Source organism: Paenibacillus sp. M-152 (assembly GCF_003856555.1).
Lineage (GTDB): Bacteria > Bacillota > Bacilli > Paenibacillales > Paenibacillaceae > Paenibacillus > Paenibacillus polymyxa_C.
Map to the genome: position 1 here is coordinate 3793257 of NZ_CP034141.1, position 461373 is coordinate 4254629.

Genomic DNA, 461373 nt, shown 5'->3' on the forward strand with positions numbered 1-461373 from the left:
GTTGAACCATAATTGGCTGTGTCATTAATGTCAAATAATTCGCTTTTTGAAATCCAATTCTGCGTACTAAAAAGGGCAGAACACAAGCAGGGAAAAGCCCAAATAACAATTCCGATAGACTAAACTGTGCTGTCTGATCTGCTATCACAATGTCGCTGGCAGCAATAAATCCGATACCGCCAGCGTTTGCCTTTCCTCGCACATGAGAAATCGTGATATAGGGCCCCGTCGCCAGTTTTAACCACAGATCATACAGAGGTTCGGGATTCTGTGCATGCTCATGTTCATTTACCATGTTTTCGTACATTCCTTGAAAATCCGCTCCAAGACAGAACACCTCCGGCAGACCTTCCAAAACGACGATCGTAACCGATTCCTCACACAGTGCAAGCACGTGCATGCATTCCTCAATGAGGATGTTATTAATCGTGTTATTTGCCTCCGGTCGGTAAAACCGTAAATAACAAATCGAATCTTGGAACCGAACCTGAATCGTTTGATAATTCATGATTCCCACCGATATTTGCGGTGGAATTCATAAATTTCTTCCAGATATAACCGCTGTCTCCCTTTCCCGGAATCAATCACTCCCGAAACCAATTGAAAATCCAGTTTGGTGTTGCGGGTTCCAAAGCGTACAGCACCGCTGCCTTTCAGCAAGGATTCATATTCATCCATGGATAATTGATAGCGATCATCCAAATTACGCTCGATCTCAAAACGACGCAGATACTCCTGGCCTTGCGGCATGACCACACCGCTATAAAATTCTGAGCAGCAGCCTGATCCATAGGAAAAGCAGCCAATCCGCTTTGGAGAATCAAATGTGCCCTTATCAATCGTACCTGCCAAGGACAAGTACAAGGTCGCACCCATAATATTGCCAACTCGTTGGCAATACTCCAATCCTGGCTTGACACGTTGTAAATAATCCGCCTCAATCTCATTCGGTTTGGCCTGAGTCATCCTTCGCATCATTGTTCGATGCGCTCCTTTTACCATTCCACCGAATGGGGTATGGAAGGAAAGATACTGGAAGGTATCTTTATAATCCACCCCTTTTACCCGTTTCTTGTATTCCAGAAATGCTTGCTCGCAACAGTCCAGATAGGACATTAAAGACAAGTCCGCATCTCCGGCCTCGCTATCTGGTATCGGCCGGCAAGTATCCATCACCTCATAGCCATAATATCCATTAGCACCCGCATCGACTTGGAATATATGAGGATTTTCACTAATGAGCATGGCCACAGCTCCTGCTCCTCCGCTTGGTTCAGCGTAAGACCAATCCTCACTCAAAACATCCCCGCCTTCAGCGGCAATAAATCGTGAGATATCAGTGGCAATGACAAGCGCTTTGGCCCCTGGAGAAACCTGGGATAAAATAAAATTCACCGCCATTTGGAATCCGGCAGTCCCCGAATAACAGGCTTGCTTGAGTTCAAATAGCCTGCAATTCCGATTCAGTCCCAAATAGTGGTGAATATATGTACTGATTGATTTGCCAAAATCAATGCCTGATTCTGTACAGGTTATAAGCATTTCGATGCGGTTTTTTTCCGCTTCAGAGAGGGCGTCCACCAGCGGTTTTGCCGCATTGACTCCGAAGGTAACCGGATCTTCATAGGGCAGAGCAACAGCCTTTTCTTTCATTAATAAATTTTCAAATCTCGCAGGGTCCAACTGTCTGTGCTGCGCTAATTGCATGACATCCAGATAGGCTGAGCCCCCAAAAACGTTCATCGCCTCTATTCCTACCAATACCATAACGCTCCCCCTTTCTTAAATACCCGACTCACACTTTTGCATACAAATGGCAGTATTGATTCCGCCAAACCCCATGCTTAGGTTCATAGTATTATGAATAACTGCTGGAATGGGCTCATTTTTCACCCAGTTGCAATCCACTCCGATAGGCTTCTCCAAATTACGCGTAGGATGAAGTTTCGACTCCTTCATTTGTAAAAGAGTAGCAATAATTTCAACCGTTCCAGCCGCGCTCAGGCCATGACCGATAATGGATTTGGTTGCATTGATGTAAGCGTGCGATAAATTGCAATCCTGTATTGCCTTTATTTCGATCTCGTCCCCAACGACTGAGCCTGTCCCGTGGGGATTAATATAATCAATCTTTTCCGGCTGCAGCTTCGCTTTCTTCAAGGCCCGTTTAATCACCTGAACCTCGCCTTCATAAGAGGGATTGGGATTTCGATTCCGATCCATCCCCATGTCCCAGCCTGTAAGCTTTGCATAGGATTTCCCCTGACGCTTCATTGCAAAATCTGACCGCTCAATGACGATAACTCCGCAAGATTCCCCATATATGAACCCGTCGCGCATCTGATCAAAGGGTCGACAAGCCTTTGCCGGTTCATTAGCGTATCGGTCGCTTCCCATGGCCCCCAAGGATCGCAACGCCTGGCATTCCAAATACGAAATATCCATCAACGCCCCCATCGCAATGCACACATCAACCCGATTTGCTTGAATTGCCTCAATCGCTTGAATGATGGCGACTTGTCCGCTTGCGGAAGCCCCTCCGACAGTATACGCTAACCCTTGAATGCCGAATTGCTCGGTACATAGTCCGCATAAATCAGTATCCATAAAGGAAAGCCCATAGGTTGGAGGTACAAAGTGCATTTTTTCCCGATAAGCCTCATAGGTCTGAAATAATTCCCGTTGCTGAAAATTAGATCCTCCAATCACGAGCCCAATGCGGCTAGGGTCGACGTGATCCAGTTTAGCATCATCCCAGGCTTCTTGAAGGGTAACCATTGCCACCTGTCCTGAAAATGATGCGGTTCGTAACATTCGTTTGGATATGGACTCCGGATAAGATAGAGATGGCAGCTCCGCACCTATAAATGAAGCTTCTCCTTCTCTGCCGGGACGTTGCATAACTCCAAATGCATGTTGCCCTTTGAATAATGCCGAAGCAAAGGCCGTCTTCCCCTGACCAATCGCCGAAGTAACACCAATGCCCGTAATAACTAACTCAGGCTGTTTATAATTTGGCATAGAGCGCATCTGCCAATTCTCCTATATTTTTCACGCCAGATAACTCAACGCGCGGGATATTAAGAGATAATGCTTCCATAGTCTTCATTACAATTTCGGCTCGATCTACCGAATCCGCACCCAAATCTACCAAGCGATCGTCATACTGGAACTGGTGATCATTTAATTCCGGGAGCACTTCACAAATACAACCTTTAACGAGTTCAAACACTTCTTCTTTACGCATGTGTACCCTCCTAAAATTGGATTATCTACAAACAGCTTGGATGAAAAATCGAATTAAATTGCTCATACAATCGAGACATATTCATACTCCATTCCGTCTTCCTTGGCGCTACAATAGTAAAGATGTAGTTACCCAACCGATACGACTGGGCAGCATATTGTGGAAAGTGCGAAAATGTACTCTGAAAGCATCCACTTTTAAATCTGATCTCGTTAATTTCAAGCACTTGCAATGATGCTGCAAAACCGGTGCGCAATATTTTCGAAATCGCCTCCTTTACCGTCCAAGAAACCGTCAATAAAACAGAGTACTCCTCTACTCCCCGAACGGCTACGATTCTTTCCCTTTCTTCCATCGTCAACTGGCTTTCCATGGTCTTATTTCGGTTAGGACTTATCCTCTCAATATCAACCCCCATAGGATGCGCTTCTGGAAAAACAACAGCGGTCCCAATATCATCACAGTGGGCGATGCTCACTTGGTATCCAGGGGCGCCGGTAGTTCGAAGCAAGGGCTGGCCGAAAACACCTGTCTCCACGCTTATGTTGCTCAAGTTCGACTCACTCAACAGCAACGATGCTGCTTGTTTAGCACTTAGCCTGCCGAGCAGAAAGTTGGATTTTCGGCGCTGGAATAGCAGGCTCTCAAAGTAGCTACATTCATCTGAATGAAAAATCTCTGGATCGAGAGAAGCACCGGCATGACAAACTGCATGTACAAAACTTACAGCCGCCTTCATCACAGTATCTTCCCGCGTCAATATGAGCTGTTCCGTATACAAGACCACATGCATATCCCCCTATGAACAGGCAAGCCCAAACCAAAAAAAACCTTCAAATCCCTTAAGGGCTCTGAAAGCTTCCACATGGAGAAAAATATTCTCACAATTGTTCTATTTAAACTTTACTAATAATTTCTAAAGCTACGTTCACTAGTCTGATATCACCCATAAATTCTAACTGAATAACCGCCTGTCTTTTATGCCTGTCTATCTTCTTAACTATGCTGCTTCTTCCTTTAAGTGGTCCTTCTATGATACGTATATTGTCTCCTTCAATAATTCCAGTTGAGCATTCTATACAATATCTATCATTGCATAAACTCTCTAAAACTTGTCTCTCGCAATCTCGCATGGAGGCTTCTAACTTCGAATATCTCAATAAACGAATGATATCACTGGAAGTATAAATCATTGAATTTGTACTTGTTACGAACTGCAAGTCAGGTAAGTTGGACTCAATAAATACATAACTGGGGAACAAAGGTGCTAATTCTTTCTTGACTGTTCCTGCTACTTTAAAAAGTCTCTCTTGGATCGGTATAAATGGTTTGTAAACTTCAGAATCAAACCACTTATTAAAAAGTTGTTTAACCCTTTCTTCCCTACCCGTTCGCACAAAAAGCACATACCAATTCACTCCGCTCATCTCCTAACAAAACATACTGCCAAAATCAACTCCTATAATGTCCGCTGCCAGTATATGCATAGCTTCGCCCTTTCACTTATCCTGATTGATAAGCTACAATCTCTCACGATATGTCCCTCATCAGTGGTTAACGTGACCCGCCAGCGATTAACCGCAAACAAGTTCCTTTATTTTTCATATAATCATATAAATGGAATAGTATAATTCCATTATAATCCTCTGCCCAAACAGTGTCAATTGCCATTTTGGCAACACCCCAGTCTATCTTTAGGGGGGTGGATGCCCTATCCCCCTTTAGAACTCACCCTTTTTACCAACTCATTTGAAATTGAATAGACCTTTTTGGTTGGGACGCATTCTGAAATTAATAAACGGTTTCATACTCGTAAATTGAAAATAAATATTTTCATCCATAAGGTGACTGAGTGGGAAACCAGGTGCTTTACCATATGAATGAGCAGGATAAATTTGAATGGAGCTATCAACCTCTCGCTTTATTTTTTGAACGCTATGATATAAGTCTTTCGGATCTCCTCCATTCGGATCACAAAATCCACAACCTTCAATGAAAATGGTATCCCCCGTAAATAAGTGATTGGATAAAAGATAGCACACACTTCCCATGGTATGCCCAGGGGTCAGAAGACTTATAATTTCTGTTTCTCCAAGTTTGATAAAGTCCCCATCTTTAATAGGATGTAAATTTTTACATCTAAAATGGTAATAATCGATTTCTTGTATTGACATGAATACGTGCGGTCTATACTTTTCCAGGAGCGGATTTACCAAATTAACATGATCTAAATGTGAATGGGTTAATAAAATGGCTCTTAGATTACCATTCAACTGTCGAAGATATGACTCTATTTTTAATATATCCCATGACGGATCGACAATGGCAATGTCTCCTGTTTTTTTATCCATTACAATATATACATAGTTAATAAAATTCATAAAACGGACTCTTAACTGTTCCATATGGTATGTCAGACTCATATCAGCTTTACTGAACCCACCTTCCATGGCCAAATCAAAATTTGTGCGTAAAATTCACTGTTCAAATGCGGCTGAATTGATCTGCATCACTACGCGTTTCCTATGCTGCAATCTTTGCTAAGAGTCCCTGAATAACAAGCATTCCTGCGCTTTTCGGGATCATTCTTGTCTCCGATGGTCTCTCTGTAAAAAGTTGCTGTACCAACGATTATAGCAACTTATGCAATAGAAGGGCTTTGACTCTCTGTTACAAGATTTTGCACTTTAAAGTCGAAAAAGCTGCACTGAAAAGGTCGTAAGGCCCAGTATTACGTAACCAAAAAAATACCGCCCTACGACGGTATTTTTGGTTTCTCTTAATATGAACACTATTATTCACACTTTCATAAACTACTAATACAAAATACATTTTTTACAGAAAGAGAGTTGTTTAAATGAAACCTAAAAAAGCTGGAAAAAGTACAACTACTGTCCGTAGAGGGATGAATAGATCCCCTATACAACCTCACACATTGAAGAAGAAAAAAATTTTGCCTACCCAGGCTGTTGTTAGAAACGGTGGCTTTGAAGATCAGGATTTGACACCTTGGATTGCAAACGTCAGCAACGTGACAGGTCAAATCTTTATTACCAGAACCAACCCGCACAGTGGCAATCAAGCCGTCAGAATCTCAGCTAACCCGGGGCACAGCGTCTCGCTTAGACAAACGATTTCCGATCTGAGTAGAGGAAGAAGATACCGTGTGACCTTCTGGGTACGTAATTTGATCAGGCCTTTCGGCGGTCGGCTTCAAATTAGTCTAGGAGAGCAAACCTACACAATTCAGCTAAACTCGCTACCTTCATCACAATATGAGAGAGTCTCCCGTACCTTCTCAATCTCAGGGAATTCGGGGACAGTCTCTAGAGATTTAGTGTTCCGTGTTACAGCGCAGGATGCTTTTGCCACCATTCTTTTGGATGATGTATCAATATCCAGATTAAGATAACAAATCACTTGGTGGCATAATTATCCTTACAAAACACAAAACTAAACTGGATTTTTATAGCATGTAATTTACCAAAATAACAACGCCTCCTCCGCATACTAACGGTAAGGCGCTTCGTTGGTCCAGTGTACCTGCGGATTGCTCCATTACAGCTACACAGGACCTAGCGTTATTTTCATCTGATTAACACTGATGAGATCGAGATAAAACATGAAATGCCGAGGACCAGGATTGAACCGGTACGGTAATCACCTATCGCAGGATTTTAAGTTATGAGTTTTTAATACACTGTAGTGGCACACAGTTCCACAAGCCAGTGTTCTCAAGGCTTTTATGTGTTCGTATATGTTCTCATTTGGACTGTAATCTATACAAAACACTAGAGTCTGTCCCCAATAAAAAGAGCAGAAGGATTAATTCCTTACTGCTCTTTTTGCCTTCTATTAAATACAAAATCCTGGGGAAAAGCCAGTTTATTATGAACCGTGATAATTATTCTGAAATTAAAAAATGATACACCGTATACATTCTTAATGACTCTCTTGGTTCTGAATAAACTTGGTCTATTTTTTTATGAATAGCACCTTAGGCTTAAACTGTTCCATCCGTTCCTGCTCCTCACTATGAATTAACAGGACATGGTTATGAAGAAAAATTCGTGATAATATGTATGTCACAGTAAGTAGATATGAATTAATTGTTTGGAGGGATAATTTTGACTAAAATTCATCAAAAGTTGACAGAGTTAATTGGAAATACTCCTTTGTTAGCACTGTTAAACTACAGCCAAATCCAAAATATTGAGGCAAATGTGGTAGCAAAGTTGGAATATCTCAATCCGGCTGGTAGCGTTAAGGACCGCATTGGATATGCTATGATTAAAGACGCTGAGGAGAAAGGCTTAATCAATAAAGACTCCATTATTATCGAGCCGACAAGTGGCAATACTGGAATCGGACTTGCATTTGCGGCTGCGGCTCTTGGATACAAACTTATAATTACACTTCCTGAAACATTTAGTATCGAACGTCGCAAGCTTTTGACTGCGTTCGGTGCTGAGCTTGTGTTAACACCGGGAACCGAGGGGATGAGAGGCGCTATCAAGCGTGCTGAGCTCTTGGCTGCCGAAACACCAAACTCTTTCATACCACAGCAGTTTAGCAACCCTGCCAATCCAGAAATTCATCGCAAAACTACAGCTGTGGAAATCTGGGATGATACGGACGGCGGTGTAGATATTTTTATCGCGGGCGTAGGTACAGGTGGAACTATTTCGGGCGTTGGACAGGCATTGAAGGAACGAAAACCTTCTGTAAAAGTGATAGCCGTCGAACCGTTCGATTCACCAGTGCTGTCTGGCGGTACTCCAGGTTCACATCAACTACAAGGACTCGGTGCTGGTTTCATTCCAAATAACTTTAATGAAGAATATGTAGATGAGGTTTTCAAAGTTAAAAACGAAGATGCGTTTGAAACTGCTCGCCTGCTTGCCAAAACAGAAGGGCTGCTTGTTGGTATTTCTTCTGGGGCTGCGGTTTATGCAGCAACACAAATTGCGAAACTTCCAGAAAACAAAGGCAAGATGATCGTGGTCATATTACCTGATACAGGTGAGCGTTATTTGTCCACTCCGCTTTTCTCAGACGTAGAATTATAAAACTCCGAAGGCAGGGATCCCCCTGCCTCTTTTGTTAACTTTCCAGCCACATATAGGATTTTTCTTTTTTAGTTAATTAGCTAAAACACTAGCATCAAATGCTCCTAGAAAGACTTCAATTTGAATTTTCGTAGGTAAGGCGGATAAAAACATTTCTTGTTTGTTGGATAACGTCAGTAGAATATTTACTCACCTTAGGTTTTTGCTAGATACTTGCTGAAATGATATCCTCCAACTTAATCCAACTATAATCATCCTCACCACGAAATAGTTTTACTTCTCTGCGAGCAGTATTTATAGACGTGATTACACCTGTGAGTTCTTCGTCATCGAACGGGCTAAAAACCACCAATGTTATAGGTTGACATGTGTTGTAGGACTCTATAAGCGCTTGCTCGATCAACTGGGCTTCCTGATCGTCAAGTTCCGGTTTGCCTCCCCGCTGACGGTCTTTCATGAGTTTTAAGTACGCTTCCTTGTGTTCTGGTATGATAATCCGGCTGCTTTCCCATAATCCGTTACCTTCTAATTTTTTCGACATGTATGTAGTCTCCTGATGTGTTATGTAAAAATTATGTTCTGACCATCCTCCCTTGCAATGGATATAATTTACATCTAATAGAATATAAACCTCAGATTATCCGAGGCTTATATTCTATATAGAATCTGTTTACAGTTTCAGGCGGCGTTGGCTTTGTGGAAATCTTCGGATCCCTAGCCCAGACCTCTATAATTACGATATGATTCGTACCCGTTTTGTTAGCCCATACAAGTATAGTTGTCCTTCTCCAAGGTCAACAGACCCCGACTTTATATCCGTTACACTCCTACCTGTCTTTATCTCCAGTTCATTCATAATTGGCATTCGTCCATTCTGTGCAGAAAAGTTGTACAGAATACTCAGTAACTTACGCTCAATGTCTGGTAACAAAGCGATCAACTCCTTTGTCAGCATTATATACAAACATGAGTTCTGCAACCAAGTCAAGAAAAGGCTCTACTAACATAAAAATAGCAGAGCCATGATAACGTGATTTTCTATACGTGGAAAAATAAACTTACAGTTTCAAAATAACGAAACCTGAGCTCGTCTTCCTGCTCTTCAACATCCATTTCTTTAAACCACTCTTCTTTTGTATCTTCCTCATTAAATATTCTTGAACGCCATAATGACAACCCTAACTCTGGAAAAGAGTACGTCCAACCAATCTCAGGGTGATTTCGGTCGTAAGGAGATATTTTATCGATTAACTTGACTAGTTCATCTGCTTTTGTATTAAATAAATCAATTTCTTTAAACAAACAATTAAACTGCTCTTTTGCATGAGAGGCGACTTCAATAAAATTAACTTTCCCTAAAGAATCGTATTCAATCGTAAAAACGTAATGAAAATAGTTGGGGTCTTTGTCCAATTTATCATATTGATTGCTGTATGAGCGAATACAGTGCTCCACCTCACTTTTACTCATACCCAGCTTAATCATACCAATGCCTATTTTTGGTTCGATAATTAAGTTATCCACAAACGTTACTCTCCTGTCACAATTTATGTTTGATCTTCTATACCAAAATATTTCTCGCTTAACAAAAGCACTGTTACTAGAGAATCATAATATTTTTCCTGTAGGTTCTTATAATCTCCTTCTGAATCTGCCGCTTCTTTTAGTCCACTAACCTCGAAACGTAATAACTCCTTAAATTCTTTTTTCTTAAGAAATTCTTGTTCTTTACTCCTAAACTCCAATGATGAAGCTCTAGATCCCCAAGACGGTGTATTTAAATGATCTCTGTAAAGCATTCTCACTGCTGGTGCTACTTTCGCATTAAATCCTTCACTTGTTAATGCCTTGTCAGATACAAAATGATGCCTTTCTCCACCTAGTGCCTTCAAAATATTATACTTATTAGCATCAAAATAATATCTTTTATAGTTAAGTTTATCATGGTTGTCATATTTAAAAGTAGATCCGTTGTCACTGACTACTATATCATACTCAAAATAATCTGAAACTGCGTTCCTGCTATTATTCCAAGAAAAAACCTTACCTGTATTCACTAAAGTTTTATTGAATTTTTTTGTTGCAACTACTCTCCAATTATCTTTATTCTTGTTGTACTTTTTTAAAGTCCCAGAAATTACATCCAAAGGGTCATCACCAATATTAATTGCCATGATTGTGAATCCATAGTTCGTGCATATATAATTTATATACCATATATTCATAATACTATTGTTTATTTTATTCCGTTGCACTAGAATATGTTGATTAAACTCTTTAATATGCGTCTCTGGTTTAACTAATCCATATTCTTTGGCAATTTCAGCTTCTTTTTCACTGGTGACTTTGGGTGTCTCTCCATACGTATCATCTAAAACGCTATTTGAATTCATTCCTAATTCAGACTCATCTGGCGTAGTATCGCTTGCCATCGTTTCTAGATTATATAAATTTATTATTTCCTCATCCAACTGGTCCTTCGACTTTAAATATTTTTCAAATCCCTTCTGATATATATATTCTTTAACATCCTGATGCTCTTGGATTTTTTCAGACTGAAAGAATTCATAGTTATATTGATTAGACTGTTCAGCATAACTATATGCAGGCATAACAGCCCACAGTAATAATGAGATGGAAATAAGCAAGTTTCCAATTAGTTTTTTCATATTTGGATGTCCTTTCTCTTATTATTTGTATAATAATCCAAATAATAACATCATGAATGATTAAGAAAAAAAGCCCTCAATTAGAGGGCAACACTAATTAAAGAGATCTTACTTTTATTGAAAATCCGTGGCCGCCAGTTCCATCATCTGAAACAATAGCAACCCGATAATCACCATTCACTCTTGGTCTAAATGTTTTTGTAACTTTGTATTTATTTGTTTTTGTGGTGTGTCCTGAGGCTGCAACGACTTGTTTATTGTTTGGATCATAAACTTTAAACGTTATACCAACCTGGTCTTTATCAACAAATTCTATTCTGACTTGGTTTCCCTCGCTAAGATCGTAAGGGAACGAAAAGTCATTAAATTCCCCATGCTCATCCAATATTCCATTATCAATACCATCGATATAAGCTTGGGGAATAATAACATGACTAAAAACAGCATCTGATGTTTCTAAATCGTTTGATTGGGCTGACACGCTCAAAGGTACAGCAGAAAAAATAGCAAATGACAAACCAAAAACTAACCACTTTTTGTTAAAATTCATAATCACACTCTCCCATTGTTTATTGTTGTAGGGATATTGTGTATTTCTATCCTTAATATATCACAACAAATAGCCTAATCAATATATTTATCATTATTTGTAACTTTACCTAAAAAAACAAACATTCATCTCATAAATTGCTGACTTATTCTTATAGTATTTATTAAGAATAGGCTAGAATATATATAAAATTAATTTTTTTCGTGATTAATTAGAAAAAAGACTCGCCAGTTAATAACAGAGCCTTTCACATCTACTCTAAAAAATTGATCAACGAAAAAACTCTCCCGACCAATTAAGGGGATTACTTCACTTGCTGGCTTGAACAAACACGTAGTTAACCTTCCTCATCAAATGGCCAGAAGGACAAGTTGTAGTCCTAGGGTAATTTAGAGGTTTCCAGGCTGTGAATCAGCTACTCCCATGTTTCTCCGTCAACTTTATAATCACTACCTCTCCACTGAAGTATGTAGTCTCCAGAACGCAAACCGTCGCTGAAACCTTGGTCAGTAGATTTCCAAGTCACTGTATCATGAGGAGCAATTACTAATGCTTCAATATATAGTTTGTTTGAACCGCTGTGAGTTAAACTTACTCTTACTGGATGATCAGGGTGATTCTTCATACAAAGTTTAACATGACCCCATCCTTTAGGGACACTAAAGGCTTCTTTTACAGTTGCGCTTCCGCCCGATCTTTGAGAAATTATGTTGTTTCCACTAGTTTTACTGGATGAAGCTGCACCTACCGTAGTTGCTATAGATAAAGATAAAATCAAGAACAGAAATATTTTTTTCTTCATCATTTTCCCCTCCTATTTTTTGATATGTTCTACCTTAAAGTGACACCATCTACAATCCGGTAGCTCCTTTCACTTCTACTCTAAATTCGAACTTTAATGAAAGAAGTAAGATCCATTAATCTTAACCGACTCCGGTGTAATCTTCTTCACTACGCCACCGTAGTCCACAATATCTATCAAACCCTCTCCCAATGGCTGTAACATATACTCTTACTGTCTTAATGCAGCTGCAAATAGTTCTATATCCGACTTTAACACTTTATATGTATGTTTCATGCTGATCACCTCAGAATAGTTATTCTGCCGTATTTGTGGTAATTCCTGCAATGAAAAAGGTCCCGCTAATCTAAATTGGATGCACTCTAAGTTGGTAATCTGTTATAATTTTTCAAACACTTCGTAACTCAACTCAAAATCAATAATTTTGAGTTGTTCTTCAAAGTTTTTAGTGATTTTTGGACATCGAGGTTACTTTGATCAGGATGCAATCGTATGTTATATAACATACAAAGATTCGTGATAAAATGTTAACTTCGTGACTAAGCTCTTTTTCTGCACACTGCTTATCATATGGTGACAATTCATCTTCTGCTAAACACAACAATACAGATTTCCATTCAAGCAAAATTTTTATACGTTTCTCAAGCTGGGTTATGTTGAGGTTTTCCATAATGCACCTCTCGTTTTCAAATCATTAAATTGTAACTTTGGCTACCGTAATAAATCAACCACTCAACAACCATCTCTACTCCTTCTGCGATTCCTGGTTTTAGTATTCTGTAAAATATCTAAGATTAAGCTATAGAATTGTTTCCGGTTATCTTTTAGGGTCCCCTTTGTTTCAGAATGAATACTATTTCTCAAAAGCGGTAGATAAGAATAATAGCGCGTGTCTGAAAGATGCAGTCGAGGTAATTGATAAGTTACTTTATACAGACTCGAAATGGAAACTCTTTTTCTTAAGAGCGATAATGGGAGGATTCCGACGCGGTGAGTTAATTGCTTTAGACGAAGACGATTGCGATTTTGAAAACAGCAGATTGAGGATTGACGAGAGCATTTCAAGTACCAAAAATGGCCAGGCGGACATTACAGATACTAAGAATAAAGCACCTAACGATTATGTAGATATGCCTTAATGGTATATGGAGGAACTGGTCGTCCATGTTAAAAACATGCGTAAACTAAGGTTTGAGGCAAAGGCAAATGGGATATGAAGAAGGCGGGGATCGGAACTTTATTTTTCACTCAGGTACAGGGAAACCTATTACCATAAAACGCCATCCCAGCAGTGGAAAAACAAGTGTGAGGGGCACGACTTCCGTAATGCATCACTTCATGGTCTCCACCATACAAATGCAACGTATTTGCTGGGTCAGGGAACATCCATCAAGGAGCTTCAACATCGATCGCAACATTCCACTCCACATCTCAGGTGACTTCAGATAACTATGCTCACGTCACCAAGAAGCTCCGTCGTAAAACGACAGCACACCTTGACGTCTTCGATCCAAAAGTTCGTCCCCAATCCGTCCCCAAAAGCGAAAAGGCGCTCGCTCCCTGTGATATGAGTGTTATGGTCTCAATTACTAAAAAAGCAAAAAACCCTTGAATATCAAGGGTTTCATGCAACAAAACTGATATGCCGAGGACCGGGATCGAACCGGTACGGTAGTCACCTACCGCAGGATTTTAAGTCCTGTGCGTCTGCCAATTCCGCCACCCCGGCAAGTATTTAGGAACGCTATTTTACACTTACTTGTTCTTGTCTTACAAGTATCTGAGAAGCTTACTTATTAAGAAGTGTTCTCGCTATGTAAATATCGTTCAACCGGGCACCAACTTATAATACGACAATTTTATCAAATTGTAAAGTGTTTTTTAAAAAAAATAATAAAAAATCTCTTTTTGTATAACTTGTGCACATTTGAACTACACTAATAAATGTCTTTCCAAACCACCAGAAGGGGTGTTACGAATGCGTGAAGGTATGATTCCAACTGTTCTTGGGACGGTAGTATCGGCTTCAGGCGCTGTGTTGCTGAGCAGTAAGTACAAACTTGCAGCTACAGGCATTCTCGGTTTCGGACTGGCTCATGTTGTTCTGGGAGCGATTGATTTGATTGAGCATCGCTAGTTGTTTGGAAAGTACCGGGCGGGATTTATCCTTCCCGGTTTATTTTATAAGCGTTTAATATGGAGCATAAGCGTTTATGTAAAGTGTAGAACTGAATCATGCCTAAGAAGGAGCGTGTAATGTGCTATGAAAAAACATAACTCCGAAAAAAAGAATCTTACTGACGATCAAATCGAATATAAACAATCTCTGGATAAGCGTGAACCAGGATTTGATCGGATTCCTGACCCTGATGCCGATTCACCTGCAGCTACCGATATGATTGATGAAGCCGTGGGCCGTGGAATAGATAAGCTACGTAATGACTTTACCAAATAAAGCATGAATTATAGGTCACAGGTTATTAAGTATCACTTGAAGATAAGCATGATCCAGCCAATAATCGAGATCCACAATACAATGCTGATGAAGAATCCACACAAGAGACCAAAAGAGAAATTACCTTCACTCTTCGGCATAACACTGCCAAATTTCAATCTAAGCTTCATTTGATTCCAGTTCATAGAACCCCCTCCTTAAGTTCTATTTCGGAATATGAAGCTTATTTTTGTAGACCTATAGTCATGTTTTTGAAAATAAAAAAGGGGTTTTTGTCCTATCACCCTGAGCGCGGCAACAGAATTACAGCTATACCTACCAAACAAATCAATCCACCAATGAAATCGTACAAGTCAGGTGTCTTTTTATCAATCCACCAGCCCCATGCAATGGAAAGAACAATAAAGACACCCCCGTATGCTGCATATACACGCCCAAAGGAAGAGAAAACCTGAAAGGTAGCAATGACTCCATAGACAGCCAAAATCACTCCGCCGCAAAGTCCGACATACCATGTCTTGCCTTCTCGCAGCCATTGCCAGATCAGATATCCACCTCCGATTTCAGCGATGCCTGCCAAAATAAAAAGTAAAGCTGCCTTTAACAACGTATCACGTCCTAATCTTTCTTACTTTTCAGTCATCTCATTATAATAATCGACCTATAATAATAATTAATGCAATTACGCCAACCAGAATAAGCAGATTACTGACCTGACGCCACAGGCTTGAAGCTCCCTCGGAGTGAAGCTTCCGCTGATTGGCATCAAAGTTTGCTTTGGTTCCCTCAGCATCTACCGGACTAGAAAATGGTCTGTGTTCTTCATTCATATGAAGGCCTCCTTTTGCAATCCACTTTAATCATACCAAACTTTTCCGTCGATTTCGCGTTGCAATTATGCCTATAATTCAATGCAACTTCCGAATGAAGCTTCATATGTATGAGTATACAAACCAACATGTCGATATTTCACTGAATATAAAGTATGATGACGAATTAAGGAAGAGTGGGTATTTAGACGCCTTTCATTGCAGGACGGTAGTTATGGTATAATTTAGTCAACTTGTTCAGGATCGTATCAGGGCGCAACTGGTTACTCCATTTATAATGAAACTTACATCCAAGAATCCACATCCGCTTAAAACCTGCATATTCTGTTTGTAGATCTAGGAGGAGGATACGGATGTCCCCTATTTTTATAGCTAGTTTAATGATAATGGGTATATTTTTATTTCAGGCAGCCCTTATTCTAGGCATCATACATTGGGTTTCTAAACGTACCAAGCGTCCAGCACAAACCAAAATGTACCTTACAGTGGGTTTGCTTGTCTTTATATCAGGCTTCCTTGTGTGGGACAACTGGATACACTTGCAGGAACTCAACGGGTGGACCATGATTAGTCTAGTAGTGATCATGATTAGTGCCTACATACAACTAAGAAAACAAAAAGAAAAATACTAACCCCATTACCAGCATCAAAGGAGGAGCGCCATGAAATCTCACTCAACACGCTTTTGGTTACAGAGGGTGCTACTGCTAATGCTTGTTTTACTCTTTAGCGGCTCTCAACAATCGTTCATTGTTGCTGATGCCGCCCCGCCAATTAATGCTCATGCCTCTGCCAAAGCCAGGCAATTACTTGCCTACCTAACTAATGTGCCGGATGATATGCTAATTTCCGGACAGCATGATTACTTAGAGGCACCGGATGAACAAAATAACAAGCTGCAACAAATCAGCGGACAATACGCGGGACTTCACGGCTATGAGTTTGGAGGGTTGGCTAATCAATCCCGTACTGCCTTACGAGAGCAACGTCAGCGTGTTGTGAATAGCGCTATTCAATGGAGTCGGGACGGCGGAATCGTAGCTATCACCTTTCATCAGGCGTTACCGGGCAAACCAAAAACGTGGAAAAACGTACAAGCAAAAATTACTGAAGCTGAATTTAATCGTTACGTCACGCCGGGTACCCCACAATACAAGCAACTCATCGCTGATTTGGACGAGGCGGCTCTGTCCCTTAAGACCTTACGGGATGCGGATGTGCCAGTTTTATGGAGACCCTATCATGAAATGAATGGTAACTGGTTTTGGTGGGGGAACAAACAAAATTACGCTAAGCTGTGGGATCTAATGTATGATCGGTTCGTACATGTCCATCATTTAGATAACCTGTTGTGGGTCTGGAGTCCCAATGCCCCGAACGCTTATAGCACTCCCTATAGTCTGTCCTTTCCAGGCATTAACCGGGTAGATGTGCTTGCAGCCGATATCTATAATAATGATTACAGGTCCTCCTACTACACTGAATTGCTAAAGCTTGCGCAGGGCAAGCCTATGGGAATCGGAGAAAGTGATATTCTGCCGAGTGCGAAGGTGCTACAGAATCAGCCAGCCTGGGCCTATGCCATGACATGGGGAAAGGAACTGTCGGCAACCAATTCGCAGGCAGCCATCAGACATTTTATGAACCAAAATAATATTATCACACGCGATCTTCTCCATGAGTCCCTCCGCTGAAAGAAAAAAGCTTGCACTTTGCTCCTAGAGCGAAGTGCAAGCTTTTTTATACCCAATCCAAATGAAGCTCCCTAACTATTTCTAATTACCTCTTCAAGATCAAGATCGGCATATGCCTCTTCACCAAGATGTACAGATACAATGGTGTAGATCCGCTTGGTTAATCTAGACATCAGCCGATCACCTGGTGCTACGGAATATTCTTCCCGAAAATCCCCGATCTTGTGAAAACCGCTGGACATATGGATGTACAAGTTGCCCCTACGCGTTTTACCATGTACCAACATCAAATCTCCTCCTGCTGTGTGACCAACCTATTTTCTCCCTGTTACATCTATATCGGTCAGAACAAGATAGGATATAAGTCCCTGATCCCCTTCTTTTCTTTCACAAGATCGTGCACGTAAACGAAACGGGTCTGTCAGTGATATGACAGACCCGTCTTTGTAAATCCATTTTTCTAGCTAGAAAGAAACTATTCTTGATAGGATTCTGCAATCGCATTTGCTGCGATGATTGCGTTATACACATCATCAGGACTAACTGGGAACGGCATGTTGACCATTGTATCATTTGCTGCACAAGCATCTTCAGCCACCTGACGCCATTCAGCCTCAACAAATTCCTCTACACCCAGATCACGAAGCGTTAATGGAAGACCTACATCCTTAACCAGCTTAATCACGGTCTCTAGCTCTTCTTTTGGTGCGTTTTCCAGCACCAGCTGAGTTAACAAGCCGAATGTAACTTTCTCACCATGCTGTGCTTTGTGAAGTGAAGGAACGGCCGTCATGCCATTATGAATAGCATGTGCTGCTGCCAATCCGCCTGATTCTGCTCCGACACCGCTCAGATAAATGGTCGCTTCAATCGTATCCTCAACTGCACGAGTATATACTTTACGATCCACTGCACGCTTTGCCTTCACGGCATTTTCCAGCAATGTATCATAACAAAGGCGAGCAAGTCCCAGACCTGTAGTGGAAGGCTTGTTCAGCACCAGATTGTCCCCATTGGCCTGATAGCAGGCACGAGCTTCAAAATAAGTTGCCAGTGCATCACCAATACCAGCTGCAAAGAAACGTGCAGGCGCCGCTGCCAAAATACCTGTATCTGCAAGTACTACATCTGGATTCGTAGGCAGGAACAAATATTCATCAAAGGAGCCATCCTTCTTGTAAATAACCGCAAGCGCGGTACAAGGAGCATCTGTAGAAGCAATGGTTGGAAAAATAGCGACAGGCAGCTTTTCATAATAGGCTGTTGCCTTGGCGGTATCCAGCGTTTTTCCCCCGCCAATCCCTATAATGATGTTCGAACCATGTTTGCGTACTAATTCACGGTTACGATCAATCTCTTCTTTTGTACATTCATATTGGAATTTCTCGAAGACCACCTGGTTACCAGCTGCTTCAATCGAAGCACCTGCCTCCTTTTGGGCTCTTTCAAGGATAAACTCATCGCAAATAACATAGGCCTTATCGCCATAATCCTTAATGTAGTCATTTAACGACGAGAGCAGATTTTGTCCAGAAATAAATTTCTTGGGTGAAGTAACGGACCTTACAACGTTTGCCATGTAAATTCCTCCTCAGCTTTGACTCATACTCAAATTAATAATGATTTGGGCATGTGACCCCTTAACTATAAACCTCTTTTCACATTATTAAAAGGCTTATTATGGAATATATTATGAACAAATTGTGTATCTATTACATTTAAAGAGACGAGCTCCATTCAGAGTACAGAATGCCCATCATGATGCGATCATAGCTGTTGCCATCACGGAGAACAGCGGAACGAACTCTCCCCTCAAGCTGGAACCCTGCCTTCTCATAGGTACGGATCGCTTGTGTATTGTACTCAATCACATCCAAGCCGACCCGATTTAAATTCAGCTCATAAAACGCATAACGAAGAATGAGACGTATAGCTTCCGCTCCAAAACCTTTGCCACGGTAGTCCGTATTACCTATACCTACTGCCAGCTGCCCGCAGCGATTATTCCACTCAATCCCATGAATAGCAACAAATCCAATCAGGACATCGTCTGCCAATGTTCTTAAGCGAAAATAGACCTCGTTAGAGCTAGGAGATCCTTCTGATTCCATCTGTTTCAACGTGTAGGGGAGTGCCAAATCCGTATCTACATTGCGCAAATACTTCGCATCCTCACCCCATTTGAACATCAGTTCAGCATCTTCTTCCCTAACAGCGGCCAGTTTTATTCGTTCCCCGTAAAATAAATTTTCGATTTTAATGACTCTTCAGCTCCTATTATGAATTGTGTACGATGTTTTCGTCATCATTGTCATGTTATCCAACGTCCGCAATATAAGCTCTCCCTAATGAATTCATTGTTTAAATTTTACAAAATAATCATACCTAACACAACCAAATCATTACAAATATCATGGTGGGATATACAAAAAGACCTTGCAGCTGCAAGGTCTTCGTATTCCTAATATTTAAACAACATAGCAACCAGTTGATATCCAGCTCCAATCGTCCAAAATAGCACATAATCGCCGCGCCGGATACGACCCGATTCGATACCTTCATATAGAGCAATGAACGGGCTGCTGGTACCTGTATAACCATAACGATCACCCACATAAATCATTTGGTCATCCTCTAGCTCCATATGATCCTGGATCTTCAACACATTGGCCAAGGAAAACTGCGACAGACAATAAGCCCGTACATCCTGAGGTGTAAGCCCATTCTTTTTTATAATACGTTCAAGCAGTTCAAATGTTGGAGGCAAGGCCATATTGGCGTCGAACGGAAGCCACTGAATAAATTTGCCGGGTGCGTTCCTTTGGAGTGTCGCCGCTAACCCCTGGGCCGGGTACAATATTTTATCTATATTGATGGGGTCCGTATAATACAGGGAATCTATAAATCCAGTGTCCTCTTCTGTACGCTCCAAAATAGCTGCACATGCAGCATCGCCATAGTTCGCATACGTAATCTCATCCGCGGGATCGGAAATGAGCGAATTATAATCTGAGCCGATAATAAGCGCTGTCCGCACCTCGGGATTAGACAACATCGACCGACTGGCTTGATCGACAGCTACTGTCATCCCTGCGCAATTTGCATTGGAATCCATCACTGCCACATCATGTCTGGCCCCAATCGCCTGGTGTACAAACAAGGCATTCATCGGAAACAGCGACTCAGGAACTTGAGTGGAGAACACGATCATATCCACATCACGACCTGTCATACCGGCTTGCTCCAGAGCTTTTTGCGCAGCTGCTATTCCCATGGTTAGACCGTTTTCGTTCGGATCATCAATGATATAACGCTGTTTTCTACCCATATGCTCCATGAAGCGTCGAATATCTTTTCCCCGCTCGTCAAAATGGCGAACATAATATTCGTTATCCAACGAATGGGACGGATGGTGCACTCCCAGTGCTTTTATTCTGATATGGCTCATCAGGTTTCCCCCTTACACATACGTCAACGCATTATTGTACTACAATATCTACGTTGTTTAATCCTGCTTCACGTGCTACACGACCAAGCTGCATTTTAATAATCGTTTGCTGGAGGCTGATGACAAAAATTATTTTGGCAAATCCAGTTTCTTTATAACGTGCAAAAGAACCCTTCAGTTTCTCTACTTCACCTGGTCCCAAAAGTGCCATTTGGGTGCAATCTACCCTGAGTGTAAAGTTCGATGCCTGAATAGTTGAAGTTTTGGCTATATAATCCTTTACAAATCTGTCATACTCCTCTTGGCTAAAAACTCCATTCACTGCCATATGTACCGTTTTAATGACTTGATCCACTTCGATGGTATAAGGATGTTGACTCATTTTAGAAAGACTCCTTTGATTTCATTTTTTGTCTATTAAGAGTATCGGAATAATAGGTAGAATTTTTAATATGAAACGAGATACATCATCCCTAACATATTACAAGTTTGTGAATACACAAAAAACCGTCACCGCTTCTAGAAGAAGCTACTGACGGATGGAAAAAATTACAAATGCCCATATGGAATTAATTCGTAAATGTATGACGACCAAGCGAAATGACAGCCGGACGGCTTTTACTCCATTTGGCTGTGGCAATGGCTGGGTTGTAATAAAACAAAGACCCATTGGTCGGGTCAGCACCATTAAGTGCCTGTCTGGCTGCTCGGTACGCAGTCTTGTTGGGTTTCAAGCGGTATTGACCATCCTGTACAGCGGTGAATTGACCCGGCTGTAAAATAACGTCTGGAATCGAGCTTGGAAACTCGCCGGACTGTACACGGTTTAATACGACAGCGCCGACAGCTACTTGTCCTTCAAACGATTCTCCGCGCGCCTCGGAATAAATGATCCGTGCCAGTTGATCCAATGCGGTTACGCGAACCTTTCCGAACGAATTGAGTTTGGCCTGTGTTGCCGCTCCGGCAATACCGTCAGGCGCCAGACCGTGATCCCTCTGAAAACGAGCCACCGCTTTGCTGGTCAAAGAGCCATAGTATCCCGTAAAACCAGCTTTGAAGTAACCGAGTGAATGAAGCTGCTGTTGAAGCTCCAGCACTCGTTCGCTTTGAATCCCTTTCTTTAAAGCTGACGATTGTGCCTGTGCTTGTCCTGGTGCGACTGATAATACAGTACCTAACATGCATGCGCAGGACAGGATTAAAATAGATAATTTTTTCATATTCCAGACAACCTCCTCTTTCATGTTCTGTCCGGTGCAACCATTCCGGCCTGTACAACTCAGGGACGTTTATCCGATGATGCTTCTTGTGCCATAACTTATGACTAGCTGCGGAAATGACGCGTGGCTACATATGGAATCGGACATTGATGCGTTCACACGTCCGTTGCAGTATACCACAAGCCGCATTTACGTATCATCCGGCTCTGGTCCTAAGAATACCCAAATCAATAAAACACTATCCAGCAAGGGATGACGTGTATGAGAAGCAATAGATCACATTTTGACTACACTTGAATACGTGACTTTTTTCGCTATTTTTCGATTCAATCTACCCAGGACCTGAACCTGACATCTGCTTTTTTAAACCACATTTTTGTGCACATATATATGGGCGAATGCATAGAGTAGCGTACAATCATTCATTTCGAGTAACAGAAAGGCAGGAAAGAACACGTGAATTCATATATGGATTACACCTCTCCCACTGTACAGTTCACCTATGATTTAAGCGACAATATTTTGTTTCAGAAAGATGCTCAGAACTCAATCAACGAGCTGTCGATCCAGCAGCTGAATACATTAGCAAATGTATCGCTACTGGATATCCGTCTCAGCACTGCTAATGTTGTAGAGCCTCACTACCATCAAAATGCCACAGAACTAATATACTGTATCTCTGGAGCAGTGACCGTGTCACTGATTAATCCTTTTACCCGCGAGTTACGACATTTTCCGATTACACCTGGCCAGGTGGCTAACGTCCCTCAGGGATGGTGGCACTATCTAGTCGCCACGGTGGACAACACTCACTTGTTGGCGATTTTTAACGCTCCAGTCCCTGAATTCATTTTGGGCTCCGATGTTTTGCGGCTCACGCCAAGTAACATTATGGCTCATACTTACTGTCTGGATGAGAAAAAGGTCCAGGAAGCGCTCGCCCCTATAAAAAAACCTATCATCATCGGTCCTTCCAATGACTGTAAACAACAGCCACCTCGAAAACCAGGGATTCACGTAAGGCTAACCGATACTTCATCACATCGTCAGGTCGCCCCCCAAAGAGGTTACACCTATACCCATGGATATCCTGGCTTTTCCTTTAATCCCTATCAAGAGCAAGATTAACCCTAGTCAGACCTTAAGTACGACGGAATCCCCCTTCCCTGTATGTTCGCCGTTACCATAAGGCTTTCTCTCTCATAAAATGCCAATGTGTATAAGAGGGGGTGATTGAATGGACGCTTACTACAACTGTTTAAACTGTATGAATAAAAGGGTGCGTATTCTCACCATTGATGGAAAACAGTACGAAGGAACCATTACAGATGTGGATCGAAATAATGTGTACTTAAAAACTGAAGGGAATGGACGTGTACAAACGTCTGCCTTTTATCCTTACGGGTACAGTAATCAAATCTTAACTTTAAGCCTGTTCACCCTGTTGGCGATTGCTTTAATTTAGTCCTCAATCCATTGCCCGTTCCTGTCTATAGATGCCAAAGCACCTCATGTGACAGCTGCCCAGCCCGGCACAGTTTGTGTAGGGCCTGTACGCTGTTATTTGGGGTGTTTTATCATACGATCCATTCTCTAAAACACTTAACCCCCCATCGGTTATATCCCAATGGGGGGTTAAGCTAACTCAATTCAATTTAGACCCACAAAGACTTTGTAATGATAACGAGCAGAATGAACAGCACCAGAATAGCTCCTGTCGATGTCCAAACGCCTGGGTAGCCCCCTACTGAACCGCCACCGCAACCTCTTTCACATTCACTCATGGATCATTGCCTCCTTCAATTCAAGGTACAACATAGCTTATGTATTGAGCTTTCCTATGGACCGGGCTTTTTGGCAATGTTATGAATATTCTCGCTGATGGGCATTAGCCTACACCTTTTCTAGGCAGGAGCATAGGATATCACAACTAATCCTGAAGGAGTGAAGCAATTGAATTCAAATCAAATGTTCAATTATAACGTTAACCAACCTTTTCCTCACCATCCTACCTCCCACCATGTCGTGGTACACCCCGTAGATCCGTATGTCGTAGAGACATTAAAATCGATGATCGGCAAGTACGTTGTACTTGAAACAACACGTGGCAGAATTGATGGATGTGTAGTAGATAGTAAGCCTGACCATGTCATCTTGGATGTATACGGTAAAAAATTCTTTGTTCGAATCAGCGAAATCGTATGGATCATGCCTGGCTAACCAAATCAGACATTAAAAATCCTCGCAGATCCTAATTCGGATTCGCGAGGATTAATCATGACATGAACCTGCTAATCAAGCGAGCCTGCCAATGAAGCACGAAGTTCATCTATCGTTCCATTGTACTCATCTAGATCGACTTGGCCGCTAATACCTGGAACACTGCCTGTACTACTGTACTGCCAAGCCCACCAGCTATTCCAAGCTGGAACTGCGGTCGGCTTTTGCGTAGTGCTGTATCGCGCTACCCACAATTTATACATAGAAAACGTAGGATCAAACTTGGAAGCAAAGACGTTTCCCGTGTATACGATCGGCTCACGCCCGGTAAGCTTCTCCATTTCATCCAAAAATGCATGAGCCACTTCACTGATCTGTGCGGAAGTAAGACCTTTGGGATTATTTTCATAATCCATCACAGGGGGCAGATCTAGCCTTCCTCCTGCTGAATCTATAGCCCTAGCAAAATTAGCTGCTTCCTGACGAGCTCCATCCACGGTAGTTGCGTTCAAAAAGTGGTAAGCGCCAACCAGGATGTTAGCATCTCTGGCCCCCTGAACATTTGCTAAAAATTGATTATCTTGATACTTGGTGCCCTCTGTAGCTTTAATAAAAGCAAATGTCTTGCCTGCCGCCGCCACTTGCTGCCAATCAATATTGCCATTATGGTGCGAGACGTCAATCCCCTGCGCATGTCCGTCAGAAGAAATCGTAGGCTCAACAGGTATAGTAGATATAACAGTATCGGTAGATGCTGACTCCTCCGTTGCCTGATCCAACGCTACGATCACTTTACCATCATCTGCATTAATAAGATGAAAGGGTGTGCTGTGATCAAGATCAACTACAATACGTACCGAGGCTGGGTTTGTACTAAACATGGAGTATCTTACCTTGGAAACATCTAGATCTTCTGTGACTGGAAAGCTTCCTTGTCCACCATTGTTAAATGATTGTGAGGCTGGAAATTCCTCACCAAACTTCGAATCAGGTATATCTACAACAATACGATCTGGTTGAGTTAACTTGGTGACTTTGGGGCTTACTTTTCCATCCACCGTTATCGTCAATTGGTGATTGTTGAAGCGAATTTGGTTTACAGCCGTACGCTCACTCTCTATAGCATCGCTTGCAGCTTGAGTAGCAGAGTGATCACGGGTGGTCACGCTATTTCCGCTTGAAGCAGGCGGAGTCGTCAAGAATACGGTTTTAAGTTCGTTGTTCCAGACCACTTCCACTCCTGTCTGTTCAGATACAAAGCGAAGCGGAACATAAGTCGTTCCCCCGTTAAGCAAAGGAGCTACAGCCAACCCCATCGGTTGATCATTGACCGAGGCAATGGGATTGTTGACCTGAAGGCTCAGGTTAAGATTTTCTTTATGTATAGTTATAGTCCCTGTCTTGGACTCCCAATTCACACTATAACCCAATTCTTCTACAATAAGACGAAGTGGAACCAGCACATTGCCCTTTACTTCCTGGATCTGCACCCCTTTGCTGACACTTATATCTTTACCATCCAGCTGAATATGTGAGTTTGAAGACGCAGCAGCGTGACTTTCTCTTGGAAATGCTAATAGAAACAGAAACAAAAAAGCAAATAAACAAATTTTCTTCATATGTACCCTACCAATCTCTAATTTTTCACTATGTAAATTTTACATTCTATGCCCCTCTAAAGCCTCCATTTTGATAGACGCGACTCCTATGTAAAAAGTTACGATTCATTCATTATATATTTCAGCCTTATAATACGAAAGCACTAAAAAGCTCTGCCAGCTATACGCAAGCAGAGCTTATTCCAGTTATTCATACGGTTAAAAATGTTAGTCCTACAAGAATAATCGAAGTAACAGATAGTACCAGTAAGGGCAGCATTGCTTTCTCTCGCAAAGTCTTAAAGCTCACATTTAGCCCCATGCCTACCATAGCCATCGTTAACATAAAGGTAGTAAGCTGAGAAAGTTCGTTCATTAGACTAGGTGAAACTACAATATATTTTCCAAAAACATAACTTCCCAAAATACTTGCCGCAATAAAGCCCATGAGGAACCAGGGGAACTCTACTTTAGTACCTGTACGAATCTTTCCGGTTCGTTTCATCCAATACATTAAAATAAAGCTAAGCGGTATGAGTAAGAAGACACGCCCCAATTTGGCTAATAAACCCATGGCAAGAGCATCCTGTCCAGCAGGTGCTGCCGCTAAGGCCACATGTGCAATTTCATGTAAACTGATGCCTGACCAGATTCCATACTGTATATCTGTCAGAGGAAGCCAAGGTCGAAGCACTGTAAACAAAATAGCAAATACCGTTCCAACCAAGGCAATAAGTCCAACTCCTATGGCTGTGTCCTCATCGTCGGACTTCAACAAGGGAGAAACAGCTGCAATGGCTGCTGCACCGCAAACTCCTGTTCCAATCCCAAGAAGAAGCGAAAGCGAAGCATCTGCCTTGAATCGTTTGGCGAGCCAAACCGTAAACAAAATGGCAAATACCACAGTGCCTACATCGCGCATAAGCAAACCCAGCCCATGATGAATAACATCATCCATATTTAGCTTCAATCCATATAATACAATAGCTCCGCGCAGTATTTTCTTGGCTGAAAATTCAATTCCTGAGCGTACAGCTTCAGGGTACCCCCACAACTGTCGGTATAGTATAGCGAGAAACATTGCACATGCCAATGGACCTACATAATGAAAGCCCGGCACTTCGTTCAGGACGTATCCTGCCAGTGCAAAGATCATCGTTAGCACAATGCCAAATAAAAACTGAAATAATCGACCCCTGTTCAATAAAAATTTGACGTGTTGAATATGACTCTTCATGCTGATTCCCTCCAATTCTACATGCATACAGCTTAATATGTATTTTGTCATAAGAAAAATAAATCATTATAATAATGATGATAAGTAAATATGCATGATAAATTTGGAGGAATAGACTTTGGATCAATCTTTAATCGTCTTTGTTAGGGTTGCGGAGAAACAAAACTTCACACGAGCTGCTGAGGCACTACATATGACCCAGCCTGCGGTAAGTCAATATATTCAAACACTGGAACGCAGTGTAGGAACCCGGCTCCTGGAGCGAAGTAATAAATATGTGCGCTTAACTAAAGCAGGTGAAATTGTGTATCATCATGCCCAGGAGATTATCCGACTCCATACACGTATGCAGTACTTGGTGGACGAACTAATGCATACGGCAAAGGGTAACCTGTCTATTGGTGCAAGCTACACGTATGGTGAATATGTACTACCCCATGTAATTGCGCAAATGAGAATCCAGTACCCGCTCATTCAGCCCTCTATTACCATCGGCAATACATTGGAAATTGAAAAGCTCGTAATTCATAATCAACTGGATGTGGGCATTATCGAAGGAGAATTTCAGCATGACCATTTACACATTGAATCCTTCGCCGATGATGAAATGGTTATTGTCGTTCCGCAAAATCATCGTTTGGCCGGTACATCTCAAGTGGATATAAATGAGCTGCATGATGACATCTGGATTCTGCGGGAAGAAGGCTCTGGAACCCGGGAGGCGGCTGAAAAGATGTTTGCACAGCTTCGATTTTATCCTTCTCATATGATGAATTTTGGCAGTACACAGATCATCAAAGAGTCTGTAGAAGCAGGCTTGGGGATTTCTTTGCTGTCCCAATGGGTAATTCAAAAGGAACTTGCTTTAGGAACATTAGAAGTATTGGATATTCTCAATCTCCCGTTCATTCGGAAATTCTCCTTTCTGACCCCTTCTGCGGTATTTGAGACGAAAGCAACCACTGCTTTTTTGGAGATTTTGCGAGATTATAATGTAAAAAGGTAACCTGTAAAAGAAAAAAGCACCGATTAAGGTGCTTGCAATATAGTCAGTATTATATTTTTTATGAGGAGAGGTGGTCCTTACCATAGTATAAGAAATGGGAAAAGTCAGCGTAGCTCCCTTGGAATTGTTGCATATCATGAGCAGCAATACCTACAAAATTCCCTGTAAATCCTCCCGACAAAAAGCTGATATCCTGTATTTCAAAAAGTCGCTTCCAGGAAGGCTCATCTCCGACTCCATAATAAAATTGTGCATAGGAGGCATGGACCTCTACAGCCAAATGTACAGGAAGATCATTCTGAAGTGCAATCACTTGCGGAACTAACGTAAATGAATTAGCTTCACAGCGCATCATGCGCAGCACTTTTCCCACTCCCTCTTCATAGCTGACATACGTATACAAATAGTCCTCTTCATTGAGATACAGCAAAAGTCCCGCCATTTGCAAATAGCTTGTTGGCTGATACTCCAGTGCTGTTTCTACCCGAAAATGATGATCCGTTTGCCGAATGGCAAGCATGTGGTGCTTGAATAGACTTTGTATGGATTCTCCAGCATGAATTCGAAGGTAGCCTGGGCGCTGACTTAATGAACACCAGCTATCGTCCGCCAGGATACGCAATGTGTTCCACGATTTATCAATTGTGGGGCCCTCGAAAAAGTCTTCGAAAATATACTCCTGCTGCTCTTGCTTAATCGAAACTGTCCCTTGAGGCGCAGGCACCTCCAATTGAGGTGTATGGCCCCCGGCGGTTAATCGCAGCCAGCCTTCATCATTCCAATAGACTTGTTGCAACGCTGTCTCGCGCCCTAAAATGGCGTATTTCCCCTCCACTGGACGTGTGCATAAATGGGCCATATACCATTCTCCGTCAGGTGTTTGCACAAGACTGCCATGTCCTGCGCATTGTAACGGGAAATTCAGCTGATCACGAGATGTAAGCATCGGATTATGCGGGTCCACTTCATACGGGCCGGATATTTGCTTGGAGCGTGCTACGGTAACTGCATGCCCCGTACCTGTTCCACCTTCCGCTGTAATAAGATAGTAATAACCGTTCTGCCTGTAGATGTGGGGCGCTTCTGTCTTCTTCAATGGAGTGCAATCAAAAATTTTAACAGGCTCGCCAACAAGCCGCTGTTGACTGCTGTCATACTCCTGCATGACGATACCTGAAGACTTATTGCTTTCCAACATGCGGTAATCCCATAAGGCGTTCAATAGCCATTTGCGTCCATCCTCATCATGAAATAAAGACGGATCAAATCCACTACTATTCAGATAAACGGGTTCCGACCACGGCCCGTGAATCGTAGGCGCTGTTATCACAAAATTATGAACGTCCTTGAACGGACGCTTGGTGCTTTTCACATCCGTATAGAGTAGATAAAATAGGTTATCCGCGTAGCTCAATTGCGGTGCCCAAATGCTGCAATTTTTTGGGTTCCCCCTCAAGTCAACCTGGTCAGTCAAAATATCCGTGCAGTGCTCCCAATGAGCCAAATCTTTGGACTGGTACACCCGTACTCCAGGCAGCCACTCAAACGATGACACTACAATATAGTAAGTATCCTCGACTCGCGTAATACACGGATCGGGATTAAAGCCTTTTAATATAGGGTTTTGGATCATCATGAGACATCACTTCTCCTTGCTTTCCAAAATGCGACTCCCTCAAAAACCTGTTCCTTGCTCCATGCTTCTGTCCTCGCTTCAAAACAATCCGCCCACGGAACACGCTGCTGACGTAATGAAGCTATTTCATCAGATCCGCCATATTCCTGATAGCATACGGTTTTCTCGTTCGCTACAGTGTCCCAATTGTCCCAGCCACGCGGATCGATATGGTCGCCCATTTTACAATTGACAAATACGGTTTTGGCATATTCCCGCCATGGACGACCCAAAAAAACAGGGGTAATATCAGGCTCTGCGGTTAAATAGCAATGATCAAATACATAGCCGTACGTTTGTCCTTGCGGTGTAGAGGCGGCTGTAACGTAGCTTGTATGGTTCTTATGATGACGCAAACTACGAATCTCGCAATCTTCAAAGTAAGCGGTAGCCCCGCCAAAAATGAAGTCTATCGTACCCTCGATGTAACAATGCTGATAAAGCTGGCGATAGTATGCGTGATGTTCTTTCAAAGGAATTCCACCAAACTTTAATCGTTCTTTGGGTGCAGGAGGCAGAGGGCCTGTAAATAACGTGTCCTGGTACCCTTTAAAGGTGCAGTTTCTAAAGATGGTTTGATCACAATGAGCGTATACCGCAACGGCCTGCCCAATGTGTTCTCCCTGTCCGGCCGTGTTGGAAATGATGAGATTTTCCAAGATCAAATGGCTGCCGCCTACAAATAAAGTGGGTGTTGCAAAGGTTCCTATTTCCTCACCTGCTTCATTCCGCTCCCTGGCGTACCGATTCATTCGAATTTCTACCTGTCCGATGCCTATGATATGTAGATTTGAACGGTAAATCCGCACCTCTTCCTCATAGGTACCCGATAAAATAGTTAGCGTTTCCATTTCGTTGGAAGGCGATTGCTCCAATACATTAATCGCCTCCTGAATGGTGTGGAAATCACAAAAGGATTCTTTTCCGACTAGCATGGTTACCCCAATCCTTTCATTTGATTTACAAGTGTTCAGCTAAAAATGACTGCCAAGCCGTTCGCATTTCCAATGTCTCCATATGACCACCGCTCGCAATCACAGGCTGCCAATGCTCAGGGTGACCTGCTTTCTGATAAGCTTCCAACAACCCGTTTGCCAAATGCTCGACTCCTTCTATAGGACACATGCGATCATTTTGACCTGTTATACTCATCCGTGGGCGAGGTACGATCCGCTTTTGAATATCCAACGTGGTGAAATGCTTCAACAAGCCGGGAACATAGGAATAGAACCCATGATGATCCAATCCCCTTTTGGCGATCAGCGTATGGGCATCTACCTGTCCGCAGATATCAACCGTGACCTGTATTCGTTCATCTAAAGCAGCCATCCACCATGCCATAAGTCCACCCATCGACATGCCGATCGATGCGATGCGGGAAGCATCAATGTCCTCACGCTGGCACATATAATCTACCAAACGACGGTTATCATGCAGCATCATGCCCCACAGCACCTGGCCCTGCCAGAGCATTTCTTTTACCAGCTCGCTCTCGGTTTTGCCTCCACGTTCATTGAAGCCCCACATGTCGATACAGCACACGCAATATCCCATGTCTGTCAGAACTGTAGCAAACGAGGGCTGCTGTAGGTAAGGACTGCTATGGAGCAACTCCTTACGTCCATTCGTATAGTTGCCCCCGTGCGAATGGTTAAAAACGACCAATGGGAACGGGCCGTTCCCTTGTAAGGGTGTAGCTACATAAGCGGGCACAGACTCGATTCCGTTCAAGTCCAGTAGGAGACACTCCAGTCGATATCCCTCCCGCTCTTCTTGATTCAGCAGAGTTGCCGTTATAGGGCGATCTGCCGGAAGGTCGCCCAGCAATGCTTGCAACTTATCCACGTTTTATTCTCCTTTCATCCCTCCTAGTTCAGCACATTCTGTTCAGAAGGTTGTACCGTTACTTGTTCTATCAGCTTTTCAGGCTGAGCTGTATTCTTCGAATGGCAACGATTGATTTCAACGTTTTCCCCATTTTCAATATAAAAGGCAGGACCTTCATGATTCTCAATCGTAACCTGTTGAAAACGAATATCCTTCGCGTTACCCAGATAAAAACCACGGTTATTCATATCTTCAATCCCTGTCATCATGGCCGGACGACCGGGAATCGCATTTTTAGCCATAGAAATATCAATATTGGAAAATGTGATTTCAGCGATATATTGCTCTGCAAGTCCGTACAAGAAGCCAGCCGCCGCATGAACCTGTCTTGCCGTAATATTAGAAAAATGGATTCTTCTAAAGCACGGAGTTTCATCAGTAATCGGATAGGGATTTTTATCCCAAACATATTTGTCTTTGCCCCGAGGTCCGCAGAAATAATACAGGTTTAGAATAAATGGACAAATGACCTCCTCCATCACAATGTTGCTGATGCGAATATCCTCGATGACTCCACCGCGTCCCCGTCTTGATTTCAGACGTATACCCCGATCCGTTTGCTTGAACACGCAATTGCTAATCGTAACATTACGAATATCTCCGCTCATTTCGCTTCCCAGCACGACAGCACCATGACCATGTACCATTGTACAGTTGGTAATCGTAATATTTTCACAAGGAATCCGTTCTTGCGTATCTTCGGTTCCTGCTTTGATCGCAATACAATCATCGCCTACATCTATATTGCAGTTGCTAATACGAACATTGGAACAGGATTCGGGATTAATACCATCCGTATTGGGAGAGTCCGCCGGGTTAAGAATGGACAAATTATCAATCGTAACGTTATAGCAAGCAATGGGGTTTACAGTCCAACTGGGGGAATTTTTTAACATAACATCTTTAATGGTAACCCGCTGACAACGGTCAAAGCTGATTAATTTGGGTCTCGGATACTGTAACTCCTCTGGATGATTCCGATGCTTTTCCCACCACGGCTGACCATTTCCATCCAGCGTTCCGCTGCCTGTAATCGAAATATTCTCAAGGTTCTCTCCATAAATACACGATGCATGTACTTCCCGCTGAACGCCCTCCCATCTGGATTCTACTACAGGGTAATCAGCCAGTTCCGTACTGAAGGAAAGAATGGCGCCAGGGCTTACATGCAGCTCAATGTTGCTTTTCAGAAAAATAGCGCCCGTTAGGTACGTTCCAGCCGGAACAAAAACGGTGCCTCCACCAGCATTACTTGCCGCTTCAATAGCAGCCGCAATCGCCTCTGTTGCCATCGTCGTACCATCCTGAACTGCTCCATAATCTACAATGTTGTACAATTGCATTTCGTTCTCTCCTGTCTTTATTTTTTGTGAATGATAATGATTTATAGACTGGGCTGGAAAACACACTGGAAAACGGAGTAGGCGGAATGGTGCTGGACAAGTGTCAGCAATGATAAGCACCATCCGCCTGCGTAGTGACAATTCATGTACACTAATATTCAACCTATATCTTTATTTTTTCGATTTCTTATACGCTTCTTCATACTCAGTGGTAATTCGTGCTCCGCCTGACTTTTTCCAATTTTCTACAGCTGCCTTAAATCCGGCTTCATCAATTTCACCCATAATAAATTTGAAGGAGGCGTCGGTAATGATTTTCTCCAGCTCTGTCCCTTGTTCATTAGCGGTAGCTGAATCCAGTGGCACTGTCGGGTCTAGAACAGCAAATTTATTATTTTCTCGCACTAATTCGTTAGCCAGTTCCTTTTCCGGATTGGCATCCTTTAAGTTATAAGTCACTTCACTTGGTCTAGAGCTTGAAAACGGCTGAACATCTGCTTGCCACAAATCTGTATTCGTAATTTTGAAGGAACCATCCTTTTCAATTTTATAATGAGTACCTTCAAGACCACCGGTCATATACATGTATACATCTTTGTCAATTAAGTCATCTACAAATTGCAGCAGTCTCTTCAACTCAGCTTCTGTCTTTACTTCAGATTTCGGAAATGCCAGCAAGCCTCCTACCCCGCTTCCCTCAGACCATACGTGGTATTGTCCATCTCCATTCGAAATCTTGTTGACAGGTACCAGCTTTAGCCCTTTTTGTAAGCCTTGAGACAAGGTTCTGAGGTTAGAAATATCGATCATGCCTGTATAAATCCCTGCTTTACCTTGTGCAAATTGTTGTTGCTGGTCCGTTTTGGCGGTTACAGCAAAGTCTTTGGAGAGATACCCGTTTTTGTATAATTTATTGGAATACTTTAAGGTCTCCAAATATTGAGGAGTATCAAATTCCGGCGTAAACTTTCCGTTTTCATCTACTTTCCAGCCATTAGGTGTACCAAAATAGGAACTTAACGTTTTGAAACTGCTGTAGCGCAGATCCGATCTGTCAACAAACCCAGTCGTATCATTTTTTCCATTGCCATCCGGATCATCTTCTGTAAACGCTCTCGCAACTTCATACAACTCATCCAGTGTGGTCGGCACCTTCAGTCCTAAGCGATCGAGCCAATCCTGACGAATGACCAAACCCGCCCGAGCCAGATTCTTCTGGAACGGAACACCATATAGCACCCCTTCAATAGAAGCGGCTTCTCGCACTTCAGGTGGGATCTTTTTCAAATTTTCGTAATCATCCAAGTATTTGCCTACATCCCAGAATAGTCCTGATTTCAATGAACTACGTACTGAGGAATTTGTCATCATCGTCAAAGTCACCATATCTGCCAATTCACCAGAAGCCAGTGCGGTGGTAATTCTCTCTTCCTTGGAAGCATCCGGTACCCAGTTAAACGTAATTTTGGAATTGGTGTATTCTTCGATTTTACTTTTAATCGTTTCTGTAGGCGGAGAGGCTGTATGCAATACGTTTAGCCAGGTAAATTCCAGTTTGGATTTAGGATCATAGGTTTGACTGCCTTGATCTTCAGTTCCCTTGTCACCACAAGCAGCTAGAAAAACACTCATGACCATAAGTGCGGCAAGAAGACCTGACACTCCCTTTTTCATCTTGATTCCTTTTTTCATCGTGTTTGCTCCTTTTTGGTTTGTATATTCATACCATATCTTCCTCTTTCACCAGAACCTCTCGCTCTATTTTGCTGAATACCTGATGCGTCATCCACATCACGAGATAACCGATGATGCTCGCTCCGGCAAAAGTTAGAATTCCTGGGTACAAGCCTAGAATCAATGCATAAAGCACGACAATGGCTACAAAAAGAACAAGTGTATATTGTAAATACGAAAAACCAATCACGATCGACATCTTGATCTTCAGCTTGATGCCTTTCCAATCATAGTGAGCCAGCAACGGAAAAATGTATGCCAAAGAGATAAGATACAAAAAGGCACCCATCAGCGTCACCACACGAATATACCAGGATGAGACGTTGACGATATCCACGTAGAGCACGTAACCCACAAGGCTGTAAAGCCCACCAATGATGGCTGCTTCTTTAAAGCTTTCTTTAAAGTAACGTACAAACGTCGAGAAAATGGCGACTTCCTCATTGCCCCGAATCCACTGCCTTAAAATGCTAAGCATAGCAACGGTTGCAGGCCCAACACCTATAAAACCCAAGCCCAGGATCGTCGCAATGGTCCACAGCAAGTTAAGGTAGACCAGGCGTAGCAGGCGCATGCACCATTTGTTCATGTTTTCTACAAACCGTACCATTTTGCATCCTTCCCGTCGTCATTAGTAAACGCCGTCTTCACCAAATTTCTTAGCGAGTCGATTGGAGAGCATAATCAGAATTAAACCTACTACACCTTTAAAAAGTCCTACTGTCGTACTGAAACTTAATTGTCCATTCTTTAAACCCGCAGTATAAATATAGGTGTCAAAGATTTCAGCAACCTCGCGGTTTAATGAATTCAATAGCAGATACATATGCTCAAAGCCCAAATCCAGCGTGCTACCAATTTTCAAAATTAACAATGTAATAATAACCGGGCGGATCGCTGGCAACGTCACGTGCCATGTCTTTCGCAAACGTCCAGCGCCGTCCATTTCTGCTGCCTCATACAATTGCGTATCCACCACTGTAATTGCAGATAAATAAATGATGGTAGACCAGCCGAGTTCCTTCCAAATCACTTGCCCGATATATACCGTTCGCAGCCACTGCGGAGATGTTAAGAAGCTGATCTTCTCACCGCCCAGCGCGGCAATCATTTCATTCAGTACACCGCCGTCCACTGTCAGGAAAACATAAGAAATCGAAACAATGATAACCCATGACATAAAGTGCGGAATGTAGATAATGGTTTGAATAATGTTTTTGAAAAACATCTTCCTAACCTCATTCAGCATGAGCGCCAATATGATGGGCAACGGAAAAAAGATTACAATATTCAGTGCAAATAAAATCAGCGTATTGCGAAGCAGCATAAAAAACGTAGGCTCAGTAAACAAACGAATAAAATGCTTCATTCCTACCCATGGACTGCCTGTGATTCCCTGAAATGCTTGATAATCCTGAAATGCAATTACCAATCCCCCCATAGGGAAGTACTTGAAGATAATGAAGTACACCAATCCGGGTAAAACCATCAGATAGAGCAGCTTGTGTTTCTGCATTCGTAAAAGGCTTTCCGTCGTTCTTTTGTTCTTCTTCATTTTCATCTTCATGTTTGGTGCGGGGACACTTGAAACTTTCATTAGTTCGACCTCCTTCAAACGTTCCTGTATACGCTTTCAAGAGTACGTTATTTTCGGCATTCCGCATATAATCATCAAATGATAGCGTTTACAAAAGTAGGCCAACAGCCTACTTTATAGCCTCTTCACCTTAGCTAATGATTACTACACAACTTAATGATCATCCTCTTTATTCCACGCTTAGAGAACACCTCAAGATTTGATTATATACGGAATTCTTTCCTCTTGATAAGGTTTACATGTAAACGATTACAAGGAGGTCAACCACATTGGAACAACCATTACTCAAACCAAAATTACGAAAAAAAGAATCACTGGGCAGTCGTATTTTCAACATTGTAAACAGTACACTTTTGATTCTCATTGCCCTCACTTGTCTCTTGCCTTTTTTGAATATCATCGCCAGCTCATTTGCCTCAACTGAGGAAGTAGTGGCCAAGAAGTTTATTTTATTCCCTGTTACTTTTTCTCTGGATGCTTATCGCTATATCCTATCCACTCCAACGATTTTTAGAGGACTTGGGGTTTCGGTCGGAGTAACGATCGTGGGTACAGTTGTAAGTATGATTTTTACCGCTTTTATGGCTTATGGATTATCCCGGAAATATCTGCTTGGCCGCAATACGATTAACTTCATTGTCGTGTTCTCTATGTTGTTTAGCGGGGGGATGATTCCGACATTCCTCGTTGTCAAAAGCATGGGGCTGATCAATTCGTATTGGTCCTTGATTTTGCCCGTAGCCATTAATGCATTTAACCTGATTATCATGCGTAACTTTTTTCAGGCGTTGCCGGATGATTTGGAGGAATCGGCCAAGATGGACGGGTGCAACGATTTTGGTATCTTCTTTAAAATTATGTTGCCATTAGCCCTGCCTTCTATTGCAACTATTTCTTTATTCTACGCTGTTGCCTACTGGAATACGTATATGCACGCTATTCTCTATATCAATGACTCTGCCAAATGGCCAATTCAAGTCTTACTTCGCCAAATTGTTATCGTCTCCAGTGGTATGCAGGCAGAAGGAACCGCGGTAGATGTCATCCCGCCTGCGCAGACGATTAAGATGGCGGTCATTGTTATAGCGACCGTTCCAATGTTAATCGTGTATCCATTTGTGCAAAAGCACTTTGTCAAAGGAGCTTTGCTGGGGGCGGTTAAAGGTTAATTGGCTTGCTTCATCTTTCGATAAGCCCCTGGTGTAACCTGTTCTTTTTTCCGAAAAGAGCGGATGAAGTTTTGCGAATTATGATATTGCAGTCGCTCGGCGATTTCTTTAATCGTCATATCTGTCTCAACGAGCCACTTCTTGCTCATTTGCAGGCGATAGCCCATCAGATATTCGCTAAACGTTGTACCGTATTCTTTTTTGAAAATACTGCTTAAATAATTCGGATTGTAATGCAGTCGATCTCCAATGAGTTCTAATGATAATTCCTGGTCATATTCAGCACGGATAATCGCGGCAATTTTCTCTGAGAGACAGCGGAATTGCTGGTTGGTCTTCTCCTTCATGCTTTTTACCATGGGGAAAATAACCTGTTCTAACAGCATGCGTTCTATCTCCTCCGGGTTACGGATATCCAGCAAACGGTGATACAAGGCATGATTGTCTTGCGTCAGTAGCACTTCAATCCCTAATAGCTGCTCTAATTGGATGAGGTTATTTACAAATCGTACCAATAGCACTTCGAAGTTCATGGAATGATTGTTCTTTGTCATCATTTCTGCCAATAAAGAGTGCACGGTATGATATACCTGCTCTTCATCCCCTATGCGAATGGCATCAAACAGTTTCGATTCCAACTCCGCAGGATAATGAAGCAGTACCGGACCTGAAATGACCATGGAAATATCCTCATAAAAAATAATCGACTCTTTACCTAGATTTAAACGGTGATGTAATGCTTGCTTGCTCATCTCACAAGCTTCTTTGCTTTCTAACAAGTTATCATACGCTGTGCTAATACCGATGCTGATGGATACATTCAAATACTCTTTTACATGCTGAATCAAAAGGGTCGCATGATCCAGCACTTGCTTTCTCATTTCCTGTGCACTCTTACCTGCCAAAATTAAAATGGTAGCCTGAGTGTTATCGTTCAAAATGATCGGAAGCATACGCAGCTGCTCTGGAATCGTTTCTTCTACGATTTTGTTAATAGCCAGCAGTAAAATATCTTTATCCGAAGGTTCTCGATCTCCCAGATTATCCAGTTGAACTAACAAGGTAATATACATTTGATTCTCGATCTGCGGGTAGCCCAGACGTGGCATTTTTCGTGCCAATTCCTCTGCGGAAACACGTTTGCGAAACAGGTTGAGAATCAATTGCGTTTCCAACTGTGGCATTTCGGACTGAATGAGACTTTCCAAGCTTTCCTTCTCAGTTACAATGTTGTCGATGGAATTAATAATCCACTCAATTTCATTTTTAGAAGGTTCATTTTTGAATGCGAAATTAGGATTTTTCGGCAAGCTGCGTTTTATTTGCTGAAATGGCTTGGTAAAGTAAATGGCAATGATGTAGGCCACCACCACTATTAAAAGCGTTAATACAAGGCCCATCATGATAATCCCAAATTTGGTCGTTTGAAACGCGTTTGCAATCTCTTTTTTATCTAATACCGTTAAGTAAGTCCAATTGTTGTAAGCAGATTTAGCATAAATGATTTGCCGTGCTGGCTGATGCTCCGTTTTCTCCAACGTTAGCATGCCTGTGTTGTCTGATTTAGCAGTTACTTCTGAAATGTGCTGAAGCTGCTGAGTAGACAATAAGGGAGTAGCAGGCTCCGTTTCGTACATTAAGTCGCCTTTGTTATTCAAAATAATCACAGGCATATGATCCTCTGTTTGAATGGTACGACTTAACGTCTGCGACGAAATATCAGACAGCGCAATGGCCTGCTTCTTTTTGGAAAACACAGGCAAGGTATTCACAAAACGGATTCCTTTATCTGTTTTAATCCAGAATAGTCCCTTATCCTGGTGGTCTATATAGGTGCTAATCAGCTGTTCTCGTTCCGTTTTCGTCAAATAAGACAGGCTTCCATTGGAGATTCTCCAATTCTGATTTAGGCTGATCAGTGAATACTCGGTTCCTTCTAATCCCATCGTAGCAATATAATTGAGCTGGGTATTCACATTCCGATATGCTACAAAATCTTTTTCTGTAATGGGATTTTTGACAACTTCATTAAAGGAACTGGTCGTGCTATACGTATTAAAAGCGTATTCAATCGTTTGAATTTTCTGCTCCAGGCTATTTCTAATCTGCGCCATGTAGCTTTGCTTGGTATTGGAAACTCTCTCCACAACGGAGCTAATTGTTGTAAAATAGATGTAGCTGCCGAAGCTGGCCACCAATCCTATTCCCAAAACCAGAATCGTAATAAAAATAGTGTAGAACATTCTTCCTTTTTTCATTGCGCTCCCCCTTTGGTTCTTGGTATCACACCAAATTATAGCGCTTTCATAACAAGGTTTAAATCATTTTTTTCACGTGTGCATTATTTTTTACATCCGTATCATTCCAATTTAAGTTGATTTAGTTTGGTTTGCGGCAGATAAAAAGAAATTTGGAGGTCTCTTATGTTACATGTCGTTAGTTCTAAAGAACAGATTGTAAAAGAAGAATTTCCGTTAGACACTTCCTTTCTCTCCCTCTATCCTGTAGCGGTCCGTGAAGCTCGTCCTTTTGTATTGGTGTTACCTGGCGGTGGCTACGAGCATTTGGCTTCACATGAAGGAGAGCCGATCGCCCGATGGTTAAATGATTTAGGTATTCACGCGGGTGTGCTGGAGTATCAGGTCGGCGATTTCGAGGTTACCTCCTTGCTGGAAGATGTAGAACATGCGTTGCAATGGATTCGCCAAACATCGCATGACTGGCAAGTGATCCCTGATCAAGTGGGTCTCATCGGTTTCTCAGCAGGCGGTCACCTGGCCTCCATTGTGTCCACGATTGGAGCGGAAAAACCAAATCTTCTGATGTTGGGATACCCTGTAATATCATTCCATGAGCCTTATACGCATTTGGGAAGCCGTACGCACTTTTTAGGCGAACAGCCGAACTCGGAGCAGCTTCAAGCCTTTTCATCCGATCGGCAAGTGACTGCACAGACACCCCCAACTTTTATGTGGACAACGGCCAATGATGGAGCTGTACCGGTAGAAAATAGCCTGTTGTTCGCTTTCTCATTATCCAGAGAGCGTATTCCGTTTGAACTGCATGTATTTGAAGAAGGGCGGCACGGATTGGGACTGTCTGAGGACAACCGTGAATGCCGACAATGGCTCGACCTGGCGGAAAAATGGCTTCAAAAACATGGATATGCGCAGACAAGACAGCGGATGACAACTCGACTGTTTATCGCAGGAGACTCTACCGCAGCCCAAAAAGGAGCAACCGAAAAACCGATGACAGGCTGGGGCGAACATTTGCAAGCTCATTTGGACTCTACTGTTCATGTGGACAATCGTGCCGTCAATGGGCGAAGCACCAAATCCTTTATAGTAGAAGGGCGATTAGCTGATATTGAAAAAGATATTCAAGCTGGCGATTATCTGTTTATCCAATTTGGACATAACGATGAGAAAAAAGAAGACCCCACGCGCTACACCGATCCTGAGGGAGAGTACCGTCTAAACTTAATTCAATTCATTCAGTCCGCTCGGGAACGTGGCGGAATTCCTGTGCTATTGACCTCTGTAAGCCGCCGCCGTTTTACCGCGGACGGTGAACCTGATCCGCTGGCCGTAGGAGCTTATCCCGATGCCATGCGAAAAGTAGCCGAGGAAACCCAAACACCGTTGCTCGATATTTTCGAAGCATCACAGCAGCTTTATCGTTCCATGGGTGAAAAAGAGTCCCAACTTCTATTTATGCATTTGCCTGAAAAAATGCACCCTAATTACCCAGCCGGGGTAGCAGATAATACCCATTTTTCTGACGAAGGAGCAAGGAAAATTGCCCAACTTGTAGCAGAAGCGATTTGTCAAAGTACGGAGCTATCTGCATTAAAGCAATGCATGATCGATAGAAATCTAAATATCAGTGAGACGGTTGCACACCAACTTGTCAACTGATATCAAGTGCCAGGTATGTTAATACGAAAACGGACTTCGAGCGTATCACGCTGATGTCCGTTTTTTATTCCTTTTTAGCAAAGATAGCCAATCTATAGGGAATAGTTCAAAAATACAGTACACATAATAAATTTCTTTAATTGTTATATTTTAATTATTTTGTATCTAATAGGACTTTAGGGTCATTTCATTGTATTGTTTTGACAACATTTGTCGAATGAAGTGAAATCAACAATTTTACATGGTATATTTTAGGAGCTCATATCATACATAAGGAGGATTTTTTAATGAATACTAAGAAAATATTATTATCAACAGCTATGTCTTTGGGACTCCTTGGAAGTATTATCGTTCCTAGTGCGTCCGCATCAGTAGGCCCTTCTCCAGTAATTACACCTATTGTAGAAGTTAATGGAGTATACTACAGAACGGCTACGTTGCCACGTAATTATTCCTATGCGCTGTCAAATTACCCAGGGGATACTTATAAAGTGGCGAGCGGAAATGTCACCGTTTCCGCTTCCGGCGTGGTAACTACCACCACTGCAACGAATGCAAGAGTTGAGATTTACGCCGGTAACGGTAAATTGAGAATGGTGTATACCGTTAAGGTAAACTAGGAAAAAGCCTTAAAAAAGCACTGTTCGTTTATTCGAGCAGTGCTTTCTTTGTTGGACCTATATTCCTACTAGCTATAGCGACGTTATCATGAGAGGCTTCAAAATTAATATACTCGGAAATTATTAAAAATGAATGGGCTGAGTCACCCCTCTCTTTGCTACCCAATGTCTTGTTCTCTGACCTTTAAAGATCATATTTGGACCGAATCCAATAAAAACAAGGCCTAGCTTTATCAATAACAGTTTGTACTCTTTGAGACATTAACTAGTTCCTTACATAATAAGATTTTGGCAAACCAAACCACAAAAACAACTACATAAAAAATCCCAGAAGCATAAATTGCAGACTTGAATTGTAGTCCGCATAATAAATTGCGGTATAAATATTAGAAAAAATAGTGAAATTAGTTATTCTTTAAATGTACTTACAGTATCATCAAGTAAAGATCATTCATTACTATCAAAAGAAGAATTTGAACAAATGTATGTAAATGCTGATCAGTTTGAAGATCGCTCTATTAATTTTTATGGACAAATCACCTATGGTCCTAAGGAAAATAGAAATGGAATTTATGTTCAAGTGAATGCTGATCCGAAAAATAATGAAAAAAACACTTTTGTTTACGGCGATAGTTTTTCCAGCTTCTCTAATGTAAAAGAGAATGATTTTATCCACGTAACTGGTACTGTCATAGAAAAATATCGTTATAGAACGACCCACGGCAATTACACCTCAGCTCCTGCCATCGCAGCAAATAAAATAGAAAAATCTATGTTTATTGATCCTACATTGAGCACTATAGAAGTAAATAAGTCAGTAAAACAAAAGGGCTATATCATGACTCTTCAAAAAGTCGAGTTTGCTGAAGAGGAAACTCGGATTTATATGGCAATCGAAAACAGATCTACAAGCACTATAAATTATTATGACTTTTATACTAAATTGGTTCAAGGAAACAAACAATACGAACCAACGTTTGATCGCGTAAGCTATACTTACCCTGAATTACAGTCCGAAATACTACCTGGTGTGAAGACAGAAGGAATCCTTACATTCTCAAAAATAGACTCTTCTAAGGATTTAACCTTAATTGCAAAAGGTTCTTCAGAGGAACTTGAATATAATCCATTCAAGTTTAAGATTTCAAAAAAATAGTCTTTTCGGAGCTCCTTCTAGCGAATTGCATCCCCTAGAATAGATACTGCCCCCTTCGGGTAATGCAATATATTCTACGGGATGCATTCTTGATGGCAATAAAAGATCAAAAAATAAATCGAATTCATAAAAAGTAAAAAAGAGAAGATTCGTTAGCAACTTAGAATTCCCTCCTCAAATTGCGATTTTACTTCCGCCCTCTGTAAACAACAAAAAAACCCTTGCTTAGCAAGGGTTTTTGAGGAAATGGGCCCTGAGGGACTCGAACCCCCGACCAATCGGTTATGAGCCGACCGCTCTAACCAACTGAGCTAAGGGCCCTCAAAAAAACATGTATATTCACGTTACATATTCGTAACAGCAACGTTAATTAATATACAACATTTTCTTGTGTTTCGTCAATAGTTTTTAGAAATTTTCTTTTTAAAAATTATTTTTGTAAACCTATGGAATAAATCGGACACCATAACGACCTTTGCGCGAGCGGTACACCTCCACTGCGCGGGGATCATTGTAGCCGTACATCCATCCGTCATGCTCCAGCCTTTTTGCTAAACATCCTGCCTGAAATTTAGTCGTGTACAGTCTGCCGTAGTAAACCCAATACATCCGAACTCCCTCTTTTCACATGATAGTAGGAGTTAGTGTAACCGGATCGAATTCGATTTACACAGCTTGATTTCTAACAGTCTGGACTGGATCACAATGAGTCTGTGACGCACTACTTATTAGCTCCGTTGTCTCTAATACTCAGTCTTATTTGCCGAAGGAAGCCGGGTCCTGACGCCAGGAACGTAGCAGTTCCATCTCTTCCTCCTGGATGGTTCCTTCACGCAAGGCAACCTCCATCAAGGCAGTGTAATTGGACAAGGTCTGCAGCTTCACTCCTGCTTCTTCAAAAGCTTGAGTGGCTTTGTCCAGCTGATAGCTGAAAATAGCCAGTACAGCTAACGGCTGAGCGCCTGCTTGCTCTACTGCCTGTGCTGCTTTAATGGAGCTTCCCCCGGTAGAGATGAGGTCTTCGATAACCATAACCTTTTGTCCAGCGCTGATGCGGCCTTCGATTTGATTCTCTTTCCCGTGTCCTTTGGCTTTATCTCTGACATAAGCCATCGGCAGATTTAGCTTTTGCGCCACCCAGGCGGCATGAGGAATCCCTGCTGTGGCTGTGCCGGCAATAACCTCGGTTTCAGGGTATTGTTCGCGGATGATAGCCGCAAAAGAGTCTGCGATTAGTTCACGCACCTCCGGGTAGGACATGGTCAAGCGATTGTCACAGTAGATAGGGGATTTAATGCCTGATGTCCATGTAAAAGGCTGCTGTGGACGCAGTGCTACTGCCTGAATGCGTAACAGATGGGATGCAATTTGCTCTGGTATATTGTGTAGTGTAGTCATACTTGTATCATCTCCTCAATAATATGTTTCGCTGCGGCGCGTGGGTCTGATGCTGCCGTGATCGGCCGTCCAACGACAATGTAGCTGCTGCCCTGGGCAATGGCTTGTCCAGGTGTTAGCACACGCGACTGATCACCTGTAGCGCTGCCAGCCGGGCGTATGCCAGGGGTTATGGTTTTAAAGTCAGATCCGCATACCGCACGAATCGCAGGCACTTCCAATGGGGATGCGACCACACCGTCCAATCCAGCCTCACGCGTCAATTGTGCATAACGAACAACAGCATCCTGTACTGTGCCAGGAATGCCTAACTCCGTATTCATGGTCGTCTGATCCGTGCTGGTCAGCTGTGTGACTGCAATAATTAGCGGCATGGTAAGTGAGCTGTCTGCGGAAATCGCTGCTTCGGCCCCGGCTCTGGCTGCCGACATCATACTGCGGCCTCCAGCAGCGTGTACGTTAAACATATCCACCCCTAGACGGGTAATGCTCTCTGCCCCTCCCCGTACCGTGTTAGGGATATCATGCATTTTCAAATCCAGAAATACGGAGTATCCTCTTGATTTTAATTGTTTTACAAAAGCTGGCCCTGCGCTATAAAACAGCTGCATACCCACTTTTATATAACAAGGAATTCCCTCCAGCTGCCGAATTAACTGCTCTGCCTGTTGTGCATCCGGGTAATCTAGCGCAACCATCAGCCGTCCTGCCATCTGCTGAAATGCTTCGTTCACCGTTCTACCGCCCCTTCTCACATCAATTCGGGTATATTTGCCCGTGATAAAGGACATCCGTCAGCAAAAGCTGATGAATGTCCTTCCCATTACCACTTATTTTTCTCATCTATTCATAACTTGTTAGTTGCTCAGAACTGGCATCGATTCGGATGTGAAGTTAATCGTCTCTAGCATTTTTAACAGAGCGCGCACTGTATCCAGCGAGGTCATGCAGACAATACCGTTCTCAACTGCTTCACGGCGGATGCGGAATCCGTCACGCTCTGGTGTTTTGCCTTTGGTCAGCGTGTTGAAGACGAAGTTGGCTTCACCTGTGCGGATCATATCCAAAATATTCGGATTGCCCTCACTTAGCTTGTTAACAGTGTTCACTGGAATGTTGGCCTGTTCCAAGGCTGCTGCCGTTCCACCTGTAGCAATAATTTTGTAGCCTAATCTGTAAAAGCCCTGCATCAGCTCGACAGCTTCTTCTTTATCCTTATCCGCCACTGTGATGATGATCGCCCCAGTAGATGGAATTTTCATACCTGCACCTACGAGTCCTTTGTATAATGCTTTGGCGTACTGGATATCGCGTCCCATAACTTCACCTGTAGATTTCATTTCAGGCCCCAGTGTCGGCTCTACACGACGCAGCTTGGCAAAGGAGAATACAGGAACCTTAACCGAGACATAATTACTTTCAGGCCATAGTCCATCTGTATAGCCTGCATCTTTGAGCTTACCGCCCAAAATGGCCTGTGTCGCCAGGTTCGCCATCGGAATATTCGTTACTTTACTCAAGAAAGGAACTGTCCGTGAGGAACGAGGGTTAACCTCAATGACATAGACTTCATCTTGATGAATGACGAACTGAATGTTTACCAGACCAATCGTTTTCAATTCCTTGGCGATGCTGATCGTAATGTCCACGACTTTTTGCTTCAGCTCGTCAGACAAGTGTTGTGGCGGATATACTGCGATCGAGTCACCTGAGTGAACCCCTGCCCGTTCCACATGTTCCATAATCCCTGGTACCAGGACCGTTTCACCGTCACAGATGGCGTCAACCTCAACTTCTTTGCCCAACATATAACGGTCGATGAGCACAGGATGTTCCGGATTGATTTTAACCGCTTCTTCCATGTACCGCAGCAATTCCGTATCTGAGTACACAATTTCCATAGCACGCCCGCCCAGGACGTAGGATGGACGTACCAGAACCGGATACCCCAATGCTTGGGCAGTTCCTACCGCTTCATCTACCGACGTGACCGTGTTGCCTTTAGGCTGGGCGATAGCAAGGCGAGACAGCAGCTGTTCGAACTTTTTCCGGTCTTCTGCTTCATCGATACTTTCCAGACTCGTACCCAGAATATTCACGCCTGCCGCACTAAGTGGAGCTGCAAGGTTAATCGCCGTTTGACCGCCGAACTGGACGATGACACCAATCGGTTTTTCCTGCTCAATGACATTCATTACATCTTCGAAGAAAAGTGGTTCAAAGTAGAGACGGTCCGACGTGTTGAAGTCTGTAGAGACGGTCTCCGGATTGTTATTAATAATTACCGCTTCGTAACCTGCTTTTTGAATAGCCCATACCGCGTGTACGGTGGAGTAGTCAAATTCAATCCCTTGACCGATCCGAATAGGTCCTGAACCGAGTACGATAACTTTCTCTTTGTTGGATGGAATCACTTCGTTTTCCACCTCATAAGAGGAGTAGTAGTACGGAGTTGTGGCTTCAAACTCGGCTGCGCACGTATCTACCATTTTGTAGACGGGACGCAGGTTTTGATTTAGACGGAATTCACGAACCTCAGACTCGGTTGTCATACTCTTCTGTTGACCCATACTGCGAATCTCGGCAATGGAGCGGTCGGTAAAACCTTTTCGTTTGGCCTGATAAAGTGTTTCCGAGGACAGCTCAGACTCTCCAGCGATAATGGATTCGAACTTAACAATTCCTTCTACCTTATCGAGGAACCACCAATCAATTTTGGTTACATCCTGAATGTCTTGTTGTTTCCAGCCACGACGGAACGCCTCGGCTACCAGGAACAAGCGCTCATCATCTGCTTTAGCCAGACGCTCTTTGAGTACCTCATCAGATAGTTGATCGGCGCCCTTTAGATGCAGGCGATGTACCCCAATTTCCAGAGAACGAACCGCTTTATGGATAGACTCTTCAAATGTACGTCCGATGGCCATGACTTCACCGGTTGCTTTCATTTGTGTGCCAAGCTTGCGGTTGGCAGAAATGAACTTGTCAAATGGCCAGCGTGGTATTTTACTCACGATGTAATCCAATGTCGGCTCAAAGCAAGCATACGTTTGTCCCGTTACTGGATTCACAATTTCATCCAGTGTGTAGCCTAGTGCAATTTTGGCCGCCATTTTGGCAATCGGATATCCTGTCGCCTTGGAAGCCAGTGCCGAGGAACGACTCACCCGTGGGTTGACCTCAATCACGTAGTATTGATAGCTGTGCGGATCCAGCGCAAACTGTACATTACAGCCGCCTTCGATATTGAGGGCGCGAATAATTTTCAGAGAAGCCGAGCGCAACATTTGGTACTCACGATCTGACAGTGTCTGGCTCGGTGCTACGACGATACTGTCGCCAGTGTGCACGCCGACCGGATCGAAGTTCTCCATATTACAGACAACGATGCAGTTGTCATTGCCGTCACGCATGACTTCATATTCGACTTCCTTCATACCTGCGATACTTTTTTCCACTAAGCATTGTCCGATTGGACTGTAACGCAAGCCAGAGCTGACTGTTTCACGTAATTCTTCTTCTGTGGCGCAAATCCCACCGCCTGTACCTCCCAGCGTATAAGCCGGACGAACGATAATGGGGTAACCGATTTCGTTAGCAAATTCCAATGACTCTTCCAGTGTTGTTACAATTACGCTCTCCGGTACTGGCTGTTCCAACTCACGCATCAAGTCGCGGAACAAGTCCCGATCTTCAGCTTTTTCAATTGAATTCAGTTGAGTTCCCAGCAGTTTAACATTTTCGCGTTCCAACACTCCAGCGCGAGCCAGTTCCACTGCCATATTTAAACCTGTCTGTCCTCCCAGCGTAGGAAGGAGACCATCCGGACGCTCCTGGCGGATAATCTGTGTTACAAAATCAAGTGTAATCGGCTCGATGTATACTTTATCTGCCATATTGGTGTCTGTCATGATGGTTGCCGGGTTACTGTTGATCAGTACTACCTCGACGCCTTCTTCTTTGAGCGCTTGACAAGCTTGTGTACCAGCGTAATCGAATTCTGCTGCCTGACCAATGACGATAGGACCGGAACCGATCACGAGTATTTTTTTAAGTTCTGTATTTTTCGGCATATTAGCGCTCTCCTCTCACTGCGGCGGCGATAGTAGCCTGACGCGGTTGCTTTGGTTGATTTCTTTTGTGTTCACGGATCATTTCCAGGAAGCGGTCAAACAGGTAGCCATTATCGTAAGGACCAGGCGCAGCCTCTGGATGGTATTGCACCGAAAACGCTGGATACTTAGTATGTTTAAGACCCTCAATCGTTTTATCGTTGTTGTTAATATGCGTCACTTCAAGTTCTGTTCCTTGGATCGATTCCTCATTCACTGTGTAGCCATGATTTTGTGATGTGATGAAGCAGCGTCCGCTCTCCAGTTCTTTCACCGGGTGGTTACCACCGCGATGTCCGAATTTCAGCTTTTCCGTATCTGCTCCCGAAGCCAAGGCGAACAACTGGTGTCCCAAGCAAATTCCGAAAATCGGGTATTCCCCTAGCAATTCAGCCACCGTACGTACAGCATGCGGTACGTCTTTTGGATCTCCAGGACCGTTGGACAGCTGAATACCGTCCGGATCCAAGCGTCGAATTTCCTCGGCCGTCGTATCATGTGGAACGACAACCACATCACAGTCTCGTTTATTCAGTTCGCGCAGGATGCCGCTTTTAGCACCATAGTCAATCAATACAATCCGTTCTCCGTTGCCAGGGCTGCTGTACGGATGAGGAGTAGAAGTCAAAGGAACCTGATTACGCAGTTCTTCTATGGTCATGTCGGACATCATTTCTTTTAGTTCTTCCAACGGCTGGGAACCAGTCGTCAAAATGCCCTTCATTGTGCCGTGATGGCGAATAATCCGGGTGAGCATGCGGGTGTCGATGTCGCTAATACCAATGATGCCATATTCCTTCAGCAAATCGCCCACGCTGTATTGAGCACGCCAGTTACTTGGCGCCGGCTCGTAATGTCGAACAGCAAAGCCGTGTACATAAGGCCGTACTGATTCAAAATCATCACGAGTAATTCCGTAATTTCCAATTAGCGGGTAAGTCATGGTTACGATTTGTCCGCAATAAGAGGGATCCGTCAGCACCTCTTGATAGCCTGTAATCCCTGTGTTGAAAACGACTTCGCCTGTTTTTTCACCTTCCGCACCAAATGATGTGCCTGTAAACAGCGTGCCGTCCTGAAGTAACAATCTTGCCTGCATCCCGTCTCACTCCTCTATTTTGTTTCCTGCTATAAGGTTCTATTTTTTTAATTAGTTGTGTATTATTTTGCTTCGTCAGCAGACCATACCAGTTTGCCGTCTACCCAAGTTTTCACCGGCCAGCCTTTGAGCTTCCAGTCTGTAAAAGGAGTGTTGCGTCCTTTGCTGGCAAACGTTTGTGGATCAACTGTCTGCTCCTGCTCCAGATCAATCATGGTCAGGTCAGCGGGTGCTCCCTCTTCCAGACGTCCCGTATCAAGGCGGAAGACACGTGCTGGGTCAGCCGTCATACGGCGCACCAGAAAGTCCAGCGTCCATTGCCCGGTAGCTACGAATTTGGTGTACAGCAGCGGAAAGGCTGTTTCAAATCCAACGATTCCAAATGGCGCCAGCTCCATCCCTTTTGCCTTCTCTTCCTCGCTGTGTGCTGCATGGTCCGTTACGATGATATCAATCGTTCCGTCCTCCAGCCCCTCGATGCATGCCTGTACATCACGCGGGGAGCGTAGTGGAGGATTCATTTTCCAGTTGGCATCCAGCCCAGGAATGTCCTCATCGGACAATACCAAGTGATGCGGGCATACCTCTGCAGTAACCTTGATGCCAAAAGATTTGGCATGGCGAATCAATCGCACCGATTGCTCTGTGCTGACATGGCATACATGATAATGTGCCCCAGTTGCTTCGGATAGCAGAATATCACGTCCAACATGGATAGCCTCAGATTCGTTGGGTATGCCTTTGAGCCCGTGACGCTTGGCAAATTCACCGTCTGTCACTGCTGCTCCTACAACCAGCGTGTTATCTTCACAGTGTGCAATGACCGGCATATCCAGCGCTTTGGCTCGTGACATGGCATCCTTCATCATTTGTGCACTTTGCACTCCGACTCCGTCATCAGTAAAGCCGATGGCACCTGCTTCTTTGAGCGCTTCAAAATCTGTCAGCTCACGTCCCAGTTCGTTTTTCGTGATGGCTGCGTAAGGAAGTACTTTGGCCAGCCCAGCTTCCTGACCCTTTTTCAGCACTAGCTGAACCGTGTCTACATTGTCTGTCACTGGACGTGTGTTTGGCATGCAGGCAATCGTGGTAAATCCACCTTTCACCGCAGCGCGGCTGCCTGTTTCAATTGTTTCTTTATATTCAAAGCCAGGTTCTCTCAGATGCACATGCATGTCGATTAGACCGGGAATGACCAGCTTTCCCTGGGCGTCGATTTTTTCGACTTCGAGCTCTTGTCCAGATGCCCCTTCTTCCATAATGAGGCTAACTCCGGCTTCCGCATTTGCGATAGCCAAAATTTTTCCGTCAGCGATGAGAATGGATTTTAATTCCGTCTCGCCCTGCTCGTTCAATACGCTTGCATTCATAATTAATTGTTTCATCTGAAATATTCCTCCGCTCAGGTTTTTTGCAACTTTTTCCTACGATCCTACTGACAGCTGCTACAGCTTCATTGCCCGTTCCATAACCGCCATGCGGATCGGAACCCCGTTGGCCATTTGCGGAAAAATTCGTGATTGCTCGCTTTCCACAACTGCACTGTCGATCTCCACATTCCGATTCACTGGAGCCGGGTGCATGATAATTGTTCCGGACTTAAGGCTCGCTGCTCTTTCTTCTGTCAGACCGTACTGCTCTCGGTACTCATCCGCTGAGCGCAACATTCCTTCAGCATGCCGTTCAAGCTGGACTCGCAGCATCATGACCACGTCTGCCTGCAAAGCTTCTTGCATCGGCACATAAGGCGCGTACGTTGCAAGCTCAGGTGCCTGCATATTGTCCGGTGCACAGAAGCTAACCTTGGCTCCGAATTTTTGCAAGGCCCACAGATTCGAGCGAGCTACACGGCTGTGCAAAATGTCTCCTATGATGGATACTCTCAAGCCTTTAAGCTCACCGAAAGTTTTGCGCATGGTGTAGAGGTCCAGTAAAGCCTGCGTTGGATGCTCATTGTTGCCGTCTCCCGCATTAACCAGCGGAACACTGACCTTCTCAGCAAGCTCTTGCAGCACTCCGGCTGGCTTTAACCGGATGACTCCAGCATCAATGCCCATGGATTCGAGCGTACGTACAGTATCGTAAATGGACTCCCCTTTTTCCACACTGGAAGCCGCAGCGGAAAAGTTCAAAACCTGAGCGCCGAGCCGCTTCTCCGCCATTTCAAAAGAAAAGCGTGTGCGTGTACTATTTTCAAAAAACATGTTGGCCGCGAAGCGTGACTGTAGGACTGGAATCAGCTTTTGCGGCTGTGTTTCCCAATAATGAGCACGATCCAGAATCGACTCAATTTCATTTCGGCTAAGTTCTTTTAATCCGAGCAGGCTACGTTCTCTAAGTTGACTGGCTGTTGTGATCATACCTATTCCCCCCGGTTCTGAATGATCGTCACTTCGTCCTTACCGTCCGTCTCCTGAAGTGCAACTACGATTTCCTCAGATTTGGAGGTCGGGATGTTCTTGCCGATGTAATCCGGACGAATCGGAAGCTCACGGTGTCCGCGATCTGCTAGCACAGCCAGCTGGATCATTTGCGGTCGTCCGCAGTCCATCAATGCATCCATCGCCGCTCGAATGGTGCGGCCTGTGTACAGCACATCGTCAAAGAGAATGACTTTCTTATCATGAACCGATACGTCAGCAGGATTCATCAAAAGCTCTTTTCCATTTCCTTTAGCCTCGGCAACGCTGCTCCGGTCATCCCGGTAGGCTGTAACATCCAGCTCTCCCCATGGAATCGGTGCGCCTTCAATCTCAGCAATTTTTTCAGCCAAGCGCTGCGCCAGATGAACTCCGCGTGTTCGAATACCTACTAGCACGCAATCGTCGATACCCTTGTTTTTCTCCAAAATTTCATGTGCAATCCGCGTTAATGCCCGACGAATCGCAATTTCATCCATCAGTACATGTGTTTCATTACTCATGCTTCCAGCCTCCTCAGGTGATGTTCCCTTCAGACCTGGTCCCGTGTCGGATACAAAAAAGACTCCTTGCCCAAGTTTGGCAAGGAGTCTCGTATGAACAGTCTCCCACTGTTCTCCGATCTGTCGGACACACTGAAGACATACCGCCGCAGCGGATGCACTGATCAGTGATCCATTCACGTTACCTTGCCAGCCTCACGGGACTGATTTAAAGGTGCTATTCAGGATTTCCTTTGTCCTGCTTCTTATAGTGCGAGATGGCTAACCATCTCTTGGACAAAGTTCATCGCAACTACAAGAAGTATGACAGATTGAAAATCTCGTGTCAACACCCGTTCAACCGGAACCACCGGAAGCACTTTAATAAATATACATCATATCTGTATAATTATCCATAGTTGTTTTTACCCATTCCTTGTCTCACAATAAAAAAACCGCCATTTAGGCGGTCTAAATTAATGATTTATTCAAGTTTTTGAATAGAAAAGCAGTTCATCGCTGTTTTAGCGACTACGCAAGGACGTTAATACGTCCTCCATATCAGGAGGGATCGGTCTGCTAAATTCCAAGTATTCTCCTGTGGTTGGATGCTTAAATCCCAATACCGCTGCATGCAGGGCTTGGCCCTCCATACGAACCCCTTTACTGCGTCCATACATAGGGTCGCCAACCAATGGATGCCCCATGAATTTCATGTGAACACGAATTTGATGTGTGCGCCCTGTCTCCAATTGAAGTTCAAGCAAGGTATAATCCCCCAACCGTTCAATAACGAGAAAATGGGTAACTGCATGCTTGCTGTTGCGTTCCGTCACCGTGAACATTTTACGATCACCTGAATCACGACCGATCGGAGCATCTACGGTTCCCTGATCGTGGCTCAAATGACCGTGGACCAATGCAATATATTTCCGAGTCACGCTATGATCCTTAAGCTGTGCTGCAAGTGATGCGTGGGCCTGATCATTTTTAGCCGCCATCAGCAGTCCTGATGTATCCTTATCAATACGGTGAACAATACCGGGACGTAATTCCCCGTTAATGCCGGAAAGGTCATGGCAGTGGTACATCAGTGCGTTGACCAGTGTTCCCGAGGAGTGTCCTGGTGCAGGATGCACCACTAGACCACGTTGCTTGTTAATGACAATAACGTCCGAATCCTCGTATACAACATCTAGCGGAATATTTTCCGGCATAATATCTACACTTTCTGGCTCAGGTACCGATAATACAATATGATCTCCTTCAGCCAGCTTGTAGTTCGCTTTGACCGCCGTACCGTTCACCAGTACGCGACCATTCCCGATCCACAGCTGAATTTGAGAACGAGATACTTCCTTCATTTCTTCGGCGATGTATTTGTCTATACGTGTTTTGACATTCCCTGAATCTGCCGTCCATTCCAGAGATTCACCCTCCAGTTCGTCCTCATAAGACAGACCTATGGCTTCGCCATTTTCATTCACTTCGTTCATGCTATGACTTCCCTTCAACGCTATCATTGCCATTCCCTTTTTCCCGACGCGATTCCAGCAATGTATCCAAAATAATCAGTGCAACACCGATGACAATTGCCGAATCTGCCACATTAAAAATCGGGAATGTGTAGCTTCCAAAATTGAACTGTGCAAAATCAACCACTTCTCCAGAAATAGCCCGATCCAAAAAATTACCAACCGCTCCCCCAAGCACCAAACTTAGCGCAACAGGAAGTAGTTTTTGCCCAGCTCTGACTGTTTTTCTTAGGTACCATACGATACCGATCACTACTACAATTGTGATCACGATAAAAAGCCAGCGTTGCCCTTCCAAAATCCCAAAAGCGGCTCCGCGATTACGATGGGAGGTAATTAAAAAGAAATTGCCGATGACTGGTATTTGCTCGTACAATTCCATCCGCGTAGCCACCAAATATTTGACTCCCTGATCAATCAAAAAAATAATTAGCGCAATACCAAAATAAATCACAGTCCTTCGTCACTCCGATCCGCTTATATCCGTTGTCGAACCCATTTATTGTAGCATAAGCCTTCTCAGATCGTCCACGAGTCCTGCAGGCTTTCGAGCACAGTCCTTGAATGGAATGAACTCGATCACATTTGATTAGAATTTCCTATGTAAAAGAGGTCTTCCCGGTGCACACTACAAGGAGCATACCTGACACAACGCATGCACGTAAATCTAGAACAAGGAGAGGATTGCATGTCCCCATTGACGGAGCAACAATTACAAGGCTTGCGTAACGAACTGCTGGAACGCAAAAAGGAAATTGAGCATCGGTTGCAAAGCAACGACCATTATGGACTCGGCGATTCTCAACGTGATCAAACCGGTGAGCTTTCTCCCATTGATAACCATCCAGGCGATCTGGCTACCGAAACCTATGAGCGAGCTAAAGATATTTCCTTGCTGGAGCATGACGAGTTTCAATTGGAACGTATCAAATCAGCCTTGATGGCTATGGACAAGGGGACCTATGGCATTTGCGCCGCCAGCGGTAAGCCCATTCCCTATGAACGCCTGCTGGCTGTTCCCTATACCATTTATTGCAAAGAATACAGTCCTGAAACAGAAGTATCCAACAACCGTCCGGTGGAGGAAGAATTTCTCGCTCCCGCGTTCGGTAGAACAAGCCTGGATGAGCGTGAAGAACAAAACGGCTTTGACGGTGAAGATGCTTGGCAGATCGTTGAAAATTGGGGGACCTCTAACACTCCGGCCATGGCGGAAAGTGGAGAAATCCATCGCTATGATGATATGGAAATCGAAGCCGGCGATGATAATATGGGCTTCGTAGAGCCATATGAAAGCTTTGTCGCTACTGACATTTATGGCAGAAATGTATCCATTGTCCGTAGTTCTATTTATCAGCGTTATATAGAAGATGGCGAGGGTGAAGGTCTGCTGGAGCCAGATTTGCACGAGGACGAATCGTAAGCTTTAAAGTGAAACGCCTAGTAGGTAGTAAGCTCTAATTGTCGCTGTACGATCCGTACAATATCAGCGATATAATCACCGATAATCGGCAAATTCAACGCTCCGAGCACTTGCAGCACATAAATAATGGTAGCAGCAAAAAAAGTAAACCCTAGCGCAATGCCGATTCCTCGGGAAACACCTGATATTAGGTTTAGCCAAAGCAACCGCCAAGGTTTATTCAGCAGCAAAGCGTAATCCGCAATACGTGTTCGTTCCATCTGCTCTGACACAGCTTGCACCAGCTTTTCCACACGACTTAGTTTCTCTGCCTGTTTACCTGCTATTCCCTTTTCTGAGGCTATGGCGGCCCCTTCTCCGTTCATCCCTCGGAGACTCCTTCCCTGTCTGCGCCTTGACCGTGCTGTCATATGCACAATCCCCCTTTTCCCATAGCTGCCCCGAAAGCAGCAAACGAGCCGAAGCACGTAACGGAGGAAACCCGTTTCCGATGCTTAGGCTCGTTTTTATATGCTGCCTGTTATTGTATTATGGGACAGGGGGCTTGTAATTATTCCCCAATATGAACGCCGATGGTTTTGCCGTTTACTTCTACATGTTCCGCTGGTTCAGCTTGACCAAATGTCACCGTGGTTACCAATACGTTCTCACGCAACACAGAGTCGAAGCTTTCGATCGCCTGACGCAAGTCGCTGTCTACATCCAACGTCAATGCTACATACTTTTCAATCGGCAGATCCAGCTTTTTGCGGTAGTCTTGTACCGCGCGAACCACTTCACGTACCCAGCCCTCTTGCTCAAGCTCCGGTGTAATATCTGTGTTCAGCGCTACCGTTAAGCCATAGCCAGAAGCAGAAGCGAAGCCTTCTTTTGCTTTTTTCTCCACCAGCAATTCTTCGGCTGTAACTTGCAACTCTTCACCTTCTGGAGAAGCCACGTTCAGCACTCCTTTTTCTACAACAGAACGAGTATCCTCAGCAGACATTCCTTTGAAAAGGTTTTGTAGGAATCCGACATTTTTGCCGTATTTCTTGCCTGCTACTTTCAAATTCAGCTTCAATGTAAAATCAACAAATCCGCTATCATCCGTCTCAACATGAATATGCTTCACATTGATCTCATCTTTAATGATTTCTTCATAGCCGCTCAGGTCAAAATCCTGATCCATAGACAGAATCAATTCAGACAACGGTTGACGTGTTTTCAAACCCGTTTCGTTACGGACATTACGTGCTAATTCAACGACGCGACGTGCTGTTTCCATATCTCGTTCCAGTTCCAGATCAATTAAGGATTCATTGGCAGACGGATAGTCATCCAAATGAACACTTTCCCCATTGCTCAGGTTGAGGTAAATATCCTCAGCAAGCAGCGGTGTGAACGGTGCCAGCAGCTTCGCCGTCGTTAACAACACCTCAGTCAATGTTCGATACGCATCCAGCTTATCTTCTGTAAGCCCGTTACCCCAGAAACGATCACGTGAACGACGGATATACCAGTTACTCAGCTCATCCACAAACGACTCAATCGCTTTGGAGGAGTTCAGGAAGTCATTTACAGACAATGCTTTATCCACAACCAAGATTAGGCTGTTTAGACGGGATAAAATCCAGCGATCCAACTTGTGTGCCGATGGCTTGAATGGATGCTGTGCCGGATCAAATCCGTCAATATCCGCATACAGAGTCAGAAATGCGTGTGTATTGACAAGCGTATCTACCAGTTTCGATTTAGCCTCGCCTACAATGCCTTTGGAAAAACGTTTGCTATTCCATGGTGCACTATCGGACAGTAATGCCCAGCGGAAAGCATCTGTTCCGTACTCATCAATCACTTCCCACGGATCAATAACATTACCCTTCGATTTGGACATTTTCTGCCCCTGCTCATCCAGTACATGGCCTGTTGCCATGACAGCTTTGTAAGGAGCTTTGCCAGTCAACATCGTCGAAACCGCAAGCAAGCTATAGAACCAGCCACGAGTCTGGTCAATCCCTTCACAGATCATATCTGCCGGAAATTGCTGCTCAAACGTTTCATTATTCTCAAAAGGATAGTGATGCTGTGCAAACGGCATAGAGCCGCTATCGAACCATACATCGATGACTTCCGGTGTGCGAGTCATTTCGTATTTACCGCATTGGCTACGAACCTTGATATCATCTACATAAGGTTTGTGTAGCTCGATATTCGCCGGTACATCCCCAATTGCACGTTCTCTCAATTCAGCAATACTATGAGGTGCGAACTGTTCTCCAGTTTCCTCACAAACCCAGATATTGAGCGGTGTACCCCAATAGCGATCGCGACTGATGTTCCAATCCACCAGTTCCTCCAAAAACTTACCGAAGCGTCCTTCGCGTACATGGCCCGGGTACCATTCAACTTCGCTGTTGTTGGCAATCAGTTGATCCTTGATCGCAGTTGTTTTGATAAACCAGCTGTCCATCGCATAGTACAATAATGGAGTATCGCAGCGCCAGCAGAACGGATAGCTATGCTCGTATTTTTCCTTGCTGTACAGCAACCCTTTTTCGGACAGCATTTTCACAATATCTACATCGCAATCTTTCACAAAACGGCCTGCAAAATCAGTGATTTCAGCTACATAGTTACCTTGGAGATCCACTACGTTGATAAACCCAACGCCATTTTCACGACATACGCGATAGTCATCCTCACCATGTGCCGGGGCCATATGAACGATACCTGTACCGCTGGAATCTGTTACGAACTTGGCACCCAGAATTTGGTTACCTTTCTCCACCTGAAAATAAGTAAATGGCGGGGTATAGGTTTGGCCTACCAGTTCTGAACCCGATAGCGTGCCAATCACTTCATGATCACCTTTAATTACGGTCTCAACAAGATTTTTAGCAACGATGTATACCCCATCTTCCTGCTTCACACGTGCGTATTCCAGCTCAGGGTTGACGGCGAGCGCCACGTGACTCGGCAAGGTCCAAGGTGTTGTCGTCCAGGCCAATACATATTCACCACTGCTATGCAGCTTGAATTTGGCCGTGGCACTCAGATCCTTTACATCTTTGTAGCCCTGTGCTACTTCATGGGAACTTAGTGTTGTCTGACAATCCGGGCAGTACGGACTCACACGATGACCACGATACAGCAGATCTTTCTCATGAATCGTCGCCAAAATGTTCCATACACTCTCGATATAGTTATTGTCCAAGGTAATGTATGGGTGATCGAGGTCTGTCCAGTATCCGATCGCTTCGGTTAAATCGCGCCACTGCTGCTCGTATTCAAACACGCTCGCTTTACATTTTTTAATAAATTTCTCAACACCGTATTCTTCAATTTCAGGCTTGTGAGAGATCCCCAATTGCTTTTGCACACCCAGTTCTACCGGCAGGCCATGCGTATCCCAACCCGCCTTACGTACAACGCGGTATCCCTTCATGGTCTGATAGCGGCCGACGAAATCCTTAATTACGCGACCCAGCACATGACCGATGTGTGGTTTGCCGTTAGCTGTTGGTGGGCCCTCATAAAACACAAAATTAGGCTTTCCTTCACGATTGGTAATGGATCTACGGAACGTGTCCTCCTGTTTCCATTTGCTCAGGATGCGTAGGTCACGTGACCGTGCTTTTTCTTTAACATCCACTCTGTTCATAACGTCATACTTCCTCTCTGCTTATCATTAATTGTTCTAGCGCACTTAAAAAAAGCAACAAAAAAAGCCCCATCCCTGTAAAAGGGACGAGACTGTGCTCGCGTTACCACCCTGATTCCGTAATTAGACCAGTCTAAAGAAGACGATCTTGTCACGACTCTCTGAGCCCTACTCAACTTCAGCAGGGCGCCATTATAACGCATGGCAAACGGTGATTGCTTACACACGCCATAAATTTAAGCGCTTCAGCTCACTTCTCCGGGAGGATCTTCAGTCATGTTCTGAACGTTGGCTTGCACCGGTTGGCCAACTCTCTGAGGGACAAATCATGACGTACTCGTTCCCATCAACGAATTAAACATGTTAAATTCATCGAAATCTTAAACCAGCAACATCGTTGCCTTGAATAACAACCATCAACCAATAGACGGATAATCGTTGAATTCAGTATAGTATTTACAGTTATAGCCTGTTTAAAGATAAAAGTCAACCCTAACAAGACCTAATGAAAAGCTTGTCAGAAATCAAAATCAGTAAATTTCTTTCATTTCACGCTCGCGCTCCAGCACTTCGCGTTCCCGGTTTTCAAGTGCTTCCCAGCCATCTTGGCTTAACAAGTCAAGCTGTGCTTCCACCAATGTACGAAACCGTGCTCGGTAAATTGAAGCCTGTTTCTTCAGTTCTTCAACCTCCAACGCGATTTTGCGGGATTTGGACAATGCTTCGTTCACAATACGATCCGCATTTTTTTCCGCTTCCTTCACGATCAGTTGAGATTCTTTCTTGGCGTTGTTGCGAACTTCATCAGCTGCTTCCTGCGCGACAATAATTGTCTTACTCAGTGTATCCTCAATCGTCGCAAAATGATCGAGCTTCTCCTGTACGTTCAGCAACTGGGTGCTCAGTTCTTTATTTTCACGAATAACGCCCTCGTAATCCTTGATCACCTGATCCAAAAATTCATTAACCTGATCCTCATCATAACCGCGAAGCCGGCGGGCAAATTCCTTATTATGTATATCCAATGGCGTTAATGGCATGCCGTCCACCTCCTATAAGATTGACAAAAAATTCATTTTCCGCGTCACGACGCTCATTATCATCTATCGGTCATCATACCCCGTTTTGTGAATACTGTACAGAGCAAAATCGTTCCAGTTCTTCGCTATAGGTTAATTCTTTCGACAGAAACCTCATGAATCCTGCCTACAGCTATACAAACTTACCAATTTTGACACGGAATCTACCCTTTTTTGTCATCCCGTCTGTTTCAAGCACTTTGAAACGCCCAAATCCCTGCATGGAAATAACGTCCCCAACCTTAAGTGAAGTAGATGGATTCTCCTCCACCTTCCAGTTTACCCGACATCGTCCCGCTCGAATCGGTGTTAATATTTTACTGCGACTCAATTTGTAGACGTCACTGGCAACCCCGTCCAGACGCAAAGAAGCGACCGTCAGATCCATCGCCTCTAATGCAACTTCCTTCGTTCGGAGACTTGCTACTGGCAACAGTTCTGTCCAAACATGAACACGATGTACCTGCTGCAAATGCATGGTTATAAAATCTCCGATCTCTGATGCCACCAACACATGACACCCATCATCCAGCACGTGAATGTCCCCGATTTTTCCACGCTTGATTCCAAGCCCCAAAATGGCACCTAGATAATCGCCGTGCTCAAGGGTATTGATTTTATGATCATCAGAAGAGATGGAAAGGACCTGAATTCCCATTTCCTCATCGTCCAAATACGAATAATCGGGCGCAATCAGCGCCCGCTTTCGTTCCGAAGCCGTATATCCGCCATCTACCCTAATCGTGACCTTCTCTTCCTTCGAAGCAAGTGTCTCCAATATGTACTGTTGTCGCGGATCCAAAAAATCAGTCAGCTTCTGCTCATGATAAGCTCCCGCATGACTGATCCATTCGGAAGCACGATCCACATAATCCCGTTCATCCGGGTGAAAATGCTCATAAATCTCAGTTCGCATAAATCCTCCTAGACGAAATTGCCAATTAAAGAAATCAAACCGTACGATGCAAAACGCAAAGCAATCAGCGCTACGATAGGTGAAATATCAATCATCCCGAAGATTGGCGGTATAAACCTGCGAAAAGGAGACAAATACGGCTCCACAAACCTGGCAAGTAGATCACCGATCACACTCTCTCTGGCATTAGGAAGCCATGACAGCAGAACATATGCAATGATCATGTACGAATAAATCTGAAATAACCAGTAAATTACCTCGATCAAGAAAAGCTCACCTCATTCTGTTAAGTTCTTGTTCAGTGTCAGCCAGTATCTCCGTAATGGAGCCTTGAATTTCAACCGTATCCGGTGTGCACAGAAAAATATTGTTACCGACCTTCGAAATGCCGCCACTCAGTGCATACACAGTACCACTCAAAAAATCAATGATACGTAACGCCTGATCCTTGCGAATTCGTTGCAAGTTAACCACGACGGTGCGATGTGAACGGATATGGTCAGCGATTTCCTGTGCTTCATCGTAAGAACGCGGCTCATACAGAACAACTTTCACATTTTTCTGTGAATGGATGCTGACAACATTCGTGCCCTTCTGGTTCTTACGTTTATCAAAGCTTGGGGTTTCAATTTCTTGATCTTCCGGCGTATTCATAACCTCTCGCTCTATAACTTCCTCTTCTTCCTGAAGCCCCAGAAAGTTCATGAACTTATTCATTACGCCCACTGAAAATCCTCCTCTCGTCCGACCAGTACGGAACCAAGCCGCAACCAGGTCGCTCCTTCTTCAACCGCCACTTCAAAATCATTGGACATCCCCATAGACAAGTGAACGATAGGTTCTCTAGTCAAGGCTTGTCCATTTAACCGATCACGCAGTTCACGCAATCCTCGAAACACAGGTCGAGTATGTTCTGGGTCTTCCTCATGAGGAGCCATGGTCATCAAGCCGATTACGTCCACATGTTCCAACTCGCGAATTTGTTCCAAGAAAGGGGCGACCGCCTCGGGGGATAAGCCGTATTTTGAAATTTCCCCAGAAATATTGACTTGTACAAAAGCTTTGACTCGCAGTCCCAAAGCGGCTGCCTTCTTATCCAATTCCTGAGCGAGCGATAAGCGATCAAGCGAATGTATAAATTTAAATTTTCCAATTACATCTTTAACCTTATTCGTTTGGAGATGACCAATAAAATGCCACGTTCCCCGGTCACCCAACTTGCTCCATTTATCTGCAGCATCCTGCCAGCGATTTTCGCCCACATGCTCCAAGTCGTTATCCAATACGGATGCCATTGCCGCCGCCGAAACATATTTCGTGACAGCGATCACATTTACTTCATCACGCGAACGTCCGCTACGGGCACATGCCGCTTCGATACGGGCGTTAACTTCTTTAATTCGTTCCTCCAAAGACACGGGAGGACTCACCTCTCTTCCAGACCAATCCAACTCGCCATTCTTCCTGTAACGCCGCCTTCCTTACGATATGAAAAGAACAAATCGCTACGGCTACTCGTGCACAAGGTAGTACATTCGATATGGCTCGGCAATATTCCTGCTTTCATCATAATGTGTCGATTGCATTGTTTCAAGTCAAGTAGTGTTTTTCCGCCCGTTAAGGGGAAATAAACAGAACCTTCCCATTTATCATTACCCGGGCAATCATGCTCTAAAACCCGAATTTGGCTCATCACATGCTCATCTACCTCATAGGATTCAGGACCAATGGAAGGACCAATAGCTGCTAGTATATCGGACGGCTGAGATCCATATTCAGTTTGCATGGTCTGTACCATTTTCAACGCAATCTCCGCCACTGTTCCCTTCCAGCCTGCATGCGCCAACCCAATCACACGATGCACGGGATCACAAAAATATAGGGGTACACAGTCCGCATAAAAGGACGTCAGCAAAATGCCTGGTATATTCGTCAAAAGTCCATCTGTGTCCTGAAAAGCTGATGCACGATCCATAAAGCCTCGCCCACGATCAGCAGCCTGGACAACAGCAACATGATTACCGTGGACCTGCTCGCCGCACGTCCACGCTTCAGCAGCAAAACCAAGCTGCTCAGCAATTAATCGGCGGTTGCGAATGACTTTCTCGGGGTCATCCCCTACATGAAACGCACAGTTCAGACTATCGTATGGCGCTTCGCTGACACCGCCATGACGTCCTGTAAAACCCACTGTTAATCCCTGAACCTGCCGCTCCCAAGATTGAATATATAACAGCTCTGGCACGGGACGTCTGCCATCTTGCATGGGCGTAGTCCCTTTAGCCTCGGTATTCACTATAAACGGTTCCATTTTGTTCTCACCTCTACTGCCCAGTGTACCAAAAAGCCGCCGCTGTGTCTTCACAACATACTAAATTACGTGTCCCTCCTGTTCAAAAGACCCGTCGGTCATTCCGCTCCTGACGTTCGATATACAGCTTTTCCTCCCTTTCATCCGGTGGCTCATGCAATCCCTCCAGTCGAACAAGCACAACATCCGAACCAATTTTCACAATGTTGCGCCACGGAATAACCAATTCGCTTCCCCCTCCAAACCAGCCCATGAATCGACTGCTGCCCGGAACCACAATAGCTTCAATTTTCCCTTGTCGTACGTCAATCTCCAGATCACTGATTTGTCCCAGACGTCGTCCATCTACAATGTTAATGACATCCTTGGTTTGAAACTCGGAAATTTTCATGGCTCTTACTGACGTTTCCGGTGCATTCACACGCATCACATCCTTTATTTCACTATATGAGTGGAAGAGCCCAAAAAATGTCCTACAAACGCAAAAACGATCCGCACGGGATCGTTTTTGTCACTGAATCATTCAAACATTTTGTTCATTTCATTAGGACTTTACATGTTTTTGCATTTGCTGTATAGCCGACTTCTCTAATCTCGAAACCTGGGCTTGAGAGATACCGATTTCGTCGGCAACCTCCATTTGCGTCTTTCCTTCATAAAAACGCATAGACAATATCATCTTTTCACGCTGGCCCAGGCGATGCATCGCTTCCCGGAGAGCGATTTCCTCAATCCATGAGACGTCTTTATTTCTGTCATCACTGATCTGATCCATCACATAGATTGGGTCGCCCCCGTCGTGATATATCGGCTCGAACAGCGAAACTGGATCCTGAATCGCATCCAATGCGAACACAACATCTTCTTTAGGCACATTTAGCACTTCTGATATTTCAAAAATCGTTGGTTCCCGCGAGTTCAGATTTGTCAGACTGTCCCGCACCTGAAGCGCCTTATATGCAATATCCCGCAACGAACGGGACACACGGATCGGGTTGTTATCCCGCAAATAACGGCGGATCTCTCCGATGATCATCGGCACCGCATAAGTGGAGAACTTTACGTTTTGCGAAAGGTCAAAATTATCAATCGCCTTCATCAGGCCGATGCATCCTACCTGGAACAAATCGTCCACAAACTCCCCCCGATTGTTAAAACGCTGAATCACACTCAGGACGAGCCGGAGATTGCCGTTGACCAATTTTTCTCTGGCTGATCGTTCATTATTTTGCTGAAGTGATGTGAACAGCTCGCGCATTTCTGCATTGGTTAATACCGGCAGTTTAGCGGTATCCACACCGCAAATTTCCACTTTGTTTCGGGTCATCGTGTCTTACCTCCCAAGGAGCAACATTAATGTACATTATCTCCTGAGGTCATTTTTTTATTCGCCGTTTCCATCGCTTCCGGATATCTCCAAGCATTATACCATTTTATTAAATTCCTTTCGTAAGCGCTTTATAATTCGTTTTTCCAGACGCGAAATATACGATTGCGATATACCCAACAGGTCAGCAACATCCTTCTGTGTCTTCTCTTCTCCGTCTTGTAAACCGAAGCGAAGTTCCATAATCAAACGCTCTCGATCCGTCAGCTTATCCAGTGCCTTATGCAATAATTTACGGTCTACTTGCTCCTCAATATTACGATAAATGGTATCATTTTCCGTTCCCATCACATCGGAAAGCAACAACTCATTACCATCCCAATCGATATTCAGAGGCTCATCAAAAGAAACCTCCGTTCTCGTTTTGCTATTGCGACGCAAATACATTAAAATCTCATTCTCAATGCATCGGGATGCATAGGTGGCAAGTTTGATTTTCTTCTCCGGATCAAAAGTGTTCACCGCTTTGATCAGCCCAATAGCACCGATGGATACGAGATCCTCAATGTTGATGCCCGTATTCTCAAATTTACGGGCAATATACACAACTAACCGCAAATTTCTCTCGATTAGCATCGACCGTACTGCTGCATCTCCAGAAGAAAGCTTTCCAAGCAAATACTCTTCCTCGTCTCTTGTCAATGGAGGGGGGAGCGCCTCGCTACCGCCAATATAATAAATTTCTTCACTTTTCAGCCCGAATAAAAATAAAATACGATAATATTGCAGTTGCCATGCTAGCCTAAATTTCATTTTTAAATTCATTTGTTCCCTCATATCATTCTCCCCCTTTTGAAAATAGTACAAGTTAAGTCTTACTGAGCTCCGTCTATTCCAGCATTGAATGTTTCTCCTCGTCTTTAAACCTTGTCCTGTGCTCTTCTCCATTATCTTGATTCTGTAAAATGATCTCTAGCATATGCTTCTCGTTTTAGGTTTGTATCAGCCTCCCCCTCTTCGTGTGCCGTCACTTCTGGGTGGATGATGGCACGATATTTGCCCTCTGATGACAACTTCCCCCCGTCTAAGCCAATCAGCACTCGATGATGTACAAAATGAACCCCATTCATCACCACCTCTACTCGATCTGGTTTGAGTGCGAGCATAAAGGAATGACTTCGGTTAATTCCACGATAAGGGACGAGACGAACACGATCCTGCCAGCTGAACGATTCCTCCCCCAGATCCATCACTAGTTGATCAGCATTACCCTCAGAACATTTTTGGAGCCAAGAGGCGGGTAAATACGATTCCCACAAAGCCGCCTCCATCACCATTACTGGGGTTCGGGTCAAAGGATCATGCAGTTGGTTACCTGTATCCAACAAGCCTGTACACTCAATATGATCCTGCCCAATCCACACCTGTACTTGCCCCAAAAAGCCACTCATCCTTTCTGTACGCTGCTTTGAGGACTGCACAATACGAAAGAAGAGCATCACTCCGCCAAATGCGCATAAAATAAACCAGAATGCGATTTTTAATTCAAAAGACATTCCACCTGATGCGGTATACCAGATGCCATTAAGCAATTCTCCCGTATTCTGGAGAAAATAATGCATCCCCAAAATGCCACCTGCTGCTACAAAATTGATCATGTAAAAGGCACCCATTGTACGAAGATACTTTTGCATGCTGCCAAAACCAAAGGCCACTAGCAGCATAATGACCGATAAGACCAGCTTGATTAGAAACGTAAACAAAAATGACAGCTCCGGCACAAACATCATGACCACGTACATTGCGCCAATTCCAGCTGAAGTCATTAATCGCCACCACACGGGTCGGATCTTTCTCATCCAGGCGGTGACCATTAGCAACACAGCATCAATAAACAAATTGACCAAGAAAATCAAATCGATATAAACAACCAAGGATTCACCCGCCCAGCATTTTGCAGGATAGGCTTAAGTATAGTAGTCATACGCTTCAAAGTCTGTCTAACGGTGGGGACGGTGTCCGACTAATTTTGTCGGAAAGAGGAGAAGCACTGGCCGTGTGGAATGCGGGAGAAAACAGAAAGAAGCCCGCATCTCCAAGGAGAATGCGGGCTTTCTAAATTCAAACTAGTTATCGTTATTATTATTGCGTGAACGGTTACGTAAGAATGTCGGAATATCCAATTGGTCACTGCTTTGAGTGTTACCGAATGGACGCAAGTTAGGAGAGGACTTTTCCGTTGCTTCGGAAGCCGCTGGGTTAGCTGCTGGTCTACGTCCCGGTGCTGGCTGGCTCGGCTTACCTTCAAAACCAGTGGCGATCACGGTAACCTTAATCTCTTCTTTCAAGTCTTCATCAATGATGGCACCGAAAATCATGTTCACTTCCGGATCGGAAGCTGATGTTACAATTTCAGCCGCCTCATTGACCTCGTATAGAGACAAATTGGTGCCGCCAGTGATGTTCATAATGACACCACGCGCACCTTCTATGGATGTCTCCAGCAACGGACTCATGATAGCCTTACGCGCTGCTTCAGCCGCACGATTTTCACCCGTTGCTTCGCCAATCCCCATCAACGCGGAGCCACGCTCCGTCATGATCGTTTTTACGTCAGCGAAGTCAAGGTTGATCAGACCCGGTACAGCGATCAAATCCGAAATACCTTGTACGGCCTGACGCAGAACATTATCCGCTTCACGGAATGCTTCCAGCATTGGGGTTTTCTTGTCCACAATTTCAAGCAAGCGATCATTCGGGATTACAATCAAGGTGTCTACTTTTTCTTTCAATCCCTCAATGCCAAGTTCAGCTTGATTGGAGCGTTTACGCCCTTCAAATGTGAATGGTCGGGTTACCACGCCTACAGTCAGCGCACCGCATTCCTTAGCAATTTCAGCAATGACAGGGGCCGCTCCGGTTCCTGTACCGCCACCCATTCCGGCAGTTACGAATACCATATCCGCGCCTTTGAGCGTATTCATAATAAGCTCACGCGACTCTTCAGCCGCTTTTTTACCCACATCAGGGTTAGCCCCGGCACCCAGACCGCGAGTGAGCTTATCGCCAATTTGAAGCTTGTGCTCAGACTTCGCCAAGTGAAGCGCCTGGGCATCTGTATTGACTGTAATGAACTCTACACCCTGAACTCCATTTTCGATCATTCGGTTAACTGCATTGCTGCCGCCGCCTCCGACGCCGATCACTTTAATTTGAGCCAAGCTCTCCATTTCAAAATCAAATTCCAACATACTATTCCATCTCCCCCTCAATGTGCATGGATGGCCCGTCCATGATTGGCATAATTAGCAATGAACGTTATATAAATTCACTGAACATATTTTTTAAGCGTTCAATCAACCCCTGCTTTTGCTCGCCTTCCGCAACGGGACTGCTGCTCTTGGTTCGGCTAGTCGGCTTCTTGGTACTACCGCCACTGTTGCTAACACTAGTCGATCTCCCGCGATAGTAACGGATAGCATTATGCAAAATACCAACTCCGCTCGTATATCCCGGATCCCTTACACCGATAAAATCAGGTACAGCGATCCTTACGGAAGCGGCCAGTTCGCTTTGTGCCACCTGAAGTACACCAGGCATGGAGACGGTGCCTCCGGTAAGTATATAACCCCCCGGAAGCTCTGTGTAACCCAAGCGCTTAACTTCCGCCTGAATGAGTTGAAAAATTTCCTGTACTCTCGGCTCAATAATAGCAGCCAAATCCTGTTGGGTGAACTCCTTATCTACATTACTGCCGATACGGGTCACTTTAAAGACGACATCGGCTGCTGCATCATCATACCAAGCGCAGCCGTATTTGAGTTTTACTTTTTCAGCTTGATCGGTAAGGGTTCTCAGTCCGTAGGCAATATCATTGGTTACAAATTCTCCGCCGATGGGGAGTGTTGATGTAGCAACAATCGTTCCTTCCTGGAAAATGGCCACATTCGTAGAACCTGCACCAATATCCACCAGCACGGAACCCATCACCTTTTCATCCTTCGAAAGAGACAACTGTCCAGCTCCAAGAGGCAACAAGACGAGATCTTTAATCCTCAGGCCGGCTTTCTCAACGCAGCGCAACAGATTATGTATTGGGGTCTTGCCTCCAGTAACAATCGTAGCCTCTACTTCGAGACGAACACCGATCATACCACGAGGGTCCTGAATTCCTTCAAGGCCATCTACGACATACTGCTTGGCTACCACGTCAATAATTTCTCTCTCCGGTGGTACGGCAATTACTTCTGCTGCCTTCAGTACACGTTCAATGTCCTCCTCGCCGATTTCACGGTCCTCGTTGGACACGGCTACTACGCCATGACTATTTTGCAGACCAATATGGTTGCCTGAAATCCCCACATACACTTCTGTTATTTGAATACCAACCATGCGTTCTGCGTGATCCACGGCGTTACGGATTGATTGCACGGTTTGATCAATGTCTACAATTGCACCTTTGCGAATCCCTTCCGAGTCGGCAGATCCAACTCCAATAATATTAAAGGTTCCATTATTCATTTCCCCAATAATAGCCCGAACTTTGGATGTACCGATGTCCAAACTAACAATGATGTCATTGTTGCTCAAGTCTGTGGCACCTCCTGACTCCAAAATGAATTTCGTTCTTCAAACACACTCTGTACATATTCAACATACTCCATGCTTTCCCTCTTTTTTCTACAAATTTTTTAGAAGCCAATTTATGGTTGCAGTCACATAAAAATTTGAAGAAAAAAGAAGGAGGCAAGTCTATTACCCATAAAATCAATTCTAGCATTTTTTCACATCACTGAGTAGTATCTTTTTCTTGGCCCTCTTCGCTCGTATCGGGTTTGAATGGAACGTAGGAATCCGCCTCCAGCATTGTGATCACACCAGGATCTTCTGTTTCTAGCACCTGGTTCAAATAGCTGATTTTAGAGTTCAACAATGAAACGGTTGTAATAACCTCAAATTGGGAACGCGTGTACATTTTTATACGGTCTGGAAAAGAAGGAATCGGTGCGGGAATGATTTCCGAAATATCAGCTGTCCATTCTCCCGGAATGCGTGATAAAGCATCACACAGCTTCGCTTTGTAGGGATCATCTGATTTCCATTTAGTCAAAATAGGCTTTTCAACCGCTATCCCACTGCTTCCTACGCCCACGCTTGTCCCATTTGCTAGAATAGCACGCAGGCTACCGTCGCTTTGCAACTCGTAAGCTACCGTAGCAAACTCTTTAATGTGAATCGTAATGATACCCGGAAACTGCTTGTCCACTGTGACTTGCTGAATTGACTGAATTTCCCGCAGCTTCTCAGAGACGTCGGATGAACTGACTCCGAAATATTGATCTCCGACAGCGAGACCACTTCGATTAAGAAGTTGCTCCCGGGTCGAAAATACATTACCATCAAAACGAATTTCAGAAACCTGACTCAACGAAGAACGGAAAAAGAGAACAGCGAGTAGTACAATAAACAACAAAATGAGAAGAATAGCAATCTTCCGGCTTGTTCTTTTTTTCGTTCTGTTCTTTTTAAGAACAGGTATTTGAGCATTTGGCATAGCTTCTCTCCACAAAAGCCTTTTGTCCCCCCGTTAAAGGAGGGACATTACAGGCATTAATTTACGAAATCCAGTTGCTCGGGCACCGGAGACTGACGGCTCATTCGGGCACCCAATCCCTGGAAAAGACGTTCGATCCGGTCATACCCTCTGTCAATGTGGTGAACCTGCTCGACAATGGTACGTCCTTGAGCGGCTAGACCGGCTATAACCAGTGCAGCCCCTGCCCGCAGATCGGTAGCCTCTACTGTAGCCCCGTACAAACGAGAAACCCCTCTTATAAAAGCAGCATTCGCATCGACCGTAATATCAGCACCCATTACATTCAGTTCATCTACATGCTTAAATCGGCTTTCAAAGACAGTCTCTTTCATGACACTGAAGCCGTCCGCCAAAGAAAGCAAAACCATGACCTGAGATTGCAAGTCCGTTGGAAATGACGGATAAGGTGAGGTAACGATCCTCTCCACTGCTTTAGGACGGCTCATACAACTTACGGTCATTATATCATTCAAGATGCCGATTTGAACACCAGCCCGCCTGAGGACGTGAATCAGCGCAGACAAGTGGGAAGGATTGCAGTGTGTCAATGACACACTACCTCGTGTAGCTGCCGCTGCAATCATAACTGTTCCAGCTACTATGCGGTCAGGAATGACCTCATACGTACATGGATTGAGTTGACTGACCCCCGTAATTGTAATTGTGTCTGTTCCTGCACCAATAATATGAGCTCCCATGGCATTCAGAAAGTTTTGAAGATCCTGAATCTCTGGTTCCCTCGCTGCATTGGTAATCGTTGTTCGTCCTTCGGCCAGCGCGGCAGCCATCATAATATTTTCTGTTGCCCCTACGCTCGGAAAATCCATGTGGATGTCCGAGCCGATCAGCTTGCGGGCTCGAAACGTAATTTGCTCGTCTTTCTCCTCGATCTCTGCGCCAAGGGCTTTTAAGCCCTCCAGGTGAAGATCTATTTTGCGCTCGCCTATGGCGCAGCCTCCGGGCTGGTAAATGGAAACTTCTCCGTATCTGGCGAGCAGCGGTCCCATTAGAAAGATAGATGACCGCATTTGCTTCATCAAATCCTCAGGAATTTGGAACGTTCGGACGGACGATGTATCCACATATACCGTTTCCTCTTCATGTCGGCATGTGCAACCAAGTCTTTCTAGGATATGCAGCATGACCTTAATGTCTAAAAGATGGGGGACATTCCGAATTTCCACCTTACCTTGTGCAAGCAAGCTTGCTGCAAGAATAGGTAGTGCCGCATTTTTCGCCCCATGGATACGTATGGTGCCTGACAGGGGACGGCCTCCCTCAATCACCAATTTGTCCAATGTATCACCTCCGAGTTTACCGCTCACCCACTACGAAAACCTCCGGAACTAGCTTGATGCCGGTTTGAGATGATATTGTACTTTGAATATGCTTCATTAGGGTAAGCACGTCCTCTGCTGTCGCTTGACCGGTATTTACAATGAAATTAGCATGTTGTACAGATACCTCAGCGCCTCCCGCTTTCAAACCTTTAAGACCTGCGCTTTCAATAAGCCGGGCAGCATAGTCTCCTGGTGGATTACGGAACACGCTTCCTGCACAAGCTAACTGTAGCGGCTGGGTCAGCCTACGGCGGTCTTTAAAAGCCGCAAGCGCTGCTGAGATTTCCTCTCGGTCCCCCCGCTTCATCTGGAACACTGCCTCTGTCACCATTCCACGTTGCTCATGCAGCACGGAGTGACGATAGCTAAAATGCATATCCTCGGCATTGTACACAGCCAATTCCCCTGTATCCAGCACAATCTCAGCGGACTGGAATATTTGTGACACATCAGACCCGTGGGCACCGGCGTTCATATAGACAGCCCCACCGACCGATCCTGGAATACCCCCAGCAAACTCAAGGCCTGACAGACCCTGCTTGCTAGCCATAACACATAGTTTGACCAGTGAAACGCCTCCACCAGCAACGATCTGTTCATCCTCAAAACGAACATAATCAAATCCTGGTCCCAGCTTGATCACCAGTCCCCGAATCCCTTTGTCAGAGACGAGCATGTTGGAGCCCCGCCCCAACTGCATCCAGGGAATTCCGTGCTCGCTAGCCAGCTTCAAAATCTTTGCCAACTGCTCTTTGGTATCCGGGATCACAAGAGCATCCGCAGGGCCTCCGATCTTCCAGGTCGTATACTTGGACAGCGGTTCATGCTCCAGCACTTTTCCGATATCATGCTCCGCTAATAATGGCATCCATTGCTGCATTGTACTGAAACCTCCTTGTTGCTTGCCCCGCATCGTTATAAGGCTCTCACCTAACAACCGGCAGCCTGGGTGATGGTCACAATCTATAGGGTATCCTATGTAAATACCGTCCGGTGTGTGACAACCGCCCAAATCTGCGCTGCGGACTACCTTTTATGGGCAAGACGCTCCATTTCTTTTACTAAAATATCTGCTGAGTCAGGCTTGCCAAGCGCAGATGCCAACTCCGCCATCCGGCTCCGCCTTGCCTCATCCTTCATAATTTCCGCTATAGATTGAAACAGAGCCGGGCCACTCAATTCCTTTTCTGTGATCATGACAGAAGCCCCTGCCTTTTCAAGTGTACGAGCATTAGCCTCCTGGTGGTTATTCGTCACATTGGGTGATGGAATCAGAATGGACGGAATGCCGAGCGATGTAATCTCTGCCAAGAAGGACGCACCTGCGCGATTAACAATTAAAGAGGTACAAGCCAGTACCTCAGGCATATTGTGAATATAGGGAAGCACGTGTAGATGATTGGGCAATGAGCCGATCTGATTTCGTATGCTGTCCAGCGTTTGCTCATAGTAAGATTCGCCAGTCACATATACAAAATGGACGTCTTTCAGTTGCGAAAGTTGCGGAACCATTGCAATCATGGCATCATTAATGGCCTTCGCTCCTCTGCTGCCGCCAACCACCAGGACAACTGAGCTGTTCATCGGAACCCCTATTGTAGCAAATCCCCGATCCCGGTTAGCCAAACGAACTGTTGTAGCACGGGGGTTCCCAGTGTATAGTACATTTTTAGCTTTAGGAAAAGCTCCTTCCGAGCCTTCAAAGCTAACAGCCACTGTATCCACATAGCGACTCAGAAATGCATTGGTCAACCCAGGAATTGCATTTTGTTCATGAATAATGCTGGGTATTCCCAACTTGGAAGCTGCATAAACGACAGGGCCGCATACATATCCCCCGGTGCCAATAACGATATCTGGCTTAAATTTCTTTAATAATGCTTTGGACCTGCGAACTCCTTTGAAAAAGCGCATGATTGTTTTTATATTTTCTACAGACAAGCTGCGACGAAATCCTGTGATATCAATAGCCTCAAATGGAATTTTTTCCTGAGGAACTAATTTACTTTCGAGCCCTCGTTGACCGCCAATGTATAAAAATTCAGCGTCCGGATCTATTTCTTCGCACTGTCTGGCTACGGCCAGCGCTGGATAAATATGCCCTCCAGTACCGCCGCCGCTCAACACGACGCGCATAAACGTTCACCTCGCATAACGTGATAAATTTAATAAAATGCCCAGAGCAGTTAGCATTAAGGTCAATGAAGAACCTCCATAGCTGATTAAGGGCAGTGTTATTCCTGTCACCGGCATTAGACCGATAACAACACCAATATTAATAACGACCTGTACCGCCACCATTCCGACAATACCTACCGCAAGCAAACTGCCATAGGTGTCCGGGATGGTAATAGCGACACGCATCCCTCTCCAAACAAGGACCAAAAAAAGCCCCAGCACCGTCATTCCACCGATAAAACCAAGCTCCTCCGCCAGTATGGAAAAGATAAAGTCCGTCTGTGGCTCAGGAACGTAGCTATATTTTTGCCGACTCATGCCGAGCCCCAAGCCTGCCAATCCGCCAGGACCAATAGCATATAGCGATTGAATAATTTGATAACCCGCGCCAAGTGGATCAGACCAAGGGTCCAGAAATGCGGTAATACGCTGGAGTCGATAAGGGGCAGCTGCAATAAGTGCAGCAAACCCCGCTGCCCCCGACAAGGCCAGTAGACCAAGATGCTTCATACGCGCGCCTGCCGTAAATACGATCAGCATGGATGCTCCCATCATTACCGTGCCTGTGCCCAAATCAGGCTGGAGCATGATGAGCCCAAAGGCCAGTCCCATGAGCCCAAGCGGAGGCAACAGCCCGCGCGTAAAAGAGCTAATATCATAGTCAGGACGACTGAGCCATTGAGAGAGAAAAAGAATCATACCCAGCTTCATAAACTCGGAAGGCTGAATGCCAAAAGAGCTAATACCGAGCCAGCTTCGTGCTCCGCCTCTTACTACACCAATGCCAGGGATTAAAACGGCAACCAGTAGAGCCAGACAGATCAACAATACGACCTTGGCATATTTCTGCCAAATCCGATAGTCCGTTCTGGCAGTAAAGTACATGGCTACAAGGCCGAGCCCCGCAAACAGCAATTGTCGTTTAACAAAATAGTAGGAGTCCCCGTACTCGTGAAAAGCGAGGACGGCGCCCGCGCTGTATACCATAACCATGCCGATGGCTAACAAGCTTACAATACAGACGAAAAGCCATATATCTGGCGCCGGACGAGATTGCTTCATCAGGAGGCCACCCCTTGCATAAAAGTAGGGGCTTATCCAACCCCCCTACTTACAATTTATGCGCCGCCTCTTTAAAAATACGTCCACGCTCTTCATAGGATTGGAACATATCCCAACTTGCACAAGCGGGTGAGAGTAATACCACATCTCCCGTCTCAGCAAATTGAGCTGCCTTGTTTACAGCCTCCACGAGCGTAGCGGCGGCATCCTCCCCATTATCGACGACCTTGACATGCTCTATTCCAGCCTGACGAGCCCGATCTGCCAGCTTATGCCGTGTCTCACCCAAGAGTACAACAGCTTTCACACCTTCCTGCAAGGATGGTACAAGCTCCGCATAATCAGAGCCACGATCCAATCCTCCGGCAATGAGTACGATGGGTTGCTTAAAGGAAGATAAGGCCATCATTGTCGCTTTCGAATTGGTTGCTTTGGAATTGTTGTAATAAGCTACTCCACCGTGTTCTAAAACATATTCAAGCCGATGTTCTACACCGCGAAAAGCGCTTAATGGTTCCGCTAATTTTGCTGGTTCTGCTCCTGCGGCAATGGCGATTGCACAAGCAGCTAGAGCATTTTCTACGTTAAAACGACCCGGAAGCCCAATATCGGTCACGCCTATAATGGGATGCAGTACCCCATTTCCATCACGGTATACGATGTTTCTTTCAATATCATCCGTCACATCCGGTATGTATGGCGGGTCAGCGAACACCCCTTCCTGCAAACGTTCCGTCATTGAGAAAGGAAGCAGCTTCGCTTGAATATAGGGCACAAGCTCCCGGCAGACGGGATCATCCCAGTTCACCACCGCGGTATCCGACGCTGTTTGATTGGCAAATAGACGTGCCTTTGATGCAACGTAGTCCTCCATGCCTCCGTGGTAGTCCAAATGGGTCTCAGCTACATTGAGCAAACAGGCTACAGCGGGCTTGAAATCCTTTGTTCCTTTTAACTGAAAGCTGCTCAGCTCCACAACCATCCACTCGTCCGACTTGGCGTCCACAGCCGCCTCGCATAATGGCGTACCGATATTACCAGCCACGATCGGATTCATGCCGGATGCCTCCAACAACTTGCCCACCCAAGTGGTCGTGGTCGTCTTTCCGTTGGAGCCAGTAATTCCGATAATCGGAGCTTTGCATAGATGGTAGGCGACCTCAACCTCGGTCACGACCTCAATGCCGAGCTCGACAGCTTTCTGTACGGGAGGGGCCGTGTAAGGAATTCCTGGATTTTTGACAACTAGTTTCACTCCAGGATGAATCAGCCCTTCCGGGTGACCCCCGCATAAAACGGAAATTCCCAAAGCCTCTAATTCAGAAGCTTCGGGACATTGTTCCCTATCTTTTTTATCATTGACTGTGAGCTTGGCCCCGGCCTGATGTAGCACCTTGGCAACTTGTACGCCGCTTTTGGCCAGACCGATAATGACAACTTCCTGATCTCGGTATGCGTCTGGATGATTCATTTGTCTACAACCCCTTGTTGAGATAAAGTCCAAGTCCTGCCAACAGCAGTCCTACAGCCCAGAATGTAATAACTACGCGCCATTCGGACCAGCCGGACAGCTCGAAATGATGATGAATCGGGCTCATTTTGAAAATACGCTTGCCACGGGTTTTAAAGGAAGCTACCTGCAAGACCACGGACAGCATTTCAATCACGAATACACCACCGATGATGAGGAACAAAATTTCGCTTTTCGTAACAATGGCAATGGCACCAATGGCTCCGCCGATTCCCAGCGAGCCTGTGTCACCCATAAATACCTTGGCAGGATGAGCATTATATACGAGAAAACCAAGTACAGCGCCAATCATGGCCGCTGCGCAAACTGCAGCTGGAAGCGAGGTTGCTTGAATCGCCACAATGGCATAAGCAGCAAATGCAATCGCACTTGTACCAGACAGCAGCCCGTCCAGCCCATCTGTAAAATTGACAGCGTTGCTGATCGCCAGCATCATGATAATAATGAACGGATAATAGAACCAACCGCCCCAATCAAATGACCATGAGGTGCCCGGGATGCCAATTGCCGTGCTGTGATCATTGCTAATCAGAAGCCAGCACATAATCGCGCCAAACAATAACTGCCCGAACAGCTTTTGACGCGCTGTCAGACCGAGCGAGCGTTTGAATACGATTTTAATATAGTCGTCCAAAAAGCCGATCAGCCCAAAACCGAGCGTAGCAACCAGCAGAACGTAAAAGTCCGTATTTTTAATAGCTGAAAACTTTAGAAAGGTCAGCGTAAAAGCCAGCAAGATTACGATACCGCCCATTGTAGGCGTACCTATCTTTTTAAGATGGCTTTGTGGCCCGTCATCCCGGACCTGCTGGCCGAATTTCATTCGCCGCAGCAGCGGAATGAGCAGTGGAGCGGCAATGACCGCCAGTATAAACGATACGACGATCGTCAGCAGTAATAATTGAATATCCATGGGAGTCTCCCTCTCGTCAACATCAGTTCTGTAGCGGACCGTTTTTCAGCGCATCCACAATTTCTTCTAATCGCATCCCTCTGGATGCCTTAACCAGCACAATATCATCGGCATGGAGATAAGATCGCAAATGCTGGATCAGCTTTTGCTTATCTGTATAAGCATGTACGTTAGCAGTTGGCATTGTCCCTTGCGCACCCTGCGCAATCGAAGCGCCTAATGCACCATAGGTAAACAGTGCCTCTATGTTATGCTTTGCAGCAAAACGCCCAATTTCTTCATGAAATTGCTTTTCCTCAGCGCCCAGCTCCAGCATGTCACCAAGCACGGCAATTTTACGTCCACCCGTTTTATATGCAGACAACGTCTGAATTGCAGCCTTCATTGAAGCAGGACTGGCATTGTAAGCGTCATTTAGCACCGTAAGTCCATCCGAACACTTCACGACCTCAATGCGCATGCCCGTCAGCTTTAAAGACGACAACCCTTTACGTATATGGTCTACATCCACATTGAAATGACGTGCTACCGCCAGCGCTGCCAATCCGTTTACAACATTGTGCTGTCCGAGCAAGGGAAGCCGGAAAGCCTCTTGGCCGGATTGGGCTGTTATGAATAAGCTACCTTCTCCATCCGAAGTGATTTCAGTCGGATAATCATCATTGTCCGCAGCTAACCCGAACGTGAATAATTTTAATCCTTCAGGCTTGACCGTTTCAGGCTCCGCCAACACTTGTGGAAGTAGTGGTTCATCCCCATTATAGATAAGCAATCCACCGGGTTTAATCCCACTTGCGATTTCCAGCTTTGCACGAGCAATTTCAGTGCGAGAACCAAGCTGAAGTAAATGCGATTCGCCAATGTTAGTTATGACAGCTACATCTGGTTGGGCAATATTAGCCAGCAGACGGATTTCCCCGCGTCCACTCATGCCCATCTCCAGAATCAGGATATCTGTATCCTGCGGCATGGACAGTACTGTTAAAGGCAACCCGATATGATTGTTATAATTCCCTTCGGTTTTGTGTACTTTAAAAGTCGTGCCTAATAGAGCATTTACAATATCTTTTGTCGTCGTCTTGCCGTTGCTTCCCGTGATTCCAACGACAGAAACGCCAGTTTCGCGCAAGTATGCAGCTGCTAGATGCTGAAGGGCTTCTAACGTATCCTCGACCTCAATAGCATTGACGGTCGGGGATGCTCCATGATCCTTTTGCCATAGATATGCTGTTGCCCCTCTCTCGCTGACGATCTGCTGAACATAATGATGTCCATCAAATCGTTCACCCACGAGTGGAACGAACAGTCCCAGGCTCTGCGGCCTGCGTGAGTCTGTAAAAACGCCCTCAACCATCCGTTCGGCGTCCGCCTCTGCGTGAAGTGTTCCTCCACACATGGATGCAATCTGACCGATTGTTCTTTTCATCACTTGGATAAACCCCTTATCGCTTCTTTGGCTACGATGCGATCATCGAATTCATGCACCGTTTTTCCGATCAACTGGTAAGTCTCATGACCTTTTCCCGCAATCAATACTACATCGTCAGGGCTTGCCATTTCAACAGCTTTATGAATTGCAGTTCTGCGATCCACGATCAGTTCATAACGTTCGGCAGGTACACCTTCATCAATCAACCCTTGTTCGATATCTTTCAAAATCACTATCGGGTCTTCTGTTCGCGGATTGTCGGAAGTAATAAACGAATGATCGCTGTATCGTGCAGCAATTTTTCCCATCAACGGACGTTTTGTACGATCTCGATCTCCGCCGCAACCAAACACACACCATACTTTACCAGTCGCAAATTCCTTTACGGTGCGAAGGACATTTTCCAATCCGTCTGGCGTATGGGCATAATCAACAATTACAGCAAAGGGTTGACCCGCATCAACAGGCTCTACGCGCCCATCCACGCCTGCGATAGATTCCAGGCTCCGCTTGATATCTACCAGTGAGATTCCTTCCAGCAAAGCAGCTGAAATGGCTGCTAGTGCGTTGTACACATTAAACTTGCCTACCATTCGAAGCTCAATGTCAGTTTCTCCTTTAAAAGTGGATACATGGAAGGAGGTTCCCTTGGCACTTATAGTGATACGAGACGCTTGTACATCCGAATCCTTTTCCACGCCGTAGGTAATCACTTGAGCCGCAGTTTGAGCCTGCAAATAGGAAGAGGCTGGATCGTCTGCATTCAGAACAGCATATTTACTATAGGATGTATCACGCGAGAAGGCATTTCCCAGTCTGGAAAACAAAAGTCCCTTGGCAGCGCGGTACTCCTCCATCGTGTTGTGATAGTCTAGATGGTCCTGCGTCAGGTTTGTAAATATAGCGGTACGAAAATCTGTTCCTTTGACACGGCCCTGCTCCAAAGCATGTGAGGATACCTCCATGACACAGCATTGAACCCCTTGCTCTGCCATATTCCCGAGATAACGTTGCAGTTCTACTGCTTCAGGCGTAGTGCCGGACATCGGATAAGACTGGCCGTTGTAACGCATTTGAATGGTACCAATCAGCCCGGTGTTCACCCCAGCATCCTGCATGATCTTTTCAATCAGGTATGTTATCGTTGTTTTTCCGTTTGTTCCGGTTATACCGATCATACGCATGCGTCGGCTTGGTGAATCAAACATATAATCCGCCAAAACCGCCATGGCATGTCGCGCATCCTTAACAACGAGCTGCGGAACAGGCACATCCAGTTCTCTCTCTACGACCAAAGCCGCCGCTCCTGACGCAACGGCCTGCCCAGCATAGTCATGTCCGTCTACTGTAAAACCGGGCAAGCACAGAAATAAGTCTCCCGGCTGGACACGACGTGAATCCGCCCCGATTCCTCGGCAATCCACTGTACCGTCACCCACCACTCGGGAGACGGCCAGCAGTGAAGCCAATTGTTGAAGCTGCATCTTACATTCCTCCATTGCTCTCTCGTTATTCATAGTATGGTATAAAAAGAACCTATCAATCCCCCATATATATACGGATCGTTGATCCTCGTTCCAATCGAGAGCCTGGCTTCGGTGCCTGACTTATGACCGTCTTGCCTGACCCAGATTTCACGAGCATAAAGTTCATATTCATATCTTCGTATAAATCAGCTGCAGTGGCACCTACTAGATCAGGTACCGTTTCGATCGGTTTTTCCCCATACTTGTACTCTTTGGCAATTTGATTGGTACGAGGCGGTATTTTCAAGGCAATCAGTGCATCCTTTAAAATATTTTGCACGATTGGCGCAGCAACCACACCGCCGAATTGAATTCCTTTCGGGTTATCGACAGCAGTATAGACGACGATTTGCGGATCATCCGCCGGAGCAAAACCAATAAAGGATACAATATGCTCCGAGGAAGAATAACGTCCGTTAATTACTTTTTGTGCTGTACCCGTTTTACCTCCAACCCGGTAACCCTCAATAAAGGCAGGACGACCTGTACCTTTAGCTACAACACTTTCCAGCGCTTCCCTTACCTGTCGAGAAGTGTCCTCTGAAACAACTCTACGCACCAATTCCGGCTCCACTTTTTCTAGAACCTTGCCGGTTTCGGGCTGAATCCAGCCTTTTGTGATGTGAGGCTTATAAAGATTGCCACCATTGATTGCTGCCGACACAGCCGTAACCTGCTGAATTGGAGTGACAGATACCCCTTGACCAAATGCCGTAGTAGCTAGCTCTACAGGTCCGACCTGAGGTAGCTTGAACAAAATGCCATTGCCCTCACCAATCATGTCAATTCCTGTTTTGCTGCCGAAGCCGAAATTGCGAATGTACTTGAACAGTGTTTCTTTGCCCAGACGTTGCCCCAACGTTACAAAACCGGGATTGCATGAATTCTCCACCACTTGAAGAAAGGTTTGGCTGCCATGCCCGCCTTTTTTCCAACAACGCAGGCGTGCTCCACCGACTTCAATATATCCCGGATCAAAGAAACGGTCATTTTTAAGATTAACCTTCTTTTCTTCCAAGGCAGCGGCCAGTGTAATAATTTTAAAAGTAGAACCAGGTTCATATGTCATCCAAATTGGCAGATTTCGATTATAAATTTCAGGCGCATATTGCTTGTAAAGCGCTGGCTCATAGCTTGGTCGTCCAGCCATGCCTAATATTTCACCCGTCTTGGGGTTCATCGCAATAGACAGCGCGGATTTCGCCTGAAATTTGACCATGGCTTGGTCAAGCTCCCGTTCCATAATGGATTGCACCGATTTATCAATGGTTAATTGTAAATTCAGTCCATCCTTCGGTTCAATGTACTTTTCAGAAGAACCAGGCATCAGGCGGCCACCTGCGTCTGATAAATACGCGATGCTTCCATCGATTCCTCGAAGCTTGCTGTTTTGCTGCTTCTCTACACCTGTCAGCCCTTGATTATCAATTCCGGTAAATCCAAGAATATGAGCCGCTAGATCACCATAAGGATAATAACGTTTGTTGTCTTCAGCAACAACGATACCCGGCAGCTTCAAATCACGAATTTTCTGGGCTTTCTCCATCGTAATTTTTCGTCCGCCGGGCTGAAGTTTTTGGCTTGCTGTTCGTTTGGTAATCAGCTTGAGCACTTTATCCTCACTCATATCTAGCAAGGGCGCCAGCCTGCGTGCCGTTTCTTCCGGCTCCTTAATCTGTACTGGTATCGCCATGACAGTCGGCGAACTGACATTATAGGTCAGCGCAGTACCCTGCCGATCCAAAATTTCGCCACGCTTGGCGGCAAAAGGAATATTGCGGCGCCACGAATCCTCAGCCTTGGCTGAGAGCTCGCCTCCTTTACCCAATTGAACATAGGCGAGCCGGATCGACAAGGCCGCAAACAATACAAACAATCCCAGTAGCCCCCATACCAGCCTACGCCGCATGGTCACGTTAGATTTTTTCAAACGCGCCCCCTCCGTTCCTCAAATACTCATGACATGTCTTACCTCATGAATATTCAAAAGAACGGACATTAGAACAAGCTATCAGTTATCTTGGCCTTTAATCGCGGCAGCACTTTTTTCATCTGCTACAGCAGATATCCCTCCCTTAGGAGTTCCCGCATTTGTTTCAGTATCCGCAGTAGTATCGGTTTTGGTTTTAGTATCAGCCTCCGTTTTCGTTGCATTACCAGTCTCGTTAACTGCAACTCCAGTGGTCGAATCCTGTGTTTCCTCCGGCTTCACTCCGGTCACTGTTTCTTTGGCCGGCTGAAGCGTAACACTGACGACCCGCTTGCCATTTACCATTTGTGCCTTTTGAGAGACAACATACCCTTCACCGCTTACCTGAACACCAACCTTCATAAGCGTCAGAACTTGAAGTGTGTCACGCAACGAGACACCTGTAAAATCGGGAATCGTCATGTTGGCACTATCCTCAGTCAGCAAATAAATGCGCTGTCCTGGTTTCATTTTGACGCCTGCTTCAGGATACTGACGAACAATTTTGGAGCCTTTACCTACCGTTTCGTAAGCAATCCCCTGTTTGAGCAATGCATTTTGCGCATCCTTCTTCACTTGGCCTGTTAATTGTGGTATCGTTGGCAAATTCACCGTTTTTACTGCAGATTCACCTGATTTATTCGTTTTGGTTCCTGTTTTGGGAACCCCCATATATTGCAGCGATTGGGACACGATTTTTTTAAACACAGGTGCTGCTGCTGTACCGCCGCCTACCGATTTGTTAGGTTCATCCATAACAACCAAGACAGCTATTTTCGGATCATTTACTGGTGCAAAACCAATAAAAGACACGACATCCTTCGAATGATCGTAAACTTTTCCGACGACTTTCGTCGCCGTCCCTGTTTTACCAGCAACACGGTACCCGTCGATATAAGCAAGACGTCCCGTACCAATTTCTTGGTCAGACACGACCTGCTCCAGATAGCTGCTTGTCTGAGCTGCAGATTCCTGAGTAATCACTCGGCGGACTTCCTTCGGTTGAATCGTCTGCACTTCGCCTGTATCTGGGTTTATAATTTCCTTCACCAGATGAGGCTGCATCAACTTCCCACCGTTAGCAATTGCCGAGATCGCTGCCACTTGCTGAATTGGCGTTACCTGAACACGTCCGTGTCCATATGCAGCCGTCGCGACTTCGGATTTGTACTGGGTATGGAATGTAATAGCTCCGGTAGACTCACTTGGAAGATCGATGCCTGTTTTCACACCGAATCCAAAGCTATTGATATATTTCTTCAGCCTTTCGCCACCCAACTTATTCAGCCCCAGATGGACGAAACCCACGTTACTTGAACGCTTGACCCCTTGCAGATAGGTTAACGTTCCCCAGTTACGGCTTACGTCACGAATATCCCAGCCTCCGACGCGAATCATACCAGATTGGTAGGTCTCATTCGGATTAAATACCTTTTCTTGGACCGCAGCAGCCAAGGTTACTATCTTAAACGTGGAGCCCGGTTCGTAGATAGACTGAGTAGCATTATTACGGAAATTTTCCAAAGGGGTACTCCCATATGTATTGGGATTAAAATTCGGATAAGTCGCCATCCCGAGAACATCCATTGTTTTAGGATCGGCCGCTACCACAGTCATCGTTTTGGGATTATATTTTGCAATAGCTTCTTGCATGGCATCCTCTATATAATACTGAATCGTATCGTCAACCGTCAGCTTTAAATTTTTACCATTTTGTGCCGGCTCGTAGACACTTTCCGATCCCTGAAGAGGAACTCCCTTTCGATCCCGCTGATACAGAAGCTTTCCAGCCGTGCCAGAGAGCTCTTTATTGTAATAAGCTTCCAATCCCATACCTGCAGTACCATCTTTTCGTTGATAGCCAAGGATATGAGAAGCCAGCTTATTTTCCGGATAATAGCGTTTGGATTCCTGAACAGTGTCCACAGCTCCAACTACCTCATACTTATCCTTCAAATACTCTTTGAACGTATCGACCTGTGTTTTCACCTCAGGGTCTACCTTCCAGCCTCCATTACGAATCTCACGGTTTTTTAAATAGTTACCCTCTTTATCCTTTGCAGATAGATGTCTTCTCAGCTCATCTTCAGGCGTTTTGAGTAGCTGATGCAGCTTGGCTACAACCTCATTCTCCAGATCATACTCCTGAATGATGCTAGGATTGACAACCACTGTGTAAGCCGGTGCATCCGTAGCTAGTACATTCCCTTTACGGTCCATTATGGTTCCACGCTTGGGCTGAATCACCTGGTCTCTTTCTATCTGTTTAACCACCTGATTATGCCAATATTCCCCGCTCACGACTTGAATCCAAAATACCTTAAGTAGCAGAACAAGAAAAAAGAGGGTAATACATCCCCCTATCAGCAGTGTGCGAAGCTTTATTCTTTTGACCATAGCTCAAACCTCTCTGCAAAAAAATATACGTCAGAGCATAGCTTGATGCTATGCTCTGAACTAATTGGCAGCCTGCTTTTCCACACGAATGGGCTCTCTTGTTGGTTCGATATATCCCTGTTCCTTCGCAGTCGGCACAATCTGATTCTCCAGACGTTCCTTCTGAATCTTCAATTGGGCGATATTGGTCTGTAATTTGGAAATGTCCTTGCTGGCTGTATTAATCGCATAATTAATTTGATAAATGTGAGCATATCTGCCAATCAACGTCCCCGCAATGACAATGCATGCTACAAGTGTCAAGAGATACAGCAGCTTTTCTCGAATCGGCAGCTCTCTGCGGCGTGTAACGACTTTGGTGGTCTCACGATACCGTTGTTGCTGAACCTGTTCCTGACGGGCTCTTTCTTTTACAGCCAAATTACCGCGTGTATAAGCCATGTCGCCTCTCCTTCTCCATTAAATTTACAATTTTTCGGCAACTCTCAGCTTGGCTGACCGGGATCGTGGATTAAGCTCCAATTCCTGTTCTGATGCCACAATCGGCTTACGATTAACCAGCTTTAGATCGCCTACCATTTTGTCATCCAGAATCGGCAAATCAGATGGATAGATGCTTTTCGCCAAATACTCCTTGAAAATATGCTTGCATATCCGATCCTCCAAGGAATGAAACGTAATAACCGAAATTCTGCCCCCTGGAGCCAGACATCTTACTGCCTGATGCAAAGTATCTTCCAGTGCACCCAGCTCATCATTCACAGCAATCCGTAAAGCCTGAAAACTGCGTTTAGCCGGATGTCCCCCGGTTCTGCGTGCCGCAGCCGGAATTCCTTCTTTGATAATATCGACAAGTTCCCCCGTTGTGTGAATAGGCTTGTTCATTCTACGTTCAACCATGATCTTCGCGATCCGCCTGGAGAACTTCTCTTCTCCATATTGAAACAGGATCCGCGCGATCTCAGCTTCCGGCCATTCATTAACAATTTCGTATGCCGTAAGCGAACTGCTCTGATCCATCCGCATATCAAGCGGCGCATCATGATTGTAACTGAATCCCCGCTCCCCCTCATCGAACTGGGGCGAGGATACACCCAGGTCGAACAAAATACCCTGGACCTGCGGGACGCCGTCTTTTTCGGGCAATCCCAGTTCGGCCAGCTTGTCCTGCAAGTGGCGGAAGTTGGATTTCACTAATGAAATCTTCCCTTCATAGGCTGACAGCTTCTCTCGTGCATTGTTCAATGCCCAGTCGTCCTGATCAAAGGCAATGAGCCTCCCTTCAGGGCCAAGCTGTGACGCAATGACGGAACTGTGTCCTGCCCCTCCCAACGTGCAGTCCACATAAATCCCGTCCTGCCTGATGTTTAGTGCCTGTGTTGCTTCTTCCTTGAGTACGGTAATGTGGTGAAACAAACGGCTGACCTCCTAAATTACAATTCAAAGTTGAAATCAACCAATTTCTCAGCAATGTCGTTAAATGCTTCTTCTGATTGGTTGAAATATTGCTCCCAAGTGTGCTTGCTCCAAATCTCTACCCGGGTGGACACTCCCAATACGACGCACTCTTTTGTAAGCTTGGCGTATTCGCACAAATTCCCCGGTAAATTTACCCTGCCCTGTTTGTCCAATTCGCATTCAGTCGCCCCCGAGAAAAAAAACCGGGTAAACGCCCGCGCATCAGCCTTCATCAAAGGCAGTGCTTTAAGTTTTTTCTCCATAACAGCCCACTCATCCATGGGATACACGAAGAGGCATTGATCCAGCCCGCGGGTAACCACGAACGAGGCACCAAGAAGTTCACGAAACTTGGCCGGGACAGTAAGCCGTCCCTTATCATCAATGCTATGTTGGAACTCCCCCATAAACATTGGTTTCGTCACCCCTTACCCCATTCTCCCACTTTGGCCCACTTTCCACCACCTAAGCATAATAGATTCGCTTTAAAAAATCAAAGACCTCTTTTTCATGACGAAAAAGTGATAATTTCTAGATACATGGCACGATGTCTGTTATTGTAGCCCTGCGTCATAAGATGCCAAAAAGCCCCTTATCCCATGAAGTCGAACCCCGACAATATGCATCAGGTTTCGAAACAACATGGAATAAAGGGCTTATTCTCTATCCATTGTGTCAACCTATACAAGCACTTGCATTAAAAATGCACCACTTCTGCAGGAGACACCGTGACCAAAAATAGATTACGCGTTCCAGCTGTCCAGATAGACCTTTTGGTCTTCTGTTAATGTATCAATCTTGATTCCCAGACTATCAAGCTTGAATCGAGCCACTTGCTCATCAATTTCATAAGGAACATTAATCACGGCTTTGCCCAGCTCGTTGTAACGATCATTCACATATTTCAAGCCGAGTGCCTGAAGCGCAAATGTGGTATCCATAATTTCTGCAGGATGACCGTCAGCGGCAGCCAGATTCACAAGGCGCCCTTCTGCGAGCAAATACATTTTACGTCCATCTTTAAAGCGGTATTCCTCGATATTGCGACGTACCGTGCGAATGGATTCGGAGCGTTTGGCAAGCTCAGGCTTACTAACCTCCACATCAAAATGCCCTGCGTTACACAGCACAGCTCCATCCTTCATAACATCAAAGTGCTCCCCTGTAATTACAGCTTTATTTCCAGTTACTGTAATGAAGAAGTCACCCAGTTTGGCAGCTTCCACCATTGGCAATACATGAAAACCATCCATATGGGCTTCTACAGCCTTGATTGGATCAACTTCAGTTACAACAACGTTGGCTCCCAGCCCTTTTGCACGCATTGCAACTCCTTTGCCACACCATCCATAACCCACCACAACCACTGTACTTCCTGCCACAACCAGATTAGTCGTACGAATAATACCGTCGAAAGCTGACTGACCCGTACCATAGCGGTTGTCGAACAAATATTTACAGTAAGCATCATTTACAGCCACCATCGGAAAGTGAAGCTGCCCTTCTTTTTCCAAAGCCTTCAAACGAATAATCCCTGTAGTGGTCTCCTCTGCTCCTCCACGGATCGTAGAAATCAGATCAGGCCGTTCAGATTGCAACAGAGTAACCAGGTCGCCACCGTCATCTATAATGAGATCTGGCTTAGTTTCCAGTGCCTTGATTTGCAAATTCTTGAATTCCTCTGGATCTGGGTTGTATTTAGCCAATACCGTAACGCCATCTTCAACTAATGCGGCGCAAACATCATCTTGTGTTGACAAAGGGTTACTACCCGTAATGGTGACCTGTGCTCCACCTGCTTGTACCACTTTAGCCAGATAAGCCGTTTTGGCCTCCAGATGTAAACAAATCGTTACCTTCAGACCGGCAAAAGGCTGCTCTTGCTCGAATTGTTGACGTATGCGGTTCAATACCGGCATATGGGCTTCTACCCAATCAATTTTCAAATGCCCTTCAGGGGCCAATTTAAGATCGTGAATAATGCTATTTTGCAGAGAATGGGAAGTCATACGTTATTTCCTCCTATATATTAGTTAAATTCATTTATAATCATTATACATAAATCACACGATGCGTCCCCGACAAATCCAAAGGTACGTTCATAATCATATCCATCAGGTCGAGACCGTAACGGTTCAGAAAATGATAGATGGTATACGCACGCTCCTGCGGCTGTCCAAATGGGAAAAGCGACCATTCGATATGATCCCAATGGCGAAGTGCTGTTCCATTTTGCCGAAGCAGCGCTTCCTGCACCTTTGCCTCCAGATAGTCAATCTGCCCCAGAATTTTCTCGCAGTTGGTTTCTCCGAGCTGTAGCAAACCTTTCTCTATCATTCCTGTCTGCTGTATAAGCGGTTTATACATACGGATAAAAGCATCCTTAGCCTCGGAAAACTGATCCTGCATTCCAAGCTGATCTTGAGTGGCAATCCATTGCTTTTTCCGTTCCTCAAGCCCGTCTCTAACTTGACCAAAAGTTAGTTCGTACTTAAGCATATGCTTCTCCACGCCTGGCTCCATCAATGTAAAAGACATACGGGGCAGCAGTATCGGCATCTGCATCCCGAGCACTCCGAAAGCGTCCCGTGTAATCGCCCAGTAGGCAATTTCTCCTAGACCCAGTACAGATGCCAGTACCGGAAACAGTGAATCCTGCATGAGCGGACGGGTTAGTACATTGTTACTAAAACGTTCGGGGTGTCTATCTATCTCTTCAAGCAGTTCATCTGCTGTAAATGTCACCGAACCACGTCGATCTGTGAATAATCCAGCTTTTTTGAAAAGCAGCAGGCGTTCCTCTTCATGAATGTAAAAAAGGTTCGCACCACCTTCATGCACATCCGCTTGTAAATGATAACCATAGTCTACGATCCGCGTAGCGGTTGTCTTATACGCTGTCTCCAACTCATCATTGTGCTGAACCAACTGTCTAAAAACGGATGCCTCCAGCTTGCGCAGTAAAGGATCTGCAGAATCCATGAGCACCAATCCATAGGCACCAAACAAACGGCCCAACAGCCTGGCAAAGGCCTCACTTAGTCCATATGACTCTGTCAAACCTTGCCCAATCATGCGCATAATATCGGTCTTATGTTCTGAATCTGGCAAGCTTTGCTCTATATCCGCCATCACTTGCTTCCACTCAACCGTATCAACTTTAATGGCACTAACTGAAGAACGGTGTTCAGGCAGCTTATTCAGCTTGATTTTAACTGCTTGCGGGTCTTTCGCCATTACGTATGTATGATTGACCTCGTCCCAGTCATGATCTTCACCAGCAATCCAGAAAATCGGAATAACCGGACGTCCAAGCCGTTCCTCAGCTTCTCTAGCTGCTTTAATAATCGTAGCAGCTTTGTAAATGACCAGCATCGGACCTGTGAATAGTCCACTTTGCTGTCCGCCAACGACTACTAAAGCATCTGGACTTTCCAAACGGTCCAATGAAGCATGAACCGCCTCATGCGAGTTGTGTTGCTCATTGTATATACGAAGACATGCTACGACATCCTTACGGTTTAATCGCAGATGCTCCGTCTTATCCAGCCACTTCGCCCGTTGGGCATAAGCATCGGCGTGCAGAATATCATATTCATACAAATCGCTTGCGCGTCCTGTACCCTGTATGTAGTCTTCTGCCAAAGCCGACCCTCCGCGAAGCGTTTCCGGAACTATTTTCATGGGTCTGCCTCCTGTCTCCACCAAAACCTTACTGCTTGATTGTACCGAAAGCCCATGTCCACGTCAAAGCTTCCTATAAAAAAAACCGCCGAATAACTCGGCGGTTGGTATATAGAACAAGATCAAGCGTAAGGTTCAGCTACAAAATGTCCTTTAGACACTTCGATAAGCGTGGCATTTTCCAGGTTATAAGCCCCTGCCTTATTATCGGACGCGTTATGAATCGGTCCGCCTTGATCGTCAGGCATAATAATTCGTTTTTTGTTGGCTTCGACTTCCGGGTCAGGAAGTGGAATCGCCGACAAAAGCATTTTCGTATATGGATGAATCGGATTGGCATATAATTCAGAGCTTTCAGCAAGCTCCACCATTCTGCCTCTATACATTACAGCTACCCGATCACTAATGTGCTTGACCATCGACAGATCATGCGCAATGAACAGGTACGTCAGGCCCAGACGTTCTTGAAGCTCTTTTAACAGGTTGACAACTTGAGCCTGAATGGATACGTCAAGCGCTGAAATCGGCTCATCACAAATGATGAACTTAGGATTAACAGCCAATGCACGGGCAATACCGATCCGTTGACGTTGGCCACCAGAAAACTCATGCGGATAGCGTGTTGCATGGTCAGGGTTCAAACCAACCAGATCAAGTAACTCCTCAATCCGTTTTTTACGTTCTGCACGGCTACCTGCCATATTGTGAATATCCAGTGCCTCACCAATAATATCAGACACGGTAAAACGCGGGTTCAATGACGCATACGGATCTTGAAAGATCATCTGCATATCACGACGCATTGCTTTCATTTTACCCGGTGATAATTTGTAAATATCTGTGCCGTTAAAACGTACGCTACCTGCTGTAGGTTCATACAAGCGCAAAATAGTACGACCCGCTGTAGATTTACCACAACCGGATTCGCCAACCATACCCAGCGTTTCACCCTCACGAATATAGAAATTCAGGTTGTCCACCGCTTTGAGCACACGGTTTTTGCCAACATTAAAATACTTTTTAAGACCTTCAACCTCAATTAAATTGTTGCTACTCACCATGATCTCACCTCCTATTTCTTCAACTTCGGATCAAGCGCATCACGCAAGCCGTCGCCAAAAAGGTTGAACGCAAGCATAATCAAACTGATCAAACCTGCTGGGAAAAGCATCCGCCACGGATAATACATCCACCCGGTCAGAGCTGATTCAATCATTGAACCCAGCGATGCCTCTGGATTCGGTACCCCTAAACCGAGGAAGCTCAGGAAAGCTTCGGAAAAAATAGCGGTCGGAACGCTCAACGTCAATGTAACGATGATCGGACCTACTGCATTAGGCAAGAGGTGACGGAAAAGCAAACGACCTGCTCCAGCACCCATTGAACGGGAAGCAAGTACGAATTCTCGGTTTTTAAGTTGCAGCATTTCACCACGTACAATCCACGACATGTTAATCCACCCCGTTACACAGAGCGCAATAATAATTGTAGTGATACTTGGCTCCAGTACAACCAGCAACAGGATCGTAACAAGCAAGTAAGGAATGGAGTACAAGATTTCAGAAAATTTATTCATGATTTCATCAACGCGGCCACCAAAGTAACCCATAATTCCACCATAAATAACACCAATCAGCAAATCAATCAAAGCTGCAGCCAGGCCTATCGTCAAGGAAATCCGTGCTCCCATCCATGTACGGACAAACATATCACGTCCAAGATCATCCGTACCGAACCAATGCTCCGCAGAAGGTGGCAGATTCGTGCTCAGTAAATCATTAGAGTAATAATTATAGGGTGACAATATCGGACCTATTAAAGAAAAAAGCACAATCAGAACTAAAACAATCAAGCTAGTCATTGCAACCTTGTTTTTACGAAGTCGTTCCCAGGCATCGCGCCAAGCAGATAAGCTTTCTCGCTGAATAACTTCAGACTGCTTTTCATCGACCCCTATTTTTTGGAAATCTTCCGGTTTCACCTGAAGTTTATCCAAATTCACAGCATTGTCTTTCACAGACATAAAGTTACCCCTCCTTCCCGCCGGACAGCTTAATCCGAGGATCAATAAACCCATACGCGACATCTGTAATAAAACGCGCTAACATAAGCAAAACACCGTAAAAAATCGTTATGCCCATAATCATGGTGTAATCACGGCTTGTGATACTTTCCACAAACACTTTACCAATACCGCCAATCCCGAAAATCCGTTCAATAACCACAGATCCTGTAATAATATTCGCTGTCATTGGACCTACGTAGGTAACAACTGGCAAAATAGCATTCCGCACAACGTGTTTGAACATGATCGTAATGGATTTCAAGCCTTTAGCTTTGGCCGTCTTGATATAATCTGCATGCAGTACTTCTATCATACTGGAACGCGTCAATCGTGCAATAAATGCAATTGGTTGAGCAGACAAAGCCGCAACAGGCAGAACGTAGTCCATTGGGCCCTCGAAGCCCATAACGTTAAACAATTCCAACTTTTGAGCAAAAAAGAACTGAATTAATGATGCCAGAACGAAGCTGGGAACGGCAATACCCAGAATTGCCAATATCATCGCCACGGTATCAATGAGTCTACGATGGTACAAAGCCGCCAGCATACCTAGTAAAATACCGACAATAATGGAAACAATAATTGCGACTAGACCTAACTTTAGTGATACCATGAAGGTCTGTCCAATAATGTCGCTCACATTTTGATTCAATTTTTTCATAGAAATACCAAAATCACCCGTAACAATATCACCTAAGTATTTAAAATATTGTACATATACAGGCTTATCCAACCCATACTGTTCCATTAATCGGGCTTGAATCTCAGGAGACGTCGCTCTTTCGCTCATGAAAGGGTTACCTGGAATTGCCTTCATCAGAAAGAACGTCGCAGAGATCAGAATGAGCAAAGAAATAAGCATAAATATAAATTTACTGATCAAATAACGCGCCATCGCCCGTTTACACCTCCCATATTTTTCGACACCATTCGATTCTATAGAAATAGAGTTGGGTTATCCAATCTACTTGTATGCATGGTTAGTTTAATCATATTAAGAAGAACCCTCACACACAAAAAAAACGGGATATATATGGCAGTACCCACATATATATCCCGAAGTAACTCCTCAACTTCAGAATCAAGTATTAGCTACTTACTGTGTTATATAAGCTCTTGTAAAATCAATTGCACCACTAAAATCCAAAGCAACGCCTTTTACATTTGGTTTCGTCAAAGAAGTATTAGAGTAGTAATAAATCGGCAGTAAAACCATATCATCCTGAACAAGAAGCTTCTCTGCTTTCGCAAATATTTCCATGCGTTTTCCTGGATCAGTTTCTGTTTTAGCCGCTTTAATCAAACCATCATATTCAGGATTAGAATATCCAGAATTATTGTTGCCATTACCAGTTGTCCAGATATCCAGGAAAGTCATCGGATCATTAAAGTCAGCAGACCATCCACCACGTGCAATTTGGAAATTCAACTTGTTACGTGTTTGGATAAATACGCCCCACTCCTGGTTTTGCGTTTTCACGTCGATTCCCAGGCTTTTCTTCCACATATCTGCAACTGCCAAAGCAATTTTTTGGTGTCCTTCAGTAGAATTGTAGAGTAGAGTGATTGGAGGGAGTGAAGTTACTCCTTCTTCCTTCATACCTTCTTGAAGCAATTTCTTCGCTTCAGCTACATCTTCTTTGAAATAATCATCTTTATGTTCATTACGGTATTCCTGAGATAAGCCTTTAATTCCCGGAGGTACAAAGCCGTAGGCAGGAATCTCTCCACCCATCGTTACTCTATCAACAATCGGCTGACGTTGAATCGACATTGCAAATGCTTTACGAATTTTAAGATTATTGAACGGTTTTTCGGTGACGTTAAACAAATAGTAATAGGTGCTTGCTATACCTTTAGCCTGGAATTCGTTAGGCATTTCATTTTTCACAGCCATCATTTGGTCTGCAGGAATTTCGCCATTAGGTTTACCTGCATAATCAAGTTGTCCACTTCTGTAAGAAGCGAGTTCTGTTGCACCGCTGTTTACAAGGGACATTGTAATTTTCTTCAGTTTAATTTCGTCCTTACCCCAATAATTCTCGCTTTTGGAAACCTCGATCTTTTGACCTGTCTCCCAAGTCGACAATGTGAAAGGCCCGTTAGTGATCATGCTTTCTTTTTTAGTCGCCCATTTATCATTTCCTTCAACAGACGGATGCACCGGATAATAGGTGTAGAAAGAAGTCAATCCCAGGAAGTAAGGTGTTGCATGTTCCAGTTCTACCTGCAATGTATGATCGTCAACTGCTTTGACACCTACATCTTTGAAGTCCGTAACTTTAGTACCTTTAAAAGATTTGGAAGTGCTTAGGTTGTAACCCTCAGCATTTTTGATATAGTACAATTGGTAAGCATATGGAGGTGCAGGAGCCGTGGAAGGATCCAATACCCGTTGCCAAGCAAATACGAAGTCACTTGCTTTGACTGGGTCGCCATTACTCCATTTTGCAGTATCGCGAAGCTTGAACGTATAGGTTTTGCCGTCATCGGAAATTTTCCAAGATTCAGCTACGCCAGGAATTTCTTTACCATCAGGGCCCATGCGAACAAGACCTTCATACATTGTTTTCAAAACAGTGTTTGCTTGGGTATCTTGAGCCTGTGCCGGATCGAACGTTGGCGGCTCGGATGCAAGGTTAATGCGCAAAATTTGCTTGTCGGCCGGGGCCGGCGTAGTCGAGGTGTTTTCTTGTGCGCCCTTACCATTGGTATCATTCTTGCCGCCGCAACCTGCGAGCAGTGCGCCAACTGCAAGAACGAGTGTCAAAAGGACTAAAAAGCTTTTCCTTTTCATCTAGCGTTTTCCCCCTAGTTCTAAAGTGGTATATGTTTATAGATTATACAACCAGCGGTCAAAAAAATCTACATTACATTTCTTCAAATTGAGCTTTTTTTTCAAAAAAACATGATTAATTCATATTTTTTCATCATTTCATGTCACATTTCATCACATAGAGTTGAATATATTTTTAAATATACCAACAACAGTCAACAAAGTATACGCCAATGTCATCGCCATAAAAGTTAATCTCCAGACTGCTCTACATAATCTTTTACCATCAACCTTTCCCTTTATTCGGTTTTGAGCTCCTCCAATTAAACCCAATGCCAGTAACAAGAGCAGTAGAATCAAATAAAAACCGAATCGGGATGTAAACATGACATTAAAGAGTGCTGCAACGGAAAATATCAGAAAAAAAGTGGTAATATCCATAGAAGTAAGCAATGATTTCTTCTTTTCCATTTTAAGAATGTAGCGACAAACCGCAAACACGATCAAAAACGGAAAAAAGGGAAGAATACTGAAAGTGATAATAGTACCTTGTATAAGACTCAACTGATCACCCCTCTTTTAGCCGCATTCCTTCAATTAATTGCCACAATACCTCATGAGTTGGTGCACTAATCCCAGCTCGCTTTGCCATCTGCACCAGTTGCCCGTTAATGGAAGCAACTTCGGTCATGGACTGTGCAAGTACATCAGCTAGCATAGATGAGTGATTCTCTGCCGTTGCCCGGCAAACATCCATAATTTGATCCCACCATGAACTTTCCCAGCGGATACCATGAGCTTCATACACTTGAATGCCTTCATCATATAGTTTACGCATCATATGTATTCGAACAGGCTCCGATAGCAGCTCGCCATTTCGAACTCGCCATACGGCTGTCAGTGGATTGATCACAGCGTTAATCAACAACTTGCGATAAATCCCTTTCTCGATTTCTTTCGACAAGCAAACGTCAAATCCTGCTGCAAGCAGCCAATTTAGCACACATTGTTTGAATTGATTGTTGTGCTCCCCCTCTCCTTCCTCCGAAAATCCAATTTCAGTCACGCCCGATCCTGCATGCACAATGGATGCTGCCCCCTGTTTCTTGGCTCCTTCGGTTGTCACAGCAGGGTATACTACAGCTTTAGGCCACGCCTGCCTGATGCGTTCTATATGACCTATTCCATTCTGCAAACAAATAATCCCTGGATCTGTTTCCGTTTGAGCCACAGGCTGGATCTGTTCCAGTACTTCTCCTATCGCCCCCTGTTTGGTCAAAAACATAATCCATCGTGCCGGAGCCTGTGAATTTAACCGTTGCCAATCTGCCATTGGCGCTACCTTTAATTGGTCCCCCGTCACATGAACAACCACCTGCCCCTCATTATCAAGCACAGTAATCCCTTCACGAGCAATGATGTGTGCCTGTTCAAGTGTTCGTGTCCACAGCCTTACTGTAGCACCCGTGGCCGATAATCTCCCGGCAAACAGCAATCCCAGCGAACCCGCTCCAATAATATCAATCACTTTGTATCGTCTCGCTTCCATCTTTTTTTCTACTATATCATATGCACTCCAATGAAATAACAAAAAACGCCAACTACGGCCAAGCGATAGTTGACGTTTTATTTAGATAGCTATTGTAATCTTGCTACTCAATGCGCTCCAGATTCCCATTAGCATCCATTTTGAACCTGGATTTAAGCTCTTCCTCATCTTCAGTGATTAAAGCCAATCGCCGGGCACGGTCCATAATCTGAATCAGAGCTTTATAATCATCATTTACAACACGATAGTCAGTCTGCACATCATTCACTTCTTTGGACAGCCGGTCATTAATGGAGCGAAGCTGATTTAATTCTTCTTCCTTTTCCCGCAAATCTTTCTCCAGCATCTTAATCTGCCGATTCGTCTCCTGCATAGATCCCTTCCATTGACGCAAGAAGCGAATTACTGCATCAATAGATAACGTATCTTCACTCGTTCCATCTGTTCTGTATCCCCCTTCGACTGGATCGAGCGTGGCAAAGGCCGCCACCTGCGATACACCTACCGGACTCTGCTTACGAATATAACTGCGCTTCTGGCGCTGTGCTTTGGCAATGCCAATCGCTTCATCGTAACGTTTGCGCACGCAGCTATTCCAACGAAAGCCGCATGCTGCAGAGGTTCTACCTATTTTTTGTCCAACCTCCTCAAACGCAGCGAGCTGTGTTCCACCTTCCCGGATATGCCGCAATGTCACCTCCGCCAATATCAAGTCATCTTCCGCACTCCATGCATCTTGTCTTATTGCAGTCATGCCTCTAGCCCTCCTAACAACATCCTGAAATAACCGTCTTCATGAACCGATCTTGCCGGTATTTGAATAGGGTATAAAAGCTGTTTATTCATTCCTATGCCTCTCGTAGAGTTCATAGAATCTATTTGATACTAAATTGTATTTCCATTTCTGCCAGAACTCATACGTGAAGTAAACAGTTTCGGGTTTCAAGCATGCTCTGACTGCTGTACAATAAAATGAATGGTTAAAGAATAAAAAAGGATCATATACATTACCATTAGTCTTTTTCTGGAATACATAAAAGGGGAAACTAAATGAATAAACGAATAAAAATCGCGATCTGTACCCTGCTGGCCCTCATTATGATGCTGACTACCATATATGTATGTCCTACTTTGGCCGCTCCCACTCCTGAAGAAAATCAGATTTTACAAGATAGTCTGTCTATCGTGGAGATCGACCATGAAATCGAGCGAATTAGTCAGGAGCAGCAGGCTCTTTTACAGCGTCAGCAGGAACTGCGTAGTAGTCTAGCTGATCAACAGAAGCAAATGGACCTACAACGTGAGCGTGCAGGTTCTGTGCTGCGATCTTACTATATGGGAGAAAGGGACAAGCTGCTGAGTGTAGTGCTAGGGGCTAAAAGTATAAAGCAACTTCTCTCTTTGTACGATTATTACTTATTATTGATTAGTCACGATCAGGATGTGCTTCAGGAATACGAATCCAATTATCAAATTATGCGAAAAACAGAGCAGCAAGTCGCCCAAGCAACGACGGAACTGGAGACGGTTAAAACAAACCTACTGGCACAACGTAAACGGATTCTCCAACTCCAGTCGCGTGTAGATGACGGCGTTAACGCCAGTGATAACCCTGAAACCCTACGCAAGCTAATTGGTGAAATGACAGCTTATTGGGAGAATGTAGGGGTATACGAGGTAAACAAACACTTTAAAGCATTAGCTCAAGCGATGCAGGATCTGCCCCAATTCATTCAACAACAGCAAGGAGCCATGGTTACAAATGGAAAAATCATTACGATAAGCATTCGTGAAGAGGAATTTAACCGTTTTTTAAAGTCTGAGAATGAATTGTTTAATCACTTCAACTTCTCCTTTGTGCAGGATCGGATTGTGGTAGAAGGTCAACAAGGAACGATGAAATTAAGGGTAGAAGGTCACTATACGGTAGAGAATGAACCGAAAAATGCAATTCTATTTCATGTAGATCGACTGATATTTAACGGGCTGGAACTGCCGGACACGACTCGCAACAAGCTGGAAGAAGATTTTGATCTCGGCTTCTACCCACAGCAGCTTATTTCATATGTCAAAGCCACAGAAGTACATGCTTTAAAAGGCATTCTTGAAGTTAAGCTCGAATTAAGCTTTAAGTAAAAACAAAAGACCTCGGGATGTTCCCGAGGTCTTAATTATTTGTAATAACGATCAAAAGTTATAACAGATCAGCTGCCAACTGCGCGAGTTTGGAGCGTTCTCCTTTTTCCAGCATAATATGCCCGCTAATCCCTTCTTGCTTAAAACGCTCCACCACATAGGTCAAGCCATTACTGGCTGCATCCAGGTAAGGGTGATCAATCTGCTCCGGATCTCCCATCAGAATGATTTTACTCCCCTCACCTACCCGAGACACAATTGTTTTGATCTCATGTCGGGATAAGTTTTGCGCCTCATCGACAATAATAAATTGCCCAGGTATCGAACGTCCGCGAATATAAGTGAGCGCCTCCACCTGAATACTGCCCAAGCCCATCAAAATTTTGTCGATATCGCCTGATTTTTTGGCATCAAACAGATACTCTAGATTGTCGTAGATTGGTTGCATCCAGGGGCGAAGCTTTTCATCTTTTTCTCCCGGTAAATAACCGATATCCTTGCCCATAGGAACAACAGGTCGAGCAATTAACAGTTTCTTAAATCGATGCTCATCCTCTACTTTAAGCAACCCCGCCGCTAGCGCCAGCAGCGTTTTGCCTGTACCTGCTTTTCCAGTAATGGTCACAAGTGGGATATCGTCATTAAGCAAAAGCTCCAATGCCATTCGCTGCTGAGCATTACGCGCGCTGATTCCCCACACCGATTCGTTACTTAAGTACAAAGGTTCTAATCGCTCTGCCTCCTGATTTACTTTCAACAGTGCTGATTTTCCAGTGCCCATTTCATCTTTCAAAATAACAAATTCATGTGGATACAGCGTATAAGGTAGCTTCAGTGGTTTGATTGGCAAAAAACGGTTAGAGTAAAATTCATCTATGATGGACGGATGCACCTGTATCGCCGAGTATCCAGGGTACAACTCACTTGGATCGCCTGTTCTATCGGATAGGTAGTCTTCAGTCAGTAGCCCCAATACATCTGCCTTGATTCTGACCAATACGTCTTTACTAACCAACACCACTGAACGCGGTTCAGACTGCTCCTGTTCTTCCAAGTGATAATTTAAGGCGACTGCCAAAATCCGGTTATCGTTCGAAACCTCCCCGAACATCTCCTGAACTTTCAAAAAACTCCGGTGGTTTAACTCAACCTTAAGCCTTCCCCCTTGGGGAAGTGGAACGCCACTGTGAAGATGCCCCACTTCTCTCAACCCGTCCAACAATCGCGATACATTACGGGCATTCCGTCCAATCTCATCCGCGTTGCGTTTTTTGGAGTCGATTTCTTCCAGAACAACAGCTGGAATAACAACTTCATGTTCTTTGAAGGTAAAAATGGCTTTCGGATCATGCAGCAGCACATTCGTATCCAGCACAAAAATTTTCTTCATTAAATCCCCTCCAAAGCGGCGTGGACAATCTCATGTTTCATACCTATACCTATTCACCGGCTACCCAATACTTGCTGATTCCCTGAAAAAAGAACCCCAAAGCAGCATAATGCAACGAAAAGTGTAGCTGAAGATAGCCTCAGAGCCTGTACATTTTTAAAATTAGACACAAAAGGCCCAGTGATTGCTCACTGGACCTAGACTGGGTTCACTTTACATTTAGACATACCTCAACCCCCTTATGCTATATAAGAGCTTTACTCGCTGCGAGTATAACATAAGTGGGCAAAAAGATACATACTCAGGAATTGGAAGAAGCTTCAGTGCTGTCGCTTGCTTTTTTGGCTAATTCCTCTTGTAGCGCTTGTTTGGCTAAATCGAGCTGTTGCTCATCAATGTACACATAAGGACTACGCCATGTTCCTGCTACAGGATTGTATTTTACATTTTGCTTGGAAATATTCCAATAGGTTTGTACGATATTTTTCATTTGTTGTGACTCAATATCAGTCATCATATTTTTATCAACCGATTTAATAATTGCACTAAACTTGGTCAAAGCGTTAAAGGTTTGCATTTGGTCAATTAGGGAATGAAGCACCTGATTTTGTCGACGATTGCGATCAAAGTCGTCAGATTCAGCTGTTCTCGGACGACAATTCGACTTGCGGTAGCGAACAAAATCAAGAGCTTGGTCACCATTCAAATGCTTGGCCCCAGCTGTCAGGTTAATATCGGTGCCATCAGCACGGTCTCGGTAACACATATTTTTATCAACCGTAACATCTACGCCACCTAGATTATCTACAACATCTCTAAAGCCCTGGAAGTTAATAACCGTTACATAATCAATATTAATATTTAGATATTTGCCGATCATCTTCTTCATTTGCTCTTCAGCAACTTCGCCAGACTCTTTCTCTCTAGCCTTAAACACCGGATAATACTCATTCAGCTTGCGTGGCTTATACCCATCCATTTCTAGACGCGTATCACGAGGCAAAGACACAATGGTAGACGATTTTGTATTAGGGTTCAATGTAGCTACCATAATAACGTCTGACAAATAAGTCGGATGGTCAGGGCGATAGTCGGTTCCAAGCAATAAAATAGTCAAAGGCTTAGCCTCAGCCAATTGCGTTTTGGGCACTTCCTTGTTGATTCCAGTATCCAAAACTTCCTCTACCTGATTGTAAATATAGTAGGTATAACCACCTGCTGCCAAGATACCTATAATGAGTAGAAATAAGACAAACTTCATAAACGATCTGAAAAAGCTTTTTTTCTTTTTCGTTTTTTTCGGTTTGGCGGATTTTTTCCCGCTTTGTGTCCGGGGAGGCAATCCATTCGAAAGATTACTCATGCTTCAACACCTTTTCCTGCGTTTTGAGAAATATAGCTTTCTCCAAGTTTACAATCCTAAAACACATACAGCGGCGCATCCCGTTTCCGGGCGTCGCCGCTGTGGCCGAAGACCAATCCTATGAATTACATATTTGCTTGTGCTGTTTTACGTTGTTTCTCCGCACGCTCGCGCTCACCTTTGTTCAAGATCTTTTTACGCAAACGAATGGATTTAGGAGTGATTTCACAATACTCATCATCATTCAGGTATTCAAGCGCCTGCTCCAGAGAGAAGATAACAGGTGTTTTCAATTTAACCGTATCATCTTTTGTTGCGGAGCGAACGTTCGTCAATTGTTTTTCCTTACAGATGTTAACGACAATGTCGTTATCACGTGTGTGCTCACCAACGATCATACCCTCATAAATTTCAGTCCCTGGCTCCAAGAACAAAATACCGCGATCTTCTACGCCCAGCATACCATAAAATGTAGAGGTGCCGTTTTCCGTGGACACGAGTACACCTTGATGACGTCCACCCACTTGACCGCCAACAAATGGTCCATAGCTGTCAAATGCATGGTTCATTACACCGTAGCCACGAGTCAAAGTCAGGAAGTTTGTAGTGTAACCGATCAAACCACGTGCAGGGATCAGGAATTCCAAGCGAACCTGTCCAGTACCGTTATTAATCATGTTGACCATTTCGGCTTTACGGGAGCCCAGACTTTCCATCACTGCGCCCATGCTTTCTTCCGGAATATCGATGAGAAGACGTTCGATTGGCTCCATTTTTTTACCGTCAATTTCCTTAACGATAACTTCCGGTTTGGACACTTGCAGTTCGTAACCTTCACGACGCATGTTTTCAATCAGGATTCCCAAATGCAATTCACCACGTCCAGATACAATAAAGGCATCCGGGCTATCCGTTTCATCAACACGCAAGCTGACATCTGTTTCGAGTTCTTTCAGAAGACGCTCACGCAATTTACGGGATGTTACCCACTTACCATCGCGACCTGCGAATGGACTGTTGTTAACCAAGAAGGTCATTTGCAGTGTAGGCTCATCAATTTTCAGTACAGGCAATGCTTCAGGATGATTTGGATCGGCAATGGTTTCACCAATGTTGATGTCCTTAATCCCCGCAATCGCCACAATGTCACCCGCGCCTGCTTGATCGGTTTCAATCCGTTTCAGTCCTTGGAAGCCGAACAACTTCTCAATACGCGCTGATTTACTGCTGCCATCACGTTGGATAACTGTGACCGCTTGTCCCTGCTTGATGATACCGCGGTTCACCCGACCTACTGCAATTCGGCCCAGGTATTCGTTATAGTCCATCAGTGTTACGAGGAATTGAAGAGGCTCATCTACTTTCTCAGTTGGAGCTGGAATATGCTCTACCACTGTTTCATACAATGCTTGCATGTTGTCATCTTGCTTTTCAGCATCCATGCTGGAAGTTCCGTTCAGTGCTGAAGCGTACACAACAGGGAATTCTAATTGCTCATCATTTGCACCCAGCTCGATGAACAGATCCAGTACTTCGTCAATGACTTCTGCCGGACGAGCTGCCGGACGGTCAATTTTATTTACTACAACGATAGGCGTCAAATTTTGTTCCAGCGCTTTACGCAGTACGAATTTCGTTTGCGGCATGCAGCCTTCGTAAGCATCAACGACCAGCAAAACGCCGTCAACCATTTTCATAATCCGTTCCACTTCACCACCAAAGTCGGCGTGTCCCGGTGTATCTACAATGTTAATCAGGTAATCTTTGTAAGTGATAGCTGTATTTTTAGCCAAAATCGTAATACCGCGTTCACGTTCCAGATCGTTGGAGTCCATGGCGCGCTCCTGAACAGCCTCGTGTTCTCTAAATGTTCCGGACTGTTGAAGCAACTTATCGACAAGTGTCGTTTTTCCGTGGTCGACGTGGGCAATAATCGCAATATTGCGAATGTTCTCTCTTGCATGCATGGTTTGTATCCATATCCTTTCCGTATATCAAAATAGTGTCTCTATCCTGAAGCAATGCTCATTCAAGGCTAACAATCGTTCTTTAGGCCCACTCCCTGCCAGCCTTCTATATGTTTCAGGCTTTATACAGACAGCTTCTCTCTCCGATTCGCGTGAAAACCTTAAAATAAGCGTCAGAAATCATTCCGACGCTCTTTTCATATCCATTATATTATAGTAGAAATATGTCATAAAGCAAGACATTATTGCCCGTTCCGTAATTTACCGCCATGAAATCTGCACAGCTTGTCGGTTTACCAGTTGCGTTTGCTACGGTTGTTTATGACCAACCAGATTCCAGCTCCGATCAGTAAAACGGCAATAATATACATGATGCCTGTACTTAGCAAGGTAATAATCAATAATAGCACCGATATCAAGCCTAATAGTACGCTCCCTGTATATACATTACGAGAAAGCGAAATATCATTAATGGCATACTCCCATAATCCAATCGCCACACCTAGAAGAAACAAAGGCCATAAGTAGCCCATTAAATGCCATCCCCAAGTATTGCAGAGAAAAAAGAGGAAGCCATATACCGACAAAATCCCTGCCGGCAGCAACATAAAGGGTGATACTTTACGCATCATATACATTGCATGTAGCACGATTCCAGGTATTAAAATCAGCAAGGGCCAAAGGTTGCGTCCCAAGAAGGAGAACATCCCCAATTTCCCCAACAAAATAATCAGTCCTACGGCAACAATGCCTACTCCGATCATACGCTCTTTTCCGGAATTCATCGTGGTCTCCTTTGTTTGCTGGATTTGTTTTTGAGTCATTAAATGTAGTTGTTTTCAAGTACACTTTTATGAATATAGAATTTTTACAAAAACCGAGTTGAATCCTCGGCATCTGCAAAACCCTATGTCTAGTTTAGCCGATGTTTTCCAAAAAAACCACGTTCAAATATGACGGGGCCGTAGCTGCCGATATATTCCTGCAATGACAACTGCTGCTGCCAACAAGACCGGTAACCATGCATGTATAACCTCACCCAAGTCTGCTAACCATATGCCCAATTTGGGATCACGCAGTAGCATTTCTCCCGCCGTAAAGGCCAGGATGGCAGATCCCAGCAGAACAAGGATCGGGAACCGATGAAGCCAGATTGCTATCACGTTGCTGCCCCAGACGACAATCGGAATACTAATTGCAATACCAATGACTATAATAGCAATGTCCCCATTGGCTAGAGCTGCAATAGCTAATACGTTATCTAGACTCATCACAAAGTCTGCTAATAGTATCACTTGTATTGCTTTCCATATGGTTGTTTCCGCTCTTACTCCCACATGATCATCATTCTCATACAGCAGCTTAAATGCAATCCATAACAGAAGTAAACCGCCCGCCGCCTGAATAAAGGGTATGCCCAGCAAAATGACAGCTACAAAAGTCAACACACAGCGCAGCAGGACCGCGCCGACAGCCCCCCACCATATCGCTTGACTTCTTTGCCTTGCAGGCAAGTTTTTGCTCGCCATGGCTATAACAACTGCATTATCACCGCTTAGCACCAAATTAATCATTAATATTTTCAATAGCAAAATGACATGCTCCATATGTACAAACACCCCCATCCTACATGTATGCGAAATTGGACGAGGCTATGCTTGCAAGCTTTTCGAATAAGTCATAATTTAGTAATAACTAATGGCAATTTGATTGAGTATAAACCTTGAATTCAATAACAAACAGCAATATAATGAATCGTATTTCCGAAAAACGGGTATTAACATGAACAACATGCAATGTTTTGAGGATGTTTAATCAGGGAGATGAGAACGATTGACATATCCGTACTTCAGTTCTTTTGGCTACTGCTTAATGTGATATTTATTGACCTTCTGCTCGCAGGAGATAATGCGATTGTCATTGGGCTTGCCGCCAGAAAGCTGCCTCCTGCAACGCAAAAAAAAGCGATACTATACGGCACCGGGGGTGCCCTGCTCATCCGCATAGCAGCCACTATTGTGGTCCTCTGGTTACTTCAAGTACCGTGGTTGTTACTCATCGGGGGTGTGATGCTAGTCTGGATCGCGTATAAGTTGCTCGTGGACCAAGAGGATCATGCCGAAGTTAAAGCAGGAACAACTCTATGGGGGGCTATCCGCACCATTATTGTCGCCGATGCAGCAATGGGTCTGGACAACGTTATTGCTGTTGCTGGCGCGGCCCAGCAGCATTTGCTACTTGTAGTGCTGGGCCTGTTAATCAGTGTGCCGATCGTTGTATGGGGAAGCACTCTTTTTATCAAGCTGATCAATAAATCCCCCTGGATTATCTATTTAGGATCGGCGGTGCTTGGTTATACGGCCTCTAATATGATCACTGAAGAACGTAAGCTGGCATCATACTTTACGGAGCATCCGGCGCTGCGTATCTTGTTTATTGCCACCGTTATGGCTGGCATTTTGCTCACAGGATATCTTCAAAATCGCAGAGCAGTATCCCGTCGAGAAAAAGCTGTCTAAAAGAGGTTTCAAAAGGACCCCACCCAAATAAAAAGGCAGACCCCAACATTGTTGCGGGTCTGCCTTTTTTATTAAAACCAATCTTCCTGTATAACTTCCTCTTTACGCCCCTCTACAGCTCCACCTGCCTCAAGGACAACCGTCTCCGTTGTAGCTACAGCCTGATCGATCAAAGCATTTAAATCCCGAATAGAAGCTTCAATCTTCTGAACTACCCACAAATTCGGATTGGTCGTGGGAGATTTGGGAACAAACAATGTACAACAATCCTCATACGGGAGAATGGATAAATCGTAGGTGCCAATTTGCTTAGCGATTTCTGTAATCTCCTGCTTATCCATCATAACGAGAGGTCGCAGCAAGGGGAGTTCCGTTGAGCGACCAATCACATTCATGCTGGATAGCGTTTGACTAGCAACTTGACCCAGACTGTCGCCCGTCACGAGTGCCAGCGCTCCTTCACGCTCTGCCAGCATCGTTGCAATTCGCAGCATGGACCGTCTCATTAGCGTGATAATTAAATTATCCTGCCCAGTGCGTGTAAAAGCCGTCTGCACCTCTGTAAACGGTACGAGGTGGATTTTGATTCGGCCTGCATAGCCTGCTAATACTTTTGCCAAATCAATAACCTTTTCTTTCGCACGCTCACTTGTAAACGGATAGCTATAAAAATGTACACATTCGATTTCCAAGCCTCTGCGCATGGATGACCATCCTGCTACCGGACTGTCAATTCCACCGGACAGCAGCAGCATAGCTTTGCCGTTGGTTCCTAACGGAAAGCCCCCTACAGCCATAATAACATCACTAAAAATATATGCCGCCTGCTCTCTTACCTCCACACGTAGCTCAATATCAGGTTGACGCACGTCGACCTTCAATGCCTGAAACGTCCGCAAAATAGGAGAACCAATTAAATGATTCAACTCTTGTGAAGAATGGGGGAATTCCTTCCATACCCTGCGGGCATTTACCTTGAATGTCGTTCCCTCGTCTACGTTCAGCTCATGCATTAAAGCTACAGCCGTCTCAATGATAGCATCCAGCTCAACAGGAGCCATTTTGACAGGACTAATCGTCGTGATGCCAAACACCTTTTGCAACACTTGAATGATCTGTTCATAAGGCTCTCCTCCGAGAACTACATAAATCCGTCCAAATTCCTTGCGCAACGAAGCACCTGGAAAAGGCTTAAGCAGCAGCTTTACGTGTTTTAGTACAGCCTTCTCAAAACGAGCGCGATTCTTCCCTTTTAATGTAAATTCGCCGAAGCGAAGTAAAAGCATATCATAGTGCATTTTAACGTTTCCACCTTTCAAGGGATTCCAGCTTGGCTACAGCCTGTCGAAGCGCAAGTATGAGCTCGTCGATATCCTGTTCCGTATGTTCATCACCAAAGCTGATACGTATGCCGCCGGCTGCTTCTGCCTCATTGCGGCCCATCGCCAACAGTACCCGGCTGGGCTCGGCTAATTTTGAAGAGCAAGCCGATTTGGTGGACACTGCCACACCCAATTGCTCCAGCGTATGCAGCAGTACCTCGGCCTTCATGCCCGGATACGAAAAGTGGACAATATGCGGCGCTTCTTTCCCACTGTTCAGCCGCAGTTGTGGGATTGTTTTCACTTCTGCGGCCACCCGTTCTCTCCACTCGATCATGCGCCGTGCAGTCTCTGCTTGTCGTTCGCCCGCCAGCCGTATCGCCTTGGACATACCGACAAGCAGTGGTACATTTTCGGTACCCGCACGAACCCCTTGCTCCTGAGAGCCACCACTAAGCAATGGGAAAAGCTCTACGCCTTCCCGAACGAATAGCAATCCAGCACCTTTGGGTCCACGCAGCTTATGCGCCGAAAGGCTGTACAGATCAGCCTGCCAGCCCCGGAGATCAACGGGCAACTTTCCAAATCCCTGTACCCCGTCAATATGAAATAGAACACGGGGGAAGCGCTTTTTCAGCGCAACTCCGATATCTTGCAACGGTTGCACCCTTCCCGTCTCATTATTGACATGCATGATACTGACTAAAATCGTATCTTTACGAACAGCTGCGCAAACCTGTTCGGCACTCACATGACCTTCCTCATCCACAGGTAAAAAAGTAACTTCAAAACCCAAATTTGTCAGCTGTTTGCAAGCTTCGTACACAGACGGGTGCTCTGTCGACACAGTCACGATATGCTTGCCTCTGGTCTGATAGTGCAAAGCCGCCCCCTTAACGGCAAGATTGTTGCTTTCCGTTGCCCCGGATGTGAAGACAATCTCCGCAGGAGATACTCCCAAAGCTGCAGCGCATACTTCGCGCGAGCGCTTGATCAACTTATCCGCATCCTCTCCATACCGATGCATGGAAGACGGATTGCCATAATGTCGTCTCATTACCTCGGCAACGGTTGTAATCACCTCTTCAAAAGGCGGAGTTGTCGCGGCATAATCAAAATATTTCATTAAACTCCCCTTTCTGCCCCACAACTGTTACAACAAAAAAAGACCAAAACAGAGAAAGGCCGCTTCATTACAGCGACACCCTTTCCCCATATTGATCCTGTCTGCGGACCTAATCGAATTGAAATTACGCACTTTTATGCTATAAGCTATAGGGCTTAGATGGTATATTTTTCACGTGCATTCTGAATTTTGGAAATATATCTTTGCGTTTCTACCGGAAGCTTGTCCAGTACAGACATCAACTGCTCATCACTACTTACGCCAAGCCGCTGTACCCGTCCGGGACCTGCATTGTATGCAGCCAGCGCCATATTTTCCTGTCCGTTAAAACGTTTAATCTGGTAAGACAAATAGCGTACGCCAGCATCAATATTTTGTGCAGGATCATAGGGGTCACTAACTCCCAGACCTTGAGCTGTAGCGTCCATCAACTGCATAAGTCCTTTGGCTCCAGCCGAAGAAGTAACCGACGGATTAAACGAAGATTCCGTATCAATAACTGCTTTAATCAAAGCTACCGGAACGCCGTATTTCTGACTTGCCTCATTAATCAAACTATCGTACGCTGTAGCTTTTGTAGGTCCATCCGTTGCCATATTGGAAGAAGCAGAATAGACTGCCAATGACGAAGTCGTTCCCCTCGATGGTCCCAGTTGAAGCCAGAGCAAGCCGTTTTCATCTCTGGTAACATCGCCTGAATTTTCTCGAGTGACAGCATTATCTGTTTCCAGCTGACCTACTTGTTCCAGCAATCCAGAAAAAGCATCCGCTGTACCCGTCTGGGTCGTAGCACTCATATTATTTAACAGCTGCATGTCTAACATGGATTTGGACACGCGCGGATCAATTTGCATGTGGTGTTCCCAACTTTCTATAGTTGTTATATCCCAAATAGCTTGTCGTTATTGCTATGATACAACTTTTTACTATGTACTTCCATACTTTTTAATGAAAAAAAGCTCCGTTTCTGTCGAAAAGACAGCGGAGCTAAGATACCGGAACCTTTAACCAACAGGGTTAGCGCACAAATGGGATAAAAGCAAAATAACTCAATGTTGCTAGTGCGCCAAGACCAATCGACCAAATACCGGTTGTTTTACTGCCATTTACATAAGCAAAAAATCCTAAAACTGCTGCAATGGGTCCCAGCACAATAGACCACATAAACAATGATGCGATACCTGCAGCCAGCCCAATATAGCCGGAAATACGACCACTATTGTTAATAACCTGCTCTTCACCCTTGTTCTCATGTCTGGTCACAACTGGCGAGCCAGGAGCAACCTCTGCTGCATATTCCTCACGATGATGGCGGCGCTTGGCAGAGCGTTCCTGAACATGACGAGGATAATCTACACGTTCACGGCTAACATGCTCTTCATTCTTAGGCTTATCGTTTTCATGATCTTCCATAATAACTGCACCTCCAAATGGAAATGAATCGTGTTATACATTTACAGAGACTTCGGCTTAAAGGTGTGGCAACAGGTTGCGGCAGACGTTGCAGCCTTATCACGTTCATCTGAACTAAAGCTTTCCCCCGCATATTCTTCTTTAAATTTTTTCCCGGCATGACCATCTACTTCAATCATGATCAAATCTGCCTTGCAAAAGTTGTTTTCTCCCCAATAATGGCAATTGGCTACGCTGCACTTTACGATTGGCTTGGCCTCTTGGCTCATGATCATCACCTCGGATTCATTGTCCCCCCGCTCCCCTGCACCTATGCGTTCATGGCATATGGCAGTTGGTGACATACGAAAAAAGCCGCTTCCCCTCGCCTCCTCCAAACTGGCAGGAACAAGTGAAAGCGGCTTGCTTGTCTTGTTTTAGTTTTTGATTAGAAATGAATTTCTTGGATTGAATGCTTTAGGCATGAGTACGACGAGTCTGCATCCGGCGCTGTGTCAAATAATCACTTTCATAATAAGTCAGATCATCACGCAATTCTTCAAAGTTTTTCGTAATGTCCATGATCACTTCGCGGGCGGCTGGCACTGGCGTTTTACGGAAGCGGATAGCATCTTGTCCCGTATAAGCATAGCGTCCGTCCTCTGCGTAAGATTCATTTTTGGGATAAAAAAAGCTGTTCACGCAGTCATGGTATACGTTATACAATGCCTTTTCCGCAAAATCGACGTCAAAGTTGGCACGGCGCAAAGCCACACCCAGCTTTTCATAGGATACTTCGGAAAAAACAAGGACATGGCGGAGATCCGACAAAAAACCTTTGTAAAAAAGTACGGACTCCTCATTACCATCCACAGCCAGTTGCGGCAGAGCATGCTCATTGAGGAATGTTTCCACACGTTTCACGGCAGTTTTCAGTCTTTCCTGCGCCGACTCACATAATTTTTGTACGTTGACTGCTGACATCAAGGCAGCTCCCCCTTATTTGTTGCTTGTTCATCAATTTGGTTACCCGAAAATAGTCCCTTCTAACCGAAAGAGCTGTAATTTTCAGTATTTATCCTACCACAAATAAGCATTGAAAGGTATAAAAACATGCCAATCTCCTCACGCTAAACCATAAATTTATGAATACTCAAGGAGGACGGTTTCATGTCTCGGCCAAAATGGTTAAAACCCCTGCTCGGAGCAGCTGCCGGGGTGCTTCTGATCACACTGATGCTACCTTCACACGATCACCGCCAAACACCACAGCCCGAATATACGACCAAGATGGTACCACAGCAGGAGAAGCAGCTTAAAAAAGGGATGTTGGCTTTGGACCTGTCCGCTACGGATACCCTCACACGGATGGACGCAAGACAAGATATTCAATACGTAATGCGGGAGCTGAATGGTAAAACTGCCAATCAGAAAAGACAGTTCACCCACACATTGCAGCAATCACACAGTCATCTTCATACGCTCCAGTGGATTCACATTAGGGACGGAAAGACTAACACCTACACAGGCAACAAAGCACAGACAAGTCTGCTGAACCACCCTCAAATTCAAAGCAGCTTGGCTGCGGCTCGTCGTTCCGTCATGCAAAATAAATCCTATGAATCGGCTGCTTTTCAAGTTGAGGGCGGTAAATATTTCATCATGGCTGAACCATCGGCTGATGGAACATGCGGCGTTGCCGCCCTGGTCAGTCAGCAAGTATTGCGTGACGTGGAGAAGCATCAGCGCAAAAATTTGCGTTTAATTCCCTATCCAAAAGAAGGTAGCTACAAAATCGAATCCGTACATCCCGACACATTGCACGATATCACGGTCAAAACGGGTCACGACAACGAAAATGCAAGCCATTATTTTGAAAACGAAATTGTCGTTCGCTTCCGTCACAATCCTGATTCACGACAATTGAAGGAAATTGCAGAAGATTTGCACTGTGAACCAGGCCGTAAGCTTGGTTATACTTATGTATTTCATTCGGATAAGATGAACTTTAAAGAGCTAAAGCAATATTTTTCACAAAAGTGGAACCCGCTTTATGCTGAGCCTCACTATATGTATCTGACTAATGAGAAAGCACCTATCAATGCCGACAGCTCTGTTCCCAATGATCTGCTCTTTTCTCGCTATCAATGGAACCTGCCTGCTACCGAAACCAACAGAGGTTGGAAACTAAGCAAAGGCAGCAAGGATGTAATTGTCGCGGTTGTAGATACGGGAGTGGATTTGGATCACCCTGATCTAAAAGGCCAAATTCTTTCTGGGCATAACGTGGTAAACCCGTCTGAAAAGCCTTATGATGACGTCGGTCACGGAACGCATGTCGCGGGCATCATTTCTGCGCTCGTTAATAATGGTGAGGGAGTCGCCGGTATGACGTGGTACAACAAGATCATGCCGATCAAGGTACTTGACCAATCTGGCTCCGGTACAACTTACTCGGTTGCAGAAGGTATTATATGGGCAGCTGATCACGGGGCCAAGGTCATCAATTTGAGTCTCGGCAACTATGCACAAGCTTCATTTTTACATGATGCGATCAAATATGCCTATGACAAAGATGTTGTATTAGTTGCAGCCACAGGCAATGATAATACGGAGCGACCTGGTTATCCAGCAGCGTACCCTGAAGTATTTGCCGTTTCCGCTACAGACTCTTCTATGCACCGCGCATCCTTTTCTAACTACGGCGATTATGTGGACGTCATGGCTCCAGGTGCAAGTATTGCCAGTACGTATCCTGGGAATCAATATGCTGCACTATCGGGTACTTCAATGGCCAGTCCACATGTATCAGCGTTAGCTGCCCTGATTCGATCCGTTAACCCTGATCTAACCAATAAAGAGGTAATGGATTTAATGAGAGACAGCGTAATTGATTTGGGCACACCAGGGCATGACAAATATTTTGGGTATGGTCAAATCGACGTGTATAAAGCATTGAAAGCAGCACAGCGTCCCTATGTTCCCCTGCAATTCTATCCACAGCATTTCAGTGACAAGTTGAAATCCATATTAAAGAAACTGGAAGCCTAGGATACCCCTTTTGGAAAAAGCAGCCATGTTGCTCCATGGCTGCTTTTTTAGGCTTTCTTAACGCTTGGAACTGGTACGGACAGGTCGCTTTCCATGACTGCGTGTATGACAGCATGGGTCACCAGGATCCTTGACAACCACCGGAAATACGTGGTGGGGCACAGGTATAACATGCGCCTGATTGATGATCTCAATCGGATGAACAACAGGTACCACCTGTGGGTAAAATTGATGATTTACAAATTGGATCGGCGGGCACACGACCGGGTCGTAATGACAATGACTCATAATGTGCAACTCCTTTCGGTGAATTAGTACAGCATATTAAGGAGGCATATGCTGTGCTTGGATGTTTAACCCCTAATACAGTTATCCCTTATAAAATAGGCTTTCGTTCCACAATGACCGAATGATCAAGAATATCGCCCAACAAATTACATAGCTTGCGCAGACCTGATTTAAGTGTTTCCTTGTCCGTATACGAAAAAGAAATACGGATGTGATTACTATCCATACCACCTGCATAGCACACCGCACCAGGCAAAAAGGAAATGCCTTCACGGTCAGCTACCCGCTCCAATTCTGGAATATCCACCATAGAGGGAAGTTTAATCCATACATTGAGACCACCTTCAGGAGCATACCAGGTAACTTCTGGCGGAGCATAGCGCTGGAGTGTATTCAATGCGACAGTTAGACGATCTCGAATTTGTTCTCGCAATGAAACAAAATGCTGGTCAAGTCGGTTCCTGAGAAAAGGTAGCAGTGTTTTTTGCGTTAATAGAGGACTTCCCAAATCCGTAGTTGACTTAGCAGCCACCAAACGATCCATTACACTCCCAGTTGCCGCTACACAAGCTATGCGGCAACCAGGAGCAACGGTTTTGCTGAAACTTTTGATATAGACAACATGCCCGGACTGATCATGCGCCTTGATAGAGAGTGGGGGTTTAGTTTTGTAATACAGATCGGAAAATGGATCATCCTCAACAATGAGACAGTGATAACTTTGAGCCAGATCCAGTAATTGCGTGCGTCTGGCCATCGTCAAAGTTACGCCGGTAGGATTATGAAAGGTAGGTATGGTATAGATCAATTTTGGGGGATGGGTATCACAGAGACGTGTCAAAATATCAATCCGCATACCCTCCTCGTCCATCGGAATCATAATTACTTTGGCACCACGACTAGTGAACACATCAATGGCCCCAGTATAGGTAGGAGCTTCCATGTAGACCACATCTCCCGGGCCAACAAACGTACGCGCCACCAGGTCAATCCCCTGTTGAGCTCCGCTGGTCACAAGCAGTTGCTCTGCCACTATAGGTATACCGCGTTCACTCAAGTGGTCTGCGAACACTTCTCTTAGTTCTAAATCACCTTCAAAAGTTCCATATGCAGCCATTACATCGGAATTTTCAGAGGATAAACGGTGAGTATCTGCGATGATTTCGCGTGTGGGAAGAAGCTCCGGCTGTATTGCCGCTATATGAAAAGAATAGGTAGCCTTTCGGCTATGGTTAAAGTTTCTCCATAACTGTGCACGCGGCAAATAATCGATCAACGACATCTGCCAAGACAAATCCTGCGTCCCCTCATGATAAATCGGTACTGAAGCTTCCGTCACGTAGCAACCTTTTCCCTGTGTACACGTAACCAAATTCATGGACTCTAGCTCGGCATACGCCTTACTTACAGTTACAGGACTCACCGCAAGCAGGCTGGACAGATGACGGATAGAGGGAAGCTTGGTACCCTGAGGTAGTAGCCCTGACTGAATGCGGTCCGCTAATGTTTTGGTAATCTGTAAATATAACTTGACACTGCTGTTGCGGCTGAGATCAATATGCATCGGAACCCTTCCCTCCAAAAATCAACTGTTACATTTAGACGTTTACTGTTATACTTCATTATCGATATAATACAACAAATTTCTTAGCACAGTATAGAACACAGGAGATGATTGGATTGGAATACAAATTTTCGGGTATGGCTCGTACTCAGGGCTCGTCCATGGTAAGGGACATTTTGAAGCTGACACAGGGAACAGATGTTTTATCTCTCGCGGGTGGCCTTCCGGCCGATGCCTTCTTTCCCGTCGAAGCGGTTGCTAAAGCCTATGAGCGGGTATTCCGCCTCGGCGGTACTACCGCACTTCAATACGGCCTAACCGAGGGATACATTCCTCTACGGGAACGTCTGGCAGCAATCATGTCATCCCAAGGCATCTCCGTCACCAGAGATAACATCCTCATGACAACAGGCTCGCAGCAGACCATTGATCTAGTTTCACGTGTGTTGCTTGATCCGCAGGATACAGTATTGGTGGAGTCCCCTACTTATTTGGCAGCTCTTCAGGTATTCAATTCCTATGGCGCTAACATTGTAAGTGTAAATACAGACGCTAACGGTATGCAATTAGATGATCTTGAGGCCAAGATCAAACAGCATCAGCCAAAATTCGTGTATGTCATCCCTACCTTCTCCAACCCAGCAGGAAGTGTATGGAGTATGGAACGCAGAACAGGCGTTGTTGAGCTATGCCGTAAATACGGAACTTTGATTTTTGAAGACGATCCTTACGGACGGCTCAAATTTGATGAAAACCTTAACTTCCCATCCCTATTTTCTATTGATCAACAGCTAGGTGGCGACGGTCATGTAATGTACACTTCTACATTTTCTAAAACTGTCGCTCCAGGTGTTCGCTCTGGATGGTTGGTAGCCGATCAAGCCATCGTCGTTAAGACCGCAAATGCCAAACAATCTGCCGATCTGCACTCCAGCAGTATTGACCAGCGTGCTTTGAATGAGCTATTGGACTTCTTTGATTTGGAGGGACATATACGTACCGTGTCCGCTGAGTATCACACTCGGATGTTGCGTCTTACATCGTTAATGAGAGAACGTCAATGGGAAGGAATCACTTGGAATGATGCACTTGGTGGCATGTTTATGTGGGTTACCTTACCTGAAGGCTTCCGTTCTGATCAGTTACTGCAACTCGCGATTCAGGAAGGAGTTGCATTTGTACCTGGACAAGTTTTTTATGCTGACTTAAGCGGGAGCAACCATATGCGAATCAACTTCACGCATACCGATCCTGCCTTGCTTCCAAAAGCAGTTGACCGATTGGACCGGGCACTGAAGCTGTATATGGAGAAAAATGTGGTAAAAAGCGTACGTTAATTCCAGCTTCAAAAGCACGCTACACTGACTACATGCCTCGTCCTCGCACGTTTTTGCGTTAGGAGAGTGTAAATACAATGAAGCCCCCATTGACTATGTTGGGGGCTTCATTCCATAGATATAGCGGACTGCGTAATCCTGCTGCAAATTAAAAAGGGTGCTTCATAATTCCCACAGGAATATGAAGCACCCTTTTTAATGTAATAAATACATTTGGATTAAAGGTTTCTCATGCAAACAGGTCATTAACAAAAAATAAATTCATACATTTTAAGGTGTTGCAGTGGGGAAAGTTTTCCGTAAGCCGGGTTCTGTGCTATTCGTGGTACAGACGGGAACTACCCTCCCACTAAAAGCGACAATCATCTATCTAGGCCGAACATTGCTATCCAGCTCCAGCGACCAACCTAGACACGCCTCGGGCTAAGGCTGCTTCGCGAAGAAGCTGTGTCCCTTTAGGTCTTGCTCCAGATGGGGTTTACCAGGAACGAAGTCACCAGCGTTCCTCGGGGTCTCTTACACCTCGGTTCCATCCTTGCCTGTGCCGCAAGCGGCCATCGGCGGTCCATTTCTGTGGCACTATCCTTCAACTCGCGCTGACTGGACGTTATCCAGCATCCTGCCCTATGGAGCCCGGACTTTCCTCTCGTGGCTTATGCCACCAGCGATTGTCTGTCAAACTTTCCGAACAACATTACATAGTATACAGGGAACGCGTGCATGATACAACCCTGAAAATATTGTAAATTATAGAGATCTCTCTTTACTTGTTCAAATAAAACGGATGTACCTTTCTCTGTAATGAATCATCTGCCACGTAATAAGCGGACCTTCCCACGTATAACGGAATTGAAAGCTTACTAAAATCAGGAACGTCCTCATCTAGGAATAGTTCATCATCCCGGTAGGTCTGCTGTATTTCACCGACGATCCAATCATGATCTCCATAGGTATGAATATCCACTACTTTACACTCATAAGCGAGATAAGCTTCCAGCAATATAGGCACATCCACTGAAATTCCGTCCTCATATGCAATCCCAAACTGCTGAAATTTATCTACATCTTTACCACTAAAGGTACCTACAGCCTGAATCCATTCCGATCTGTGCGCAGGCAAAAACTGAACACCAAAGCCTCCACTTTTCTTAATCAGTCCGTAAGAATACGTTTCCTTCCTCAATGAAATGCCATACATGCCCGGTGATGATCCGATATATGTATGCCAGCCTGAGGCCATGACATTATTTACTCCCTCATAGCGGGAAGTAACAACTGCAACCATCCCTGGATAGGCATGAATCACAGAATCGGCTATCAACTTTCGCATACAACCTCTCCCTACGAAAAAATGTAATAGTTCTCCTTTATTTTCTCATAGATGTGAAGGTTTTACAAAAATTGAAAAGGCTCGGTGTTCACTTCAGATACATATACTTCCGTTGAGTATCGATCTTCGGCCAAGCGTCTACGCATCCAATCTGCGGTTTTAGGCTTCATAATCTTTTCTGCGTTATGTCCAGGGTCAATAATAGCAATGCCTGCCATCAGGGCATCGTGAGCCGTGTGATAGTCGATATCCCCCGTCACTAATACGTCAGCGCCTTTAAAAAGCGACTTATTCACATAACGGCTGCCAGAGCCCCCAAGCACGGCTGCTTTTTTGATCATACGGTCCAAGTCACCCACCACACGTACATACTCAACGTTGAGACCTTTTTTCACAACATCTACAAACTCTCGTAACGTGCGGGCTTCCTTGAGCTTGCCTACTCGTCCCAAACCAAAGGTACGGCCTTTCAAATCCATAGGGTACAGGTCATAAGCCACCTCTTCATAAGGATGAGCCTTCAGCATCGCTTGGACAACTTTATTGCGTACACCCTGCGGTACAATGGTCTCAATACGAACCTCTTCACTACGTTCCATTTTACCTGGCTCACCCAAAAACGGCTGTGTGCCTTCACCTGGTACAAAAGTTCCATAACCATCAATGTTAAAGCTGCAATGGCTGTAGTTGCCGATATGTCCAGCTCCCGCATTCAGTATGGCATCCAGTACACGTTGATGATGTGTTTTGGGTACGAAAACGACAAGCTTGAATAATTGCTCGGTGTGAACATCCTCCAGCGTACCTTCACTTTGAATCCCCAGTGCTTCTGCCATCCAATCATTCATGCCGTCCTCAGCCGTATCCAGATTCGTATGACTGATGTAGACAGCAATATCATTCTTGATCAGCTTTTCATACAATCTGCCTGCAGGCTGGTCCGTGTTCAAAGCTTTTAGTGGGCGGAATATAATCGCATGATGCGCAATAATGAGATCAGCTTTTATGCGGATCGCTTCTTCAACAACCTCATCATTGACATCCAGGGCTACTAAAATGCTTTTTATTTCCTTTTGCAGACTACCCAGTTGAAGCCCAATTCTATCGTCTGGAACTGCCAAGTATTTCGGAGCCAGTTGCTCCATGTAGCTAATTACTGTCTGTCCTTTGGCAAACATGCAAGTACCTCCTCCAGCTGTTCAATTTGCTTGCGCAATTGCTCCTGCTTATGCTGCGCAGATTCCTGATCTGACCGAGCCACTTGTGCCCGCACATCCTGAAGCTTGCGAATCTCCAATTGCCATTTCGAAAAAAAGATTTCATTTGGTGCTTTGACCAATAACGGTCCAAGTTGTATCAGCAAATCCTCTGTCAGTACCAGCGAACTACCAGAAAGTTCCCATGGCCGATACAGGTCATCCTGTTTCAGCGAACTTTCCGAAGCAGGTACTGCCGTCAGAACTTCATATATTTTACCATCTTCTTCCATGATATGTTCATTTGTTAATACCCATTGATGCTTGATTAGCCAGCGCCGTAAAATATCCTCGCCCACGTTGGGCTGTAAAACAAGCTGTTTCACTGAAACAAGCTTGTCTTTTCCTTGCTCCAAAATAGAAGCGATCAAGGCTCCGCCCATACCCGCTATCGTAATAACATCTACCTCATTGGCCTTGATTACAGCCAAGCCGTCCCCTTTTCTAACCGCAATGCGATCTGTAAGACCTGCTTCAGCCACCTGCTTTTGAGCCGCACGCAATGGTCCATCGTTGACCTCACCCGCTACAGCTTGCGATACTCTGCCGGAGCGCACTGCAGCCACAGGGAGTAGTCCGTGATCAGAGCCAATATCAGCCAGTCTGCTACCGGCAGGAATTTGTTCCAAAATATATTGTAATCGCTGAGAAAGTTTCATGACGTCACCCACGTAATCCATTTTTTTCGAGTCCAAAATAAAATTCCTACAACAAAAGCCAACTTCAATATGCTTAAAAAAATCACTTCCCCTGCTGCTTGATGGCGCAGGACGATCGTGTCTGCTTCCGCCATAAACACTAGGGTCAAGCCTATAGCAAAATAAACCAACGCGAAACGTGGAAAGCGGCGATGTACCCACCAGCTTAACCCAATCAACAATACTGCGTGTAAAATCCAAAATACCTCAAGCATCGCTAAAGTAGCTGTAGGCCAATAGCGGCCTATAAGGACCGCATACACTAAAAGCAGCCCAGCAAGACCACAGTAATGAAGCAAGCTGATGCGCAAAGTTAATCCCACAAGACACCATATCAAACCGCATAGACCCACCAGCACTAAAAACCAAACCTTAGCTTCACCTTGGTGAAGCTGAATGATCCAGACACCTGAACCCAGCATAATTGCACTGCCTAAAGTGCTCAACATTGCACTCATACTCTTTTCGGAAGACCGCCAAACCGCGGCCATCCCATAGCAAATCGCAGTAACTGCACTTGCCGAGCATATTTGCATTGCCAACGGAAAAGCGGTAAAATAAAAACCGATCAAACAAATGCAGGAAATAATGACAAAACCAAGAATCCAGGCGATCCCATGCCCATGTCGAAGATATGTAAGCAGCCCGGTGTTGTTACGGTTCTGGCTTTGTGCCGGATTTTCATCTTCCCGATACAGGTTGGACAGAAAATCGCAATATTGCTCAGGGAGCAGCCGACTTTGCCGCCAATGCTCAATTTCATGTAACAGTATTGTCCGTTTTTTCTCCTGGTCCAAGCTTCTTCCCCTCCACCAAGGCTGCCATGAGATAAAAAAAGACCTTCTGCGCGCTTCAAGCCGCAGAAGGTCCGCAATGTTACGCTTCTATTCGAGGAAATCCTTCAGTCGCTTACTGCGGCTTGGATGGCGCAACTTACGCAGCGCTTTGGCCTCAATCTGACGAATACGTTCACGTGTAACACCGAACACTTTACCCACTTCTTCAAGAGTTCTGGTTCTTCCGTCGTCCAAACCAAAACGGAGACGCAAAACATTCTCTTCCCGTTCGGTCAACGTATCCAGGACATCCTCGAGTTGTTCCTTCAGAAGCTCATAGGCAGCTGCATCTGCAGGCGCCAATGCTTCCTGATCCTCAATGAAATCCCCTAGATGTGAGTCATCCTCTTCACCAATTGGTGTTTCCAATGAAACCGGTTCTTGGGCAATTTTCATAATTTCCCGTACTTTTTCCACGCTTAGCTCCATCTCGGCAGCCACTTCTTCCGGCGTAGGTTCACGCCCCAGCTCTTGCAACAGTTGACGCGATACGCGAATCAGCTTGTTGATCGTTTCCACCATATGCACTGGAATACGGATCGTTCTCGCCTGATCGGCAATTGCGCGCGTAATCGCCTGACGAATCCACCAGGTTGCGTACGTACTGAATTTAAAGCCTTTTTCGTAATCAAATTTTTCTACTGCCTTAATCAAACCCATATTACCTTCTTGAATTAGATCCAGGAAAAGCATGCCGCGACCAACATAACGTTTGGCAATACTTACAACCAGACGCAAGTTTGCTTCAGCCAACCGACGCTTAGCTTCTTCATCGCCGTTATTGATCCGTTTGGCAAGCTCCACCTCATCATCTGCAGAAAGCAGCGGTACACGACCAATTTCCTTCAAGTACATCCGGACCGGGTCATTAATTTTAATACCGGGAGGCAGGCTCAGATCGTCATCGAAATTAAAATCATCCCCGTCATTGTTTTCCGGGTCGTCATTTTGACGCAATCTGGTAACTTCTTCGTCGTTATCATTCACAACCTCAATCCCCAAGTCACCCAGCTGCTCATAAAACTCATCCATTTGCTCGGGGTCCTGATCAAACGGCGACAGTTTTTCCATGATATCTTTGTAGTTCAGAGAGGAACTTTTTTTACCCAACTCAATCAGTTGATCTTTAACCTGATCCAGTGTTAATTCCGTCTCCAGTTCAGTATGCTGATCATTCGCCATCTTTCGACTCCCTCCTCCTAGAAACATCCGACCTCTGTGTGTTCATTGTCTCTCTAGGGCTATAATCTCGCTTGCAATTTGTGCTGCACGCAAAAAATCACCTGAGCGCTCAGCGGTTCTCATTTCTTCCCTCTTCAAATCCAGTTGCTCCTGCAATGGAAATTTTCGCACTTGACGAATATAATCATCCAAAATGTGCGGTGCCCATACGCCTGGAGCATCCATCATCATGATCGAACTTACGTTCTTCTCCAGTCGGTCGTCTTGCAAAGATGAAATAAAACGGCTTGTATCCGGTAACTTCCCTTGCGCGTAATAGGCATATAGATAAGCAGCAATTGCTGCATGATCCTCAATATTAAAGGCGTCCCCCAGATGCTTTTCTACATACTCTGCAGCTTCTAAATCCTGCATCATCCAGTGAAGCAGCCTGCGTTCAGCCACATGGTAAGCCGGCAACAGATTGGGCGTAGAGACCTGCCCTTTTTTATGCCTACCATTATTCCACCCATTTTCGTTATTATCCCCAAAGTTCTGTTTTTTTTGCAGGGATTGACGGAGTAAATTGCATTCTTGCTTTAAGGTTTCAAAATCCACCTTGACTTCGGCAGATACTTCGCGCAGATACACTTCCCGCTCAGTCGGGGATGACAGAGGTGCAATGACATTTAATGCTTCGCGGGAATACGCAATTCTTCCTTCTTCCTCTTGCAGTATATGGTTTTTTTTCAGATATATAAGCTTAAATTTCACCGTTGAAACAGCACTTTCGATAATTTGGCGCTGGAAACGTTCAGCGCCGTATTGCCGGATAAAATCATCCGGGTCCATACCATCGCTGACCAACGCTACTTTTACGTGAAGTCCCGCATTTTCCAACAGCGGAAAATTTTTAAGCGCTGCCGCTTGTCCTGCCCGGTCACCATCATAACAAATAATAACCTCGTCGCACAGTCCCTTTAACATCGTAGCATGATGCTCCGTTAGAGCAGTCCCCATGGCAGCCACTCCATTTTGTACGCCAGCTTCCCATGCCGAGATGACATCGCCATAGCCTTCAAAAAGAACACTTTGACGAAGCTTGCGAATTGAGGTCTTAGCATGATGGAGATTGTACAGCGTTCGGCTTTTGTTAAATAGCTTGGTCTCCGGCGAGTTCAAATACTTCGGCTGCCCCTCGCCAAGTATACGGCCTGCAAAGGCAATAACTTTTCCGTTTCGATTCCAAATGGGAAACATGATACGATCTCTGAATCGATCTACATATCCATCACCCTCATGTCGGGGAGAAATGAGTCCTCCCTTTTCCATCTCGACAGGATCAAAAGAACGCTTCTCTAGAAACTGAACGATCGTATCCCATCGGTTGGGTGCATAGCCAATTTGGAATTGGTCAATGATCTTGTCACTGAATCCCCGTGAACGCAAATATTCCATGGCTGGTTTGCCGTGCTCCGTATTTTTAAGCAAAAAATGGTACATCTTAGAAGTTAGTTCATACGCTTGCAACAGCCTGTCCAACTCAGGATGCTGATGCGATGAATCACGTCCCTGCCATTCGCCGAGCGGAATATGACTTTCTTCTGCCATTGTCCTGACAGCTTCGGGAAAGGATAGTCCTTCGATTTCCATCATAAACTTGATGGCATTGCCTCCCGCGCCGCAGCCGTAGCAGTAAAAAATCTGACGATCCGGTGTCACGGTGAATGAAGGGGTTTTTTCGGAATGAAAAGGACAGAGGCCTTTCATATATTTCCCCTGCTTGGTCAAATGCACGTACTTGCTTACCGTATCTACAATATCATGATGTTGTAAAACTGACTCGATGATATCGTCCGGTATGTTACCTTGTCCGGCACTCATATTAACCACCTTCATCTCTTTAGCACGTAAATATAATTCGATACCGTTACTCATTCTCCTGCAAGCGAAGTAAAAGTTTTGTCAGTTTATGTTGAAAAACTTCACGATCCTCTAATGTAAACGGTTTAGGACCTTTTCCATAACGTCCTTTTTTCCGTTCTTTGGCAGAAGTGTGGCGTCGGTCCAGCATGAAGTCTATCGAATCGTTTCGATAAATCGTTCCGCGAAAAGACATCACTTCACAACCTTTTGCCAAGGCGAGTGCAGCAAGACCATAATCGTTGGTTGTTACAATATCTCCGCGGCGGATATGATTGGCAATATAGAGATCGGCACTCTGGTCGCTTCGGTCTACTTTAACAACGCTTACGCCTTTGCTGCCCTGAATGAGATGATCATACGAAGATACCATAATAACGTCAATATGAAAACGGGAAGCTGTCTCTGCAATTTCACTTTTAACAGGACAAGCGTCCCCGTCAACAACGATCCGTACATCCGGGAAATTTCCGGACCCTCCCATGAGCATCCCCCATCTCGTATCCGCATTCGAGTAAAATACGGAACGGCTGCAAGATCACTCTTACACCGTTCCGTATATTTATACCCATTTTTTCAAGTTGTTCATACTACCACAACCGACGTTTAAACTACAAGCTTGGAAAAATCAGCAAAACGCTTCAATTCTGAGTCAATAGCAGCCAGCAATGCCAAACGATTATTACGTACAGCATCATCCTCAGCCATAACCATAACGGAGTCAAAGAACGCCGTCACCGCAGGAGTAATGGATGAAGCAAGCGCCAATGCTTGTGTCGCATCACCTTCCTGTAAGGCTGTACAATAAGACTCATAGGCGCCATACCATGCTTCGTATAGGTTTTTCTCGCCCTGTTCCGTAAATTCACCCGTATTCACTGACTTGTGAACTGCTTTAGCAGCCAAATTACCTACGCGATTAAAAGACTCCACTGTTGCCTTGAAGACATCACCCGTTTGTACAGCAGTCATTAATGCAGCCCCGCGGTTAACCACAGAAGCAACATCGTCATATCCAGCTGAAAGCACAGCATCTACAACGTCATAACGAAGTGTCTCGGACAATAGTTTCTTCACGCGTAATCCGAAAAACTCATGTAATTCTTTACGTATTTCATCTGCGGAACGTTTCATATTTCCAAAGTTGCTGTGCACATCAAGCGCGATATTGAACACATCAGACAACGTAGCCGAAAGCTTACGATCCAACAGAATCTGCACGATACCTGCTGCCTGGCGACGAAGCGCGTAAGGGTCCTGTGAACCTGTCGGAATAATACCGATGGAGAAGCAGCCTGTAATGGTATCTATCTTGTCTGCGATACTTACAATCGCTCCAGCGTTCGTTGAAGGAACCGTTTCTCCTGCGAATCGCGGCTGGTAATGCTCAAACACCGCTCTTGCCACTTCTTCCTTCTCTCCAGCCTTACGGGCATAATCCTCGCCCATAACCCCTTGCAATTCCGGAAACTCATAGACCATTTGTGTTACAAGGTCAAATTTACAAATATCTGCTGCTCGGCTAACCGATTCCTGTGTATCTGGGGAAACACGTAGCTTCTCTGCCAGAGCATCAGCAATGCGGCGAATTCGACGCACTTTGTCTCCAACTGTTCCCAGCTCTTCGTGGAAAACGATACTTTCCAGCTTGGAGAGTGCATCCTTAATTTCCAGCTTCTGATCTTCTTCATAGAAGAATTTGGCATCAGACAACCGCGCGCGCAATACTTTTTCGTTTCCTTTTGCAATGACTTCCAGCGATTGACTGCCACCATTACGTACCGTAACAAAGTATGGCAGCAGCTTTCCTGTGCGATCCAGCACTGGGAAATAGCGTTGGTGTTCACGCATGGAAGTAATCAGTACATCCTTCGGAATGTTCAAGAATGCAGGGTCAAAGCCACCGAACAGTACTGTTGGAGTTTCCACCAAATACAGCACTTCTTCCAGCAAATCATCCTTGACCGCAATCGTCCAATCTTTTTCGGCTGCAAGTGCTTCAATCTGCTTCACAATAAGCGACTGACGTTCTTCAATGTCCACAATAACATGCTGCTTGCGAAGTACTTCAACATAGTCCGCTGGACTTTCTACAACGGCCTCCTGTCCAAGGAAGCGATGTCCTCTTGTCACATTCCCTGACTGTACGCCAGCAATCTCCAAATTAACAATATCGCTACCAAACAAGGCTACCAACCAGCGGATTGGACGAACAAATTTAAAATCATAACTTGCCCAGCGCATAAATTTAGGGAATGTCATGGCATGTAAAATGTGTAGTAAACCTTCGGACAGCACATCTGCCGTTGGTACACCTATGCTGCTCTTGGTCGCGTAAATATATTCCACGCCTCCAAGTTCTTTGAACGTGAACTGTTCAGGATCAACACCTTGGCTACGGGCAAAGCCTAGAGCAGCCTTACTCCAGTTACCGGCTTCATCAAGTGCGATTTTGCGGGAAGGTCCTTTAACTTCTTCGTTAATATCTTCCTGCTTCTCCGCTACTTCCTTAACAAGTACCGCCAAACGACGAGGTGTAGCATAAGCCTCTACAGCACTGTAAGCAATACGCGAGCTGTCCAGCCACGCCGTCATACGTTCCTTCAACTGCTGAATCGCATTCGGGATAAAACGTGCAGGCACTTCTTCCAGCCCGATCTCAAACAATAGATCCTTAGACATTTGCCGCACCTCCTTTCTTCAACAGCGGGAAGCCCAGCTTCTCGCGCTCCTCCAGATAGGTCGCAGCGACCTGGCGCGCCAAATTACGCACTCGTATAATAAAACCTGTCCGTTCCGTTACACTGATGGCTCCGCGAGCGTCCAGCAAGTTGAACGTGTGAGAGCATTTCAGCACATAATCATAGGCTGGAAATACAAGATGCTGCGCCATCGCTTTATTCGCCTCTTCTTCATACATGTTAAAAAGAGTAAATAGCATTTTGACATCAGATACTTCGAACGTATATTTGGAATGCTCAAATTCTGGTTGGTGGAAAACATCACCGTACGAGATTCCATTAACCCATTCCAAATCAAACACATTTTCTTTGTCCTGGATGTAGGAAGCAAGACGCTCCATACCGTACGTAATTTCAACCGCAACCGGACTGGCATCAATACCGCCCACTTGCTGGAAGTACGTGAATTGGGTAATTTCCATACCGTCCAGCCATACTTCCCAACCTAATCCCCAGGCTCCCAGCGTCGGAGCTTCCCAGTTGTCTTCAACAAAACGAATATCATGCTCCAGTGGGTTAATGCCCAAACGGCTCAAACTCTCCAGATACAACTCCTGAATGTTATCAGGTGAAGGCTTCAAAACCACTTGAAACTGATGATGCTGATACAGGCGATTCGGGTTCTCACCATAACGTCCGTCAGACGGACGGCGAGAAGGCTCAACGTAAGCTACGTTCCACGGCTCAGGTCCAATTGAACGTAAATACGTCATCGGGTTCATCGTGCCTGCCCCTTTTTCCGTATCATAAGGCTGTACAATAATACAGTTGTGTTCAGACCAAAATTGTTGCAGCGTTAAAATCATCTGCTGAAAATTCATGGGCACACGCTTCCTTTCCAATTCCCTAAAATGTTGGTGATTTCTAATCCTTAAACTCATATGTACAGGGCTAATTTATTCCATAAGCCTTGCTAGAGACAGCAAAAAGCCCCCGCCTCTACGCCTGTACAGACGTAGGGACGAGAGCTAACTCCCGCGGTTCCACCCTACTTGATTGCGACCCTACATCACCAGTCAGATCGTAATCCTCTTTTCCGTGTCCATTCAGACGCTCCCGAGTGCCATGTTCACGAACAATTCCCGCCGGGCTTACACCATCCCCAACTCGCTAACTACAGAGAATACGTCTCGTTACTTTCTCGTTCAATGCATCTGCTCCCAAAGGAGATATATAGTAGGATATTACACGTTTTCAGTGATACAGTCAAGAGAACACCACATTTCACATGTCGTACTTGTCAAGCTGATCCAGGAAATTACGGGATTTCAGCTTGACCTCCAACTGCATATCCATGAACTGACGCATGACATGTTTGATCTCCAGCTTGGTGGAGTCCTTCACGTCGATATTGCCGAGTCGATTCAAATCTATTTGGGCGAACAAGCGCAGCAACTTCAATGTACGCGGAGCAACACTTAACGCAGCCGGATCAAAATGCTTGTAACCCCGACACAAAACCCCACCTAACCTCGGACTGATAAACATATCCTCATCAGCACATCGTTGACCGCTTGAAATACAAGCATCAAGCTGAGGTGCATATCCGGCCGCCTGCAATATTTTAAATTCATAAATACTCATGACGATCAGCGGATCTTTGCCACTCTCCAGTGCCTCCAAGCAGGCTTTAAGCTGCTTAAACCAAAATGCACCTGTTTCCTCATCCTGTAACACCCGATCGAGCAATTCACAAGCATAGGAAGCGTAAGCAGCCTTTGTAATATCCTCGCGCAGTGTATGGTGGGATTGGATAATTTCACCGGCATTCAACGTGCCTAAGCCAGTGTTGCGAAAAAAAACAAATTCACCGTACGTAAACGGCTGCGTTAAAGCGGCATGACGGCTTTTGGATTTTTTCGCGCCTCTGACTAGCACACCTACTTTGCCTCCGCTTTCGGTGCAAAGCGTAATAATTTTGTTCCCCTCACCGTAATCCATGCTGCGGATGACGATTCCTTCCATCCTGTAAAGCATGCTTCTTCCCCCAAACATTCGCGAAGAAGCCAGTGGTTCGTATTATTCACGGGCTTCTTCATGCTCGTCCGACTCTCCTTCATCCGTGTCTTGCTCCCTTGTCACGGCGCTCTCCCTGTATAACAGATACGCACCGACATCTCCAGTCATCGCAAAATACTTCCACGAAAAATCTCGCAATCGTATTCATCCTTTCTTCGGAAATGACGTCTGCATCTCAAAAATAGGATGATGCGAAGAGAGGGGAAGTATGCGATGAAATAAATGGATTACGTTGAAAAAGGCTACTGTGTACGGTCTGGACACCGCTTCGCAAATGATTTGATCTTACGATCGCTGTTACCCCTGAATTTATTTTATCCAATGAGAAAAGGAGTAAATTCAGGGGTAAAGGCGAACGCTGACGCTTCTTCAGATTCAAATTCTTCGCTTCGCTACAACGTGCATACAGTTACAATAAAATAACTCTTTTAAAAAGCACTCCTTATTTCATCACTGGAAGAAAAGGGAAGGAATAGCGAGAAGTTAAGCGCCGCACAAGAGCGGCGCTTGGAATGACTGAAAGACTTAATCCATACGTCAGTGGTAGAGTCGGACGGCTTTTTTTATGATACATACAACTACTATACATATTGATTGATATCAATTTTAGTCTGTATAATTCTTTGGACCAAAGTGATCGTAGATATGATATCTACTTTTAGGCGTCGCGATGGAAGCCCAAGTCACGAAGGACACGTTCCTGGTTACGCCAGTCTTTTTTGACCTTAACCCAAAGTTCCAGGAAAATTTTGGAGCCTAGCAAGTTTTGGATATCTTGACGGGCTTGTTTGCCTACCTCTTTGAGCATGGCTCCCTGTTTGCCGATAATGATTCCCTTCTGGGAATCACGCTCTACAAAAATAACCGCCATAATATGCACTACACCATTCTCCTGCACTTTCATGTCTTCAATCATAACCGCAATAGAATGGGGTACTTCCTCACGTGTCATGTGCAAAATCTTTTCCCGTACCAGCTCAGCAATGACAAACTGCTCTGGATGGTCGGTAATTTGGTCATCAGGGTAATATTGCGGACCTTCTGGCAAGTATTTTTGAACCTGATCCAATAGGGTGTTTACATTATTGCCCATTTTGGCCGAGATCGGTACAATTTCCGCAAAGTCATACAACTTGCGATACTGCTCAATCAGGGGCAACAATGCCTCTGGCTCGATGCGGTCAATTTTATTCAATACCAATATAACTGGTGTTTTTACTTGTTTAAGCTGTTCCGCAATAAAACGGTCGCCTCCGCCTAAACCTTCAGCAGCATCAATAAGAAAAAGTACCGTCTCTACTTCACCCAACGTATTAAAAGCGGTCTGATTCATATAATCGCCCAGCTTTGACTGGCGCTTGTGAATTCCTGGTGTATCCAAAAATACAATTTGTGTGTCCTCTGTGGTATATACGCCGTGAATTTTATTCCGTGTCGTTTGGGGCTTGTCTGACATGATGGCAATCTTCTGCCCAATGACATGGTTCATCAATGTTGATTTTCCGACATTGGGTCTGCCAACAATTGCGACAAAGCCAGATTTAAAGTGTTTCTTAGCCATTTTATTTCCTCCAGCGCGATTAAGCACCTAATTTTTATTTTTTCATTAAAGCAGCTGACTCATTAACGTCAACAAAGGTCTATAAAATACAAATATGCCAATAATTACAGCAAAAACCGCTGCCAGGAGCACGGCTCCGGCGGCGGTGTCTTTAGCCGCTTTGGCCAGCGGATGAATATCAGGTGAGATTAGATCCACCGCTGCTTCAACAGCGGTGTTGATCAGTTCGGCTACAATGACTATGGCAATGGCCAAGCACACGAATAACCAGTCGAGCCGGGAGATGCGCAGAGTTAGACCTGCTACAATGACAAGAAGCGCCACAACCACATGTATCCGCATATTTACTTGCGTACGCAGGGCGTATATCACGCCTTCTGCAGCATAGCGAAAGGTCATTCTCCAAGGCTGACGTCTCATTACCGTGTCAACCCCACTTGAGCCAGCACAGCTTCCTGCTTACCCATCATTTCAGCCTCACTTGCATCGTCCTGATGATCATAACCTAACAGATGCAGAAAACCGTGGACAAACAAAAACCCGATTTCACGCTCAATTGAATGTCCATACTCTTCGCTTTGAGCTTGCGCTGTCTGTACAGAGATAATAATATCCCCCAGAACATCGGGTACATCATTTAATGGATTATCTTCCGTCGGTTCGTAGATAATTTCAAGCTCTTCATCCAGTGTTTCCTTCATAGCAAAAGACAACACATCAGTGGGACGATCAATACCGCGATAATCCCTGTTCAACTCATGAATTTGATCATCATTCACGAAAGTAAGGGCAACCTCACCGTCTGTAACCCCTTCCGCTTTGCCAGCCTGCTCTAATAAGGTGTTCAGCAGCGTGATCAACGATTCGTTAATTACCATATCGTTTTGTTCATTATTCCAAGCTAATTGAAGGCCCATGCCAACCGCTCCTTTTAATTCTAATGCTTTAGCTGTGCTTCATGCACAAGTAATACTAAGCTTTTCCACTTTCGGGCTTAGGTCTTTCCTCTGGATATTCAATACGGGAATGAAAAATCCCCATTACTGTTTCCTTGAGAGTTTGGGCCACGATATCAAGCTCCCTCATGGTCAGCTCACAGTCGTTAAACTGGTGATCATCAAGACGGCTCTTAATAATTTTCTCAATCATAGATTCTACCTGCTCCACCGTAGGTTTTCGCAAGGAACGAACTGCCGCTTCCACGCTATCAGCAATTCCTACTACAGCAGCCTCTTTCGACTGAGCCTTCGGTCCCGGATAACGGAAATCATCCTCCGTGAAGTCAGGCTCCACTCCCCGCTCTTCCGCCTCACGCAATGCCTTGTGGTAAAAATAGTGCAGGAATGTCGTTCCGTGGTGTTGTTCGGCTATATCACGAATCGGCTTGGGTAGCTTGTAATCCAATTGCATTTCCACACCGTCACGAGCATGGGCTATAATGATGGATTTACTCAGCTTGGGCTCTATTGTATCATGCGGATTTTCCATCCCATTTTGATTTTCAATGAAGTACGAAGGCCTTTTGGTTTTACCAATATCATGATAATACGAACCAACCCGGCACAACAACCCATTTGCTCCTATAGCCTCCGCTGCAGCCTCCGACAGATTACCTACCATAACGCTATGATGATATGTGCCAGGAGTCTCGGTAAGCAGCTTGCGGAGCAATGGGTGATTGGGATTTGACAATTCAACAAGCTTCAGTGCAGACAAGATGCCAAAGGTGGATTCAAAAAATGGCATTAGCCCTATAACGAGGATCGCTGTAACCAGACCGCCTGCAAATGCAAAGGCTACCCCATAGAGTGTCGTTGTTTGAGTCCAGTTCCCTTGGTCAATCAGAGCCAGAGAAAAAACACCCAGAGCCCCAAACAGGCATACCATGATAGCTCCCTTGAACAGCGTTGAACGCTGGCTGGCCCGGTGGGTGGAAAAAATCGACGCCAAACAGACCACAAGGGCAAAAAACCCAAAATTAAAATCAAAAATCTGGCCTTGACGGACATTCAAAATAACACTTGCCAATATACTGAATATAACGGCACATACGAATGCCAGCGACATGTCAAGCAACAGCGTTACAAGCATAGCTCCAAGCGCGATAGGCGCCAGATAGCCGAGATAGGATCGTTCACTAGTCTGCAGTATAGAAATTAACAGCATCGCCCCCACTGTAATCACAAAGATTAACACCAGCATGAGCAACTGTGCATTATTATACTTGAAGTTTCGTGTTCGTGATTGAAATTGACGAATATACATAAACAGACCCAATGCCAGCATCATAGACAACATCAGCAGGCCGAATTGTGGCCAATAGTTGATTTTATCCTTGAGCAGCTCGTTCTCATCAAGCAGTGTATAGATTTCCTGGGTAATAATCTCACCCTTTTTAACGAGCACTTCACCCTGTTTAATGTAAACTGTCGGTGTATCTTCACGAGCCTGTACTTTAGCGTCCTTCGTAGCTGTATCATCATAAAACTTGTTGGCTGTAATCACAAGCCGTGCAAGTTCCTGAACAACCTCCCGGGAGGTACGTTTGGTAAGCGAGCTTGTACTCACGCGCTCAGCTACCTTGGCTCGGGCAGTCTGGGCATCCGTAATTTGATCATTCATCAACCCTGTAACAATCTCACGGGCTACGGGCCGCATTTCGGCAATATCCTCAGATGTAAGTCGCGGAATTTTGATGTATGTCTCCTCTGGGATTCGGTACGTTTGCTCTTTCGTTTTTTCCAGTACCTCATCCAGCAACTTATCTGGATAGGCATCCGCATTACGGCTGTTGTTCACAAAATTTTGCACGAATTCCCGTGCACGTTGAGGAATCTCATCCTTATAAATCGAAATCTTGTCCGCTCTGGAGACCTGATCATCCTGATTTAGCCGTTCAATTCGATCCAAAATACCGGTAATCAGGTTATCGTTGCGGATCGGTACAATGGTATACATAGGCTGCACGCGCTCAGCAGATTCCTCTTGGGCCTTCAAAGTCGCCTTACTGTTAGGAAGCTGCATTGGAGCGACAATTTCCTTTTCACTCGGTTGATTCACCCGGATGTCGTAGCGTTCGGGAAGCAGCTTGGATGCAAAACCCACATAAAAAAGAACCACCAAAAATAAAAACAGAAGATAGCGTGTCGCCACGCTATACTTCCATCCATTCATTCTATGCTGGAACGTTTTTCCTTTAGATAATTCCTTCGAGGTCATCTAAAACAATCCCTCTCCATCATCTTTTTCAAGGCAGCTATGCTGCTCATTGTATTCGTTTTCTGATCATACACACTATACTCGTGCTTAAGAGCTTAGGCTTGATTTTCAGCAACACGGTCATAAGCGACGATGATTTTTTGAACCAGGGAATGACGAACAACATCCTCTTCCGCAAACTGGACAAAGCCTATTTCGTCAATCCCTTTTAAAATCGCATTTGCTTCAATCAAACCGGATTTCTTGCCACGAGGTAAATCAATTTGCGTAACATCGCCGGTAATAACCATTTTGGAACCAAAGCCAAGTCGAGTCAAAAACATTTTCATTTGCTCCGGTGTAGTGTTTTGGGCTTCATCCAAAATAATAAATGAGTCATCCAGCGTACGACCCCGCATATAAGCCAGTGGCGCAATTTCTATCAACCCGCGCTCCAGCGCTTTCGCCGTCTGTTCTGGCCCCATCACATCGTATAGGGCATCATAAAGCGGGCGTAAATATGGATCAACCTTTTCCTGTAAATCCCCAGGCAAAAAGCCCAAGTTCTCACCAGCTTCCACCGCAGGGCGAGTCAGTACAATACGCTTGACTGAACCCTCCTTCAGAGCAGCTACGGCCAGCACTACAGCCAGATAGGTTTTACCAGTACCCGCTGGGCCAATCCCAAATACAATATCGCGTTTCTTAATCGTGGTTACATAGTGCTTCTGTCCAATTGTTTTGACACGAATCGGTTTGCCCCGAAACGTCGTCGTAATTTCTCCCTTGAACAAATCAAGCAACTGATCAGCGCGCAGATCTTTTGCCAGCTCAATCGCATAATGGACATCCCTTTCGGTCAGTATATACCCATTACGAATTAACTGGAGCAAAACATCGAACAATTGTTCGAGCACTTCTACTTCGTGAGCATCACCAAAAACATTAATTTCCGCCTCACGAGATGCTATTTTTGCAGGAATAGCTGCTTCGATCAATTTTAAAAAGGAATCCTGCGGGCCGAATAACGCCTGACCTTCTCCCGCACTGTTCAATGCAATTTGTATGCTGCGTTGTTGTTCTGCCAAATAGCCTCATTCTCCTTGGTTATGAACTAACGGAAGTTCTTCCGCAATATCCTGTTCCACTTCAAAAAGTACTTTCATATAAACTTTACCATTCTCTCTCTTCTCATGCAAAATTTTTTGGCTCATTATTTTCGTTCCTTTGCCGTATTTAGCTAAAATATCCGCGCGTGCGCCTTCTATTCCTGACATTTTGGCTTCTGTTTCCGTTAACTTCTGCTCTTGTATCTTTGTCTCCCTCACACTTTCATTCATCCAACCCATCGGAAGTTTGTAAGAACGCCATGTTAGCGGATCATGCTCAACGGTTGTTTTATGTGTAGAATAAGGTATTTTTCCATATCCCCACAATTGTATCGCACGGTTGCCTATCACCAGATACAAGCGATCGTGACTATTACCCGTATATGTGCTGCTGCGTCGTACCATGGGACTACTAATTTCATATTCATGCCACACAAGCCCCTTAATCTCTCCTTTGGCTACGACCTGTTGCTGATTCTCCTCATCGCCAAGCGTTCCTGAAATGAGAATTGCTCCTTTTTTGACCCGCGTATTTTTATGCACAACAGGACGACCTTGTTCGGCAAAAATTTCAGTGACCACCGCGTCCGCCTTGCTGATAAGATGACGTGGACTGTAGAGCGACGGGGGAGTAGGCTGTGAAGCTTCAACAACCTGAATTGTCACCAAGGTCCCCTGCCTTTCCACACCGATCCAGGATGCCTCCGGAAGCTTCTGCATGAGTGCGCGCGAAAGCTTGTCCTGGCTGGAAAGACGAAAGCTCCATTGAAACGGATAAAGCCCCTCCTGTCGGGCTGCTTTCAGAATGGATTCCGTTGGGAGCTTATCATTCCCTTTCACTTCAATGTCCCAGATGAGCGATGACATCAGCAGGAGGCCTATCCAGAACAAGGCCAGTCCTGTGAGAAAAAATTTGCGTTTGGCGAGTCGTACTGCAGTGAAGGGAAGTCCTTGACGCTTGAGAACATGCATTTTGCAGCCTGTCCTTCTCAAAAGCGGACGCAGCAGGAAGACGTGCGGCAGCAGAAGGTTCATTTCTGCATGTCTAGTACCCATTGGCCGCACGTTCCAAACAGGTATATGATGATCAGTGAGTAAATTAATGAATGCTTCCACACTTTCGCCCTCGACAGCTAGGGTAACCGTGCCACGCAGCTTTGCTAAAGCGGGATGTTTCACGAGCCTTCCTCCGTTCCTTCCATTTGAATATCCGTAATATGTCCCTCTACACTTACCTGGTCTGGCAGGATAGACGTAATGATTAGATTATGGCCTGACACCCTTAGCCTGCCTTGCGCAAGTGCAAGTACGAGTTGATCTGGCGTGAAATCCACCACACCCCGGTGATTCTCTACATAAAGCTGGCGGCTGCCGATGAGGGTTAACCGCGGCAGATCAAATAGAATGTCCTGCGGAAGCTCCAACGTCTCGCTGGCCCACTTTCGCAGTTTGCGGCTCATCCGGCTCATACGGCGAAATCTCCTTTCCTGTCATCAAAATAACTGTTATCCAACGGCAAATAATTATTTTGACGGCAGCTATGCTGCTTTTTTAATCGCTTGTTATTACCATTCGGTTTCATCCTATGTCTCAACCGTCACTAGACGCTGTTACACCAGCGTCACAGATATCTGTACTGTACATTTTATGATCTAGTCATCGCATTTATGAGGCTAAACTTACAATTCGTAGCAACTGCAATATTAAAGAGGAAAAAGACCGTACTTTCTAAAATTCACATAAAAAAAAGACAACCTCCTTTTCATATCAAAACAAGGCTGTCTTTTTAACTTCATAGTATGAAATGGTTAGTTTTCAGAATCCTGATTCAAAAGCGAGTTTTTTCTGGAGTATAAAAAGTAAACGGCAATACCAATAACAAGCCAAATGATAAAACGAATAAACGTTTGACCATTCAGATTAAGAATAAGCACCCCACATGAAATGATAGCCAGAATTGGAATAAATGGAACCCCAGGACATCGGAAAGCTCTTGGCAAATCGGGTTGTGTTTTTCTCATCACTATGACAGCGACCGAAATGAGAATAAATGCTGATAAGGTTCCAATGTTCACCAAGCTTGCTAACTCATCCAGCGGGATCAACCCACCCATTAATGCAGAAAAAGTACCAAAAAACAAGGTGTTAATATAGGGCGTTTTATATTTGGAATGAACCTTTGACAATACTTTAGGAACTAAGCCGTCACGTGACATCGCAAACATAATACGGGTTTGACCATATAGCATTACCAGCATGACCGTTGTCATCCCCAAGATGGCTCCGATATCCACAATACCCGCCACCCAGTTCTGACCGGCAACCTGCAAAACCAATGACACAGGATGGGAGATACCTTCAAATTGCATATACGGCACAATACCTGTCATAATCGCGCTAACGATCACGTACAAAAGCGTACAAATAGCAAGTGAGAAAATAATGCCACGCGGTAAATCACGAGCTGGATTTTTGGTTTCTTCAGCGGCTGATGAAACGGCATCAAAGCCAATGAAAGCAAAAAACACAAGGGCTGCGGCTCCAAACACCCCACTGAACCCAAATGGCATAAACGGTGTCCAGTTGTCTGGCTTTACATATTTAATAGCCACAATGATAAACAATAAAACGACAACAATTTTAACAATAACCATGATATTGTTAATTCGTTTGGATTCTTTTATCCCAAAATAAAGCAAGAACGTGATAGCCATCAAAATTAAAAAAGCTGGAAGATTAAAATAAGTAGTTTGGTCTTTTAAAGCTCCTGGCGCAGCAGTGAATTCAATCGGGATATGAAGACCAATTCCTTTCAAAAAGGATACAAAATAACCCGACCAACCTGCAGAAACAGCGCTGGCGGCCAACATATATTCCAAAATTAAATCCCATCCGATAATAAAAGCCAATAGCTCTCCCATCGTAGCATATGTAAAAGTGTAAACAGAACCGGATACTGGAACAGTGGAAGCAAACTCGGCATAAGCCAGTGCTGCGAATAAACAAGCGAGCCCCGCGATCACAAAAGACAATACCAAGCCCGGTCCAGCCGTAACTGCTCCCGTACCTGTCAAAACAAAAATCCCCGTTCCAATAATGGCTCCAATCCCAAGCATTGTTAAATCGAACGCACCCAATTCCCTTTTAAGCGCCTTTTCTCCCCGTGTAGCGGCGATCAGCTGATCAATGTTCTTCTTTCTGAACAAGCTATTCCCCATCCATCCCATCCTCCTAAACATAAATTTTTACTTTTTGTATAACCCTGTAATATCACCTCGATATAAATCAAATTTTAGCTAAATATGGGGTAAATTTTCATAAGTTCTATCGTTGTGAACATTATATATAAAAAAGAAAAAATGAAAACGACTTTTGGTAAGCTTCGTTCACATTGTTACATTTGATCATTTTTCACGAATATATTTTCACAAATCAGATCCCAAACTAGACAAAATGCCGTCTTTTTAGATGACAGTAAATGTGAGAAAAATGTAGCATATATGAGATCTTCACATTCGCTGTCAGGTAATTAGAGCATTTGCCGTTAAGTCTTTTTTTATTCCAGCATGTTTATGTATCGCTAAAAACATCGTAAAAAAAGATCCGCCACAGCCAAAGCCGTGACAGATCTACGATTATTTTAGCGTCTTCCTCCACCCATGTAACGCTTGGAACGCGGAGGCCCTAATATCTCTGCCCAAATTACACCTCTGCGTAGGTCATCTGCATTCACTGTACCACTCTCTTGTGAAGTTTGCTCTAGCCCATCTGTAATTTCCTCCGAATCTCTCGCATTGGATATACGATCGAGACGGGCTAAAACCATCCTTCGCTCTTCTTCCATAATACGAATTCGATCCTCTAAAGTCGTACCGTTATCTAATGAATCTTGGTCCATCCGTTCTTCCTTTTCCAGCCCGTCTCCTACTTCTTCTATACGACGAGCTTCGATCACCGCACGTCGCTCATTAGGAAATTGACGTTGCAATTCTCCAGTAACATCTTGCTGACGTCGCTCTTGCTCAGGTTCCGTTGTGAAAGGTCTGGGCGACGTCGAGGACCCGCGCGAACCATGATCACCACCAAAAGTAGGCATACCTTGCCGCCGGGAAGATTTCCGATCTCCGCCTTGAATGCTTTTCCCCAAGAAGGACACCAGCGCAAAGCCAATCACGAGCAAGATATACAAATGGTCAAAGATCCAGCTGATAAAGTTCATCACTCACCGCCTAACTGCCTAATTCATAGGCTACGTCCCGTTAGTTAATCCCGGCTTTTGTTATCATTCCCCGAGTTCTCATTCGGTTTGCCTAAGGAACTACGCATTTGCGTATCTGCCTCAATATTTTTTAAATTCATATAGTCCATGACGCCAAGTTTACCGCTACGTAGCGCTTCAGCCATTGCCAGAGGCACTTCGGATTCGGATTCCACCACGCGTGCTCTCATTTCTACGACACGTGCCTTCATTTCCTGTTCCTGTGCTACAGCCATCGCACGCCGCTCTTCGGCTTTTGCCTGCGCAATACGTTTGTCAGCTTCCGCCTGCTCTGTTTGCAGGAAGGCACCGATATTTTTACCTACATCAACGTCTGCAATATCAATCGATAGAATCTCAAATGCTGTCCCTGCATCCAAACCTTTGGACAATACGGTTCTCGAAATGGAATCTGGATTTTCCAGCACGTCTTTATGCGAGTTACTGGAACCAACCGTTGTTACGATACCTTCACCAACCCGAGCAATAATCGTTTCTTCTCCGGCACCGCCGACGAGCCGATCAATGTTGGCACGCACCGTAACACGAGCTTTAACTTTCACTTCGATACCATCCTTGGCGACCGCAGCAACAATAGGCGTCTCAATAACACGCGGATTAACGCTCATTTGGACCGCTTGCAGAACATCCCGTCCCGCAAGATCAATCGCAGCCGCACGTTCAAATTCAAGCGGAATATTAGCCCGCTGCGCGGCAATCAACGCATTGATCACTCGGTCAACATTCCCCCCTGCGAGAAAATGACTTTCCAGCTGATTGATATTCAAGCCTAGACCAGCTTTGGTAGCCTTAATGAGGGGATTGACAATTCGGCTTGGCGTGACACGCCGCAACCGCATAGCTACCAGCGTAATGATACCGATCCGAACACCCGAAGCCAACGCCGAAATCCACAGCATCACCGGGAAGAAACTAAAAAACACGCTCAATACAATAATCGCTACTACGGCAATCAGCAAAATGCTGACAATACCCGATTCGAACACTCGCATCATCCTCCATTAATCTAATTCTTCGTTGTTAGCTTGCTTAGACACTTGCGTCTGCCTTGACCACAATTCGCCCGCCTTCTACTTTGGATACGATAATCGGCATATCCGGGGCGATAAACTCTCCATTCGTTACAACATCCACTCGCTCATCAGCGATTAGCACCGTTCCAGCTGGACGTAATGGGGTCAGACTGACACCCCTCTGACCTAGTAACGTTTCCCGATTCACAACCGAAGAAAACCCTTGGTCAGCCGTTAAACGTTCCTGAAGTATAAAACGGTTCCATATCCCTCGGTCCTTAAAGACAACTGCGATGATCGCCACCACGGCAACAGCCCCTGCAAAAGCAATCCCCAAAGATATAAACGCATGCTGCATGTTGTATGCTGCACGGACTACACCCGCGACAAGGCTGATGGAACCCAAAATACCCAGAATGCCAAAGCTTGGTATGAACATTTCAAGGATAAGCAGTGCCAGACCGATAATGAACAACAGCCACGTCTCCGAACCTGCAAAGCCAGCAATATAATTACCAAAGAAATACAAACCAAATCCAAGTACGCCCAAAATTCCCGGCACACCAAAGCCAGGTACAAGCAGCTCAATAACTACACCCGCGATACCAATAAATAAAAGCAAGGTCTGCACGATCGGATTGGTCAATATCTCGGCTGCTTTTTCAGCCCATGTGCGCTCCACATGGATTACATCATCTGTACTGTAGCCCATCCACTGTATAACTTCTTGTTCCGAAGATGCAATGTGATCCGCATACCCCAATTTCAGCGCTTCCTCACTGGTTAAAGAAATGATCTGGCCATTTTCCTTATTAAAGTTCATCTCCGGGATAGATACAGTCGTTTTGGAGTCGACCATGCCTCTAGCGATATCAGGATTGCGTCCGCCAGCTTCTGCGGCAGATGCCATGCTACTCTTCCACCAAGCTATCGTTTTGGGGTCTGTAATAGCATTCCCCCTGCCGTCTACTAACGCCGCTGCTCCGATAATACTCCCCGGTTTCATAGCAATCTTGTTAGCACTCAACGCAATATAGCTACCCGCTGAGGCCGCTTCACCTCTTATATAGGCTACGGTCGGAATAGGACTGTCTTTAATCAGTTTGCCCAGCTTCTCCGCTGTATCTACCCGTCCGCCAGGTGTGTTAATATCCAGTAAAATCAGACCTGCTTTAGAATCAACTGCTTCTGCAAATCCACGCTCCATAAATTTGCCCAGACCCTGTTCAATTTCCTGATCAACTGGTATAACAAACACAGCTCCACCCTTTGTTTGAGCCGCCGCTGATCCAGAATAAACTAAGGGTAACAACAGAACGGATATCATAATCCACAACGTTAAAAAGATCAATTTGCGGCTGGAGTGGTGATGTTCTCTATGCATTTCTTTCCCCCCTTTCAATCTCTCCTTGTTACAGCATACCAAACTTTGTTAGACAAACTATACAGTTTTCAGGATTTAATGTGAAATTATTGGGTATATTGCTAATCCTGACGCCTGTCAAATACTTTACGCCCCTAACAGACATCACGTTTCACACAATCATAGAAAACGCTTTCACAAAGACGTCTTCCACCATTCTATTTTGGCAGGCATCACACATATAGAAATAACACCCTCTGTGAACAGAGGGTGTTGTGTTTTCCTGTTTGTCGCAGGTTTATTGCAGAAATTGCTGAACCGCTTGGTTCACGAGCTTACCGTCAGCACGACCTTTTACCTTAGGCATCAAGGCCGTCATTACTTTCCCCATCTCGGCTTTCGAAGAAGCACCGGTTTCCTGGATGGTCTGCTGTACAATAACTTTAATTTCTTCTTCAGAAAGTTGTTCAGGAAGGTACTGAGCGATGATCTCTATTTCTGCTTTAGTGCTTGTCGCAAGTTCATCACGACCGGCTTTTTCAAACTCATGGAGGGCATCTTTTCGCTGTTTGATCTCACGACTCAGAATATCAAGCACTTCGTTGTCGTCCAAATTCCGTTTCAAATCTATTTCAAGATTTTTAATCGTAGAACGAACCATTCGAATGGTGGAGAGTTTGAACTTGTCCTTACTCTTCATTGCTTGCTTCATATCTTCGTTCAATCGTTCGCTCAAATTCATGATTACTTAGATCCTCCTAGAACTTTCTCTTACGAGCAGCCTCGGACTTTTTCTTGCGCTTTACGCTTGGCTTTTCATAATGCTTGCGTTTCTTCACCTCAGCCAATACGCCATCCTTAGCAATGGAACGTTTAAAGCGACGAAGTGCAGCATCAATTGTCTCGTTTTTGCGAACTTTAGTTTCAGACACCAGTTTTCCCTCCCTCCGACCAGACCGTCCAAGAGCAATAACACGGTTCATCAAATTTTATTATAGGTGAAACAGAAACCAGGTGTCAACCTATAAGAAAAAATGAGTACATAGAAGGAACCTTTTTTCCCGTCAGTTCCGCATTACTGAAAAGGCTAGCTCTGTCATTTTTAAGAATGCGAGTCCGAAATACCTGTCAAGGCACCTAATTTGGCGCCCCCTAGCAAGTGATAATGCAGATGCCCTACTGCTTGTCCACTATCCGGGCCACAGTTGTTAATCAACCGATAACCAGACTCAGCAATTCCTAACTTTTTCGCAACCTCAACCGCAACACGATGGATCTCCGCGATAAGAGGAAGATCCTCCTCCGTTACAGCATTCATTGAAGGGATGTATTTTTTTGGAATAATGAGCACGTGTACTGGCGCCGCAGGCTGGATGTCATGAAATGCGAGCACATTGTCGGTTTCCAACACCTTTTTGCTGGGGATGCTTCCATCTACAATTTTCAAAAACAAATCGTCCATTCAAAACCCTCCTTTGGCAGTGAGCCGATCATCAGCAATTATACACAAGCAGTCCTTGCTGTCGGCATTCAAAGTTATGTATTTTCCACACCAAACAGAAACATAACCAATCATAATTGGTTATGCCTGTGTTTCTATATGTATCATAACGGAAAATGGGGCTTAATACCAGTTTCCCTTACTAACTTCCTCTATTATAGATTTAACCCCTTGATCAATTTGGTCTGGCTGTGCACGCGAGATACTTATGCGCAAAAATTTTTCTTGTTCCCTGTAGCTTGATAAATAAAAGCCTTTGCCAGCTACAACCTGGATGTTTCTGGCGTTAAGGCTGTGTACCAAACGTTCCAAATTCACCGTCCTCGGCAGCTTAAACTGCGTATAAACGCCCGAGGTTGCAGCTGGAGTTTGGATGTACCCGGTCTGATTGTATCGCTCCACCGCCTTGTTCAGAATACGAACGCGCTCTGAATATAGTTTGGATATGGTGTGTTTATGGCGTTCATACATTCCATTTTTAATATAGATATCAAGTGCTGCCTGAGACAAAATCGATGTGTCAACATATCGTTTATAGCTACTGAACGCCTTTAATAGGCTTTCTGGCAGTACCGCAACCCCTAATCGCAAGCCAGGGAAAATGATTTTGGAGAAGCTTTTCAAGTAAATAGTGTGCTCTGTCTGATCGTATGCATAAATGGGATCAACGAGATGATCAACTCCCAAATCAGCCATATAGTCATCTTCTACGATGTACACATCATATTTGGCGGCCAAGGCAGCTATCGTTTTTCGTTCCTCCGTGTTATATGAGATACCTAGAGGATTATGATGCCTTGACATCGTATAAAAAAATTTGATGTTCTCCTGCTTAAATTGATTCTCCAACTCATGAAAATCCAGACCTTCCGCTGTCCGTGCAATCGTATTGACGGGTATGCTCTCTTCCTCCAAAAAACGCAAATAAATATCGTAGCTGGGCTGCTCGACCAAAATCTTTTCTTTGCCATTGGGAAACGACATTTTTGCGAGTATCTCTAATGCCTGTTGAACACCTGAAGTAACGATAATCCGATCTGTTTTTGCAAATACCTGAGTATCAGCCAAATGGGAGACGAGCGTATGTCGTAATGTTTCCAATCCTTGCGAATCCCCGTAAGTGAACAGATGATATTTGTAGGTATCAATAGCCTGATTTAGACAATGCTGAAAATCCAGATAGGGAAAAACATTTAAATCGGGGGATGCTGAAGCAAAATCAACGCAGTCTGAAATATCGCTATGGTGTACGTCGCTGGGATTTTCCACTACATAGTATCCGCTTTGCGGTATGGAATAAATGGCATGCTTCCTTTCAAGTTCAGCATAAGCTCGCAGAATTGTACTTTTGCTGCACTTGTATAGCTCCGAAGCATCACGGACCGATGGTAGCTTGTAACCAGATCTATATTGTCCCTCGCGAATTTTAAGCTCTATATCTAATAAAATCGAAACATATTTTTTCACGATATCCTCCTGCCTGTTCTGTACATCCTTTTACATGCTTAATTCCTTCTTATGTTTCTGTACATGCTTGATGTTAACATGGTTTATAGATAAACAGGATACCTCTTTTCATTAAACTGTACCCATACAGTTGTCATCCATAAATCATTGTAACCTCGCCAAAGGCTGTAACCTTATAGCTCATTTGCATATTGAGACGGTAGATGTGAAAAAGAGGCTGTTTCTTCATACTGGAAGAAACAGCCTTACTTAGTGATGATGTATGGATACGCCTATCTAGCCACTTGTACTGTACAAGAGCTGTAGGCGGGAGAGAGTAAACGATGGTTAGGCAACGAAGGAGATCGGATTAGTAGTAAGGCAGTAAGCTAATCGCTGTCAACGCAGCAAGCGGCAGAATCAAACGATTAAAGCGGCGACGTCCATATGGGAATCCGTACGCATAGGCGGGTACTGGGACCGGGTAAGGGTACGGATAAGGATACGGAGGATAAGATGCATAGCCGCCATAAGCACGAGAGCCGCATCCACAATTGTTAGGCGGATAGGGGAGATTAACATTTTCCATTTCTTCTCCACCCATAGGAACAGCTAAGTATATCTTTTCATCATCCACATGCTCTACAATTCCGTCATACATTGTCCCGTCCTTTACCCATACGCATACATAACGATGCATATGCTGTTGACATAGTGTTTTAGCATCCATTTGTTGCGATGCTGTAACATTTTCGGTTGTCATGCTTTTTTCCATGGTTGTTTCCTCCTAGGCTCTTACATGTATACCGTATGTTATTCAAAAACGGGCTATGTGCTACATCAAATTGGGCGAATTCCGGCTTACAAAAAAAAGAAGCACCCCGGGAGCTCTTGGCAGAGCCCCTCTGAACGGACGTATGACGGGAAGATTTCTTCCGCAGCATACGTCCGCCGGGGTGCTGTATGATTAACTTGTCGGCTTAGCTGTATTATAACAACAGTTTGAAACTGTATCTGTGATCCGTATCACATTGCTTCAAAATGTTTCCATAACCACACGAGAGCCTCCACCAGCCTGCTCTGCGGGAAGAACAACTAGCTTGCGTGGGAGCCGGGCCCGCAATTCAGGCACATGACTAATCACACCAACAGATAATTGATCGTGATGCAGCTTTTCTAGCGAGGTAATCACTGTGTCAAGCAGTTCAGGGTCCAACGTTCCAAAGCCTTCATCCAGAAAGAAAAATTGAAGAGGGTATTGGCCTCGCAATTGAATTTGAGCTGACAGCGCAAGCGCAAGCGACAAAGAGGTCAGGAACGTTTCGCCGCCGGACAAGGTCGATACCGGACGTTTGACTCCACCGTTGGCATCATCACTAATAACAAAACCACCGCTGGAATCTACTTCTAGCGCATAGCGCTGCTTAGTCAGAAAACGCAGGCGGCGTGAAGCAGATTGGCTGACCTGCATGAGCTGCTCTTCGGCAATATATTCAACGAAGGCATTACCTCGAAAAACAGACTGGAGCTTGGACATTTTTTCCGCCTCACTACGCAGATGCAAACGATTGGACTCCAGCTCCATCCAGCGGACGTGCCGACGCTGCAAGTCCTCTAAATCACGCTCAGCCTTGGCGCGATTCTGAAGCGCCTCTTCGTCGCGTGCACGGCAATCACGCAGCCTCGCAGTGGTCGTTTCCCACTGTTCCTCTGTTACTGTTGCTCCATTCAACTGCTCTTCGACATGCTTTAAGCGGGAAGACAGCTCCTTCTCCCGTTCTCGGTGCAAACTCACTTCACGCTCATAGCGTGTGGCTTCTTCCGGTCCCAAGCAGCATTCCATGACCTCTGCTTCCGTAGCAAAAGAGGAAGCTTCCAGACGGATACCCCAACGGGATTCTGCCGTCTGCCGTCTTTCTTCTGCCGAGTCGGAGGCCTGTCGCGCTATCAGTGAAGCATGAACGGCCTGCTGCTTACGTTCTTCCGCTTCGGTACGGCGGCGTGCAGCGGCTTCGGCTCCGTTTTTCAGTCCCAACAAGCGTGAGGTCGCTTCTTCCAGCAATGAGGCTGCTTGGCCTTCTCCAACCCACTTCCGTAGCTGTTCTAGCTTTTCACGCAGCAAATCATCTTTACTTTGGAGCCCTGTACGACGGGCAATAATGATTTTGTCTTCCTCGATAATGCTTTGCTGTATCTGCTGTACACGCGCTGCCTTTTCTTCGAGGAAGGTCACGCTTGTCTCCAGCCGGGATCGTAACTCCTCCGCACGCCGGTCGCGCTCCTGCATAGCGCGATAACGCTCCGCAGCTTGGTCGGGGCCGACATCCGGCAGCTGCGTCGCCCATTCGGCGCGTAGCCCCTCGCTGCGGGTGGTGCATGCCTCACGCTTGCTGCGCGCCTGCGCCAGTGCTGCAACCGCCGCCTCCTGCTCGGCGGCTGCACGGATACGCCGCTGCTGTCCGGCGGCGTCCGCCTCACGCAGTGCCTGTGCCTCGGCAGGCAGCGTATGCGCACGAGCTGCCAGCTCAGCCGCAGCACGCTCCAGCGCTGTACAGCGCTCCGCCCATACGGCGACACCGCGAGGCATAGCAGCCGCAGGCGTAAAAGGCTCGCCTGTGGCGGCAGCACCGCTGTCTGCGGCGGCGGGCTGCGCCAGCAGGCTGCGCTGCTCGTGCAACTGCTGGCGCAGCGTGAGGCGCAGCTCCTGTAGGCCGAGCCGCAGGCGATGCAGCTCATCCGGCGCAGAGGAATCCGCGCCATGGGCCGCAACAGTGGCAGGCGCGGGGTGATGCAGAGAGCCACACACTGCGCATGGCTCTCCTTCACGCAGCTCGGCAGCGAGGTGCTGCGCGAGACGTCCGAGCTCCTCGGCACGGAGCTCGTGACGCAGCTGCTCCTCCTCGGCAGCCAGTGCCGACACGTCGGCTGTAATTTCCGCCTCCAGCGCCAGCAACGCCTCAATGCCTTCAGCCACTTGTGCAGCAAGAATAGAACGCCGTGCCTCCGTCTCCTGTGTCTCCTGCTCCATTAGCTTTAAACGTTCGTCTGCTAGCGCAAGCCGTTTCTCCTGAGTGGAATACTCCTGTTCAGCTTCACGCCATTGCTCATTCGCTGTCTCCAGCTGTTGCAGCCGCTGCACAGCCTCTTGCAGCATACGCCGCTCATCTGCCCGCACTTCATTTTGCTTCAACTCCTGTTGAAGCTCCTGCTGCCGCTTCAAACCTCGTGTCTGTAACTCTTGTTCCTTTACGAGACCTGCGGCATGCTCAGCAAGGGTTTGTTCGCTATGCGCCAGCTCGACCGCCAAACGTTCCCGTTCAGTCCGCAGCACTTCCGTATCACGTTCCAGTTGAAGTGCCTGCTCCAGTTGGTCGATCCGAAGCAACAGCTTTGGTTCTTCCGCACTGAGTGCTTGCCGAGCCTGCTCGTCTGCTTGCACAGATACAAGCGCCGCCTCCGCTGCGGAGGCAGCCAGGACTGCCATTTGTTCAGCATTCTTCTGTCGTTTTTCTGCTTCGACAACGGCTTCTTTCCAATCCGTCAGTGCAGGCAGCAACGCCTCCGCTGCAGATGCTTGTCGCAGCTTACGCTCCAGCAAAGCAATGCCTGGTTCCTGTCTTGCCATCTCCTCCAGCTCGTTCACTCTTTGGCGAAGCTCGATGACCAGTTCCCGTGTTTTGTTCAGCGCCTCCGCTTCCCGTGAAACACGCTCTAGCTCGCGGCGCGAAGCCTCTGCATGGTCAATCGCTTCTTTAAGACGCAGCTTTACAAGCTCAAGCGCTTCAGCACTCGCATCCCCCAGCCCTTGCTGCTCCGCTTCCAACGATTTCAGGGCAATGTCGTTGTCCTTCACACGGCGGCTCAGCTTCTGTGCAAGTTGATCTCCGTACTTCTCCAGATGGAACAAACGCTGCAGCATCTGTCTGCGTTCACTGCCCTTTAAGGATAAAAACTCCGCAAACTTCCCCTGCGGTAATACGACAGCGCGCGTAAAATCGTCCATTTTCAGACCGATATACTCCTCCACACAGCGTGTCACATCCTGTACCTTGTCGGCAAGCACTTCCTCGCCGTCTTCTGTATACGCAATAAAACGGCTAAGCGTATTATTAACCGATACGCCTCCTGCACGTTTGAAACGTCGTTCTACACGGTAACGGCGAGGTCCTTGAGCTGACATTAATTCAAACGTAAATGCTACAGACAACGTATCCTCGGCATGATTCATAATGCCTTGTGTACCATTCACCGCCCGCTCCACTTTACCGTACATAGCCAACGTAATGGCATCCAGCAACGTTGATTTACCACTACCCGTTGGACCAAAAATTCCGAACAGTCCCGTTTCGGTCAAATCGTCAAAGCGAATTTCCTGCGACTCCCGGTAGCTTTGCAATCCTGCCAGTTTCAGAAGGATCGGCTTCATACCTCATCCTCCTCAGCTTGGTCTCTTGCATCATCCTGTTCTACCAATTCCAGAAACAACTGTACTAATCCGTCATCCGGCTGTGCTCCGCCCGTCTGTCGTTGGTAAAACGCCCGGAACAGCTCATGAACCGGCAGTTCTGAACGTTGCTGTTCCAACTGTGCCGCAGCCATTTCTGGGTACACGGGGCGAATATGAATGATGCCTTCACGGCTTTTGCGCAACCGTTGAATATCTCCCATTGACATCGCTTCATCCAGCGTAATTTCCAGGTCAATAAAGGCATCAGCATCCAGTCCTTCATCCAGCCAGCGATATACCTCTTCCAGACCTCCCCGTGCTCGCCACCTCACTAATGGTCGTCCACTGGTAATATACAATTCCTCAACCTGTGCTGGCTTGCCGGCAATCACGTCAATTAACGTAACCGATTTGGCTTGTCCAGCTTCGGAAAAGCTATAAGCCAGCGGAGAGCCACTATAACGCATCAGCCCATCGCCCTTCACATATTGGGGACGATGCAAATGACCCAGAGCCGTATACTGCGCTCCAATGCTCAAAGCAGACGGATCTACGGTATAAGCTCCCCCGACCTGAATCGGGCGTTCCGAATCCGACTCCAGCCCGCCAAGCACATAAATATGGCTCATCGACAAATTAACAGTATCGGGCTGAAACGCTGTACCTAGCTGCGACATCAGCATTCCTACACGGCGGCTATATGCCTCGCGTAATATGGTTTCATCCCCGTCTTCAGACAATAGCTCATTCAGACGAGACTCGGAGGGATAAGGCAAGGCTGCAATACATGCCATTTCGCCCGTTCGCGGTGTACGAACGTGTACTGCTTCCCCATGAGGCAGTCCCAGCAATGTAATTCCACGCCCGCTCACCAGCGGGGTGACCGAGGCTACCCTTTCCGGCTGATCATGATTGCCGGCAATGACGACTAGCGGTCTTCCTCCAGCCGTAAGACGCGCAGATGCTTCATAAAACAATTGCTCTGCGGCGGCCGAAGGATTGACTGAGTCGTACACATCTCCAGCCATCATAATCAAATCAGCCTGCTGGTCGTCAGCCATTTTCACCAATTCTTCCAAAAACGCCTCCTGCTCCTTCAGGCGGCTTCGCCCTTCCAACGTGCGACCCAAATGCCAATCACCTGTATGCAAAATCCGCATGCTATTCCCCCTCTCCCTATCTATATATAACTACAACCGCACACTCTCTTCAGCTTCTATAAAATACAACCATTTCTCAGCAACCTTATTGCCTGTAATCTCTTCAATCACACGGGCATACAGCTCCAATTGAAAACCATATTGGTCCGTTAAATGTGACAGCGTACGATATTCGGAGACCCGGTCTGTTTTATAATCCAGCAGCACCAGTCCTTCGGGAGTTTCGAACAGACAATCAATGATCCCGTTCATCAGCACTTTATCGTCCTGCCCGCCTTCCGTAACTGTCTTCTGTTCTGGCAGCATCACAGGTAAACTGTGATTCCAGTAATCGGTTGCCCGCATGGTATAAGTAAACGGAAGCTCACGCTGAATACGGGATGAACGCAACATTCTGCTCCCCAGCTCACTTGAGAAAAATCTTAATATTTTATCCGTATCCAGCGCCTCTGCATGAACATCCAGTAAAATGCGTTGATTCAGCAAACGAGCCTTTGTTTCCTCAATAATTTCAGCGCTCATTACTCCATCTAAGGGCAGATGCAGCATCAACGTATGATAGACCGTCCCTCGTTCCGTAGGAGTCAGTCGCTGATTTCCCATAAACTTAGGTCTGCGCAAGTGTAATTGACTGCCCCCAGTGTCAGAATTTTCACAATCTTCTGGTAAGTCTGCTTGTTGGGAGATAGAAGATAGATTCAGCCAATCGTCCGATCCAATTTCCTGCATCTCCAGCCATCTTTTCATCTCTGTGACCGATGTATTGGCTGCTGTCTTGCCCGCCCGTTCATACGGGTAGGTCCAGGAAAGAGCCGAAGCAACATCCGTCTCACTCTCTTCGTTCAATTCGATTAGCTCGACATTTCTCAGTGCTTCTGTTTTCTTTTGGCGCTCTTCGGCCGATACCTCTTCTTCTTGATCCGAGTTCACACGAGAGCCAGAAAGTGTTTCTGAGGCTACGATTTTAAATGACCAGTCTGTCCCCGGCATATGTTCCAGTCTGTGATAATACTCATCCTGATCACCTGCCGCTTCCCTCAGCGAAATCGCAGAAGGATGCCGAATCAATGCAGGACCTACCCAGTCCAGATAGCTGCGACCTGCCGCCAGTATATAGTCTGGTAATACTGTTTCCGTATGCTCCTTGGCACGTGCCCAACCCGCTGCGCGGGAAGCGAGATCCTTCACGGTTCCGGTCATAATCAGCTTTTCACGCGGACGCGTAAGCGCTACGTATAGCACACGCATTTCTTCAGCCAACAGCTCCAGCTGTGAGCGTCGACGGATCGCTAAATTAGGCAGCGTAGGGTAGCTGACACGGTTTTGTTCCTCCACATATTTAGGACCAAATCCCAACTCCTTGTGCATAAGAAACGGCGCATTCAGATCCTGCTGATTAAACATTTTTGCCGTCCCCGCAATAAACACGACAGGAAATTCAAGTCCTTTACTTTTATGAATGGTCATAATGCGGACAGCCTGATCGGGTTCAGTCCCCCCACTGATCGATCCTAAGTCACCGCCCCGCTCCCGCAGACGGGAAATAAAGGTCAGGAATCGGAACAAGCCACGGTTGGACGTAGAAGTCTCATACTGTCTCGCTCGGTCATATAAGGCCCGTAGGTTGCTTTGACGCTGTGAGCCGCCAGGCAATCCACCCACCCAATCTAGATATCCTGTTTCCTCCAGCACATTCCAAATCAATGCACTTAAGCTGCCTTGTCTGGCTTCCTGCCGCCATGCGTCCAAATTACGCAAAAATGAGCGTAGTCGGGCAGACAACGTATTGCCGTCGTCCCTATGGACAGAGTGGGGTGGAGATAGCGAGTCCTCAGTGAAAAGATCCATCTCCAATACGTCAGCAGAGGTCCCTTTTACGCTCTGATCGACTTGTTCAGTCTCTGCTGCCGCCAGCAATGCATCATAAAATAATCCATCCGGCTTCTCTAGCCGAATTTGTGCCAGTTCATCTTCGGTCAAGCCGACAATTGGCGAACGAAGCACGGATGCAAGCGGGATGTCCTGCTGCGGATTATCAATAATGTGCAGGAGGGACAACATCACTTCAACTTCCGTTGCCTTAAAAAAGCCTGTCGTCTGCTCTCCAGAGGCTGGAATGCCCTCAAGCCGCAGTTCCTCGACAATTAAGGGAGCCCATACGCTTGCTGAACGAAGCAAAATGACAATATCACCGTAGACTGCTGGACGCATCGCTTTTAATCCCCTATCGTAAATCAACAGTGGTTGTCCAGTATCTCCAGTCAGCTCCTTAATCCGTTGCGCGATCGCACGAGCCTCCAACTGTGCCGTTTCGAGCTCCGCAAGCTCGGCCAGCTCACTTTCCTGTAAAGCCGATTCGTCCCCCATTTCAGGTAGCTCCAAAGTCTCGGAAAGACCACGTCCACCTTTATCAACTAACAGCAGCTCAGGTGCGTATGCAGACGCAGCTTCCTGCTCTGTCTTCTCGGGATAGGACGCGCCGTGCACCAGCCATGCTCGTTCATCGTATTCAATTTCCGCTACATCCACACTCATAATCTGGCGGAACACCAAATTAACCGCATCGACAACTTCCTCCCGACTGCGAAAATTACGCGCCAGATCAATCAAAAAGCCATCTTCCTGCTCCTGCATACCGTACCGTTGATACTTATTCAAAAACAGCCCTGGCTCGGCCAGTCGAAACCGATAAATACTCTGTTTCACGTCTCCCACCATAAAACGGTTACCCGGTTCCTCGCGTGATACCAGTCTAACGATATCTTCCTGTACGGTATTCGTATCTTGATACTCATCCAGCAACACCTCGTCGAACTGTGCCTTGTATTCAAGTGCAGCATCGGAAGGGAGCATCTTGTACGGAGTGGAGTCGGGATGTCTTAATATTTTGAGACAATAATGCTCCAAATCCCCGAAATCCACCAGTCCTTTTGACTGCTTGTGCTGTTGAAATCGTTCCCCGAAAGCAATCACGGTCTCCACCAGTTCGTCCATCAGAGGAGCCGTCGCATGCAGTTCCTCCAAATAAGCTTCTGCTCTCCTACCGAACAGGGAAGCCTTCATATCTGTAATCATTTTCTTAGCAGCCTCGCGTAGCGTCTTAACCCGTTCCTGCAATGCAGGCTCGGTTTGATCTTTTTTGACTGGCTTGAGCTTACCAAAGGACGCTACCTGAAAATGATCATACAAGGATGCCCACGGCTGTGTCTCCAGCTCCTGCAGCAATTCCTTCACCATCGCCGCATCTTCTTGCAGCGTCATGGCATAGGGTGCAGGACCGCCAGGCTGTATAGCTGTTTCATGCGCCTGTTCCAGCAAACTCGCGGCTCCGCGCAACGAAAGTGCAGCATCCGCCAAAATACTGCGAACCCAGGGAGTCTCCCCCAACGCAGCTACATCCTGTACACGAAATGCTGCTGCCGTCTCCCGCAGCCAATGCTCCGGCCAAGGATGACTTTGCGAAAAATCATACAACCGCTGAACAAGCACATACATGGCATCATCGGTGCGTTCTCCACTAAACCAGTCGACCAGTCTGCGGAATGTGCTGCCTTCATCATGGGCCTCATATTTCTCCTCAAACAGTTCTTCTAATAGCTCTTGGCGCAGCAATTCTGTTTCATGCTCATTCATAATCCGAAAGCCGGGATCAAGAGGAATGGCCTGATAATGCCTGCGGATGACCTCCATACAAAAAGAGTGAAGTGTCGTAATCGAGGCCCGATTCAACAACGATAGCTGTCGGCGCACATGTTCACTTTCCGGTTCCTGTTCCAGCACACGTTCCAGGGCTTCGCGTATCCGTTGACGCATTTCAGCGGCTGCAGCCTTCGTAAAGGTCGCCACCAGTAACCGATCCACACTGAAGCCGAGCTGGTGATCGACAATTTTGCGAATAATACGCTCTACCAGCACTGCTGTTTTACCAGAACCCGCCGCTGCCGCGACCAGCATGTTGTTACCAGACTCCGAAATGGCACGCCACTGATCATCACTCCACATACTTCCTTCCGGCTTCGGCAAGCCTTTAGCGTTTGACGTGCCTATCATTGCTTCATTCCTCCTTTCCCTTCCTGTGTATGACCGAGCAAATCCCAGACCTGATCCTTACCCGGTTTCCCCCATTGGTTGTAATCACTGCCTTCCAGACTGTCATCAAATTGACAAACAGGCTTAAAAGAACAGAAGGTACATGCCGTTTCTTGCTGGATGCGATAAGGTTCAATGGCCACATCGCCCTCGGTCATCCGTGTACCAATCGTCCGAATGTTATTGCGCACCGAAGCTAACAGGCTATCCCACTGTTCAGGCGAAGCAACGGAAGCACTGCTATAAAAACTGCCGTCTGCTTTCACCGCAACAGGTAAAATAGAGGAATAGCCCTTGTCCAATGCTGTATCCATTTGCCCAACTACATCCCGATCCGCGAGCAACAATCCCTTCATCTTAAAGCGTTTCAAAAGCTCCTGACGAGCCTGTTCTGCGCTAAGGCCATTAGGTGATTGCAGCATCGGATTGTGGACGTGAAAATACAGTGTACCCGCCGGATAAGCAGTCTCGCCCAACCATTCCTCCGCCGCATTCAACAGCACATCCAGGTACGTGAGCATTTGCAGGGACAAGCCGTAATACACCTCGTGCAGCTTAAGATCCTTTTGGCTAGACTTGTAATCAATGACACGCAAAAGTAATCCTTTTTCTCCTTCTGCCACATCCACACGGTCAATCCGTCCGACAATTTCCATCACAACGCCGTTATCTAGTCGGAAGCTTAACGGAGGAAGCGGCTGACCTGGTCCGAAGTCCAACTCCAGCCCAATCGGCTCAAAGCTACCTCTCCGTGCATGTTCACCCAAAATTAGCGAAGCACGGCTCACGATGTCTTTTAACTTGCGCAAAATATAGCCATACCGCTTGGAGCTCATTAAAATCTCGCCTTGCAGACGAGGTGCCAAACGCTCCACCGTACTTTCCGCCTCTTGGCGACATTCCTCGGTGCTGAGACTTCCCCAGCTGACATTGCGTTCACGCAGATTGATCGCCATCTCACCAAGCGCTGCGTGGAATAATTGTCCGATATCCGGAGCCTTCAGACGATACATTTGACGTTCCTTCAAACGAAGACCGTGAGAGGCAAAGTGAGAAAATGGACATGCGACAAAACGTTCCATACGAGATACGCTGGTGCGCAGCTTGCTGCCATATAGACGGCGACTCGTTTCCTTCTGCATTTCGGCATGATTTTCGTAAAAAAGTGAGGTCAACAGCTGACGCAGCTTGTCCTTCTCACGCCCCTGCTGGCTGGCATACCAGTTATACACCTCCCACCAGGGAGATAAAATATCACCGCCACGCCGCCAATGCCGTAATTGCGCAATGAGCTGCGGCAATGCCTCGGACGGATGGGAAGCATACTCCCATTGCGTCGTCCAAGCGTCTCCAGGCAAAGGGTATCCGGCCAGTGGACGTTCATCCAGACCAGGAAGCAGTTGCCGCACATGTCGCACTAACTCTGACGGCAGCAATGGCTTGCCTTCTTCATCAGTCACCGCATAGCTCATCCATAGGCTTTTACCGGCTGAGGTAAGGGCCGTATAAGCGAGAAAGCGTTCGTCCAACAGACGTCTTGTCATATCTGGTGCCAGGTCTACGCCTTGTTCGTTCAATGCCGTACGTTCCTGCTCATTCAGCACACCATCCTCATGGAACACAGCCGGCATTACTCCTTCGTTCATCCCTAGCACAAAGGCATGTTGAATACCGGACACACGTGTACGGTCCGTATTTCCGATCAGTACCTGATCCAGAGCCGGTGGAACAAGCCCCATACGGAACTCAGCCAATCCCGTTTCCAGCACACCCGCAAACAAAGCAGTATCCAGTCTCTCATCACCCATCATTTCGACGATTTGATCCAGCAATTCAAGCACCGCATCCCATACTTGGCGGTGCTCCTTCGCCTGCTCAGGATTTCCTGATTCCTCTGCCTGATGAATGAAGGCGTCCAGCTTGTGACCAATTTCTGCATCCTCCAGCAACAGATACACGGCTTCACACTTCTCAAGCGCCGTTCGTGCCTTACCCATACGCTTCTCAAAAGCATGTAAAGGCGTCACAATCACATCTCGGCACAACTCCATCAAATCCAGCGTTTCATCCCGTTGACGGTTCCGTTCCTGTTCCTCCAGCTCCAGCGACAAACTGGGTACAGCCTGCCATGCCCGGCCATCTGTCCAACGGCTGCCTTGTATTCCACAGGCCAGCACATAGTTTTCCAGACGGTCCATCTGCTCGCGGCTCACTCGACCGTCCAGCGGCAATAGAAGGTCTGTTTTGACCGCACGAAATACATCCTCATATCGCCAGCGTCGCTGCACGATATCCAGTGAAGCCCGAATCAATTCCACTAAGGGATGATGAAGTATACTTCTCCGCTGATCCAAAAATACCGGGATCTGATATTGCTTGAATATCGGTTCCACCCATGGCTCATAATCTTCAATATGACGCACAAACAAGGCCATCTCCCGATAACGCGCGCCCTCTTCACGGGCCAAGCGGCGCATTTCGCGTACGGCTCCTTCCAGCTCGGCACGGCGATTTGCCGCAGCATACAGCTTTATGCCCTCCGGTTGTGTATCTGCCCATTGCTCTCGTAGCTGCTGTAGCCGCATCCGCTGTTCCTGATTCCGCAGCCCTGTACGATGTTCGAAATTAGCCTCCAAATACGCCAACGCTGGACGCTCCTTAAATCTCGGCATCGGATCGGGACGTAATAACTGTGTCTGCGTTTCAATCATCAGTTCATCTGCCATTCCTTTAAGCTTGACGTAGGTAGCCGCCGAAGGATGAAACAAATCCAGCTCATGCGGAAGCTGGCCGCTTTCGTAGCTGCGGTTACAGGTCAACGCCACCGTCAGCGAGGAGGCGTGCAGCATAAGCTGCTCCACCACCTTATATTCATGCGGTGTAAACCTTCGGTAGCCATCCATCCAAATGTCTGCTCCGCGCATAAGTGAAGACTGTGCAATCTGTTCTGTTAGCATGCGAAGCGTATCTTCACCATCGATATATTTAAGCGTCAGCTCCCGTTCAAAATCCTCATAGATTAGGCTGATATCCTTCAGCTTGCCTCTTAATATCGGGGCGGACTCCCCCGCAGCATGCATTCTCTCCAGTTGTTCCGGTACAGACCGAGCATCATTTCCGTACTGCTTTAACTCTGTAAACAACGTATTCAACCGATCCACAAAACCGAGTTGATCTCCCGAATCCTTAAACAAACTCAGTTCATCCTTGCGACGACGAATAATTTTATATAAAAGCATCTTCTTGCCTTCTTCTGTTACAGGCACCAGGGCTGAACCCCCTGTTTCCTGCATGACTAAATAGGCAAGACGATGGAATCCCATCACCTGGGCGCGCACCGACCCCTGAATACCGTTTCCGGCTTCTGTAAGCAACGCATGCTCTGAAGCAAATGACGATTGCTCGGGCACAAGTAACAGCATAGGTTTACCTAGCGGCTCCTCGCGTAACATAGACGTCATTTCATTGCGGATTAACGTGCTTTTACCACTACCAGAGCGGCCAATCAATAAGCGGACCGACATGATGCGGCCTCCTTTCCAACCAAAAACATTCTATTAAACAGTATAGCATATCAGGCAAAGGAGAAAAGAACGTACGTTTGCCATGTTGTAGCAATTGATCCCTTCTCAAAAACAAACAGTCCCGCAGGATAGCTTGGTGCAAGCCTTCTCTACAGGACTGATTTATACTAAAAATGAGTTTGTTTCACCTAGTTATCTTTATCGCCTAAAAATAGATTAACTTTGACAAGGGTATGAAGTCTACAGCCGTGTCCGGCTACGCACTTCAAAGATGGCAAATTTCAAATAATGACCTTCCTCCACACCTAAAATTTGAGGATGGTCCTTCCCTGCCGCTCTCCAATCTACCAGTCGGAGGATTTTGCCGGCATCTGCCGCCGCTTCCTTAATCGTGTCCAAAAACAACTCTGGCCGCATATGGAACGAACAACTCGCCGTTACCAAATAACCGCCCTCATTGACAAGCTTCATCCCATGAAGGTTGATATCTTTATATCCACGTGTAGCTCCTTTGACAGCACTCTTCGTTTTGGCAAAAGCTGGCGGATCCAGAATAACTACGTCAAAGGTGCGCCCGCCACCCGCAGTCAGCGGCTTGGATGTATCTCCTTTGCCCCCTGCTCGCGCGGTGCGTTCCTCTACACCTTTCACCTGATTACGTAAATATTGAAAAGCATCGTCGACGACAAACTCGACGCGATCCTCAAAACCGTTCAGCTTCACATTATCCCGAGCACTTTCAATCGCATGTTCAGAAATATCCAGACAAGTTACTTTTTTCGCACCATGTTTACACGCATTGAGCGTAAAGCTACCTGTATGTGAAAAACATTCCAATACAGTTGCACCGTCCCAGAATGGGAATTCAACCACCTTACCACTTTTATTCACAGGCTTCATGACCGTTGTGGCGTCATCACCTGGGGTTGCAGCTACTTCTTGTAACGTAATTCCGCTACGCGCTCCCCAACCTGTCATCAACGGCGCGATGGCTGCACGATTTTCACGCTGGTCAAAGAAATAGCCAGTCTTTTGGCCCTCTTCGATATCGACCTTGATTTGTAAGCCATTTTCCGTCACCACCACATGGCGCGGGCAATCGCCGTACAAAGGACCCTTCGTCTGTTCCAACCCTTCCAGCTCGCGGATGGATACATCACTACGCTCATATATACCAACTGGCCCCATGACTTCAACAAGCGCATCTCTGATTTCTTCCCTGCGCCGATCCATGCCAAGCGTTAACAGCTGAACGACCAACACATCACCAAAACGGTCTACAATCAGCCCAGGCAAAAAATCAGCCTCGCCGTACACCAAACGGTAAGCGTTCCCCCCAGTCACAAAGCGTTCACGATGCTCCAAGCAATTGCGGAAACGTTGGGCGAAGAAGCTTTGGTCCATCACTTCCAGCGGCTCATAGGACATCACACGCACTGTAATTTGCGAAGCAGGATTATAGTAACCTGTCGCCAAATAACGTCCTTGATGGTTAAGGATGTTGACCAAATCACCTGCTTCTGGATCACCCTCAATCTTGGCTATTTCATTTTTAAACACCCAAGGGTGTGCTTGCTCCAGCCTTTTTTTGCGGCTACGTTCTAATATTACTGAAGGCAAAATCCTTCACTCCTATTCTTGGATTACTTAAAGTCCTTAAAAGTGTGGTGTTCGATGGGACGCAGCTCCGCGGTTCATTTGTTCTTACGATCACTGGCGCTTCTCTAGATTCAAACGAACCGCTTTGCTACTGCCCGCCTGTATATCGATGTCACGCTTTTAAAGCTTGTGAAGATACTTCAAAATTATTGTTCCGTAAAAAACTGCTCACCCATGCTTGTCATGGCTGTCCTTGACAGATCATAGGCTGTTACATAAGTATTTTCACCTAGAAAAGGGGGCTATGGCCGTGTTTATACATGTTATACTCCCACTGTGCGGTGGGCTGCTTATTTTTTTAGGCGGAATGAAGCTGATGGAAGCTGCCCTCCGGCATTTGGCTGGCCCCTTCCTTACCCGCTGGCTAAACCGGGCTACGGTTTCCCCTTGGCGGGGAATGCTGTTCAGCTCAGGCATTACCGCCCTACTGCAAAGCAGCACCGCTGTAACGGTGCTGACGATCGGACTGGTCAACGCCGGGCTGTTGACCTACGGCCGCACGCTCGGCATCATTCTCGGCACCAATATTGGCACCTGCCTGACGACCGAGCTGATGGGGCTTCAGCTTGGCAAGCTGGCTGTTCCGTTGCTATGCGGTTCACTGCTCTGCTGGGGCACTGCCGTTCTGTGGGGAGAAACGGTCGCTGGCCGCCAGTATGCAGCTGCCGGAGCTTCACCCAGCTCTAATGGGCTCAGCCGCCCACAGGCTGTACAATTTATCAGCCTCGTCTTTGCCGGATTTTCGCTGATTCTGGCAGGTATCCGTGTGATGCAAGCCGTCGGCCCCTGGATTGAACAGGCCGGACTATTCCGCTGGTTTCTTGATCATGCTGCAGCCAACATGTGGTGGGCCTTCGCTGCTGGAGCCTGCCTGACCGCACTGGTTCACAGCAGCGCAGCCGTCATCGGTATGGCAATCAGCCTGGCTGCTGCGGGTGCCTTACCAGTCGATGTAGGGATCGCCATCGTCATTGGCTCCAATGTAGGCACCTGCGTGACTGCCCTGATTGCCGCTGTTGGCGGCAGCGTGTCTGGAAAATTTGTGGCCTGGTCCCATGTGCTGTTGAACGTAGGCGGGGTATTGCTCTTTATGCCGTTGATCCCTGGACTGGATATGGTCGCCACCTGGATATCTACCGAGCCCGGTGCCAAGGTAGCGCATGCCCAAACCCTGTTTAACGTCATCAGCTCTCTGCTTGCCTTGCCCCTCTGTTATTTACCTATATGGACACGTATAGAGGAGCGTATGTCCCTCCATAGAACTAAACGTTAATTCCTAACATGGACAGCGCCTTGCTTAGAATGACATCATTGTTGTCATATCCACCCTGGCGCTGAAGACGCCAAGCTTCTTCGGGCGTATGCCATGCGACGCCTTTGATTTCTTCAATCTGTGCCTGTAAATTCCCATCCAGTGCCTCTACGAGATAATAATGAACTTCCTTGTCCACTTCCCCATATTCAGGGTGCTGATACGTATAAGCAATCATATCCACATGCTGAATAATTCGCCCGTTCAGCCCTGTTTCCTCACGAATTTCACGTAGAGCTGTTTGTTCGATTGTTTCACCTGGTTCCATTTTGCCTTTAGCCAAAGATATCTTGCCATATCGGTCAGTAATCAGCTGAATTTCAAGTTGCTCCTCCTGTTTGCGGAACACTACGCCACCTGCAGAAATTTCCTTTTTTGCTGCCATCCTGTAATCTCCTTTCCTTGCGCAACAAGGATTCCGTCCTCTCTGTAAGGAAAGGCGAAATCCTTGTTGGCCATCGCTATTGCCTGTTCAGGCTCTTTTTGTTTTACAAAGCTGTTTGCAGCCCATTCTCCAATACGCGGACCAATTGGCCTTCACTTTCATTAACGCCTGCCTTCGTCAGCTTCACGCGGCACACCTTACCAACCAGATCCTTATTACCTTCAAACACCAGTTGAATGTAATTGTCACTATAACCGTAGAGTATGCCGCTATCTTCTGTCCCTTTAGGAGCTACTTCAGGAATAACCTCCAGCACCTGACCAACAAACTTCTCAGCATATGCCAGCTGCATTTGCTCAGACAGTTCAATCAGCTCACGCACACGCGCATTTTTCACGTCCTCGTCAACCTGATCCTCCATACGCGCCGCAGGCGTTCCAGTACGCTTGGAATACGGGAACACGTGCATTTCCGAGAAACCGATTTTTTTCATCAGCTCATAGCCATTGCGGAACATTTCGTCCGTTTCTCCAGGGAAGCCGACAATTATATCTGTTGTAATCGCTACATCTGGCATTGCTTTTCGAATCATAAGCATTTTGTTATAAAACTCTTCTGTCGTGTACTTGCGGCGCATCCTTTTCAGCACGGTATCGTCCCCTGCTTGAAGCGGTATGTGGAAATGGCGAACCAGCTTATTGGAGCGTTTCAGCACGTCCAGCATTTTTTCATCAATCTGGCTGGCTTCAATCGAGCTGATACGAATACGTTCCAGCCCTTCCACTTTCTCCAGGTCCCACAGCAGATCGGATAGGTCATAATTATCCATATCGTCGCCATAACCACCCGTATGGATACCCGTGAGTACGATTTCCTTGTAGCCTGCGTGCACCAGTTGACGCGCTTGTGTGATAATGCTCGCCGCATCACGGCTGCGGGATAAGCCCCGCGACCACGGGATAATACAGAAGGTGCAGAAGTTATTGCAGCCATCCTGAATTTTTAGAAACGCGCGGGTATGATGAGCAAAATCAGGTACATCCATTTCCTCAAACACACGGGTCTTCATTATATTACGCACCGCGTTTACGGGTTGACGCGACTCTTGGATCTCCTTTACAAACGGAATAATCTTATCTCGGTCCTGCGTACCAATAACAAGATCAACACCTGGAATATCCATAATTTCAGCTGGAGAAGTTTGAGCGTAACAGCCCGTCACTGCCACAATGGCATCTGGATTTCGGCGAATCGCGCGACGAATGATCTGACGGCTTTTTTTATCACCGGTGTTCGTAACCGTACATGTATTAATTAAATAGACATCAGCGGTCTGCTCGTCAAAATCCACCTGCTCATAACCTTCTTTTTTGAACAGCTGCCAGATCGCTTCTGTATCATAAAAGTTTACCTTACAACCTAATGTGTAAAATGCCACTGATGGCATATTAAACCCCTCCCATTTCTCCTGTCTCATATAAAATGCATGCCAATGCAACCATACCTGCGGTCTCCGCACGCAAAATACGTCTTCCCAGTCCTGTAGACTGTGCCCCGGCCTGCTCGGCCTCTAGGCTTTCCGCTTCAGTAAAGCCGCCTTCCGGGCCCACAACTACGAGCACACGCGGCTTGTCTGTGGACGCCCATTGTCCTGCGAAAGGCTGGATTACATCCCGTAGCTGCCGCCCCTGCTCTTTTTCATAACAATAACATATCAAATCATACCCAGCAAAAGAAGCCAGAAGTTCTTTCCACGTCAGGGGTGCGCTAATTTCCGGAATCCGATTGCGATGGCTTTGCTCAGCCGCTTCCTTCACAATTTTGCGCCAACGCTCCAGTCGCTTGCCTTCCTTTTTGGCATCATACTGTACGACCGTACGCTCGGATAAAAACGGTACGAAACCGGTGGCTCCGATTTCCGTACATTTTTGCATCACCGTCTCCATCTTGTCCCCTTTAGGAAGACTCTGCGCGATGGTGATCTGAACATACGGTTCAGAGGTCATCTCCAGCAGCTCGATGATCGTCGCTTTTACATGGTCCTGCTCAATCGTATCCAATGCAGCCAGCGCTTCCCTGGATACCCCGTCACTGACTATAATTTTGTCACCACTACGGCCTCGCATGACTTTGGCGATATGTCGCGCGTCCTCACCCGTAACAATTACGTGATCTTCTAGAAATTGCTCTGCCGGAATAAAATAACGCTGCATTCTCTCACACCTATTCTAAAATAACTATTATCCACTAACGTTCCGTACAAATTCCGATAAAATCACCAAGCACCATCATATCATCTTTTGCGCCTGTATGACCAGTCTGTTCCCTCTTCTGTTTATGTTATACCGATTTTCGTAAAAAAAAGGGAGCCCTTAGGCTCCGAACAGTCCGGTAATGTAAAAAGAGAACTGCAAAAACTGTATATAAATCATCTGAGACAGCGTGTAAAGAGGTTCAATCGTTACAGCTCGTACCTGCGGAATTATCAGTATAAGCAGAAAAATAAAGATCGACCATTGCTCAAACTGCTGAAGCTTGCGGCGCACAGGAGTGGGAGCCACATCCTCCACAATCCGGTAGCCATCGAGTGGAGGCAGTGGAATTAAATTAAAGATAAACAAAAACAGATTCAAATTGATCAGTGCATTGATAAATAAATAGATTGCCTGTGCCACCCGCTGGTTCTCCATTCCCGGCAATACTTGAAAATGAAGCAGCACAGCATAGATCAGCGTAGTCACAAATGCAAGCAGCAGATTGCTCAGCGGACCAGCAGCCGATACAATAATGCCCATGAGGCGCGGGCGGCTAAAATTGTCACGATTGACCGGGACTGGCTTGGCCCAGCCAAAGCCTCCGATCAACAGTAACAGCGTACCCAGCAGATCAATATGCACTGCCGGATTTAAAGTCACGCGCCCAAGTAGCTTGGCCGTAGGATCGCCAAATTTATTGGCATAATACGCATGAGCAAACTCATGCACCGTAAACGATATGATCACAGCCAGCAAGTAAAATGGAAGGACATTTAAATTTACCCGAAAAATACTTTGTAAAAAATCCATGCTTACCTCTTTCTCGCCACAAACGCCAGCCAATCTTCATCTCGGCTGATTTCGGCAATCTCAAAGCCAGCTGCCTTCAACGCAGATTCGACAACCTCTTCTTTGTTCTTCCAAATCCCTGAAGCAATATAAATGCCACCTGGCTCCAAGGCTTTATATACATCATCAATGAACAGCAAAATGATCTCAGCTAAAATATTAGCTACGACCAGCTTGACTGGCAGCTGGATCCCCAGCGTTGGATCGCTTGCATTAAGCACAGAGAGCAAATCGCTTTCTTTAATGGTGATATGTTCCTCTAGTCCGTTCAAACGCGTATTTTCATGCGCACTCGATACCGCCACCGGGTCGAGATCCAAGGCAAGTACATGCTTTGCTCCCAGCTTTATCGCTCCAATGGCTAAGATACCGGAGCCTGTACCAACATCAATGACTTCTTCTCCACCCTGAATCACGGATTCCAGCGTTCTCAGGCAAAGGGATGTCGTCGGATGTGTACCAGTGCCGAAGGCCATACCCGGATCGAGCTCAATGATTTTTTCATCTTCACTCGCAGGCTCATACTCTTCCCAAGTCGGTTTGATGGTCAAATGATCCGATACACGTAAAGGCTTGAAATATTGCTTCCAGGCATTAGCCCAGTCATCCTCGTTGACCGTTTTCAGCTCATACCGAACCTCGCCAGGGTCAATATCAAATGTTCTCAATTGTTCAACCCGCGGCTCAATTTGTGCACGCACGCTGTCCATGTCTATTTCTTCAGCAAAATAGCCCTTGATGATCGCTTGTCCTTCAGGAATATCGTTCAAAGGGCGATCGTACCACTGTCCATAAGACGTATCCCGAGGCTTGTTGAGCGAACCGGATTCTTCAATGGAAACCCCTCCCGCACCTGCTTCGTGCAGAAAATTCGAAATCATTTCGATAGCTTCCTCGCTTGTATGTATTGTAATTTCATTCCACAACATGGTTTACATTTCCTCCTCATTTCACATGCATACATTACATTGTACTATATACTCGCATAGGAGTTCAAAAAAGCAGATGGACTCATTATTGAAAATCAAACACCTGCGACTACTGCCTTTATCTTTAGCCCTCTAGTTTTTAGCGCAACAGCATGTAGCGGATAATGAATAGAACAAGGGGAAAACACAAATAAGACGGGCTATCCCGCAAATCACCTTTTTAGATGGGATACCCGCCTTATTGTATTCTACTCGTTGTCGTTTATGATACGTTGCTGACGGCGGTCAGCTACTTCACTACGCCGGATCGCTTCCAGATCCTCAGCATCTGCCTGCTCTGCCGAGAACTCAACATCTTCGTTTTTGGCAGATTGCATGCGTTTGATTTTCTCGGTTTTGGTCAGCACTTTATCGAACCGTTTGTTTTTAGACATCGGTCACTGCTCCTTCCAAACTTGTCACAGCATTCCACCCGCTTGTTCCACAATAGACATCGCCTGATGATGAATGGATTCATCCACCACCGCAGTCAACAAAATATCGCGGCCGGTCGGTCCACCTTGTCCTCCATCACTCATGCCACTGGCAGCAGGATCAGCCGCAGCCAGTATTGCAGGAGACGCATCTGTAAAATCCACGCCCTGTGTGAGTGAGGACAAGCTGCTAATCTGTCCCGAGAACACAGGCAGTCCGGCGTTGCCCGTAGACTGCCGCGGATACCGGCTAAAACGATCTATCGACATATCCGTTACCCGGAGAGCCTCCAATTTTCTCGCGGCTCCCTGTGCTTCCTCAGGACTTTTGAAATACGCCAAAATATTTTTTTCGCCCATCCCAAAATCTCCCTGTGTAGTATTGAGCGTAACCTTGGTTGAGAACATAGACCGTTACGCTTTGTTATATCCTGCTCATTGGCAAGACTTTATATTCTCCACGAAGGGCTAAACAGATACAGACATTATCAAGAACAGCAGGCCAAGACCATGAACTAAAGTTCGTGAAGACCATAACTTTTACGGATGTAAAGTAGCGGCCGGAGCTTCTCCTGACATGGCTACTCCTGTCTCCCAGGCTGCGCGAATAACAGCATCCCGTACCTTCTGAACCACCTTCGCATTAAAAACATTCGGTATGATATAAGTTTCACTTAGCTCCTCAGGGCAAATGGCATCAGCAATGGCAAGACCGGCTGCCAGTTTCATCTCCTCGTTAATCGTCTTGGCATGGCAATCCAGAGCGCCCCGAAAAATTCCCGGGAAGCACAGCACGTTATTAATCTGGTTAGGAAAATCGGAGCGGCCGGTAGCAAGCACACGCACATAAGGTAAGGCTACAGCCGGATCAATTTCTGGCTTCGGATTCGCCATAGCAAACACGATAGGATCAGTTGCCATGCTCTGTATGTCTTCCACAGTCAGTATATCTGGACCAGATACACCGATGAAAACATCAGCTCCCACAATTACCTCAGATAAGCTTCCACTTAAATTATGCGGGTTAGTCATGTTCGCATATTCTGTCCAATGCGGGTTACTGTATTCTACACCACGGTGAATGGCTCCTTGCCGATCCACGCCAATCAGATTGCGTACCCCTGCCTTGAGCAGCATACGGGAGCAGGCCATACCTGCCGCACCGATCCCGGCAAATACTACTTTGACATCTTCCATTTTTTTGCCGCATACCTTTAGTGCATTGACCAAACCTGCTAATACAACAACTGCCGTACCATGCTGATCATCATGAAATACTGGGATGTCGAGTTCCTGCTTCAACCGTCTTTCAATCTCAAAACAGCGTGGCGAAGATATATCTTCCAAGTTAATGCCGCCAAAGGCAGGAGCGATCATTTTGACAATTTGAACAATCTCATCAGGGTCCTTCGTATTGAGACAGATGGGGAATGCATCGACACCTGCAAATTGTTTGAACAGTACTGCTTTACCCTCCATCACAGGCATAGCAGCCTCTGGCCCGATATCTCCCAATCCAAGTACCGCGGTTCCATCTGATACGACCGCTACTGTATTTTTTTTGATCGTTAATTGATATGCTTTGGCTGGGTCATTGGCGATTTCCATGCAAATTTCAGCTACACCTGGCGTATAAACTTTGGATAACCCCTCCATCGTTTCAATTGGCTTCTTGGGTAAGGTCTCCATTTTGCCACCTGCATGTAATTCTCTAATTTCATCTATTAAACTGCTCATATTTTTTCTCCGTCCTTTCATGCCTCTATTTGGATATGAAACTCAGTCCTGTGTATAAATCTCATCAGCTCCATAATTGGAGTAACAAGGTGGCTAAAATGACCGTGCCCGCCCCGCCAATCCGTGTAGCAATTTGGGCAAAAGGCATCAGTTCCATCCGATTGGATGCAGACAGAATGGCTACATCGCCCGTGCCCCCTAATCCGCCGCGACAACTGGTCACCAAAGCAGCTTCTACGGGATACATGTGAATCCATTTTCCTGTGAAGTATCCAGTAACAATCAATGCAACCACTACAGATGCACAGGTAATCGCATAAGGAACCGTTAGAATCCCAACTACACTATCTAATGGCACATACAAAATACCTAACCCCACCATCAAGGGCCACGTCAGACTAGCGGTTATACATTTGTACAAATGAAAAGCTCCCTGCTCCAATGTGTTCGGCATGATCTGAACACATTTAATTAATGCCGCCGCCAAAATCATGAGAATCGGCCCTGGAATATGGAGATACGGCTCCAGCAGCTTACCCACAATAAAGAAAGTACAGGCCAACAACAGACCACCACCCATTAATGGAAAAGAAACGGATTGTCCCAAGTTTACCGGAGATAACTCACCTTTGTCTTTTTCGAGTTTTAACAACCTTCCGTTACCAGAAGTTTCTGGTTTTTTCTCCGCTAATCTCTTCAAGACGCCTGCCCCTATAATTGCAACAATGTTACCGATAATTGCAGCCGGGATAAACTGGGATACGAATACTGCAGAATCCTTGCCCAGTACCATTCCATACGAAATGGACAACGGTAAAATGCCTTCTCCAATCCCGCCGGAAATAATCGGAATGATGATGAAAAAAAATGTATGATAAGCACTATAGCCAAAAGTCATACCCACTACCATACCGACGGCAACAGCAGCAATAGATCCTATGATAATGGGGGCAAAAATTTTGACAATTCCATTCATTAGCATTTTGCGATCCATACCAAGAATACTGCCGGTTACTAGACATGCGATGTAAAAATAAAGAAAATTCGAGGTTTTCATAAGCGTGTGCACAGCCCCCATCGCAGATGGACTGAACATATTCCAAAATACCATTAACGATGGAACCATAAGGGATAAAATGGCTGGCCCGCCTATATGTTTAAGCAGCGGAAGTTTGGCTCCCAGATCACTGAGCAATATACCTAAAATCATGATGACGGCAAACCCGCCTAATAGATCGTTCGGAAGTCTTTCTGTAATTGCAGCCGCATAAACAATTAGCGCGATCACGGCATATAGCGGAAGAGGAATCACTCCCACCTTTATCCTCCCCAGCATCCTAAACCCATCTACAGTATTTCTTTGCCCCTTTTGAATGACAGGCTGGTTCGTAGCATTTTCCATAAATCTCCCTCCATAAAGTGAAGAATGATGATCATGTTCCCATTCTACACCTTGGAAAACGCTTTATTTGGTTTTAAAACTAAGAACTAACTTTTGTAACTAAAGTAATCAGAAATAGGGCTAAATATAACTATTGATGATTCCTTCTGCCTGCGGCAAAACCTGATATTGGTAAACAGGGCGTCCAATGGTACCATATATAGTTTCCATAGAAAGCACTTCAATCTCTGTCATAAAAGCCAAATACTTGCGCATAGACACCCTGGAGATCCCTGCACTCTCCGCAATATCCTCCGTGGAAAATAGAACCTTATGATGCTGCTGGATACAATTCCATATCATAGCCAGCGTGGATTTCGTTATCCCCTTGGGCAACCGTGCCAAGTCTTTAGTCAAGCTTTTATGATAAATCAGTCGATCCAGCTCCTCCTGCGATAGTAGACTGCGCTCACGTACAATACTAATGTGCTCTCGATACCCGGTAAGTGCCTCTAGAAAACGGTTAAAGTGGAAAGGCTTGATCAAATAATCCACAGCGCCAAAATTCATCGCCTTTTTGACACTGCTCATGTCACTTGCAGCTGAGATGACAATAACATCCACATTCACTCCAGCCTCCCGTATGAATGACAGTAAATCGAGGCCATTACTTTCTTGCATATACACATCCAGCAATATTAGATCAATGGCTTGTTCAGCTAAATATTTCTTAGCCTCTTCCACCGAAGAAGCCCAACCGCCACATTGGAAACCCTCTACCTGCTCCATATATTTGCGGTTAAATTCTGCAACCATCGGATCATCTTCTACAATCAGGACATTAATCATGTTCATCATTCCCCGCTATAATGTATGGAATCTTAATCTGAAAACAGCACCCCTGCTCGACTGGGATCAACTTTACACTACCTTGTAGCCTCTTCACGCTTTGCGCCACTAGATAAAGTCCCATCCCTCGTGACTCTCCCTTGGTCGAAAAACCTTTTTCAAAAATAGCCTTCACAAGGTCCTCCGGTATACCCGGACCATTGTCGCACATGATACAGGTCAGACAGCCATGCTTCTGGTTTTCCTCATAATAAAGTGAAAGGGTAATCCGCTTGTGCTCCAGAGATTCCATCGCCTCCACCGCATTATCAAACAGATTGCCAAGAATAGTAATCAGTTCGTGAGTCGTTTGAGTTTGACTGGATTCAGGCAAGTGACTACCCGGAGTCAGTTCAAAACTTACCCCTGCCTCTCTGGCCCGGCTTAATTTTCCTAACACAAACCCCGCCATAACTGGGTCCTTAAGCTGCCGAGTAATGGAACCTATCTCTACTTGATGATGCTCGACGGCATCCATAATATAGTGCTCCAGTTTATCATACATTCGCAAGTGCACCATCCCCATAATGACATGCAGCTTGTTCATAAATTCATGAGCCTGTGCGCGTAGTGCTTCCGTGTACAAGGAAACTCCTGTCAACCGTTCCGCAAGCTGGTTCATCTCCGTCTTATCCCGAAAGGTTACAATGGCTCCGACAATTTTTCCTTTGACCCGTATCGGAACACTGGTGGTCAGCAAGGTGATCCCACCCAACTCCATCTCCTCATCCATCAGTGGAGTGCTTACTTCCAAGACCTCTTGTAATCGGAAAGCAGATAAATAAACAGTAATTTCCTGTCCAGAGAATGAGAAGTCTTCAATCCCCGCTTGCCTCAGTAGACGGATCGCTTCTGCATTCATCAGCATGATACGACCGCATTCATCTACCGCAATGACTCCTTCCTTGATGGACTGCAACATCGCGCTGCGTTCCTCCAGCAAACGTGCGATTTCCGGCGGTTCCAGACCGACCAGCATATTTTTGATTTTACGAGCCAGCACAACCGCTCCTCCTGTGCCAATCAACATTCCGATACCAATGGCGATAGCAATAAGACGGGTGTTGCCTTCCTGGGCCCGCTGTATATCTTGCATGGATATACCAACAACAATTGCCCCTACCTGCTTTCCCGTCACACTGAACACGGGGGAAAAGGCTCGCATGGACATGCCTAATGTCCCCTTTGCAACGGACACGCTCTCCTGACCATGAAGTGCAGTATACTCGTCTCCTCCGACAAAGGCTTTGCCAATCCTCCTAGCATCGGGGTGCGTTTTACGAATTCCCTTCATATCCATAACCACGACAAATTGGATATGATTCGCTGTTGAGACCTTCTTCACATACTCCTGCATGGAAGGAGAAGAACCCGTCTGTTGCAATTGCTCGATAATAAGTGGTGTATGGGCGAGTGTACGGGCAATGGACATTGCCTTTTCCTCAAGCCCCTTCTCCGTTTCAAGCTCAACTCTCTCCGCAAATAACAGTGTTACTGGCAGGAGCACAAGTGCCATAACCAGACATACGAGCAGCGTTATTAGACCTCTGAGCTTTAAAAGCGGCTTACCCCGACGCAGACTTGTCCGTATTTTTTCGATGGAACTCACCCCTTTCTAGTTGATAGAAGCTCAATAGTTAACTTTGGTTATACAAAAATGGCTATGTATGTGTTTACGTGAATATAAAAAAAGGGACTATCCCGCAATTGCGGAATAGTCCCCTCGGATTCATGATTGAAGCTCCGCGATTTAGACTTTGGCTTAGTCGCCTCGGAAAGCCCGCTTCACACGATCAAAAAAGGACTGCTCATTCTCATGTGTCTGCTCTCCACTAAGCGAAGAGAACTGACGCAGCAAATCCTTCTGTTCCTCACTCAGCTTGCTAGGCGTTACCACAACTACCTTAATATGCTGGTCACCTTGACCTACGCCGCGCAGTTTTGGCACACCCTTTCCTTTAAGACGGAAATAAGTGCCTGTTTGTGTGCCTGCTGGAACTTTCAGCTTCACTTTCTCGGTCAACGTTGGGATCTCCACCTCATCTCCCAATGCTGCCTGTGAAAACGTCAGCGGAATTTCACAGTAGATATCGTCTCCCTCACGCTCAAAGAAGTCGTGCGACTTCACACGGAATACGACGTACAAGTCACCAGCCGGTCCTCCGTTGACACCGCCTTCGCCTTCCCCGTTGATACGCATTTGTGCGCCGTCATCCACACCCGCCGGAATGCGAATATGAATTTTACGTTTCTTGCGGACACGGCCTGATCCGCTACAAGTCGTACATTTTTCCTTGATAATTTTTCCGGAACCGCCGCAATTGGAACAAGCGCGTCGATTAACCATGCGGCCAAACGGTGTATTCTGTACCACTTCTTCTTGTCCACTGCCATGGCAGACGGAACAGGTCTGTGGTTGAGTGCCCGCCTTGGCTCCTGTACCATGACACGTATCGCATGTTTCCGTGCGTTCAATTTGAATGTCGGTTTCTTTACCAAACACCGCTTCTTTGAATTCAATCGTCATCGTATATTGAAGATCGTTCCCTCGTTGCGGTGCATTCGGATCACGCCGACCGTTGCCGCCACCAAAGAACATATCAAAAATATCACCAAACCCGCCACCGAAGTCGGCACCACCAAAGCCGCCTCCCATGCCCTGATTTGGGTCTACATGACCGTATTGGTCGTATCTTGCCCGCTTCTGACCATCGCTGAGAACATCGTAAGCTTCTTTTACTTCTTTAAATTTAGCTTCTGCGTCCGCAGCCTTGTTCACGTCCGGATGATACTGACGCGCAAGCTTGCGGTAAGCCTTTTTGACTTCTTCATCCGAAGCGCCTTTTGCGACACCTAGCACCTCATAATAATCACGCTTATCAGCCAATGTTCCACCCCCATGCCTACAACGTGTCTGCACTACATATAAAAGGAAAGCCAAAGGCGCGGGATGACCCGGCTCTGACCTTCCCATCATTTCAAGGCAGTACAACCCGTAATATGCTTATTTATCTTGGAAATAACGGTTACCCTTAGGCTAATTGTTATTTATCAAGGCAGCTACGCTGCAATTACTGTTCAGTATATCATAACGTACCGGTATACCGTAAAGTTACACTACCCGATCCGTTGCTTAGTCTTTCTTCTGATCTTCGTCAACAACTTCATAGTCCGCATCAACAACATTGTCACGGCCTTTGCTGTCTGCTGCTCCGTCTTGAGCTTGTGCTGCTTGAGCAGCTTGCTCATACAATTTCACAGACAATTGCTGAACGATTTCAGTCAGTTCTTCAGTAGCTTTTTTGATGTCTTCCAGGTTGTCGGATTCCAGCGTTTTTTGCAGATTTTCTTTAGCTGCATTTGCTTTTTCGACTTCACCTGCATCCGCTTTTTCGCCCAGATCTTTAATCGTTTTGTCTACGGAGTAGATCAGTTGGTCCGCAGCGTTTTTCGCTTCTACCAACTCTTTGCGTTTCTTATCTTCTTCCGCATGCAACTCGGCATCCTTCATCATACGTTCTACTTCTTCGTCACTCAAGCCGCTAGAAGATGTGATCGTAATTTTTTGGCTTTTACCTGTGCCTTTATCTGTAGCAGATACGTTCACAATACCGTTCGCATCGAGGTCGAAAGTAACTTCGATTTGCGGTACACCACGTGGTGCTGGAGGGATATCTCCCAATTGGAAACGGCCCAGTGTTTTGTTGCCTGCTGCCATTTCGCGTTCACCTTGCAGCACGTGAATTTCTACGCTAGGCTGATTGTCGGCATACGTCGAGAATACCTGCGATTTGCTCGTAGGGATTGTCGTGTTACGATCAATCATTTTGGTGAATACGCCACCTGCGGTTTCAATACCGAGGGACAGTGGAGTTACGTCAAGGAGAACGACGTCCTTAACATCACCTGTCAATACACCTGCTTGAACTGCTGCGCCCAAAGCTACTACTTCATCAGGGTTTACGCCTTTATGAGGCTCTTTACCTGTCAGCTTTTTGATTGCTTCTTGTACAGCTGGAATACGTGTAGAGCCGCCGACCAAAACGATTTTATCGATGTCGCTAGCACTCATCCCTGCATCTTTCATCGCTTGACGAGTAGGTCCCAAAGTACGTTCAACCAGACCTGCAGACAATTCTTCAAACTTCGCACGAGTCAGGTTCAACTCCAAATGCTGTGGAACGCCATCAGCTACTGTGATAAACGGCAAGGAAATTGTCGTTGTCAGCACGCCGGACAGTTCTTTTTTCGCTTTTTCTGCTGCGTCTTTCAGACGTTGTACAGCTGCTTTATCTTTGCTCAGGTCAATACCTTGATCTTTCTTGAACTCATTTACGAGGTAATCAATAATCACTTGGTCAAAGTCATCGCCACCCAGCTTGTTATCGCCGCTTGTTGCTTTAACTTCGAAGAAACCATCGCCCAGTTCCAAAATGGATACGTCGAATGTACCGCCGCCCAAGTCATATACGAGGATCGTTTGGTCTTCGGATTTTTCCATACCATATGCCAATGCAGCTGCTGTTGGCTCATTGACAATCCGCAGAACTTCCAGACCGGCAATTTTACCTGCGTCCTTAGTTGCTTGACGTTGACCATCATTGAAGTAAGCTGGAACAGTGATAACCGCTTGAGAAACCGTTTGGCCCAGGTAAGCTTCAGCATCAGCTTTCAGCTTTTGCAAAATCATAGCGGAAATTTCCTGTGCGGAATATTCCTTACCATCGATGTTTTCTTTATGATTTGTACCCATGTGGCGCTTGATGGACATGATTGTACGATCCGGGTTCGTAATTGCTTGGCGTTTTGCCGTTTCCCCTACAGTACGCTCCCCATCTTTTTTGAAACCGACAACGGAAGGGGTTGTGCGCGCGCCTTCCGGATTTGGAATAACGACGGCTTCGCCGCCCTCCATAACAGCCACACAAGAGTTGGTTGTACCTAAGTCAATACCGATTACTTTGCTCATCGGACAATTCCTCCTTCTGTATATACGAGGCCCTCAGGCCAGAATGGTTGAATCAAAATGATGTAATTCTAATGTATATAGAAAAAGTTACATGCTAACTTTTACCATCGCTGGACGAAGCACCTTGTCCTTCAGCATGTATCCTTTTTGTACCTCTTCAACGACGATGCCTTCATCATGCTCTTCGCTCTCTACCTGCATAATAGCCTGGTGGAAATCAGGATTAAACGGTTGTCCCACTGCATTCATGGCCGTCACTCCCTCTGCCTGAAGCACACTCTCAAACTGGCGGAAAATCATTTCCACGCCTTTGGTGAATGACTCAGACTCCGCTCCTTGCGATGCTGTTGCCAGCGCTCGCTCGAAGTTATCCAGAACAGGCACCAACTCGGTAACAAGCTTCATAGACGCATATTTAGCAAGGTCTTCCTTTTCTTTCAGTGTACGGCGGCGAAAATTATCAAAATCCGCCTGTGCGCGCAAAAACCGCTGCTGATGCTCCTCAGCCTCTGCACGAAGTTTTGCCACCTCTGTGTTTTCTTCCTCGGCTTCCAGTGATGCCGCTTCATTCACCGGCTCTTCCTGCTGGCTCGTTTCGGCAGCTTCCTCTGTGCTTACATTTTGTTGTTTTTCATCTTGGAACGCTTGTTCTTCCTTCAAAATGTTTCACCTCCTTCAAGTCATAACTACCCATACAAAAGCACGCAACAATGCACCCGCGCAGGATACAAGCCGTATCCCGGCGCGGAACATGTAGGACCGCAACCTGTGCGATCTTGTTCTATTTAAACCGTTGCGTTAGCATTGCGGTCAAATCCTTAGACAGGATACCCAAAATATTAATAACTCTCGCATACTCCATCCGCGTCGGACCCAATATACCTATCGTACCCAACGCTTCTCCGTCTACTGCATATGTAGCAGTAATCAGGCTGCAATTGGCAAATGCTTCATGATCATTTTCTGTACCGATGCGGACTTGAATTTCAGGGGCTCCGGCTACAGGAGTCATCAGTTTAAGCAGCGTTGGTGTTTCCTCCAGCAGATCGAGAATATGTTTAACCTTTTCTACATCTTTAAATTCAGGTTGATTCAGCATGTTCGTCGCACCGCTCAAATACAAGCGCTGATCCGATTCATTATCGAGTGCTTTATCCAGCACCTTCATAGCGTCCTCAAAATGAGACACATGCTTCTCCATTTCCTGACCAAGCGCGGTGTAAAGGCGTGATTTAAGCTGATAAATCGGCACACCGACCAGCTTGCTGTTCAGTAAATTCACAACCTTTTCCATCTCGGAAATTGAAATTCCAGGTGGAATATCCACCGTTTTATTCTCCACCTGACCGGTATTGGTCACGATAATCGCCACAGCCGTCGTTTCGTTGAGCGGCAACAGCTGAAAATGACGCAACGAAGTATGAAACACCTCCGGCCCAAGCAAGATGGAAGTATAATTGGTCATATGGGACAAAATGCCTGATGCATGCTGAATCACTTGCTCCATTACATTCAGCTTTTCGGCGTAAAAGGCTTTTAGTTCCCGCATTTCCATAGGCTTCAGTGTATTTAGTGGCACCAAATGGTCCACATAATAACGATAACCTTTATGAGACGGGATGCGTCCCGCAGAAGTATGGGGTTGCTCCAGATAGCCCTGTTCCTCCAAATCCGACATTTCATTACGAATTGTGGCTGGGCTGAATCCGACATCCTGCCTTTTGGATATGCTGCGGGAACCCACTGGCTCAGCCGAACGAATGTAGTCATCAATAATCGCATTCAAAATGAGTCTCTGACGTTCGGTTAACAAGCGAATCCCCCCTTATCGTTTATCCATAATAGCATGATTGTTAAATGGAATCATTAGCACTCGTTCGAGATGAGTGCTAACTGATAATACAAAAATACCAAACCGACCTGATCATTGTCAAGTCAGATCAGTATTTTCAATAAACGAGATTTATTACATCCATTTTGATTATTGATATGGAAACAGAGCGTTTACACTTTTTCACATAAACCCTCATTTTTCATCATATCCAAACCGTATTTATGTATAGGGATACAGAATGCAAAAAATTGAGACTGTGTCTCCAAACTGTTATAACTTTATTGTCTTTGAGGAGGAATAGGATCTGAGAAGCCAGCGCCGCAACCTTTTATACGCATTAATCGCTCTTTCACCTACAATTTGTATGTTTTACATTTTAATCGAATTGTTTCCGTACACAGGTCTAGGAAGAATCCTTGCTTTGCCACTAGTTTTTATTCTGAACGCTGCCCTTATGATTTCAGTGATCCATTTAATTCGTAAATTAAGACCCTTGTGGTGTGCCTTAATCTTGATCCCTACAATACTGTTAAGCATATGGAATACCATTTTATTTTACCCACAAGAATTCAGTCCAAGCATTCCCAAGCAAATAAAATATAGTGTCACTGCTATATTACATTATGATGATTTAACACCAGCTGATTGGGAAGAGTACACATATCGTCCAAGCCGAACTGGAGAGTCTGAAAAATATATTGTCGCCTTGTATAAATACAAAGGTCAAGTCCCGTTAGATGGCACTACATACTTTTATAATGATACGGATTACCATAAGGACCATCCCATAAGAAGCCTGAGTGATATACCTTCGGAACTGGAGCCTCATCATCAATTTATTTGGTGGTTACTCCAAACATTTGAGAAACGAACAGGGGCACAATAATGTAAGCTGTAACACATACGCAAGGCTGCGTCCTGATAAAAAAACAATGAACTGACCTCATTATTGACAGGTCAGTTCAGTACTTTCAACACTGCGATTTCATCACAATTGTTTTGTTTACTGCAATGAATGCAGTCAGTCCATACCTTTTCAGGGAAAATCTCTTTGCTAACTACATCAAAACCGTTTTTTATAAAAAAGGATACCTCGTAGGTCAGTGCCATAATTTTAGGGATATGTTGCCGCCGTGCTTCTCTAATAAGGCCTTCCACAAGCTTGGAGCCGATTCCCATTCCTTTATGCCCCTCAGAGATACCAAGGGAGCGAATCTCTACCAAATCAGCCCCCAATTTGCATAAAGAACCACAACCAACGACTTCGCCGTCCACCTCTGCAACAATAAACAGCTCCAGTTGGCGCGTAAGCACTTCCCTTGAACGTGGCAGCATAATCCCCCGCTCTGCATAGCCGCTAATCATTTGATATAAAGGCTCCACATCTTCAGGAACCGCACTTCTGCACAATACATCTTTACACACTGAAGCCATTTTGCTCTCCTCCTGCCGCTTGCCGCATATAATGAATAAATATACAACATTACGCATAGAATCGCAATACTCCATTTACCCTGCTGTGGCAGAATGGTGTAATAAAATGATGGCCCAGCTTACGAAGTTAAAATGTACTGTATTGAAGCTTGCAACTTATGAATTTACCGTGATCGAACCGATGAACTCTGCAAATACGTCATTTCCGAATAAAATACCGCGTTCGCTCAAACGATACCCATCCTCGATTGATTCGATTAATCCTGCATTCAGCATTTTTCTAAGAGGAACTGTAAACGTGTCTTCCAATGTCTGACCGAATTGAGCTTCAAAGCGGGATTTGGACACACCCTCCAGCATTCTCAAACCGACCATGAGGAAGTCCTCCATAGCTTCCGCCGTCGGCACCTCAAAGCTGTCCAAACGCGGTAGGCCATTCCGAGTAGCCTCCACATAAGGGTTAATGCCCTTAATGTTCATATGACGCTCTCTGCCAACATAACCATGTGCCCCAGCGCCAAGACCATAATAATCCTCATTCCGCCAATAAGTCATATTGTGCTTACTACCCAAACCTGGTTTAGCGAAATTGCTAATTTCGTACTGTTCATAACCCGCTTCTTTCATGCGACGCATAAGGAGCAAATACATTTCCAGTTCGTCATCTTCATGTGGAAGTGGCAGCTGATTTTTCTGGTATAACGTGTGGAAGAGCGTGTTCTCTTCAACCTTCAAACTGTAGATAGAGTAATGAGGAAGATCCAGCTCCAGCGCTCTACTGACGCTTTCATCCAGCATCTCGACCGTTTGGTTCGGCAAACCGAACATCAGGTCAATCGACAGATTGTCCAAGCCGGCCTTACGTGCGTTTTCCAAACTACGATAGACGTCATCTGTACTATGAATACGACCTATGCCTGTAAGCAAATCATTCTGGAAAGCCTGCACACCAAAACTGAGTCGATTGACGCCGCCCTCTTTCATCACAGAAAGTTTTTCAAAATCAGTTGTGCCAGGATTGGCTTCCATGGAAAACTCAATATCTTCCGCCCAGTTTGGAAAATAGGTACGAACGCTCTTCAGGAAATATTCCATTTCCTTCGGATTGAGGGTTGTTGGTGTTCCTCCCCCGACAAAAATGGTCTTTATCTCTCCTGGCGGGTGAAGTTTGACCGTATGTTCCATCTCCCGTTCTAAGGCATACAGATATTCCATAACAGGCTGATCCTTGAGCACATAAGAGTTGAAGTCACAGTAAAAGCATTTATTCGTGCAAAAAGGTATATGCAGATAAACCGCTTGAGGCGCGGATGAATATTCATGTTTTTGTATGGATGCGGTCATACCGATCCTCCTTGTCGATTCAGGGTATAGTGAGAAAATGAGCCGAGGTCGAGACCAACCGCTTCGTGTTCCATTTGATCTTCTGATCGCTGTTACTCCCCAATTTTCCATTATATAAGCACTCTTAGGGATAAAATTGGGGAGTAAAGGCGAACGCTACGCTTCTCCAGATTCAAATGGCCCACTCCGCTGCTGCCCACCACGAATCGGTCATTTTTTGTGGTGTAGGTGTTGCAGTAAACGAAAAACATTTTAGACATACTCTAAAGATTTAAATATAGTTGCCATATTACTCTAAATCAGAACTTGAACGAGCTCTCTGTCCTGAATAGCTTGCTCAAATAAAGAACGTCCATTCTTCATGCATGGCAAATGCCTCATGAAAGAATGGACGAATACTTCAAACTGCTTTACTCATCTATCTTCAGTACCGCCATAAATGCTTCCTGTGGTACTTCTACGTTACCGACCTGCTTCATACGCTTCTTGCCCTCTTTTTGCTTCTCAAGCAGCTTCCGTTTACGGGAAATATCGCCGCCATAACATTTGGCCAAGACGTTTTTACGCATAGCCTTAACGGTTTCACGCGCAACAACCTTTGTTCCTACAGATGCCTGGATTGGCACCTCGAACATTTGCCGTGGAATCAACTCGCGCAGCTTCTCACAAATGATACGTCCGCGGTGGTAAGCTCGATCTCTATGCACGATGAATGACAATGCATCGACCTGCTCACCATTCAACAGAATATCCATCTTCACCAGATTAGATTGGCGATAGCCTGAAATCTCATAGTCAAAGGAAGCATAACCTTTGGTGCTGGATTTAAGCTGATCAAAGAAATCATATACGATTTCAGACAAAGGAATCTGGTACGTAATCGTTACCCGTGTTGTATCCAGGTACTCCATGTTCACGTATTCACCACGCTTGCTCTGACAAAGCTCCATAACCGTACCTACATAATCATTGGGCACGATGATGCCTGCCTTAACATATGGCTCTTCTACATGTTCAATACGTCCTACTTCCGGGTAGTTGGATGGGTTATCAATTTCAATCGTTTCCCCGTTAGTCAATTGTACACGGTAAATTACGCTTGGTGCCGTTGTAATCAGCGGAATATTGAATTCACGTTCAATACGTTCCTGAATAACGTCCATATGAAGCAGACCAAGGAAACCGCAACGGAAGCCGAAGCCCAACGCACTGGATGTTTCCGGTTCAAAGCTGAGCGAAGCATCGTTCAGTTGCAGCTTTTCAAGCGCCTCACGCAAATCGTTATATTCCGATGTTTCAATTGGGTACAGACCGCAATACACCATTGGATTAATTTTCCGATAGCCTGGCATCGGTTCTGGTGTTGGATTTTTGGCATCCGTTACCGTATCCCCGACACGAGTGTCGCCCACATGCTTGATTCCGGCAACGATAAAACCAACATCACCGATATTTAGCTCATCCACGATCGTCATACGTGGCATGAAAGCTCCAACCTCGATAACCTCAAACGTTTTGTCAGTGGCCATCATCTTAATTTTCGAACCCGCACGGATACTGCCATCTACAACACGTACATATACGATAACGCCTTTATAAGGATCATAATGCGAATCGAAAATAAGCGCCTTGAGCGGATTATCCGGATTTCCTTGCGGAGCAGGCACACTTCTGACCACCTGTTCCAAAATTTCCTTGATACCGATTCCAGCTTTGGCTGAAGCATGTACGGTTTCGCTCGTGTCCAAACCGATAACATCCTCGATTTCCTGCTTTACCCGTTCAGGATCAGCACTTGGCAAATCAATCTTGTTAAGCACTGGCAAAATCTCCAGATTGTTGTCCAACGCCAAATAAACGTTAGCCAATGTCTGCGCCTCAATCCCCTGCGCTGCGTCTACTACCAGCAAAGCACCTTCGCAGGCTGCCAAACTACGAGATACCTCATAGGTAAAATCGACGTGTCCCGGTGTATCAATCAAGTTCAAAATGTACTCTTCGCCGTCATCGGCCTTATAAGTGAGTCGCACTGCCTGGAGCTTAATCGTAATCCCGCGCTCCCGCTCCAGTTCCATCTGGTCAAGCACTTGCTCCTGCATTTCGCGGGAAGTGAGTGCACCGGTGTACTCCAAGATCCGGTCAGCCAGCGTAGATTTACCATGGTCTATATGTGCAATGATACTAAAGTTCCGAATTTTACGTTGTCTTGCCAAAATGTCAGTCATGCCTTACCCCCACACAATGCCTAGTATCAATCAGCTTATTATAGCAGTTGTAAGGGGGGTCAGCAATATTTCTATTCTGTTACCCCGTCAAATACAGATACAACCCAGCGAATGCCCTGTCTTGACAGGTTTTGAAGCAGTCCAGCCGTTTTGTCAGCCATGGTATCCACCGAAGCCTGCTGCGCCTTTACGGCTAGTAGCTCACGAGGAGTCTCTAGGCCCTGCCGAGTATTGTCATCTTGTGCAGCCTTCATATCCCATTCATGTGTCCAGCGCGCGGTCTGTTCCTCACTTCGTTCGTTTGTATTCCCTTCGTTCGTGTTCGTTTGTGGCTCAAACTCGACCTTTCTATTTGTATTATACGTACGATTATGCACTTGGGCATCAGCTGCCGGGGTATCCTCAATCACCGTCTGCTCATATTCAACTTTCTGTTGATTTACTGATGAAACTGGATTCTCGTCCCATTCCGGGCCATAGACTGAGCGCAGACCAGAACCTGCCAGCTGCATGCCAAGTAACACGCCCGCTCCGATCAGAAGCACAAATCCAAGCGCTTTTTTACGAAAATGTCCGGTCATTCTATCCCCCCTAACTGCTACCTTATTTAATTGCCGCTATTGCTCTTTTTGGTGTCAGATACGTTGGTGCCCGCCTTCTGGGCTTTCTGATCCTCCCAATACACTTCACTGATCATATCCGCCAAAACGTCAGAAGTTCGTTTTAACTCCTCCTCCGTGTTGTCAATCCCTCCGATTTCGATCAAAATGCTATGCGAAGACAAGCTTTGATTATATTCACCGTTGTTTCCTTTGCCGCCATCTTTTCCCCATACACCTCGTGATACGCCGTGATAGGATTTTTCCAGCTTTTCATGAATACGAGCAGCAAAAGCTTCATTTTTACGCCAATTTTTGTTGTCATGTCCGATGATAAAATACACTTTGGCATAAGAAAGTCCATTAATGGTGGCTGTTGTTTTTCCATGACGTTGGGAATCACGATGAATATCAAGTAGATAAGTTAAACCTTTATTTTGAGCCAAAACCTCCTTGACTGTTGCGCGTGAATATTTATAGGAGTAGTTCCAATTGTAATTTTGAACTGTGGTGGCATAATCCTTGTTTACATGCAGTGTAGATATCCCTTGCTTTTCCAGTCTCTTCTTTACGAAGTCACCTACCCTTGATACATTAGCTGACTTAGAACCTGAATTGGGGTTAGAACTGGTTTTGCTCAGTAATGGATTATATGCTTCTCTGGGATGAGAATGGTAGATTAATATACGCTTCTCCCCTTTGGCGGCATCACCTGGATCATCCTCACGTGCAGGGTCTGTTTCCGGTGTTGTCGGAATACCCGGCGTAGTAGACGGCGGGTTCTCAGCTGCGTCTGAACCCCCAGGGGTATCTGTCGTTCCCTGATCAGGTTGATAATCCGTAGGACCCTCTACCTTGTCGTTCCCCGAACCCTTGCGCAGCAAGACAGGCGCACCAGCAGACATGCCAGGAATTTCACGAGAAATGAGACTTTTGGGATCCTGCGGATTAATACCTGTAAGCATCTGAAAAACAAATGGCGACCATTGTTCACCCGACAACGAAGAATGCTGCTTCTTTTGTGCCAAATGAGGTACCTCCATACCTAGCATATCCGCGAAAAAACCGCTGGACACCGAGCCTGCCAATCCTTTCATCGAAGAAACAGGAGAGGTTTGCAAACGATTTTCTGCCAACCCTCCTAGTCCCAAAACGACAAATAAAAGCGCCGAGCCCATGATAAGCAGCACAAGCGTATGTCCCATTGCCAAAATTTCGATACCTTTTCTTCTCCATCTTCCGACGTTCCAGGTCTGAATTTTTTTCATGTGAGCCTTGTCCTCCTTCGTCCCGTCGAAACCCGCTTATTACATTCAGAACACAGGGTTCCTATCTGTTGCGGAAATCTCTTATACTTCAACTCTATGAACGGAGAACAATTACTAGAACACAAAAATCTCTATCACAGGTCCAGCCCACCCCTTTTCGAAAGAGATAAGCTACCTGTTAAATAGAGATTTTTTGTCGTGTCTTAGAAAGATGGTTTTGCTAGCCCTTCATTAATGCGTATAAGCGGCGACATTGTCGGGATCAACAGCCTCATGTAGAGCAGCGTTCAATCCGGTCGCAATGATATTCGCGATATCTTCAATGAATTCATCAATCTCTTTTGGAGTCACAATCAAATCATGCCCTAGTGGTTGGAGCACCTCTTTCACTAGCCCAAGTCTCTCAGGTTCTGATATTTCATCCAACATTCCGAGAATTACTTTGGTAGAAGCTTTTTCTTTGGTAAAATGCGTTTTCATCAGTTCGATTACATTGTTGACGATGGTCGAAGCATAGCATACCGTTGGAACTCCAATAGCGATACATGGAACCCCCATAATATCCTTGGTGATACCACGCCGCTTGTTGCCAATACCTGAACCTGGATGTATTCCGATATCCGCCACTTGGATAGTCGTATTGACACGCTCCAGTGAACGTGACGCCAAAGCATCAATAGCAATAATCAGTTCTGGTTTTGTGCGATCCACAATGCCTTGAACGATCTCACTGGATTCGATTCCCGTGATACCAAGAACACCCGGCGCAATTGCACTCACATCCCGATATCCAGGGTTGATCTGATCAGGTGTCAGTTCAAAATATTGACGGGTGACCATTAAATTTTCAACGACAAGCGGACCCAGAGAATCAGGAGTAACATTCCAATTTCCCAGCCCTACCACCAGCACTCTTGCCACCTTAGAAATCCCTATTTTTTGTATAAAATGCTCCATTTCTTTGGCAAAGGCAATAGCTACCCGTTGCTGAAGTCCAGTGTCGCCTTCACGCAAGCCAGGTACTTCGAGCGTAACGTAATGCCCTTGTACCCGACCAATACGGTTAGCTCCTTCTTCATTTAATACATCCAGCCGCGTAATTTTAATACCGTTATCTTCCTCCACATTCTCATTTATACCCGCCAGTGGTACAGGCTGATTCCGTTCTGCCAGCTCTCTTGCCTCTAATGCCAAATCCGTGCGTACCGCATACTTCTGCAAATCCAAATCCATCTTTTAAACCTCCTTGTATACCATCTCTGGCTATAGTGTGCGAGACACCCAGCAGGTTTATGCACATCCATTTTCATCCTGTAATTTGCATCGTCTTAGAATGTTTTCTTATTGCAATTTGAGGTGTGGCGTGCTAAAATATTTTAAGTTGTGAAACGTTTGTGTTCATAAGTAATGCCTTTACAGGAGGTGAATGTAATGCCAAACATCAAATCCGCTATCAAACGCGTTAAAACTAGCGACAAACGCCGTGCGTTGAACGCTTCCCAAAAATCCGCGCTTCGTACAGCAGTAAAAGCTGCCGATACAGCGTTGGTAGGTAACGAAGCTGAAGCTGCTGCTGCTGCTTTCAAAGTGGCTTCCCAAAAGCTGGACAAGGCTGTAACTAAAGGTCTGATCCACAAAAATGCAGCTGCTCGCAAGAAATCCCGCTTGGCGAAAAAACTTAACGCTCTTACAGCTCAAGCGTAAGCAAGAGCTACTTTTATACGTTAATGAAAAAATCCTGACCAGCCTTGGCTGATCAGGATTTTTTAGTTTATAACTTTATGAGATTAGATTGAAGCACCTGCTCCCATTTTCATCAAAAATAGTTCGAGTCCCAGCACCTTGTCAACAACACCTGTTTTCATATGATAGTCCAGCTCGCCCAGTTCATAGAGAAGCTGGCGCAGCTGCTCAGGACGGAAGCGTCGCGCTTGATCCCCTGCAACTTTCACCCCATAAGGATGCAAGCTGAGCTGACTCGCAATTTGTTGCTGAGAATAGCTTTGACCTGCCAGCTCTTTGACCTGCAACATAATACGAAACTGCCGTGTGATCAAAGCTGCAATCTTGATTGGTTCCTCTTTTTGCTTAAGCAATTCATAAAAAATACTGAGCGCCTTATCCAGCCGCAAATTAGCCAGATCCTCAACCATCGCAAATACGTTTTGCTCTGTATTACGAGGCACAAGGGATTCAATGTCAGCGGATGAAATCGTTCCCTGCGCTCCTGCGTATAAGCACAGCTTATCTATCTCGGCAGCCAAGGATTGAAGCCCGGTACCCGTGTATTGAATGAGTCTCTCAGCCGCTCCTGCTGCCAACTGCACTTCTCTTTCTGCTGCACGCTTATGGACCCAAGCTACAAGATCATCTCCACCCATAGGGGCGAAAGCAATAACTGAGGCATCACTTTTCAGTTTCTTGACGATCTTTTTCCGTTCGTCCAGCTTTTCAGCCTGAACCGTAAAAACGATGACGCTATAGTCAGTCGGGTTATCCATATAAGTCAACAGAGTCTCAAGACGGTGCTCTATTTTGCCATTATCTTTGCCTGCTGCAAATACACTGGTATCCCGTACAATAATTAGCTTTTTCGGCACCAGAAAAGGCGCTGTCTCCGCATCCTCCACAACCACCTCAATTGGCGTCTCGGTTAAATCATAAGAAATAATGGCGAAGTCACGATGCTCCTCCTCCACCACCTTCTCTTTTAGCATATCAACAAACTGCTTCATTTGATATTTTTCACTGCCATATAGCAGATACACTGGCGAAATATCACCTTTGCGAATAGCCTTAGAGGCTGTTTTTACATCCATTTTCCGTTCCCCCCACCCACTGATCGTACCTGACATCCGACCGGAAGGCAAGTCATGACACAAACAAAGGGACCCCACCTTTAGGCAGAATCCCTTCACCACCATCTATATCAACACGGCAGCAGAAAGCTCTAGAAACTTTCAACCGTCGGGATACGACGTCGGTTCATATAGTTTATTCTCTGTTTCTAAAAGTGTACCAACTTACGGAAACTATTTTCCAGTGCTACGCGGGACGGTGTACGTATATTTACTTGCAGTCCCATCCTGCTCCGTCTCATACATAAAGGTCTGGCTGTCATCTGACCAGCTTCCTTTGACCCAAGCACCCTTCAGAGTACGGACTTCCAGTGTTGTTCGGTCTACACCGTTATCGGAAAGTTTATACACTTTCAGCTTTTTGCCTTCAATAGCCACTGCATAGCTACCATCAGGCGAGTTGAACTGATCTGTAGAGGCGGACTGGGTACCATAGGTGGAAGCATTATTGCTGTCCGGAGAGACCAGCGAATTAGATACAAAACCTTCTCTACGAACCGGGTCTTGTGACACGGATGATTGCTCATCATTAGAAGCTGCATTGCTGCTATCCGCTCCTAAGGAGTTGCCCGCATCCTTGGTGACACTTTTGGATGTCGTATCTTTCGACGTTTCATTTGAAGCAATTCGACTCTGTACCTTCAATTCCTGACTAAGCGACGAAGATGCATCATTTGTACTTGTATCATCGCTATTATCCTCCTGAGCGGTACCCGTATCTGCTAATGGTGCCTTTTCCATTTTCGGATCCAGCTGTTCATCAGGAGCAATCGTAGGTTGATCAGATTTTTTCTGTTTTAACTGTTTGTCATCGGATTGAGGAGCATCTGCAGATGAGTCATCCTTTGAGGCCTGACGATCGACGTTTGGCTGTCCCTGCTTTTCATCCTGACGGGAAGAATGTTTAGTCGGTGCAGACTTTGTTAAAGGTTCCTCGCCAGCTTGCTGATCATCCATCTTCCCAGCATCCGGTTTGGAAGGATACTTTTTGTCATCTGAACTGTTTATTCCCTGGTCGCCCAAGTCAGGTTCCTTATCTGCAGGTGTCAGAGAGGAATCGGCTCCTTGTCCCTGTTCAGATGGCGGCTTGGTCGATTCCGCTCCAATGGTTGCATCACGTCCTCCACTCCCATTGGTCGTACCTGGGATTTCCGTCTGATTCTGCTGACTTGTCACCTCGGGCGACTGGGATGTAAGTATGCCTTCCGCATCCTGCACTGTTTTAGGCTCGAAGTTGAATACTACAATCCCCAGTACAACGGCAGCGGCAGCCACGCCCATGGCAGCACGCCCTCCCACCCGGTTCCACCAAGGCACAGGCTGAGTACGTTGTCCAAGCCCTGTTCCAGGCTCAGGATCAGCAGCTACAGGCTGCATTTCCTGAAGCGCGCTTCCCTGCTCTTCACGTGCGCGGTCAATGGCATCAAGCTGAGGCATGATGGAATCCACCAGGCTGAACGCCGGGGAAACCGCAGGCAATTCCTCCAGCTCGCGAGAGAGTGTCTGAAGAATATGAAATTTTTCCGCACAGTCCGGGCAAGTCGCAATATGGTTCATTAATTGGGACGTCTCTTCTTCACCCAGTTCATGATCCACATAACGCTGCATCCAATCCATCACCTCTTCTCCACACTTCATCCTGATACACCACCTTTCTGATACTCCTGAAGTAGCCCTTGCAATTGTTGTCTTGCACGATACAAGTATGACTTGACCGTATTTAGCGGCAAATCCAGAGAATCGGCAATCTCGTTATAAGAGAAATCCTGCAAATATCTCAGGACAATTACCGTCCGGTGGTGTTCCGGGAGCTGTTGTATAGCCTCACGAACATCCTGTGCCATGTAAGAGGTTAACACCTCGACCTCCACGTTTTGGGGGTCGTTAAATATCATGTCATGCTCGTCAATGGAAACCGAAGGCTTCGTTCTTCTGAATTTGTCGATGCATATGTTCGTTACAATGCGTTGGACCCAGGTTTTAAACTGCGCTTTTTCCTCATAAGAGTTAATTTTGGAATATATTCGTATGAGGGCTTCTTGTGAAGCGTCCATGGCGTCCTGCTCATTATTTAGAATGTAATATGCCGTACGGTACACATGCTGTTCTATCTCTCTTAATAGGGTAATGAGAGCGTCGCGATCGCCCGATTGAGCGGCTCGGATGAGTCCCTGCTCTACCACAAAGGATCCCCCTCTCCCTGCAATATTACAGACGTATCCCTTTTGCAAATTGTTGCAGGATAGACGTCTGACGCTAATTTTATTTTTTTAATAAAAAAAATTATAACAAAATGCCCAGAATCCCCATTGTATCCTCCCTTAGAATAACAGAAAAAGGGAAGGTAGTCACCTTCCCTCAGCCCCTACATATATCTAGATACTGAACCTATTGAATTGCATGAAACGTTTTGTGATTTATTGGAAATCAGAAAATCAGATATAAGTTCTAATTGATAAGACAGAGCAATCGGATCTTGAAAATAAAAATCGTCGATTGAGTATTGGTATCCCTTATCTGATATAACGGCAGGCAAATTATTGGCTGTTATAAGCCTGTTTTTTGTATAATCAAAATCATTTTGTATCTATTTGTTCACGTTTGCGTTGATACCGCACACTCAGCTTCCCTTGCTGCGCACGAATCTGTACCTCTCCCATTGTGTCTGTTCGATATATGGCAGAACCAACTTCCGCCAAACGTTCCAATACCGCTTTATTCGGATGTCCATATGTGTTGCTTGCACCAACTGAAATGACGGATACTTTCGGCTGCCAGTAGGACAACCACTCTTCCGAGGTGGAATACTTACTTCCGTGATGTGCCACTTTCATAACGTCGACAGCTTTCCTTGCATCTCCTATTCCCTCCTGAGCTTTCACACGAGATGGAGAACGGGTTAATTCAGAAAGCAACAGCGACTCTGCAGCATCATCCATATCTCCTGTGAATAAAAACGAGGCCCCCTCCATCTCTAAAATCATGGCAACAGAATAATGATTCTGTTCCTTCATAACAGGCAACTGCCCAGATTCGTTCTCCTCCAGCTTAAACGGATAGAGAAAGCGAATTTTCGTATCCCGGTCCGGTCCCCACTCCATGCTATGATGTGCACCGTACAGCTTGATCTGCTTGTCCAAAGCCTTGTTTAACAACTTCCGGAATGGGGCTTTGTCTGTTAGGGTACCGTTAAAAAATAAGGTGGATACGGGAATTTGGTCAAATACAGCCTGTAGACCTCCGGCATGATCATGATCTCCATGCGTCAAAATGACAGCGTCCAGCCGGTGCACCCCACGTTGCTTTAGCAAGGGCACAATCGTATCCGCGCCTACCTCGTAGGGATCTGTACGCTTGCGCCAAGCGTTTTTTCCTGTTGCAAAGTCCATTGTACCCCCGCCATCCACCAAAATATGTTTCCCTCCCGGCGTTGTAATTAAAATGCTATCACCTTGGCCCACATCCAGATACTGAACAACTCCCGTGTTTCTTTCACTAGGAGATTGGTACCCTATACATAGTATGCCAAGCCAGGCAATACCACTTAAAGCCAGTGCCACATGACGATATCCATTCCACTGTCGACGCGCAAATTTCCCTGCACCCTCGGGTTCATGAGCCGTTTGCAAAATAGCAGCCCACTCAGCAGCAGCCTCTAATCCTGTATACATAGGTGATGTTATGGTAGTAGAATTCACAACGGAAATGTCGCCCGTTTTCCTTCGGGATGTCAACCACGTTTTGAGCCAGTACAAAACACTGTACAAAGCTGCATAATACGCCAGAACCCACAGAATAGAAGAAGACGGCCAAATACTCACATAAGCATCATCTACATTCAGCCATTTCACAAGCCAAAAGGTCAGATCGTTCAATTGCTCTGCCGGCCACGCAAGGATACGAGCACCATCCCCCCATAAAAAGGCCATTCCCATGGCTACCGTACCCAGTGGAAGCACGATATATGTAATTAGGGGGACAAGTACAAAATTAGCCGCAAATGATAATAACGAAAATTGATTAAAGTAGAATACCGTCATTGGAAACGAAACAAGCTGTGCCGTGACTGTAATCGCAACTTCACCACCGATCAGGAGGGGCCATTTGGCGAAAAACGGCTTCATAAGCGGCATATATATGAGCAACCCACCTGTTACCAAAAAGGACAGCTGAAAGCTGACGCTAAGCAGGTAGTATGGATTCCATAGCAGCATAAGCAACGCAGATATACTTAAAATATTAAGTCCGTCTTTGAGCAGCCCTCGTCGGGCTGCAAACAAGCCAATCATCGCCATAATTCCCGCTCTTACAACAGAGGGAGAAGCACCTGTCAGCAGGACATAAGCCGGAATCAGTACCATCACAATCGTAAGAGAGGTTTCACGGCTAACTCGTAATAACTTGAGTAAATATAATAATGTGGCCGCATATACCGCCACATGCATACCTGATATCGCCAAAATATGCGTTAAACCAAGCTGCGTAAATTCATTATACGTTGCTGGGTCCAGCTCATCTGTAACCCCAAGTACTAGGCCTTTCATATACCCTGTCTGAAGAAGTGATGTAAAAGCAGATTCCATTTTTTGACCTAGCTGCTCTCTAAGCTGATCATTCCATCTGAATAATATGTAGCGGTTCCACAGTGAAGCCTCCTGCCTCTGTAACGAGGCGGCTCCAGCCCCCTTGAAAAGCCAGTGAATTTTCTGCGTGTGCAGATATTTACTGTAATCAAAGCTACCAAAATTACCCGCTTTTGCTGGTGCCTTTAAGTTGCCACGCAGCAGGATTGCATCCCCACGCTGCCATGCTGCCGCAAGTTGCTGTTCCTGCTTTGCAGCCAACTTGATATGAACAATGACCTGTTCAGAAATAGATCCTCGATGTTCAACCTTATTGGATTGACTTGCAAAGTGATGGATTGAAGTAACTCTCATCTCAAACTGCGCACGATCCCCATCAATCTCAACTTCTGAAGCAATAAACCCTGCTGCTTGAACAGGCATGTCTTCTATGACAGAAGACGATACATGAAGAGCACCAGGAATACTGCTTACATTATGTGTATCATGCCAAAACCAATGAAATCCACCACTACTTAATGCAATCCATAGTAATACCATATGTCGGATGGGAATTTTCATCAGTAAAGCTATAAGTGGGGAAATCAGGGTAACTCCCGCCCACAGTAATAAAAGTATCCGTTCCGAATACAGACACGCTCCTGCACTTCCTATAATCCAACAAACAGTGAGCCTTAATATAGGCCTAGTAAACACAAGTTGGGCTTGAATACAATCACCTTCCATTCACAAAAACATTGCTTTCTGTCCAACTCACAAAACAAAAAAAGAACCCCTGACAAAATAGCATTGTCAGAGGTTCTTCCTCGTTTATTGATTAATCTTTAACATCCATCAGCGTTTCCTGTGGTGGATGATATGTCTCCAGCATACGAAAGGCGATTCCCTTTTCCTCCATCATAGCACGAACCTTGTCGGCATCTTTTGGATAAGGTCGGTGATATACAATCTCCACAATACCGCTGTTCGCCAACATATTGGCACACGTCCAGCACGGCTGGTCGGTGACATATACGGAGGAGCCTTCACGGTCAATCCGGTCAGTAAACAGCAACAGGTTCTGCTCCGCATGAATAGTGCGAATACAACGCTGCTTCTTAACCATTTCCTCCCGTCCATCACGGTGAACGACCTCATATTCCTCCGAGATCATACAGCCTGCCTCAGAACAGTCAGGCACCCCGGATGGTGCGCCATTATAGGCCGTCCCCAATAGCTTCTTACCTTGTACAAGTACGGCTCCAACATGACGCCGCGCGCAGCGCGAACGGGTGGATACCATATAAGCGATATCCATGAAGTAGGTGTCCCAGTCCTTGCGTACATCTGCACTCATTTCCATCTCTCCCGTATAAACAAGTTAAACGTAAAACATATCCGTAACAGCCACTCTCAAAGCCTATACCGTAAACTTAAATAAGTTATAAGCTGACATACGGCTTCATTTTCGCTAACATTTTAGCTCCGATTCCTTTTACACGATCCAAATCGTTCACACGTTTGAACAGCCCGTGCTGATTACGATAGTTCAAAATAGCCTCGGCCTTTTTAGCCCCAACCCCCGGAAGTTCCATTAACTCGGCAGCAGTCGCTGTGTTAATGTTTACCTTTTTTTCACCGGAAACGGATGGAATAACCGAATCATTCACCGTATTTGTCCTACTCGTCGTTGCAGCATCCGAACTGGCAACAGCTGTGTCTGATCTCGAATCCGCAACATCTGACTGCTTTACGGTACTTGAATTCCCCGCCATGGAGTTTTCACTCATAGCAGCAGATACACCAGTAGAACTCTGCTTAGTATTATGCTTCACATTGTCAACAGCTTCGACATTCGCTCTGCGTTCAGCTTGGTCTGAAGCCTCTTTTACAGCATGCTTTCCTTGGGCATAGTCACTGCTTCGCTGCAACTCAATTGACTCCGACTCTATCGCCAAAGCCTGCTCCACCTTATGGTTAAGCAAACTCCATTCTTCTTGTGGCTCAGAGTGCTGCCCTCCGGCAAACAAAATAAGTCCACTCCCGATTACAGCAAGCGTTATTGCCATTCCTGTCCATACGCGTTTCATTTTTCGTATCGTCCCCTACTCCACATGGATTTCGGAATTGAAGCGACTGAAGACCAGCGTCTCAATCTAACAGAGCAAATCTGTCCAATTTCCGTCAAACCGGAGGTTTGTAAACACCTCCATACGGTCTCGCTGTGAGCATTTATACAAAGAGTGGTGCGGCCCCAAGCATGATCTAATGTGTTCAGACATAAAATTCGTCATGTCGGCCAAGACCAAGTGCATACACTAAGAAGAATGACAGCACAGCGTCTATACCGCAAAGTATGAAAGGAGGACGTTGAACAATGAAAGTTGGATTTATCGGGACTGGCAGCATGGGAAGTCTGCTAATTGAATCTTTTATTCATTCGGACGCACTCAAACCGCAGCAAATATTAGCAAGCAACCGAACGTATTCCAAGGTAGCCGAGCTAGCCCGTCGTTATCCAGGTTTGCATGCAGCTCAAAGCAACCGTGAGACGGCAGCGGAAAGCGATATTCTATTTATCTGCGTGAAGCCGCTGGAATCAAAAACCGTAACGGATGAAATACGCAACGTCATTACAGAAGAGCAGATCGTCGTTTCTATCACAAGTCCAGTACAGATCCGTATTTTGGAGCATGCACTGAAAGCCAAAGTGTCCAAAATTATTCCGAGTATCACTCACCAGATTGGAAGCGGAGCCTCACTATGCATCCATGGAAACCGGATTACAGAGGAGGATCGCTCCCTTCTGGAAGAGCTTATGTCCCACATCAGCAGACCAATTCGGGTTAAAGAGTCTCATACACGGATCACATCGGATTTTTCGAGTTGCGGCCCTGCTTTCTTGGCCTTTTTTATGGACCAGTGGATTCAAGCCGCAGTTCAAGCTACGGGTATAGACCGTACGGAACTATGCGCATTGGCCGGTGAAATGATCATCGGTACTGGAAAGCTGCTCACGGAAGGCGGGATGACACCAGCCGAGTTACAAGCAAGAGTAGCGGTTCCCGGAGGGATCACCGCCGAAGCTCTCGCATTGTTGGAAATCAGCCTGCATAGTGTCTTCCCTGAGCTAATACGGGCCACGCACAACAAGTATGAAGAAGACATGCAAAAGATAGATGTCTCCTTCGGCCTAAAGCCGATTAACCGGCAACAATATTAACCAGCTTACCAGGAACAGCAATTACCTTGCGAACCGTTTTACCAGCCAGTGCTTCCTGAACGCTGTCCAGCGACAAAGCAAAGGCTTCCATCGCTTTGGCATCAAGATCTTTGGCAATCGTTGCACGCTGTACAATTTTACCATTCATCTGGATGACAATTTCCACTTCAGCGTCCACCGTCCATGCTTCATCATAGGCAGGCCAAGCCGCGTACGTAATGCTCTCGTTGTGTCCCAGCAGCTGCCACAGTTCCTCGGCCAGATGCGGTGCAAGCGGAGACAGCATTTGCACGAAGTTTTCCATCGCTGCACGCGGCAGAAGGTCTGCTTTGTATGCATCATTGGTGAAGATCATCAGCTGGCTGATTGCTGTATTGAAACGCAATGCGTCCAGGTCCTCAGTTACCTTTTTCAGTGTTTTATGCCAGGTGCGTTTGAACTCGTCACTACCGCCGTCATTTTTAATTTTTTCGTTCAGGCTACCATCCTCGGAAACAAACAGGCGCCATACGCGGGACAGAAAACGATGCGCTCCCTCAACGCCATTCTCATTCCATGGCTTGGTTGCTTCCAGCGGTCCCATAAACATCTCATAAATACGCAGCGTATCGGCGCCAAACGTATTTACAATATCGTCAGGATTGATGACATTACCGCGTGATTTACTCATTTTTTCATTGTTGTTGCCCAAAATCATACCCTGGTTGACCAGCTTATAGAAAGGCTCTTTAGTTTCCACTACGCCGATATCATACAGTACTTTGTGCCAGAAACGGGCATACAGCAAGTGAAGAACCGCATGTTCCGCTCCGCCAATATACAGATCAACAGGCATCCATTCGCGCTGTTTCTCTTTGGATACAAGCTCTTTATCATTTTTCGGATCAATAAAGCGCAGGTAGTACCAGCAGCTTCCTGCCCATTGCGGCATCGTATTTGTCTCACGACGTGCTTTCATACCTGTCTCAGGATCAACGATTTCTACCCAATCTGTCGCATTCGCCAGCGGGGATTCACCTGTACCTGAAGGCTTAATATTGTCCATCTCTGGCAGTACGAGCGGCAGTTGATCCTCAGGAACCGTTTTGATCGTTCCATCTTCTAGATGAATTACTGGAATCGGCTCGCCCCAATAGCGTTGGCGGCTGAACAGCCAGTCACGCAGACGATAGGTAACTTTGCCCTGTCCTTTACCCTCAGCTTCTAGCCATTCGATCATTTTCGGAATAGCTTCCTCATTGGTGAGTCCATTCAGCAAGCCTGAATTGACATGCGGGCCATCCTCGGTGTATGGCTCTTTGTCCACGTCTCCACCTTGAACGACCTCAGTAATTTTCAATCCGAACTTCTTAGCAAATTCCCAGTCACGTGTATCATGACCCGGCACTGCCATAATTGCACCTGTTCCGTAGCCTGCTAGTACATAGTCCGCAATCCAGATTGGCAGCTTTTCGCCGTTCACCGGATTCACTGCATAAGCTCCTGTGAATACGCCTGTTTTATCTTTGGCAAGATCCGTGCGCTCCAAGTCGCTTTTCCGAGCAGCTTGTTCACGATACTGTTGTACAGCGTCCTTTTGCTCAGGTGTAGTAATCATATCCACCAATTCCTGCTCAGGGGCCAGCACACAGTAGCTTGCGCCGAACAGCGTATCTGGACGGGTTGTAAATACTGTGAGTTGCTCGTCATAGCCTTCAATTGGGAAATGAACCTCTGCACCGGTAGACTTACCAATCCAGTTCCGCTGCATATCCTTAATACTCTCGGACCAGTCCAGCTCCTCCAAATCATCCAGCAAACGATCCGCGTATTCCGTAATTTTCAGCATCCATTGACGCATTGGTTTGCGGATAACCGGATGGCCGCCACGCTCGCTCTTACCGTCAATTACTTCTTCATTCGCCAGTACTGTTCCCAGTGCTGGACACCAGTTAACAGGCACTTCAGCTACATAAGCGAGACCGCGCTTATACAGCTGGATGAAGATCCACTGTGTCCATTTGTAATAATCAGGATCAGTTGTACTGATTTCACGATCCCAGTCGTATGAAAAGCCAAGTGATTTGATTTGACGGCGGAAGTTGTTTACGTTCTTTACCGTAATTTCGCGTGGGTGCTCACCTGTATCCAGCGCATGCTGCTCGGCAGGCAGACCAAAGGCGTCCCAACCCATCGGATGCAGCACGTTGTAGCCACGCATTCTTTTATAACGTGAAACAATATCTGTAGCTGTGTATCCCTCCGGATGGCCTACATGCAGACCAGCTCCAGACGGGTACGGAAACATATCCAAAGCATAAAACTTCGGTTTGCCCGGCTCTTCCCCAGTGCGGAACGTCTTGTTCTCATCCCAATATTTTTGCCATTTTGGTTCAATACTTTGCGGCTGATAGCCGTGCTTCGGCTGTGTGTCTGTCATTGTCTTTTCCTCCTCAAACGGTATGCAACAAAAAAACCTCTGCATCCCGTAGCGTGTCAGCGCTAGGGACGAGAGGTTATATTCCCGTGGTACCACCCTAGTTAGCAGAAAGCGTTCTTCGCATTCTACTCCCTTTACACCTGATAACGGAGGTGATCCGATGCGTGTTAATAACAGGATGCTAACACCGATATAGTGCTTTCCTGCGTTGGACGCATATCTCCGAGGTGAGTTCGCTTTGCACTGTCAACCGGCTTGCACCACCCGCCGGCTCTCTACATGTCCAGTCAAAACTACTATTCCTCATCAGCGATTGTTTAACCGTTAATAATGGCACTATTATATTGAAAACCGCGAAAAAAGTCAAATAAAGACTACATTTGATACTAAACCCCATCTTCATACTAGTTGTCCATGACACATGAATACGAATGTTTTATAATAACTCCAAGTTCCAATAATTCAAGTTGAGATGAGATAAGAAAGGTGAGCTGAGACATGGCACAGATTAAAATTTTCGGGATCAAAGAAAAGCTAAATCCGATCAAAAAGCAACTTTCAGAGGTAATTCACTCTGCCGTGGTGGATGCGTTCAACTATCCTCCAAACAAAAGGTTTCATCGTTTCTTCCCTATGAATCATGAAGACTTTATATACGCCGATGGTCGCTCCGAGGCGTACACCATTATTGAGATCAGTATCTTTGAAGGCAGAACGATAGAAGCTAAGAAGCAACTCATCAACCTATTATTTCAAAGAATTAACGAACTTTTGGGGATTTCTCCACAGGATCTTGAGATTACTATATTTGAAACCCCGAAACATAATTGGGGAATTCGGGGTTTACCAGGTGATGAACTTCAGCTGAACTATAAAGTGAATATATGAGTGCAAAAAGACGCCCTTCATGACTTCATGAAAAGCGTCTTTCTTTTTCTATATTAGGCCAATGATTCCTGGCTATTTTACAGCGACATAGAAAAGTCTCGCCGCGTCATCTTCTGCTTCTACCCATTCAAAATCTGCATATACCTTCACATCACGAAAACCCGCTTTGGACAATTCTGCCTTCATCCAGTCTGGATCATAAGCACGCTGTACATGAATTTCCTCAAAACGCTGGTACAGATCGCGTCCTTCATGTTCTGCTCTCGCAAAGATACTGAGATGATGCTCAATTTCACAACGTGGAGTGTCCAATGCGCATGTCCAGATATACGAGATAGAGCGTTCATCCAGTACGAATGGTTGTTCTTCATCATAACGCAAAAAAGTCTGGGGGTGATGTACATCAAATAGAAAGGTTCCACCAGGCTTCAGACCAGCATACGTTCTGCGGAAAGTAGAAATGATATCTTCTTCCTCAAGTAAATAATTCAGGCAATCGCAAAAAGAAATGACAGAATCCACGGGCTCCGGTAAAATCCATTCTCGCATATCCTGCTGTATCCAGCGAACGCTTCCCTCACGAAACAATCGCTGTCCTTGAGGAGTGGTTTCCATTTTGCGACGGGCTACTGCCAGCATGTCAGAGGATAAATCGATGCCAGCCACCTCGAAGCCCGAGTTAACCAGTGGAATCGTAATTGAGCCCGTTCCGCAGCCCAGCTCTGCCACTGTATGTGGCATACCGTATCGATCCCAAGCCTGCCGTGCAAAGCGCAACCAGTCCGGGTACGGCATGTCCTGCATTAGCTCATCATACACATAGGCAAACTTGCGGTAAGAAACCATCTTTTATTCCCCATTCCCGTCCTTCGGTTTAGGCATTGTCTCCACCAGGTAGGTCCAGTTTTCTTTTTGTGTAACCAGTCCTTCCTTCATCAGCTTGCCCATCGCACGCTTGAAGGCGGATTTACTGATACCAAACCGTTGTTTGATAATATCCGGCGGCGTTGCGTCAGAATATGGCATGCCGCCACCCGGACGTTCCTTCAGAAATGCAATTAACCGATCCGCATCCTCATCACGGCCTACTTCCTTGCGTGGCGACATCGCCAGATTGACCCGACCATCTTCGCGAACAAGCGTGACCCGTACCTTAACCTCCTCGCCCAAGCGAAGCATGCGGTTACGTTCCGAGGAATGAATCATCCCTATTGCACCAAAACCAAGCACACCCCCGTCCACCAGGACGAATGTGCCCATCTGAAGCGGCTTGTACACCGTCGCCTGCACCCATGTATTAAGCCACGAACTAGGAGCATGGAAGCACAATGGAGCCAGTTCCTGCTCCCCTGCCAGCTTAGCTCGCAGTCTGCCTTGTTTGTCATGCTCCATAATGGCATACACGTAGTCACCCACACGAGGATGCAGATCCCGGTTTTCTGGCAACTCACGAATCGGCAGCAAAAGTTGACGACCCAGTCCCATCTCCAGGAAACATCCCAAACGCGGATGCACATCGGCCACCTCGAGCTTTGCCATTTCTCCCAAAGACAAGAACGGTTTTTTCATAGTTGCAGCCAAACGGTCCTCTGTATCGTGGAAGATAAATACCTCCAGCCGTTCACCCACCTCGATTTCACGAGTCAGCTCCGTATAATGCAGCAACACATCCTGCTCGCCGACGGTAAGGAAGTAGCCGAAAGGCGATACTTCACGATCCACCATAATGGTGACATAAGTACCAGCGATCAAACTCATACCTTCTCCACAACCTTAGCATCCGACCAGAGTCGTTCAATGTTGTAATATTCGCGTTCGTCGCGATGGAAGACATGCACTACAACATCTCCCAAATCCATTAGAACCCAGCGAGCGGAATCCATTCCTTCGATTCCTTTGATGGCTACACCTTCATCATGAGCGCGTTTGCGAATTTCGGTTACAATCGCCTGTACTTGTGTATCCGAATTACCGTGGCAGATTACAAAATAATCCGCGACTAGCGATACTCCACGCAAATCCAATGCGACAATATTCATTGCCTTTTTATCATTAGCGGCCTCAACCGCCGTTTGCATTAATTTCTCATTCGTTAGGGTCATTCATGAACCTCCGTTTTTTTCTGTTTTAGCTGTTGAATCAAGTCATTGCGCGACAAGACCGTCAGCGGAAAAATAACCTTTTGCTTTTCCAGCAACAATGAAATTGTAGAGTCAAATCCAGCAATAAGGCCCTGCTCCAAACTTTTCTTTGCCTGTTTGCGGATATGTTCAACCCCGGGGAAATCCCGCCCTGGTTCGATGTAATCAGCCAAACACACGACTTTGTCCAGCAGGCTCATACCTACACGTCCTGATGTATGCCAGCGGATTGCGTTCCTTATTTCCGGATCATCCACTCCGTAATCTCTTGCTGCAACGCAGTACCCTACCTCTGAATGCCAGAGCTGCTTGTCATGCTCCAATAGCTCCTGATCACATTCAGGATAGTTACGAATCACTTCTTCCATCTGTTGAACAGGCCAATATTTCGCCACATCATGCAAAATAGCCGCCAGTTCCGCCTTATCCGGGTCTGCTCCATAACGTTTTGCAAGCTCCACAGAGGTATGCATAACACCCAGCGTGTGTTTCCAGCGTTTTTCAGGCATCTGACCAGATACGGCTTCCATTAGCTGCTCACGGCTGTACTTCATACAAACCGCCCCTTGTAATATAGTCATGTACACGATCAGGCACAAGATAACGAATGGTACGGCCTTCTGCAGCACGCTCCCGTATATCCGTCGAAGAAATGTCCACCACTGGCATATCTGCCAGCAGTACCTTGTCCTGCAAATAATGTGGCAACTCATCCAACGCAAGCTGGAAGCCTGGTCGCCGCACCCCAATAAAACAAATCCGCTGCGCCAATTCCTCAATTCCCTGCCAATGAGGCAAGTAGTTCACCATATCCGCACCAATAATAAAATAAAAATCTACAGCAGGATGCAGCTCCTGAAGCTTCTTGATCGTGTCAATGGTATAGGATACCCCCCCGCGAAGCACTTCAATATCCAGCACTTCAAAAGCAGGATGACCCGCCACCGCTTCACTTGTCATCTCCAGACGCTCCTTGCCGCTTGCCCCCGCTTGATGCTTGTGCGGAGGAATATGAGAAGGCATAAACCATACTTGATCCAGCTCATAGGCATCTCTTGCCGCTTCTCCAGCCAGCAGATGTCCAATATGAATCGGGTCAAATGTACCACCCATAATACCGATTTTCATAATTTTCTCCCCGCGTATTATCCTCTAGGCAACTCGATTTGCTTATGATCACGAGATTCCTTGTACAAAATAATGGTGCTTCCAATAAGCTGTACAAGCTCGGAACCCGTCTCTGCTGCCAGTTCTTCCGCAATTTCATGTTTATCGTCCAAACAGTTGTTCAAAATTTGTACTTTCATCAGCTCACGCTTTTCAATCGCATCATTGATGTGACGCATAAGATGCTCATTCGTACCGTTTTTACCTACTTGAAAAACCGGGTCCAAATGATGCGCCATAGAGCGCAGATATCTTTTTTGTTTACCTGTTAACATGTATATTTAACCCCTTCGTCGCCACATATGCAATGCGGCATTTCCATAATTTTAATGTATAATCCGACTTACGACAGGCTTCTCAGCACAGCCGCTCTCATTTGGTCTACTGCAGGGGCCACCCCCGTAAAATACTCAAAAGCCACTGCCCCTTGGTACACAAACATGCCCAAACCTCCATGTACAGTGCAGCCGCGCTGTTTACGGCTTTCGCGTAAAAGTCTCGTTTCCAGCGGGTTATAGATCAAATCACTCACAATGATTCCTTCCGGAATCAGACTCGTTTCCACTGGAAGCTCATCAGATAAAGGAGACATTCCCACCGAGGTTGTATTAATCAACACATCCACTGTCGTGAGCACATTCCTAGCTTCCTCGTTGGAATAGCCCATTACTGGAATTGCTTCTGTCGTCCACTCCAATGCCAGTTGTTCAGCTTTGTCACGTGTTCGGTTCAGAATAATGACCGATTCAGGTTGCTCCTCCAACAGGGCATGAATCACGCCCCGAGCAGCCCCACCGGCTCCTAAAACAGCAATTCTTGCACCCTTTAACTCGACAGAAGTCTCTTCTTTGAGGGAACGCACGTAGCCAATTCCGTCCGTATTATAGCCCTTGAGCCGCCCATTGTCATTCACTATCGTATTGACAGCGCCAATGAGCCTGGCCCCTTCATCAATCTCATCCAGATATTTCATAATCTCAACCTTATGGGGAATCGTCACATTGACTCCGCGGAAATGCAAAGCACGAATCCCCTTCACGGCATCCTCCAGCTGATCCGGTGTGACATGAAGAGGTACAAAATCTCCATCAACCCCCGCTGCCTCTAAAGCTATTTTATGCATAAGGGGCGATTTGGAGTGCTTGATCGGATCACCCAATACGCCCAATAGTACAAGATCTCGTTCGATCGCTCCAGACTCCCCGCTGCTCATCGTTGTTCTCCCCCATATTACAAAATATTAGGCCGCTCAAATACATGAATGGCGGCAGGAACCAGGTTGTGTTCCTTGCCGCCCTATCACTTGGTTACAGCATTGTTAAATCAACGCAGGCCGCAAAAGCACACGGACTCCCCGAGGAGCATGAACCGCTACCAGAGCTCCGTTCTCGCTATTTACCCTAATCCATCCCAAACCGGATATATAGATGTCCGATGGAGATTTGCGTGGAACACGGAACTCATGTCTGGTCCATTCCGGCATCTCTGCCAATTGATCGCGTGTTGGCGGAGACAATAACTCCCCGGCATGATCAGCGAACAACTGATCAGCTCGCTCCAGCTTCGTACGATGTATTTTAAGACCACCGTTAATGTAGCAGGTAAATGATTGGTGCTGACCATCTACAAAATCAAATCGGGCCATACCGCCGAAAAACAATGTTTGTCCGGCATCAAGCTGATATGCAGCAGGCTTCAGCGGCTTGTCCGGCATAATTGCGCTCAAGTCCTGGCGGGAGACGATTTCACTGAACCGCCAAGGGTACACAATACCCGGAGTATCAATAATGTGCTTGCCGTCGTCGAGCGGAATATTCACCATATCGAGTGTAGTTCCTGGGTAACGGGATGTTGTGAGTTCCTGCTCCATATCGCTGTAATCACGGATCAAGCGGTTAATGAGCGTGGATTTACCCACATTTGTGGCTCCGACCACATATACATCGCGGTTACCACGCAGTTCAGATACCACATCCAGCAGACGGTCAAAGCCCTGATTTTTTTTAGCAGAGCACAGTACGATTTCTTCCGTGCGTAGCCCTTGCTCCTTCGCTTGCTTTTGTACCCAGTTACGTACCTTGTTCCAGTTTGTCACCTTAGGCAACAAATCGGTCTTATTAACTGCCAGTACAACCGGATTCGAGCCTACAAAACGCTGTAGACCGGAAATCAAGCTGCCTTCAAAGTCAAAAATATCTACAATGTGGATGACGAGCGCATCCTTGTCCCCAATCTGACTAAGTAGCTTCAAAAATTCATCTTGATCTACCGTCACCGAAGACGTTTCATTATAGTTTTTGATCCGGAAGCAACGCTGACAGATGACTGGTTCGCGAGTTAATAATTTTTCCGGAATATATCCCGGAAGGTCCGGGCCAGTGGTCTGCATGACGATACCGCAACCACTACATTTGACGGCAGTTCCGCCGTCAGGTCTTTCAGTCATTCTTCTTTTCCTCCTCAAGCCATAAGCCTTTCTTACGTAACCTTGTGAGCGCGATTCGCTCCAACCGTCGATTAAATCGGGTCATGACTCCTTCATCATGAATGGATATCGGTAGTACCAGAACGGTATGCAATCCCATTCGGTTGCCTCCCAACACGTCCGTCAACATTTGATCCCCGACCATAATAGTCTCTTCCGGAGTAAGCCCCATCATACGAATGGCTCTACGAAAGGACGAGTTGGATGGCTTCCGGGCGGCATGTATAAATTCAATGTCCAAAGGCGTAGCAAACACGGATACACGGTCCATATTGTTATTAGACACGATGACAAGCTTAAAACCCGCCTGTTTGACCTTTTCAAACCAGGCCACCAGCTCGGGAGTTGCGTTCGGCGCTTTTGCACCAACCAGCGTGTTATCCAGATCCGTAATAATGCCGCGATATCCTTGAGCATACAAGCCTTCAAGATCAATATCAAAGACGGTATTCACCCGTAATTTGGGCATCAGCATTTCAAACAACGTCGGTCACCTCAGTTTCATACGACAAACTATACCATATTACTATGGCTTAGTAAAAAGCTATCCGCAACAAACGGACAGCTTTTACTAAACATATCGATTAAGATTAAAAATTGCGGCATCAAACCCAGTAAAAACAGACTAGCCTTCATCCTTCTGATCAGGCTTTGCTCTTCGTCCAGCCCATCGTTTCATCCAGGGTCCCTTCTGCAATAGGGAGGCTTGCTGGCGAACACTACGCCAATCCTCCGCGGTTACCGACGAAGGACTATAACGCGCTTGTTCAAAGCGTCCTAGCAACTGATGTAAAATCGCAGCGCGTTCCGGTGCTTCTTGTGACCATCTGTCGACTGATTCCCTCAGTGTCTCATGGCTGGCACGGACAAAGCCTTTCCTTCGCATGTACCGTAACCAGTGTTCAGTTTCGACGACCACCTTTTCATCCGGGGTCAGCGGCTTACCTGTCCGTAAACGCAACAGGTAAAAGTGAATGTCTGCCCGATTACGCCAGATGATATAAGCTACCCACAGCAGAAGAATGGCAACAGCAGAGCCTATGATTACAGGATGAATCTTAAATCCTTCCCCTGGAGCCATCTGCGGGGTCTGCTCAGGCTGCTCTGGTTCTGGCTGATCTTTGACCTCTGAGGCGTCTGGAGTCTTTGTATCCTCCTGCTCTGTGAGTAACGGCATATCAAAGCCGGGCGTAGCTTCTACCGGAACCCAGCCATATTCGCCTAAATATACTTCTGCCCAGGAGTGAGCATCCGCATTTGTCACAGAGTAAGAGGACATACTTTCGTCACCATCGCCCGTTGTTGCATCATCCGAAAATGTCTGCTGGCCAGGTGCATACCCTTTGACCCAACGAGCTGGAACCCCAACGGAGCGAGCCATCATGACTAATGAAGTGGAATAATAATCGCAGTAGCCCTCCCGAATCTCAAACAGAAAGGCATCCACGAAATCCCTGCTTCTTTTCCGAGAAAGATCCGGATTATTCGTATAGGCATAATTTTGCTGTAAATACTGCTGTATCAATCCGACTTTTTCATACGGCGTTTTGGCCGTTGACGTTACGTTCCGAGCCAAATCACGAACCCGCTGCGGCAATTCGTCTGGAATTTGCAAATAGGCTTCCTGTTTGCTTTTTCCGTACAACTCATTAAAACTTTTTGTACGCAGTTCTTTCTCAGGGATTACAGGAACGTGAGATACCAAGGTATACGTTTTAGGATAAGCAGTTCTTCGTGAGGATGGATTCCAAAGAAGTTCTGCCTGTTGCGGATTCCAACGCAACCCGTTTGCACGTGAATCTCTATCCACCGATTGGACACGATGCACCGAATAGGCGCCAAACAGAACGGGATAGCTCTGATCATTTTGCATTGTAACGGTCTGTACGACTTGTTCAGTAGAATGCCGCGTTTCTTGTGTGTTTTCAAGTTCAGCGGTCATCGGCACCTCATTTGGCGTTAGATCATCGTTCCCACCGTCACTCCAGCCTGTACCGGAATAGATTCGTTTTGTTTCTCCCCGCCAATAGCTTCGCTGATTAGTTGTGATGGTCATGACGGGCGAATAATCAAAATTAAAACCTCCACCCAACCGATTATCCTGGCGACTATAACCCGATGCAGTGTTCATGCGCTGATTCAGCGCCCCAGATCCATTGGTGGTTCCGGCGGTGGTTGAGCTGATACGCTGGGTCCACGCTGTATAGGGGTCCGTCAAAGCAGGCTGTACCTCGGGCATATTCACACCTGCCATAATAATTAGCGCAAAAATGACAGCAATATTGGCCGCAATTTTATACGGATAACGCCGAATATGCTTCCATCCTTGAGGATAATGCTGACGAAAATACTGCAAATGCTGTGTCACTAGCCATCCCATACCAGCAAAGACGATCCAGGCAACCTCCTCCCACAGCACAGTTGGTGTGAAGGAATCAAGCACCGCCAGAGCTGCGATATTGATGCCCACAAAAACTAGAATCCGCTGCTTCGTTGTAACGATGAGCGGCACCATTTCAATGACTAGCCAAGCAATGAGGGAGAACCAAACATAAGGAGACATGTTAGATATAAATTGATCCAGACGATTGGCTACCCCACCGAAGGGGATAATAATGGAGTAAGACACTAATGTCCGATACAAAATAAAAAACAGCGTTACCGCCTTAACGATAAATTCAATCCATGGACGGAATGGTAGTAAAATCTTCACTAGCGCCAGCATTGTAATGGTCGTCAGTACAAGTGCTCTTGTCTCTTCCAGCCATAATTCGGAAGCAAAAGACACCCATTGCATGGCAATAATAATAATCCACAAGAAAGTAAAGGCGAGGGCCCAGGAGCTCTTTAACGATTGTAACCAGGTTTTCATTGTGTCCCTCCCCCCATTACAGCCGGGAGCTCTTCGAGGCTCTCAACATCGTAGCCCTTAATTCCCCTTGCACGAAGCATGCTCATCCACTTTTCAGCTTCTCCCTCGGCAGAACCTTCCCCGATATAGACGTGACACGGGGTCATCCCCCGCGTATCAGCCCAACGGAGAAGCTCTAGCGCCTGATGATCCTTCAGTGGACTAATCAGTATAAAATAGCAACCTTGCGGAAACTGGCGCACACAGCTCTCTACAGCGGTCATCAAGCTACCTTGCGAAGTAGTGTGAATGTCTACCAAGTGATGCATCATTCGTTGTCGTTCCATCGTCTGCTCACTTGGCTGAAAAACAGTCCCCTTCTCTCCAGCTGTACACAGTCCGACCCCCATCCGCTCCCGTCCACCATATTCCAGCAATGAAGCGGTAGAAGATACAGCTAGCTCAAACTGATCGGCGTTTACATAATGCTTTGTTTGTACGTCGAGCACAAGCATCGTTTTGGGAACCGTCTCATGCTCAAATTCCTTGGATTTCCAACTACCTGTACGAGCCGTCGCATTCCAGTGGATGCGTGAAAACCGATCTCCATATACATAATCCCGCACACCGTTGATTTGTGTCGTTTCACGACGCGTTCGAGTTTGAACAGTCTGCGGTCCAGACATCCTTGAACGGCGATCATTGATCTGCCAGTAGGGGATAAATACCGTTCGGGGGAGCACCCGAAATTCACCACGTGCATTCAACCTGCCCTTGTGCTCCAACAGGCCAAAGATGTCCTCACTCACACATTCGGTTTCCTCAAAATAGTAGCTTCCTCGTTCTAAAGCAGGGGTTTGAAATGTAAGTTGGCCGCCCCCTTTCATACTGGGGATGACACTGTCTTCAAACGACCAGGATTCCCCCGTATGCCGCTTGAGCACCTCGCGAACAATGACATAGGGTAACGGAAGAAAGCCCGGAATGCTCAGACTGAGCTTTACGTGTACCTGATCTCCCGCATGCAGTAGTTCCCCGAACTCCGAGCCTTGCGAAAGCTGCCGATGGCCCTGTACGCGACGAACTCCACTCAGACCAACCATCCACAGATAAACGATTAACAGCGTAACCATTGACAACAGCATGACCGATGTTTTGCCACCCTGAAACAACAAATAAAGCAGGCACACCACCCATATAAGCAACATAAGCCAGATGCGACCTGATAGCCGGGGAAGCCTGCGCTTCCTTTTGACCATGTTCATTCCCTAAGAACGCTCCATTCGTACGGGTATATGAACCTGTCGGAGAACGGACTGCAGCACGGACTGGGCGTTGGAGCTATCGAGGCGTGCTTCGGGACGAAGCAGCAAACGGTGCGTCAGCACATAAGGTGCCAGTGCCTTCACATCATCAGGCAGCACATAGTCACGGTTATCCTGAAAAGCGTATGCCTTGGCAGCCATGACAAAAGCAAGTGCGGCGCGTGGACTAGCTCCGAGCAACACGGATGGATGTTCCCTCGTCGCACGCACAATATCGAGTAAATAGGACGTCACCGCTTCATCCATATAGATATCTCTGATTTCCTGCTGGATGTCAGCAATCTGTTCCATATGCGCTACAGCCTCCAGACGGTCTGCTGGCTGGCCCGTCTGATGATGAAGCAGCATGTTTCGCTCCGTCTCCAAATCAGGATAGCCCAAGCTGATTTTGAGCATAAAACGATCTAATTGTGCTTCCGGCAGCATATAAGTACCTTCAAAATCAATTGGATTTTGAGTGGCACACAGCATAAAAGGATGAGGCAACATATGAGTGTCCCCATCCACCGTCACACTTCGTTCTTCCATAACCTCCAGCAGAGCTGACTGGGTTTTCGTCGTCGCCCGGTTAATTTCGTCTGCCAGTAAAATGTTAGTCATAACTGGACCCGGACGGAAATAAAAACGCTCGTCCCGTGGATGAAATATAGATACTCCTGTAATATCGCTCGGTAGAATATCAGGATTACATTGAACGCGGCGATAATCACCACGCATGGATTTAGCAAGAGCCTTGATCATTTGCGTTTTCCCCGTACCCGGAACGTCCTCGATCAGAATGTGTCCACCCGCCAGCATAGCCGTAAGCAGTAATTTTATTTCAAAGGATTTCCCTAATATGCATGATTCCAGATTAGAACGTATTGCAGATACAATCTGCACAGATTCTTGACGCACGGGCATAACTCTGTAAACCTCCTAGATAGCAACATGTTTCCTATTATTGTACATGAAGGTGGACATAGAGTACACTTAACTCCCTGCCCATATTATTCAAGCTCCATCTTCTCTTGCACGTACATGTTTTTTGGAACAGTCAAAAACCCTTCGGCTATCAAATCCGAAGGGTTGATTGTATACAGTTTATTTTACTTTTGTCCTATTGTAGCACCCTGCTTTTATATGCTTCCTTTTGGACGAACAAACAAACATGCCAGAAAAGAGAAAATAATCGCCGAGGAAATCCCTGCACTGGTCAGACTAAAGATCCCTGTAATGACACCAAGCCATCCGTCCTTTTCCAATTCGGTTAATGCACCGTGTACGAGTGAGTTACCAAAGCTGGTAATTGGAATCGTCGCACCCGCTCCGGCAAATTTGATAAGCGGATCATATATTCCGACAGCGTCCGCAATTGCACCTGCTACCACCAACGTACTCATTGTGTGTGCCGGAGTCATTTTGATAACATCCATCATCAACTGACCCACGACACAAATGGCACCGCCTACTAAAAAAGCCCATAGAAATATCATACTTTTCCTCCCGCTTCAAAAGCTACAGCATGTGCAACACAAGGAATGCTTTCACCCTGCTGTGTAGTCAAAGGAGATAATAACGCCCCGGTCGCCACGACCAGCACCTTTTGTAGTTCTCCCTTTTCGATCCGCTTTAACAGATGCCCATAGGTTACAACAGCCGAGCATCCACAACCACTTCCACCTGCAATGACCTTCTTTTGCTTATTGATGTCGTAAATCAGTAAACCGCAATCATTAAATTCCGTTTGATTCATATCGAATCCATCTTTTTTGAGCAGCTCTTTGGCAATCGGCAGCCCTACAGAGGCTAAATCCCCTGTTACAATAAGATCATAGTAGCCTGGGTCCCTGCCTGTATCTCGAAAATGAGACAAAAGCGTGTCCGCCGCCGCTGGAGCCATGGCTCCGCCCATATTAAAGGGATCTTTAATGCCCATATCCATTACACGCCCAATGGTAGCACAATCCACCACCGTCCCTGACTTCGCATGTCCCACAATGGCCGCACCGGAACCGGTAACCGTATACTGGGCTGTGGGGGGCTTCTGTGCTCCATATTCATTAGGATAGCGGAATTGCTTTTCCACGGTACAGTTATGGCTGGTTGTACCCGCCATCACGTAGTCGCCCGCCTCTGAATCCACAATAAGTGCTGCTAAAGCCAAGCTTTCCATCGACGTTGAGCAGGCTCCAAAAACGCCTAAATAGGGAATAGCCAGCTTGCTAGCCGAAAATGAGCTACTGACAATCTGATTCATCAGATCACCACTGATGAAAAATTGCACTTCCTCTTTGTTTAAATTGGAATTAATTAACGCAAGCTCTGTAGAATGCTCAATTAATCTTCGTTCCGCCTTTTCCCATGTTTTCTCGTTTATTTCGATATTGTCATAAATATAATCGAAATCTGTGGACAACGGCCCCTCTCCTTCATCCGGGCCTACAACAGTTGCACTACCAATGATGCGCGGTCTCGACTCAAACTTCCAGGTTTGTCCTCCCTGTCTTCTCATAAGTGGTTGCCCCCCACACCGAGGATCGCGTATATAACGCCTACGATAAATGCGGCCACAACACCGAATACGACAACTGAGCCTGCCAGCTTGAACATATTTGCGCCCACTCCAAGTACCAATCCCTCGGAACGATACTCCAATGCAGCTGAACACATCGAGTTCGCAAAACCTGTAATCGGTACAGCGGTTCCCGCTCCTGCCCATTGGGCAATCTTATCGTAGACCCCGATGCAAGTTAATATAACAGACAACAAGATCATCATGGATGCAGTCGGTGCCGCAGCCTCTTTGGCGGGAATATGCATACCTGCCATAAAGGCTTCCTGGATCGCCTGCCCAATCACACAGATGACGCCTCCAACCAGGAAAGCACGCACACAATTGGCAAATACTTTTCTGGAAGGTTCATGCTTTTGGGAAACACTTTGATAGTCTTTCTCATTTATGGACAACGGCGACGAATTGGTACGAAAACCGCGCTGTCCTGACTTAGCTGGCATCATTCACCACCCCTTATTCGTAAGTTCCGCGCTTGGCGGTTCAGATTGCTTGGCTCCTTAACATTATGAGCTTTTAGGGGAAATGTTATGTCAGGAAAATGATATCGTGGACATTCCGTACAAATCCATTCATACTGAATACATGACGACCACTGGTTAATTAATAAGGAGTGAGGTATACATCATGGAAGCAAAAACATTGGAATTGTTTAAAACCTTAACAGAGTTCCCTTCTATTCCTGGACATGAGCGAGAGCTGCGGGCATGGGTTAAAGAACGAATATCCGGGTATACGGATGAAATCGTGCAGGACCGTTTGGGCAGTCTTTTTGGTGTGCTACGCGGGCAAGAAAGTGGACCACGTGTAATGGTCGCAGGACATCTGGATGAAGTTGGTTTTATTGTGAATGGCATTACGGAAAATGGAATGATTCATTTCCAGCCGGTTGGAGGCTGGTGGAGCCAAGCCATCATGTCACAACGTCTTCAAGTATTGACCCCAAATGGCCCAATCATTGGTGTAGTTGGATCTGTCTCACCACATTTGCTCGATGAAGCGCAACGCAGCAAGCCGATGGACATCAAGCATATGTACCTGGATATCGGCGTAGACAGCAGACAGGAGGCGCAAGATCTGGGGATTGTGCCCGGAACGGCTATTGCCCCGATCTGTGACTTCACTCCACTTGCGAATCCCAAAAAAATCATGGCTAAAGCATGGGACAATCGATATGGTGTAGGCCTGGCGCTTGAGCTGTTGGAGGCATTACATAAGGAAAAGGACCAGCTTCCCAATACATTGTATGCAGGAGCTACTGTTCAGGAGGAAGTGGGACTGCGCGGTGCGCGCACAGCTGCCAATCTGATTCAGCCGGATATTTTCTTCGCACTGGATTGCAGTGCTGCCAACGATATGGGTGGAGATCCGAATGCATACGGACAGCTTGGTAAAGGAGCACTGTTGCGGGTATTTGATCCAGGTATGATTACACACCGCGGGATTGTGGAGTATGTGCAAGATATGGCGGATACCCACAAAATCAAGCACCAATATTTTATCTCCACTGGGGGAACGGATGCTGGTCAAGTGCACTTGAGCGGAATTGGTGTGCCATCCACCGTCATCGGCATATGTGGACGGTACATCCATACTTCCTCGTCCATTATTCATACTGATGATTATGATGCGGCCAAGGAACTGATCATTAAGCTGGTTCAAAATCTGGATCGCACAACGCTCAATACCATTATTGAACGAGCTTAAGAAGTAACAGAGAATAGGAAGCTATAAAAAAACAGTCAAGACACATACAACGTGTACTTGACTGTTTTTTTAATAGAAGAAAAAATAGAAGATTCAAATTAAATGTTTGTACCGAAGTAAAGCAATCACTACAAGTACAGCTGTTAAAGTAATACAGATATTTTCTACCTTTGTTCCCTTCCGGGTTCCGGTACTCATTAATCTAAATCGTAGCTTCCATTTGAATGGTGGCAAAGGCTTAATCCCGTTATTCGTCAAGGAATCTGCCAATAAATGCAGTAAGTACGCTATCCCTCCAGCCAGCCATATGCTATCGCCATGCAAACGTGTCGTACCATAAAGCAGCGCGGTCCATGCTACTGTGCCATACACCGTGTGCGTCAATCCTCGGTGCGGAACAAGCGTACATATGATCAGCAGACACCCGGCGATATAATTCCACGGTGCATATGATTCCCCATACCAGGCTAGGCCGATACCAATTAGAAAAATGATAACTTTACGCATAGACCGTGAAGGCATAAAAGAAGCGCTGATCATCAGCAAAGCCAAAACAAGATTCCAGGGCGGCGGAGCCAAACGGGTGAAAAACACCCAACCCGCAGCCCCAATCATTAGAAGCTGTACGAGTCTAAGCATTTTGTTCGGTAACGCACGGCTAACAAGCATGGAGTTAGGCTCGTCAATATCCGGTAGCAATGAACCAACCACAGCGGCTGCCACGGCAGCCGGAGTCACTTCGTATCCACTTAAGGCTAATACCGACAGGGAGACCCCGGTTCCAATAATTAAATGGGCTCTTCCCATCATGATGCATAACATCCTTTCGTTGCAGCATACACAGAGTCGACATCACTCTATTCGAATCAGCATGATTCGATTGTATACGACAATCAAAACGAGAACAATAGTTCGCTTATTCTATTTAAAAGACTTCATCCAAAAGTCCTAGTTTCGCCCCCATTACTTAACTCTCCCCTTATTTTTTATCTGTACAGCCATTTCTAAAAAACACCCCATATGGCCTATAGGTAGGTCGACAAATATTTCCAACATTTTCTTTTTGCCTCAAAGTCCTATTGTACAATTTGGAATATTAGGTAATATAGTGTTTATATTTACTATATAAATCTATTAAATGAACAAGGAGGAAATGATTATGCGAGAAAAATCTCTGTTTCGAAAGTTCAAAACTATCGGTCTGACATCGTTGCTAAGTGTCGTATTGTTCGCCCTGCCCGCTTCAGCTGCTTGGAATGATACATACACCGGGTACGCCACATATACAGGATCAGGTTACTCTGGAGGAGCATTACTGCTTGACCCTATCCCTTCTGATGCCAAAATTACAGCGCTTAACCCCACACAACTGAATTATAACGGAATCAAAGCCGCATTAGCTGGAGCTTATCTGGAAGTTCAAGGCCCCAAAGGAAAAACGACCGTCTATGTAACAGATTTATATCCTGAGGGTCCGAGTGGCGCACTTGATCTATCTCCGAATGCCTTCAACCTGATCGGTAATCAAAAGGATGGAAAAATCAATATTTCATGGAAAGTTGTCAAAGCTCCGGTTAGCGGCAATGTGTCTTACCGCATTAAAGAAGGCAGTAGCCAATGGTGGGCAGCCATTCAAGTACGCAATCATAAATATCCGGTCTTAAAAATGGAAGTCCAACAAAACGGGCAATGGCTCAATCTCGAAAAACAGGATTACAACCACTTTCTGGGTACTAACTTAGGAAAACAGCCTCTGAAAATACGGATTACGGACATTCGCGGTGTCGTACTGAACGATACCATCCCAGCTCTAGCCGAAAATGGCACAGGCCAAGCCTATATCGTTAAAGGTAATGTTCAATTTCCAGACTGATTGAAGTGCCGCCTCATCTTTGCTTCTTTTCATTTGAACCAATAAAACCGACCGGGAACCGACGCAATCCAGTTTGCGTATACGTGTTCTCGGTCTTTTTACGGAAAAATCATTATTTTTCACAAAGAATCGGTTTGTTCACTGTCCTGTTCATAAGATCATACGTATAATGAATACATAAATAGGGTGTACTTTACAGCTACGTGCACACAGACAGGAGGCCTGTTCATATGAGCAATTTCAAAAAGCATCATAAGCTACACAGCAAATTGCTGGTCAGCATTACGTTATGTATAACACTAACATTGCTGGTATCCACCACTGTATATTATTTCTACTATATCCGCGTGGAAAAGGAGCAGGCGTTCGAAGCCAATCACAATAGCTTGACGTTGAGAAGCAAAGAGGTCATCAACATGACATCTATTGCTCAATCGTTGGCATTCCAAATGTACCGCAGCAGTACCCTATCCAAGCTGTTGTATTATCCCAAACCCAATGTATATGATGTAACCGCTGCCATGACCGAATTAAATAATTATCTTAACTCCATGCCGTATATTGAATCCATTTATGTGTATAACCCTAAAAGTGACACTTTCTACATTGCGTCATCACAAGGCCAAAACGGGTTATTCAGCAAACATGAACTGGCTGATACAGATATCATTCGCGTGCTCGATCATTATCAGGACTACAAACCCTTTACGCCTATCCCACGTACGTATCCGTTGCTGTCTGCCTCAGACTCCGGGGCTGGCCTAGAGCAAGCAAGCCCAGACATCGCAGCCTATACGTATTTATGTTATGACGCAATCAACTCGAACGAAGCGATAAATTCGGCAGTGATTGTGAATGTATCGGCGGCCTGGATGAACAAGGAAATGGCGGCGAGCCCCATCTCAGGCGGGACCGCTTATATTTTAGACGATCAAGGCAGACTGTTATCTGGGACGACGTTGACAGACGAAGCTTTGAACGAAAAAGAACAGCTATGGCTGCATACCAGAGTCAAAAAACAGGAAACAGGCTATTTTGTAGAAGAATTTCATGGTAAAAGATCACTGATTTCCTATACTTCCCCGGATGGACTAGGTTGGCAGTATATTAGTGTCACACCATATGAAAGCGTTATCAAAATGGCGAGTGTTATTCGTAATGCCATGGTACTGATCGCAGCCATCATCGGAATGGCAGGATTTGTGGCTTCCTGGCTGCTGTCCAAAATGTTGTATACGCCTATTGGCCAAATTGTTGTGCATATGAATTCACTGGAATCGGAAAAACGCAACAGTATGTATACGATCCGGCAAAACATTTTACGGAATGTGATTCGGGGAATCCGAAATCTTCCTGCTGGTGAAGAACCGGAACGACTGCGCGAGCTCGGGATTACGTTCCAGTTCGACAAAGACTATCGCCTTGTACTCCTGCGCATAGATGAATATGCCCGATGGCAAAGCGAGCGTGGACCTGATCTGCTACCCTACAAGTTTGCAATCATGAATATCGCTTCCGAAATATGCGGGCAGACATACCGGGTGGAAACCGTTGATATGGATGAGGATAGCGTCCTGCTGATGCTCAATATTCTAGACCCCGCCGAACATACAGACACGGTACTACTGGAGACCCTATTACGCCAAATACGTGAAGCTTGTTTTGAATATTTGAAGCTGAGTGTATCACTAACCTACAGCGCGATTACCAGTCAACCAGAACGGCTACATCTGCTGTACCGCCAGGTAGAGAACGCATCTATGCACCGTTTTTTTCAGGGTCATGGCTGTATTATTAATGCACGAAACACTACAGATGAAGATGTCCAAAATACTTATGTGTATCCATCGGATAAAGAAAAAAAATTGCTGGATACGCTGCTATCTGGTCATACGGAGGATGCGCACCGGATGTTCAAAGATCTGTTGATGCATATGGAGAAATATCCGTTTTCCTCTGTTCGGGTGGCAATATCCCGGCTCATCATGAGTGTGAATAATGCCGTTCGGCATATAAGTGAACTCAATGGATTTGCTATCGAATCTAAACCTGAATTACCATCCGCAGATCGATTAGAGACCGCCGAGGATCTTATTGATCATTACCAATTGGTCTTTGATCAGATTCGCTCCAGTCTAGCGGAAAAACGAAATACGAAGCAAGAACGCTTGGTGCAACAGATCAATGAGCGAATGGAACAGGCCTATACAGATCCTAATTTCTGTCTCAATCAGATTGCGGAAGAGTTGGATTTGTCTCCAATTTATGTAAGTAGGCTTTATAAGCAACAAACCATGTCTACCATCGTGGACGTCATCCAGCAGCTCCGTATTCGCAAGGCCTGTGAGCTGCTGGAACAGACCGACTGGTCAGTGGCTGACGTGGCAGAACAAACCGGGTTTGCGAGTAGCTCTTATTTCCACCGTATGTTCAAACGTAGCTTGGGCGTGACGCCCACAGATTTTCGCCGTTCTAAAGCGAATGCGCAATAGGTAACATCAAAAAAGCAAGCCTCCAATTTTCTGGAGACTTGCTTTTCTGCTTTGTATCACTGCTCTTATGTTTTACTTGATCCCCTTCTCCTTCACATAGGCTTTCCATTGTTTTGTATATTCGGTTTGAATTTTCTCTAAGCCAGCTTGGTTCGCCTTTTGCATGAAGGTCTCAAGACCTTGATCAACGTTGTCGATCAGTCCAGCTTGGAGCGGGTACAGGTATTGCTTCTCAACCTGTTCCAACGCTGCTTTTTCTGCTTGGTAGGTCGTATAATCCTCTGCAAAGCCGGTAAACAGGTCAGGCTTCTGGATTTTATCCAGCTCAGCAAAAATCTTCTTCACACGGTCAAAACCTGAATCAAATAACATGTATTCCGGGTTACGCCAAGCCCAGCTGTTCATACCTTCCCGTGAAAATCCATTCGTACTACCGCTACCTATCATTTGATAGTAACCATCTTTGACTTCGTAGTTTTTGCCTTCGATACCATATTGCGTAAGCAGGTTATAGCGTTTGTCTGTCACCAGCTTCTCATAAAAGGCCAATGCGCGGGCTGGGTTCGGGCTGCTTTTTGGAATTGCAAAGCCATTATGAATCGGATGCACCGGAGTTGCATAACCCGTTGTCAGCGGGAATGGATAGTACTCAAGCTTCCAGTCCGGGTGGGATGCTTTGAGCTTAATGACCATGTCATTAAAGCGGGTTGGATTGTCGCCGAAAATACTCGCTGCTTTACCAGAAGTGACTTGATCCTGAAGCGTATCTTTTACGTTTAATACGTTTTTAGGAATGAATCCTTTATCAGCCCAGCGTTTGTAAGTATTCAGCTCTTCTTTTTGTTCATCTGAGCCCCAATACTTATATACCTCTGTTGGTTTTTCATATTTGATACCAATGCCATAAGGCAAAGCACCCACACTCTTTGTTACTAATTCGGTATATCGATCATGCAGATTTCCCTTGATATCGCTGTTCAGAGATACGGTTTTCATATTTGGCTCATGCTGACGTATCCCATCCATATAAGCCTCGTAACTTTTGATATCGGTCGGTTTAGGCAAATTGTACTTTTCGCGTAAATCCTCACGCCATACAAAACCGTTTGTGACATATTCTTTATACGTGCCAGGTACAGTATAAATTTTGCCTCCGATTTTAACCCCATCCCACATATCCTGAGGTACAAATTTTTGCAAGGCAGGTGCGGCCTTAGGCAGCAGATCGTCTAACGGTAGGAATGCGCCCTTCTTGGCATAGGCCTGATACTGCGTCCAATCTGCAGTGAAGATCAGGTCGATAGGCTGACCCGAAGACAATAACAGCTTATATTTTTGATCCCAGTCGGTCCACGTCGTATAGTTAAATTTGACGGTGGCATTCAGATCTTTTTCTGCCAACTTATTGATCTCTGCCTCAATGGTAGGCAGATCCTTAGGAGCATCACCCAACATATAAAATTGCAGCTGTACTTTTTGGGATTTATCATCCTCTCCATTTGCTTTTTGTGCGCTGTTTCCGCTACCGCCTCCACATCCAGCTAAGAGCGCCATAATGACCATTACTGCAATCAGGATGGACATGCGTTGTTTTCTTTTCTTTGTGAATGTCATGTGAATCCTCCCTTTGAAATGGTAGTCTGTTTTAATAAAACGCTTACAAAAAAGTGCTGCTTGGATGGCACGCCGTCAGCACGTCATGCCATCGCAGCTCTATAGTACCGCTTTATCCTTTTACCGCACCAATGGTCAATCCCTTGACAAAGTAACGCTGAATGAACGGATACAGTAGTAAAATGGGACCCGTAACCACGATCGCCATTGCCATTTTGGTCGACTCTGTCGGCATATCGTTGGACAGGGACACGCCGGTACCTGCACCCATTTGAGCAATAAATTGCATGGAGTTAATTACATTATACAGATAATATTGCAACTGGTATTTGTGCGGGTCATTAATAAAGAGTGAGGATGAGAACCAGTCATTCCAGTAAGCCAAGGCCAGAAACAGCCCCACAGTGGCAATACCCGGTGTAGATAAAGGCAGTACAATTCGATAATAAATTTTAAAATCACCCGCACCATCAATTTTAGCAGACTCGAACAGCTCTTCCGGCATGGAGGAACGAATGAAATTTTTCATCAAAATAATCAGAAATGGAGTCATCAATCCCGGAAAAATAAGCACCGTATACGTATCTAGCAGCCCTAAATACTTCGTCAGCATAATGTACCAAGGTACCAATCCGCCTCCAAACAACGTCGTAAAGTAAATATAGAATGAAAACGCATTGCGGTATTTAAAATCTTTACGCGCCAGCACATATCCGGCCATCGTCATCAGGAACAGGCCCAGCGTCGTGCCTACAACCGTGGTAAAAATCGTCACCCCGTACGCCCTTAACACCTCTTCAGGAAAGGTGAACACCGTCCGGTATCCTTCCAGCGAGAATTGCTGTGGAATAAAGTGATAACCATCCCTGATAATCGATTCATTACTGGTTAGTGAAGCCGAGATAATAAGTAGGAACGGGAGTAAACAAGCAATGGATGCCACAATGATAACCACATAAGAAATGACTTTAAAAATCCGAGTGTATACATCCTCTTTGATCGCCATCCGTTTCGGTCCTCCTTTCTAGAATAAGGCATATTCGTCGTTCAGCTTGCGGATGATATAGTTCACGGTCATGATCAGTACAAATCCGAACAAGGATTGGTACACGCCTGCCGCCGAAGCCATACCCACATCAAAAGTCACTTTCAAGGAACGATACACATAAGTGTCCAAAATATCTGTCGTGTTGTACAGCACTCCGTTATTACCAATTAACTGATAGAATAGATCAAATTGTCCTTTCATAATACTACCCAGCGCAAATAACAGCAGCACAACGAATGTTGACTTGAGCATAGGAACGGTAATGTACCAGATTCGTTGAAAAATGTTAGCTCCGTCTATTTTAGCTGCCTCATAATATTCGTCACTGATCCCTGTAATCGCTGCTAGGTAGATTACCATACTGTAGCCGAGATTTTTCCACAAATAGAACAGGATAATCAAGAAAATCCACACCCATGGTTTGTTATACACATCCACGCGTTCACCGCCGAATTGCAGCAGCAGCGTGTTCAGAAAACCATTATCATAATTAAATATGTTATACACGATGACACTTAGAATAACGAAGGAAACAAAATATGGCAGAAACATCACAGATTGAGTGATCTTTTTAAAGTAGCGACCTCGCAACTCATTCAGTAAAATGGCAAGGACAATCGCTAACACGTTGCCGAGTAAGATAAAAGCCGCGTTGTATCCAACCGTATTCAATGTCAATTTTGTCAGCGTGCCGGATTGCCATAGAAAGCGAAAATTCTGGAGTCCGACGAACTGGGCCTCAAAAAGGCTGGTATTGAAGTCGAACTGGGTAAATGCATAATAGATGCCGACCATAGGAATGTACGAATTTATGAAGAAAAAGATTAAAGTGGGCAACAACATCAGAAATAATACTCGATTGCGGATCAGTTCATAGAAGAAACCGTGTTTCCTACCTGTTCCCAGCCTACCGTTCAAGCGGGAATCCGTCGTAAGCATTGCAGAATTTTTGGGCATAGGCTGATTCAATGTGAGTCACTCCCCCTCTATATACATTACCGACTGCAAGGTTTGTAGCATCGCCGCCGTATAACTATATATTATGTAAGCGCATTCAAAACGAAAAGTGAAGCCTCTCATGCTTCATGAACAAAGGAGTGTCTAGAGGAGTGAACAATTCGGATATTTGTGAAGTTTTGTGTAATATGAGGCGCCTGATCGACGCCTTAAGCTAATATAAAGCACATTTTGACAATCTGCTCTATTCCTTTTGTCCACCCTGAAAAGTGGTTTCATCTTGTTTCACATGAAATCCAATTTTCTTGGCCTGCTCCAGCAACTCAGCAGCATTATCCTGCGGCTTATATCCGATTCGTTCTTCCAAGTAGCCAATATCATAATAATTATCTGTATTGGCTGATGTCCCATACAAATTAAGATAATTCATCTCTGAAGGGGCCTCGATACAGCAGACGGTCAGATGGATCATATCGCGCTCAGAGATCCAAATATGAGCAGCGCGCTCCGAATGCGGTCGATCATCCCCAGGAAAATTACCGATGCGGATATTAATTGAAGATATTTTGTCCTGATCGGCATATAGCCGTCCTAGCAGTTCAATGTAGCACTTACTCAATCCATAAAAACTATCTGGTCGGTAGGGATCTTCTACATCTATGGTTTCGCCTACTCTATAAAACCCCGTGGCATGATTGGAACTGGCAAAAATAATGCGTTTTACCCCATTTTTAACCGCAGCTTCATACAGCTTATAAGCTCCGCTTACATTGCCAGACAGCACTTTGCCGAGAAAGTCCCCTTCATCCTTAATCCATGCAAAATGTAGTACCGTATCCACTCCGTGTGTAAGCTCAGCCAATCTTGCAGCATCATGTATATCCAGTTCGACAATCCCTGCTTCTTCATCCCTCCTTACATCTGCGGCGGTTATTTTATATCTTCCTTCCGCTTTTAGCCCTTCATAGAGTACTTTCCCAATTGTGCCCGCCGCTCCTGTAATCAACAATTTCCGTGCCATCGTCCGCATCTCCCTTCTTCTTTGACAGTGTGCCGTCATCCATAGCTTAACCAACTACCTAGAGAGGGAACCTTGTACCGTCATTCACTGCATTCTGTCACCTATAAAAAAGGACCCTGCTACCTGAGCAGAGTCCTTACTTGTTGCTTTTTTTAAGATATTAATTTCAAGCTTGCCGTACTACCCTCACTCTGCGATTAACCAGATAAATGCTAAAGCCGATTAATACCAGACCGATTAGCAGAAAAGCCGTAATCGATTCGTGAAGCAGCATAGAACTGACAAATACTGAAATCACAGGCACCAAAAACGTATAGGAAGCGACCTTACTGGCATCCCCCGAATTGACCAGCGTGAAATACAGCAGCCAGGATAGTGAAATTCCCAGCACAGTTCCGAATACCAGCCCTGACACATACGGAACATTCCACACGATGTCCGACCAGCTTTCCGTAACCGATCCAGCTCCTGTTAACACGATGCCTCCAAGTGTACATTGAAATGCGACCAGCCACAAAGAATCCACACGCTGGTTGACCTTTTTCACATATACGGTTCCCAATGCCCAGCTCACTGCTGTAATAATGGCGATAATTACACCTGCGATAGCCACATGTCCTGAAAAGCCTCCGACACTGACAGCTGCCACGCCTAGAAAGCCAATGATTAATCCAATCACCTTGAGTTTGGACATTGATTCTCCCAGCCACATCCATGCAAAAATGCCGACCAGCACCGGCTGAAGATATACCAGCACAGAGAACAAGCCAGATGGAACATACATAAGCCCTACTGTTTGCAAACCATAAAACAGGACTACGTTAAAAATACCTGAAATAGCATACACTCGCCAATTTTCTTTCCAGCGAATACGATTCCATCTCGGTGCTAAAATCGCTCCCAATAGCAGACCACCCAACAATGTGCGTAGCCCTGCAAACAAAAGGGGCGGCGTGTATTCCAGTGCAACTTTATAGATGGGCCAAGAAATGCCCCACAATACAACCAGTAGCGCGATCATCATTATCCGCTTGGCTGTCGTTAACTCTCCCATGATGCTCTCGCTCCTCTATGAAAAAAATCACTAGATTTTATATATTACGCCTACAAGACAACTTTATCAACAGAGGAATCCAGTCAATTGCCTATGTTACAATGTATCCAATAGATAAAACTTATAAGGATAGGAGGTTATCAGCACTTGATTTATTTCATCAAATTTCTATACAGCTTCGTGCTTCCTCCCGGTTTGTTTATCCTCGTGATGGCAGGGCTTGTAATCTGGCTATGGAAACGGGCGCGTAAACCTGCGATTGTACTGCTCCTTGTCACATTGCTGCTGTATATTTCATCGACCAATTTGGCTGGAGATGTGTTAATTCGTAGCCTAGAAAAGCAGTACCCACAGCCCCTTACTGTTCAAGGGGATGTTATTGTCGTACTTGGGGGCGGAGCTACAGAGGGAACTCCCGACATCAATGGACAAGGTAATCTGCTAGGGTCTGCGGCCAACCGACTGCTCACTGCAGCTAGACTTCATGAAGCAACAGGTTTACCTATCCTTTTTTCCGGTGGACAAGTGTTTGGAGACAGTGGTAATGAAGCGAATATTGCGCAGAGGCAGCTATTAGGACTCGGTATTCCGGCAAAGGATATCTTCATCGAAAATCGTTCCTTGAATACACAGCAAAATGCCGTATATACCTCCAAAATCCTAAAACAGCACCAGCTCACAAAACCTATTCTGGTGACCTCCGCATTCCATATGCCACGTGCTGCACTGGAATTTCAGCGTGCAGGTGTGCAAGCCATAGCTTATCCAACCGACTATCTGGCAAGTGAAAAGTTGTCACTGTATGCCGCCAAGCTCTCACCGTCTGCTGGGGCCATATCTACAACCGGGACAGCCCTCAAAGAGTATTTAGGAATTTTGGCATTAAAGCTTAAATAATGTTGATACACAGGTGTAAAACGGACACAGCACAAACAAGCGTCTTGCGCCCGCAGTTTATAAGCTAGTAAGCGATCAAGACGCTTGATCTACCATTACATATTCTAATGCAAGAAAATTTCCGATATTTGTTCTTCTGAAATAACTTTAAAGCCTTCCCTTTTTAACAAAGCCGAGGTTACCCCGTTGCCTGCGATTTTACGGTTTTCGAATGCCCCATTATAGATCGCTGCCGACCCACAGGACGGACTATTTTCTTTTAAAACAATAAGTGACGCGTTAACCTCTCTGGCTATATGCAGAGCTTCGTACGCACCTCTAATGTACATATCACTGACATCATTGCCTGAAAACTCAATCACCTTGGCTGTGCCACTCAGCACATCCTCCCCTGTCCCTCCAACAATCTCAGCAGGCTCTCTCGGCGTCATAAAGCCCCCAAGTAGCTCAGGGCAGATCGTCATTGCCTTTTTTTCCTCTACCAACTTCTGAATATGTACATCCAGGCTATCCGTCCCGTTATATCGCACCTTCATGCCTGCCAAACATGAACTTACCAGAATCATTAGTTCACCTCATATCCATTGCTTTCATATTAAGTAATTAAAGTATAAACAAATTTTCTCAAAGAGTCATCGTGCGAAAATTTAGACTCGCCACTACGTCCGCGCTCCGTCAGGATATTCGTCCAGCTGATGACATAATCATAATCCTGTATTCAAATCTCGTTGCCTTCCTTTCAGTCCCTATAGGATCATGGAGTGATACGTCTTTGCGTGTTTTTTTCAGAGATTGCAAATGCATCAGGATCTCATTTTCTATACAACGAGCTGCAAATATTGCTAACTTGGTGCCTTTCCCATTCTGAAAGCTTTTAATGACCTTGATCAGTCCGATGGTACCGATGGATATAAGATCCTTCAAATCTTCGCCGGTGTTATCGAATTTAAGGAAGGCGGAACGTTTAACTCATCCAAAATAATCTGATAAAAACAAGCCTGAGGCGCATATTGGGTAGCACTCCGGCTTATTTTTATATGTTGAGGTTCATCCTGCTCGTAAGTAAAATAAATTCACTCTTGCTATAAGTCATAATTTTAGATATATTATTAATTAAATAATCAATCATTTAATTAATAAAAGTTTAGTTTAAAGAAAGGGGAATACATTTGGCAAGACCCATCAATGAAGAAAAAAGACTGGAGCGGCGTAAACGTATCCTAGAAGAAGCTGTTGTCCTGTTCGCAGAAAGTGGATATTCTAATACCACAATGGCTATCATTGCGCAGAGTGTGGGAGTGACTCCTGGAACCATTTTTCAATATTTTCCTAGCAAAGAAGCTTTATTCTACGCCGCAGTCCTTGAGCCGCTTGCTGATATTCAGGTGAAATCGCTTGCTTGTCTAAAAAAAGAAGGGACACCAGGCGTATTGATTAAGAGCATGGTGGCAGAACAATTCAACCATATCTACTCCTATATAAATGAATTGCGGCTTGTTCAATCTGTCTTAGGACAACGAATAAGATTCCCTGAACTTACACAGAAGGTCCTTGAAAGTGTAAAGGTAATGACAGATGCGATCGAATGCATCTATGCCAAGGGACAGTTAATGGGAGAATTCAACAAATGCTTTTCTCCAGCAATGATCTCTCGTGCCTATATCTCTTTCTTAAATGGAGTGGGCTTAACTCTTGGAGAAAGTATTATTCAGCATCCGGAGTGGGAAAATCTGAAGGAGCATGCCTTTTATTTGTTCGCACCCATACAACCTAAAGAAAAACCGGAGGAGTCTGAATGAGTCAAACATCATTACAACCCGATCTGACATTTAACGTTCGTGTGAAAAAACGGAAGAAAATTTTATGGAGCCTAGGAATCGTGCTTCTGCTTGTAATGGCTCTTGTATTTTTTATATCTTATAAAGTAGTAGACACCTTGTTGCACCATCCTAGAGACACTAATGTCAGCTACGAATTGAATATCGATAAAACACCCTACGAAGAGATCGAGTTCAAGAGTTTGAAAAATGATAATACGATTAGAGGTACATTCTTTCCTGCAAGTGGTCTTTCTGGTAAACCAAGTGATAAGACGATTGTTGTCGTCCATGGATATACGAGCAATCGTTTAGTCAAAGGGCGGACCCAAAAGTTAGTAGAGCATTTCGTTCCGAAAGGCTACAATGTATTGGCATTTGACCTCAGCTCGCAAGGTAAATCCGATGGTGACTTGATTACACTGGGCCTCAATGAAAAATACGATTTGCTAGGAGCTGTAAGCTACTTAAAATCCAGAGACCATACGGGTGATAACATTGGAGTTATCGGCTTTTCAATGGGTGCTGCTACTTCTCTGCTAGCCGCAAGTGAAAGTGATGACATCAAAGCCGTAATTGCGGATAGTCCTTTTCGTAATGCTGGTCTATTTCTGAGAGAGGGTTTGCCCTACTTTTCAGGTCTACCTGCATTTCCATTCAGTTATACATCGACATGGATGGCAAATTGGGTCTTTAAGGTTGATCTTGATTCCATATCTCCTATGAATGCGGTAAAAAAGATGCAAGACAAGCCAGTTATGCTCATTCATGGTACTGGAGATCAGCAAATCAGTTATAAAAATACAGAAATTATTTACGAGTCCTTAAAAGATAACCCAAAAGCAGAAGTATGGTACCCGCAAAATACGGAGCACATCGATGCCATCAACCATTACCCCACTGAATATTTCAAAAGAGTAGATCGCTTTTTGGATGAGTATGTAGGAAAATAAATTCAATCCAAGAGAGCCGACTAGCGAAAAAGCTTGTCCTGACGAAGTAAAAATACCCAATAATATCAAGCATTTTTAGCCTGTAGTGCAGAAAACCACTACAGGCTTTTATTTGTGCGTTTTAAATGAAAATACATAGCAAAATAGCTATTATTTAAGCGAAAAAAAACGGTAGTACGAGTACAGAGCATGTTGATAAAGACAAAAGACAAGTGTATGCTGTTTGCTGGTCACGAGAAGATCCTTTTTGGAGATCATTTGAATAAAGACTCGGAATTGAATAAATGAACTAGAAAACAACGCGTTCTCTACAAGAGCAACGCGGCTTCAAATATCTCCTTATCCATTATCCCTTCTGCTTGTAAAATTCATGGTACAACTTCATCAGCGCGCGCTTTTCAATTCGTGACACATACGAGCGTGAAATTCCCAGTTCTCGTGCAATTTCCCTCTGTGTTCGTTCTTCTCCTCCAGCTTCCAGACCAAATCGGCCAATCACCACTTCTTTTTCACGGTCATCTAAAATATCCAGATTGCGATAGATTTTGCTCTTCTCGATTTTGAGCTGTACCTTATCTACAATATCGTCCGCCTCGGAACCAAGGATATCAATTAAAGTAATCTCGTTGCCTTCCTTGTCAGTCCCTATAGGATCGTGGAGAGATACGTCTTTGCGTGTCTTTTTCAGGGACCTTAAATGCATCAGAATCTCATTTTCTATACAACGGGCTGCAAATGTTGCCAGTTTTGTTCCTTTTCCGGTCTGAAAGCTTTCAATAGCTTTGATCAGTCCAATGGTGCCGATGGATATAAGATCCTCCAAATCTTCGCCGGTGTTATCGAATTTTTTTACAATATGGGCCACCAGCCTTAGGTTATGTTCAATAAGTGTGTTACGGGAATGTGCGTTGCCTTCGGCAAACAGCTTTAGGTGTCGAGCTTCCTCTTTCTCAGTCAATGGCTGCGGAAAGGCGTTGTTTTTCACGTAGGAAACGAGTAGCGTCAATTCCTTGATGAACAGAGCGATAGCACTAAATAGTCCGGGCACGGATGACACCTCCTGAGGTAGTTGCGAACTTACCGGCCTTTGTTACTTACCGGGCTTACGGTCTGTTTATTGTATGTAGGCAGGTGCCCATCCGTGCCTGTACTCCGAAAACTGCTCCGTAACAATTTGCCGGATATCTTTCTGGAGCAATCTCCAATACTTAATTTGAAACTTAGAGATCTCTTCGACACAAATCAACGCACTCCTATAGCCAGAGGGAAACACGGGATAGCTTTACATTATTCATCACTTGATTTCCCCATTTTCTTTCAGTAGAGTATTAACTTTTTTCTAAATATGACAATGGAAGTGGGGAATAGACTATCGTATCTCCATCCTCATCTCGTTTTAAAATAATAGCAAACTCAGCACCATTACTCTCATCGCCTCTTGGCAACGGGAAGATCATAGCGGGACAACGCAACTCATAATTATAAGGAAATTCTTTTCGAAAATCCTCTAAAGCATAATTCAGAATTGCATCTATTTTATCGGTAAGCACATGAAATCCACCTATTACAAAATCATTGGACTCTTGGGAAGCGGTATACTTCTCAAATAACTGGGTCTTGTATTCCTCAACAGTGCTAAAACAAACTTCCCAATCCAAAGGGAATACGCCATTTGCCAAATAATAAGTGTATATTTTCATATTCTATACATTCTCCTTCTCGCACCTAAAATAGTTATTTATATTGTTTCTCTCAATCTTTTTCGATATAAATTAGCCAGCCTTTAGAATGAGCTTGTTAAAGACCCGAAAATAGCACCCTTTTCTTATTTCCTCTTATATCGTTTGAATTTTTAATTATGTAGGTTCTTATCCCGTCCATTGCTAGTATAGTTCATGAAATAACTAGTTGCTATTATAATGCTTGGCCACTCATTTATGATTATGCCTTTTTTTAATTAAGGAATACATTCATTGAGAGTTTCATACAAACAAAATCCAGATAGTTATTCGTTTTCCATGGAACCTGTCGTTATAGCTGAAGATAACGTTTCAACGAATGGAGATACCAAAAATACTTTTCCGAAAAATGTTTTGATCGATAATAATCTCTATTGGGAGAGCAGCTTAAGTGGTAAAGGTGGGGAAATCATCTTCAAATTAGATACGGGAAAAACGATCAATGATATCCTCTTAGCCCAGCCACCTTCTCGCGCTTTTATACTTTCGTTTTCGTTTCATGGCTCGAGTGACGGAGAAAACTGGTATAGGTTAGGACAAGTCGAGGCTGTACCAAGCACTGCAAAAATAACCTATCAGTTTAGTAATGAAATTCCTTTTTCATATTATAAAATAGCTGTACTTTCCTCTGAATTGAATAATACAACCACCTATTATGGTATCCGATACATTCAACTAAGAACCGCGCTAATCAATGGCGTTCCTGCCTACAGAGCGTCCAATATAAATCCCGCTATTACGGAATAAGCCAGTACAAAATACAAAAAGGGGGCTGGACAACGCCCCTATGAGTAATGGCTATACTTGAGACAAAAGTTATTCTTACATTCCTAAAATTTCTAGTTATAAGTGATACTTTCTTGCTTTATAACTGAGACTTATCCTCCAACAATAACATAATCACACCCTAATATGATCACTCGTCATTCTATAACTGTGAAGAGAAATGAGAACCAGTAGATTCCTTTTAGCTACTGGTTCTACCTGAACCGCAACAGCGACACAACATCCGTTTGATTAAACTGTATGCGATCTGCCCGGCTAAAAAAGTCTCAGACATATACCAAAAAAAGTATAGCCAAATTCGTCTCATGTATTACCGTAACTCATACCTGCGTCAATATGCCGGAAGTGTATTCAATAAGATATCCTTTTTCACGAGCATATTTGATTGTGTTTCTAATCCGACGCTGAAACTCCATTGGTGATTTAACCTTTCCGATATGAATTTCTATCGTATTATCCCACCGAAAATAGCTGTAAATATTCGTCCCTTTACCAGGAACTCGTAGCCACCAGACTATTCGTATTAAAGCTAAGCAATCCAAGAAGAATGCCATAAAATGTCGATTGACAACCATGAAACCGGTGCATGACCTAAATACAAGAATAATCCAACGAGAAAACTAAATATAAAACTTATGCAAACAGTTTCAAGCGAACGCCCTTGATAAAGCCTGAAGCAAAATTTGAATCTCTTAAACATTTCATCCCACCAATCCTTAAATCTCTGCAGTTGTCTCCATGCCGTGGATTTTCCACCATTTGATCACAGTAACCGCTGACTCCCCAAGATCCTGTAAGTCAGTAACGTGTACAGCATGACAACATTCAAGCTTTTACCCGGACTAGATGCCCCTCATGGATCGAAATCCATTCGTACCGAGAGGAGTGAATTCTAATCGGGCTATCTTTCTCAAATGACCACTCGTATCTCCCTGGTATCCAGCCGTCCCCAAATTTAACCTCCATGTAGCTACCCGCTTGGATCGGCTTACCGGCAACAAAATGCCGCAGGCCATTGCTGCTGCCTTTGTGTCCAAGTGTAATCAGATCTTCAATCATTCCATCTTTTTTCGGCTGCGGAGTCATCGGGTCCTTCTCCCCAACCCACTTCCTGACTTTCAGTTCCAGCCCAGGGATCGGTTCTATCCAATCCGCATCCTAATAATATGTTCCAGTGTGATTCCGAAGTTATCCGCTGTAAATAGTATTCTAAGCTGACTAAAAGAGGGCACTGTCACAATTTCCTCTCCTACTTCGGGGTACCGTCGTAAGATTAAATCGGACCACACTTCAGATACAAATTCATCGTTGCTTTTCAATTCAAATCGTGGCAGATGACTAATCGACTCAGATCGCTTTTTGCCAACTGCCTCTGCATCTTCTTCTTGCTTCCCGGATGCGTAAGGGTAGAGCAGATACATACCAAAATGATATAGATGAATATCTATCTTATTGTCCATGAGCTCGTCCACCAGGTACTTGAGCATTATGAGACGGTCAGGCTTCTTTTCGGCATTCAAAAAGATATCATATCTGTGTCTCAGGTTTCGAAAGAATCTTTCCAGGTATTGGTATAAATATAAAAAATCCCCCTTTTTAAGTCCTCAATTATTGGCATACATATCGATCTGCACCCGGCTGCAGGCTAGCCACTTCTCCAATCGATCAAAAACCTTAATTTCAAATCCCGATTCATTTCTCCATACTTCAAACCGGATGTTCTCCTCTACCGCCGGCCCTCCAATTGTAACTTGATCTCCTATCAGCATACCTTCAAGATTAGCTTTTCGACTTAGGCTTAGTTTCATAAAACTCATCCTTTCCTTATTAATTAAGTCCAACTGATCGACTCCACAGCCCGTAGCAGTTATTCAATCAATCTTTACTTGTTGCAGGTGTAAGGCTTTTGCCGAAGCCCAACCGCCGATGATAAATTGACATCGGACAATTTGTCCGATATAATCAAAACAAAACGGACAAACTGTCCGAATTTATAATATGAAGGGTGAAACTGGGATGTATATTAAAAAGTTGTATTTTTTACCTGTAGGTGAATGTTTCCTAGATCAATCGGCAGTTAATCGAACCCTTGCCCCCGGGGAATTAGTCGGAATGCCTGTGTGGTCTTTTCTATTGGAAACGACCAGCGGGCCGATACTCATCGATACGGGAATGCCCGACGCTTTTATCAACAATCCCGATTACTACAAGGGGACTAGACGTGAAGGGCTCGTCGTCCCCAACATGTCTGACGGCGACTCGATCGTAAATGTGTTAAAGCGTGTCGGTTATCGACCTGACGATATTCAAATGGTCATTAGCTCCCATTTACACTTGGATCATTCTGGGGGAAACGGGCATTTCCGCAATACGCCGATCCTTATTCAAAGGGCAGAGTATGATGCGGCCATAAACAATGAGGATTACTCTCCATTAGAGTGCAGGCTGCCCGATTTACAATATCAAATCATTGAGGGTGACCATGAATTGATTCCGGGGGTTCAAATTTTATTCACTCCGGGTCATTCCCCTGGCCATCAATCAGTCCTTGTCACAACGGAAAAGTCGGGTCCAGTGCTACTGACAATTGATGTTGCTTATACTCGGGAGAACTTCGAGAATAGCGTACCGTTCTTGACATTCGATCAAGAGATGGCTGCCAAATCGATTACTCGCATGCAGGAGTTAATTCAGGATGTTCGGCCGTCCTATGTTTTCTTGGGACACGATAGAGATCAGGCGCAAAAATGCCGCACCTTTCCTGACTTCCTGTAATGGAGGGACAGGCTATGGATACTCAATCAATGGCTTTATCCGGCAATGAGCGGAAATTAATGGGGACACTTTGCTTGCTCATTATTTTCGGAAACATCAATATGACCATGTTTAATTTGTCTATACCTTCGATTTCCGCTGACTTTGCCCTGACCTCCTCGCAGGTGAGCTGGGTTATGGTCGGTTACAGCATTTTGATGGCTATCGGCGCCGGTACTTACGGCAAGTTAACGGAGTCCTTTTCCTTTCGCCAGCTGTATGTCATTGGTTTGATCCTTTTAGCTTTCGGCTCTATGATAGGCTTTTTTTCAACTTCATACTTGCAAGTCATCACTGGAAGACTGCTGCAGGCAGCAGGGGCCTCATCCATCTCTCCCCTGTCTTATGCGGCAGTAACCCTGTATTTTAAGCCTACAGTCAAGGGACGGGTGCTGGGAACCTTATCCGCCACAATTGCCTTTGCTTCCGGCTTCGGGCCTGTGTTCGGCGGTTTCGTGGAGCAATACTTTGGCTGGCGTGCTTTGTTCATCGTGTCCAGTCTGAGCCTATTTGTTATCCCTTTGATATTCAAGTATGTTCCTGACAAGAAACACGACCGCGGTTCATTCGATTTTCTCGGAGCTGTTTTGTTCTCCGCGGGACTGGCGTTGGTGTTGCTAGGGGTTACGAACTATTGGTTTATGCTCATTGCAGGAGCAGCAGTTCTTCTATGGTTCGGTACTCATATTCAGAAAAAAGAACATCCATTTATCGATGCATCTTTCATGAAAAATGCTCCTTACCGACGAATTCTAGGGATTGGATTCCTTACCTTCGTATGCAACACGGGGTTAACCTTTACTCTTCCTGTCATGATGAAGAATTCCTTTCATTTACCAACTAGTAAAATCGGTCTGCTGATGCTTCCCGGTGCCGTCTGTGCAGCCTTGCTCGGATCCCGGATCGGAGGTTGGACAGATCGTTTCGGAAGCTCCCGCGTGCTTGTCATATCGCAAAGTCTCGTCATCAGCGGATTTATACTACTGGGGGTATCCGTACATTTGCCGCCATGGATCGACGCTTTATTGATCATTATCCTTATGATTGGATTCAACGGTGTCCTCACCTCTAGCAGCAATTTAGTTTCGACGACACTCCGTTCGGCTGAGCTGGGTGTGGGGATGGGTATTTTCACACTGGCCTATCTCCTAGGCGGAGCATTCGGCCCTGCGCTGGTCGGCCGACTGATTGATCTAAAGATGCCTTTTTTTGTTGTTTATTTTACCATTTCCCTGTTGGCAATCCTGACATACTTATTCGCAAGAAAAGCAAATCCTAGCGGAAGCTATGGTAATTAGTTTGGTAGACTTACGACATGTCCGAAAGATATGGAGGATGAATAGATGAGTAAATTAAATTTCCAACTGTCCTTTGCTGCTATTCATGAGCTGGCCGAGGGGATCCGAACAAGGAAAATATCCCCGGTAGAGATTACAGAACATGCGCTTCACCGCATCGAACGTTTGAATCCGAAACTGAACGTTTTCGTTACCCAAACGTCCGAACTGGCGATTGAACAAGCGAAGCAATCGGAACGCGATATTATGCATGGTCGGTACAAAGGGCCCCTTCACGGGATTCCCATCGTTCATAAGGATCTATATTACACTAAAGGGATCCGAACAACTGCCGGTTCAAAAATATTGAACAGCTTCGTCCCCGATTACGATTCGACGGTTGCAGCTAAGCTACATGAGGCTGGAACAGTTCTGCTAGGCAAAGTACAGACTCACGAGTTCGCTGCGGGATTGACAACAACTAGCCCGCACTTCGGTCCTTGCCTCAATCCGTGGAACACTGAACTTGTAACGGGAGGTTCAAGCGGCGGTTCGGCTTCTGCTTTAGCGGCTGGACTTACTTATCTGGGCACAGGCTCGGATACCGGAGGTTCGATCCGCATACCCGCTGCTTTGTGCGGTGTCGTAGGGATGAAGCCGACGTACGGTCGGGTCAGTCGGTATGGTATCATTCCAATGGCCTGGTCATTGGACCACCCGGGTCCGTTGACCCGCTGTGTCATGGATGCGTCCCTGTGCTTGGATGTGATGTCTGGCTTCGATCCAAAGGATGAATCGACTGTCGATCTGCCTGCGCCAGGTATCAAGATGTATCCGAATGGTCTCAGGGGTGTGCGTATCGGATTGCCGACAAGCTACTATTACGAGGATTTGATGCCGGAAGTGGAAGCTGCGATGAAGGCCGCTATCAATAAATTCCGAGAACTGGGAGCAGAAATCATCGAAGTTAGCCTGCCCCTGATCAAACATGTTAGAAGTGCGACGATGGCCATTATGATGACGGAAATGTACTCGTACCACGAGAAGTGGCTTGAGACAGAATTGGAACAGTATGGACCGGACGTCCGAATGTTTCTTGAAAGCAGTAGAGATATTCCGGCTTCCATTTACCTTCAGTCTCAGCGGGCCCGGCAACTAATTGTCAATGATTTTTTGAATGCATTGTCCAGAATCGACATCTTGTTGACGCCGGCAACACCGATCACTGCGCCGCGTGCAGATGATGATGCTAGTGTATTCAGATTGAACTCATTTACGCTTCCGACCAATTTGACTGGCTTGCCTAGCCTGAGCATGCCTTGCGGCTTCTCACCTTCCGGTCTGCCGATTAATATGCAATTGATTGGCCGCCCCTTCGAAGAAGCGACAGTACTAGGTATCGGCAATACTTATGAAATGAATACAGACTGGCACAAGAGACATCCGGATTTGTAAGCCTGACTATATTTGATGGAGGGTAATCTATGGATCAAAAGCAACTTAACTCTGAAGTTAGCAGGAAAGCATCAACCGTAACCGGAACAGATACGACGAGCGACAAGAAAAAAGCATACGAGCAGTTTATTCATACGATCGCAAGTTTAAAGGAACTGGACCTATCGGGCATTGAACCGCATTTGCCTCCAATTTACAAAAAGCACTATACCAAGAAATAAAAAATAGCTCATCGGTCACCCAAATGAATGTATTTTTAATTTTTCACGAAATGTATTATAATTATGAAGACGGACAACATGTCCTATACACGAAAAACGGACATATTGTCCGTTTTTCGTATTAAATAACAGTTAAATTAATGATGAAGGGAGATGTTTATGGTGAATTCAGAATCGCAATCTGTCTCTCTGAAAATTCCCAGAGAGGAGTTAAACCGAAGACGAATTTTGGCGGCGGCTAGAGAACTTTTCATCAAAAACGGTGTTTACAATGTCAATATGCATCAGATTGCGAAGACTGCTGGAGTAGGACAAGCAAGCCTATACCGCCGCTACTCGGATAAGGGCGACATATGTCAGGAGATCGCGTATGAAGAATACCAACCTTTGTTTGATGAAGTTCAAGTATTTCTTGATCAATCCCCAGAAACCGCTGCCTTGGATCGGCTTTACCATGTAATCGTAAGATATGTCTCTTTTTTAGAAGCGAAAGTTCCTTGGCTCTGTGAGGTCAGCCGGGCCTCAACCGGGCATCGTCCGTTACAATCTCCGTTATGTCAATGGATGCGCAATATAAGCAGAAATCTGCTAAATGAGGCCGTTGAACAGGGAGACGTATCCGGGGTGGACATTTCATATACTATTGAAGCCCTGCTGGCCGTGCTTCACAATATCGATTACCATCTCCAAGATGAAAGCTTTACAAGCCAACGAGTTCTTGATGGATTACACCGCATATTTATTGAAGGTTTAAGAGCTAATAGACATTAATTGAGGGGCTGGCCACAAAGCCACATAACATGGATGAGGGATAGTCCTGCGTAACTCCTCTTTTTATCTCATAATGGTATATTGAATGTATAAAGAATCCATATCCTTTCAAATGGTCGGGTGGTACCTCCATTTTACCCAGGAACGGTTTCTTATTGTTTTACAATTGGAGAATAGGACGTCCCTAGTCATTTTTATGACTTATGGGACAACCCTTTTTTTCTGCCAATGGCTGCTATGCGAGTTGAAGAGATTTGTACAGCACTTGGGGATTTTATTAAAATTTAGTCTATCTTTCTCCTTACGGATATACAGTAATACTTCGGGCATAGATTTATATAAAGTATGGTAAGATACCCCCGTGTATTCTAATACTGTACAAACTGTTATCCGGCCGGCTTTTTGGAGCAAATCGGAAATCACGAAGTCTACATCAGCCTTATATTTATTGATTCTTTCCTGTCTAAGTTTCTCTTTAGTTTCTTCTATTTTTGAAGCTATTTTATTGTTTAATTCGTTATAATTCGTGATTATATTGCTATAAGACATCCCTAAAAATGTGACTACATCCCTTAAGGTAATTTGTTCATGATCGTGTGTTTTGATGTACTCATTTGCAAGTGACCAAAGATATTTTTCCTTTAACTTTTTCTTATTGTGGTTTTGCTTTCTAATTGCTTTAGAGATTCTATTACCCAGTCCGTTTACTCCCAAAGCAGAAAATGGAATTTTTAGATATCGAGCAATTGCCTTATGAGATATTTTAAGATTTTCATACACAAATGTTTAAAGAGCTTTCTCCAATTGATCTACAAGTTCAGCACTGTTATAATTCTGACGTTCTATTGTTTTCCTTTGATAATGTTCTTTATTCAAATAGGGCATTAAATATAAAATACCGTTGCACAGCAGGATCAAATAAATAATAGTAGAACGTTAATATTCCAACCTAAAATCGCTCTTGAGTTCTGTAGTAATCCGAGTTTACCCTCCCAATTTAAATGCCCTCTAAAAATCTGTACCAAATCACTACTACATGTTCTGGTTGGACCGAATTTTTTAGATAACTCCCTTGACAAAAGCTTATTTTTATTTAAATATCCCATGATCTTGTACACAGTATTATTGGACCTTCCTAGTCGACGTGCTATTTCACTCACCGATTGTGTATTCTTTAGAATCTCCCGTGTTCTCTTAATCATACCAACCCAGTCATTAATTGATTTCCACATGTTATCTGAGGTATCAATCCCGTATTCCATCCAACATACTGTACAGAGGGAATGCCTATTATATTTCTGACCTTGTACCATATGTTAGCATATATAGAATATATATAGTAAATAGAAACACAAAAAAACCAATAGAAACAAGGGGTTTTGTTTCTATTGGTTTAAAAATGTCTCAAACATATACCCAAAAATGTCTCAGTTATCAACCAAATCAGTCTCAATTATTACCATTACTCACAGCCCCCCTCCCTAATTTTGGTTATTTCATTTGAAGCATATTATAAATCATCTCAGCAGCTTCCGCACGCGTAACTTTCTGTTTGGCACGGAAGCTGCCATCTGGATATCCTTGCACTAAATTAATCTCGGTTAGGCCAAGTACATCCTTCCTGGCCCACTCTACGATTTGAGAGGAATCTGAGTATACACTGCTTTCTTGCTGTGGTGTTGCCTTGATAATGTTATTCACCATTTTAGCGGCCTGCTCCCGGTTTATGACCCGATCTGGACCAAACATTTTGCTGCTAAAACCTCGAGCGACTTGATCCTTAATTGCTGTTTTGAGTAGATCAACGTACCACGCCGATGGATTAATATCCTCGAATTCTAGAGCCATATCCGTTTCGAGCGGTAATTTTAGAGAACGAACAAGCATCGAAGTGAATTCCATACGTGTTACAGGTCTGTTTGGTTCAAAAAGCGTGCTGGATGTCCCTTTTACTACGCCCAAATCGGCAAGCGCATTTATTTTCTCTCTATTAAATACCCGCTCGATGTCACTAAAATGATTTGGCTTCGTCTCGATTGTTAAGCCTTGAAAGAACTCTGTTTTTGTTTCTGTCGGCTCCTCTACAACAGTCTGAATCGGTTTTGCACTCCCTGCGCCTCCTGCTCCACCACCTGTATCCACAGTGTTCCCTGTAGTTTTGCCGTTTGCTTGTTTTGCCTTCGTGCGTTTTCCTTGACTATTTTCTGCCCAAAGTTGAACGGTATACAATTGCTTCTCTCTCAGTTGTCTCCAGATAAAACCTCGATCCTTGCCACGATATAGCTCAGTTCCTTCTTCACTTGCGAGGACGAAAATATCATTTTCATGTTCTGACTCCCAATGGATGATAAATTCACTATTCGTTGTTTCTGTCTTCGAAAACGCAAACGCTGGAGACGGTAGCGTCTCTACCTGACTTTCTGTTCGCTTACCTTCACCGCTTGTGTTCACTGGCTTAACAGTAATACGAGACAATGTAGAACTGTCTAAACCGTCTACTTTAAACTCATGAGCAATCGTATGACCGATAAGCATCTCATTTTTATAGACATTATAAGCATCTGCACCTGGAGCTTCTTGCCACGTAATAAGCAGATCGGTATCCGTTACGCTTTTAACAACCAAGCTACGATCTGGTATTTGACCTGGCAACGCGCGATACGTAAGAGGAGTTATGTCGCCTTCCCCCGTTGTATTCATCGCCTGTATACCAAACGAGTAAATTATACCGGGCTGGATGTCTGAAAGTATAATATAAGTCTTTCTAGTGTCAAAAACTTCCCCTGTATCTTTGCGGATTACAGCATATTGTGAAGTGCTCTTGATTGCATCCCAGGTCAGTGAAATCCTTCCATTCCCAAGTTCCGTGACTTTTACATTTTGTACCTGAGGCGGAAGTGTCAGCAGTTGACCCAACGCTGGTGGGCTGTAACCACTGCTGTTCCCACTGCTCACTTGAAAATCGTAGTTTTTCCCACCTGCTAAACCAGATACAACTACCCGTGCTTCCGTACTATAATAATTTTGACCGTTGATTGTTACCTTATATTGAGTTGCCCCATCAACCGGAGCCCATATCAATGTGGCATTATGCTCGCGAACATCTACAGCTGCAAGTTGTATAGGTGAATTAGGTAGTGTTACTACGTTGATAGATGTATCCCGACCCGTACCACTTCGATTGTAAGCCCGAATTTTAATATTGGCAGATCTGCCTGCTGGCAAGCCCTCAAAAGTATATGAACGGATACCACGCGGAATCTGCACCTTTGGTTCATCGTTAACATTCAAGATGTACCCTTCAGCCCCCTGTACATCTTGCCACGCTACACCGACAGAATATACATCCTTGGTTACACTTGAAAGTGTAGTTACCCGATCTGGCAATGTCATAACGCCGAGATGAGCGTAGTCTCCAAATCCTGTTGCATTTTCGGCAGATATACGATAGCTATACTCCGTTCCTGCCTGAAGCTCAGTATCGGTAAATTCTGTATCCACATCGTTATAAACCGAGACCTCGTCTCGCTCAAGGGCGTAGTAGGTGGCAGTGATTACAGAATTCCACTTCAAGTCGATTCCATCTTCTCTTACGGTTACATTTCGGAATCCGCTTGGGCTGTCTGGTAGACTTAAAAAAGATACATGCTTTGCTGCCCCCTCTCCCGTGTCGTTTATAGCGGATACAGAAACTTCGTAATACTTACCAGGCTCCATTCTCTTAATTGAGTTATACACATCCTGTGTAACCGTATCCTTAAATATGATTTCTCCCGTACTTGCGTCCGCTGCTGTAATACTATATTTATTAGCTGAAAATACTGGCATAAAGTCGGCCATAATTTCTGCTGAATGACGAGAGACTGGTCGCAACTGGACGTGATCTGGGGCATCAGGTAACGTTAATACATGCACTCGATTGGAATACGCATTGCCACCTACATAATTACTACAACGCACTTCATACTCATATTCATGTCCTCCTAGTAGCCCTGTATCTGTAAAAGAATTGGTTGGATGGCTAACATCCCAAACCTCATTTGTTGTTAGATTCCGGACTGTATAGACATAACCATCGTTAAGACCAGAGGGTAGAGTCCATTGCAAATCAACCTCTGTGTTGCGTACAGATGTTGCCGACAGTACAACCGACTGCGGTTGCTTTTGAATGCGAAGTGCACTGCTGACCGTTTCGTAGATGTTTCCTGCCTGGTCTTTTACCTTCGCATGGACATACCATTCACCTTCATTTGAAAGATCCAGCTGGACTATGGGATCGGCTGCAGTCTTCCAGTTTTCTGGTGAATCGGGACTGTTCGTGACTTTATACTGCATTGTCGATGGTTCAATCCCCGAATGCTGGTCAGCATATTGTATCTTCACGTCAATATGGGTATCCTTCCATTCACGCGAGTTGGGTGTCAGTTGGATGCTCGGCTGTTCCAAATCGATATAAGTTTTTGCAGTCACCGGAACGCTTCGATTTCCAGCTGCATCTACAGCCTGAGCAGTTACTTCTACAATCCCCGAACTATTTAATATTCCCGATGAACCAGGCACATAAGCGCCAGAGCCCAATTGATATTCATAATGTACGGCTGTAGTATCCGTTGCACCTGAGAGCGTAAATTGTACTGGCTTATTGATATATCGGGTAGGATTCGTTACCTCAGAAAACGCAACTTTCGGAGGGGTTGGTTTGGTACGATCAATCAGGACCGATTGAGTCACAATTGGACTAGACACATCAAGATTATTGATCGTCCGCGCTGATAGCTCATAACTCCCTTCTGCATTCAATGTAAAAGTGCCATTGTATGTCAGCCACTCCCCTGTTGGACTCAAACGATACTGTGTCATCTTAATTCCATTTGTAGAGTCACTTCCTGACTCAATGGCAATATTCACATCACGGTTTGTTGGACCTGTTTCGCTAGCCCGTATAAGAGGAGCCGTCGGCCCCTTTTTATCAATCGTGACTTCTTTGCTTACCTCCCGGCTCACATTACCGACGCTATCGATGGAACGAGCATATATCGTGCTTTTGCCGTCTTGATTCACATGAAACACTCCACCGTAATCCTGCCAATCCTGATTCACAACGCCGGTCAAACGAAATTGAGTATGAGCTAGTCCAGAATAATCGTCTGCACCCGGTTGTAATAAAACGGCATATTCATTACTGTTTCCTGTTACGTCTATATTGGGGGGAGTGGGTGGCATCCTGTCTATCCGGGCATTCGCGGAAGAAAGACCACTATACTGGTTATTCACATCCACTGTACGAGCATAAATTGTATTTACACCATGGTCATAAACAGTGAAAGGCCCGATAAATTGCTGAAATGCTCCTCCATTCAGGCTATATTCATAGTATTTTAATCCTTCAGGAGCTACATCTCCATCGATCCACACGGTTACAGGCTTTTTGGTCCACCCTGTAACAGCTTGTCCCTCTGCGTCTGCGTGAATCTGGGGTGGTTTAGGCATCAAGTCTGATTTGGGAATAATACGGATTCCAAACCTGGATATTTCATTACTTGTCTGTTGACTAGTTCCCATCGCTCTGAAATATCGAACATCCCTTAATGTAATAGAGTCGGTGATATCTATCCATTTTCCCTGGTAATCGCTATTGGCATAGAATTTCGTTACATTAGTCCATGTATATAAATTCGTTCCGTTAGGTCTCCAACTGTCGCCTGCTGCGGCATTTGATGTATATATATCGGTATGATAAGACCCCTCAATGTAAACAAAAACCCTGTAATCAGAAGTCTTAATAGATCTTCCAATATCAATAAAACGATTTGTCGGCTGTGCCGTCCCATCACATTTATACCTTGCCGAGCCCATGCCAGTGTATACTTCCGTTGCTCCTATCCCACTTCCTGACCAAGAGCCCCAACTGTCGCCCCCACCTGGCAAATTGCTTTGGCAAAAAGGGCCTCCTATGATTTCTTGGGTAGCAGCTGATACCCTTTGCGGGAATATAGGAATGGTCATCAATAAGAGGAGTAAAGCCAGTGCTCCATACACCCATTTACTGTGCTTCCTAACCCTTCGTTTATTTTTTCGATACATATCACTTCTCCTTACTTTATTTTATTTTCAAAGATTTCTACGTACTCGCTTTGACTAAAATAGAAAAAGCACCCCAAACCAAGGCAATAATGCCTAAGTTTGAGGTGCTTCCTCAAGTTCACGAGTATGTTTTGAAGCTATTATACTTCGTTCCAAGCAGGATGTAAACAGAACAGCAAAATGAACTGTAATAAATTCTCGAATTTCTCATCTCAGCGATCGTTTTGAAGTTTTAATCAACCTGAACACCCAAGTTTCGAAAAAATCCCCGCATATTCTGCATGTAAGAGTCCTGAGCAGGAGAAGATTCCTTAAGAAGATCTTGCATACTGTTCATAAACGCAGAAGCTGAGGATGTATCCGCTTTGTCAAACTGATTCGTTAATTGTGGTTTATTTAACAGCTCTTCAGTCTGTTCTGTACGCTCTTTGTATTTATTAATCCAATCGGGGTTTTGAGGAACCTTTTGTGCAAAACTCAACAGCTCGCTTAATCCATTTCCTCCACCTTTGATGTCATTCATGAACGCAGTATATTTTTGAGGATCTACCTGTTTCATCACTTCCGATAGTTTAACGTAATCCTCAGGGGCACCTATCGGACGATCTGCTGGAGTCGTGTAGCTAATATCCCCGGTCTCTGAATCCATAGTTCGTGTCAAGGCAATACCAGCTATCTGGTTCATGGTTTTCATAAATTCCTTGGCTTTATCGCCTTCCATGTAACGATCTGCAATATACTTGGATTGGGAAACTCCCATTTCCAGCAGCACCGCGCGCTGCTTCTCATCCGTTACCGTTCCGTCGACGATAAAATTGGATTGAATCATGTTGTATACTGCATTGGACACTTCTTCCGGCTGATCTTCCAAAACTCGGTTTAATGCATCATTGATCTGTGTTGTGCCAAAATACTTGGCAGCATGCGACACGATGGCCCCTTCAGCCAATTGTCTGCCGGCTTCACTAATCTCTACAGAATCCTGAACGACGAACCTGGAGAATTTTTCTTCATGTAGCTGGGGGGATGGAACTTGCTTGCTTGCCGGATTGATCCGTAAGCTACTAGAGCTAAGAATCGCTTGTTGTGCTCTAAGAGGTTCAAAATTCATCCTATTTCCTCCTGTCATGTTTGTAACAGGCAATCTAAGGCGTATGTACAATCTAATGTAACCCTGTCGCTATATATATCGGACAAAGCATATATGGAATGAATATATGCTTTGTCCTAAAAATGAACAATTTTTGAAGCAAGCTCCTGACTCTGAATGTAATTGTTAAAACAAACAAGCTGACGTTGTCATTGCTTTATAGAACAGTATATCAACCGCCATAAATGCTATAAGCAAAGTGGTATACAATATCTGTGGCTGTAAGCGAAGTACCTGACACCTGGGCAGCTACACCTGAAAGATCATAATAATGTGTAAAGCTTATGGGGCCAGACAAGTATTCCGCAATACTTCCCGTAGAATGCGGTAGAGAAAGGGTCACACTAAAGGCTCCATTTTGATCCGTATAGCCAGTGCCTGTACGAGTTCGATTCCCGCTGCTTTCAGTCCAGTTCTGGTTCAACCATGTCACATTAACTGGCGCATTTGCTACTGGATAATTATCCGTTGTAGTAACGACACCCTTTACAGTCAGGTTGGTATTTCCATTAACCCGATAATGGCGACCATAAGAGTAGGATGGATAGTCATTCGGACCGTTTTTAGAGTCGTAACCGTTAATTACAATTTTACCAGCCCGAAGTACTGGTTTAAGTGTCAGTGCATATAAGTGATCAGCTGAAAACTGATTTGTGGTGTACACTCGCACATAGTAGGTTCCCGTATTCAAGGTAACATTATGATTGGTTTGCGGTAAAAGTACCATTTGGTTGCCACTAAGAGCCCCGTAAACTTCCGCTTTGTAACCGTAGCTTTCCGAAGTGCTGTCTAATTTGACATTCAGAGCATCATAATTGCGATTCGCAGGAATTGTGACTTGATACCAATCGTTGTCAATTCCTGAATGAATGGAGCGTGAATTAAGGGTAGATCCCCCTGTACTAAATGTAAAGTTATAGGCATGAAAAGCACTCTCATCTGGTTCATAGGCATCATATTGGGAGTTTACATCCACGGTTAAATAGAAAGGATCATTTATGCTCGATCCCTTTTTGGAATGGACTGCAATTGCGTAAGCTTTCTCAGATCCGGTAGCATTACGGCTTCCTACGTTTTCAGGAAGTGATGCAGACCCATGTTCATACTTGTTAAAATAGGTCCCGTAGGTGGAGGCATCAATAGCATTGGGGTTAATATCCCCTGTCGTCATATCAAATTCGTACAAATATAAGTCATAGTCAAGCTGTTCTGAAAATGGACCATCCAACTGTGCCTGCAACAATTCACCTGGCTTCACATAAATCGGATATAAAAACTGCGTGCCTCCCTCTTCTGTAATCGTACCGGAGTACGTAGCAGAGGAAGCTGTAGCTACCGTTGGACTTGCTTTCAGGGAAGGAAGGGTCTCCTTTTTCAAAGAGAATGTCTCTGGTGCTTTGAAATTGATATTTTCCTGCATGTTATAAACTGAGGATGTAATACCTTCAGGCTTGTCCACCCGGGTTAGATGCTCAATAACATCTTCGTTATTCGTTGTTAGCTGAAAACTGGAATCAGCTTCAACAGCTTGTTTTTCCTTGTTCATCTCTGTGCCTTGACTCGCGTTTGCAGTCATCCCAAAAGCAAACAGGAGCATCAAGCTTAGCATAACTGAAATAGCCTTTCTGAACCTCTTCATACTGAAATCCCCTCTCAAATGGTTTAAGGAATTCCCGCTATTCCCTGGAGAACCAGGGCAATTCTAGGCTGTTGTCTCTATCATAAAACATTCTTGGTTCTAATGGAATATAATGACTAAATATTTTTTAGTCTTCATTCCCTAAAATAGAAACCCCTAGAGTCAATAGATTATATGATAATTCTGGGACAATAAACTTATTCTAGACACTATTTTACCATAAAAACCCTACCAATCTCTTGTTTATACGATATAATAAATAGATATGGGTAGTACTTTTAGCCTATATCAGCGTCGAATTACCCATAAATATACATAAAAAAGGGGAATACAGATGAAAAAACTCACCGTATTTATGCTAGTATTGTGTTGCTTTTCAATCTTGTCAGCTTGCTCTACCGATCCAGTAAAAAAAGATTTAATTACCTATGTGAATGACGGAATGCTTCCGTTAGCACAAGATGAAAAAGCAGTAACTGAAAAATATGAATCCGTGACAGGGGATAACTTCACAGATGATGAAACACTATATAATACGTTACGAGATGATATTATCCCAGAATACACCAAATACCTGGATAAGGTTGAAGCAGTAAAGACGGAAACTCCTGAGGTACGAGCTGTCCACGAAACCTACATCAAGGCAGTTAGCACTCAAAAGGAAGCACTCATTACGATGGTCGATGCGTTGGAAAAAGGGGATCTGAACTTAATTAATGAGGGTAATACCAAGCTAAGCGAGGGTAAAAAGCTATTCAGAGATTTTGGTGAACAGGTTAACACACTTGCCAAAGAGCACGACGTGAAGATCAATAAGAAATAAATTTTAAAGCTCCCGTCTGGGGAGCTTTTTCTATATCCTAGGAATACTCGAAGCAAATTACCGCTTTCTTTAATTCTCGATCATAAAATAAGTAAACCGTATCAGCTCCAAACGCTTGAAAATAATACCCGGTGAAAGAACCGATATATGTAAATGTCTCACCATTGGTACGTTTAGGCACATGAAGCAAGTTAGTTTGCTCGAACTTAAGCATCTCTTCCAAGGATTCGTCATATTCCTTGATGTAGCTTTGAGCCTCATCAGACTGAAATGCGATATCATCCAGAATACCGTTGACTTCGGGAAAGCTTAGCCCCCAGCCACTGGATTGCTTTTCCTCAAAATCGTGGGTGAGCTCTTCCACAGACTTTTTGGCCTCTCCAAAGGAGGAATAAGGATAGATTTTATTATTTTCTAAGAAAAATGCTTTGCGAGCTTCGTAATCTTGTTCATTAGCTGTGTACACCTGCTCCAGTCCGTCCAACGCCATGACTTCTCTCTTCATACGTAGGTACGCTTTATCCCCGGTAGATTTCAGCGCTTCATAGGTAGCTTCCAGCTGCGCTTTCTGATGAAGACTAAAATAATTCCAGTCTGCTTCGAATTTGTATTTGCCGTCAATTACATCGAATCCCAGCATATCTTCCTTGGTATATAAGGTATGAAATTGCTGAGTATTTTCACCCACACAGCCTTCGTGGATTTCTTTTACGGAAACAAAATGAAGCCACTCGTCCTGCTCTGGAAATAAAAATTGGAGATTAATCGAGCAAATTGGCAGAAAGTGCTTGCGGTGATGTTCAAGATCGCTGGCAAATACGTCCTCGTATGCTGGAAAACGTTTGATAAATCTCTCTGGTATGTTCATGGATGCTCCTCCTAAATTATACGGTTCTATGGTTGCTTTTCGATCCGAAACGTCCCCTCACTCGAAATCACGCTGTAAATTTCATCAAATCCTTCTTCGTAACTTGGGACCTCTAGTTTACTCATTACACTTTTAATACCGATTTCAGGAATATACTCTTTGCCTGTGCGCTGCTCATTACGCTTAATAGATTCAGCACAATCAGGTTCAAAGTAGTAGCCAATGATTTTAAATCCCTTGTTTTTACAAGCATCTATATATTTCTTTCGTTCTTCGACTGTGGGATTTGTATTGTCCACTACAAAACGCTGCATCGTTTCGATGGAGGTCTGAAGGTACATATTTTCCCTATTTCGTGTTTTAAGCATATCAAGATTTATTCGCATATGTGTTTTGAAGAATCGTTCTTTATAAAAAGTCGATTTGCCCGAAGCCTGAATTCCTATAAAAATGACACACTCCAAACCTCACACATCCTTGTTCAGGTATACATATTGGTTAATATAATCTCTATTTTGTGAAAAGATTGGCGTGTCATGATCAACATCCCACTTGCTTCTGACGGCTTCTCCTTTGTTATACTGTTGTTTGGTAATACAGATTCCCCGCTTTTGCCAGACCGGAAGGTCGTTCCAGTTCAGTCCTTTTTCCACAAAAAGCTTGTCTTGGAGCTGACTTCCGTTCAATCCTTGTAGTTCTGAATGCTTAAAATGAGCTTGAGCTACCATAGAAATGCTGTTTTTAGTAGCATCTTGTTGTCTCCATAGAAAGTAGTTGGCAACCTCATCGTGAGGCAAAACCCATGCTCTTGCATCAAAAGTGGCTAGAGGCTTATCCGGATAAACTTTCTGGATTTCCTCATTAAATTTGGCAGTAGCCAAAGAGGCAGATATAGACACCATCTTTTGAAGATTATTTTCAAACCATGATTGTGTCGTTAATTTGTCATAATTCGTAAGAAGCAGAGAGATTTCATCACTCTGATGGTACACCAGTTTACAGCCCATAATATTATAGGCCAAATATTTGCACGTCTCCCATAATGCAAAGATTAACTTTTCATCAAAAGGTTTCGCCATCCCACGTGTAAAAGTATGAAAATGAGCACCATCGATTCTGATAATTACGGGTAAACGGCGGGGCAGACTTAATCTATAAGCATTTTCATATTCCTTCATTCTATTTCCAAAATCATCTTTTTTCATAAACTATGTAGCTCCTTCACTTTTCATTGCATCCAAACATCGAAATCAATCAAAGGTGCAGCCGAACTCTCCAACAATATGGATATTGTGGGTTCCAATTTCTTTTTATTTCACAGCAATATTATCCTCGAACACAAAAACGGAGATGGCTATATCCTCCTCCACTTTAATATCTGAAAAAAGATGCAGTAAGCGGGAATCCATATACTCCTCCAGTTCTTTATTGAACTGTACAGGATAGATTTTTTGTACCATTTTGGTTCGAGCTGCATGCACCATCTCTCTTCCTGCAACCTCTTGTGCAAGAAATTTTTCGGATGGAGTTAAATTGCCGTATAGCATTGTGATGGCCATATTATCTACAAAGGTTGTATGTATGCGTTCCGGGCCTTTTCCAAATAGCTCTTTACGTACTTTTCGAATAATTTCGTTAAAACCCGTTTCCTTTCTCATATCGCACCGCTCTCCTAAATCTACTAAAATCCTTGTTACTATTTCCATCATAACCGATTCCTATCATATAAAACAGAGATGAAGCGAAAGTGATTCTTGGAACATGCTTACCATTGGACGCATAGAAAAGAAAACACAGCCCGCCCGATCGGACAGACTGCGTATATTACTGAATCCAAACAGACTAATCTTTCACCAATCGATTCGACAGCATCAACATGATAAAAGAGAATAAAATAATGACGGCTACCCAACTCCAGGAGAGTGTCATATTTCCGACCTCGGACGCGGTGTAAATCGCCGTAGGCAGGGTTTGAGTCTGTTCAGGAATATTACCCGCAAGCATCAGCGTAGCTCCAAACTCCCCTAACCCTCGGGCAAATCCGAGAATGTATCCTGAAATGAGCGGTCGGTAGGCAAGAGGCACCGTAATATGGCGAAACACTTGCCATTCATTGGCACCTTGCGCACGTGCAGCCTGCTCTACCTCGGGATCTACAGCTTCAAAGCCTGCTTTGATCGTCCGATAAGCCAGTGGAAAAGCAACAACTACGGCCGCCACCACTGCGGCTCCCCACGTAAATACAATGGTCTGCTGGAACAGGCTTTCAAAGGCAGTGCCAATCCAGCTTTTCCTTCCCAGCAAGATGAGCAATATAAAGCCGACAACAGTGGGCGGCAAAACGAGCGGAAGAAGTAGGACGGTCTCAATCACGCTGGTTCCTCTCCGCAGCGAGCAGTTCGCCATCATCCGAGCTACCACAGTAGCTAATAAAAAGACAATAATGCTGGCAACGACAGCGACTTTGACAGATACGATAACCGGAGGAAGAAAAGCCGACCAATCCAACGGGACCCCCTCCTTTATCTGTGAATTCTATTTCTTTTCTGTTGGAGCTGAAAATCCATCTTTACTGAATACGCTCATGGCTTCATCTGTACGCAGAAAATCGACGAACTCGCCTGCTTCTTTGCTGTGTTTGGTTGCTTTTACAATACCTTCTGGATACAGGATAGGTGCATGTAATTCCTCAGGTACTTCTAGTGCTACGACTGTTTTATCGGATGATTTGGCATCCGTCAAATAAACAAGTCCAGCATCGGCATTGCCTGTTTCAACATAGTTTAATACCTGTCTTACGTCTTTGGCGAATACCATTTTCGGTTCCAGCTTGTCCCACAACCCGGCCTTTGTCAGCGATTCTTTGGAATATTGTCCGGCTGGAACGGTAGTAGGCTCCCCAACAGCAAGCTTTAGGAAAGAAGGATTTGTCAGATCATTGAGTGTAATACTTTTATTATCCGTGCTGTTCGCCTTATCTTGCGGAACAACCACAACCAGTTTATTTTGAAGCAGTACGCTATCTTTTTCCACTAATGAAGCATCGGTTAAAGCCTTCATTTGCTTCATGCCTGCCGATATAAATACGTCAGCGGGTGCACCCTGCTCAATTTGTTTTTGTAAAGTACCGGATGAAGCATAGTTAAAGGTAAGCTTGATATCTGGGTGCTGCTTTTCATATTGATCCTTGAGCGTATTCAGACTATCTTGAAGACTCGCAGCGGCAGATACAATCAACTCTGTTTTGGGTGCGGACGGTGTCGACTGTACAGCAGCCGGAGACGAACACCCAGCCAGAACCCATGCCAACAATCCAACAAACGTGAATATGTACCCGAATCTCTTTTTCAATTCGTTTTTCCCCTGTCCTCTAAATTCCGAAATGAGTTGACAATGCAATCTCATAACGGTCCAAATCTATTGGGTCAACCCAAATATTTGTGATAAATAGATCTTGCCTCGGCGATATCCTTGGTGCCATGGATCAGAACACGTCCATCCTGAAAAAGAACCAACCGATGCGCTCCAATGACAACGGATACTAGATATGGATTATGCTCCACTTTGCCCCCTTGGCGGGATAGCAGGCGTGCCGCTTCGTTCAGATCACGTACAGCACGCGTGACTGGTCGGATCTGAACCGTATCACGTCCGCACAGTACAGCCGTTTTAGCCTGATGCTCCGATTGTAGAAATGGATACACTGGATGCTCACCACATGTCGGACAATCTATTTTTTTCATGGCGCTGATCTGGATCGCCTGATGTTGATTATTCCATAGATCGAAGGAAATCAGCTTGCCTTGTAAGGCTGAATTGTCCCCAGTCAGCAGCTTCAATGCTTCGGCACTTTGGTAAGCTGCCACCATTTGTACAGCTGGACTAATGATACCGACCGTATCACAGGTGGCACCGCCGAGCGGTACAGTTCCGAGCAGACAATGCAGACAGGGTGTCTGTCCTGGAACGATCGTAAAGGTTGTCCCGTAGCTACCAACACACGCTCCATAAATCCAGGGGATTTGGTGCTTTACAGCGTAATCGTTCAAAAGCAGACGTGTATCGAAATTATCAGTGGCATCTACGATGAGGTCTACCCCTGCGGCAATATCGCCGATTTCCTCCAGTGATACATCTTGGACTAGCGCACGGATGTCCACGTCCGAATTGATTTGCTGCAATCGCCTCTGGGCGGCCACTGCCTTGGGTATCTGTTCATGGGCATCCGCTTCGTCGTAGAGCTGCTGGCGTTGCAGGTTGCTCCAGTCTACATAATCTCGGTCTACCAACGTCAACCGTCCGATGCCTGCTCGCACCAGCATGTCCGCGTTCGCAGTTCCCAGTGCTCCAGCACCTACCATTAATACATGCTTGCTGCGGATATTTTTTTGTCCTGTCGGCCCGATTTTTCCGAATAATTCTTGTCTTGAATATCGGGCGTGAGACGCCTGCGTGTGTGCTTTTGCATCAGCATCAGTTATTGGGTCCTTTTTCATTTCAGACATGTTAATTTACGCCCCCATACTTCTTATCCATTAATTGCTGCAAGTTGATCAGACAAGATAAAAGTCCAGATGTCCCGCCTAACTCGAAGTTATGGGGTGTTATGAGGATTCCAGCCACCTAGCTGGTGCCCCTTCCATTCCGAGCCGTCTTCCCACACTTCCTTTTTCCAAATCGGTACGATTTGCTTCAAGCGTTCAATAGCATGGCGACTGGCCTCGTAGCAAGCATCACGGTGCGCAGCAGAAACAGCAATCACGACACTGGTCTCTCCAATCCTTACCGTACCAAGCCGATGTGTAATAGCAGTGCGCGTTGACGGCCAACGATCTGCAATTTCGTCACCTATCTGCTTCATCGTGTTCATGGCCATCGGCACATATGCTTCATATTCAAGCAGCACCGTTCGCTGACCTTGTGTAAATTCCCGAGTCGTACCATTAAAGGTCAATGAAGCCCCATGTGAAGGGTCGTGTACCTTGGAGGTTACCTCATCGGCATCAATCGGATCGTAGGTAATAGCGTATAAGCCACATTTTGAAACGACCGTCTCCATTCCGGGTGCTGACTGATGAAGAGCAATTGCGTCTGATGGAAGCACAAGTTCATCTGGAGAAGCCAACTTCTTATGATGGGTAAAAAAAGAACCTGACAGTTGTGAAGCTATCTTCGGGTACAGCTCATTCAGCCTTGTTCGAATGTCTGCAATGGTCACCGTTTCCTGTGAAAGTTCCATAGTGATCACGTCACCAAATTGTTCCGCCATACCTGCGAATAATTGAATATGATATTGCATTATGCACCCGCCCCCCTTTAATACACCCTATCTATCGAATTCACCTGGCCTGTTATTGAAACTCATCCTCCTGAAACCGGAGGAATAATCGCAATCTCATCATGTATACTAACCAGATCCTCAGGAGCGGCGTAGGCTTGATTTCTGGCAACAAAAGCCCCCTGCAACTGGGCCGCTGCTTCAGGGAAATATTTGGACAGCAAGTCTTTTAATTCGTTGATGGTCATCGTTTCCTGATCAGCAGACACCGTGATCATAGGCTTTCCCATCAGTTCTGCAAGTCCGGCAAATACTTGAATATGATAGTTCATTAAGTAGGTTCCCCCCTTTCAGTACAAGAATGACCATCGCATATACACCAAGAAAAACCAACATGAACTAATACCTCGAAAGGTTTTATTCCATGCTGGTTAACGACGATGGTCTACATTGATTATTTTTTATATTATATTTTAGATTCTACCAGTTCATCAATCCGCTCCGTGTGCGTGTACACGTTCAAAGAACGACTTCGTATAAAACCGACGGTAGTAATCCCGAGATCCTCTGCCAATTCAAGTGCAAGCTCTGTGGGAGCTGACTTGGACAAAACAACCTCACAACCAATTTTCGCAACCTTCAACAAAATTTCAGACGAGATGCGCCCACTGAATACGATGATTTTATCTTGTAATATAATATCATGCTTTAGGCAGTACCCATAGATTTTATCGAGCGCATTGTGTCGGCCGATATCCATTCTGGACAGGATTATTCCGTCTTTATCACACAGCGCAGCATTGTGAACGCCACCAGTCTCCTGAAACGTATGTGCCGAGGTTTGCATCAAATTCATCAGCCGAAAACAGTCATCGAAAGATACCGTAACATGGGCATCATTCATTCTTTTTGCCACTTTGGCATCATTTATAAAGTAAAATCCCTGTCTACTTTTTCCGCAGCAGGAGGTAATGTATCGTTTGGAATGAAAGTTTTGATAAAACTCATTCATCCGACGGGTTTTAATATGAACAAATCCTTCTTTTTCCTGAACCCAAATATCTTCGATATCATCATACCGTTGAATGACGCCTTCAGAGGCCAAAAAGCCTACTGCCATATCCTCTACATACTCTGGTGTACAAACCATGGTGGCAAATTCCTGCTGATTGATTTTAATGGTCACCGGATACTCCGTCACCACTGTGTCTTCAAAACGCTTGATCTGACCGTCCCGGTAACGTAGGATCTCGCGTTTTACCTCAGCCGGCTTTTCCATGTGCTCAACTCCCTTGTTTCTGACAGGCTGGCTCTTTGGTTCACCCGCCGATATGTGACATTTCAATTTTGGACGATGCTTGCTTTGTATGAGTCAACCGTTCCTCTGAATAGCGGTCGGTACGTCCTCTCCATACACGCTCAATGTAAGATCTAATCTCATCATCGGATTGCTCGGACCGCAGCATCGTGCGAAGCTTGTACCCTTTAGACGCAAACAGGCATGTGTACAAGGAGCCCTCAGCAGAAATTCTCGCCCGTGTACATGTGGAGCAGAAAGCGTCCGTAACGGATGAAATAATGCCGATTTCCCCGTCTCTGTCCAGATACCTATAGCGCGTCGCTACCTCACCTTTGTACTGGGGTGGAACAGGTTCTAACGGCATGTGCTCGTGGATCGTTTCGATGATCTGCTGCTTGGAAACAACCTGATCCAATTTCCAGCCATTGGTGTTGCCTACATCCATAAATTCAACAAAGCGCAAAATATGCTTTTTCTTTTGAAAATAGTCGGCCATGGGCACGATATCCTGATCGTTAAAGCCCTTTTGCACGACCATATTTATTTTCACCTGCATTCCCGCTTGAGCTGCAGCCTCAATACCTTCCAGCACCGCCTTTACACTGCTTCTCCCCCCGTTCATTCGGCGGAATCGATCATCATCAAGCGAATCCAGACTAACTGTCACTCTCTTCAGCCCCGCCTCTCGCAGTGACGCTGCATACTTAGGCATAAAGACACCGTTCGTCGTCATAGCAATATCTTCAACCCCATCGAGTTGAGTTAACGAATGAATGAGCGAGGACAGATCTTTTCTCAGCAACGGCTCACCACCAGTAATGCGAAGCTTTGTAACACCTAGCGAGACAAAGATACGAGAGAGGCGGGTAATTTCCGCAAAGGTCAATATTTTTTCTTTTGGCAAAAACGGATAGTCATGGCCAAATATTTCTTCAGGCATACAATATCGGCACCGAAAATTACATCGGTCTATGACGGATATTCTCAAGTCCCGTAACGGACGATTCCATTGATCGTCGCTGCGGTTCGCCATCCCGTTCACCTCAATCCGTCTTCATTAATAAACCTCTTTAAACTCTAAACTGAACCAAAAAACCGGCATCACAACAACTTCTTCGCTTATGAATACCGAAGAATCTGCTAAATGCCGGTTAATTTATCTACATCAGGATTTTACGAATCCTCACATCATGTGATATAGAAAAATCAAACTAACAAGCGCTGCGCCAAATAAAATATACGCGATTCTCACGTACACTCCATTCACGAATGCTCTCAAATAGATACATTCCTATTGTTAGCAATCCTGGAACGTTTGTCAATGATTTTTCGCTTTCTCAATTGATAATCATTATCGATTAAAAATTTTAATAAATCACCGTTGAACTATCTTAAATTTTACGCTATAGTTACACCAGATGACATGCAGAAAATGACATATTCAATTTATTGATATACAGACGGTGCGTACTGTCTGGTATTAATACATACTCCTATGGCGGATTGGCCTCCAGGACCTAGAGCTTGGTCACTACTCCACCATAAACACAAGTGCTTAAACACGAGCACTTGTGTTTATGGTGGAGTTTTTTTGTTCCCAATTTTAAAATTCAAAATCTGAAAGGAGCCTGAACCGTGACGGATAGTACGATCAAAATTACATTAAACGGACAGGAACTGAAAACGAATAGCAGTGCAACCATTCTTGAAGTAATCAACGAAAACAATATTGCCCATCCCCAACTGTGTTACGTTCCCGAAGTGGATCCGATCCGCACCTGTGACACATGTATCGTGGAAGTAGACGGAAAGCTTGTACGCTCCTGTTCAACACTTGCTACGAATGGAATGAATATTCATCTACATTCAGATCGCGCAAAAGCAGCTCAAACCGAGGCTATGGATCGTTTGCTGGAAAATCACCTCCTCTACTGTACAGTGTGCGATAACAACAACGGTAATTGTAAACTGCATAACACCGCAGAGCTTATGGAAATTGAACATCAAAAATATCCATATCGACCGAAGGTTGATCCCACAGAAGTGGATATGTCCCACCCTTTTTACCGTTATGATCCCAATCAATGTATTGCATGCGGCCAATGCGTAGAGGTATGTCAGAACCTTCAGGTCAATGAAACACTGTCCCTCGACTGGGAGGCTGAACGCCCTCGCGTGATCTGGGACGATGGGGTTGCAATTAACGATTCCTCTTGCGTCAGCTGCGGTCAGTGTGTAACGGTCTGCCCATGTAACGCCTTGATGGAAAAGTCCATGCTGGGAGAGGCCGGCTTCATGAGCGGCATAAATAAGGATTTATTAAATCCAATGGTTGATCTAATTAAGGAAGTGGAGCCAGGCTACAGCGGTATTTTTGCAATTTCGGAAGCTGAAGCAGCGATGCGTGAAACACGTACGAAAAAAACAAAAACCGTCTGCACGTTTTGTGGTGTAGGTTGCAGCTTTGAAGTTTGGACCAAAGGCCGCAAAATTTTGAAGGTACAACCTACCTCTGAGGGGCCTGTTAACGGCATTTCGACATGCGTCAAAGGGAAATTCGGTTGGGATTTTGTGAATAGCGATCAGCGTTTGACCTCGCCTTTAATTCGTCAAGGAGACGAATTCGTGGAAGCAACCTGGGAAGAAGCCTTGAGCCTGATGGCCAGCAAAATGGGAGCGATCAAAGAAACCTACGGCGGCGAGGCACTCGGCTTTATTTCTTCGTCCAAATTTACCAATGAAGAAAATTATCTGATGCAAAAGCTGGCTCGTCAGGTGTTCCAAACGAATAACGTTGATAACTGCTCACGGTATTGCCAATCTCCTGCATCATGGGGTCTACAATACACCGGAGGCATCGGCGGAGACAGCGGTACGATTAAAGACATTGCCTCAGCAGGTTTGGTCATACTGGTCGGCTGTGCGCCGGGAGAAGGACATCCTGTGCTGGCTACCCGCATCAAACGTGCGCATAAGCTGCATGGTCAAAAGCTGATCTCGGTGGACCTGCGCAAACATGAAATGGCAGAACGCGCAGATCTGTTCATGCGTCCGAAGCAAGGTACGGATTATGTATGGTTATCCGCTGTAGCCAAATACATCATTGAGCAAAACTGGCATGATGCTAAATTCATTGAGGAACATGTAAATTTCTATCCTGAATATTTGAAATTGCTGGAGAACTTCACCTTGGAATTCGCCGAACAGGAAACTGGCATTTCCAAAGAGACGCTGATTCAGGTAGCAACCATGATTCACGAAGCGGATGGCACGGCCATTTGCTGGGGTATGGGCGTGACACAAAACATCGCAGGCTCCTACACTTCGATTGCAATTGCCAACCTGCTGCTGGTGACTGGCAACTTTATGCGTCCGGGTGCAGGCGCATATCCGCTTCGTGGTCATAACAATGTGCAGGGCGCTGCCGATATGGGTACGATGCCAGATATTTTCCCTGGCTATCAGCCCGTAACGAACGATGCCATTCGTTCCAAGTTCGAAGCGGCCTACGGCGTACAAATTCCAAGCCAACGCGGACTGGACAACATTCAAATGCTGGAAGCCATTGAGACGGGTAAGCTCAAAGGTATGTATATCGCTGGAGAAGAAATGGCATGGGTGGATGCGGACTCCAACCATACCCAAGAAATGCTGGCGAATTTGGATTTCCTTGTCGTTCAGGATGTATTTCTGAGCAAGACAGCTGAATTCGCTGATGTCATTTTGCCAGCCGTACCTTCACTCGAAAAAGACGGAACCTTCACAAACACCGAACGTCGCGTACAGCGTTTATACGAGGCGCTCCGCCCTGTAGGAGACAGCAAACCGGATTGGTGGATTTTCAGCCAATTTGCCAAGCACATGGGATTTGATTGGGATTACAGTCATCCGAGTGAAATTTTTGAGGAAATGGCGGCGCTCACTCCATTTTTCTCCCAATGTAATTATGACGTATTGGAAGGCTGGAACAGCTTCCATTGGGGATCGCCGGATGGTAGTAACACACCGCTTCTGCATACCAACGGCTTTAACTTTCCAGATAAAAAAGCACGCTTGGGACTTTTCGAATATGTACCACCAAAAGAGTACCCCGCTGAATTCGATCTGACCTTAAATAATGGTCGACTGCTCGAACAATTTCATGAAGGAAATATGACGACAAAGTCAACAGGCCTTCAGCTCAAACTTCCAAAAGTATTTGTGGAAGTTTCCCCTGAGTTGGCTGAGGAGCGTGGAGTTACAGACGGATCGCTGGTTCGGCTGGAATCTCCCTATGGTGCGGTCAAGCTACGTGTTCTGGTGACGGACCGGGTACAGGGAACTGAAATTTATGTGCCAATGCACTCTACCAGCCATGAGGGTGCTGTCAATCTATTAACTGGTGGAGCATTTGATGTCATCACCCGTACACCAGCCTATAAACAAACCAAAGTACGGATGCAAATTTTGGAGATCGATGGTCAGAATCCACTGCCTCGTATCAATCCACGTTATAAAAAGCGGCATCCGCAAAATGGGGTTGAAGTGAACCGTAAGTGGAATCGTCCCGGTTACGTCGATTTGGTAGATCAAAAATAAGGAGGTCAAACCATGGCTAAGCCTATTTCAATTGTGAGAAAACGTATTTTGACAGCAGAAGAACGGCAAAAACAATCCCTGGATCAACTGACTGCCGATCTTGCGGACAATGGGGCAGCATTGCAGAAGACACTTGAAATTGTACGGGAGCTGCACGACAGCGGTCTTCTCGAAGCAGCCCAGTCTATGCTAAAAGCCAAAGAAACCATCGCCAAAATCGCTGTAGGACAAGCGACGCGCAAGCCTGTGACGAACATGATCAATAATCTGATGGGTGCAGCAGGGATGCTGTCCGAGGTAGACCCCGGGCTGATGAAAAAACTGGCAAACAGCGTCACTACAGGTTTGAATGAAGCCGAAGAGCATCTAAAGCAGAATAAAAAGACGCGGCTGCGTGATCTTATGAAGGCCATGAATGACCCGGATGTAAACCGGGCAATGGGGTTCGGTATTCATTTTCTCAAAGGCATGGGAAAAGGTTTGTCTGATCAATAGCTTAATAGATGAATAGTTGGAAGACTACTAACCACATTCAATAAAAAGAGCTGGCTCCGTAAACGGGGACAGCTCTTTTTATTTACTTTTTATCCACTTGCAACAACGTCACCGTTTTATGAGAAACGGCATCTTTTATTTGCTCGTCTGCGATGACCTTAAGCTTTAGCAAGCTGGCAATTTTTGAATAATCTGGTTTTGAAAACAAGCGCCATAGTTGAGGATCGGGCAATGCATCATACAATTTCGCATGATCGTATTCCTTGCGGTGCTGCTGTACAATCCTGACTCTGTAGTTGCCAATTTCCCAATCGGATACTTCCTGCTCTGCACAATGAGCGGTAATGTCATTACGCAAATCAGCCAGTTCGCCTTCAATTTCTTTTTGCTTTTGCTTTAACTGGTAATAGCGACGCACCTTGTTTTCCAATTCCATCACGCTCCTCTGCTTACATATGTATGTTGGCAGAAGCGTTTTAGGACAAGTTTTATCATGTCAGGATATAAGGTGTAACTGTAACTGACACAACATTTCCCGGGTAATGGTAACGTCGATGAATTGAGCCCTCATTATTCAAACTTTATTTAGGTACATTCGCCCCTGGAGTTACAGGTCCCGCTCCTTTGGACTCCCCCTTGCGCTTCATATAATTGGCCCAGTATGCCGTCAGAATTGGCACCAAAATAGAGGTCACTATGACCGAAGCGGCTACTAATGCTGTTGCAGATTGTGCAACAGGCAAAAATTCAGGTTTGATATTGGCAACAATGACTGGATTGGCTACCGCTGCACCTGCTGTGCTGGAGGCTGCAATCCCTGCCGTACCATTGCCACCACCAATATATTTGTCCGCCAGAATCAGTGGAATACCTGTAAAGATAATTACAAAAATACCCAACAAAATACCTAGTACGCCTGTCTGAACAATAACACTCAGGTCAATGGAACACCCCAGTGCAAAACCGAAAAATGGAATCAGAGCCTGTGTCGCGTTTCCAAAATATTTACGGAAATCATGATCCAGATTGCCCAACATAAAGCCGACCAAAAATGGTAATACGGCACCGACAAATGTTTGCGGTTCAAAAACGGCCAGTCCGGTACTACCTAGAATAAGCATGGTCACCAACGGGCCCGATTCCAGTGACATCAGCACAAATGCTCCTGCCTCTTCCTTCGAGCCATACTGCTGCATAATGGAGGCATAGAGCCCGCCGTTCGTCATATCCATAGCCGAGATCAGCGCCAGCACCGACAAACCTGCAAATAGCCCACTTTCTACGCCGCCAACAGGCAGCAATCTGGACGCTATGATCGCCACGACCCAGGCGACCGCGATTTTAGTCAATACGAGCGTTCCCGATTTACGCAATACGGTGCCTGTCGCTCGCACATCTATGGAAGCACCCATACAAAAAAACCACACTGCCAAAATGGGCACCGTACCGGTCATCAATCCCTTGGTAAAAGATCCAAAATAGTCGCCTGCCCATGGAGTAAACGTATGAAAAAGTGCGCCAATAAACAGCGGCACCAGCATAATGCCCCCAGGAATTTTATCGATATTTTGTTTGATTTTCATAACTTCATTCAACCCTTTCGTTTTTGCCAATGCAAAAACAAGGCCGTTTTACTTGCGACTTAAGCCGAGTTCAGGAATTAATTTGGCGAAAGTATCATGACTATCCTTCAGTTGACGTGCGAATGCCTCTGCATCCTGGACACGCAACCCTAACCCATGCTTCCGTATTTCCTCCCTGAATTCCTCATCTTTCGTCCCCTTGATCAGTGCATCCGCTAACGTTCGAGCCACCTCATTCGGTGTATCCCTGGGTACAGCCAGCCCTCTCCAAGTGCCGATAAAATGGACACGTAGCCCAGTCGCCTGCTGAAGTGTCGGCACTTTTGGAAACGCTTCCGAAACAGTGTCTGCTTGGATCGCCAGTATGCGAAGCTTCCCATCGTCCACGTATTTCTTTACTTCTGCGGGGCTGACGGGTACAGCATCCACGAATCCACTCATTAAAGCAGAAACTGCTGGGCCTGCTCCCTCATAAGGAATATGGGTAAAGCGGACTCCGCTTTTCTGCTCCAGCATCGCGGCAGCGAGGTGCCAGATGCTTCCTGTGCCTGCATTACCCATTTTCAGCTTGCCTGGATGGACCCTAGCATCCTCCAGAAATGCCTCCGCTGTCTTCCAAGGCGCATCCGCCCGAACCGTAATGGCAGAAGGGTCCATATTGGTTTGAAGCAGCGGCTTAAAACGCTCGTAGGTGATTGGTAGCAGTCCCAAATGTGGTAATGTAGTCAGTTCAGCGACCAGATACGTTACGGTATAACCGTCCGCCTGCGCCTCAGCTCCCTCCATCAGCCCGACAGAACCGCCGCCTCCTGTTCGATTAACGACGATGATCGGCTGCCCGAGATGCTTTTCGGCGGCTTTAGCCAACGCTCTTGCGGTAATATCTGTACCGCCCCCCGCCGCATATGGAACGACAAGCGTTACTGGCTTCGCAGGAAATATACGACTGTGATCCTGCAGGGTACGGTGATCCACATATTCACTGATACTCAAGGCAGAAAGCATAGCCACTCCTGCCGCAACCAGCACATATTTTTGCCATGGCTTTTTCTTCATTACGCTTCCTCTTCTCCAAAATGAACTGGGCCCATCTTGCACCCGTTGTCACCTCCAACCTTTACGGACATATTGTTCACGCTTACATGAAGTCAATGTACCGCACCGTGGAGGTCCACATCTATCGCCTAATCCTCGTATTTATCTTCGATTTCACCAAAGCGCCGATCTTTTGACCGATCTGCATAGTCATTAGAAGATTTGTTGATTTGTCTGAATTTCCCTGGGGTCACTTGTTTATACTTGCGGAATACACGAATAAAGCTGTTCTCATTTCGGTACCCGACCTGTTCTGCAATTTCACCAATTTTCAAATGCGTTTCACATAGCAATATGCATGCCTTTTTGACACGTAATCCAGTCAAATAATCGTAAACGGTACTCCCCGTTTCCTCCTTGAACATACTGCTCACCGAGGACACGCTCATGTGAACATGATCCGCAATTTCCTGAAGCCCGATGTTCAAATGCAGATAGTTTTCCATATAGTCGATCATCTCTTGTACGCGTACAAAATCTTTGGACTGTTGGCGTCCATGCCATTTTTCTTCAATATCATTCAACATAATGGCCAGCAAAAGCTCAATGTCTTGAAGGTCTAGCGTCAGAATCTGATTCCAATGATAATCAGCGAGCTGATCTGGCGGTGTCACACTCTGAGTGGCACACCATTTTAGCAAATCTTCCAGCAGTTCATGAACAAATAGGTAGACTTGGTTTGGAGATGTCCTATAGTGTCGAAGTTCTTCTACCCACTGGCTGACTAGCTTTGCACTTGCACCAGGCTCCTGTGACTCCACAGCACGAATCAGATCCACACGCCGATGGTCCAGTAATCTTGCATCCTGAGCCTGATCCTGTGATTGCACATCCCCTATGCAATCCCATTTCACATTTATGTTGCTGCTCATATTCATATGTGAACGTCCATACCCCTCGTATAAACGTAAATTAAGCGCCTCTTTTCCTTGTATAAAAGACGCCCGTACCTCTTGAATATCTGTGACTTTATGGCCGATTCCTACCGAAATAGTCATGGGAAGATACTCCCCAACAACCTGAATTAGCCTGTCAACGCTCTTACGAAGCCATGTTCTCTCTTTGGCTGCTCCCTCTGCTCCAACTTCATATACACTCTCCCTGAGCTGCAGCAGGACAACCAGACCATTCTCCTCCTCCGGCGCACTGACTGCTTTCCACTGAGGCTCAAGCATCTCCAGCAAAATATTGTTCAGCGCATATTTGAGCAGCATTTTGTCCTCTTCTGGAAAGCTTGCGGTCCACGTAGAATACCGATCAATCGACACGATTATAACAACCAAAGAATTACAGTCCCAATCGGAAAAATACTGTTCCCATTTCGTACGCATTTCCTGTACACCCATTCTACGCTGGATGACATCTTCTATATATTTGGAACGCAGCTCCGGCAAGCTTCGCTCTACCACCAATGATTTGCGTTGAAATTCTCCAACCAACTTGCTAATCACAGGTTCCAGATCATACAATCCTCCCTGGCGTGTTCCCTTATTGCCTGAATTCAAGAGGCTATTAATTTTTTTCATGGGGCGAAAAGCGGCATAACTGTAATAGTAAACCGCTGAGCACCCAGCCAGGATAGAGATCAAGGCCAGCCATAGCATCATATTGCGCGCCAGCTTTACATTTTTCAGCAGCTTGTCCATCGGCACGAGTGATACTAGACGCCAGCCTGTGACATCGGAGAATGTCTGGTTCGCCATATATTCCATATCTCCAATTTCTACATAAGCGTAAGGATTCACATCCAGCTCTTTCAAAACCCTGCCCATCTCATTTAAGGGTAAGGACGATCTCAGCTTGGGATAGATCAGCTCGCCCTCCAGATCATAGACGTATTGCGAGTTGGATAAATGAATATACAGTTTGGAGAAAAAACGGTCGTAATCCAGATTGATTAACACTGCACCCATGACCTGTCCATTCTCTACTATAGGCCTAGCCAGCGAGAGCAGTTCTATCATGCCATGCTGTTGATCCGTGCCATACCATCTTCGCTTAATCAGTAGCGGCTTTTTTTGAATGTTCTGAATCCAGGGAACCCAGGTTGTATCCGGTGCCTGGTTCCAATCGGGCAAATAACCATAATTGCTGGAGATGAGAGCATGATTGTCCAAAGAAATGACTTCAACCGAATAAATTTCTTCGCTCGAAGAAAGGGTTTTCAAATATTTCTGAAGCCGATCTATAACGGAAGCTTTGTTGGATACCGACTTTCCGTCCGTATGAATACGTATAAAAGACTCTACATCCGGATGATAAGCCGCATCCAGCGCCTTGTTATCCGACTCACGGAAAGCCCGATTGGTCACATCCAGATTGATTTGCAACAATTCTATATTAGGTGTGTTCAGCTCGGTATCCAAACCTTCACGGTATCTTGAATACGATAGCAAGCCGATCACGCTTATCACGAGCGACACGCACAGCGTGAGCAGCAGGATCAGTCTTGTCTGCTTATTTTTCAGTATCAATCGAAGCTTAAGTCGCAACATTCCTGTAACTTCATCCTTCCGGACTACGTTGTCCATCTTCCTCTTACTCTATATTAGATGACATATTACCTCTACATCTATTTGACGCATGAAGTGGAATTTCCTGCCTTTACAAATTAAACTTAACAGAAGTCACATCATTAAAAATAAAAAGAAAAGAAGAAGTCTCCCTGTACAAGGTAGAACTTCTTCTTACGTGCTGCCTGCCTTCATTGGTCAGCAGCATAGGTATTCGTATTACAGTGTCAGCTCGTCTTTTCCACCTGAAAACGATTCAGTTCCCGCTGCATCTCCTCGCGAATCTGGCGAAGCTCCTTTACCTTCTCAGCCGATTCCTCGAAGGAACGCTTCTGCTCCACCGTGGAAGCCGTAATCTCTTCACTGCCTGCGGCGGACTGCTGAGTGATTGCGCTAATATTCTCAATAGCTTGCTGCACCTGTACACTCAGTTCTCGCGATACATTCATGTCTATGGATAACTTGCTGACTTGGCCGGCAATTTGCTGGACTTTGCCACTAATCTCTCTAAACGATTCTCCGGTGGAGGAGGTTGCCTTCTCCTGCTCGCGGAACAGCTCCTGACTTTGCTCCACAGAAGCCTTCACCTTATCCATAGCCTGCTTGATCCCCTCAACAGCGGTATAAATTTTCTTTACAGCAGATTCAGATTGACTCGCCAGCTTTTTCACTTCATTGGCAACAACAGCAAAGCCTTTTCCCGCTTCACCCGCACGTGCAGCCTCAATCGACGCATTCAAGGATAAGAGTGACGTCTGGCTGGCAATTTCAGATACATAACCAGTCATAGTTGTGATCTCGGCTGCATTAGACTCCAGCTCTCTGACTGTTTGCTCCACTTCGGACATTGCTGAACGATTCTCCGCAACGATTCGCATTTGATCACTCATGACACGCGCACCCTGCTCAATGACACGCAAAGCATCCTCACTATACGCGGTGGATTGCGTGGTCTCCAGCAGATTTGATTCAAACTTCTGATGCATATCATCCACCACGCCAACCGTCGATGACAGGTCCTCAGCAATTTTCTGACTACCTATCGCAAGTTCCTCTGTTGATGTGCTGACTTGTGTCACAATTTCCTTCATGGCCTCATTGTGCTGATCAATATCCCGAGCCATCAGATCGACACGATTCCCCGCCTGATCAATGGAGAGTACAATGCTGCGCAAGTTCCCAATCATAACACGGAAAGATTCATTGAGCTCGTCCAGTTCATCTCGGCCCTTTGTTTGAGGAAGTTGAACGGTTAAATTCCCCTCGGCAATTTGCTTCGCTGCATCCGTTAACTTGCGGGTTCTAAGGGCAAGCTGCCTGGAGGTATATGTATTATATAGCCCAACCGCCACTAGAAGTAGAACTGCGCCTGTCAAGGCTAATTGCCAAGTAAAACGAATACTCTTGGTCAACTCTTCTGTGTATTGGTCGTAACGCGCCTTGGTCAGTAGATCCAGCATAAATACATCGTTCTGAATCCCCTGGGCACGCATGGCCTCTCGTTTGGATTCTGGGCTGTTCTGAGCACTCATCGCTTTTTCCGTTGCTGCTTTCAATTGGTTAAATTTTGTTTTAATCGTATCCAGTCGCTTTTGCTGTGCTTCGGTCTGCATCATGCCCTGTGAAAGCAAAGTAATCGTTTTTTCAGACTGAGTTAGCTGATTTTGCACATCGGCTTTGTTGCTCTCCGTCATGGAAGTAGAATAATTTTGCAGCGCCTGCCCCGACTGAATCAAATAGGCATTAAGCTGCTGTACATTCAACATAGCTGGAACAAGATTACTGCTTTGAGCGTTAATACGTAACAATTCAAAAATGATATAAGCTACTAAAGCCAGGCAAGCGATCAGGGAAATCATCGCGTTAAGCACCAGTTTACCTTGCAGTTTCATCAGTATTCATCCTCCGTTTGCGAAAATTTATTGGGTGGGTACAGTAAGTGTGCCGGATTTGATTTTTTCCATTAAATCATCCATCACCTTTTGCTGATCCGGATTCAGTGTCACGACACGAATAGGCGCCAAGCCTATACCTTCTTCCGCAAGTCCAAACACCATATCCTTCTCCGTAAATTTTCTTTGATGATCTGCAAAGCCTTTGACTACTGTATAAATTGCAGTGTCTACATTTTTAATCATTGAGGTCACTACCGCTTTTTCCGCAATAAAAAACTGGTCGCTATCGACCCCGATGGCGAATTTATGCTGCTTCTGCGCTTCCTGTAATGCACCTACACCGGTTAGCCCTGCTGCTGCAAAAATGACATCAATCTGATTCTGGTTGATCATGTCATCTGCAATTTTCGTACCCAGCTCCGGCTTGCCAAAATCTCCTGCATACGTTGCCGTAACTTTCGCATTAGGTTTGACTGATTGCACCCCTGCACGATACCCAATTTCAAACTTTTTCAGCAGAGGAGATTCCGCACCTCCAAGAAAACCCACCTGTTCCGTACGACTCGTCAACCCGGCAACAACTCCGGCCATAAAACTGCCCTCTTCTGCTTTGAACGTAATGGAGGCCACATTCGGCAATTCCGATGTTTCATCCACGATTAAAAATTTACGGTCTGGATTCTTTTTGGCAACGGCCTCCAAACTGTCCTTCACCATATAACCCAACCCAATGATTAAATCTGCTTTTTCTTGAACAAGCTGATTAAAAGCAGCATCATACGTCTTGGTCTCAGTTATTTCCCGGTATTCAAAAACAATCTTCCCCTCATCCCGTGCCTTGACTAAACCTCGAAAAGCCGCGTCGCTGTAAGATTGGTCACCCAGACCAATATCTGACAGTACGATTCCCACCTTAATGGGTTCGGCCTTGGTTTGTACGTCTGATTGCCCACATGCACTTAGCAATAATGCAAAGATCGTGACAATGGGAATCCACCTAAAAGTTAATAATAGAGCTCGTTTCTTCATGACATATCACCTCAACATAAAATGCAAATCCCCAACATCTTTATATCGGTTATAAAAGCATATTTTTTCATAAGAATTTCTGTAAATTCATTGTTAATAGAAGTGTGATAAGTGTGATGTCTTTGTTTATTATGTAAAAAATGTATATTTTTCATTGTTTTTATTATACGAACTGTCTAAATTCATTTATCTCCGTTTATCTCGAAAGATTAAAGTGTAATTTCCATTGAAAAACCTAGGTATTTTGAAACTGAAACCATCACTCTATGTTGAAACTGAAAGGAGCTACATTTAGAATGACTTCAACAAATTCAATTCCGCAGCCTAAAACATATGGTCCCTTAGGAAATCTGCCCTTGATCGATACACATGCCCCTGTCCAGTCTCTGGTTAAGCTTGCTAATGAGCACGGTCCCATCTTTCGCATGGATCTGCCTGAAGGAACGAACATTTATATTTCCGGTCATAAGCTGGTCGCAGATGCTTGTGATGAATCCCGTTTCGACAAACAGGTGTGGGCTCCCTTACAAAAAGTACGAGCTTTTGCCGGAGACGGACTATTCACAAGCTGGACTGAGGAACCGAACTGGCGCAAGGCCCACCAAATATTGCTACCAAGCTTCAGTCAGCGGGCTATGAAGGGTTACCACAATATGATGCTTGATCTTGCTGTTCAGCTGGTACAGAAATGGTCTCGGCTCAATCCAGATGAAAGTGTAGAGGTACCGGAAGATATGACCCGGCTGACTTTGGATACCATCGGATTATGCGGCTTTAATTATCGTTTTAACAGCTTTTACCGCGACCAGCCCCATCCGTTCGTGACCAGTATGACACGCGCACTGGATGAAGCAATGGGTCAGTTGCAACGCCTCAATTTGCAAAACAGGTTGATGTTATCGAAGAAAAAACAGTTTAAACACGACAGCGAAACGATGTTCTCTCTAGTGGACAGCATTATTCAAGAACGCAAAACCGTGGGCAACCAAGGTGAAGAGGATTTACTGGCACGTATGCTGGAAGGCAAGGACCCGGAAACAGGTGAAACGCTGGATGATGAAAATATCCGTTATCAGATCATCACCTTTCTCATCGCCGGTCATGAAACGACCAGTGGGCTTTTATCCTTTGCCATTTACTATTTGCTTAAAAATCCACGAACGCTAACTAAAGCCTATGAAGAAGTAGATCGCGTGCTGACCGATTCGCTGCCTTCCTATACTCAGGTGCGTGAGCTCAAGTACATAAGGATGATACTGAATGAAGCCCTGCGGCTATGGCCGACAGCGCCCGCCTTCTCTCTCTTTGCCAAAGAAGATACACTGCTCGACGGAACCTATCCGCTTAAAAAAGGCGACAGCGTCAATGTACTCATCCCGAAACTGCACCGTGATACCGAGGCTTGGGGCGAAGATGTTGAGGAATTTCGACCGGAACGCTTCGAGGACCCTTCCGCCATTCCGCAAGATGCCTACAAACCCTTTGGCAACGGTCAACGAGCCTGTATTGGACAACAGTTCGCCTTACAGGAGGCCACCCTTGTGCTGGGGATGGTACTGAAACATTTTGAGCTGATTGATCATACTCATTATGAGTTGAAAGTCAAAGAAACGCTCACGCTCAAGCCGGAAGGCTTCACCATTCAAGTACGTCCGCGCAGCACACAGACTACCATCATGTTGCCAGGTGCCGCTCAAGAACTTCATGAAAAGGAGGAACAAAAAGTTGCAGCCCCCCATGCCGAAAAGCATGATACTTCTTTGTTGTCTTTATACGGCTCGAATCTGGGTACAGCTGAGGGACTTGCAGGTGAACTAGCCGATTTAGGTCGGAAATGGGGTTTCAACAGCAGCATAGCAACTCTGAATGATCATGTGGACCATTTGCCTAAAGAAGGCGTGGTACTTATTACGACCGCATCTTATAACGGGCATCCGCCGGATAATGCTGATGCCTTCGTAGAATGGTTGAAGAAGGTAGATGAGGGACAATTGGCAGGCATAAGCTACGCTGTCTTTGGTTGCGGTGACCGGAATTGGGCCAGCACATATCAGCGTATTCCAAGGATGATCGATGAACTGATGGCTGCCAAAGGGGCAAAACGACTGTATGATCGCGGCGAGGGCGACGCTAGTGGTGACTTCGAGAAGGATTGGGAAGTCTGGAACCACGGCTTATGGCCGGAATTGCTGAATGCTTTCGGGATAGAGCACAGTGATACAGAACCACAGGACACCAGCAGTCTGAGCATAGAGTTTGTAAGCGACGTACTTAGCGCTCCTCTGGCGGCCAACTATGAGGCAGCTACTGCCGTTGTTACTGTGAATCGTGAACTGCACGCTGCTGAAAGTGAACGCAGTACTCGGCATCTGGAGATCCAATTACCAAGCGGAATGTCCTATCGCGAGGGTGATCATCTGGGTGTTTTGCCGCGTAATCCTGCTTTGCTGGTGAATAGGGTAATGCAACACTTTAAGTTACAGGATCAAAACTACATCGTATTGAGAGGCAGTGACCGGGATGCGGCACATCTCCCCTTAGATCGGCCTGTCAGTGTAGGAGATTTGCTCACTCTCAGTGTGGAACTGCAAGAACCGGCGACCAGAGCCCAGCTACGGCAACTAGCATCCTTTACAGTGTGTCCCCCGCACAAGAAAGAAATCGAAGCTTTGCTAGAGGATACCACCTTTGATCAAGAGATACGAAAGAAGCGTGTCACGATGCTAGATATTCTGGAGAAGTATCCAGCCTGTGAGCTGCCATTTGAAAATTTCATCTCACTGTTACCACCACTCAAGCCTAGATACTACTCCATCTCCAGTTCTCCGCTTGAATCGGAGAATTCAGCGAGTATAACTGTGAGCGTTGTGCGTGGACCAGCCCGTAGCGGACAGGGCGAATACCTCGGTATTGCCTCCAATTATTTGGCACAGCTCCAACCAGATGATCCGGTTGTCATTTTTGTGCGAAAGCCTCAGTCTGGCTTCCGTTTGCCGGAAGACCCGACCGTTCCTGTCATCATGGTCGGTCCGGGTACTGGCGTTGCCCCATTCCGCGGATTTCTCCAAACACGCCATGTGCTTAAGGAGAGAGGAGAACAGCTCGGCGAGGCTCATTTATACTATGGCTGCCGTGATCCAAAGCTCGATTATCTATACAAGCAAGAGCTGCAAACCTGGGAGCAGGAAGGAATCGTTACGGTTCATACAGCCTTTTCACGTCTGCCTGGTCAACCTAAAAGGTATGTACAGCACGTTATGAATGAAGGGGCAGACACTCTGATTCACTTGCTTGATGAAGGAGCGCATCTGTATGTATGCGGTGATGGTAGCCGGATGGCCCCCGACGTTGAAAACACGCTCTGTGCGGCTTACGCGGATATACACCATACAAGTAAAGAAGAAGCGCAGCAATGGTTGGATCATCTCCAACAGGAAAAACGCTATGCCAAGGATGTCTGGACAGGTATCTGATGATAACGGTATATAAAGATCCATCATGTAAAAAATAAAAGGGACTGACTACCAGGCATCGATCTCGTTGGCTAGTAGTTCAGTCCCTTTTATGATTTGCTCTTGCTCCACCATTTGGAGGCGACCACGTCGGTTTTACTTTCTATACGTTCCATGACCTCCTCACGACGTTTGGCTTTAAACAGGTCAATCATATCCACCAAATCATTGCGGTCCAATAATTTAACCCCGTTGACAGCAGCAAGTGTTTTACAGGATTCCGTGTAACGTCCGGAGGTGATGACAACAGACTTATCGGCCGCATAATAACGCATAGAAGTGTAAATTTCCTGTACAGCCCCCAAGCCGACTGGATGTTGTACAGCATAACGCTTGGCCTGAATTACGACTCTGGCGCCTTCTCGGTCTGTAAATACCAGATCTGCTCCAAAATCGCGGCTGCTAGTTGTTTTATAAATGTCCTTATAGCCAAGTGAGGATAATAACCGCTGCAAATAAAGCTCAAATTCCGAGCCGTCCTCCATACGATCTATATCCTGAATTCCAATTTTACGCGGGTCCAGATCTCGTAAAATCCGATTCCGACGACCACGTATCATCCCCCTGATGGTGAGCACAAGCAGTAATAGTAATACAATAAGTCCTATTCCTAATTCCTTATATGCCGATAATTGCTCCAGCAGCATTCCTCTTCCCCTTTTCTACAGCAGGTATGCAAGCGGTATATTCCTTAGTAGGCTTACCGTTACCACCTATCACACTGACACAGTTTTACACAAAAGCAACCCCGCCGAATTCGACAGGGCTGCCTTCATTTTATCTCAAAGTTGCCTACATTCTAAACTCCGCAATATTATTCACGATTCAGCAAAGATTCTCCTGCAATACCAGGCTGAGTCATCTGGTACGGGTCCAATATAATGTCTAATTCTTCCTCAGTCAGTACATTATATAGCAGACACAGCTCACGTACCGATTTGCCAGTCGTAATTGCTTCGCGGGCAATGCGTGATACCACCTCATATCCGAGGTGCGGATTGAGCGCTGTAATAATACCTACGCTGTTCTCTACATATTCACGGCACCGTTCCACATTTGCTTCAATTCCTTCCACACAATGAACACGGAAAACGTGGAAGCCTTGCTTCATAATTTCCAGCGATTGCAGCAAATTATAGACAAGTACAGGCTCCATCACGTTCAGCTCCAGTTGGCCCGCCTCCGAAGCCAAGCAGATTGTATGATCATTACCAATGACCTGAAAAGCAATTTGGTTAATGACTTCACACATGACTGGATTTACCTTGCCCGGCATAATGGATGATCCTGGCTGACGAGCAGGCAGACTCAATTCTCCCAGACCAGCACGAGGTCCAGAAGCCATCAAGCGGATGTCATTAGCCACCTTGGACATATTCATCATACAAATCTTTAAGGCAGCAGACACTTCAGTATAGGCATCCGTATTTTGTGTGGCATCTACGAGATGTTCATCTGCTTCCACAGGAAAGCCACTGACCTCAGCCAGTACCTCAGCGACACGCTGAATATAGCGGCGGTCTGCGTTCAAGCCAGTACCCACCGCTGTTGCACCCATATTAATCGTTAGCAGGTGCTCCTTGGTCGCACGGACGCGTCCGATATCACGGCCCAGTACACGCGCATAAGCCTGAAACTCCTGCCCTAATCGGATCGGTACTGCATCCTGCAAGTGGGTTCTACCCATTTTGATCACACTATCAAACTCATTGGCCTTGCGGGAAAATGCTTCCTGAAGCTCACTCATGGTGACTAGCAGCTTATCAATCATACTTAATACAGCCAAATGTACAGCCGTAGGAAAAGCATCGTTTGTCGATTGCGCCATATTAACGTGATTATTAGGACTGATTTCCTGATAGTCTCCTCGCTGCTTGCCGATCAGCTCCAGCGCACGGTTCGCAATCACTTCATTTGTATTCATATTAATGGACGTGCCTGCGCCGCCCTGAATCGGATCGACGATAAAATGATCATGCAACTGTCCTTGAATAATCTCGTCAGCAGCCTGAATAATGGCCTCTGCTTTGGAGCGATGTAGACGGGTTAGTTCCATGTTTACCGTCGCTGCTCCCTTTTTTACAATCGCCATGGCTTTAATCAACTCAGGATGCAATCGTTGGCCTGTAATTGGAAAGTTTTCTTTTGCTCTTAGAGTTTGTACACCGTAATAAGCATCTGACGGCACTTCCTTGGTTCCTAAAAAATCATGCTCCAGCCTCATATTCTTTGATTCCTCCGCTGTGTTTGCTACGTTCTTCAATTCAGTACAGTCAAATGACAAAAAAGACCTTTTCTGATCTCCTCTTCATTATATGTTCCAATTCCCGTGCTTTACCAGTCGAATAAACGCGGAAAAAGGTTATGTAATCCTATGACAAGTTATGATTACCCGTAAATACCACGGTTATTCGGCAAATGCTCAGCTATAACTGGAATACAGATTTAAAGGCTTATAATAATATCGAGTGGCGTGCAGCTGACCATCGGCTGATTGAGCGTAGTTCGGAATAACACCAGCTTCCACAAACCCGATCGACTCGTATAATCTATTAGAAGGATCTCCCACTCGCGTATCCAGTACCAGTAGAGTTCTATTCTGACGCACTGCCTCTTCTTCGGCTGCCTTCATTAACTGTCGTGCGATCCCAAGCCTGCGTCCAGACGGATGCACCATAAGCTTTGCAATTTCCGCACGATGTGTAGCGTTTGCTTTTTGGGCTAACTGAAGCTGAACTGTCCCAACAGGTACTCCGTCCTTCTCGGCAATCCACAGTACTACACCGTCCTCAAGCACACTGTTCCAATAAGCTGCTGCCTCCTGATACCCTAGGGGTGGTAAGAAACCTATAGATGCACCATCAGCAACCACGTCAATCAACAGCCTGCTTAGTGAATCTGACAATGTTTCGCTGAGCACTTGAACAGGGTATATTCTCACTTCGTTAGACATTGTAATTCCTCCTGATGAGTTCGATAACATGCAAGAAAGAAAGTAAACTATCTTTTTAGGACAGATTACTTCCCATCATACTTCGTTTACTTAATCACCCTTACTTCTATTACTGCTCTGCCATATAAAAGAACTCCCACAGATGACCATCCAAATCCTGAAAGCTCCATCCATACATAAAACCATGATCTTGAGGCCCATTTGAGGGTTTGCCGCCTGCTTCCAAAGCTTTGCGGACGATCTCGTCTACCTTTTCTCGGCTCTCCACCGAAAGAGCAACAATCGCTTCTGTGCTTTTCGTGGCATCTGAAATTTCCTTTGTAGTGAATGCTTTAAAACGTTCTTCAACCAATAGCATGACAAAAATATGCTCACTAACAACCATGCAGGTTGCATGTTCATCCGTGAACTGAGCGTTGAATTCAAATCCGATGGTAGTGAAAAAATCAATGGAGTGTTGCAGGTTTTTAACTGGTAAATTCACAAAGATTTGTTTAGCTGTTACTCCCACGACGCTTCACCTCTTCCTTCTACTTTATCATACGACTTCTCCACAAAAGATAACTTAACTATCTCACAAAGTCAACCAATCTGACATTTATATAGTTCTATGGTCGATAAGTCAATTAGCTTGCTTGCCTACGCTCTTTCCGTGTGTTTTTCACCGAACTACCAATGCTTACCTTATCTCCTAGCTTTACACCATGAAAGGCTAGTACATCAAAATGACTTCAGATGTTTTTTCATCCTGATCCACTTGATCATCCAACTCTTGAATATTGAAGCTACTCCCTCCCCATTCTCCGTATGATTACGCTTACAAACTTATCCTATAATTAAGATACCACAAATTAGCCAATTTAGTACCTTAAATATGTAAAATGAATTCTTCTTGCCGTAGCATAATCAGATCATATTATTGTAAACTTGTTCTAATACAGAAAAAGGTGGCACACACGCTATGGAGCATTTGCTTAACGACCAGGTCAAAAATATTCAAATCAGCGGCATCCGCAAAATCGCCAACAAAGTTGCCGCATTACCCGGAACTCTGTCATTAACGATTGGGCAGCCGGATTTCCCTACCCCTGCGCATATTATGGAAGCTGCCCATCGGGCGATTGATGAAGGCCGAACCACTTATACACCTAATCCGGGACTGCCGGAATTACGAGAAGCTGCAGCAGCGTTTGTAGCCCGCAAATACGGCCTGAATTACCGTGGACAAGATGAGGTTATCGTGACGAACGGAGCCAGTGAAGCGCTGGATATTACCCTGCGCACAATTTTGTCACCGGGAGACGAAGTTGTTCTACCTGTGCCGATTTACCCAGGTTATGAGCCATTGATCCGTTTGTCAGGTGGCATTCCAGTGTTGGCTGACACCCGCAACAGCGGATTCAAGCTAACGGCAGAGGTACTGAAGCCTTATCTGACTGAGCGGACAAAAGCAGTCATTCTCGGCTATCCTTCGAATCCAACCGGACGGGTGATGAGTCACCAAGAACTGGAAGCAGTCGCGGATTTACTTAAGGAACGCGATCTGTTTATCATTTCAGATGAAATATACAGCGAACTGATTTACGATACACCGCACGTATCTATTGCAGCTCTTCCAGGTATGCGGGAGCGTACCATCGTCATTAACGGACTGTCCAAATCACATTCCATGACAGGATGGCGCATTGGTTTTACACTTGCACCCGCTGAAATTACACAGCACATGGTCAAAGTACATCAGTACAACGTGACCTGTGCTAGCTCAATTAGCCAATATGCAGCACTGGAAGCCCTGACCGTTGGGGTGGATGATGCACTTCCGATGCGCGAAGAGTACCGCAAACGCCGTGACTATGTACACGGAAGACTGACAGATATGGGGATTCCGCTGGAGAAGCCTGAGGGAGCATTCTATCTTTTCCCTTCCATCGCCCATTTTGGATTAAGCTCAATGGACTTCACCTTGAAGCTGCTGGAAGAGCAAGGAGTAGCCGTCGTGCCGGGAGATGCTTTTTCTTCCTATGGCGAAGGTTATATTCGCTTATCTTACGCTTACGGACAGGATGTACTGGAGCAAGGGTTGGATAAAATAGAGAGGTTTGTTAGGGGAATTGTGAGGAGTTAAGGTGGGAGAGGCGCTACGCAGTCCATTTGATCTTCCGATCGCTGTTGCTGGGGGATTCTTTAATTGTATAAACGCTTATAGGTATGAATCCCACAGCAAAGGCGAACGCTGCCGCTTCTACAGATTCAAATGGCCTGCTTCGCTCACTACCCGCCTTAAAGTCCCTCATTCCGCTAACATATGCGGGAGACGCAGGGTAAAAAATACCCACCGTATCGCCCGTTGGGTAAAAAAACAGGCCCTTGAATCACCTACACGGGTGGTTCAAGGGCCTGTTTGCTTTCACTACTCCCTCACCGTCGGCGTGGGATTCAGGGGTACGTTGCTTTAAGCACGGCACAGCGAAGGAGGTGGAATGGTGCTGGACAAGCGAAGCGGCGCCTTTAAATTCCGATTTTCACCTTTATGCGGTAATCATAAAAATCGGAATTTAACAGCGATGGTAAGCACCATCCGCCTCCGCAGCGGCCTTTAAAGCACCACCTCGTAATCCACACGCCGTTCTCCTACTTTAAATGCATTTTGAATTGCAGGAACAATTCGTTATAATGAGCGAGCATTCGCTTGCCTAGGTTATCGTATACTTCAAGCTTATCTGTAATTTCAGATGGAGGATAGAACCGCTCATCGCCAGAAATATCTTCAGGCAGCAATTTCTTTGCATCCTTGTTTGGTGTGGAATAACCCACAAATTCAGCATTTTGAGCGGCTACATCGGGCTGCATCATAAAATTGATAAATTTATGAGCCGCATCCACATGGGTAGCCGTTTTTGGAATAACTATATTATCAAACCACAGGTTGGACCCTTCATCTGGCACGACGTAATCCAGCTTATCGTTTTGATCCATGATTTCGGACGCATCACCGGACCATACAACTCCAGCAGCAGCTTCCTCGTTGGCTAGCAGCATTTTAATCTCGTCGCCAACCACAGCCTTGACATTAGGTGCTAGCTTTTCCAGCTTCGTCAAAGCTTGCTGCAAATGCGCCTTGTTTGTATCATTCAAGGAATAGTGGAGACTGTTCAGCGACATGCCCATAATCTCCCTAGCTCCATCAACCAGCAACAGGTTATTACGCAACTTCGGGTCCCACAGGCCATCCCAGCTATGAAAATCAATGCCTTTGGTCAGCTCCGGGTTAAACACAATCCCGACTGTACCCCAAAAATACGGAACCGAATATTGGTTATTTGGGTCAAACGAAAGGTTTAGATAATGAGAATCTACATGCTTCAAATTCGGTAGCTTGCTATGGTCCAACGGGAGCAACAAGTGCTCCTGCTTCATTTTAGCCAAAGCGTATTCCGAGGGAACCGCTACATCAAACGAAGTTCCTCCCTGCTCGATTTTCGTCAGCATCGCCTCATTGGAATCAAATGTCTGATAAATGACGGTAATCCCCGTCTCCTTCTGAAACCGTTCCAGCAGCTCAGGATCAATGTAGTCTCCCCAGTTGTACACCGTCAGTGTGTTACCACCGGAGTAGCCTTGACTGGAGTTCAACCAGGCTGCCACGCCCATCAGACCAAACGAGATAATGAAAATGGACAGAAACACGCGTACAAGCGACTTCATCTAGGCACCCCCATTTCCGCCACAGGCTCTTTTTTACCATTACGATTCGCCTTGCGCATAATAAAGTAATAGCCCACCACCAGCAGCACAGTAAACAGGAATATGAGCGTGGACAGCGCATTGATGGACAAGGAAACCCCTTGACGGGCCCGTGAGTATATTTCCACCGATAAGGTCGAATAGCCACTGCCTGTCACAAAAAAGGTCACCGCAAAATCATCCAGCGAGTACGTTAACGCCATAAAAAAGCCTGCATAAATCCCTGGCTTGATAAAGGGCAAAATCACCTTGGTTAGCACATCCAGCCGGCTGGCACCCAAATCACGCGCAGCGTCCACCAGGGATGGGCTCATTTCCTGAAGGCGCGGCAAAATCATAATGACCGCAATCGGCACACTAAACGCAATATGGGATAACAAAACAGAGTAAAAACCCAGCTTAATGCCAACCATCGTGAACAAAATGAGGAAGGAAGCGCCAATAATGACGTCCGGGTTCACGATCAGTACATTGTTGAGCGACAACAACGTATTTTTGACTCGACGGTTCTGCATCTGATGAATAGCCAGCGCACCCATGATACCAATAATCGTAGCCAACGCAGACGACAGCAAAGCGATTACTAAGGTGTTAATAACAATAATGATCAAGCGGGTGTCTGCAAACACCTCTTTGTAATATTGAAGTGTAAAGCCTTCAAACTCGTGCATGGTCCCGCCGCTGTTGAAGGAATAGTACATCAAATACAAGATAGGCGCATACAACACGAGAAAAACAATCACCAAATATATATTCCCGAATCGGTTTTTATTTACCATGCCGCACCCTCCGTTTCGTTCGCGAGGTGAGCAGCATAATGATCGCCATCGCCAAAATCAGGAACACAGCCACTGTTGAGCCCATACCCCAGTCCTGAGTAACTAGAAAATGCTGCTCTATCGCCGTCCCCAGCGTAATTACACGGTTACCTGCAATCAGACGGGTAATCATAAACAGCGACAAAGCTGGAATAAACACAGCCATACAACCAGACCGCACACCCGAAAGTGTTAACGGGAAAATAACCCTGCGAAACGCGGTCCATTTGGAGGCCCCCAAATCACGGGCTGCGTCCAGCAGTGAAGGATTCAAACCTTCCAACGCATTATAGATGGGCAAAATCATAAAAGGCACAAAAATATAAACAGATACAAACACAAAACTGGAGCTGGTAAACAATATTTGCTGACCGCCCAACCCAACCATGCCTAATACCGCATTTACCGGACCATAAGTCCCGAAAATCCCGATAAAAGCATACGTTTTGAGCAACAGGTTAATCCAGGTCGGCAAAATAATGAGCAACAGCCACAGTTGCTTATGCTTGGTGCGAGTAAGCAAATATGCCGCCGGATACGCCACGAGCAGTGAAAATACAGTGATCAGAAATGCATACCAAAACGAGCTAAGCGTCATGCTTAAATAAACAGGTGTCAGAAACTGAGCGTAGTTGCTGAATGTGAGATGACCATCCACATCAAACAGTGAATAGTAAAATACAAGTACAACTGGAGCTGCCACGAACAGCACAATCCATAAATAGTAAGGCAGCAGATACGCTGCTCTTGTATTACCGGACATGCTGATCCACCTCTTCATAGGCTTCCAGACGCCGATCGAATTCTTCCTCTGTTTCCCCGAACCGCATGACATGAATGGCTTCCGGGTCGAATCGCAGACCGATTTCACTGCCCAGCTCCGCCTTTTTGGTAGAATGCACCAGCCATTCCTGTCCTGAATCATCATAGCAGCTTATTTCATAGTGAACTCCACGGAACAATTGGGTATCCACCTGAACACGCAACTTGCCTTCAGCAACACTGGTAATCTCCAAGTCCTCTGGCCGAATTACAATTTCAATAGGTTCGTTCGGACGCAATCCTCCGTCGACACATTCAAACTGTCGACCGTTGAATTCCACTTGGTAATCCGCGATCATACGTCCAGGAACAATATTAGATTCGCCGATAAAATCAGCAACAAACCGATTAATCGGCTCATCATAGATATCATTTGGCGTCCCACTCTGCTCGATCTTGCCCTTGTTCATGACAAAAATTTCGTCTGACATGGCCAGTGCTTCCTCCTGATCATGCGTAACAAATATAAAAGTGATTCCAAGTCGCTGCTGCATTTCACGCAAAATATACTGCATTTCTGTCCGCAGCTTTAAATCCAGTGCCGACAATGGTTCATCCAGCAAGAGAACATCAGGCTCATTGACGATAGCCCGTGCAATAGCTACACGCTGACGCTGTCCCCCGGACATTTCAGAAATTTCCCGTTCGCCGTAGCCTTCCAGATTGACAAAGGACAACGCCTGTGTCACCTTCTCCTGAATGTCCTTTTTGTTCATCTTTTTAATCCGCAGACCAAAAGCGACATTTTCAAACACATTCAGATGTGGAAATAGCGCATAATCCTGAAAAACCGTATTGACCTGCCGCTCGTTGGCTGGAACACGATTAATGAGTTTTCCATTCAAATAAATAGAGCCCTCTGTCGGCTCTGCAAAACCTGCAATCATACGCAGAATCGTCGTTTTACCACAGCCGGAAGGACCCAGCAGTGTATAAAATTTGCCACGCTCAATCTCAAAGCTGACATCCGCCAGCACTGGGGGATCGTTGTCATATTGTTTGGTCACCCGTTCAAATCGGATGATGGTTTGCTCTCCCATAACACCCTCCTTCAAAAAATTCGACTTCATTCCACCACATTCTCTTCATTAAACATAATTATTCAGACCGTATCATTCACCCTTGTGACTTCCATGTAAAATAGTCTGTCAACACACGGATAGCTACCTCGATGGCTTCCTCTGCAGGCTCCAGCTTGGCATGGTGCAAGCCATAAGGCGTATCCACGCCAAGCCAGAACATCAGGCCAGGAATTCGTTCCAGAAAATACCCGAAGTCCTCTCCGGTCATCGCTTCTCCGCATTCAACAAGCTGCACATCCTGCCGATTACTAACCCATTTCATGAATTCCTCAGTCACCTTGGCTTCATTGTATACTTGCAAATAATTGGAGCCATAATGAATCTTCGCTTGGCATTCAAATCCAGCTTCCACACCGCGCACCAGCGCCTCAATCCGCGATTTAACCAGCGTCATCGTATCGGCAGACAACGTTCGGATCGTACCTTCCAAACGAGCGGTTTCCGCGATAATATTCTGCTTCGTGCCTCCGCTAACCTTACCAACCGTAATGACCGCTGCATCCAGTGGATTCACATTACGGGCTACCACCGTTTGTAATTGTCCCACCAGCTGACAAGCAGCCACTACCATATCATTCGCCTTGTGTGGATACGCCGCATGCCCCCCCGTACCCTTGAGATCGATGAAAAGTTCCGATGTATTGGCAAATAGGATGCCCGGGCGAGTGGCTATGGTGCCTACAGGATATTCTGGTGCAACATGCAATGCGACAATTTCATCCGGCATCCAGTCGGCCAGCTCCGTGCTGTCCCGCATAGGCAAGGCTCCACCAGGTCCTTCCTCAGCTGGTTGAAACAACACGACCAGATCATCCTTAATCGGATGACTCGCAAAGTGTGTAACAATTCCTAATCCAATCGTCATATGTAAGTCGTGACCACAAGCATGCATGTAGCCGGGATGGGTCGAACGGAAATCGTAACCCGTCTCTTCCTCAATCGGTAAACCATCCATATCACAACGATATCCATAGCGGTGCTCAGGAGCCGTTCCATGAATAAGTACTAACACGCCCGTACGCCATGTACGAATGTCCAGCCGCTCCTGAGGGAGCGTTTCCAAGTAGTTCAGCAAGTATCGTTGTGTTTTATATTCCTCAAACCCTGGCTCGGGAATTTGATGCAGATCCCTTCGTATTTGAACAAAAGAACGATCATCGGCTGTGCTCATTTTGCTGCTACGCCTCCTTTTTATAGCTCATCAGCTCTTATCGGGCAAAAGAATAAAAGGACAAAAGCCCGGCGCAGCCGCCGAGCCTTGTCCGTTGTGCTTCGTCCCTATGTTATGCTGTCAGTGTATTATGCTCCTGACAAGGAATCGTTCACCTTTGGTACCTAAAAAACGTTGCCTTCTTACAGAACGCGCAGTTCTTTCAAAATCTCAGTTTTGGATTTGGTCTTGTCATCGACCTGTTTGATTACACGTGCAGGTGTACCAGCTACTACGGAGTATGGAGGCACATCTTCAGTTACAACCGCTCCGGCTGCAACAACTGCACCTTTACCAATGCGTACGCCTTCCAGTACAACCGAGTTCGCACCGATCAATACTTCGTCTTCTACGATAACAGGCTGTGCGGACGGTGGCTCAATGACACCTGCAAGGACAACGCCTGCACCGATGTGGCACATGTTGCCGACTTTAACACGACCGCCCAGTACAGCATTCATATCAATCATTGTGCCTTCACCAATCGTAACGCCAATGTTAATCACTGCGCCCATCATAATGACGGCGTTGTTACCAATGCCCACCATATCGCGGATATAGGCGCCTGGCTCAATGCGTGCATTAATGCCTTTCAGATCCAACATTGGAACAGCAGAGTTACGGCGGTCATTTTCCACCACATAATCTTCTTCTTTCGCGTTTGCGCTATCCAGTATAGGCTTGATATCGGCCCAATCACCAAATACCACACCGCTGTCTCCAGAAATAAAAGCTTGAACATTCTCGCCAAAAGATGCGGAAGCCAAAGCCCCTTTTACATATACTTTAACAGGCGTCTTTTTCTTGCTGTTTTTAATCACGTTGATGACTTCTTGTGTATTCATTTCGATGGACATATTAAATCTAACAACTCCTTCATCGCTTCATACGACTTCGCAAGCCGGAATGATCTTATTCTCTCATCCTTTATAGCACAAAAGTGCAGGTCTCGCAATTACAGATTAGACCTTCGAATCGCTAATCCAGTACGTAAAACAACAATTTTCAGCAGTTTGACTGCCTTAAATTCATGATTATAAGCCAGCGACCACCTTAATTTTAAACAGGATTATTTATTAGCTTGCAGGCTCTCCAGCGATGTATAAATGAAGGATTCGAATCCTTCAGCAGGTTCACCATGTGGAATGTTCACTTTCACGCTGAAAGCGCCCGTAGTATTTTCCACAACAATATATTGTTGGGTGATCTTCGAACCGTTCGTTTGCAAGAACAGACGGCTGCTGGTCAGCGCTTGAGGCACGGCTGCTTTGTCCAGCTTTTGTACCTTGCCTATGGAAGCCAGGTCCTTCTCGCCATCTTTTTGAAGCTCATCTAAATTAAAGTTGGAGGGCAGCTTCGTAATTTCGGCGTAGTAGTTATCATCTACCGCTAAAGCGACACGGTTTTGATCGGGAAACAGGCACATCGGATCAAACACATACAACGAATAGCCCTCTCCCTTTGCCAAAGTTGCTGTCTGCTTTTCCTTTTTCCCTTCAAGGGTAAGCTCAAAAGTTTGAGTTTTCGTGCGTTCCCCGCCTACTTGTTGACCAGAGCTTCCGTTTTGATTGCTATCTGTTGCAGCCTCTGTCTTTTGTATTTTCGTTAAAGTCAGTTGCTTCGCTGTCGCGTCGCCCTCTACTGCTTTTTCGGTATATTCAAACGCTACTGGATCACCTTCCTTAAGTCCAGCAATTACTGTGTCCAGTCCTTCCCCCAGTTGGAAGGATTGGGCTTCGCCATTGGTTTCAATCTCTACCGTATGCGGGTCAGCAGCTCCGTTGTATACACCTGTGCCTTTTTTAACCTGCGACTCGGCGACCGGCTCTGGTGCGACTTGCGGCTGTTGCGTTTGCGGTTTGTCTGCCCCTTGAGGTGCATTGTTATTGGTTTGCGGTTTCGTACCACAGGCTGATAGAGACAGCGCTGCAACGACAGTCAGTAGTATGATTGAAAATGTGTTGTGTTTTTTCATAAAATCCACCTCCACGATGATAGACGAGCTTGTGCAGCAAAAGTTCTATACAGCATCTCACTTAAAATCCTTTCCTCTCGCTCCCGTTTATTATATTCTCAGGATTTTGCAAAATCCTAATACCATGGGGATGCCAGGTACGGTATAATGGGCTATATTAAACCTCATTTTCGAGATACCGTTAGAAGGAATATTAACGTATTTATTTTCTTCCATACGGATGGAGCTGCCACATGAATCAAGCACACAAACCGTCGTTTTCCTTTGAATTATTATACATCATAGGTATTATCGCTATTTCGTTCTCCTCGATCTTCGTCAGATGGTCTGAAGCCGAGGTGTCCGTCATCGCTATGTACCGTTTGTACCTGACCAATCTTCTGATGCTGCCATTGGTCTGGAAATACCGCACCGAGCTATTCAGCCTCACTCGCAAGCAGTGGATGATGATCCTCTGGTCCGGTATCGCGCTAGGGCTGCATTTCTTGCTGTGGATGGGCTCGCTGCGACTGACCACCGTTGCAAGCTCTACTGTTATTATGACATTGGAACCGATCCTTGTCATGCTCGGTTCTTTTTTGTTTTTCCGGACAGGCACAAATCGCGCTATGCTCTTTGGAATGGGCATGGCCTTTGTCGGCTCACTGGCTATCGGTGCAGGAGATTTTCATGTCTCAGGACAAGCTCTGCTCGGAGATGCGCTGTCCTTCTTGGGTATGGTAGCCGTGTCCATCCATATGCTGATGGGCAAGCATCTACGCGAGCATTTGAGCGCTTTTGTCTATAATTTTTGGGTTTTTATCATCGCAGCCACATCGCTTGCGCTGTATAATGTGGTCAATGCCATACCTTTTACTGGATATGCCCCACGCGAATGGGGACTGTTCCTGCTGCTTGCCATTGTGCCTACACTGTTCGGACACTATCTGTTTAACTGGCTACTCAAATACATTAACGCCACCGCGGTGTCGATGGCGGTACTCGGTGAGCCCGTTATTTCCTCCCTGCTGGCTTGGGTGCTGCTCGGGGAAAGGCTGTCTACCTTACAATTTGGTGCAGGCTTTTTTATCCTGTTCGGGGTATGGGTTTTTATCCGATACGGAACAGATTTTAAAAAGCAAGTTGTCCATGAAAGTGAAATACCCGACAATGAGCGCTCCCTGAAGGCTAGCTCTTAGCTTATTACCCCATTTTCATAAACCATACTCAATGGATTAAATTTACTTCTAAAAAAAGGAAGGCGGAATCCTCTATGAAATCCATCGTATCCAAACGCTGGTTGCTGGCCCGATTGTACGAACCTGACATAATCATTGCCGACTGCCGTTCCCTGCTTGGACAAGCCGGAGCTGGACGAAACGAATTTAATGAAGACCATATCCCAGGGGCGGTTCACTTCGATTTGGAGGAAGACCTTACCGCTCCTCTAGGCGAGCATGGTGGTCGCCATCCATTACCTGACTTGGATACACTTGCTGCACGTCTGAGCCGTGCCGGAATCAATGCAGCTTCACGCATCGTTGCTTATGATGACCAAGGGGGCATGATGGCCTCCCGCTTCTGGTGGCTCCTGCGCTATCTTGGGCATGAACAGGTGTACGTACTGGAAGAAGGCTACAACGCTTGGAAGGAAGCGAAGTTCCCCGTTACGGCAGACCAGCCGATTCGCATTCCCTCAACCTTTGTGCCAAATGTTCAGCCACAAATGCTCACAAGTATGAAAGAAGTACAACGTATATCCGAAACTTCTGTTCCTGTTGGCTCCTATATCGGTTTTTCACCTATATTGATCGACTCCAGAGAGCGTCCGCGCTACCTGGGGCTGGAAGAGCCCATAGATCAAGCAGCAGGGCATATTCCCGGTGCAGTGAATTTCTTCTGGAAAGAGGTCTTGGATGAAAAGGGGTCATTTAAAAACGCAGAGCAGTTAAAACAGCATTTCTCAGACCTTGATCAGAACGCTGAGATCATCGTATATTGCGGATCAGGCGTATCCGCCTGTCCGAATGTTCTGGCTTTGAATGAGGCAGGATTTAGTAATGTAAGACTCTATCCGGGGAGCTGGAGCGATTGGATCAGCTATGAGGAAAATCCGGTGGCGACCGGACAGGAATAATCCATTTTTAACAGATATACAGGTTCTAAAGACAAACACACTGCCTTAAGCGATTGAACTCATGGCAGTGTGTTTGCTTAATTTTGCAAAGGGCTCTGGGTTGATTTCCGAATATGGTTACCATTAACTTATCGTACTAATTAAAATATAGGGTTTAATTCCAACCACTTTTGAAGCAGTTTAATATCTTCATCGACATTTTTGATGACAGCAGAGTCTCCCCAAGTATTTGGAAGATAAGAAATGTATAGAGTACCAATATTAAAAATTCTTCTGAAGGGAATAAAGAGGGCAATAGAATCTACTTCACTTTGATTCATTACTCTAACCTTGTTATATCCATTTAAGAATTGATATTTTCGTTCCTCTCTCTTTTGTAGTTTTGTTTCGTCACATCCCATGCCAAATGGGAAAGCATACATAGATATGTCATATGCTCTCCATCCATTTCCACAGAAATCAAAATCAAAAAGGATAGGATTACTGTTAGCGTCAACTCGGATATTCCCACTATATATGTCGCCGTGACATATACCATATTGCGGTCTTTCAACAGTCAAACACTCTAGTTTATCGCTCACATTCTTTGCAACTTCCTCTAAAAAATGCAGGTCAAAATCATGAATGGTTGAGAACTGCCTTATAGCATCCATAGAATTATCTATAAATGAGTCAGCATCTAGATTCCATCGTTTTTTTCCAAGCTCACATTTGTCCCAAGCATTATGAATTGTAGCAATATAACTACCTAGTCTCTCGTTTAATTCAGCTGTTTCCTCAATTTGGTTAAACTCATGTTTTCCAACAGACGTATATAGTACTCCATACCTTATCCCATTTGCAGTGTTAAACTGTGAAATAAATTTTCCATCATGTCTTGTAACTGGTGTAGTAATTTCAATGTCTGATAATTTTAGGTGATTGAGCAAATCTACCTCTGTTTGTATTTCTTCCATGCTTCTTATTCCTTTACGGTATACCTTAAAGAAATACTCTTTTTCGTCTGCATTAACTCTATATATGTCATGTATGCCTCTATAAAATAACCGGCATTTAAGTAAGGCATAAGAAAAATATTCTCTTGAAATGTACTCACGGAGTGCATCTGCAGATAGTACAGATATCTCCAACGGAAAAATATCCAAATGAATATCTCCCTTCAACATTATTCATTCGATGTACCCAGCTGCATATGATCCGGTATCAACTGACTCTATCGATCGTTTAATCCCTTTCCATTGAGAATGTCCTGCATACATTTTTCAATCCTTGATTCCCGAGTTTTAGATTGCTTGGGCGCAGAAAAATGCATAACGTATGCTCTTTGTCGTCCCGGCGTCAATGCAGCAAAAGCAGTTTTCAAGGCAGGATCTTCATCTAATTTAGCCTGAAATTCCTCAGGAAATATGAGTTCTGTATTCTTTTTGAAATCCACTTTCAACCCGGCTTTTTCCACTTCAATGGCTTCATTAATATAGTCCTTTAAGATGGCTTCCATCTCAACAATTCCTTCAACATTAGTGAACCGTATCTGGCGCCCCGCCTGCGTATCCTCCCCAGGTTTGATTAGAATACCATTGGGGTCTTTTAACAAAGCACCTTTGAAAAACATAAGCGCACAGTGTTCTTTAAATCCTTGTATTATAGCTATGTTACTATTCTGAAACATGTAACATGGTTTACCCCACTTCAATTCTTCGGTTAGCTGGCAGCCAAGCATGATCGCTCTCAACTTCTCCATTTCCGCCTGCCATTTTTTCACTTTATCTAAATACACATCAACCTTAGGATTCATTTCCTCTCTTTTTGTCATGTTTGCTCCCCCCTTAATGTTTTTGCTCATAATGTTTATGTATATATATTTACAGAAAATCTATAGAATAGCCATCACATTGCTATATTTATTATATGTTCACCTCATCCCACCTATAAATTACATAACCCAATTGACATATAACTAACAATAAATAAATTACGTTTATACATAGATATATCTTAATTTTTTTCTTGTATTTATCTAAATCTACTTCTTCGTTCACTTCTCTTTCTTTTATTTTCTCACTCCAACTCATTATTCTTGAGAATTCTACCGCACCCAATACTCCCCATAGCAATGGAAAGACTAGAAATATGGCATTTACTAGAGACAATAATATCCCCATCCCTACATCATCCGTTGTTCTTATTGATTTAAAACAAATGTGCACCACTAGTGACAGACTAAATAATCCCAAGCCTATAACACTTACTATCGGTTTGTCTTGCATTCTCATTTTTTTATTCCCTTCGCTTCCAATTACATATAACGATCTGTATTCATGATGTCCCAGCGCTTTAGGACTAATAGTCCGTCTGTTACTTGCGGCAGTTAAGCGGTTGATGTATCTGTTGAATTGCTTCCCCGCAATAGCTATCCAATATTTTGAACAACTACATATCTTAATTCATATTCTTGTTGTTTTTCTGTATGTGTCAGACATTCTCTTATGGAACCCATTTCTAATATATTCAAATCATTAAAATGTTCTATTAAATTTTCTTCAGTAAAGAAGTGAGCATATTTCCCTTTCTTGTACTCATATGTTCCTTCCTCAACGTTCCTACCCACACCATTATTAAAATCGCGATCAGAAAAACACGTAAAATACATCACTCCCTGTTCCTTCAAATGCATCACACAATTCTGTATCAGTTTTTTTCGGTCTTCTAACAAAAATAAATGTAATAAATCATAACAATATATGCCGTCATACCTTTTGCTTATACGAAACTCTAACACCGATTCTTGAATAAAATTCGTTTTTAAATCCCATTCTTTTGCTAGATTTATAGCTGAACTAGATATCTCAATTCCATCAACCTCAAAATAAGAAGAGAACATCTTGGTATTTCTCCCATACCCAGCCCCAGGAACCAAAATATTATGTGCATTATTCTTTTTGAACAAATCTATAGCTTGGGTTACAGTTTGACTTGGTTCACAACCCCAAATCATTCCTTCTTCAGCAAACCTTTTGTTCCAATAATCTCTCATATTATTCACCTGCCTATATACTCACATAGCTCTTCTTTTAAGCTCATCAATCTGTCTTATATGATGTTGATCATGCCAGATAAAATCTCTTAAATATGATAGTATAGTAAACTTCCCGTCAGCATATTCTTTAGTAAACTTGTCGTCTTCAAAGGTATATTATTTAATATCGGATTTATGGCTGCTTCAAAAAAATATTTATCCCACAGCAGTATATGACTTACGATATCGTGAACTGACCATTTATCTTCGGCAATCTTTATTTGCCAATCCATTTCACGAATCTCAGAAACAAAACGTATCCATTCCTTGAACTCCTCTAGTAACTGCGACTTCTCATTCATGGTTTCAGACCCCTCTTTTCAGATTTGAGTTAGTTAGATAATGTATTTGTATTCATGAACCCCAAAAGTGGGGTTTGCTAAAAATTTTTTCTGAATTCTATTTTTTATGAATTCTATAATGATTATATCTTTCAGCATCTATTTCTATCTCTCCTACAAACTTAAAATTACTTTTTTGAATAACTTTATTGGATGCTGCATTCTCAAGTGATGCAATTGCATTCCGTTTATATATAAAGCTATCCTCCAATTAATAACATGGACCATTCGCCCAGAATGTCTTGTTATATTTTTGTATTCTTTTCTTATGTCAATTTCCATATCTACTGACAGCACATCAAGTCTATTTTCATCTACTTTATTTAAGGATATTTTCATGGTTTCTCCCTGAACTTGTTGTATGACCACCATATTTCACCTAACATTTCTGTATTCATGTCCCCCTCAGGGGTCGCTGTCTGCTCTGGCTTCTTTAAAATCTCTCTGGCAAACCAAGAGCTCTGCATGACCCGAAGCATGAATATTATGTTATATGATTGTTACCATCTTCATGAAATACCTACAGTCCTTAATTCAGCTTCCATTATTGCAAAGTATACATCCATGACAATTTAAATAGATATCATGTTTTTCGCATTTAGGATACCCTCTTGGAATTGTAGGGTTATCATCCCCCTCTTCAATCTCTGACCATTCTGTATAATTATTTATGTCAACATCTTCTTTATTGAATGCATTAATCATTAAGCCAAATTGATTCAAACAATTAACAACCCAATCTTGCCGTGGTTTATAGCTTAATTTCTCCCACCCTAAGCCATCTGCTGCGTTTGAAATAGTATCTAGTATAAAATCTTTCTCACTTTCAAAAGAGTCTATAGTCCAAGGCATTTCATCAATATCAAAACCAACTGTTCCTATTCCAACTACAGACTGGTCCCTTTGTGCTAGCCAAATAATTAATTCTTTTTCTCGATTCGTTTTAGCTAGTAGTGATCCACTAATAGCTAGAACTTCAATAAAGACTGATGTTAATCCATTTGACATACCTATGGGCTCAACTACATCATTTAATTGTTTTGGTAATGAAATGGTGTTCGCCATACTATCCTCCAACACTTTTCAACTTACAAAATCAGCCCTTTATGATCCTCGCCTTAGAGCTGTTTAAAATTCTCAATCAACTATCTATAAGCAATTCTCTTAATCGTAGACAAAATTGCTTCGCATGAAAATGCCAACATTTATTTGTAATCATAATCCCTTAATGATAGTTCTTGAACAATTTTTCTACTGTCCTTTATTCTTAGAATTTGCTTCGGTTTATCATATATCCAACCAAGCTTTATACAATATTCAATTAATATGGATTTTATTAAAGGTCTATATAAGTTAGTGTAATAACATTCTTTCCAGTCGAACAAAATTTCAATAAAAGAAGTTTTATACTTCCTTGAATAAGCTCTAAACAATACCTCATAAGGTTTCTCGTCAACAATGCAAATGAATTGATAATGTCTAACAATGATTGGGATTGCTTTTTTTCGAAATGCTTTCATCATTCACCTCAACATTACTTTATCGGCAATTATGTCTAATAGGGTTCTTGTGTTCCTGAACTCGAGAAGCTTAAAGAAGCGTAGCGACTGGCTAGCTTCGGTTCTTAGCCTCGCAGGATTGTTCACCTGACTTTCACTTTCAGGAAAACGATGTTATGTGATACCTCTAGTTCTTATTTAATATATTCTTCAATCTTTGTTTAATATTATTTGGTCTCGTCTATTTTGGATTACTCTATTAAAAAAATCTCTGTAGTCTAAAGTCAATTCCTTTTTTAGTTCTATATTGGAAGAAATACACCACATATATTAGCACTCTCTTCTTAAAATGCTTTTTACATTGATTTTCTCAACGTTAATTTTTGTTCAACTCCTTTGTCAATATTATTTCCAGAGGTTCGTTCTCAAGCATTAGACATCCAGCATCTTTATACCCAAGCTTCCTATAAAAATGTTGAGCTCCTTCATTCGACTGTGTTGAGGTCATAACCATTTCAAATCCTTTTTGTTTCATTAATTCTTCCCAATAATGGACAACTTCTTTACCAATACCTGTTCCTCTGTACTCCTCATCTATCCATATCATATTCATAAATGGTGTGTTGTCCCAAAAAAATCCGTATCTCATCCAACCTATTTCTTGATTGTATTTTCTGATTATTAGGATTTCATTTTCTTTTATTTTGGGTCTTATCAGTGTCTTATGTATGTGCTTGTCTCTTAACGAGATATACTCATAATCTGATTCAATTGCAAAATCAATCTGCATTGTAAGTCCTCCCTTTCCCTCTTTTCATTGAATATCTTCTTGGTAACACTTAGCACTGATGTATCATAACGTTTGTACATTACATAAGTTTATAAAGTCTTTTTAAAAATGTATAAGTCACCTTCTTCTCTAACCTTAGTAAACCCACACTTTGAATAAAAGTGATGATTCTTCACACTCCAGCTAGGAGTATCCAGCCACCATTCAGTGCTATCTGGAAATTCACTTTCAATTTTCTCCATCACCTTCGTTCCGATTCCTTGATTTTTAAAATTTGGATCAATGAAGATTCTTCCTAAATTATGAACTTGATTACACTCTACAAATATCATAGCTCCCCCGATTATTTCTCCATTAAAGAGTACCTTGAAGTATTCGCAATTTTGCATCATCTCTTCTTGCCAACTTATGGAGTCATATCCTATGGGCCCAACGGTTCCGTTAATATTAAAATACTTTGATTCATCCTCAAAACTGGCCTTTTGTATTTCAGCAAGTTTTTGAGCATCATTTTTTCTAGCTTTTTCTAATGTCAGCACCCAACATACCTCCATTGTCTTTTTATTTTTTCCAGGGTTGTCTGTTGAAACGCCTCCTCGAACTCCATCCCAGCAGGTCAAGGCTTCGTGAGGATTCTTATGCTTGAATATCATGTTATCAGAAGTTACCGAACTTCTTCACTATGCATTCAAAATCAATCTGCAATTTTTTTATTAGCGAAATTTCTTATATGGTCTTTTTTCATTTTGTAGTTTGATTATTAGTTCATATGCATCTCTTCGAATGATATTAATCCCATAATTGGCAAAGAGTATATTCATAAAATGACCTCAGATCTTTCGCGTTCTTTATACTATAGTTTTTAGTACTTTTGAGATCTAATTATTATGTTTTTAGTAATTCAGGAATTTCCGATAGCGTTTCTGTATTCATGAACCCAAAGGGTCTGTCTGCTGAAATCTCTCTTCGAAACCCAACTCGCAGACCTAGGCTCCATTAGAGATGCAACTTGAATTCGCTTCATTATGGGTGCCAGCCTCAAAAAAGCCTCAAATTTAGAGACTCAAATGGACGATGTTGGTTCGTTTCCCTCGACACCACAATTCAGCAATTTCCAAAATTGTTCAACTATGACCGATGCCGGATACGGCATCGAACGGGTAATCCACCATTCCAATACTCCCACTGCCGCTGAAATTAAAAATTGCACCGTAATGTCCCTGTTCATATCCTGATCGAGGTTGATCGAATCCAGATGCTCGCACAGACTTTGCCGGAACATTGTCTCTATTTGGTTTCGAAAAACCGTACTTCCCTTGTTCGTCAGCATTATAGAGTAGAATGAAGCATGCTGCTCCAAATATTCAAACGTACGCAGTAGTGCGGTTTTGGAAGGGAGATGAAAGAAGTTATCTTCAGACATACAATTGCTTAGTAACTCTTTAATTTGAGCTTCCATGCATTGATCGCGCAGATCGTACTTATCAGCGAAATGCAAATAAACCGTTCCGCGATTGACATTCGCTTCCTCCGCAATTTGATTGATCGTAATTCTCTCGAATTCCTTTTCTGACATCAGCTTCATAAAAGCATCAATAATGGCTTGCCTCGATTTTTGAATACGCCTGTCCATATCCTTCTCCCCTTTGTACCATCCGAAAAAATGAACATTTCGAAGTCTTCTGTTGAAAAATCAACAACCACGCTAGTTTTAACCATTGAACCCCACATACCGCTCTGATACATTCACTTTATAAAATTTATGTTGATGATTCAACATATGTTCAATTCTAGAGGAGCTGTAATCATGAAATCTATTGTTTTACAATCTTTTGAATGATTTTAATCATATTGAATTAGGAGGTTTAAAAATTGAAACTTACAGGAAACACGATTTTTATTACAGGCGGCGGTTCGGGAATTGGACGTGCGTTAGCAGAAGCTCTCCACAATCTTGGAAATAAAGTTATTATCTCCGGTCGACGTAAAGAGCGTCTGGAGGAGACGATCAAAGCGAATCCCGGCATGTCCGCAGTGGAATTGAATGTACAAGATCCTGCCAGCATAAAGGCGACCGCCAAGCAGTTAATCGAAGAATACCCGGATGTTAATGTCTTGATTAACAACGCCGGCATCATACAGTCCGATGACGCGGCGGGCGTGATCGATGAGGATGTTTTGATTTCGACTGTCACTACAAACTTGCTTGGCCCCATTCGGTTGACTTCTGCATTCATCGAGCATTTGAAGGCCAAAGAAGAAGCGGTTGTCATCAACACGACTTCAATACTTGGATTTGTACCGTTAGCGACAACTGCTATATACTCCGCGACGAAGGCAGCACTTCACACCTATACGCTGTCCCAAAGGTACATGCTTAAAGACACATCGGTAAAAGTAATAGAAATTGTGCCCCCATGGGTTCAAAGCAACAACGTTGAACCGCGTGCGATGCCACTTGATTCATTCATTGATGCAACAATAAAGATACTTGGCAAGGATACAGACGAAGTTCTGGTGGAAGAAGCGAAAATGTTTCGAAATAACCCTGGCCCGAACGAAGGTGTTTTTGTGACCCAGCTTAACGATACGATGAATTCTGAACCTCCAAAGATCCATTGATCCATCTGTAATTCAATTCTCAAAAATTTAGGCGAACATGAAGTAAACACTCAGTTCCGTCTACTTCATGTTCATTTTTATTGCAACTTGCTCGTGAAGTAAGAAAAAACGCCAAGCAGTCACACCCATGTTTACCTCTTAAATAATTTTGTTGATTTCACATAATGTTGGGTATTCCCGAAGTTCAAGCAGCTTAGGGCACGTAGCCGGGTGGCTCTTCCACTTAACCGGTTGAATATGTCCGGTGAATTCGCTCCTCCGAAATGCCCCATCCTCACCAAGGGGCTGGCTTGTCCCGGACTAATGCGTTTAATGTGACGTTAGATGACGTTTACCTACTTTTTCGAGTTGCATTCAAAGTAATTATTATTCTTGTTTCCATTTATGTGTTTCGAGTAGTTTTCCAGTTTCATAAAAATACTTTATTACTTCAAGCATAGGAATTAATTCTATACAAATGTTATCGCAATAATTGCCTAACTGGCCACCAGCAACCAGATGAATTTCACCGTTTCCCTGTTTATCGTTCATAAGAGTATATATATTACCATCAATTGTAATAGACACTATAAAATATTCCGGTCCGCCTCCAACCAATGCTGAATCTGTATCTGATACCTCAAAAAAAACTAATGTAAATTTATCTCCATCGAGTTTTTTTAAAAAACTTAAAGTGTCTGCCCACGTAGGATTCATAACTATTTCTTCATTGAATGTGGTCCCAATCCATTCATCAATACTAATAGATTTTATCACTTTTTCTTTTCATCCTTTTTAGATGGTTTTATTTATTCGGGGGCTTTCATCTAACGATATTACATTCACGATCCCAGCGAATGCTCAGGTGTCCTACAGTGATCTCCTATTCCGAAATCCTTCTGCCGGGCCGAGGGCGTATGCGACGATGCTTGGATGAGATGTTATACAAAGGTACCATGAATTCATTGAATCTACTTAGAAATCCTGTTTAATTCACCATCACCATTCTCTCCATTCTTCTGTAATATCCTGATCTTCCTCAATTTCTAATCCAGCTAGTCTTGCTACCTTGTCTATAAATTCAGCCAATTCTTCACGCTCCATCGTTTCAATAAAATAATCGTTCGTATCATTCAATTCATTAAAAGAAATTACAATTTCTTCCACAACCTTCATAATACTTTCAGGATGTTTAGTTTCTTGTAATAATATTAATTGGTTTAGATAGTTATCCAGGACTTTATCACACATTAATAATTTCTCTTCCGTAAAAAGGTCATCTCCGTATTCAACCATTCTTTTGTTCCACAATTGAGTTGGTTTTTCATTAAATAGGTCCTGTAATGTCATTGGGTATATCCCTCATTTTCTTGTTTTTGTTTTAATAGATTTTTAAAATTGCTGCATAGTATTTCGCATATGAATTTGCTTACTAACTTGCATTTCACTTCACTTATCTAATTTTTTCTTTGATTCATCTTTTTTCATCTGTTAGTACACCCATGAAAGACCAAGTACGGTCAACACCTGGTCAGTACAGTTGGCTCGGAGGGTTTATTCCCTTCTAAGTCTCAGGTAATAAAAACCCACCTTCGGCTCTTAACCTTTAGGTGATTTTTTACCTTCTCTTGTTGTTATTGATGCATGTTAAAAATGCAAGAATAGATGTCCAAAATAGTAACATTAGACTCATCGCATCTTTTACTTCCATGGTCTCACTTTTCGAAGGAAAACCATACCCACCCAAGAGTCAATTGTATCCATATTTTACTTGTGTTCACTTCCATGAACAAGTGTTCTCATTTATTTTCTTGCATTTTTCTTTTATTCTATTTGTTGTCCATCATTTCTAGTATATAACTTTTCTGTGTTCACTATGTCCCTCTGACTTATGCGAACGAAATGAGCGGCCGCCGTGCGTATGTGTCCGCCTGCCCCCACTCCCTGGCAATCCTCTTTGCCGCACCGAGGAACCGCCAGGCTCCGATGCGTGGATATGATGTTATCTGATGGATTTTCCATAAAAAAACAGTTCAACTTTCCCTCTATGACATAAGGCAAAGATGAACTGTCTTTAGTTCCTGTTAAAATCTCTATGAGCACAAGTAGCAACTTCTTCTCCCATCAAGCCAACAAAGCCTGAGCGATCTGATCCACAATGCCATTGATGCCTGTGGGTCCATAACAGCCGATCCATGTCGCGGCATCGACCGAGTGTATGTGCTGGCGCTCAACGGTATCAAGCATTCCCCAAACACGTTGCTCTGTTGCGGATATTCCCTCCTGCATGAGTTCATGGCTAAGCAAGAAGTAATGGCTGGCATGTACAGCCGGTAGTCTGTCAACTGAGATGTGATAGGCCGTGTCGGAGGTATCTGCCACAAATAACGGAACAGGCAGACCTAGATCATGGTACAGCACAGCCCCTGTACGATGAGAGGCAGAATGCACGCGAACCAGAGAATCCAGCGGACGGATCAGTGCCACGCTCTTGCCTGCCAGAACGCGAGCAAGTTCTTCGGACAGCAATGTGGTTCGTCGGTGATAATCCGCTATAATACGCTTTGCCTCTTCTCGTTTGCCTGTCAATTCACCGAACAGAGTCAGAATAGTCTGCCAGTTTTCATTGCGCTTAAACATGAGAACTGGAGCGATCCGGCTTAATTGTTCATAGTGCGGCTCATGTACCTCGGTGCAAATAATTAGATCCGGAGACAGTCGCTCCACTGCAAGCAGGTCGGGGTACTCATATGTTCCGAGTAATTCAGTATTCTGAAGTCCTGCCCTGATCGTTTGAGGGAAATGTAACACTGCATTGCCTAGTCCTACACTACCTGCTGGAGAGAGCCCCAGCGCAAGCAAATGATCGGCATATTGCACATCGAGTACAGCGATACGCTTCGGAGATCCGATAACATAGTATTCCCCTCGCATATGGCATATCACCGAGCCTTGGGCCGACTCATATGAAGAAGCTGTGTGGTTCCGCTGCAAGGAATGGGCATAGTCTATATCTGTTTTCGAAGCGGCATCAATCCTATAACGCAGCGGAGGGACGCCATAATATTTCTTAAACGCCCTACTGAAATAATACATGTCGCGATAGCCCATTCTGTCAGCAATTTCACCGATGGGAGCATCCGTGTGACGCAGCATCCGCGATGCACTCTCCATGCGCAACTGAATGACATACTCAGTCAGTCCGAGCTGCTTCTCTTGTTTGAATCGTCGCTGCAGCTGTCTTAAGCTGCATCCAGCAAGGGCTGCCAGCTCTTTAAGCTCCAGATTCTGGCGATAATGCGACGCTATATATGAAGCGACAACATCCACCATGTCAGACGCTTCTCCTCCCTGACCATGTTCGTAATCCATGACCAGTTCGTAGATCATACCCTGAAGCAACGCATTGGCATGAAAACGTTCCATTCCTTCGCCACGACGCCATTTGGCAACGATTTTTTCTGCATTCTCGATCCATTCTGCTTGGGTTACCGAATTTTGCACAAATGAAGTGCGCAACGGGTGTTTGCGATATGAAGGCAAAACAAGAGAGGCTCCCTCCATGGAAGAAGCCTTGTACATGATCACGATATAATAAATGTCGTCTGATCTGGCCGTCAGCGTTAAGGATGTTCCCTTAACAACATGACCAGCAAAAGAAGCTCCAATGTGGCAAACCTCACCATTCATTGCAAGCTCCCCTTCCCCTCCGTATGCCAGCAACAACACATTCGAAGTTAATTCCGTTTCGCGAAGAACACTGCCTGTCTGCAAAGTACCGCTAAACTCGTCAAGCATCTTGATCGTTGTATCACTCCATAGACTTGTCTGTTCTTGTAGCGGCATTTCTCTCATCTCCTGACAATAGCATCCTTTGCTAGAGTGACTCTCATGACTGGGCTTACCCAATTAACTACAACCAGGCCTGTTAGCAAAGTAAAATTGTTGCTGTTGTCATTTTAATTGAGATTTATTCTCATTGTCAATTTTCGGACATTTTCTGCAATATTCCCCTGACATCTGGTAATAAAAACAACAGGTGGTACGCTTGCTTTTCACGGCTGGAATGCTGTCCTTATTTTTTGTGAACCGGGTGAACGGATTTCTTTTTACACCGAACAAATGCCCGGGCGCTCCTTGCGTCAGATATGAAAAATCTGCCTGGATGTGCTGACTTTCTTGCTCAGCATTGTCTACTTCAGGAGTATATAATGGGACAATGCGTATCATGATATTCTCCCAAAGGATACTCATCGAAAGAGGAGCAATCGCAGCAAGCGTCTTTAACAGCGGTGCAAGGTGTAACGCAAACATCTCCTTTACCACCTTTTCCCGCCACACTTCCCTGTCTCCCGTTAGTGCTTCTGCCCGAAGCCCGTTCATAGCTAGAAAAGGAAAATGCGTCCCCCCCTCATTAGCTGTGAGCGTCGGATGATAGAGAAAGCTGTTGTCTAGCCGAAAAGAAACATGCTGATGGTGAACGGTCATCGCGGTCAGCAACGGAGCAATCCACAGGTAGCCGATTCGCTTAGCTAACATCGAAGCAGCTACCCTCATGTCAGGCGCACCAATATACTCTTGAAGCCAGCTTAAATACTCTCGGCATGCAGCTTCTTCATGTAGTTGACTCAAAGCAATAATACGGACATTATCTTCAGACGGCTCGCCAAGCCGAATCGAGTGTTCATCCACCGTTTGCTGCCATAAGTCAGTCGATAGATAATGGTCCATTTTAATTCGATCCCAACAGTGCTTCCGATGCCTGATCTACAATATTATTAATTGCAAGTGGGCCATAATAAGCGATCCAAAGTGTAGAATTAACATCATATGCACGGTTATTTTTGACTGCATCAAGGGATTTCCATACTGAACTGCTATCCAAAGCCTCTGCCTCTGCCGCAAACAATTCATCAGACATAACAAAATAATGATCTGCTCCAATCTCAGGAACTTTCTCCATCGAGATTTCAACGGAGGTATCATCTTTGATCTTCTGGACTAATGCAGGCATTTTTAAGCCCAAATCCTCATACAGAATGCCGCCTGTTCGATGCTCAAGACCATGAACACGAATGCCTTCTTTTCTCGGACGAATAAGTGCTACCGTTTCCTCTCCCAACTTCTCCGACAGCTTCTCCTTCAGTCCTGCAATTTTGTCCTCATAAGCCTTACGCACAGTTTCTGCCTCTGCCTGCTTACCTGTGATCGCAGCCACCGTAGCTAACGTATCTCGCCAGTCCTCGTAGAAGTCAAGTACGATTGTGGGCGCTATTTTGCTTACTCTCTCATACTCTTTCTCTTGAAAATCAGTCATTAAAATAAGATCCGGGTCCAATGCTACAATCGCTTCCAGGTTGGGCTTGTCCCGTGTACCTAAAACCTGTACGTCACCCGGCTTATCGCCTAAATATTCTGGAAATGTGGTATTGCCTTCAGCGATAACACTGCCTGCCGGCTGCTCGCCAATGGCTAGCAATTGATCCAGAAATTTGACATCAAGCACAGCAATTTTTTTGGGCTTCTCGTTAAGCGTATACTCACCCTTCTTATGCGAGATCGTAACCGGGAAGGCTCCGGCAGTCTGAGGCGCTTCATTCGAAGGCGTGTCCGTTGGAGTTGTAGCAGACTCATTGCCGCCATTTGTACCTGCTCCGGCACCGCAAGCCGTCAGTACAAGAACAAGGGCCAGCATCCAGCCCATTAAAAATCGTGATTTATGGTCAGCATGTGCCATGCTTCCGGCAGCTCGCCTCTTTGTTCCTTTATTCATGGTGAATCCTCCTTATGTATGATAATGATTTTCATTATCGAAATATAAGGCGAGTATAATATATCTCCACATCGCGTTACCATGTACTTTTGCGACATTTCAGCCGGACTAATGCGACATGTAAACCGCTATATCTTCATTTACAATTCTATCAGCTCTTTTACTAATTACTGCATAATCATCGTCTAATGTATCAAGCCAACAAAACCAAGAATCTCCCATTTTTTCTTTTCATTGATTTCTACTTCTTGCGTCAATGTACATTCCATATCCATTTGTTCCATTGAAACTACAACAGAGGTTTGTATGATAAATTTGTGGGTACTCTTCATTAAATTCTGAATGTGGAAACTCATAAAATGTTCCTTTGGATTCATAAGCCATTTTCGGTGAAACATCTATCTTTAATACCCTTTCATCCACAGATATTTCTAAAACATTTTGCTTTCTCCTTTTATCAAGTATTTCCTATAACGTTCTTGTATTTATGAACCCGTTAGGGGGTGTCTGCTGAAATTCCTCTCCGAAATTCATCCCGCAGACCAAGGTTTCATCGGAAACATAGTGTGAATATTATGTTAAGTGAAGTTCAACTTTTTTTTGAATAACCTTTTTAAATTTAATGGCTTTATGAACGAGAGAGTTTAAAGTTCTCTAGATCTACATTGAATTTGCCTTTTACCAATATGTCTAATCCCAATAATCCGTTGATATTGTGATATTTAAATGAAGTAAAATCTATGAGTACATCTCTTAAAATAAAATCTCCGACCTGAATCCCAATATCATCTACTTCATCCTGTGAAATCAAGGTATGGCTTGCTCCTGTGTCAATAACTATGTTATTTATGACTTTCTTTTCTCCATTAAAATGGACTGTTATTTCGGTGAACAACAGCCCATCCCTATACTCAATTTTCATTTATAGATTTCTCCTTAAACCAACATTCTTCCGAACCTTCACAATGACCTGGTCCTTAGAAGTATGATAAACCAAGGTTTTGTCTCGGCTATTCAACAACTCTCTTGTTGCTTCTTCGTCACTTACAGGACCAATCACAGCGACGTCATCTATGATTTCTTTATTTTCTGTCTCTTCGAAATGAAGAATTTCAAACTTTACAAATTGATTCGGGAAGATTTGTTGTACTTCTTGCCACTTCACATTAATCCCTCCTGTCCTTTTATGGTTACATTATATCATTTAATTTGAATTTCACTTAACGTTCCTGTATTCACGACCCTAGCGAATGCTGGGATGTCTGGCCTCTGCCGGACCGAGGGTACAGCCCGGTGCGTGAGTATATTGTTTAAGTAAAGTCACTTATCTTCGAGTTATATTCGTCACGATTTAGAAAAATTCTCAATATAACGTTTCATAAAAATTATATAATTATCATGACTTGAATCAATATTAAATATCTGTCTATCTGTTACACCTTTCTCTCTTACTTCTATTTTTATGTTTCTTTGGTTACGTTTAAACTTGATATCTAGAAAAACTTCTTTTATTAAATCGTGTTCTATTTGACTATCTCCCGGGAAATTAAAATATGTTTTTCTGTACTTGCATTGAATAGTGCAACAATATCTATAAAGTCTGACACTTGTTCTTTATTTGGAACAACAAATTCATGTTCAACTAAATTCCTTACAGAATTTATTTTATTTAATATTCTAGGAGCAATAATTCCTAAGTTTTTTAAAGTCTCTATCTTCTTAGGTACATTCCATTTTTTTGAATTTCCAAAAAAACCAAATGCAATCATCAAACAATCAATTTGGCAGTCAAGAGATCTCTTTGCATTTGAGAGAGCATTTATTAAACTGTGTTTTTCAGTTCCCGATTCTAAATCAAATTCAGCAAAGGACAAGTATTCTGAAGGCGTAACATCAAATGGTATATCTATTTCTTCATGTCCACGAGAACTCCAATAACTATTATCATTACTTAGAAAATCAATCACCTCAGAAAATTCCATAAGATCAACTCCAATTTAGTATTTAGGTGATTTCACTTAACGTTCTTGTATTCTCGAACCCGAGAACCTTAAGGCCGGCTTGACCGGGCGGGTTCGCTTGCAGACTTAGGTTCGCAGGGTTATCTGCCTGACTTCACTTCCTCGAAATGCCTCGGGCAGATCAAGGCTCCGCCAGGAGCCGCAGCGTGAATATGTTGTTATCTGATGGATCTGCCCCACATCTCCGAATTAAGACAGGACGTCGACCCACATTTAATTACTAATGTTATAATATATTTCAACTGAATATCTATTTACTCGTCAATTTCATTTAATAATTCTTTTTCAATTTCCTTTTCAAGCAAAAAATATCTTCTAATTTCATCCCAGCAATCCGAAAAGATTTCTTGAATCTCTACTTCCTCTACATTGTAATCACTAGAATCTGTATATATTTTAAGTTCATCATTAGCAACGTCGAATTCAGAATTAAATATTGTATCACCCATTGGGTGTAGGCCTGAAATTTTTAAGGATAGCCCCAGAGAAACAGTTATTTCTCTCGTTTTGTCATCTTCGTAAAGAAATGCACTAATGTTGAATTTATCATCACTTCTCTCAAATATAACTTCTTCTTCCCACTCGTACTCCATTAGAAAATCCATAATTTCTTCTAATATCTTTCTTATTTCATTCTTAACCTTACTAATCCTTATACAATACGCCTCTACATCTATTTCTTTCAATCCTTCATAATCATACATTGGAAAATGTCTTCCATCATTCTCGAGACCTCTAAGATGAGCAATTATCAAGTCATTTTCAAAATCAATAATAAGCCTTTCAGGAATAAATATAAAATCAATATAATTATTACTTACTTCAGAATTAGCTCCTGAAACTTCATAAATAATAAATGTATTTGAGCTAGAGACTTCGGCCCATGGTTTTTGAGTTCCTCTTATGTCTGTGCTAGATTTAATATAATCTGGAACTATTTTGCCTAAATAATTCTGCAATGATGTACTAGTAATAAATCGTTCACGTTCAACTGCTTCGGGGGCTTCTCCATTTAATGCCTTTATCAGAAAATGTGTCCATATTCCATGTTCTAGTTCTGGACTACCGTATGATTTCTCTCCACGTGAACATGACAGAAACATAGCTCTATAATTGCTTGATCGCACAAAATCGCTAAACTCTTTGGTATTCATATCAGCAATAAAATCTCTGCTAACTAATTGCTCATCAATATAACTCGCACATGCATCTATAAATATCAAACATTGATTACATCTTGAGTTTCTTAGTGGCTCCATTAATATTCGGTTTAGTGAAACAGTAGTTTCTTGTATATTATTTGGGTGAGTGTCCCACGTTGTTATTTTGTTATATCCTCCATCATAAAATCCATGACCAGCATAATAGAAAATAAATCGATCACTTTCAGTAAGATTTGATATCTCATATTGAAGTTCTTCATTAAGCGCGGATTTTGTCGCATCAACATCAAGCCAAAGCTTAATATTTTCTTGAGGTACTTTAAGATTATTTATAAGCCATTGTTGAAATGCTATTGCATCATTCCTCGCATAATCAACTGTCTTGATTCTAAATTGATAATTTTCCACTGCTATTATTACTGCGAATGTATTCCCATGAAATCCTAAATTCATAAAACACCACCCATGAATCTGTATAATTTCTTCGAGCAACAGGACGTTGCGAATATAATACTTTCACTCTCTCTGGGGCAGATCTTTCAGATAACGTTCTTGTATTCACGAACCCTCACTGGCTTAAGGAGCGAACGCGCCGGGTCCGACGGACTTAGCCAGTGCAGATTTGTCCGGCTGCTTCCACTCCCCCAAAATGTCTCTGCCGGACCGAGGGCCGAATGGCCCGATGCGTGAATATTTTGTTATCTGATGCCAATGCCTTCTTGATTAACTTTCAAATGTTGCTTTGACTCGTTTTGAGTTTTTAAAATACAAAATCCATATTGATCCAAAAATAATTGTAGAGATTAAACTTGGGAGTTCATCTATTTTGTTAATTGTGAGAATGAAGTTTAAAAATCCAAATATTATAGTGATTATTTCAATTTGAATTATTATATTTGGTCCTTTCCTTTTCTTCTTCAATATAAGCACTAGAGAAACAATAATTAAGACTTCAGAAAATAAATATATTCCGACAGAAATAGTTCTAGCAAGATTCCAACCAATTGTTCCAACTAACATATAAATATAAAATTCGAAATAAAGACCTATTAAATTACTTATAAGTAGATAAAAAGAATAGATCACAAAGAAAAGCAGCCAGCCTTTAATTCCACTCATACTATTCTGAGATAATTGCATTATTGGCTCCTTAATTTTTGTCTTTTATTTGCATTGAGCATTGGTTTCAGATAACGTTGTTGTATTCACGACGCCCCACCACCTTAAAGGAACGAGGTGTCTGGCCGCAGCGCGGTTGGGTGGTGGGGGTGTGTTCGCCTGAATCCACTTTCAGCTTTGCCTCATCGGGCGAACCGAGGGCCGAAGGGCCCGAAGCGTGAATATTTTGTTATCTGAAGGATCGGTCTGCTTGAACTACTATCAATAACTATTCAACCTTTACTTCAGCAATAAAGAAATTCTCTCCAGGTATTGAATCTCCAGCCATTCTTCTTATCATTGACAATTGACCAACATGTGTCATTGCATCTGATAATGGTCCTTGAATCAGTTTTTCGATAATTCTATCTTTGTTTGGTATTCCATTTGATTTCATTAAATTGTCTAAGTTATGCAGCTCATTAAAAAATGTCTGTACTTCGTCATTCCAGTTTCCTGATTCTTTCTTAAGTTGTACTTGGTTATCAAAAACGGATTGGGCATATCTTATGACATCAGACATGTGTGCCAAAATTTCAATTGGAGTTCTTACACCGTTACCGAGCTCATAATTCGGGTAATTACTTGGAGCATTTAGAATTGCTTTTGAACATCGATACCAGAGAGACGAGAGGTAATGTCTTAAAAAGTAAATTTCATCCATTTTTATTATCCCCTTTTCTAATTCTTCTCTTTTTAAAGGTCTACCGATCTTTCATATAACGTTCAGGCATTCACGAACCCTCACTGCCTTAAGCGACCAACGGGAGCGGCCGCGATGCGGTTAGGCAGTGCAGGGTTGTCCGCCTGTTAATCTTCCCTGAAAATCCTCGGGCGGACCAAGGGGCGCGACAGCGACCCGCAGCGTGAATGTTTTGTTATCGGATGTCAATACCTTCCTCGACCTCTAAAAATCTTGGAGTCAGTTTCGCTTTTGTTTTTATATCTTATAGTTTTCTTGCCTTTATCACAAAAGTTACTGGAAGCATTTTTGCTCTCTTTGCCATATCGCTGTTATCATCCCGCAATTGCATAAACTCATAATCACATTCCTCAATCATTAGCTCAATTACAAACCCAGCTTTTGCAAGCGCGTTTACATAAGTTGACAGCATACGGTCCGCTAACAATAGCTCACCTTCATCAACTGCTACCGGATACCAACCTTCATTAAAGTAACTCTTATTAATTACAAACCTATCATTTTCTGTAGTAACCCATCTGTGTATAGGGTGAGACCAACTGAAAATAAATAGCCCGTCTTTTTTAAGGTAAGAAGATATTCGTCGAAAGGTACCCTCAAGATCGGTGGTCCAACCTATGGCATAAATTGAATAAACATAGTCAAAATAATCCGTCGGGATGCCGCATTCTTCTTCCATGGGAGAACATATCAATTTTGCTGCTATTCCACATGACTTCAAATGTTGCGCTGCCTTTTCAATTTGTCTTTCTGAAATATCCACAGCCCATAGTTCAGATGCGTTTCGTTCCCCTTGATATTGCAAGGATTGACCATTTCCGCAGCCGATCTCCAGCAGTTTTTTTCCTGAGATATCACCAAAGAGCTGGCACTTTTCTTCTGAGATAAATGCTCCATAATAAGGGAGCACGATTGCTTTTAAGAAGTCATTGCCTTTGGTATCCCAATATAGGCTGTTTGTTTTATAAACAACATTCTTTTTTAACTCTTCCGAGCTGCCGACACCATTTTCCCCGTCAACAATAATGCTTCTTCTATTTAATGAATTCTTGTCCATGAAGGCACCTTCTCTTAGTAGATATTTATATTTGAGCATTTCAGATTTGCATTAATTTCTGATAACGTTTGTGTATCTACGAACCCTCACCACATTAAGGACCGTAGGTCCGGCCGCGATGCGGTTAGGTGGTGCAGGGTTGTCTGGTGAATAGGCTTCCTCAAAATCCCTCTTGCAGACCAAGGCCGTCAGGACGCAGCGTATATACGATGTTAACTAATGTTCCGGCCTCCTTCGAAATAATCAATACTCTGGTCTTTAAATAGTTCTTTCAATTCCCTTGATGTTTCACTAACAAAGATCTTAATAATTTCTGCTTTAAAATAGATAGGTGCTATATGAGGTTCATTCTTTAGATCTTGCAGCCATCTCACCTTATTATCCCTATACTGATTGACTTCAAGCTGCGTAATGTAAGGATTTATTGTATATCCCTTAGCTTTTAAGAGTTTTGTAAACAGTTTTTCAGTACTTCCCATTGATCTTAAGAGATCAAATTCTACTTGGCTAACTTCAAGGTTATATGTCTTTCTAATATCATTCTTTTCGCCTCTGTAGTTTTTCTCAAAATCGAAATAGACGGTATCTGTCCACCTTAAATCTGTATAAATATGTGAAAAGTAACCTATAACAAAGTCCTTCCATTCTGGCCCCGCTTGCTTCAGTAAATATTCCTTGCACTTCTCCATGATCAATTCCTTGGCTGGTAATTTATCGTTATGTACGAGATGAGTCACACCTTTTTCTTCCCTGGATACCTTCCCTCTCATATGAATCGCATCCGGAGCAATACTGCCTAATAAAAAATTGGGTGAGGGGTCATTAATAGAAAGGTTTTCTGAAATTGCAAAGTGTACCATAGGCCAAGGCAAATTAATTCCTCCTTTGATATTTCCTTCAATCATGAACTTGTCGGAATTTCAGTTAACGTTCCTGTATTCATGAACCCCGAAGGGGTTGTCTGCTGAAATGCTTCCCTGAAATCTTCTCGCAGACCAAGGCTCCAAAGGAGCCGCTGCTTGAATATTATGTTATATGACGGAATCGCTTCTTCACTACTGGTTTTCTTCGGGTACATACTCAATTAAATCTGATAATTTGCAGTTAAATGTATCGCATAGCTTGAATAAAGTTTCCAGCTTTGTTGTTTCTATATTCGTTTCCCTATACAACTTGTTGATTGAATTCCGACTTAAGCCCGATTTCGCCATCAATTCTGTTATATCATCTATTCGATGTTCTGCCATGAGTTCTCGTATATTGCACTTGATTACGTTCATCTTTTCCCCTCCATAATTCTATCTTATCTCCCATACCAGCAATCATCAACGAAAAGCGAAGTTTTAACTCTATAACGTCAAATATTCACCTTGCAATTAACTTTATAAGGTTATATAATAACTCTGTAGAGTTAATTAGAAGAGGAATAACATATGATTAATACATTAGAATCATTAACAGAGCCGCTTATAAGAATACGTTTAGAATTACTCTTCGCTGAGCTTCTGGAGTACCATACGGAGTATAATCAGCTTTCTTCGGAGACAGATCGATACTTTAGAACGCTTCGCGAAGCGTTACCCGATCAACTTCAACATACGGTTTTTCTGTACGAAGATGCTCAAATATCTCTCCAATCCATCTTAGAAAGAAGCATCTACATACAAGGTTTCAAAGACGCTCTACAACTCTTTAGTGAATTGAAAAATTCTAACATCTAGAGGATCATATGATCCTCTTTTTCTATTTCTATTTCTATTATTTCTGATTCTGTCGTATAACGTTCCTGTATTCACGACTCAGCGTATGCTGAGTGTCCAGCGAATGCCGGACCCAGGACGAATGTCCGCAGCGTGAATATTATGTTATAGGATGCGCCCTTCTTCTTTGAAATTACCTTCAAATCATTCTCTATCCTTAGTCTTTAATCCGATTTTTGTTCTTCAAATACTCTTTGATTTTATCTGTCATTAATTTTGAGCGTTTATCAAATCTTGAAAGTCTCCCTGTCTTGGATCTTCAATCTGTATCCATTCCAGCCTTCCAAATCGATCTTCACAATATTCCTCAGCTTCAATCAAGGTTTCAAACCAATAGTCTTGCGTGCATGGTAAATCTTCTACGGTTGTATACGTGAACACGTAGACTTCTTGATCTACTTCATACACCATGACTTTCTTTACTTCATCTTTGAGATCTACAAAAGCATATTCCCTCATAGGTTTTCCTCTTGTTTTTTGGGTTTAGGGTGTTTCCTATAACGTTCCTGTATCCACGACGTCCCACCGACTTAAGGACCCGCCAGGGTCCGGCCGCAATGCGGTTAGTCGGTGCAGATGTGTCCGCCTGATTCTACTTCCCTGCCATTCCCCTTCGGGCGGAACAAGGAGCCGCAAGGCTTCGAAGCATGGATATAATGTTATAGGAAGTAGAAGCCATCATTGAATTACTCTCATAATTTTAAAACCGGTTTGTTATATTCAGAAATCCCTTTGAAATTAGGTTGTTCATTTATATACTTGTTCGTGTAAAATATATTTCATATAAATAATGGGCTCTTTTTATAGGATGGAGATGAAGTGTGTTAGGTAACTTTTAACATTATTGCAACTTTGTTTGTAACCATAATAGGAAGTATCGTAGTTCCGATACTTATTGCAATTAAGCAAAAGAAGGATAGAGAAAAACTACATTTGAATTTTAGGTTAGCGATAAGTACATTGGGAGCAGGAAAAGAATATCAGTACCAGTATACAATAGTAAATACTTCTCAAAGAGTAACCTATATTACCGAAATATACATTGAAAAATACGAATTTGATCAGTTTATCTCTCGAATAAGACATATATCACAAGTTGTTGGGCCTAATGGAGACGCTCTTAACCGAAATGTTCTACCTAATACGTCTTCAGTAGGGTGGCTACCTGAAGAGGAAGATTACAATAATCCTAATATTTATATTCGCTTAGCCGTTTATACACAAGATTTAGAAGTATTTAAGTCTGATTTTTTTGATTCAAAAACAAATGAACAAATTACTGAATCTGAGATGAAGAAAATTAAAAAGAAATTCAATAGATAAACGATCCGTTTCCAGATTTTCTTTTGAATTGTATTTTTGAATCGGATCTTTGCTTCTATTTCCTATAACGTTCTTGTATCTACCAACCCTCACTACCTTAAGGTCCAAAGGACCGGTCGCGACGCGGTTAGGTAGTACAGGGTTGTCTGCTGATTCAGCTTCCCCGAAAAATCTTCGGCAGACCAAGGAGCGAATGCGACGCAGCGTAGATACTATGTTATGCGCTGTTTCATTCTTCTTCGATTAACTTAAAACCCATTTCTTTTTTCTTATTACTTCTTTCATAGTATAATCATAATTAAAATATTCAAAAAATTCTCTTAAACACGGATATAAATTATGCTCATATTCTAAATCTTCTAATATTGTTGCTAATACTCTAATGACTTCTAGTATGTGATATACTGCATAACCTTGAATTTTTTCGTCTTTAATCGATTCTTGCATAAACTCTTTTGCATTATTAATCAGCTCATTTTTTTCATTGTATATAATTGTATAGCTTTTTTCATTTAAGATATTTAGAAGTATATCTTGTTGTTTATTTACTCTCTGATTATTGATAAGATACCTCTTTTCTAGTTTATCTTGAATATTACTCCATTGAATTAATGGGTCAATTGATGATTTCCTACCTGTAAGATAATCTAAATTATAATATCGATCACTGATAGCGAACTCGGATAAGAATTTCAATATCTCAATGGATAGATCATCTACTATTAATATATCCTCATTAATTGCAAATTCTATTACAGAATTATACAACCCCATCAGGTTGTGACTGAACGATTTCATTGTCTTATTGTCTGGAAAACTATTACATTTCCCTCTATGATTTTGTATTATTATTAATTTCATCATTCTTTCAATCCCAATACTTAGTTGAAAGAATGATTGATAATACTCACCTTTTTTATGAACCCCAGCTTTCCTTAAGGAAGTAAGTCCATATCCAATTGAGGTAGAAGCAAGGTATCCTTCCTTGATCAACAAAGATTCATGATATGTATTCATAGTATGTAATCCCTTCAGGTTTAATGAAATTGCGCATAACGTTCTTGTATTCACGAACTCCCGTAGGGAGTTGTCGCAGCGATTGCTTCCTCGAACCCACGTCTGCGACCGAGGGCGTCAGCCCGATGCGTGAATGTGGTGTTATGCAAAGTATGACCGCTTCTCCGACTAGCGTTCAGGTTTGTTTCCTGTAAAAATTTCGAAGGATTTTTCAATATTAGTTTCATTTACGTAGACCTTATCTTGAGTAAAATGATAGGCAGTAAATAAAAAATAACATGCTAGTCCCACCTGCAGACTTTGCTTCAGTACATGTAATGTAGAAATAGTTCCTATCTTTCCAAAGTTGGGCTCCCAATTAAATTGCATGATATGCCCTTCACCTTCCAAAGTAGCATCTACGAAAAAAGTAGAAGTATCTGTACTCGGGTGTGAAAATTGACACAAAAACGCATAGTTGTGTTTAAAGAAATTCTCATCGAATGCACTCTCAGTATGATCTTGTAAGAATTTATCAAGTGCCCCTATCATTGCTGAAACTGTCGGTGTCTCAGTCCTAAAAAATGCATCATTTGAATCCCGAAGCTTAGGGTTATTATAATAAGCTGCACCATAGGATGTTTTTGAAATGAACCGTTGTAATTTATCTTTATCATGTTCGACAAGAATTTCAAGAGAAAGGCAAAGTAAACCAGATAATTCTAAGTGGTGTCGAATTAATATGGCAGAACTATAAAGGTCACCAACATCCATTAGTCTACCTATTGCTTCTTCTAAATGCCTCATTTTTACGATGCAACCCTGACTAAGTCCCTGTATCCAACAATTAATATCATCAGGTTCAGCAATAATTAGTGTCATTTTGTCATTCTTTTTTGTATTATCGATTTCCCAAACCATCTGTGGCTCATAATATTCTTCAAGTATAATATCGTCATAAAACTCTCGTATTGAGTCAATTTCTTTTGCCACTTGTTTTTCTTTCTTTTTAAGGTTCTTTAGTTTTGAAAACATTATGTTTTTCCTCTCTTGGTCATATTTCGCATAACGTTCTCGTATTCACGACATCCGACGTAGTCGGATGTGTCCGGCTGATTCTGCTTCCTCGTCCTCGTCTCCTGCCGTACCAAGGGCAATATGGCCCGTAGCTTGAATATTATGTTATAAGATGTTGGCGCCTTCTATGAAATACAACCCAATCCCTTATTCTTTCTCATATCTTTCAAATATATCTTTAAGTTTTTGATCGAGTAAGGATGCTACATCTTTACATAAATCAGAAATATCCTTAAGACAATCTCTTTTTTTGATCATTTCTTTGTTTTTTGAATATTCTTCATCCAGGTTACATAGTGACGCTATGTAATATTCAGGTGCTCCCGCCCAGTCAATTACTGGAATTCTACTAGAACTATATCGCTTATTTCTATCAGCCAAAGCAAATTCGAACATTGTCACCAATGACCTGTTATATATTTCATTCTCATATACAATATAATCATCTCGTTGTTGCACTGCATCCATAACCAAACTTTTATCATATGCTATCATCTTAATATTCTCATATTCTTCTGGATAAACAGTTTCATAGTCAACAATTTCTCCATCGTAATAAATCGGAGCTTCACCTTCTATAATGTCGCCATACAATCGAATAAATCCCTTAGTAAACAAATCTACAATGATATTGCCACAAATATTAATTACATCGATTTTATTAAATGAATTCACTAGATTGTCTATATCATTTAATTTTAATAAAAGTTTATCGTCTACTCTATATTTGTACTGCTTCTGCACTATTTCTTTCATGAACGAAATCTCTAATTTAGAAAATAAGTCTCCACTCTTACATTTGTCAATCAACTTGAAACTTTCTTCAATTAAAGGAATATACAACTCGTTTTTTCTTGCAATAACAGTTTCAAATTTCAGTTGATTATAAACAGTAATATTACAATCCTTCATAATTGGGCTTAGTTCACCAGTAGTGCTGTATTTATTTATCATGCGTATTTACCTTTATATCTGAACTATGAATTATTGGACTTTGATTTCCTTTAGTCGCGAACTTATTAGTTTCATACTTCTTTCCTGAAAAAAACCCCAGAATTAATCCAGAAATCAAGCCTGAAATAATACCAATTAACAGAGATCCTGTAGTAGTTGATGGGTTAAGTAAATCAATTATAGCTTCCATGAATAAACCTCCATAATATGTTTAAAATATTCTTGCGCCAATTTCTTATAACGTTCCCGTATTCACGACCCAGCGTATGCTGGGTGTCCGGCGTATGCTGGGTGTCCGGCGTATGCCGGACCGAGGACGAATGTCCATAGCGTCAATATTATGTTATGTGTTGCTTCTGTCTTCCTGCATTACTCTCGAAGGTTTTCTCACCACCGGGCGCGCTTCGATTCCGGATCTGCTCCGTCGATCAGATATTCAACCATCTCAGCTTTTAAATTACCCTTAAATCTGCCTTTCAGAAGTTACGTTTAACGTTCCCGCAGTTTCCGATGTTCCTTTCTTTTAACTCCTTAGCGGATAAAGTGGCACAGAGCTTGCTTCACAAGGACTATGACATTAAAAGGAGTGGAGGAAAATGATGTGTTAGACGATGCACAGGAAACTATGCAAAATAATTCTTTTTAGCCCACTTTTCAACTATTTGATCTAAAAATTCTCGATGTTTATAGCTTTGAGAAACATACCATGCATTTCTTTCATCTTTAGGTAAACAGCTTATCGCTGCAATAAAAGCTCGTCTCTCCCAAGATGGCATTGTCATAGTGTTTTTTAATTTATTTTCTCTGAAATAATCAATAATCCCTGCCCTTCCAAAACACAATAGCAATTCTCTTGATGTCATTTCATCCGAATACTTTTTCTTTAGCTCATTAAATTTTCCGATATTATTCCACTCCTGATTTTTAGTAAACAAATGTAATAGCCATGCTCTGTTATATTGAAGTTCCGTAATAAAACTGTCATTAAACAATTCTAATACCCTTGCTCCAATATGATGCTTTTGCGCTTCACTGAATGAACGTACTCTTGAGAGGTAGTTTATAAACGAATGTATTACTGGAAATATTTTAACGATACTACTTTCTTCAAGGAAAATATCTGCCACTTCTGTATTGTCGAATCTAGCTAAATTTTCTATGAGAAATTTAATTAAACCTAAATCAACAACATCCTTCTCTATTTCTTCACTTAGTAATTCAATAATATTTAATTGCTCTAGTTCTTCTCTATCGTCATCATCCAAATCGTAAATATCAATATCCTCATATGAATTAAGACTAATACCAATTTTTTCACACAAATTGTAGAATTCATCTAAGACTCTATCACTTTCCTGTTCTTCAAACACTCGAAGATAATCTTTTCGGAAATCATCTATTTTAAGTATTTTTGTCTTTGATTCATTTAGTTTCAAATTTCGAAGATCATAGTATTTTTGAGCTAGAAACGAAAGATTTCTATATGCTTCTGTTTCAGATTCACAAAATATTCTTATATCATCAACATAACGAACAAACTTAATATTGTTTGCAATTAATATTTTATCTACTTCATGCATAATAAGTTCTGCTATGGGACGACTAAATTGCGGTCCTATTGGTAAGCCTTTGTGTGTTTGACTAATATGCATGCCTTTAATTAATCTAATTAAAGCGTTCGCATGTTCAATTTGTCCAGAAACCGCCGTTGCTTCTCTTAAACATGTTTCTATATTATGAAGATATATACTTGGGAAAAAATCAGCTATATCACTAACTACTACATGTGAATACTTACCTGTTTGACATACAGAATACACCTTATCATTAAACCTTTTCCAATCATAATTTGCATCGTAAAGTGTTCCATCTTCCTCAACTTTCATTCTGTACGAAAAAACAATCTCTTCTGAGATAGGAATACGTACGTTTTCTATTACCTCACAAATTTCATACAAAACCGCGTTATATATTATTGAATCAATTGGATCTAACTGAGTTGAAATCCTAAATCCAACTTGACTTTTAGGTGTGATTTCAGTTCTATATGTTTGCAAACCAAAACTAGATACGTCTATATTTTTTATATATTTTATAACTTCATCCTTATTTTCATTTATTGCATCAAACTCAAATGGCATTGGAAACACATAAGTGTCATTGTATTTATTTATGTGGTTTAAAGCCCACTCAATCGAATTTTCTTTCAATTTTAGCATTTACACTACCTCCTGTTGACTGTATTTCATCTAACGCTCCTGTATCCACGACCCGATATATGTCGGGTGTCCGACGTATATTCGGGTCGTGGATATTATGTTAGACGTTGCTTCTGTCTTCCTGAATAACCCTCGACGGCCTTCTCACCGCCGGGCGTGCTTCGGTTCCGAATCCGTTTTGTCAATTTGATTAGTTTCAACCATTCTCCGCTTTTAAATTGCTCTTAATCAGCCTTTCGGAAGTTACACATAACGTTTCTGTATTCATGAACCCCACAGGGGTTGTCTGCTGAAATGCCTCTCCGAAATCCAACTCGCAGACCGAGGCTCCAACGGAGCCATAGCTTGAATATTATGTTAGATGAATACTATGCCTGCCAGATTTCTCAATCAAGTTCCTTATTTCTTTCTTCAAATATCCCCCGCTTAACTTCATCCTCAATCATTTGCTGCGTTATTCCTGATTTTCGATATAAATCACTTGATATTTCCATTAATCTATTATCCATTATTTTTACTCTATTAACGAAACTGTTCAATTCATCTATTAGTTCATTTCTACCTGTTTTTGTGAATGTTAGTTCTATCTTCTCCTTAAAGAAATCATGTACTATGAAGTTCCGTAATTTTAATATTGCCTCCAATTCGTCTATATCTTTATCTTTTAGTTCAAACACTTGCTTTATTTCGTTTATTAAACGTCCCATAGTAATTGAAAATTTTCTTTCGAATAATGCTTCAAAATCATCTTCAGTTGGAACTAATCCCTGAGATCGCTTAAGTAATACGATCATATTAACTAACTGATGTTCTAATACTTGAGAATAAAAAACAGCTAAACCAAAATGGGCATAGCATTCTTTACTATGTTCACTTTCTTTATACTCTTCTTCGAGCAACTTATATCACCAGCCTGCATAGATTTCATCTAACGTTCTTGTATCTACGAACCCGAGAGGCTTAAGGAAGCGTACGCGACCGGGTCCGACAGACTTAGCCTCGAAGGGTTGTGAGCTGAATCATCTTCTTTGCTATTTCATCTTGCGAACCAAGGGCGAAGACCGAGCGTTAGATACCTTGTTATAAGATGTCAGCATCTTCTTCGAGATACTAAAAAATATAAGTTCACCTGTCAACTTTACAACAAACTTTGTGTTTGAGAAGTTGATCTACTTTTAATACCAGCTCTGATACCTAGTTGTTGGAAGACTTTGGTTTCCACTCTTTCCAGAATTACATTCTCTACATAACAATTGAATATTTGAAACATCATTAAATCCATATAGATTCAAAGGAACGATATGATCATAATTTTCTTTGTTATCCAGAGATAAGTATCCACTCAAATCTTTACCACACGTTACACACATTCCTCTGTCTCTAAAATAAACAGCTCTCTTGACCCATTCTGGAATGTTCACTCGATATAACTTATAATCATCTCTAACAATTTCTTGCAATTCACGATCCAATACAGTTTGCTTTGCCACTTCATCCCCATTACACATTTCTAGGTATGAGGCAAATAGCTGATTAAATTCTTGTAGTAGTTCTCTATTTAAAAATAATATATAAAATACATCTTCACCTAGTGATTCGATTATCCGAGAGTACTCATCTGTCTCGTATAAATATAAATAATATTCGTGAAATTGATCTTCTGATAACTCATCATCAATATCCTCCCTCCAATTCATAAAGGATAAATGATCTATCTTGTACTCACGAAATACATACTCAAATGGCGTAATATATGTCGGATTATCGAAATCATAATTTGTTCTATCACGACACTTTGATTTTGATAAATTTAATGATTCCTCATAAAATAATTCATCTATTACAAACTCAATAAATCTATGAATATTACTTTTTTTTTCCAAATGGTTGTACGAAATCTAAAACTCCACAATTAGCAAATAATACTTCGAAATTTCTAAGGTAATTAAAAGAATTTTGAATTACACCTTGTACAATATTTGCATAATGATATGTGCCAAGATACTTCATATCAATGTAAGACAAACTATATACCCCTTCCTTTTATTTATCAGATAATACCGCAATAATATAATGTATTAACAAAAACTATATTGCTTACGATTCATTGTCTTCGCGCTGATTTCTTATAACGTTCCTGTATTTAAGACGTCCGACGAAGTCGGATGTGTCCGGCTGCTCTACTCATCGAAATTCTACTGGCCGGACCGAGGGCGTATGCTCAATGCTTGAATATTATGTTATGTGATGTATCAGCCTTCTCCGAATTCCAAAAATATTACTTTGCTCTTTTTATTCATTATTGAACATTTTATTCATTCCTTCTGCTGTAAATAAATCATCACTGCATAAGGCCATTGTAGTAAAGCCTGAAGATAGAAAGACTTCAGCATTAGCATTAATCGATCTTTCCGGTTTGAATGGTTTATCATCTTTATGTGGTCCATCATGTAAATAACCTAAGTCAGTTCTTCTAATTAATTGATGCTTTAAATAGCCAGCTATATAGTGATCTTGTGTAACTTCTAAATAAACTCTATCGCTAGTTTGGTAGACTCTAACCGAAGAAACAAAAGGATTTATATACGTATTAAATAACTCTCTAATCTTAGGTAAAATTTCTATTGCTTCAAAACTATCAAATTCATTATATTTCGTTTTTCTCTCGGAGAACTTTTGAATTAATTCAATCGCCTTATAAAGTGGAAAACTAAAAAATTCTCTATTAGCGTTTACTCTAAAATCGTTCAATTCATTATGTATAGCTTTTTCTAATCTATTACAGTCAGTAGAAAAAACTTCATAAGCAACTTTAAAAGGGGTAGGTATTCCAGTGTTACTAGATAGTTGCTTCGCCCTTTCGCTGGAGCTTAATGAAGTCTTTCCAATTTTAATTAATCCCTTGAAACTTTCATTTATAAGTATGTAAACATACCCATTAGACATGTATTACACCCGCTCTCTTCTAATATTTCACATAACGTTTCTGTATTCATGAACCCCGAAGGGGTTGTCTGCTGATATGCTTCTTCGAAATCCATCTCGCAGACCCAGGCTCCAACGGAGCCGCAGCTTGAATATTATGTTATGTGATGCCATTGCCTACTTTGACAAGCTATCTATCATTGTTAAAAGTAATTGTTTCAATATTTTTTCCTGCAGAAAACTCTAACTTGAGTTTATTTTTTATTTCTTCCAAACTAAGGTCACTAATATGAATTTCATTGTAAAAGTCTTCAACCCATGAGTAAATTATTCTGTATGAAAAGGCTTTAAATATTAGCGATAATGCCCAAAAGCAACCAACAAAATAAAAACAGTACACTGTTACAAGCCTATGATCAAAAATCAAGTCTATGATAAAGGGAAAATTATATAATGAGGATATAATAATTATTAGGAAAATTATCAGATTAATAATCTTTTTATGAATTTTCTCGTTCTGCTCTTCAGGCTTTATTTTTTTTATTGCATTTCTACCCATAAAATAAATTAGATATAATAATGCAATAAACTGCAACATTATTCTCCAGAATTCTAACTCAAAATAAAAACAAAACACAAACATAACAAGAATTATAAATATAAAAATAATAATTTGAATAAAACTAACCATTTGAAGCGGCAACATGTATTTAATCTCTAATTTATTCCACTTTTTCTCGGCATTATTATTCTGTTGTATTTTTCTAAAAAAAGCATTAAATATATGCGATGAAATAACGGATATTCCTATAAAATAATTCACTAATATACTGGCTATGTAATAATCATGTAAATCTGGTCGATTCGAAGGAAGATTCTGAAGTGCAAATAGTAGGCTTCCCATAATAAATACAAACAATGTACCCAATTTAAAGGTAGCATTATTCATTTTATTCAATGAAGCTATTTTGGTCTCTTTAACAAACTCAATTAATAACTTCTTTTCATTCTCATCTTGCATCAAAGTAATGTCCTCCTATCAATATATTCGCGATGGTTTCACATAACGTTTCTGTATTCATGAATCCCGAAGGGGTTGCCTGCTGCAATGCCTCTCCGAAATCCTTCCCGGCAGACCAAGGCTCCAAAGGAGCCGCTGCTTGAATATTATGTTATACGATGGAATCACTTCTTCGATTAACCAGCATTCATTCTTGATTCTAATCTGTCATTGTTCTGCTATATGTTCCAATAAATCTCCTGGCTGACAACCTAAAGCCGCACATAATTTATCAATCACTTCTAATGACACATATTCGTTTGTATTGAGTTTCGCCATTGTAGCAGACGAAATACCCGTCATTTTCAATAAATCCTGCTTCTTAATCTCCCTGTCGATCAATAATTTTTGAAAAGGTTTATAACTAATCATCTGATATTCCTTTCACACATCAAGTGAATTTTTCTTTAATTATATGAAAGTATATTTTCTTTATCAAAAACATCTTCAACATGTATTGACTTAATTATTTGATATGATAAAATTATATTTAATAAGTTGAACTTTTATTCATAAAATCAAATACATTGGATGGTGTTCAAAATGCATAATTCTTTAGAAGTCTTACTTGATTCACTGATTCATACTCGAATTGAATCTTTATATGGTGAGCTTATCAAAAACAACTCCAGCTACAACCAGTTCTCATCCGAACGGAATCTCTACTTCAAGCAGTTACATGAAGGAGTACCGGAGAATATACAGAAGACCCTATTCCTTTACGATGATGCTGAGCTTTCTGTTCAAGCTATTTTAGAACGTGAAATTTATTTGCAAGGTTTTAAGGACGCTCTTCACCTGCATAACGAATTACATATATATTTAGATTGAGAGCCTTCTGGCTCTTTTTCATTTTGATTCTGTCGTATAACGTTCCCGTATTCATGAACCCCAAAGGGGTTCTCTGCTGAAATCCCTCTCCGAAATCCACCTGTGCAGACCAAGGCTCCGTCAGGAGTCGCAGCGTGAATATTATGTTATGTGATGTATTCGCTTTCTGAGCTAATTACAATTTATTTTCAATAAAAGGAAGTTTATCGATACTTATCAGCATCTCGCGTACTTCTTCAAAAACCCAATCTAAATCTAAGTCTTCATCATTGATATCTATATTCCAGTAATGATGCAAATTAATTGATCTTACAAAGTGTACTCCATTATTATTAAGTGTTATTTCCCATGTTATCTGAGGTTTATTTTGGTGTTCCATTATTGTATTAATAACTGTTATTAATTCTGTATTTATCAAATTCGATTCTTCTTTAAACCCTTCTTTAGCCTCTATGTTATATTTAATTTCAAGTTCCAACACTGCTTCCCTATTCTCTTCATCATGGAAACATTCTTCAGTTTCATCATGGAATAATGCACAATTTCCTCCGTAGATAGACTCAGCCGTCATCGTACTATCCCAGCTAAAACTAATTTCTGCTCTTGTAATATACGGAGATCTTTTATCCTTTACTACACAAAGACATTCAAATTCTTTCATTAGAGTAACTAATTCAAGGTTATGTTTTATAATATATGGATTAAGTCCTGCTTCCTTCATCGAATTAATTATTTGACTAGTAATCTGTTCGTAAGTTAACATTCGGACACCTCTATTTTTAAGTTTGCCTTGCGGATATTTCACATAACGTTTCTGTATTCATGAACCCCGAAGGGGTTGTCTGCTGAAATTCCTCTTCGAAATCCTTCCCGCAGACCAAGGCTCCAACGGAGCCACGGCTTGAATATTATGTTATCGGATGTTGCTGACCTCATTGAACTACTACCAAGATCCTGTTCTTATATATTCCTTGAGTTTCATACATCCAATATCATAAAAAGAAACAATACTATCTTCAGGTCCGTTAATAATTCTTTTATATGCTTTTATAATTGGATTTGCTTTTATTTTATTTATTTCAAGTAATAATTCTCCATCTTCAAAAATCCATTTACACGGTTCTCCAATCGACTTCTTCATTACTTCTCCAACATAAGTTCCCCATACTACTGCCATTGACCAAATTTGATTGTCAGTCGGCTTCTCTTCCTCATCAGCATTCATAAGCTTGTTCCAATTATGATTGAGAATTTCCTCAACAATGTGGATTGAAGGTTCTTCAAAGGTTAGGTTGCAATTGAAGCTTTGTGCATAACTAATAGCCAATTCGCAATATTTGTTTATAGTCTCCTGAATCTCCAAATCCTCCATTGATTCCTCCTGCTTTTGTATGTGTTCCAGCGATTTCCGATAACGTCTTATTTACGAACTTCCGAAAGAATACTCTCTTTGTCATATTCACGAACTTCGTGAATCCTGCACTTTTCTCCTTATTCCCGCACTTTCTGCGTTTCAATCGTCCAGCCCGCCCAGCCGATCCAACGGACTTTGAATCCGCCCAATGTCCCTCCTGCTCACATGTGTATACCGCTCTGTCGTTCGCACACTCTGATGCCCTAGCAGTTCCTGAATATAGCGAAGATCAATCCCATTCTCCAGCAAGTGGGTCGCAAAGGAATGCCTTAGCGAATGGATACTCACCTGTTTGCGAATGCCCGCTTTAGCCAGCGCTTTTTCAAACACTTTCTGCGCTGAACGTTCCGTCAGGTGGCGGCCTTCCCTCTGTCCTGGAAACAGCCAGTCTTCTGGCTGCTCCCCCCCTATATACTGCTCGACCACCGCAAAAGTCGCTTCGGATAACAGCGTTTGCCGATCCTTCCTGCCCTTTCCCTGACGAACTTTCAGTACTTTACGTTCACGGTCGCAGTCTTCAAGACGCAACCTCACCACTTCGCTTATCCGCAGCCCGGATGTATACGTCAGGTAGAGAATAGCCTTATGCTTTGGATTTTTCACTGCTTTCAACAGACGCATAACCTCATTCAGGGACAACACATCTGGCAGTTTACTCTCCTTTTTCGGACGAACATAGGCGGCGGATTTGGGCTGCTTTAGCACATGGCGAAAGTAAAATTTCAGCGCGCTGATCGCTTGGTTAACATAAGCGTGTTTCGAGCAGCGCCAACGCATATTTTTGCACCGTCGCATCATTTATGCTTGCTTCGGTCCCTTGCAATCTTGCAAAAAAACGTTCCGTTTGCGATATGTATGCTTTAATCGTCTTGCTGCTGTCCCCCCTTGCCTCCTTAGTATATCAGCCGTTCAAAAAATTGGAAATCTAATTTTACACAAAAAAAAGGGACTTAAGATGGATATTCATCTTAAGTCCCTGATTCTTTCAGAGTGAATTATTGATCCATTAAGTCCAATTTTCATCATCATAAAGTGTCTTGCCTTTACTTGTCCAGTTCCTCCGTCACATCACCGTAGAAACAAAAGAATAGCCCGATTATTTTATTAAGAAAATAAGGATAAGCCGCTAAAAAGCCCGCGCTGATCGCGGGCCTTTGCTGCATATTAGTCAAAATCATACCTAAGCTTGTTACTCAACCTTAAACTGTTTTAATTCGTCTTGAAGCTTATTGGACAATTGGTTTAATTGTTTGGAGAGTTCAGCAACCTGTTCGAAGCTCTCCAATTGTTCCTGCGTGCTGGCGCTAACCTCTTCGGTTGAAGCGGAATTCTCTTCGGTGGTGGAAGAGATGATCTCCAGCGCCTGCAAAATCTCATCTTTGTGCTTGTGGACTTTAGAGGTGTTCGTGCTGATCTGGATCATTCGCAACTTTAAATCTTCCAAATCCTTGTTAATGCTAAAGAACACTTGCTTCGTGTCCTCTACCGATCTCGCGTTTTCTTCTGCGATTTTCAGACCGTGAACTGTATGCTCAACCGATACACTGGTTTTTTCTTCGATGACACGGACCTTCTTGTAGATTTCCTGTGTCGCGAGCGCTGTCTGCTCAGCCAGCTTGCGAACCTCTCCGGCAACCACAGCAAACCCTTTGCCCTGTTCTCCTGCACGCGCAGCTTCAATGGAAGCATTGAGCGCCAGCAGGTTGGTCTGCGTTGCAATTTGGTTGACCGTATCCACGATGCTGGAAATCTCATGACGGCTCAGATCAATTTCCTGAATAATAGACGACATCGCTTGTGTGGAATTATGATTTTCCTCTGCCCATCTGGATAACTGATCTACTACAGCAAGCCCTTGTCCGCTTTGTTCGGCAGAGGTTTGCACCATCGTTTCGATGGTTTTGGCATCATTAGCAATTTCGTCAATTTGGCCGGATAAGGCTCCGGTTTTTTGTAAAATGTTATCCGTTTCGATGGATTGGTAGTTCGTTGCATTGGCAATTTCATTAATTGCTGTCGCAGTATCGTTCATCGTGATCGCGGTTCTGGAAGAAATGGATTGCAAATCATTTGAAGACTGATTCAAGACTTGAGCTGAGCCGCCCACCATTTGGAGCATGCCTTGAATTTTTTGAACCATATTGTAAATTCCTTGAGAAATTTGCCCGATTTCGTTGTTGGAATGCGTATCAAACTGAACGGTCAAATCCCCATTTTCAATCAGCTTGATTTTGGCAAGCAATTTCGGGATTGATCTCAACAGATAGCGGAGCGTTATATAACAAATTATAACCAGCAGGATGGTAGCTGCAGCAAAACCGCCAATCGTAATCCAGGTAAAGGTTCTTAGTTCTGAGAGTGCCTCTTGTTCAGAGATGGTTAAGCCTACGGACCACCCCGTATCTTTACTGGTTGCATACCCAATGTAACGACGCTCGCCATTATCATTAATCAACTGTACTCCAGACTCACCAGCAATCATTTTCTTACCGATCTCGCCAAGATCACCTGTGCTTTCGTTAATCTTTTCTTTCAGCACTTTATTTTGATCAGGGTGATACAAAATATCACCTGTTTTGGACGCAAGAATCGAATAGCCTGTGCTTCCAAGCGAATAGCTTTGCATAACAGCAGGGATGTCTTTGAAAGCAATATCGACAGCAGCAAATCCGATTAATTGGTTACTGCTATCCTTGATTGGATAGAAAATGCCCATGACCACATTCCCTGTATTGACGTCCTTATAGGGTTCTGAGTAGTACAAACCGTCTGCTTCAACAGCCGGCTTGAAGTACGGACGCGAATGGATATCAAAATCCGGTTTGGAAGCAGCACCATCATTCTGAAGAAAGAAGCCCTTACCAGATATGCCTGCAATCCAGGCGTCGGCAAAAGATGGTTCTTCCTTGACAATCGCTGCCAGAGTCGCTTTGGTTGCCTCAGCATATGGAGAAGTTTTCGCCATCTCTGCTGATTCGGTGGTTTCTATATACTGCCGAAAAAGATTATTTGTTGCCATTTGTTTGACAAGTGAGCCCTTTTCCTTAAATAACGCATCAAATTGACTGACAGTGGCCTGCGTCTTGGTCTGGAGCATGGCCTCTTGCTGCTTGACAAGCATGCTTTGCGTGCTCGCATACATGAACGTCCCCAAGGTTGCAAAGACGACAACGATAATGACTAACAAGACCATGGCCAATGTGTTGGCGATACTGGATGATCTGAATACGCGCTTCTTCATATTTTGTGACATGCTGCCATCTCCCCGAGGAATATTGAGCGAAAAGCTCTTAGATAATATGTCGGAAGTTTGCAGCTGTTTGAATAGGTTTTTAGTATACACAATTTAAAGTTTTGCTATCTGATTCCTCATAGATTTCCTCCCAACCCATTCAGTAACTCCAGCAAAAGATTAGGGCAGCACAAAGAGCCTCCGTCAGACGCAGGCTCTTTTCTAAAAAAGCTATGAACACGCGAGGTTTTGCAGACTTAAAGCGTTCGAGCGATCCGTAAGCTCAACCTTTATTCTCTATCGTTAACCCAACTGCATCGTTGTGATGCATGTATCGTCTTTCTCATATGTAGAGAATTCCGTTTGGGCCGTTTTGCCTTCATGATTCACGCTAATGCGGTAGGTTTTATCCCTTGGCAGCCACAGATCAATAAAACCATTGGGTTGTGATTTCATGGCAGCATTCTCCATAATGACATTCCCTTCGGAGTCTTGAACGGTCACATTGAATTCTCCGTTTTTTATTTCACCTTGGCAGCCGGTTAGACTATGAGTTGCACAAGGGTGGGTCTCTTCTACATATGGCGCTATCGAAACAAAAAACTCGTTGTCAGGCAAATCATAAGTTATGGGTTGGGTATTGTTCCCGGTGACTATCAACTGACTGGAATTAATAGAAGCGGATTGGGCTATTGCCTTGCCTGCACTGATATCATGCACCAATTGCTTGATATCTGTTGTCCCGAGCTTGTCCGCTCCTTCTTTCTGCATATTTCCTGCAATCAGGTATGTGCCCAATGCTGCAACAACCAACCCTGAAGCGACCAAGATTCCTTTTTTCATCTGGAGTTCATCTCCTTGTCCGTTTTTAATCATTATAATAGAGAACGCGCCGTAACGGACAAAATACAGCATTGAAGTCACCAGATATTCACATCTTTGCTTGTTTATTCAGACATATCTGGGGCACAATTCTTTTTAACGATCCCGGTTCACAATATAATTCATTAGATGCTTCAGAAAAGCGATATTGCGTGGCACCTCTTTTAATGCTTCCATGGCAAGGCAGTAGTGCTCCCACATTTCTTTACTGGCACCTTCGTAACCAAGGATGGACACGAAATTCGAGTTATTGTTATCCGAATCCTGGCCCACAGGTTTTCCAAGTAAGAGCGTATCTCCTTCCACATCAAGCAAATCATCTTTGATCTGGAAAGCAATCCCCATATGATAGGCGAATTTCTGCAAAGCGGCAATCTCTGATTCCTCGGCCTGTGCGAGCATGGCTGGCATAACGAGACAAGCCTCGAACGCCACTCCTGTTTTGTAAAAGCACATCATATTCAGCTGCTCCAAGGTCAAACTCTTTCCTTTGGAATCCAGATCCATCGCCTGACCCATACACATATCCTCTGCCTTACGGGCCGAGTATTGGATCAAGGCAAGTACCGTCTCAGCATTGAACTGGTTCAGTGACGATTGCTCCCCGATGGCCTTTTGGATCAGATATAGACCGGTTAATTCCGCAGTAGCACTATTGTGCACCTGATGTAATGTCTGACGCCCTCTACGGGTAGAGGCGTTATCCTGGGAAGGCAAATCATCAAAAATCAGGGAGGCTGTATGCATATATTCCAATGATCGCAGAAGAGGTACAATTGCCGATGCGTCTAATCCATATTCATTTACGCCCATGACCCAAGTCAATATAGGTCGTATCCTTTTCCCATCCCCCTCTAGACTGTAATTGGCAGCATTAATAAGCTGTTCTTTCATGGCCTCGATCCCAGAAGGCTTGGTTATTTTCAATTGGTTGTTAATCTGGTCCCGGACGGTTTTGACCGTATTCATAAAGTCTTCCTTTTCCCTCGAATCGTTTTTCAAATGGGTAATCATCTGGTCCCGAAGCAGCTTATCGAAGAAATCTACATCCTCTGCTTTGCCCACCATTTTCTGAACGAGACGATTGAATTCAGGATTCCCGGATGCAAAAATCTCCATTATCTCATTGTACTTTTCTGCACCTACTCGTTCTTTATAACGTTTGAGTCCATTTATTGCACGGTCCAGTATCACCTCACGAGCCGTGGCATCGGAATGATACACGTTATGGATCAAATTAGAAATGACCGCCCAGTATAGTTCGAAGGGATTGATCAAATCCGATCTCTGCTGATGATATTTTAAATAATAGGTATAGGGTGTTACTGCACCGTCTCTCATATCGTCAGCCATATCCGCAAAATCATCAGCAAGCTGGTTATAGATACCATAAAAGAATGTTCGTTGCTCAAACCCTTCATCCTCAGGAGCACTAATCACGGAACGGACAATCAAGCGGGAAGAAGCAGATTTTAAAATCACCGGTATATACAGCTCTTCATTGGTGTAATGAGTTCGCGTTAGATCCTTATCCCGGTCGATATCTTGAGAATGAAAAAAAACATAGGACTGCTCGAAAAAGGTTTGCTGTGTGTCTGGCCGCTGATGTGCCTTAATATACTCAAAAGCATCCGAGAGCTCCGAATGGATATAGCGAATGAACTTCATATGCTCGCCAGTCCAGTCGCCCAGCTCTGGCACAGATCCGGTAAGAAGCGCGCTACGTATCATGTGGGAGTATTGTTCTTTCTCTTGAACGGTCAACAGCTGAGAATCGAGAAGATCATCAATAAAAGGATAGGTCAACCCATAGGAATACCCAAGCCTAATCGCTTCATCCAGTCTGCGCGAACGCTCAACAGGTGGCACAGCTTCGTCCATTTCTTCCATCACATGCAGAATAACCCCAATGATGATTTTAATCAGTTTGCGCTGAGCGTGCTCTGCATCCATTTCCTCAGGAATATGAGAAGATACAGAGTTAAGCTTGTTGATTAGCCAGATTACAGTGGCTTCGATCCCTTCCTTTTGAGACCACCGATACACCCCGGCTATATTCATAAACTCCGGTTGATTTCTTCTGTTAGCACGGGTAGGGTGAAGCAAATATCTTTTCACGTCAGCAATAACGCGCTGAATCCGGGTCTGTGTGTGTGCAGAATCTAGAGCCTTGCCTAGATCCCTCATGTAAATATAAGAGACACTTCGCTTCAGATAATCATCCAATTTGCCTGTGTAACTCAGCCATTGAATGTATCTGTCATAATCCCGAGTATCCGGCTTTCTCTTATTCCGCGAAATGAAGGATAACCATGAAGAAGGACGGATATGATTCCTTTTCCATATATGGATATCTTCTGTAAGAGAAGTCACATAAGTCTTATCCTTGACCTGATTATAGAGTGATGCAAAATACTGGAGCGCCTTCTGCTCAGCCAGCTGGTATCCTGTATCGGCTCGAAATTTTTCATTCATATGATGCATTACCTCAACTTCTCATTTTGTTTAAACATGGTTGCATTTCTCCCTAAGGGAACGAATTTGGATCATGTTTTTATCTTTATACGGAAAAAAGTCTGTGAAGTTACGAATAGATTATATCCTTCTATATATATGCTACAATTTCAGAGTAGAACAAAAATAATGATAGGGAGGCATAACGTTGAGTATTAGTCTAGTTAAAGGACAGAAGGTAGACCTAACCAAAAATAATCCACACTTATCCGTGCTGAAAGTAGGGCTTGGATGGGACCCTATGAGGGGTAGAAGCATGGATATTGATGCGTCAGCGCTGCTTCTTAATGAGAACGGCAAGCTGACTCAAACGAAAAATCTAGTATATTTCGGAAACAAAAATAGCCCTTGCGGGGCCGTCGTACATAGTGGTGACAACTTGACAGGACATGGTGACGGTGATGATGAAGTCATTACTGTATCCCTTCAACAACTACCACCTGAAGTGCATAGAGTCGTATTTATTGTGAATATATTCCGTTTTTTCAGCTTTGGTAGACGTAAGGATTTCAGTATGGTGAACAATGCTTATATTCGAGTATTGGATGCGTCGCAAGATGAAGAGATTCTCCGATACAATTTGACAGAGGACTATAAAGGGATGTGTAGCATCCGTGTAGGTGAAGTATACCGCTATGGAGGGGAGTGGAAATTCGGTGCTATTGGGGAAGGCAGCACCATTACCTCCCTGAATGAGCTTGTCAAAACGTATGAATAAGTATTTTTGGTGTTAAGGAAAAACCCACGTCTGACGTGGGTTTTTATACTATCTCTTCAACAGCCACCTGATACAGCAGAGAACCTTCACGGAGCAGCAGGCGATCTTTTCTGAAATCCTGTTCATGCGGTTGAAGGAACTTTTGATCGTCATTTAAAAAGCGAATGTGTTGTCCTTTGCTCAAGCTGCCTGGCTTCACATTCTTTTTCAGGACATATTGTCCATTCTTGCCATACCCGCCGTCGAACAAAAAGTGATACCCATCTGTAGCCACCCCGGAGCAGCCGGAAATCCTCGGATTCACAAACGTAATATTCGTACGGTCGCTACCGGAAATATACCCTAATGAAAAGTCTGAATAGTAATAAAACCAGATTTCCTGTTCGCTGATCACGTTCAAAGCATAGCAATCATGAATATCTGCCGCTTGGTTCTCATATATTTTGTGTCCCTCTTTATTCCAGGCGACAAGGCCGGAGGACCCCACAGGCTCATTCCAACCATAATTCCCGAATATACCTTCATCAAAATAACTGGTCCAGATCGTACCTTCTTTTGTAACCTGAACACTCTGGATACCGTCTCCAAGCAGTAGTTCATTCACAGTACGACCTTCATAATCAATAATTTTACCATTTAGATCGTATTGATCAGGTCCGTAATAATGGCATCGTGCTCCGACGAGTAACAAATAATCTTGTAGAGGCTGTACATAATGATAGTTGAACTGCTGCCCCTCCAAACACACCTCTTGAATGTGATCGTCTAGAATGAGTACCTTGTAAGTACGTCTCTCTTTAAGAGAGGCAGGCGTGAACATCCCCCGCACTCGTTCTGGGACTTTATCAATGAGCAAAATATACACGCGTCCATCAGGACCAAATTGGGTAGAAACGATCTCAAACCCTTCTATATTATTGGAAATATCGACAAATGAATGAAGCTGTTTATCTAGATGTGACAATGTAGTTCCTCCTCTGAGAGATCAGTAAAGTGAAGTTTTATTTGTATTGGATTTCATTTTGTCATAACGACAAGTAACTGAGGAGGGTGGAAGTATGGCGATATGGGTAGTAATCCCAAGAGATGAGTCATCGGCAAAATATAGCGAACAAAAAAAGCTGGGTTCTGCTTCATAAGAAAAGCAACCCAGCTTGATCTTTATAGATGTTCCCCTTAGAGTGTCTGGCCCTTGTCGGCCTTCTGCCATAAAGCCTCAGTCAGCTCATCAATCGTCTCTTTCATTGCCAGCTTCTCGCGCCAGTGACTCGGGATACTGCTTAACCCATAATAAGCCCCTGCAATCTGGCCGTACACTGCTCCGGTCGTATCTGCATCATCTCCCAGATTTACGGCCAGCAGTGCCCCCTCTTCAAATGAAGCCGAGTGGTAAAATGCCCACAGCGCAGCCTCAAGGGAACGAATAACATAACCGCTTCCTTGGATTTCAGGCGGCTCCTTATGCTTGTAAGATCCCTGAATGATTTCTTCAATGGCTGCCGAATAAGCTGACTGGTCCTTCCGCCGCCACTTATAGCAGACATCGGGTGATAACATGGATTCTTTGTCCGCTCCCCGCAGACCTGCCACAAGAATTGAAGCAAGCGCGGCACAGGCCTCCACACTTTCGACTGCTCCATGGGTGGTGCGCGAGCTCAGCTCAGCGTACATCACGGCCTCTTCCGGGCGGTTCGCATAGGCCATGGCGACAGGTGCAAGCCTCATAATCGAGCCATTACCGGCAGTCATGGGGTCAACGGACCCGCTATACGGATCTCCAGTGGCTTCGAAGCGATGCAGTGCTGTTCTCGTCGCACCACCGATATCAAAGCACGTTCCCGTGCTGCTCATATATCCCAGGTGGTACCAATTGGTGTAGCGACGCATCTGGTCCGCTGGATCAAAGCTATCTTTTCGCACCATGCTCTCGGCCAAACAGAGCGCCATAGACGTATCGTCTGTCCACTGCCCTGCCTTCAACCCAAATACACCACCGCCTACAATATCCGTTACAGGTTCAAATGTGCCTGGACTGCTAAATTCTACTGTGGTTCCCAAAGCATCACCTACGGCCAGTCCAGCGAGACATCCATAAAAACAATCCTTGTTAAGTGCCATTTTGATGTACACTCCTTTGTAATTGTTATAACTAATGCATATATTTCCATATCACTAGGAAGGAAGAATATCCGGTACGCCATTTATTCGTCGTAGCTCAAGGCTGTACAACCGCTATCTGGATTTAATTCAACGAAAATTCCTGCCTCTTGATGATAAATGAGTGGAAATCGCTCCGTATCTACATATTCACGCACACCGCTTGAAAGCCGCCATACCTGAAGCGGAACTCCTTTTCCCCACAAGAATAATCGGTCGCCGCAAACGGTCATATCCGCTTGGGGATATGGGTAAATCCCGTATTCATCAGGCTTGCAGTTTAGAGGGGGGATGGCAGAAAGCACACGTCGGTACCCAGGCTGAGTCATATCGAATAGGACAACCGCCGGTTCCACTCCTTCCTCTCCCCAATCTTCCTCCTCCAGTAAATCGGCATCCATCTGTCCCCATACCGCCAATGTATCAGGTCCTGTCCAGCATATTGGCCCATCCCAATCTATGGTTTGCCAAAGATGGCGAACTGACGGACCATTCTCCGATTCCCATGGGTTCAGTAGCCAATCAGATAATGACCAAGTTCGAACCACTCCTAAGGGAGCCCATACCCATCCAGTATCCACCATCCACTTTCCCTCTGGAGAAGCCAGCAGCTTCCCATGAAAATAGTCTAGATAATGCTCATCTTTGTTTTCATTGTTATAAACTGGGGTAGGTCTTGCAGTCAAAAGCCTCCCTGTTTCTATATCCGTCAGATCCAGCCGGTTCCATTCCGTTCCATGAACAAGGATACACATACCGTCTTGATGTACAAATGCCAGGGGAAACATACTTTTATCATAGTGGTATTCGTCCCGGGATAATTGCATTTTTTCTTGAGCACGGACTAAATCATACACTGCCGCATGCCGGCCAAAACGATTGGATATGGCTACGTACTTGCCGTTAGGACTGGTCACCATTTGAACAGGTTGAATGGGATTAAAATCAGGAATACAAATACGTGTGCATAATTCTGCACTACCAGAGCGAAGCTCTAGTCTCCACAGTTCTGCTTGTGTGTTTAGTGCCAGCAGGGTTATGCTGCCCTGAGAGCCACCTTTTACAGGATGAATGGCCGTAAGGCGTCCGATAGACGATGGTAAATCAGGTAAAGAAACGTGATGAAATGGCATCTTAAACCCCTTTTATTCTGGATAAATCATAATGTATACCCGTATTTGTGAAGCTGGATTTATCGACAAAAAAACTGATTTCAAGCAATGCAGTCAATACTTTTATATAAACTCCCGGTTTTTTCTTACAGAATAGTTTAAGATATGTAATTTCACTAGGATTACTTTTGAGAACAAAATAAGAATAATTCATCAAGATCATATTGGAGATGAACTGCTCTGTTGGAGATTGATGCTCATTGATACAGTCGATCAGCACCTCTAATACCCTATTTTTATTAGAGTTATAAGCTTGTATAAATATCGTTGCTTCTGCAAACCACTTGTTGAAATCATCATATGGAAAATCATATACATCATGACTGCCCAAGATGAAGTTGACCAACTGGCCTTGCAAAATTTTTATTTTCCCCAGCGTTGCTCGGGTATCCATATCCATCTTATTTTTGTTAATATGCTCATGCAAAATATCAATTAGAATGTGCAAATCATACTGCTGTCCGTCTTCCATGCTGTACAGTATCTTATTATTTTCAATCGATAGACGATCATAAATGTCATCTCCTAAACCCAATTCAAATAAGAGAAGGTGAAGAAAAAATAGCCTATCCTGAGTAAGTAAGAATTCATTCCCTCTCTCTGCTAGATGTGAAACTTGATATTGATAATAAACACAACATAAGTTTTTTCGGCTATAGACAGCATCTTTATGTATATCAAACATGTTAAAAATAAGCGCAAGCAATCGAATCAGACGTTCAGCATCCGTTACACTTAGAATGGGATGATCCATTTTGGTAAATAGCGACCTGTCAAATAAATCATGCCATCGCACTAAAGAAATATGATCCTGCTCATTTATATTCAGAGTTAATATTCTTAAATTTTGCTCTTGATCAGGATAGGAATAAAATAGATATTCATGACTTAAATCAGAAATGCGCTCATTAAAGTAGGCTCTTAATTTGTAATCGTATATTTCAGAAAAAGACATTTTTCTCCTCCTTGCACCTTATCTTCGAACTCCTATATTGTAAAATTAATCAGGATCGACTGGCAAGGCGGCATAAATACAGAAACATATGTTCTTCTTTTCTATATTATGATATCTTTATACTAGAAATGAAACGTTATGTCAGAGACCATAGCCTACCGATTAGAAAGGAATGAACACCTATGAAGCAGCTGAGCGAAGCGCTTACCCGGTTTGTACACCAGCAAAACTTGTATAATGAAGCCTACGGGCTGTTCCAAGACCACGATATCCAGCCCCGTTCAGAGAGTATAACAGATTGCTGGGACAGTCGGATTCCTCTATCTCCTGAGCTTGCGTACATGTATAGCCACTATGAAATGATCGATGCCAAGGCAGCGGGAACACACAAATTAAAAAACGCGGCAGTTGAAGTTGGGGATGCCGCAGTTCTCTTTTTTGTCGCACCAGAACATTTATATCGCCAACAGCTGGGGTATCGCTTCGTTACGTCTGGTGAGCTTGTCCAAGAGTCTTCTTCGTGGCCCTCCCATCATGTTGTAATTGCCACGTTTAATGACGATCCACTCATTGTCGATACTAGCGCACCCGATTCTCCTGTATATGCTGCAATTGAAGGTGGCGCAGCGCAGCAGGTTGCCGACTCTTTAGCTAACTTCTTTACGGCTCTTTCCATCCTGATTGAAGGTGCCTGTACCTTTAAGGGAGAATTGGTAGATGAAGATACATACGAAACCAAAGCAGCATATATCGAGCACGTAAAACCATTGCTGCATCACTTACTGGGCGAGAACCAAACCACGTATTTGCTGAAATACCTATCCTTCTGTTAAAAATCCTATTTGTTAAAGAGAGGTGGGGCTTTTTATGATCTATATCGCATTACTGCGGGGCATCAATGTTGGCGGCAACAACAAGATCGAGATGAAGAAGCTCAAGCAAACGTTTGAACATGCAGGTATGGGGCATGTGACGACTTACATCAATTCTGGAAATATCATATTTTCCAGTCAGGAACAGTCCAACCAGGAGCTATCGCTCGTGTTGGAACAAGCGATTCTGGAGGATTTTAGCTTACCCATCCGTGTCATCGTCCGTAATATGAAGGAGATTCAGAGCATTATGGAAGCACTACCGAATGAATGGTCTAATGATACACAGATGAAAAGTGATGTAATGTTTCTGTGGGATGAAATTAACGATATTTCAGTACTGGACAAGCTTCCTTTGAAACCGGGTATTGGGCATGTCATATATACGACCGGGGCCGTTCTGTTTTCTGTCAGCAAGGAACAAGTCACCAAAAGCGGATTAACGAAATTAGTCGGCACCAAGCTGTATCAGCATATGACGGTACGGAATGTGAACACAGCACGACAGATTTACAAGCTGATGCAAATGGCTGAACAGGAAGAGTTAAGAGATTTGGACTCCTGACTGCATGACGAAAGCAATCTAGTAGAGTCTGCTCAAAAAGGGAGCCTTCTTACGGCTCCCAACTGTTTTTCTTCGTCCTTCATTTAAATACCCATCACCGTATGGTCCTCGTTAAATTTTAAAGCCTTCGACCAGCTCATTCAGTCGAGCTGCGCTTTCCTTCACCTGATCAGACTGGTGTGCCACTTCACGAGATTTTTCCGTTGATGACACCATATTCTCTGCAATGTGCTGGGTAGATATAGCAGACTGCTCGCTGGCGGTTGCAATCTCATGGATCGCTCTCACCATGGTTTGGATGGTTTCATTTACCTGCTTAGAGGTGGCGTTCAAATCATTGACTGTGTTCGTATGCTCAACAGCATCAGTGTAATATTGTCCCGCTGTGTCCTCAAGCAGCTGATAATCCTTGCCCACCTGGGTTTGCAGGAAGTGCAGTAATTCTTCGGCATTGGTAGTCAGATTTTCTACAGACTGCACAACCTCTTGAGTAACACTCTGAATTTGGTCTACCGCGTGTTTGGAGCCGTCTGCCAACTTACGAATCTCGTTAGCTACAACCGCAAACCCTCGACCTGACTCACCGGCACGAGCCGCTTCAATAGATGCATTTAGAGCCAGCAAGTTGGTTTGTGCCGTAATTTCCAAGATAGACTGAGAAAGTATACGAATCTGGTCTACTGCCTTGGCTCGTTCTAATGCTTCTGTCATCTTTGCATTAGCCTTCTGGTAAATTTCCTTAGCCGCTTTATTGGATTGACTAGCCGCCTGCTTCAACGTTTCGGCCTTTACACTTGTATCATAGGCAGACTGAGCTCTTTCTTGAGTTTTGACCGAGATGTACTCTGCTGCCCGCTGCATTTCATCCGCAGAATGATTCATATTTTCGGTGTATGCTGAAGTCTCCTCCATAGCTGCTGACAGCTGTTCGACCGTGGCGGATACATCGCGAATCCGTTCATTGAGATCTGTCATATTCAGATTCGTCTGATCGCTAAGCTGGTTAATTTGGCGCGACTCATTGATCACTCCCGTAATGACCATTGAGGTTGAATCTGTCATTTGCTGAATAGCACGAGCAATGACAGCGATCTCATTATTTCCTTTGAGCAAGGCAGGATCAAGGGCTGCCGTTAAATTGCCTTGGGTAATTTCTTCACAGTATTTCGTAATGGTGCTCATCCGGGAACGGATATTTCGGATGGCCGCAAAAGAGATCGTGATCAGAACAACCAGCACAAGAGCCAGAACCGTGATCAACACAATTGTGCGCATTTTAATCTCATTTTGTGTATTTTGATATAGGTTGGCGGATTGCTCATTGTTATAATCTGAAATGGTAGTCAGCATCGTAACTATGGCCGTACTAGATTTATTAATCCGACCTCTTTCTTCTGTGTCATAGGTTCCAGTATTTTTTTTGACGGCCATGATCTGTTCAATATCCTGAAAATACGTGTCTATACTGCCTCTTAGTTCCTCATACAATTTCTGCTCCTTTGCATCCAATGTCCTTTGTGAAAATTCATTTAGCCCGGTTGTAACACTATCCTTTCCTTTCTGTACCTGCTTATATTGTTTATCTGTATACTCTTTATTGTCGAGTATTTTTGTATAATTGGCCCGCATATTGTAGAAATCACTTTTGACTTCAAGAATATTGGTTTGGTGTTGAAAGCGATCCACATACAAAATACCTTGACCCTCTTTAGCTTGATACATACCGATAACCCCTACCAACGATACAATGAGCAAACCCACCAAGCTGATCACAATCATGGAGATCATCGTTGTTGTGACCTTTAAATCTCTAAGCCCTTTTCCTTTTTTCGTCCTGTCCGATAGCTTGTTACTCATCCAAACCCCTCCAGCTCGTCTATGGATAATAGTTCACGCTGCTCTCAACTTTCACGAGTACTCCGATCCCCCCTTGATGCTGCCCTCCAAACAACAATATGAAGTAGATTACAAAACGTGATGCTATATATATCGGTAGAAAGCGCTTAAATTTATAAGTCAAATTACAGTACTGCAAAAATAATGAATATTATAACAGGAAAATTTATACATGGACTTGCTACGTAAATCCACAATTTTAGTACTTATAAGCATGGGGAGTTTGGTAAACTAGAGGGGAATGCCTGCATGAAGTGAGGCACATATGCAAATTAAGTTCTAAACACTGGATGATGGGAGAGAACGTATTGTGACAAACATACGAAATCAAAAGCAAGTATATATAATCCATGGATACACCGCTTCGCCAGCAGATCATTGGTTTCCTTGGTTACAAGACAAATTACAGGAAGATGGGGTTTCGGTAGATATACTAGAAATGCCCAACTCGCAAGCGCCCAAGCTTAATGAGTGGATTGAGTATCTATTGCAAAATATTAAAGTTCTACATAAAGACACCTATTTTATTGGTCATAGCTTGGGATGTGTATCCATATTAAGGTACCTGCAGCAAGTAAATATCTCGGAACCGCTGGGGGGCGCCGTGTTCGTTTCCGGTTTTACTGACCCAGTGCCAAGCCTACCATCATTAGATGAGTTTACAATTGACCATTTGGATGATCAGCAAATTATGGATTCACTAAAGGCACGTGCAGCTATAGCTTCAAAGGACGATACGATTGTCCCCTTTGCACTTAGTAAGAAACTAGCGGAAGATATGCAGGCTGATTTTCACGAAGTAGATCATGGGGGGCACTTTTTGCAAAGTGACGGTTTTACCACCTTACCGGTGGTATATCAAGTGTTAATTGAAATGATGAATAATAAGCCCCGATGAGAAGTTATTTCATCGGGGTTTGTTATCATTTGCTATGGCCTTCTTCTCTTTATTGTTAAGTCTTCATTTTAAAACCTAGTGTAATAATTTCATGCGGCTTTACAGACTGAAGCAACTCATTAGCAGAATCCATTACGATGTCTTCTCCTGGTTCTTCAAGGATATTACTTTTATAAAAATCGTACTGCTGCGGCCCGGGCTTGATAATTAATTCGGCTATACTATTGCTCATATTGTACCAGCGTAACAGCACATCCCCCGACAGCTCATTCATTTTCATAGAGGAAAAGGCAAGCTCCGTGCTTTGCCAATCAAACGGTGCATAATCTGGAGCAACTGTACCCGCATGAATCCCCGTTTGTTTTACAATCCAAGGAATTTGGTATTGATAGGCTTCTGTATACGCGCCTGACTGAATACCGTCGCCATCATGTGGAATGATTTCCAGACGAGCGGTGTGTTCACCTGGGCACTGCGCTTCCGGCGTCGGGAACCATCCCCAATCCCCCAGCTCGCCAACTGAGCGAAGCAGCGTTATTGCAATCGTGTTACGACCATCACGCATGATTTCATATTCATTCAACCCGAGATTGGCTACGGTTAGACCCGCCTGTTCTCCGCTTACATCCACAAACGCCTGCTGATGCTGTGTGTTGCTTGGGTTTTCCCACTCAGGTGCAGGTTTATTGTCCCGGATTGTAATTTCAAACATCGAGTCCACCCGATGCTCACCAGAAACTATATCTGTCGGAAACAGAGCGCGAAGACGGTGATCCTTGGCCTGGTTGTTAAAGGTGGTTTCCATGGAAACCCCCCTGCTGTTCCTAGATAAAGAAATGACGGTCCGTATCGTCAGCGGAACGGTCTGCCAGGAGCGCTGAGCCTTGCGGTACGGATAATAAACCAGTTCTCGCTGCTCCTGCTCCAGCGTTTCATCCGCAGAGGCCGGTATTTCCCAATGATGGATAATCTCGATGGATGCCAGAAAAGGTGTATCTTCAAGCATGCGAATGTCAGCAATCAAGTCTTTGGTAGTCAGTGCCTGCTCTCCCTCGGGCTGTCTGAACATATACTCGTTGCCGATATCACCCACATTTTCATATACGCCAAGGTCTTTGTAGCTGCGGCCTGTACGCTTATCTGTCAGGGTAAAAGAGCCGTTATCCGCAATTTCGACGTGAAGTAAATCATTTTCCATACTGCGACTGCCATGAAAAAGGGAAGAGGAGTCCGTCTCGACATTGCTTCTCAGCCAAGCATAGGTTTTTAAGCCTAGCAGGGGCACACGTTCAACCTCAAAGGTAAGGCGAACCCGACGAGACATGTAAGCCTGGCGGAATCGATCATCCGGCAAATCATAACCGAACTGTAGCCCGAGGTCCTCCATCTTGCATGCCACCGGACTCCCTTCACTGTCCACCAGTACGCGCCCGGAAAGATCCACTGTTTTCGCTCGATGAGCGGCCTCTTCAAGCGTGTATCCTTCACGGAAGTACAGACGTACCACTTCTAGTTCTGCCGACACTACACCACTGCGTTCCCAGCCTGACGTATTAAAAATCACGAGTGGCAACGCATCTGCTCCAAAGCGACTGAAGCCCGTCGTATTCACTGCTTGCGCAATGACCTCAATGCTTTCATCCACAATGCTCTCGGCTACATGACGGCTCTTATCAAACCGGGTCACCATCTCACGGTGCACCTCGTCCACACTACAGCCGCAAATACTGTCATGCGGATGGTTCTGCATCAGTGTTTTCCAGGCATAGGTGAACAAATGGTGAGGATAAGCCTGCCCCAGCAGATGCGCGATGGTCGCAAGCGGCTCTGCCACTTTTTCCAGCATCACTTGTCCCAACTGGTTCATCTGTTTCAAATACACCCGGGCAGAAGCCGTATTCACCAGCGTTCCCCAGCCATCCGTGCGCTGACTGCGAAGCTCTCCCTTCACTGACGAGAGTTGCCTTTGGGAAGTCCGTTTCAGAGAAGTCAGATAATCGTTGAAATTGGAATGAACAAACTTGATATCCGGATAAAGCTTCTGTGCCGTACGGATTGCTTCCGGTAAATCAAGCTGTAAAGGCTGATGATCGCAACCGTTCATGAACAGCAGCTCGCCAGTTGAAGCATATTTTTGCGCATCATCTAGTTTACGCTTCCAATAAACCTTGGCTTCCGCCTCATCTACAGGAACCTCATTGCCGTTGGAATACCAGTTGGCAAATAAAATACCGAGTACCTCTGATCCGTCTGGCCCCGTCCATAACAGTTCCGAAAAGGAGGACTCGTAGCCTCTATCCGACACTGTATTGTTAAACCCTGTCGGCTTTACGCCCCTTCCGAAGAAAACATTCGTAATCCCCGACTGTTGCATGAACTGCGGAGTCTGCCCAACCAGGCCAAACGTATCGGGGAAGTATCCGATCTTGGACGGACTGCCGTAACGTTCGGCATCGCGGTGACCAATCTGCATATTGCGTACATTGGCTTCGCCGCTGGTCAGAAAAGCATCCTGCAAAATGTACCAGGGTCCGATAAAAATACGACCATTGCGAATATGCTGCTCCAGCCGTTTCTTATGCTCGGGCCGAACCTGTAGATAATCCTCTAGAATGATCGTCTGCCCGTCCAGATAAAAACTTTTATAATCCGGGTCCTGCTCCAGCTTATCCAGCAGAGAATCTATCAGGCTAATCAGGCGCATATGGTGCTTCTCATAAGGCAAATACCACTCCCGATCCCAGTGGGTATGCGAAATAATATGTGCTGTCGTCTTGCTGCCCGTGTATGTGTCTACTTCCCTGCTTATCGCTTGATTGTTGATTGATTCATCCCTTTGCTCGCTCATCGCATATCTCCTCACCGTATGTCTTGACCTGCCATTGTTCACTGTATCACTTCAATCGTCACGTCCTCGGGACGATATACCGCCAGCAATTGACCTTCTCGATCCACAGCAAACAAGACAGAGCGGCTCCTTGGCAACAGAAAAGCGTAGGATAATCCAGTCTCCTTATCCCGAACACGCACTTGGGTATCCCGGGAAAACTCCGATACGAAAATATATAGGCCCCCATTCTTGAAATTCAGCTTACGTCCATATAGCCCCGGCTGATCGCCACCGTCTATCCATTCCAGCTCTCGCTCCACCCCGGCAGCAGCGAAGGCGTAACGATACAATTCGGCAATCGGCTCATCTCTGCCATTTAACTCCAGTGGAAGCGGACTCCAGATCAAGCGCCCCTTGCCAAGCGGCAGGTTCACGACTTCATCACCCATCGCTCCATCCGCTTCCGGTGACAGTTGTTCCTCCTTAGCGACCTCAGCAATTCGCCGCTGTCCGAATGAGACAGGGAAGGTTTGACCCTCCAGACTCAGTACTTCCTCCCGTTGGACGTTCCCCAGCGTACGCTGCCCAATAATGGCATCAACCCGTTCGGTCATTTTCCAGTAAGGATCAAGCCCCAGTGGTCCGGTGACTAGTAGCGTCACACCGAAGGCTCGCACCATTTCCAGAAGATGCTCCAGCGATGTACTATCGAAATTGTGCGCGCTGGGGATCATAATCAGTTTCGGTAACTGCCGCTTGAGTGAGTCCAGATGATACTCGGAGACGGCACGGAACGGCTGCTTGAGATTATAGGACATCACCCGGGTAAGCCGTGTCGTGGCATCAAAGGCAAGTGATCGGTTAGAGAAACCATTGGAATACGGGAATACAACAGCCGTTTCTTCCAGCTTCCGGTCTGTAAACAGATCGCGAATTTCATTCATAAAACGCCCAAAATCGTAAGATACCTCTGCTTCCGGCTTCTCGGTCCCATCCGCACGTAACGCACCGATGTGCGATTCATTGGCATTATCCATATAAAAGTTCGTATTCCATATCCAATGAATCGCACCCGCTCCGCCAGTCGAAAAGGCATACGCATACTTGCGCTCCAGCATGTCGCGCAGCTCCTCCTCCGAACGCTTGGCTCGACCATCCGGCGTCTCAACATACATGATCCCGGTTTCCTGCACGAGATTCGGTTTGTCTGGTGTTTTGGCAAAAATGCCGTCCCACACCAAATGATCATTCAGCCACCATGAATGCACCGTCGTATAATCCACCACAGCCTCATAAAAAAATGGAGATGGCCGTTGCGCGCCCAGTGCCTCGTCCTGACCTACAGTTACCAAATGTCCGGGACAAAGCTCCCGAATCGTAGTCGCCAATTGCTCGGCCCACAGATTGTGCATTTCCATCGAAAATAGACAGTAATCCAGCCATTTGGCTCCCTTTTTGGCCTGATGCATATCCTGAACGTCGAAGTTGATCTCCTCTGGCTCGGGGACTATGGCAGAAGCAAAACTGGAAAGCTGCTGTGGCGTCATATTCCAGGCTTCCTGCAAAGCTTCAATGCTGCCATGGCGTTGCTCCAGCCATGTGCTGAACGCCGCCTGTTCCCATGAGTCCCTCGCAGAGCGTGGACCGTCTGCGAAAATACGCGACGGATCAAACATGGAAGGCTCGTTTATCAGATCCCAATCCACATGGGTTGTAGCCGTGTGCCGACTGACAATACTGCGAATGAATCGCTTTTGTGCTTCCACGCTTTGCGGATCAAGATAAGGGTTAACCCCTTCCCATGTTTCCGGTGTAAAAGAAAAGAACGTGAACGTCACCTGCAGGCCATGCCTTTTGGCTGTCAGCAAAAAAGCATCAATTGCACGAAGCACCTCTTCCGAAGCGTGTCCGTCTATCTGCATCATGTTGCGATATGCCGTCCATACGCCTGTACGAATCCAGTTGATGCCCGCTTTGGCCATCTGGGCCATATCCCGATCCCAAATTGCTGCATTGGGCAAAAACAAAAATTTCCGTGCCACATCTGAGGTCATATAGGTCATGCCAACAACAGGTAACGGACGCCCGTCCTTTATAAAATAATCCCGACTACGCATGATGATCTGTCCTTCAGCCAGCAGTTCGGCATCCTGCCCCCAAAAGCCCTGTCGCAATATACGTACTTCACCATCCGATGATTCAGCTCGGCAAATGACCCGATATAAACCGCTTAGAATGGAAAAGCCAAGGGGAATACGTACAAAGTTCTGTTCTTTGCTAACCTCAATCTGCAAGCGATTGCTCCATACCTGCTGATTGTACTCATCCAATATTTGCTCCACCGTCAGGTCAAAGCTCCATACCTCGTGATTTCTGGGCGTGGCTCCTTCTCGCTGCAATTGCTGGGTTTGAAGTGTCAGTATGGCTCGTTCCCCGGACTCATAAGCAGCATAGTTCGGCTTGATAGATAGCTCCGTCATCCCCTTGGCGCAAAAACGTGCCCATTGGGCAAGCAGCTGCTCACCATCCTGTTCCCAAAAGGAAGCTATCAACGGCACATGGATAAACATCCAGCGTGCGCCAGCAAACAGACCTCGGGCATGCTCCCATAGCACCCCCGGGGCAGCAATATCCCGTCCGTCCTTACTTACTCCCTTGAGCAAAGGATAAATTTGCGTATTCATCGGCCCGGCAGAGCCCATTTGGTGTGGCAGATCGCTACTTTTGGTCGTATGTGGAACGAGATTCCACGTATCCGCCACCTGGAACAGAGACTCCTGACCACACAGCACAGGAATATCCTCTGATGCGACCAGGGAAGCTACCTTCGACGCATCCACTCGCAGCACCTCATGAATATGCAGCTCCTGATGATACGCAGTCTGTTCAGTCTCAATTATCCAGTCTCCATGCTCATCAGCAGGATTGCGTACCGGATGCTTAAAGGGTGCTCCCCCGACGTTAAGCAGCCCTCCTCCCCTATGGAGAAATGCCACGATTTCGGTCCAGGCGGACTTGGGGAAGTACGGTGCATGCAGGTTGACAAAACAGCCGTTGTCCATATGCTTTAGCGTTTCAGCCAGTTCATCGGCTCCTACGACCACCACCTCTGCAACTCCATGAAACGCCTCATCCGGCAACAGGTTCCCTATAGCGGGAAAGCCTTGCTCACTGAAAACAACGATGGATGGGTTTACTATGGTTTCATTCATAACAAGCCATCCTTCATAGCCTTATACACAAGCTGGGCAAACAGACTGTTGGACCAGGCAAACCATTTTCGCGTATAAACCGTAGGATCATCGGCATGAAAGCCTTCATGCATGTAGCCGGTGTCCCCATCTGTCGCTTCCAGCATCTGGATCATCTCCAGCTTTTCTTCTGCGGTCCGGGCCGTTAATCCTTGCATAGACAGGGCCATATGCCAGATGTAACCTGGCAGCGTGTGCGGACTTCCGATGCCTTTAGCCGCCTTGCCCTCAAAGTAAAACGGATTCTCCTGACTTAAAGCAAAGCGCCTCGTATTTTGATAGATAGGATCGTCCGCCGTCGTATAGCCCAAATACGGAATGGACATCAATCCAGGTGTACCCGCATCATCCATCAGGCAGTAGTTGCCAAATCCGTCCGTTTCATAAGCATATATAGGCCCAAATACCGGATGGCGGTAAATACCGTACAAGCGGATACCGTGCTCCACCTCAGCTTCCAGCTCCTTCAGCTCGTTCAGAAAGTCCATATCACGGAATACCCACTCCGCAAACTCCTGCATCTGCCGCAAAGCAACCACTGCAAACATATTGCCGGGTATATTGTAGTGAAAATCGCAAGCATCATCACTGGAACGGAAGCCCGACCAAATCATCCCTGTATAATTTACAGGCATACCGAGTCCCTGATTGCGCAAGGAATCTGTGGGAATGCCGTTATTACGCGTAAACCGATACGCAGATTGCTCTTGGTGACGCTGCTCCGTTTTGAACACATCCACTATTTTGCGCAGAGCCGACTTGAATTTTGAATCAAAAATATCGGTAAGCTCCGTTTCCTTCCAGTACATATAAGCTAGCCGAATGACAAAGCACAGCGAGTCGATTTCAAATTTTCTTTCCCACACCCATGCTGACATCTCCGTCTCATCGGTCGCATTCCAGTGCCAGTCATTCGCTGTCTCATTGAACGCATTCGCATACGGGTCTATGAGGACATAATGAATATGGCGCTTGAGCAGCCCCCCAATGATGCGCTGTAAATCAGCATCCTCCCTGGCTAACGGCACATAATGAATGACCTGCTCTACAGAATCCCGCAACCAAAGAGCTGGAATATCCCCTGTAATGAGAAACGTTGTCCCATCATCCATTAGCTTGGTCGTCGTCTCCAGTGAATTTGGAAAACAGTTCTTAAACAGCTTCAGCAGCTTCGGCCTGTGAGCCAGTGCTTGCTCTGCTTCCTTAAGTACGTCCTGAACAGCCTGCGGCAAGTCAAGGTCGGGCATTGGTATTTTGGGAAGTCTGAATTGTTCCAATAGCTTTTTCGCTCCTTTATCAATATCTATTGCAAACGTATCGTTTTAATTTCATAAGGTGTAAAAGACAGCGTAAGACATCCACCTTCCAGCTCAAGCAGCTGCACAGGTTCCTCCAGCGCATTCGACACGTAGGCTGCGTTGAACGTGTAAGGCCAGGTCAGCTTGATCGTTTCCCGTCCCCCGGAAGATTCGTACAAACGAAGAATCGTCCCCAGCCCATCTTCGGCCGGCTTGATCGTATCCAGCACAACGTGACGGCTATCAAAATTAATGAACGATCCGCTGCTCGGCAGCACTCCGCTATTGTGCTTTTGCTGCTGCACAACAGGCATATCTTGGTTCAGCTCAGCCGCATGACGCAAAGTATGGGCGCTGCGCCAATCTCCAACATGCGGATAAAGCGAATACGCAAAATCGTGCTCGCCCAGATCGGCTTCTTTATCCGGCCATTTGGGTGCTCGTAGCAGAGACAGACGGATGGTACTGTCTTGAATGTCGTAGCCATATTTGCAATCATTGAGCAGACTCACGCCATATCCGTGCTCGGAAACATCCGCAAATCGGTGTCCACATACTTCATACTGCGCCTGCTCCCAGCTCGTATTCCGATGGGTCGGCCGTTCCAAGGCACCGAACGGAATTTCATAAGTTGCCTTGTCCGTAACCACATCTATAGGAAAGCCTACCTTTAGCAGCTTGTGCGCTTCATTCCAGCTCACATGCGTTTTGAAATCAATTCGCCGCTCATGATGATAAAAGATTACATCCTGTGTCATTTCAGATTGATGGATTCGCCATCGGAAGCGCAGCACATCCTTCGTTTTTCCCTGAAGCACTACTTGTTTTTCCAGCAACTCGGCTTCTCCTGCTACCTGTTCCTCATAGCGGTCATCCAAATCCCAGGCATCCCACAGCGTCGGACGGTCATGGAAAAAATAAAAACGGTTTGCCCGTTCCCCTTGCTTCAAAATTTCACGGTTTGCCGCTTTATCCAGCAAACGAATCATTTCGCCCCGCTCGTTAAATTGCACCTTATAAAAGGCCGTCTCCCACATATCCCCCAGCGATCCAGATATCACAGCGATCTCGGGCTTCTCACCTGCTTGGGCCTGTTCTCGCTCCAACCAAATCGTTTTGTAGCCCAGTGCAGGAACATCCGGAATACGCACCGAAATGCCGCCTTCCTCCACATCGGTGTCCAGCCGCTCGGCTTCATCATTAGCGTAGTGGTAGGCATACCATCCCTGTGCCGATTCCGTAGCAATATGAATCACAGCATTACGGCTCCAGCCCAGGCTGTTAAACACCAGATACGGTGTTCCTGCTCTCGATCCTTCCGTGTTCACTTGAGCCGCCAGCGTCGTAATCCCCTGTTGAAGCCCGACATGTCCCCATTCGAAAATTTGCTGATACTCCTTATCCGAAGTGCCGTACACCTCGGTAATCGCCGAGCCAGGGATAATATCGTGGAACTGATTCAACAAAATCAGCTTCCAGCCCTCATGCAATGCCGAACAGATATCCTCCACCTGCTCCGGCTCCAGCTGTGGTAATGCCAGCGTGCTCCACAGTTCTGCCTCGCGGTAGACTCCCTCCGCTATCCGGTTATTACGTTTGTTGCGGGCGTGGGTCGTGTAGGTTCCTCGGTGCAACTCAAGGTACAAATCACCATGCCATTTGGGAAGCTTCGGATGTGCCTGATCTATGCCTGCGAAAAACTGTCCCGCCGTGCTGAACTGACTCGCAGGCAATCCCACCATTAGCGAAGAACGCTCTATATATTCCAGCATTTCACGCGTAACTCCGCCCCCGCCGTCTCCATGCCCGTAAAGCAACATGTGTTCAGGATACGCTGATTTTTCACGATAAGACTGCCAATGGTCACGAATGTCCTGTGGCCGTGTATTTTCATTCACGCCATGATTGAGGTAGGACAACATCGAAGTCCCATCGATGCCCACCCAGTGGAACAAATCGTAAGGAAACACATTCGTATCATTCCAGCCAAGCTTGGTCGTCATAAAATAGTCTATCTTCCCATGCTTTAAAATCTGCGGCAGGGACGCACAGTAGCCAAACGTATCCGGCAGCCATTCGATATGAGAGGTTTGGCCAAATTCCTGTTGGTAAAAACGCTGACCATACAGCATTTGGCGGATGAGTGATTCGCCACTGAGCAGGTTCAAATCAGGCTCTACCCACATCCCCCCGACCAGTTCCCACCGTCCTTCACCGACTCTCGCTTTGACTCGTTCATACAGCTCTGGATCATTTTCCTTTACAAAAGAGAACAGCAGCGGCTGGCTCTGTGCATATTGATAGGCCGGGTATTCATCCATCAGCGCATCCACCGTTGAGAAGGTTCGGCTTGTTTTCCGTACGGTCTCGCGCATCGGCCACAGCCAAGCAATGTCGATGTGCGACTGTCCTACCATGTGCTCCAAAGCTTGCGCATTTCCGCCTATCTCCTGAACCTGACGAATCAGCTCCTTTTCTGTGACTGAGATCGCCCCCCCTGCTCGAATGGCGTCTTCCTCCAGATTCGCAAAACGATCCATCACCCCATACAGAGCCTTCAGCAGGCGTATTTTGCGGATATCGCCCTCAGGCAGCAGTACAGCGGCTTCGCTAACAACGGTAACGGTATACATGAGGCTTTGCACGGGCTTATTGGGCCGTACAAGATAGCTTGTAATAGAAGAAATCGGAGGTTGAATGACAGCCTGCCGATTGAGCGGATCTACGGGCTCAGGTACCGGATCAAACAGCTCAATCTCCAGCTCAGGGGAAGACCCGATGAGCTCTGGATTTAGCGTGACATAGGTATGATTGCGATCAAGCCCGTGATAGGAAGCACCATTGACTCGCAGCAAACCTTCTCCCCCGGACTCAAACACCAATCCAAAAGGCTCTCTCAACCACGCTGTTGGTACATTCAGCCGCATTCGAAAAAAATAAGTCGTCCCCTGACTGCTGGGGAATCGCTTGAGGTCCAGTCCTTCCGTTAAAGGCTCGGCGCCTTCGTATTGACCTGGTGCTAGGTAAGTGGAGCGTGTGATGTTCCAGCTCCGCAAATCCAGCTTCTCCAGCCATTGGCATTCCGACAATTCCCGAATCAGGCGTTTGATACGCTCCATTATTCATCCTCCCGTACGATCAACTCGGCACACAGGGTATCTTTGGAGTGCCTGCCTACTTGAATTGAAAATCGCCCAGCCTCAACGACTGGCTGTAGATCATGCCCTATATATTGCAGCTGGTCGGAGCCTACTACAAACACCACCGTCCGTGTTTCTCCCGGCTGTAATACAAGCTTGCAAAAGCCCTTAAGTTCCCTGATTGGACGGGTCACCGAACTCACCGTGTCCGAGATATATAACTGAACTACTTCAGCCCCTTCCCAGTCGCCCGTGTTGGTTACATCGACTGTAACCGTAACGGATTCGCCCGCTCGGATCGAATTGGCGCTTAATGTAAGCCTTTCATAGCTAAACGTCGTGTAGCTAAGGCCGTAGCCAAACGGATAGCGCGGCTCGGCATCGTCTTCCAGATACCGCTTGCCCCGGGAACGCTTGCCGTTGTAATATACCGGCAACTGCCCCACATGTTTAGGGATGGAAAGAGTCAAACGTCCCGAAGGGGTCACATCCCCAAATAAAATATCTGCGATTGCATGCCCTCCCTCCTGACCGGGATACCATGCTTCCACAATGGCATGTGCGTGCTCCTCCACCCATGGCTCAGCAATCGGTCGCCCGTTGATATAAACGACGACAAGCTCTTTCCCCAGCCTGTAGACTTCCTGCATAAGTTGAAGCTGTACGCCTGCAAGCCCCAACGTCATCCGGTCGATGCCTTCGCCGCATTCCATGTCGTTCCAATCGTGATCCGATACCTTCGAGGCGCCGGTTTTCAGGTCAATCGTCCCTTCCCCGAAATCGCGGGCGCTGGACCCTCCAACCACCATCACCACGGTATCGGCCTCAGCCGCACATGCCAGTGCGTTATCAAAGCCTTCCCGGGACTCTCCCTTGATCCGGCAGCCAGGTGCATACAGAACGCCTGAATGATCCTTGCCCAGCTTGCCACGGATACCATCAAGTACAGTTACCACACGGGTTCTCTGCTGCGGTGATGTATAATCGCCCAGTTGGTTGTAGATCTGATCTGCATTCGGGCCGATGACCGCAATACGCTTGGAGGTTTTCGGCAGGGGGAGCGTGCTATTGACGTTTTTAAGCAGCACAATCCCTTCGGTCGCAAGCTGACGAGCCAACCGAATATGCTCCGCCTGACCAATTACCTGCTCCGCTCGTTCTGCATTCACATACGGTTTGTCAAACAGACCGAGCCTGTATTTTAACGTGAGCACCCTGCGAACCGACCGATCCAGCACGCTCATCTCCAGCTTGCCAGCACGAACCGCCTCGACCAGATGACTTCCGAACATTTCCCCGGACATTTCCATATCAATTCCTGCGCGAATCGCCTGCACAGCGGCATCCAGTCCATTTTCAGCCACATCATGACCGCTCGCTAACATTTCAATTGCGCCACAATCTGTAATGATCAGACCGTCAAATCCCCACGCCTGACGAAGAATATCGTCCAATAGCTCAGCGTTCACTGTACACGGTACACCGTCAATTTCGTTATAGGCTGGCATAACAGATTGCGCCCCTGCTTCCACCGCTTTTTGGAATGGATACAGATCGATTTCCAAAAGCTCACGCCAGCCCATATGCACAGGTCCGGCATTACGTCCGCCTTCCGAGCTACCATAGCCTGCAAAATGTTTTAGTGTGGCAGCTACGCTATGTTCGCTGAATAAGCTTTCCCCCTGAAGCCCCTCCACTGCGGCAACAGCAAATTCGCCGATGAGATAAGGGTCTTCGCCAAAGCATTCCTCCGTGCGTCCCCAGCGCGGATCACGCACAACATCAAGCACGGGCGAGTACGTGACCGCCCCGCCCTGAGCGCGGGTTTCACTCGCAACCGCACGGCACATATCGCGGTACAGATCGACATTCCATGTGCTGCCGATGGACAGCGGAACCGGAAACACAGTGCCGGCAATCGCCATATGCCCATGAGAGCATTCCTCACCGATCAGTATCGGGATACCCAGTCGGGAATGCTCTAGCGCATAACGTTGGATCAAGTTCACGGCCTCCGCCCCTTCTTTGGCAGATAAGCCATTCTCCAAGGTCACTCCGGTCCACGGATCAGCGCGAAGCACCCCGTATAAGGAACCGACTCCTCCATTTTGCACCTGCTGCTTGAATTTATGATGTAAAGACAATTCCCCGTCTATGTGCTCATACACTTGCCAGCCAAAGGGCTGCACAAGCTGACCCACCTTTTCCTCTATTGTCATCAAACCGATTAAGTGCTCAACCCGTTCTTCGATCGGTTTGCTTTGGTCTTTATAAATCAACATGTTCATGTCACTCCTTCCCTGTTATTCCTTCACAGCCCCAACCGTAAGTCCCTGCACAAAGTAACGCTGGAAAAAAGGATAAGCGAATATAATAGGCAGCGTCGCCAGCACCACCATCGCCATCCGCGAGGTATCCTGCGGAATGGATTGAAGTGCAGCCAGACTCATAGAGCTGTTTTGCGAATTTTGCTGGATGAACTGAATGCTGGATTCAATCCGCATCAACATAGACTGAAGCGGCACCAGATTGGGATTGTCAATATACAACAGGGCATTAAACCAGTCATTCCAGTAACCAAGCGTGCTGAATAAGCCAATGGTAGCAAGTCCAGGCAGAGAGAGTGGAAGCACGATTTTTAAAAAGGTGTAAAACTCGCCTGCCCCATCTATTTTGGCTGATTCGACAATGGCATCAGGCACACTGGTGCTATAAAATGTGCGCAGGATCATAATATAAAAGGCATTCATGGCAAGCGGCAAAATCAAAGCCCAAATCGTATCCTTAAGCCCGAGCAATTGGGAAACGACCATATAGGTCGGGATCATTCCGCCATTAAAGAGCATGGTTAAAATCGCAAAAATGGAAAAGAATCTCCGGTAACGAAAGCTCTTTCGTGAAATGGCGTACGCATATAACGAAATAAGAATGAGACTGATCACCGTACCGATGACCGTTACAGCAATCGTCACCCCATAGGAGCGCAGTAGCGTATCACTGGTACGAAATATGAAGCGGTAGGCTTCCAGACTCCATTGAGCCGGGAGCAAACGATATCCGTCCCGCGCCAGCGTTTTCTCATCGGTTAGGGAAATAATGACGACAAACAAAAACGGAAACACACATAGGAACGCGAACATCCCTGCTATCCCATTCAGAACAACATTCCAGCCCCGTGAAATATGATGGAAATCTCGTTTTTTTCTTTTTTTTCCAGCAGCCATAGTCCACACCCCTCTCCTCTTTTTAGAACAAAGCGCTGTCTTTATCTATTTTTCGCACAACATAATTGGATAGGATGACGAGAACGAAGCCAACCACCGACTGATACAAACCTGCCGCCGTGCTCATCCCGATTTCGCCTGTCGTTTTCAAACCGCGATATACATAAGTGTCGATAACGTTCGTTACTGAATATAAGGTGCCCGAATCCCTCGGAACCTGATAGAACAAACCAAAATCCGCATAAAAAATCCGTCCGACTGCAAGCAGCGTCATAATGATAATGATCGGCGAGAGCAAAGGGATCGTCACATTACGAATTTGCTGCCACTTGCTGGCTCCATCTATCATGGCTGCTTCATACAAGGATTTATCGATCCCCAAAATTGAAGCCAGATAAACGACACTGTTATAACCGATCGCCTTCCATAGACTGACTAGAATCAAGATATACGGCCAATATGCAGCCTCCGAATACCACTGAATGGGCTCGATGCCAAACCCTGCGATAATTTGATTCAGCATCCCCCGATCCATGCTCAGAAAGCTGAAGGCAAAGTAGCCCACGATGACCCACGATAGAAAATATGGGAGAAACATGCCTGTCTGGTACAGCTTCGCCAACCGTTTATTAATCAGCTCGGAGAGCAGAATAGCCATAGCGACTGAAAACACAAGTCCAAGAATAATAAAGACCAGGTTATACAAAAGGGTATTTCGCGTGATGACATAGGCATCATTGTTATTGAACAGAAACTTGAAGTTATCCCAGCCCACCCATTTGCTCGTATAAATACTGGCCCAGAATCCTTCCCTGTTAAAACGATATTGCTTGAAGGCAGCCACAGTACCAACCAACGGCAGATATGAAAAGAAAAAGAACCAGATAGCGCCAGGCAGCACCATGAACAGCATAACTTTGTTTCGAATCACATTTCTGAAAAATGCAGCCATAGGTATCCCCTCCCAATCTGTAATGAGACAAGCAACTAAAATAGCTATTGGAAAAAGACCGGGCGTAACTTACACCCGCCCGATCTCGCTTATATTTCACAACCTAAAGGATTATTTGCTGTTTTGTGCCTTCCAGGCATCAAGCTGGGATTGCGCTTCCGCCATCACCTTATCCAGCCCAGCCTGCTTGAATTTCTCAATTACTTTCGGGAGATTCGTTTCCGGTTCTAGCGTGCCTGTCATCAGCGAAGCCCAAAATTGCTCTTTGACGTTCTGCACCGCTGCCATCTCCGTGGATACTTTACTGCTGTCAAAGTTGAAGCTCAGGATGGGAGAGTTTTTTCCTTCCGAGTTGAACTTCTTGAATTGCTCCCATTTGTCAGCAGGATCATTCGGATTCAGATACAGCAGCATATTGTTACCGAGTGAATACGAAGGCATATCATAGTTTTTGGAATCAGCCAGATTTTCGATATATTGGCCATCTGTTTTTTTGTAATGCACTCCTTCAATACCAGAGTCAACCATATTACGTAATACTGGATCTGTATTCAGCAGGTTCAGGAACTGCATCGCCTTTTCAGGGTTTGCCGAGTTAGCCGAAATCGCCATAATGGAGCCCTGTACAGACGTATTGGTCACAATCGGATCACTGGCAGGTGTCGATATCACCGGATAGCCATAACTTGCAGACCATAGATTATCGGCCAGTGGTTGAGTTTGCGCACGATCCAAAAACCAGTTTCCGGACGTAGTTAAATCATTAGTCGAGCCTGTAGTTGCAGCTTCCGGTGATACATATCCGGCCTTGTAATACTTATGCATCGTCGTCAGCGCCTGCTTCATTTCAGGTGTTTCCAAGATGTTTACGATTTTATAGTCCGTAGTATCCAGTTTGACAGCCATCGGCAGGTTTTGAATGATATAGTCATATGGAACATAGGGAACATAGTTTTTGTCCATACCGAATGCCGTTACGCCAGGCTCGTTTTCTTTAATCGTTTTGAGTAGAGGCTCCAGGCTATCCAACGAGCGGACATTGGAAAGTCCAGCTTGTATTGGGTTAGCAATTTTTTATTGAACCGCCATACCTCTTGCTGTGGAAGCTCCTTGTTGGCAGGAATGCCATAATGATGACCATCCACCTTGGAGCCTTCCAGAAACGCAGGATCAATCGTCTTTTTAATATCCTGACCGTACTTGTCAAGCAAGTCGTCCAGCTCCATGAATGCACCCTTTCTGGCATTTTGTACATAATCAAAACCACCGGAAGCCGTAAATACAATATCCATGGGCTCTCCCGAAGCCACATTCACCTGCATTTTTTGCGGGTAGTCGCCCCAATCGACCATTTTCATTTTGATCGTGGCGTTGATTTTCTTTTGGGTGTACTTGCTAACCTCTTCCATCACCCGATCTACATCTTTTTGAGGTGTACCAATGGTATACCAGATCAGCTCTACCGGCTTTTCCGCTCCCTCATTCGTCCTTTCCCCGCCACCGCTGCTTCCTCCACATGCACTGAGAATGAGCGTCAAAACCATACACATCACTAGAACAAACAAGTAGCTTCTTTTGCTTTTACCCATGTATGATCCTCCCTTATGAAATGGAATCTGACCCTGTCGTTTCATTCATTTCTGTTTCAGGATTTTTGCGAAATCCTCATTGATGAAGCAACTACGTTAACCTTAACTAATGTAAGCACTTTCATAAAGAAGATAAACTTAATAAACCAAGGTACAAATTAAAGAAATCCATGTACACCTGGTATTTATCCCAATCCTTTATAATCTGTCGGGGAAATGCCCACATATTTTCTGAACTGCTTATAAAAATATCCCGTCTCCCAATACCCTACGTTCCGCGCAATTTCGTTTACCTTGAGATTTGTGCTTTTAAGCTGCTCCTTGGCTTTTTTAATTCGGTATTGATTGATATATTCAGCAAAGGTTTCGCCCGTTTCCTTATGAAACAACTGACCGAGATAAACGGGGTGAAGGTGGTACTGGTAACCTAATATTTTTAATGATAACTCCTTGGCATAATGAACATGGATATAGGACAGCACCTGGCTTACAATAGGGTTCTTCATATCTTGCAGTAGTGAATTCACCGTCTCTGTCGCCACATGCTGAAGCGCGCTCACCAGCTCTGCCCATGTCGTACAGCATTTTATCTGGTGAAACCCCTGCTGAAACCGCTCCGACTCATTGGAATGCTTGATGCTCTCCAGTTCCATCTTGAACCGGATCACCAGTTCCAGCGCCATATTCCGCAATTCATCCGGGGTAACCCTTTCAAGATGCTGGATTTGCTCAAAATCACTCTGAATCCGTGCGGTAAGCGCATCTAGGTCTCTTGCTATAATCAGCTTCTCATAATCCTTCCATTCGATGGAACAAGTCTCGCCAGCATTTCCCCCGCCCTCCTCTAGCAACGTATAGTCAATGATCCGGCGGTCATCATATAGCATAAAATATTCCAGTGATCTTTTAGCTTCATTATAGCTGCGTGGAGCAGCAACAAGCGAACCGGCGCTGCCTATCCCGATATAAACTGTTTCTTTCCCGTCCGTCGACCACTGAACAGAAAAATCCTCCAACAGCATAATCAAGTCCTGTCTGCCCTCATCATAATTTGGTAGTGCGGCAATGATTACACTATCCGCATCAACATCGAGAAACAATGTTAAGTTGGGCTGGTGCTGAATGTACTGCCTTAACTGTTGATGCATTCCTACCGAATCCCCCTCCGTCCGTAACACGGCTACCGCCATAAAGGGGATATTTAACGAAAAACCTATCAATTCAGCACGTTCCTGAAATTCTGTAGGCGCAATCTGCCCTGTCAACCAACGGTACAACGTATTTTCCTTAAGCACCTGCACCCCGAACGTCTCATGTCGTTGATCCATCCGGAACCTGTCCAGCTTCTCCTTTGTATTGCATAAAGTGGATTCCAGTTCATCCACATTAATCGGCTTCAGAAGATAATTTTCGATGCCCAGCTTCATGCCTTCCTTCAAGTAATCAAATTCATTAAATCCACTCAAAATAATCACCTTCAAGTCAGCATGCAGCTTTCTCGCCTCACGAATCAGCCTGAGACCATTCATCGTTGGCATGGAAATGTCCGTAATAAGTATGTCCACGGGCCTGGACGCCAGCGCTTCCAGCGCCAAAGAGCCATTTTCCGCATGTCCGACAATTTCTAGCCCAAAAGAGGTCCAATCCACAATATCGTATAATCCTTCAATGATAAAAGGCTCATCGTCTACAATAAATACTTTATACATATATGGCATCCATCCCTTCCCTGTTGGGGCATCGTACCCGAATCGTCGTTCCCTCACCGCTGCGGCTCTCCAGTTCAATCCCGTAATCGGCTCCGTGTAGAAACCGAAGTCGGGTGTGCACACTGCGTAGTCCAAACATTTGTCCGTTTTCCTCCTGGCGTTCCAGTTCCTCCAAAATCTCTTTCAAACGCTTCTCTTTAATGCCCTTCCCATTGTCACGGATCTCAACCAGCAGAACCTCCCCCGTTTCCCGCACATCAATGGTCAGCACATTATCATTCCGGTCGCTTTGGATACCATGAACAATATAATTCTCAATGATGGGTTGAAGCATCAGCTTCATGACAGAGCGGGTATACAACTCGGGGTCGACCGTAATCGTGTAATTGAACCTTTCCTTGTAGCGTATTCTGAACAACTCAAGATATAATCTGCAAGCCTCCAATTCATCTTTAAGCGTGTATATTTTTTTCTGCTGAACCAGGCTTTTGAACAACACCGATAAGCTATAGATCATTTCTCCTACATCCTTGGCTCCCTGGGAAATCGCCCTCATACGTATCACTTCAAGCGTGTTATACAAAAAATGTGGATGAATACGTGCCTGCAACGCCACAAGCTCCGTTTGCTTTTGTTTGATCTCTGCTTTATACACCCGTTCAATATATAGATTAAGTTCGTCCAGCATATCGTTGAAGCTTCGAGAGATTTGTCCCAACTCGTCCTCTCGGAGGTCCTGAATGCGAGCTGTGAGGTCACCATTTTTTACCTGACGAGTGAATTTAATAATCCGATTCGTTCGTTTAGCAAAGTTAATGACGAAGAATGCAGGGAACAGCACAGCAAACAGAATACAGATGACACTGATGGTCAAAATCGTATTACGAATGCCACGGTACGATTGAGCCATTTCCTCATGGGGGACTGCCCCAATCACGACATATCCTTCGTCCGGAGAAATCAGCTTGTTAATATACATATTTTTCTTCGTCTGAATGATCCCGGCACCGGAATCCACATCGTCATATAATGATCGGGTCACTTCGACATAAGGGTACGTTTTTCCGTAATAGTTATTCCTTGAATCGAACAGAACGGTTCCATTGCTGGACAGAACGATAATTTCTCCCTTCAGGTTGTTCCCGTAGCTGGCAAGTGCATTGGAGATACTTTTGGAATTTAGAAATACTAGAAGCTGACCGGTATTTTTGAGTGTTTGCTTATTGTTAATGGGGACTTGTAACGAATATAACGAGGGGCTCCACTGATCGACCGCCTTCCGAATCCAGTAATTCGGAGTAGAGACGCTTTTGCTTTCTGCAGCCATCACATCCGGTACAAAGGAACGCGCCGCATGCACCGGGAATTGCTTGAATTGCTTGTTCTCATTGAAAGTAGACAGATATTGCTGGTCGGCACTGTACAAAATCAAATTGCAGATGTCGCTATTTTCATCCAACCAATTTTTAAAATAGGTGAGTACATCTGTTGAGTAATCATGACTCTCCATGTACATTTCGTCCATGCGGTGCTGTACATATTCGGAATACGCGTGGTCCATAAAAAAGGAAACATTCATTGAGAGAACCTCATTCCGGTACATATCTCGCACCATGTTCTGGACGGATTCATGCCGGAGATGGATATAACGGTCAACACTTTCCATAGCTGCTTTCTGGGTATCCAGTTCCCGCCGAACAATGGATTGCGAAATGGAAACATACGTGACATATGCAATTGTAATGATGGACAAAATCGCAATACAGGAGAACAACACTAGTATCCTCAGGAACATGTTGTTTTTAAAATAAGCAGTGTATCTAGTACCCCTTTTCATGGTATAAGCCCTCCAGAATCGTGATGCGTAAATAAAGTATACCATGTCCTTCGCAGGAGATAAGTAAGCGCATTCATGAAAAACGCGATTTTCTTTAATTTAAACGCTATATCTTTAATTTATCCTCTATGTAAAAACCGTTTTATTGATTATCTTTAGGGGGATAAATACTCGTTAGGGGGATGAGCTATGAAACGTAACAAGGTTCACAAGTTCGCTTTAAAATGGACTGCTCTGGTTTTGACTTCTGTCCTGTTCAGTCAAACCCTCTCTCCATCCGTGTATGCAGGCGATACCCTCCCGTATAAAGGCGAAAGCGCCAAAGGACCGAATCAGCCCTATCAGCATGGATACGCCAGCTCACATATTTTGGACTGGACTCCCACCCAGGATGTCTATGGAGATATGCTTCGCGCCCGTGTCCCACTGCAACAACGAAACAGCTCCTTTGCAGCCACACAGGCTCAGCCTGCTTTAAGCCCTGACACGCAAATGTTTACACTCAGCGGCGATTATGGCAACGCTTTCTTCGATAGCTATCCCTATACCAATAAATTCAGCCAATATTTGTTCAATTACTGGCAGTATACCGACTATTACGGCTACTGGCATGGCATGCCTACCGCCCATGTCCCTGAAGAGCTATACGATCCCCAAAAGGATTGGACGGAAAAGTGGTTTGAGTTCGGCATTCTGAACATTCCAAATCCGGGTTATACGAATGCGGCGCACAAAAACGGCGTTCTCTCCATCGCCTGTATCTTTTTCTCGGATAATGACCGTGGACCGCAAACGTATAAGCAAATGCTTGTACAGGATGCTCAGGGTGAATTTCCGGTAGCCAAAAAATTGGTCGAAATGGCGAAATATTATGGCTATGACGGCTACTTCATCAACCAGGAGGAAGCTTCAAAAGGGGTAGCTACAAAGGACATTCCCCGTTACAAGCAGTTTATGAAATACTTGCGAGATCAAGGCATGTATGTGCAATGGTACGACTCCACCGTAAACGAAACCGGTAAAATTGCTTATCAAAATGAGTTTAATGCCGTGAACAGCCCGTTTGTCAAAGACAAGCAATATGGACAGGTGTCCGTTTCTATTTTTCTGAATTATTGGTGGGACAAAGCGAAGCTGAAAAGCTCCCGCGACCATGCCAAGCAATTGGGTCTGAACCCTCTTCAAACCGTTTTTGCCGGGATTGAGGGCGGGAACGGTGACTTCGGCAGATGGAAGCAAACATACGACCTTCGTCTGAACATTGGTGATAACGGGCAGCCGATGAACAGTATCGCAACGTTGGGAGCCGATTTCACACATAATGCGCTGGATGAAGAGCTTGGCGGGCAGGACACCAATCGCAGAGCTGACAATGCCTATCAATGGATGACCTTTATCCGCGACCGTGTCTGGTGGTCCGGTCCGAATCAGAATCCCGTTCGTGCACAAAGAAACCCAAGTGTAGATTTGTCTGATGTAAAAGCTTCAGGTGCAAACTGGGACGGTATCGCGGCATATATCGCCGAACGTTCTGTCATCCGTGGCTCCCATTTTAACACCAGCTTCAATACCGGCCATGGCTTGCAGTATGTAGTGAATGGAGTTGTTTCCAATCCCAAGGAATGGTCCAACATTAATATTCAGGATATCCCGGTGACCTGGCAATGGTGGCTCGATACCAAAGGTAAACCGCTCTCGGTTGACTACGACTATGGCCCTAATTACACCAAAGGTACTCGGTTTACCTATCAGCCTATCGGCGCTTATCAGGGGGGTAGCTCCCTCGTCGTTAACGGAGAGCTGAATTCAGATAACTTTTTACGCCTGTATAAAACCGATCTGTCGGTAAATAAGAATTCAAACTTATCCATCACGTACAATAAGCCTTCCTCCGATGACAGCTCTGTGCTGAGTATCGGACTTATTTTCAAAGATAACCCCGGCCAAGTCGTAAAAGTCAGCATCCCTAACTCTGGTAAACAAACCACGGGCTGGGTAAACCACAATTTGGATTTGAGTGCCTATACAGGAAAAAAGATTGCAGCTTTCGGTTTATCTTTTGATAACGCGAATAAAATAATTAAAAACTATCAGATGAATATCGGTCAAATCAAGATAACGGATGGTTCTGCCCTAAAACCAGCCGCGCCAACGGGATTCAAAATCACCAAGGCTCTGACCGATACGAACGAAATGCTCGTAACCTGGGACCTTGAGGATTACTCCAAAGTTAAACAATACAATCTGTATGAGAACGGTTCCTATATCGGCGGAATTTATGACTCAACCTACTATATTAAATCTCTAAACCATAAAACTGGTGAATTAATGCTTACTGCTGTTGGGGCTGATGGAACGGAAAGCGAACCGGCTCGATTAAGCTACGATCTGAATGCTGCCGTCCGACACATTAAGGTGGAGACGAAAGAAAACGGCGAGGCTACAGTGACGTGGAAAAATCCCTCTGAAGCGGACGGAACGGTTAAATTGGCCTTGATCACCGACTATACGGACACCGTATTCCAGAAAACCATTACGGCGGACAATGGCGCAGAAACGGCTACGTTTACCGATCTGCCCACAAATGGTGATCGCTACACACTACGTATCGCTATCGGTAATCATGAACCTGTAGCATACACCGGGCATCTCGCAGACACAACGATAGAGCCTTATGCAAAAGAGAATGTGACGGTCACAGGGTCAACGTATACGCTTGCTCTACCCACCTTGAAGGACTGGCATTATTTATATGTATACGAAAACGATGTGCCCAAACCATTTGGTGTAACTTATGTATCAAAAAAGTTTCCTTACATTGTCCGGGGAAGAACAAAATTAAGTGAACTCACTTTTACCCCTACCTCTCGTACCAGCTCGCTAAAGATCGTGCTTGAAGATTACGCTGGCAATCAGGCCACCACATATGTAAGATAGCTTGGTGCAAGAATTCCGAGGCCGTCGATTCGTTGTTCGAACAACTTGCTCAAATTCAGCTATAGGGACATACCCATACGGCACAATAGCGAGAAGTCCCCAATTCAATAGACTTCTCGCTATGGCTATATATTGGGCAGAATCATGCAGGTATCAATACAATGCCCATTTTTCCGTGCATAGCTCCATAAAAGAATAAGCAACCTGTTCACATTCGTCATACCCCAAGCTACCAGAATGAGCAAAAAGAATGGGATATTCGTTGTTTCTTTTTTCCTCTCTCATATCAAACATATAATGGTTTCCGCACCCATCCATCGCAAACGACACGGCACCCGGCATATACTCTGGCAGCTCGTAGGCAAGGTTCATTTCTCTCAAATCTTCGGTATTGAAAAACTGAAAACATCGTTCTCCATTCTGAAATTCACCGCCATTAGAATATTTCAGCAATTCTATGTAACTATCAGGAAATTGTCCTTGGGGCAAATGCCAGCTAACAGGATCTAGAGATTGATATTGATCATAAAATGGAGACGATTTCGGAAAAGGGTTCACTTGTCTTTGTTGGATTTCGTGAATCTCCTGCTCCGATAGCTTTATATTCCATGTGTTCAAAAAATTCGCGATTTGTTCACCAGTTGCTTCCGGACATTTTATAAATTGATGTTCAAAGTGAATACTCCACATCATAACCACCCTCCCTACCTTGACGTCTCTAAAAGTTGTTGTTAGTACCTTTTTCAACCTTTTCCATCTTTTTCAACCCATTCAGCCACACTTTCATGAGGTTGAAGGTTCTCACGTTTATAGTAAAAAACGGTCTTGAGCTCGTAATCCAAGCTTTCCGCAGCAATGAAAAATCGGGTACCAAACGTTTGATCCTCCATACAAATCACAGGCCCCTCAAGAAATCCGTAAGAGACAGTTTTTAACATTTCCAGTTCCTTGTCATTAGCCAGTCTAAAGCATTCAATTGAAAATACACCGCCCGGACAGGAAAGAAACGAGACCTCGTAAAATGTAATCTCTATGTTGTGATAATAGCTAAAGTCAAAGCTCCCTGCTAGTACCAGCTTCGGGCGACTTGTATAATCATAAATGTAGTAATGGTAAATGTTATTTTGAGAAAGTATTTCATTCAGCTGCATCAGTTTGGATTGAATGGAATGATTCATGATCCTATGTCCCCCCTCCCCACTCGCGGCTATTCCCGATCCGTCACCGCCTGCCACGCTTCTGTTATTGCTATAGGTGATTTGTGGCTGGTCTCTCCGCCACCTTCCTGAGTCCATAGCGGCGGATAATAAGCAAATACCTCTCCTGGCTGAAGTTGCTCCATATCCGACTGCCAACCATTCCAACGGAATGTCTGGTAGAACAAGCCCAAATCTCCCTCAGCCAACCAGCTCAAGAAACCGGAATAGGCCAGCTCAGTGGATTCCCACTCCAATGCATCCGGTGCAAAATAGTAGATATGGCCGCTACGTCCAAACTTTCCTGTATCCAATCCAAAGAAGCCACCTGCTGCATCATAGGCCACAATCAGCATTCCCCCAAGTGCAGGAACGCTCGCTGGCTCTTGCAGCCCGTTCCACGAAGCCAAACTACCGTAAATTTCAGGCCCACCTGCACCCAGTAAGGTGATCCATCCGTGGTCAAATATGATCCCTCCTGTTTCATAGGCAACCGTTCCCAAGTACGATTTTGTGCTCACTTGCAAACGGTAGAGCGAATCTCCCCTAACAGATTCCGATTCTGCCGGTACAATGCGATATGGATTATTCCCTTCTTGCAGAATGTTTCTGACCTCTTCCCATGCATGGTTGTCCTGATCCATTAGCTCATCAACCGTTAACGTATGCATATCCATTCTCCTTCCTGTATTCCGTATCTATCTTTCAACCTGTGAACTGATTTTCGAAAACCTGCGTTTGCTCTAAAATCACCCACTGATTCAGCTCGTCGTAGCCTTGGACAATCGCCGTGATCTCATGCCTCGGATACATCCACTCGGATGGGGCCTTTTCCGCATATGAATGGGTGTCTGCCAATCCGACTGCATTGTGCTGGAAAATATGAATTAGTGTTCCGTGTGGAAAAAAGGCTTCAATATGTCCAGTTACCTTAGTCCCAACCGGCAGTGCATTTTTGATTTGATGCCATTCCTTTTTGAAGGTGTGAAGATTGTTGGACCAGACTTCTTCAAACTCTTTTTTTGTAATTTTCGTATAATAGGGCTCTGTATCATCAATCGCTTTCTCGGCTAACAAGAAATGATATTGCTCGTGCTTACGATTAGAAGCAATAAAAGTACCGTCATCTTGGATCACAATTTGCCGATAGGCTACGCCGTCTGAGTCTATTTCAAAATACCAGGTTCCCATACCTGGTTCCGGACAATCTTTAAGATATTTCATTCGTACCTCCTAAAAGGATGTATAACCGTGTCATTTCATCTTTCTTTTTCCGCTATAGATTCTTGTCAAATATGCGAGATATTCCGAACGCGTCAGTCCTCCTGTTTGGCGATTGAACTCATCGTACGAAATGTCTTCCGGGAATCCGAATTCGGCCAGTGCTTTTCGGCGCTCTTCCCGATAAAACGGGTTATCCAGCGTGTGGTGCCACTCCCGCTCTTCCCAAGGACCAAAACAGTCTGCAATGACACCTGAATATACACCGTTATTTAACAATTCGCGCGAAGACTTGAATACTGTCTTCCCTTCCGGTTTGGAAATTGTGCCCGTTCCCCAGGACAGTCTATATATTCTTTCTTTACTGCTATCTATGCTACTGCCGTAACCAATCGGAAACACAATATCCTCTTCCGCCAACGCTTTATGTCCTATCCGCTCGTAGGACCCTCGCATAAAGGAATCATCCATGACAATCCAGGTTGTATCAGATAACGGGGCGGCCGTGACGGATTCCAAAGTTATTGAACGGTCACGACTTGTACACAAATACGGACGTACGAATAAAGGCATCGTCATGACACTGTTCCATATGCTCTCCTTTGCAAACAACTGATCCTTTTGCATTTGGCGCAAATCTCCGACGACCAGTACATAGCCATCTGTAAAAAGGTCTATTTCCACGCGGAAGATGTCTCCCGGAATGGTTTTATAACGCAGGTTTTTCCTATGCTTCAATCGTTCCAGCTTACGATCATAGTCGTTAGGTACAAGCGACGGGTAACGTTGAAGCCAATCGATGATCTCTTCTTTACTATGTAAATGCTCACATCCAGTGATGGGCAATCTTACGCCAGTCTTGCTATTCACAGCAGTAACATAACTAATAGGACGATCTCTTCGAATGCCTGCTGAAAAGGACACACCTTCTGCTGTGATGCTCGAAACACTTGTATAATTCAGTTTTTTCTCTTTGCCACGAGCCGTTTTAGGCAGAACAAATGCCCGATCACGAGTAAAAATCTCTACATCAGCTTCTCCATAAGCATCCTCTTTGGAAGAAATTCGCTTGCGAATAACATCTCCATCCATACAAATAAAATATCCTTCTTTAATTTCTACTACGTCCCAATGTTCTTCCAGCGTCTCCAGCCCAAAATAGGGTCGTAACGCGTTCGTTAACCAACTATTCATCTGCTCCTCCTGTTCCGAGTATAATTTAGTAGACTTCATTTCTGTTCTTCCAGAAATTATAACATAACACGGCATGTAGCTCGTTTATTCATACATTGTTCCAGCTTGGACCAACTCCTCCTGAATCCAGCTACTGCTGGTAGACAGTTGGAGCAAGTCGGCCGTGATCTGCTTGATCTGTTCTTGCAGCACGTATGGCTGATCTGTTCCTTCCAGAAAGCGACTCACAAAATGAAGAAAAACGTCTACCTTCCTAAGCAGCATTAACACAGGCAAAGCGTCAACCTCGGATTGGCTCAAACGAACCTGGCGGCTGAAGCCCCGGCAAAAATCATGAACAGCTGTCGTTTCCTCCGGTTGTCCCAAAAATCCTGATAAAATGACCGCCGGATCCATGACCCGTACGTCCAGCGTACAAAATTCAAAATCAAGCAGTGCAGCCACCTGACTAGGGTCAGAATCCTTTACCAACAAATTGGAAGCGTTCAAATCTCCATGTACAAGCTGATGCGGCAAGTCTTCCAATGCATGAAGTGAATCTATAATCTCTTCATATACTTTTCCTATCAAACGCAGCTCCTCATGTAAATCTTTTAGAGGCTCCGGCGGGTTTAAACAAAAGCCTTGGATTACTTCCCGGTTACATAATGGATAGGATTGCTGCAAAGCATAATACGGCCGATAGACTGGAGTCATATCAAGATTAAGTGTTGCAAGTGCAGCAGATAATTCGCCAGCTGTCTCGCCAAAAGAATAGGCAAAGCTAGGATCCTGCTCCGATGGGAATGTGCCTTCTATGTATTCGAACAGACACACATATTTGCCACTATCCTTCTCAACCTGTGCAAGTGTCTCTCCCGTAATCGTTCGGATTGGCATTGGAACCCTGAATGATAGAGAATGCCTGCTCAGTTCCTGCAAAACCGCATGCTCAAATTCGATTTTGTTCCGATCCCTGTGTGTATCGTAGATGCGCAGCACCCCACTGCGCCCACCGCTCTTAACAAAATACGTCGTATTATTCCAACCTCCGGTTCGTCTCTGTAGTGTCCCGTCCCACTCCGGCCAGTGCCGTCTTAATACCGCTTCCAAAATGTATCCTCCCTATTAAACATCCGCTTATGAATTTGCAGTTATTATAACAAATATAGACGCCCATTAGAATTGGACGTCCTTGTGTATCCTTCATTTCCTCATTTGTTTGTTTCGGATATTCTGCGGGGTGGCACCATACGCTGTTTTAAATTTTTTATAGAAAAAACTCATGCTGTTATATCCGACCTGCTTAAAGATCATTTCGAATGGCAGGTTGGTATTCACTACCAAAGAATAGGCCGCATTAAGTTTAATGTTGGCAATAAGCTGCGTGTAAGTAAGACCGGTTACTTTTTTCAACTTATTACTTAAATACGTACTATTGTAATTAAAATGAGTAGATAATTGCTGGAGGCTTAAATGCTGATAATGCTCTTCCATGTAATTCAGAATAAAAGTAATATTACTTTCCTGCTGGTTTAAGTGAATATTATGCTCGCTTTCCAATACACGGACCAATTCCCCAAATACAATGGGCAAATAAGCCTTGACCAGCTCCATTGAATCCTCTTGCCTGGAAAAATATTCGATCAAGATTCTACGCAATATATATTGAAGGTTTTCATTATGCTGTGACTCAAAAATAATAAAGTGATTATGATGCTGATGCTGGAGGACTGAATTGGCAAGAAACTCGCCGATCAAACTTTTTTTCTTAGATAGCCGCTGTAGAAATAGGGATGAAATCGTTTCTCTTTGCAGGAGGATATTAATCAGTATATCGTTTTCTCCCAAAGGTGCGATGCTGTGCGGCACATCCTTATCGAGGACACACACTTGGCCTTCACAAAGCTCAACTTCTTTACCCGCTATGATTTGGTTGCACTTACCTGAGTAAACATAGTTTAATTCAATAAATTCATGCATGTGCTCCAGCATCGGAGCAAACCTGTTGTGCTTGCTAATATAAATATCATGTTCTCCGAAGAAAAATAAAGCAGGCATTCGATACATATTCTGATTTATATCAAAAAATCGCTCATTTTCCGATTCTTTGGAGAGATCATTAATCACTTGATTGTTTTGCTGTTGTAAAAGCTCAATTTCAGTTTTACTTCTCAGCAACTGATCCAGCTCATGAAGGTTCATAAACACAGACTCCTCCTTCAGACTCCCATTAACTGTGAACTGCCGTCTGTGTTTTGCTTCCCTTTCCTCTAATAGCGATTCCCAGACAGAGGAGCGCAGCAATCATAAATACAATCGCAGAGACGAGAAAGGAAAATGAGGCAGTTTCATTCCCAGACAACACCCCAACTAACTTGATAACATAAGGCGAAGCAAACGCTCCCAAATTGGAGCCTACCATTGCAATCGAAATAGATATCGTCTCACTGCCTTTAGGTACGATTTTAGTTAGTATCGTAAAAATATAAGGAATAAACAGCGCAAAGCTAAAGCCAATGATCAGCATGGCGACCGTAACCATGGTCACATTCTGAGCAAACCACAGCAGGACAAAACCTGTCGCTGTTAATAAACTGGAGATAAAAGGTGCGTAATTTCTGAACCATTTATATATTCTACCGAACAAGAAGCCTGCAATCATAGTTGATAAGGAGAACAGCGTCAAAGCGGTCCCTAAAAACCCTGCGTTAGGCATACTCTTTTCAGCAATCATAATACCTGTTTTGGTATACACAATCATGATAAAGGTCATAAACAGGAAGAGTGCAGCCCCTAATCCAAGTACAGGTAGGGACATTCCCCCGCTCTTGTGGCCCGTTCCTGTCGTGCTCGCTGTAGGCTCCTCACGCTCTGGTTCAGGAATGATAAAAAAGAACAACAGTGCGATAGGAATAGTGATCGCATAGCACAAAAAAGCAAACGGCCAGTCGATTAGGGCAAGCTGTCCTGCCACGAAGGTAGCCAAGCTGCTTCCGAGCCCTTGTACAGCGCTTTGAAAGCCTACCAATTGAGCACGTTCGTCCCCTTCAAAAAAATCACTAATTAAACTGACAGCCAGCGAATTGAACATCCCCAGACCTGCACCTAACACCAAACGCAACGCGAGAATCCATGTAATGTTCGTAGTGAGCATAGGAAGTATTCCGCCGATGACCACGAGCAAAAGTCCTAGCAGGACTGTATTTTTTTTACCCAAGCGGGAAGAGATCGGGCCACTCAACAGCACAAACAGCATCATCGAGAAAGATGGGATTGTAACTATGCTTTCAATCAGTGAACTGGAGACTCCCGGTAATTGGTTCAGCATCATCGGGATGATAGCTGAAATAGCACTCGCTGATGTCAGGACTAAGGAAATGGACAACAATGCTGTTTTAAACCATATTTTGTTTTTAATATTCATCAAGCTTCTCACCTCTAGTCTATGTTATTTAGCCTCTGGTTGTATTTGTACTGGAACGTATACTGTCCAGATCCGACGGTAAACGTCAATTCATGATCTCCACTCAGTTGGAAAATCGCCTGTTCTCCGGGAGAACCTGATTTCCCGGCCAGCTCTTGTGGCACATTACCAGGCGGATACTGAATCGACGGGTATTGCGTAGTAATGGTCTGTTGTAATGCTTCTGGCTCTAGAACGCCCGGAAGCGTAATCTCAGTTGTCGTATTATGTGGTACGTGAACCGTCATCCGCATTTCTTCATTCACGATTTCCCAATGGACAGCAACCTCACCATAAGGTGTCTCCAGCTTGCCATGGGCCGAAGTAAGATTAACAGGCGGTTTGGGTGCTAACCGCGACTTTTTGTAGCCCGCTTCAAGTACATCGATTCCGGCAATATTTTGGTACATAAAGTTTCCAACTGAACCGTACGAATAGTGATTGAACGAGTTCATATCGGTGCTCCAGAAGGAGCCGTCCACTTTGATGCTGTCCCAATGCTCCCACATGGTTGTGGCCCCACGTTCAACCTGATAGAGCCAAGAAGGATAATCTTTCTGGAATAAAATTTTATAAGCTACATCTGTATAGCCATTGTCGGATAAAACCAGGCATAGATAGGGTGTGCCTACAAAGCCGGTATCCAGATGCATATCATTTTTTTCTATCAGCCGTACGAGCTCCTGAACCACTTGCTTTTTATATTTTTCTGGTACCAATCCGAAGTGCAAAGCCACAACCTGTGCAGTCTGGGTATTAGAAGTCAGTTTGCCAGCGTCATCAAAATAACGGTTCGCAAAAGCGCTTCTAATCCCCTCATGCAAGCTTTGATAGGTGTTGTAATCGGTATACCGATTCAGCAGTTTGGCCGTCTGCGCCAAGATATGAGTCGAATACGCAAAGTATGCAGTCGCTACCAGCGTTCCATCAGTCGCTCCAAAATAGCTTCCTTCCTCGCTATCCAGCGCCAGCCAGTCTCCCAGCTGCAAACCAGTATCCCACAGGTGTTCCTCGGTCCCCTGGGCACGAATATAATCGACCCATGCTTTCATACTGTCATACTGCTGAGCTAGAATTTGCTTATCCCCATAACATTGATAGATAGTCCACGGACATATAACTGCTGCATCTCCCCATGCGGCTGTCGTTTGGTCCATATTGTCTGCAAAGGTTCCTTTGAGGACATCCGGCACGACAAAAGGCACAGCCCCATTCTCCAGCTGGTTGTAAGCCAAATCTTTCAGCCACTTTCGAAAGAAGGAAGCACTATTCATATTGAAGCTGGCCGTTCTGGCAAAAATCTGTGCATCGCCGGTCCAGCCTAATCGCTCATCACGCTGCGGGCAATCGGTCGGCACATCCAGGAAGTTCCCCTTTTGTCCCCATACAATATTGTGCTGGAGTTGGTTCAGCTTTGGATCGGATGTCTCGAACAAGCCAATTGTCGCCATGTCTGAATGCAAAACAACGCCTGTAAAATCTTCAATGGCTACGCCAGCCGGAAAGCCCTCAAGCTTCACATACTGGAAGCCTTGAAAAGTGAAATGCGGCCTAAATATCTCCGTCCCCTTGCCGCTGCAAATGTACGTAATCTGCTGCGCTGCATCACGAATATTATCTCGGTAAAAGTTCCCTTGCTGATCCAGCACTTCACCATGAACCAGATTCAGAACCGTACCTTCGGGGGCTTCCACTTTAAATTCCAGCCAGCCTACCATATTTTGACCCAAGTTAAGTACTAGTTCGCCTTTAGGAGTCCGAATCAGTTCAACAGGCTTTAATCGGTTCATTACACGGACAGGTTCGTTCTCCTGGGCAATCAGATGACTTAACGGAAACGGGACGACCTGCATCATTTTCTGTTCGTTCAAGAAGCGATGTTGGGCTGTCTGCTGCTCCAGTCGAGCATCATAGATTTCGCCGTTATAAATATCTGACATCAAAATGGCACAGCTCGTTTCCTCCCAGGAAGAATCAGAGCAAATGAGTTCTGAACGGCCATCTTCATAGCTAATCTTCATTTGAAATAGCAAAGCATTCGTGTTCCCGTAGGTATCCTTGCGCTTTTGCCAGCCTAGATAGCCGCTGTACCAGCCTTCTCCCACCGTTGCTGTGATGCGGTTATGTTGTTCTCGAACGGTAGAAGTCACATCATAGGCTTGCACCTGAACACGATCGTTATAATCTGTCCATCCCGGAGTAAAGTAGGCATCGCCTACTCTTTGTCCATTGAGCTCCAGCTCATACAGACCAAGGCTTGTGGCATAAATGACTGCTTTTTTCACTTTTCCCTCAACCAAAAAACACTTGGAAGCGGCAAAAGGGGCTCTTGTCTGAAACTTTTCATGAATGCTTCGCTCCTTCACTGTAATCCATTGTGCCTTCCAGTCCTGCTCATGGAGCAGCCCCATTTCCCAAAAGCCAATCTCACTCCATTCCGATTCCTCCGGTTCGGTGTCACCCGCTCCCTGAGCCCATACTTTTACCCGGTAATAATATCTTTGTCCTGATTCGAGTGGAGGACCTTCATAGGGAAACAGAATGGATTGTTCCGAATAGGAAAAATGATTCCAGAGCAGCGGTTCAAAAACAGGATTTATGGATACCTGCAATTGGAAGCGTTTTTGGAAAACATATATGTTGTCAGATTCAATTTGCCAACTTAATCGAGGCTTTAGACAACCCAGTCCAATCGGGTTGTTTACATGTTCACATCTAAGCGCTTTCAATTTTAGCATCTTATATCCTCCCTGAGATCTTCTTTTGTGTTTCTATACTCAAATTAAAACGCTTCCATTAGTTATGCGCAATGTTGTATCCCTGCATGTTGTATGCTTGATTTACAGGTGTTGAATGTCCATTCCTCATATCGAATCTTAAAATGGGTTTATTAGAAAAATATGTACGCACGACAACGCAGTACTCAAAAGGTAAACTCTTGTTTTTTGTACATATGGATTGTAGTATTAAGCCGATCCGTGAAAGGAGAATTACAGTAATGGAAACGAACTACAAAAAGCTGCTGGATCAGATGATGGCACCCTATGATGAAATGCTGCAGAGTCTAATAAGTGATCACGCCGATTTTTCGAAGGTTGACTATTTGGAGCAACACAGTGAGGAATATGGAAAAAGTGATGCCAATTATACCAATCGCTTGAAGGTGCTTTTGGCTATGTGTAATCGTGAGGATCGATATGCCCCGTATTATGAACCGATTGTGAGAAGACTGCTCGTTAATGAGATTATAGACAGGGAAACGAACAGTTTTCAGGGGATTGGCGATGCTCTATACTACGCCGTTTTTTTACTGCAAAAATATGAGCGTGAGCAGGACCAAGTTTTGTTCCAGCAGGCCAAGAAAGCCAATTTCGATACATACGCCGGGTTTGATCCTGAGTTGATTTTGGAAACATATTTGTTCAGCAAAGATTCAGCTGATCTTGAAGATTGCATCAATATCGCAAGTGAACTCGGGGAAGATGTATATCTATCATTATTTATCGATCTGTGGATCAGAGAGCAGACGGATTGGGACAAAGAAAATTTGCGGACACTCGTTTATCATGAGAGATGGCGCAACCATGCAGAAGGTGAAATTGAAGCTCTCAAAAAGCTGGCCGAAATGGAGAAAATAGAAGAAAATCCTAGTAACTACTGTTCTACTGCATCCAGCTTGGCAGAAAAGCTCATTGAAACAGGACGATGGGATGAAGCTTGGGAAACGATGGCAACCATCATTCCGCTTATTACGAAGGAAAAAGAATGGTTCCTGTACGGACTGGGCCGCAATATAATTACAGCCTGTATCCACATCATCATGCATTTTGGAGCAAAAAGCCGACAGGCTACTTCGTTATGGCAAACGATAAAAGGGGTTCTTCAACCTGCCGCTAACAATATGGGGACCATTCAATATCAGCTTGCTGTATCTGTCAGCAAATTTATGGGTGATACCAAATTGGAGCAAAAGTTACTCAGGATTCGGAAGCAACGTCAATAATCCAGTTGCCATAAGGAGCCTGTCGCATGCAATGTAAAGAACGAGGCATTTGACCCAGCAGCTCGCTTTCCAGTTGCCCCTCGAAGCGAGGGGCAGCGAAAATACGGATTGCAGTGCATTGCCTTCCTCTACAGATTTCCGGTCACGATAATACCATCTGCTTGCTTCAAATGCGCTCTGACCCATGCTGTAAAGGAATCGATAAATATGCGTAATTCTGGCTCCTTGGCAGGCCAAGCATCCAATTCTGTTAATATTTCATGCCATACCGACGCCTGAATCGGATTATCCCAGCAGGCATCAAAAGCCTCATACGTTTCCCCCGTGTCAGGATCGACAAGTGGATATTTGGACTTTAACACAGACAGCACGATATCAAAGTCATCTGCGTAGATGAAGATCATCTCCTCCAGCTTTGGCTCATCTGTATCACCATAGCGTAGCGGTTCAAAAGTATATCCAATATTGGCTCTTGGACCACTATAGCGATAGATTAGTGTCTGAATCTCTTTTTTGTCCTTCTTACTCAATTTCATCTACTCCTTTCTTCGGCTACAACTCGAACCAATCCGCAGCGCATTTCTCTTCTTCCAGTGCCCTACACATTCCTTCCCTTAACCTCATCGCATCTCCGCCGCCGATATGAAATAGACAATAGATATAAGGTTCATCATCTTCTAACCCTTCAATATTTCTTGCCTCTTCCACTGAAATCTGAAGCGCTTCAGGCCAATCAGAATTATTCTGAAGCAGAACAAAGCCATCTTCATCCCTTTGCATCCGATATCCCTCAATCCTAGGCAATGCTTCAGCTAAGCGTTCCATTAGCGCTTTAATATCCTTAACATCTGCGACCTTAATTCCATACTCCCACCCCATCTGCATTCCTCCAATTTTATGAACTTCTCCTTAATTAGAACCACCCCTAAATTGGGTTTCACCTTCTCATTCACCTCAGGAAATTCACTTGGATTCAGTCATAGTCCGCATATAAGAGGTATTCCTTGCAATGCCTGCACTGAAATAAATAACCCCGAAACGATCCGTCACGTTCCATGCTTTCCCGTATTCGACTCTTAGCCTCTTTTTCATTATACAAAGCCAAAATAGGCATAAACATCAGGTTGACATCATTTTCTATCCCTCTACTGACAAGCTCCTTCCAGCCCACAAAATCTATAAAAACACAGTAGTCATCACAGTGATCCAGCCACGCGGCGGTCTGCCATGCCTCATAACCGGGAGTCCGATGCAGTAACTCATCCAGTTTTGGTTCCTCCAGTTGTGCACAGCAAGCAGGGTCATGAAATGTTCCCTGTAGCATGCTCGCTTTCTAAGCCCTCAAGCTCTTCCTTCAATTGGTACATGGCTTGTACAGCCTCGGGACTGGGTGCGTACAAACTATATCTTTTGTTTAGTGCCACCCATTTTTGCTGGATTTCCATAAGCCCCTCACTTCCTTCTGATTTTCCTGAAATTTCTTATAATTTATTATAATAGATATAGGCTTCCGGTGAGTATACCCCGGAAGCCTATGGATTCATCTAACCACTCTTTTATTTATTTTGCCTTCTGAGGCACACGCTCACTATTCCCGTTTCTTTTTCTCACTACCAACATAATAACAGCCATAACAGCTACCAAGACTGCTATAAGCGTAAAGGGAATATATTTGTCCACTCGATACAAGGTGGTCGTCAAAATAGGAGCAATGATCGCGGAAATTCCCTGTACCGCAGCTACCAGCCCCGCTGCTCCCCCTTGCTGCTCTTGACTGACCGAAAGCGAAGCACCTGCCATAAAACCGGGCATCAGTAAGCCTGTGCCTATGCCAAACATAAAGAATGCTGCATAGTAAACGGCCAAGCTGGCTGAAATCAGAAATAATGCCATTCCAGCAATTAGGAATAGAGAACCAAGCAAAATCATCGGTTTAGGCTTCCATTTAAGCCATTTCATCTGGATGATCTGCACAATCAGCATCGCTGCCCCGGAGAACATAAGTCCAAAGGACACGACTCTTGCTGTTTCTTCGGATGTAAGACCTAACTGATCTTGAAAATAAAAACCACCTATAACCTGAATAGTCACAATACTTATCATCGTAACCAATCCTGCAAACAAATACATTCTTAGACCTGGCTGGAGGGGGTTAATTCGAGCGGGTTTTTGCTGAATAACGGGCTGGGCCGCCGGAATCGCCAGCAGAGACACCACGAATGCAACAGCGGCAATGACAATTCCAAAATATAAGGGCCATAACAGCCCTATTAAAGTAAAAGCACCTGCAATCGCGGGGCCAAATACCAGCCCAAGCCCATTCGCCGCACTAATAATAGCCATACCACTTCCACGCTCTTCTCCTTCCGTTACATCCCCCATATAAGCTTGAGACGATGACAACACCGCCGGGATAAAGCCGCCAATTAAGCCGCGTGTAACAATCAGCAGGACTAACAGCAGCCCCCCACTAAGCCAACCATTTAATCCTGCAAAAAGAGTAAGTGTAAACAACAGACAGCTTACACACATCCCTATGAAACCAAGCAGAATCACCGGCTTGCGTCCCTTTGCATCACTCAGATTTCCCCATACTGGAGCCATTAAGGCCATCGTTATAGAACCAAGCGATATAATTAATCCGGAATGGCTTTCTCTTAAGCCTAATTCACGAATAAGGGGCGGCATAATTGGAGCAATAAGCATGAGCCCTAGCATAGCCACAAATACACTGAAAAAGATGCTCCCTTTTATTCTATTCATCCTCGCACACTCCTCTGTTAAAGATTCTCTCTATGCAGAAGTATACGGAGCATACCAAAACGCTACTGCCTATAGACGGATAAATTTGCGGTTAAACGGATTTAATTTTGCGTATAAAACAGCAGCCAGTCTTCAGACAGTAAAAAATGGCCTGCATTCTATGGCCCAATGGGCGTCGTTGATTATAGGGTCGCTCTTTCGTTGTGAAATGAACTACATCGGTCTCTTCATTGCTGACTGGATGGAAGGGCTTCATTTCCTGGCATGTTATTACGATATATGATGTACAGTCTTTTGCCTTTAGTAATTAGCTGAGCTGTGGGTTGAGTCTGTATATCGATGTCTAAGGGGGAAATCTCAGTGAAAACAAAAATAGGATCAATCATGAAGGTAAGATCGTTAAGAACGAAGTTAACCATAATGTGCTTGATTATTTTAATTGTACCCACATTCGTGATTGGAATCAGTTCTTATGTTGTTTCCAAGAATGAAATGAATGAATCAGGCAAAGTAGCACTTAAGAATAGTGTGCAAATGGTAATTGGTATGATTAGTTTCCTCAATGGGCAAGTCGAAGCCGGTAATTTAACATTGGAAGAAGCACAGGAAAAACTGCGCATCGAGCTGCTCGGTGTAAAAGATGCTAATAACAAAAGACCGGTAAAGATTAAATATACTGTAGGTAAAACAGGTTATCCGTGGGCAGTCAACCAAGATGCCGTTTCAGTGATGAACCCTTCAAATGAAGGCCAGGATTTAATAAATGCCGTATCGGAAGACGGTGTGCATGTGGGAAAAGAGTTTGTAGAAGCCGGTACAAACGGCGGGGGATTCGTCACTTATAAATGGGCTTTACCTGGTACAGATCAAGTGGAGACGAAAATTTCGTACGTTGAAAGGGATCCTTATTGGGGATGGATCATCGGCTCTGGAGCATATTTTAACGAATTTAACAGCGGGGCGACCAAGGTCCTTTATATTGTCCTGATTATTACGACTATTGCAGTTATTCTGGGAGCAATTATCGTAAGCTTTGTTTCGGGACGTTTTACGAAGCCTATTATCATGATTGCAAAGCGGCTTAATGCAGTTGCGGACGGTGATTTAACGGTCGAAGAAGTCAAAATGAATTCAAAAGATGAGGTTGGCGAGCTGGCACAGGATTTCAATCATATGATTAAAAATATTAGATATTTGATCGGTGAGGTAAACCTGTCCACAAAGCAGGTCGCTGCTTCCTCGAAAGAATTGACCCTTGGAGCAGAGCACACTGGACAGGCAACCGAGCATATCACCATTGCGATTCAGGAATCGGCGGCCGGTGCGAAGGAGCAGCAACTGATGCTCCAGAAGACAACCAGCTCGCTTGAAGAAATTTCAATAGGCATGCAGCGGATCACGGATAGCTCCTTGACTATTGCTGAATCGTCTGCAGACGCGATGGAGATGGCGAGCCTTGGCGGTACTGCTGTACAACATACGGTGAAGCAAATGGACTTGATTAACCATTCCGTCAATGAAACCGATGCGGTTATGAGAATGCTGGATGAACGCACTCAACAGATCGACACGATGCTACATGCCATTACGGATATCGCACAGCAGACCAATCTGCTTGCCTTAAATGCTTCGATTGAGGCTGCCCGTGCAGGCGAAGAAGGCCGCGGTTTCTCCGTAGTTGCTTCAGAGGTAAGAAAGCTGGCCGAACAATCGAACCAGTCTTCCGGGCAGATTTCCGAGTTGATTCAGAATATGCGCAAAGATATGGAGCATTCGCTTAAGACCATGGAACGCGTAAAACAGGATGTAGACTCCGGCATTAAAATTGCCAATGAGACGGAGCAGCAGTTTAATAAAATTGTGGCGTCCACCAATCATATCGCACAGCAAACGGAAGAGCTCGCGAGCATCACGGAGCAAATAACCGCAAGTGTCCAGGAGATTTCGGCAAGCGGAGAGAACGTATCCAGTCTGGCACTCCAAGCAGCGGACAACTCGCAGAATATTGCAGCGTCTGCAGAAGAGCAGCTGGCTTCGATGCAGCAGATCACCAGCCTTGCAACGACCTTGTCGGATATGTCACAAAAGTTACAAGATCTAACGGTCAAATTTAAATACTAACGGAAATAAGTCTTTCCAAAACATCGCGCTAAACTGTTCTTCATATTATGAGGTCAACCGGTTTTTTCTGGTTGACCCTTTTTGCATTGTTCTGAGGAATTACTGAAAAGGCTTGCAAATCATGATCCCCTTCTAGCGATGTGAATTGGACACGGTTTTTGTTGATTTGGTTCAGAATTGGTTCAGAGGCATTTAGTATAGTAATTCAGTAGTGTAAGAAAATCATATTCGTAGGTTAGTCATCATGGAGAATTTTAGTAAGCTCATCGTGACACCGGAAATTTATGGAGGAAGTTTATGAGTAAATTCAAGTCTTTTTGTTTAACTTATCTTGCTGTTATCGTCTTATTTGGAACCTGGACATGGAGTTTTTCCGAGAGTACTGTGTATGCAACCTCCTCACCAGCACCTAGTGTAACGGATGCGGTGTATGCTACTGAAACCACGGTAACGAGTTGGACAAATCCTTCTAAACAAGGTCAATTCGTAACGTTTAGCATCAAAACCATCTCAACCCCACAAATTACGAAAGATTTAACCGGCTCGGTTATCCTAATGGACGGTACGGATATATTAGATACGCTGACGATGAGGCCAAATGGCATTGCGAATGGATATGCCACTGCGACCTACACCACAAGCGATTTAAGTGTGGGAAGTCATCCGATTATTGCTATATATAGTGGGGATGCTCGATTTGCCCCCAGTACATCTGAGCCATACGTTCAGGTCGTAAATGCATCTGCACCTACGACTACACCTTCACTGAGACCTACAGTAACTACAGTACTGAGTTCGCCGAATCCGTCTAGTCACGGCCAAGAAGTAAGGTTTAGCGTGAGGACAACTTCGAACCCACAAACTTCGGGCGATTTAACCGGAACAGTCATCCTTATGGACGGCACGAATATATTAGATACGCTGACGATGGAGCCAGTCGGTATTTCGAATGGTTATGCCAATGCGTACTACACTACAAGCAACTTAAGTGTGGGAAGCCACCCGATTACTGCTATATACAGTGGAGATGTTCGATTCGCGCCGAGTACCTCTGAAGCGTATATACAGGTTGTAAACGGAGATGCAGGCACTGGAGGTACTGGAAGTACGAGCGGAACCGGTGCTACTACTGGTAACGACAGCAGCAGTAGCAATAAAAAAGATAAGAAGGATAACGCGGATAGCAGTGATTCATCTTTTTCCAGTGAAACAACCACATCTTCATCACCATCGGTTTCAACAACGGATGTACCGACTCCGGAAATCATGCCCGTAGAGCAACCCGAGGTTGCGCATGAAAAATATATAACGGGTTATCAGGATGGTACATTCCGACCGGACCAGTCCATTACACGAGCTGAAACCGCCGCGATGATGGCTAGAATTATGAAGCTGGAGACAAAAGAAGGCTCAACGACATACAAAGATGTACCTAATTCGTATTGGGCAAAGGATTCGATTATAGCACTCACGACACAGCACCTCATGAATGGATATGCAGATGGAACATTTCGGCCAGAGCAACCCATTACCCGTGCAGAAATGGCAGCAATACTCGCATCCTGGAAGCAGCTTAAAGGAACGCAAACCGCAGCGTCTCCCTATACCGATATCGAAAAGCATTGGGCAAGAGATTCCATTGTAGCGCTAGCTAATGCGGGGTGGATTACCGGTTATAACGACAACAGCTTCCAACCCAATAAATTTATAACACGAGTAGAGACTGTTACCATTTTAAACACGATCTTAAAGCGAGGACCCCTGGAAGGAACAATTCAGGCTACTTGGAAGGATGTACCAGTAGATTACTGGGCATTCAAAAATATTGAAGAAGCGTCTCGTACCCATACTTCAACCATCAATTCAGAGGGTACAGAAACTTTCGTAAAATAAGCACCAAATAAAAAGCTGGCATCCTTTCTATAACAGGGTTCCAGCTTTTTGTTTACTTGATATCTTTAGAAGGGTCAAAAAAGAAATTTTAAAATACTTTCTTCAAGGATGATGGTTTCACTCCGTATTCCCGGAAAAATTGCTCTGAAAATGCACTCACATTGCTGTACCCTACAGCCATCGCAGCTTCTGTTACATTGCTCTCCTGGCTTCGAAGCAGCTTCATCGCATAATCGAGACGAATTTGGCGCAAATATTCAAATACAGTCGTTCCAAAACATGCTTTGAATCCTTTTTTTAATTTAAAATCGTTTAATCCTACTTTTTGGGATAATGCGATCAGTGAAGGAGGATCAATCATGCTGGATTCAAGGATTTGCCGAGCCATATGCAACTTTCTGACATCTTCTTTAGATAATCCTTCGGGCATGGGGGTTAAATCAAATAATTGAATCATAAGTCGATTTAAAATCTCTAGTGCTGCTGCTTCCATTAATAAAGGCGATCTATGCACACTTTTCAAGTCTTTGATCAAATGTTCAATCATCACTATACTTCGGTGATCCAGTTCAAAACCAAAGTGATGGAATGCAGCACCCTTCAGAATTTGATTAAATTCAATAGCTGCCTGGTGACGAGCCGCCAACTGTGAAGCAGCATAATTAAACAACGAAACAGGAATGCCAAGTGCAAATGATTGGTATTGTTCGTTAACCGGAGGATGGAAGCGTGCTTTGAAATCCTGTAAAAAAATAAGAGCCCCCCGCCCCGACGGGAGTGTATAGTCCAGACCAGCTATATTCACATGACGTTGCCCCGAAAGTGCAAATTGAAGTTCAATCATTTGTCCTCTGGAAGCAAAGTTCGTTGGGTAAGGCTCGTGATATTGAATGTGCGAATACACAATCTCGATTCCGCTGTAAGTTGTAACTCGGTAAATATGTCCGTTACCCGCTTCTGGTAACATCATATAGGTATGCTCGTTTTGTTTTCTAAACGGAGTTTTTTCTAAATAATGCTGATATATTAATGATAACGAATTTGAATTCACAAGCATCCACCTCAAAGGTTTTCATTCATTTTGATGATTTAAATGAGAATCGTTATCATTAATATTAGCTGAATTTGAATGGTTTGACCAGACTTATTGGAGTATTCTGTAGTGATATTCGGAGAATCTATTAATCCCAATCCATATAAAACGTTGCTTTCAATTTCCCCTTTTCACATGCTGGGCAACTCAAATGAACAGGCACATTGTTTTCAATGTGTTCCTGCTCCATAACACTCGCGCATCTAGGACAAGCATAAGAAATTTTATACTGTGATGAGTCCGATATCATCTCAATAAACAGTTCATTGCGGATGGCCTGACAGACCGGACATACATATATCGCGTCATAAGCATCATATCTCGTCGAAGGGTTGCCTATGAATTCCCCAATACGTCGTTTAAGGACAGTATCCTGTACAAACGAAGCAATGGATTCCAAACTCATATATGAAAAACCGAATCCCACAAATATGTTCTTAGTAAAAACACAGGTATCACAGTCCAGCTTGTACGCTTCCCCCATGTTTATCACTCCACATCACTCATTCTTTTTATAATGGCTTTGTTAAACTTTGTTGTTGATATTAGATAGTAACGAACAAACGTTCTATAATATAGGCAATATCACTATTCGGAGATGGTTTACCTATGGATTTAAAGGAACTGAAAAAGCTTGCTAATGCCTTAAACGATAGCGAAAAACGAGAACTTGTTTACTTTTTGCAGACTCGAACGACGGGGATTGCTAATCAAATACGGGCAATTGATGAAATTCAAGAGCAGAAGCACAAAGATGGGCTTGTTTGTCCGCATTGTAAAAATCATTCTGTCGTGCGATTTGGAAAGTACGCTGTAAAAACACGCACTGGAGAGGTTAAACGTCAACGTTACCGTTGTAAGTCCTGTCGCCAAACGTTCAATGACCTTACAAACACCCCTCTTCAACGCACGAGAAGACCTCATATTTGGGTTCGTTTTATTGAATGCATGATTGAGGGGTTTGGTTTCAATACCTAGACAGCAAGGAATATGAGAATACCGCATCGAATAAGAAAAATATGTTGGTCAAATCGTGCTTGTTTACTGTAACCGACACGAATACCAAACTTCGGATTTCTGCTTATTCTTGTTAAGCTAACTGGCAGTTATGTACTAAAAATTTGTTCGAGATGGTGTTCCAAGTGCTCAACATAGTCTTTTATAAGCCACTCTAACGTAACAAGTTTTTCTTCACCAATGTCGCATAAATACAGCAACTTGTCTTCAGGAATGTTTGCAATGACTACAGCCACTTGCTTATTCAACATAACCCAAAGAGCCAAAATATGATCAATACTTAGGTTTTGGTAATTCATGAGTTCCACCCAATGATTCTGGGCGTATTTTAACACTGAGTAAGGTTGAGATTCATATTGAGAACGCACAAATATTTGTAAATTAGTAAGTGCGGAGTCACACAGATGCCCTAGTATTTCCTTTTTTGACCAACTGTTTGGTCGGGTCCGAATAGAAAAATCGAGTTCAGAATAAGTATGGATTCTGGATGGAACATCGGTAATCCTAAAATTAAGATGTTGTAAGATGGCTTCCATGGTATTTCCTCCAATTTGTTTTTATAGATTGTACCAACACTAATATTGTGGGTCAACAATTGGTTATTACGCTAAGGTTTTTTTCATGGGTAATTCTTAAACAAACGGGTACGATAGCTTAATGAACCGCCTTTCAACTGAGGCGGTTTTCTTATGGTCAAATATCAACATTAGAATTTAACATAGCCTTTATAATAAAAAGCCCGCCGTAAGAGGCAGGCTAGGCTAATTAGCTCTAAGGCGCGTCGGCTCTTAATTCCCTTTATTAATAAGCCTCTATCTATTTCTTTACAAGACTTGCTGAATGCGTGACCCGGTTTCTCCCGCCACTCTTGGAAGCATACAGAGCCAAATCTGCTTGATGAACTATCGATTGTTCCGTATCCGCTTGCGTGACCGTTGCCACACCAATACTCACAGTAATGCTGTATTCTCCCCAATCCCTTGAGGCCGTCATGGAACGATATCTTTCTGCCGTACGAATGGCTTCCTCTTGATCGTTGCCCGGAAGAATAATGACAAACTCCTCGCCACCATAACGAGCGACAATATCCACGTCCCGTGACAGGGATTGTAGTAATTCAGCCAGATGAGTAAGCACGAGATCGCCCACCGGATGACCGTAAGTGTCGTTAATGCTTTTGAAATGATCAATATCAATGATCAGCAGGGAAAAGGGGGTCCCTGTCTCCTGAAAGGAGGCTAGGCTAGCTAGTAACTGATCTTGAAAATATCTTCGATTTCTAAGACCGGTTAACGGATCGGTTGACGCCATCGTTTCTAGCTGGAGATTGATCCTCACTAATTCCTGCTGCTTGATTTCATATTCTTCGTGCAACCGTTCGAGCTTCTGGTTTGCTTCATTCGTCGCCTGATATAATTCCTGAAGCTTGGTTTTGGTCTGTAGTATATCTTTTTCATGTTCAATTCGCTTACGCATCATTAGCACTACACAATCAATAACAGCTTCTCCGTTTCGTTCCTGGCGAACCCCGTTTAGAAGTACAGGCACATCCTGTCGATCACTTGTCCGAAACGAAAAGTACATCTCATCGACACGCCCGTACAACTGGATATAGGGATAAAAATAAGTATGAAAAAATAGCTTGTTCGTAACAGTCATTGTTGTTTCAATTGGCCGTCCGAGCAATTGATCGTGTTCATAAAGAAGCATGTCCAATAAAGTTTGATTTACCGATTGAATGATCCCAGCGTCCGAAATTGAAAAGTATCCACAGGGAGCTTTATCTAATTGAATATCCATTGTATGACTGCCTTTCATTCGATATTACACACTGGCTAAATATTCTTTGATTAAATCGCTCGTTTCTCCTGGTTGGCTTAAATGAGGATAATGCCCCTTTGCTCTCATCTGCTGAAGTCTGCTATTTCTAAGATGGGTATGCAAATAATCCCCTACCTCAATCGGAGCAATACTATCGTCTGAGCACTGGAGAATAAGCGTAGGAACCGAAGCATGCTGAAGATCGACACGGCAATCTGAAAAAAATGTAACCTCTGCGAATTGCCGTGCAATATGAGGATCTCTTGAGCAAAATGCCTTTTCCAATTCTTCGGTTAAGTTCCCTCGCTCGGGATTCTGCATAGCAATGGGTGCCATGTAACTAGCCCAGCCAATAAAGTTCATTTGCATCATATCCAGTAATTCATCAATATCACTTTTATAAGCCTCCATAATAAGAAGGCAGGTCATTCACATAGCGTGGAGAAGGACCGAGCATGACAATGCGTTCAAAATATTGAGGGCTGCGGATGGATGCGAGCATTCCGATCATGCTGCTAACGGAGTGTCCGACGAATATGGTATTTCGTAAGTCTAACGCTTCCATAACATCCAGCACATCTTGGGCATACCCTTGCAAGTCACTGTATTTTTTGGAATCATAGTATTTTATTTGAGAATCTCCGGAACCAACGTAATCAAATAAGACGATTTGGTAGTTGTCGATAAAGCTAGGGACGATATAACGCCACATATCCTGGTCGCATCCAAAGCCGTGAGCAAACACAATCGTCTGGCTACCTGTGCCCAGCACTTTTACATTATTACGTAGGAGAATATCAACGGTCATTGTAAATCACCTCTCTGAGGTAGTATCTGTTCTATGGCTTCTCTTCCCTATTATATCGGAAAAGATTTGATTATGGATAATGGATCTCATTCATAAATCCAGCGTTTAATGATCCCTTTTACCTTGTGCACATGTTGCTGTGATAAGGAACAAATAATAACTAATTCATTTTTCCCATTCGTATCTAACCAATAGTGTACGTCATCCTCTTCATGATCCGTTTCTTGAATGAGTCTGATGGATTTATGACTTAATTTTGATTTAGCCGAAAAAATGGGGTTCATATCCATGACTTTCTGACCATTAGAAAAAGATGTGTTGTAATAAGGAATCACCCAGTTCTCCTTATCCTGATCTTGTACTACATTTAGAAATACACGCACCCAATAATCCTCTAGTTCTGTGTAACTCTGTTCATTCAACCCATTCAAATTCATACATGTATCCACTCCAAGTTATTCATCTATAAACTTAAAAAAGTCTCACCCTGTGATCTACATTTCCATAACGGAATGCACAATTCACAGACCGAGACTTTTTTTCAATCTTTATTTTGCATCAACATCATTCGTGATTTTCTCTATTAAACCTCTCAAACCTTGGTTAGTTTCATTTAATTGATCGATAATATTCATAAACTCCGACACAAGCTTGGCCTGCTCTTGGGAAGATACCGTAATCTGCGTAATCTCTTGTTCCATGTTATAAACGGATTGTCTGACAGCTTGCAAGGATTGCTCGATTCGTCCAGTTGCTTCCTTAGTGCCCGTAGACATCTTGCGGATTTCTGCAGCGACAACTCCAAACCCTGCTCCTGCCTCACCCACCCGAGCAGCTTCAATGGCTGCATTTAATCCAAGCAAGTTTGTCTGCTCTGAAATTTCCTTGATGTAGCCTGCCACCTCAGTCACATTACCAGAATCCTCAACCGCCTTTTTCGTATTGCTTAAAATGTCCTCGGCCGTCGCACTAAGCTCCTCCGAATGGGCCGCCACATGCTGAATCCCTTCAACTAGCTTGCTTGTAACATCCTCTGCTTGACTCATCAACTTCTTCAGTTGATCTTGATTATCCGTACTATAGGTGATGCACATTACTGCCTCGATCTCATTCTGTTCATTCTTTATCGGATGAAAGTAAGAATCAGCAGCAAACCCAAAAACTTCGGCATCATAACGCACTCTGGTCTTTTCTCCGCCTACTAGCATTTTGAAGTTCTTGTGTACATCAGGAAGAGGGTCGCCTGCCTTGAAGTCATAGACTAAACTTTTACCCGACTGAAAGAATAGAAATTTTTCCCTATCCAATACGGAAATTAAAACATCTTGTCGTGCAGCTTCTCTGATATACGGCATGGCAGTCAAAACAGCTTCTACTTGATTCATAATATGTATCCACTTCCTTATATTTTGTTATCCATCCTACCCTCTATTTCGACATTTTCATCCCATGTGTTTAGTGAATTAACATACTATTGGCTAGGTTGAGTCCCTAATCTGTATACATTTACCGTAGTTTCCTGAAGGGGAGTCGTTTTTAAATCCAAACAGCGCATACCTATGGAATAGGCACGCGCTGACTGTACAACTTTTTGAAGACACACACTAAGCATTAATCCAGCTGTTCTCCATTGGTTTCGATCACGCTCTTATACCAATAGAAGCTCTTCTTTCTGGATCTGGCAAGTGTTCCTTTACCTTCATTATCCTTATCGACGTATATGAATCCATAGCGTTTTTTCATTTCACCGGTTCCCGCACTTACCAGATCAATACATCCCCAAGGCGTATAACCTATTAAATCTACTCCATCAGCAATGGCTTCTTTCATTTGCTCAATGTGTTGCTTCAGATAATCAATTCGATAATCATCCTGAATGGAGCCATCTTCTTCCACGGTATCCACAGCACCCAGACCATTCTCCACAACCATTAACGGAATTTCATATCGGTTATAAATGTTATTGAGGGACCATCTCAATCCCTGTGGATCGATTTGCCAGTCCCAGGCGCTTGCTTTTAAGTAGGGGTTCTTTAATCCCATGGATAAATTTCCACCCACCTTCTCCTGATTGGGGTCTGCACTGACACAAGTAGATGAATAATAACTGAAGGTATAAAAATCTACGCAACCTTCTTTTAAGACGTCCTCATCATTGTCCTGCATCGTAATTTGGATATTATGTTCTTTAAAATATCGTTTAGCATATCCCGGATAAGCACCTCTTACTTGAACATCTGAGCATAGGAAATTACTCAAATTATCCTTTTGTTGAGCCAGCAAAACATCATCAGGGTTACAGGTAAGTGGATATGAACACATATAAGCAATCATACAGCCAATTTTAAAATCCTTATTAATCTCATGTCCTAGCTTTACCGCCTTTGCGCTGGCTACAAATTGATGATGCAAAGCTTGATACAATACCTGCTCATCCTTCACTGTAGCATGGGCAAGCTCTCCATTTCCCTCTGGCATCATCGCTCCGGCCATGAACGCTCCGAAAGATAAGGTTAAGATATTGATTTCATTAAAGGTGAGCCAGTATTTTACGACATCTTTGTATCTGTTAAAAAGCACTTCACAATATCTTACATAAAAATCGACGACTCTGCGGTCTGACCAGCCATTATATTTTTGGGCTAAATGGAACGGTGCTTCATAATGTGAGATTGTAACCAAAGGCTCAATGTTGTACTTTTTCAATTCTGCGAACACACGATCATAGAACTGCAAGCCTTGCTCATTCGGCTCTGTATCATCTCCGTTAGGAAATATTCTGGACCAAGCAATCGACATTCTAAAGACCTTGAAACCCATTTCAGCAAATAATCGGATATCCTCTTTATAATGATGGTAGAAATCAATCGCCTCGTGACTTGGATAGTTCATGCCTTCTTCCAACACAGGCGTAATTCTTCGTGAAACAGTATGCGTCCCGGCTGTTATGACATCAGCAGTGCTTAGTCCCTTACCATCCACATTATACCCACCCTCAAATTGGTTAGCAGCCGTGGCCCCTCCCCATAAAAATCCTTGCGGAAACTTCTTGGTTATATTATTGTTCATTGTTCATTCCTCCTAAAATATTGGTAGCTTAGACCATGACCGTCAATAAATCCTCTTTATAACCAATCGTCTTTTTCTCCGTTTCAATGACATCCAAGTAACTAGCAGTGTTGGCAACGATCACAGGGGTAGTCAGAACGTAACCTGCCTCTTTGATCGCCTCCATATCAAACTCCATGAGCAATTGCCCTTTTTTGACGGCTTCCCCTTGTTTTACTTTGGGATAAAAATGTTTACCTTTTAATTTGACCGTATCCTTGCCTACATGGATGAGAATCTCCACGCCCTGATCGCTGGTAATTCCGATGGCATGACCTGACGAAAATAAGGATGTTAATACACCATCTACCGGTGAAACGACCTTGCCTTCGGAAGGCTCAATGGCAATCCCTTTACCCAAAGCACCTGTGGAAAAGGCTTCATCAGTTACCTCAGATAAAGGCTTTACGTCACCCATTAACGGACTGATCACCGTCTCCTGCCTTACTAATACTTCCCCTCCTTTTGCTGCCCCTGTTGTACTCGCTTCTTTTTTCGTTTCTTTCACCTCATCATCTCTGAATCCGCCAAAGAACATAAGCAAGAAGCCTAATACGAAACTTACCAGGATACCGATAACAGCCCCATAAAATCCGCTGTCTATTCCTGATGGACTGATATAGCTCGGAATCGCGAAAATGCCCAAGCCGCCAATAATATAGCCTTTCGTTCCCATCATGCCTATAATACCGCCACCTACCGCAGACGCTATACAGCTTAAAATGAATGGTTTCTTACGTGGTAATGTAATCCCGTAAATCGCTGGTTCTGTCACACCAAAGATCCCGGAGATGACCGCTGGAATGGAAAGGGATCTCAGCTTTACGTTTTTGGTTTTGAACAAAATCGCCAGCACAACACCTGTTTGAGCAAAGGAAGCTCCCAGCGTCGCAGCAAGGATCGGATCGAATTTGAGCACCGCCAAGTTGTTCATAGCGATAGGAACAAGACCCCAGTGTAATCCAAAAATAACAAATACTTGCCAGAAAGCACCCATGATGGTACCTTCTATAATTGGGCTTAAGTTATACACAAAGAGCGTTGCTGCGCCAAGCAGTTGACCTGCCCAAGTCGAGAGCGGTCCAATCACAATCAGTGCTAATGGAACAATAACTAACAAGGTGAAAAACGGTACCAAGAATGTTCTCACTACGCTAGGGATGACCTTTTTAAAGAAATTTTCTATTTTTGCGCCTACATAGGTGGATATGATAATCGGAAGAACAGTTGATGCATAGCTCATCAGAATGACCGGAATACCTAAGAAGGTGATGTATACTGGTGACTCAAATATAGTGCCGCTAAATAGAGTGTATAGCGGTTTACCCGAGGCTGTTATCGTGCTAAAGGTTGGATAAACAAGTGACGCCCCGATCGCCATACCTATAAAAATGTTGGCATTAAACTTTTTGGCCGACGTATACCCCAGGAAAATAGGGAAGAAGTAGAACAAGCAATCTCCTAAAGCATTGAGAATTTGATAGGTACCTGATGTTGCGGTCAACCAGCCCAAGGCTACAAACAATGCTGTAAAGCCCTTAATCATACCCGTGGCACTCAAGACACCCAGCGTGGGTGTAAATACACCTGAAATGGTATCAATAAACCTATTGAACAAACTCACTTTTTCACCTGAGGCTTCTTCTGAATCACCTGCCTGGAAACCACCTATCATGGCAACATCCGCATAAACCTCGGGCACATGATTACCGATCACCACTTGGTATTGCCCGCCGCTTTTTACCACAGTGACAACACCATCCATGTTTTTCAGAACCTCTGTATTGGCCTTATTTTCATCTTTTAGCTTGAATCGCAAGCGTGTAATACAATGAGTTAGACTATTTACATTTTCTTTGCCGCCGACATTTCTGATGATGTCTTGTGCTAATGTCTCATACTTCATTGTAACTGCCCCTTTATTTGTATTTATAAAAAAAGGCAAAACCAAAATAGATCAAATTCGATCTAGGTTGGTTTCGCCTGCATTACCAGTAACAATCCAAGGAGTTATTCAATTGGTCATTGAGTTACGCGCTGAATATGAATCGTTATATACAGTTTTTCTTCATCTGATAATACCGTGTCCAAGTATTTCTCAATCTTTAGCATACAGCTGTAAGCTTTTTTGTACTTTGCTTTCACTTGCCTTAATAGAAAATCATCTTCCAGTGCTAATTTTTCTTTTTGAATTAACCGCTGAAAGAAAAACCTTAAATGTGTAATAAATCGTTCATAGCTGGTCGAGTGTTCGTCTAGCGTAATATTGTAAGAGTACTTAATAATATTTAAGATATCCTGTATTTTTTGAGTTTGCTGAGCGACATCAGTTACTTTATGGTTGGAGCCGTTTACTTGAGCATTGATTAAATGAAGAGCTATATTCCCCGCTTCATCTTCAGACAATCGTTTACCTGTCTCGTCTTCAATAAACTCCAGTGCTTTTAAGCCAACTCCAAATTCTTTAGGATAAAATTTTTTAATTTCCCAGATGAGCGGGTTCGCATTTTTAAACCCTTCATCAAACATTTTAAATGCATTGTTCATGTGATCTGTAAGCGAAACATATACATAGTCACTCAGTTGTGCTTCCAATATGCTTTTTCCATATTCAATGATGTCATAGCATAACGAAACATATTCTGTAGGGACATCCTCTAACAATAATTTAAATTTTTCTGAAGCATCTTTTTGTTTAAGTACAAACACCTTTTCAATTAAATGCTCTTCTACTTGTTCTCCTGCATTCTTTTTGAATGCAATTCCACGACCCATAACAACAAATTCATGCCTTTTTGAATCTTTGGCTATTATGGCGTTATTATTAAATATCTTTGTTATGATCATTCTGGCTGCCCCCTGATCCCGTAATAATTTAAAAAAGGATTTAGATGCTGGGCGATATTTCAGATAGGTCACAAGACGGTAATAGCCGATCAACTTTCATTGCAAACCAAACTGTAAAGTGCAGTAAAGATCTACAACTCCATTGTATTGAAAGCGCATTCACAAAGAGAGATAGCCCTACATCATCACTCACCTTTCTGTGTTATTGCAAATCTGTATACAAAAAGAAAAGGCAAAACCCAACACATGGAAATCCAGTTCCATGTCCCGGGTTTTGCCTTTTCAGTAACAATCCCAAGATCATAATAACATCAAATTTAAGTTTTGCCAACAAAAATGTTTGCGCTTTCTTTTTGGGGGCAACACCTTGAATACGGCCCATTGCCATGATAAAAATGTCAGCCCCCAATATAGGACATGTTAATTTTTTTTCGGTTGTTTGCAGTCTCTTCAGTACGTTCATCGGAATACCGATCTAAGCGTTGTTCCCATACTGAAGTAATCGCATCGAGTAGTTCCTCATTATTCGCCCCGTTACGAAGCATCTGGCGCAAATCGAATCCGTCTGAAGCAAATAAACACGTATAAAACTTGCCATCAGAAGATAGACGGGCACGCGTGCAGGATGAGCAAAATGAATCAGAAACCGAAGTAATAAAGCCAACTTGCGCGTCGCTGTCTTTATAACGGTAACGTTTTGCCACTTCTCCAAAGTAATTTTGATCTATCGGCTCCAGCTCGTACGCATTCTTAAGACGCTCAATAATTTCTTCTTTTGTTACTACCTTTTTGAAGCTCCACCCGGTATCGTTACCTACATCCATAAACTCAATAAAACGAAGGGTTATTCCCTGCTCCTTAAAATAAGCGGCCATCGGCAAAATTTCAGAATCATTAACACCTTTTTGAACCACCATATTGACTTTGATCTCAAATCCGATTTCTCTTGCACAATCAATCTGCTTCAAAATAAAAGCAGGCTTAATGCCCCGTCCATTCATCCGCCCAAATAGCTCGGGGTTCAGAGCGTCTACACTGACATTCAGTCGTCGCAGCCCCGCATCATAGAGGCGCTGAGCCTGTTGCCCTAGTAGCAAGCCATTTGTGGTCAACCCCATATCCTCCACTCCGGTGATAGACAAAATTCGAGAGACAAGGTCGGGAAGATTCGGCCGCATTAATGGCTCACCGCCTGTGAGACGGATTTTTTTGACCCCAAGGCCTACAAAGAGCTCCGTAAGGCGATGGATCTCTTCAAACGATAGGCATTCGCTTTTGGGAAGAAAGGCAAAATCGTCGCCGAAAATTTCTTTTGGCATACAGTAGGAACAGCGGAAATTGCAGCGATCCGTAACAGATATACGTAAATCGCGGATCGGACGCCGCAATAGGTCTTTCAGTGAATGTGAACTCATGTGACCACCTTCTTTTTTTCATTAGCTGTATTTGACGTTGCAGAAATGGACACATGACGAGCATTTTCACTAGCCACCGCTGACAGGCGGAATAAAAGCTGCGATATCTCCATCTTGCAGTACATCTGTAAGCAACGCGTACTCTTCGTTTACTGCAATTCGTGTAGACTTGATCGGTATATCCGGATATTTATCTGTAATCCAACTGCATAATTCTCCTACAGTTTGTCCTGCCAAATCTGCCATTTCTTCAGATTTCCCCGTCACCTCACGGAGTCCTGCAAAATAGTACAGCTTAATCATGACTGATTTCCTCCGGTTTTTTCTTTTGTTGTCCGATCCATTGCGTGCCGTCTTCCCAAATCTCTCGTTTCCAGATTGGAACGATTTCCTTGATCCGTTCGATTGCGTATTCATTCGCCTGATATGCATCCGAGCGGTGTGGTGAAGAGACGGCGATGACAACGGCAATATCACCGATCTGAAGTTCACCAATCCGATGTGCAATTGCTACTCTTGTCCCTTCCCATTTCTGTTCAATTTCGCGGCCAATCTCTGCAAGCTTTTTCTCGGCCATAGGCACATAGGCCTCGTAAGCAAGATATAATGTCCGCACGCCTTGGGTCCACTCTCTTACATGCCCCGTAAACACGGTCACCGCTCCCGCTTCCGGTCTTAAGACATAGTCTGCATAAGTCTGCGGAAGAATGGGCTCCGTCACGATTTCAAATACTCTCATCTTTTCCACCTTCCAGCCACCTAACAAGCTACTCTGCTATGAAAACTCTATACATTAATTACATTTATCAGATCTATATCTCTTGTTCAACCAAACAACTGATGGTATAGCTTTTGACCTCTGGCAACACTTCCGATCCCGTGAATGAGGAGTCTTCCGTTTTTAAATAAAATCATTCGATGCTTAAAGGCATAAAATTCAACGAAATAAGGGGTCCTTTTTACATGTTCCGCCATAAGCCTGCCCATCTTCTCTGCATCGTCCAGCGTGATCGGACGATGAGGGTCTGGAAGAACCTGCACCACATCCCGCCCGCACAGCGCCGCATATGCCGAGCGATGGGTTGCTGTCAGTGCAGGAAACTCAGGCTGTTCTCCACAGGTTGGACAATCTGGATTCCGGATGCGGGAAATCCCTATGTCCATTTGCGTATTTTCCCATAGATCGAATAGATGAACCTTGCTGCGCATCTTATCACGTTTGCCGCTCAGCCACTTCATGGCTTCTGCACATTGGAGGGCGGCCGTCACTTGGACAGCAGGCGATATGATTCCAGCCGTATCACAGGTCTGATTGATCGCTGGCAGCGAAGGCAGAAGGCAACGAAAACATGCCGACTTGCCCGGCACGAATGGAAAAACAACGCCTGTGCTTCCAACACAGGCGCCGTAAATCCATGGAATTTCAGCCTTTAGTGCAGCATCGTTTATAAGTAACCGAGTTTCAAAATTGTCCGTTGCATCCATCAGCAATGTGCTTTTACCAGCAAGCTCTTGAGCAAGCCCGGCATCCAGGCTGTCGAGATAGGTATACAAGCGTACGTCTTCTCGTATCGCCTTCAGTCTTTTTTCAGCAGCCATAACCTTGGGGAGCATTTGTACAGCATCCTGCTCCGTGAATAACTGCTGGCGTTGCAGATTCGATGTCTCCACATAATCACGGTCAACCAGGTGAATCTCTCCGACGCCCGCTCTTACTAATGTTTCAGCAATGGCGGAACCTAGTGCCCCGCAGCCGATAATGGTGACAACAGCTTCAGACAGATTAAGTTGTCCTTCACTGCCGATGGGTCTAAATAAGATCTGTCTTGAATAACGTTTCTTCATCACAATGTCCCCCTAACGTTGAAGAGCGATCGTTAACTTTGTGCTTATTCCTGTGGCTCTCGCTAGAAACGTTAAAGGTGCCTTTATAATTTCTTCACTCTTAATGCTTTACTGCTGAAGTTCCTTTTGTTTCTCAAAGTGGTTCTGCTCGGCAGCTACAGGGAAACGTGCTTGATAATATAGCCATATGACGAGAATCAGGCTAGCCAGTGCCACTTGGGAGAGCAGCATGAACCCAATGGAATATTGGCCAGTAGCGGCATGAATCGTCGATAGCAAGATCGGAGGGAAAAAGCCCCCCAGGCCACCCATCATGGATACAATTCCGTTCACTATACCTGCCTGTTTATTAAAATAAAATGGAACTAGCTTGAAAATGACACCGTTCCCGATTCCTGCACTCACAGCGATAGCCAAGCACCCTACGGTATACAAGGTGATGTCTGGTGAAAAAGCCAGAAGAATCGCAGCAACCGTATACACAGCAAACGTACCTACCAGCAGGAACAAGGGCTGAAAACGATCCGCCAGCCAGCCACCGATTGGACGGAAGAATGTAGCAATCGCGATAAAGCCTGCTGTACGCATCCCGGCATCCACTTTATCCAGTTCAAAGTTCGATACGAGGAAATTCGGTAGATAAACCGTGAACGCTACAAATGAACCAAACGTAATAAAATAAAAGAGCGAGAAAAACCAAAGCTTTTCATTTTTGTAAACCCCTTTGATTTGCTCCATAATGGGGGTTTTGACTTTAGTTTCATGACGGTCCCCAAAGAAGAAATTCAAAACGATAAAAACAAGCAACAGGATCAGATACAGCTTAACTGTAAGTGCCCATCCTACCTGCGTCGCTACAATCGGAGCGGAGAAGGTCGTTACCGCTGTCCCCAAGTTGCCCACACCATACATCCCGTTGACAAAGCCATGTCTTTCCTTCGGATAATACTTGGGCAGTGAAGTCACTCCAACCGAGAACACCGCTCCCCCAATTCCAAGGAATAAGCCACCGATAATTAAATCCGTCATCGTAGAAGCTTCACTGATATAGTAGACCGGAAACAAAAGCAAAACAAAGCTAACGAGGAAAACGATTCTCGCCCCGAAAATATTGGCATAATAACCAAGCGGAATGCGCAGAATCGATCCAAGCACGACCGGAATCGCCGTAACCATGGCCAGTTTTCCGGGTGGAATCACGATATCCTCCGTAATGAACGGCATGAGGGAAGAAATGATGACCCACACCATGAATCCAAGAATCAAGTTCAATGTTTGTAGTGGCAACTGCATTTTTCTAATCATTTAACTCACCTTTTCAACTTTATTCTGTCGAATGTTTGATTTGTATTTTTCTGTTCCCATTGTAGCCGCTAGCCCTTCCTTTCGAATATAGGGGACTCCCCTTTCCCAGTCAGGGGAGTCCCTGAAAATAAAAAAAGCCGCTTCTCGTAAGAAGCTGCTTGATTCATTCTAGATATATTATTGGACTAAAAATGATCTTCTTCATAAACTAAAAATCCAGCATTTTTTTCTTTAAGGCATATTGGACCAGCTCAGGCCGGCTTTTTAAGTTCAACTTCTCCATAATTTTAGCTTTGTTCGCTTCCACGGTCTTGACAGAGATGAACAGCTTTTCGGCAACTTCCTTGTTACCGTATCCCTTTGCGACCAGAGGGAGAATCTCCAGCTCACGCTTGGACAGGATCTCATAAGGATCTTCGGTTTGTGAGGTTGTATCTTTTTTGATGAACTCACGCACGAGAGAAGTAGCCATTTTAGGATGGATATACGTCCCACCCCCATGAATGGTGCGTATGGCAAGCAATAGCTCCTCATCGGGTGCATTTTTCAAAACATACCCTGAAGCACCGTTCTTCAAAATATGAAATAAATATTCTTCGTCGTCATGCATAGTTAAAATCAGAATTTTAGTATCAGGGTGGTCTTCTTTAATTTTGCCTGTAGCGATCAATCCACTTTCGCCTGGAGGCATACTAAGGTCCATAATGAGAATATCCGGCTTATGTTTAGCTACCATAGTATACGCTTCAATACCGTCCGCAGCCGTTCCGACAACCTCCATATCCGATTGGAAGTTGAGAATCATGGAAAATCCACTTCGTACAATGGCATGGTCATCCGCTAATACAATTTTGATCAAGTTTCTATTCCTCCTCATGTCCAATCGGAATTTGTAAAAAGACTTTGGTTCCTTGACCAACATTAGAAAGGACGCCAAAACTTCCGCCTACCAGCTCTGCTCGCTCCTGCATACCATACAGACCAAGTCCCGTTCCAATAGGTTTGCCCCCTTTATCAAAGCCAATCCCATCATCCTCTACAGTTAAACGAAGCGAATGTTCATGCTCGGACAAAGAAACTTTAATGGTGTCGACCTGGGCATACTTCAACGCATTGAGCACAGCCTCCTGGCAGACGCGGTAAATGACTGTTTCTTTTTCACTTCCATACCGCTTTTGGGGAAGATCAGATACGAACTCAACCACTAGGCCAAAGCTTTGCTCGACCCGCTTAAAGTGGGAACGGAATGCCGCTTCAAGTCCAAAATCATCAAGGGTGGCAGGCCGGAGTTCCACAGACAGGTTACGGATATCATCCAGCAAGCGTGTCATGGATGCTTCCGTCTGCTTCATGTTTTTAATGAGCTGATCATCATTCGTCATGTATTTTAACACTCGTAGTTCAACAACCGCGCTCATCAATTCCTGGGCGACGCTGTCGTGCAGCTCTCTGGAAAGCCGTTTACGCTCGTTTTCCTGTGCTTCAATGACATGCTTCATCATTTTGTTTTGATATAATTTTTCCTGTGTCTGAAATTGCGGGGTCAAGTCTCTCAGCATCAGCACCCGGATTCCATTTGTAGAATCAACGGTGTGAAAAGAAGCGGCATAGGGAACCATACCATTGCTTTTTGTTTCCAAATAGACTTGAAAAGAAGCAAATTTGTCGGATTCAGGCACATTGAAGTAACAGTCAAGGCAGGTGCGGGGCTCTGTGTCGCTTGTATAACCCCTGCATGTTCCGCATAAAGCCTTGTCCTGTCCTTCATAGAGTTGAATGAGAACGTCATCGTCTACAATCTCCTCAGCCGCTGGGTTCATGGCTAGGGTTTTCCCTTCCCTATCAAAAAAGAAGATAGCTTCTGTGCTGTTCTCAAACATCTTCACCATTAGCGCACTCAAAGAGTCTGTCCCTATAGACAATGTCAATTCAAATCACTTCCTTCCCGTTCAACTCTCCAAATCCCTCATGTGCCAAGGCTTCCAAATCACGCATCATGGCTTCGGTCATCAGTTGTTCTTCTCGAAATCCACCCAATAGTACGCCCGCGACGCGAGCATCGTTCCACAGAGGCACAGCCCCGAGACTCTTGAGCTTTTCGGATTGAACGATCGGATAGTTAAATAGGTTCTCTGCCCCAACATATTGATGAACAGATGGAATAAAGACAGACTTCCCGGTTTTAAACACGACTCCTGCTATGCCCTTTCCAGATTGCAGCACAATCCGCTTAAATCGATCATTTAAATTGCCAGCGGCATTTTTCCATTTAATGACGTATTGATATTCGGCCGGTTCAACCAGAGCAAGTGCCATAAAATCATAACCGAAATGTTCGCGTATTCGCTCAAGCTCCCTTTGATAATCCATCTTATTATTCATCACTCTCTCCTAATAAAACTAGGAAAGAAGGCAGGGCCCGCTTTCCTAGTTCGATTTATGTCTTCTGTACAGGATATAACTTCTGCGCACATAATTCAACGGAACGCTCCACACATGTACAAGCCGGGTAAACGGCCAGAACGCAAAAATCGCAAAACCCATAAGTACATGAAGCTTGAAAGAAATCGGTACATCTCTCATCAGTGTCGGGTCGACACGGAATATGAACAGGCCGCGGAACCAGATTGAGATCGTCTCCCGATAATCGAATTCAGGCTGTACCGCATTCGTTACGAGAGTTGCAAACATCCCCATGCATACAAGCGCCAACAGCAATACATTTACAATCAAATCAGAAGCTGTACTTAAACGGCGCACATTACGAATTGTAAAACGTCGAGAGGTAAGTATCAACATCCCCAGGAACGTCATAGCCCCAAATATTCCACCAATATAGACCGCTCCAATGTGATATAGATGATCGTTTACACCCAGCGCATGCATCCAGGTTTTGGGTATGCCCAGACCAGACACATGACCAAATATAACAGGAATAATCCCCAAGTGGAATAAGAGACTTCCAATCATCAATTGTTTCTTTTCAATAAATTCACTCGATTTTGCCGTCCAATTGAACTGGTCAGTTCTATAGCGGAAGATATGACCTACGATAAAGATGACCACGCACATATAAGGGAAAATGACCCATAAAAACTGCTCCATCATCATAGCGCGGCTGCCTCCTGTTCTACGCAAGCTTTAAGCGTTTCGCGCAGTCCCTTGACCAGATGAAAATACGGGCTTTCCATTTTTTCCAGCGCTTTAAGCAAATGATAGGTGCCGTCTTCCAAAATCGCGATGGGCATGCGGAAGTTTTCTGTCGTCTTTGCATCCTGCACCCATTCAGCGGCATATAAAAATTCACACATGAGCGGCAGATAATCAGGCAGCTCTCCATCTGGCATTTCAAGACCATACATTTCATAGAGGACCTTTAACTTGACCAGCATTTGTCCTCTTTCCTTTGCATCTTCGAACTTGAAGTAAGTCATATATAGTGCGCAATTTTTTTGAAAATCAAAAGTTTCCGTATACATTTCCTGGATTTCTTCCATACTAAACTCTTGCATCAAAGACCAGTACATATTAGCATGCGTATACGCAGGATGATCCGGATTAAAGGATGCTTCCAGAAAAGCCGGATGAAAATCCAGCTTTTCTGGGTACATGAGTTGTTGGGCGAAAAACCCGAATGAAGGCTTGAATTCATACAGTTTCGCTACATTAATCACGCCAAATACCCCCGTAGAAGTTTTCTTCATACATTTGCTTGCCTGTTTTCGAAGGCTCTTCCATTCCTGTGGAGCTTCCCAGGCTACAACCGCTACAGCCAGCTCCTTGAGTTCCACAACTATCCATAGTCCCTAAAGTATCACCGTAACCGGCAGCTCCTTGGGCGCGATATGGATTGGCATAACCCTCTTTATGCGATGTCGGAATGACGAAACGGTCCTCGTATTTGGCAATGGCCAGAAGCCGGTACATTTGCTCTGCCTGACGTGCTGTCATGCCAGTGCGTTCCAGACGGCTTTCATCGAAAGATTGTCCTGTGGACTGGGCGCGCATATAGGAGCGCATCATAGCCATCCGCTGCAGCGATTCTTTCACCGTCTGGGTGTCGCCCGCCGTCAACATATTGGCAAGATACTGAATAGGCGTGCGCATTTCTTCGATAGCTGGAAAGATCATATCCGGATTCTCGATGGAGTCTTTCCCTTCAAAGTAATTCATGATCGGACTAAGTGGTGGTACATACCAGACCATCGGCAACGTGCGGTATTCCGGATGAAGCGGGAATGCCAGCTTATATTCAATCGCAAGCTTGTAGACCGGTGAGTTCTGCGCTGCCTCAATCCAGTCTTGCGAGATCCCATCTTTTTTGGCCTGCGCAATCACTGCCGGATCACTTGGGTCCAAGAATAAATCACACTGTGCTTTATACAGATCTTTCTCATCCTCTTTAGAAGCAGCCTCTTGCACCTTATCCGCGTCATACAATAGAACGCCAAGGTAACGAATTCGTCCAGTACATGTCTCGGAGCAGACGGTTGGCAACCCGGCTTCCACGCGCGGGAAGCAGAAGGTACATTTTTCTGCTTTGTTCGTCTGCCAGTTGAAGTACACTTTCTTGTATGGACAACCCGTCATGCAATATCGCCAGCCGCGACATGCTTCCTGATCCACGAGCACGATGCCATCCTCGTCCCGTTTGTACATAGCACCCGAAGGGCAGGATGCGACACAGCTCGGATTCAGACAGTGCTCGCAAAGCCGAGGGAGATACAACATGAACGACTTTTCGAAATTGAATTTAATCTCTTCTTCGATTTTCTGAATATTGGGATCAAGAGGTCCTGTCACATGGGTGCCTGCCAAATCGTCTTCCCAGTTTGGTCCCCAATTCAGATCCATTTTTTCGCCTGTTACAGCAGATTGTGCACGTGCTACCGGAGAATGCTTCTGCTCTTTAGCGTTGGTCAAATGTTCATAATTGTAAGTCCACGGCTCATAATAATCTTTCATTTCAGGCATATCGGGGTTGTAGAAAATTTTACCTAGCGCTATCTTGGACAGCTTGTTCCCCGACTTCAGTTCAAGCTTCCCTTTGCGAAGCTGCCAGCCGCCCTTATACTGCTCCTGATCTTCCCAGCGTTTTGGATACCCAATACCAGGTTTGGTTTCCACGTTGTTGAACCACATATATTCCGCACCTTTGCGGTTTGTCCAAGTTGTTTTACACGTCACGCTGCACGTATGGCAGCCAATACATTTATCCAGGTTCATGACCATGGCAATTTGAGCTTTAATCTTCAAGCCAGTTAACCTCCTTCATTTTACGTACCGCTACGTACACATCGCGCTGGTTGCCGATCGGACCGTAATAGTTGAATCCGTAGCTAAGCTGAGCGTATCCACCAACCATCTGGGTCGGTTTGAGATGAATTCTTGTTGGCGCATTATGACTGCCCCCGCGTGTATCCGTGATTTCGGAGCCTGGCACTTGAATATGCTTATCTTGAGCATGGTACATAAACATCGTTCCTCTTGGCATCCGGTGGCTGACAACTGCCCGGGCGGTTACGACACCGTTACGGTTGTACACCTCTAGCCAGTCATTGTCGGCAATAGCATGAGTTGCTGCATCTTCGTTATTGATCCATACCGTAGGACCTCCGCGGAATAGCGTAAGCATATGCTGATTATCCTGGTAGGTGGAGTGTATATTCCATTTCCCGTGTGGAGTCAGATAACGAAGCACCAGTGAATCCTGACCACCCTTGATTTCCCGATCACGCGTGCCGAATACCATCGGTGGCAAAGTCGGTTTATAGATAGGCAGCGACTCCCCAAACTGCTGGAAGATTTCATGATCGATATAGAAATGCTGTCTTCCTGTCAAAGTCCGGAACGGAACGAGACGCTCAATATTTGTGGTAAATGGCGAGTAGCGACGTCCCTGTTTGTTGGAGCCACTGAATACCGGTGTCGGTATAACTTCACGCGGCTGCGCTGTAATGCTTTGGAACGTGATTTTCTCGGCTGCGCGGTCGGCTGAGATGTCCATCAGCTTCACCCCGTGATCCTTTTCCGCCTCTTCGTAGGCTTTTTGGGAGACACGACCATTGGTTGCCGACGACAGATGGAGAATCGTATCGGCCACTTGGCGAGCTGTCTGGATTTTCGGCAGTCCATCTTTGATGGACTCATCGTAATAGACCCCGTTCAGCTTCTTCAATTCCTCATATTCCTCCGCTACCGAGAAGCTAACGCCGTGCGCGCCCGTTTTTCCTGTAGCCAAATTGGGACCGAGGGAGACATACTTATCGTAGATTTTCGTGTAATCGCGTTCTACGATGCTGAAATTAGGCATAGTTTTACCCGGTACAGCAGCGACCTCGCCCTTCGTCCAATCCTTGACAAAACCCATCGGCTGCGAAATTTCGCCTATAGAATCATGTCCAAGCGGTGCAGTTACAAGGTCTTTATATATTCCCGGCAGATGCACTTTGGCCATGTTCGAGAAGGTTTCAGACAGCTGACGGTAAATATCCCAGTCTGAGCGGGATTCCCAAAGCGGATTTACCGCCGGATTAAATGGATGTACGAACGGGTGCATGTCTGTTGAGGACAAATCCGTCTTCTCATACCAGGTTGCCGCCGGAAGTACGACATCCGCGTACAATGGCGTTGTGGTCATCCGGAAATCAAGTGCGACCATCAAATCAAGCTTTCCTTCTACATCTTCCCGCCAAACGATCTCCTCTGGCTTCTGATCTTCGTTCGGTCGGGCAAGCAGCGCGTCGGAGGCTCCGAGCAAATGCTTCATGAAATATTCCTGTCCCTTGGCCGAGCTGGAAATGAGGTTGGACCGCCAAATAAAGAGTGAACGCGGGAAGTTCTCTGCTGCCCCTGGATCTTCAATAGCGAAACGGGTCTTACGCGATTTAATCTCTTCCACAGTGTGGTTAATGATTTCCTCGTTTGACTTCTTGCCTAATTGCGCTGCTTCTTCAGCGAATAGCAGGCTGTTTTTATTAAACTGTGGGTAAGAAGGCATCCAACCCAACCGGGCAGCAAGCACATTGTAGTCCGCCGGATGCTGGTAACTGACATCTCCCGCAGTCGGCGATTTCAATGTGTCGGTGCCACTTTCTTCATAGCGCCACTGTTCTGTTGCAAAATAGAAAAATGAAGTAGCATTTTGCAATCGAGCCGGTCCCTGCCAGTCTTTTGCAAAGGCAATCGTTGACCAGCCTTCAATAGGACGGCACTTCTCTTGACCTACATAATGCGCCCAGCCTCCGCCGTTGACACCTTGAGAAGCAGTCAGCACGACCAGGTTCAAGATGGAGCGATAAATGGTGTCACTGTTGAACCAGTGATTGATACCCGCCCCCATAATGATCATAGAACGTCCTTGGGTGTCGATTGCGTTTTGAGCAAATTCGCGAGCAACTTGCACTACAACCGATGCCTTGACTCCCGTGATCTTTTCCTGCCAGGCAGGAGTATAATGGGAAGCTGCATCGTAATAATCCTTTGCATTATGAGAACTGTCATTACGAGCCACACCATACTGGCTCATCATCAAATCGTATACGGTGGCTACGAAACGCTCTGAACCATCAGCCAGACGTACTTTTTTCGCTGGAATGACACGTTTGAACGTTCCGTTACCTGTGTTATCAAAATAAGGGAATACGATTTCTTCCCATTGCTCGTCATGACCTACCACCGTGAGCGCAGGTTCAACCTTTGTTCCGTCTTCCCGCTCCAAGATCAGATTCCATTTCTTATCTTGCTCCCAGCGCTGTCCCATTGTACCGTTCGGAACCATCATTTCGCCTGCTACTTCATCGAATATGACCGGTTTCCAGTCTGCATGCTGTGAAGTATCCCCCAGATCACTCGCCCGCAGAAAACGTCCGCCTTTCCAGGCTCCTTCGTGGGGATCAAGCAGAATCATGAATGGCATATCTGTATATTGCTTGGCATAGTTAATGAACATAGGTTCCTGGCGTTCTTGATAGAACTCATCCAGAATGACATGCGTCATCGCCTGTGCCACAGCGGCGTCTGTACCTGGATTGGGTGCAAGCCAGTTATCAGCGAACTTTACGTTTTCCGCCAAATCCGGAGCCACGGATACAACCTTCGTTCCTTTATAGCGTACTTCCGTCATAAAATGGGCATCTGGCGTCCGGGTAAGCGGCACGTTCGAGCCCCACATGATCAGATAACCTGCGTTGTACCAATCTGAGGATTCAGGTACGTCCGTTTGCTCACCCCAAATTTGAGGAGAAGCAGGCGGAAGATCGGCATACCAATCGTAAAAGCTCAACATCTCCCCACCAAGCAGAGAAATGAACCGTGCTCCCGAAGCGTAGCTTATCATCGACATTGCTGGAATAGGGGTGAAGCCTGCAATCCGGTCAGGACCGTACTTGCGAATGGTGTAAATTAATTGCGCCGAAATCAGATGCAGAACATCATCCCAAGCCACACGAACATGGCCGCCTTTGCCGCGAGCCGATTTGTAGAGCTTGGCTTTCTCCGGATCTTCCACAATGCTGGCCCATGCGTCTACCGGATTGCTATGCTCCTTGAGGGCAGCTTGCCAGAGTCGCAATAACTTACCGCGCATATATGGATATTTCACACGTAACGGGCTGTATTCATACCAAGAAAATGAAGCCCCACGCGGGCATCCACGCGGCTCAAATTCCGGCATGTCTGGACCGCAGGAGGGGTAATCGATTTGCTGATTTTCCCAGGTGATGATGCCATTCTTAACAAAAACCTTCCAGCTACAGGAGCCAGTACAGTTAACACCATGCGTCGTACGAATCACTTTGTCATGAGACCAACGCTGGCGATACACGTTTTCCCATTCTCTATTTTTTTCTTCAAGGATTGACCAATTTCCAGAATAGCTCTCGATTGGCTTGAAGAAGTTGAGACTGTATTTTTTTTTCATCGGTGATCAACGCTCCTTTTCAGAATGAATCAGCCCATCGCAAACTCACGGGGAAGATTCATTCGCTTACTCTCATTATGTAATTCATTCATCTCCGTTCCCATTAGGGAATGTCCTATAGCGCTATAGAAAATCCCTCGTTCTATGGAAAGATACAAAAAAAGCCCCCTCTACCAGAGGGAAGCTTGTATGAATAAATTAATTGTTCTTTTGGCCTGTTAACAGGAGCATCATAAAGGAAATCAGTATAATAGAGCATGTCCATACCCAGGCCATAGGAAGATGACCAGAATCTACTGCAATATAGATGGCTGTGGGGATCGTTTGTGTTTTACCCGGAATATTTCCGGCAATCATCAGCGTAGCCCCGAATTCGCCCAGCCCACGGGCAAACCCGAGTATAAAGGCCGCTTTAAAAGAAGGGAAAATCAACGGAAAGGTGATATATCGAAAGACCTGCCATTCATTTGCCCCCATTGAGCGTCCCGCGTTTTCCAAGTCCTGATCCACTGAAGCGAATCCCATTCTCAGTGTTCGATAGACTAGAGGAAAAGCCACAACCACCGCGGCCACAACCCCAGCCCACCATGAAAATACAATAGGCTCGCCAAACCATTGCTCCACCAAACGTCCAAACCAACTTTTTCGTCCGAGTAAGATTAACAGTAAAAATCCAACTACCGTTGGTGGGAGTACCAAAGGCAGCATAAGCACGGTTTCAACGAGTGTTTTCCCTTTGAATAATCCTAACCGCGACATGGACCATGCCGCAAACAAGCCTAATAGGATCACCAAAACGCTGGATAACAGTGCAACCTGTAACGATAATCGGATCGGAGGCCAATATTCGTTCCAATCTATAGCCTGCATGCTCACTTCGGTATGGTAAATCCATACTTAGCCATAATATTCAGAGCTTCTTGCGATTGAAGGTATTCATAGAAGCTTTCGGCTTCTTGGATGTGCTTGGAAGCTTTGATGATCCCGATAGGGTACTCAACCGTTGAATAAGTTTTAGAGTCCACCTCAAAGGCAATTTTCGCCTTTTGCGAAGTCAACGCATCTGTCTTATACACAAATCCGACATCTGTGTTACCCGTTTCCACATATTGCAGCACTTGTCTAACATCTTTTGCCTGAACGAGCTTGTCCTGTAGCACATCCCAAAGCTTTACGTTCGTCAGTGCTTCCTGTGCATATTTGCCTGCAGGAACACTCTCAGGAATACCGATTGCTACCTTTTTCACTTCGCTTTGCGTTAAATCCTTTACACTCGTGATGCTCATCGTCCCATCTGCAGGGATCACCACTACCAACTCGTTCGTCAGCCATATTTTTTGTTGATTGCTCTCGATTAACTGCTGATCTACGAGAGACTTCATATTTTTCTTCGAAGCAGACAAAAACAAATCCGATGGAGCTCCTTGCTCAATCTGCTTTTCCAGTGCACCAGAACCACCAAAGTTGAAATTCAATTTAATACCTTTATGGGATGATTCGTACAACGGTTGAATTTCTTTGAGTGCATCTGTTAAGCTCGCGGCTGCGGAAATGGTCAGATCAACAGTTTCAGCCTTGTTCGATGAATCTTGGCCGGAGACCTCATTCTGGACCGTGCTGCTACCACTTGAAGCTGATTGTTGCCCCGCACCGCACCCCGCAAGTAATAACACAATGGCAAAAATAAAAAAGAGTGCCTGACTATGTTTAACAAATTTCTTCATTTTATTGGCTCCTTACGTTCAGCCTGTCATTAAGTGAGAGGTTACATTATGAATGGAGTTGTGCCTGTCTGGTACGTTCAACTAAGGTACAATTCTCAAGAAGAATATGATTATAAATGTCTGCTTCCATATCCTCCAAACGCTTCAATACAAGTCGATGCGTACCACAAGCTTCCTGTAACGGCTCAAAGCCATTGGTAATCAAGCGCAGCTCCTGCAGTATATCCACAATCGCTTGATGCTCCTCTTGCAACTCGGATAAATGAAAGTGAAGTGCGTCCACACGCTCAAATGCCGAGTCTTGAAAAAACGCTTGAATCAACGGAAACAGGAGGCTTTCCTTGAATTGAATATGTATCGTTAACTTCTGTTTAAGCAAGGTATAAAGTTCATTCACTCGCTTTAGGTGCGAATAACGTTCGCCATGAACCCGCGTTAGTTTGGTAATATACGGTGTGAGCGCCGCTAGTTCTTCACATAACTTTGTGTGATACTCATTCTGAATATAGGCGATCAGTTCTTTGGGTTCGAGTGAGGAAGGTTGCATTTGCTTGTGCTGTGCCTGATTTTCCTCCACTTCATGCACCCGCGCCAGCAGTTCACCAGCGTGAAGCCCCCGGCTGGCAGCTGCTTCACGGAGCGATATTTTCCCGCCACAGCAGAAGTCAATCCGTAGTTTACGGAACAAGTCACTTGTTTTGGGTACTTCTTTCACAATGTCCGCTACCCATGTTTCTTCCGTTAACTGGCTCATTTTTCATTCCCCCATCTTACTTCAGTTTTATACTCAACTCTCATTCTATGTCTCTCTCAAGGCTGAACCAATTAGGGTGATCCCTTTTTCACTCGTGGAAAGAGCCTGATTATAAAAAACCTGAGACCAGCTGTTCAGCTGCTTCTTTGCCTTGAGCGATACAATCTGGAATGCCAACGCCTCCATAACCAGCGCCACAAAGAAATACATTCGGAAAATACTGTGACAAATCATGTCTCACCTTCGCCATCTGCTCTTTGTGCCCAATCGGATATTGTGGCATGGATTGATTACACCGACTGACCTCGGTCATTTCAGGTTGAGCATCGATCCCCATTAGATCTTTCAGGTCTTTGCGGGCTGCTTCCACTAGTTCCTCGTCTGTCATCTGAACCCATTCCTGGGCACCTGCATGGCCAATGTAAGTCCGCAAGAGTGTATACCCTTCAGGTGCGGTATGGCTCCACTTTGTAGATGACCAAGTACAGGCCGTAATCATTTTTCCTTCCTTACGAGGAACTAAAAATCCTGTACCCTCATAGGAAAGATGAAGGTCTGAATTTTTATACGCCAAGGAAATATTCGCTACCGAAACGTAATTGATCTTATTAAGCCAGCTCACACTTGTGATATCGGAAAATAATTTAGCCGCCTCAAAGGCTGGAATAGCGCAGATTATTGTATCTGCATCTATGATTTGTCCTTGGTCCAGGACTACCTGATAACCGTTCTCTTTTCTTATCTCAGCCACACGCTGCTCCATCACAAATTGGACAGTGTCGAGCTTTTCCTTTAACCGCTCCACGATGGTCGATAATCCATGTCGATAGGAAAGAAACATGCTTTTCTTGGCAATTTCGGGCAATTTGTTAGGTGCACCCGACTTTCTCCCCGCCCCTTTAGCCATACCTATAATCAGACTTCCATGCTTTTGTTCCATCTGCTTAAATTGAGGGAAGGTTGACTTGAGGCTAAGAGAATACGTATCGCCAGCGTAAATACCAGATAACAAAGGCTCTGTAATCTGCTCCAACACCTCTTTACCTAGACGCCGCTTGATAAAATCTCCCAGAGATTCATCCATATCGCCTTTCTTGGCTGGAATGATCAAATCCATGGCTGCGCGCGCTTTTCCCAATGGAGAAATTAGCCCTGTCCGAATGAAGGGAGTTAGCTTGGTTGGAATACCTAAAATAAAGCCCATCGGCATGGTATGCAGCTTGCCTTTATGCAAAATGGAGGCCGACTTGGCCTTCGGATTTGTTGACACCAAATCAGCTTCCAGTCCCAATTCCATAGTCAAATCCAATATAGCCGTCTTTCTGGCCAGGAAAGCATCCGGTCCTTTTTCAATCATAAAATGGTTTTGGCGAACCGTTTGCAGCTTTCCTCCCAGGCGGTCGCTTTTCTCCACCAGTGTAATCTCCACTTCAAGCTGCCTGTCCTCTGCCAGCTTTTTCACATAAAAAGCGGCACTTAAACCGCTTATTCCTCCACCAAGGATCACAACTTTTTTAGCATTTTTATTCATAAGCGCACGTTTCCTTCCCCACTCCAGGCATATATGCACAATATGGATCACTCTCTAAGTAATCTCCTGTGATGGCAAAAGCCCTTGCTCTGGAGCCTCCACAGACTGTATTGAATTCGCAGACTCCACATTTTCCTTTAAGCAGAGATTTATCCCGAAGATTATTCATAATCGGAGAGTTCCGATAAATATGGGCCAAACTATTCTTTCGTACATTCCCGCATGTTAGCGGCAGGAAACCACTCGGGTACACTTCGCCGATATGACTGATAAAAACAAATCCATCTCCATCATTTACACCTTTAGGGGCACGCCCCAGAATATCTGCCCTTTTTTGTTCGAACGTTGCACTATGCTGTCCTGCTTTGTGCTTTTCCTGTAGGACAACCCTTCGATAGTGAGGTGCTTCGGTAGCCTTTACACCGTAGGGCATCTGTTGCTGTATCTGATACAACCACTTCATTACAGCCTCATGCTCATCAGGAGTAATCATATCTTTTTCCATACCACGCCCGGTTGGAACGAGAAAAAACAAGCTCCATAACACCGCCTGCATTTCCTTTACCTTCTCTGCAATTCGCTCCAGATCGTGAAGATTGTATCGGGACACGGTTGTGTTCACTTGGATAGGAATGTTCAATTCCTTCAAATAGCCAATTCCCCGCATGGTCGTATTATAAGAACCCACAGTCCCTCGAAAATGATCGTGAATGTCCGCGCATGAACCATCCAGGCTAAAAGCCCACCGTGATAAACCAACCTGCTTTGCTTTTTCGACCGCTGCTCGTGTCACTTTTGGGGTAGCACTGGGCGTCATTGAAACCGATAGTTTTTTCTCCTCAATTGCATATTGAGCCAGCTCAAACAAATCAGGACGCGATAACGGATCTCCACCTGTGAAAACCACTAATGGATGATTCATCTCGGCGATTTGATCAAGCAGCTTTTTGCCCTCTTCAAATGTCAGCTGACGAGGGTCAGGCTTATATTGGGCTTCCGCTCTACAGTGAAGGCATTTTAATGCGCAAGCTCTTGTTACCTCCCAAATGACGATAAACGGGTCTACGCGATAATCTCGTGGCGTTTGCAAAGATATCATTGATGTCTCTCCTTTTTAAAAATATAAAAACAGCACAGATACATAGAGCATCAATGAAAATCCAATTTCAGCCATGCCTACATGCTTTGCCTTTAACTCGAACTTAGGAAGCCATATAGCTCGTATGAACAAAATTAAAAATGGAATAACCAAAAACACCTTGATCCAGGCGGCAAACAGCACAATGATCAGATGATAGATAATAGACGCATAATAGTAACGTGGATTTTTTCTTTCACGGATGATCGTTTTAACATAAAGAGCCGTTCCTATGAAATAACACACCAACAGCAAAAACAGCTCTGTGGTTAGCGTCCAATCTCCGCCTTCCCCAATATGAACAACAGGATATATAAAAGAGCAGAAAAGCAGAATCGCGGCAATGTCATTTAACAAAGCACGCTCATTCTTCATTTTGGCGTAATACATATTAGCCATAAAAAAGAACAGAAGCAGAACTCCGTACCAGATCAACGCAGGTTTAACCCAGACTAGAGAAGCTAAAAGAGGAAGGAGTATTGCTCCGTAAATAACAACAGGTTTACGGTATCTTTTACTGTTTCCTGTTTTGATCCATTGGAGAACAGGAAAACTAAATAAATAGATAAAAAACCAGCATACGAATAGAGGTATATGAATGAATTGTTTTGGAGAAGCAGCTAAGCCAAACAAAAATGGAAGAATGAGCATTGCCCAAGCTCCATGCTGATTGGGGATGTATCTACTGATCCCTTTCAAAGTCTTGATCCTTTTTTCACAATGTGTAACATCTTTGTAGCTACGGTTAATCGACTCATCATCCATTCCCCCAAAGTTCAATTTTTCACCCTACTTTAATTCTAAGTATTCTGTCCAATTGAACCAATCAGGGAGTTCCCTTATTTGTTTGGGGGAATAGCCTAACCTGAAGATAAACCTTCACTTTCTTTATAAAAACGTACCGAAGTAATAGTCGAGCGCTTCCTGTGAGTATCCGTCATCTCCTTGCCAGGCTGCTACTGAACAAAAATCATCATTGCCGCTGCGGCGCCTGCGAGGTGTGTCCCGTGGTGTGAGCAATCCTGCATATCCCCATACTTCCATAGCCACATCGCGTTCATTTTTACTGGATGGGAGCACATCTTTCCAGCGCTTCTCCAATTGTCGTGGACCGTTCTGAGCCTCACAGTCCTGAACCGCTTCCAGCATGTTGTGAAGTATTACAAGATCCTCATCAGTAACCTGGAACTCCTCCTCTTGACTGAACAATTCAAGGTCCATCCAGCAATAAAGAAGGTGATTCAGCCGAATACCTCCCCATTTGATTCGTTCAAAATTCAGTACATTCAAATCCTTATTGACGTATTCCTTATCGGACATTAGTTTATGAAAATTACAATCCCCACAGCTACTGTAGTTGGGCAGGACGACAGGCCGCTCCCTATAGGAGTGCAAAGGCAGTTTTGCGGTTAATGCCCAGCTCGATAAGGCGCTTCGTAAATGGACTTTTTTCGTGGAAAGACTGTGTAAAAACGCTGCTGCCACTCGCTCTTTTGTAGCCTTTTGCTGGTGCAGCTCATATAACCTTTTTATAATCTCATCATGTGTAATGGTGATCGGATCGAACATCAAGCCCATACTTTTGGCATATTCAAAATCCTCACCCGAAAAAGGTTCCCTCTCCTGCTTCCAGCCGCTGGAGGACCAGAAAGTGTTCATAAGTATTTTCTTTGCTTTTTTATCCATCACACTTCTCCTTACTCGTCTGACACTCTCACCTTCAACAATCATCTTTATACTTAAAAGCAATGGCCGTATTTCCCGACCGGGGGTCAAAATAAGAAGAGATTTTCCCCCAGTTCAGTTCATATTCCATATAGGGGTAGGGCTTGGTTTGACGATAGCTCGGCTTCATGGACAAATGTTGTTCTAACAAACGATCATGCTCCCTTTGCCGCTTTCTCTCCCCTTCCTCAGACCAATTATCCCATGAGGTTGGAAATTCATTGCCCTGGAGCGAAATCTCCACAACAATTAGGGTTGTATCCTTAAAGCATACAGACACAAAAAAATGCCGGTGCAGCAAAGGAACCTGATCAAAATGGTACCAAATGTACCCATTTCCTAGCTTTCTTACAGAATGAAAATATTTCGTGTACAAAGCAGTCTCTAACAACTGATCTTCCGTTAAAGAAGAATAAAACGCGTGCTCATTATCAACTTGAATGATTCCCGATTCCCAGTCATTCATTGCTGCCACTCCTTAAGCTGGTATGACAATCTACTAGTTGCTCTCTAGCCTCATTTGTCCACATGTTGGAAAATGGCCTGCCAGGACCGATCCAGCACACGCGTATGTAATCGTCTGGCATAAACATTTCTAACGATGGCAAGAACGATCACACCCACGAATGCAACACTAAGTATGGTAATAGAGGGAACCCAGTAGTCGAACATGGCATTCACCAACACTTGCAGCAGATGTCGTTCCGGCTGCAAATATTCCACCGTCGCAACGATAACTGCTGCCAGCAATATAATCACAGATATGATCAAAAGCATTGCATTAATTACTTTGTATCTGGCAAGCCCTTGCTGAAAAATGCGAGTGCCGGCATATTGCTCCAGCAAGATGATCTGCTTGTGAAAATCATCCTCCACCTGCTCTACAGGCAGGTCGTGCTTCTGAATCAAGGCATGTGCTTTCTTCAGTTCGGATTGAATAAATAGACTGCTCTGGATGGCAGATCCTAACTGACCTAAAACATTCATCTCTTTTTTACCCCATTTCAATATTTAGTAAAAATCAAAGTAACCCCGCCAGATTCCTTCATTCTGATGCTTGGCAAAATAAAAGCTGCCGCCATCGACAATATTCAATCCAGCTTTGGCATCTGACGCAATCTGAAACATAAATTCATAGCCTTCGCCAAAGTCGATGCCTGGTTGAATAAAGCTGGGATAGCCACCGATTTTGTGAACCGCATGTATTTCCTCCACGATGTCCTCAAAATAGTCGGGTTCCTCCTCAGCCATGTTGTTGAGGGCATCACCATATTCCTCAGGGATGTCTTCCCCGTCCCAAACGGGATAGTCATTCTCTATGAGCTCGGGGAATAACGGGAATGCCTTGATATGCATGAATGCCTCCCCAAAATCTTTTTCGACCAAATCCTCTACCGACGTATACTCACGAATACACATATATCCTTCCATGTCCTCATGATCCAGAACATCGGGTGACAGGAAGACCGTCAACAGCTTGACATCACGCATAGCTTGTGGAACAAAAGGCATAGCAGGCAAATACAATTGCATGATCGGAGCCATAGCATTCCCCTGTACATCAACGGGTTGTTCTTCCGCCGGCAAAGCCACTGTAACTCTGCCAATCCAGCTCTGTTCCAGGGAATCTAACGGTCTGCGGCCCCCTGTATGAAAAATAGTAGCTTTACGTTTTAGAATCGTTCTTAGCTTCTCGATAGAGTTGCTGGACAACGAAATCACCCCTTTCTAGGCTAGAGTAGAAACGCAACAGTATACTCGCCTGCTTTAAATCCAAACTCACTTAATCGGTCTTCCATCTCTTGAATTTGACAAAGATAATCTTCCGGTACAGCTGGCAAATCTTGTTCATTGACTAATGTTCCGCCGAGTCTGGCGCGTGCATATTCAGCACTTTTCCACATCGCCTCAAACACAGCTTGCGGCTGCACCGTTCTTACCACATCCATACTGAAAATCAAATCTGCAAACCGATCCTCTGCAAGTGTACTCAGCCAAAAAAATCCAGGCTCTGTTCCCGTATGTACGCTAAATAGTTCATCATTGCCTCCCGGACCGTGATGGTGTGCATGGAAAATATCCATATCTCCCCACTTCATTCCAAGGCTCAGCATGACATCCCAAATGTCCGCTCCACGATAAGATTGACCTTGATCCGCTACCAGCCTAAGCATGACAAAGTGTTCCCTCTCACCCTCCTGATCTGTAAAAGCTTGTAGCTTTTCCGCTTTTGCACGTGCATGGGCAGCATCCTCCCGAGGAAGCACACGAATGGTCCCCTTCTCCTGAAATCGCGCCGGTAGTGTGTTCATAAAATCAGCAACCTTGGCTTCTTCCAAACAAATCTGCATCTCTACATTGTTAAATATATCCACACAAATACAGATTTTATCATAACGGCATTCGCCTTCTAGTCTACGCCCGACGCTAGTCCATATCTGCAAATCTTGGACATGCCCGTATACGATATATCCTTTGAGCAATTGCAAAATGTCTTCATCTGACAACGTAAAACCATTGAATTCCACATCAATCAGCCAGTAGATATTAGAATCAGGCTCCACTTCATGGACTCCTTTTATTGTCTTTCTAGACCCATGATCCAACTCTACGGCAAGGATGCTCGATACATCCTTACTTCCATATTCAGGTAAAATCAAAATCCCTCCTCCTTATTACCTATTTTTTACTTTATAGTTTCCTATAATTCTCAATCTATATTAAACTATAAACCACCAAGCACAAAATAGGTTAAAAGTGCTGGGTTGTTGAACATGACTCGTAGAAACTCAAAGCTTCGAAAGGGGAGAACTCATGATGCAAAAACTTTGGCAAAAAGGAAAGGCTCTGTCCCTGCCTATAGTGGTGTCTGCATCGCTGATTTCAGGAACGCTGTTGGTAAATAATATACCTACGGTGAATGCGGCTGTGACCAAGGAACTGCTTCAGTTATCCGGACAGACGACTTACTACGGAGAGGTTGAGAATGGACAGCCAAACGGACGTGGTACGATCAAATGGAGCGAATACAAGCAGTATTCGGGCGATTTTGTGAATGGCAAGCGATCAGGAACTGGAAAATATATGAATCAATACACAGATGCAGATGGACAACATCATAAAATCGTATACAACGGAACATGGAGCAATGACACGATGAGCGGTAAGGGTACGCAGACTGAAAAAGTGACGCAATCGGATGGAACGATCCGTTCGAATCAGATCCAAGTAGGTACTTTTCAGGATAATGGATTACAGAACGGCTACCAAGTGATCCATGCTGTAGCCGATCCAGACTATAGCTTCACTTATAAAAATGGAAAAGAAGTGCTAAACATCTTGCACAGTAATCAGGATCTGGTCCAAAGATGGCAGCAAGGAGAGCTCTTCTCCGTAAATTATAAAAATGGCTCTGTTCAAAAGGAATACTCCATGTTCCCTGAAGAGGTCGCAACCAAAGAACGTCAAAGACAAGCGGCCATCAAGTATCTCAAAGGGATTACCGCCAAGGTCACCCCTCACTTGCAGCAGTTTGAAAAATTGTCCAAGCAGGTCCCTCTCAAATAAGTTAGAGTATCGCACAGTATATAAATAGCCTCTACGCAAGAAGCCCTCTCTTTCTTATAGAAATTCCTACAAGAAAGAGAGGCTTTTTCCATTTTCTTCATAAATGACATATAAGAACTTCGGATCATAACGACTCCTACTATTCTCCCTTATGCCCATCAATGAACTCATACAAATGACTTATTTTTCGCTCAAACCCCCTCCTTTTTTTGCTAACTCCCGCTAGAATCACTAAAATATAAAGTAATTATTTTAATCATCCGAGGTGGACATCATGGCTAAAATTATGGTTCCTCCTGAGAAACTAGAGGCGGTTTCCAGGCAGTTCGCGCAGGCACGTGAGCTGGGGGCACAAATTTGCGGACAACTATCACAGCATATTCAAATGCTAGAGAATAGCTGGGCAGGAACGACACAGCAGCGCTTTTATCAGGATTTTCACAAAGCACGTGGACAAATGGACGCTTTTACTCAAACCGTCGGTTCTGTCAGCACAGAGCTGCGTTCGATTGCAGTAAAATTCAAGGAAACAGATACCCAAGCAGACACAGGGATTAACCAAGGAGATCAAAGCGGACAGATTAAGAGCAGTGAAGGAGCAACTTCCGGGAAAAAAGGAAACGATCCCGCAGATATAGCCATTAACAGCCTGTCAGAGGCCAATAAATGGCGAGGGCAACTGGGCTTTGCCGGAACAGCGATCTATAGCGGTCTGGCTTCCACACTTGTGCTCACCAAAACAGTAGAATTCAAGAAAAGTCTGAAAAATCCCACTCGAGCGGTTATACATAATGCGGCATGGGTGAAAGGCAAAGGTAACAATGCTTTTATGCGTAATTTGGGCAAAAGCATAAACCGCCAGTTCGCTAAACCAGGTATTGTGATGAAGGGCTTGAAAGGTTTTGATCGTTTAGCTGGAAAGCTTCAAATGGGTAAGCTCGGCCTTGGGTTTAACAAAGCCAATAGCTTTCCTCAGTGGACGCGCAACGTCATCGCCGGGGTGGAAAAAGGACGCTACGGCATAGCAACACGCCAAATTCCCGGCATGATCGCCAAAAAGCTATATCCAATTAATGCCACCATGAATATTGTGGGCGAAGGTATCAGTCTGGCTGGAAAATGGAAAAGCGGGAAGCTTACCGGAACGGATGTGGCTGTATCTGCTTCTAACGTAGCGATTAAAACCGCCGCAACTTATGGCGGAGCTGTCGTTTTGGGGTCCATAGGCGGTGCTATCGGCGGTCCGGTTGGTGCAGCCGTCGGTGCATACGTCGGCGGTACAGTGGGGAGCTGGGCAGGTGGAAAAGTCGCCAAATTCGCCGAAAAAGGGATACGCTGGGCCAGCAAACTATTTAAATAAACATACACTTAACAGATGGAGAAGGAGCCTGACTATGGACAAACAAACGGTAATTTTAACGCTTGAGGAACTAGGCTTTGCCTTGACCGCGCTGGGTGCAGAGGATATGGCTTCGGGTCTGCTCCAATCCTATTACGGGGAACTAACCGAAGATCGCTGGGAACTGCTTTTTCATGCTGCAACACATAGCCTGGTATCCAAAGGCTTGTTGGAACAGCAGGATGACGGGCAACAGCAGCTTGAATTTGATGCGTTCATTGTTGAAATGCTGGCTCATCTGGTACAAAGCCGCCAAATGCTGCGTGGATACAAGGAGCAACAGGACAAGCAAAATACATTAACGATACACCATGGAAACGAACGTTTTTTGTATCACTTTTCCAGCCACAATGAACTCCATTTCTTTCGCTGGTCTTCTCCAGAAGACTGGCATCACGATATTGATCAATTGTTCGGCCTGTCGGCTCCCAGCTTCAATGGTCACAGCCGATACGTCGATCTGACAGAAGAACAGTGGAATGAGTTGACCTCATCCAACTTCACGATGCAGCAAATGGCAACGTGGAAACTTCAAGAGTTGGATCAACAAATGATACAAGACTGGCGAGAGGATTTTAATCGTAATCACTGCAGCCTGGATAATTTGAGCCAGATGGTATACACGGACACGGATGAAGAGGGTCCTTCCGTTACGAATCTGCTATTTGTTCTTAAAGGAACGAATGATGTGTGGGTTGTAAGAAATACAGAACTGGATATGCAGGCCACCCCATGCCTGCGAATTGAAAGTGTGACCGAATCAGACTGGAGAGAACGGATCACTCATTTCATTCAGGCGTTTGTACCCGACGAGGCGGTATTCCGTGGATAAAATTGTATATCGCAGATCTTTGGCATTTTGGAAAGCCCTGGGCAGCTTGATGTTTGTGGTGATTTGTCTGTTTTTGCTGTTGCTCATTTTTATCGACGAAGATATCTCTGCTCTGCAAATCTTCTTCTTTATTACGTCCGCCATTATTGGAATTCCTTTTTTCGGTAGTTATTTGGTGGTCTGTTTGAGCAGAACGCTTCGTAAGGAACCCTTCCTGTTCATCTTTGACAAACACAGTATTTCCGATGGTATTCGAACTGTCCCGTGGTCTGCAATCACTAAAGTCGAATTCGAGGGGGCCTCCATCCGTAAATGGCTGCGCCCTCGCTTCCCCGCCTTTATTTTTTATCTGAATGACCGCAGCACCTGGGAAGTCAGCACCGATTATGTGTTGAATGATATGGAACTAAATCAAGCCGGGAAACAACTTCGAACTCTCATTAACCAGTATGGCAAGCCAAAGAAAAAACGTTCCTGAACATTGCATGGACGCAGCACAATAACTTCCTTGCCTTGAAGATGACCCGTATAAAAAATCCCGTTCGCAATCTGGGTCATCTTTATCCCTTCGATTTGCGCTCTCAAACCTGCTATTTCTTCTTCCATAGCTCCGATATGGCTATACTCAAAGTTCGTTTCTCGATCCCTCCATGAATTTCTTTTATTCCAGCTTAAGCTTGAAAAACACCCGTTGCTGCGATGCGCTGTACCGCCTCCAGCAGTCTTTCTTCACTATTCACCAGACTGACCCTCACATGAGAAGCTCCTGCACGACCAAAGCCTTCTCCAGGGGCAACCGCAACATGCGCCTCATCCAATAAAAAGTTTGCAAAGGAAGCCGATGTATACCCCTCCGGCACCTTGAACCAGGCAAAAAAGGACCCTTGGGGAGCAGCTACATCCCAGCCAATATTTCGTAACGCTACAATGAGAACATCACGTCGCCGCTCATATAACGCCGCGAGTTCCCGTACTGGCTCCTGGGTGCCCAGCAATGCGACAGCTCCTGCATCCTGTACCGCACCAAAAACAGTGCTGTAGGCATGCGTATGATAATGCTTGAGTGCACCAATGACGGACGCATTTCCAACCGCAAAGCCGAAGCGCCATCCAGCCATGTTATACGTTTTGGAAGCTGTATACGTCTCGACACCATACTCCTTGCCGCCAGGGATTTGCAATAGACTAATCGGCTTATGTCCGCCAAAGCCAAGAGCACCGTAAGCAAAATCATTCATAACCGGAAACTGGTACCGAGCAGCATAATCGAGTGTCTTCGTCAGAAAATCTACAGTAGCTACGGCTCCTGTCGGATTGTTCGGATAATTAATCATGAGCAGTTTGACCTGCTCTGCGATTTCTTCCGGCACGGTTGTATAATCAGGCAAAAATCCATGCTTCTCATCCAGTGGAATCGTATGAATATGGGCTCTTGCCAGCGCAGCAGCGGAATAATATTGGGGATATGCCGGATCGGTGGTCAATAACCAATCACCAGGATTCAGCAACGCCTGTGGAATCCCCATTACACCTATGGCAGAGCCGTTGAATATGGCAACTTCCCGTTCAGGGTCCAGCTCCACCTGATACTCCCGTTTATAGAACGCAGCGACTGCCTCCAGTGTACTTTTTTTTCCATGAAAAGGCGGGTAGCCCTGATTGATCGGTTGATCGACCGCATCCTTCAAAGCGCTGATGATATGCGGCGGTGTTGGCTGATCCGGGTTGCCGGCTGCCAAATTAATTACATCTATTCCTTTGCTTTTATACAGATTCACTTTGTCATCGATTGCGCTGAAATAGTTGTCAGGCAGAGCCTTGACGAGATCAGAGGATGAAAAAATCACGTTTATCTCCACCTTCTATCCATAAGATATAGACTGAGAATGTCAGCCCGCCAGGATCATACCCATTTATTTAAAATAGCTTGGCAGCTTGTAGCCTTCATACGCAGGATTCGATTTGATGTACTGTTGGAATTCATCTGAATGATATCCCTCAATAATGTCTTTGACAAATGGCTTGTCCTTATTCTTGCTGTCCACAGCCACCACGTTCGTGAACGGGTCTGTCATATTTTCAAGCTTTAATGCCGAGGTCAACTTCATTCCATTCGATACAGCAAAGTTCCCTTGTATAGCCGCAAAATCAACATCCTCCAGTACACGTGGCCCCTGTGCCGGGTCGGTAGCAACAAATTGCAGATGATGCGGATTAGAGGTGATGTCATTCACCGAGGTTTGCAATGGATCGATATTGTCCTTTAACGTAATCCAACCTACTTCCTTCAAAATGTTCAGCGCGCGCAGCATATTAACTGGCTCGTTGGGCAGATTGATTTGGGCGCCAGCGCTGATTTCGTCAAGGCTGGTATGCTTGCTGGAGTACAATCCCATTGGAGGAGTCGGGACCTGCACAGCACCAACCAGATCAATATTCTCCCGCTTATTCATAGAATCCAGATAGAGCGAATGCTGGAACACATTGGCATCAATATCTCCATTAGCCACGGCTACATTGGGCTGAACCCCATCTGTAAACTCTTTATATGTAATCTTATACCCCTTCTTCTCCAAATATGGAGCCACACCATTCTTAAACTGATCGCTATATGGGCCGGGATTAAAGCTGATATGCAGTGTTTTCTTTTCTTCACCAGCAGCGCCGCCCGACGTATTCTTGCTGCCACAGCCTGAAATAAAAAGCACGACTACTCCCAGTAGCAATATAAATGAAATCCATTGTTTCTTCATTTTGATGTCTCCCCCTGCTCCTTGATATGATCTACTTTTAGTGAGTTAAAATGTTTACATCTTTTTAAAACATAGTAATTTGATATGTTTTGTAGATATTACAATGATTTTTTATTCACTGTCAACAATATTTAATTACGCATCTTCCGCATAACTCAAAAGGATCACATCAGGCGCTCCGCTTGAAGGCAAAACACTTCACAAGTTTGTAATATAATTCTGTTTCAATTATACCCCCATGGGGTATAATTGAGTGTGTAAATACAATCCTAAAGGAGCTATTTAAATATGAAAAAACAATGGGCTTTGCTTGCTGGTGCAGTCATGATTATTTTGAGTGGGTGCGGGAACAGTAACACGCCAGATCAGGAGCATACGACAAACAGCAGTCAACAGCACGACACATCAGATATGAACCATTCCACTTCCAGTGAGCTTCCTGCCGGACTAAAAGAAGCTGAACATCCAGCCTTCAAAATTGGCAGTCAAGCGACCATGCAAGCCGATCATATGGCAGGCATGAACGGCGCTACGGCCACGATTGTGGGTGCTTATACGACTACTGCTTATACAGTCTCCTATACTCCAACGACTGGAGGAGAAAAAGTGACTAATCATAAGTGGGTTATCCATGAAGAGATTAAGGATGCAAGCAGCGAGCCCTATGAACCGGGAACGGAAGTTATCCTGGCGGCAGATCATATGAAGGGGATGGATGGGGCTAAGGCTACCATAGATTCCGCTGAACCAACGACCGTATATATGGTAGATTACACGCCGACTACAGGAGGAGAGCCTGTCAAAAATCATAAATGGGTGACGGAGAGTGAGCTTTCAGCCAATTAGAACTCTTTTATCACAGGTTGCTTGTGATCGCCAGAGGGAGCACGGCAACGGCTCCCTTTGTATAGCTTGATTGGGGTTTGGACGTGTTCATATGTATCTCCTTGTGTCCGTTGTTTAACGCGGCATACGCAGAATGGCTGCCTTCAGTGCTTTGGTCCCTTCTTCGCTTTTTAAATAATCCGACGGTGTTTCGTGACCAAGTGCGGGAACCTTTCGATCCATCCAAGTCAGCAAATATTCGCCCATGTCAGGCAGCAGCACAATCTGAATCTCCTTTGGAATTTCACTCTTGGCCACCTTTGCTCTTACCGCTGGATCTACCTGATCATATCGCTCCTGATAGATCTGAACCATGTTAGCCCAGCTTTCCGGCTTAAACTCTTTTAAATATGTCTCTCTCATCCATGAACCCTCCTTTTGATCCCAGACAACGCTTCTCATGCTGGAGCAACCATTCTTTTCTCCATAGGCCCCCTGCATAACCAGTTAGTTTCTGATTTGATCCGACAATTCGGTGACATGGAATCACAATGCTCAGCTTATTTTTGCCATTCGCACTGCCAACGGCTCGGATTGCTTTTTCGTTTCCAATAGCGAGAGCAATATCTTTATAAGCTGTCGTTGTACCGTAACCCACGGTCACCAGCGCATTCCATACTTTTTGCTGGAAGTCCGTACCTTCAAAAGCATAAGGAAACGAAAATTCAAAGCGCTCACCTTTAAAATACTCGTCAAGCTGGCTGGCGCATTCCTCTAATACTTGGATTGGAGCTTCTTCTGTAAGCATCGTTAAAGGCTCATTCCGATTAGAGAACATAATGGAATAGACAGCCTCATTGGTGCCCCGTATCTCTATCTCTCCAATCGGCGATACATAATTTAATACGTATAACTTGCTCATTAAGGATATCCACCTTCCTTTTCTAATCCTTATTCAAATTTCTATACTCACTAGGAGAACATTGGTTCAAGCTGCGAAACGACTTATAGAAATTGGAGGGACTTTGGAAGCCTGTCTCATAGCAAATTTCAAGATTCGTAAGATCTGTATTTTTAAGAAGATAAGCTGCCTTATCTACTCTTATTTTTTCCAAATACATACGCGGGGTTTCCGAGGTTTCTTGTTTAAAGATCCGATCCAAATAAAAAGTGCTTATTCCAACATGATCCGCAATATCCTGCAATACTAGTTTTTCTTTATAATGATTGATTAAAAAAGCTATCACATTCTGGACAAGCCTGATATACGGCGAAAGATCTGTATGAGGCTGGCATCTTTTGCAAGCGCGAAAACCCGCTTTTTCCACGGTGTCCACATCAAAGTAAAACTCGACATTGATTTTTTTCGGCTTTCGGGATCGACAGGAAGGTCGGCAATATATACGGGTTGTTTTCACAGCGGTAAAAAACACCCCGTCATATTTACGATCACATGCTATAATTTTCTCCCACATTTCTTCAAAAGAAAGACTAGGTTTAGCCATGATCAAAGAATCCGTCCTTTCTCTAGTTCATACTCATATAGTTCAGGATTTTGTAAAATTCGATTCCAGTCGCTCCGAAGTGCAATATATAGACGAACTAAACCATTTCGATCTATATATTGTTCATTGGAAGTCGCTTATGGGATTTTTGCAAAATCCTCATATAAATCTGACGTATCTTGAAGGTTGATCAACTGTTCCGCATTCTTTTGCAAAGCAACTATTATCTTATCAGAAAACGCATTTCCAAAGCTAAACCGTTTGACTCCTAACTGCTGAAGCTGGCGGACATTCGTCAGACCTGGCAAGGATAAAACATTAAGCGGAGCATGTATATGAAATACAACCTCTCTGATCTCTTCATCACTCTTTAAACCTGGAACAAAAATTCCGTCCGCACCACTATCCACATACGCTTTGGCCCTTTCTATGGTCTCCGAAAGTGGAGTCTCCATCTGCAAAAATGTATCCGTTCTTGCATTTATAAAAAACTCTTTAAACCCATGAACATCCAAGGTAGCTCTTATTTTGGACAGCAGGTCACTGTGCGCCCTCACTTCTCGAAGTCCCTTTTGCTGTTTTAATGAATCCTCAATATTAATCCCCGCCACTCCGACATCGGCTGTCCTTAATACATGCTCGACAATCGTTGCCGCATCCTCCCCATATCCTGCTTCAATATCTGCCGACACAGGAACTTGAACATGCTCTGCAATAGTGCGAATGATGCTTATATGCTGGTCAAAATCAATAAGCTCTCCATCTGCAAACCCAAGTGTATTGGCAATCCCCCAACTCGTTGTACCTATCGCCTTAAAGCCTGCCTTCTCCAGAGCCACGGCAGATAGCAAATCCCAAGCATTCCCCAAAAATAAAGGTTCCTTTGAAGTATGAAGTGCATGAAATTGCTGGATTTTGTTCATAAATATAGCCTCCTAATAGGTGATGTTTCTCATTCTATCAAGAGGCTGTATTTGTTTCGTCCTCATTCTTGCACTTATGGTCTGCGAAATTGCTCTTTATGTTAACGAAGCTATTGGAAAACAGGATATATGATGTAGCTTACAAGCAGTCCCACAATAAAAGCGTTTGAGACGTTAAGCCACTTTGGCCGATTTTCTGCATCCAAGTCCAAAATAGCTACCATACAAACCAAAATAAAGACAACAATCTTCCATTTTATATCAAGATAGGGGTTCACTAAGCCTGCGATCAAAGCCATAATACGCATTAACATTCTCCAGAAAAAAGGATACTTGGTAAACCAATTCATAGACTAGCCTTCCTTCCTTTCTTTCTTTCCATACTATATTTAAAATTTAAATTTCATTTTAAAGAAGTATGCCATACGCTTAAAATGTATTATTTCACATTATAAGTAAAATGCGATTGTTTTCATCGCCGACATGAGTGTACATCGTTGACTTGTCCATGATTTTGTTTTACTTTTAAAGTATTACTCATATTTTCCAGTTCCATCATACAAAGACCGTTCCAGAAGCCCAAAACCTGCAAGCTTCTGAAACAGTCTAGTAAAATAGCGTATTTATAAACTAAAGACCGTTAGATGATCCGATAGCCGGATGGCAGTCTGCCAGTACTGCGGATATTACGGATTTGCTGCAACGTCAAACGTTGATTGGTAGAGATAATAGATTCCACATCATTCCCGCGAATCAGATCATCCAGGTCGGCGATGCTGCGATTGCCTCTATACACACGGAAGTTACCTCTAAACCGCGTGCCAGTAAAGAGTACAAGTGTAGCATTGCTGCTGGTAGAAAAGAAACGCAGACTTTCGATGCCGTCGAGAATATTATCGGTGTTGCGGATACCTAGGTTTCCTCTGAATACTCTGCTAGAACCCCGAAAATTTTCTTCATTGTAGACTGTAAGGCGTGGATACGTTTGAGATACGTATGCTTTATTAGTCATGTTGTAAATTCCTCCTTTCAACTCTAGCATATGCTTCCCTATTCAATTGGCGCGGGCCTCACAGCATTCATCTAAAAATGGTTATGTGTTGAATAGAGTAGACGCAGACTTGAAAAAAGAACATACGTTCTGTATAATTTATCTTAGTAATTTGGAAAATCCTGAACTAACGGAGATGCAGACATGGACGATAAATTTATTGAGGAACTACGTGAAATTAGCAGGAACGACAAGCGAAGATCCGAATTTCTCATTAAAGGGATGAAGGAAACGCTTCAGGAAAGAAAAGAAAAAAACTTTATCGAAAGATGGATTTGGCGACAAAAAAATAAGAAGCTCATAGCACGAAAGTTTAAATCCTAGTAGATATAACAGCAGCTCTTTGTAGCAGTTTAATTTTCATAGCATATACAAGTACATTAGATCAAACCTCATTTTATAGGGAGGCAAAGCCATGATTGAGCAGCTAGTCCCATTCGATGATCTATTAAATCACAATCCATTTTTGATTGATGAGGTTCGATATAATTTGCTTCATCGAATATGTGAGTCAGAAGAATCAACATGCCTTAAAACGTCTGATGGAAATATGATTTTCGCTCAATCACCCGGACATAAGGCTTGGCTATGGATTTCGCAGCAAATCATCGGCAACCATAAGTTAACCTATATCGAAGAGCTCTTACATTATTTAGAGGGAACCAACCTATCAGGTGTATGTGGTGATGTCGAAATAGCCGAGAATTTCGCACATGCTTACGCCGAGCGGCATACTGCTCAGGTACATACTCATATGGTTATGGAATCTTATTTCTGTCCTGAATACAACAAACCTTCCGGCGTTGAGGGGAACATACGACAAGCCACTTCAGAGGACATACAGGTAGTTGCCCAGCTTCTAGCTGGTTTTTCAAAAGATGCTTTAGACCGTTCAGTTGATCCGACTAGTCAAATGTCAGCTGCGAAGGCAGCGATCGAGACAGGGAATTTATATCTTTGGATTGTAAATAGTATGCCCGTGTCCATGGCTAACATTGCTCATCGTTCTCCAAGGCATGGCCGTATTAATGCTGTTTTTACTCCCCCTACCTGGCGAAAAAAAGGTTGTGCCAGCGCAATTGTATCGGGGTTATGTTCCATTTTAAAAAATGAGCAGCTAACCCCCATGCTTTACGCAGATGTAAAAAATTCAGTTTCCAATCAAGTTTATAAAAATATCGGTTTTAAAGAAGGCGGCAAAATTACTGATATTGCGTTTGGATAGACCCTCCTGCTGTCAGAGAGCATATGATTGCTCATTCAAAACAAACAAGCCCAGCGATGCCATCTACCGCTGAGCTCATTTTTCTATAATTCTTTATTCTGTTACACCCAATTCCGTGTGAACCGAAGATCTTCGTGAAAGTAAATATACAGCTACCATGGCGATAGCGACACCAGCTGCTCCAAACCAAGGGATGGAGGCCAGCGAAACCTGACCAACAACTACACCGCCAATTCCGGCACCGGCTGCCATAGCAAGCTGCATGGTAGACTGGTTGAGACTCAGCATCACACCGGAAGATTCCGGTACGAGAGTGACCAAGTTATATTGTTGAGTAGGTCCGGTTGTCCAGGCTGCGAACGACCATAGAATCAATAAAGCAAATACTGCCATCAAAGAATGAGCGGCAAAAGGAAGTAAGAGTAAGGAAATACCGTGCAACATCATGCCCCCTAATAATGTAAAGGGTATGCCCTTTTTATCCGCACTGTATCCACCAATTTTTGACCCGATTAGACTGGCAATTCCGAAGGCAAGTAATACTGAGCTTAGCATATCCTCTCCTACACCTGATACATTCAGCAAGTACGGTGAGATGTAAGTATACGCGAGTGAATAACCTCCTAGCCAAAAAAAGGTAATGCCTAATCCCAAGGCAACTTCAGGCTTTTTCAGAAGTGCAAACTGCTGCAGTAAAGGGATCGGTTGATCTCCTTTCAAGCGAGGGATTGTCATAGCGATAACGATCAAGGCAATAATCCCCGCTAAAGCGATGCCGAGAAATACGGTTTTCCAGCCATATGCAGAAGAGATCATTCTCCCAAGCGGCACACCTATAATCAGCGAGGCTGTAAAACCCATAGTGACTGTAGCAATAGAACTGGCCTGCTTGCCAACTGGGGCTATTTTTGCAGCAATGCTCAGTGCAGTAACCACGACCATCCCCGCCCCGAGAGCCATCAGAATACGTGCGGCAATAAACATACCAAAACCAGGCAAGACAAAGGAGAGCATATTGGCTACTGCAAATAATCCTAAGGAACTCAAGAGCAGGTTGCGTCTGTCCCATTTAGCGGTTACTGCCATCAGAATCGGCGTGCCTATCGCGTAAGCAAGAGAAAAGACGGTAATCAGCTGGCCCGCTGCGGACACCGTAATCCCCATGGTTGTCGCAATCTGATCCAAAATACCTGAGATAATGTACTCAGATGTACCTACCAAAAAACTGACAATGGCCAAAATGTACACCTTCCACGTGCTCTGCATTTTAAAAAACGCCTCTTTTCTTTTAGTATTTTTATATTTTTGTATTTTTACAAATATCGAAATTAAGACTAAAAAAAATTATGTCAACAGGAACGGGGCATATTTCTGTGCTGCTTCCACATCCAAGCTGTAATAAATAAACGTCCCCTCTTTGCGGTATGTGAGCAGTCCCGATTCTGCCATTTGCTTCAAATGGTGTGATAGCGTTGAAATCGCTACACTGTTCAGCTTCTCGCCCAGTACAGAGCAGCATTGATCACTTTCCTCTTTTAGCAGAAGTGCTATCTTGAGACGAGTCGGTTCTCCAAGTGCTTTATATATTTTTACAGCTTGCTGCATCTCTGTTGTCTCTTTCACCCTGTTCGTCTCCCTTCGGTTCCAGTCTTAATTTCGATGTTTGTCGAAATTAACTTAACACAAACATTGGTAAAAGTAAACCCGATTATGTTAAAGTCGCATCTTTTTGGGACTCTATAGTGTGAATAATGGTCTTCCTCATCTTATAATAAAAATAATCCCCCATCGGCAAAGAAGGATAGGGGACAAAACAATCTGAATGCAGAGATGGAGCCACGGATTTTATTGCATGGAGTTAATTCGTGCTTGCCGTGGGTCTGACAATGATTTCATTCACATCTACATCCGCAGGCTGCTCCATGGCATACACAATGGAACGAGCAATGGCATCCGGCGAAATCGAAATACGGCGGTATTCTTTCATTCCCTGCCGAGCCTCTTCATCTGAAATACTGTCGGCAAGCTCGGATTCGGTTATTCCCGGTGATACCAGCGTTACACGAATATCCCCACCAACCTCCATACGCAACCCCTCAGAAATCGCCCGAACTGCATACTTCGTTGCGCAGTATACTGCTGCAGTCGGCGTTACACTATACGCGCCAATAGAAGCAATATTGATAAACTGACCAAATCCTTGTTTTTTCATGATGGGAAGCCCTGCCGCGATCCCATGCAGAACGCCTCGTATATTAACATCAATCATGCGGTCCCATTCTTCTACTTTCAGGGCTTCCAATTTTGAAAGAGGCATCACTCCTGCATTGTTCACAATGACATCCACACGTCCAAACCGTTTTTCAGCGTACTTAATGAACGCTTCCATCTGCTCCCTTTGGGTCACATCCAGTTGCATATAATCAGCCGATCCCCCTTTTGAACGAATTTCGGAGGTAAGAACCTCCAGTCGTTCTGTGCGTCTGGCTCCTAATACAACATGAGCCCCATGTTGAGCAAGTAAACGAGCAGTAGCTTCACCGATTCCACTGCTTGCTCCTGTAATAGCTGCAACTTTCCCTTTAATATCTAACATGCTTATTCCTCCTTTAGTTAAGAAATTATTGAAGTAGAATGCTGTTTTCCTTTTCCTTTTACTTTTTCACTTGTCCATTGGGCATTGTTTCTATATCTTTATTATGAGACGATGGTGCTTGGAACTGGTAGAAGAATCAGAGCAAATTATTGCCTAATCCTCCAGAGGTTCATTAGAAGGGATGTGTCATGATGGAGGCAACTAATATAGAGGATTTCACGATGAAAAAACAAACCGAATTGCCCATTCTCATAGAAAAATTTACAAGTCACGACGGAGTTCACGCTACAGATATCCCTTCACTTCACTTCGTCCGAAGTTCGACTACCACCGTTCCAATTTATCAGGTCCATGAACCCGCCTTATGCATTGTGGCTCAGGGAAAAAAAGTCGTGATACTCGCAGAGGAAAGTTACTATTACGGCACATCCGACTACCTTGTGGTTTCGGTAGATTTACCAATTTCCGGGCAGGTGATACAAGCCTCAGCAGAAGCCCCGTATTTGTGCTTCCGGCTCAATTTTGATCCGTATCAGGTTTTGGATCTCATCAAGGAGTCTACTTTTCCTACTACCTCAATACCTGATTCCAGGCGAGGCTTGTATGTAAGTCAAACCAACTCCCTACTGTTGGATGCCGTGGTAAGGCTCGTACGTCTTTTGGAAAGACCGCAGGATATTCCGGTGTTGGCTCCATTAGTTATACGTGAGATATTGTATAGGATTTTACAGGGGAAGCAGGGAGAGTCCTTAAAACAACTGGTCATGACTGGTAGCCATTCAAACCGGATCGCAGAAGTCATAAAGCGAATTAAACAAGATTATGATAAGCCGTTGCGAATTGATGAATTGTCCCAACTGGCTAATATGAGTCCTTCGTCGCTACATCGTCATTTTAAAGAGGTTACAGCTATGAGCCCAATGCAATATCAAAAACAATTACGTCTGCAAGAGGCCCGTCGCCTGTTGTTATCTGAATCAGCAGATGCGGCAGATGTCGGTTTTCAGGTAGGCTACGAAAGTCCCTCTCAATTCAGTCGTGAATACGCTCGCTTGTTCGGCCTCCCTCCAATTCGTGACATCAAGCGCTTGCGTGTAGATCAGGATCACCTCCAATCATAATCGCAGGATGTACAAACAGCACAAAAAAGCTGCCTCGGGTAGAGAAGCAGCTTTTCATTTTATATACTTCTAGGCAAAGCTCATCACTCATTCAGCATCAGTACGGATTATCCAGCTTGGCGAACAGAGCACGAATAACATCCTTCTCTGCCGTAGTAAGCTGTTGTCCTGCCTGCCATTGTTGAATCTCTTTCTTGACTTCCTTCGGGTCTCTATAGCTGAGAGCATACCCGATGCCCCCTATACCTTGTACGCGGTTGGTTTTGTCCATATCTGCCAATGCTCGGATCATCGTAGTTTTGTCCCTTGTAAACAAATCTTCCATAAGATTATCGTATTCTTCAGTTAGCGCTCCATCCAAGCCAGCAGTGCCCTTGATCACATTCGGGAAACTTTCCGAAGGAACCAAAGCGCGCTGTTTATAGAGATAATCAATGATTTCCATGCTTTGATGTTCACTAATTTCGTTCATCTTCCCCCAATGGATACCTGCCAAATGGTCCGTAATATGACGTACTTTTGCTTCATCACTGAGGGATGAATCCTTATAAAAGGACAGTACAAGTTCCTCTTTACTTTGCTGGGCATGCTGCGTACTGGTTGCACTGGCCGCACTTTGCTTGGGCTCCTCATTGCTTGCTCCAGACGGCGACGCAGGGTCAGCATGGGGAGTACATCCTAGGATTACAGCCAGCAATAATGTAGTACAAGCTCCAGAAACGAACACGCTACCTTTTGACATGAATCCACTCTCCTATCCATATCTATTACGCCTGCAGCCATTCATCCATGGTTATAACGGAATAGGGTTCAGAGCTAGACTTACTTTACTCGTCATGCCCAACCGTAGGCTTACGGATCACGGAGACGCTGGATTCCCTGACAATCAGGCGAGGCTCAAACTGTATACGCTCATAATCCCCCACGGTCTGTTCCTGAATTCGCTTAAGCAGCAGTTCCGCAGCCAGGCGTGCCACCTCTTCCCCCATGATAGAAACTGAGCTGATCTGCGGGGTCGTTACCGTAGCCCACAAATTGTTATCAATACCGACCACTGCAACCTCTCGCGGTACTTTAACACCCAAATCCTTAAAGCGGTTTACGATTCCTATGGCCACCATATCATTAACTGCATAAATCGCATCCGGCATATTTTTCAAGCTGTAAAAATAATCGGCTGCCCGTAGCCCGGTCTCGAAGGAAAAGTCATCGCCAAAGTATACAAGCGAGGGGTCCACATGCTGGAGAGACTGCTCATAAGCAAAGTACCTCTCTTCGATTTTGTCCTTCGCCGCACCTGCATAAGCAATTCTCGTTCTTCCGATTTTAAGCAAATGCTCCATCACAAGTCTTCCCTCTTGCCGGGCCAGACTGACGATATCCGCTTTGACGTCTTCACCCAGCTTCTTGCCATAGTTAATAATAGACACGGGAACGTTCGCTTTGTTAATCAGATCAACCAACATTTTGGGATACGCCAGCGGCATAATGATGAGCCCGTCTACATGCAGCTTCTTAACCTCACGCACCGTTTCAAGCTCCATCCTGGCATTCCCGGCCGTATTGATCTGCACGACACGATAACCGTGCTGCTTGGCGGCCTGTTCTACGGACCAAGCAATCTCTGGAATGATCGCGTTACGGATATCCGGTACAGCCAGCGCAATTTGGCGTGTCTGCCGCACCTTTAGACTCTGAGCTGAAGTGTTAGGCGTAAAGCCCATTTCTTCAATCACTTGCAAAATAAATGCCTTCGTCTTGGGGCTGATGCCCTCGCTATCGTTAATAGCCCTGGAGACAGTCGCAATACCGACCCCTGCCCGCTTGGCTACATCCTCTATGGTTACTTTCTTTTGCTCTGACACACCCAAAATCCTTTCACGCTCGGAATCGTTTTCTCTCTATGAACATAAACTCTCTAATATAGATATTATACCACAGAATGGGTCTCTAAAAATTGAATTCGTTTTCTTCTAGTCTCTTCCTCGCCTGAATAATTCGTAAAAACTCTTTTGTATAGAGCAGTAAGTCAAATATAGCGCCATAGTCACAAGTGATTATATTCACAAAAAAATCAAGTGCTTTTTGCATTAATTTGGTTTGACAATGTGTAAAAATTGTGACATATTATTTTTCGGAAACGTTTCCTTATTCATTCACTTTTATAGCGGCAATGATCATATATTCATCAAGGAGATGACAAGACATGCAAGCATTGAGATGGCATGGAGTAAAAGATTTACGTTTAGAGAACATTGAGCAACCCGCTGCTCTTCCAGGAAAAGTAAAAATCAAAGTAGAATGGTGTGGCATTTGCGGAAGCGATCTTCACGAATATGTAGCAGGACCGATCTTCATTCCTGAAAACGCTCAGCATCCACTGACTGGCGAAAAAGCTCCGATTGTGATGGGACATGAATTTTCTGGACAAGTCGTTGAAATCGGTGAAGGTGTAACTAAAATTCAGGTTGGCGACCGTGTAGTCGTAGAACCGGTTTTTGCATGTGGAGAATGTGATGCATGTAGACAAGGCAAATATAACCTTTGCGATAAAATGGGCTTCCTCGGTTTGGCAGGCGGCGGCGGTGGATTTTCTGAATATGTCGCAGCTGACGAGCACATGGTTCACAAAATTCCAGAAAGCGTATCTTTCGAGCAAGGCGCTTTGGTAGAGCCTTCGGCCGTTGCTTTGTATGCTGTACGTCAAAGCCAACTGAAAGTCGGCGACAAAGCTGTCGTGTTTGGCGCTGGTCCTATCGGATTGCTGGTTATTGAAGCGTTGAAAGCTTCGGGCGCATCTGAGATTTATGCAGTAGAGCTTTCCGAGGAGCGTAAAGCTAAAGCTGAAGAGCTGGGTGCTATTGTGCTTGATCCTAAAACTTATGATGTTGTGGAAGAACTGCACAAACGGACCAACGGTGGCGTAGATGTAGCCTATGAAGTCACTGGAGTACCTCCTGTGCTGACTCAAGCTATTGAATCCACTAAAATTAGCGGACAAATCATGATCGTCAGCATTTTTGAAAAAGAAGCTCCAATCAAACCGAACAATATCGTTATGAAGGAACGCAATCTGACTGGTATTATCGGCTACCGTGATGTATTCCCGGCTGTCATCAGCTTGATGGAAAAAGGATATTTCCCTGCTGACAAGCTTGTGACCAAACGTATTAAGCTCGAAGAAGTAATCGAGCAAGGTTTTGAAGGTCTCCTGAAAGAAAAAAATCAGGTTAAAATCCTGGTATCTCCGAAAGCCTAATATCGAAAAAAACAGATGTCTGCCCTGTGCAGGCATCTTTTATTATAAAACCAGGTTGCACGGCAAGCGTCCATGTAAATGAAAAGACAAAACAGCGCTCTCCTACTATGGTCTCTGCCGTGAAGTAAGAATAGCGCTGTTTTATTATAATCTAGATGATTGAGTTACATTATTTCATTACATTTTTCAGAACATCATCAATCATTTGACTGTTTGCAATTGTACCTGTATACAACCAGCTGGAATCCTTACCAAAATCGTATACGTGCCCTTCTTTAACTGCCGGAATTCCTGCCCAGACTGGATCTTTAATAATCTCATCCTTGCTCACATTTTTGCTATTCACGATAAAGATATAATCAGCGTCCAGCTCAGCCAGTTTTTCCAGGGATAAGTTACTCCAGTTCGCCTTGGCTGTTTTGGAAATCTCCTGTACGACCTGTGGAATCTTAAATCCCAAATCCTTGTACAATACATCACCGCTGGATAGATTCTGGTTCACCACATATACGTTTTTATCCGTTACCCACAATGCCGCAGCGGTTTTTTGTCCTACCTTCTGACTTAGCTTGGCTTTCGCTTCTGCTGCTTTTTTGTCGTACTCGCTCAATGCCTGCTTCGCTTCACTGCTCTTATTCAGCACCTCACCCACGGTCAGCAGCTCTTGGCGCCAATCATTATTCATATTACTGCCTACAACATAGGTCGGAGCAATTTTGGAGTATTGATCATATTTGTCACCTTCGACCATACTCGCACTGTCCATAATGATCAGATCAGGTTTGAAGTTCAGAACCGCCTCGAACGGAAGATCTGAAGCGATGGCAGGAACATCCTTCAATTCTTTTTGCAGGTAAGCTTGAACTGAATTTTTACCTACCGACCATTGGGCTACCGGTTTAACACCCAACGCTACCAGATGATCCTCAAGATAAGAAGCGAGCACACGCTGAGGCTGAGCCGGAACCTTGACCTCATGCCCAAGTGCATCCTTCAGCACCCTTTCCTGTGATGTTGGTTCCGCTGATGTATTATTGTTCCCTTGCGAAGCGCCATCGGTTGCCGCAGGACTGGATGAGTCTGAGCATGCGCTCAGCAGCAGGGTAAAACTAAGCAATAAAATAAATGCCATGGAATGCTTTGCGTTTCTATTCATTCGTAAAATCCCTTCATCATGATTTTGATAATGATTATTATCCTCAATAACAGTATGCAGGGCGCCACTTTTCGAATCAATGGAACATTCAGACATGCTTGATGGATTATCCAGACGCATATCACTAACAAAAGCAGATGAATATAAGCTGTCCCGATAATGAACCGGGGATACACCAGTATGTTTTTTGAATGCCCGGCTAAAGAAATACACATCCGGATACCCCACACTCACAGCAATATCCTGTAAAGTGGCATCCGTCTTGCGCAAAAGCTCCTTCGCCTTGTCCATCCGTAGTTGAATCAGATACATAATCGGGCTACAGTCTGTTTGTTTTTTAAATAATCGGGTCAGGTGTCGCGGACTGCATTCCAATAATCCGGCCAGACGTTCCAGCGTGATGGACTCCGCATAATGAGCCTGCATAAATCGAATCGCCTGTGCCACGACATCCCGCGTGGAAGTCGGAGCCTGCGGCTCCTGCCATTGGCGCATACATTCATATGCAAAATCATAGAACCGACCCTGAGCCTGAATCTTCGATAACGCCTCTTGATCCTGCCAGGCGTCCGCCAGTAGTTGCAGCTTTTGATATAGTATAACCGGATAGGACGGTATGAAACCATAAGCTATCGAAGGATGATGATACACCGTGTTTCCCGAAAAAGAGTTTGCTTTATATAGTACAAGAATATATTCGATTCCGCATGGCGAGGCATTTATATTCAGTTCAAAGCCTTTGCTGCCATGCAGTACATAACCTGAATGGGGTGCATCCTTCCAATCACCAGCCAAGCGTACGCTACCTTGTAGCATAAACACAAAAGCATGCGCTGGGAGACGATAGGGTTGAGCCAGCTCTTCCGCTTCCAGTCGAATGTGCCGGACATCCATGACACGGATCGACGAATGAAGCCATACAGACAGCAGCTTGTTCAGCTCATCAGCTTCATGCCCCTTGCTCATCCCGGTATGGGAACCTGTCTGCTTTTGCCGATCCTGCTTCACGTATCCAAGCCTCCGCTTCTTAAATATCATACTTTTTTTCAAACCAACCTCATTATATATCATAAAGACAGAATGATATCATAATACAACAATCGTCAACGATATCATTCTGCCTCTGTTCACCAGTTTGTTCCCTATCTATGTCATTCTTCCTACCAGATCCTATTTCTTTCATTTCCTAATTGGATATTTTCATGTAGTATAAGTCTAATTGAAGTAACCCTGCTTGGGCTATGCTGAAGCTATACACTATGATGAAGGAGGATTTCATATTGAAATCAAATGAAGCAACTTTACACAAAAAGCTTCGACCACGGCATATTACCTTTATGGCTATGGGTGGAGTCATCGGGACGGGTATTTTTAAAGGAAGTACCGAAACGATTAGCTTGGCAGGACCTGGAGTTATTTTGTCCTATGTCTTTGCAGGACTCCTGCTCCTGGTCGTTATGGGAGCGATTGCTGAGATGGCGACGGTCTACCCCAACATGAATATGAAGGATTTTATTCGCAAGGCTTTTGGAGAGCGACTTTCTTTTATTATCGGCTGGTTGTATTGCTTCATGTGGCTGGCCGTCTGTGTTATTGAGGTCATTGCTGCTGGAAGCTTTCTGCAATATTGGTTGCCAGATGTTCCTCTATGGCTCCTCAGTTTAGCAAGTGCGGCTTTCATTATTGTCGTCAACATGCTGAGTGTCGGCGGTTTAGGGGAGCTGGAATTTTGGTTGGCGGGTATTAAGATCGCCATGATTATTATCTTTATCGCCTTGGGTGGCTGTATACTATTCGGAATTATTCCCACTGAAACTCCACCTTATCTGAGCAACTACGCGCAGCACGGCGGGTTTCTCCCCAATGGCTGGCTGGCTATCTTTTCGGCGTTGCTGGTCGTTACCTTTTCTTACGGAGGGTCTGAGCTGATCGGATTGACGTTGACGGAGACTGAAAATCCAGAAAAGGTACTGCCTAAAGTGGTTAAAAGTTTTATTCTTCGCGTTGTTTTGTTCTATACGCTGCCAATTCTCATTATTTGTGGCTTGATTCCCTGGAACCAATTGGATGCAAGTACCAGCCCGTTTGTCCAGGTATTGTCTTCTGTAGGGCTTCAAGGCTCAGCTCATGTCATGAATTTTATTCTGATCACTGCTGTACTGTCTGCCGCCAATTCGGGAATTTACGGGGCTACACGCATGCTCCATTCGCTGGCGATTAATGGAGAAGGTCCCAAGTCACTCGCGCGCCTGTCTTCAAATGGAGTTCCGGTGAACAGTCTCAAACTGTGCGCAGTCATCCTGATTGTTGGCTCCATGGTCGCATACGTCGCTCAGGACGGGCTGTTCCGTATTTTGATGGCTGTACCTGGCTTTGTCGTGCTGCTTGTCTGGAGCTGTATCTGCCTGTCCCAATTGAAACTGCGCAAATCTTATCCAGTAGAGCCTACTTTCAAGATATGGGGATATCCTTATATAACGGCGGTAACAGTGGGATGCCTATGGGTCATTGCCTTCCTGTTCTTGATTGACCCGCAAAATCGGATCAGCATCAGTGTATGCGTGGCTTTTATGGCATTTTTAATCATCTGGTCTTTGGTGAAGTTCCGGAGAAAGCAGGCTTAAACAGCTCATGATTCAATCGTATCTGTTTCCAGTTTCATATGCTTTTCTAGCCTTCCCTGTTGCTGCGTTACTGTTTACACTACCATTTCTCATCGTGCAATATCGCAGACATGGCTATATTCACAAGGCTAGAGCGTGGTTGCTTTACTTGATGCTGTTATACTTGATGAACGCCTTCTTTTTGGTCATACTACCGCTTCCAGCATCGCGTCATAATGCAGCCTTGGCCGGGGGAGCGTTGCAATTAATGCCCTTGCAGTTCGTGCAAGACATTATAAGAGAAACATCCGTTTCACCTGCTCATCCCTCCAGTTATGTTCATTTGCTGAAGGAGCGTGCTTTTCTGCAAGTGGTTTTTAACGTGATGATGACCATGCCTTTCGGTATGTTCTTACGTTATTATTTCCGTGCACGATGGAGATGGTGTCTCATTCTGTCCTTCACCTTGTCCCTCTTCTTTGAGGTGACACAGTTGACAGGATTGTATGGATTTTTTGACCATGCGTATCGTGTGTTTGACGTGGATGATCTGATGGCTAACACATTGGGCGGTATGCTGGGCTTTCTGCTCGGCGAATGGTTCTCACGCTTCCTTCCCCGTTTGGAACATCTGGACAAGCACTTGGACATTACGACCAAACGGGTGTCCTATACGAGACGAGGAGTAGCCTATTTAGTGGATTCTATCCTTTGGGCGGGGTTGCTCAGCATTATGGAGTCCATGCATGTATCTGCTGCTTTCTGGGTTTCCAGTGGAATTTACTTTATGGTGGTTCCTTACCTGACGAATGGACGAACTCCGGGGAAGTGGCTGGTACGCATTCATCTTACAGGGAGAGGAAAAAGAGTTTCCCTGTGGGAGCTCATGAAGCGCTACAGTCTCTTGTATTGGTTGTATTTTGGACTGAATTACGTACTAGGTGGATCTGTACTGGGATCTCATCTGTCTCCTTGGATAAGTGTTCTGATCAGCCTTGTGCTGTTGGTGATGAACGGATGGTTCTTTTTCCATCTAGTCATACGCCTATTCAAGAAAGGCCTGTTATTTTATGAGGAGCTTAGCCATACTTCGCACCAGATTATATGGCCCAAGCGCTACCATCCTACTCAGAATGACATCGCTGACCCAACACAGACGTCGGGAGCGAATATAGTACAAAAATAACCAGAGGATCGACACGTCATCAAGCCCCGGATCTACATTGCATCCAGGCAAATAAAAAACAGGTGAGAGCAAAGGGATGTCCTTGCTCCACCTGTTTTTTTATGTTGCTTATATTTTATGTTGCGTATAGATGTTAACTCAACTTATTTCCACTGTGCAATTTGATCAATTGGTAGACGTGTGGACGGATGACCCTCGTTGATTCCTTTACCCATCGAAATGAGCATAACAGGGACATAACGGTCTTTGTCCATACCAAAGGCCTCAGCAATTTTATCCTTTTCATAACCGCCGATAGCATTAGTGTCGTACCCATGAGCACGTGCCACCAGCATAAGCTGCATAGACACCAATCCACCGTCAATCAGGACCGTTTCTCTGTTCACAACTGGATCAAGGGCAGCAAAATGGGCTGTTACCTTCTCCTGTTGCATTTCTTTAATGTCTTGTGGCATATAGCCCAGTTCTACAGCTTCTCCGAAGATTTGTTCGAAATTATCAAAGTTGTTCAGATCCCCAAACACAGCGATCACTGCCGAAGAGGTCTCCACTTGACGTTGGTTGAAACGAGCCAATGGCGCCAGGGTTGCTTTACCTTCTGGGCTATCAATAACAAGGAAACGCCAAGGTTGCAGATTAATGGAGGATGGTGCGCGTGTAGCTTCCGTTAGAATCTCTGTCATTTCCTCGCGGCTAATCTTCACGGACGGATCGTATACTTTTACCGAACGGCGTCCCAGTGCGATTTCCTTAAAATCATTCGTTTTTACAATATTGGATGTATTCGTATTACTCATTCCAATCTCTCCTTTGTTCCTCTGTGGGTAATCGTAATATGACAATGTTGTCAGTCCATACTGGATATATGACTATTCATCACTTGCAGCATATCGGCTAGCTGATGCCGCTGCGTCTCATCAAAGCTCTGTAGCAGCTGAGCTACAAACTGCGAGCGCTCCTGCTTAAAGATGACAATACGCGCACGTCCATAATCGGTCAGGCTTACCAAAGTAACCCTATTGTCCTCTGGCTTCGTGCGTCGTGTGACCATTTCAGCCGCCTCCAGTTGTTTCAAATGGCGCGTTACGGCCGCACCGTCGATGCCAATCTCTTTTTGCAGCAGCGTTTGGCTAATCTCCTCCACTTGATACAACTTGCATAACAACTGCAATCTGGATGCGCTGATCCCCGCACACCGCTCAAACTTGGAGCTAATCTGCTTGTTCAGCAGCAGCAGCATATCAAAAATATACTCAGCCTCGGATGGTGTCTGGGTGATATCAATCTCTCCTCCCTTTAGCATATCGCTGGGTCTCATGATCCAACCTTTGATCCATCAATTATTGATATATCAAGTAATATACATCCTCTTTAACAATAAATCAAGTCCCTGAGAGAAATAAAGTGCCTCATTCCAAATAAAAGCTGAGCGACTCCCACGGAGCCGCTCAGCTTCAAGTTTGCTTTTATTAGCTAGGTTATTAATCATTTTACAGTTGAGAAAAGGAATTGTGGCCTTGAGTTAAATAATCCCGTGAGACAGCATAGCATCAGCTACACGCACAAATCCGGCGATGTTCGCTCCGACCACCAGATTGCCGGGCACGCCGTATTCCTCAGCCGCCTTCACACTGTTAGCATAGATATTTTTCATAATATCATGCAGCTTGGCATCCACTTCCTCAAAGGTCCATGACAGACGCATGCTGTTCTGCGACATTTCGAGCGCCGAGACCGCTACTCCGCCTGCATTGGCAGCTTTGGCTGGTCCAAACAGAACTCTGTTCTCCAAAAACACTTCAATGGCCTGTAGCGAGGACGGCATATTCGCACCTTCACCTATAGCTTTTACGCCATTGCTTACCAGCAACTGCGCTGCATGCTCGTCAATTTCATTCTGTGTCGCACATGGCAATGCGATGTCGCATGGGATTGACCAGATTCCCGAGCAGCCTTCTGTATAGATTGCGCCTGGACGCTCTTTCGTATACTCGCTAATTCGCAGACGATTCACTTCTTTAAGCTGCTTCACCAGCTTGAGATCAATACCATCTGGATCATAAACATAACCATTCGAGTCGCTACATGCCACGACTGTAGCACCGAGTTGCTGGGCTTTTTCAATCGCATAAATGGATACGTTACCCGAGCCCGACACAACGACACGTTGTCCTTCAAAGGACAAACCTTGAGCTTGCAGCATCTCGTTTACAAAATACACACAACCGTAGCCAGTTGCTTCCGTACGTGTAAGACTACCTCCGTAATGAATCCCTTTACCCGTCAGGACGCCGCCTTCATGTCCTCCGCGAATCCGCTTGTATTGCCCGAACATGTATCCGATCTCACGGCCACCTACGCCAATATCCCCTGCCGGAACGTCAGCATCTGGGCCGATATATTTATACAGCTCCGTCATAAAGCTTTGTGTAAAACGCATCACTTCGTTATCTGATTTACCTTTGGGGTCAAAGTCCGAACCGCCTTTACCACCACCGATGGGAAGACCCGTCAACGCATTTTTGAAAATTTGTTCAAAACCCAAAAATTTGACGATACCCAGATACACGGACGGATGGAAACGGAGTCCACCTTTATAAGGACCAATCGCACTATTAAACTGTACGCGGAAGCCACGGTTGACCTGTACATTGCCTGCATCGTCTACCCAGGGTACACGGAAGGTAATGACACGCTCTGGCTCCACCAACCGTTCCAAAAGCCCCTGCTGCATATACTTAGGATGCTTAGCCAATACCGGAATTAGCGAATCCAAAATTTCCTTGACGGCCTGATGGAATTCATTCTCATGAGGATTGCGCGCGATAACCTTCTCAAAAACGGACTGTACATATTCGGCTGCTGCTTGTTGACTCTGCTCTGGACGGATCATGGTCATTATTTAATACACCCCTTTTATAATTAGCCCCTCTGTTAAATGACGGAATGGCTTTATTCTGCACCCTTGAGAGTGGAACTTTATGTATTGATAAAATTTAGTTAACTATACATGATTTTTTATATAAATACATCCAATTCGCCTATAAAAGATTTTTGTATCCTTCATTAAATAACTCTATGAACCTACCATTGCCTGTTATATTCCTAAAGCCAAATCCCTTGATTTACGGGCTTTTTTCACGATTTCTAAAGGTTAAACACCTTACTCTATATGGCATTATAATGTGAACAAATTGAAACTAAAACATACATCATATCTGGAAAATATGGATTATAAAAAAAGAGGCTAGCGCACAGGGCGCAGCCTCTTTTCTCATCCGCAAGAATGTAACCACTCACCGTTACGGAAATATTCTGTTACACATAAAAGGCTTCAAGCTGATGCACAATTTCGGCCTCGTCATGCTCTACCACCTGCTGGTGTTGTGGCTTGGAGAACAATTGTTCAATTTGCGCCGGGAACTCCTGCTTAATATCCACCAGACGGATCGCCTCATCGAATTTGGCCGGATGTGCTGTCGCGAAGGTCACACAGACTTCGTCTGCGCCATTATACGCCTCATACGCGGCAATACCGCAAGCCGTATGCGGGTCGAGCAAATAATCATATTCAGCCTTGTATTTTTTGATCAGCTCCAGACACTGCTCATTTGAAGCGCCAAGCGCTTCAAAATCTTGCTGAACTCGCTTCAAATCCTCTGCTCCGATCACAATCCGTCCCTCGGTTTTGAGCTTATTCATGTACTCAGATACCTTGGCTGCATCCTCCCCAAGGAAATAATACAGGTATCTTTCGAAATTACTTGCCACCTGAATGTCCATGGAAGGACTATATGTGCTTTTGAAATCGCCTGGCTGGTATTCGCCTGTCTTCACGAAGCGCTCCAAAATATTATTTTCGTTCGTGGCAATGATCAGCTTATGGATTGGCAGACCCATTTTCTTTGCGAGAAAGCCGGAAAAGATATTGCCAAAGTTGCCGGAAGGCACGCTGACATTGATCTTCTTCGCACCCGCAGACTCCTGCGTCCGGAAATAAGCATAGAAGTAATATACCGTCTGCGCCAAAATACGCACAAAGTTAATCGAGTTAATCGCCCGCAGATGATGTTTGGCTTTGAAGTCCAAATCTGCAAACAGGTCCTTAATCACTTTTTGACAATCGTCAAAGTTTCCTTTTACAGATAGATTCAGCACGTTCTCATCGTCTACCGTCGTCATTTGCAGTTCTTGTACCTTGCTCACCTTTTGATGCGGATGCAAAATACAGATTTTGATACCTTCCTTGCCTCGTACGCCCTGAATGGCTGCCGCCCCGGTATCGCCTGAGGTTGCACCCAAAATGTGAATGATTTCATTCTGCTTCTTGGACACGTAGGAATAAAATTCACCCATAAATTGCAGCGCCACATCCTTGAACGCGAACGTAGGTCCATGGAACAGCTCCAAAATAGACAGGGAATCGTTGATCTTCTTCACTGGCGTAACTTCCGGATGACGGAAGCTCGCATAGCTGCGCTCCACCAGTTGTTCCAAATCTTCACGAGGAATCTCATCATTGATATACAGCGCAAAAACTTCCAGCAGCAGCTCTCTGTAGCTCAATGTAGCCCATTGCTCCAGCGTAGCTCCCGACACGGTCGGAATCTGCTCCGGTACCATCAGACCTCCATCGTCAGCTAACCCCATGAGCACGGTATCAATAAATCCCTTGGCTTCTACTCGACCTCTAGTGCTTATATATCTCATATACATCCCCCAATAAAAATTCAATTCGAACCTTTTTTCGAATATATTATTGTCTATAATACCCTGTCGCGGTGCTGTAACCAAGCCTTTTTTTCATATTTCAAAGACTTTCTCCTACTTTACCATACCCTGATGCATCAGGCATCTGTAATCACCAGGCAATCGGAACGTCAGAAACAGGACGTGAGTCTGAAAAAAGAAGGCTGCTCCAGCCATTACGAGCCTGAAATCGAGAGTGCAGCCAGCTTGAGCGAAGGAGAAGTGCAGCTTCCCGTAAAACGCAAATCGTTGCCAACTTCCTCTACCTGCTGTAGGACGTCAAAGAAGTTACCTGATACCGTAATCTGATTGACCGCTCTGACCACTTGCCCTCGCTCAATCCAGTAGCCCAGACAAGCCAGCGAAAAATTACCGGACGCCGTATTCGTACCCGCATGCAGCCCTTGCAGCTCGACAATCATCAACCCGCGATCCGTCTTGCGAATCATGTCTTCCAACGTAGATGTGCCTGGAGCCACGTACAGATTATGATACGACACCCCAATTTTACTGTTATAGCTGCCTTTGGAAGCATGAGAGGTACTCTGCACCCCAGCCTTGCGAGCCGTCTTGCGGTTATGGAAATACGTCCGTAGTTCTCCATCCTTGATAATCTCGTTGCGGCGTGTCGCACTACCTTCAGCATCAAACGTACTGCCTGCGGGAACATTCTCCATCAGCGGATCATCAATCAGTGTGATATGTTCGCTTGCCACCTTTTGTCCCAGTTTCCCAGCTAAGCGTGAAAAGCCTTTATCCACCGACTCCGCAGAAAATACCGACGTATACGCAGCCAGCAATTGCGCTGCTGCATCATGACGGAAAATGACCGGATAGTTATCCGATTGGATCGTGTGCGCCCCCAGCTTGGAAACGGCCTCTTGTACGGCTTTATGCGCCACATCCGCAATATCGATCTCCTCCACGCTCCGCAGCGAATAATCATGCCAGCCCCCGGTAACAGTCTCGCCATGCTCTGCTGCAATCACATACACATAAGCGGTCGCCAGACTTTTGCGACGATGGCAGTGCAGCCCTTTGGTATTCACAATCAGGACCTCATTCTCACGAATGCTGACCGAGCAATGCCGAGCCATCACAATCCGTGGGTCTGCGGCAAGCGCTGTACGCTCCATTTCCAGCGCCGCTTCGATCAGAATCTCAGGAACTGTGTCAGCAAGCGTAGAGGCATAAGCAGGCTGCTCAGGGTAGCTCTCAGAGCCTGCAAACAGCTCATCCTGTTCCTCGCTCTCCAATATATCCGCGTTGCTGCGAGCTTCTTCCAATAAGAAGTCGATCACATCCGGTTCCAGCTTCTCCGTAGAGGCATAGCCCATTTTCCCGTTAATGACACCACGGAAGGAAAGTCCGCCATTCTCAACGATGGTATATTGGTCAATCTCTCCCTTCAGCACCTTTACCGAGGTAGAACGTCCATTTACATAGTAGATTTCCATATCCGCATAGCCCATTTCCCGGCCTTTGGCGAACAATGCTTCCTGAAATTGCTGAATATTCATCGCCTATTCCCCCTTCCGTCCACCGACGGTCATCTCGGACACCCGTATAGTAGGCTGTCCGCAGTTGACCGGAAGACTTCCACTGACCGAGCCGCACATCCCCTGACCATGATCCAGATTGTTGCCGACCATATCAATATTTTGCAGGGTTTCAATCCCTTTGCCGATCAGCGTTGCGCCTTTGACCGGCTCGGCAATTTTGCCGTTGCGAATCATGTACGCTTCTTCAACCGCAAAATTAAACTCGCTCGTCGAGGTGTTCACCGAACCACCGCCCAGCGATTTGGCATAGATCCCGTACTCCGTATTGGCAATGATCTCTTCACGGGTAGACTCCCCATTCGCAATGAACGTATTGTTCATACGGGATGCAGGCGCGAATTTATAGGACTGTCTTCGTCCCGATCCTGTCGCAGGTATACCCATCTGGCGCGAGCCCATGCGATCGATTAGATATCCTTTTAAAATGCCGTTCTCGATCAATACGTTGCGCTGTGTTGGCGCTCCTTCATCATCGATATTGAGCGAGCCCCATGCATTCGGAATCGTTCCATCATCTATAGCCGTGACGAGCGGTGAAGCCACCTGCTGCCCGATTTTATTCGCAAACACAGAGGTTCCATGCGCCACCGCTGTAGATTCCAGCCCATGCCCACACGCCTCGTGGAAAAGAACGCCGCCAAAGCCATTCTCAATCACGACAGGCAGTCTGCCGCTAGGCGCATATCTCGCTTTGACCATCGTGGACGCAATCCGAGCAGCGTGTCTCGCATTTTCTTCGATATTCAGATTCTCCAGGAATTCAGTCCCAGCATACGCTCCCGGCCCACGGAACCCGGACTGTCTATGCTCCCCATCAGTCGCAATCGCGCTTATTCTCATGCGTGTATACGTACGGGTATCCTTCACCAGCAGCCCGTTACTATTGGCGATTAAGACGTTCTGGATCGAGTTGCTAATCCCAACAGAGGTTTGCGTGATGGAAGGATCGTATTGGCTTGCCGCCTCATGCGCCCGTCTCATCATGTCGATCTTGGCACGTTTCTGCGAACCGTCAGGAACGATCGCAATCGGATGTTGGTTAGGAATCGCATGAGGATGGAGTGTAATGGTGTGTGTACCTGGTGCTCCACCGCCGCGAATAGCCTTGGCGGCCGATTTGGCCAGTCGGATCAGGCTCTGTTCGCTCATATCGCTGGTGTACGCATACACCGAAAAATGCTCCTTCATAATCCGAATGCCAATCCCAAAATCTCGGCCTGACAGCGCCGTATCCACGATGCCTCCAGTCATGCCCAGTTGCCCATTGGTGCGGTCCTCGACAAACACCTCTGCAAAATCCCCGCCCGTCTCCAGCGCGGCTTGCAGCATATCCTGAATCTGTGTTGGATGTATCATCACGTTCCTCCTCATTTTTGCCATGTTTCATATTGTACGTCTAAGCGATCAAGATAATATGCGGGTTCATGTTTATTTCCCATAACTTTACTATACATGATGTGGGAGTGGGTGTAACTATCTGGGTGGCAAGTGTTGGGAGGAGCTTAAAGATTCAATGTGTGGGATAGAGGGATTGAAATGAGAAAACCCGATCAGACCGTGAAAGGTCATGTCGGGTTATTTGAGCAAATTGAGTACTGGGTGGATTGAGCAAGTACGTGCATATGAGGCCGCTACGTAGACGGATCATTCTTCCGATCGCTGTTGCCCCCTGATTTTTTTAATTATATTTTAGCGGTTAAAACCCGGGGTCAAAGGCGAACGCTCCGCTTCTTCAGAACGATTCCGTCCCCTCCGCTGTTATGCTTGGGTTTGTTTCATTTGGTTTGCTAAAATACTTTTTTTCAAACGAACTTTAAACAGTTCTCTTCGTAAATCCAGTTCCATGATATGAAGATGGTCGGCCGCTTCTTTGACCGTATCCATGTGTAGTACGCTCGCCTTTTGAGAAATAATAGCTAGCGCATCCCAAATGAGCTTTGTGCATGTTTTAAGTCTCTCTATGTGTTCGTCTTCCTGCTGTACCAAGCTCTCGTATTCTTTAGCCGTATTTTCAGATGAGTTTGTATGTTCCATGCTCTTTAGTATCTTAGGTTGGGTATCCAAGTTATCATCTCCTTTTACTCAAAGTGTATCAAAGGATGATAACGGATATGGTACGTAGATACGTAGCAATTAGAAAATAATAGATAAGGTTATTATGACAATTTAGTGTGCAAGATAAAATAAGACCCTTTGACATTCCAAGATAAGGATTATATCAAACTTACAAGTTTTAAAAGTACAACTAAATGAATGGATATTTTTTCAATTCAAATCATTAGTCCCGTGAAATAAATTATCCTTCCTTTCACGCCAAATGGCTGTACCTTAAAAGAAATACCTTCTTCACAAAATGAGCTTCAATTGTAAAAAGAGCTGCCGAAACAGCTCAAGGAATACTTCATGATCACACGCATTATTTTACTTTTTCAAGATGGGTATCCATATTTCACTTTTGAAAGTCAGTGAGGTTATATCTTTACTCTCATTCCACAGGATTTCCGGACCTTCTATTTGTTCATAGTATGAGGATGGAAACCATTCGGAATAAATACGGCCCCACACATCTTGTAAAGTATCAGGAAATGATCCGATTGCTTCAAATACTGCCCAGGTTGAGGCAGCAACTTCAAGTTGTGTTAGGTTATCCGGACACTCCTTTGTTGTTGCAACGCCAATATAGTGATCAAGCCCCCCTTTTTCCTCCATTCTACCTTCAGAAAAGTTCGTGGATGCGCTAAGCAACCCCATAGGCTCGACATTAGAAATTCTTTTAAGATTATTGATCGTTTCACCATCTAAACTTTCCCACATCGCAGCAATCTCTGGATTGACTCCGTTGAAAATAATGGGAACTCTTTTTTGGATACCAACGATGCGGAATGCCCCTTTTTCTTCAATTCGATAGTTCATTTCACTTCCCCCTTTAATTGATAACTGGAAGGTCATTCGTGGATATGCTTTAAGTGAACGGCCATTAATTCTGGCTTCAGACGGCGTTAATCCATGTAAATTTTGAAAAGCTCTTGTAAAAGAATCTGGTGAATTGTACCCGTATTTAATCGCGATATCAATAACCTTTAGTTTGTTATCTTTAAGCTCGAACGCTGCAAGAGTGAGGCGTCTGCGGCGGATGTATTCTGATAACGTAACACCTGCAAGAAAAGAAAACATCCTTTTAAAATGAAATTCAGAGCAGTAAGCCAACCTTGCTACCTCTTTAAAATCAATTTCGTTAATCAGGTTCTCTTCAATATACCTTATCGCTTCATTCATGCTCTTAAGCAAATCCACTATATGACCTCCTTCATCAATAGAATAACAGTAGTTGAATGTATCCATCCGACAATTCCTGCACAATTATATAGGGTCTATTCCTATTCATAAATTTAGTGCGAAAACATATATAACAGAGCCTATTCACCATATGTATCAGTTTAACTTTCAAAATTTTCCTCGTAAAAAAACTTGATATCCTCAATTACATTTGAATCAGCATGTAGCCGATGAAACCATTGAGCTTCACATTCTGGCGTTTGAAGTACTTATCAGTAATAGATGGCTGCAAGCCCTTTTCCAGCAAGCGTTTGACTGTCACGGAATTTTAAATCTGAAGTATTTTAATTTGTTGTGTAATGGTATTATAGGTAAAATTAGGTTTCTGTTGTGAGTAAGAAATGTTAGCACAGGGCAATTTCATTAAGGGGAACCTGTATAGCTAGCCCTCTAAACTGTAATTATTGGAGTAAAATATCTAGTGCAGTATAAATGAATGGAGGGCAATATTATATGAAGTTGTGTAAAAGTATTGTTTTATTTTCTTTGGCGGCCTTATTATTGTTTTCGTTAAACATGGGGAACGTAGATGCGAAAGCGACTGTCATTAAGGCACCAGTGATTCTTAAAATCAACCAATATTACATCTTATACACATCACCTGATGCGCCATACATCGATAAACAACAGCGTTTTATGATTCCATTACGTGCAGTAAGCGAGTTGCTTGGAGCGACAGTAAATTACGATGCGCCTAAAAAAACAGCCACAATTTCTTGGGATCACAAAAATATAGAAGTTACAATTAACTCTAACAATGTAACGTATAATGGAAAAAACACGAAAATTGATACTGTACCTGTTCTTAAACAAAAACAAGTTTTTATTCCTGCCAAGGTACTACTTGACGGCTTAAACATTAAGGGCAGCTGGGAGGATCAATTGTTAACGATTAAAGATAATAAATTCAAAAAAAGTAAAGTGATTTCCTATTTAGAGGGCGGCTACGATCCAAATACAATCCCCTTAAGCACGGACATAGATACCAATAAAATTCGCCCGCTATCTTATGAGCTAACCTTACCAGGAGATGGTAGCAGTTCAAAAATGGGAACATTATCTATAACCGCTCGAAATATATCTAGTAAGGATTTGAAATTAGGTAGCGAAGACCTTCGGCCCACTTTCATTACAGATATAAGCTACCAATACGATAAGCAGGATAGAGATCGACCTGCAGTGCAAGCAGGAGCAACTTTTACGCGTACCTGGAACAAAATAGATCTTTCGTCTACAAGTTCTTCCAACAATTTTCAATCCAACCCTCTTAAATATATCGTAGCTGTCGGCAACACTAAAGATTAAATTAGGGGATCTAGAAGACCCTAGACATGTTTAGAACTATAGGAACATCAATTTCCAATAACTTCTCAAGCAAGGTATGCTGATATATTAAAATAAACGATTTTAAATCTATATAAAGGACTATTTAAGCAAAAGCGCCCATACTTTACTGGGCGCTATTTGTAGCCCTCTTTGCCTTTGAGAATTACTTTGCGTAATAGAGAAGAACCTAAAGATAAACGTAATGATGAAATCAGTGAATCTCACAATATGACAACACTACAGAACATGAGATAAGGAATATAATTCAGCTTTTATCGAATATAGCAAGATCATTGAATGAGAGAAAAGCTTTTTATGATGAAAAATCTCGAAATAAAAAACTACACTTTCTAAAAATATTTAGTATCTCGCAATAAGAGGGGCACGCCGCCCCTCTTTACTGTTTTCCCAGACATCTTCCAAGTTATTTGTCATTGTGCAATGCAGTAACAACCCTAAAGCGTTTTTTGAATGCAGGAACATATTCAAGTTGCTCTCAAATCCTTGTGCATCAATGCTTCTCATTTCGATATATTACTACCACGCACTCCACATGTGTCGAGACTACGAAAGGGATATATTCCTTTTTATTATATATATCACCTATACTATCAAAAGCCACTCCTTCTCACAACGCTCCCTTTTTCCAGATGATGCTCTTTCTCCCTTCACTTCTATCGCCCCACTAATTTCATATGCGCCTGTATTTAATTTACCCGAATCCATAATCACGATTAAATCAGCCCAGTTCCTGACTTCGAAAGGCAATTGCTCAAAATTACTGTCAACTTTCTCTCTTCCCACACCTCTCCCTTCCAGTATTACACATTGAAAATACCCCAATGAATGGGTCATTTTGTAAACTAAATCTCTCTTTCAACCGATATATACATAATGCTGGACTGTTATTTAAATATCTCCTCTTGCCCTTTTGTACCTTGAATGATTGCTTACTCGGGACACCTGTATCCGATTAAGAATGTTTTTGTACCCAACAAACCCTGTGATACATATCGGTCTTGACCCCAAGTTGTATTCATCCATTTCTTCTATAGTCAGACTCGAATTAAAAATGTTGCACTTTACTTTTGTAATCAGCCATCACATCTAGAAAGGAGTCATGAACTCACTTGAGCATATTATCAGATGGGATCGGGTATGAAAGCCTACGCTTTTATGGCCCCTTTCAGCCACAACACATCGAAAAACTTCAAATAACACGTACCCTTAATGATCATGCCTATTTACATATCAGTGGTATGCTCTCCGAAGAACAGGGAGCCGCATGCATCGGACAAAATATGGAGCAAGAGCCGATTGTGATTCGTCAGTTGGATGATCAAGGACAATCGCTAAGAAGACTGTTCCACGGGATCGTTACGCAAATGTCTGTGAATTGCACACGTGGAGTATATACCTTTGAACTGAAGGCCGCTTCCCATTCGTACCAGATGGATATTAAGGTGAAAAGACGCTCCTATCAAGATATTCACCGTACTTATGATGATCTGGTCACTACGATGATTCGAAAATATCAGTACGGAGATGCCATTGATACCGTCACGAACTATGCCAAACTGGACACTTTTGTTTTACAATATGAAGAGACCGATTGGGCGTTTTTAAAACGTCTCGCTTCTCGCTTTGGCTCCGTACTTGTGCCAGAGGTAACCGCAGCTTCGCCCAAGGTCTTTTTTGGGATGCCAGAAGGCAAGCAGCATAAAGTGGAACGAGATGTATTTTACAGGGTACGAAAAACGTTTCATGAGCCGGATGCGGAAAAGCCGGGAGAACAACGTGCTGGCTCGTATGTCACCTATATGATTGAAAGCCTGCAATACTATGCGCTGGGTGATTTCATCACGTTACCGATTGGACAAGGTAAAGAGTTGGTCGTCGTTCGGGCAGTGACACGATTAGAGGATGGCTTACTGCGTACCCGTTACGATCTCCAAGCGGAACAGAATATTCGCTATGCCCGGTATGAAAACGATCAGGCCACCGGGATTTCGCTGACAGGAACGGTGCTGAAGGTACTTCAGGATTTTGTGCAGCTTCAACTGGACATCGACCCGAAGCAAGATCCTGCCAAAGCCTGTTGGTTTCCTGTAGCGACTCGATATGTAGCAGAAGAACATAGTGGCTGGTACGATATGCCTGAAATCGGGGAACAGGTCGAACTGTATCTGCCTACTCACCGCGAACAAGATGCCTATGTAACGGATTCGCTCCGACAACAACGCCACGCAAATGGACAGCCGAATGTAAAGGTATGGCAACATGTGCAAGGTAGCAGCGTGGAGATGTCCGAGCAAGAGCTGACCCTGTCTACCTCCGATGGATTTTCGATTACACTGCACGAGGATTCTGGCATTACCGTTAGCAGTCCGGGGAATGTGCAGATTCAGGGTGGTCATGTGAAGCTCAATGCAGGTGAAGAACTATCGTTAGAAGCTGGTACGGCGCTATACTTAAAAGGTGGGGCCAGCAGCATGGTGCTCGATGGTGAGACGGATACCAAAGCTCCAGTGATTTATCAGGAAGGTACGGTGAAAGCACCTGTTTTCGTAGCTGACCTCCCTCCTGTACCTGAGCCGCCATTGATGAGCATCAAAGCCTATGAAGCAGCTCAATCAGCAGCCAAAGATTCATCTAGCAGTCAAGCCTCTCCCCCTAAAGCAAAAGTCACCAGTCCAGCAGAGCTTAAACAGGCGAATGCCTTGATGGGTACGGTGTCCAAGCTATTAGGTTCCATTCCGGTGATGGGCAAAGTGGCTGGTGCTGTTATAGGAGCACTAAGTGGGCCTGCGGCGGGTGTCATTCTGAAAGCAACCGCAGCGATCCCTGTTCGGAGCAAAGGGACCCCTACCGTTGGAGGAGGCGGTAAGGGAACCAGAATTCATCCGTTAAAATACTTGGCTGGTTTAACAATGCAGGGACTGGTCAGTCAATACGAGTATGAGCGAGCTCAGGAAGCCTATTATAACAAGTGGATTTTGGGGAAAGTGTATACAAGTGCTCGTCATGTGGCTCATTCCGGTGGAACATTGGAGCTGGTTCAAAACTTGCTGAAAGAGTCTAAGATGATGGTTCATGCGTATCAGCAGGTTCCTAAAAGTGTTCGTGAAAAATGGATTAGGGATTATATGAAGCAACAACCTCCTCCTAAGCCGCTTTCCCCAGAAGAAGAAAAATTACAGAGAACAAGAAAGTATGTGCAAAGTATTCGTGACTGGGAAGCTAATCGTCCCGAACCCCCTAAAAAAAGCTTTGGCGAGGAAACGACACTCTTTTTCCAGGGCATGGAGGAAACAGTTCAAGCGAACGTTGAAGGCTTAAAACAGTTAAAAGATGCTCTTATCGAGCATCCTGTGGATACTATAAGTACTATAGTGTCAGGCCAATATGAAGAGGCAAAGGGAAATTTGGTATTTGCTAAAAATTATGTTTTGGATCAGGAAAATGCCAGAGAAGAGTATCTCAAAGGTTTAAAAGAAGACGATAAACGGATGTTAGAGAAGGGCCAAAGTTACATGGAGGGTGAGACATTAGCTGGGATGCTAATTAGCTCTCTTCTGGGTAAGGGAAAAATAAAAGGTGGAAAAGGGAAACATCATAATTCCAAAGATGCTCCAGAACCAAAACCCTTGAAGCCAACGAATGAGCCGAAATCGAGTCAAACTAAAACTGAGGGGACGGGTAAAGCTAATCTAAAAAAAATTTCCCGAATCTCTGAAGTTGAAGTCAATTTCAAAAGGAATCCAAAACATGATAAAGTAGAATTTGAAAGACAGCTAAAGGCTCAAGAGGAAGGACTTAATTCCTTAACCGTTGATGAGTTTATCAAAAATAGAGATAGATATTTAAAAGAAGGACGAGCACCCGAAGGTGATACTGCGCAAAAAGCTGCGAGAGAAAAAGCATACTTGGATAAGGTTACTGAGTTAAGAAAAGAAGGAGTGGATAAAGAAGAAGCAAAAAAACAAGCTAGTAAATGGCTAGATGGTCAGGCGGCATTACATAATCCTGATCAAATTGCTGGAGGTATACCAGAACATGTCAGTGGAGTGGGGGATAGAAGGATTAACTCTTCTCTTGGCTCCCAATGGAAAAAAAGGGCGGGTAAAATAGATGAACATGTAAGATCAGCTGCTGAATCTATGACCGAGGCAGAAAGAAAGTCAACTCATTTAAATATTAAACTAACAAATTAACAGAGGGAGATCAGGATGGATATTGGAATTTTTAATGATTTTGAGCTACATGAAAAGGCTTCTGAAAAACTGATTAATAAATTTGAAGGTAAAGTACCTGAGCAATTAATAGAAGTTTGGAAGCAGTATGGCTTTGGTAGTATCCTTAATGGATATTTAAAAATAGTAAACCCAGATGACTTTCATTCTTTGCTAGAAGAGGTGTATGTAAGAAGCAAAGAGACTCTGGTTTTATTTACTACTTCCATGGGAGATCTACTTATTTGGGAAGATAATAAATATTTACTTTTACTTAATTTTAGAAGAGGAAAGATGCAAGGCATATCATCTGGGTTTGAATTTTTTTTCTCTGACCTAGAGGATGATTCATCCCTGCAAAACGATCTAGATTGGCTACCATATCCTGATGCCATTGAAAAATACGGAAAACCAGCATTTGATGAATGCTTTGGTTATGTTCCACTTCTAGGATTAGGCGGTTCCGAAAAGGTAGAAAATCTAGAAAAAGTCAAACTAATTGAGCACATATATTTGATTACCCAATTCACGGGTCTTGTTGAGTAAGAAAATTGCTTTCAAAATCATTATACTCCTAAAGGCTCATTCCAACTTGATTTATAAGGTGGATAAGGTTTTTATCTGTTCAAGATTAGTAACTAAGTAACATAGCAAGCCACTTACTGCACTAAAACAATGACTTGCCATCCCTCCCCATCAGAGTTAACATACACACACTTCAACAACGGGAGGGAAAATGTATTTATGTCAAATTGGCCAGAATGGTTTCTCGAAGCATTACGCCAACGATTTTATCAACTAGAACTCGCTGGCGAACAAAACGCTTCATGCTCATCTGAGGACAAAAATCTATTCACTCAAATGGATCAATTCAAAATCAACCAAACTGAAGATATTCAACATCTGCTATCCGAATGGGAAGAAAGCATAGGCTATCAGTTAAGCCAAGACAAACAATCCATCTATATGGAAGGAGTAAAAGACGGGATTCGATTGATTCTTCCCGTCATACACCCCACAGTTACTCGTTAGCTTTTGATCACTTTATCCTAATATTTCTTTTGTTTACATTTTTAAAAAAGAACTTACAATGCAACAAGCTAGACACAAAACAACTTAGTAAACACTTATAACGACTAAAAAAGTTCCAAAAATATTTTACTACTATAAAAATATGAGAACAAAATGGGGAAACCGTATAGTTGATCCAAATCGAGGGGAGGAAAGTTATATTGAATGAGAAAATTAATTTACTATATAAAATGCGCTTTATGGAAAATGAGGGGGATAATATAGAAGCATTCGAGGGTATTCTGAATGAATTGTCCCTTGAAGGGACGAATGATATAATTCCCGATCTCTGTACAATCTTCGAAGATGAAGTTGCCGAACCGTCTGCTGATGATTATCTTATCGAAACCATATTTTATATTGCAAACCGTAATGATTTAGGAGAGGGCTTATACAAATTGGCTCTGGGTGTTCCTAAAATGTTACCCCATGCGGAGTTTTGGGCAGAGAGAATTCATCGAACAATTTTAAATTCAAAAGATCTAGTGGCTCCTTACGGCAAGGTTTTAGACAAATTAGAAATTTCAAATAAGCAAGTTATTAAAGAAATTTTACTACTGATCAATGATGATGATCCGGATTTTTTTTCAGAAGAGGCCCTCTCGCTTTTAGAGAAATTAAGTTAAATATAGAGTCCTGGCTTTAATATAAAACATTTACAATGAGGTGATATTTGCTCTGATTTTACTAAAGATTATTTTAGGAATGCTGGTTATATAAAGAATAAGAATAAAATTTGTAGAGACAATAAATTGAGATGAAAACGATTAAATATACACAATTATCTATATGATGAATATCGAAAACTAAATAACATAGCAAGCTGATTTTTCTGTAATCTTCGTCTATATGGAAGGGGTCAAAGACGGGATTCGATTGATTCTTCCCGTCATGCAACCCACACATATTCGTTAGCCATTGATCGTTTTAGCTATAGTTTCTCTAGTTCCTAAATTCATGTAACAACACTCTATTAATCTTCGATAATTTCATCTATGCTCATTCCACTTTTCAAGGTAAAAACAAAATGCGCTGGTGAGAGAATCGTGATCTTCTCCACCAACGCATTGAATAGGTTATCATCAAATTGTTCTAGTATATCTTGCCGGGAGCTTAGTACCTGAATAATCTCATCGACTCGCTCCTTGATTTTTTCCTTCTGATCCTCTTCCTCCTCTAATCTCAGCATCTGTTGCCGTAGCTCGTTTAGTTCACTGGACAGTCTGTTCGTTTCTTCATCATAAACCGTCTCATCTATCTGATTCCGAAGCTTGAGATTCACTAATTTTTTCAAGTCGGATTTCAATTGTTGCATCTTTCCTTCGATGTCTAATAACGATTTTTGCTCTACTCCGCTGGAAAGTACCGATTCAATATTAGCTTTCAGCGTTTTAATTAACCTTTTCTTGTCCTTATACATCCGATTGAACAATCGTACAAACGCGGAATGTAAAACTGGTTCATCAACCGATTTGGCATCACAGGCTGCTTTACCTTCATTGACATACGTTTTGCATTGCCATACCACTTTTTTAGATGGGTTATTACTGTTCCAGGTTCGGCGTTTAAAAATGGCTCCACAGCATCCACAATATACCTTACTACTGAGTGCATATTTACTGGAATATCTTTTACTCTCCCCCATCACACTCCCTTTCAGCTTGGCTCTCCGTTCCTTTTCCTTTTGCACCGCTTCAAATAGCTCCTTGGATACAATCGGCTCATGGTTGTCCTCAATTAAATATTGCTGCTCCTGTCCTTTATTCCTTATTCGTTTGTGGGTTAGAAAATCTACCGTCACCGTCTTTTGCTGAAGCAAAGCTCCGTAATATTTCTCATTGGTCAGAATTAAGGTAATGGAGGAATCCCACCACGTATCGCCACCCGTGACTGTTTTAATCTTATCTCGCATCAAACCTCTAGCTATCGCTTGATAGCTTTTCCCATCCAAATACTCCTCGTATATGCGCCGCACAATCTCGGCTTCCTTCTCATTAATGACCAGTTCACCATGTTCATCCTTATCATAGCCGAGGAAGCGGTTCGTGTTACAGAAGACTTTGCCGTTTTGGAAGCCACGCAGTATTCCCCATCGGCTATTTTCAGAAATGTTTCGACTCTCATCTTGTGCAAGGGAACTTAGGATGGTTAGCAATACTTCACCTGTGGTATCCAGTGTATTAATATTCTCCCGTTCAAAGAATACAGCCACTCCAAGACTTTTAAGTTCCCGTACATATTTCAATAAATCCAGTGTATTTCTCGCAAACCTCGAAATCGACTTGACCAGTATGAGATCCAGTTTACCGTTTCGGGCATCCTGTATCATCCGATTAAAGTGTGTTCTATTTTTAGTGCTGGTTCCGGTGATGCCTTCGTCTGCGTAAATATCAGCCATTTCCCATTCCAAGTTGTTTTGAATGTATTGGGTATAGTGGTTTACCTGATTGGTATAGCTCTCCTTTTGCTCCTCAGAATCGGTACTAACCCGACAATAGGCAGCGACTTTCTTCTTTAGAATCGCTTGGATTCCCTCTACGATGTCCATCGTTTTAATGGGAACGATCACGACTTTTTTTGCGGTTGCGGCTTGGGCCATAGTTGTTTCTCCCTTCGATATCTTCTTTATACGGTCACATGGTATAATGCGTGCGGTACATCATCAAGTCCATTTCTGTCCATGTGATAGATATTTGAAAGACTTTTTATTCAGCTCATCAATCGCTATGAACTCTTCTTCTGTACCCACTACTGCTTCCGGCTTTCACCGTCACACTATTTCCTGTGCTGGCTGTCATGCTTCCCATGATCGGAGTTGAATCATCTTGATTTCGTAGGCTCCACTCCACCGACTGGTCAAACACTTCCGTTCCATGATCATAAATGTGGCTGACGTATGAGGCGCTTTGTCCTGTTTTGAGGATAGGGTTTCCAGTAGTAGCTATCGAATAGATATGCGTTCCCGTTTCGACGACTCTCAATTCAATGGTACTTCGTACTGTTGGGTGATACGTTAATTTTACGGTGATGCTTGTTTGGCCCAAAGCGATGCCCATAACCCGACCTTGCTGATCTACACTAATTATACTTGGATCACTAGATATATAGGTAATCGTTGGATGGGCTATCTCATTTCCATTATCCGTAGCAGTCACATTCAACGGTATTGTTTCGTTTAGAGGTACATTGGCCATCGTTCCCTGATGAATATGTAATGCATATGTATGAGCAATCTCGTACTTCCATCTATCTGCAATGTTATTTTCCACGTCATCATAAGCTGTATTTATGCTATCCAATGTGCAGCTTAACTGGATGATGCCATTTAGGATACGATCCATTCCAACTATTTTAAACGACTGATGAGTGATGTAGAATCGTTGGTTCAATGCGATGTTTCGCGTGTCTGCATTGTCTTGTAGTCTAACTATAATATTTCCCTCTGGCATGGAGATAACTTTACCTGTTTCCGTTGAAAACGTTCTGGCTTCTACCACAGCATCAAACCATTTCACCTCTCCATTCCAGTTTATAGCTAGTCGTTGATTACACTTTTTCATCCTGCCCCGACACGACTGTTCATTTTGATCCACCTGACTGGTAATTAAATATCGTTCATCACGATAATCAACGCTATCTCCTGTATGTAAGGGTGTTGCCGCTCGAATAATTTTTTCATCGGTCATTTGAAAGGTATTTGTAGCATCCTGAATTAGAGCAAGCTGTCGCATACCATTGATATGTACAAGCTCTCCCTTCTCTCGTAGAAAGAAATCCAGCATGGGTTCTAAGCTCCGTGTCATTCCTCTTCCTCCAATCCAAAATCCGGCTTGCAGCGATACAGGTACAACTCCATATAATCACTCCAATCCTTCATGTCCAAAATAATAAAGACATCCTCGCTGATTCGAACATAGCAAGTCGACTGCCATAAAGATTCTAATGGAATGAAAGCTCGATATGTCGTCTCTAGTATGTAGCCATCTTCAAAAGAGAAACTTTTGCGATAAGGTTGTACATCTACCATCATAGACATAACAGGTGTGAAATTGGTATTATCCAAAATTTCTAGCTTCGTATCATAGAACATTAATCTGTCCCGACCTTGATTTTAGGTAAAGGAAGAGCAAGTCGAATACTTATCGGAATCCCTGTTTCATATGTGGCTGAGCGTTCACCTTCTTGCTTATTTATAAGCCCAGTCGAATCCCTATTCTTATAGAGATATACGGCATAATCGACTATGACATGATCGCATTCCACAGGCAGTGTTGCCACATTACAATAGCCATAAATATTACTCCTCGCTTTATTCAAATAGTGAATCAAGATATCGTCTTTCGATATGTCTGTTGGTTCCAAGTTTAATAATCGTTTAAGTAAAATCAATGAATCACTCATGTGCTGTCTCCTTTTCCTCCTTTACCTGTGCCTTCTCGGTACGTTTCATATTCTTGACAGTTTGAGCTTTCGTTTGGGCTGCTTCTTGCTTAATCTCATCTGGTTGAGGTTCCTCCACTTGCTCATAATGCCCACTGGCCTGTAACCGCAGCATTAACTCCTGGTCTGTGACTTCCCATGTGCAGCCTGTTTCCTGATTCAAAAACCACATCTTATCACCCTCCAAAATATAAAAATAGGGTATCCAAAACGGACACCCTAAACGTGTTTCTTCTATTATAATGTGTTCTCATATCATCCACTTTCAATTAAGACTTATTGGCTGTGAGTACAGTAAGAGCCTCTGGCTTGATACACTTAGCTCCAAACACCTGTAAACCTTTTACTGCATCCGAAAATTGCTTCTCTGGTCTGAAGGCTTCCACTGAATCCACTTGACCCGCAAACGATATGGCGCTCTTATGACCCGCAATAATTTTATACTTGGCTCCTTCGGTATTCGGCACATTGTTGGATTTGTACACCGTCATACCATCAATATCTCCTACATAACCTGTACGGATGATATTTGAGTCTTTCGTGAAACGAGCATCTTTTAGTAGCAAGCCATAGTACCATGCAGGAACCACTACAAAACGCTCGCTTTCCGGTACATTGTTTTCATCCAGCAGCACGCCAAGATCAATCAGTAAATCATAGGCTGTATCTTTCGTGGGAATTACGGGTGCTGCATCGTTTCCTATCATATTCTCGGCTTTGACCTCCGTGTAAAATCCAGCAAGATACTGATCGACCACATTGGCTAGTCCATACGAAGCTTCCACGATCCCACCATCCAGCAGATTCACATTCGCTTGCGCAGCATCGACATCATCCACCTGAAAATTGAAATACTTCGCTTGATCAATCACCAATGTTTTTTGCGTAGCATCCAGTTCCTGTGGATTCCCGATTCCAGCTACCTTGTCATAATTGCCAATCGTCACCGCTCCAATCGAATTGATTTTCACTGTGGAACCCTGACCTTTAATTTCTCCTTCATAATCGGTGTTGACCACATTCCCATACACCAGATTCTTTTTCAGGTTTTCATTTAAACGTGCGCTCCAAATGGTAGGAATAAAATGTTGTACTGTCATATTCTAATCACCCTGTCCTTTTCTATTTGATTATTATTTGTTTTGTAATGCTTGTTTGACTTGATCCCAATGCTGATTGATCTCACTCGGTGACATGCCTTTAATCGCTTCTAATGAAAATGCGTTACCTGTTGAACCAACCGGAGGAGTATAGCCATCTCCTTTGAGTCGTTGCTCAACTTGCTGCTGTACAGCCACTTGCATCGATTTTTCCAACATAGCCAAATTCGCTGTCGTCGCTTCTTCATCTGTACCAATAAAAAAATCCACTAACGGGAGTGGAAGTTTCTTTTCGGATGCAATTTTGATCGCTTGGCTAGTCAACCGTTCACGCTGCTTCTCTAGCTTCATATTTTCCACTTCGGCTCGTAGCTTCTCAACTTCGATTTCTCTCTCATCCTTCGCCGGGAATCGCTTCTTGATCTCAGCATCCACTGCACTTTCCAAATGGTTGGCTTTCCACGTTTCCAAGGATTTAGCGGATCGTTTGTCCATTGTGCTATCGAACCAACTTTTCGCTTCCTTGTTAGATTGGATGTATTGCTCTATCCCTTCTACGTTATATGAATTCAAATCCTGAAGATACGCTTGCCATTCCTCATTCGTTTGGTTTTCTTCAATCAACTGCTTCACTTGTTCCAATTGCATTTTCGTTTAATCTCCTTTATTGCCCATTCGACTCTGTAGAACCGAACACGCTTATGTATGGAGCCTTTTTATGTCATGCTCAGGACAGCAATGTAACGCATTAGAAATCACAAAAACGAGGAAAAGGTACAAACATGCCAACTCCCCACTTTTGCCTATTTTTCACCCTTTGTTTATGCGGATTTTGGATAGCCTAAAGCGTAACACCGAGTCTGTATAGGTTCGAGCTTTCGAACACGCATATGTATGTTGAATTCGTTTAACGTCATATCTGATACAATGATGTTACGCATTAGAAACCGCAAAAATGAGAAATAGGGACAAACATACTCCCTCACCATTTACGGTTGTTTTTCACCCTTAGTTTATATGGCTTTTGGATAGCCTAAAGCGTAACATCGAGCCTGCTTTTTCTCATCTGGCGCATCCGTAACTTCGACTTTTCGTTCGCATTCTTATCTCTGCATTTCTCACAATATTTCTGCCGATTCGAATTTGCTGAAAATGTAGCCCTACATTTCGGACAGTTCACCCTCGGTTGCGCTGTTTTAAATTCAGATTCTACATTCCGCTCAGACTTATATTCTTGTTCTAACTTTTCATCTATGGGTAAAACCCCATTTTCAAAATATGTACATCGAGGCAGAGAATCATCTTGAGCGAAAAATACACAGGGACTATCCTGTAAACAGCAATAGTTTGTAATACCATGCTTCGCCCCGAGATAACACGCACAATTATTTTTCATCAGCCGCTTGATGCTATTTTTATTCTGCATTTGAGACCTCCTTATCCGTAGTAGTTAATCGTTGCTGCTCCGAATGAAATTTATTGAATTCCAGCTTCGGATTCTCCACAAATGGTAATAGTGTCAGCAATGTTTCCTGTGAAACTACTTCTTTCAGTTTCACAATCACATCAGCCATCCCAACCAAATCTGTCGGCAAGTTACGAGTAAACTTCACAGCGATATCTCGGTAATCATATTGCTCGCCTTCTTTAATGTGCAAAAAGGTGAAGAAATTTCGTAGACGCTGCTTGATTGCCTTTTCCATTAAGGCTTCACGCATTGCCACTCGATTCTCCAAATTTAACAGCTTGTTTCTCAGAGCTAAGGAAGACGTATTACTGGCCCAATTCTCATTGAAGTTAACCTGATCCATCATATCGAAGATTTTGCGTTCAATATTATCCAGCTCGTTCTTTACAAAAGAATCGTTAATCTCCTTCGTAAGCCAGCTTACCTTCCCCCCAGCCGGAACTTGAATAATGCCCATCTTCTTCATATTCAATAAGTCCTCAGTTTCAAGCTTGGCATTCTCAATCACGAGATAGGCATTGCGATGATCTGCAATTTCATTGACCAAATCGGAATTCAAGGTATTGTAGGCATCAAATAAAGAAATCACATCATGGAAGCCGCTTTTCCTCTCTGTATTGGCTGGACAGGAGATAAGCGGGACTCTTCCAAAGATGTGATTATGTTTGCCGATATATTTTAATTCAGATGCTTGGTTCGACCTACTCCGATTGTGTTTGTCGTCGTTGCCGATTGTATAATGTAGAATTTCATGGTCGGTATACACGTCCAAATACACTTGCTTATCAAACCGTCTCGTAAATTTATGTAGTCCTAGTAGTACATTTCGTTCTGCTGTTCCATCTTCCAACACATACGCATTCAAAGGGGATAGCACCGTCGCTGAAAACTGGCCATCGGAGTCGATATAATTCAATTCATAGCTCTCACCAAAGATTTCAGATTGTTTCCGAAGCTGTAGATTATGCTCCTTGTCCCAATGACTCATATGTACGTCTATGTTATGTATAGCTTCATCTTGATCCGACTTGGACACATAGTTTACTGGCTTACCGAGCAGATAACCAACTTCATTATCTACGAACTTACGTGGGAAATTAAAGACAAGCTTTTGATTGCTTCGGCTTTCTTGCAACGCATAGTTCTTTAGAATAGCATGCTGACCATTGTAGTAGTCTGAGTATTTCTGTTTGGCTAATGCAATCGAATGGAGTTCATTTAGACACTCTAATACGATTTGTTCGGTTATTTGCAAATAGGTTCTTCCTTTCAAGATGTAATTGTTGCTTAAAAAATAAAGAACCACCTTTTAATAAGGTAGTTCCTTGTTGAATTAACATTTCCTTTCACCGTTAATACTCTGCTTAAGTGAAGTATGGGAAGTGATCGCGCATAAAATGAGTTAACGCATCCTTCAAATTTCTATGCTGTTTCATATATTGAAACAAGATGGCCGAGGTAAGCACGGTTTCATAGTCCTCGATAGTAATAGTCCAGAACGGTGGTTCCTCAGGGTTATAACTAAATTCACTAACGATGCCATATGCTACACCTAGCTTGTCAATCCTCTCGTGTAGGATCTGATAGATCTCACCACTCAATTGATGAATATCACTCTGTTCCAGAGCCTTCTCCTCATTCCAGCCGTCCATAGAATATTAGCCTCCTTACATACCCGTAATTAAAGAAAAATCACTTTATACAACTGTATTACTTATAATCGTCAGAAAACCGTTCTTTTTAGCGGTATCAATTAACTGTTCAATGGATCGATTTGCGGTATCGCTAAACAAGTACCACTCATCTTTAGATACGTCATGAATCAAAATCTCTGGATATTCTGTTAAAGGTTCAGATGGGAAAGAACGAATTAAAGAATAAACATCAAAACGAACTAAGCTGTTCCCTTTTGGGTCTAGAAAATCATATTGTGCATTTTTATAATAGGACCCAAGTGTGTCAATTGTGAATCTACAAGAGTAGTCTGCAGGTGCTTCGACCTTTTTACCTTTGTTTTTCACAAAAATATTATAAATTGTTTTGTTATATGCATTTCCATTAATTCGCTGAACTACGCCGCCCATAGTCATATGGTATTCATGCTGCAATGCTTTTACTTGTACACCGTCTATAAACAATGGTTCAGTATCAACAGTCACTACAAAGTTGTTGTAATTGACATGGCATCCAAACGTCTCTGCAATAAAACGAAGTGGAACAAATATACGATTATTCTTCATGTATGGTTTAACATCAAGCAGCATCTTTTCACCATTCTTCTCCGCTGTACTACTGTTCAGTGTTAATATAACTTTCATATCGCTTTTAGCGAGAATAACCCCGGAATTGGACCATTCGACGCTAGCCCCCAAATTTTCACTAATAACACGTAAAGGTACCATTGTACGTTTGTTCTTCATTTCAGGCTTCACATCGGATGCAATAGCAACACCGTCAACTTTGATTTGATTTTCTGCTGCATACGTAGTTGACGATAAAATAAATAAAAAGATTGCAAGAAAAACCCAAAAGAATGCTTTTTTCATAAATGATAGCTCCTTTTTTAGTTAAATTTGTTGCACAGTAACTTTCCCCCATATTAAGACGCAACTGGATAAAATTTGTTGCACTCTCCTGCTCGTTAGCTAACGAAATTAGATCAAATAAAGAATGAGTTTTTAGCAAAATCCTCAAAACAACAAACTACGATCATAAAATTTCAGACTCTTGACCGACTGAATCAATTGAACGGCCCCGTATAAACTATCTGGCGCGTCATCATATGTACAATTTCGATTGTAATTCTTCACTTGATGGTTGTATCTGATGTTATCTGCATTGAACAGAATATGACCCTTCTTAACTTCTGGTTCCAGACTAATAATGCGCTCATGTTTCTGTCCCTTGGAATGTACACTTACTACAGGTGTATGTATCTTCGCTTTCCATAACTCTTCTTCAAACTTTTGCTTCATATAGCTTTGTGCCTGATTGACTTCAAAGCCTAGCTTATCTACAGGATAAAGCTTCAATTTTTCAATAGCGACTTGGAACAAATCATCCGGCAGCAGTTTATAGATGTTGCCGTCAATCACATACATTTGCTTCGTCTTCCTGTGCTGTCCAATAATCGAAATGGCCGAATAGTCATTTTTCTTTCCTGCTTTAATGGCTGGATCAATATACATCGCCATTTCCATATCCTCAAATTCAGGCAACCTGTCCCAATACATGAGATTCTGAAATATGTATTCATCGGTTGAACGCGGATCGTTTTGTAATTCTTTATAGAAGCTCTTTTCACCCATGGCTTGTTTTTTACACATTAGGTAGTAGTAGTCCAAATACTCGCTCCACAGGATTTCCGTCCCCTTTAGCATTTCCTCCTCATTCGCCATGAAAAAAGACAAGGCTGTGTTGATCCTGTCCTCATCCTGCAAGTTATTATATTGTCGTTCCCACTCTGACCACAGATCATCACGTTTTGAAAATTGAAGCACGGCTGCTTTACGAACACTTCGCACACCAGGAATTTTACCTTTGAGCAGATCGGCCATAATATCTTCTTCATTCAAAATGGTTCCACAGATCAGGATATTCGTATCCCTTGTGCCAATAGGCAGAATGACATCCGTAAACGTATTTTTAATTTGTTCTCGCTTGGCTTCGGATCGAGCCGTATCCTCCTTGAGCAAATCATCCATTAAAACCAAGGTAGGACGATGATGCTTATAGTGAATTCCTCTCAAGCTACCGTCAATCCCACGAATCATAATACATGAGTCCAGTCCACCTTTACTCTTGAGCCATATTTCATTGTTGTTCCAGCGACTACCTTGACGAATACCGAAATCCTCAATCAGCATCTGATTTGTTTCTAGCTCATCTTTGATCATATCGAGGAACGGAAGAGCAATTTGTTCTGTCGCAGATATAATCAGTGTAAACTGTGATTTATCATAAAGTGTGGCATACAGCGGAAATAAAAAAGAACTGATTGTCGACTTTCCATGCTCCCTTGGGAGGCCGAAAGCCGTAATCAGTCCAGTATGGGCAAGCATATGTCTTAATTCCGTGAATAGCTCTTTGTGAAACTTGCCAAATGCTCGATCAAAGTATTTAGGAAAATAGGCCAACGCAAAAAACTCAATGTCCATCTCACCGATAAGCTTGCGTAATTCGGAAAAAGAGAATGTTTCGATCAGTTGTTTCATTTTCGGTGGCTTAAAATGCTTCTCCATATACTGTTTAAGCAGTTCAGCTTGGCGTTGCTCTTCTTGCTTTATCGTTTCAATGGGCATAGCTCCTTTCTCAAATTCACTATAAAATCATCACAAAAATTTCTGCTCCCTTTGCTGGCGGCTACGTTTATCTACATAGAAGAACCCCTCCATCCACAACTAAAAGAGTGGCTTCTCACCACTCGATATTTGCCAAAGCTTCAGCCATATCCTGCTGCGTTGTTAGAGTATAGATATTGGTGGTTGCTACGTGATCATGTCCAAGGATTTGCTGGATGGTCGTCAATGGAGTCGTTTTCACCAACTTATAGCCAAGGGTATGTCTAAGCATATGTGGTGTGACCTTTACATTGACTCGATCCCCGTATTTGTTCAAGATCAAGTTGACTGCATTCCGTTCCAAGGCTCCGCGCTGCCCAATAAACAAGTGTTCCGATTCAACTTGTGGCCTGACTTCGAGATATCGGGTGATGGCTTTACGTACATCCTTATTCATGGGTATCGTTCGGAGGGAGTTCCCTTTACCAAGCACCTTCAATATCCCCTTACGTTCTGTCATTTCAATATCCTTCAGCTTGATGCCAACCAATTCGCTTACTCGTATCCCTGTTCCCAGCAGTAATTCAATCATACAGATATGCATCCGATTACCCATACGGTGAATTTCATTCCGCAGCTTCCACAAATCCTTTTCCGCTAACCCTTTGTATTGGTGAACAACCTTGTTCCTGACCGCTTCGATATGTATCTCTTCCTTAATATAGGCTTGTTGGTGCATCCACTGAGCAAATACGTTGATACTGGCAATCTTGCGGTTGGTGGTGAGTATCGCTTGGTTGGTGCTTCTCAGATATTTCTTGTACTCCACGCCATCCAATTCAATCCACTTGTCCAGTCCATATTCCGTTTTCCTTTGATACCAGGTTATAAACTGCAACACGTCCCGGATGTAGCACGAAACTGTGTTCTTGCTTCGATCCTTGCTCCGTAAATGTGCTTCAAACCCTTGAATATAGTCCATATTCGCCCCCACCCTTCGCTTGTGTGTCACATCATAGCGTTGATGCGAGGGAAAGTCCACTCCATACATAACTTATCTTATGCACTGAGTTTGGACAATTTTGGGGCTAATTCAGGGCTGAAATGGGCGTTTATCTATGCAAATACTGACGGCATAACGTTATGACTGCGAATCATCTGGCTCTATGTATCCGTCCTCAATCTCAACCGATTCCTCAATAGCTTCATAATCGGCATCCACTACATCGGCTTCAATCATATCCAAAAATAGCTGCTTACGCTCCTGTTCCAGTGCTTTTGTATTGACCAGCAGTTCACGGCGATCATTCCACTCGTTGGGTGCGCGATTCTTTAAATAAAAAATCATCGCTGTCGGATTGGGTGGCTGATATCGTTTCACTTTCTCGATACGCGTCTTCTTTTTTCCATTTTTGTCCTCTTCAATAATCGTTTTTATTTCTTCATATTCATAGCCCGTAGCAGCTTTCAAAAGTGAATTTTCCACGTGGGATATAGGCACAGATCTGCTCCATTTGACTAGTTCAGCCAGCATCGGATGTTTATCTATATACTCGTACCAAGTCGTTTTACCTATATCGAGTTTCTTGATAATATCCTCCGCATTCACGCCTTCTTCGAACCATTGCTGAATCTCCGCAAGTCTAGGATATACATGTGTTTCCCACTTGGTTGGACGTTCCAATGCTTCCGCAAATTTGGGATGTTTCCTTCTATAATCGCCTAATGTCCAAATATGAATATTAAGTCGCTTCGCAATCTCTTCATCTGTTGCTCCTTCACGTACCCAAACGGGAATATCCCTGAGTCTTGGCACAACAAATTGATCATATTTGGTTAGTATCTTAGGCTTGTTCCTTTTGGGCTTGTCACTATTTTTGCTCATCTTAACTCACCTCCATCAATGAAAAAAGGGAACAGTCAGCTATCGACCATTCCCCATATGTATCAGCTCATCCTTCCAATTCAGCCTCGTAAAACAACTCGATATCTTCAATTACCTTTTGAATCAACTCGTTATCCTCACAAGCTTCCTCAGCCCCTAGCACATTTACCTTTTCGGCTTGCATGCCCTTTAGGAATCGAATCACCATATTCACTTTTGCTTTACCCAACTCAATCACCCTTTCGGTTTAGTCAGCACATGATACCTCTGACCTTGCCGACTCAGCAACAACTTCATGATAGTCATACTGCTTACCGTCGTGAACCAAATAGTTGTATAATGGGGTTCACTGAATACTAATCAATATAGAAAGGGGAAACTGACCTATGCTTAAAAAAATGAATATATATCTAATTCTTAAATTTGCGTGTGCTGCTGCCGTTGTTATCACGTCCCTTTTTTCACTTGCTTATCCTGGTAATAACCGACTCGCATCCTTATTTACACAGCTTTTTCTCAGCCTCATGTTTTTATTTTCTGGCATCTCCGAGTTTAAGACAAATCGAAAAACGTATGCCATAGTTAGCTTCAGTGTATCCTTGTTCGCTGCAATTGCATTTATATCTACACTTTTATTGAGAAAAGGTTAACTGTACGTTTTCTAATTCTGAATTAGTAACTATTTCATGATAGTCATATCGCTTACCATCTCGAATCAAATACACACTGCTACCGCTGCCAACATGGGCAATATATCGCTTCACAATCACATCTACATATTTGGGATCAAGCTCACTCGTATAACAAATCCGATCCGTTTCCTCACAAGCAATCAATGTTGAACCTGAACCACCAAATGGATCAAATACGATATCACCAAGCTTACTGGAATTTTTAATTGGATAGCTAATCAAGGGAATCGGCTTCATCGTGGGATGATACTCATTGCGAAAGGGGCGATCAAATTGCCATAATGTCGTTTGCTTCCGATCACTATTCCAGTAGTGTCCACCTGTCGGCTTCCAACCGTACAATACAGGTTCGTGCATCCAGTGATAATCGGCATGTCCCATAACCATCGCTTGCTTTGCCCATATACAACATTGAGACAGTTTGAATCCTGCTTCAATAAATGCCTTCCTAAAATTCAAACCTTCACTATCTGCGTGAAACACATAAATACTTGCTCCGTCATCTGCTACTTCAAACATTTGAGTATAGGCAGCCAATAGAAAATTATAAAACTGGTGATTGTCCATCTTATCGTTTTCAATTTTCAATGCATCCTTGGTTTTACCTGTATAATCCACATTATAAGGTGGATCAGTTACAATAAGCTGAGCCTTCTTACCATCCATCAATGTTGTAATATCCTGCTGATTAGTCGAGTCTCCGCACATGAGCCTATGCTTACCAAGTAGCCAAATGTCACCTTTACGAGTGATCGGATGTTCAGGTAATGCTTCTTCCAGATTAAAATCATCTTCATCATCGGCTGTATCTTCATGTAATGTATCCAGCAACTTCTCTGCTTCAGACCAATCAAAGCCTGTTAACTCAATATTATATTCTGCTTCTTTTAACTCATCTAATAATGTAGCCAGTGCGTCAAAGTCCCACTCCCCTGTAATTTTATTGAGCGCTATGTTCAGAGCTTTCTCTTTCGACTTATTCACATCGACTATGACACAATCAACTTCATCGTATCCGAGTGCCTTCAACACTTTAGCCCGTTGGTGGCCTCCTACAATTGTATAATCACTATTACAAATAATCGGTTCACAATAACCGAATTCCATTACACTATTCCTGATCTTTTCAAACTCTGGATCACCCGCTTTTAAATCCTTCCTTGGATTATATTCAGCATGCACCAGTTGATCGATCTTCAATTTTATCCACTTCATTTATTAAACTCTCTCCTTTATGTCTACAGCTTTCTCATTGTTTCTGGCGTTTTTTATGTACGGAATTAACGTTTCTACGTTTACGAATTTGATTTCCAATCCACTTGATTCCCCTTTCTACCTTTATTTTCAAAAAGGCTGCAATCCACATCCAGGTGATAAACACACCAATTGCAGTAACAAATCGTAATATTTCTATGATTATTGATTGTAAA

At 44.4% G+C, this 461373-nt stretch carries 421 protein-coding genes, 2 tRNA genes, 1 other RNA gene, 4 pseudogenes and 2 other annotated features (1 of these 430 cut by a window edge); of the genes and pseudogenes, 73 read left to right on the forward strand and 355 right to left on the reverse strand.

The genetic code is table 11. The features are described from left to right. The 7 genes from EGM68_RS16420 to EGM68_RS16450 form a co-directional block, all read right to left on the reverse strand. A protein-coding gene (locus tag EGM68_RS16420) for an enoyl-CoA hydratase/isomerase (RefSeq protein ID WP_129549595.1) crosses the window boundary here: on the reverse strand, positions 1–508 show its 5' portion. It extends 254 nt beyond the left edge of the window; the window shows 508 of its 762 coding nt (coding positions 1–508); it begins with the start codon at positions 506–508; its stop codon lies off the left edge, out of view. After that, a complete protein-coding gene (locus EGM68_RS16425) occupies positions 505–1767 on the reverse strand; it encodes a hydroxymethylglutaryl-CoA synthase family protein (RefSeq protein ID WP_064962169.1) in 1263 nt (420 codons plus the stop codon). Before EGM68_RS16425 ends, EGM68_RS16420 begins: the two co-directional genes overlap by 4 nt. 15 nt (positions 1768–1782) lie before the next feature. Then, positions 1783–3030, reverse strand: coding sequence for a beta-ketoacyl synthase N-terminal-like domain-containing protein (locus EGM68_RS16430; RefSeq protein ID WP_049825446.1), 1248 nt, complete (start codon positions 3028–3030; stop codon positions 1783–1785). Then, on the reverse strand, positions 3008–3247 hold the full coding sequence (locus EGM68_RS16435; protein WP_013371940.1) for an acyl carrier protein: 240 nt from the start codon (positions 3245–3247) through the stop codon (positions 3008–3010). Before EGM68_RS16435 ends, EGM68_RS16430 begins: the two co-directional genes overlap by 23 nt. A 25-nt stretch (positions 3248–3272) precedes the next feature. Beyond that, positions 3273–4034 (reverse strand): 4'-phosphopantetheinyl transferase family protein, encoded by a 762-nt coding sequence (locus EGM68_RS16440; RefSeq protein ID WP_040103361.1) that lies wholly within the window; start codon positions 4032–4034, stop codon positions 3273–3275. A 109-nt stretch (positions 4035–4143) separates the two neighbouring features. Further along, positions 4144–4665: an antiterminator LoaP gene (gene loaP, locus EGM68_RS16445; RefSeq protein ID WP_013371942.1), complete on the reverse strand. Its 522-nt coding sequence runs from the start codon at positions 4663–4665 to the stop codon at positions 4144–4146. 327 nt (positions 4666–4992) lie between these two features. Next, complete coding sequence (locus tag EGM68_RS16450; protein ID WP_040103360.1) at positions 4993–5628, reverse strand: MBL fold metallo-hydrolase; 636 nt, start codon at positions 5626–5628, stop codon at positions 4993–4995. Between the two features lie 476 nt (positions 5629–6104). On the opposite strand from EGM68_RS16450, the gene EGM68_RS16455 reads away from it, so the two are divergent. Both EGM68_RS16455 and cysK read left to right on the forward strand, forming a co-directional pair. Beyond that, positions 6105–6659, forward strand: a complete 555-nt coding sequence (locus EGM68_RS16455) for a carbohydrate binding domain-containing protein (RefSeq protein ID WP_129549596.1) — start codon at positions 6105–6107, stop codon at positions 6657–6659. A 715-nt stretch (positions 6660–7374) separates the two neighbouring features. Beyond that, positions 7375–8316 (forward strand): cysteine synthase A, encoded by a 942-nt coding sequence (gene cysK, locus EGM68_RS16460; protein ID WP_013371947.1) that lies wholly within the window; start codon positions 7375–7377, stop codon positions 8314–8316. A gap of 205 nt (positions 8317–8521) precedes the next feature. Here the strand turns inward: cysK and EGM68_RS16465 are convergent, their stop codons facing one another. The 5 genes from EGM68_RS16465 to EGM68_RS16485 form a co-directional block, all read right to left on the reverse strand. Then, entirely contained in the window at positions 8522–8857 is a 336-nt protein-coding gene (locus tag EGM68_RS16465) for a YolD-like family protein (RefSeq protein WP_129549597.1), read from the reverse strand. Positions 8858–9354: 497 nt separating this feature from the next. Further along, entirely contained in the window at positions 9355–9840 is a 486-nt protein-coding gene (locus EGM68_RS16470) for a hypothetical protein (protein WP_129549598.1), read from the reverse strand. 23 nt (positions 9841–9863) lie between these two features. Next, positions 9864–10985, reverse strand: coding sequence for a hypothetical protein (locus EGM68_RS16475; RefSeq protein ID WP_129549599.1), 1122 nt, complete (start codon positions 10983–10985; stop codon positions 9864–9866). A 97-nt stretch (positions 10986–11082) separates the two neighbouring features. Continuing rightward, a complete protein-coding gene (locus EGM68_RS16480) occupies positions 11083–11535 on the reverse strand; it encodes a hypothetical protein (RefSeq protein WP_064962161.1) in 453 nt (150 codons plus the stop codon). Positions 11536–11950: 415 nt separating this feature from the next. Next, positions 11951–12340 (reverse strand): hypothetical protein, encoded by a 390-nt coding sequence (locus EGM68_RS16485; protein WP_240664055.1) that lies wholly within the window; start codon positions 12338–12340, stop codon positions 11951–11953. Positions 12341–13173: 833 nt separating this feature from the next. Between EGM68_RS16485 and EGM68_RS16490 the strand changes: the two genes are divergently transcribed. Beyond that, positions 13174–13476 carry a site-specific integrase gene (locus EGM68_RS16490; RefSeq protein WP_064962159.1) on the forward strand — a complete coding sequence of 101 codons (303 nt, stop codon included), beginning with the start codon at positions 13174–13176 and terminating at the stop codon, positions 13474–13476. A 504-nt stretch (positions 13477–13980) separates the two neighbouring features. Here EGM68_RS16490 and EGM68_RS16495 read toward each other — a convergent pair. After that, positions 13981–14066, reverse strand: a tRNA-Leu gene (locus EGM68_RS16495). 249 nt (positions 14067–14315) lie between these two features. Between EGM68_RS16495 and EGM68_RS16500 the strand changes: the two genes are divergently transcribed. Together EGM68_RS16500 and EGM68_RS16505 are read left to right on the forward strand one after the other, a co-directional pair. Continuing rightward, positions 14316–14474: a hypothetical protein gene (locus tag EGM68_RS16500; RefSeq protein ID WP_013371953.1), complete on the forward strand. Its 159-nt coding sequence runs from the start codon at positions 14316–14318 to the stop codon at positions 14472–14474. A 126-nt stretch (positions 14475–14600) separates the two neighbouring features. Next, a complete protein-coding gene (locus tag EGM68_RS16505; protein ID WP_013371954.1) occupies positions 14601–14792 on the forward strand; it encodes a hypothetical protein in 192 nt (63 codons plus the stop codon). 32 nt (positions 14793–14824) lie between these two features. Here the strand turns inward: EGM68_RS16505 and EGM68_RS25760 are convergent, their stop codons facing one another. From EGM68_RS25760 to EGM68_RS16515, 3 genes are all read right to left on the reverse strand, one after another. Beyond that, positions 14825–14977, reverse strand: coding sequence for a hypothetical protein (locus tag EGM68_RS25760; protein WP_013371955.1), 153 nt, complete (start codon positions 14975–14977; stop codon positions 14825–14827). A 95-nt stretch (positions 14978–15072) separates the two neighbouring features. Further along, positions 15073–15399 (reverse strand): YnfA family protein, encoded by a 327-nt coding sequence (locus EGM68_RS16510; RefSeq protein WP_013371956.1) that lies wholly within the window; start codon positions 15397–15399, stop codon positions 15073–15075. A 40-nt stretch (positions 15400–15439) separates the two neighbouring features. After that, positions 15440–15622 carry a hypothetical protein gene (locus tag EGM68_RS16515; protein WP_013371957.1) on the reverse strand — a complete coding sequence of 61 codons (183 nt, stop codon included), beginning with the start codon at positions 15620–15622 and terminating at the stop codon, positions 15440–15442. 662 nt (positions 15623–16284) lie between these two features. Here EGM68_RS16515 and EGM68_RS16525 point away from each other — a divergent pair. Continuing rightward, on the forward strand, positions 16285–17316 hold the full coding sequence (locus tag EGM68_RS16525) for a glycosyl hydrolase (protein ID WP_058829852.1): 1032 nt from the start codon (positions 16285–16287) through the stop codon (positions 17314–17316). A gap of 71 nt (positions 17317–17387) precedes the next feature. Here EGM68_RS16525 and EGM68_RS16530 read toward each other — a convergent pair whose 3' ends face one another. The 6 genes from EGM68_RS16530 to EGM68_RS16555 form a co-directional block, all read right to left on the reverse strand. Next, positions 17388–17603: a hypothetical protein gene (locus tag EGM68_RS16530; RefSeq protein ID WP_013371960.1), complete on the reverse strand. Its 216-nt coding sequence runs from the start codon at positions 17601–17603 to the stop codon at positions 17388–17390. A 188-nt stretch (positions 17604–17791) separates the two neighbouring features. Continuing rightward, complete coding sequence (locus EGM68_RS16535) at positions 17792–18895, reverse strand: glycerol dehydrogenase (RefSeq protein WP_025676490.1); 1104 nt, start codon at positions 18893–18895, stop codon at positions 17792–17794. Positions 18896–19034: 139 nt separating this feature from the next. After that, positions 19035–19577, reverse strand: coding sequence for a GNAT family N-acetyltransferase (locus EGM68_RS16540; protein ID WP_040103355.1), 543 nt, complete (start codon positions 19575–19577; stop codon positions 19035–19037). A gap of 200 nt (positions 19578–19777) precedes the next feature. Next, positions 19778–20764: a ketoacyl-ACP synthase III gene (locus EGM68_RS16545; RefSeq protein ID WP_129549600.1), complete on the reverse strand. Its 987-nt coding sequence runs from the start codon at positions 20762–20764 to the stop codon at positions 19778–19780. A gap of 31 nt (positions 20765–20795) precedes the next feature. Further along, positions 20796–21146, reverse strand: a complete 351-nt coding sequence (locus EGM68_RS16550) for a hypothetical protein (protein WP_129549601.1) — start codon at positions 21144–21146, stop codon at positions 20796–20798. A 187-nt stretch (positions 21147–21333) separates the two neighbouring features. After that, positions 21334–21987, reverse strand: a complete 654-nt coding sequence (locus EGM68_RS16555; protein ID WP_040103353.1) for a cell wall hydrolase — start codon at positions 21985–21987, stop codon at positions 21334–21336. 456 nt (positions 21988–22443) lie between these two features. Here EGM68_RS16555 and EGM68_RS16560 point away from each other — a divergent pair, with 456 nt between their 5' ends. After that, entirely contained in the window at positions 22444–23115 is a 672-nt protein-coding gene (locus EGM68_RS16560) for a cupin domain-containing protein (RefSeq protein ID WP_129549602.1), read from the forward strand. Positions 23116–23224: 109 nt separating this feature from the next. Then, the gene (locus tag EGM68_RS16565) at positions 23225–23452 is read left to right on the forward strand and encodes an LSm family protein (protein WP_129549603.1); all 228 of its coding nucleotides are present in this window, start codon (positions 23225–23227) and stop codon (positions 23450–23452) included. Between the two features lie 190 nt (positions 23453–23642). Here EGM68_RS16565 and EGM68_RS26420 read toward each other — a convergent pair whose 3' ends face one another. After that, positions 23643–23771, reverse strand: a complete 129-nt coding sequence (locus EGM68_RS26420) for a hypothetical protein (protein ID WP_013371969.1) — start codon at positions 23769–23771, stop codon at positions 23643–23645. A gap of 169 nt (positions 23772–23940) precedes the next feature. On the opposite strand from EGM68_RS26420, the gene EGM68_RS16570 reads away from it, so the two are divergent. After that, positions 23941–24207, forward strand: coding sequence for a DUF2642 domain-containing protein (locus EGM68_RS16570; protein WP_025676485.1), 267 nt, complete (start codon positions 23941–23943; stop codon positions 24205–24207). Between the two features lie 71 nt (positions 24208–24278). Here the strand turns inward: EGM68_RS16570 and EGM68_RS16575 are convergent, their stop codons facing one another. Both EGM68_RS16575 and EGM68_RS16580 read right to left on the reverse strand, forming a co-directional pair. Further along, a complete protein-coding gene (locus EGM68_RS16575) occupies positions 24279–25826 on the reverse strand; it encodes a GH25 family lysozyme (protein WP_129549604.1) in 1548 nt (515 codons plus the stop codon). Between the two features lie 190 nt (positions 25827–26016). Then, positions 26017–27042: a YeiH family protein gene (locus EGM68_RS16580; RefSeq protein ID WP_129549605.1), complete on the reverse strand. Its 1026-nt coding sequence runs from the start codon at positions 27040–27042 to the stop codon at positions 26017–26019. Between the two features lie 118 nt (positions 27043–27160). Here EGM68_RS16580 and EGM68_RS16585 point away from each other — a divergent pair, with 118 nt between their 5' ends. Beyond that, complete coding sequence (locus tag EGM68_RS16585; RefSeq protein ID WP_013371973.1) at positions 27161–28048, forward strand: LysR family transcriptional regulator; 888 nt, start codon at positions 27161–27163, stop codon at positions 28046–28048. Positions 28049–28106: 58 nt separating this feature from the next. Here the strand turns inward: EGM68_RS16585 and EGM68_RS16590 are convergent, their stop codons facing one another. The 7 genes from EGM68_RS16590 to EGM68_RS16620 form a co-directional block, all read right to left on the reverse strand. Next, the gene (locus tag EGM68_RS16590; RefSeq protein ID WP_013371974.1) at positions 28107–29684 is read right to left on the reverse strand and encodes a glycoside hydrolase family 43 protein; all 1578 of its coding nucleotides are present in this window, start codon (positions 29682–29684) and stop codon (positions 28107–28109) included. After that, positions 29681–30658, reverse strand: coding sequence for a pectinesterase family protein (locus tag EGM68_RS16595; RefSeq protein WP_129549606.1), 978 nt, complete (start codon positions 30656–30658; stop codon positions 29681–29683). Before EGM68_RS16595 ends, EGM68_RS16590 begins: the two co-directional genes overlap by 4 nt. 25 nt (positions 30659–30683) lie before the next feature. Then, positions 30684–31568 carry a dienelactone hydrolase family protein gene (locus EGM68_RS16600; protein ID WP_129549607.1) on the reverse strand — a complete coding sequence of 295 codons (885 nt, stop codon included), beginning with the start codon at positions 31566–31568 and terminating at the stop codon, positions 30684–30686. Between the two features lie 23 nt (positions 31569–31591). Next, positions 31592–32953, reverse strand: a complete 1362-nt coding sequence (locus tag EGM68_RS16605; RefSeq protein WP_025676474.1) for a glycoside hydrolase family 28 protein — start codon at positions 32951–32953, stop codon at positions 31592–31594. 171 nt (positions 32954–33124) lie between these two features. Then, positions 33125–34645, reverse strand: coding sequence for an extracellular solute-binding protein (locus tag EGM68_RS16610; protein WP_040103344.1), 1521 nt, complete (start codon positions 34643–34645; stop codon positions 33125–33127). Between the two features lie 28 nt (positions 34646–34673). Next, on the reverse strand, positions 34674–35297 hold the full coding sequence (locus EGM68_RS16615) for a YesL family protein (protein WP_126666827.1): 624 nt from the start codon (positions 35295–35297) through the stop codon (positions 34674–34676). Positions 35298–35318: 21 nt separating this feature from the next. Further along, entirely contained in the window at positions 35319–36284 is a 966-nt protein-coding gene (locus EGM68_RS16620) for an ABC transporter permease (RefSeq protein WP_013371980.1), read from the reverse strand. A 269-nt stretch (positions 36285–36553) separates the two neighbouring features. Here EGM68_RS16620 and EGM68_RS16625 point away from each other — a divergent pair, with 269 nt between their 5' ends. Beyond that, on the forward strand, positions 36554–37453 hold the full coding sequence (locus EGM68_RS16625) for a carbohydrate ABC transporter permease (RefSeq protein ID WP_013371981.1): 900 nt from the start codon (positions 36554–36556) through the stop codon (positions 37451–37453). Here EGM68_RS16625 and EGM68_RS16630 read toward each other — a convergent pair. Then, positions 37450–39711, reverse strand: a complete 2262-nt coding sequence (locus tag EGM68_RS16630; RefSeq protein WP_025676468.1) for a helix-turn-helix transcriptional regulator — start codon at positions 39709–39711, stop codon at positions 37450–37452. The two genes, EGM68_RS16625 and EGM68_RS16630, sit on opposite strands and share 4 nt — an antisense overlap. A gap of 165 nt (positions 39712–39876) precedes the next feature. On the opposite strand from EGM68_RS16630, the gene EGM68_RS16635 reads away from it, so the two are divergent. From EGM68_RS16635 to EGM68_RS16645, 3 genes are all read left to right on the forward strand, one after another. Further along, positions 39877–41373, forward strand: coding sequence for a GDSL-type esterase/lipase family protein (locus EGM68_RS16635; protein ID WP_090738754.1), 1497 nt, complete (start codon positions 39877–39879; stop codon positions 41371–41373). A gap of 287 nt (positions 41374–41660) precedes the next feature. Continuing rightward, complete coding sequence (locus tag EGM68_RS16640) at positions 41661–41993, forward strand: hypothetical protein (RefSeq protein ID WP_019688017.1); 333 nt, start codon at positions 41661–41663, stop codon at positions 41991–41993. 481 nt (positions 41994–42474) lie between these two features. Then, positions 42475–43149 (forward strand): DUF4352 domain-containing protein, encoded by a 675-nt coding sequence (locus EGM68_RS16645; protein WP_240664057.1) that lies wholly within the window; start codon positions 42475–42477, stop codon positions 43147–43149. Between the two features lie 247 nt (positions 43150–43396). Here the strand turns inward: EGM68_RS16645 and EGM68_RS16650 are convergent. From EGM68_RS16650 to lspA, 11 genes are all read right to left on the reverse strand, one after another. Then, positions 43397–43470, reverse strand: a tRNA-Ile gene (locus EGM68_RS16650). Positions 43471–43593: 123 nt separating this feature from the next. After that, positions 43594–43758, reverse strand: a complete 165-nt coding sequence (locus EGM68_RS25765; protein ID WP_010345444.1) for a hypothetical protein — start codon at positions 43756–43758, stop codon at positions 43594–43596. Between the two features lie 147 nt (positions 43759–43905). Beyond that, entirely contained in the window at positions 43906–44547 is a 642-nt protein-coding gene (gene pyrE / locus EGM68_RS16655) for an orotate phosphoribosyltransferase (RefSeq protein WP_013372061.1), read from the reverse strand. Beyond that, positions 44544–45338, reverse strand: coding sequence for an orotidine-5'-phosphate decarboxylase (gene pyrF, locus EGM68_RS16660; RefSeq protein ID WP_129549608.1), 795 nt, complete (start codon positions 45336–45338; stop codon positions 44544–44546). Before pyrF ends, pyrE begins: the two co-directional genes overlap by 4 nt. Before the next feature lie 66 nt (positions 45339–45404). Then, entirely contained in the window at positions 45405–48620 is a 3216-nt protein-coding gene (gene carB / locus EGM68_RS16665) for a carbamoyl-phosphate synthase large subunit (RefSeq protein ID WP_129549609.1), read from the reverse strand. Between the two features lies 1 nt (position 48621). Next, positions 48622–49758: a glutamine-hydrolyzing carbamoyl-phosphate synthase small subunit gene (gene carA, locus EGM68_RS16670; RefSeq protein WP_126666833.1), complete on the reverse strand. Its 1137-nt coding sequence runs from the start codon at positions 49756–49758 to the stop codon at positions 48622–48624. 62 nt (positions 49759–49820) lie between these two features. After that, on the reverse strand, positions 49821–51143 hold the full coding sequence (locus tag EGM68_RS16675) for a dihydroorotase (RefSeq protein ID WP_126666834.1): 1323 nt from the start codon (positions 51141–51143) through the stop codon (positions 49821–49823). 60 nt (positions 51144–51203) lie between these two features. After that, on the reverse strand, positions 51204–52118 hold the full coding sequence (locus EGM68_RS16680) for an aspartate carbamoyltransferase catalytic subunit (RefSeq protein WP_013372066.1): 915 nt from the start codon (positions 52116–52118) through the stop codon (positions 51204–51206). A gap of 2 nt (positions 52119–52120) precedes the next feature. Continuing rightward, complete coding sequence (gene pyrR / locus EGM68_RS16685; RefSeq protein ID WP_013372067.1) at positions 52121–52681, reverse strand: bifunctional pyr operon transcriptional regulator/uracil phosphoribosyltransferase PyrR; 561 nt, start codon at positions 52679–52681, stop codon at positions 52121–52123. A gap of 503 nt (positions 52682–53184) precedes the next feature. Next, complete coding sequence (locus EGM68_RS16690; protein WP_129549610.1) at positions 53185–54156, reverse strand: RluA family pseudouridine synthase; 972 nt, start codon at positions 54154–54156, stop codon at positions 53185–53187. A 1-nt stretch (position 54157) separates the two neighbouring features. Then, entirely contained in the window at positions 54158–54649 is a 492-nt protein-coding gene (gene lspA, locus EGM68_RS16695; RefSeq protein ID WP_013372070.1) for a signal peptidase II, read from the reverse strand. A 234-nt stretch (positions 54650–54883) separates the two neighbouring features. Here lspA and EGM68_RS16700 point away from each other — a divergent pair, with 234 nt between their 5' ends. Next, on the forward strand, positions 54884–55618 hold the full coding sequence (locus tag EGM68_RS16700) for a TraR/DksA C4-type zinc finger protein (protein ID WP_013372071.1): 735 nt from the start codon (positions 54884–54886) through the stop codon (positions 55616–55618). 17 nt (positions 55619–55635) lie between these two features. On the opposite strand, the gene EGM68_RS16705 is transcribed toward EGM68_RS16700, so the two are convergent. The 37 genes from EGM68_RS16705 to EGM68_RS16885 form a co-directional block, all read right to left on the reverse strand. Then, on the reverse strand, positions 55636–55983 hold the full coding sequence (locus EGM68_RS16705; RefSeq protein WP_013372072.1) for a DUF5665 domain-containing protein: 348 nt from the start codon (positions 55981–55983) through the stop codon (positions 55636–55638). A 185-nt stretch (positions 55984–56168) separates the two neighbouring features. Continuing rightward, complete coding sequence (gene ileS, locus EGM68_RS16710) at positions 56169–59258, reverse strand: isoleucine--tRNA ligase (protein ID WP_129549611.1); 3090 nt, start codon at positions 59256–59258, stop codon at positions 56169–56171. A gap of 79 nt (positions 59259–59337) precedes the next feature. Then, positions 59338–59617, reverse strand: a binding site (T-box leader). Between the two features lie 171 nt (positions 59618–59788). Next, positions 59789–60298, reverse strand: coding sequence for a DivIVA domain-containing protein (locus EGM68_RS16715; RefSeq protein ID WP_013311075.1), 510 nt, complete (start codon positions 60296–60298; stop codon positions 59789–59791). A gap of 172 nt (positions 60299–60470) precedes the next feature. Continuing rightward, on the reverse strand, positions 60471–61253 hold the full coding sequence (locus tag EGM68_RS16720; RefSeq protein ID WP_129549612.1) for a YlmH family RNA-binding protein: 783 nt from the start codon (positions 61251–61253) through the stop codon (positions 60471–60473). Positions 61254–61261: 8 nt separating this feature from the next. Further along, positions 61262–61519 carry a YggT family protein gene (locus EGM68_RS16725; protein WP_013372075.1) on the reverse strand — a complete coding sequence of 86 codons (258 nt, stop codon included), beginning with the start codon at positions 61517–61519 and terminating at the stop codon, positions 61262–61264. Positions 61520–61526: 7 nt separating this feature from the next. Then, positions 61527–61979, reverse strand: coding sequence for a cell division protein SepF (locus EGM68_RS16730; protein WP_013372076.1), 453 nt, complete (start codon positions 61977–61979; stop codon positions 61527–61529). Then, positions 61970–62671 (reverse strand): YggS family pyridoxal phosphate-dependent enzyme, encoded by a 702-nt coding sequence (locus EGM68_RS16735; protein WP_058829867.1) that lies wholly within the window; start codon positions 62669–62671, stop codon positions 61970–61972. Before EGM68_RS16735 ends, EGM68_RS16730 begins: the two co-directional genes overlap by 10 nt. A gap of 8 nt (positions 62672–62679) precedes the next feature. Next, the gene (pgeF, locus tag EGM68_RS16740) at positions 62680–63564 is read right to left on the reverse strand and encodes a peptidoglycan editing factor PgeF (RefSeq protein ID WP_129549613.1); all 885 of its coding nucleotides are present in this window, start codon (positions 63562–63564) and stop codon (positions 62680–62682) included. A gap of 82 nt (positions 63565–63646) precedes the next feature. After that, positions 63647–63991 carry a YlmC/YmxH family sporulation protein gene (locus EGM68_RS16745; RefSeq protein WP_016324551.1) on the reverse strand — a complete coding sequence of 115 codons (345 nt, stop codon included), beginning with the start codon at positions 63989–63991 and terminating at the stop codon, positions 63647–63649. A 117-nt stretch (positions 63992–64108) separates the two neighbouring features. Further along, positions 64109–64891, reverse strand: coding sequence for an RNA polymerase sporulation sigma factor SigG (gene sigG, locus EGM68_RS16750; RefSeq protein WP_013372080.1), 783 nt, complete (start codon positions 64889–64891; stop codon positions 64109–64111). A gap of 96 nt (positions 64892–64987) precedes the next feature. Next, positions 64988–65728, reverse strand: coding sequence for an RNA polymerase sporulation sigma factor SigE (sigE, locus tag EGM68_RS16755; protein ID WP_013372081.1), 741 nt, complete (start codon positions 65726–65728; stop codon positions 64988–64990). 110 nt (positions 65729–65838) lie between these two features. Next, the gene (spoIIGA, locus tag EGM68_RS16760) at positions 65839–66825 is read right to left on the reverse strand and encodes a sigma-E processing peptidase SpoIIGA (protein ID WP_129549614.1); all 987 of its coding nucleotides are present in this window, start codon (positions 66823–66825) and stop codon (positions 65839–65841) included. A 192-nt stretch (positions 66826–67017) separates the two neighbouring features. After that, positions 67018–68142, reverse strand: a complete 1125-nt coding sequence (gene ftsZ, locus EGM68_RS16765; protein ID WP_013372084.1) for a cell division protein FtsZ — start codon at positions 68140–68142, stop codon at positions 67018–67020. A 67-nt stretch (positions 68143–68209) separates the two neighbouring features. After that, positions 68210–69481, reverse strand: a complete 1272-nt coding sequence (gene ftsA, locus EGM68_RS16770) for a cell division protein FtsA (RefSeq protein WP_013372085.1) — start codon at positions 69479–69481, stop codon at positions 68210–68212. Between the two features lie 199 nt (positions 69482–69680). Then, entirely contained in the window at positions 69681–70445 is a 765-nt protein-coding gene (locus tag EGM68_RS16775) for a cell division protein FtsQ/DivIB (RefSeq protein WP_013372086.1), read from the reverse strand. Positions 70446–70501: 56 nt separating this feature from the next. Continuing rightward, on the reverse strand, positions 70502–71812 hold the full coding sequence (gene murA, locus EGM68_RS16780) for a UDP-N-acetylglucosamine 1-carboxyvinyltransferase (protein ID WP_013372087.1): 1311 nt from the start codon (positions 71810–71812) through the stop codon (positions 70502–70504). Continuing rightward, positions 71802–72707 (reverse strand): UDP-N-acetylmuramate dehydrogenase, encoded by a 906-nt coding sequence (murB, locus tag EGM68_RS16785; protein WP_013372088.1) that lies wholly within the window; start codon positions 72705–72707, stop codon positions 71802–71804. Before murB ends, murA begins: the two co-directional genes overlap by 11 nt. 146 nt (positions 72708–72853) lie before the next feature. Beyond that, positions 72854–73963, reverse strand: a complete 1110-nt coding sequence (gene murG, locus EGM68_RS16790) for an undecaprenyldiphospho-muramoylpentapeptide beta-N-acetylglucosaminyltransferase (protein ID WP_025677710.1) — start codon at positions 73961–73963, stop codon at positions 72854–72856. Between the two features lie 6 nt (positions 73964–73969). Next, on the reverse strand, positions 73970–75067 hold the full coding sequence (spoVE, locus tag EGM68_RS16795) for a stage V sporulation protein E (RefSeq protein WP_013372090.1): 1098 nt from the start codon (positions 75065–75067) through the stop codon (positions 73970–73972). A 49-nt stretch (positions 75068–75116) separates the two neighbouring features. Continuing rightward, positions 75117–76538: a UDP-N-acetylmuramoyl-L-alanine--D-glutamate ligase gene (gene murD / locus EGM68_RS16800; protein ID WP_129549615.1), complete on the reverse strand. Its 1422-nt coding sequence runs from the start codon at positions 76536–76538 to the stop codon at positions 75117–75119. Between the two features lie 4 nt (positions 76539–76542). Further along, positions 76543–77511: a phospho-N-acetylmuramoyl-pentapeptide-transferase gene (mraY, locus tag EGM68_RS16805; RefSeq protein WP_013372092.1), complete on the reverse strand. Its 969-nt coding sequence runs from the start codon at positions 77509–77511 to the stop codon at positions 76543–76545. Between the two features lie 22 nt (positions 77512–77533). Beyond that, positions 77534–78937: a UDP-N-acetylmuramoyl-tripeptide--D-alanyl-D-alanine ligase gene (locus EGM68_RS16810; protein ID WP_025677705.1), complete on the reverse strand. Its 1404-nt coding sequence runs from the start codon at positions 78935–78937 to the stop codon at positions 77534–77536. Next, positions 78937–80424 carry a UDP-N-acetylmuramoyl-L-alanyl-D-glutamate--2,6-diaminopimelate ligase gene (locus EGM68_RS16815; protein ID WP_090738742.1) on the reverse strand — a complete coding sequence of 496 codons (1488 nt, stop codon included), beginning with the start codon at positions 80422–80424 and terminating at the stop codon, positions 78937–78939. Before EGM68_RS16815 ends, EGM68_RS16810 begins: the two co-directional genes overlap by 1 nt. A gap of 55 nt (positions 80425–80479) precedes the next feature. Further along, positions 80480–82396: a stage V sporulation protein D gene (locus tag EGM68_RS16820; protein ID WP_058711727.1), complete on the reverse strand. Its 1917-nt coding sequence runs from the start codon at positions 82394–82396 to the stop codon at positions 80480–80482. A gap of 81 nt (positions 82397–82477) precedes the next feature. Continuing rightward, positions 82478–84832 (reverse strand): penicillin-binding transpeptidase domain-containing protein, encoded by a 2355-nt coding sequence (locus tag EGM68_RS16825; protein WP_129549616.1) that lies wholly within the window; start codon positions 84830–84832, stop codon positions 82478–82480. 60 nt (positions 84833–84892) lie between these two features. Beyond that, the gene (locus EGM68_RS16830; protein ID WP_129549617.1) at positions 84893–85273 is read right to left on the reverse strand and encodes a type VI secretion system membrane subunit TssM; all 381 of its coding nucleotides are present in this window, start codon (positions 85271–85273) and stop codon (positions 84893–84895) included. 24 nt (positions 85274–85297) lie between these two features. Continuing rightward, positions 85298–86248, reverse strand: coding sequence for a 16S rRNA (cytosine(1402)-N(4))-methyltransferase RsmH (gene rsmH / locus EGM68_RS16835; RefSeq protein ID WP_013372098.1), 951 nt, complete (start codon positions 86246–86248; stop codon positions 85298–85300). Positions 86249–86265: 17 nt separating this feature from the next. Beyond that, positions 86266–86703 carry a division/cell wall cluster transcriptional repressor MraZ gene (gene mraZ, locus EGM68_RS16840; protein WP_025677696.1) on the reverse strand — a complete coding sequence of 146 codons (438 nt, stop codon included), beginning with the start codon at positions 86701–86703 and terminating at the stop codon, positions 86266–86268. Positions 86704–87033: 330 nt separating this feature from the next. Then, the gene (locus EGM68_RS16845; RefSeq protein WP_016821550.1) at positions 87034–88299 is read right to left on the reverse strand and encodes an adenosylhomocysteinase; all 1266 of its coding nucleotides are present in this window, start codon (positions 88297–88299) and stop codon (positions 87034–87036) included. A gap of 43 nt (positions 88300–88342) precedes the next feature. After that, entirely contained in the window at positions 88343–89974 is a 1632-nt protein-coding gene (gene bshC / locus EGM68_RS16850; protein ID WP_129549618.1) for a bacillithiol biosynthesis cysteine-adding enzyme BshC, read from the reverse strand. A 122-nt stretch (positions 89975–90096) separates the two neighbouring features. Beyond that, positions 90097–91035 carry an ABC transporter ATP-binding protein gene (locus tag EGM68_RS16855; protein ID WP_016821552.1) on the reverse strand — a complete coding sequence of 313 codons (939 nt, stop codon included), beginning with the start codon at positions 91033–91035 and terminating at the stop codon, positions 90097–90099. A gap of 11 nt (positions 91036–91046) precedes the next feature. Further along, positions 91047–91997: an ABC transporter permease gene (locus tag EGM68_RS16860; protein WP_013372102.1), complete on the reverse strand. Its 951-nt coding sequence runs from the start codon at positions 91995–91997 to the stop codon at positions 91047–91049. A 4-nt stretch (positions 91998–92001) separates the two neighbouring features. After that, entirely contained in the window at positions 92002–92934 is a 933-nt protein-coding gene (locus tag EGM68_RS16865) for an ABC transporter permease (protein ID WP_013372103.1), read from the reverse strand. 201 nt (positions 92935–93135) lie between these two features. Beyond that, positions 93136–94836 carry a peptide ABC transporter substrate-binding protein gene (locus EGM68_RS16870; RefSeq protein WP_013372104.1) on the reverse strand — a complete coding sequence of 567 codons (1701 nt, stop codon included), beginning with the start codon at positions 94834–94836 and terminating at the stop codon, positions 93136–93138. A 153-nt stretch (positions 94837–94989) separates the two neighbouring features. Beyond that, on the reverse strand, positions 94990–95379 hold the full coding sequence (locus EGM68_RS16875) for a DUF3397 domain-containing protein (protein ID WP_129549619.1): 390 nt from the start codon (positions 95377–95379) through the stop codon (positions 94990–94992). Positions 95380–95383: 4 nt separating this feature from the next. After that, entirely contained in the window at positions 95384–96364 is a 981-nt protein-coding gene (locus tag EGM68_RS16880; protein WP_129549620.1) for a ketopantoate reductase family protein, read from the reverse strand. A gap of 103 nt (positions 96365–96467) precedes the next feature. After that, a complete protein-coding gene (locus tag EGM68_RS16885) occupies positions 96468–97118 on the reverse strand; it encodes an RsfA family transcriptional regulator (RefSeq protein WP_013372107.1) in 651 nt (216 codons plus the stop codon). A 296-nt stretch (positions 97119–97414) separates the two neighbouring features. Between EGM68_RS16885 and EGM68_RS16890 the strand changes: the two genes are divergently transcribed. Then, positions 97415–98500: a coiled-coil domain-containing protein gene (locus EGM68_RS16890; RefSeq protein WP_129549621.1), complete on the forward strand. Its 1086-nt coding sequence runs from the start codon at positions 97415–97417 to the stop codon at positions 98498–98500. Positions 98501–98558: 58 nt separating this feature from the next. Here EGM68_RS16890 and EGM68_RS16895 read toward each other — a convergent pair whose 3' ends face one another. From EGM68_RS16895 to EGM68_RS16915, 5 genes are all read right to left on the reverse strand, one after another. Further along, positions 98559–99890: a PhoH family protein gene (locus EGM68_RS16895; RefSeq protein ID WP_013372109.1), complete on the reverse strand. Its 1332-nt coding sequence runs from the start codon at positions 99888–99890 to the stop codon at positions 98559–98561. A gap of 301 nt (positions 99891–100191) precedes the next feature. Beyond that, positions 100192–101253: an LCP family protein gene (locus EGM68_RS16900; RefSeq protein WP_013372110.1), complete on the reverse strand. Its 1062-nt coding sequence runs from the start codon at positions 101251–101253 to the stop codon at positions 100192–100194. A 125-nt stretch (positions 101254–101378) separates the two neighbouring features. Beyond that, the gene (gene typA / locus EGM68_RS16905) at positions 101379–103220 is read right to left on the reverse strand and encodes a translational GTPase TypA (RefSeq protein WP_013372111.1); all 1842 of its coding nucleotides are present in this window, start codon (positions 103218–103220) and stop codon (positions 101379–101381) included. A 293-nt stretch (positions 103221–103513) separates the two neighbouring features. After that, the gene (locus EGM68_RS16910) at positions 103514–104005 is read right to left on the reverse strand and encodes a hypothetical protein (protein WP_013372112.1); all 492 of its coding nucleotides are present in this window, start codon (positions 104003–104005) and stop codon (positions 103514–103516) included. A 162-nt stretch (positions 104006–104167) separates the two neighbouring features. Then, a complete protein-coding gene (locus tag EGM68_RS16915; protein ID WP_016324552.1) occupies positions 104168–104827 on the reverse strand; it encodes a TerC family protein in 660 nt (219 codons plus the stop codon). A 216-nt stretch (positions 104828–105043) separates the two neighbouring features. Between EGM68_RS16915 and EGM68_RS16920 the strand changes: the two genes are divergently transcribed. Continuing rightward, complete coding sequence (locus EGM68_RS16920) at positions 105044–105739, forward strand: TerC family protein (protein WP_129549622.1); 696 nt, start codon at positions 105044–105046, stop codon at positions 105737–105739. Between the two features lie 71 nt (positions 105740–105810). On the opposite strand, the gene thiI is transcribed toward EGM68_RS16920, so the two are convergent. From thiI to EGM68_RS16950, 6 genes are all read right to left on the reverse strand, one after another. Next, on the reverse strand, positions 105811–107037 hold the full coding sequence (thiI, locus tag EGM68_RS16925) for a tRNA uracil 4-sulfurtransferase ThiI (RefSeq protein WP_013372116.1): 1227 nt from the start codon (positions 107035–107037) through the stop codon (positions 105811–105813). A gap of 1 nt (position 107038) precedes the next feature. Further along, complete coding sequence (locus tag EGM68_RS16930) at positions 107039–108187, reverse strand: cysteine desulfurase family protein (RefSeq protein ID WP_129549623.1); 1149 nt, start codon at positions 108185–108187, stop codon at positions 107039–107041. A 155-nt stretch (positions 108188–108342) separates the two neighbouring features. Continuing rightward, the gene (locus EGM68_RS16935) at positions 108343–109041 is read right to left on the reverse strand and encodes a lytic transglycosylase domain-containing protein (RefSeq protein WP_129549624.1); all 699 of its coding nucleotides are present in this window, start codon (positions 109039–109041) and stop codon (positions 108343–108345) included. Between the two features lie 163 nt (positions 109042–109204). Further along, complete coding sequence (locus tag EGM68_RS16940) at positions 109205–109600, reverse strand: hypothetical protein (protein WP_058711719.1); 396 nt, start codon at positions 109598–109600, stop codon at positions 109205–109207. Between the two features lie 41 nt (positions 109601–109641). Further along, on the reverse strand, positions 109642–109869 hold the full coding sequence (locus EGM68_RS16945; protein WP_013372120.1) for a DUF1540 domain-containing protein: 228 nt from the start codon (positions 109867–109869) through the stop codon (positions 109642–109644). Positions 109870–110056: 187 nt separating this feature from the next. Beyond that, positions 110057–110563 carry a YpuI family protein gene (locus EGM68_RS16950; protein WP_016821571.1) on the reverse strand — a complete coding sequence of 169 codons (507 nt, stop codon included), beginning with the start codon at positions 110561–110563 and terminating at the stop codon, positions 110057–110059. Positions 110564–110749: 186 nt separating this feature from the next. On the opposite strand from EGM68_RS16950, the gene EGM68_RS16955 reads away from it, so the two are divergent. Then, positions 110750–112630 (forward strand): S8 family peptidase, encoded by a 1881-nt coding sequence (locus EGM68_RS16955; protein ID WP_129549625.1) that lies wholly within the window; start codon positions 110750–110752, stop codon positions 112628–112630. Between the two features lie 57 nt (positions 112631–112687). On the opposite strand, the gene EGM68_RS16960 is transcribed toward EGM68_RS16955, so the two are convergent. Together EGM68_RS16960 and pdxR are read right to left on the reverse strand one after the other, a co-directional pair. Further along, on the reverse strand, positions 112688–112918 hold the full coding sequence (locus EGM68_RS16960; RefSeq protein ID WP_013372124.1) for a hypothetical protein: 231 nt from the start codon (positions 112916–112918) through the stop codon (positions 112688–112690). A gap of 88 nt (positions 112919–113006) precedes the next feature. After that, on the reverse strand, positions 113007–114482 hold the full coding sequence (pdxR, locus tag EGM68_RS16965; RefSeq protein ID WP_058829887.1) for a MocR-like pyridoxine biosynthesis transcription factor PdxR: 1476 nt from the start codon (positions 114480–114482) through the stop codon (positions 113007–113009). Positions 114483–114598: 116 nt separating this feature from the next. Here pdxR and EGM68_RS16970 point away from each other — a divergent pair, with 116 nt between their 5' ends. Next, positions 114599–115819: an aminotransferase-like domain-containing protein gene (locus EGM68_RS16970; protein ID WP_013372127.1), complete on the forward strand. Its 1221-nt coding sequence runs from the start codon at positions 114599–114601 to the stop codon at positions 115817–115819. Positions 115820–116104: 285 nt separating this feature from the next. Here EGM68_RS16970 and rnpB read toward each other — a convergent pair. From rnpB to EGM68_RS17135, 33 genes are all read right to left on the reverse strand, one after another. Next, an RNA gene (rnpB, locus tag EGM68_RS16975) (RNase P RNA component class A) lies at positions 116105–116503 on the reverse strand. A 79-nt stretch (positions 116504–116582) separates the two neighbouring features. After that, positions 116583–117149, reverse strand: coding sequence for a flavin reductase family protein (locus EGM68_RS16980; protein WP_129549626.1), 567 nt, complete (start codon positions 117147–117149; stop codon positions 116583–116585). Positions 117150–117211: 62 nt separating this feature from the next. After that, positions 117212–118327, reverse strand: a complete 1116-nt coding sequence (locus EGM68_RS16985; protein ID WP_129549627.1) for a Nif3-like dinuclear metal center hexameric protein — start codon at positions 118325–118327, stop codon at positions 117212–117214. Then, the gene (locus tag EGM68_RS16990; protein ID WP_013372130.1) at positions 118303–119064 is read right to left on the reverse strand and encodes a tRNA (adenine(22)-N(1))-methyltransferase; all 762 of its coding nucleotides are present in this window, start codon (positions 119062–119064) and stop codon (positions 118303–118305) included. Before EGM68_RS16990 ends, EGM68_RS16985 begins: the two co-directional genes overlap by 25 nt. Beyond that, positions 119061–119900, reverse strand: coding sequence for a hypothetical protein (locus tag EGM68_RS16995; RefSeq protein WP_129549628.1), 840 nt, complete (start codon positions 119898–119900; stop codon positions 119061–119063). The genes EGM68_RS16990 and EGM68_RS16995 overlap by 4 nt, the downstream gene beginning before the upstream one ends. An 87-nt stretch (positions 119901–119987) precedes the next feature. After that, the gene (gene rpoD / locus EGM68_RS17000; protein WP_007431230.1) at positions 119988–121121 is read right to left on the reverse strand and encodes an RNA polymerase sigma factor RpoD; all 1134 of its coding nucleotides are present in this window, start codon (positions 121119–121121) and stop codon (positions 119988–119990) included. 42 nt (positions 121122–121163) lie between these two features. Further along, positions 121164–123038, reverse strand: coding sequence for a DNA primase (gene dnaG, locus EGM68_RS17005; RefSeq protein ID WP_016324556.1), 1875 nt, complete (start codon positions 123036–123038; stop codon positions 121164–121166). Continuing rightward, the gene (locus tag EGM68_RS17010; protein WP_129549629.1) at positions 123031–123507 is read right to left on the reverse strand and encodes a YaiI/YqxD family protein; all 477 of its coding nucleotides are present in this window, start codon (positions 123505–123507) and stop codon (positions 123031–123033) included. Before EGM68_RS17010 ends, dnaG begins: the two co-directional genes overlap by 8 nt. A gap of 122 nt (positions 123508–123629) precedes the next feature. Beyond that, positions 123630–125705 (reverse strand): glycine--tRNA ligase subunit beta, encoded by a 2076-nt coding sequence (gene glyS, locus EGM68_RS17015; RefSeq protein ID WP_025679643.1) that lies wholly within the window; start codon positions 125703–125705, stop codon positions 123630–123632. Then, positions 125698–126585 carry a glycine--tRNA ligase subunit alpha gene (gene glyQ, locus EGM68_RS17020; RefSeq protein ID WP_013372135.1) on the reverse strand — a complete coding sequence of 296 codons (888 nt, stop codon included), beginning with the start codon at positions 126583–126585 and terminating at the stop codon, positions 125698–125700. Before glyQ ends, glyS begins: the two co-directional genes overlap by 8 nt. A gap of 403 nt (positions 126586–126988) precedes the next feature. Then, a complete protein-coding gene (recO, locus tag EGM68_RS17025; protein WP_129549630.1) occupies positions 126989–127741 on the reverse strand; it encodes a DNA repair protein RecO in 753 nt (250 codons plus the stop codon). A gap of 42 nt (positions 127742–127783) precedes the next feature. Next, positions 127784–127921, reverse strand: a complete 138-nt coding sequence (locus EGM68_RS17030; protein WP_013372137.1) for a YqzL family protein — start codon at positions 127919–127921, stop codon at positions 127784–127786. A 520-nt stretch (positions 127922–128441) separates the two neighbouring features. Beyond that, a complete protein-coding gene (era, locus tag EGM68_RS17035) occupies positions 128442–129344 on the reverse strand; it encodes a GTPase Era (protein ID WP_129549631.1) in 903 nt (300 codons plus the stop codon). Between the two features lie 45 nt (positions 129345–129389). After that, positions 129390–129764 carry a diacylglycerol kinase family protein gene (locus EGM68_RS17040; RefSeq protein ID WP_016324558.1) on the reverse strand — a complete coding sequence of 125 codons (375 nt, stop codon included), beginning with the start codon at positions 129762–129764 and terminating at the stop codon, positions 129390–129392. Continuing rightward, positions 129764–130261, reverse strand: a complete 498-nt coding sequence (gene ybeY / locus EGM68_RS17045) for an rRNA maturation RNase YbeY (protein ID WP_013372141.1) — start codon at positions 130259–130261, stop codon at positions 129764–129766. The genes EGM68_RS17040 and ybeY overlap by 1 nt, the downstream gene beginning before the upstream one ends. Before the next feature lie 55 nt (positions 130262–130316). Further along, positions 130317–132563 (reverse strand): HD family phosphohydrolase, encoded by a 2247-nt coding sequence (locus tag EGM68_RS17050; RefSeq protein WP_058711711.1) that lies wholly within the window; start codon positions 132561–132563, stop codon positions 130317–130319. 95 nt (positions 132564–132658) lie between these two features. Beyond that, positions 132659–133630: a PhoH family protein gene (locus EGM68_RS17055; RefSeq protein WP_013372143.1), complete on the reverse strand. Its 972-nt coding sequence runs from the start codon at positions 133628–133630 to the stop codon at positions 132659–132661. A 6-nt stretch (positions 133631–133636) separates the two neighbouring features. Further along, a complete protein-coding gene (yqfD, locus tag EGM68_RS17060; RefSeq protein ID WP_129549632.1) occupies positions 133637–134830 on the reverse strand; it encodes a sporulation protein YqfD in 1194 nt (397 codons plus the stop codon). Next, positions 134827–135120, reverse strand: a complete 294-nt coding sequence (yqfC, locus tag EGM68_RS17065) for a sporulation protein YqfC (RefSeq protein ID WP_025679631.1) — start codon at positions 135118–135120, stop codon at positions 134827–134829. The genes yqfD and yqfC overlap by 4 nt, the downstream gene beginning before the upstream one ends. Before the next feature lie 339 nt (positions 135121–135459). Next, positions 135460–136869 (reverse strand): branched-chain amino acid transporter BcaP, encoded by a 1410-nt coding sequence (gene bcaP, locus EGM68_RS17070; RefSeq protein ID WP_129549633.1) that lies wholly within the window; start codon positions 136867–136869, stop codon positions 135460–135462. A gap of 422 nt (positions 136870–137291) precedes the next feature. After that, on the reverse strand, positions 137292–137870 hold the full coding sequence (locus EGM68_RS17075; protein ID WP_129549634.1) for a YqfB family membrane protein: 579 nt from the start codon (positions 137868–137870) through the stop codon (positions 137292–137294). A 44-nt stretch (positions 137871–137914) separates the two neighbouring features. Continuing rightward, complete coding sequence (floA, locus tag EGM68_RS17080; protein WP_016324559.1) at positions 137915–138916, reverse strand: flotillin-like protein FloA; 1002 nt, start codon at positions 138914–138916, stop codon at positions 137915–137917. Positions 138917–138959: 43 nt separating this feature from the next. Next, entirely contained in the window at positions 138960–140327 is a 1368-nt protein-coding gene (locus tag EGM68_RS17085) for an NfeD family protein (protein ID WP_129549635.1), read from the reverse strand. 277 nt (positions 140328–140604) lie between these two features. After that, positions 140605–141048 (reverse strand): GatB/YqeY domain-containing protein, encoded by a 444-nt coding sequence (locus EGM68_RS17090; protein ID WP_013372151.1) that lies wholly within the window; start codon positions 141046–141048, stop codon positions 140605–140607. Positions 141049–141064: 16 nt separating this feature from the next. Next, positions 141065–141238 carry a 30S ribosomal protein S21 gene (rpsU, locus tag EGM68_RS17095; RefSeq protein ID WP_005547957.1) on the reverse strand — a complete coding sequence of 58 codons (174 nt, stop codon included), beginning with the start codon at positions 141236–141238 and terminating at the stop codon, positions 141065–141067. Between the two features lie 170 nt (positions 141239–141408). Then, positions 141409–141768 (reverse strand): histidine triad nucleotide-binding protein, encoded by a 360-nt coding sequence (locus EGM68_RS17100; RefSeq protein WP_013372152.1) that lies wholly within the window; start codon positions 141766–141768, stop codon positions 141409–141411. Between the two features lie 162 nt (positions 141769–141930). After that, entirely contained in the window at positions 141931–143274 is a 1344-nt protein-coding gene (locus EGM68_RS17105; protein WP_129549636.1) for an aminotransferase-like domain-containing protein, read from the reverse strand. A 349-nt stretch (positions 143275–143623) separates the two neighbouring features. Further along, positions 143624–144028 (reverse strand): hypothetical protein, encoded by a 405-nt coding sequence (locus tag EGM68_RS17110; RefSeq protein ID WP_129549637.1) that lies wholly within the window; start codon positions 144026–144028, stop codon positions 143624–143626. Positions 144029–144289: 261 nt separating this feature from the next. After that, complete coding sequence (locus EGM68_RS17115) at positions 144290–147679, reverse strand: AAA family ATPase (protein WP_129549638.1); 3390 nt, start codon at positions 147677–147679, stop codon at positions 144290–144292. Next, positions 147676–148860 (reverse strand): exonuclease SbcCD subunit D, encoded by a 1185-nt coding sequence (locus EGM68_RS17120; RefSeq protein ID WP_013372157.1) that lies wholly within the window; start codon positions 148858–148860, stop codon positions 147676–147678. The genes EGM68_RS17115 and EGM68_RS17120 overlap by 4 nt, the downstream gene beginning before the upstream one ends. Positions 148861–148890: 30 nt before the next feature. Then, positions 148891–152910 (reverse strand): helicase-exonuclease AddAB subunit AddA, encoded by a 4020-nt coding sequence (gene addA / locus EGM68_RS17125; protein WP_129549639.1) that lies wholly within the window; start codon positions 152908–152910, stop codon positions 148891–148893. Beyond that, positions 152907–156473: a helicase-exonuclease AddAB subunit AddB gene (addB, locus tag EGM68_RS17130; RefSeq protein ID WP_129549640.1), complete on the reverse strand. Its 3567-nt coding sequence runs from the start codon at positions 156471–156473 to the stop codon at positions 152907–152909. The genes addA and addB overlap by 4 nt, the downstream gene beginning before the upstream one ends. Positions 156474–156713: 240 nt before the next feature. Next, positions 156714–158093, reverse strand: coding sequence for a class I SAM-dependent rRNA methyltransferase (locus EGM68_RS17135; protein ID WP_040103303.1), 1380 nt, complete (start codon positions 158091–158093; stop codon positions 156714–156716). Between the two features lie 289 nt (positions 158094–158382). Between EGM68_RS17135 and EGM68_RS17140 the strand changes: the two genes are divergently transcribed. Next, positions 158383–159405: a Na/Pi cotransporter family protein gene (locus tag EGM68_RS17140; protein ID WP_129549641.1), complete on the forward strand. Its 1023-nt coding sequence runs from the start codon at positions 158383–158385 to the stop codon at positions 159403–159405. Here the strand turns inward: EGM68_RS17140 and EGM68_RS17145 are convergent. The 15 genes from EGM68_RS17145 to hrcA form a co-directional block, all read right to left on the reverse strand. Then, positions 159395–159829, reverse strand: a complete 435-nt coding sequence (locus EGM68_RS17145; protein ID WP_013372163.1) for an NUDIX hydrolase — start codon at positions 159827–159829, stop codon at positions 159395–159397. The genes EGM68_RS17140 and EGM68_RS17145 overlap by 11 nt on opposite strands. A gap of 103 nt (positions 159830–159932) precedes the next feature. Then, complete coding sequence (mtaB, locus tag EGM68_RS17150; RefSeq protein WP_013372164.1) at positions 159933–161276, reverse strand: tRNA (N(6)-L-threonylcarbamoyladenosine(37)-C(2))-methylthiotransferase MtaB; 1344 nt, start codon at positions 161274–161276, stop codon at positions 159933–159935. A gap of 1 nt (position 161277) precedes the next feature. Further along, positions 161278–162042: a 16S rRNA (uracil(1498)-N(3))-methyltransferase gene (locus EGM68_RS17155; protein WP_129549642.1), complete on the reverse strand. Its 765-nt coding sequence runs from the start codon at positions 162040–162042 to the stop codon at positions 161278–161280. 159 nt (positions 162043–162201) lie between these two features. After that, on the reverse strand, positions 162202–162894 hold the full coding sequence (locus EGM68_RS17160) for a site-2 protease family protein (protein ID WP_013372166.1): 693 nt from the start codon (positions 162892–162894) through the stop codon (positions 162202–162204). Between the two features lie 2 nt (positions 162895–162896). Further along, positions 162897–163862, reverse strand: coding sequence for a 50S ribosomal protein L11 methyltransferase (gene prmA / locus EGM68_RS17165; protein WP_129549643.1), 966 nt, complete (start codon positions 163860–163862; stop codon positions 162897–162899). Positions 163863–164110: 248 nt separating this feature from the next. Then, on the reverse strand, positions 164111–164296 hold the full coding sequence (locus EGM68_RS17170; protein ID WP_016821609.1) for a YfhD family protein: 186 nt from the start codon (positions 164294–164296) through the stop codon (positions 164111–164113). Positions 164297–164320: 24 nt separating this feature from the next. Then, positions 164321–164695, reverse strand: a complete 375-nt coding sequence (locus tag EGM68_RS17175; protein WP_016821610.1) for a hypothetical protein — start codon at positions 164693–164695, stop codon at positions 164321–164323. 180 nt (positions 164696–164875) lie between these two features. After that, the gene (locus tag EGM68_RS17180) at positions 164876–166072 is read right to left on the reverse strand and encodes an NAD(P)-dependent malic enzyme (RefSeq protein ID WP_064962102.1); all 1197 of its coding nucleotides are present in this window, start codon (positions 166070–166072) and stop codon (positions 164876–164878) included. A gap of 64 nt (positions 166073–166136) precedes the next feature. Then, positions 166137–167474 carry a 2-hydroxycarboxylate transporter family protein gene (locus EGM68_RS17185; RefSeq protein WP_129549644.1) on the reverse strand — a complete coding sequence of 446 codons (1338 nt, stop codon included), beginning with the start codon at positions 167472–167474 and terminating at the stop codon, positions 166137–166139. A gap of 120 nt (positions 167475–167594) precedes the next feature. Further along, positions 167595–168302 carry a two-component system response regulator DcuR gene (gene dcuR / locus EGM68_RS17190; RefSeq protein ID WP_040103295.1) on the reverse strand — a complete coding sequence of 236 codons (708 nt, stop codon included), beginning with the start codon at positions 168300–168302 and terminating at the stop codon, positions 167595–167597. Next, positions 168295–169950, reverse strand: coding sequence for a DcuS/MalK family sensor histidine kinase (gene dcuS / locus EGM68_RS17195; protein WP_080771905.1), 1656 nt, complete (start codon positions 169948–169950; stop codon positions 168295–168297). Before dcuS ends, dcuR begins: the two co-directional genes overlap by 8 nt. Positions 169951–170103: 153 nt before the next feature. Continuing rightward, entirely contained in the window at positions 170104–171228 is a 1125-nt protein-coding gene (gene dnaJ, locus EGM68_RS17200; RefSeq protein WP_013372174.1) for a molecular chaperone DnaJ, read from the reverse strand. Positions 171229–171474: 246 nt separating this feature from the next. Beyond that, positions 171475–173310: a molecular chaperone DnaK gene (gene dnaK / locus EGM68_RS17205; protein WP_013372176.1), complete on the reverse strand. Its 1836-nt coding sequence runs from the start codon at positions 173308–173310 to the stop codon at positions 171475–171477. 87 nt (positions 173311–173397) lie between these two features. Then, positions 173398–173970 (reverse strand): nucleotide exchange factor GrpE, encoded by a 573-nt coding sequence (gene grpE, locus EGM68_RS17210; RefSeq protein ID WP_040103293.1) that lies wholly within the window; start codon positions 173968–173970, stop codon positions 173398–173400. A 121-nt stretch (positions 173971–174091) separates the two neighbouring features. Next, positions 174092–175123, reverse strand: a complete 1032-nt coding sequence (gene hrcA, locus EGM68_RS17215) for a heat-inducible transcriptional repressor HrcA (protein WP_013372178.1) — start codon at positions 175121–175123, stop codon at positions 174092–174094. Positions 175124–175565: 442 nt separating this feature from the next. Between hrcA and EGM68_RS17220 the strand changes: the two genes are divergently transcribed. Then, the gene (locus EGM68_RS17220) at positions 175566–176030 is read left to right on the forward strand and encodes a hypothetical protein (protein WP_040103292.1); all 465 of its coding nucleotides are present in this window, start codon (positions 175566–175568) and stop codon (positions 176028–176030) included. A gap of 71 nt (positions 176031–176101) precedes the next feature. Here the strand turns inward: EGM68_RS17220 and EGM68_RS17225 are convergent, their stop codons facing one another. The 6 genes from EGM68_RS17225 to gpr all read right to left on the reverse strand — a co-directional run bounded on the left by EGM68_RS17225 (position 176102) and on the right by gpr (position 183247). After that, positions 176102–176578 carry an N-acetyltransferase gene (locus EGM68_RS17225; RefSeq protein ID WP_025674283.1) on the reverse strand — a complete coding sequence of 159 codons (477 nt, stop codon included), beginning with the start codon at positions 176576–176578 and terminating at the stop codon, positions 176102–176104. A 156-nt stretch (positions 176579–176734) separates the two neighbouring features. Next, the gene (gene hemW / locus EGM68_RS17230; RefSeq protein WP_040103291.1) at positions 176735–177922 is read right to left on the reverse strand and encodes a radical SAM family heme chaperone HemW; all 1188 of its coding nucleotides are present in this window, start codon (positions 177920–177922) and stop codon (positions 176735–176737) included. A 410-nt stretch (positions 177923–178332) separates the two neighbouring features. Then, a complete protein-coding gene (gene lepA, locus EGM68_RS17235) occupies positions 178333–180147 on the reverse strand; it encodes a translation elongation factor 4 (protein ID WP_013372182.1) in 1815 nt (604 codons plus the stop codon). A 71-nt stretch (positions 180148–180218) separates the two neighbouring features. Continuing rightward, positions 180219–180728: a hypothetical protein gene (locus EGM68_RS17240; protein ID WP_025674277.1), complete on the reverse strand. Its 510-nt coding sequence runs from the start codon at positions 180726–180728 to the stop codon at positions 180219–180221. A 26-nt stretch (positions 180729–180754) separates the two neighbouring features. Next, on the reverse strand, positions 180755–182014 hold the full coding sequence (locus tag EGM68_RS17245; RefSeq protein WP_025674276.1) for a stage II sporulation protein P: 1260 nt from the start codon (positions 182012–182014) through the stop codon (positions 180755–180757). A 231-nt stretch (positions 182015–182245) separates the two neighbouring features. After that, on the reverse strand, positions 182246–183247 hold the full coding sequence (gene gpr, locus EGM68_RS17250) for a GPR endopeptidase (RefSeq protein WP_013372185.1): 1002 nt from the start codon (positions 183245–183247) through the stop codon (positions 182246–182248). A gap of 198 nt (positions 183248–183445) precedes the next feature. On the opposite strand from gpr, the gene rpsT reads away from it, so the two are divergent. Further along, on the forward strand, positions 183446–183718 hold the full coding sequence (gene rpsT / locus EGM68_RS17255) for a 30S ribosomal protein S20 (protein ID WP_013372187.1): 273 nt from the start codon (positions 183446–183448) through the stop codon (positions 183716–183718). Between the two features lie 83 nt (positions 183719–183801). On the opposite strand, the gene holA is transcribed toward rpsT, so the two are convergent. From holA to EGM68_RS17285, 6 genes are all read right to left on the reverse strand, one after another. After that, on the reverse strand, positions 183802–184833 hold the full coding sequence (gene holA / locus EGM68_RS17260) for a DNA polymerase III subunit delta (protein ID WP_025674274.1): 1032 nt from the start codon (positions 184831–184833) through the stop codon (positions 183802–183804). A gap of 213 nt (positions 184834–185046) precedes the next feature. Then, positions 185047–186510, reverse strand: coding sequence for an anti-sigma factor family protein (locus EGM68_RS17265; RefSeq protein ID WP_129549645.1), 1464 nt, complete (start codon positions 186508–186510; stop codon positions 185047–185049). Further along, positions 186507–187055, reverse strand: a complete 549-nt coding sequence (locus tag EGM68_RS17270; RefSeq protein WP_013311184.1) for an RNA polymerase sigma factor — start codon at positions 187053–187055, stop codon at positions 186507–186509. Before EGM68_RS17270 ends, EGM68_RS17265 begins: the two co-directional genes overlap by 4 nt. Positions 187056–187448: 393 nt before the next feature. Further along, complete coding sequence (locus EGM68_RS17275; protein WP_481854477.1) at positions 187449–190181, reverse strand: ComEC/Rec2 family competence protein; 2733 nt, start codon at positions 190179–190181, stop codon at positions 187449–187451. Positions 190182–190272: 91 nt separating this feature from the next. Continuing rightward, entirely contained in the window at positions 190273–190791 is a 519-nt protein-coding gene (locus EGM68_RS17280) for a deoxycytidylate deaminase (protein ID WP_013372191.1), read from the reverse strand. Positions 190792–190876: 85 nt separating this feature from the next. Beyond that, positions 190877–191524 carry a ComEA family DNA-binding protein gene (locus EGM68_RS17285; protein WP_129549646.1) on the reverse strand — a complete coding sequence of 216 codons (648 nt, stop codon included), beginning with the start codon at positions 191522–191524 and terminating at the stop codon, positions 190877–190879. A gap of 287 nt (positions 191525–191811) precedes the next feature. Here EGM68_RS17285 and comER point away from each other — a divergent pair, with 287 nt between their 5' ends. Next, the gene (comER, locus tag EGM68_RS17290) at positions 191812–192657 is read left to right on the forward strand and encodes a late competence protein ComER (protein ID WP_129549647.1); all 846 of its coding nucleotides are present in this window, start codon (positions 191812–191814) and stop codon (positions 192655–192657) included. Here the strand turns inward: comER and leuS are convergent. After that, entirely contained in the window at positions 192638–195076 is a 2439-nt protein-coding gene (leuS, locus tag EGM68_RS17295) for a leucine--tRNA ligase (RefSeq protein WP_013372195.1), read from the reverse strand. The two genes, comER and leuS, sit on opposite strands and share 20 nt — an antisense overlap. A 61-nt stretch (positions 195077–195137) precedes the next feature. After that, positions 195138–195395: a binding site (T-box leader), on the reverse strand. A 179-nt stretch (positions 195396–195574) separates the two neighbouring features. On the opposite strand from leuS, the gene EGM68_RS17300 reads away from it, so the two are divergent. Then, positions 195575–195964 carry a tautomerase family protein gene (locus EGM68_RS17300; protein ID WP_129549648.1) on the forward strand — a complete coding sequence of 130 codons (390 nt, stop codon included), beginning with the start codon at positions 195575–195577 and terminating at the stop codon, positions 195962–195964. Between the two features lie 72 nt (positions 195965–196036). Here the strand turns inward: EGM68_RS17300 and EGM68_RS17305 are convergent, their stop codons facing one another. From EGM68_RS17305 to spoVAC, 15 genes are all read right to left on the reverse strand, one after another. Then, a complete protein-coding gene (locus tag EGM68_RS17305; RefSeq protein WP_129549649.1) occupies positions 196037–196810 on the reverse strand; it encodes a class I SAM-dependent DNA methyltransferase in 774 nt (257 codons plus the stop codon). Positions 196811–196813: 3 nt separating this feature from the next. After that, complete coding sequence (locus tag EGM68_RS17310; protein ID WP_013372198.1) at positions 196814–197722, reverse strand: CvfB family protein; 909 nt, start codon at positions 197720–197722, stop codon at positions 196814–196816. Further along, positions 197719–198066 (reverse strand): ribosome silencing factor, encoded by a 348-nt coding sequence (gene rsfS / locus EGM68_RS17315; protein ID WP_013372199.1) that lies wholly within the window; start codon positions 198064–198066, stop codon positions 197719–197721. The genes EGM68_RS17310 and rsfS overlap by 4 nt, the downstream gene beginning before the upstream one ends. Further along, a complete protein-coding gene (gene yqeK / locus EGM68_RS17320; RefSeq protein ID WP_013372200.1) occupies positions 198063–198659 on the reverse strand; it encodes a bis(5'-nucleosyl)-tetraphosphatase (symmetrical) YqeK in 597 nt (198 codons plus the stop codon). Before yqeK ends, rsfS begins: the two co-directional genes overlap by 4 nt. After that, a complete protein-coding gene (gene nadD, locus EGM68_RS17325; protein WP_013372201.1) occupies positions 198643–199233 on the reverse strand; it encodes a nicotinate-nucleotide adenylyltransferase in 591 nt (196 codons plus the stop codon). Before nadD ends, yqeK begins: the two co-directional genes overlap by 17 nt. Before the next feature lie 17 nt (positions 199234–199250). Beyond that, on the reverse strand, positions 199251–199547 hold the full coding sequence (yhbY, locus tag EGM68_RS17330) for a ribosome assembly RNA-binding protein YhbY (protein ID WP_013372202.1): 297 nt from the start codon (positions 199545–199547) through the stop codon (positions 199251–199253). Positions 199548–199615: 68 nt separating this feature from the next. Further along, a complete protein-coding gene (gene aroE / locus EGM68_RS17335; protein ID WP_129549650.1) occupies positions 199616–200485 on the reverse strand; it encodes a shikimate dehydrogenase in 870 nt (289 codons plus the stop codon). A gap of 105 nt (positions 200486–200590) precedes the next feature. Continuing rightward, complete coding sequence (yqeH, locus tag EGM68_RS17340; protein WP_013372204.1) at positions 200591–201718, reverse strand: ribosome biogenesis GTPase YqeH; 1128 nt, start codon at positions 201716–201718, stop codon at positions 200591–200593. Next, positions 201711–202241 carry a YqeG family HAD IIIA-type phosphatase gene (locus EGM68_RS17345; RefSeq protein ID WP_013372205.1) on the reverse strand — a complete coding sequence of 177 codons (531 nt, stop codon included), beginning with the start codon at positions 202239–202241 and terminating at the stop codon, positions 201711–201713. Before EGM68_RS17345 ends, yqeH begins: the two co-directional genes overlap by 8 nt. 141 nt (positions 202242–202382) lie before the next feature. Beyond that, the gene (locus EGM68_RS17350; RefSeq protein ID WP_129549651.1) at positions 202383–204629 is read right to left on the reverse strand and encodes a transglutaminase domain-containing protein; all 2247 of its coding nucleotides are present in this window, start codon (positions 204627–204629) and stop codon (positions 202383–202385) included. After that, positions 204626–205873: a DUF58 domain-containing protein gene (locus EGM68_RS17355; protein ID WP_025675588.1), complete on the reverse strand. Its 1248-nt coding sequence runs from the start codon at positions 205871–205873 to the stop codon at positions 204626–204628. The genes EGM68_RS17350 and EGM68_RS17355 overlap by 4 nt, the downstream gene beginning before the upstream one ends. 3 nt (positions 205874–205876) lie before the next feature. Continuing rightward, on the reverse strand, positions 205877–206836 hold the full coding sequence (locus EGM68_RS17360) for an AAA family ATPase (protein WP_129549652.1): 960 nt from the start codon (positions 206834–206836) through the stop codon (positions 205877–205879). A 215-nt stretch (positions 206837–207051) separates the two neighbouring features. Continuing rightward, complete coding sequence (gene spoVAE / locus EGM68_RS17365) at positions 207052–207408, reverse strand: stage V sporulation protein AE (RefSeq protein ID WP_013372209.1); 357 nt, start codon at positions 207406–207408, stop codon at positions 207052–207054. Further along, positions 207405–208427: a stage V sporulation protein AD gene (gene spoVAD, locus EGM68_RS17370; protein WP_013372210.1), complete on the reverse strand. Its 1023-nt coding sequence runs from the start codon at positions 208425–208427 to the stop codon at positions 207405–207407. Before spoVAD ends, spoVAE begins: the two co-directional genes overlap by 4 nt. Beyond that, positions 208424–208930, reverse strand: coding sequence for a stage V sporulation protein AC (spoVAC, locus tag EGM68_RS17375; protein WP_016821646.1), 507 nt, complete (start codon positions 208928–208930; stop codon positions 208424–208426). The genes spoVAD and spoVAC overlap by 4 nt, the downstream gene beginning before the upstream one ends. 184 nt (positions 208931–209114) lie before the next feature. Here spoVAC and EGM68_RS17380 point away from each other — a divergent pair, with 184 nt between their 5' ends. Further along, positions 209115–210194 carry a M42 family metallopeptidase gene (locus EGM68_RS17380; RefSeq protein ID WP_058710247.1) on the forward strand — a complete coding sequence of 360 codons (1080 nt, stop codon included), beginning with the start codon at positions 209115–209117 and terminating at the stop codon, positions 210192–210194. A gap of 93 nt (positions 210195–210287) precedes the next feature. Here the strand turns inward: EGM68_RS17380 and EGM68_RS17385 are convergent, their stop codons facing one another. Beyond that, on the reverse strand, positions 210288–211004 hold the full coding sequence (locus EGM68_RS17385; RefSeq protein ID WP_058710248.1) for a metal-dependent hydrolase: 717 nt from the start codon (positions 211002–211004) through the stop codon (positions 210288–210290). Positions 211005–211353: 349 nt separating this feature from the next. Here EGM68_RS17385 and exlX point away from each other — a divergent pair, with 349 nt between their 5' ends. Together exlX and EGM68_RS17395 are read left to right on the forward strand one after the other, a co-directional pair. After that, positions 211354–212067, forward strand: a complete 714-nt coding sequence (gene exlX / locus EGM68_RS17390) for an expansin ExlX (RefSeq protein ID WP_040103278.1) — start codon at positions 211354–211356, stop codon at positions 212065–212067. Between the two features lie 230 nt (positions 212068–212297). Continuing rightward, positions 212298–214559 (forward strand): AraC family transcriptional regulator, encoded by a 2262-nt coding sequence (locus EGM68_RS17395; protein WP_016324574.1) that lies wholly within the window; start codon positions 212298–212300, stop codon positions 214557–214559. 72 nt (positions 214560–214631) lie between these two features. Here EGM68_RS17395 and EGM68_RS17400 read toward each other — a convergent pair whose 3' ends face one another. The 5 genes from EGM68_RS17400 to EGM68_RS17420 form a co-directional block, all read right to left on the reverse strand. After that, positions 214632–216173, reverse strand: coding sequence for an extracellular solute-binding protein (locus EGM68_RS17400; RefSeq protein ID WP_025675178.1), 1542 nt, complete (start codon positions 216171–216173; stop codon positions 214632–214634). A 112-nt stretch (positions 216174–216285) separates the two neighbouring features. Then, positions 216286–217179 carry a carbohydrate ABC transporter permease gene (locus EGM68_RS17405; RefSeq protein WP_013372217.1) on the reverse strand — a complete coding sequence of 298 codons (894 nt, stop codon included), beginning with the start codon at positions 217177–217179 and terminating at the stop codon, positions 216286–216288. 18 nt (positions 217180–217197) lie between these two features. Next, on the reverse strand, positions 217198–218190 hold the full coding sequence (locus EGM68_RS17410) for an ABC transporter permease (protein ID WP_013372218.1): 993 nt from the start codon (positions 218188–218190) through the stop codon (positions 217198–217200). 232 nt (positions 218191–218422) lie between these two features. Further along, positions 218423–219199, reverse strand: a complete 777-nt coding sequence (locus EGM68_RS17415; RefSeq protein ID WP_129549653.1) for an NAD-dependent epimerase/dehydratase family protein — start codon at positions 219197–219199, stop codon at positions 218423–218425. Between the two features lie 166 nt (positions 219200–219365). Beyond that, positions 219366–220253 carry a DMT family transporter gene (locus tag EGM68_RS17420; RefSeq protein ID WP_013372220.1) on the reverse strand — a complete coding sequence of 296 codons (888 nt, stop codon included), beginning with the start codon at positions 220251–220253 and terminating at the stop codon, positions 219366–219368. Positions 220254–220400: 147 nt separating this feature from the next. Between EGM68_RS17420 and EGM68_RS17425 the strand changes: the two genes are divergently transcribed. Further along, positions 220401–221150: a YdcF family protein gene (locus tag EGM68_RS17425; RefSeq protein WP_129549654.1), complete on the forward strand. Its 750-nt coding sequence runs from the start codon at positions 220401–220403 to the stop codon at positions 221148–221150. 104 nt (positions 221151–221254) lie between these two features. On the opposite strand, the gene EGM68_RS17430 is transcribed toward EGM68_RS17425, so the two are convergent. Together EGM68_RS17430 and EGM68_RS17435 are read right to left on the reverse strand one after the other, a co-directional pair. Next, the gene (locus EGM68_RS17430; protein WP_013372222.1) at positions 221255–221716 is read right to left on the reverse strand and encodes a 2-thiouracil desulfurase family protein; all 462 of its coding nucleotides are present in this window, start codon (positions 221714–221716) and stop codon (positions 221255–221257) included. A gap of 155 nt (positions 221717–221871) precedes the next feature. Continuing rightward, positions 221872–222098, reverse strand: a pseudogene (locus EGM68_RS17435) (sigma factor); the annotation flags it as partial. Positions 222099–222319: 221 nt separating this feature from the next. Between EGM68_RS17435 and EGM68_RS17440 the strand changes: the two are divergent. After that, a complete protein-coding gene (locus tag EGM68_RS17440; protein ID WP_090738707.1) occupies positions 222320–222949 on the forward strand; it encodes a TetR/AcrR family transcriptional regulator in 630 nt (209 codons plus the stop codon). Further along, complete coding sequence (locus EGM68_RS17445; protein ID WP_031461833.1) at positions 222946–223920, forward strand: alpha/beta hydrolase; 975 nt, start codon at positions 222946–222948, stop codon at positions 223918–223920. The genes EGM68_RS17440 and EGM68_RS17445 overlap by 4 nt, the downstream gene beginning before the upstream one ends. Positions 223921–224266: 346 nt before the next feature. On the opposite strand, the gene sigK is transcribed toward EGM68_RS17445, so the two are convergent. Together sigK and EGM68_RS17455 are read right to left on the reverse strand one after the other, a co-directional pair. Further along, positions 224267–224968: an RNA polymerase sporulation sigma factor SigK gene (gene sigK, locus EGM68_RS17450; protein WP_025365394.1), complete on the reverse strand. Its 702-nt coding sequence runs from the start codon at positions 224966–224968 to the stop codon at positions 224267–224269. 280 nt (positions 224969–225248) lie between these two features. Continuing rightward, the gene (locus tag EGM68_RS17455; protein ID WP_025675174.1) at positions 225249–225620 is read right to left on the reverse strand and encodes a hypothetical protein; all 372 of its coding nucleotides are present in this window, start codon (positions 225618–225620) and stop codon (positions 225249–225251) included. A 273-nt stretch (positions 225621–225893) separates the two neighbouring features. Between EGM68_RS17455 and EGM68_RS17460 the strand changes: the two genes are divergently transcribed. Further along, positions 225894–226406, forward strand: a complete 513-nt coding sequence (locus EGM68_RS17460) for a discoidin domain-containing protein (RefSeq protein ID WP_240664061.1) — start codon at positions 225894–225896, stop codon at positions 226404–226406. An 864-nt stretch (positions 226407–227270) separates the two neighbouring features. Here EGM68_RS17460 and EGM68_RS25770 read toward each other — a convergent pair. The 3 genes from EGM68_RS25770 to EGM68_RS17470 form a co-directional block, all read right to left on the reverse strand. Next, entirely contained in the window at positions 227271–227531 is a 261-nt protein-coding gene (locus EGM68_RS25770; protein WP_165263973.1) for a hypothetical protein, read from the reverse strand. Positions 227532–227587: 56 nt separating this feature from the next. Beyond that, a complete protein-coding gene (locus tag EGM68_RS17465; protein WP_240664062.1) occupies positions 227588–227905 on the reverse strand; it encodes a hypothetical protein in 318 nt (105 codons plus the stop codon). A 144-nt stretch (positions 227906–228049) separates the two neighbouring features. Next, positions 228050–228253 carry a hypothetical protein gene (locus tag EGM68_RS17470; protein ID WP_129549656.1) on the reverse strand — a complete coding sequence of 68 codons (204 nt, stop codon included), beginning with the start codon at positions 228251–228253 and terminating at the stop codon, positions 228050–228052. Between the two features lie 208 nt (positions 228254–228461). Here EGM68_RS17470 and aiiA point away from each other — a divergent pair, with 208 nt between their 5' ends. From aiiA to EGM68_RS17495, 5 genes are all read left to right on the forward strand, one after another. Continuing rightward, positions 228462–229220, forward strand: coding sequence for a quorum-quenching N-acyl homoserine lactonase AiiA (aiiA, locus tag EGM68_RS17475; protein ID WP_129549657.1), 759 nt, complete (start codon positions 228462–228464; stop codon positions 229218–229220). Between the two features lie 14 nt (positions 229221–229234). Further along, positions 229235–230557, forward strand: a complete 1323-nt coding sequence (locus EGM68_RS17480) for an MFS transporter (RefSeq protein ID WP_129549658.1) — start codon at positions 229235–229237, stop codon at positions 230555–230557. A gap of 45 nt (positions 230558–230602) precedes the next feature. Next, positions 230603–231991: an amidase gene (locus tag EGM68_RS17485; protein WP_129549659.1), complete on the forward strand. Its 1389-nt coding sequence runs from the start codon at positions 230603–230605 to the stop codon at positions 231989–231991. A 29-nt stretch (positions 231992–232020) separates the two neighbouring features. Beyond that, the gene (locus EGM68_RS17490) at positions 232021–232212 is read left to right on the forward strand and encodes a hypothetical protein (RefSeq protein ID WP_025675168.1); all 192 of its coding nucleotides are present in this window, start codon (positions 232021–232023) and stop codon (positions 232210–232212) included. Between the two features lie 159 nt (positions 232213–232371). Continuing rightward, positions 232372–232983: a TetR/AcrR family transcriptional regulator gene (locus EGM68_RS17495; protein WP_129549660.1), complete on the forward strand. Its 612-nt coding sequence runs from the start codon at positions 232372–232374 to the stop codon at positions 232981–232983. Between the two features lie 1491 nt (positions 232984–234474). Here the strand turns inward: EGM68_RS17495 and EGM68_RS17505 are convergent. From EGM68_RS17505 to EGM68_RS17515, 3 genes are all read right to left on the reverse strand, one after another. Further along, positions 234475–239067, reverse strand: a complete 4593-nt coding sequence (locus EGM68_RS17505; RefSeq protein ID WP_129549662.1) for a fibronectin type III domain-containing protein — start codon at positions 239065–239067, stop codon at positions 234475–234477. 232 nt (positions 239068–239299) lie between these two features. Then, positions 239300–240178 (reverse strand): hypothetical protein, encoded by an 879-nt coding sequence (locus EGM68_RS17510; RefSeq protein ID WP_129549663.1) that lies wholly within the window; start codon positions 240176–240178, stop codon positions 239300–239302. 211 nt (positions 240179–240389) lie between these two features. Next, complete coding sequence (locus tag EGM68_RS17515; RefSeq protein WP_129549664.1) at positions 240390–241856, reverse strand: Ig-like domain-containing protein; 1467 nt, start codon at positions 241854–241856, stop codon at positions 240390–240392. Between the two features lie 334 nt (positions 241857–242190). Here EGM68_RS17515 and EGM68_RS17520 point away from each other — a divergent pair, with 334 nt between their 5' ends. After that, positions 242191–242679 carry a hypothetical protein gene (locus EGM68_RS17520; protein WP_013372241.1) on the forward strand — a complete coding sequence of 163 codons (489 nt, stop codon included), beginning with the start codon at positions 242191–242193 and terminating at the stop codon, positions 242677–242679. A gap of 37 nt (positions 242680–242716) precedes the next feature. Here the strand turns inward: EGM68_RS17520 and EGM68_RS17525 are convergent, their stop codons facing one another. From EGM68_RS17525 to moaA (EGM68_RS17575), 11 genes are all read right to left on the reverse strand, one after another. Beyond that, the gene (locus EGM68_RS17525) at positions 242717–243547 is read right to left on the reverse strand and encodes a hypothetical protein (protein WP_013372242.1); all 831 of its coding nucleotides are present in this window, start codon (positions 243545–243547) and stop codon (positions 242717–242719) included. Positions 243548–243573: 26 nt separating this feature from the next. Beyond that, positions 243574–244011, reverse strand: a complete 438-nt coding sequence (locus tag EGM68_RS17530) for an AAA family ATPase (protein ID WP_129549665.1) — start codon at positions 244009–244011, stop codon at positions 243574–243576. Between the two features lie 3 nt (positions 244012–244014). Continuing rightward, on the reverse strand, positions 244015–244752 hold the full coding sequence (locus EGM68_RS17535; protein WP_129549666.1) for a tRNA(His) guanylyltransferase Thg1 family protein: 738 nt from the start codon (positions 244750–244752) through the stop codon (positions 244015–244017). Between the two features lie 105 nt (positions 244753–244857). Beyond that, positions 244858–245205, reverse strand: a complete 348-nt coding sequence (locus tag EGM68_RS17540; protein ID WP_013372245.1) for a Na-translocating system protein MpsC family protein — start codon at positions 245203–245205, stop codon at positions 244858–244860. Positions 245206–245389: 184 nt separating this feature from the next. Beyond that, positions 245390–246055 carry a molybdate ABC transporter permease subunit gene (gene modB / locus EGM68_RS17545; RefSeq protein ID WP_129549667.1) on the reverse strand — a complete coding sequence of 222 codons (666 nt, stop codon included), beginning with the start codon at positions 246053–246055 and terminating at the stop codon, positions 245390–245392. A gap of 27 nt (positions 246056–246082) precedes the next feature. Beyond that, positions 246083–246898 (reverse strand): molybdate ABC transporter substrate-binding protein, encoded by an 816-nt coding sequence (gene modA, locus EGM68_RS17550; RefSeq protein ID WP_129549668.1) that lies wholly within the window; start codon positions 246896–246898, stop codon positions 246083–246085. Positions 246899–246972: 74 nt separating this feature from the next. Then, a complete protein-coding gene (locus EGM68_RS17555) occupies positions 246973–248052 on the reverse strand; it encodes a thiazole biosynthesis adenylyltransferase ThiF (RefSeq protein WP_434063631.1) in 1080 nt (359 codons plus the stop codon). Between the two features lie 89 nt (positions 248053–248141). Further along, positions 248142–248846, reverse strand: a complete 705-nt coding sequence (locus tag EGM68_RS17560) for a molybdenum cofactor biosynthesis protein MoaE (RefSeq protein ID WP_129549669.1) — start codon at positions 248844–248846, stop codon at positions 248142–248144. A gap of 62 nt (positions 248847–248908) precedes the next feature. Next, positions 248909–249157, reverse strand: coding sequence for a MoaD/ThiS family protein (locus EGM68_RS17565; RefSeq protein ID WP_058829937.1), 249 nt, complete (start codon positions 249155–249157; stop codon positions 248909–248911). Between the two features lie 134 nt (positions 249158–249291). Then, entirely contained in the window at positions 249292–250104 is an 813-nt protein-coding gene (fdhD, locus tag EGM68_RS17570) for a formate dehydrogenase accessory sulfurtransferase FdhD (RefSeq protein ID WP_013372251.1), read from the reverse strand. A gap of 40 nt (positions 250105–250144) precedes the next feature. Continuing rightward, the gene (moaA, locus tag EGM68_RS17575) at positions 250145–251158 is read right to left on the reverse strand and encodes a GTP 3',8-cyclase MoaA (RefSeq protein ID WP_129549670.1); all 1014 of its coding nucleotides are present in this window, start codon (positions 251156–251158) and stop codon (positions 250145–250147) included. 602 nt (positions 251159–251760) lie between these two features. On the opposite strand from moaA (EGM68_RS17575), the gene fdhF reads away from it, so the two are divergent. Together fdhF and EGM68_RS17585 are read left to right on the forward strand one after the other, a co-directional pair. Beyond that, a complete protein-coding gene (gene fdhF, locus EGM68_RS17580) occupies positions 251761–254703 on the forward strand; it encodes a formate dehydrogenase subunit alpha (protein WP_129549671.1) in 2943 nt (980 codons plus the stop codon). A gap of 12 nt (positions 254704–254715) precedes the next feature. Then, positions 254716–255198, forward strand: coding sequence for a helical membrane plugin domain-containing protein (locus tag EGM68_RS17585; protein ID WP_013372254.1), 483 nt, complete (start codon positions 254716–254718; stop codon positions 255196–255198). Between the two features lie 82 nt (positions 255199–255280). On the opposite strand, the gene EGM68_RS17590 is transcribed toward EGM68_RS17585, so the two are convergent. From EGM68_RS17590 to EGM68_RS17615, 6 genes are all read right to left on the reverse strand, one after another. Continuing rightward, entirely contained in the window at positions 255281–255634 is a 354-nt protein-coding gene (locus EGM68_RS17590; RefSeq protein WP_129549672.1) for a hypothetical protein, read from the reverse strand. Positions 255635–255779: 145 nt separating this feature from the next. After that, positions 255780–256781: a 2-keto-3-deoxygluconate transporter gene (gene kdgT / locus EGM68_RS17595; protein WP_129549673.1), complete on the reverse strand. Its 1002-nt coding sequence runs from the start codon at positions 256779–256781 to the stop codon at positions 255780–255782. 48 nt (positions 256782–256829) lie between these two features. Beyond that, entirely contained in the window at positions 256830–257837 is a 1008-nt protein-coding gene (locus EGM68_RS17600; protein WP_129549674.1) for a tripartite tricarboxylate transporter substrate binding protein, read from the reverse strand. Positions 257838–257965: 128 nt separating this feature from the next. After that, on the reverse strand, positions 257966–260407 hold the full coding sequence (locus tag EGM68_RS17605; protein WP_129549675.1) for an AraC family transcriptional regulator: 2442 nt from the start codon (positions 260405–260407) through the stop codon (positions 257966–257968). A gap of 209 nt (positions 260408–260616) precedes the next feature. Next, positions 260617–262281 (reverse strand): methyl-accepting chemotaxis protein, encoded by a 1665-nt coding sequence (locus EGM68_RS17610; protein WP_090738688.1) that lies wholly within the window; start codon positions 262279–262281, stop codon positions 260617–260619. 27 nt (positions 262282–262308) lie between these two features. After that, entirely contained in the window at positions 262309–263313 is a 1005-nt protein-coding gene (locus EGM68_RS17615) for a BMP family lipoprotein (protein ID WP_016324583.1), read from the reverse strand. Positions 263314–263609: 296 nt separating this feature from the next. Here EGM68_RS17615 and EGM68_RS17620 point away from each other — a divergent pair, with 296 nt between their 5' ends. Continuing rightward, a complete protein-coding gene (locus EGM68_RS17620) occupies positions 263610–266786 on the forward strand; it encodes a bifunctional cytochrome P450/NADPH--P450 reductase (protein ID WP_090738687.1) in 3177 nt (1058 codons plus the stop codon). An 89-nt stretch (positions 266787–266875) separates the two neighbouring features. On the opposite strand, the gene EGM68_RS17625 is transcribed toward EGM68_RS17620, so the two are convergent. From EGM68_RS17625 to EGM68_RS17640, 4 genes are all read right to left on the reverse strand, one after another. Further along, entirely contained in the window at positions 266876–267472 is a 597-nt protein-coding gene (locus EGM68_RS17625; protein ID WP_090738686.1) for a restriction endonuclease, read from the reverse strand. A 167-nt stretch (positions 267473–267639) separates the two neighbouring features. Then, positions 267640–269049 carry an aspartate ammonia-lyase gene (gene aspA, locus EGM68_RS17630; RefSeq protein ID WP_013372264.1) on the reverse strand — a complete coding sequence of 470 codons (1410 nt, stop codon included), beginning with the start codon at positions 269047–269049 and terminating at the stop codon, positions 267640–267642. A 198-nt stretch (positions 269050–269247) separates the two neighbouring features. After that, the gene (locus tag EGM68_RS17635; RefSeq protein WP_013372265.1) at positions 269248–269778 is read right to left on the reverse strand and encodes a GNAT family N-acetyltransferase; all 531 of its coding nucleotides are present in this window, start codon (positions 269776–269778) and stop codon (positions 269248–269250) included. Between the two features lie 109 nt (positions 269779–269887). Next, positions 269888–270289 (reverse strand): VOC family protein, encoded by a 402-nt coding sequence (locus EGM68_RS17640; RefSeq protein WP_090738685.1) that lies wholly within the window; start codon positions 270287–270289, stop codon positions 269888–269890. A 450-nt stretch (positions 270290–270739) separates the two neighbouring features. Here EGM68_RS17640 and EGM68_RS17645 point away from each other — a divergent pair, with 450 nt between their 5' ends. Further along, positions 270740–271903, forward strand: coding sequence for an aminotransferase A (locus EGM68_RS17645; protein ID WP_090738684.1), 1164 nt, complete (start codon positions 270740–270742; stop codon positions 271901–271903). 506 nt (positions 271904–272409) lie between these two features. Here EGM68_RS17645 and EGM68_RS17650 read toward each other — a convergent pair. The 7 genes from EGM68_RS17650 to EGM68_RS17680 form a co-directional block, all read right to left on the reverse strand. Continuing rightward, positions 272410–273483 carry an ABC transporter substrate-binding protein gene (locus EGM68_RS17650; RefSeq protein ID WP_013372268.1) on the reverse strand — a complete coding sequence of 358 codons (1074 nt, stop codon included), beginning with the start codon at positions 273481–273483 and terminating at the stop codon, positions 272410–272412. Then, positions 273480–274301: an ABC transporter permease gene (locus EGM68_RS17655; RefSeq protein WP_129549676.1), complete on the reverse strand. Its 822-nt coding sequence runs from the start codon at positions 274299–274301 to the stop codon at positions 273480–273482. Before EGM68_RS17655 ends, EGM68_RS17650 begins: the two co-directional genes overlap by 4 nt. Next, positions 274291–275103, reverse strand: a complete 813-nt coding sequence (locus EGM68_RS17660; RefSeq protein WP_013372270.1) for an ABC transporter permease — start codon at positions 275101–275103, stop codon at positions 274291–274293. The genes EGM68_RS17655 and EGM68_RS17660 overlap by 11 nt, the downstream gene beginning before the upstream one ends. Further along, positions 275093–276202 (reverse strand): ABC transporter ATP-binding protein, encoded by a 1110-nt coding sequence (locus EGM68_RS17665; RefSeq protein WP_013372271.1) that lies wholly within the window; start codon positions 276200–276202, stop codon positions 275093–275095. Before EGM68_RS17665 ends, EGM68_RS17660 begins: the two co-directional genes overlap by 11 nt. Before the next feature lie 76 nt (positions 276203–276278). Then, positions 276279–277415 carry an N-acetyldiaminopimelate deacetylase gene (locus EGM68_RS17670; RefSeq protein ID WP_040103250.1) on the reverse strand — a complete coding sequence of 379 codons (1137 nt, stop codon included), beginning with the start codon at positions 277413–277415 and terminating at the stop codon, positions 276279–276281. A gap of 182 nt (positions 277416–277597) precedes the next feature. Further along, the gene (gene dapD / locus EGM68_RS17675) at positions 277598–278311 is read right to left on the reverse strand and encodes a 2,3,4,5-tetrahydropyridine-2,6-dicarboxylate N-acetyltransferase (protein WP_129549677.1); all 714 of its coding nucleotides are present in this window, start codon (positions 278309–278311) and stop codon (positions 277598–277600) included. A 212-nt stretch (positions 278312–278523) separates the two neighbouring features. Then, positions 278524–279429: a DUF8580 domain-containing lipoprotein gene (locus tag EGM68_RS17680; protein ID WP_129549678.1), complete on the reverse strand. Its 906-nt coding sequence runs from the start codon at positions 279427–279429 to the stop codon at positions 278524–278526. A 233-nt stretch (positions 279430–279662) separates the two neighbouring features. Between EGM68_RS17680 and EGM68_RS17685 the strand changes: the two genes are divergently transcribed. Continuing rightward, positions 279663–280607 carry a DMT family transporter gene (locus tag EGM68_RS17685; protein ID WP_013372277.1) on the forward strand — a complete coding sequence of 315 codons (945 nt, stop codon included), beginning with the start codon at positions 279663–279665 and terminating at the stop codon, positions 280605–280607. Positions 280608–280681: 74 nt separating this feature from the next. Next, a complete protein-coding gene (locus tag EGM68_RS17690; RefSeq protein ID WP_129549679.1) occupies positions 280682–281545 on the forward strand; it encodes a sulfurtransferase in 864 nt (287 codons plus the stop codon). A 140-nt stretch (positions 281546–281685) separates the two neighbouring features. Here the strand turns inward: EGM68_RS17690 and EGM68_RS17695 are convergent, their stop codons facing one another. From EGM68_RS17695 to EGM68_RS17740, 9 genes are all read right to left on the reverse strand, one after another. Continuing rightward, on the reverse strand, positions 281686–282690 hold the full coding sequence (locus tag EGM68_RS17695) for a phosphotransferase enzyme family protein (RefSeq protein ID WP_129549680.1): 1005 nt from the start codon (positions 282688–282690) through the stop codon (positions 281686–281688). A 68-nt stretch (positions 282691–282758) separates the two neighbouring features. After that, positions 282759–283358 (reverse strand): YdeI/OmpD-associated family protein, encoded by a 600-nt coding sequence (locus EGM68_RS17700; protein WP_129549681.1) that lies wholly within the window; start codon positions 283356–283358, stop codon positions 282759–282761. 91 nt (positions 283359–283449) lie between these two features. Then, a complete protein-coding gene (locus tag EGM68_RS17705; RefSeq protein ID WP_129549682.1) occupies positions 283450–283818 on the reverse strand; it encodes a hypothetical protein in 369 nt (122 codons plus the stop codon). Positions 283819–283955: 137 nt separating this feature from the next. Continuing rightward, entirely contained in the window at positions 283956–284579 is a 624-nt protein-coding gene (locus EGM68_RS17710; RefSeq protein WP_129549683.1) for a class I SAM-dependent methyltransferase, read from the reverse strand. 89 nt (positions 284580–284668) lie between these two features. Then, positions 284669–284923: a hypothetical protein gene (locus EGM68_RS17715; protein WP_240664064.1), complete on the reverse strand. Its 255-nt coding sequence runs from the start codon at positions 284921–284923 to the stop codon at positions 284669–284671. A 573-nt stretch (positions 284924–285496) separates the two neighbouring features. Next, positions 285497–286027 carry a hypothetical protein gene (locus EGM68_RS17725; RefSeq protein WP_058829959.1) on the reverse strand — a complete coding sequence of 177 codons (531 nt, stop codon included), beginning with the start codon at positions 286025–286027 and terminating at the stop codon, positions 285497–285499. Positions 286028–286837: 810 nt separating this feature from the next. Then, positions 286838–287251: a GNAT family N-acetyltransferase gene (locus EGM68_RS17730; protein ID WP_031461883.1), complete on the reverse strand. Its 414-nt coding sequence runs from the start codon at positions 287249–287251 to the stop codon at positions 286838–286840. A gap of 89 nt (positions 287252–287340) precedes the next feature. After that, a complete protein-coding gene (locus tag EGM68_RS17735) occupies positions 287341–287790 on the reverse strand; it encodes a GNAT family N-acetyltransferase (protein ID WP_129549684.1) in 450 nt (149 codons plus the stop codon). A gap of 524 nt (positions 287791–288314) precedes the next feature. After that, entirely contained in the window at positions 288315–288884 is a 570-nt protein-coding gene (locus EGM68_RS17740; RefSeq protein ID WP_129549685.1) for a TetR/AcrR family transcriptional regulator, read from the reverse strand. A gap of 239 nt (positions 288885–289123) precedes the next feature. Here EGM68_RS17740 and EGM68_RS17745 point away from each other — a divergent pair, with 239 nt between their 5' ends. Next, positions 289124–289873, forward strand: a complete 750-nt coding sequence (locus EGM68_RS17745) for an SDR family oxidoreductase (RefSeq protein ID WP_064962035.1) — start codon at positions 289124–289126, stop codon at positions 289871–289873. A 366-nt stretch (positions 289874–290239) separates the two neighbouring features. Here the strand turns inward: EGM68_RS17745 and EGM68_RS17750 are convergent, their stop codons facing one another. The 14 genes from EGM68_RS17750 to EGM68_RS17820 all read right to left on the reverse strand — a co-directional run bounded on the left by EGM68_RS17750 (position 290240) and on the right by EGM68_RS17820 (position 303007). Continuing rightward, the gene (locus EGM68_RS17750) at positions 290240–290629 is read right to left on the reverse strand and encodes a hypothetical protein (protein WP_129549686.1); all 390 of its coding nucleotides are present in this window, start codon (positions 290627–290629) and stop codon (positions 290240–290242) included. Between the two features lie 222 nt (positions 290630–290851). Then, positions 290852–291202: a hypothetical protein gene (locus tag EGM68_RS17755; protein WP_129549687.1), complete on the reverse strand. Its 351-nt coding sequence runs from the start codon at positions 291200–291202 to the stop codon at positions 290852–290854. A 774-nt stretch (positions 291203–291976) separates the two neighbouring features. Beyond that, positions 291977–293698: a helix-turn-helix domain-containing protein gene (locus EGM68_RS17760; protein ID WP_129549688.1), complete on the reverse strand. Its 1722-nt coding sequence runs from the start codon at positions 293696–293698 to the stop codon at positions 291977–291979. Positions 293699–293806: 108 nt separating this feature from the next. Continuing rightward, positions 293807–294583, reverse strand: coding sequence for a (2Fe-2S)-binding protein (locus EGM68_RS17765; protein ID WP_129549689.1), 777 nt, complete (start codon positions 294581–294583; stop codon positions 293807–293809). A 1-nt stretch (position 294584) separates the two neighbouring features. Continuing rightward, the gene (locus EGM68_RS17770; protein ID WP_129549690.1) at positions 294585–295625 is read right to left on the reverse strand and encodes an ABC transporter substrate-binding protein; all 1041 of its coding nucleotides are present in this window, start codon (positions 295623–295625) and stop codon (positions 294585–294587) included. Positions 295626–296253: 628 nt separating this feature from the next. Beyond that, positions 296254–296547, reverse strand: a complete 294-nt coding sequence (locus EGM68_RS17780; RefSeq protein WP_129549692.1) for a pepsin/retropepsin-like aspartic protease family protein — start codon at positions 296545–296547, stop codon at positions 296254–296256. After that, on the reverse strand, positions 296548–296790 hold the full coding sequence (locus EGM68_RS17785) for a hypothetical protein (protein ID WP_013372314.1): 243 nt from the start codon (positions 296788–296790) through the stop codon (positions 296548–296550). Between the two features lie 358 nt (positions 296791–297148). After that, entirely contained in the window at positions 297149–297607 is a 459-nt protein-coding gene (locus EGM68_RS17790; RefSeq protein ID WP_240664066.1) for a DUF4145 domain-containing protein, read from the reverse strand. 293 nt (positions 297608–297900) lie between these two features. Then, complete coding sequence (locus EGM68_RS17795) at positions 297901–299262, reverse strand: caspase family protein (protein ID WP_129549693.1); 1362 nt, start codon at positions 299260–299262, stop codon at positions 297901–297903. 270 nt (positions 299263–299532) lie between these two features. Then, positions 299533–299949: a DUF2569 family protein gene (locus EGM68_RS17800; RefSeq protein ID WP_058829979.1), complete on the reverse strand. Its 417-nt coding sequence runs from the start codon at positions 299947–299949 to the stop codon at positions 299533–299535. A gap of 247 nt (positions 299950–300196) precedes the next feature. Next, positions 300197–300631, reverse strand: coding sequence for a hypothetical protein (locus EGM68_RS17805; protein ID WP_129549694.1), 435 nt, complete (start codon positions 300629–300631; stop codon positions 300197–300199). A gap of 283 nt (positions 300632–300914) precedes the next feature. Then, positions 300915–301727 (reverse strand): class I SAM-dependent methyltransferase, encoded by an 813-nt coding sequence (locus EGM68_RS17810; RefSeq protein ID WP_129549695.1) that lies wholly within the window; start codon positions 301725–301727, stop codon positions 300915–300917. A gap of 212 nt (positions 301728–301939) precedes the next feature. Next, the gene (locus EGM68_RS17815; RefSeq protein WP_129549696.1) at positions 301940–302599 is read right to left on the reverse strand and encodes a hypothetical protein; all 660 of its coding nucleotides are present in this window, start codon (positions 302597–302599) and stop codon (positions 301940–301942) included. A 183-nt stretch (positions 302600–302782) separates the two neighbouring features. Next, positions 302783–303007: a helix-turn-helix domain-containing protein gene (locus EGM68_RS17820; protein WP_010345209.1), complete on the reverse strand. Its 225-nt coding sequence runs from the start codon at positions 303005–303007 to the stop codon at positions 302783–302785. Between the two features lie 153 nt (positions 303008–303160). Between EGM68_RS17820 and EGM68_RS17825 the strand changes: the two genes are divergently transcribed. After that, complete coding sequence (locus tag EGM68_RS17825) at positions 303161–303448, forward strand: DUF6809 family protein (RefSeq protein WP_023989605.1); 288 nt, start codon at positions 303161–303163, stop codon at positions 303446–303448. Positions 303449–303697: 249 nt separating this feature from the next. Here the strand turns inward: EGM68_RS17825 and EGM68_RS17830 are convergent, their stop codons facing one another. Then, a complete protein-coding gene (locus EGM68_RS17830) occupies positions 303698–303946 on the reverse strand; it encodes a hypothetical protein (RefSeq protein ID WP_129549697.1) in 249 nt (82 codons plus the stop codon). A 474-nt stretch (positions 303947–304420) separates the two neighbouring features. On the opposite strand from EGM68_RS17830, the gene EGM68_RS17835 reads away from it, so the two are divergent. Next, positions 304421–304810, forward strand: coding sequence for a hypothetical protein (locus EGM68_RS17835; protein ID WP_129549698.1), 390 nt, complete (start codon positions 304421–304423; stop codon positions 304808–304810). 243 nt (positions 304811–305053) lie between these two features. Here the strand turns inward: EGM68_RS17835 and EGM68_RS17840 are convergent, their stop codons facing one another. The 10 genes from EGM68_RS17840 to EGM68_RS17885 form a co-directional block, all read right to left on the reverse strand. Continuing rightward, complete coding sequence (locus EGM68_RS17840) at positions 305054–305827, reverse strand: hypothetical protein (RefSeq protein ID WP_129549699.1); 774 nt, start codon at positions 305825–305827, stop codon at positions 305054–305056. Positions 305828–305995: 168 nt separating this feature from the next. Beyond that, a complete protein-coding gene (locus EGM68_RS17845) occupies positions 305996–306841 on the reverse strand; it encodes a hypothetical protein (protein WP_129549700.1) in 846 nt (281 codons plus the stop codon). 189 nt (positions 306842–307030) lie between these two features. Next, positions 307031–307837, reverse strand: coding sequence for a hypothetical protein (locus EGM68_RS17850; protein ID WP_129549701.1), 807 nt, complete (start codon positions 307835–307837; stop codon positions 307031–307033). Then, complete coding sequence (locus tag EGM68_RS17855; RefSeq protein WP_129549702.1) at positions 307827–308027, reverse strand: hypothetical protein; 201 nt, start codon at positions 308025–308027, stop codon at positions 307827–307829. The genes EGM68_RS17850 and EGM68_RS17855 overlap by 11 nt, the downstream gene beginning before the upstream one ends. A gap of 433 nt (positions 308028–308460) precedes the next feature. Continuing rightward, positions 308461–310056 (reverse strand): reverse transcriptase domain-containing protein, encoded by a 1596-nt coding sequence (locus EGM68_RS17860; RefSeq protein ID WP_129549703.1) that lies wholly within the window; start codon positions 310054–310056, stop codon positions 308461–308463. 386 nt (positions 310057–310442) lie between these two features. After that, positions 310443–310955, reverse strand: a complete 513-nt coding sequence (locus EGM68_RS17865) for a hypothetical protein (protein WP_129549704.1) — start codon at positions 310953–310955, stop codon at positions 310443–310445. 276 nt (positions 310956–311231) lie between these two features. Continuing rightward, complete coding sequence (locus tag EGM68_RS17870; protein WP_129549705.1) at positions 311232–311939, reverse strand: HNH endonuclease; 708 nt, start codon at positions 311937–311939, stop codon at positions 311232–311234. Positions 311940–312348: 409 nt separating this feature from the next. Further along, the gene (locus tag EGM68_RS17875) at positions 312349–313002 is read right to left on the reverse strand and encodes a GIY-YIG nuclease family protein (RefSeq protein WP_129549706.1); all 654 of its coding nucleotides are present in this window, start codon (positions 313000–313002) and stop codon (positions 312349–312351) included. Between the two features lie 169 nt (positions 313003–313171). Further along, positions 313172–314005 (reverse strand): hypothetical protein, encoded by an 834-nt coding sequence (locus EGM68_RS17880; protein ID WP_129549707.1) that lies wholly within the window; start codon positions 314003–314005, stop codon positions 313172–313174. A 204-nt stretch (positions 314006–314209) separates the two neighbouring features. Then, complete coding sequence (locus EGM68_RS17885) at positions 314210–314413, reverse strand: helix-turn-helix domain-containing protein (RefSeq protein WP_010345194.1); 204 nt, start codon at positions 314411–314413, stop codon at positions 314210–314212. A 171-nt stretch (positions 314414–314584) separates the two neighbouring features. Between EGM68_RS17885 and EGM68_RS17890 the strand changes: the two genes are divergently transcribed. Then, positions 314585–314872 carry a hypothetical protein gene (locus EGM68_RS17890; RefSeq protein WP_129549708.1) on the forward strand — a complete coding sequence of 96 codons (288 nt, stop codon included), beginning with the start codon at positions 314585–314587 and terminating at the stop codon, positions 314870–314872. A gap of 175 nt (positions 314873–315047) precedes the next feature. Here the strand turns inward: EGM68_RS17890 and EGM68_RS17895 are convergent, their stop codons facing one another. The 6 genes from EGM68_RS17895 to EGM68_RS17925 all read right to left on the reverse strand — a co-directional run bounded on the left by EGM68_RS17895 (position 315048) and on the right by EGM68_RS17925 (position 322884). Next, positions 315048–315635 carry a hypothetical protein gene (locus tag EGM68_RS17895; RefSeq protein WP_129549709.1) on the reverse strand — a complete coding sequence of 196 codons (588 nt, stop codon included), beginning with the start codon at positions 315633–315635 and terminating at the stop codon, positions 315048–315050. A 180-nt stretch (positions 315636–315815) separates the two neighbouring features. Further along, a complete protein-coding gene (locus EGM68_RS17900; RefSeq protein WP_129549710.1) occupies positions 315816–316244 on the reverse strand; it encodes a hypothetical protein in 429 nt (142 codons plus the stop codon). Between the two features lie 141 nt (positions 316245–316385). After that, on the reverse strand, positions 316386–317063 hold the full coding sequence (locus tag EGM68_RS17910; protein WP_129549712.1) for a tyrosine-type recombinase/integrase: 678 nt from the start codon (positions 317061–317063) through the stop codon (positions 316386–316388). Between the two features lie 412 nt (positions 317064–317475). Continuing rightward, positions 317476–319539 (reverse strand): methyl-accepting chemotaxis protein, encoded by a 2064-nt coding sequence (locus tag EGM68_RS17915; protein WP_129549713.1) that lies wholly within the window; start codon positions 319537–319539, stop codon positions 317476–317478. Between the two features lie 282 nt (positions 319540–319821). Continuing rightward, a complete protein-coding gene (locus tag EGM68_RS17920; RefSeq protein WP_129549714.1) occupies positions 319822–320361 on the reverse strand; it encodes a CueP family metal-binding protein in 540 nt (179 codons plus the stop codon). Positions 320362–320496: 135 nt separating this feature from the next. Next, entirely contained in the window at positions 320497–322884 is a 2388-nt protein-coding gene (locus EGM68_RS17925; RefSeq protein WP_129549715.1) for a polyprenyl synthetase family protein, read from the reverse strand. 178 nt (positions 322885–323062) lie between these two features. On the opposite strand from EGM68_RS17925, the gene EGM68_RS17930 reads away from it, so the two are divergent. Further along, on the forward strand, positions 323063–323632 hold the full coding sequence (locus EGM68_RS17930; protein WP_040103221.1) for a TerD family protein: 570 nt from the start codon (positions 323063–323065) through the stop codon (positions 323630–323632). A 43-nt stretch (positions 323633–323675) separates the two neighbouring features. Here EGM68_RS17930 and EGM68_RS17935 read toward each other — a convergent pair whose 3' ends face one another. The 4 genes from EGM68_RS17935 to EGM68_RS17950 form a co-directional block, all read right to left on the reverse strand. After that, the gene (locus EGM68_RS17935; RefSeq protein ID WP_129549716.1) at positions 323676–324596 is read right to left on the reverse strand and encodes a hypothetical protein; all 921 of its coding nucleotides are present in this window, start codon (positions 324594–324596) and stop codon (positions 323676–323678) included. Positions 324597–324808: 212 nt separating this feature from the next. Next, positions 324809–325750, reverse strand: coding sequence for an ADP-ribosylglycohydrolase family protein (locus EGM68_RS17940; RefSeq protein WP_129549717.1), 942 nt, complete (start codon positions 325748–325750; stop codon positions 324809–324811). 83 nt (positions 325751–325833) lie between these two features. Next, complete coding sequence (locus EGM68_RS17945; RefSeq protein ID WP_129549718.1) at positions 325834–326922, reverse strand: hypothetical protein; 1089 nt, start codon at positions 326920–326922, stop codon at positions 325834–325836. Position 326923: 1 nt separating this feature from the next. Next, the gene (locus EGM68_RS17950) at positions 326924–327916 is read right to left on the reverse strand and encodes a hypothetical protein (protein WP_129549719.1); all 993 of its coding nucleotides are present in this window, start codon (positions 327914–327916) and stop codon (positions 326924–326926) included. 182 nt (positions 327917–328098) lie between these two features. Here EGM68_RS17950 and EGM68_RS17955 point away from each other — a divergent pair, with 182 nt between their 5' ends. Both EGM68_RS17955 and EGM68_RS17960 read left to right on the forward strand, forming a co-directional pair. Further along, the gene (locus EGM68_RS17955; RefSeq protein WP_129549720.1) at positions 328099–328749 is read left to right on the forward strand and encodes a hypothetical protein; all 651 of its coding nucleotides are present in this window, start codon (positions 328099–328101) and stop codon (positions 328747–328749) included. A gap of 34 nt (positions 328750–328783) precedes the next feature. Beyond that, positions 328784–329353: a DUF1697 domain-containing protein gene (locus EGM68_RS17960; RefSeq protein ID WP_129549721.1), complete on the forward strand. Its 570-nt coding sequence runs from the start codon at positions 328784–328786 to the stop codon at positions 329351–329353. Between the two features lie 111 nt (positions 329354–329464). Here the strand turns inward: EGM68_RS17960 and EGM68_RS17965 are convergent, their stop codons facing one another. Further along, positions 329465–331210, reverse strand: a complete 1746-nt coding sequence (locus EGM68_RS17965) for a methyl-accepting chemotaxis protein (protein ID WP_123797465.1) — start codon at positions 331208–331210, stop codon at positions 329465–329467. Positions 331211–331559: 349 nt separating this feature from the next. On the opposite strand from EGM68_RS17965, the gene EGM68_RS17970 reads away from it, so the two are divergent. Beyond that, a complete protein-coding gene (locus tag EGM68_RS17970; protein WP_129549722.1) occupies positions 331560–332147 on the forward strand; it encodes an RBBP9/YdeN family alpha/beta hydrolase in 588 nt (195 codons plus the stop codon). 55 nt (positions 332148–332202) lie between these two features. Here the strand turns inward: EGM68_RS17970 and EGM68_RS17975 are convergent, their stop codons facing one another. From EGM68_RS17975 to EGM68_RS18020, 10 genes and pseudogenes are all read right to left on the reverse strand, one after another. Further along, on the reverse strand, positions 332203–334995 hold the full coding sequence (locus EGM68_RS17975; RefSeq protein ID WP_129549723.1) for an alpha-mannosidase: 2793 nt from the start codon (positions 334993–334995) through the stop codon (positions 332203–332205). A 38-nt stretch (positions 334996–335033) separates the two neighbouring features. Next, positions 335034–338189 carry a beta-galactosidase gene (locus EGM68_RS17980; protein ID WP_129549724.1) on the reverse strand — a complete coding sequence of 1052 codons (3156 nt, stop codon included), beginning with the start codon at positions 338187–338189 and terminating at the stop codon, positions 335034–335036. Further along, the gene (locus EGM68_RS17985; protein ID WP_129549725.1) at positions 338186–339505 is read right to left on the reverse strand and encodes a glycoside hydrolase family 125 protein; all 1320 of its coding nucleotides are present in this window, start codon (positions 339503–339505) and stop codon (positions 338186–338188) included. Before EGM68_RS17985 ends, EGM68_RS17980 begins: the two co-directional genes overlap by 4 nt. 26 nt (positions 339506–339531) lie before the next feature. Next, entirely contained in the window at positions 339532–342645 is a 3114-nt protein-coding gene (locus EGM68_RS17990; protein ID WP_129549726.1) for an alpha-mannosidase, read from the reverse strand. Then, a complete protein-coding gene (locus tag EGM68_RS17995; RefSeq protein ID WP_129549727.1) occupies positions 342645–344948 on the reverse strand; it encodes a glycoside hydrolase family 3 N-terminal domain-containing protein in 2304 nt (767 codons plus the stop codon). Before EGM68_RS17995 ends, EGM68_RS17990 begins: the two co-directional genes overlap by 1 nt. Positions 344949–344969: 21 nt before the next feature. After that, the gene (locus EGM68_RS18000) at positions 344970–345890 is read right to left on the reverse strand and encodes a carbohydrate ABC transporter permease (protein ID WP_117289288.1); all 921 of its coding nucleotides are present in this window, start codon (positions 345888–345890) and stop codon (positions 344970–344972) included. A gap of 22 nt (positions 345891–345912) precedes the next feature. Next, the gene (locus tag EGM68_RS18005; protein ID WP_017428298.1) at positions 345913–346842 is read right to left on the reverse strand and encodes an ABC transporter permease; all 930 of its coding nucleotides are present in this window, start codon (positions 346840–346842) and stop codon (positions 345913–345915) included. A 111-nt stretch (positions 346843–346953) separates the two neighbouring features. After that, positions 346954–348431, reverse strand: a pseudogene (locus EGM68_RS18010) (ABC transporter substrate-binding protein). A 185-nt stretch (positions 348432–348616) separates the two neighbouring features. Continuing rightward, positions 348617–350140, reverse strand: a complete 1524-nt coding sequence (locus EGM68_RS18015) for a response regulator transcription factor (protein WP_129549728.1) — start codon at positions 350138–350140, stop codon at positions 348617–348619. Next, positions 350133–351977, reverse strand: coding sequence for a sensor histidine kinase (locus EGM68_RS18020; protein ID WP_129549729.1), 1845 nt, complete (start codon positions 351975–351977; stop codon positions 350133–350135). The genes EGM68_RS18015 and EGM68_RS18020 overlap by 8 nt, the downstream gene beginning before the upstream one ends. 189 nt (positions 351978–352166) lie before the next feature. Here EGM68_RS18020 and EGM68_RS18025 point away from each other — a divergent pair, with 189 nt between their 5' ends. Continuing rightward, positions 352167–354914: an endo-beta-N-acetylglucosaminidase gene (locus tag EGM68_RS18025; RefSeq protein ID WP_129549730.1), complete on the forward strand. Its 2748-nt coding sequence runs from the start codon at positions 352167–352169 to the stop codon at positions 354912–354914. A gap of 153 nt (positions 354915–355067) precedes the next feature. Here EGM68_RS18025 and EGM68_RS18030 read toward each other — a convergent pair whose 3' ends face one another. The 9 genes from EGM68_RS18030 to EGM68_RS18070 form a co-directional block, all read right to left on the reverse strand. Then, entirely contained in the window at positions 355068–355604 is a 537-nt protein-coding gene (locus EGM68_RS18030) for an SMI1/KNR4 family protein (protein WP_129550340.1), read from the reverse strand. Positions 355605–355657: 53 nt separating this feature from the next. After that, a complete protein-coding gene (locus EGM68_RS18035) occupies positions 355658–356092 on the reverse strand; it encodes a hypothetical protein (protein WP_040103212.1) in 435 nt (144 codons plus the stop codon). Between the two features lie 29 nt (positions 356093–356121). Next, entirely contained in the window at positions 356122–356781 is a 660-nt protein-coding gene (locus EGM68_RS18040) for a DUF2625 domain-containing protein (RefSeq protein WP_064962012.1), read from the reverse strand. Positions 356782–356815: 34 nt separating this feature from the next. Beyond that, positions 356816–357334 carry a hypothetical protein gene (locus EGM68_RS18045; protein ID WP_090738626.1) on the reverse strand — a complete coding sequence of 173 codons (519 nt, stop codon included), beginning with the start codon at positions 357332–357334 and terminating at the stop codon, positions 356816–356818. Between the two features lie 30 nt (positions 357335–357364). Beyond that, entirely contained in the window at positions 357365–358525 is a 1161-nt protein-coding gene (locus EGM68_RS18050) for an immunity 26/phosphotriesterase HocA family protein (protein WP_129549731.1), read from the reverse strand. An 84-nt stretch (positions 358526–358609) separates the two neighbouring features. After that, on the reverse strand, positions 358610–359617 hold the full coding sequence (locus tag EGM68_RS18055) for a phosphotransferase enzyme family protein (RefSeq protein WP_129549732.1): 1008 nt from the start codon (positions 359615–359617) through the stop codon (positions 358610–358612). Positions 359618–359710: 93 nt separating this feature from the next. Then, positions 359711–360709 (reverse strand): AraC family transcriptional regulator, encoded by a 999-nt coding sequence (locus EGM68_RS18060; protein WP_129549733.1) that lies wholly within the window; start codon positions 360707–360709, stop codon positions 359711–359713. 28 nt (positions 360710–360737) lie between these two features. Then, positions 360738–361931, reverse strand: a complete 1194-nt coding sequence (locus EGM68_RS18065; protein WP_013372350.1) for an MFS transporter — start codon at positions 361929–361931, stop codon at positions 360738–360740. A 14-nt stretch (positions 361932–361945) separates the two neighbouring features. Further along, positions 361946–364708, reverse strand: coding sequence for an alpha-L-rhamnosidase (locus EGM68_RS18070; RefSeq protein WP_129549734.1), 2763 nt, complete (start codon positions 364706–364708; stop codon positions 361946–361948). A 260-nt stretch (positions 364709–364968) separates the two neighbouring features. Here EGM68_RS18070 and EGM68_RS18075 point away from each other — a divergent pair, with 260 nt between their 5' ends. Next, a complete protein-coding gene (locus tag EGM68_RS18075; RefSeq protein WP_129549735.1) occupies positions 364969–365973 on the forward strand; it encodes a hypothetical protein in 1005 nt (334 codons plus the stop codon). Positions 365974–366101: 128 nt separating this feature from the next. On the opposite strand, the gene EGM68_RS18080 is transcribed toward EGM68_RS18075, so the two are convergent. The 5 genes from EGM68_RS18080 to EGM68_RS18095 all read right to left on the reverse strand — a co-directional run bounded on the left by EGM68_RS18080 (position 366102) and on the right by EGM68_RS18095 (position 368736). Further along, positions 366102–366503 carry a hypothetical protein gene (locus tag EGM68_RS18080; RefSeq protein WP_025679220.1) on the reverse strand — a complete coding sequence of 134 codons (402 nt, stop codon included), beginning with the start codon at positions 366501–366503 and terminating at the stop codon, positions 366102–366104. A 22-nt stretch (positions 366504–366525) separates the two neighbouring features. Beyond that, complete coding sequence (locus tag EGM68_RS18085; protein WP_013372354.1) at positions 366526–366852, reverse strand: hypothetical protein; 327 nt, start codon at positions 366850–366852, stop codon at positions 366526–366528. A 94-nt stretch (positions 366853–366946) separates the two neighbouring features. Next, on the reverse strand, positions 366947–367297 hold the full coding sequence (locus tag EGM68_RS18090) for a CbrC family protein (protein ID WP_013372355.1): 351 nt from the start codon (positions 367295–367297) through the stop codon (positions 366947–366949). After that, positions 367275–367418: a hypothetical protein gene (locus EGM68_RS25775; protein WP_158453334.1), complete on the reverse strand. Its 144-nt coding sequence runs from the start codon at positions 367416–367418 to the stop codon at positions 367275–367277. The genes EGM68_RS18090 and EGM68_RS25775 overlap by 23 nt, the downstream gene beginning before the upstream one ends. 115 nt (positions 367419–367533) lie before the next feature. Further along, on the reverse strand, positions 367534–368736 hold the full coding sequence (locus EGM68_RS18095; RefSeq protein ID WP_090738620.1) for an MFS transporter: 1203 nt from the start codon (positions 368734–368736) through the stop codon (positions 367534–367536). Positions 368737–369096: 360 nt separating this feature from the next. On the opposite strand from EGM68_RS18095, the gene EGM68_RS18100 reads away from it, so the two are divergent. Together EGM68_RS18100 and EGM68_RS18105 are read left to right on the forward strand one after the other, a co-directional pair. Continuing rightward, positions 369097–370857, forward strand: coding sequence for a methyl-accepting chemotaxis protein (locus EGM68_RS18100; protein WP_080902334.1), 1761 nt, complete (start codon positions 369097–369099; stop codon positions 370855–370857). Positions 370858–371154: 297 nt separating this feature from the next. Continuing rightward, positions 371155–372750, forward strand: coding sequence for an S-layer homology domain-containing protein (locus EGM68_RS18105; RefSeq protein WP_129549736.1), 1596 nt, complete (start codon positions 371155–371157; stop codon positions 372748–372750). An 88-nt stretch (positions 372751–372838) separates the two neighbouring features. On the opposite strand, the gene EGM68_RS18110 is transcribed toward EGM68_RS18105, so the two are convergent. Further along, a complete protein-coding gene (locus tag EGM68_RS18110) occupies positions 372839–373801 on the reverse strand; it encodes a helix-turn-helix domain-containing protein (protein ID WP_129549737.1) in 963 nt (320 codons plus the stop codon). Between the two features lie 130 nt (positions 373802–373931). Beyond that, positions 373932–374327, reverse strand: a complete 396-nt coding sequence (locus EGM68_RS18115; protein ID WP_129549738.1) for a hypothetical protein — start codon at positions 374325–374327, stop codon at positions 373932–373934. A gap of 125 nt (positions 374328–374452) precedes the next feature. Between EGM68_RS18115 and EGM68_RS18120 the strand changes: the two are divergent. Continuing rightward, positions 374453–374806 (forward strand): annotated as a pseudogene (locus EGM68_RS18120) (transposase); the annotation flags it as partial. Between the two features lie 143 nt (positions 374807–374949). On the opposite strand, the gene EGM68_RS18125 reads toward EGM68_RS18120, so the two are convergent. The 32 genes and pseudogenes from EGM68_RS18125 to EGM68_RS18280 all read right to left on the reverse strand — a co-directional run bounded on the left by EGM68_RS18125 (position 374950) and on the right by EGM68_RS18280 (position 406461). After that, positions 374950–375396, reverse strand: coding sequence for a DinB family protein (locus tag EGM68_RS18125; RefSeq protein WP_025679232.1), 447 nt, complete (start codon positions 375394–375396; stop codon positions 374950–374952). Positions 375397–375676: 280 nt separating this feature from the next. Beyond that, entirely contained in the window at positions 375677–376660 is a 984-nt protein-coding gene (locus tag EGM68_RS18130; protein ID WP_129549739.1) for a sensor domain-containing diguanylate cyclase, read from the reverse strand. Between the two features lie 24 nt (positions 376661–376684). Then, a pseudogene (locus EGM68_RS18135) lies at positions 376685–377489 on the reverse strand (alpha/beta fold hydrolase). An 86-nt stretch (positions 377490–377575) separates the two neighbouring features. Then, a complete protein-coding gene (locus EGM68_RS18140) occupies positions 377576–377926 on the reverse strand; it encodes a hypothetical protein (RefSeq protein WP_013372368.1) in 351 nt (116 codons plus the stop codon). Between the two features lie 111 nt (positions 377927–378037). After that, positions 378038–378874 (reverse strand): methyl-accepting chemotaxis protein, encoded by an 837-nt coding sequence (locus EGM68_RS18145; protein ID WP_013372369.1) that lies wholly within the window; start codon positions 378872–378874, stop codon positions 378038–378040. Positions 378875–379100: 226 nt separating this feature from the next. Next, entirely contained in the window at positions 379101–380558 is a 1458-nt protein-coding gene (locus tag EGM68_RS18150) for a glycoside hydrolase family 1 protein (protein WP_040103193.1), read from the reverse strand. Between the two features lie 28 nt (positions 380559–380586). Further along, positions 380587–382503, reverse strand: coding sequence for a beta-glucoside-specific PTS transporter subunit IIABC (locus tag EGM68_RS18155; protein WP_129549740.1), 1917 nt, complete (start codon positions 382501–382503; stop codon positions 380587–380589). A 116-nt stretch (positions 382504–382619) separates the two neighbouring features. After that, positions 382620–383444, reverse strand: a complete 825-nt coding sequence (gene licT, locus EGM68_RS18160) for a BglG family transcription antiterminator LicT (RefSeq protein ID WP_025679241.1) — start codon at positions 383442–383444, stop codon at positions 382620–382622. Between the two features lie 202 nt (positions 383445–383646). Further along, on the reverse strand, positions 383647–383832 hold the full coding sequence (locus tag EGM68_RS18165) for a hypothetical protein (protein WP_025679243.1): 186 nt from the start codon (positions 383830–383832) through the stop codon (positions 383647–383649). A gap of 10 nt (positions 383833–383842) precedes the next feature. Then, positions 383843–384859, reverse strand: a complete 1017-nt coding sequence (gene moaA, locus EGM68_RS18170) for a GTP 3',8-cyclase MoaA (protein WP_040103191.1) — start codon at positions 384857–384859, stop codon at positions 383843–383845. A gap of 69 nt (positions 384860–384928) precedes the next feature. Continuing rightward, complete coding sequence (locus EGM68_RS18175; protein WP_058830014.1) at positions 384929–385162, reverse strand: MoaD/ThiS family protein; 234 nt, start codon at positions 385160–385162, stop codon at positions 384929–384931. Beyond that, positions 385155–385598 carry a molybdenum cofactor biosynthesis protein MoaE gene (locus EGM68_RS18180; RefSeq protein WP_025679247.1) on the reverse strand — a complete coding sequence of 148 codons (444 nt, stop codon included), beginning with the start codon at positions 385596–385598 and terminating at the stop codon, positions 385155–385157. Before EGM68_RS18180 ends, EGM68_RS18175 begins: the two co-directional genes overlap by 8 nt. Positions 385599–385684: 86 nt before the next feature. Beyond that, positions 385685–386704: a ThiF family adenylyltransferase gene (locus tag EGM68_RS18185; RefSeq protein WP_129549741.1), complete on the reverse strand. Its 1020-nt coding sequence runs from the start codon at positions 386702–386704 to the stop codon at positions 385685–385687. Positions 386705–386812: 108 nt separating this feature from the next. Then, entirely contained in the window at positions 386813–388009 is a 1197-nt protein-coding gene (locus EGM68_RS18190) for a nitrate/nitrite transporter (RefSeq protein ID WP_013372377.1), read from the reverse strand. Between the two features lie 208 nt (positions 388010–388217). Then, complete coding sequence (locus EGM68_RS18195) at positions 388218–388865, reverse strand: response regulator transcription factor (RefSeq protein ID WP_040103856.1); 648 nt, start codon at positions 388863–388865, stop codon at positions 388218–388220. A 7-nt stretch (positions 388866–388872) separates the two neighbouring features. Continuing rightward, complete coding sequence (locus EGM68_RS18200; protein WP_040103190.1) at positions 388873–389937, reverse strand: PAS domain-containing sensor histidine kinase; 1065 nt, start codon at positions 389935–389937, stop codon at positions 388873–388875. Position 389938: 1 nt separating this feature from the next. Beyond that, on the reverse strand, positions 389939–390391 hold the full coding sequence (locus tag EGM68_RS18205; protein WP_013372380.1) for a GAF domain-containing protein: 453 nt from the start codon (positions 390389–390391) through the stop codon (positions 389939–389941). A gap of 45 nt (positions 390392–390436) precedes the next feature. Then, entirely contained in the window at positions 390437–391120 is a 684-nt protein-coding gene (narI, locus tag EGM68_RS18210; RefSeq protein ID WP_013372381.1) for a respiratory nitrate reductase subunit gamma, read from the reverse strand. Next, positions 391117–391683, reverse strand: coding sequence for a nitrate reductase molybdenum cofactor assembly chaperone (gene narJ / locus EGM68_RS18215; protein WP_013372382.1), 567 nt, complete (start codon positions 391681–391683; stop codon positions 391117–391119). Before narJ ends, narI begins: the two co-directional genes overlap by 4 nt. Continuing rightward, positions 391676–393265 (reverse strand): nitrate reductase subunit beta, encoded by a 1590-nt coding sequence (narH, locus tag EGM68_RS18220; RefSeq protein WP_016324613.1) that lies wholly within the window; start codon positions 393263–393265, stop codon positions 391676–391678. Before narH ends, narJ begins: the two co-directional genes overlap by 8 nt. Then, a complete protein-coding gene (locus EGM68_RS18225) occupies positions 393255–396929 on the reverse strand; it encodes a nitrate reductase subunit alpha (RefSeq protein ID WP_129549742.1) in 3675 nt (1224 codons plus the stop codon). Before EGM68_RS18225 ends, narH begins: the two co-directional genes overlap by 11 nt. A 198-nt stretch (positions 396930–397127) precedes the next feature. Next, a complete protein-coding gene (gene modB, locus EGM68_RS18230) occupies positions 397128–397799 on the reverse strand; it encodes a molybdate ABC transporter permease subunit (protein WP_013372388.1) in 672 nt (223 codons plus the stop codon). A 2-nt stretch (positions 397800–397801) separates the two neighbouring features. Next, positions 397802–398653, reverse strand: coding sequence for a molybdate ABC transporter substrate-binding protein (gene modA / locus EGM68_RS18235; protein WP_013372389.1), 852 nt, complete (start codon positions 398651–398653; stop codon positions 397802–397804). 46 nt (positions 398654–398699) lie between these two features. Further along, positions 398700–399407 carry a DUF542 domain-containing protein gene (locus tag EGM68_RS18240; RefSeq protein WP_129549743.1) on the reverse strand — a complete coding sequence of 236 codons (708 nt, stop codon included), beginning with the start codon at positions 399405–399407 and terminating at the stop codon, positions 398700–398702. Between the two features lie 109 nt (positions 399408–399516). Beyond that, the gene (gene hemY / locus EGM68_RS18245; RefSeq protein WP_129549744.1) at positions 399517–400938 is read right to left on the reverse strand and encodes a protoporphyrinogen oxidase; all 1422 of its coding nucleotides are present in this window, start codon (positions 400936–400938) and stop codon (positions 399517–399519) included. Further along, positions 400931–402037 carry a TIGR04053 family radical SAM/SPASM domain-containing protein gene (locus EGM68_RS18250; protein WP_129549745.1) on the reverse strand — a complete coding sequence of 369 codons (1107 nt, stop codon included), beginning with the start codon at positions 402035–402037 and terminating at the stop codon, positions 400931–400933. Before EGM68_RS18250 ends, hemY begins: the two co-directional genes overlap by 8 nt. Positions 402038–402052: 15 nt before the next feature. Further along, positions 402053–402841, reverse strand: a complete 789-nt coding sequence (locus tag EGM68_RS18255; protein ID WP_043886028.1) for a YwiC-like family protein — start codon at positions 402839–402841, stop codon at positions 402053–402055. Positions 402842–402964: 123 nt separating this feature from the next. After that, positions 402965–403762: a hypothetical protein gene (locus tag EGM68_RS18260; RefSeq protein WP_129549746.1), complete on the reverse strand. Its 798-nt coding sequence runs from the start codon at positions 403760–403762 to the stop codon at positions 402965–402967. Positions 403763–403796: 34 nt separating this feature from the next. Continuing rightward, the gene (locus EGM68_RS18265; protein WP_058710287.1) at positions 403797–404267 is read right to left on the reverse strand and encodes a hypothetical protein; all 471 of its coding nucleotides are present in this window, start codon (positions 404265–404267) and stop codon (positions 403797–403799) included. A 50-nt stretch (positions 404268–404317) separates the two neighbouring features. Beyond that, positions 404318–404788, reverse strand: a complete 471-nt coding sequence (locus tag EGM68_RS18270) for a DUF6097 family protein (protein WP_013372396.1) — start codon at positions 404786–404788, stop codon at positions 404318–404320. Positions 404789–404812: 24 nt separating this feature from the next. Further along, positions 404813–405514 (reverse strand): DUF1963 domain-containing protein, encoded by a 702-nt coding sequence (locus EGM68_RS18275; RefSeq protein WP_058830020.1) that lies wholly within the window; start codon positions 405512–405514, stop codon positions 404813–404815. A gap of 20 nt (positions 405515–405534) precedes the next feature. Beyond that, positions 405535–406461 (reverse strand): cell division protein ZipA C-terminal FtsZ-binding domain-containing protein, encoded by a 927-nt coding sequence (locus tag EGM68_RS18280; RefSeq protein WP_129549747.1) that lies wholly within the window; start codon positions 406459–406461, stop codon positions 405535–405537. Between the two features lie 157 nt (positions 406462–406618). Between EGM68_RS18280 and EGM68_RS18285 the strand changes: the two genes are divergently transcribed. From EGM68_RS18285 to EGM68_RS18300, 4 genes are all read left to right on the forward strand, one after another. Further along, positions 406619–407368 carry an MORN repeat-containing protein gene (locus tag EGM68_RS18285; protein ID WP_129550341.1) on the forward strand — a complete coding sequence of 250 codons (750 nt, stop codon included), beginning with the start codon at positions 406619–406621 and terminating at the stop codon, positions 407366–407368. 274 nt (positions 407369–407642) lie between these two features. Further along, a complete protein-coding gene (locus EGM68_RS18290) occupies positions 407643–408728 on the forward strand; it encodes a WXG100 family type VII secretion target (RefSeq protein WP_013372400.1) in 1086 nt (361 codons plus the stop codon). Between the two features lie 34 nt (positions 408729–408762). Next, positions 408763–409599 carry a hypothetical protein gene (locus EGM68_RS18295; RefSeq protein ID WP_058710292.1) on the forward strand — a complete coding sequence of 279 codons (837 nt, stop codon included), beginning with the start codon at positions 408763–408765 and terminating at the stop codon, positions 409597–409599. Next, positions 409592–410077 (forward strand): DUF5381 family protein, encoded by a 486-nt coding sequence (locus tag EGM68_RS18300; protein WP_129549748.1) that lies wholly within the window; start codon positions 409592–409594, stop codon positions 410075–410077. The genes EGM68_RS18295 and EGM68_RS18300 overlap by 8 nt, the downstream gene beginning before the upstream one ends. A gap of 193 nt (positions 410078–410270) precedes the next feature. On the opposite strand, the gene EGM68_RS18310 is transcribed toward EGM68_RS18300, so the two are convergent. Both EGM68_RS18310 and EGM68_RS18315 read right to left on the reverse strand, forming a co-directional pair. After that, positions 410271–411446, reverse strand: coding sequence for an aminotransferase class I/II-fold pyridoxal phosphate-dependent enzyme (locus EGM68_RS18310; RefSeq protein WP_129549749.1), 1176 nt, complete (start codon positions 411444–411446; stop codon positions 410271–410273). Between the two features lie 66 nt (positions 411447–411512). Next, a complete protein-coding gene (locus EGM68_RS18315) occupies positions 411513–412352 on the reverse strand; it encodes a MetQ/NlpA family ABC transporter substrate-binding protein (RefSeq protein ID WP_013372404.1) in 840 nt (279 codons plus the stop codon). 288 nt (positions 412353–412640) lie between these two features. Between EGM68_RS18315 and EGM68_RS18320 the strand changes: the two genes are divergently transcribed. Beyond that, positions 412641–413198 (forward strand): YdhK family protein, encoded by a 558-nt coding sequence (locus EGM68_RS18320; RefSeq protein ID WP_058710295.1) that lies wholly within the window; start codon positions 412641–412643, stop codon positions 413196–413198. Between the two features lie 114 nt (positions 413199–413312). Here EGM68_RS18320 and EGM68_RS18325 read toward each other — a convergent pair whose 3' ends face one another. The 6 genes from EGM68_RS18325 to EGM68_RS18350 form a co-directional block, all read right to left on the reverse strand. Further along, positions 413313–413600: an antitoxin Xre/MbcA/ParS toxin-binding domain-containing protein gene (locus tag EGM68_RS18325; RefSeq protein ID WP_129549750.1), complete on the reverse strand. Its 288-nt coding sequence runs from the start codon at positions 413598–413600 to the stop codon at positions 413313–413315. Then, positions 413572–414099, reverse strand: a complete 528-nt coding sequence (locus tag EGM68_RS18330) for a methylated-DNA--[protein]-cysteine S-methyltransferase (RefSeq protein ID WP_129549751.1) — start codon at positions 414097–414099, stop codon at positions 413572–413574. Before EGM68_RS18330 ends, EGM68_RS18325 begins: the two co-directional genes overlap by 29 nt. A 22-nt stretch (positions 414100–414121) precedes the next feature. Then, complete coding sequence (locus EGM68_RS18335; protein WP_026065412.1) at positions 414122–414682, reverse strand: bifunctional transcriptional activator/DNA repair enzyme AdaA; 561 nt, start codon at positions 414680–414682, stop codon at positions 414122–414124. 137 nt (positions 414683–414819) lie between these two features. Then, the gene (locus EGM68_RS18340; protein ID WP_129549752.1) at positions 414820–415605 is read right to left on the reverse strand and encodes an isocitrate lyase/PEP mutase family protein; all 786 of its coding nucleotides are present in this window, start codon (positions 415603–415605) and stop codon (positions 414820–414822) included. Positions 415606–415715: 110 nt separating this feature from the next. Next, on the reverse strand, positions 415716–415955 hold the full coding sequence (locus EGM68_RS18345) for a hypothetical protein (RefSeq protein WP_049828195.1): 240 nt from the start codon (positions 415953–415955) through the stop codon (positions 415716–415718). Between the two features lie 290 nt (positions 415956–416245). Further along, positions 416246–416617 (reverse strand): hypothetical protein, encoded by a 372-nt coding sequence (locus EGM68_RS18350; RefSeq protein ID WP_016821817.1) that lies wholly within the window; start codon positions 416615–416617, stop codon positions 416246–416248. 183 nt (positions 416618–416800) lie between these two features. On the opposite strand from EGM68_RS18350, the gene EGM68_RS18355 reads away from it, so the two are divergent. Beyond that, on the forward strand, positions 416801–416980 hold the full coding sequence (locus EGM68_RS18355) for a hypothetical protein (protein ID WP_013311365.1): 180 nt from the start codon (positions 416801–416803) through the stop codon (positions 416978–416980). Between the two features lie 91 nt (positions 416981–417071). Further along, positions 417072–417881, forward strand: a complete 810-nt coding sequence (locus tag EGM68_RS18360) for a GNAT family N-acetyltransferase (RefSeq protein ID WP_129549753.1) — start codon at positions 417072–417074, stop codon at positions 417879–417881. A gap of 93 nt (positions 417882–417974) precedes the next feature. Here the strand turns inward: EGM68_RS18360 and EGM68_RS18370 are convergent, their stop codons facing one another. The 3 genes from EGM68_RS18370 to EGM68_RS18380 form a co-directional block, all read right to left on the reverse strand. Beyond that, the gene (locus EGM68_RS18370; protein ID WP_016821819.1) at positions 417975–419147 is read right to left on the reverse strand and encodes an MFS transporter; all 1173 of its coding nucleotides are present in this window, start codon (positions 419145–419147) and stop codon (positions 417975–417977) included. Between the two features lie 78 nt (positions 419148–419225). Further along, positions 419226–419504 (reverse strand): ArsR/SmtB family transcription factor, encoded by a 279-nt coding sequence (locus tag EGM68_RS18375; protein WP_016821820.1) that lies wholly within the window; start codon positions 419502–419504, stop codon positions 419226–419228. 235 nt (positions 419505–419739) lie between these two features. Beyond that, on the reverse strand, positions 419740–420477 hold the full coding sequence (locus EGM68_RS18380; RefSeq protein WP_129549754.1) for an SDR family oxidoreductase: 738 nt from the start codon (positions 420475–420477) through the stop codon (positions 419740–419742). A gap of 191 nt (positions 420478–420668) precedes the next feature. On the opposite strand from EGM68_RS18380, the gene EGM68_RS18385 reads away from it, so the two are divergent. Further along, entirely contained in the window at positions 420669–421598 is a 930-nt protein-coding gene (locus EGM68_RS18385; RefSeq protein ID WP_129550342.1) for an AraC family transcriptional regulator, read from the forward strand. Positions 421599–421695: 97 nt separating this feature from the next. Here EGM68_RS18385 and EGM68_RS18390 read toward each other — a convergent pair whose 3' ends face one another. Together EGM68_RS18390 and EGM68_RS18395 are read right to left on the reverse strand one after the other, a co-directional pair. After that, positions 421696–422340, reverse strand: a complete 645-nt coding sequence (locus EGM68_RS18390; protein ID WP_129549755.1) for a hypothetical protein — start codon at positions 422338–422340, stop codon at positions 421696–421698. Between the two features lie 85 nt (positions 422341–422425). Further along, a complete protein-coding gene (locus EGM68_RS18395; RefSeq protein WP_040103167.1) occupies positions 422426–423463 on the reverse strand; it encodes a LacI family DNA-binding transcriptional regulator in 1038 nt (345 codons plus the stop codon). Between the two features lie 341 nt (positions 423464–423804). Between EGM68_RS18395 and EGM68_RS18400 the strand changes: the two genes are divergently transcribed. Further along, positions 423805–424857 carry a 2,3-butanediol dehydrogenase gene (locus EGM68_RS18400; RefSeq protein ID WP_016821825.1) on the forward strand — a complete coding sequence of 351 codons (1053 nt, stop codon included), beginning with the start codon at positions 423805–423807 and terminating at the stop codon, positions 424855–424857. A 169-nt stretch (positions 424858–425026) separates the two neighbouring features. On the opposite strand, the gene EGM68_RS18405 is transcribed toward EGM68_RS18400, so the two are convergent. Beyond that, positions 425027–427021 (reverse strand): AraC family transcriptional regulator, encoded by a 1995-nt coding sequence (locus EGM68_RS18405; RefSeq protein WP_080771898.1) that lies wholly within the window; start codon positions 427019–427021, stop codon positions 425027–425029. A 272-nt stretch (positions 427022–427293) separates the two neighbouring features. Here EGM68_RS18405 and EGM68_RS18410 point away from each other — a divergent pair, with 272 nt between their 5' ends. Next, entirely contained in the window at positions 427294–428637 is a 1344-nt protein-coding gene (locus EGM68_RS18410; RefSeq protein ID WP_013372423.1) for an amino acid permease, read from the forward strand. 7 nt (positions 428638–428644) lie between these two features. Continuing rightward, entirely contained in the window at positions 428645–429802 is a 1158-nt protein-coding gene (locus EGM68_RS18415; protein WP_040103166.1) for a VanZ family protein, read from the forward strand. A 143-nt stretch (positions 429803–429945) separates the two neighbouring features. Here EGM68_RS18415 and EGM68_RS18420 read toward each other — a convergent pair whose 3' ends face one another. From EGM68_RS18420 to EGM68_RS18455, 8 genes are all read right to left on the reverse strand, one after another. Next, a complete protein-coding gene (locus EGM68_RS18420) occupies positions 429946–430599 on the reverse strand; it encodes a nitroreductase family protein (protein ID WP_025679299.1) in 654 nt (217 codons plus the stop codon). A 50-nt stretch (positions 430600–430649) separates the two neighbouring features. Continuing rightward, positions 430650–431042 (reverse strand): MarR family winged helix-turn-helix transcriptional regulator, encoded by a 393-nt coding sequence (locus EGM68_RS18425; protein WP_040103851.1) that lies wholly within the window; start codon positions 431040–431042, stop codon positions 430650–430652. A gap of 282 nt (positions 431043–431324) precedes the next feature. Beyond that, on the reverse strand, positions 431325–432701 hold the full coding sequence (gene gdhA, locus EGM68_RS18430) for an NADP-specific glutamate dehydrogenase (protein WP_016821831.1): 1377 nt from the start codon (positions 432699–432701) through the stop codon (positions 431325–431327). Between the two features lie 419 nt (positions 432702–433120). Beyond that, positions 433121–434512 carry a threonine synthase gene (thrC, locus tag EGM68_RS18435; protein WP_040103165.1) on the reverse strand — a complete coding sequence of 464 codons (1392 nt, stop codon included), beginning with the start codon at positions 434510–434512 and terminating at the stop codon, positions 433121–433123. A 215-nt stretch (positions 434513–434727) separates the two neighbouring features. After that, positions 434728–436071: a TldD/PmbA family protein gene (locus EGM68_RS18440; protein ID WP_040103164.1), complete on the reverse strand. Its 1344-nt coding sequence runs from the start codon at positions 436069–436071 to the stop codon at positions 434728–434730. A 3-nt stretch (positions 436072–436074) separates the two neighbouring features. Beyond that, entirely contained in the window at positions 436075–437469 is a 1395-nt protein-coding gene (locus EGM68_RS18445; RefSeq protein WP_129549756.1) for a TldD/PmbA family protein, read from the reverse strand. 402 nt (positions 437470–437871) lie between these two features. Beyond that, the gene (locus tag EGM68_RS18450) at positions 437872–438177 is read right to left on the reverse strand and encodes a hypothetical protein (RefSeq protein WP_240664069.1); all 306 of its coding nucleotides are present in this window, start codon (positions 438175–438177) and stop codon (positions 437872–437874) included. Between the two features lie 357 nt (positions 438178–438534). After that, the gene (locus EGM68_RS18455) at positions 438535–439407 is read right to left on the reverse strand and encodes an AraC family transcriptional regulator (RefSeq protein ID WP_129549757.1); all 873 of its coding nucleotides are present in this window, start codon (positions 439405–439407) and stop codon (positions 438535–438537) included. Between the two features lie 495 nt (positions 439408–439902). Here EGM68_RS18455 and EGM68_RS18460 point away from each other — a divergent pair, with 495 nt between their 5' ends. Further along, positions 439903–440754, forward strand: coding sequence for a copper amine oxidase N-terminal domain-containing protein (locus EGM68_RS18460; RefSeq protein ID WP_129549758.1), 852 nt, complete (start codon positions 439903–439905; stop codon positions 440752–440754). 624 nt (positions 440755–441378) lie between these two features. Here EGM68_RS18460 and EGM68_RS18465 read toward each other — a convergent pair. Continuing rightward, a complete protein-coding gene (locus EGM68_RS18465; RefSeq protein ID WP_129549759.1) occupies positions 441379–441579 on the reverse strand; it encodes a hypothetical protein in 201 nt (66 codons plus the stop codon). A gap of 326 nt (positions 441580–441905) precedes the next feature. Between EGM68_RS18465 and EGM68_RS18470 the strand changes: the two genes are divergently transcribed. From EGM68_RS18470 to EGM68_RS18485, 4 genes are all read left to right on the forward strand, one after another. Next, positions 441906–444989, forward strand: coding sequence for a polymorphic toxin type 15 domain-containing protein (locus tag EGM68_RS18470; RefSeq protein WP_240664071.1), 3084 nt, complete (start codon positions 441906–441908; stop codon positions 444987–444989). A gap of 15 nt (positions 444990–445004) precedes the next feature. After that, positions 445005–445553, forward strand: coding sequence for a T6SS immunity protein Tdi1 domain-containing protein (locus tag EGM68_RS18480; protein WP_129549760.1), 549 nt, complete (start codon positions 445005–445007; stop codon positions 445551–445553). A 198-nt stretch (positions 445554–445751) separates the two neighbouring features. Next, positions 445752–446039 carry a hypothetical protein gene (locus tag EGM68_RS25780; protein WP_165263975.1) on the forward strand — a complete coding sequence of 96 codons (288 nt, stop codon included), beginning with the start codon at positions 445752–445754 and terminating at the stop codon, positions 446037–446039. Positions 446040–446269: 230 nt separating this feature from the next. Next, positions 446270–446704, forward strand: coding sequence for an Imm30 family immunity protein (locus tag EGM68_RS18485; RefSeq protein ID WP_129550345.1), 435 nt, complete (start codon positions 446270–446272; stop codon positions 446702–446704). 347 nt (positions 446705–447051) lie between these two features. On the opposite strand, the gene EGM68_RS18490 is transcribed toward EGM68_RS18485, so the two are convergent. The 14 genes from EGM68_RS18490 to EGM68_RS25785 form a co-directional block, all read right to left on the reverse strand. After that, a complete protein-coding gene (locus tag EGM68_RS18490; protein ID WP_129549761.1) occupies positions 447052–448677 on the reverse strand; it encodes a recombinase family protein in 1626 nt (541 codons plus the stop codon). Positions 448678–448795: 118 nt separating this feature from the next. Further along, positions 448796–449881, reverse strand: a complete 1086-nt coding sequence (locus EGM68_RS18495; RefSeq protein WP_240664074.1) for an Ig-like domain-containing protein — start codon at positions 449879–449881, stop codon at positions 448796–448798. Next, positions 449878–450168 (reverse strand): hypothetical protein, encoded by a 291-nt coding sequence (locus tag EGM68_RS18500; RefSeq protein ID WP_129549762.1) that lies wholly within the window; start codon positions 450166–450168, stop codon positions 449878–449880. Before EGM68_RS18500 ends, EGM68_RS18495 begins: the two co-directional genes overlap by 4 nt. Beyond that, on the reverse strand, positions 450168–450479 hold the full coding sequence (locus EGM68_RS18505; RefSeq protein WP_129549763.1) for a phage head-tail connector protein: 312 nt from the start codon (positions 450477–450479) through the stop codon (positions 450168–450170). Before EGM68_RS18505 ends, EGM68_RS18500 begins: the two co-directional genes overlap by 1 nt. Then, positions 450472–450690: a hypothetical protein gene (locus EGM68_RS18510; RefSeq protein WP_129549764.1), complete on the reverse strand. Its 219-nt coding sequence runs from the start codon at positions 450688–450690 to the stop codon at positions 450472–450474. The genes EGM68_RS18505 and EGM68_RS18510 overlap by 8 nt, the downstream gene beginning before the upstream one ends. A 97-nt stretch (positions 450691–450787) precedes the next feature. Beyond that, positions 450788–451618, reverse strand: coding sequence for a phage major capsid protein (locus tag EGM68_RS18515; protein ID WP_129549765.1), 831 nt, complete (start codon positions 451616–451618; stop codon positions 450788–450790). 33 nt (positions 451619–451651) lie between these two features. Next, on the reverse strand, positions 451652–452266 hold the full coding sequence (locus EGM68_RS18520) for a DUF4355 domain-containing protein (protein WP_129549766.1): 615 nt from the start codon (positions 452264–452266) through the stop codon (positions 451652–451654). 767 nt (positions 452267–453033) lie between these two features. Beyond that, a complete protein-coding gene (locus EGM68_RS18530; protein WP_129549768.1) occupies positions 453034–454341 on the reverse strand; it encodes a phage portal protein in 1308 nt (435 codons plus the stop codon). A gap of 109 nt (positions 454342–454450) precedes the next feature. Continuing rightward, positions 454451–454738, reverse strand: a complete 288-nt coding sequence (locus tag EGM68_RS18535; protein WP_206099032.1) for a hypothetical protein — start codon at positions 454736–454738, stop codon at positions 454451–454453. Positions 454739–454783: 45 nt separating this feature from the next. Then, entirely contained in the window at positions 454784–455632 is an 849-nt protein-coding gene (locus tag EGM68_RS18540) for a copper amine oxidase N-terminal domain-containing protein (RefSeq protein ID WP_129549769.1), read from the reverse strand. A 144-nt stretch (positions 455633–455776) separates the two neighbouring features. After that, positions 455777–457387, reverse strand: coding sequence for a phage terminase large subunit (terL, locus tag EGM68_RS18545; RefSeq protein WP_240664075.1), 1611 nt, complete (start codon positions 457385–457387; stop codon positions 455777–455779). A 115-nt stretch (positions 457388–457502) separates the two neighbouring features. Next, a complete protein-coding gene (locus EGM68_RS18550; RefSeq protein WP_129549770.1) occupies positions 457503–458348 on the reverse strand; it encodes a tyrosine-type recombinase/integrase in 846 nt (281 codons plus the stop codon). 159 nt (positions 458349–458507) lie between these two features. Further along, a complete protein-coding gene (locus EGM68_RS18555; RefSeq protein WP_129549771.1) occupies positions 458508–459251 on the reverse strand; it encodes a transposase in 744 nt (247 codons plus the stop codon). Positions 459252–459318: 67 nt separating this feature from the next. Then, a complete protein-coding gene (locus EGM68_RS25785; protein ID WP_165264050.1) occupies positions 459319–459480 on the reverse strand; it encodes a hypothetical protein in 162 nt (53 codons plus the stop codon). Positions 459481–459649: 169 nt separating this feature from the next. Here EGM68_RS25785 and EGM68_RS26575 point away from each other — a divergent pair, with 169 nt between their 5' ends. After that, entirely contained in the window at positions 459650–459901 is a 252-nt protein-coding gene (locus tag EGM68_RS26575) for a DUF3953 domain-containing protein (RefSeq protein WP_481855682.1), read from the forward strand. Here the strand turns inward: EGM68_RS26575 and EGM68_RS18565 are convergent. Next, positions 459884–461158 carry a site-specific DNA-methyltransferase gene (locus tag EGM68_RS18565; protein WP_129549773.1) on the reverse strand — a complete coding sequence of 425 codons (1275 nt, stop codon included), beginning with the start codon at positions 461156–461158 and terminating at the stop codon, positions 459884–459886. The two genes, EGM68_RS26575 and EGM68_RS18565, sit on opposite strands and share 18 nt — an antisense overlap. Between the last annotated feature and the right edge of the window lie 215 nt (positions 461159–461373).

Coding starts and splice junctions, on each gene's coding strand:
- EGM68_RS16425 (WP_064962169.1), bottom strand. CDS start 1,767: ATGGTATTGGTAGGAATAGAGGCGATGAACGTTTTTGGGGGCTCAGCC.
- EGM68_RS16430 (WP_049825446.1), bottom strand. CDS start 3,030: ATGCGCTCTATGCCAAATTATAAACAGCCTGAGTTAGTTATTACGGGC.
- EGM68_RS16435 (WP_013371940.1), bottom strand. CDS start 3,247: ATGCGTAAAGAAGAAGTGTTTGAACTCGTTAAAGGTTGTATTTGTGAA.
- EGM68_RS16450 (WP_040103360.1), bottom strand. CDS start 5,628: ATGAATTTTATTAACTATGTATATATTGTAATGGATAAAAAAACAGGA.
- EGM68_RS16455 (WP_129549596.1), top strand. CDS start 6,105: ATGAAACCTAAAAAAGCTGGAAAAAGTACAACTACTGTCCGTAGAGGG.
- EGM68_RS16465 (WP_129549597.1), bottom strand. CDS start 8,857: ATGTCGAAAAAATTAGAAGGTAACGGATTATGGGAAAGCAGCCGGATT.
- EGM68_RS16475 (WP_129549599.1), bottom strand. CDS start 10,985: ATGAAAAAACTAATTGGAAACTTGCTTATTTCCATCTCATTATTACTG.
- EGM68_RS16480 (WP_064962161.1), bottom strand. CDS start 11,535: ATGAATTTTAACAAAAAGTGGTTAGTTTTTGGTTTGTCATTTGCTATT.
- EGM68_RS16485 (WP_240664055.1), bottom strand. CDS start 12,340: ATGATGAAGAAAAAAATATTTCTGTTCTTGATTTTATCTTTATCTATA.
- EGM68_RS16500 (WP_013371953.1), top strand. CDS start 14,316: ATGCGTGAAGGTATGATTCCAACTGTTCTTGGGACGGTAGTATCGGCT.
- EGM68_RS16505 (WP_013371954.1), top strand. CDS start 14,601: ATGAAAAAACATAACTCCGAAAAAAAGAATCTTACTGACGATCAAATC.
- EGM68_RS25760 (WP_013371955.1), bottom strand. CDS start 14,977: ATGAACTGGAATCAAATGAAGCTTAGATTGAAATTTGGCAGTGTTATG.
- EGM68_RS16515 (WP_013371957.1), bottom strand. CDS start 15,622: ATGAATGAAGAACACAGACCATTTTCTAGTCCGGTAGATGCTGAGGGA.
- EGM68_RS16525 (WP_058829852.1), top strand. CDS start 16,285: ATGAAATCTCACTCAACACGCTTTTGGTTACAGAGGGTGCTACTGCTA.
- EGM68_RS16530 (WP_013371960.1), bottom strand. CDS start 17,603: ATGTTGGTACATGGTAAAACGCGTAGGGGCAACTTGTACATCCATATG.
- EGM68_RS16535 (WP_025676490.1), bottom strand. CDS start 18,895: ATGGCAAACGTTGTAAGGTCCGTTACTTCACCCAAGAAATTTATTTCT.
- EGM68_RS16545 (WP_129549600.1), bottom strand. CDS start 20,764: ATGAGCCATATCAGAATAAAAGCACTGGGAGTGCACCATCCGTCCCAT.
- EGM68_RS16550 (WP_129549601.1), bottom strand. CDS start 21,146: ATGAGTCAACATCCTTATACCATCGAAGTGGATCAAGTCATTAAAACG.
- EGM68_RS16555 (WP_040103353.1), bottom strand. CDS start 21,987: ATGAAAAAATTATCTATTTTAATCCTGTCCTGCGCATGCATGTTAGGT.
- EGM68_RS16565 (WP_129549603.1), top strand. CDS start 23,225: ATGGACGCTTACTACAACTGTTTAAACTGTATGAATAAAAGGGTGCGT.
- EGM68_RS26420 (WP_013371969.1), bottom strand. CDS start 23,771: ATGAGTGAATGTGAAAGAGGTTGCGGTGGCGGTTCAGTAGGGGGCTAC.
- EGM68_RS16575 (WP_129549604.1), bottom strand. CDS start 25,826: ATGAAGAAAATTTGTTTATTTGCTTTTTTGTTTCTGTTTCTATTAGCA.
- EGM68_RS16580 (WP_129549605.1), bottom strand. CDS start 27,042: ATGAAGAGTCATATTCAACACGTCAAATTTTTATTGAACAGGGGTCGA.
- EGM68_RS16590 (WP_013371974.1), bottom strand. CDS start 29,684: ATGATGATCCAAAACCCTATATTAAAAGGCTTTAATCCCGATCCGTGT.
- EGM68_RS16595 (WP_129549606.1), bottom strand. CDS start 30,658: ATGCTAGTCGGAAAAGAATCCTTTTGTGATTTCCACACCATTCAGGAG.
- EGM68_RS16605 (WP_025676474.1), bottom strand. CDS start 32,953: ATGCAATTGTACAACATTGTAGATTATGGAGCAGTTCAGGATGGTACG.
- EGM68_RS16610 (WP_040103344.1), bottom strand. CDS start 34,645: ATGAAAAAAGGAATCAAGATGAAAAAGGGAGTGTCAGGTCTTCTTGCC.
- EGM68_RS16615 (WP_126666827.1), bottom strand. CDS start 35,297: ATGGTACGGTTTGTAGAAAACATGAACAAATGGTGCATGCGCCTGCTA.
- EGM68_RS16620 (WP_013371980.1), bottom strand. CDS start 36,284: ATGAAAGTTTCAAGTGTCCCCGCACCAAACATGAAGATGAAAATGAAG.
- EGM68_RS16630 (WP_025676468.1), bottom strand. CDS start 39,711: ATGAAAAAAGGAAGAATGTTCTACACTATTTTTATTACGATTCTGGTT.
- EGM68_RS16635 (WP_090738754.1), top strand. CDS start 39,877: ATGTTACATGTCGTTAGTTCTAAAGAACAGATTGTAAAAGAAGAATTT.
- EGM68_RS16640 (WP_019688017.1), top strand. CDS start 41,661: ATGAATACTAAGAAAATATTATTATCAACAGCTATGTCTTTGGGACTC.
- EGM68_RS16645 (WP_240664057.1), top strand. CDS start 42,475: ATGTATGTAAATGCTGATCAGTTTGAAGATCGCTCTATTAATTTTTAT.
- EGM68_RS25765 (WP_010345444.1), bottom strand. CDS start 43,758: ATGTATTGGGTTTACTACGGCAGACTGTACACGACTAAATTTCAGGCA.
- pyrE (WP_013372061.1), bottom strand. CDS start 44,547: ATGACTACACTACACAATATACCAGAGCAAATTGCATCCCATCTGTTA.
- pyrF (WP_129549608.1), bottom strand. CDS start 45,338: ATGTCCTTTATCACGGGCAAATATACCCGAATTGATGTGAGAAGGGGC.
- carB (WP_129549609.1), bottom strand. CDS start 48,620: ATGCCGAAAAATACAGAACTTAAAAAAATACTCGTGATCGGTTCCGGT.
- carA (WP_126666833.1), bottom strand. CDS start 49,758: ATGCAGGCAAGATTGTTACTTCAGGACGGCACGCTGTTTACAGGCACA.
- EGM68_RS16675 (WP_126666834.1), bottom strand. CDS start 51,143: ATGAAACAATTAATTATGAATGCAAGCGTATTGAACGAGCAGGGCGAG.
- EGM68_RS16680 (WP_013372066.1), bottom strand. CDS start 52,118: ATGATCACAACAGCCAGTCAACTTAGAGAACGTAGCCTGCTCGGATTA.
- pyrR (WP_013372067.1), bottom strand. CDS start 52,681: ATGAGTAATGAAACACATGTACTGATGGATGAAATTGCGATTCGTCGG.
- EGM68_RS16690 (WP_129549610.1), bottom strand. CDS start 54,156: ATGAACGAAGTGAATGAAAATGGCGAAGCCATAGGTCTGTCTTATGAG.
- EGM68_RS16700 (WP_013372071.1), top strand. CDS start 54,884: ATGTCCCCATTGACGGAGCAACAATTACAAGGCTTGCGTAACGAACTG.
- EGM68_RS16705 (WP_013372072.1), bottom strand. CDS start 55,983: ATGAACGGAGAAGGGGCCGCCATAGCCTCAGAAAAGGGAATAGCAGGT.
- ileS (WP_129549611.1), bottom strand. CDS start 59,258: ATGAACAGAGTGGATGTTAAAGAAAAAGCACGGTCACGTGACCTACGC.
- EGM68_RS16715 (WP_013311075.1), bottom strand. CDS start 60,298: ATGCCATTAACGCCATTGGATATACATAATAAGGAATTTGCCCGCCGG.
- EGM68_RS16720 (WP_129549612.1), bottom strand. CDS start 61,253: ATGCGAACTGAGATTTATGAGCATTTTCACCCGGATGAACGGGATTAT.
- pgeF (WP_129549613.1), bottom strand. CDS start 63,564: ATGGAACCGTTTATAGTGAATACCGAGGCTAAAGGGACTACGCCCATG.
- EGM68_RS16745 (WP_016324551.1), bottom strand. CDS start 63,991: ATGCGTGTGAATGCACCGGAAACGTCAGTAAGAGCCATGAAAATTTCC.
- sigG (WP_013372080.1), bottom strand. CDS start 64,891: ATGACCCGAAACAAAGTGGAAATTTGCGGTGTGGATACCGCTAAACTG.
- sigE (WP_013372081.1), bottom strand. CDS start 65,728: ATGAGGGAACAAATGAATTTAAAAATGAAATTTAGGCTAGCATGGCAA.
- ftsZ (WP_013372084.1), bottom strand. CDS start 68,142: ATGTTGGAATTTGATTTTGAAATGGAGAGCTTGGCTCAAATTAAAGTG.
- EGM68_RS16775 (WP_013372086.1), bottom strand. CDS start 70,445: ATGCCAAATGCTCAAATACCTGTTCTTAAAAAGAACAGAACGAAAAAA.
- murB (WP_013372088.1), bottom strand. CDS start 72,707: ATGCAGCAATGGATGCCATTATTAGCGGAGCATGATATCGGAAAAGTG.
- murG (WP_025677710.1), bottom strand. CDS start 73,963: ATGCGCGTCGTGTTGAGCGGCGGCGGTACTGGAGGGCATATTTATCCA.
- spoVE (WP_013372090.1), bottom strand. CDS start 75,067: ATGAAGCAATCTCGTCCGGCGCCAGATATATGGCTTTTCGTCTGTATT.
- murD (WP_129549615.1), bottom strand. CDS start 76,538: ATGAATCATCCAGACGCATACCGAGATCAGGAAGTTGTCATTATCGGT.
- mraY (WP_013372092.1), bottom strand. CDS start 77,511: ATGGATATTCAATTATTACTGCTGACGATCGTCGTATCGTTTATACTG.
- EGM68_RS16810 (WP_025677705.1), bottom strand. CDS start 78,937: ATGAAAAGAACAATCGGTCAGATTGCATCCATGTGTGGAGGAACACTT.
- EGM68_RS16815 (WP_090738742.1), bottom strand. CDS start 80,424: ATGCAGCTTCAACAATTGGCTTCACTGCTGGCCGTCTCCCGAGTGGTG.
- EGM68_RS16825 (WP_129549616.1), bottom strand. CDS start 84,832: ATGGTCAAAAGAATAAAGCTTCGCACACTGCTGATAGGGGGATGTATT.
- EGM68_RS16830 (WP_129549617.1), bottom strand. CDS start 85,273: ATGGCTTATACACGCGGTAATTTGGCTGTAAAAGAAAGAGCCCGTCAG.
- mraZ (WP_025677696.1), bottom strand. CDS start 86,703: ATGTTTATGGGGGAGTTCCAACATAGCATTGATGATAAGGGACGGCTT.
- EGM68_RS16845 (WP_016821550.1), bottom strand. CDS start 88,299: ATGACTTCCCATTCTCTGCAAAATAGCATTATTCACGATCTTAAATTG.
- bshC (WP_129549618.1), bottom strand. CDS start 89,974: ATGAAAATAGTTCCGGAAACGCTTCGCGGAGGGTCGGCTTTGGCAGAA.
- EGM68_RS16855 (WP_016821552.1), bottom strand. CDS start 91,035: ATGGTGAGTAGCAACAATTTAATTGAGGTTGAAGGTCTTAAAAAGTAT.
- EGM68_RS16860 (WP_013372102.1), bottom strand. CDS start 91,997: ATGTCTGTGAAAGACAATGCTGTGAATTTGGATAAACTTCAGGTGAAA.
- EGM68_RS16865 (WP_013372103.1), bottom strand. CDS start 92,934: ATGGCGCGTTATTTGATCAGTAAATTTATATTTATGCTTATTTCTTTG.
- EGM68_RS16870 (WP_013372104.1), bottom strand. CDS start 94,836: ATGAAAAGGAAAAGCTTTTTAGTCCTTTTGACACTCGTTCTTGCAGTT.
- EGM68_RS16880 (WP_129549620.1), bottom strand. CDS start 96,364: ATGGAAGCGAGACGATACAAAGTGATTGATATTATTGGAGCGGGTTCG.
- EGM68_RS16885 (WP_013372107.1), bottom strand. CDS start 97,118: ATGACTGCAATAAGACAAGATGCATGGAGTGCGGAAGATGACTTGATA.
- EGM68_RS16890 (WP_129549621.1), top strand. CDS start 97,415: ATGAATAAACGAATAAAAATCGCGATCTGTACCCTGCTGGCCCTCATT.
- EGM68_RS16895 (WP_013372109.1), bottom strand. CDS start 99,890: ATGAAGAAAATTTTTGTGCTGGATACGAATGTGCTGCTGCATGATCCG.
- EGM68_RS16900 (WP_013372110.1), bottom strand. CDS start 101,253: ATGAGTAATCTTTCGAATGGATTGCCTCCCCGGACACAAAGCGGGAAA.
- typA (WP_013372111.1), bottom strand. CDS start 103,220: ATGCATGCAAGAGAGAACATTCGCAATATTGCGATTATTGCCCACGTC.
- EGM68_RS16910 (WP_013372112.1), bottom strand. CDS start 104,005: ATGAATTCCGGAAAAGAGCGTATGATCGGAGTAGGCATTGTTGCCGTA.
- EGM68_RS16915 (WP_016324552.1), bottom strand. CDS start 104,827: ATGGAGCATGTCATTTTGCTATTGAAAATATTAATGATTAATTTGGTG.
- EGM68_RS16920 (WP_129549622.1), top strand. CDS start 105,044: ATGAGAACGATTGACATATCCGTACTTCAGTTCTTTTGGCTACTGCTT.
- thiI (WP_013372116.1), bottom strand. CDS start 107,037: ATGCACTATGATATGCTTTTACTTCGCTTCGGCGAATTTACATTAAAA.
- EGM68_RS16930 (WP_129549623.1), bottom strand. CDS start 108,187: ATGAAATATTTTGATTATGCCGCGACAACTCCGCCTTTTGAAGAGGTG.
- EGM68_RS16935 (WP_129549624.1), bottom strand. CDS start 109,041: ATGCAAATTGATCCGCGCGTGTCCAAATCCATGTTAGACATGCAGCTG.
- EGM68_RS16940 (WP_058711719.1), bottom strand. CDS start 109,600: ATGGAAGATCATGAAAACGATAAGCCTAAGAATGAAGAGCATGTTAGC.
- EGM68_RS16945 (WP_013372120.1), bottom strand. CDS start 109,869: ATGAGCCAAGAGGCCAAGCCAATCGTAAAGTGCAGCGTAGCCAATTGC.
- EGM68_RS16950 (WP_016821571.1), bottom strand. CDS start 110,563: ATGTCAGCAGTCAACGTACAAAAATTATGTGAGTCGGCGCAGGAAAGA.
- EGM68_RS16955 (WP_129549625.1), top strand. CDS start 110,750: ATGTCTCGGCCAAAATGGTTAAAACCCCTGCTCGGAGCAGCTGCCGGG.
- EGM68_RS16960 (WP_013372124.1), bottom strand. CDS start 112,918: ATGAGTCATTGTCATTACGACCCGGTCGTGTGCCCGCCGATCCAATTT.
- pdxR (WP_058829887.1), bottom strand. CDS start 114,482: ATGCATATTGATCTCAGCCGCAACAGCAGTGTCAAGTTATATTTACAG.
- EGM68_RS16980 (WP_129549626.1), bottom strand. CDS start 117,149: ATGCGAAAGTTGATAGCCGATTCTGTGATTCATGCCTATCCAGGGATG.
- EGM68_RS16985 (WP_129549627.1), bottom strand. CDS start 118,327: ATGTTTGCCAAAGGACAGACAGTAATTAGCTACATGGAGCAACTGGCT.
- EGM68_RS16990 (WP_013372130.1), bottom strand. CDS start 119,064: ATGAAACTTTCTCAGCGATTACAATATATTTTGGAACAAATTCCTGCC.
- rpoD (WP_007431230.1), bottom strand. CDS start 121,121: ATGGCGAATGATCAGCATACTGAACTGGAGACGGAATTAACACTGGAT.
- dnaG (WP_016324556.1), bottom strand. CDS start 123,038: ATGAGTAACGGTATCGAATTATATTTACGTGCTAAAGAGATGAAGGTG.
- EGM68_RS17010 (WP_129549629.1), bottom strand. CDS start 123,507: ATGGGAGGGTCCGGAAATTTCCCGGATGTACGGATCGTTGTTGACGGG.
- glyS (WP_025679643.1), bottom strand. CDS start 125,705: ATGTCTAAGGATCTATTGTTTGAGATCGGGCTGGAAGAAGTGCCTGCA.
- glyQ (WP_013372135.1), bottom strand. CDS start 126,585: ATGAATTTTCAGCAGATGATTTTAACGCTGCAACAATTTTGGTCTGAA.
- recO (WP_129549630.1), bottom strand. CDS start 127,741: ATGCTTTACAGGATGGAAGGAATCGTCATCCGCAGCATGGATTACGGT.
- era (WP_129549631.1), bottom strand. CDS start 129,344: ATGGCTAAGAAACACTTTAAATCTGGCTTTGTCGCAATTGTTGGCAGA.
- EGM68_RS17040 (WP_016324558.1), bottom strand. CDS start 129,764: ATGAGACGTCAGCCTTGGAGAATGACCTTTCGCTATGCTGCAGAAGGC.
- ybeY (WP_013372141.1), bottom strand. CDS start 130,261: ATGGGCCTTCAATTAGCTTGGAATAATGAACAAAACGATATGGTAATT.
- EGM68_RS17050 (WP_058711711.1), bottom strand. CDS start 132,563: ATGACCTCGAAGGAATTATCTAAAGGAAAAACGTTCCAGCATAGAATG.
- yqfC (WP_025679631.1), bottom strand. CDS start 135,120: ATGAGCCGGATGAGCCGCAAACTGCGAAAGTGGGCCAGCGAGACGTTG.
- bcaP (WP_129549633.1), bottom strand. CDS start 136,869: ATGGGGAATAGCTTGTTCAGAAAGAAGAACATTGATCAGCTGATCGCC.
- EGM68_RS17075 (WP_129549634.1), bottom strand. CDS start 137,870: ATGAACTTTATCAGCTGGATCTTTGACCATTTGTATATCTTGCTCGTG.
- EGM68_RS17085 (WP_129549635.1), bottom strand. CDS start 140,327: ATGCATAGAGAACATCACCACTCCAGCCGCAAATTGATCTTTTTAACG.
- EGM68_RS17090 (WP_013372151.1), bottom strand. CDS start 141,048: ATGAATTTGAGCGAACGATTGAACGAAGATATGAAGCAAGCAATGAAG.
- EGM68_RS17100 (WP_013372152.1), bottom strand. CDS start 141,768: ATGGACGATTTGTTTTTGAAAATTGTAGATGGAAGCATCCCCAGCAAA.
- EGM68_RS17110 (WP_129549637.1), bottom strand. CDS start 144,028: ATGGAAAAAAGCATGACAACCGAAAATGTTACAGCATCGCAACAAATG.
- EGM68_RS17115 (WP_129549638.1), bottom strand. CDS start 147,679: ATGAAGCCGATCCTTCTGAAACTGGCAGGATTGCAAAGCTACCGGGAG.
- EGM68_RS17120 (WP_013372157.1), bottom strand. CDS start 148,860: ATGCGGATTTTGCATACAGGTGATTGGCATTTGGGTCGCACGTTGGAA.
- addA (WP_129549639.1), bottom strand. CDS start 152,910: ATGATAGGCACGTCAAACGCTAAAGGCTTGCCGAAGCCGGAAGGAAGT.
- addB (WP_129549640.1), bottom strand. CDS start 156,473: ATGTCGGTCCGCTTATTGATTGGCCGCTCTGGTAGTGGTAAAAGCACG.
- EGM68_RS17145 (WP_013372163.1), bottom strand. CDS start 159,829: ATGGCAGCAAAAAAGGAAATTTCTGCAGGTGGCGTAGTGTTCCGCAAA.
- mtaB (WP_013372164.1), bottom strand. CDS start 161,276: ATGCCATCAGTGGCATTTTACACATTAGGTTGTAAGGTAAACTTTTAT.
- EGM68_RS17155 (WP_129549642.1), bottom strand. CDS start 162,042: ATGCAGCGTTATTTTATTCCGGCAGAGCAATTTCTAGAAGATCACGTA.
- EGM68_RS17160 (WP_013372166.1), bottom strand. CDS start 162,894: ATGGATTTTTTACAAAGTATTTTTCGGGTAAATTTAAATGTCCTTCCA.
- prmA (WP_129549643.1), bottom strand. CDS start 163,862: ATGTTGTGGAATGAAATTACAATACATACAAGCGAGGAAGCTATCGAA.
- EGM68_RS17170 (WP_016821609.1), bottom strand. CDS start 164,296: ATGTCTAAAAACAAACGGTTCGATAAAGTGCTGACCAAAACCGAGAAA.
- EGM68_RS17175 (WP_016821610.1), bottom strand. CDS start 164,695: ATGGGCGAAAAAAATATTTTGGCGTATTTCAAAAGTCCTGAGGAAGCA.
- EGM68_RS17180 (WP_064962102.1), bottom strand. CDS start 166,072: ATGAGCAGTTTAATAGATGAAATTAGAGAATTACATGCAGGTGGCAAA.
- EGM68_RS17185 (WP_129549644.1), bottom strand. CDS start 167,474: ATGGAAAATGCTACGAACCAGCCTGTCATTCAAAAGGGGCAAAGAAAT.
- dcuR (WP_040103295.1), bottom strand. CDS start 168,302: ATGATTAATGTCCTGATTGTAGAAGATGATCCGATGGTTGCAGAATTT.
- dnaK (WP_013372176.1), bottom strand. CDS start 173,310: ATGAGCAAAGTAATCGGTATTGACTTAGGTACAACCAACTCTTGTGTG.
- EGM68_RS17225 (WP_025674283.1), bottom strand. CDS start 176,578: ATGGCTTCAGTGTGTAAAGATGTATTGTGCAGAAGTGCGGTTCCTGAA.
- hemW (WP_040103291.1), bottom strand. CDS start 177,922: ATGACCGCATCCATACAAAAACATGAATATTCATCCGCGCCTCAAGCG.
- lepA (WP_013372182.1), bottom strand. CDS start 180,147: ATGACTGACATTTTGGCAAGACAACGTAAAATTCGGAACTTTAGTATC.
- EGM68_RS17240 (WP_025674277.1), bottom strand. CDS start 180,728: ATGACCGGACATTTTCGTAAAAAAGCGCTTGGATTTGTGCTTCTGATC.
- EGM68_RS17245 (WP_025674276.1), bottom strand. CDS start 182,014: ATGAAAAAAATTCAGACCTGGAACGTCGGAAGATGGAGAAGAAAAGGT.
- gpr (WP_013372185.1), bottom strand. CDS start 183,247: ATGGATTTGGATTTGCAGAAGTATGCGGTACGCACGGATTTGGCATTA.
- rpsT (WP_013372187.1), top strand. CDS start 183,446: ATGCCAAACATCAAATCCGCTATCAAACGCGTTAAAACTAGCGACAAA.
- holA (WP_025674274.1), bottom strand. CDS start 184,833: ATGGATGTAAAAACAGCCTCTAAGGCTATTCGCAAAGGTGATATTTCG.
- EGM68_RS17265 (WP_129549645.1), bottom strand. CDS start 186,510: ATGAAGTGTGGAGAAGAGGTGATGGATTGGATGCAGCGTTATGTGGAT.
- EGM68_RS17275 (WP_481854477.1), bottom strand. CDS start 190,181: ATGGAAGGTGATTGTATTCAAGCCCAACTTGTGTTTACTAGGCCTATA.
- EGM68_RS17280 (WP_013372191.1), bottom strand. CDS start 190,791: ATGAGTGCAGATGTACGCAAGGACTGGGACACCTACTTCATGGATATC.
- EGM68_RS17285 (WP_129549646.1), bottom strand. CDS start 191,524: ATGAAACGCGTATGGACAGGAATGGCAATAACGCTTGCTGTAATCGGG.
- comER (WP_129549647.1), top strand. CDS start 191,812: ATGAAAGTTGGATTTATCGGGACTGGCAGCATGGGAAGTCTGCTAATT.
- leuS (WP_013372195.1), bottom strand. CDS start 195,076: ATGACAGACACACAGCCGAAGCACGGCTATCAGCCGCAAAGTATTGAA.
- EGM68_RS17300 (WP_129549648.1), top strand. CDS start 195,575: ATGGCACAGATTAAAATTTTCGGGATCAAAGAAAAGCTAAATCCGATC.
- EGM68_RS17305 (WP_129549649.1), bottom strand. CDS start 196,810: ATGGTTTCTTACCGCAAGTTTGCCTATGTGTATGATGAGCTAATGCAG.
- EGM68_RS17310 (WP_013372198.1), bottom strand. CDS start 197,722: ATGAGTTTGATCGCTGGTACTTATGTCACCATTATGGTGGATCGTGAA.
- rsfS (WP_013372199.1), bottom strand. CDS start 198,066: ATGACCCTAACGAATGAGAAATTAATGCAAACGGCGGTTGAGGCCGCT.
- yqeK (WP_013372200.1), bottom strand. CDS start 198,659: ATGAAGTACAGCCGTGAGCAGCTAATGGAAGCCGTATCTGGTCAGATG.
- nadD (WP_013372201.1), bottom strand. CDS start 199,233: ATGAAAATCGGTATTATGGGTGGTACATTTGACCCGATTCATATTGGA.
- yhbY (WP_013372202.1), bottom strand. CDS start 199,547: ATGTTAACAGGTAAACAAAAAAGATATCTGCGCTCTATGGCGCATCAT.
- aroE (WP_129549650.1), bottom strand. CDS start 200,485: ATGAGCAGCGGGGAGTCTGGAGCGATCGAACGAGATCTTGTACTATTG.
- yqeH (WP_013372204.1), bottom strand. CDS start 201,718: ATGACTGAAAGACCTGACGGCGGAACTGCCGTCAAATGTAGTGGTTGC.
- EGM68_RS17350 (WP_129549651.1), bottom strand. CDS start 204,629: ATGAAAACCTGGTTACAATCGTTAAAGAGCTCCTGGGCCCTCGCCTTT.
- EGM68_RS17355 (WP_025675588.1), bottom strand. CDS start 205,873: ATGAACATGGTCAAAAGGAAGCGCAGGCTTCCCCGGCTATCAGGTCGC.
- EGM68_RS17360 (WP_129549652.1), bottom strand. CDS start 206,836: ATGCCCGTGCGTCAAGAATCTGTGCAGATTGTATCTGCAATACGTTCT.
- spoVAE (WP_013372209.1), bottom strand. CDS start 207,408: ATGATATTTCTATGGGCTTTTTTAGTAGGCGGTGCCATTTGTGTCGTG.
- spoVAD (WP_013372210.1), bottom strand. CDS start 208,427: ATGAGAAGACAGGGAGGACAAACCTGGAAGTTTGAGTCGAGACCGCGC.
- spoVAC (WP_016821646.1), bottom strand. CDS start 208,930: ATGCCAGCTAAGTCAGGACAGCGCGGTTTTCGTACCAATTCGTCGCCG.
- EGM68_RS17380 (WP_058710247.1), top strand. CDS start 209,115: ATGGAAGCAAAAACATTGGAATTGTTTAAAACCTTAACAGAGTTCCCT.
- EGM68_RS17385 (WP_058710248.1), bottom strand. CDS start 211,004: ATGATGGGAAGAGCCCATTTAATTATTGGAACCGGGGTCTCCCTGTCG.
- exlX (WP_040103278.1), top strand. CDS start 211,354: ATGCGAGAAAAATCTCTGTTTCGAAAGTTCAAAACTATCGGTCTGACA.
- EGM68_RS17395 (WP_016324574.1), top strand. CDS start 212,298: ATGAGCAATTTCAAAAAGCATCATAAGCTACACAGCAAATTGCTGGTC.
- EGM68_RS17400 (WP_025675178.1), bottom strand. CDS start 216,173: ATGACATTCACAAAGAAAAGAAAACAACGCATGTCCATCCTGATTGCA.
- EGM68_RS17405 (WP_013372217.1), bottom strand. CDS start 217,179: ATGGCGATCAAAGAGGATGTATACACTCGGATTTTTAAAGTCATTTCT.
- EGM68_RS17415 (WP_129549653.1), bottom strand. CDS start 219,199: ATGGCACGGAAATTGTTGATTACAGGAGCGGCGGGCACAATTGGGAAA.
- EGM68_RS17420 (WP_013372220.1), bottom strand. CDS start 220,253: ATGGGAGAGTTAACGACAGCCAAGCGGATAATGATGATCGCGCTACTG.
- EGM68_RS17430 (WP_013372222.1), bottom strand. CDS start 221,716: ATGATTCTGGTAAGTTCATGTTTGGCAGGCATGAAGGTGCGATATAAC.
- EGM68_RS17445 (WP_031461833.1), top strand. CDS start 222,946: ATGAGTCAAACATCATTACAACCCGATCTGACATTTAACGTTCGTGTG.
- EGM68_RS17455 (WP_025675174.1), bottom strand. CDS start 225,620: ATGAAAATATACACTTATTATTTGGCAAATGGCGTATTCCCTTTGGAT.
- EGM68_RS25770 (WP_165263973.1), bottom strand. CDS start 227,531: ATGACTCCGCAGCCGAAAAAAGATGGAATGATTGAAGATCTGATTACA.
- EGM68_RS17465 (WP_240664062.1), bottom strand. CDS start 227,905: ATGGACAATAAGATAGATATTCATCTATATCATTTTGGTATGTATCTG.
- EGM68_RS17470 (WP_129549656.1), bottom strand. CDS start 228,253: ATGAAACTAAGCCTAAGTCGAAAAGCTAATCTTGAAGGTATGCTGATA.
- aiiA (WP_129549657.1), top strand. CDS start 228,462: ATGTATATTAAAAAGTTGTATTTTTTACCTGTAGGTGAATGTTTCCTA.
- EGM68_RS17480 (WP_129549658.1), top strand. CDS start 229,235: ATGGATACTCAATCAATGGCTTTATCCGGCAATGAGCGGAAATTAATG.
- EGM68_RS17485 (WP_129549659.1), top strand. CDS start 230,603: ATGAGTAAATTAAATTTCCAACTGTCCTTTGCTGCTATTCATGAGCTG.
- EGM68_RS17490 (WP_025675168.1), top strand. CDS start 232,021: ATGGATCAAAAGCAACTTAACTCTGAAGTTAGCAGGAAAGCATCAACC.
- EGM68_RS17495 (WP_129549660.1), top strand. CDS start 232,372: ATGGTGAATTCAGAATCGCAATCTGTCTCTCTGAAAATTCCCAGAGAG.
- EGM68_RS17505 (WP_129549662.1), bottom strand. CDS start 239,067: ATGTATCGAAAAAATAAACGAAGGGTTAGGAAGCACAGTAAATGGGTG.
- EGM68_RS17510 (WP_129549663.1), bottom strand. CDS start 240,178: ATGAATTTTGAACCTCTTAGAGCACAACAAGCGATTCTTAGCTCTAGT.
- EGM68_RS17515 (WP_129549664.1), bottom strand. CDS start 241,856: ATGAAGAGGTTCAGAAAGGCTATTTCAGTTATGCTAAGCTTGATGCTC.
- EGM68_RS17520 (WP_013372241.1), top strand. CDS start 242,191: ATGAAAAAACTCACCGTATTTATGCTAGTATTGTGTTGCTTTTCAATC.
- EGM68_RS17525 (WP_013372242.1), bottom strand. CDS start 243,547: ATGAACATACCAGAGAGATTTATCAAACGTTTTCCAGCATACGAGGAC.
- EGM68_RS17535 (WP_129549666.1), bottom strand. CDS start 244,752: ATGAAAAAAGATGATTTTGGAAATAGAATGAAGGAATATGAAAATGCT.
- EGM68_RS17540 (WP_013372245.1), bottom strand. CDS start 245,205: ATGAGAAAGGAAACGGGTTTTAACGAAATTATTCGAAAAGTACGTAAA.
- EGM68_RS17555 (WP_434063631.1), bottom strand. CDS start 248,052: ATGTCTGAAATGAAAAAGGACCCAATAACTGATGCTGATGCAAAAGCA.
- EGM68_RS17560 (WP_129549669.1), bottom strand. CDS start 248,846: ATGCAATATCATATTCAATTATTCGCAGGTATGGCGGAACAATTTGGT.
- EGM68_RS17565 (WP_058829937.1), bottom strand. CDS start 249,157: ATGAACTATCATATTCAAGTATTTGCCGGACTTGCAGAACTGATGGGA.
- fdhD (WP_013372251.1), bottom strand. CDS start 250,104: ATGGAAAAGCCGGCTGAGGTAAAACGCGAGATCCTACGTTACCGGGAC.
- moaA (WP_129549670.1), bottom strand. CDS start 251,158: ATGGCGAACCGCAGCGACGATCAATGGAATCGTCCGTTACGGGACTTG.
- EGM68_RS17585 (WP_013372254.1), top strand. CDS start 254,716: ATGGCTAAGCCTATTTCAATTGTGAGAAAACGTATTTTGACAGCAGAA.
- EGM68_RS17590 (WP_129549672.1), bottom strand. CDS start 255,634: ATGGAATTGGAAAACAAGGTGCGTCGCTATTACCAGTTAAAGCAAAAG.
- kdgT (WP_129549673.1), bottom strand. CDS start 256,781: ATGAAAATCAAACAAAATATCGATAAAATTCCTGGGGGCATTATGCTG.
- EGM68_RS17600 (WP_129549674.1), bottom strand. CDS start 257,837: ATGAAGAAAAAGCCATGGCAAAAATATGTGCTGGTTGCGGCAGGAGTG.
- EGM68_RS17605 (WP_129549675.1), bottom strand. CDS start 260,407: ATGGACAACGTAGTCCGGAAGGATGAAGTTACAGGAATGTTGCGACTT.
- EGM68_RS17610 (WP_090738688.1), bottom strand. CDS start 262,281: ATGAAACTGCAAGGTAAACTGGTGCTTAACGCGATGATTTCCCTGATC.
- EGM68_RS17615 (WP_016324583.1), bottom strand. CDS start 263,313: ATGAAGAAACGAGCTCTATTATTAACTTTTAGGTGGATTCCCATTGTC.
- EGM68_RS17620 (WP_090738687.1), top strand. CDS start 263,610: ATGACTTCAACAAATTCAATTCCGCAGCCTAAAACATATGGTCCCTTA.
- EGM68_RS17625 (WP_090738686.1), bottom strand. CDS start 267,472: ATGCTGCTGGAGCAATTATCGGCATATAAGGAATTAGGAATAGGACTT.
- aspA (WP_013372264.1), bottom strand. CDS start 269,049: ATGAGGCTGGAGCATGATTTTTTAGGAACCAAGGAAGTGCCGTCAGAT.
- EGM68_RS17635 (WP_013372265.1), bottom strand. CDS start 269,778: ATGTCTAACGAAGTGAGAATATACCCTGTTCAAGTGCTCAGCGAAACA.
- EGM68_RS17645 (WP_090738684.1), top strand. CDS start 270,740: ATGGAGCATTTGCTTAACGACCAGGTCAAAAATATTCAAATCAGCGGC.
- EGM68_RS17650 (WP_013372268.1), bottom strand. CDS start 273,483: ATGAAGTCGCTTGTACGCGTGTTTCTGTCCATTTTCATTATCTCGTTT.
- EGM68_RS17655 (WP_129549676.1), bottom strand. CDS start 274,301: ATGGTAAATAAAAACCGATTCGGGAATATATATTTGGTGATTGTTTTT.
- EGM68_RS17660 (WP_013372270.1), bottom strand. CDS start 275,103: ATGTCCGGTAATACAAGAGCAGCGTATCTGCTGCCTTACTATTTATGG.
- EGM68_RS17665 (WP_013372271.1), bottom strand. CDS start 276,202: ATGGGAGAGCAAACCATCATCCGATTTGAACGGGTGACCAAACAATAT.
- EGM68_RS17670 (WP_040103250.1), bottom strand. CDS start 277,415: ATGAGCACAGCCGATGATCGTTCTTTTGTTCAAATACGAAGGGATCTG.
- dapD (WP_129549677.1), bottom strand. CDS start 278,311: ATGTCCATCGAAATGAATACACAAGAAGTCATCAACGTGATTAAAAAC.
- EGM68_RS17680 (WP_129549678.1), bottom strand. CDS start 279,429: ATGAAAAAACACAACACATTTTCAATCATACTACTGACTGTCGTTGCA.
- EGM68_RS17685 (WP_013372277.1), top strand. CDS start 279,663: ATGAATCAAGCACACAAACCGTCGTTTTCCTTTGAATTATTATACATC.
- EGM68_RS17690 (WP_129549679.1), top strand. CDS start 280,682: ATGAAATCCATCGTATCCAAACGCTGGTTGCTGGCCCGATTGTACGAA.
- EGM68_RS17700 (WP_129549681.1), bottom strand. CDS start 283,358: ATGACAAAAAGAGAGGAAATGAATCCTAAGGTTGATGTGTATTTAGAT.
- EGM68_RS17705 (WP_129549682.1), bottom strand. CDS start 283,818: ATGAGAATGCAAGACAAACCGATAGTAAGTGTTATAGGCTTGGGATTA.
- EGM68_RS17710 (WP_129549683.1), bottom strand. CDS start 284,579: ATGAGAGATTATTGGAACAAAAGGTTTGCTGAAGAAGGAATGATTTGG.
- EGM68_RS17715 (WP_240664064.1), bottom strand. CDS start 284,923: ATGAATGAGAAGTCGCAGTTACTAGAGGAGTTCAAGGAATGGATACGT.
- EGM68_RS17725 (WP_058829959.1), bottom strand. CDS start 286,027: ATGGCGAACACCATTTCATTACCAAAACAATTAAATGATGTAGTTGAG.
- EGM68_RS17730 (WP_031461883.1), bottom strand. CDS start 287,251: ATGCAGATTGATTTTGCAATTGAATCAGATTATGAGTATATCTCGTTA.
- EGM68_RS17740 (WP_129549685.1), bottom strand. CDS start 288,884: ATGGACAGGCGTATTCAAAAATCGAGGCAAGCCATTATTGATGCTTTT.
- EGM68_RS17755 (WP_129549687.1), bottom strand. CDS start 291,202: ATGACATTACAGGACCTATTTAATGAAAAACCAACTCAATTGTGGAAC.
- EGM68_RS17760 (WP_129549688.1), bottom strand. CDS start 293,698: ATGCCGCTACAAGAACAGACAAGTCTATGGAGTGATACAACGATCAAG.
- EGM68_RS17765 (WP_129549689.1), bottom strand. CDS start 294,583: ATGGACCATTATCTATCGACTGACTTATGGCAGCAAACGGTGGATGAA.
- EGM68_RS17770 (WP_129549690.1), bottom strand. CDS start 295,625: ATGAATAAAGGAACAAAGAGGCGAGCTGCCGGAAGCATGGCACATGCT.
- EGM68_RS17780 (WP_129549692.1), bottom strand. CDS start 296,547: ATGAAAATTGAGTATAGGGATGGGCTGTTGTTCACCGAAATAACAGTC.
- EGM68_RS17790 (WP_240664066.1), bottom strand. CDS start 297,607: ATGGAATTTTCTGAGGTGATTGATTTTCTAAGTAATGATAATAGTTAT.
- EGM68_RS17795 (WP_129549693.1), bottom strand. CDS start 299,262: ATGAATTTAGGATTTCATGGGAATACATTCGCAGTAATAATAGCAGTG.
- EGM68_RS17800 (WP_058829979.1), bottom strand. CDS start 299,949: ATGCAATTATCTCAGAATAGTATGAGTGGAATTAAAGGCTGGCTGCTT.
- EGM68_RS17805 (WP_129549694.1), bottom strand. CDS start 300,631: ATGGATGAAATTTACTTTTTAAGACATTACCTCTCGTCTCTCTGGTAT.
- EGM68_RS17810 (WP_129549695.1), bottom strand. CDS start 301,727: ATGGACAAGAATTCATTAAATAGAAGAAGCATTATTGTTGACGGGGAA.
- EGM68_RS17820 (WP_010345209.1), bottom strand. CDS start 303,007: ATGAACGTAATCAAGTGCAATATACGAGAACTCATGGCAGAACATCGA.
- EGM68_RS17825 (WP_023989605.1), top strand. CDS start 303,161: ATGATTAATACATTAGAATCATTAACAGAGCCGCTTATAAGAATACGT.
- EGM68_RS17830 (WP_129549697.1), bottom strand. CDS start 303,946: ATGAGGGAATATGCTTTTGTAGATCTCAAAGATGAAGTAAAGAAAGTC.
- EGM68_RS17840 (WP_129549699.1), bottom strand. CDS start 305,827: ATGAATACATATCATGAATCTTTGTTGATCAAGGAAGGATACCTTGCT.
- EGM68_RS17845 (WP_129549700.1), bottom strand. CDS start 306,841: ATGTTTTCAAAACTAAAGAACCTTAAAAAGAAAGAAAAACAAGTGGCA.
- EGM68_RS17850 (WP_129549701.1), bottom strand. CDS start 307,837: ATGATAAATAAATACAGCACTACTGGTGAACTAAGCCCAATTATGAAG.
- EGM68_RS17855 (WP_129549702.1), bottom strand. CDS start 308,027: ATGGAAGCTATAATTGATTTACTTAACCCATCAACTACTACAGGATCT.
- EGM68_RS17860 (WP_129549703.1), bottom strand. CDS start 310,056: ATGCTAAAATTGAAAGAAAATTCGATTGAGTGGGCTTTAAACCACATA.
- EGM68_RS17875 (WP_129549706.1), bottom strand. CDS start 313,002: ATGTCTAATGGGTATGTTTACATACTTATAAATGAAAGTTTCAAGGGA.
- EGM68_RS17885 (WP_010345194.1), bottom strand. CDS start 314,413: ATGATTAGTTATAAACCTTTTCAAAAATTATTGATCGACAGGGAGATT.
- EGM68_RS17890 (WP_129549708.1), top strand. CDS start 314,585: ATGCATAATTCTTTAGAAGTCTTACTTGATTCACTGATTCATACTCGA.
- EGM68_RS17895 (WP_129549709.1), bottom strand. CDS start 315,635: ATGTTAACTTACGAACAGATTACTAGTCAAATAATTAATTCGATGAAG.
- EGM68_RS17900 (WP_129549710.1), bottom strand. CDS start 316,244: ATGGAGGATTTGGAGATTCAGGAGACTATAAACAAATATTGCGAATTG.
- EGM68_RS17910 (WP_129549712.1), bottom strand. CDS start 317,063: ATGCGTTGGCGCTGCTCGAAACACGCTTATGTTAACCAAGCGATCAGC.
- EGM68_RS17915 (WP_129549713.1), bottom strand. CDS start 319,539: ATGTCACAAAATATGAAGAAGCGCGTATTCAGATCATCCAGTATCGCC.
- EGM68_RS17920 (WP_129549714.1), bottom strand. CDS start 320,361: ATGAAAAAAGGAATCTTGGTCGCTTCAGGGTTGGTTGTTGCAGCATTG.
- EGM68_RS17925 (WP_129549715.1), bottom strand. CDS start 322,884: ATGCATCATATGAATGAAAAATTTCGAGCCGATACAGGATACCAGCTG.
- EGM68_RS17940 (WP_129549717.1), bottom strand. CDS start 325,750: ATGGCACTTAACAAGGATTGTTTTTATGGATGTCTCGCTGGACTGGCC.
- EGM68_RS17945 (WP_129549718.1), bottom strand. CDS start 326,922: ATGCCATTTCATCACGTTTCTTTACCTGATTTACCATCGTCTATCGGA.
- EGM68_RS17950 (WP_129549719.1), bottom strand. CDS start 327,916: ATGTCTTTTTCTGAAATATACGATTACAAATTAAGAGCCTACTTTAAT.
- EGM68_RS17955 (WP_129549720.1), top strand. CDS start 328,099: ATGAAGCAGCTGAGCGAAGCGCTTACCCGGTTTGTACACCAGCAAAAC.
- EGM68_RS17960 (WP_129549721.1), top strand. CDS start 328,784: ATGATCTATATCGCATTACTGCGGGGCATCAATGTTGGCGGCAACAAC.
- EGM68_RS17965 (WP_123797465.1), bottom strand. CDS start 331,210: ATGAGTAACAAGCTATCGGACAGGACGAAAAAAGGAAAAGGGCTTAGA.
- EGM68_RS17975 (WP_129549723.1), bottom strand. CDS start 334,995: ATGAGCGAGCAAAGGGATGAATCAATCAACAATCAAGCGATAAGCAGG.
- EGM68_RS17980 (WP_129549724.1), bottom strand. CDS start 338,189: ATGAATGAAACCATAGTAAACCCATCCATCGTTGTTTTCAGTGAGCAA.
- EGM68_RS17990 (WP_129549726.1), bottom strand. CDS start 342,645: ATGGAGCGTATCAAACGCCTGATTCGGGAATTGTCGGAATGCCAATGG.
- EGM68_RS17995 (WP_129549727.1), bottom strand. CDS start 344,948: ATGTTGATTTATAAAGACCAAAGCAAACCGATCGAAGAACGGGTTGAG.
- EGM68_RS18000 (WP_117289288.1), bottom strand. CDS start 345,890: ATGGCTGCTGGAAAAAAAAGAAAAAAACGAGATTTCCATCATATTTCA.
- EGM68_RS18005 (WP_017428298.1), bottom strand. CDS start 346,842: ATGGCTGCATTTTTCAGAAATGTGATTCGAAACAAAGTTATGCTGTTC.
- EGM68_RS18015 (WP_129549728.1), bottom strand. CDS start 350,140: ATGTATAAAGTATTTATTGTAGACGATGAGCCTTTTATCATTGAAGGA.
- EGM68_RS18020 (WP_129549729.1), bottom strand. CDS start 351,977: ATGAAAAGGGGTACTAGATACACTGCTTATTTTAAAAACAACATGTTC.
- EGM68_RS18025 (WP_129549730.1), top strand. CDS start 352,167: ATGAAACGTAACAAGGTTCACAAGTTCGCTTTAAAATGGACTGCTCTG.
- EGM68_RS18030 (WP_129550340.1), bottom strand. CDS start 355,604: ATGTGGAGTATTCACTTTGAACATCAATTTATAAAATGTCCGGAAGCA.
- EGM68_RS18035 (WP_040103212.1), bottom strand. CDS start 356,092: ATGAATCATTCCATTCAATCCAAACTGATGCAGCTGAATGAAATACTT.
- EGM68_RS18040 (WP_064962012.1), bottom strand. CDS start 356,781: ATGCATACGTTAACGGTTGATGAGCTAATGGATCAGGACAACCATGCA.
- EGM68_RS18045 (WP_090738626.1), bottom strand. CDS start 357,334: ATGAAATATCTTAAAGATTGTCCGGAACCAGGTATGGGAACCTGGTAT.
- EGM68_RS18050 (WP_129549731.1), bottom strand. CDS start 358,525: ATGAATAGTTGGTTAACGAACGCGTTACGACCCTATTTTGGGCTGGAG.
- EGM68_RS18060 (WP_129549733.1), bottom strand. CDS start 360,709: ATGAACCTTCATGAGCTGGATCAGTTGCTGAGAAGTAAAACTGAAATT.
- EGM68_RS18065 (WP_013372350.1), bottom strand. CDS start 361,931: ATGAATATTAAAAACAAAATATGGTTTAAAACAGCATTGTTGTCCATT.
- EGM68_RS18070 (WP_129549734.1), bottom strand. CDS start 364,708: ATGCTAAAATTGAAAGCGCTTAGATGTGAACATGTAAACAACCCGATT.
- EGM68_RS18075 (WP_129549735.1), top strand. CDS start 364,969: ATGGAAACGAACTACAAAAAGCTGCTGGATCAGATGATGGCACCCTAT.
- EGM68_RS18085 (WP_013372354.1), bottom strand. CDS start 366,852: ATGGGGTGGGAGTATGGAATTAAGGTCGCAGATGTTAAGGATATTAAA.
- EGM68_RS18090 (WP_013372355.1), bottom strand. CDS start 367,297: ATGCTACAGGGAACATTTCATGACCCTGCTTGCTGTGCACAACTGGAG.
- EGM68_RS25775 (WP_158453334.1), bottom strand. CDS start 367,418: ATGGAAATCCAGCAAAAATGGGTGGCACTAAACAAAAGATATAGTTTG.
- EGM68_RS18095 (WP_090738620.1), bottom strand. CDS start 368,736: ATGAATAGAATAAAAGGGAGCATCTTTTTCAGTGTATTTGTGGCTATG.
- EGM68_RS18105 (WP_129549736.1), top strand. CDS start 371,155: ATGAGTAAATTCAAGTCTTTTTGTTTAACTTATCTTGCTGTTATCGTC.
- EGM68_RS18115 (WP_129549738.1), bottom strand. CDS start 374,327: ATGGGGGAAGCGTACAAGCTGGACTGTGATACCTGTGTTTTTACTAAG.
- EGM68_RS18125 (WP_025679232.1), bottom strand. CDS start 375,396: ATGGAAGCCATCTTACAACATCTTAATTTTAGGATTACCGATGTTCCA.
- EGM68_RS18130 (WP_129549739.1), bottom strand. CDS start 376,660: ATGGATATTCAATTAGATAAAGCTCCCTGTGGATACTTTTCAATTTCG.
- EGM68_RS18140 (WP_013372368.1), bottom strand. CDS start 377,926: ATGAATTTGAATGGGTTGAATGAACAGAGTTACACAGAACTAGAGGAT.
- EGM68_RS18145 (WP_013372369.1), bottom strand. CDS start 378,874: ATGAATCAAGTAGAAGCTGTTTTGACTGCCATGCCGTATATCAGAGAA.
- EGM68_RS18150 (WP_040103193.1), bottom strand. CDS start 380,558: ATGAACAATAATATAACCAAGAAGTTTCCGCAAGGATTTTTATGGGGA.
- EGM68_RS18155 (WP_129549740.1), bottom strand. CDS start 382,503: ATGAAGTATGAGACATTAGCACAAGACATCATCAGAAATGTCGGCGGC.
- licT (WP_025679241.1), bottom strand. CDS start 383,444: ATGATCATAACAAAGATATTTAATAATAACGCCATAATAGCCAAAGAT.
- EGM68_RS18165 (WP_025679243.1), bottom strand. CDS start 383,832: ATGGCAATGGGCCGTATTCAAGGTGTTGCCCCCAAAAAGAAAGCGCAA.
- moaA (WP_040103191.1), bottom strand. CDS start 384,859: ATGAGTTCACATTCACTGAAAGACCTATTGCGGCGTCCGATCCGCGAT.
- EGM68_RS18175 (WP_058830014.1), bottom strand. CDS start 385,162: ATGATTAAGCTGTACTATTTTGCAGGACTCCGTGAGGTGACGGGGAAA.
- EGM68_RS18180 (WP_025679247.1), bottom strand. CDS start 385,598: ATGAGAGTATTTGAAATCGTGACGGAGCCCATTCTTCCGCAGACTTAT.
- EGM68_RS18185 (WP_129549741.1), bottom strand. CDS start 386,704: ATGAAGAAACGTTATTCAAGACAGATCTTATTTAGACCCATCGGCAGT.
- EGM68_RS18190 (WP_013372377.1), bottom strand. CDS start 388,009: ATGATTAGAAAAATGCAGTTGCCACTACAAACATTGAACTTGATTCTT.
- EGM68_RS18205 (WP_013372380.1), bottom strand. CDS start 390,391: ATGAATAATAAGATGGATTATCAAAGGGAGCTTGAGCGAATACGCGAA.
- narI (WP_013372381.1), bottom strand. CDS start 391,120: ATGATGATGGAGCAGTTTTTATGGGTCATTTTCCCTTATATGTGCGTG.
- EGM68_RS18225 (WP_129549742.1), bottom strand. CDS start 396,929: ATGAAAAAAAAATACAGTCTCAACTTCTTCAAGCCAATCGAGAGCTAT.
- modB (WP_013372388.1), bottom strand. CDS start 397,799: ATGCAGGCTATAGATTGGAACGAATATTGGCCTCCGATCCGATTATCG.
- modA (WP_013372389.1), bottom strand. CDS start 398,653: ATGAAGAAATTTGTTAAACATAGTCAGGCACTCTTTTTTATTTTTGCC.
- EGM68_RS18240 (WP_129549743.1), bottom strand. CDS start 399,407: ATGAGCCAGTTAACGGAAGAAACATGGGTAGCGGACATTGTGAAAGAA.
- hemY (WP_129549744.1), bottom strand. CDS start 400,938: ATGAATAAAAATGCTAAAAAAGTTGTGATCCTTGGTGGAGGAATAAGC.
- EGM68_RS18250 (WP_129549745.1), bottom strand. CDS start 402,037: ATGATATCTTTGCAAACGCCACGAGATTATCGCGTAGACCCGTTTATC.
- EGM68_RS18255 (WP_043886028.1), bottom strand. CDS start 402,841: ATGGATGATGAGTCGATTAACCGTAGCTACAAAGATGTTACACATTGT.
- EGM68_RS18260 (WP_129549746.1), bottom strand. CDS start 403,762: ATGGATAAAAAAGCAAAGAAAATACTTATGAACACTTTCTGGTCCTCC.
- EGM68_RS18265 (WP_058710287.1), bottom strand. CDS start 404,267: ATGAATGACTGGGAATCGGGAATCATTCAAGTTGATAATGAGCACGCG.
- EGM68_RS18270 (WP_013372396.1), bottom strand. CDS start 404,788: ATGAATGTTTTAGGTCAGTTAGGATCTGCCATCCAGAGCAGTCTATTT.
- EGM68_RS18285 (WP_129550341.1), top strand. CDS start 406,619: ATGCAAAAACTTTGGCAAAAAGGAAAGGCTCTGTCCCTGCCTATAGTG.
- EGM68_RS18290 (WP_013372400.1), top strand. CDS start 407,643: ATGGCTAAAATTATGGTTCCTCCTGAGAAACTAGAGGCGGTTTCCAGG.
- EGM68_RS18295 (WP_058710292.1), top strand. CDS start 408,763: ATGGACAAACAAACGGTAATTTTAACGCTTGAGGAACTAGGCTTTGCC.
- EGM68_RS18315 (WP_013372404.1), bottom strand. CDS start 412,352: ATGAAGAAACAATGGATTTCATTTATATTGCTACTGGGAGTAGTCGTG.
- EGM68_RS18320 (WP_058710295.1), top strand. CDS start 412,641: ATGAAAAAACAATGGGCTTTGCTTGCTGGTGCAGTCATGATTATTTTG.
- EGM68_RS18325 (WP_129549750.1), bottom strand. CDS start 413,600: ATGAGAGAGACATATTTAAAAGAGTTTAAGCCGGAAAGCTGGGCTAAC.
- EGM68_RS18330 (WP_129549751.1), bottom strand. CDS start 414,099: ATGAGCAAGTTATACGTATTAAATTATGTATCGCCGATTGGAGAGATA.
- EGM68_RS18335 (WP_026065412.1), bottom strand. CDS start 414,682: ATGGCTAAACCTAGTCTTTCTTTTGAAGAAATGTGGGAGAAAATTATA.
- EGM68_RS18340 (WP_129549752.1), bottom strand. CDS start 415,605: ATGAACAAAATCCAGCAATTTCATGCACTTCATACTTCAAAGGAACCT.
- EGM68_RS18345 (WP_049828195.1), bottom strand. CDS start 415,955: ATGAATTGGTTTACCAAGTATCCTTTTTTCTGGAGAATGTTAATGCGT.
- EGM68_RS18350 (WP_016821817.1), bottom strand. CDS start 416,617: ATGACTAATAAAGCATACGTATCTCAAACGTATCCACGCCTTACAGTC.
- EGM68_RS18355 (WP_013311365.1), top strand. CDS start 416,801: ATGGACGATAAATTTATTGAGGAACTACGTGAAATTAGCAGGAACGAC.
- EGM68_RS18360 (WP_129549753.1), top strand. CDS start 417,072: ATGATTGAGCAGCTAGTCCCATTCGATGATCTATTAAATCACAATCCA.
- EGM68_RS18370 (WP_016821819.1), bottom strand. CDS start 419,147: ATGCAGAGCACGTGGAAGGTGTACATTTTGGCCATTGTCAGTTTTTTG.
- EGM68_RS18380 (WP_129549754.1), bottom strand. CDS start 420,477: ATGTTAGATATTAAAGGGAAAGTTGCAGCTATTACAGGAGCAAGCAGT.
- EGM68_RS18385 (WP_129550342.1), top strand. CDS start 420,669: ATGGAGGCAACTAATATAGAGGATTTCACGATGAAAAAACAAACCGAA.
- EGM68_RS18390 (WP_129549755.1), bottom strand. CDS start 422,340: ATGTCAAAAGGTAGCGTGTTCGTTTCTGGAGCTTGTACTACATTATTG.
- EGM68_RS18400 (WP_016821825.1), top strand. CDS start 423,805: ATGCAAGCATTGAGATGGCATGGAGTAAAAGATTTACGTTTAGAGAAC.
- EGM68_RS18415 (WP_040103166.1), top strand. CDS start 428,645: ATGATTCAATCGTATCTGTTTCCAGTTTCATATGCTTTTCTAGCCTTC.
- EGM68_RS18420 (WP_025679299.1), bottom strand. CDS start 430,599: ATGAGTAATACGAATACATCCAATATTGTAAAAACGAATGATTTTAAG.
- EGM68_RS18425 (WP_040103851.1), bottom strand. CDS start 431,042: ATGCTGCTGCTGCTGAACAAGCAGATTAGCTCCAAGTTTGAGCGGTGT.
- gdhA (WP_016821831.1), bottom strand. CDS start 432,701: ATGACCATGATCCGTCCAGAGCAGAGTCAACAAGCAGCAGCCGAATAT.
- thrC (WP_040103165.1), bottom strand. CDS start 434,512: ATGAGATATATAAGCACTAGAGGTCGAGTAGAAGCCAAGGGATTTATT.
- EGM68_RS18440 (WP_040103164.1), bottom strand. CDS start 436,071: ATGAATATTCAGCAATTTCAGGAAGCATTGTTCGCCAAAGGCCGGGAA.
- EGM68_RS18445 (WP_129549756.1), bottom strand. CDS start 437,469: ATGATACATCCAACACAGATTCAGGATATGCTGCAAGCCGCGCTGGAG.
- EGM68_RS18460 (WP_129549758.1), top strand. CDS start 439,903: ATGAAGTTGTGTAAAAGTATTGTTTTATTTTCTTTGGCGGCCTTATTA.
- EGM68_RS18480 (WP_129549760.1), top strand. CDS start 445,005: ATGGATATTGGAATTTTTAATGATTTTGAGCTACATGAAAAGGCTTCT.
- EGM68_RS25780 (WP_165263975.1), top strand. CDS start 445,752: ATGTCAAATTGGCCAGAATGGTTTCTCGAAGCATTACGCCAACGATTT.
- EGM68_RS18485 (WP_129550345.1), top strand. CDS start 446,270: ATGCGCTTTATGGAAAATGAGGGGGATAATATAGAAGCATTCGAGGGT.
- EGM68_RS18490 (WP_129549761.1), bottom strand. CDS start 448,677: ATGGCCCAAGCCGCAACCGCAAAAAAAGTCGTGATCGTTCCCATTAAA.
- EGM68_RS18495 (WP_240664074.1), bottom strand. CDS start 449,881: ATGACACGGAGCTTAGAACCCATGCTGGATTTCTTTCTACGAGAGAAG.
- EGM68_RS18500 (WP_129549762.1), bottom strand. CDS start 450,168: ATGTTCTATGATACGAAGCTAGAAATTTTGGATAATACCAATTTCACA.
- EGM68_RS18505 (WP_129549763.1), bottom strand. CDS start 450,479: ATGAGTGATTCATTGATTTTACTTAAACGATTATTAAACTTGGAACCA.
- EGM68_RS18510 (WP_129549764.1), bottom strand. CDS start 450,690: ATGTGGTTTTTGAATCAGGAAACAGGCTGCACATGGGAAGTCACAGAC.
- EGM68_RS18515 (WP_129549765.1), bottom strand. CDS start 451,618: ATGACAGTACAACATTTTATTCCTACCATTTGGAGCGCACGTTTAAAT.
- EGM68_RS18520 (WP_129549766.1), bottom strand. CDS start 452,266: ATGCAATTGGAACAAGTGAAGCAGTTGATTGAAGAAAACCAAACGAAT.
- EGM68_RS18535 (WP_206099032.1), bottom strand. CDS start 454,738: ATGGACGGCTGGAATGAGGAGAAGGCTCTGGAACAGAGTGATATTCAT.
- EGM68_RS18540 (WP_129549769.1), bottom strand. CDS start 455,632: ATGAAAAAAGCATTCTTTTGGGTTTTTCTTGCAATCTTTTTATTTATT.
- terL (WP_240664075.1), bottom strand. CDS start 457,387: ATGCCCATTGAAACGATAAAGCAAGAAGAGCAACGCCAAGCTGAACTG.
- EGM68_RS18550 (WP_129549770.1), bottom strand. CDS start 458,348: ATGGACTATATTCAAGGGTTTGAAGCACATTTACGGAGCAAGGATCGA.
- EGM68_RS18555 (WP_129549771.1), bottom strand. CDS start 459,251: ATGAGCAAAAATAGTGACAAGCCCAAAAGGAACAAGCCTAAGATACTA.
- EGM68_RS26575 (WP_481855682.1), top strand. CDS start 459,650: ATGAATATATATCTAATTCTTAAATTTGCGTGTGCTGCTGCCGTTGTT.
- EGM68_RS18565 (WP_129549773.1), bottom strand. CDS start 461,158: ATGAAGTGGATAAAATTGAAGATCGATCAACTGGTGCATGCTGAATAT.